Genomic DNA, 355306 nt, shown 5'->3' on the forward strand with positions numbered 1-355306 from the left:
GACACCCAGCTCACCAGCCTCGCCAGGCAGTGCGACAAAACGCGCCTCGCCGGAGAAGATGGATTCTTCGGCACTGACAACGTCTACATGAATGGTGTTGGCCATCTGAATTCCTTTGAAATCTTCGAAAGTGCTTGCGCTGGGTCAGGGTCGTCAACCGGTGGTCAGACGCCCCTTTCACCCCGGAACTTAAGCCACCTTCTTGGCTTTCTCAAAGGCTTCGTCGATGGTGCCGACCATGTAGAACGCCTGCTCTGGCAGATGGTCGCATTCGCCGTTCACGATCATCTTGAAGCCACGGATGGTTTCTGCCAGGGGCACGTACTTGCCCGGCGAACCCGTGAACACTTCGGCCACGTGGAAAGGCTGCGACAGGAAACGCTGGATCTTGCGGGCGCGGGCCACGGCCAGCTTGTCCTCGGGAGCCAGTTCGTCCATACCCAGAATGGCGATGATGTCGCGCAGTTCCTTGTAGCGCTGCAGCGTACCCTGCACAGCGCGTGCCGTGGTGTAGTGGTCTTCACCCACGACGTTGGGGTCAAGCTGGCGGCTGGTGGAGTCCAGCGGGTCCACGGCGGGGTAGATACCCAGCGAGGCGATGTCACGGGACAGCACCACGGTGGAATCCAAGTGAGCGAAGGTCGTGGCAGGGGACGGGTCGGTCAAGTCGTCGGCAGGCACGTACACGGCTTGGATGGAAGTGATCGAGCCAACCTTGGTCGAGGTAATACGCTCTTGCAGACGGCCCATTTCTTCGGCCAGGGTAGGCTGGTAGCCCACGGCGGAAGGCATACGACCCAGCAGAGCGGACACTTCGGTACCGGCCAGCGTGTAGCGGTAGATGTTGTCCACGAAGAACAACACGTCACGGCCTTCGTCGCGGAACGACTCGGCGATGGTCAGACCGGTCAGTGCCACGCGCAGACGGTTGCCCGGGGGCTCGTTCATCTGGCCGTACACCATGGCCACCTTGGACTCGCCCAGATTTTCCAGGTTCACCACACCGGAATCGGCCATTTCGTGATAGAAGTCGTTGCCCTCGCGGGTACGCTCGCCCACACCAGCGAACACCGACAGACCCGAGTGGGCCTTGGCGATGTTGTTGATGAGTTCCATCATGTTCACGGTCTTGCCCACACCGGCACCACCGAACAGGCCCACCTTACCGCCCTTGGCAAACGGACACACCAAGTCGATCACCTTGATGCCGGTTTCCAGCAGCTCTTGCGACGGCGACAGTTCGTCGTACGCAGGTGCCTTGCGGTGGATGGAAGCAGTCAGCTCCTGGCCCACGGGGCCGCGCTCGTCGATGGGGTTACCCAGCACATCCATGATGCGGCCCAGGGTGGCCTTGCCCACGGGCACGGTGATGGGGTGGTCGGTGTTGGTCACGACCAGGCCGCGGCGCAGGCCGTCGGACGAGCCGAGGGCGATGGTACGCACCACGCCATCGCCAAGCTGCTGCTGCACTTCCAGCGTCAGGGCCGAGCCTTCGAGCTTCAGGGCGTCATACACCTTGGGCATCTGGTCGCGCGGGAACTCCACGTCCACCACGGCGCCGATACATTGAACAATTTTTCCTTGAGCTTGAGCCATTTGTTGCTCCAATTGGTTGATTCTTGCGGTGGTGGCGGGCAGCGATCAGCCGCTGATGGCCGCAGCCCCGGACACGATTTCCGACAGTTCCTTGGTGATGGCGGCCTGGCGGGTCTTGTTGTAGACCAGCTTCAATTCGCCAATCACGTTGCCTGCGTTGTCCGTGGCGGCCTTCATCGCCACCATGCGGGCGGAATGCTCGGACGCCATGTTCTCGGCCACGGCCTGGTAGATCAGCGATTCGACGTAGCGCACCAGCAGTTCGTCGATCACGGTCTGCGCGTCGGGCTCGTAGATGTAGTCCCAGCCGTGCTGGCCTTCGTCGGCCTGGAGCGTGTCGGCCTTGAGCGGCAGAAGCTGCTCGATCACCGGCTCCTGCTTCACCGTGTTGATGAACTTGGTGTACGCGAGGTACACCGCGTTGATCTTGCCTTCGGCATACGCATCGAGCAGCACCTTGACCGGCCCGATGAGCTTGTCCAGGTGCGGACGGTCGCCGAGCTGCGTGACCTGCGACACCACCTTGGCGCCGACGCGGTTCAGGAAGCCCAAGCCCTTGTTACCGATGGCCACGGCCTCGGTGGAGACGCCCTGCCCCTGCAGCTCGCGCAGCTTGCCGGTGACGGCCCGCAGCACGTTGGTGTTCAGACCGCCGCACAGCCCCTTGTCGGTCGTCACCACGATGAGGCCCGCGACCTTGGCGTCGTTGGGCTTCATGAACGTGTGGACGTACTCGGGGTTGGCCTTGCCCAGATTGGCGGCAATGTTACGGATCTTGTCGCTGTAGGGACGGGCCGCACGCATGCGGTCCTGGGCCTTGCGCATCTTGGACACGGACACCATTTCCATGGCCTTCGTGATCTTCTTCGTGTTCTCGAAGCTCTTGATCTGGCCGCGTATTTCCTTGCCTGTTGCCATGATGGCTCCTCGTCCGGTTTAAGCGAACGACTTCTTGAACGCGGCGATCGCAGCGGTCAGTTCGGCTTCGGCATCCTTGTCCAGGGCCTTGCTCTTCTCGATCTTGTCGAGCAACGCGGCGTGGCTGGTCTTGAGGAACTGGTGCAGGCCGTGCTCGAAGGGCAGAACCTTCTTCACGTCGATGTCGTCCAGGTAGCCCTTGTTCACCGCGAACAGCGAGGCGCCCATCAGCGAGATGGACAGCGGGCTGTATTGCGGCTGCTTGAGCAGTTCGGTCACGCGCGCGCCGCGGTCCAGTTGCTTCTTGGTGGAAGCATCGAGGTCGGAGGCGAACTGCGCGAACGCGGCCAGTTCACGGTACTGCGCGAGGTCGGTACGGATACCGCCGGACAGGCCCTTGATGACCTTGGTCTGTGCCGACGAACCCACGCGCGACACCGAGATACCGGCGTTGATGGCGGGGCGGATACCGGCGTTGAACAGGTTGGTTTCCAGGAAGATCTGGCCGTCGGTGATCGAGATCACGTTGGTCGGAACGAACGCAGACACGTCGCCGGCTTGCGTCTCGATGATGGGCAGCGCGGTCAGCGAGCCGGTCTGGCCCTTGACTTCGCCCTTGGTGAAGGCTTCGACGTAGTCGGCGTTCACGCGGGCTGCGCGCTCCAGCAGACGGCTGTGCAGGTAGAACACGTCGCCGGGGTAGGCTTCGCGGCCTGGGGGACGGCGCAGCAGCAGCGAGACCTGGCGGTAGGCCACGGCTTGCTTGGACAGGTCGTCATAGACGATCAGCGCGTCCTGACCGCGGTCACGGAAGTATTCACCCATCGTGCAGCCGGAGTAGGCCGACACGTACTGCATGGCGGCAGATTCGGAAGCCGAGGCAGCCACGACAATGGTGTATTCCATCGCGCCGGCTTGCTCCAGTGCGCGCACCACGTTCTTGATCGACGAGGCTTTCTGGCCGATGGCAACGTAGATACACGTCACGCCCTGGCCCTTCTGGGCGATGATGGCGTCGATGGCCACAGCGGTCTTGCCGGTCTGGCGGTCACCAATGATCAGCTCGCGCTGGCCACGGCCCACGGGCACCATGGAGTCGATACACTTCAGGCCCGACTGCAGCGGCTGGTCCACCGATTGGCGTGCGATCACGCCGGGCGCGACCTTTTCGATCACATCGGTCAGCTTGGCGTTGATGGGACCCTTGCCGTCAATCGGCTGGCCCAGGGCATTGACCACACGACCGATGAGTTCGGGACCGACGGGCACTTCCAGAATGCGGCCCGTGCACTTGACGGTGTCGCCTTCGGAAATGTGCTCGTACTCACCCAGAATCACGGCGCCGACGGAATCGCGCTCGAGGTTCAGCGCCAAGCCGTAGGAGGGCGCACCATCCGCCGTGGCCGGGAATTCGAGCATTTCGCCCTGCATCACGTCCGACAGGCCGTGGATGCGCACGATACCGTCGGACACGGAAACCACCGTGCCCTGGTTACGGATATCGCTGCTGGCTGCCAGGCCCTCGATGCGGCTCTTGATCAGTTCAGAAATTTCTGCGGGATTGAGTTGCATGACTCTTTCCTTCTTTCTTTGTTTAGCCGAAACCCCAAGCGTTCTCACGCAATGAGGGCCGCTTTCATTTGTTCCAGACGGGCCTTGACGGAGGTGTCGAGCACCTCATCGCCCACCACTACACGGACGCCCCCGATCAACGACGGATCCAGCTGCACGGACAGGTTGAGCTTGCGGCCAAAACGCTTTTCCAGCGCGGCAGAAAGCTCCGTCAGGGCTGACGGCTCCATGGGAAACGCGCTGTGAACGATGGCGTCCGAGGAGCCATTGCGGCTGTTGACCAAGGCCCTGAACTGCGCAGCCACTTCCGACAAGGCAGCGATGCGGCCGTTGTCGATCACGGTGCGCAGGAAGTTGCGCGCCATGTCGGGCAGCGCCGAGCGCGCCACGCCAACAAACAGGTCGAAAACCTGGTCTGCGGTGACTTTGGGGTTATCGGCCAGTTGGCGCACCTGGGAGTTGTCGGCAATCAATGCCAACTCATCGAGCCAGGACGCAGTAGCGGCCAGATCAGCGCCGGACGAAGCCGCACAGGCCTTGAACAGCGCCTCAGCGTAGGGACGTGCAATGGTGGCGAGTTCTGCCATGTCCGTCCCCTTACAGTTCCGTCTTCAGGCGGTTGAGCAGGTCGGCATGGACACCGGCATTGACTTCCTTGCGGAGAATCTGCTCGGCACCTTTGACGGCCAGCGCGGCCACCTGCTCGCGCAGGGCTTCACGTGCCTGGATGGACTGCTGCTCGGCTTCAGCACGGGCTGCGGCAACAATCTTGTTGCCTTCCTCCGTCGCACGGGCCTTGGCCTCCTCGACGATGGCCTGTGCACGACGCTCGGCATCGGCCAAGCGGCTGGCCGTTTCGTTGCGCGCTTGCGACAATTCCTTCTCGACACGCTGGTTGGCAGCAGTCAGCTCGGACTTGGCGCGATCGGCGGCAGCGAGGCCATCGGCGATTTTCTGGGCTCGCTCATCCAGCGCCTTTGCGATCGGGGGCCACACGAACTTCATCGTGAACCACACCAGGATCAGAAAGACGATGGCCTGAACGAACAGGGTCGCGTTGATACTCACGGCAACACCTTTCTATGGGTTGGTGGGCGAGCGGGATTTACTTCAGGGCGAAGGGGTTGGCAAATGCGAACAGCAGGGCGATGGCCACGCCGATCAGGAAGGCCGCGTCGATCAGACCGGCCAAAATGAACATCTTGGTCTGGAGTTCGTTGATCAGCTCAGGCTGACGGGCAGACGCTTCGAGGAACTTGCCACCCATCAGAGCAATACCGATCGAAGCGCCAATAGCGCCGAGACCCACGATCAGACCACAAGCCAGAGCGACGAGACCGAGAATGTTTTCCATGATGACTCCTGAGTTAAGAAAGAAAGGTTGAGGGAAAAACGAAAGGGAATGGTTTAGTGCGCGTTGTGCGCCTGACCGAGGTAGATCAACGCAAGCATCATGAAAATGAACGCCTGCAACGTGATCACCAGAATGTGGAACAGCGTCCAGATGGTGCCAGCAATGATGTGGCCCACAGGCAGCAGTACCCCAGACAACGACAGCGCAGCAGCCCCGCCCATCAATGCGATCAGCATGAAGACCAGCTCGCCAGCGTACATGTTGCCAAACAACCGCATGCCATGGGACACGGTGTTGGCGACATATTCAATGATTTGCATCAGCACGTTCACCACGCCCAGAATCAGGGCGAAGATCGGGTTCTTGCTGGTGCCGAAGGGTGCGGACACCAATTCGTGCGCCCAACCACCAGCACCTTTGATCTTGACGCTGTACCAGAAGCGAAGCAGCAGCACGGCAAACGCCAAACCCAGCGTGGTGGAAAGATCTGCCGTGGGCACCACACGCAGGTAGGCGTGGTGGGGGTCATGCCCCGCCGCTTCGTAAACCTTGGACCAAATCGTGGGCAACAAGTCCACGGGCAGCATGTCCATGAAGTTCATGAAAAAGATCCAGACAAACACCGTCAGACCCAGGGGCGCAATGAACTTGCGGCTCTCGGCGTTGTGGATGTTGGCCTTGGCCTGGTTGTCCACCATTTCGACAAGGATTTCGACCGCCGCCTGGAAACGCCCCGGCACCCCGGAAGTGGCTTTGCGCGCAGCCAACCACAACACATACACCGCCAGCAGGCCAAGCAGGCCCGCCACCACGATGGAGTCGTAGTTGATGACCGAAAAATCAACGATCTTGGTCTGCTTGACGTTCTGGAGATGCTGCAAGTGGTGAACGATGTATTCACTTGCTGTGGGAGCGTGCGCTTCTGCGGCCATCGGACTACTCTTCTCTCAATCCATCGGTTTTTCGGACACCAGGGCGCACCAGCAGTGCGACCCAGTACGTTTTCATCGTTACCAACATGCCCACCACCAGGGCCAACCAACTCAGTTGCGATACCCACAAGGGCGCCGCAGCCAGCATGGCGATGGTCAGCACGATCTTGACCAATTCCCAACCCATGAACCCAACCATGGCAGCACCAGCAGCACGCCGCTGACGCGCCATGCCCCGGGCAAAAACCGCTGCGGGCAAGACCACCGCCAGAGCACCGTAACCCGCAGACCAGGCCACATGCCGCTCGCCAGACACCCCCCAGGCCACCAGCGCCACAACCACCCCCATAAGGGCCTGCGCCGCCACCAGGCGCCACACCGACGGTGCCGGGTGTCGCCTGCGCCATTCCTGAGCCTCTTGGGCCGTCAGGGGCTTGAAGTCGGATTCTTCAGCCTCAGCTTCCGTCTCGGGAGCGATATTTTTCATCGTTCTTGCCCCGCGTTACAGGCTGAAACTTTCACAAAGCCCTTGATTATAAGTAAAAACCCGAGAGCTTCGGCAATGTTTTGTACCGCCATGGTGCATTGCAATATGCCTTCGTGGGTTGTTTGTGGTGCAGCACCAACGTTGGGCATGCCTGAAACGGCCATTCGCCGCCCTGTCACAATCACGTTTCACGGCGCTACCTGTCGCCCTCCAGTCAACGCTGCGGCCCTCTGCAGGGCGCTCTAAGCCATCACCTCAAGAGTCATCCATGGCAACCTCCGATCTGCCTTCGTCACCCCGCCCCCCGCAAGAAAGCCTCATCGAATACCCATGCCTGTTCCCCATCAAGGTGATGGGCACCCGCGTGGAGGGCTTCACCGCTGCGCTGGTGTCCGTGGCGCGCGACTTTGATCCAGACTTTGACGAGGCACGCCTGGAATTGCGCGAGAGCCGGGGCGGCAACTACCTCAGCGTCACTCTGACGGTGACGGCCACCAGCCGCGAACAACTGGACAACCTGTACCGCGCACTCACCGGCCACCCTCTGGTCAAAGTCGTGCTCTGACCCTGCCTGCGCCATGCTGATCCGCACCCTGGGCACCGTGCCCTACCTGCCGACCTACGCTGACATGCAGGCCTTCACCGCCCAGCGCTCCGAGGACACACCCGACGAGTTGTGGCTGTGCGAACACCCCCCCGTCTTCACGCTCGGCATGGCCGGCGCACAGCACCATGTGGTGGCCGCAGGCAACATCCCTGTGGTCGCCACCAACCGGGGCGGGCAGGTCACTTACCACGGTCCGGGGCAGGTCGTCGCCTACCCGCTCATCGATCTGCAGCGCGCGCGCTACTACGTCAAGGAATACGTGTACCGCCTGGAAGAGGCCGTGATTCGCACGCTGGCGCACTTTGGCGTGACCGGGCACCGTGTGGCCTCGGCCCCCGGCATCTATGTGCGGCTGGACGACCCACAGAGCCATGCCCAACTGCCTCAGCGCCCGCAAAAGGGCGTGGGCGGCACCCGACAGGCACCCGATTTCACCGGCCTGGGAAAAATCGCCGCGCTGGGCATCAAGGTAAGCCGCCACCGCACCTACCACGGCGTGGCGCTCAATGTCGCCATGGACCTGGAACCCTACCAGCGCATCAACCCTTGTGGTTACGCAGGCTTGCAAAGCATCGACCTTTCTACAATCGGGGTTCAAACCACTTGGGAAGAGGTGGCTGGCGTCCTGGGCAAACAGCTCTCGGTGCGGCTGGCCCCCTGAACACAGTCATGAGCACCTCCGATGTCGTGCGCGAAGCGCAATCCACCGCCGAATACAACCCGCTGGCCAAGCAAAAGGCTGCCGCCAAGCTCTCGCGCATTCCGATCAAGGTCGAGCATGGCGAGGTGCTGAAAAAGCCCGAGTGGATCCGCGTGAAGGCGGGCTCGCCCAACACGCGCTACTACGAGATCAAGCAGATCCTGCGCGAGAGCAATCTCAACACCGTGTGCGAGGAAGCCTCGTGCCCCAACATCGGCGAGTGCTTTGGCCATGGCACGGCCACGTTCATGATCATGGGCGACAAGTGCACGCGCCGCTGCCCCTTTTGCGATGTGGGCCATGGCCGCCCCGACGCGCTGGACCAGGATGAACCGCTGAAGCTGGCCCAAACCATCGCCAAGATGCGCCTCAAATACGCCGTGATCACCAGCGTGGACCGCGATGACCTGCGCGACGGCGGTGCAGGCCATTTTGTCGAATGCATCCGGCAGATCCGCGCGCTCTCGCCGCAGACACAGATCGAAATCCTCACACCCGACTTCCGTGGCCGCGACGAGCGTGCCCTGGACATCCTGCAAGCGGCCCCGCCCGATGTGATGAACCACAACCTGGAAACCGCACCACGCCTGTACAAGGAAGCGCGCCCTGGGTCGGACTACCAGTTCTCCCTCAACCTGCTCAAGAAGTTCAAGGCGCGCCACCCCCATGTGCCCACCAAGAGCGGCATCATGGTGGGCCTGGGCGAAACCGACGAAGAAGTGCTGCAGGTGCTGCGCGACATGCGCGCGCACGACATCAACATGCTCACCATCGGCCAGTACCTGGCGCCCAGCACCAGCCACCTGCCGGTGCGGCGCTACGTGCACCCCGACACCTTCAAGATGTACGAACAGGCAGCCTACGACATGGGCTTCACCCACGCCGCCGTGGGCGCGCTCGTGCGCTCGAGCTACCACGCCGACGTTCAGGCCAAGTCGGCCGGCGTCTGACCTCAGCCCCAGGCCCGCAGCGCCATGCAAGCGCCCGTGCTCTCGCTGCGGCACTACGGCGCATCGCCGGGCAGCCACAGCCATGGGTATTTCCAGGTGCTGCTGGGCCTGTCGGGCACACTTGAACTGGAGGTCGATGGCCGGGGCCAGCGCGTGGTCAGCGGCGGGGGCTGCGTGATCGAACCCGGTGCACGCCACGACTTCGCTTCCCCCCAGGGCAGCCAGTGCCTGGTGCTGGACAGCGCCGACCCCGGCTGGGCCCGCTGCATTGCCCTCGCGCCATGGACCAGCCACACCCTGCCCCTGGCACGCTACCTTGCCACGGCCCTGCAGCAAGGCAGCGGCCTGGCACGTGAGCATGGTCCGGCACTGCTGCTGGAGGCATGGCTGGCGGGCACCACTGCGCCCCGCCCATCGCCTGAGCGCGGCAGACCCATCGACTGGAACGCCCTGCGCACCTGGGCGGCTGCGCACTGGCACCGTCCACTGGAAGTGGCCGATCTGGCGGCGCAGGCGCATTTGAGCCCCGCGCAGTTTGCCGACCGCTGCCGCGCCGAGCAAGGGCACCCCCCCATGGTCTGGCTGCGCACCCTGCGCCTGGAACAGGCCCGGTGGATGCGCAGCCAGGGCATGCCTGTGACCGAGGTGGCCCAACGCACCGGCTACCGCTCCCCTTCGGCGCTTACCGCAGCGCTGCGCCGCTCCAAACCCGCATTGCGCGACGATGGCGCCGCACCCCGCGATGGCGTGGGCCCTTAAGCTGCGCGCATGCAAGCCAATCTGTACGCCCTGGGCGCCATCGCGCTGTGGGCCTCACTCGCCTCGCTGGGTGTGTCACTCACCCATGTGCCGCCCTTTCTGCTCACCGGCATTGCGCTGCTGATCGGCAGTGTGCCTGCCTGGCCACTGGTGCTGCGCGATCCGAGCCAATGGCGCATTCCACTGCGCACACTGGCGCTGGGGGTGTATGGGTTGTTTGCCTACCACTTCCTGCTGTTCATCGCCCTGCGCCATGCGCCTGCGGTGGAGGCCAACCTGGTCAACTACCTGTGGCCGTTGTTCATCGTGGTGCTGGCTCCCGTGCTGCTGCCGGGCGTGGCGCTGCGCTGGCCGCATGTGCTGGCGGCTGTGCTGGGATTTGGCGGCGCAGCGATTGCCATCACGGGGGGGCGCTCGCTCAGCGGTGCGCTGGCCTGGGGCTACCTGCCTGCGCTGGCGGCGGCGTTCATCTGGGCCAGCTATTCGCTGCTGACCCGGCGCGTGCCGGCCTTCCCCACCACGGCCATCGGGCTGTTCGGTCTGGTGTCGGGCCTGCTGTCCTTGCTGTGCCATGTGCTGCTGGAGCCTGGGGTCACGCTGCAGGCACGCGATGCCGTGCTGCTGACCGTGCTGGGCCTGGGCCCGCTGGGGGGCGCCTTCTACCTGTGGGACAAGGCCCTCAAGCTGGGCGATGCACGGCACATCGGCATTCTCAGCTACGCCACGCCGCTGGCCTCCACAGCGCTGCTGGTGCTGGTGAGCGGGCAGCGCTTTCACGCCAGCCTGGCGTTGTCCACGGCCATGATCCTGAGCGCTGCCGTGCTGGGGATGCGGGCGAAATAGTGAGTCATTTAGCCACCAGCGCCCGCCAATAAAGCGCCAGAAGCTATTATTTTTATAGCACCCGGGGTGCAGACTGCTCCGATGCTGCCAGTCCGTCTGCCTCGATCAGATCCCGCGCCCACCCGGCCAGCTTGCGCGTGTCGGCACGCAGCACCTCTTGTTTGACCGGCAGGATCTGCGAGGGGTACATCGAAAAGCTGCGCAGGCCCAGACCGAGCAGCAGGCGCGTCATGGTCACATCGCCTGCGGTCTCCCCGCAGACCGACACGCTCTTGCCTTGCTCCCGGCCCGCAGCAATGACGTCGGCCACCAAACGCAGCACCGCGGGGTGCATGGGGTCGTACAGATGGGCCACTGCTTCATCGGTACGGTCGATGGCCAGGGTGTACTGAATCAGGTCGTTGGTGCCGATGGAGAGAAAGTCGAAGTGCCGCAGGAAGTAGCGCACCATGAGCGCCGCTGCAGGCACTTCGATCATCGCGCCCAGACGCACCGGTGCGTGTACCGCGCCGCGTGCGTCCAACTCGGCCTGCGCCAGGCGCACCTGGGCCAGGGTCTGCTCCACCTCGACGGGATGGGCAAGCATGGGAAACAGAATATTGACCTTGCCATGCGCTGCGGCACGCAGCAGCGCCCGCAACTGGGTGCGGAACATGCCTGGATCGGCCAGACTCCAGCGAATGGCGCGCAGGCCCAGCGCTGGGTTGGTCGAGGTGTCCTTGTGTCCCTTGTCCAGGGGCTTGTCTGCGCCAATATCGATGGTGCGGATGGTGATGGGCAGGCCCTGCATGCCTTCGACCGCCTCGCGGTAGGACCGGTACTGCTCTTCCTCGTCCGGCAAATTGCCCACACGGCCCATGAACAAAAATTCGGTGCGGAACAGCCCCACGCCGAGGGCGCCTGCGGCCACGGCGGCAGCGGCGTCCTGCGGCATCTCGATGTTGGCCAGCAGTTCGACGCGCTCGCCATCGATCGTGACCGAAGGCGTATGGCGCAGGCGCGTCAGGCGCTCGCGCTCCACCTCGATCTGGCGCTGACGAAAGCCGTACTCGGCCAGAAGGATGGGCGACGGATCGACGATGACCACCCCGGCGTCGCCATCGATGATGACCCAGTCATCCTGACGCACCAACTGGCTGCCGGTGCGCGCACCCACCACGGCGGGGATGTCCATGCTGCGCGCAACGATGGCGGTGTGCGAGGTCTTGCCACCCACGTCGGTGACGAAACCGGCAAACACGCTTTTCTTGAACTGCAGCAGGTCGGCTGGGGACAGGTCGTGCGCCACCAGCACCAGGGGCACGTCGATGGTGTCGTCCAGCATCAAGTCCTGCTGGGTCTTGCGGCGCGGACTTTGCGGAACCACTGGATGGGCCACGCCCTTCATGTGGCGCAGGATGCGTTCGACCACCTGCTCCAGGTCGGCCTTGCGCTCACGCAGGTACTCGTCCTCCATCTCGTCGAACTGGCGTCCGATGACCTCCAGCTGGGTGGTCAGCGCCCATTCGGCGTTGTACAGACGATCGGTGATCCAGTGCTTGACGCCGCTGGTGAGCATTTCATCCTGCAGCAGCATCAGGTGCACATCCAGCAGCGCGGTCAGCTCCTGGGGGGCATCGGCGGGAATGTCTTCCTGCAAACGCTGAATTTCCTCGACCACCGCATTGCGGCCACAGCGCACGCGGTCGATCTCGCTCTCGATCTGCCCCGGCTCGATGAAATAATGCGCCACCTCCACGCGGCTGGCGCCCACAAGCACCGCGCGGCCAATCGAAATACCACGCGCCACCGCCAACCCAGCAATCGAGAAGGTCATGCTCCGTCTCCTGGTGTGGTGGTGACTGCGGCCATGCTCATTCGCCCTCGCCGAACTTGTCGTTGATCAGCGCGAGCAGTGCGTCCATGGCCTGCTGCTCCTGGGGGCCGTCGGTTTCGATCTCCACCGTGGTACCCATGCCCGCGGCCAGCATCATGACGCCCATGATGCTTTTAGCGTTGATGCGGCGCTCGCCACGGCTCATGAAGACTTCGCAGTCGAAACTGCCGGCCAGTTTGGTCAGTTTGGCCGATGCGCGGGCGTGCAGGCCCAGTTTATTGCTGATGGTCGTGCTGGTCTTGATCATTCGTTCTGCGGTTCTGGTTCTGTGGCGCGGTGACGGCCACCTGCATCACCCCTTGCGTTCCGCCTACCACGGCTCGCTGCACCAATGCGTCGAGTGCCTCGCTGCGGTAACACACACAGCGCAGCAGCATGGGCAGGTTGACGCCGGTGACCAGGCGAGCCTGGCGCCCCTCGACCACGCGCTGCGCGATGTTGCTGGGGGTGGCGCCGAACACGTCGGTGAGCACAAGGAGCGCTCCCTGCTCCTGTCCGCCGAGCAACTGGCGCGCCTGGTCCAAGGAGTCTTCAGGGGTCGCATCGGGCTGCACGTCCAACACCAGCACATGCTGCGCGCAATCTGGGAAGACATGCATTGCACAGTCCCGGAGGGCACTTGCCAGGGGCGTGTGGGCAATGAGAAAAATGCGTGTGCTCATGGTCGGTACTGCAGCAGACATTATGGCTGCTCCGGACCTGGCTGTCGGATCCGGTGCCGTCACGGACGAGGCACGTCCTTGCAGTGCTTGAACTTCCGCTGCTGATGCAGCTCGAAACGCGAAGCTGTCGCACAATCGCGGCGCGGGGCGCAAACCACTGTATGCCCCTTGCTGACACCGGAGCCGTCCCCATGCAGAGCCTTTTCTTTTCTGATCTGTCCTACCGCACGCTCGCTGCACACCGGCGTGGCGCATCCGAAGGGCTGCGCAGATTGGCCCTGGGGCTGGTCTGTGCGGCCGGGCTGGTGTTGGCGGGTTGCAGCCAATCGGCCGCGCCTGCATCCACCTTTGTGCTGCTCGACGGCACGCAACAAACGACGCAGGATTTGCGCGGAAAGGTGGTATTGGTCAACTTCTGGGCTACCAGTTGCGTGACCTGTGTGGCTGAGATGCCGGAGTTGGTCTCAACCTACGAAAAATACCGCAGCCGTGGCTACGAGACGCTGGCGGTGGCCATGAGTTACGACCCGCCCAGTTACGTGGTCAATTTTGCCGAGACCCGCAAGCTCCCCTTCAAGGTGGCCATCGACAACACCGGTGCGGTGGCCAAGGCCTGGGGCGATGTTCGTATCACCCCCACCACCTACCTGGTGAACAAGCGCGGCGAGATCGTGCGGACCTATGTGGGCGCACCCGATTTTGCGCAGTTGCACCAGCTCATCGAGCAGCTCCTGGCCGAGTCCTGAATGGATGGGGGTACACTGCGGCCGTCTTTTTGATCATTGCCTGAAGTGGATACCCCCGACATCCAGCTCCTGACCCCGCAGAACGCCGCGCAGTGGAACGAAGTGCGCGCCCTGTTCACCGAATACGCCGAGGGCTTGGGCATCAGCCTGTGTTTCCAGAACTTCGACGAGGAGCTCACCCAACTGCCCGGCGACTATGCTCCGCCGCGCGGCAGCTTGCTGGTGGCCCTGGTGGAAGGTGCCTACGCTGGTTGCTGTGCCATGCGCCCGCTGGACAACAGCGACTACCCCAACGCCTGCGAAATGAAGCGCCTGTATGTGCGCAAGGCCTTCCGTGGCTTCGGTCTGGGCCGACAACTGGCCGAGACGATCATGGACTGCGCCCGTGTGGCGGGGTATGACTGCATCCTGCTGGACACCCTGGACGACATGGAGTCCGCCCGCGCCCTGTACGCCGAACTGGGATTCGAAGAGATTCCGCCGTACTACCACAACCCCATCGCAGGCGCGCATTACCTCAAGGCCATGCTGTGAGCATGGCCTTGAGATTTCCCCGCTCATTTTAAGCTCCAGCGCCCAGCAACATTGCGCTGGCAGCTACGATTTTAATAGCGTCAGTTCGCTTTCAACTGGCGCAGCAGGGTGTCGGCATCGCTCACCTCGAACTTGCCTGGCGCTTCGACGTTGAGTTGCTCCACCTTACCGTTGCGCACCAACATGGAATAGCGGTTGCTGCGCAGGCCCAGTCCCTTGCCGTTCAGATCCAGCGTCAGGCCCGTGGCCTTGGCAAAGGCGGCATCGCCATCCCCCAGCATGCGGACCACGCCTTCCGTGGCCTGCTCGCGGGCCCAGGCACCCATCACAAAGGCATCGTTCACCGACACACACCAGATTTCATCCACCCCTGCGGCCTTGAGCTGAGCTGCATTGCGCACATAGCCTGGAACATGCTGTGCCGAGCAGGTGGGCGTGAAGGCACCAGGCACCGCGAACAGTGCAATGATCTTTCCGGCGCAGGCCTGCGCCACCTGGACCGGGCGCGGGCCAATGCTGCAGCCTTCGCCTTCGGTCTGCACATATTCCATGAGGGTGGTATCGGGCAAGCTGTCGCCAATCTGGATCATGCGGGTCTCCTGGAGGGGGTTGGTCGAAGAGGCCTGCTGCATTGCGAAGCCCCAAAAAGAAAACGACCCACATTGTGGGTCGTTTCCGTTTTCCTTGCAGCGCGGTGGCTGCAGAGGCTTAGACCAGCGAGGCCTTTTCGACCAGACGGGTCGCAACCCAGTTCTTGGTCTTGGACAGAGGACGGCTTTCGGCGATTTCGATCACGTCACCGAGCTTGTACTCGTTGCTTTCGTCGTGCGCGTGGTACTTGCTCGACTTGACCACGATCTTGCCGTACAGCGCGTGCTTCACACGGCGCTCCACGAGCACGGTCACGGTCTTTGCACGCTTGTCGCTGACGACCTTGCCGACCAGGGTGCGCTTGAGGGATGTTTTGGCTTCCGTCATCTCGGCTCCTTAGTTGGCGGCTTGCTTTTGGGCAAGAATGGTCTTGGCACGGGCGATGGCACGGCGCGTGGCGCGCAACTGGCTGGTGTTACCCAGCTGTTGCGTAGCCTTTTGCATGCGCAGGCCGAAGTGAGCCTTTTGCAGTGCCTTGATTTCTTCCTGGATGCCAGCGGCGTCTTTTTGGCGCAGTTCAGCAGCTTTCATTTCTGTTTCTCCTGAATCACTGGCCTACCAGGCGTGCGACAAACGTCGTGCGCAGCGGAAGCTTGGCAGCCGCGAGGCGGAAAGCCTCACGGGCGAGTTCCTCGGGCACGCCCAGGATCTCGAAGACCACCTTGCCAGGCTGGATTTCAGCGACGTAGTACTCGGGGTTGCCCTTACCGTTACCCATACGCACTTCTGCGGGCTTCTTGGAAATAGGCTTGTCCGGGAACACACGGATCCAGATGCGGCCACCACGCTTGACGTGGCGGGAAATCGCACGGCGTGCGGCTTCGATCTGGCGGGCCGTCAGGCGGCCGCGGTCGGTGCACTTGAGACCGAAATCACCGAAGGCTACCGTGTTGCCACGGGTAGCGATGCCGGTGTTGCGGCCCTTTTGCTCCTTGCGGTATTTGCGGCGAGCAGGTTGCAGCATGTTTATTCTCCTTTACCGTCCGCTGCTGAAGCGGGCGCGTCTTTGCGTACGCGCTTAACGGCGGTTGCATCGGCGCCACCGGCGCCCTGGGGCTTGTCGCTGCCATCGGCAGGGGCGGCATTGCCACCCGTGGGACGGCGGCCACCACGGCCTGCACCAGCGCGGTCGCCACCAGGGCGGCCATCGCGGCGCGGACCACGGGGACGGCGCTCTTCTTCAGGGCGCGGCGTCTCGGCAGCGGGTTGCTCGTTGCGGCCCAGCGTGTCGCCCTTGTAGACCCACACCTTCACGCCGATCACACCGTAGGTGGTCTTGGCTTCGGAGGTGCCGTAGTCGATGTCGGCGCGCAAGGTGTGCAGGGGCACACGGCCTTCACGGTACCACTCGGTACGAGCGATTTCGATGCCGTTCAGACGACCCGAGGACATGATCTTGATGCCCTGGGCGCCCAGACGCATGGCGTTCTGCATGGCGCGCTTCATGGCGCGGCGGAACATGATGCGCTTTTCCAGCTGCTGGGTGATGCTGTCGGCGATCAGCTTGGCATCGATTTCGGGCTTGCGCACTTCTTCGATGTTGACAGCCACAGGCACGCCCAGACGGGTCGCCAGTTCTTTCTTGAGCGTCTCGATGTCCTCGCCCTTCTTGCCGATCACCACGCCCGGACGTGCCGAGTAAATGGTGATGCGGGCGTTCTTGGCGGGGCGCTCGATCAGCACGCGCGAAACGGCAGCGTTCTTCAGCTTGGCCTTGAGGTAGTCACGCACCTTGATGTCTTCGGCCAGCATGCCGGCGAAGTCACGGTTGCTTGCGTACCAACGGCTGGCCCAGTTGCGGCTGACGGCCAGACGGAAGCCGGTTGGATGGATTTTTTGTCCCATAGTCTTCCTCGGCCTTTAGTTGCCCACCGTCACGTACACATGGCACGTGGGCTTGCTGATGCGGTTGCCGCGGCCTTTGGCGCGCGCGGTGAAACGCTTGAGCGTGGCACCTTGCTCAACGTAGATGGTCTTGACCTTCAGTTCGTCGATGTCGGCACCATCGTTGTGTTCTGCGTTGGCGATGGCCGACTCCAGAACCTTCTTGATGATTCCTGCTGCCTTCTTTTGCGTGAAGGTCAGGATGTTCAGCGCCTGGTCCACTTTCTTGCCGCGGATCAGGTCTGCAACCAGACGGCCCTTGTCAACCGACAGACGGACGCCCCGGAGGACTGCACGTGTTTCAGACATGGTCGTTCCTTACTTCTTCGCTTTTTTGTCAGCGGGGTGACCCTTGAAGGTGCGCGTCAGGGCGAATTCGCCCAGCTTGTGGCCCACCATCTGGTCGGTAACGTAGACTGGCACGTGCTGCTTGCCGTTGTGCACGGCAATGGTCAGACCGATGAAATCGGGCAGAACCATGGAGCGACGCGACCAGGTCTTGATCGGCTTCTTGTCCTTGGTGGCAACGGCCTTCTCGACCTTGGCTACCAGGTGATGGTCAACAAACGGACCCTTTTTGAGAGAGCGAGTCATTTGTTACCCCTTACTTCTTGCGGCGCGACACGATCATGGTCTGTGTGCGCTTGTTGTTGCGGGTGCGATAACCCTTGGTCAGATTGCCCCAAGGATCGACAGCATGACGGCCTTCGCCAGTGCGGCCTTCGCCACCACCGTGCGGGTGATCGACCGGGTTCATGGCCACGCCACGCACCGTCGGGCGGATACCCATCCAGCGCTTGACACCGGCCTTGCCGAGCTGACGCAGGCTGTGCTCTTCGTTGGCCACTTCGCCAATCGTTGCACGGCATTCGATGTGGATCTTGCGCACTTCACCCGAGCGCATACGCACCTGGGCGTACATGCTTTCGCGGGCCAGCAGCGTCGCCGAAGCACCTGCCGAGCGAGCGATCTGCGCACCTGCACCGGGCTTGAGCTCGATGCAGTGGATGGTCGAGCCCACGGGAATGTTGCGGATCGGCAGCGTGTTGCCCACGCGGATCGGGGCTTCGGAGCCGCTCACAATAGTGGCGCCCACTTCGAGGTTGCGCGGAGCAATCACGTAGCGACGCTCACCGTCGGCGTAGCACACCAGAGCGATGTGGGCCGTGCGGTTGGGGTCGTACTCGATGCGCTCAACCTTGGCGGGAATACCGTCCTTGTTGCGCTTGAAGTCCACCACGCGGTAGTGGTGCTTGTGACCACCGCCCTTGTGACGGGTGGTGATGTGACCGTTGTTGTTGCGGCCAGCCTTCTGGTGCTGGGGCTCCAACAGCGGGGCGTGACCAGGACCCTTGTACAGGTGATCGCGCGTGACCTTCACCACGGCACGTTGGCCGGGCGAGGTGGGTTTCATTTTGATGACAGCCATGATTACGCAGCCTCCCCGCTCAGGTTCAGCTCTTGACCAGGCTTGAGCATCACGTAGGCCTTGCGCACGTTGTCGCGGCGGCCAATGGTCTTGCCAAAGCGCTTGGTCTTGCCCTTGGTGTTCACCACAGACACGCCTTGCACCTCAACCTTGAACATCAATTCCACAGCGGCCTTGATTTCGGGCTTGGTAGCGTTCTGCAGCACTTTGAACGTCACGGCGTTGGACTTTTCAGCAACCATGGTGGCCTTTTCGGACACGATGGGAGCAACCAGCACCTGCATCAGACGACCTTCGTCAAACTTGAGCGTGCTCATGCGAACATCTCCTTGAGTTGGTCGAGAGCGCCCTTGGTGACGAGCACCTTCTTGAAGTGCACCAGCGACACGGGGTCGGCATAGCGCGGCTCGACGATGAACACGTCCTTGAGGTTGCGCGAAGCCAGGTACAGGTTCTCGTCCACCTGGTCGGCGATCACGAGCACCGACTGCAGGTTCATGGCCTTGAACTTGTCGGCCAGCTGCTTGGTCTTGGGCGAGTCCACAGCGATGGAATCGACCACGGCCAGACGGCCTTCACGCACCAGTTGCGACAGGATGGAAGCCATACCGGCGCGGTACATCTTCTTGTTGATCTTCTGCGTGAAGTTTTCATCGGGCATGTTCGGGAAAATCCGACCACCCCCACGCCACAGCGGAGAAGACGTCATACCAGCACGCGCGCGGCCGGTACCCTTTTGCTTGAAAGGCTTCTTGGTGGAGTGGCGAACCTGCTCGCGGTCCTTCTGGGCACGGGTGCCCTGACGGCCGTTGGCACGGTAAGCGACCACGATCTGGTGCACCAGATCTTCGTTGTATTCACGACCAAACACGGTCTCGGGCGCATCGATCTTGGATGCTGCCTGGCCTTGGTCATTCAGGAGTTCGAGCTGCATTAGTTCGCTCCTTTGGCGGCTTTGGCCTTGATGGCGGGACGCACGGTCACGAAGCCACCCTTGGCTCCGGGAATGGCACCCTTGATCAAGAGCAGTTGACGGGCTTCGTCCACGCGGATGACGTCGAGGTTCTGGGTGGTGACGGTTTCGTCGCCCATGTGACCGGTCATGCGCTTGCCCGGGAACACGCGGCCCGGATCCTGCGCCATACCGATGGAACCCGGCACGTTGTGCGAACGGCTGTTACCGTGCGATGCACGCTGGGAGGCCATGTTGTGGCGCTTGATGGTACCGGCGTAGCCTTTACCAATGCTCGTGCCCTGCACGTCCACTTTCTGGCCCACAGCAAACAGCGAAGCCACGGGCACATTGGCACCAGGCTGGTACTGCGCTGCGGCTTCTGCCGTCACGCGGAATTCACGGATGATTTCACCGGCTTGCACGCCGGCCTTGGCCAGGTGGCCAGCTTGAGGCCTGGTCACGCGAGATGCCTTGCGCGAACCATAGGTGACCTGCAAGGCCACGTAGCCATCGTTCTCTTGGGTTTTTACCTGGGTCACGCGGTTGTCGGACACATCGACCACCGTGACAGGCACTGCGTCCCCGTCATCGGTGAACAGACGCATCATGCCCACCTTGCGGCCCAGCAACCCCAGGGAGGTGCTCAGACTCATTGGTTTTCTCCAAAACTTTCACCGCCGCGACTTCAATTGGCCCCGGCGTTGCGCCTTCTCAAACGCATGAAAGAAGGTTGATAAAACTCCGCCCCGTTGCGCTGCAACGCAAACGCAAAATAGGCGAAGCCGCAAAGTATAACGCGAACTGCTTTTGCAAGCAAGTTCGCGTTTTTTGCGGAGCGTTCCACGGGCCTTGCGGCCCATGGGTTCAAGGCATTACTGCAGCTTGATTTCGACGTCCACACCTGCGGGCAGGTCGAGTTTCATCAGGGCATCCACGGTCTTGTCGGTGGGGTCCACGATGTCCATCAGACGCTGGTGCGTGCGGATTTCGAGCTGGTCACGGCTGGTCTTGTTGACGTGCGGCGAGCGCAGGATGTCGAAACGCTTCATGCGCGTAGGCAGGGGCACGGGGCCCTTGACGATGGCGCCGGTGCGCTTGGCGGTGTCAACGATCTCGGCAGCGGACTGATCGATCAGTTTGTAGTCAAACGCCTTGAGGCGGATGCGGATCTTTTGCTTGGACATGCTGTGTTCCTTGTATCGCGAGGATCCGGATTACTCGATGATCTTGGCCACGACGCCGGCGCCGACGGTACGACCGCCTTCACGGATGGCGAAGCGCAGACCTTCTTCCATGGCGATGGGGTTGATCAGCTTGACGGTGATCGACACGTTGTCGCCAGGCATCACCATTTCCTTGTCCGCGGGCAGCTCGATGGCGCCGGTCACGTCGGTGGTGCGGAAGTAGAACTGGGGACGGTAGTTGTTGAAGAAGGGGGTGTGGCGACCGCCTTCGTCCTTGCTCAGCACATACACCTCAGCCGTGAAGTGGGTGTGGGGCTTGATCGAGCCGGGCTTGCACAGCACTTGGCCGCGCTCGACGTCTTCGCGCTTGGTGCCGCGCAGCAGGATACCGACGTTGTCGCCAGCCTGGCCCTGGTCCAGCAGCTTGCGGAACATTTCCACGCCGGTGCAGGTGGTCTTTTGCGTGTCGCGGATACCGACGATTTCGATTTCTTCGCCGACCTTGACAATGCCGCGCTCGACACGACCGGTCACCACGGTGCCGCGACCGGAGATGGAGAACACGTCTTCCACGGGCATCAGGAAGGCACCGTCCACTGCACGCTCAGGCGTGGGGATGTAGGTGTCCAGGGCTTCTGCCAGGCGCATGATGGCCTGTTCGCCCAGGTCGCCCTTGTCGCCTTCGAGGGCCAGCTTGGCCGAGCCCTTGACGATGGGGGTGTCGTCGCCGGGGAAGTCGTACTTGGAGAGCAGCTCGCGCACTTCCATTTCGACCAGTTCCAGCAGTTCGGCGTCGTCCACCATGTCGCACTTGTTCAGGAAGACGATGATGTAGGGCACGCCGACCTGGCGGGCCAGCAGGATGTGCTCGCGCGTCTGGGGCATCGGGCCGTCAGCGGCGGAGCACACCAGGATGGCGCCGTCCATCTGGGCAGCGCCGGTGATCATGTTCTTGACGTAGTCGGCGTGGCCGGGGCAGTCCACGTGGGCGTAGTGGCGGTTGGCCGTTTCGTACTCGACGTGGGCGGTGTTGATGGTGATGCCGCGTGCCTTCTCTTCAGGCGCTGCGTCGATTTCGTCGTACTTCTTGGCTTCGCCGCCGAACTTGGCCGACAGCACGGTAGCGATGGCCGCCGTCAGCGTCGTCTTGCCGTGGTCCACGTGGCCGATCGTGCCAACGTTGACGTGCGGCTTGGTCCGCTCAAATTTCTCTTTTGCCATGTCAATCTCTCCAAAGAGCAATGCCTGTGTCTTGGTTTTACGTCTGCACTCGGCTGCTGGTTCACCCCGCACAGGGCAACGGGGTGGCGCCGGGTCGCAGACTTTGCGAAATTGCTATCAAAAACATAGCTTCCAGCGCCCTACTATCGGGCGCCAGAAGCCAATTTCTTACTTTGCGCGTGCGGCCACGATGGCTTCGGACACGTTGCGAGGCGCCTCGCTGTAGTGCTTGAATTCCATCGTGTAGGTGGCACGGCCCTGCGACATGGAGCGCAGCGTGGTGGAGTAGCCGAACATTTCGGACAGGGGCACTTCGGCCTTGATGATCTTGCCGCCACCGACCATGTCGTCCATGCCCTGCACCATGCCGCGACGGCTGGACAGGTCACCCATCACGTTGCCGGCGTAGTCTTCGGGGGTTTCCACTTCCACGGCCATCATGGGCTCCAGGATGACGGGATTGGCCTTGCGGGCGGCTTCCTTGAAACCAAAGATGGCAGCCATCTTGAACGCCTGCTCGGACGAGTCCACGTCGTGGTAGGAACCGAAGGTCAGCGCGACCTTCACGTCCACCACCGGGAAGCCGGCCAGCACACCGCTGTTGAGTGCTTCGATCACGCCCTTTTCCACCGCAGGGATGTACTCGCGCGGCACCACACCACCCTTGATTTCGTCCAGGAACTCGAAACCCTTGCCGGCTTCGTTGGGCTCCAGGCGGAACACCACGTGGCCGTACTGGCCCTTGCCGCCCGACTGGCGCACGAACTTGCCGTCCACATCGGCCACCGACTTGCGCACGGTTTCGCGGTAGGCCACCTGGGGCTTGCCCACGTTGGCTTCCACACCGAACTCACGCTTCATGCGGTCCACGATGATTTCCAGGTGCAGCTCGCCCATGCCGGAAATGATGGTCTGGCCGGATTCCTCGTCGGTACGCACGCGGAACGATGGGTCTTCCGAAGCCAGGCGCGACAGGGCGATGCCCATCTTTTCCTGATCGGCCTTGGTCTTGGGCTCCACGGCCTGCGAGATCACGGGCTCGGGGAACACCATGCGCTCAAGCACGATGGGCGAAGCCACGTCGCACAGCGTTTCGCCGGTGGTCACTTCCTTCAGACCCACGCAGGCGGCGATGTCGCCGGCGCGGATTTCGTCCACTTCCACGCGGTCGTTGGCCATCATCTGCACGATACGGCCGATACGCTCCTTCTTGCCCTTGACCGAGTTGTACACGGTGTCGCCTTTGGTCAGCACGCCGGAGTAGACGCGCACGAAGGTCAGTTGGCCGACGAAGGGGTCGGTCATCAGCTTGAACGCCAGAGCCGAGAACTTCTCGTTGTCGTCGGCCTTGCGGCTCACAGGCTGCTCGTCTTCGTCCGTACCCGTCACATCGGGAATATCGGTCGGCGCAGGCAGGTAGTCGATCACGGCGTCCAGCATGCGCTGCACGCCCTTGTTCTTGAACGCGGTACCACACAGCATCGGGTGGATTTCGGTGGCGATGGTGCGCTGACGCAGGCCCGCCTTGATTTCCGCTTCGCTGAGATCACCCTCTTCCAGGTACTTGTTCATCAGCTCTTCGGACGCCTCGGCAGCAGCCTCGACCATTTTTTCACGCCATTCCTTGGCCGACTCCACCAGATCCGCAGGGATGTCCTGGTATTCGAACTTCATGCCTTGCGAAGCCTCGTCCCAGATGATGGCCTTCATCTTCAACAGGTCCACGACGCCCTTGAAGTTTTCCTCGGCGCCGATCGGGATCACCACGGGCACGGGGTTGGCCTTCAGGCGCAACTTCATCTGGTCATAGACCTTGAAGAAGTTGGCGCCGGTGCGGTCCATCTTGTTCACGAAGGCCAGACGGGGCACCTTGTACTTGTTGGCCTGGCGCCAGACGGTTTCCGACTGGGGCTGCACGCCACCCACGGCGCAGTACACCATGCAGGCGCCGTCCAGCACGCGCATGGAACGCTCCACCTCGATGGTGAAGTCCACGTGGCCGGGGGTGTCGATGATGTTGAAGCGGTGCTCGGGGTAGGACATGTCCATGCCCTTCCAGAAGCAGGTCACGGCCGCCGAGGTGATCGTGATGCCGCGCTCTTGCTCTTGTTCCATCCAGTCCGTGGTCGCGGCGCCATCGTGCACCTCGCCCAGCTTGTGGGTCACGCCGGTGTAGAAAAGAATACGCTCGGTCGTGGTGGTCTTGCCGGCGTCAATGTGGGCCGAGATACCGATATTGCGGTAGCGCTCGATGGGGGTCTTGCGAGCCATGGTGGATCCTTGATGGGTCGTGTTATTCGGGGGCGGCCTTGCGTCAGCTTCTGGCTGGCACCCGGCCATTTCGGGACCGCCTCAATCGCGACAAGGCTGCAGGCAAGAGAGCCGGCAGCCTTGCGCAGACAGGAAGAGGCAGGTCAGCCGGTTTAGAAGCGGAAGTGGCTGAATGCCTTGTTGGCTTCGGCCATGCGGTGCACTTCGTCACGCTTCTTCATGGCGCCGCCACGGCCTTCGGTGGCTTCGAGGATTTCGTTGGCCAGGCGCTGGGCCATGGACTTCTCGCTGCGCTTGCGAGCCGCTTCCTTGATCCAGCGCATCGACAGGGCCAGACGACGCACAGGGCGCACTTCCACGGGCACCTGGTAGTTGGCGCCACCCACACGGCGGGACTTGACTTCCACCATGGGCTTGACGTTGTTGATGGCAACGGTGAACGCTTCCAGAGCGTCCTTGTCCGGATGCTTCTTCTGGATCAGTTCCAGAGCGCCGTAAATGATGCGCTCTGCCACTGCCTTTTTGCCGCCTTCCATGATCACGTTCATGAATTTGGACAGCTCTACATTGCCGAACTTGGGATCCGGCAGGATTTCACGTTTGGGGACTTCGCGACGACGTGGCATTTTTTACCTCTATCTTGCTTCAGTTGGCACCGTTTCCGGTACCGCGAGAGCCATTCAGGACTCCCACTTACTCGACCCGCGCAGAACATCTGCGTTTGGGGTCACTACGCTGGACTCCGCGCCACGCGGGGAACAGCACCGAATGATTCAGACGGACAAGTCCAGGGCTTATTTGGCCTTGGGCTTCTTCGCACCGTACTTGGAGCGCGCCTGCTTGCGATCCTTCACGCCCTGCAGGTCCAGAGAACCGCGGACGATGTGGTAACGCACACCGGGCAAGTCCTTGACACGACCGCCGCGGACCAGCACCACGCTGTGTTCCTGCAGGTTGTGGCCTTCGCCGCCGATGTAGGAAATGACTTCGAAGCCGTTGGTCAGGCGCACCTTGGCGACCTTACGCAGAGCGGAGTTAGGCTTCTTGGGCGTCGTGGTGTACACACGGGTGCACACGCCGCGGCGCTGGGGGCAGTTTTGCATCGCCGGGCTCTTGGATTTGGTCTTTTCGACCTCGCGCCCGTGACGCACGAGTTGATTGATGGTTGGCATGAACTGTTCGTCCCTTACGTGAAAAACGAAAACGTGAATCCCTTCGGAATTTCCGAAAAGCCCTCGAATGTAGCAGATTGATGCCGCCGACGCAAGGGAGGCCGCGGCCCAAGCCGGCCGTCGGCTCGGCTTGAAGCAGGCACGTCGGTTATTTGATCCAAAGTCGGATGGCGTCCCAGGTGCGCCCAAAAATCCCCGCCTGCGCCACACCCTCGAGCGCCACCAGGGGGACTTCACGCAGCGTCTGGTCGCCCAGCACCACCTTCAGGCTTCCGATTTCCTGGCCCTGGGCCAGTGGGGCCACCAGGGGGTCGGGGCGCAACACCTGGGTGCTGATCTTGCCACCACTGCCCGCAGGCACGGCGACGACGATGGGCTCGGCCCGGCCGAGCTTGACGCTGGACTCCGCGCCTTTCCAGACATGCGGCGTCTGCACGGCCTGGCCCGCATCGAACAGTTTGACCGCATCAAAGGCGGTGTAACCCCAGTTGAGCAGCTTCTGGCTTTCGTTGGCGCGTGCATTTTCGCTGGCCGCACCCAGCACGATGGACAACAGACGGCGCTGCCCCAGGCCCGGGAATTCACGCTTGGCCGTTGCCACCAGGCAGTAACCCGCCGCCTGCGTATGGCCGGTCTTGAGTCCATCCACCGACGGGTCGCGGTACAGCAGCAGGTTGCGGTTGTTGCTGTTGGAGGCAGGCGTGCCTTCGTAACGGTACTGCTTGGTGGAGTAGTAGTGCATGTAGCCAGGGAACTCCTGCATCAGCCGCGTGGCCAGGATGGACAGGTCGCGCGCCGTGGTGGTGTGGCCGGCTTCGGTCAGGCCCTCGGGATTCTTGAACCCGGTGTGGGTCATGCCCAGCGCACGCGCCTGGTCGTTCATGAGCTTGACGAAGTTCTCGACCGTTCCGCCCACGCCCTCGGCCAGGGCCACGGTGGCGTCGTTGCCCGACTGCACGATCATGCCCTTGAGCAGGTCATCCACCGGCACCTGCATCTTGGGGTCGATGAACATGCGCGAACCGGGCATCTTCCAGGCGCGCGTGCTCACGGGCAGCTTTTGGTCCAACGCGATTTTCTTGGCGCGCAGTGCGTCGAAGACCAGGTAGGCCGTCATCAGCTTGGTGAGCGAGGCAGGCTCTACCGGCGCGTCCATATCGCGCGAGGCCAGCACCTGACCGGCCGTCACGTCCACCAGGAGGTACGCGCGCGCCGCAATTTCAGGCGGCTGAGGCGCCTGCGCCATCGCGCCCCAGGCCAGGGCAGACAGGCCTGCGGCCAGGGCCCAGGATCGGAAGGTGGAAATAAGTCGATTCATGCCAAGGATTCCAGGAAAGGCCCCGCTATAGGGGCCATGCGGTTCAGACCGCCGATTGCAGGTGGCGCACCACCAGGTTCTTGAGAAGGGACAATTGCCCGTGAAAGAAATGCCCGCCTCCAGGGATCACGGTGACCGGCAGGGTCTGAGGCCGAGCCCAGTCCAGCACATCGGCCAGAGGGACGGTGTCGTCCTGCTCGCCGTGCAGTACCAGCGTGCGCAGGTGCGCCTCGGGAGGAACGGGCGCGACCTGGAAGCGGCTGGCCGCCGTTCCCACCAGCACCGCATGGCGCACATCCCGCTGCGACCACAGGGCGGCCAGCGCATGGCTGGTCACGAAGGCGCCAAAGGAAAACCCCGCCAGCGCCAACGGCCCCTGGGGCGCCACCTGGCGCACCACGGCCAGCAGGTCCTCCCGTTCGCCCTGGCCCGCATCGTGCACGCCCGCGCTCGCGCCGACGCCCCGGAAGTTGAAACGCACCGCGCCCCAGCCGCACTGAACAAAGGCACGCGCCAGGGTCTGCACGACCTTGTTGTCCAGGGTGCCGCCAAACAGGGGGTGGGGATGCGCAATCACGGCGATGCCGCACGGCGTGCCCGCGGGCAGGTCGCGCCGCGCCTCGATGGCGCCCGCAGCGCCCTCCAGCAGCAGGGTTTCGGTCTGGGCATTCATATTTGCTATCAATTGTATAGCTGTTGGCGCTTATCCATAAAGCGCCAGCAGCCAAAAATGCTTGAAACCGATGGAGTCGCGTTCAGCGCCCAAGTTCCGGCGGCGTGCGCAGGCGCTCCACTACCTGGCCATTCTTCAGGTGCGATTCGACGATTTCGTCGATGTCGGCCGCATCCACATAGCTGTACCACACGCCCTCCGGGTACACCACGGCCACCGGGCCTGCGGCGCAGCGGTCCAGGCAACCGGCCTTGTTCACGCGCACCTTGCCGGGCCCGGCCAGGCCAGCTGCCTTGACCAGCGCCTTGCAGCGCTCGAAGGCCTCCTGGGCGCCATGCTGGGCGCAGCAGGCCTCGCCATTGGCGCGTTCGTTGAGGCAGAAGAAGATGTGGCGCTCGAAATAGCCGGGCGCGGACGGGGTGTTGTCGCTCATGCCCTCTATTCTAGGAAGCACCGCCGCGCCGCGAGGCGCGCAACAGCACATAGACCAGCGTGGCATAGGGCCAGAGCCAGCCCAGCCACTGGCCCAGACCGTAGAACCGGATGAACCGCCCCTGCTCCCACACCTGCAGGGTCTGCGCGAAATACGCGCTGGCGGGCGCATCGTTGAGCAATGCCAGCTGCACGGGCAAGGCCACGAGCAACAGCATGGCGCAGGCCCGCGGCGGCAGAAACAAAGCGGGCAACGCCAAGCCGGCCCCCAACACCACCCCCACTGCCACGGGGAGACTGAGCCAATCCCACGCATGCGCAGGGCCGAAACTCAAGGCCACCGACAACGCAGAGACGCCCAACCCCACTGGAACAGCGGAAAACGCCAGCACCGCACGCCGCCAGCCCGGTGCCGTGGCACTGCAGGCCAGCAGGCACGGAACCCACAGGCCCAGCGCCACACACCACAGCTCCGCCCAGGGCGACAGGGGCAGCAGCGGTTCCTCACGCAGGGGCAGCCACGCCAGGAAGGGCGTCCCCTCCAGCGCCTGGGCCAGCGCACCCTGCAGGCGCTCGAACACCTGGCCCAGACCGAAGGGCTCGGCCGCCGGAAACAGCAACGCCCAGGGCCACAGGGCCAGCAACACCAGCGCCCCCCGCGCATCGGGCAGGAACCAGCGCGTGCGAAACCGGCTCCAGCGCGCGATGGCGCCCAGGCGCTCCAGCAGCAGCGCCAGCAACGCACCCGCCAGCGTTCCGCCGGTGTTGAGCAACCAGTCGAGGTTGGACGGCACCCGCTGGGGCAGGTAGATCTGCAAGAACTCCAGCACCAGCGACAGCAGTGCGCCCGCCAGCAGCGCCAGAGGCACCGCCCAGCGCCCCCGCCCCGTGCGCAGCAAGGCCAGGGCCAGCAGAAAACCCAGGGGGGCATACCCCACCACGTTGGTGCCGACGTCGAACCCCGTCCAATACGGCGGGGGCAGCGGCGCCAAAAGGAAGACCGCAGGCTCGATCCCTTGTGCGCGCCAGCCGTTGAACGGAAACAGGCTGGCGAAGAAGATCAGCGCCGCATACACCAGCGCCAGGGGCCAGGCCGAGGTCTTGTGCATGGGCACCCGCCGCTCCTAGAACGGCTTGACCACCACCAGCACGACCACGGCCACCAGCATCAGCACCGGCGCCTCGTTGAACCAGCGGTACCAGCGGTGGCTGCGCTGGTTGGCGTCGCGCTCGAACTGGCGCAACAGCACGGCGCAGTAGCCGTGGTAGGCCAGCACCAGCAACACCACCAACAGCTTGGCGTGCATCCAGCCCTGACCCGGCCCCCAGCCGATGCCATAACCCGCCCAGAGCCACAGGCCCAGCCCTACGGCAGGCACCGCCAGCATGTGGGTAAAGCGCAGCAGCTTGCGCGCCATGAGCAGCAGGCGCTCACGCTCGGCCACCGAACCTGGCGTCACCATGGCCAGGTTCACAAAGATGCGTGGAAGATAGAACAGGCCCGCAAACCAACTGGCCACGAACACGATGTGGAAGGATTTGACCCAGAGCATCGCGCGAGTGTAAGCGCGCTGGGCCCACCGAAAAAAAGGCCCGACAGGGTGGCTGCCGGGCCAGTAAAGCCCAGGGCCGAAAAAGCCACCAGGCCCCGCTCAGGGAGGAAAAAGCGGGGGGCAGCAGCGCTGCCCGATGTAAATCTAGCACCACGGACAGCGCGGTTCAACCCATGACGGGGGAATGCAATCCCATGCGGTGTGCAATCAGGCACAATTTTCCCCATGCATCTCTCCAGCCCCACCCCCTTCCCCGCCAGCCGCCCGCGCCGCCTGCGCCGCGACACCTTCACCCGCAACCTCGTGCGCGAGCATGCCGTCACGGTCAACGACCTGATCTACCCGGTGTTCGTACTCGACGGCGCCAACCGCCGCGAGGCCGTGGGCTCCATGCCTGGCGTGGAACGCCTGAGCCTGGACCTGCTGCTGCCCGTGGCCGAAGACTGCGTGAAGCTCGGCATCCCGGTGATGGCGCTGTTCCCGGTGATCGACGCCAGCCTCAAGACGCCCGACGGCAAGGAAGCGCTGAACCCCGACGGCCTGGTGCCGCGCGTGGTGCGCGCCCTGAAGAAGGAGTTCCCTGACCTTGGCGTGATGACCGACGTGGCCCTCGACCCCTTCACCAGCCACGGCCAAGACGGCCTGCTGGACGACACCGGCTACATCCTCAATGACGCCACGGTAGAAGTGCTGGTCGGCCAGGCGCTGACCCAGGCCGACGCCGGCGTGGACATCGTCGCCCCCAGCGACATGATGGACGGCCGCATTGGCGCCATCCGCGATGCGCTGGAGGCCCATGGCCATGTGCACACGCGCATCATGGCCTACAGCGCCAAGTACGCCAGCGCCTTCTACGGCCCGTTCCGCGACGCCGTGGGCTCGGCCGCCAACCTGGGCAAGAGCAACAAGAAGGTCTATCAGATGGACCCCGGCAACAGCGACGAGGCGCTGCGCGAGGTGGCGATGGACATCGCCGAGGGCGCCGACATGGTCATGGTCAAGCCCGGCATGCCCTACCTCGACATCGTGCGCCGCGTGAAGGACGAGTTCCGCGTGCCCACCTTCGCCTACCAGGTGTCGGGCGAATACGCCATGCTCAAGGCCGCAGCGCAGAACGGCTGGCTGGACCACGACGCGGTGATGCTGGAGAGCCTGCTGGCCTTCAAGCGCGCCGGTGCCGACGGCGTGCTCACCTACTTTGCCCGCGACGCAGCCCGCTTGCTACAAAAACAATAGCTGTTAGCGCTTTATTCATGAGCGCCGAGGCCATTTTTAGCCAAATTCCCTGGGCGCCATGACCCACCCCGCAACCGCTCGCCCCTCGCTCGCTGCATTGTCAGCGACCGCACTGCTGTACATGGCGGTGGTGCAGGCGATGGACACACCGCTCCAAGGGCAGAGCGACACCCATTTGCTGCACCCAGGGCCAGGCCTGGCCCTGGCGCTCTGGATCTGGGGCGGAGCCAGACTGGCACCGGGTCTGTGGGCCGGCGCCCTGCTGGGGGCGGCGCTGGCGGGACAGTCGCCCTGGGCGGCGCTGGCCGAAGCCATGGGCAGCCTGGTCGCGGCCGGCGTGGCAAGCCACTACCTGCAACGCCGCAGCAGCTTTGACCGCGACCACCCCAATTTCCACGTGGTGCGCCACGTGCTGCTGGGCGCCTGTGGCCTGGGGGCCGGTGTGGGTGCGCTCGTCGCCAGCGGCATGCTGCTGTTGGTGGGCGAAGTGCCACTGCGGCACGGTTTGCCGCATGCCATGGAGTGGTGGATGGGCGCATCCCTGGGCATGCTGCTGTTCAGCCCCTTGGTACTGGGCTACCGACGTGCCCTGAAGTCACCCCAACCACTGCGGCGAGTCAAGGAAGGCCTTGCCGTCTGGCTGGGTGCAGGAATCGCTGGGGTACTGATCTTCGGCAACCCTCAGAACGAACGCATTGCCGCCATCGCCAACGCCTACTGGATGTTCCTGTTCGTGAGCTGGGCAGGTGCGCGGCTGGGACTGCTACCCACCATGGGGCTGGTGAGCCTGGTCGGATTGCAGGCACTGTGGGGCACCTACCAGGGCACGGGCTTTTTTGCCTCCGATCTGGCCACCACCCATGGCTTTGGCTACTGGTCGTACATGATGATTCTCGGCACGGCAGGCCTGTCACTGAGCGCCTACATGGCCGAGCGCGCATTGCAAACCACGGGCCTGCGCATTGCCGCCACCGCCTTTGAATGCCAGGAGGGCATGCTCATCACCAACCGCGATGGGCTGATCCTGCAAGCCAACCAGGCCCTCTTGCGTCTGACCGGCTACGAGCTGTCTGAGGTGCTGGGCCGCACGCCCCATTTTTTGTGCGCCGCAGGGCATGAAGCCAGGCCCGCCGATCTGGCCGCAGCCTTCACCCCCCGGCGCAATGTGCAACGGCGCACGCGCATTGCGCGCAAGTCCGGCGAGAGCTTTCCGGCCTGGGTCACCGTGACCCCGGTAGCCGACCCGAACGGCCACGTTAGCCACTTTGTCATCAGCATGAGCGACATCACGGACCTGCAAGAGCTGGAACAACGCCGACGGGAACAAGAGCGCGCCAAGCGCGACACCCTGGTGCGCGAAGTGCACCACCGCATCAAGAACAACCTGCAGGGCATCATCGGCATGCTGCGTGCGCTGGACCACCAACACCCGGCACTGCACGGCCCCATCAACCAGATGGTCGATCAAATCCACAGCATTGCCGCCATTCACGGATTGCAGGCAAGCCGCACCTCCGAAGAGGTGCGACTGTGCGAACTCACACGCACTGTGGCCGAAGGCGTTGCGCACAACTGGAACACGCCCATCCACGTGGACATTCCATCGCCCTGGCGACCCTGCCGGTTATCCAACCAGGAGGCCGTTCCCGTGGCCCTGGTGCTCAACGAGCTGATCGTCAACGCCGTCAAACACGGCGGCCAGGCACACCAGGACGTGCGCATCCGCCTGCGCAAAGGGCAAGACGAGGAGCATGTGGAAATCACGCTCTCCAACCCCGGCCGCTGGCCCGCACCACACCCACCGACGCCCGCCACCGGACGCGGGCTGGACTTGGTGCAGGCCTTGCTGCCGCGCTCGGGCGCCAGCATCACCCGCAGCCAGGCCGCTGACCGCGCCGTCGTCCACCTTGTCCTGTCCCCTCCCGTGATCCATGCCGAAAGCACCCACCATGACCTCTGAATCCGCCGCCAACCCCACCCACTTGCTGCTGGTGGACGACGACCGATTGATCCTGGCGACGCTGTCCCGGGGCCTGCAAGACGTCGGCTACCGTGTCAGTTGCGCCGAATCCGCAGAAGAGGCCCAGGAGTTGCTCACCAGCGGGCTGCGCCCCGACCTGGCCCTGCTCGACGTGCGCCTGCCCGGCGCCGACGGCCTGAGCCTGGCGCAGCGGCTGTGCGAACTGGACCACATCCCCTTCGTCATGCTCAGCGCCTACAGCGACGAGGCCACCGTGCAACGCGCAGCCAGCCTGGGGGCGCTGGGCTATCTGGTCAAGCCGCTGGACACCGCCAGCATCCGCCCCACGCTGGAAGCGGCACTGCAGCGCGCACGCGAGCAAACCCAGTTGCGGCACAACCGCGACCAGTTGCAAACCGCACTGCACAACGACCGCGACATCAACGTCGCCATCGGCATCACCATGGTGCAGTACCGCCTGACACGCCAGGCGGCGTTCGACATGCTGCGCGCCGCCGCCCGCTCCCAACGGCGCAAACTGGCGGTGCTGGCCCAAGAGGTCATCCAGACCAGCGAAAGCGTGTTGCACGGCAGCAAAGATGAGGGCGTTTGATCCAGCGCAGTCGTTTGGGCGACACGGGGGCTTGCGCGTTTACACGGATTGCCGGTTAATACGCCCGGTGTAAACATATGTACTCGCGACGCTGCCCTGGCCCTTGCTGCGCCGCCGCCCTGAGGCCCCGAACATGCCTCGCAACCGCTGCCGTGCTCCGCGAACGGCAGCAACCAACCAGGTTGCGCTCGCATGTTCTGTCCCATCCAACGCCACAACTCAGCCCTCCCACGCACATGCACACGCAGCGTTGCCTGTGAATGCGCTGCGGCGTCGCCTCGCATGGAGTGGCCCTGCCGATGCTGACCCAGCGCAGTACCGCAGACGCCCCTGCCCAGGCGGGGGTGGCCTGGCTGGATCGGCTGTGGCACCGCAGCCTGGCACCCCAGATCCACCGCTGGCGCATAGGCACGCGCCTGGCCGCCATGATGGCGCTGGCCGCTGCGGTCGCCGTTGCGCTGACCGCCTGGGGCGTGCGCGGCCTGGGCGAGTCGGCCGAAAGCCTGCACCGCGTGTACCAGGAGCGCATGAAGCCGGTGCGCATGCTGTCGCAGATCGCCCAGCACATGCTGGCCAATCAGCACCAACTGCAGATGGCGCTGGCACGTTTGCCGCTTTCCGGCCACCCGTCCACAGGCCGCAGCGCCGCGCAACTGGATGCCGCCACCGCACACAATGCGGCCAGCGCCATCGAGCGCAATGTGCAAACCATCGACACGCTGTGGCACGCCTATGTGGAACGCATCGCACCGAACAGTGCCGAGCAAGGACTGGCCGAGCGCTTTGCCCGCAAGCGCACCGACTACCTGCAACTCGCCATGGCGCCCGCACTGGCCGCGCTGCGCAACCTGGACGCCGCGCAAACCCTGGAGCGTGCGGCCAGCGCACGCCAGTACTACGAGCGCGCCAACGAAGACATTCAAGCGCTGATCGACCTGCAGTTTGACAGTGCCCTGGCCGCCTACGAAACCGGCATGCTGCGCTACCAGAACACGCGCACCCTGGCCCTGATCGCGCTGCCCACGGCCATGCTCGCACTGGGCTTGCTGGGGCTGTGGCAGATACGCTCCATCACACATCCGCTCAGAGCCGTGATTGCCGTGTTCCACCGCATGGCCCAGGGCAGGCTCGATTCGGCCATTGCCGTTCCCGGACGCGACGAGGTCAGCACGCTGCTGAACGAACTTCAAACGCTTCAGTACCGCCTGGCCGACAACGAACGCGCCATCCACCGACTCGCCTACTACGACGTGCTGACCGACCTGCCCAACCGGCGGCGGCTGCGCGAGCGCATCGAAGACGCACTGCAGACACGCACCGCGCCTTTGGCACACCGGGCCTTGCTGCTGCTGGATCTGGATCACTTCAAGACCATCAACGACACGCTGGGGCACGAGGTGGGCGACGAATTCCTGCGCGAGACCACCCAGCGCCTCCAGGCGGTCGTTCAACCGCCGCATTTCGTCGCGCGCATTGGGGGTGACGAGTTTGTGGTGTTGACCGGTGCGCTGGATACCGACTACAGCCACGCACTGGCCTGTGCCCATGCCCTGGCGCAGCAGCTCCTTGCGGCCCTGGCGGCCCCGTGCCAGATGGCGGGACACACGCTCCACGGCAGTACCAGTATCGGTGTGTGCATGTTCCGCCCGGGCAGCGCGACCATCAAGGAGCTGCTCAAGCGCGCCGATCTGGCCATGTACCAGGCCAAGAGTGCAGGGCGCAACCAAGCGTGCGCCTTTGACCCGGCCATGCAGGCCCGGCTGGAGGAGAGCACCGCGCTGACCGCCGCCCTGCACCAGGGGCTGCAGAACGATGAGTTTTCCCTGCACTTCCAGCCCCAGGTGGATGCCCAAGGTCACCCGCTGGGCGCCGAAGTGCTGCTGCGCTGGAAGCACCCACAGCAAGGGCTGATACCGCCCTCACGCTTTATTCCCCTGGCGGAATCGAGCGGCTTGATCGTCCCCATCGGCCACTGGGTGTTGCGACAGGCCTGCATGCAACTCAAGGTCTGGGAAGCTGAGCGTCACACGGAGCGACTGGAGCTGGCAGTGAACGTGAGTGCGCGCCAATTCCGCCAGCCCGATTTCGCCATGCAGGTAGTGCAGGCCCTCCAGGAGACCGGTGCCAATCCTTCACGCCTGGTACTGGAGCTGACGGAAAGCCTGGCGATGGAAGATCTGGACGACACCACCACCAAGATGGAGCTGCTGCGTTCCCATGGAATCCGCTTTGCACTGGACGACTTCGGCACCGGCTTTTCTTCGCTGTCCGTGCTGCGGCAGTTGCCGCTGCAGGTGCTCAAGATCGACGGCAGCTTTGTGCGCGACATCGCATCGCACGGTGGCAGTGCCCCCATCGTGAGCACCATCATGGGCCTGGCACGCGACCTGGGCCTGCAGGTGGTCGCCGAGGGCGTGGAGACCTTCGCCCAGCACCAGGCGCTTCGCACACAGCAATGCCCCTGCTTTCAGGGCTACCTGTTTTCCCGGCCCCTGCCCCTGGCCGAATTTGACAACTGGCTCCACGCCAGCATTTCCCTTGCCACGAGAGACCAACCATGAGCCGCTTCAAAATCTCCACCCGGGTCGGCGTTCTGGCCCTGTTGCTGTCTGTGCTGACGATTTTTGTCGGCGGTCTGGGGCTGTGGGGCATCGCCCAATCCAACCAGGCGCTGCAAACGCTGCATGCCGAGCGCATGGCCGCCACGGCCGAAATCGGCAAGATACAGGCCCTGCTCATCCAGCAACGTCTTTTGTTGGCGGTCTCTCTGGTCACGCCGGACGAGGCGACCATTCGCACCAATACGGCCATGGTCGAGACAAACATCGCCTCCATCACCTCGATATGGAAGTCCTATGAATCGCGCCCCCACGCCGAAGACGAAGCGCGCCTGGCCAAGGATTTCCTCACCCACCGCACGCGCTTTGTCCAGGAGGGCCTGCTGCCCACGGTGGCGGCACTGCGTGCGGGCGATGTGACCCTGGCACAGTCCCTGGTGGTGCAAAAGGTGCGGCCACTGTATGAGCCCGTAGGGGCAGGCATCGAAGCGCTGGTGCAATGGCAAGCCCAGGCGGGCCAGCAGGCCTATGCGAACGCCGTGGAACGCTACACGCTGGTGCGCAATCTGGCACTGGGCGCCATCGTCGGCGGCTTGCTGTTGGCGGCATGGTTTGCGCTGTCTCTGGTGCGAGGCATTTCGCAGTCCCTGGGGCAAGCCATCAGTGCAGCGCAAACCGTGGCCCAGGGCGATCTCAGCCACCCGGTGGTCGTACAGGGACGCGACGAAACGGCCCAGGTGCTGCATGCCATGACCCAAATGCAGCACCAACTGTCCAATACGGTGCACACCATCCGCCAGGGCTGCGAGAGTGTGGCCAGCGCTTCGGGCCAGATCTCCAGCGGCAGCCACGACCTGGCCAGCCGCACCGAACAGCAGGCCAGTGCCCTGGAGCAGACTGCCGCCGCCATGGAGCAGCTCAACGCCACAGTCCAGCAAAACACCGCCCACGCCCAGGAGGCGCGCAAGCTCGCCCTGGATGCCAGCGGTGTGGCCGAGCGTGGTGGCGAGATGATGGGCCGGGTGGTGGCCACCATGCAGGAAATCCATGCCTCGTCCGGCCGCATCGGCGACATCATTGGCGTCATCAACGGCATTGCTTTTCAGACCAACATCCTGGCGCTGAACGCCGCCGTGGAAGCCGCCCGCGCAGGCGAACAGGGCCGGGGCTTTGCCGTGGTGGCCAGCGAGGTGCGCGCCCTGGCCAAGCGTTCGGCCGACGCCGCGCACGAGATCAAACAACTCATTGGCGCCAGTGTGGAACGCGAGGCCCAGGGCACCGAGCTGGTGAACACCGCTGGCAGCACCATGGAGCAGGCAGTGCAGGCCATTGGGCGGGTGACGGCGCTGGTCAGCGACATCAGCGCGGCGGCCGCCGAACAAAGCACCGGCATGGGCCAGATCGGCGAGGCCGTTCAGCACCTGGACCAGACCACACAGCAAAATGCCGCCTTGGTGGAGGAATTGACTGCCGCCGCGCGCAGCCTGCAAGACCAGACTGCCGCCCAGGTCCAGGCGTTGACCGTCTTCAGGCTGGCCGGGGCCGCGCACACTGAGCCGCAGCGCCTGAGTCCTGAACCTGCTGCGCCGCAGCCCCTGCCCGCGCTGCGCGCCCCCTCGCATCGGCCCGCGCTGGCGGCCTGATCGCTACCCAAGCGGGCCGCACAGGGGCTACGCAGGCAGGCGCTGCAAGGGAACGTGCAGCCCCTGCGCAGGCAGGCGGTTGCCCGCCTGCTGCACTGCCTCTGGGACGGGAGCGCTGTGCTGCTCTTGCCCCAGACGGAATACCTCCACGGACTGCACCAGCTCCAGCGCCCGGCCCTTGAGGCTGGTGGCGGCAGCGGCCATCTCCTCGACCAGCGCCGCATTCTGCTGCGTGACCTGGTCCATTTGCACCACGGCCTCCCCCACCTGGCTGACGCCCTGGCTCTGCTCGGTGCTGGCTGCGCTGATCTCCCCCATGAGGTCGGTCACCCGGCGCACGGCCGCCACCACCTCCTGCATGGTGGCACCGGCCTGGTCCACCAGCGCGGTGCCCGCTTCCACGCGCTCCACGCTGGTGCCAATGAGCTGCTTGATCTCCTTGGCCGCGGTGGCCGAGCGCCCCGCCAGGGCACGCACCTCGCTGGCCACCACGGCAAAGCCCCGGCCCTGTTCGCCTGCGCGGGCGGCCTCCACGGCGGCATTCAGCGCCAGGATGTTGGTCTGGAAGGCAATGCCGTCGATCACCTGGATGATGTCGGCAATGCGCTGCGAGCTTTCGTTGATGCCTTTCATCGTGTGCACCACCTGCCCCACGACAGAGCCCCCGCGCTCGGCCACGGTGGTGGCAGACAGGGCCAACTGGTTGGCCTGGCGCGCGTTGTCCGCGTTCTGACGCACCGTGGAGTTGAGCTGCTCCATGGATGCCGCCGTCTGCTGCAGCGCGCTGGCCTGCTGCTCGGTGCGTGCGCTCAGGTCGTTGTTGGCCTGGGCAATCTGGCTGCTGGCCGAAGCCACGCCCTCCGAGCCCGAGCGCACCTGCGAGACCACCGCACGCAAGCCCTGGAGCATTTGCTGCAAGGCATGCAGCAACTGTGCGGTTTCGTTGCGTCCCTGGGCCTGCATCTGCACCCCCAGATCGCCCGCCGCCACGGCGCGTGCCACGTCCACGGCACGCTGCAAAGGCACGGTGATGGCCCGGATGATCCAGGTCGCCAACACACCGGCCACCACCAGCCCCAGCACGACACTGAGCCATACCGCATTCTGGATGGCGAGCACATCCGCCTGCGCATTCTTGACCGCTTCATCCAACAGGTCCGACTGGAACGCAATGAGGGCGTCCACCGCACCAAAGTAGGTATCCAGCACGGGGCGCACCTCGGTCAACAGATAGGCACGAGCGCCTGCCACGTTGCCTTCGCTCACAAGTGCCATGAAATGGTTCTGCGCTTCGATGTAACGCGCCCGCTGTGCCTCGATGGCGCCGAGCAGCTCCTTGCCGCGCGTGGTGCTGATGTCGGCTTTCAGGCGCGCCAGCAGCTCCCCGATCTTCTGCCGGGCCGTCAGCACGGCGCCCTGCTGGCGCTTTTGTTCCGCAGCGTCGTCCACCAGCGCGATGTTGCGCATGCCGATGGCAATCTGGTTGAGCTGACCCTTGACCTCGTTGAGCATGGCCACGCGCGGAATGCGCTGGTCGGTCACGGTGCGAAAGTCATCCTGGATGGCACCGCTGCGCCACAGTGCCACGGCCCCCAGGGCAATGATCAGGAAACCCATGATGGCAAAACCCAGAATCAGCCTTGCCGAAATCTTCATGTCGCTCAGGTTCACGGAACACCTCCTCGCGGGTACAGGGCGTTGAGTTGCAGGAGGACGTTGTAACGCCGTTTTATTTCAAAGACAAGTTATTTGTGTGAAGCTCCCGCAACGCCTCCCGCAACGCCTCTCGCAACGCCTCTCGCAGGCCACCTACCCGTACCGGTTTGCCGCTAGCATCGAACCCCACGCACCCGAAAGCCCTACCGATGGATCTCAAACCTCTGATCACACTGCTGGCCATCGTCAACCCGCTGGCGATCGTGCCGTTCTTCATCCACTACACGCAGGGGTTCTCACAGGAGCAGCGCCTGCGCACCATCCGCACCGCCTCGTTCAGCGCGTTCTGCGTGATCGCCGCCTGCGCGTTGCTGGGCCTGCAGATCCTGGACTTCTTCAGCATCTCGCTGCAGAGCTTTCAGGTGGGCGGCGGCATGCTGCTGCTCATCAGCGCCATGAACATGCTCAACGCCCAGCCCGCCGAGGCCAAGGCCAACACGCACGACCTGGAGGAAGGCGTCGAGAAGGCCGCCGCGGGCTCCAGCATTGCCGTGGTGCCGCTGACCATCCCGCTGCTCACCGGCCCGGCCACCATGTCCACCGTGGTGATCTACGCCGACCGCGCACAGACCTTCTGGCAGCATGCCGCACTGGTGGGCTACGGCGTGGTGATTGCCGCTGCCACAGCGGTGTGCTTCTCGCTGGCCGAACCGATTGCGCGCGTGCTGGGCAAGACCGGCATCAACGTCATGACACGGCTCATGGGCCTGATCCTCGCAGCCCTGGCCGTGGAAGTGATGGCCGAGGGCCTGGTCAAGCTGTTCCCGGTGTTGAAGTGAAACACCCCCATGAAGTGAAACTCCCCCCTGAGTCGCCTTCGGCGCCTTCCCCCCGCTCTCGCAGCGCTGCGCGCTGCGGGCAGGGGGACGCTCCCGGCGCGGCGGGGCGGCCCTTGCGCGGGAGCCCTGGTCTGGAGCGTGCCGGTTTCATGCGGCGCAGGTGCCGCGTTCGCCCAATGGATCACTGACATGGCACACCGCCTGCTTCTGCTGGAAGACGACCCCGCCATCGCCCGCACCGTGGCCTACTGCCTGGAGCGCGAAGGCCTGCAGGTGTTGCACAGCCTGCTGCTGCAGGACGCGCGGCGCCAACTGCAATTGCAGGCCTTTGACCTGCTGGTGCTCGACGTCGGCCTGCCCGACGGCAGCGGCCTGGACCTGCTGCGCGAACTGCGCCACGCGCCGGCGGGCCTGCGCACGGCCACCGCCACGCCCGTGCTCATGCTCAGCGCCCAGGGCGAGGAAATCGACCGCGTGCTGGGCCTGGAACTGGGCGCCGACGACTACCTGCCCAAACCCTTCAGCCCACGCGAACTGGCCGCCCGCGCCAAGGCCTTGCTGCGCCGCAGTCAGTTGCCACGCACCACCCACAGCGCCCCCACGGGCCAGGGACTGGAGCACGACGAGGCCGGCCAACGCATCCTGCTGCACGGTCAGGCGCTGGTACTGACGCGGCGCGAATACCTGCTGCTGGCCCAGTTGCTGGCGGGCGCCGGACGCATCCACACCCGCGAAGCCCTGCTCGCCGCCGCCTGGGGCGACGACAGCGACAGCCAGGACCGCACCGTGGACACCCACATCAAGACCCTGCGCGCCAAGCTGCGCGAACTCGACCCCACGCGCGACTACATCCGCACGCACCGGGGTATGGGGTACTGCCTGGATGTTTGAAGTCAAATTGGCCTCTAGCGCTTATTTGGCGGGCGCAAGCAGCTATCATTTTTGATATGACCTACCTCCGCCGCACCCTCAAAGTCCTGAGCTGGACGGCCTTGGTCATAGGGGTCTTGGCTGCCATCAGCCTGGCCTTGCTGATCGCCGCCAACTGGCGGGATGACCCCTTGAGCGAAGCCGCACAGCAGGCCCTGCGATACACCCCGCCCACCGAGCAGGCGCTGGAGGACAACGGCTATCTCATCCTGTTGGGGCTGGACGCTCCCCTCCAAGGCGACGCCGTTGCCGATGCAATCGCCCTGGGCCGCCAGCGCCTGGCGCGCGAGATCGAGCGCAGGCGCTGGGTGGAGGCGCACGGCGATGCAGAGGAGGGCATGCCACAGTCCATCCCGGTGGAAAGCAGCGGCGACGGCGTACTTTCGATGCGGCTGCGCTGCCCAGCAACGGAGTCGGATTGCTTCGACTGGTATGGCAAGCACCGGGAAGAGATCAAAGCGCTGGTGCAAGCGAACCAACCACTGATGCAGCGCCTGCAGGCGGCCGCCACTGCTGCACAGTTCAGCAATCCGGCACCTTTCTATCTGCTGGCCGAATTCCCGCCGTATGCGCGCCTGGCACGCGCCCATGAGCTCTGGCTGGCACAGGCATCGTTGGAATGGACACGCGGACAGCCGCAGCGGGCCATGGACATCGCCCGCCAGGCGGTGCAGTTGCGCAGCCGCCTGGCCCACAGCTCCAACAACCTGCTCACTTCCATGGTCGCGCTGGCCATGCAGTACCGTGAACTGCGCTGGCTCAGTGATGCGAGCGCGCACCTGACGCCACAGATGTCGGCGAAAGTATTGAAGCCCCTCGAAGAAATGCTGGACAAACCACCCCCCCCCTGCACTCTGCCTTTGAAGGCGAAAAGCAGTTCGTGGCCAGCATCTCTTTCTCACAACTCGACCCCAAGACCTTTCGCTTTTTCACGTCCCCCTGGATTGAGGAACCGGCTTGGTGGCAACACTTGCTGGACAGAGGGGCCACCTTGGGCTTTCTGCCTCAACATTCACTCAATCTATCCATGGAGAATCTGCAGCGGATGCAAGCCCTCAGCGCCCTGCCCGCTCACCAACTGGAGGCCGCGTTCTCCAACAACCCGCGCAAAATGGCGGAAGACAGCGCCTGTGACAAGCCCTGGAAACACCTGCGCAATGGTGTGGGCCTTTGCATGATGGCCATCATCGTGCCCGACTACCCAAAACACCTCCAGCGCATCGCCGATATAGACGGCTACCGCCGTCTCGTGCTCCTGCAGCACCGCGCCGCCGCACAACGCGTTGCGCCAAAAGACATGCCCACCTGGCTGGCCAAGGCACCTCAGGAATTGCGCAACCCCTACACCCTACAGCCCATGCAATGGGACGTCGCCACCGGCAGCTTGGTCTTTGAAGGACGCGAGCCCCAAAACCAGAATCCCGATCAGTCGCCGGTTTACCGCATCCGCCTGCACCGCTGATTTCAAGATCAAAACAGGCCCTAGCCCCTTATCAATAAGCGCAAGCAGCTATCCTTTTTGAACCATGCGCCTCGGTATCCGCCTGCTGTTCGCGTTCTTTCTCATCAACGGCATTGCGGCCTTTTTTGTGCTGCGGGTGTTCACCGCCGAGATCAAGCCCAGCGTGCGCGAGGTGATGGAGGACATGATGGTGGACACCGCCTACCTGCTGGCCGAACTGGCCAGCGAGGACCTGGCCGCCGGGCACCTGCCGCAGGGGGGCGAACGCAGCGCCTTTGCGCGCCAGGTAGAGCGCTATGCCCAGCGCCCGGTGCAGGCGCCGATCTGGGGCTTCACCAAGCAGTCGCTGGACTACCGCGTCTATGTGACCGACGCCAAGGGCAAGGTGGTGTTCGATTCGCGGCACGAGGCCGAAGGGCAGGACTTTTCGCAGTGGCGTGACGTGGCGCGCACGCTGCGCGGCGAGTACGGCGCCCGCATGACACGCGAGGTGCCGCAGGACGACGGTAGCGGCGTGATGCATGTGGCCGCACCCGTGGTGGCGCAGGGCCGCACCATTGGCGTGCTGACCGTGGCCAAGCCCGTGCGCGCGGTGCAGCGCTTTATCGACCGCGCCGAGCACAAGGTGCTGATGGGCGGCGTGCTGCTGTTGCTGCTGTCGGCCGCCGTCGGCGTGGGCGTGACGCTGTGGATGGTGTGGAACGTGCGCCGCCTGCGCGACTACGCCCTGAGCGTGCAGGGCCCTGCACTGGGCGAAGCGGCCAGCGCCACCCCACAGCCCCTGGCCGTGCCCGCCGTACCGGGCGAGCTGGGCGACCTGGCCCGCGCCATGGACCGCATGCGCGAGCGGCTGGAGGGGCACGACTACGTGCAGGCCTATGTGCGCGCGCTCACGCACGAACTGAAAAGCCCGGTGGCCGCGATCCGCGGCGCGGGCGAGCTTCTGCAGGACGAGCTGCCCGCCGCCGACCGCAGCGTGTTTGCCACGCAGGTGGTGCAGCAGAGCGAACGCCTGCAGCGCCTGATCGACCGGCTGCTGGAGCTGAGCAAGCTCGACCAGCGCCACCACGCCGACAGCCCCGGCCCCATGGCGCTGCGCGACTGTGCCCAGGCCGCCCTGGCGCACTGCCAGGCGCGCGCGGCGCAGCGCGGCATGGCCCTGGTGCTGCAGGGCGAGGGCGACAGTGGCCCCTGGGAGGCCGAGCTGGTGACCCTCGCGCTGACCAACCTGCTGGACAACGCCATGGACTTTGCCCCGCCCGGCAGCACCGTGCGCGTGGAACTGGACGGCGCCCGCGTGGCCGTGCAGGACGCTGGCCCCGGCGTGCCCGACTTTGCGCTGCCCCGGCTGGGCGAGCGCTTCTTCACCACCGCGCGGCCCGGTGGCGAGCGCAGCGGCTCGGGCCTGGGCCTGGCCATTGTGCGCCGCGTGATGGCGCTGCACGGCGGGCGCATGCACGTTGCCAATACCCAGCCCGGACTGCGGGTGACATTGGAGTTCAACCGCTAGCAGGCGGCGGCGCACTTCACACCCACCTCACAAACTTCATGCAGACCACACGGTGCGGCGGGAGACTGCCCTGCACTTTTCACCGTGGAGGACATCTTGAAGAACATCTGGTTTGGCAAACTGGCCGCGCTGGCGGCCATCGTGCTGGTGCTCGTCATCGGCCTGGGCATGATCGAAGCCGTGGTGCGCGACCGGCAGCACTACCGCCACCTGACCGAGCAGAGCGTGGCCGACAGCCTGGCGGGCGCGCAGACGCTGATCGGCCCGGTGATCCACAGCGCCTGCGTGGAGAGCTGGGACGTGGAAACCGGCAAGGGCGACGAGCGGCGCATGGTGGAGCAGCGCCGCGAGTTCCGGCTCACGGCCATGCCCGAGACGCTGCGCCTGAACACCGACGCCGCCATGCAGGAGCGCGCCCGGGGCGTGCACAAGGTCAACGCCTTCAGCCTGCAGACGCGCATCCTGGCACAGTGGGGGCCGCTGACAGCGCTGCAGCCGCAGTCCAGCATCCAGGGCTCGCGCATGCAGTGCGGCGCGCCCATTCTGATGCTGGCCGTGGCCGATGCGCGCGGCATTCGTACCGCGCAGTTGGAGGTCAATGCCCAGGAGTTGGCGCTCAAACCAGGCACCTTCCACCCCACCTATGCACGCGGGCTGCACGCCAGTCTGCCCGAATCGGTACGCGGCGGGGCCGAAGGCCTGCAGGCCACGCTGAACCTGGAACTGGTGGGCACGCAGCAGGTCTCCATCGTGCCGCTGGGCGGGCGCACCGAGGTACAGATGCAAAGCCCCTGGCCACACCCCTCGTTCTCGGGGCGCTTTCTGCCCACCGAGCGCACGGTGCGCGCCGACGGTTTTGAGGCGCAGTGGCGCCTGTCCTCGCTGGCCACCACGGCAGCGCAGGACATTGCCGAGTCCAAGCCCGTGTGTACCAGTACCCCAGGGGAAGACAACCTGGCCTACGCTGGCGCAGCGAACCAGCCACACGGCTGCGTGGACAGCTTCAGCGTCGCCTTCATCGACCCGGTGAACCCGTATTCGCTGTCAGACCGGGCGACCAAGTACGGCGTGCTGTTCATCGCGCTGACCTTTGTGGCCGTGGGCCTGTTCGAACTGATGGGAAATGGCCCCCACGCTCCGCCGCTGCGCGGGTCGCTGCCCCCCGAGGGGGCCGCGTTTTCATCTTGGGGCGGCCCGGCGATGAAAACCCTGCGCGTGCACCCCGTGCAATACCTGCTGGTGGGCAGCGCGCTGTGCAGTTTCTTCCTGCTGCTGGTGAGTCTGTCGGAGCACCTGCCCTTTGGCGCGGCCTATGGCATTGCGGCCATGGCCTGCGTGCTGCTGCTGGGCTACTACGCCACGCACATGCTGGGGAGTGTGCGCCGGGGCCTGCCGTTCGGTGCGGGCATTGGGGTGCTGTACGGCATGCTGTACGTGCTGCTGCAACTGGAGCAAACCGCCCTGGCTGTGGGAGCGGTGGCCTTGTTTGCGGTGCTGGCCACGGTGATGGTGCTGACACGCCGCGTCAACTGGTACGGGCTGACGGCCACTCGCTCCCCCGACCGCCCCACCGCCCGCACGGAGGCCGCATGAACACCCACGCCCCTGCCATGGCGGCAACCGCCTGGGCGCAGCACCTGGCGGCGGCCCCCGCCACGCCCACCCGCCTCAGCCCCCAGGAAGCGCTGCGCGTGCAACGCTACCAGGAACGCATGCTCGCAGCCCTGCAAACGCGCGACCGCTGCGCGCTGCGCGCCACGCAGCAGGAGGTGCTGCGCAGCGCCTATGCAGCCAAGACGCCCCCGGCCTTGCGCCAGGCCTTGCGGCTGCTGGTGTGGCACATGGCGGCCTGCTTGCCGCTGCGCCAAGATTTATATGAAACAGGGCTCTAGCGCCCACCAGGTAAGCGAAAATAGCTATTATTTTGATAGCGTTTGCGCCGTTCCGTGGGCTGCATGGTCGTGACCGCCCTGCCCGGCCAGCGGCGCAATGAGGGCGGCGTCGATGGCGCCAAAGGGCAGCACGCTGCCGCCCCGGCGCTGGGCGAAGGCCTGGGCATCTTCGCGCGTGGCAAAGGCCGGCAGGTTGCCCGCGCGCATGGGGCCTTTGGCCGTGGAGCCGTGCACAAACCAGGCGCTGCCAGCGTCCACCCACTGGCGGCTGGGCACGTCGGTGACGTAGCGCGCAATGATCTGGGCGGCGCTGCGCCCCGGGCTGTAGCGCTCCACGTCCTGCAGGTACATGAAGAGCGAGAGCGGCGAGTCAAAAAACTGTGCGTCGCCGTTGTCGAAGATGACCTGGGCCGCCCAGTCGGGCGCGCGCGCGGGGAACATGCCGCAGACCGGGCAGCGCACATCGGCAGGCACCGGCCGCGCGGCGTGCAGGGGCAGGCCCGAGGCGCGGTCATACGGCGTGGGCGGCGCAACGATGCAGACATCGGGCTCCAGCGCCGCTTCGGGATTGCCACCGCCCAGCCCCTGCCACACGCCCACCTGCCAACCGCCCCAGCCCAGCAGCAGCGCCAGCACAGCGACGCCCGCCACCACCCGGAGCGTGCTGGCAGACAAGGCAGGGCTGGCGATGCGAGCGGGCATGGTGGGAATGGCGGGGAAGTCCTACATCCGGGTGTCGTGCAGCGCGCCGCCGCTCAGGTCCACCATGTCGGCCTTGATGTCGCCAAAGCGCAGCACCTTGCCGCCATGCTCGGCGGCGAACTTGGTGGCGTCGGCCTCTTGCGCAAAGCTGCCGATGGTCGGCCCCATGGAGCCGTGGCGTTTGCTGCCCAGCACGTAGAAGGCGGTCTTGGCGTCGATCCAGTGGCCTTGCGGCTGGTTCCAGTCGGCCTTGCCCATGTCCTGCACGTACACGGCCTGCACGGCACGCACCTGCTCGCCCGCCAGCAGGGTGCTGAACAGCTCCACCGTGTCGCAGAAGAAGCTGGGCTTGTCCTGGCCCGCGAAATGGATCTGCGCCTTGGGGCCGGGGTAGTCGGCCAGCAGCATGCCGTCGAGTTCGCAACTGGTGGAGCGGTCGATTTCGACCGGCGCCAGCGAGCGCTGCTGCGCGGCCTGCTCGCTGCAGCCGGACAACAAGCCCAGCGGGGCGATGGCGGATGCAGCGGAAATGGCCGCCCAGCCCAGCAGGCGGCGGCGGCAGGAACAGTGGTATGTCATGGCTTGAACCTCCAATGCGCCAGAGCCAGTGGCACTGCAATCCAGACCAGCATGGCACCGCCCATCTTCAGGGGGCTGCCCATGGCGGGGGGCACCACGGTGGCCAGTCCGTACAGCGTGCGCACGTCTTCCAGCGAAAACACATTCAGGATGCGGAACACATCCGCCGGGTTGAGCAGCAGCAGCAGCGCAAAGGATTCGCCGCCAAAGCGCCCGCCGCTGCCCACCAGCACGCCCAGCAGCAACAGGTCGAACACCAGCACAAAGAAGAACCAGGTGGCGATGGCCAGGCCCGAGGCACGCGTGCGGTCGCGCGCGAGCACCGACAGCAGCACCGCCAGACTCAGAAAGGCCAGGCCCAGCAGCACCGAGCTGAGCATGAAGCCGAAGTAGTGGTACATCGAGGCCCAGCTCATCTGCCGGGACAGCAGCACCGCCACCATGCCAAAGCCCGCCAGGGTGGACAGCGCCAGCGCCGCCGCCAGGCCCAGGTACTTGCCCAGCAGCAGCTCCAGGCGGGTGATGGGCAGGGACAGCAGCAGGTCGAGCGAACCGCGCTCGCGCTCGCCCACGATGGCGTCAAAGCCCAGCAGCAGCGCGATCAGTGGAATCAGGTAAATGACCAGGCTGACCAGGCTGGCGATGGTGAATTCGATGGAGCGAAAGCCCACGGCGCCCTGCTGCGCGCCGCCGAAATAGGCGATGACGAGAGAGAACACGGTGAACACCAGCGCCACCGCCAGCACCCAGCGGTTGCGCATGCGGTCGCGGAATTCCTTGGCGGCAATGGTGAAGATCTGCGTCAGTTCCATGGGCCGTCTTTCAGTCTGCAAAGCCGAAGAACACGTCTTCGAGCGAGGGTTCGAGCATCTTCAAGTCCTGCACGCGCGCGCCCAATGGCGCCAGGGCCGCCAGCACCGCCATCTTGTGCGTGCGCGGGCAGCGCAGGCGCAGGCCGGTGGGCAGCACTTCGGGCGTGATCCCCGTGGCCTGCGCCAGCAGGCGGCAGGCCTCGGTGGCGTCCTGTGGCGTCAGGTCGATGGTGAAGCACAGCGGCATTTGGGTCTGCTCGCGCAGCGCCTGCACGCTGCCCACGGCCTGAACCTTGCCCGCGGCCATGATGGCCAGGCGGTCCACACGCTCCTGCAGTTCGGCCAGGATGTGTGAGGTGATGATGACCGTCACGCCATCGGCCTGCAGGCCGCGCAGCGTGGCGTAGAAGTCGCGGATGGCCTGGGGATCCAGGCCGTTGGTGGGCTCGTCCAGGAACAACACGCGCGGCTGGCCCAGCAGGGCCTGGGCAAAACCCAGGCGCTGGCGCATGCCCTTGGAGTATTCACGCACGGGCCGCTGCCCTGCATGCTGCAGGCCCACGCGCTCAAGCACGGCCTGGCATTGCGTTTGGGGCGCATGTTTGAGGCGCGCGAAAAAGCGCAGCGTCTCCAGGCCGCTGAGGTTGTCGTACAGCACCACGTTCTCGGGCAGGTAGCCCAGGTGGCGCCGGGCTGCGCGAAAGTCGCGCCCACCCACCTGGGCACCACCCACCACAATGCTGCCCTGCGTGGCGGGGACGAGGCCCAGCATCATCTTGAACAGCGTGCTCTTGCCTGCACCGTTGTGGCCGATGAGGCCAAAAATCTCGCCACGCGGGATGTCGAGGTCCACGCCATCGACGGCGTGCAGTGCGCCGTAATGTTTGCTCACGCCACGCAGTGCAACTGCGACGTCCTGCGCTGCAGTGTCACTGGCTGGGGAAATGCTTGCCACGCCATTCGCTCCATTGTTGGTGGGTTGGTTGCATGCGGGGTTTGGGGTCCACGACCGAGGGCACACGCAGCACGGGAAACTGCTGGCCCACCAGGCGCAGCGCCTGCACCGCTGGGCTGGCCAGCAGCAGCTTCATGCTCGGGTGCTTCCAGGTGAGACGGTCCACCATGTCGTTGGCCTCATAGGGCACATCGCCCCGGCTGTCGCCGTCACGGTCCCAGCCCAGGTAGTTGCTCCAGTGGTTGCCGCCTTTCACGCCCCAGCGCTCGTCCCGCGAGCCCACATAGCGCACCTGCTCGCGGTTACCGATGAAGTCATTACCCTCGACCTCATTGCGCGTGGAACCCGCCGACAGGTGCACGCCCACCACGTTGTCCACCACCAGGTTGCCGTTGAGCTTGATGTACTCCACGTCGTAGATGAAGAAGCCCCGGTTGTTGCCGGCCACGATGTTGTTCTCAATCACCGCATCCTGGAGGGTGCGCAGCATGATGCCGTGGTCGGAGTTGCCCCAAGCGCGGTTGTTGCGCACCACCTGCTCACGCACTTCCATGAGGGCCAGGCCACCGCGGTTGTAGAAAGTATCGTTGTCCTCCCACAGGTTGTAGTAGGAGTTCATGTAGTGCGTGCCATAGCGGCTGCGGTGCAGCTTGTTGCCCTTGAAGACGGCATGGTGCGACACGTCCACATACAAGGCATCGCGCACGAAGCTGATGTTGTTGCGGAAAATGCGCGCACCTTTGGTGTTGTAGAGCTGGATGCCGTTGCCGCGCTGGGACGATGCGTACTCCCGCTTGCCCGTGATGAGGTTCTCTTCGATCAGCACGTCATCGGCCTTTTCGATCCACAGGCCGAACAGGTTGTAGGTCAGATCGCAACGCCGCACCACCGCCCGGTGGGCGCCGGGGTAGAGATAGATGCCCGCATTCTGGTCTTTCAGGCTGTCGCCGGAATCGCGCACGATCAGGCCCTCAATCACCACGTCGGGTGCCGTGACCCGGATGGTGTCGCCCTGGTTGCCCCCGCTGAGGGTGGGCCGGTCAATGCCGCGCAGCGTGAGTGGCTTGTCGATCAGCAGGTTGACGTGGTACATGCCCCGCGCCACCTCGATCACGTCGCCCGGCGCGGCGGCCTTGACGGCAGCCGCCAGATCCTGGCCCGGTTGCACCGATATGGTGGCCGCCCAAGCGATGCCCGCACCCCACCAGCCCAGCAGCACGGCACAGGCCGTGCGCAGTAGGACACCTGTCATAGGATCAGCAGACCCAGCGTCTTGAGCGCCAGGAACAGTGCTGCACCGATCAGCAGATTCTTGAATCCGACGTAGCTCATCATGTCCATCACGCTGGCCGCACGGTAGTTGCCGCGCCACCAGACACCGTCCTTCACATAGCGGCGACCTGACAACCGGATCAGCACTTCATAGACGCTCCAGCCGAACCACCAGCCGATGATGGCGCCCGAGGACAAATGCCCCAGGGCCGCCATGACCCAGGCCACAGTGGCAGCCACCGCCAGCGAGAAGCCCGCCACCTGCAGCGCGCGCTGGCTGTGCCAGCCTTCCGCGCTCCAGGGCCAGAGGTGATCGCGTACCTCCAGCATGATCCACCTGAGGCGGGATTCACCCGCCTTGTGGAAGGGTGCCACAGGTTCGGTAGGCATGCGTGGGTCGGGGCCATTCGCGGCCTTGGCGCTGATCTGCGCCTCAAAGCTGGTGTCCGGATGGATCGGGATGAAATAGCCGTTGGCCCCGATGGGCGTGATCTCCAGACCGTCCTTTTCGCGGCGCTTGCGCTCCTTGGCCAGGGGCGGGCAACCCTTCACATCGGTGTACAGCACCATGCAGTCCAGGCAGTGCAGGCATTCGCGGTGGTCGATACGACCATCGGCATCGATGGCCTGCGCACCGCAGCCCACAGCGCAGGCCTTGCAGCTATTGCAGTCCTGCTTGCGCTTGAGGCCGAACCAGCGGAAGGTGCTGGGCATGGCCAGCGACGCGCCCAGCGGGCAGATGTACTTGCAATACGGCCGCTCGATGAAGATCGACACACCCAGGATGGCGGCCACGAACAGGCCGTAGGGCCATGCGCGGTTCATCACACCGACCAGGAAGGTGGTCTTGAACGGCTCCACCTCGGCCAGCTTCTCGGCCATGCCCATGGAGAACATCGACACCGCGAGCAAGGCAAAGAAGACAGCGTACTTGAGCCACTTGAGACGGTCGTGCCACTTTTGCGGTAGCTTGGTCTGGAAGCGCCCCAGGCCCACCAGACGCGCGATCTTGTAAATGGATTCCTGCAGCGAGCCAAACGGGCACATCCAGCCGCAGAACAGGCCGCGCCCAAACAGGAACACGGTGACGATGATGAAGATCCAGAACAGGAAGATGAACGGATCAGACAGGAAGAGCGACCAGGTCCACTGGAACAGGATCGAATGGAACCAGGTCAGCACCTGCGTGATGGAGGGCTGCGCCATCAGGCCAAAGCCCACCCAGGCCATGCTGATGGCCCAGAAGCTGTACTTGAAGCCGTTGACCGGCCACTTGTTCTTGTGGGTGGACAGTCGCGTGAGCTTCTCGCGGTAGGCATACACCACCGTGACTGCCACAAGGACCAGCGCGAACAGGGCAATCGAGACAGCCTGGGACTTCCACACGCGCACCCAAGGCGCATCCGGCTCGTCCACCTTGGGCCGTCCGCCCTCCAGCATGGCAGCGGGCAACCAGTACTTGGATTCAAAGACGGCAAAGCTGCGATGCCCGGTGGCACGGTCCACGCGGTTGCCCAGGAAGGCCAGCTTCCAGGGGTAGGCCGCCGAGAACGACTGGGAGCGGATCACGAAGATGGCCGACTCGGTGTAGCGCGGCGCACCTGCGGCCTCCAGACCGTAGAGGTTGTAGGAATCCAGATCGCGGAAGGTGAACGAATCCGCGCCCTGCTTGACCTGCACGCGGTCGTAGATACCGCCGCGCACAAAGCCCGAGCCCTTGAAGGACTCGGCCCCTCCCGTGCGGACGATGAAGAACGCGCTTTCCTCCGGCTTGAGGCGCGAGCGCAGGTTGTCGAAGCCGTGGTTGCCCAGCAGGCTGCGACCCACGTCGGGGTGGTTGAGATCACCAAACCACAGTTCGATGAACGGTTCGGGGTTGCGCTCCAGCCCCACCTGTTCGGGCTTGACGAGCAATCGCTGCACCGCGCCCATTTCGACGAGCTGCGCCCAGTCGTAACGCTGGCCATTGGTCGCAAACCGCGCGGGATCACGCACCGTGGGCGCGATGATGCCGGTCTGGCGTGCCACGGCGGAGCCCGAAAGCATCATCACCTGGTTTTGCGCGATCACGGTCACGGTGGCGCCGGAGATGGCGTCCACACCGATCACTTCTTCCTCGGGGCGCGAGGGACCGACCTCCAGCTTGTCGGTGACGGACTTGCCCAGGTACTGGTTGTTGAAATTCACCAGCGCCGACTCCGGGATGCCGAGCAACAAAATGGGCTCGGAATGCTTGAGCACCTTGACGCCCACGAAGCGCCCCTGGGTGTCCATCCCGATCAATGTGACCACCGGCTTGCCCGAGTAGGCGGGCGTGTCGGTGATGTCGGTCGAGAGCATCACATAGCCCAGCAACTTCTTCTGGGCCGAATCATTGTCATAGGCCTCCACATACGGTGGCTGCCCCTTGCGCTGCGAAAAATGCCCTGCGCCCGGAAACACCTCGGCGCAGGGCAGCAATGCACACATATCAGGCGCCGTGTTGGCACCCTCCGGTAGCTCGGCCTCGTAAGCGCCCGCATGGACTTGCGGAGCAAAAAGCGACAGCGCCAGAAAAAAAGCGACCCCGAGGATCGCGAACCGATGACCGAGCAGAAACATCACACTTTCCTATCAAGGAGGCGCCGCACCCCTGTGCGAGCGCCCCCGGTTGGCTGCCTATCAGGCCTCAACGATCATGCGCGTACGCATTTCCAGGTGAAGCGCGTGGCAGAAGTGGGTGCAATAGCACCAGAACACGCCGGGTTGGTCGGCAACAAAGGTCACCGAAGCCGTTTCCTGCGGATTGACGATGAAGTTGACGTTGTAGTTCGGAATGGCGAAACCGTGCGTCAAATCTTCGATCTTGTCCAGGTTGGTCAGGATCAGGGTGACTTCGTCGCCCTTTTTCACCTTGAACTCGCGCATGCTGAAGGCCGGCGCTTGCGAGGTCAGCTTGACCGTCACCTTCTTGCCGCTGCGGAACACGCCAGATTCCTTGGGATCCTTGATGGCCAGCGGGTGGTGATCCAGATCATAGACCTGCTTGGGCTTGACCAGATCGCGCTTGAAGATGATGAAGTCGTGCGGCTCGCCACGCACCGGGTGGTCGGCCAGGAGCACCATCTTCTCGCCAGAAATGTCGATCAGCTGCTCGTTCTCGGCGTGCAGCGGGCCCACGGGCAGGAAGCGGTCCTTGGAGAACTTGCAACCCACCGCCAGGTACTTGCCATCGGCGGCAATCGTTTCGGATTGCGAGGCGTTGATGTGGCCGGGCTGGTAGTGCACGTCCAGACGGTCCACCACATACTTGGCGTTCTTGTCACCCTTGTGGAAGGCAATCGCCTTGTCGATGTTCCACTTGACGACCTGGCTGTCCAGGAACAGCGTGGTGAAAGCATTGCCGCGACCGTCGAAAGCAGTGTGCAGCGGGCCCAGACCCACTTCGACCTCGGCAACGATGGCGTCGTCGAGCTTTTCCGACTTGCCGTCGAACCAGTCAAGCACCTTGGCCAGCTCGATCACGGTGACGGTCGGCGAGAGCTTGCCGGCGCAGATGAAGTACTTCTGGTCGGGGCTGGCGTTCACGCCGTGGGGGTTCTTGGGCACGGACACGTAGGCCGTCAGAGCGGTCTTGGGGTCCTTGTTGGCTTCGTGCGTGCCGTCCACCACGGGCACCTTGGAGCTGCCGATGGTCTTGAACTTGCCAGCCTTGACGGCTTCTTCGATGCGGGCGATGTTGAAGAACAGGCAGGCGTCGCGCTCGGCGGACATCATGTCTTCGTACTTGGCGCCCATTTCGGTGTTGTACTGGTTCGTGGCGGCGAGCTTGCCGTCGAACGAGGTGGCCACCAGATCGCAGTTGCCGTCGATCAGCACCTGCCAGCGCACTTCCATGGTCTCGGCATCCACGCACGAGAACAGCGAGCGGTACTTGCTGGAGTCTTCGATACCGGCGTTGGGCAGGGGAATGGAGAACTCACCGCCGCAGAACACGCGGGTGGTGTAGTTGATGGCCTGATCCACGGGGTCGCGCTTGTCCGGGAAGATGCCGTGGAAGCCCTGCACGTTGGGCAGCTGGGTGATCTTGTCGCAGACAAAATAGTCGAGGCGGATACGGGCGATACGGCTGTTGATCTTGTCGTTGATCCAGGCGTAGCGGCCGTCGTAGTTGCCGTCCTTGTAGGAGGCGTGCGTGTGGTGGGTATCGCCCACGGTGTAACGCAGGTGGCCATCGGGCTTGGTGCCCATGACGGCCTTGGATTCGTTGGTGATGCCCCAGCCGACCAGTGCGTCGGGCACGAAGCAGGGGATGCGCAGAAGTTCGCGACCCGAAGGCAGGCCCAAAACGCGCATGTCACCGGTGTGGCCACCGCTCCAGAGGCCGTAGTAGGTGTCGAGTTCGCCGGGTTTCAGGTGGACATTGGCACCGGCGTGGGCTGTCGGTGCAGGTGCAGGTGCGGGTGCAGGTGCCGCAGGTGCCGCTGCAGGAGCTGCCGCCGGCTTGTCATTGCAGGCTGCAACGCCTACCGTCAAGCCCGCCAGCGCAGCGGTGTTGATGAAACGTCGACGGCCGAGGCCTACGGTTTCATTGGGTGTATCCAGTTTCTTGTCGCTCATGTTGACCTCTCTTGGTTAAGGCGTGTGAAAAACGGAGGGGCTCGCGCTGGTGGCGGAGCCCCCATTGCGGCTGGAATGTGATCAAGGGATTGGGTGGCACGCAACTGGGCCGCCGGCGACAGGGCCGGCAACCGTGCTTGCTGAGGATCTGGAGGCGTGTTGGCCAACAAACACAGGGTGCAGTCCATGCCCATGTCGGACGCATCGACCGCATTGCCTTGTGCTGAATGGATGATGATTTTTGTCAAGCCCGACGCGGAGCACACCAACTCCATCGCCCGGGGCTGAACCAGTGGCGATGCCATCGCCACCCCCATGCTCACAATGAACCATGCTGCGACCAAGCGCCGAAGCCATGGAATGGATCTGAGGGTTTTCATGGACGGCAAGTATAGGGAGCCAAAGTGAACCGAGGTTGATTTCGGTCATGCTCTATCGCTGCACTGACGGCTTGGCAATCCAGCCATGCCGATTACATTATGGGACACGCAGTGTGGGTAAGACAGCATACGCTTGGCCAGGGCGCTATGATTTGTGGTCCGCCCACCCCGACTGCCGCCATGCGAGGAGCAGATCTTCTGTTTCGGGCTGGGGAGCGGCTGCATCCAAGGCGCGTAGCCCCTTGATTCTTTCATTCTCCACTTCCTATCCACGACCATGAAAAAGACCTCTTCCGTCATCGCACTGAGCGCTCTGGCGCTGTTCCTGACCGCCTGCGGTGACAAGAAGCCCGCCGAAGCCCCTGCCGCAGCGCCTGCTCCCGCAGCAGCCCCCGCACCCGCACCGGCCCCTGCAGAACCCGCCCCCGCCGCAGCACCTGCGGCCTCGGAAGCACCTGCCGCGCCCGCAGCCTCCGAAGTCGCCGCCGCCCCGGCCGCTCCTGCAGCACCTGCAGCCAACCCCGAAGCGGGCAAGTCGGCCTACAACAAGACCTGCGCCATGTGCCATGCCGCTGGCGTGGCTGGCGCACCCAAGCCCGGCGACAAGGCCGATTGGGGCCCACGCATCGCCCAGGGCAAGGACACGCTGTACAAGCACGCCATCGAAGGCTTCAACGGCGCCAAGGGCTCGATGCCTGCACGCGGCGGCAATGCCAAGATGTCCGACGAGGACGTGAAGGCCGCTGTCGATTACATGGTCGGCCTCTCGAGCTGATTTATAGGAGAGTTCCATGCACGAGCCACTTGCACCCCAGGGCCTGACCCGGCGCCGCCTGGCCATGGCACTGCCCCTGCTGGGCGCCGCTGCCCTGGCGCCCGCCGCACTGCAGGCGGCAACGCCTGCCGTGGTGGAGCGCAGCCAGCGCACGCTCATGGGCACGCAGGTGGACATGGTGGCCCAGGGTCTTGACGCTGGCGCTCTGCGCAGTGCCATGGACCGTGCATGGAGCGAGATGGAGCGCCTTGCCGCGCTGATGACGCGCTACCACCCGGACAGCACCGTCAGCGCCCTGCACCGCGCAGCGGGCCGGCATCCTGTGCCCGTACCCGCTGAGGTGTTGGCCGTGCTCCAGGCCGCGCAGGCGATTGCAGTGCAAACCCATGGGGCCTTTGATGCCACCGTGGGCGCACTGCCCTGGCAGTTCGGTACCGCCGAGCAGCACCTGCCCAGCGCCCAGGACATCGAAGCCCAGCGCCGCCTGGTGGGCTACCGGGGCTTGGTGATCGACGCCAAGGCCGGCACCGCCTTCCTGCAACAGCGCGGGATGGCACTGGACCTGGGCGGCATCGCCAAGCTCCCCATCCTCGAAGCAGGCATGCGCACGCTGCGCGCCCAAGGCGTGGAACATGCCATGCTCAACGGCGGCGGCGATGTGCTGGTGGCGGGGCGCCTGCAAGGCCGCCCCTGGCGTGTGGGCCTGCGCGACCCGCGTGCGCCCGAGCGCCTGCTGGGCGTGCTCGCGCTGGAAGGCCAGGCCATCGTGGCGTCTTCGGGCGACTACGAGCGCTTCTTCATGGCCCAGGGCGAGCGCCAGCACCACATCCTGAACCCAGCCACCGGGCGTCCCACGCAGGGCCCCCGCGGCGTGAGCCTGCTGGCACGCGATGCGGCCAGCGTGAACGGCCTGGGCACCGCCCTGATGGTGATGGGCAGCGCTGCCGCGCCCGCGCTGCTGCAGCAGCGCCCTGGCGTGCAGGCCTTGGTGGTCGAGCGCGACCACAGCATCTGGCAAACACCTGGCATGGCGGCCGTGCTGCGCACCGCCTGAGCCTCTGCCGTCCTTGGCACCAAGGCCCTGTTTGAGCGACAGGGCCTTTTTTTTACAGGCTCGCAGCGAGCGCCGTGTATTCCTGCACCGGCACTTCCTCGGCGCGGCGCTGCACATCGAAGTTGCCCGCAAAACCACGCGCCTCCAGCCAGCGGCCCAGGGTGTGGCGCAACAGCTTGCGGCGCTGGCTGAAGGCCACCTGCACCAGTTCCTCCAGCAAAGCCACGTCCAGTGCCACAGGCTCCTCGTGCGGCACCATGCGCACCACGGCGCTGTCCACGCGCGGAGGCGGATCAAAGCTCTCGGGCGGCACGAACAGCACGTTCTCCATGGCGTAGCGCCACTGCAGCATGACGGACAGCCGCCCATAGTCGGCCGTGGCGGGCGCTGCCACCATGCGGTCGATCACTTCCTTTTGCAGCATGAAGTGCTGGTCGGCAATCACATCCACATACTTCAACAGATGGAACAGGATGGGCGTGGAGATGTTGTACGGAAGGTTGCCAACCACTCTCAATTTGGTAGCGCCCAGCGCTTGTGCCACCTGCGCAAAATCGACCTTCAGCACATCGGATTCGATGACCTGCAACTGCGCATGCTGGCGCAGGCGCTGCGCCAGGTCGCGGTCCAGCTCGACCACGGTGAGCCGCCCCAGCCGCTCGACCAGCGGCTGCGTCAGCGCCGCCAGCCCCGGCCCGATTTCAACCATGGGCTCGCCCGCCTGCGGCGCAATGGCGCGCACGATCCCATCGATGATGGCCGGATCGGACAGGAAATGCTGGCCGAAGCGCTTTTTTGGAACGTGCTTCATTGGGGAGGGTCGCGGTACTCAACGTAAGCGCGGCCGCGCACTTCCTGCGTCCAGGTGGCGTAGGCGTCTTCGGTCTTCTTCATGCGCACGGCCTGGCGCGCCACCTCACGCTGCTCGCGCGCGGACAGGCGTTGCTCGCGCCGCTCCTGCAACTGGATCAGGTGCACGCCAAAGCGCGAAATCAGCGGCTGGCTCAGGTCGCCGGGCTTGAGGGCGTCCATGACTTCTTCGAACTCGGGCACAAAGGTGCCCGGATTGACCCAGCCCAGGTCACCGCCCTGCTTGGCGCTGGCGTCCTGCGAATGCTCGCGCGCCAGTTGGGCAAAGTCGGCCTGGCCCGCAAGAATGCGGCGGCGATAGTCGGCCAGCCGCTCCACCGCGGCGGTTTCGCTGAGCTGGGCGCTGGTACGCAGCAGGATGTGGCGTGCGCGGCTTTGCACCACGGTGGCGGGCAGGCTGGCGCGGCTTTTCTCGATCAACTTGAGCACATGGAAACCCGCGCCGGAGCGCACCGGTCCGGCCACGCCACCCACCGGCAGACTGGCCACCGCCGAGACAAACAGCTCGGGGTAGCGGTCCGCAGCGCGCAGGCCCATTTGGCCGCCCGAATTGGTGGCGCCGGGCGCGTCGGAAAACTCGCGCGCCAGGGCGGCGAAGTCCCCATTGGCGCGCGCCTTGTCGGCCACGCCCTGCGCACGCGCCTGGGCTGCTGCCACCTGGGCCTCGCTCGCATCCTCGGGCACGGCGATGAGCACCTGGGCGATGTTCAGCTCGGTACGGGCCAGGTCGGCGCCCTGCGGGGACTGTTCGCGCAGAAACTGATCGATCTCGGGTTCGCTCACGCGCACGCGGGCGTCCACCTCGCGCTCGCGCAGGCGCTGCAGCGTGAGCTGGCGGCGCAATTCCAGGCGGAACTGCTCGCGCGAGACGCCCTCCGCCGACAACCGACGCAGCATCTCTTCCATGCTGACCTCGTTGCGCCGCGCGATGGTCTGCGCAGCCTGGTCAATGGCCAGCTCATCCACCGTGATGCCACCCTCCTTGGCCAACTGCATTTGCGCCTTTTCCACGATGAGCTGCTCCATGACCTCCGCCGCCAGCAGGTCCAGGGGCGGCTGCGCGCCACCGGATTGCTGGATCTGGCGCAGCACGCGTGCCATGCGGGCGCGCACCTCGTTGTTGGTCACAGGCTCGGCATTGACGACGGCCACGATGAAGTCGGCCTGGCGCTGGGTGTTGGATGGCGCTGCCACAGGGGCCGACAACTGGGGACGTTGCGCCCCTGGCAGGCGCACGCCCTGCGCTGCGGCGCCCAGCGGCACGAGGGAGGCCAGGCCCATGAGGCCCACAGCAATGGCACGAGGTTTCATGGTGAGCATGCGGTGCGTTAGTCGTAGTTGCTGAAACGGCTGGGGGTGCTGACCTGGTCACGCAGGTAGCGGTAGCCGGGAATGTTCTGCTTGAGGCTGGACAAGGGGTTGGAGCCCAGGCTCAGGCGCGAGAAGCCGACGAACTCGATCTGGAACAACAGGCGCGTGTTGGAAGTGCTGCGGCTGTTCTGCAGGCGCTCCAGCACCACGCGGCCAATCCAGCAGCAGCTGTCGTACTCGAAGCCAACCACCGTATCGACCAGCTTGCGGTCCTGCAGGCTGTAGTTCAGGCGGCCCACGCTGTACCAGCGCGCCTGCTTGGGGCCCGACGTGCCGGAGGCCTTGTCCGCAGCGCCCCACAGGCTGTCGAGCGGCCACTGCCAGCCCACATCCACCTGCTCGCTGGTACCGCGCTGCAGGCGGTAGGCCGCACTCACCACGCGGTAGGCGCCGGGCTGGTAGCGGGCGCTGAGGGTGGAGCGGATCGAGCGCCGGGTCTTGGGGTTGAACTGCACGGTGGAATCCATGCCCCACTGCGTCGTCCAGTTGACAGCCGCACCCAACATCACGTCCGACAGGCGCTCGCTCACCGGCGTTTCACTGGGCAGGGTGACGTTCTGGTCCGAAAAACGCAGCCGCTGGGCAATGCCGAAGCGCGCAGCCTCGGCACCTGTGGTCGGGTTGAGCAGGCGCGTGGTCACACCCAGGGTCAGCAGGTTGTTGTCGGCAATGCGGTCCTGGCCACCGTAGGCGTTCTCGGTGTAGATGGTGGCGAAGTTGAAGTCGTTGGCCGCCGTGTCGTACAGGGGCAGCATGCTCTGGTCGCGGTACGGCGTGTAGGTGTAGAAGGCGCGCGGCTCCAGCGTTTGCACGAAGGCCCGGCCGAAGTACTGCGCATCGCGCTCGAAGAACAGGCCGCTGTCCAGACTGAAGGTGGGCAGGGCGCGGTGGACCGAGCGCACACCGCTGGGCAGCAGGCCGTCGAACTGGTAGTTGCTGGCATGCCACTGCAGGCGTGGCGTGACAAAGCCCGACGGCGCCAGGAACGGGCGGCTGACCTGCGCCAGCAGGTAACTGCGCTGCGCATTGGGCTGCCCGGTGAGCGCCGTGTCGGCCCGAAACCGCGTGGCGTCGAGCTCCACGCTCGCATCCAGGCCGCCCGCCAACTGTTGCGGCGCATAGCGCCACTGCCACTGCGGCAGGCGGTCGTACGGAGGCACGATGGGGGCCGAGGCATCCTGCAACGTCTGCCATTTGAGGGTGCGCAGGCGCATGCTCATGTCGCCCAGGCCCCAGGTGAACAAGGCATCGCCCGGCAGCAGGCGCTGGCGCACCACCTGCGCATCCGATGACACATCGCGCGAGAAATCGCGCCAGAAGTCATCGTCGCTCACGCGGCGCAGATTGACCTGCAGGCCCAGCGCTCCCACCGGCACGCCAATGGCGCTGTTGTGCTCCAGCGCATAGCTCCAGCGCGTGCGCTGACGCAAGCGGTCGTTGGGCATCACATCGGCGCGCACCTGGCCCTGGTAGCTGGGCTCCAGGTAGCGGAACTCGCCACCCAACTGCACGCCGCGCTTGGCCATCAGGGCCGCCTGCATGGTGGCGTCGCGGTTCGGAGCGATGTTCCAGTAATAAGGCTGGGCGTACTCAAAACCATTGGTGCTGTCGAGCCCGAAGGTCGGCGGCAACAGCCCGCTCTTGCGCTTGTCGGACAGCGGAAAGCTGATGGCTGGCACCGGCAGCAGCGGCACGCCCTGGAACTCCAGCACCGCACCGCGTGCGCTGCCCACCTCTTCGGCCTGGTCGATGTCGATGCGGTCGGCGCGCAGCACCCAGTCGGGCTTCCACTGTTCGCTCTCTTCGCGCGTGCAGGTGGTGTAGGTGGCCTGGTGCACCTGGGTCCGGTCGCGGTCGATGAAATCCACGCGCAGGGCATCGCCATGGGCACCGTTGGCCAGCAGCTGGTAGCGCGTGTCGGTAAAGAAACCCTCGAAGGCGTTGACGCGCAACTGCAGCTGCGTTCCCTGGTACACATTGCCTGCGCGGTGAATGCGCACCCGACCGGTGGCCGTGGCCTGGTCGTCAGGCACGGTGTATTCCATGCGGTCGGCGCGGATCACGGTGTCCCCACGGCGCAGCTCGGCATTGCCTTCGATCTCGGCGCGCACATCGGGCTGACCGGTGATGCGATCGCCCTGCACGAACACCGGCAACTGCGAGCGCACCTCTGGTGGAATGGTCTCGGCCAGCAAGGGCGTATTGCGCAGGACGGGGGGTGCGTCCCAAGCGCTGGGCTCCTGCGCCAACGCTGCCAGCGGCGCACCACAGCACAGCGCCGCCACCAGCCGCGCCACGGCACGGGGCACCAGCCCAGGCACAGGCGCTGCCGCACCCAGCACAGGGGCGGGCAACAGGAAGAAGGGCGCTGGACGCAAAGGCACTGGATGCAAAGGCTTCATCGGTGGCAGGCCCGGATGGCGGCGCGCCCATGAGCGCCCCTTGAAACCACCAGAACCCAAAGGCCGGGTTTGTAGAATCCGATTATCCATGAGCCACCCTGCTTCTTCCGCATCCCCCAGCCCGGCGGGCGCCCCGTCCGCCCCCGTGGTCTGGACCGACCCTGCCCGCCACGCCGCCTTTGACGCCTGGCTGGCCCCCTTGGTGGCCGCGAACGGCCTGCTGCCCGCCAGCCTGCGCCCCGCCTCGGCCGACGCCAGCTTCCGGCGCTACCTGCGCATCGACACCACCACGCCGGGCGGCAGCTGCATCGTGATGGACGCGCCGCCCGACAAGGAGAACTGCGCCCCCTTCGTGCAGGTGCAGGCCCTGATGCAGCAGGCCGGCCTGAACGTGCCGCGCATCCTGGCCTTCGACGCCACGCACGGCTTCATGCTGCTGTCCGACCTGGGGCCACACACCCTCATGCAGGCCCTGGACCCCCAGGCGCCGCAGGACGCTTTTCGCTGGTACCAGCAGGCCACCGACCTGCTGATCGACTGGCAGAAGGCCTCGCGCCCCGGCGTGCTGCCGCCCTACGACGAAGCCCTGTTGCGGCGCGAGCTGGCCCTGTTCCCCGACTGGTACCTGGCCCAGCACCGCAAGGTCACGCTGACCGACGCCCAGCAGCAGACGCTGGCGCAGAGCTTCGCGGCCATCGTGGCCAACAACCTGGCGGCCCCGCAGGTCTTCGTGCACCGCGACTTCATGCCGCGCAACCTGATGCAGCCCGTGACGCCGGACGCGCCGCTGGGCGTGCTCGACTTCCAGGACGCGGTGTACGGCCCCATCACCTACGACATCGCCAGCCTGATGCGCGACGCCTTTTTGAGCTGGGACGAGGACTTCGTCATCGACATCACCGTGCGCTACTGGGAAAAGGCGCGCAAGGCCGGTCTGCTGGGCGCCCACAGCGCCAGTGGCTGGGGCGCGGACTTTGGCGACTTCTACCGCTGCGTGGAGTGGATGGGCCTGCAGCGCCACCTGAAGGTGGCCGGCATCTTTGCGCGCCTCACGCTGCGCGACGGCAAACCGCAGTACCTGGCGGACACGCCCCGTTTCATCGCATACATCCGTTCCACGGCCAGCCGCTACCGCGAGCTGGCGCCACTGCTGCGCCTGGTCAACGAGGTGGAACAGGTGCAGGAAATCACAGGTTTCGCCTACGGGCGCGTCTAGCAAAACCTTAAGCAAAATTGGCCTCCAGCGCAATGAATACGGGCGCCAATAGCTATCATTTTCATAGCAAATGCCCCGCTTTCACTGCCCTGTCCCGCTGACCCCCGGCGAAGAAATCGCCCTGCCGCCTGGCGCCGCGCGCCATGTGCAGGTGCTGCGCATGCAACCGGGCGAGGCGATCACGCTGTTCCACGGCAGCATTAACGGCCCCGGCGGCGAGTTCGAGGCCACCGTCACCCGCATGGGCCGCAGCGAGGTGCTGGCGCGCATCGGCACGCACCACGCCGTGGAACGCGAGGCTGCGCGCGCCGTGCACCTGCTGGCAGGCATCACCGCCAACGAGCGCATGGACTGGCTGGTGGAAAAAGCCACCGAGCTGGGCGTGGCCAGCATCACCCCGCTGCTGGCCGAGCGCAGCGTGCTCAAACTCAAGGGCGAGCGTGCCGACAAAAAACTGGCCCACTGGCAGGCCGTGGCCGTGGCCGCGTGCGAGCAGTGCGGCCGCAACCGCGTGCCCACCCTGCACCCCGCCCAAACACTGGCCGACTGGCTGCAGGCCCCGCCGCAGGACGGCCAGCGCCTGCTGCTGTCGCTGCGCCCTGGCACACAGCCACTGCACGCCGCAGCGCCAGGCCACACAGGCCTGGTGTTCCTGTCCGGCCCCGAAGGCGGCCTCAGCAGCACCGAGGAAGACCTGGCCCTGGCCCACGGCTTTGCCCCCGTGACCCTGGGCCCGCGCGTGCTGCGCGCCGAGACCGCGCCGCTGGCAGCGCTGGCGGCGCTGCTGGTCTGAAACGACTCAGTGATCCATTGCGCGAACGCGGCATCCGCGACGCATGCAACCGGCGCACCCCAGGCCAGAGCTCCCGCGCAAGGGCCGCCCCGCCGCGCTGGGAGCGTCCCCCTGCCCGCAGCGCGCAGCGCTGCGAGAGCGGGGGGAAGGCGCGCAGCGCCACAGGGGGGTGTTTCATTTCAGCGCCGGGGCTGATTGAAGGGCTTGACCTGCCCGCAGTCTGCCCCCAGCCAGCGGCCTTTCTGCACCATGTCGATCTGCTCGGGGCGGCCGTTTTCCTGCGTGGTCTTGAAGCGGTGCTTGCCGCTGTAGGCCGTGGGGCTTTCAATGGTGACCGTGCCCTCGCCCGAGGACGGCGGCTGGCCCTTGCCGCCCTTGCACTGGAACGCAACCTTGACAGTGTTGGCGCCCACGCGATCCACCTTTTGCGTGCAGCCTTCCTGGGCGGGGAGCTGGTCCATGTCCACGTCCTGCTGCGTCATGCAGATGCGCACCACATGCCCGCCGCCGGGCGTCATGCCCACGCCCTGCTGGGCCATCATTTGCTCCATCTGCTTGCGCTGCTCGGGCGGCATGCTGGCCAGGGATTTCTGCATCTCGGCCATGGCGGCTTCCATCTGGCCGCTCTGGCTCTTCATGGTGCCGCTGTGCTCCCACAGGCCGGGGCGCAGCTTGGTGGCTTGTGCCGCGGCTGCAGTGGCAAAAACGCTTGCGGCCGCCAGGGCCAGGGTCCAGGGTGCGATGCGCATGGGTGGTTGTCCTTTCGAGGGGTGGCGAAGACGCCATAGGCGCACTGTACCGCGCAAAAAATATTGTGTAGATGGGTAACGTTCTCGATGCGTCCGGGCCGAGTAAAACCTCGCGCCAACAAGAGCTTACGGATGTTTCGGTACGCACCCACCGACACCTCTTGTTGCAAGTCGCGCCGCCGCCCACCACCCGCGCTTCTTAGCATGCCCTCTTTACAAAAGTACATACAAAGTGACAGTTATGCCCGAGATTCCAAGGGAGGGCAGCGCGAGCACGCCTGAAACGCCAACATGCGCACCTGCTGCGCCCAACACACCACCCCCCAACCCCCACCACACCCTGGCAGCCTTGTGCCTGATAGCAAGGTTCCACCAAACGGCAGCCGAGCCGGCCACACTGGCCCACCAGCTTGGCCTGCAGCCCAGCGAGGCAGCGGGCACCACCGACATCCTGCGCGCGGCCCGGCACCTGGGCCTCAAAGCCAAATGCTCGCGCACCACGCCACAGCGGCTGCCCCTGGCGCCCCTGCCTGCCTTGGCAATACTGCGCTCGGACGACGGCACGCCACGCACCGTGGTACTGGCCCAATGCGACGGCCAACGCGTGCTGCTGCAAGACCCCACCGCCCCCGGCGCAGGCGCCCGCCCCGTCATCGAATCGCTGGAGCAATTTGCCCGGCACTGGAGCGGCGAACTCATCCTCATCACCAGCCGCGCCAGCCTGGCGGGCGAGCTGGCCAAGTTCGACTTCTCCTGGTTCATCCCCAGCCTCGTCAAACACCGCAAGCTGCTGGGCGAAGTGCTGATCGTCTCCTTCATGCTGCAGCTCTTCGCGCTGGTCAGCCCGCTGTTCTTCCAGGTCGTGATGGACAAGGTCCTGGTGCACCGTGGCCTGGCCACCCTGGACGTGCTGGTCATCGGCCTGGTGGTGGTTGTGGTGTTCGAGAGCCTGCTCAACGCCCTGCGCAGCTACGTCTTCAGCCACACCACCAGCCGCATTGATGTGGAACTGGGCGCGCGGCTGTTCCGACACCTCGTGCAACTCCCCCTGGCCTACTTCCAGGCGCGGCGCGTGGGCGACTCGGTGGCCCGCGTGCGCGAGCTGGAAAACATCCGCAGCTTCCTCACCGGCAACGCCCTCACCGTGCTGCTGGACGTGGTGTTCTCCATCCTCTTCGTGGCCGTCATGCTGTTCTACAGCGTGCCGCTGACCCTCATCGTGCTGGTCAGCCTGCCCCTGTACTTTGGCCTGAGCCTGGCGGTGGTGCCCATTTTGCGCAAGCGCCTGGATGTCAAGTTCGCCCGGGGCGCGGAGAACCAGGCCATGCTGGTGGAGACCGTCACCGGCATCCAAACCGTCAAGGCCAGCGCGCTCGAACCCAGCTTCGCGCGCCGCTGGGACAACCAGCTCGCTGCCTACGTCAGCGCCAGCTTCAAGACGCAGAACCTGGCCAGTTGGGCGCACGAAGGCGTCAACCTCATTGGCAAGCTCGTCAACGCAGCCACCCTCTGGTACGGCGCCCACCTGGTCATGGGCAATGAACTCAGCGTGGGCCAGTTTGTGGCCTTCAACATGTTCGCCCAGCGTGTGGCACAGCCCATCATGCGCATGGCCCAACTGTGGACCGACTTCCAGCAAACCGGCATTTCCATGGCCCGGCTGGGTGACATCCTGAACACCCGCACCGAAGTGCCGCCCAGCAGCGCCGCCCAACTGCCCCCCATCAAAGGCCGCATCACCCTGGACGGCATCCACTTCCGCTACCGCCCCGAAGCCGCCCCGGTGCTGGGTGGCATCCACCTGGATGTGCGCCCCGGCGAAGTCATCGGCATCGTCGGGCGCTCGGGCTCCGGAAAAAGCACCCTCACCAAACTGGTGCAGCGCCTGTACACCCCCGAACAAGGCCGCATCCTGGTGGACGGCATCGACATCAGCCTCATCGACGCCGCCCAGTTGCGCCGCCAGGTGGGCGTGGTGCTGCAAGAAAACCTGCTCTTCAACCGCAGCGTGCGCGAAAACATCGCCATTGCCGACCCCGCAGCCCCCATCGAAGCCGTGGTGCATGCCGCAAGCCTGGCAGGCGCCCACGACTTCATCAGCGAACTGCCCGAAGGCTACGACACCCTGGTGGGCGAGCAGGGCGGCAGTCTCTCGGGCGGGCAGCGCCAGCGCATCGCCATTGCGCGCGCCCTGTTCACCAACCCGCGCATCCTCATCCTGGACGAAGCCACCAGCGCCCTGGACTACGAATCTGAGGCCATCGTGCAGCGCAACATGGCCCACATCTGCCAGGGCCGCACCGTGCTCATCATCGCCCACCGCCTGTCTGCCGTGCGCCATGCGCACCGCATCATCGTCATGGACAAAGGTCGCATCGTCGAAGCCGGCCCGCACGACGCCCTGATCCAAAAGCAGCAAGGCCTGTACGCCCACCTGTGGCGCATGCAAGCAGGCACCCCCCGCCAGGAGAGCGCCGCATGAACAGCAACACCCCCGCAGCGCACAGCCCACGCCACCCCGCCATCGAACTGCTGCAACGCTACCGCGCCATCTTCCAGGCCGCATGGCAGCACAGGGCAGAACTGGCAGGCCCCACCCGCCTGGCCGACGAACGCGCCTTCCTGCCCGCCGCCCTGGCCCTGCAAGAAACCCCCGTACACCCCGCCCCGCGGCGCGCCGCCTATGCCCTCATGGCCCTGTTCACCATCGCACTGGCCTGGGCCTGCCTGGGCCAGATCGACATCGTGGCCGTGGCACCTGGGCGCCTCATCGTGAGCGAGCGCACCAAGGTCATCCAGCCCCTGGAGCGCAGCGTGGTTCAGCGCATCCTCGTCCAAGACGGCGACCATGTGGAAGCAGGCCAGCCCCTGGTGGAACTCGACCCCACCAGCGCCCAGGCCGACAAAGCCAGCCTCACAGAGACCCGCAAAGCCGCCCAGTCCGAATGGCTGCGCGCCCGCGCCCTGCAGCAAATGCTATCAAAACAAGAGCAATCAGCGCACATCCATCAAGCGCTGGACGCCAAAAAAGCCCTTGAAAATGACATCCCCACCGACTGGACCCCCGCCGACAAGGCCGACACCCAGGCCCAGCTGGCCGCCGAGTGGAGCGACATCACCGCCCGCCTGGCCCGGCTGTCTGCCGAACACCAGCGCCGCCAGGCCGAAATGGCCACCGTGCGCGCCATGATCGCCAAGCTCGAAGCCACGCTGCCCATCGCCCGCCAGCGCGAACAAGACTTCCAGTCGCTCACCACCCAAGGCTTCATGTCCGGCCACGCCAACCAGGACCGCAGGCGCGAACGCATAGAGCTTGAGCGCGACCTGGCCACCCAGCAGGCCCGGTACCAAGAAGCCCAGGCCGCCCTGCGCGAAGCCCAGCACGCCCGCAGCGCCTACCTGGCAGAAACGCGCAGAGCCTTGAGCGACCGCCAGGCCCAGGCCGACCTCAAGCGCCACCAGACCAGGCAGGAACTGGCCAAAGCCACCCAGCGTGAACACCTGGCCACCCTCACCGCCCCGGTATCAGGCACCGTGCAGCAACTGGCCCTGCACACCGAAGGCGGCGTAGTGACCGAAGCCCAGGCTCTGATGGTCATCGTGCCCGATGCGGCCAGCGTGAGCGCCGAGGTGCAACTGGAGAACAAGGACATCGGGTTTGTGGCACCGGGGCAGGACGTGGCCATCAAGCTGGAGACCTTCCCCTTTACCCGCTACGGCACCGTCAAAGCCAGTGTGGACAAGGTCACGCAGGACGCGGTGAATGACGAGAAACGCGGGGCGATCTTCCCGGCCACGCTCAAGCTGCAGCAGACCCACATCGACGTGGACGGCAAACCCATCAAGCTGGCGCCGGGGATGAATGTGACGGCGGAGATCAAAACAGGTAAACGCAGAGTCATTGAATACCTGCTCAGCCCGATCGAGAAGGCGGGGAGGGAGAGTTTGAGGGAGCGGTGAACGCTGCCTTGTATCAGCAACCACATCACATCAGTAAAGGAAAAATCATGGACAACATGCATTGGGACGAAGCCACACAAACCTGGAGTGGCCACGCAGAACCCTGGCTCATGAACCAGGAACCTACCCACTACAACGGCTGGAACAAACCCCTGTTGGTACCCAATGAGTGGCTTACCCCAGTAGCCGCGCAGCCATTGCACAACGTTTGGCTAGAGCTGCAGCGCCAAGCCCTTGGCGTAGGGGGACAAGACCTGGTGATCTACCCCATGAAGGACACGCCCCAGAATCTGCAAGGCGCGCTGCTCCAACTGGTGCAGGCCATGGCTGCCTTTGCACCGCCCGGTGCTATGCAGCAGCAGGAGCCAGGCGGTCAGTCGGTGCAACAACAAATGTTGTTGTGGGTGGCCGATAGCAGCAGGTGGGCGTGAGTGCAGGGTTCTACCAGCCTGAGAGCAGGCATACCTGTGGCGAAGCCCAACAGGCTGGGAGAGCCGATGCCTTTGCCACGGCACAAGGCGTGCACGGCTGCTGTGGAGCACCATGCAGCCAGTGGATTCAAGGTCGTCAGCAATGGCGGCAGGGTGACCGTGGAAGCGATTGGCGACTTCTTTGACCCCAAGATCCTCGATGCGATGGAGTACGGGAAAACCATCCATCGGCGCTGGAGTATGTCCAATCGCCAGGAAATATTGCGACAAACGATTTGCGCTGGCACCTTGCTGCCTGATGGATCGCACAAACCAATTTCACTCGATTATCGTGATTGAATAAACAGGAGAAGAAAATGGCTTTTGTTCTGGAAAAAACCCCGAAACCTGGTGAGCCGGGACGGGATTTCTATGATTTTATTGATAGCAAAGTGACGCAACCTATACGCGGCGATTGGGTTATCGATAAAGAAAGAGGCGTTGTTCTTTTTTACACCGGGAACAACTCTCGATCCCTAGGAGAAGGGGACGCCAAGTTCATGGAGCATTTTTTCACTATGGCGGGTAAAGATCTAGGACTCGGCATTGGTGTTTATGAAGAAATAGTTTCTGAAGAAAAAAAATCCGATGATTGTTTGATGATGAAGATCAATCTTCGGCTTTCAGAATTAACCCCTGAACTGTGGGCGATGGCTAAAGAAGCTCTGGCAGCATACGGCGATTATGGATCGATTTCCGATTATTTGAAATTCGAGCTTGTGGTGCTGAATGATGATGCAATCAAAGGGGTGAAATAATATGTTGACCTATGATCAAGCCATCGGAAAATTGACGGATCTCTTGGTAAAACCAGATTTCACTATCGACGATTTGCGCAGCCTGGCTAAAGAGGTGGATATTGCGCCCAATGCAAGGCACCTATCCTCCTGGGAATCTGCTCAATTTACCTTATTTTATGGGGGTGGAATCCAAGGAAATAGTACCACGGCGATCGTCGATGATCTTATAAAGAAGAATGTTTCTTTTAAGGCAATCGATAAGACGAATGTGGGTGAATTTCTAAAATCTCCTGAATTCGAGAAGGCCATCAAAACCCTAAAATCCCGCCCCGGCGCCGATGCAGCCAAGATCGATGCCATCCTTTATGGCGACCCGAAAAACGGCATCTGGGCTGAAGCCTCACGCCGTTTCGCAGCCAGCACCACAGGGGAAGTGCGTTATCTGGCAGGCGCAACCACGGGTTCGGACCGCATCTTTGCGCAAACGGAACTGCCCGAACTGCTCAAGCGCGGCAACGTGGTCACCCACATCGAAGGCATCCCCATTGCAGACCTCAACAAGCTGGGCGCCGATGCCTTTGACAAGATACGCACGGCTGCTGTGGAGCACCATGCAGCCAGCGGATTCAAGGTCGTCAGCAATGGCGGCAAGGTGGCCGTGGAAGCGGTTGGCGACTTCTTCGACCCCAAGATCCTTGACGCGATGGAGTACGGGAAAACCCATCCATCGGCGTTGGAGAACATCAAGAAATACTGGAGCGGGCTGAGCGATGTGGAGCAAAAGGCCCTGCAGGGTTTTGCCCGCAAGGGCGCCAAGCTGGCAGGGCCTGCGGGAGCGCTGCTGGTATTTGGCATGGCCTCAGCGCAAGCTGCAGAAGCCAAGGAACGCGGGGACACCGAAGGTGCGCGCCGCATCATGGAAGAGTGGGCGGTGGATGCGGCGGGCTCGCAGGCTGGTGCCGCCATTGGCATAGGCATCGTAGGGGTGGCCGCTGCCGTGGCGGCGGCTGCCGGGGCCACCGTGTCTGCACCCCTGGTGGCCGTGGCCGCCATCGGTGCCGCCGTGGTGGGCGGCATCATGGGCTCGGACTACGCCATCGGGCTGTGGAACCAGGTGCGGGGCAATGCCGAAGACGACCAGATGAACCTGCTCGAGCGCCTGGCAACCAAGGTGGCGCTGCACGACTTCCATGTGGTCTTTGGCACACGTGAAAACGACGAACTCACCGGCAGCGCGGACAACGACTATGTGTTTGGCGGTGGGGGCAATGACAGCCTCAATGGTTTGGCAGGTGCCGACGTGTTGCGTGGCGGAGCCGGAGACGACACCCTGGACGGCGGCACCGGCAGCGACACCCTGGTGGGCGGTGCGGGCAGCGACACCTACCGCTTCAGTGGCGACTGGGGCGTGGACTTCATCGAAGACAGCGACGGCCAGGGCCGCATAGAAGTCAACGGCCAGACCCTCACCGGGGGCAAGGCCGTATCGGCCAACACCTGGCAAAGCGAAGACAAGCAATGGCGCTACGCGCTGACCGAACAGGGCGACCTGGTGATCACCCATGTCAGCCAGGCGGGGCGCCTTGTGGTGCGCCGCTGGGGCGCCATGCAAGGCCAGCAGGGCAGCCCGCTGGGGCTGAGCCTGGAGCCCAGCGCGGGAGCGCAGCCCCCCGCGCCCAAGCCCGAACCTGGCCGGTACGCCCTGCAAGGCGGCTACTTCGTGCCTGGGGGCCCCAAGCTGCCAGGGGGCACCTGGCAAATCCTGAGCGACGGCAGCATCCCCGGCATGGTGCCCCTGAACGACTCCAACGACCTGATGGTGGGCGGAGAAAACGAGCCCAACGGGCTGTACCGGCACACCACCGGGATGGAAGCGGACAGCGAAGGCAAGCAGCACTTTACCGATGGCCTGACGAACTCGGTGAGCTTCTGGGGCCTGGGAGGCAACGACTTCATGTCGGGCGAGCAGTACGACGACTACCTGGATGGGGGTGACGACAACGACCTGATCTGGGGAGGGGCGGGCAAGAGCATTCATATGACGACGGCCATGCAACGGCGTGCCTGGCATTCAAAGGCTCGGCGCGCGCGTGCACCCTATGTGCGGCATGCGAGGCAAGCATGGTCGCACTTCGCAGCGAGGGCCATGTGATGCTGCAAATATTCAAGCGCATTCCCCTTACCGTTTTGTTCGTGGCATTACTGCTCACGGGCTGCGGCAAGGTGGACATCTCCTGGACTGAAGACGTTGTTCTTCAGGATGGAACACTGCTAGTGGTAAAGCGTGGTGCCCAGGGCAAAAAGATTGGCGAAATCGGCGGCTCCGGCGGCTGGGAAGCTACCCAGATGACACTGGAAATCGAGTCGCCCAAAGCGGTGACAAACCCACCAATCTGGTCAGAACGCTGGGTGCCCATGCTCTTTGACTACGACGCGCAAACCAAGGAATGGTTTGTGGTGGCGACCTTCTATACCTGCACCGACTGGTACGACCTGGGCCGCCCCCCATTGCCCTATATCGCCTACCGCACCAACGGCGGGCGCTGGGAGCAAGTGCCGCTAAGCCCAGAGCTGTATGGAAGGAAGGCCAATTTACTGACCGGCCCGCGCTCAGGTGGCGAGCCCAAGCGGGTGACGATTGAAGAAAAGACGCTTCGGGGCGAGCATGCAGGCAAGAAGTTCAAACAGGTAGTGAGCTCCTGGCAGACGGCCTGTTAATCCCCCATCATTTGCAAAGAAAGAAGACCATGGCAACTCTGACCGACTACGCACAAATCTCTGGCCGCGTTTATCAGCGGACTGATGAAAACCGCATGCATGTACCCGCTGGTTTCACAGAAATCCAGTGGCTGCGCGATGACCCCATCACCGGTTTCTCCGCAGGGGTATACAAGAAAGGCAATGAAATCGTCATTGGTTTCACGGGTACCAACGAAGGTCTGAGCCTGGACTTCTTACTCGCCAACATTCCTGCTGGAGCGGGCTTGAGTTCGGCCCAGATTACCCAGGCAACAACACTGGTGCTGGACGTGATCGCGGCCAACCCCGGCGCAACGATTTCATTTACCGGCCACTCCCTGGGTGGTGGGCTGGCGTCGGTGATGGCGATATTGTTCAACAAGGACGCGGCCATTTTTGATCCGGCGCCCTTTGAACCGACGGTACGCAATCCGGTAGTGTTGGGTTACCTGCAAGCCTATTTGACTTCAAATGGCTACAGCAACAGCGATTTGAACGACTACATCGGCAGCCTGGGGGCACAGTTCTCGCAAAGAGAAAGCCGGGTTTCAAGCTGGTATGTCGATGGCGAGGCCTTAGTTCCCTTGCGAGCGGTGGCGGGCTCCATCGTTGGTGATGGACAGGAAACAAAACTGGCGGTGGGCACACCAACTGCCAATGGAGTCAATCTGCATTCCATCACGCTGCTGCACGCCTTGCTGCTATCTCCCAGCTTCAAGGATGCCATCAGTGCCAAACCCTATGCCATTGAAGAGTTCTTTGACGGCCAACTTTATGCGAAAGACCCTCAGGTTTCCGATGTGCCGGACTTTCTGACGTATCTGCTGCGCCAGCATGTCGGCAACCCCGATGCAGGTATCCAGCCTAATAACGTGTTGGATCGATTTGCCGAAGACCTCAAGCGAATTGACTCCAGCGGCACTACCGCCAACAACCATTGGCAAAAGGCCCTCACCATAGCGGCAATGGACTACTACTACAACAAGGATGCAACCGATAGCAAACAGTTCTTCAAGCAGGAATCCGGAGCTATCCACTTTGATCTGAAAGACATCAATTCCACCACCCTGAAAAGCCTTCCATTTTTGCGTACCGCAGCCTCCAGCACGGCAACCGGTGGCGACCCTTTTGTGGGCGAATCTGAAATCGCCAACGCTACAGCCTGGCACGTACAAACCGGCGGGGGCGCCATGAACTGGCAGGAAAGTGCAGCAGCCAATGATCTGGCCATAGGCGGCATCGGTGCAGACGTTTTGCGAGGGGGCACGGGCGAAGACATGCTTATTGGTGGCGATGGAGCCGACGCGCTCGAGGGCGGGCAGGGCGGCGATGTATTGCAAGGCGGCGAAGGAGACGACACCCTGGACGGCGGCACCGGCAGCGACACCCTGGTGGGCGGTGCGGGCAGCGACACCTACCGCTTCAGTGGCGACTGGGGCGTGGACTTCATCGAAGACAGCGACGGCCAGGGCCGCATAGAAGTCAACGGCCAGACCCTCACCGGGGGCAAGGCCGTATCGGCCAACACCTGGCAAAGCGAAGACAAGCAATGGCGCTACGCGCTGACCGAACAGGGCGACCTGGTGATCACCCATGTCAGCCAGGCGGGGCGCCTTGTGGTGCGCCGCTGGGGCGCCATGCAAGGCCAGCAGGGCAGCCCGCTGGGGCTGAGCCTGGAGCCCAGCGCGGGAGCGCAGCCCCCCGCGCCCAAGCCCGAACCTGGCCGGTACGCCCTGCAAGGCGGCTACTTCGTGCCTGGGGGCCCCAAGCTGCCAGGGGGCACCTGGCAAATCCTGAGCGACGGCAGCATCCCCGGCATGGTGCCCCTGAACGACTCCAACGACCTGATGGTGGGCGGAGAAAACGAGCCCAACGGGCTGTACCGGCACACCACCGGGATGGAAACGGACAGCGAAGGCAAGCAGCACTTTACCGATGGCCTGACGAACTCGGTGAGCTTCTGGGGCCTGGGGGGCAACGACTTCATGTCGGGCGAGCAGTTCGACGACTACCTGGATGGGGGTGACGGCGACGACCTGATCTGGGGAGGGGCGGGGAGCGACACCATCAAGGGCGGTGCGGGCAACGACATCATCGTGACGAACATGGCGGCCACGTTCGACACGTTCCATGCATCAAAGCCCCCGGAGCCTGGTTACGTGCGAGGGCCGGAGACGGTGCTTACCTACTTTGGCAGCCAGGCGAACTACTCGGGGCGGTGGTGGGTAGACAAGTCCGAGGACGGACTGGATCTGACGATCCAACGCGCCTACGTGAAGAACCCTGAGGGGAGCAACACCTATTGGCCCGAGGGAGAGAACGACAGAGACACCGTAGATGCAGGCGAGGGTGATGACTACGTGTGGGGAGGGCGTGGTGCGGACTACCTGATGGGCGGTGCGGGAGACGACCACCTGGCGGGGCTGGGTGGGGGCGATGTGATCCTGGGCGGGGAAGGCAAGGACCTGATCTGCGGAGACAACTGGGCTGCAATGCAGTTGGGGGCGATGTACTCCGAAGACCAGGACTGGGGGTACGGAAAGAATATGCCTTTCGATGAGGCGCTCAAGAGCCCCACGCTGCATGGCGATGATGTGATCGATGCTGGTGCAGGCGACGACGAAGCATGGGGCGATGGAGGCAACGACGTGGTCTATGGTGGCAGCGGAAACGACCGACTGCTTGGTGACGCACTGATAGCCGCTTTGCCTGGCGAATACCACGGTGAAGACAAGCTCGATGGTGGCGAAGGCAACGACCTGTTGATTGGGTTGGGCAAAGACGACGTTCTGCTGGGCGGTGCGGGCAACGATGAACTGCAGGGCGACTACGACGACCTGCCTGCTGAGCTTCATGGCCGTGACGTGCTGGACGGGGGCGAAGGCGATGACAAGCTCGCGGGTGGCGGCAAGGGCGATGAGTTGACCGGCGGTGCTGGTGATGACGAATTGCAGGGCGATACAGCGAACCTGGCAGGGCAGTTCCACGGCGACGATGCGCTTGACGGCGGCGACGGCAACGACAGGCTTTACGGGCAAGGTGGCTCGGACACCATCCAGGGTGGCGCGGGCAATGACTACATTGAGGCAGACGATGACATAGGCGGTCTGGCGGCAGAATTCCACGGAAACGATGTGGTGGATGGCGGCGATGGCAACGACAACATTGCGGGCGGCGGCGGCAACGACACGCTCTATGGCGGTGCAGGCAATGACTGGATTGCGGGCGAAGACGAAACCGAAGTGACATCGGTAAGCACGCTGCGCGGCGACGACAGCATCTTCGGCGGTGCGGGCGACGACACCCTGGTGGGCGGCAATGGCGACGACAAGCTTGCGGGCGACGAGGGTGACGACTGGCTCTACGGCGGCGCAGGTGACGACCATCTTGACGGTGGCGTGGGGCGCAACATCTACAAAGGCGGCGCAGGCAACGACACCTATGTGGCCACCGCCGACGGTGTGCACATCATCGAAGATGCCGAAGGCAGCAACGTGGTGTACGGCATCGAAGGGCTGGAGCCCAGCGCCACGCAGGATGGCGACCTGGTGTTCAGCGCACCGCAGCGCACGGTGGTGCTCAAGGGGGCGCTGACAGGCAGTTACGCGGGCAGCGTGTGGGCCGATGGCCGGGAGATGGCGCTGGGGGACTATGTCGAACAACATTTCGAGCAGCCGTTGACGCTGACAGGCAGTGGTGTGGACCAGAAGTTCTGGGGTGGCCGGGGTGCAGACGAGTTTTTTGCCCGCGGCAGCAATGCCCAGGTGCGTGGGGGCAAGGGCAACGATCAGATCACCTTCGACAGCACGGGGGGGCGCGTGGTGCTTGGCCGTGGCGATGGCCGCGACAGGGTGCTGCTGGCGGCGCTCCCTTCGCAGGGTGCGCCAGCCACCAACAAGGTGGGCGTGCAACTGGGCGAGGGCATTGCCGCAGGCGATGTGTCGTTTGAATTCGATGCCGCGGGCAATGTGCTGAAGCTGCGCTATTCGCCCGAACCGGACGACGTGCTGGAGGTTGCGTATGGCGGCATGGTGCCGCCTTCGGTGGTGGATACGCCGCCCATTGGCGAGGTGCGGTTGGCCGATGGCACCGTGCTGGACTTCAATTTTGCCGTGCAGGCGGCCGACGAGGATGCTCCGTTTGTCTATCAACTTCCTGCGCAGGTGTTTGCGAACCTGGGGACGGGGGCAGCACTGTCTGCTTCGCTGGCGGGTGGGAAGCCTTTGCCTGGCTGGCTGCATTTCGATGCGGTCACGCGCACCTTCAGCGGTACGCCGGGCAATGATGACGTGGGCAACTTGTCGCTGCAGGTGTCTGCGGTAAAGGATGGCGCCACGGCGGCGTTTTCGGTACCGTTGGTAGTGCGCAATGTGAATGATGCACCGCAGGCTGGCGCAGCACTGCAGACCTATGCGGGGGATGAGGACAAGGGCTGGACGGTGGACCTTCCCGAGGGTGCGTTCACCGATGTGGACCGTGGCGATGTATTGACCTATTCGGCAAAACAGGCGGATGGCAAGCCACTGCCAACATGGCTGCAGATAGATGCCAAGACTGGCCGACTGACCCATGCCATGGGCTATGCACAGGCCACGCGCCTGGATGTGGTGATCTCCGCGACCGATTCAGCGGGTGCCAGCGCGCAGCAGACACTGGCGCTGACGGTGCGCTCCAAGCTCGATGCAGACGCGGTTCTGGGGACTTCCGGCAATGACCAGTTGGCCGGTGGTCCGGATTCCGAGGTGCTGATCGGGGGCGAGGGCGACGATGTGCTGGATGGAGGAGGCGGAAATGATGAACTGATTGGTGGCAACAGCAATGGGTCGCGTCATGTTTCCCAGGGACATGACACGTATCTTTTTGGCCGAGGCGATGGTGAAGACATGATCTTGAGCGGCGGCACAGGCACCCTGAAGTTCAAAGCGGGAATCCGGCCAGAAGATGTCTTGGTCGGTCGTGGCCTTGACACCGTGACGGTGTGGGGTGCTGATGGAAGCCATCGTAGTGTTGCTACAGGCATTGTGTTTACCATCATCGACACGGGCGAGAGGATATTGCTCCCCGATTTCCATGCGGCCAGCGGCTTGGGTGCTGGAAAGCTGGACTCCGTGACGTTTACTGACCATCCCGGGGTGGTGTGGGATGCGCAAACCGTCAGCCGCCTGGCGCTGATCGGCTCCAATGGCAATGAAGCCATCAACGGCTACGCTTCCGACGATGTACTGCGCGGAAATGCCGGCAACGACACCCTGTGGGGCCATTGGGGCAATGACGCCTATCGGTATGGCAAGAACGATGGCAAGGATCTCATCTATGAATTTGCAGATGAGGGGGCCGACAAAGTCGTTCTAGATGCCGATGTGGCGCCGCAGGACGTGGTCTTGTTCCGGGTGTACGACGAGCCTGCCAACTATCCGAACGGAGTGTTGGTGGTGCGTGTCAAGACGGGCGACACCGAGATCCGGATTCCCAACTTTTTTCAGGATGCGTTGGGCGCGGGGGTGGAGTCCATTGAGTTTGCCAATGGCGTTGTGTGGGATCGCAGCTATATCCTGGCCAACGCACAGGGCAGCGCCTCCACGGCGGATGAATTTACCGGCACGGCGCAGGATGACCGGTACGTGGTGGACCATCCGCAAGATCGGATTGTCGAGCAGCCCAATGGGGGCGTGGACTCGGTGGAGTCCAGCATTACCTACACGCTGCCGGCCAACGTCGAGAACCTGACGCTGACGGGGTTTCGCTCCATCAACGGCACAGGCAATGCCGGGGACAATGTACTGATTGGCAATAGTGCGGACAACGTGCTCGATGGCGGCGGTGGTGGCTTGGACACCATGCAGGGCGGGATAGGAAACGACGTTTACGTTGTAAATGCGGCGACACAGGTGTTTTATGGCTTTAGCCCTAGGTATGAAGACAATGAGATCAAAGTGAACATCTCTGAGTCTGCGGATGGCGGCGTGGATGAGTTAAGGATCAATACTTTCTACGCCAGGCTGCCCGATAACGTGGAGAACCTTAAGGTGACGTCGTTCATGGCGACTTCCTTTGATAGCAACTCCGCAACTTCCCCGCTGGCCAAGTATTTTGGCAATGGCTTGGACAATGTGCTTGATCTCGGCGCCATCGACTATGACTACCTGCCGGTCGAGCTTGACGGTGGCGCGGGCAACGATGTGCTGATCGGCGTCCAGAATCGATTTTCTTCACACCCCGGAGATACCAGAGCGAGTTACGGATCAGCCCCAGGCGCCGTGAATGTTTCGCTGGCAGTTACCGGGCCTCAGGATACGGGGTCTGCCGGTGCGGATACGCTGCGGAATATCACCGGCCTGGTCGGCAGTGCGTTCAATGATGTCCTGACCGGGAACGGGGAGAAGAACGTTATTGATGGCGGTGCCGGGGCAGATCGCATGACGGGTGGTGCTGGAAACGACACCTACTACATCGACAACGTGGATGACGTGGTGATCGAGACAGCCAATGGCGGCTACAGGGATGTGGCCTATGTCCAGGGCCTATCAAACTACACGCTTGCCGAACATGTCGAGGATCTGACTGTCAATCTGACAGAAGCCGCCAGCGCTGTGATTTCAGGCAATGACGGCAACAACTCCATTCAGGTTACCAAGAATCATCGGGATGCCCAGCCTACGGTTGTCCGGGGCATGGGCGGAAATGACGGCCTGATTGTTTCTTTCTCGGGTATGGAATTGGATGGTGGTAGCGGTGACGACTACCTGAGAGGTGGCCGTTACACCGGCGGCATTTTTATCGGTGGAACGGGCAACGATACTTACGAGATTCTTGGCGGTGGTAGTGGAGAAATCATCCGGGCGAATGCCGTGGCTGACCCATCAGAGACAAACACCCTGCTGTTGAGGGGTGTTACCAAAGCCAACTTGCGCTTTCAGCGCAGGGGTGATGATCTCGTGATTCCGCACTATGGCGGAGATGCGCTGCGTATCGAGAAATTCTTTGATGCGGCGGGTGCTCCGGGGGAATTGAGCCCGGTTCAGATCATTGTGCTGGACGATGGCAGTTCCCTTGATTTCGCTGCCATTACGGCCTTTGTAAAGGAGAATGCGGCACCGGTAGTCCACCAGCCCATTGCACCTGCAGAGGCCAAGGATGGAGAGCGGTTCACCTGGTTCGTGCCCGATGACGCCTTTACGGATGATGGGGATGTGCTCACCTATTCGGCGACCATGGAGGACGGTTCTGCGCTGCCAAGCTGGGCCACCTTTGATGCGGACAGTGGCAAACTCAGCGGAACCGTCCGGGCCAATGGCAATCAGGATTTGCGCATCAGGATCACGGCAACGGACGAGGAGGGCCTTTCCACCTCTTCCATCTTTGAGTTGGCCGTGCGCGTGGAAAATCTGGTTCTTGATGGGACAACCGGCAACGACACCCTCAGAGGCATGGGTGGCGATGACGTCCTTTCTGGCCTGGGTGGAAAAGACCAACTGCAAGGCGGTGCGGGCAATGACCGGCTGCTTGGCGGCGATGGTGATGACTCGCTGTTTGGCCAGGCCGGCAATGACACCTTGGTGGGTGGATCGGGCAACGACTTCCTTTCTGGCGGTGCGGGCAATGACGTTTTCGAATACACCAAAGGCGATGGCCAGGACACACTGGATGCCACCGATACGAAGACTGCCGTGGATAAGCTGGCGGTTCATGGATGGCTTGCCTCGCAGGTGCAGTTGCTCCGTTCTGGAAATCACCTGTTCATGCGTATGGGGGCCTCAGATCAGATCGCGTTGTACAACTATTTCCAGGCTGACTCGGTGCTGGAAGGAGCGCCCGCAGACAGCAAGGTTGACCAAATCATCTTCGATGACGGTGTGGTTTGGGATCAAGCCAAGATTGCTGCGGTGCTCGCTGCCAGCGGCGGTGGAAGCGGCGGTGGTGGAGGCGGCAGTGGCGGTGGCACAGGGCCGGGTACTGGACCAGGCAATCCTCCGCCATCGACCTACACCTACAACTACGTCTTGGCAGACCAGTACTCGGACTTCACTCTTTCGGGCAATGGATCCTATGTGATGAAAGGCAATAGTCGGGCCAACAAGCTCACGGGCAACGATGGCGCAAACGTGATCAATGGCGCGGCCGGAAACGATACCCTGACCGGCGGAAAAGGTGGGGACACCTATTTCCTGGAGGCAGGGACAGGGCAGGACACGATCGTCGAGAATGACAGCACCGCAAGCGTGGTGGATCTGCTCCAATGGGGCTCTGGCATTCAGCACGACCAGCTCTGGTTGCGCAAGGTGGGCAACAACCTGGAGGTCAGTGTGATCGGTACGGGCGACAAGGCCATTGTGAAGGACTGGTATCTGGGCGACAGCCGCCATGTGGAACAGATCTGGGCAGATGGCAAGGTTCTGACGGACGCCAAGGTGCAAGCACTGGTCGATGCAATGGCGTCCTTCTCGCCCCCGGCAATGGGGCAGACGACTTTGTCGGCCAGCTACCAGTCCGCATTGGCGCCGGTCTTTGCGGCCAACTGGCAATGAACTCCTGGCGCGGACTGCGCCGCGCAGCCGCGCCAGGCTCACAGCCAAGGCGAACCAAGCAACGCACAGCGGCTAACGATATGGCTCGGTTCGCTGTGCATGCCCTCACGTCCGGGGCATGCGACGGTACTGGTGAACGTGTAGCCCCAAGGCACGCTATCTGCGCCCGCCTGCCAGCCCCAGGATCGGCACGCTGAACACCGCCGCCAGCGCCCCCAACCCCAGCGCGATGGCCAGCAGGTTGGCCCAGTCCACCCAGTAGCCCATGTTGGACAGGGACGACTGGGTGAGCGTGGGCACGCTGAAGAACAGCGCCACCGCCACCAGCGCGCCCAGCAGCAGCGCCTGGCGCACCTGGCGTGCCCCCAGGCGGCCGCGCGCGGCCACGAGCAGGGCCACCCACACGGCAAGCAGCAGCGCCAGCAGGGGCCAGATGCCCAGGGCGATTTCATAGACGATGTTCATTGCCAGCCAGATTTCGTACATGGTGTGTCTCCTTTCAATTCATGGAGCGATGCAACGCGCGGTCGCTTGCAAAGCCATTTCCGTTCATTCAGCGTAGTTGCTCAAGCAGCCGAACCTGCCCCCAGGCCTGGGCTCTCGCGCAAGGGCCGCCAGTATTCCCACGTGCGGGCGCTGGGAGCGTCCCCCTGCCCGCATTGCGCTGCAATGCGAGAGCGGGGGGAAGGCCCGCAGGGCCTCAGGGGGGGTGTTTACTCATACCCGGCCTTTGAGCACCGCCATGTAGGCAGGCTTGAGCAAGCGCACCTTCATGAGCCAGGCAAAGTAGCTTTCCTGCAGCGGCTCGATCATGGGCAGCGAGGGGGTGAGCTTGCCGTCGTAGTCGAACTCGATCAGCATGGCCGAGCCTTCGCGCACGATGAGCGGGCAGGAGGTGTAGCCATCGAACTTTTCGCCCGGCACGCGCCCGGCGATCACATCGGCCAGGTGCTGCGCGACGATGGGGGCGCTTTTCTTGACCGTGGCCGCCGTCTTGCCGCGAGGCGTGCCGTTGATGTCGCCCAGGCCGAACACGTTTTTGTAGCGGCGGTGCTGCAGCGTGTCCTTGTCCACCTCCAGCCAGCCGCCTGCGGCCATGGGGCCTTCCTTCCAGGCGAGGTCGGAGTTCTTCACCGCGTCGGGTGCGCGCATGGGTGGCACCACGTGGATGAAGTCGTAGGGCACCTCGGTGGCTGCGCCTTCAGGGTTCACAAAGGTGGCGCGGCGCGCGCCGATGTCGATGGCCTTGAGCTTTTGCGTGTACTGCACCTGCACGCCCAGGGCCTGCCAGCGCTCCAGCACGTTGTCGTTCACGGCCTTGACGCCGAACACGTTGGGCAATGCCGAGTAGAACGTGACCTGTGACTTGCCGAGCGTGCCCGCCTGGGCCAGGCGGTCGCGCACCATGAAGGTCATCTTGAGCGGCGCGCCCGCGCACTTGAGCGGCGTGGACGGCAGCGTCATCACGGCCTGGCCGCCCTTCTGGCGGAAGCGGTCCATGGCAGCCCAGGTGGCCACGGCGGCGTCGGAGCTGGGGTACACGCTGGCCAGGCCGTCCTGGCCGATGGCCTTGGTGTCCATGCCCTCGATCTGCGCCCAGTCCTGGTGCGTGCCCACGGCCACCACCAGGTAGTCGTAGCGGATGCGCTGGCCGCCTGCGGTGACCACGGTGTTGGCGGCCGGGTCGAACTCGGCCACCATCTCGCGCAACCACTGCACGCCCGCCGGTTGCAGGCTGGCGTTGCTGTCGATCACCTTGTCCACCGGCCACACGCCGCTGGCCACCAGGGTGTAGCCGGGCTGGTAGTTGTGCACTTGCTTGGCGTCGATGATCGTGATCTTGGCGCCGTCGAGCAGGCCCTGCAGCCGGTGCGCCACGGCAATGCCCGCCAGGCCACTGCCCGCAATGACGATGTGGGCCTGCGTGGGCTGGCGTGCTGCCTGTGCAGGGGCCGGTTGCAGGCCCAGGCCTGCGGCGGCGCTGGCGCCAGCCGCACCGGCCAGCCAGGCACGGCGTGTGGGCGCCCCTTGGGGTGCGCGGTGGGTGGTGGGTTTGTCTCGCTTCATGCTTGTCTCCTGTGGTTTGTGTAGGGCATGGGCTGGGCCGGGGGAATGGCTGCGGTGCGCGGGCCTGGGGCGCACCACAGGGTGGCGGGGCTAGCGGTACGGGCGCAGGTAATTCCATTCAAAGGCGCGCTTGGCCCAGTGCATGGCGCGCAGGGGCGGCAGCAGGCGTTGGCGCGTGGGGGTGCGCCAGACCAGGGTGCCCTGGTCCAGGCTGTCGATGATGCAGGCCAGCTCCACCTTGAAGCGGGCCGTGGGTTTGCGCCCGGCCAGGGCGGCCAGCAGGTTGGCGGCGGCGGCCCGGGCCTGCAGGTCGGCCATGTGGGCTTGCTTGGGCATCCAGTCGGGGCCGGGGAAGCTGCCCGAGTCACCCACCACCCACACATGCTCGGTACCGGGCACGCGGCAGTGTTCGTCGGCCTGCAGCAGGCCGCCAGGGGAGCGCGGCAGGTCGGTCTGGTCGAACCAGGCGTTACCGGTCATGCCGGGCATGAAGAGGATGAGGTCGGCCGCAAACTCCCCGCCCTCAGTAACCACCTTGCCCGGCTCGAAGCGCTGCATCTTGTGCCCCAGGTGGGTACGGATGCCCCGGCGCGCCATCTCGGCCAGCAGGTGCCGCACGGTGGCCGGGCCCAGCCGGTTGCCGGGCTCGGTGCTGGGGTTGAAGAACACCAGCTCGAAGCGGTCGCGCCGCCCTTCGCGGCGCAACTGGGTGTCGATGCCGAACAAAAATTCGAACATCGGCCCGCCGCGCACGGCCTGGGGCTCCTGCGGGTTGGCCGCAAAGCCCACGGCGATGGTGCCGCCCTGCAGGGCGCGCAGCCGGTCGCGGATCTGCTCGGCAGCGGCGATGCCCTCGCAGGGCGTGATGGCGTGCTCTATGCCCGGCAGCTTCTTGATGAAGCGCCCGCCCGTGGCGACGAGCAGCGCATCGTTGGGCAGCGCACCCGCGCTGGTCAGCACCGTGCGCCCGCCGTCCTGCAGGCCGGTGACCTCGGCCGCCACATGGCGCACACCCATGCGCTGGAAGAATGGCCCCAGCGGCACGATGAGTTGCTCGCGCGTGCGCAGGCCGCTGGGGATCCAGATGATGCCGGGCAGGTAGTGCAGTTCGGCGCGCGGGGACACCAGGGTGATCTCGGCGCGCGGGTCGCGGTGGCGCAGCGCGCGCACCGCGGACAGCGCGCCGAAGCCCGCCCCCAGGATGGTGATGCACGCGGCCACGTCAGGCCTCCTGGCCTGCACTCAGGCGCTGGGCCACGCGCTGCACGGCGGTGCGGGCCTGCTCCAGCGCGTCGCGCACTTCGGCCTGGGTGCTGCCGCTGGCCTGCAGGATCACGCGCGGGTCCTGCAGCACGATGCGCGTGCGCCCCGGTGTGGGCTCGGCAATGCTGCCGCCGCAGGGCAGCAGCGCGGCGATGTCGGGCTCGGCGCTCACCAGGGCGTGGGCAATGCGCGGCGAGCACAGGCCCAGCAGGCGCTGGGGCGGGCTGTCCAGCCCGAGCTTGGCCTTGAGCGTGGCCTGCATGTCCACCTCGCTGACGATGCCCATCTGCTCGGCGGCCAGGGCGGAGCGCAGGGTTTCCAGGGCCTGGGGCAGCGGCTGGGCCAGCTCGGCGGTGAAGGCGTAGGCGGTCATGGGCGGGGTTTCCTTTCAAATAAATTTGGGGTCAATTGGACTGCAGGGCAATACCATCAAGCGCAAGTAGCTACTATTTTGATAGCATTTATTGCACCACTCCTGGGGTTGGCGGCTGCACGCTGCGCAGCGTGGCTTCGTCGAGCTGGCCCGCCAGCGCGGCCAGGCGCAGGCGCTCCAGCACCAGGCTGCTGCGCGCCTGGGCCAGCGACAGGCGGGTGGCGGCGGTGTCGTTTTCGGCGTTCAGCAGGTCGAGCACGGTGCGGTGGCCCACCTCCAGGCCGGTGCGGGTAGCGTCCAGGCGCGCCTCGCTGGCCTGCAATGCCTGGCCCAGGGCCTGCACGCGCTCGGCGCCCACCTGCAGGCCCAGCCAGGCGGCGTGCACATCGCGGTCCACCTGGCTGCGCGTGGCTTCGACCTGGGCGCGGGCCTGGTCCCAGCGGCGCAGGCTTTCGGCCTCCTTGGCGCCGCGCCAGCCGCCGGTGTACAGCGGCACGCTGAGCTGCACGCCCACCATGGCGTTGACGCTGCGGTTGCGCGCACTGCCGTGGTCGCCACTGCCGCGCAGGCGCTCATCGCCCGCTTGCGCCACCAGGTCCACCGTGGGGGCGGCGCTGCGGCGGTGCTTGTCGGCCTCGGCCTGCGCGATGTCGGCGGCCAGTTGCTGCAGGCGGATCTGGGGGTTGCCGTCCTGCGCCTGGGCCTGCCAGTGCGCCAGCGCGGCCTGGGTGCGCGCGGGCTCGGGCACCAGCGCTGCGGGCAGGTGCGCCTGCAAGCCGTCCATGGGCAGGCCAGTGCTGTCGGCCAGCTCGCGGCGGCGCAGGTCCAGCGCCACCTGGGCGGCGAGCACCTGGGCGCGCAGTGCGCCCTGGCGCGCGCGCGCCTCGTGCGTGGCGGTGATGGGGGCGGCGCCCAGCACGAAGCGGTCTTGCGCCTCGGCGGCGGCCTGCTGCACGGCCTCGTACTGGCGCTGCAGCACCTGGAGCGATTCCTGCGCCACGGCCAGCTCGAAGTAGCGCTGCGCGGTGCGCAGCATCAGCGCTTGCTGCGCGGCCTGCCATTGCAGCTCGGTGCTGTCGGCCTGCAGGCCCAGTTGCTGCTGCTGGGCGCGGCGCTCGGCGTTGAGCAAGGGCTGGCGCGCCTGCAGCGCCCAGCGCGTGGCCGTGCCGCCGGTGACCGAGGTGCTGAAGTTCACGCCGTTCGACGTGCCCATGCCGGGGGCCGAGAATTGCGCGCCCCGCATGTCGCTCTCGCCCGTGGCCACGCCTGCGGATGCGGTGAGCGCCACGCCAGGGCGCCACAGGGCGCGCGCCTGGTCGCGCAGGGGTTGCGCCGTGGCCTGGGCCTCGCGGGCCACGGCCAGTTCGCGGTCGTTTTGCTGCGCGGCCTGCCAGGCCTGCAGCAGGTCGGTGGCCCGGGCCGTGGGGGCGGCCAGTGCCAGGGCCAGCAGGGAGGTGCGCCAGAGGGCTTGCATCGGGAGCCTTTCTGTCTTTCTGTCCACGGGCTCAGGCGGTGGCCTGGGCGCTGAGTTGGCTGAATTCGTCGAACGCGGCGCTGGCCTTGGCGGCGTACATGAGCGAGGGGCCGCCGCCCATGTACACGGCCATGCCCAGCGCCTCGGCCACTTGCGCGCGCGAGGCGCCCAGTTCCACCAGCGCCTTGGCGTGGTAGCCCACGCAGGGGTCGCAGCGCGCGGCCACGGACAGCGCCATGGCGATCAGCTCCTTGGTGGTCTTGTCGAGCGCGCCGTCCTTGGTGGCGGCCTGGGCCATGGCGGAGAAGCCGCGCATCGTGTCGGGGATGTCGGCACGCAGGCTGGCAAGCTGGGCCGAGGTGGTGCGGGTGATGTCCTGGTAGCTGGTCATGGTGTTTTTGGCTTCTAGGGCTTATGGGTAGTGCGCAAAATGCTATTGTTTTTATAGCTATTGGGCGATGCTGGCCGGGCGCAGGCGATCCAGCCGGTGGCGGTAGGCCATGTAGTACAGCGTGGGGATGACCACCAGCGTGAGCACGGTGGATACGGCGATGCCGAAGATCAGCGAGATCGCCAGGCCGTTGAAGATGGGGTCGTCCAGGATGAAGAACGCCCCCACCATGGCCGCCAGGCCGGTCAGCACGATGGGCTGGGCGCGCGTGATGGCCGAGTGCACGATGGCGCGCTCGAACGGCACACCCTCACGCACCTGCAGGTTGATGAAGTCCACCAGCAGGATGGAGTTGCGCACGATGATGCCCGCCAGCGCAATCATGCCGATCATGCTGGTGGCCGTGTACTGCGCGCCCAGGATGGCGTGGCCCGGCATCACGCCGATGATGGTCAGCGGGATGGGCGCCATGATGATCAGCGGCGTGAGGTAGCTACCGAACTGCGCCACCACCAGCAGGTAAATCAGGATGAGGCCCACGGCGTAGGCGGCGCCCATGTCGCGGAAGGTCTCGTAGGTGATCTGCCATTCGCCGTCCCACTTGAGGGCGTAGCCGCGCCAGGCGTCGCTGGGCTGGTGGATGAAGAACTCCTCGACCTTGCCGCCGTCGGGCGCGGTGATCTGCGCAATGGCGCTGCGCGCCTGGAACATACCGTACAGCGGGCTGTCCACGCGGCCCGCCATGTCGGCCACGACAAAGTTCACCGGCAGCAAATCCTTGTGATAGACGGGCTGCTCGCGCAGGCTGTCGCTCACGGTCACCAGTTCGCGCAGCGGCACCAGCGCGCCGCTGGCCGTGCGCACACCCAGTTGCAGCAGCGCCTGCAGGTCGCCGTGCAGCGTGGGCGGCAGTTGCAGCGTGGCGGCGGCGGGGTATTTGCTCTGGTCGTGCAGGTAGGCGGCCTGCTCACCGGCCAGGCCTGCGCGCAGCGTGGTCACGATGGCCTGCTGCGGCACGCCCAGCAGCGCGGCCTTGCGCCGGTCCACCAGCAGCAGGGTGCGCGGAGCGTCGGCAATGCTGCTGTCGTCGATGTCCACCAGGCCCTCGGTCTGGGCCAGCGCCTTGCGCACGGCCTGGGCCACCTGGCGGCGGCCTTCGGCGTCGGGCCCATAGACCTCGGCCACGATAGGCGCGAGCACCGGCGGGCCGGGCGGCACCTCCACCACCTTGACGTTGGCGCCAAAGCGCTGGCCAATGGCCTGCAGCGCCGCGCGCTCGCGCATGGCGATGGCGTGGCTTTGCAGCTTGCGCTCGCCCTTGGCCACCAGGTTGACCTGGATGTCGCCCACGTTGCCACCGCTGCGCAGGTAGTACTGGCGCACCAGGCCGTTGAAGTTGATGGGCGCAGCCGTGCCCGCATAGGCCTGGTAGTGCGTGACCTCGGGCACCGTGGCCAGGTGCGCGCCCAGCGCGTGCAGCGTGGCGGCGGTGTGCTCCAGCGGCGTGCCTGCGGGCAGGTCCACCACCACCTGGAATTCGGACTTGTTGTCGAACGGCAGCATCTTGAGCTGCACCCAGCCAATGACGGGCAACGCCACCGACAGCGCGATCAGCGCTGCCACGCCCAGCCCCAGCAGGCGGCGGTTGCGCGCACCCGCCTGGACGTCGAGCAACGGGCGGAAGATGCGCTCGAACACCGGCGCAATGCGCCCGGCCAGGCCCTGCGGCGCTGCGTGGGCTGTGCCCTCGGCGCTGCCGTGGCCGCTGCCGGCGGGCACGGCCTTCATCCACAGGCGCGCGAGCCATGGGGTGACGGCAAAGGCAATGGCCAGCGACAGCAGCATGCCCATGCTGGCGTTGATGGGGATGGGGCTCATGTACGGCCCCATCAGGCCCGACACAAAGGCCATGGGCAGCAGCGCCGCAATGACGGTGAGCGTGGCCAGGATGGTCGGGCCGCCCACCTCGTCCACCGCGCCGGGGATGATCTGCCTCAGCGGCTTGCCGGGGTGCAGGTGCTGGTGCTGGTGGCGGTGGATGTTCTCGACCACCACAATGGCGTCGTCCACCAGGATGCCGATGGAGAAGATCAGCGCAAACAGCGACACCCGGTTGAGCGTGAAGCCCCACACCCAGGACGCAAACAGCGTGGCCGTGAGCGTGAGCACCACGGCCGTGCCCACAATGGCTGCCTCGCGCCGCCCCAGCGCTATGAACACCAGCGCCACCACCGACGCTGTGGCGAACAGCAGCTTGCTGATGAGCTGGCGCGCCTTCTCGTCGGCTGTTGCACCGTAGTTGCGCGTGGTGACCACCTGCACGTCGGTCGGGATCACGGTGCCCTGCAGTTGCGCCACGCGCGATTGCACGGCGTTGGCCACGTCGATGGCGTTTTCGCCCGGCTTCTTGGTCACGGCGATGGTGACGGCCGGATGTTCGGCGGCGTCCTGCCCTGCGGTGCCGTGCCACACGTACTGCGTACTGGGCGGCGCACCGTCGCGCACCTGGGCCACTTCGCGCAGGAACACGGGCTTGCCTGCGCGCACACCCACCACCAGCTCGCCCACCTCTTGCGCATCGCGCAGGAACGGCCCGGCCTCCACCGCCAGCGCCTGGTTGCCGCGCAGCAGCTCGCCCACGGGCAGGCCCTGGTTGGCCGATTGCAGGGCCTGGCGCAGGTCGGCCACGGTCACACCCATGCCCGCCATGCGCGTGGGGTCCATCTCCACCATCACCGCGCGGCCGGGGCCGCCGTGGGTGCGCACTTCGCGCGTGCCGGGTACGCGCTTGAGGTCGGCCTCCACGCTGTGCGCCACGCGCTCCAGGTCGAAGGGGCCGGCATCGGCGCGCGTGCTGTGCAGCGTGAGGCTCAGGATGGGCACGTCGTCAATGCCCTTGGGCTTGATGAGTGGGTCCATCACGCCCAGGTGGCGCGGCAGCCAGTCGGCGTTGGAGTGCACGGTGTCGTACAGGCGCACCAGCGCCTCGGTGCGCGGCACGCCGACCTTGAACTGCACCGTGATGACCGCCATGCCGGGCTGCGAGACCGACATCACATGCTCGGAACCGCTGATCTGCGACAGCACCTGCTCGGCGGGGATGGCGACCATCTGCTCCACGTCGCGCACGCTGGCGCCGGGGAACGGGATCAGCACATTGGCCATGGTGACGTTGATCTGCGGCTCCTCTTCGCGCGGCGTGACCAGCACGGCAAAGACGCCCAGCAGCAGCGCCACCAGCGCCAGCAGCGGCGTGATCTGCGCAGACTGGAAGAAGCTTGCGATGCGGCCCGAGATGCCCAGCGCGGGCGTCTGGTGTTCCTGCGTCATGGCGGCGGTCCTTTCAGCGTGCGCGGGCCGCGGTCTGCGGCTCGGTCAGCACGGCTTCGCCCGCGGCAACGCCGCTGAGCACTTCCACCCGCCCGCCTTCGGCCCGGCCCAGGCGCACCTGGCGCAGCTGGGGCTGGCCGCCCGCGCCCAGCACGTACAGGCCGGTCAGCTCGGCGCGGCGCACCACGGCGCTTTGCGGCACGGTGATGCGCGCACCCTCGCCCGCACCCGGCGCACCGGGCAGCCACAGGCGTGCAAACAGCCCTGGGCGGGCACTGGCCAGGCCTGGGGGCAGGTCGGCACGCACCTGCACCGTGTGCGTGGCGGGGTCCACGGTGGGCAGCACCTGCACGCGCTGCGGCGTGGTCTGCGTGCCCTGGCCCGCCAGCTCCACACGCACGTCCTCCGGCTTGGCGCCTGCGGGCAGGGCCGACTGGGGCACGGCGGCCGTCACGCGCAGTTGCGCCGGGTCGTAGAGCGTGAGCAAGGGGCGTCCGGGCATGGCCATGTCGCCCAGGGCCACGGGCACCTCGGCCACCACGCCGGCATAGGGCGCCCGCACCACGTGCAGGCCGGTTTGCGTGCGCGCGGCGCCCGCCTGGGCGGTTTGCGCGCTGGCCTGGGCGCGGGCGGCACGCACCTCGGCCTCGGCGCGGTCCAGCGCGGCCTGGCTGATGTACTTCTTGGCAAAGAGCTGCTTCTGCCGCTCGTATTCGCGCGTGGCCACGTCGAGCTGCGCACGTGCGGCCTGCACCTGGGCATCGACGGCAGCGGCGCTTTGGTCTGCACTGCGCGCATCGATGCGCAGCAGCAACTGGCCCGCCTGCACCGTGTCGCCCGCCTTGACGGCCAGCTCCACCACGGCGCCGGGCACCTGCGCGGCCACCACGGTCTGGCGCAGTGCCTCGACCACGCCGTCGTAGCTGCTGCGGCCCGCCTGGCTGGCGGCCTGGGCGGGCTCGGTGGCCCACGGTGCAGCCAGTACCGCAACCGGGGCGGTCGCCAGTGCCAGCGCCAGGGCCGCCTGTGAGGAAAGGTTCTTGAACATGGGGTGGTTCCTGCCTGTTCTGCCCTGCTCCGGCGTGCGGACAGGGCTGTTCATGGGATGCGTGTTGCGCTATTATTTGCGTAACTAGTTAAATAGTCAACTAGTTGAAAAGAACGCCATGCAACCGCCTCCCGCCACCCCCTGCCCTCCCGGCGGGCCCACCATTCCGGACGACGTGCTGGAAGCCGTGGCTGCGCACTTCCACGCCCTGGGCGAACCCACGCGCCTGACCCTGCTGCAATGGCTGGCCCAGGGTGAGCACACCGTGGGCGACCTGGCTCGGCGCTGCGGCTGCAGCCCGGCCAATGTCTCGCGCCACCTGGCGCTGCTCATGCGCCACGGCCTGGTGCAGCGCGAACAGCGCGGCCACAGCGCCTGGTACCGCTGCGCCGATGCCTCGGTCGATGCGCTGTGCGACGGCGTGTGCAGCCACCTGGCGCGGCTGGCGCAGCGCCAGCGGGTATTCGGCCCGAACTGACGCACACTACGCGCTTTCACTCCCGTGCCAAGATAGGCGCCCCGCACTTGGCCGCGCCCACTCACCATGATCCTCAACTGTGTTGCCTACGAGAACGGCCGCAAGCTGGCCGATATTGACGTCGAAGCCATCAGCGACTGGCTGCAGCGGCCCGATGCCTTTGTGTGGGTGGCGCTGCGTGACCCCACGCACGAGGAGCTGCGCACCATGCAGGAGGAGTTCGACCTGCACGACCTGGCGGTGGAGGATGCGCTCAAGGGCCTGCAGCGCCCCAAGCTGGAGGAGTACGGCAAGACCTTGTTTGCGGTGATGCGCCTGGTGGAGCCGGACGACGGGGAGCTCAACGTCGGCGATCTGGCGGTGTTTGTGGGGCACAACTTTGTGTTGTCGGTGCGCAGCCGCAGCAAGCAGAACTTTCTGGGCGTGCGCGCCCGTTGCGAGCGCGAGCCGCTGTTGCTGCGCCTGGGCGCGGGCTTTGTGTTCTATGCACTGATGGATGCGGTGGTGGACCGCTACTTCCCGCTGATCGACGATTTCGAGTCGGAGCTGGAGCAAATCGAGCAGGACATTTTCGAGCACGGCACGGCACGCGGCTCGATCGAGCGGCTGTACGCGCTCAAGCGCCGCACCACGGTGCTGCGCCATGCGGTCGCGCCGCTGATGGAGGTGGCGGGCAAGCTGCACGGCGGGCGCGTGCCCGAGGTGTGCACCGGCGCGCAGGAGTATTTCCGCGATGTGCACGACCACCTGGCGCGCATCCAGAACGCGATCGACACCATGCGTGACACCATCGGCACGGCCATCCAGGTGAACCTGTCGATGGTGACCATCGAGGAGTCGGAGACCACCAAGCGCCTGGCGGCCTGGGCCGCGATTTTTGCGGTGTCCACGGCCATGGCAGGCATCTGGGGCATGAACTTTGAGCACATGCCCGAACTGAAGTGGGCCTTTGGCTATCCCATGGCGCTGGGCGCGATCGTCAGCGCCGGTGCCTTGCTGTACTGGCGTTTCCGCAAGGCGGGCTGGCTGTGATTGCAAGCCAAATTGGCTTCTAGCGCCTATCCATCAAGCGCAAACAGCTATTATTCTGATAGCAGATTTGGACTATGTTGGCGGCCCAGGTGCCTGAAGGCCAGCCAGGCCAGCACGGCCCAGACCGTGGTGCGCAGCGCCATGGCGGCCACGGTGCGCATCTCGAAAGCGCCCCCCTGCGCGATGTGCACCCCCAGCACGGCGAAGGTCAGCGCCGTGGCCGCCGCAATCAAGGCGGCCAGGGGGGCCGCCCAGCGCTGGCGCAGGCCCATGCCCAGGCCCGCCACCACGTAGGCAAAGCCTGCGCCAAAGTTGAACCACAGCACAAAGGGCACGTAGGCCCCTGCCGCAGCGCGCGCCGCAGCGCTGCCAAACAGCACGCTGCCGCCCTCCTTCAGCGTGAGCAGACCGAAGGCCACGGCCAGCAGTGCCATGGCGCGCAGGGCCAGGGTTCCTGGGGCACGGGGGGTGGGGTTGCCAGAGGGCATGCGAGATCTCCTGCCGGAAAGAGCCCTGCACGGGCCAGATACTGTTGTGTTTGCACCACCCGGCTTGCCGCAGAGGCTACCCGGTGGCAGCGGCACGGGCCATCATAGGGCCGCCGCTTCGGCCCACGGGCTGGGGCACCCTGGAGCAAAGGAATCATGGACCTGCAAGCGCGCATGCAACGGCTGACGGACTGGCTGCTGGGCACCGAGCCGGCCATGCGCATCCGCATGGGGATGGCCTCGTTTGCGGTGCTGATGATGGCGCTGTGCATCGTGGTGGTGCTGATGCTGGTGCACGCGGGCTTTGGCCACAAGGACTGGGCCTGGTGGTGGGCGCTGTGCACCGCGGGTGGGCTGATTTCCGTGCTGGTGCTGATCCGCAGCGGCTGGTCGCTCCGCCTGCAGGACCCGTCCATGACGCAATGGCAGATCCGCTACGCACTGGCCTGCAACGCCGCCGCCTACGTGCTCCTGGGGCAGGCGCGCGGGGTCACGCCGGTGATCCTGTCGCTGGTGCTGATGTTCGGCATCTTCGGCATGACGGCGCGGCAACTGGCCGCCAACATGGCCTATGCCCTGCTGGTGTTTGGCGCTGCCCTGGCCACGGTGGCCATGCTCGATGAGCCGGGGCGCTCGCCCGCGCTGGAGGCAGCGCATGGCGCCATGATCGTGCTGGTGCTGATGGGCAGCACCTTCATTGCCATCCGGCTGCAGCACATCCGGCGCCGGCTGACGCAGCAGAAGCACCAGCTCTCGCAGGCGCTGGAGCGCATCAGCCACCTGGCCACGCACGATGAGCTCACCGGGTTGGTGAATCGTCGGCACATGACCGAACTCATCGGCGTGGAGCGCCAGCGTTGCGAGCGTGCCGGGCGACCGCTGGTGCTGGCGATTCTGGACCTGGACCATTTCAAGAGCATCAACGACAGCGAGGGCCATGCCGTGGGTGACCAGGTGCTGCAGGCATTTGCCCGGACGGTGCAGGCCACCGTGCGCAACACGGACATGCTCGCGCGCTGGGGCGGCGAGGAGTTCGTGCTCATGCTGTACGACAGCGACGCCGCCAGTGCACTGGGCCTGCTGGAGCGCGTGCGGGCCAAGGTGCAGGCCATGGAGCTGCCGTTCGACGGGCGCAGCGTGCGGGTGACGGTGTCGATGGGCGTGGCGCTGTCTCGGCCGGGCGAGCCGCTGGAGCGACTCCTGGAGCGCGCCGACATCGCGCTCTATGCGGCCAAGTCGCAGGGGCGCAACCGCGTGGTGCTGCAGGACGAGGCCACGCCGGGCGTGTGAAGCCGCCCCAGGGCAAGTCGGTTTAGGGCCTGTTCACACTTTTTTTACCAGATGCGTTGCGATCAAAAAGGGCCAGGCGCAAGACGCCAAACGAAGCTGGGGTGCAGCCCCAGCGAGGCTTGGCAACGCCGCGCATGGCCCTTTTTGGTCACAACCCGAAGGGAACACGGTGAAAGCCGGGCCACTCGTCGTTGCACTCCTAGCCAAGGCCCCGGCCTTGGCGTCGTCCCGCGCCTAGATTGGCGCGGTTTGCACCGTGTTCGCACTGGCAAAAATAGTGTGAACAGGCCCTAGATAAAATATGGCTACAGCGCTCTGTTCATGGGCGCAAGCAGCTATATTTTTAATAGCAAATCAACCCGCCTTGCGCTGGCGTGCTCGCTGCAGGTTGCGCTCTGCGGTGCGCGGGTCCATGCCGTACATGTCGGCAAAGGCTTCCACGGTCTGGCCGCTGGCCTCGAAGGCGTGCAGCAGCGCTTCTTCGCGGGCGTGCTGTGCAGCCAGTTCGGCCAGGGCTTCGTCGAGCAGCGCCTGGGCCTGGGCATCGCGGATGTGCACGCGGGCGCAGTAGTCGTCGCGCGTGAGACCGCTGGCGTCGATGGCGCGGGCCATGCGGGTGCGGATCTTGGCGCGCCATTCGTCACCACCGCGCTCCTGGCGGCGGCGGTACAGCTCCCACAGGGCGTGGTGCACATGCTCGGGGGCCATGGGCTCCACGCTCTGGCCCTGCAGGTCGTGCCGGGGCTGGCCTGCGGCCACGGCCTGCAGGTAGCGGGTGGAGCGGGTGTGCACGCCCAGCGCGAGCTTGAGGGCTTCGCGCTCGAACTGTTCGGGGTGGGCGGCCATCAGGTCGTCGAAGATGCCGCGCTTGAGCGGCAGCGGCGCCTCGCCAAACAGGCGCGGGTACAGCGCCGCCAGCTCCAGCAGCGCAGGCGGCTGGGGGCGGCTGGGCCGGGGCGCGGCGGCAGCGGGGGCGGCATTGCCCCCCGGCGCACGGCGGCCCGGGCGGCCACGGCCCTGGCGGCGCGCGCCATCAGGGCGCTGCGCGGCCTGCGCAGGGGCAGGCGCCGCATCGCCGGGGGCGGCGGGGGCAGGAGAGGAGGCGTCGGTGGCCGGCACGGAATCGGTCATGGGAGGCAGGGTTTGCAGGAAAACAAGCCCGCGATCATCTCAGAAATCGGCTGCGCGGCTCATGCAAGCGCATCGTCCAGCACCTGAATCCAGTGGCGCACGGGCGTATCGGTGCCGCTTTGCAGGTGGGTGATGCAGCCGATGTTGGCCGAGATGATGACCTGCGGCGCGAGCTGGCCCAAGTGGCCGAGCTTGCGCTCGCGCAGTTGCTGCGACAGCGCGGCCTGCAGCACCGAATAGGTGCCCGCCGAGCCGCAACACAGGTGCGACTCCCGGGGCAGGCGCACGTCAAAGCCCAGCGCGCGCAGGTGTTCTTCGACGGTGCCGCGCAGCTGTTGGCCGTGCTGCAGCGTGCAGGGCGGGTGGTAGGCCAGCACGCCGGGCAAGGCGCCCTGCGGCTTGCTGCGCAGGCGCTCTTGCAGCCGCGGGGTGATGTCGGGCAGCAGTTCGGACAGGTCCCGCGTGAGCGCGCTGATGCGGGCGGCCTTGTCGGCGTACTGCGCGTCGTGCTGCAGCAGGTGGCCGTATTCCTTGACGGTGACACCGCAGCCCGAGGCATTCATCACGATGGCCTCGACCTCGCCCTTTTCCACCCAGGGCCACCAGGCGTCGATGTTGGCGCGCATCTGCGCCAGGCCGCCTTCCTGGTCGTTGAGGTGGAACTTGACGGCGCCGCAGCAACCCGCCTCACGCGCCACCACGGTCTGTATGCCTGCGGCGTCGAGAACGCGCGCGGTGGCCGTGTTGATGCCCGGCATCATGGAAGGTTGCACGCAGCCTTCGAGCATGAGCACCTTGCGCGCGTGCTGGCGTGTGGGCAGCGCGCCTGCGTCCTCGCGTGCGGGCACCTTGGCGCGCAGCGCCTGGGGCATGAGGCCGCGCACGGCCTGGCCCATCTTCATGGCCGGGCCGAACAGCGGCGAGGGCAGGCCTTCCTTGAGCGCCCAGCGCACAGCGCGCTCGCCCGCCGGGCGCGGCACCTTGGCATCCACGATCTTGCGGCCAATGTCCACCAGGTGGCCGTACTGCAAGCCGCTGGGGCAGGTGCTTTCGCAGTTGCGGCAGGTCAGGCAGCGGTCCAGGTGCAACTGCGTGCTGCGCGTGGGCTGTGCGCCTTCGAGCACCTGTTTGATGAGGTAGATGCGGCCGCGCGGGCCGTCGAGTTCGTCGCCCAGCAACTGGAAGGTGGGGCAGGTGGCGGTGCAAAAGCCACAGTGCACGCACTTGCGCAGGATGGCTTCGGCCTCGGTGCCTTCGGGGGTGCCTTGGAATTCGGGGGCCAGTTGGGTTTGCATGGCGGCTCTCGGGGGATGGGGTGCGGACAGGGGTTCAGGGGTGGTCGTGCGCATCCGGCGCAGCGGGGGCTTGCGCGCCAGGGGCTGCCGGGGCGTTGCGCCGTGTCCGTGGCCACAAGCGGGCACGGTCGATCCACAGCGGGGGCACGGCCAGGGCGCACAGCACCAGCGCCAGCGGCACCACAAAGACGAAGCCCACGTGCTTGAAGCCCGCCGCCCCGGCAATGCCGCCCACCAGGAACATGGCCGTGAGCCCGGCAAACAGGGCCAGGCGCTGGTGGTTGGCGCGCACGCGCAGCTCGGGCCGCTCGGCGCTGTGGTTCCAGTACAGCAGTTTGCCCAGCTCGATGCCCAGGTCGGTGATGGTGCCGGTCATGTGGGTGGTGCGGATCTGGGCTGCCGACATCTTGGTGACGGTGGCGTTCTGCAGGCCCATGATGAAGGACAGCAGCAAGACCGTGGCGGGCACGGCAAAGGGTGTGCGCCAGTGCAGCGTGGCCGCCCCCAGCAGGCCGAACACCAGCATGAGCATCGCCTCGATCAGCAGCGGCAGCGCGTAGGTGCTGTGCAGTTTGCGCTTCTTGGCCCAGTGGATGAGGATGGTGGTGACCGCAGCCCCGGACACGAACGCCAGCAAAGCCCCCAGCGCGCCGAGTACCAGCACGGTATTGCCCAGCACCAGGTGGTCGGCCAGCATGGACAGGAAGCCCGTCATGTGCGAGGTGTAGAGCTTGACCACCAGAAAGCCGCCCGCATTGATCGCACCGGCATTGAACGCCAGCAGCAGGCCCAGGCGGCGGTTGCTGTCGCTGGTGCGGTGCTGTCCGGTCAGGTGGCGAAAGCGGCGCATGTCAATCCATGCCGACCGATGCGCCGGGGTTGAAGATCCCGGCCGGGTCAAAGCTCTGGCGCACGCGCTCGTGCAGGGCGCGCAGTGCGGAGGGCAGGCCGCCTTCGGGCGCGGCGGCGGCGGCATCGGACGGTCTGAACCGCCGCGCATGGCCACCCACAGCGCGCGCGGCTTCGCGCAGCGCGTTGGCATGGGCTGCGGGGGCCCACACCCAGCGCAACGCGCCATGCCATTCGATGAGCGGCGGCATCAGGTCTGCGGGCAGGTCCAGCGCGGGCGCCGCGGTGGGCACGGACAGGCGCCACAGGTCCAGCCCGGTATCGGGTGCGCCTGCGGCAAACCAGGGCAGGCGCTGGTCACGGCAGGCCTCCCAATCGGCAGCAGCGGCGCTGGCGTCCATGCGCTCGCCTCCAAGGCTGCGGCAGGCGGACTCGACCGCAGCGCTGGCGCCGCGCAGGCGCAGGTACAGGGTGTCGGCCCCGGCATCGTGCACCCAGCAACTGGCGTTGAGCGGCAGCGGCTGGCCGCACCAGGCCTGCAGGCGACCCAGCGCGTCGGACTGGCTGCATTCAAAGCGCAGCGTGGCCTCGGCCGGGGGCACGGGCAGCACTTTGAGGCTGACTTCGGTGAGCACCCCGAGCTGCCCCAAACTGCCCGCCATGAGGCGCGAGACGTCGTACCCGGCCACGTTCTTCATCACCTGGCCGCCAAAGCGCAGGTCCTGGCCCAGGCCGTTGATCATGCGCACGCCCAGCACGTAGTCGCGCACACCGCCCACACTGGCGCGCGCCGGGCCGGCCAGGCCGGCGGCCACCATGCCGCCCACGGTGCCGCCGCTGGCAAAGCGTGGGGGCTCGAAGGGCAGGTACTGGCGCTGCTGCGCAAGCACCTGCTCCAGCTCGGTCAGCGGCGTGCCCGCGCGCACGGTCACCACCAGCTCGGTGGGTTCGTGGTTGACGATGCCGTGGTAGGGGCGCGTGTCCAGCAGCTCGCCCAGCGGCAGGCTGCCCATGCCTTGTTTGGTGCCCCCGCCGCCAATGCGCAGCGGGGCCTGGCGCGCGTGGGCGGCGCGCACCTGGTCGATGAGGGTTTGCAGAGCCTGGTCCATGGCGGGGAATGGTACGCGCCAGGGCCGCGCCGTGCATGGCCTGCGCGCGCGCCGGGGCATGAATTTTCTGCACAGGGGCGATGAGCGATTTCGGCCACAGCGCCTGGCATGATGCCAATGGTCACTCGATTGCTATGCTTTTGATAGCTGCTTGCGATGAAAGTACGGGCGCTGGAGGCCAAAATGACAAAAAGCCCGCCCTTGGAGGGGGCGGGCAAGCTCGGAGGGTCTCGCAGGCCCTGCACCGGCGCCACCAGACACCGGTGCAGAGCGGGGCTGCTTACCGCGAGTAAGCGGTTTCGCCGTGGGAGGTGATGTCCAGGCCTTCGCGTTCGGCCTCTTCGCTCACGCGCAGGCCCACCAGCAGATCGGCGATCTTGTAGGCCACCACAGCCACCACGCCCGACCACACCAGGGTGATGAGCACGCTCTTGATCTGCACCCAGACCTGGTGGCCCATGGCGTAGGTGTCGGGGGTCAGGCCGCCCGTGCCGCCCAGGCTTTGCGCGGCGAACACGCCCGTCAGGATGGCGCCCACAATGCCGCCCACGCCGTGCACACCGAACACGTCGAACGCGTCGTCGGCACCCAGCATGCGCTTGAGCCCGCCCACGCCCCACAGGCAGACGATGCCAGCGATCAGGCCCATGACGATGGAGCCCATGGGGCCGACGAAGCCCGCGGCGGGGGTGACAGCCACCAGACCGGCCACGGCACCCGAGGCGGCGCCCAGCATGGAGGCCTTGCCCTTGTGCAGCGTTTCGCCTGCCAGCCAGGACAGGGTGGCCGCCGCCGTGGCCAGCACGGTGTTGACGAAGGCCAGGCCCGCCACGCCGTTGGCCGCACCGGCCGAACCGGCGTTGAAGCCAAACCAGCCCACCCACAGCAGCGACGCACCCACCATGGTCAGCGTGAGGCTGTGCGGCGTCATGGCCTCGCGGCCGAAGCCGATGCGCTTGCCCACCATGTAGGCACCCACCAGGGCCGCGATACCGGCGTTGATGTGCACCACAGTGCCGCCCGCGAAGTCGAGCGCGCCGTCCTTGGCCAGCAGGCCGCCGCCCCACACCATGTGCGCCATGGGGATGTAGCTGAAGGTGAACCACAGCACGGCGAAGATCAGCACGGCGGAGAAACGGATGCGCTCGGCAAACGCGCCCACGATCAGCGCCACGGTGATGGCGGCAAAGGTGGACTGGAAGGACACGAACACGTACTCGGGAATCGTGGGCAGCAGGCCCGAGAGCGTGTCGGGCGCAATGCCCTTGAGGAAGAGCTTGTCGGTGCCGCCAAAGAACTGCCCTTCCCCCGAGAAGGTCAGGCTGTAGCCGTACAGGGCCCACAGCACGCTGATGAGTGCGAACACCACGAACACCTGCACCAGCACGGACAGCATGTTCTTGGAGCGCGCCAGACCACCGTAGAACAGGGCCAGGCCCGGAATGGTCATCAGAATGACGAGCAGCGTGGAGGTCAGCATCCACGCGGTGTCGCCCGAGTCGAGCTTGGGCGCGGGGGCCGGGGCCTCGGCGGGAGCCGCTTCGGCCACGGCGGGGGCAGCGGGGGCTGCGGCCGCAGGGGCTGGCGCAGCGTCGGCGGGTGCGGTCACGGCCGCGGGCTCGGTGGCCGCAGGCGCCTGGGCCCAGGCCAACGGCCCGGCGGCCCACAGGCCCAGCCCCAGCACCAGGGAGGCAAGCAGTTTTTTCATGGCAGATCCTTGCGTTCGGAATGGGGAGGGTGGGGTCAGATGGCGTCCGGGCCTGTTTCGCCGGTGCGGATGCGGATGACCTGTTCGAGCGGCGCGACAAAGATCTTTCCGTCACCGATCTTGCCGGTGCGGGCGGCGCCTTCGATGGCTTCGATGGTGCGGTCCACCAGGTCGTCGGCCACTGCGGCTTCGATCTTCACCTTGGGCAGAAAGTCCACCACGTACTCGGCGCCGCGGTACAGCTCGGTATGGCCCTTCTGGCGGCCGAAGCCCTTGACCTCGGTCACCGTGATGCCCTGCACCCCGATGTCGGACAGCGCCTCGCGCACTTCGTCGAGCTTGAACGGCTTGATGATGGCAGTCACCATTTTCATTTTCAGGTCCTCCTTACAGGGTTTTGGTCAGGGTGACGATCAGGCGCGACTTGTTCACGTGCCCGAAATACGCCTTCTTGCTGGCCGCGACCACGGCTGCGCCCAGCGAGAGGCCGCCACCAAAGTCGTAGGCACCGCCCAGGCTGTAGTCGGTGTAGTTGGGCACGCCCGTGTCCTTGATGTCGCCCGCAAAACGGGTGAAGCCCAGCGAAGCCTTGAGCGTGGTCTTGAGGAACACCTCCTGCGCAAAGCCCAGCGCCAGGTAGCCGGTGTTGCGGCCCTTGCGGCCCGAACCCGACTTGGCGCCGGCAAAGCCGAAGTAGTCGTCCGACACGGTGTGCGAATACTTGGCCGTGACCGGGCCCCAGGTGGCCGCGGCATACAGCTCGGTGGTGTTGCCCGTGCTGTTGCCGGGGTACACGTAGGTCAGCGCGCCCAGGTCCCAGTCCAGCCCGGCGCCCTTGAATTTGTAGCCGCCGTACAGGTCCATCTCGATGGAGTTGCCACTGAGCCAGTCCACGCTGGAGTTCCAGTTGCCCACGTACCAGCCGGACTCGCCGAACGCGTAGTCGAAGCCGCCCTGCACCGCAGGCTTGACGGCCTTGGACTGGCTCGCGTCCTGGTCCTGGCCACGGAACTTGTAGTTGGTGGTGAGGCTGAGGTTGCCGCTCAGTTGCGCGCTGGCCACCAGGGGCAGGGCCGCCACCAGGGCGACGCCCAGGGCCTTGAGGGATGCGTGGTTCATGGTCACTCCTGTAAAGATTCGTTGCGATAAGCCCTCAAAGCACAGACCATGCCAAGCCCTTGCACCCCTGCGCTGGCGCGCTGCGGCGCCGTTCCCGGCTACAGTGCGGGGGCTTGTGCGCGGGAGCACGCACCGCTGTGGTGCACCAGGCCCCGCCCCTGCCTTGCACTTGATTGGGGAGAACACCGCCGATGAGTCTTGCTTTGGTGCAAAGCCGCGCGCTGCTGGGCCTGGCCGCGGCGCCCGTCACCGTGGAGGTGCACCTGGCCAACGGCCTGCCCAGCTTCACGCTGGTGGGCTTGGCCGAGGTCGAGGTGAAGGAGGCCCGCGAGCGCGTGCGCTCGGCGCTGATGAACGCGGGCCTGGAGTTCCCCAGCAACAAGCGCATCACCGTGAACCTGGCCCCTGCCGACCTGCCCAAGGACTCGGGCCGCTTCGACCTGCCCATTGCCCTGGGCATCCTGGCCGCCAGCGGCCAGATCGACTCGGCACGCCTGGCGGGCTGGGAGTTTGCGGGGGAGCTTTCGCTCTCGGGCGAACTGCGCCCGGTGCGCGGCGCCCTGGCCACCAGCCTGGCGCTGCACGGCATGCAGGCCGGCGTGCGCCTGGTGCTGCCTCCGGGCAGCGCCGAGGAGGCCGCGCTGGTGCCCGGCACCCAGGTCTGGCGTGCGCGTCATCTGCTGGATGTGGTGCAGCCGTTCCTGCCCGACGGCGCTGCCGCCCTGCCCCTGGAAGACGCCGCCACCGATGGCGGCGGTTGGGCGCGCATGCAGCCCCAGCCAGCGCGAGCGGCCACCCCCTACCCTGACCTGGCAGACGTGAAGGGGCAGGCCGCCGCCAAGCGCGCGCTGGAGATTGCCGCCGCAGGCGGGCACAGCCTGCTGATGTCGGGGCCGCCGGGGTCGGGCAAGTCCATGCTGGCACAGCGCTTTGCCGGCCTGCTGCCCGACATGGCCGTGGACGAAGCGCTGGAGAGCGCCGCCGTGGCCAGCCTGGCGGGGAGCTTTGCGCTGGAGCACTGGGCCCGCAGACCCACACGCCAGCCACACCACACGGCCAGCGCCGTGGCGCTGGTGGGCGGGGGCTCGCCACCCAGGCCGGGGGAGATTTCACTGGCGCACCACGGGGTGCTGTTCCTGGACGAGCTGCCGGAGTTCCCGCGCGCCGCGCTCGAAGCGCTGCGCGAACCGCTGGAGACCGGGCGCATCACCATTGCGCGCGCAGCGCAGAGCGCTGAGTTCCCGGCGCGCTTTCAGCTCATTGCCGCCATGAACCCCTGCCCCTGCGGGCACCGGGGGGACGCACGGCGCGCCTGCCGCTGCACCCCCGACCAGGTGGCACGCTACCAGGCCAAGCTCAGCGGCCCGCTGCTGGACCGCATCGACCTGCACGTAGAAGTACCCGCCCTGGCACCACAGGAGCTGCTGCAGACCAGCCCAGGCGAGGCCAGCGCCGTGGTGCGCACGCGCGTGGCCCTGGCCCGGCAACGGGCCCTGCAGCGCCAGGGCGCGCCCAACCAGGCTTTGCACGGGCAGCAGATCGACACCCAGGCACGGCTGGAGCCCGCAGCGGCGCAGTTTCTGCAGACCGCAGCGGCACGGCTGGGCTGGTCGGCCCGTGCCACCCACCGGGCGCTCAAGGTGGCGCGCACCATCGCCGATCTGGCGGGCGCCGAAGGCACGCAAGTGGCCCATGTGGCCGAGGCCATGCAGTACCGGCGCACGCTGCACGACTGAAGCCTGGCCAGGCACGGGTGGTTTGACGGACAATATGCGGGTTTTCCCGCGCCATGGGGGTGGTCGGATGTGTCGTTTGACTTATGCCCCAAAGCAATAACAAATCGAAGAAACTAGCCATATTGGCGCAGTAAGAAGCCCCGCCCTTTTCTCTCTTCTTTTCTCCTGACTGACCACACCATGAGCGCATTTCACGAAGAACGCGTGCTGACCGTGCACCACTGGACGGATCGGCTTTTCAGCTTCACCACCACCCGGGACCCGGCGCTGCGGTTCTCGAACGGGCACTTCACCATGATCGGCCTGAAGGTGAACGACAAGCCGCTGCTGCGCGCCTACAGCATCGTGAGCGCCAACTACGAGGAGACACTGGAGTTCCTCTCCATCAAGGTGCCCGACGGCCCGCTGACCTCGCGCCTGCAGCACATCCAGGTGGGCGACACCATCATCGTGGGCAAGAAGCCCACGGGCACGCTGCTGATCGACTACCTGCTGCCGGGCAAGCGGCTGTACCTGCTGTCCACCGGCACGGGGCTGGCACCGTTCATGAGCGTGATCCGCGACCCCGAAACCTACGAGCGCTTCGAGCATGTGGTGCTGGTGCACGGCGTGCGCCAGGTCAATGAGCTGGCCTACCACGACTACATCACCCAGGATCTGCCCCAGCACGAGTTCCTGGGCGAGCTGGTGAGCAAGCAGCTCAAGTACTACCCTACGGTCACGCGCGAGCCCTTCCGCAACCAGGGCCGCATCACCGATCTCATCAAGACTGGCAAGCTGTTCACCGACCTGGGCCTGCCCGCACTGGACCCGATCAACGACCGCGTGATGCTGTGCGGCAGCCCCGAGATGCTGGCCGACCTGAAGCAGATGCTGGAACATGCCGACTTTGAAGAAGGCAACACCACGCGGCCGGGCGACTTTGTGATCGAGCGCGCCTTCGTCGAAAAATGAACGCCCACACGCCGCCGCAGCCACAGACGCCCGAGCGGGCGTTGCGCTGCGCACTGGTGGGCATGCCGGGCGCAGGCAAATCCACCGTGGGCCGGCAGCTGGCCCAGCGCATGGGGGTGCCCTTTGTCGATCTGGACCACCACCTGGAAAAGCAACTGGGCTGCAGCATCCGCCAGTTCTTTGAAGCCGAGGGCGAGGAGCGTTTCCGGACGCTGGAGTCCGAGGCGTTGGCCGACATCGCCCAGCGCCCCGGCGGCATGGTGCTGTCCACCGGCGGCGGCGCCGTGCTGCGCCCCGAGAACCGCGACTGCCTGCGCCGCTTTGGCGCGGTGATGTACCTGCGCGCATCGCCCGACGACATCTTCCGCCGCATCCGCCACGACAAGACGCGCCCGTTGCTGCAGGTGGCCCAGCCGCTGGAGCGCCTGCGCGAGCTGTACGCCCAGCGCGACCCGCTGTACCGGCAGACGGCGCATTACGTCATCGAAACCGGCCGCCCCTCGGTGGGCACCCTGGTGAACATGATCGTGATGCAGCTGGACCTCGCGGGCCTCACGCCGCAAGCCGCCCCCTGATCACAGCCGCTGGCGCCCCAGCCAGGCCTGCAGGTCCGGCAACGCCATGGGCCGCGCGTACAGGTAGCCCTGGGCCGCATCACACCCTTCCTGGGCCAGAAAGTCCCACTGCGCGGGTTGCTCAACCCCTTCGGCCAGCGTGGACAGCCCCAGGCTGCGCCCCATGGCAATCACGGTGCGGCAAATGGCCGCATCGTTGGGGTCGCTCAGGATGTCGCGCACAAAGGACTTGTCGATCTTGATCTGGTCCAGCGGCAGGCGCTTGACATAGTTGAGCGAGGAGTAGCCCGTGCCAAAGTCGTCCAGCGAGAAGCGCACCCCGAGCGCCTTGAGCGCCTGCATGGTCTCTACGGTCTGCTCGATGTTGTCGAGCAGCATGCTTTCAGTGATCTCGAGCTTGAGCAGCGCAGGGTCGATGCCGTGCGAGCGCAGTTGCACGCGCACGTTGTGCACGAAATCTGGCTGGTGGAGCTGGCGCGCGCTCACATTGACGGCCATGCCCAACCCGGCCAGGCGCGGGTCGGCCTCCCATGCGGCCATGGTGCTGCAGGCTTGGCACAGCACCCATTGCCCGATGGGCAGGATCAGCCCCGTCTCCTCGGCCAGCGGAATGAAGTCCAGCGGCTGCACCTGCCCGCGCTGCGGGTGTTCCCAGCGCACCAGGGCCTCCACACCCAGACAGCGGCCCTGGGTGTCCACCTGGGGCTGGTAGTGCAACACCAGCTCGTTGCGTTGCACGGCCTGGCGCAGGTCCGCCTCCAATGCGGCGCGGGCATTGAGGCGCGCCTGGATCGCCGGATCGAAAAACCGCACCGTGTTGCGCCCGGCAGCCTTGGCCTGGTACATGGCCAGGTCGGCGCGCTTGAGCAGTTCGTCGGTGCCCAGCGCATGGCCCAAAAACATGGACACCCCCACGCTGGCGCTGCCCTGGTACTGCACCGCACCGATGGCACAGGGCTGTGACAACTGCGCCACCACCTTGTCGCCAATCCTGCCCGCCTGGGCCACGGCGGTTTCCAGGTCTTCATCGAGCTGCTGCACCAGCAGCACGAACTCGTCTCCGCCCAGGCGCGCGACCGTGTCGCCCTCGCGCACACAGGTGCGCAGGCGCTGCGCCATCTCGATCAGCAGGCGGTCCCCCATCGCATGGCCGTGGGTGTCGTTGAGGTTCTTGAAATGGTCCAGGTCCAGGTACAGCAAGGCGCGGTACTTGCCGCTGCGCGCACTGGCGGCCATGCTCTGCTGCAGCCGGTCGTGCAGCAGGCGCCGGTTGGGCAGGCCCGTGAGCGGGTCGAAGAAAGCCAGCTGGTAGGCCTCTTCCTCGGCCTGCTTGCGGTCGGTGATGTCACGCCAGACGCAGTACAGCACGGCATGGTCCTGCAGCTCCAGCCGCGCCAGCGTCACCTCGACCGGCAGGCTGCGGCCGTCGGCACGGCAATGCTCCCATTCAAAGCGCGCCAGGCCATCGCGCAGCGCGCGCTGCATCATCTCCTCGGCCTTGTCGAACGAGGAGCGCCCGTCGGGCTGGAACTCGGGCGAGAGCCGCGAGGGGTGCTGCAGGATGTCTTCGCGCCGTGCATAGCCCAGCGCCTGCACCGCCGCCAGGTTGCAGTCGGTGAACGCGCCGTTCTCAATGATCCAACACGGGTCGGGTGAGTTGTTGAACAGGTCGCGAAAGCGCTGCTCGCTGCGCTGCAATTGGTCGGCCAGGGTCTGCAAGCGCTGGGCCTGCGCCAGGCGCTCCAGCACCTGGCAAAACAAGGCCAGCCAGGGCTCGCAGGGCGCAAAAGCTGCCGCGTCGCCCAGCACCAGCGCAATCTCCCTGGGGCCTGCGGCACCGTCCGTCCATGCATAGGCACGTTCGCTGGCGCCTGGCGCCGTGCCGCCAGCGGGCACGACCTCGGCGCGTGCAACGCCCGGCAGGCTACGCAGATAGTCCAGGACGCGGGCCGTCAATCCCGGCTTGTCTGCCCCTGCACACAGCACGGCCAGCGCTTGCAGCGCAGGCGCGGGCATGCCGGGCGGTGGGGTGGGCAGATTCATGGGGCCCAAGTCTGGTACCCCTGGGCGCCTGCGTCAAGAAAGAATGCCCGCCGCCTGGCGCAGGCGGGCGCTTCAGTCAGAGGTTGGGGGCCAACAGGCGGCGCAGTTCGGCCTCGTCCATGCCGCGGCGCTGGGCCATGTCGGCGAGCTGGTCTTCGCCGATCTTGCCCACACTGAAATAGGTGCTTTGTGGGTGCCCCAGGTAAAAGCCGCTCACGCTGGCGGCAGGCGCCATGGCCAGGCCTTCGGTGAGCTGCATGCCGATCTCGCCGCATTGCAGGTGTGCAAACAGGGCGCGCTTGGCGCTGTGGTCCGGGCAAGCCGGGTAGCCGGGCGCGGGACGGATGCCCTGGTACTGCTCGGCGATCAGCGCCTCGTTGTCGAGCTGTTCGCCACGCGCATAGCCCCACAGATCGGTGCGCACGCGCTGGTGCAGATATTCGGCGAAGGCCTCGGCCAGGCGGTCGGCCAGGCTCTTGAACAGGATGGCCGAGTAGTCGTCGTGTTCCGCGAGGAACTCCTGCTCCTTCTTCTCCACGCCCAGGCCCGCCGTGACGGCGAACAGGCCGGCGTAATCGGCGATGCCGCTGCCCTTGGGCGCCACGAAGTCGGCCAGGCAGCGGCTCGGACGCATCTGGCCCTCGACGGCGTGCTTTTCGGTCTGCTGGCGCAGGCCGTACCAGGTCAGGGCGACCTGGCTGCGCGTCTCGTCGGTGTAGAACTCGATGTCGTCGCCCACGCTGTTGGCGGGCAGCAGCGCCAGCACACCGCTGGCCTGCAGCCAGCGGCCCTCGATGATCTTCTTGAGCATGGCCTGGCCGTCGGCAAACACGCGCCGCGCCTGCTCGCCCACCACCTCGTCCTGCAGGATGGCGGGATAGGCGCCCGCCAGGTCCCAGGTCTGGAAGAACGGGCCCCAGTCGAGGTAGGGCACGAGTTCGGCCAGGTCGATGTTGCTGAGCACGCGGCGCCCGATCAGGCGCGGCACCGTGGGCTGGTAGGCAGCCCAGTCGATGGCGGTGCGGTTGGCGCGGGCCTTGTCCAGCGGCCACAGCGGCACCTGCTTCTTGTTGGCGTGCTGGCTGCGCACCTTGTCGTAGTCGGCCTGCACTTCCTGCACAAAGCTGGCGGCGTTGTCGCCCAGCAGGTTCTGCGCCACGCCCACGCTGCGCGAGGCGTCGGGCACATAGACCACGGGGCCTTCGTAGTGCGGCGCGATCTTCACGGCGGTGTGTACGCGGCTGCAGGTGGCGCCGCCAATGAGCAGCGGGATCTTCTTGATGCGGAAATGCTCGTCCTTCTGCATTTCGCCGGCCACGTACTGCATCTCTTCGAGGCTGGGCGTGATCAGGCCCGACAGGCCGATGATGTCGGCCCCTTCCGCCTTGGCGCGGGCCAGGATCTCGTGGCAGGGCACCATCACGCCCATGTTCACCACCTCGAAGTTGTTGCACTGCAGGACCACGGTGACGATGTTCTTGCCGATGTCGTGCACGTCGCCCTTGACGGTGGCGATGACGATCTTGCCCTTGGTGCGCACGTCGCGCCCGGCGGCCTCGTCCTGGCGCTTCTCCTCTTCGATGTAGGGGATGAGGTGCGCCACGGCCAGCTTCATCACGCGCGCGCTCTTGACCACCTGCGGCAGGAACATCTTGCCCTGGCCGAACAGGTCGCCCACGATGTTCATGCCGTCCATCAGCGGGCCTTCGATCACGTGCAGCGGGCGGCCGCCGTCGGCCACGATGGCGCGGTAGGCCTCCTCGGTGTCCTCGGTGATGAACTCGGTGATGCCGTGCACCAGCGCGTGCGACAGGCGCTCGCGCACGGGGGCCTTGCGCCATTCGAGGCGCTTGCTCTCGTCCTTGGCCGCGCCCTTGGCGTTTTCGGCGATCTCGACCAGGCGCTCGCCGGCGTCGGGCCGGCGGTTGAGCACCACGTCTTCGACGCGCTCGCGCAGCACGGGTTCGAGGTCGTCGTACACGCCCACCATGCCGGCGTTGACGATGCCCATGTCCATGCCCGCCTGAATCGCGTGGTACAGGAACACGGTGTGGATGGCCTCGCGCACCGGGTCGTTGCCACGGAAGCTGAAAGAGACGTTGGACACGCCGCCCGACACCTTGGCGCCCGGCAGGTTCTGCTTGATCCAGCGCGTGGCGTTGATGAAGTCCACCGCGTAGTTGTTGTGTTCTTCGATGCCCGTGGCAATGGCGAAGATGTTGGGGTCGAAGATGATGTCTTCGGGCGGGAAGTCCACTTCATCCACGAGGATGCGGTAGGCGCGCTCGCAGATCTCGATCTTGCGCTCGTAGGTGTCGGCCTGGCCCTTCTCGTCAAAGGCCATCACCACGGCCGCCGCGCCGTAGCGTTTGACCAGGTGCGCCTGGCGCTTGAACTCCTCCACCCCCTCCTTCATGGAGATGGAGTTGACGATGCCCTTGCCCTGCAGGCAACGCAATCCAGCCTCGATGACCTCCCACTTGGAGCTGTCCACCATCACAGGCAGGCGCGCGATGTCGGGCTCGGAGGCCATCAGGTTGAGGAAGCGCACCATGGCCGCCTTGCTGTCGAGCATGGCTTCGTCCATGTTGACGTCGATGACCTGCGCGCCGTTCTCCACCTGCTGGCGGGCCACGGCCAGGGCTTCCTCGAACTGGCCGCCCAGGATCATGCGCGCGAACGCCTTGGAGCCGGTGACGTTGGTACGCTCGCCCACGTTGACGAACAGCGAATCCGCGCCGATGGAGACGGGCTCCAGGCCCGACAGCTTCATGGGGGGAAGGGAAATTTCAGACATGCGGCCCACCTGTGCAATACAACCCGGAACAGGTGAGCGTCGTTGCGGGTGACTGGATTCCCCAAGCCTGACAGATCCGGCAGGGGATCTGCTGCAACGCTCCTTGGGGGCAGGGCGGGATTTTACCGGCTACTTTTCCACCGTGCCCAGCGCAGCAGGCCCCAGGGCCGATGCGGGCAAGCCGAACAGCTTGTCGAACACCCAACTGAACACAAAGGTGTAGCACAGGAAAAACACGATCAGGCCCAGGTCCATGAGCAGCGCCTCCCACAGGCTGATGTCGAACCACCAGGCAAACAGCGGCACCAGGGTGAACACCAGCCCGCCCTCGAACCCGATGGCGTGCGCCACCCGCCGGCGCAGGCTGCGGCCGCGCACAGCCTGGCGCGCTTCCCAGCGCTCGAACAAGGTGTTGAAGAGGATGTTCCAGGCCACGGCCACCGCCGAGGAGACCACGGCCATCACGCCCGAGTGGCCCATGTCCTGCCCGGTGTAGCGGGACAGGCCCACCGTGACCACCGCAATGGCAATGAGTTCGTAAATGGAGACATAGACCACACGGCGGCGCACGCCCTGCAGCCCGGCAATCAGGGCAGGAGAAGACATCAGGTGCGCATGGTACCGCGCCACGGCCCACCCACTGGGCCTATTCACCCCGCTCCGCAGTGCGGAAGACACAAATGAAACGGGGCTCCAGCGCAATAAAAACGTGCGCCAACAGCTATAAAAATAATAGCATTCACAAACCTGTCACACCCGGTTAAGCTGTGCGACAAACCTCAGAGCCCAGGCATAGGAGACATGCATGCAAGCCCCTTTTGAAAGCCGCAACAAAGACCTGGCCAAGCGCTGGGGCCGCTGGCAGCCCGATGTGGGCAGCTCTGCGCAGGACCTGCGCAATGACGGCCAGCCCGAGCGGCGCAAGACCGGCAAGCACCGGGGCGAGGTGTCGCTGCAGGACTTCGACCCGGCGGACAAGCCCTTTTCCACCGGCGAAAAGAACCAGGACAAGGCGTTGGTCGAATCGCTCGCGCTGGAACTGGACGAACTGCAGAACCTGTTCTACGCCGACAAGCGCTACAAGCTGCTGGTGATCCTGCAGGGCACGGACACCTCCGGCAAGGACGGCACCATCCGCGGCGTGTTCGGCCGCATGAGCGCGCTGGGCGTGCACACCGTGGGCTGGAAGGCCCCCAACGAGGCCGAGCGCGCGCACGACTACCTCTGGCGCATCCACCAGCAGGTGCCGCAGGCGGGCGACATCACCATCTTCAACCGCAGCCACTACGAGGACGTGCTGGTGCCCGTGGTCAACGGCTGGATCACGCCCGAGCAGCAGCACCAGCGCTATGGCCATATCAATGACTTCGAGCGCATGCTGAGCCAGACCGGCACCATCGTGCTCAAGTTCATGCTGCACATCAGCCACGAGGAACAGCGCCTGCGCCTGCAGGAGCGCCTGGACGACCCCACCAAACACTGGAAGTTCGCGATGAGCGACATCGATGCACGCAAACAGTGGGCCCAGTACCAGCACGCCTACGAGCAGTTGCTGGCAGCCACCCACACGCCCTGGGCGCCCTGGACCATCGTGCCGGCCGACTCCAAGACGCACCGCAACCTCATGATCGCCACCGTGCTGCGCGAGGTGCTGCGCAACCTGGACCTGCGCTACCCGCCGGGCGACCCGGCGCTGGCCCACTTCAAGGTGGAATGAACGCCCACGCGGCGACCCACGCGTGGTTATGCATCAGATGCATAACCACCGAACACACTGGCCTTGGACAAGTCCCCACCCCCACCCCTAAGCTGCGTGCCTTGCCTATCTCCCACAAGGAAACACCGCATGCAGAACCTCTCCGGCTCCGTTCAGACGAACCATCCCCTGCCGTCGTACCTCGACGCCACCCACCTCGGCCCCTGGGGCAACTACCTCCAGCAGGTGGACCGTGTCACCCCCTACCTGGGCAGCCTGGCGCGCTGGGTGGAAACGCTCAAGCGCCCCAAGCGCATCCTGGTCGTGGATGTGCCGATCGAGATGGACAACGGCACCATCGCCCACTTCGAGGGCTACCGCGTGCAGCACAACCTGAGCCGCGGCCCCGGCAAGGGCGGCGTGCGCTTCCACCAGGACGTGACGCTGTCCGAAGTGATGGCCCTGTCGGCCTGGATGTCGATCAAGAACGCCGCCGTCAACGTGCCTTACGGCGGCGCCAAGGGCGGTATCCGCGTCGATCCCAAGAAGCTCTCGATGGGTGAACTGGAGCGCCTGACGCGCCGCTACACCAGCGAGATCGGCCTGCTCATCGGCCCGTCCAAGGACATTCCCGCGCCCGACGTGAACACCAACGGCCAGATCATGGCCTGGATGATGGACACCTACTCCATGAACGTGGGCGCCACCGCCACCGGCGTGGTCACCGGCAAACCGGTGGATCTGGGCGGCTCGCTGGGCCGCGTCGAGGCCACCGGCCGCGGCGTGTTCACCGTGGGCGTGGAGGCCGCCAAGCTGACCGGCCTGCCGATCGAAGGTGCCCGCCTGGCCGTGCAAGGCTTCGGCAACGTGGGCGGCACCGCGGCCAAGCTGTTCGCTGACGCTGGCGCCAAGGTGGTGGCCGTGCAGGACCACACCGGCACCCTCTTCAATAGCAACGGCCTGGACGTGCCCGCCCTGCTGGCCCATGTGAAGGCAACCGGCGGCGTGGGCGGCTTCGCTGGCGCCGACACGATCTCCAACGAGGACTTCTGGGGCGTGGACTGCGAGATCCTGATCCCCGCTGCGCTGGAAGGCCAGATCACCAAGGACAACGCAGGCAAGATCAAGGCCAAGATGGTGATCGAGGGCGCCAATGGCCCTACGACCACCGAGGCCGACGACATCCTGCACGACAAGGGCGTGCTGGTGCTGCCCGACGTGATCGCCAACGCCGGCGGCGTGACGGTGAGCTACTTCGAATGGGTGCAGGACTTCTCCAGCTTCTTCTGGAGCGAGGACGAAATCAACGCCCGTCTGGTGCGCATCATGCAGGAGGCCTTTGCAGGCGTCTGGAAGGTCGCCCAGGAACACAAGGTGAGCCTGCGCACGGCCACCTTCATCGTGGCCTGCCAACGCATCCTCCACGCCCGCGAAATGCGCGGACTGTATCCGTAACACCCCTCTGAGCGCCTTCGGCGCCTTCCCCCCCGCTCTCGCATCGCTTCGCGCTGCAGGCAGGGGGACGCCCCCAGCGCTGCGGGGCGGCCCTTGCGCGGGGGCCGCTGGCCTATGCTGCGCAGCACAGAGCGCGGTCATCGTCACTCTGCGCCCCCTCCCAAGGCACTGCCCTGTGGCCTGCGGGCCACAGGGCAGGCGGCGGCGCTGCCGCTTGTCTGCCGTGCGCTGCCACTGAACCAGCCGGACTACATCTGCTTACCGGCGTTCGCATTTGGTAGCTTTCTTGGCGGCATCCAACGGGAACACTTCCTCCATTCAAGAGGAGATTTCCCGTGGCAGTTCCATCTTTGCGCAGCATGCTGGCCCGCTGGATGTTGCGTCGTCTGCGCACCGCGCGCGACGTGGCCCGCCTGGCCTACCGCCTGCATGGCCGCAAGACGGCCCTCATCGACCGCCGGGGGCGCTTTACCTACGCCTGCCTGCAGGACCGCGTGCTGCGCCTGCATGCCTGGATGCAGGCGCAGGGCGTGCGCAAGGGCGACATCGTCTTCACCTGGCTGCCCGAAACCGGCGAACAGTACGAGACCCGGCTCGCGACCTATGAGAACGGCGCCATCTTTGCGAGCTTCCACAAGCATCTGCCCGCGCTGGCCGTGCTGGACATGCTCGAACGCCTGCGCCCGGCGGTCTTCATCCACGACCCGCAACTGAGCCGCACCATCCTGCCCGTGGTGCGCGAGCGCTGGCCCGCCATGCGGGTGCTGGCGCTGGGCATGGCCTACGAAAGCGCCTTGGCGGCCCACATGCCGCAACGCGGGCGCGAGCCGGTGCACGAGGACGACGTGTTCGCCCTGCACATGACCTCGGGCACCACCGGCCTTCCCAAGAGCATTGGCTACACGCACCGCAAGTACCTCGACAGCGTGCGCCTGATCAGCCAGGCCATCGACTTCAGCCGCCCGAGTGGAACGCAGGATGTGAACATGCTGGGCATGCCACTGACCGGGCCGGGCTCGGGCCTGGTGCTGCCCACGCTGCTGTCGGGCAGTGCCCTGCTGATGCCCGAGAACTTCCATGCCGAAACCCTGGCGCGGCTGATTGCCCGGCACCGCGTGACCCGCGCCTTCCTGTCGCCCTCGGCCATCATCGATCTGCTGGACGACCCCGCGCTGGCGCGGCACGACCTGTCCTCGCTGCGCCATGTGCCCTATGGCTCGGAGATGATGCCTGCCGCCAAGGTGGCCGAAGCCGTGCGCCGCTTCGGCCCGATCTTCCAGCAGGGCTACGGCTGCCTGGAGGCCCTGCCCCCCATCACCTGGCTGCTGCCGCACGAGCATGTGGACGCTGCGGGCGAACCGGTGGCGCTGGACATCCTGGCTTCGGCCGGGCGCGTGGTGGACGGCGTGGAGGTGGTCATCCGCGACGACGACTTCCAGCCCCTGCCTGCCGGGCAGACCGGCCTGATCACCGCCCGCACGCCCGTGGCCTTTGAGGGCTACTGGAAAGACCCCGAACGCACCGCAGAAACCCTGCGCGAAGGCTGGGTGGTGATGGGCGATGTGGGCTACTTCGACCGCCACGGCTACCTGCATGTGCTGGGCCGCACGGCCGACCGGGTGCAGCGCGCGGGCCAGTGGATCAACCCGCGCGAGGTGGAGGAAGTGGCCCACTGCCACCCCGCCGTCAAGGAAGCCTGTCTGGTGCAGCATGGCTTCCAGGCGGTGCTGGTGTTCAGCCCACGCCATGGGCAGCGCGACGCCCTGGCCAGCCCCGAAGCGCGCGTGGCGCTGGAGCGTGCGCTGCTCCAGCACATGGCCGCCGCACTGCCGAAGGCCCAGCAACCAGACCGCGTACACCTGGTGGCCGACATTCCGCGCAGCTTTCTGAACAAGATGCTGCGCCGCGAAGTGCGCGCACTGCTGGACCGCAACGCCGCCCCCACCTGGGCCACCGCGCCCGACAAGGTGGCCGCATGACGGCCACCCCACCCCGCCTGGGCACGGGCACCAAGCTGAGCTACGCCGTCGGCAACGTGGGCCTGCAGATGCTGGTGGCCGCCATGAGCTTTCTGCTCATGATCTTCTACACCGACGTGGCGCTGGTACCCCCGGCCATCGCGGGTGCCGCGCTGCTGGTGGGCAAGTTCTGGGACGCCGTGAACGACCCGCTGTTCGGCTGGATGAGCGACCGCACCCGCTCGCGCCATGGGCGGCATCGGGTGTACCTGCTGTACGGTGCACTGCCACTCGCGCTGGCGGCGGCTGCGGTCTGGATGGTGCCCCCTGGGCTCAGCCCGTTGGCGGCCTTTGTCTGGATCGCGCTGACCTACACGCTGTTCGACACGCTGATGACGCTGGTGCAGCTGCCCTACTCGGCCCTGGCCACCGAACTGACCCTGGACTACGACGAGCGCACCAGCCTGACCGCCTTTGCATCCATGGGGGCGCTGCTGGGCTTTGTAGGCGGCAGCGTGCTCATGCCGCTGCTGGTGCGCGCCTCCCCCGATGCACGCACCGGCTACGCCCTGGCGGGGCTTTGCTTTGGCGTCTTTGCCGGGCTCTGCGTGGCCTGGGTGGCCTGGCGCGTGCACGAACCGGTGCACTGCCTGCGCCCCCCGGCCACGCACCCGCAAATGTCCATGGCTGCGTCGGTACAGCGCACGCTGCAGGTCACACTGCACAACCGTCCCTTTGTCCTGCTGGTGGGCGCCGTGGGCCTGGTGCGCCTGGGCCTGACACTGGTGCAGGGCGCACTGGCCTACTTTGTGGTGTACCGGCTGCAAGGCGACAAAAGCGATCTGCCGCGCTTCATGGGCATCTTGCTGCTGGTGGTGGGGGTGTCACTGTTCGGGTGGAAGCGCGTGGTCGATGGCTGGGAGAAAAGCCGTACCTACGTTCTGGGCCTGCTGCTGTGCGCAGCGGGCCTGGTGGCGCTGTACTTCCTGCAGCCCGGCCAGCAGGTGGCCATGGTGGCGCTGCTGGTGCTTATCGGCCTGGGCATGGGGGCGCACTGGATCGTGCCGTTCTCCATGGTGCCCGACACCATAGACCACGGCCACATGCAGGCGGGTGAGCGCACCACGGGCATGTACCTGGGCTTTTACGGGCTGGTGGACAAGCTGGCGCGCACCCTGGCCACGGTGCTGATCGCGGGCATGCTGGACTGGACTGGCTACGTGCCCAACGTGCCCCAGGGCGATCTGGCGCTGCAGGGCATCGCCCTCATGACCGGGCCGCTGCCCGCGCTGTGCCTGCTGCTGGCCATTCCGCTGCTGCTGGCCTACCCCATCACCCGTGCACAGCACGCCACCATCCGGCAGAGCGTGGACACAGGCATCGCACCGCCAGCGCTTCAGAGCGGCGGCATGGGCTCCACCGGGCCCGAGGGCTGCACCACCCGCAGCGCCACACAGAACGGTTGCGCGCAGGACGCGCGAGCGGCATAGGGGCAGCCCGGCGTCTGGCACAGGCCCGCTTCGCGCTCGCGCGCCGCATCCTCGTCCTTGGGCAACTGTCCGCTGGCCTGCAGCACGGCCATCTGGAGCCAAGGGTCCTGCCGGGCGTGCAGCAACTCGCGGCCATAGACGGGCGGCTGCACCAGCGGCGCAAACTCCAGCGTCAGCAATGCGCTGGTGCGCACCGACGCAGGCTCGGTGGATTGCAGCACCAGCGCCCAGGTACCCGACTGCAAGGCCTGCGGCTTGCCCGCGAACAGCGCGGCCAAAGACGGCATGGCTGGCGTTGGCGCAGGGGCAATGGCGGTCTGTGCCTGAGCCTGCAACCAGGGCACGGGCACGCGCAGGGTGAGCGAGAAAGCGCGCTCGCCTTCCGGCGTCTGCACCACACCCTGGCGCACCAGCCAGTGCTGCAACGGCGGCAGGCCGGGCAAGCCATCCTCGCCCAGCGCAGCACCCTCTACCACCGGCACCAGCACGGCGGGCCAGGGCTGCACGGCAAGCACGCGCTGGGGCTGCTGCGCAGGTGTGGTGACCTGGCGCACCAGCTCGGCCAGCATGCTGCGCAGCGGTGCGCCCACGCCCGTGGCAGGCCAGGGCGGCAGCGGCGTGGCCCCCGCCGTTGCAGGGGTGGGCGGCAAACGCCCCGGCCCAGCGGCCAGCAGGGGCGCGCCGCGCATGGAGGAAGCAGTCGCCAGAACAGCCGCCCCCTGCCCCGGTGCGGAACCGCCCGATGGCGCCGCAGGTGCCTCGGCCAGACGGGCGCGGGCCTGCGGCTACAGTTGGACCTGGTCTGCCCCCACCGGCAAGGGCGGTACGGGTGCTACCGGCGCCTGGGGCGGAATGGGGGGCGCAGGTACACCGGGCGAGCGCGCCGAGGATGCGCTTTCGCGGTCTGTACCCAAGAGCGCGCTCTGGCGCTGCAGGGCGGCCTCGGCCAGCACCTGCGCGACGCCAGGGGGCGCCCCCCGAGGAGGATCGATGTTCACGGTCATACCGGCCTGCCATGGGTGGTGCGCAGGACATCCGCGCACCGCCTGTGCATTCTGCGGCGTTTCGCGCACGATGGCTATCGGGGCTTGGTTGCTATTATTTTGATAGCTGCTTGCGCTTATCCATTGGGCGCCAGAGCCCGATTTTGCCTGATCGGCGTCATACCTCAGATATGGCCATCAGCCTCTGCGCCAATAGCCGCGCTCGGGATTAGCTCCCTCTCCCCTTGCGGGAGAGGGAGTCTGAGATACGCCCCGAATCAGACAATTTCACTCGCAAATCGAGGCACCTGGACGCTCTCAAGCCGCCTCGCGGTAGAACAAGGGGCGCGTCTTGACCGGCCCCACGGCCCGCGCGATGGCGCCGATGTGGTCGGGCGTGGTGCCGCAGCAGCCGCCGACGATGTTCACCAGCCCCTCGGCGGCGAACTCATGCACCAGGCGGCTGGTGACCTCGGGCGTCTCGTCGAAGCCGGTGTCGCTCATGGGGTTGGGCAGGCCGGCGTTGGGGTAGCAGCTGATGAAGGTGTCGGGCGCGGCCTTGGCCAGTTCCTGGATATAGGGGCGCATCAGCGCGGCACCCAGCGCGCAGTTCAGGCCCACGGCCAGCGGGCGGGCGTGGCGCACGCTGTGCCAGAAGGCGGTGACGGTCTGGCCCGAGAGGATGCGGCCCGAGGCGTCGGTGACGGTGCCGCTGATGAGGATGGGCAGGCGCTCGCCGGTCTGGTCGAACGCTTCCTCAACGGCGAACAGCGCGGCCTTGGCGTTGAGCGTGTCGAAGATGGTCTCGACCAGGATCACGTCGGCGCCGCCCTCGATCAGCGCCAGGGTCTGCTCCAGGTAGGCCGCACGCAACTGCTCGAAATCGACATTGCGCGCGCCGGGGTCGTTCACGTCGGGGCTGATGCTGGCCGTCTTGGGCGTGGGGCCGAGCGCGCCGGCCACATAGCGCGGCTTGTCGGGCGTGCTGTACTTGTCGCAGGCGGCGCGGGCGAGCTGCGCCGAGCGCAGGTTCATCTCGCGCGCCAGGTCGGCCATGCCGTAGTCCTCCTGCGCGATCGTGGTCGCGCCGAAGGTGTTGGTCTCGATCAGGTCGGCGCCCGCGGCCAGGTAGCGCTCGTGGATGTCGCGGATCACGTCGGGCCGGGTGAGCGAGAGCAGCTCGTTGTTGCCCTTCACATCGCGCGGAAAGTCCTTGAAGCGGTCGCCCGCGCCATCAGGCCCGGTGTAGCCCTCGCCCCGGTACTGCGCCTCGCCCAGCTTGAAGCGCTGGATCATGGTGCCCATGGCGCCGTCGAGGATGGCGATGCGTTGGGCCAGGAGGACGGGGAGCTGCTGGGCGCGGGTGTAGTGGTGGGATTGCATGGGGGTGATTGTAGGAAAGCCCCGGTGGCACGGTACGGGCAGGGGCTTGCGCGCGGCTATAGTGGATTCGACGCTCGCCTGCTGGGTTTCATGGAACTTTGATGCTTGGGTGTGTAAATCCCAGAAAGTTCTGCGGCACACGTCCTTTCATAGGGCTATCTATGTTCATCGACTTGAATTTCGTCGGCACTATTGCCTCCATCGTCAGTTTGATTCTCGCGGTAGTCTTTTGGTGGCTTGCGGATAAGCAAGCGAGTAGAGCCGACAAAGCGCTGTCTGAAATCAGGGACAAGATGATGTCTTGGCAGAACGACCTCAATCGGGCATCCATCAACTTGATTCAAGCTCGACCTGAGGTGATCGCCCAACAGGTATCGCTTGAAGAAGCAAAAGGTCATGCCGCGTTTCAGGCGAAGATCTCAGAGATTGTCGAATCACTATCGCGCGGCGTCGATGAAGCCACTGCAGGTTATCGGATCGCCATGATGAAGGAACTGCTTGAGCATCATCGTCAATCTATTCTCGGGAGTGAGCAGATCAAGGCCAACGCGATCGTCGGTCAACGACCCTCTGCTGTGCAATCAGGTAATGTGCAGCCCTGATGGTCTTTCGCGTGAGACAACGACGCGGTTCTCAGCTTTGGCCAAGCCTCGCATGCAGATCACGAAACTGTTGAAAATCGTCACCGCAAAGCGCCAAGGACTCCGCTCGTATCTTGTTGTATTCGTTGCGGACACCGGTACGTTCGAGTTGTTTCTGCCGGGTGCAAACTCACTCGATGGGACCGTCAGGTTCTTATCACCATCGCTCCGAAGCCAAGCAACCGGTCAAAGCTGGGTTGTAGGCTGGCCACTGGCTGAACTCCTCGCCGCTCATCTTGAAACCGTGATCGATGCAGCTTACCCGGAGGCCTCCATAACACGCGAGGTCATCGAAGCGCTGACAACAGGGGGAGCAGCAGGGCGTTGAGGTTTATCCAAGAGAACGCTCCGCATGCGCCCTCTACACCCACCGCCCCTGCCGCACCACCGTGCACGCGGGCCGCTGGCCCAGCCAGTAGCTGAGTTCAGCCAGTTCCTCCACCGGCCAGAGCACGAAGTCCGCGCTGCGGCCTGCGGCCAGCAGGCCGTGCGTGTCTTGCAGGCCCAGGGCGCGGGCGGCGTGCTGGGTGATGCCGGCCAGCGCCTCGGGCACCGTCAGGCGGAACAGGGTGCACGCCATGTTGGCCATGAGCAGCAGGCTCAATGCGGGCGAGGTGCCGGGGTTGTGGTCGGTGGACACGGCCATGGGCACGCCCGCGGCGCGCAGCTGCTCGATGGGCGGCAAGTGGGTGTCGCGCAGGGTGTAGTAGGCGCCGGGCAGCAGCACGGCCACGGTGCCGGCCGCCTGCATGGCGGCAATGCCCGCCGGGGAGAGGTGTTCGATGTGGTCGCACGACAGCGCCTGGTAGCGCGCCGCGAGCTGCGCCCCGCCCATGTCGGAGAGCTGCCCGGCGTGCAGCTTGACGGGCAGGCCCAGCCGCTGGGCGGTGGCAAACACCTGCTCGGTTTCGGCGAGTGAGAAGGCGATGCGCTCGCAGAACACGTCCACCGCGTCCACCAGGCCTTCGTCGTGCAGCGCGGGCAGCATCTGCTGGCACAGGTGGTCGATGTAGTCCTGGCTGCGCCCGGTGTATTCCGGCGGCAGGGCGTGGGCGCCCAGAAAGGTGGTGCGCACCGTGATGCCCTGCTCGCGCCCCAGGCGGCGCGCCACGCGCAATTGTTTGCGCTCATGCTCCAGGGCCAGGCCGTAGCCGGACTTGATTTCGATGGCGCACACGCCCTCGGCCATCAGCGCTTGCAGGCGTGGCAGCGCGCTGGCGTACAACGCGTCCTCGCTGGCCGCACGCGTGGCGCGCACGCTGGAGACGATGCCGCCCCCGGCGCGGGCCACTTCCTCGTAGCTGGCGCCCGCCAGGCGCAGGGCAAATTCATGCGCACGCTGGCCACCATAGACCAGGTGGGTGTGGCAATCAATCAGCCCCGGCGTGGCCCAGGCGCCGCACGCATCGTGCTGCGGCAGGGCCGCAAAAGCTGCGGGCAGGGCCTGCTGCGGCCCCAGCCAGCGCAGCACGCCCTGCTGCACCACCATCGCGGCAGGTGCGCCGTCGGCCACGGGCTGCGTGGGTTGCGCCAGGCCGGGGGCCAGGCGCAGGTGGCGCCACACACCGTCGGCGCTGGCTGATGGGGGTTGGGTCATGGGTTGCTCCTATTTTTATAGCTATTTGCGCTCATTAATAGGGCGCCAGAGGCGCTTTTTATTCAAATTTTTCCGCGCGCCAGGCGGGCGGCCAGGCGGGCCACCACCTTGGCGGTCAGGCCGTCGCGGTCGAAGCTGGGGTTGAACTCGGCCAGGTCTGCCGCCACCAGCTTGCCGCTGGAGAGCACCGCATCGACCACGCGCTCCACACCCCACAGCGGCACGCCCAGCGGCGCGGGGGCCGATACGCCGGGAGCCACGGCGCCGGGCAGCACATCGATGTCGATGCTGAGGTACACCGCGTCGCACGCCTGCAGCTCCTGCGCCAGCGCGGCCAAGGCCTGCTGCATGCCCGCTTCGGTCTGCACAACGTCGTCGAGCCAGAAGCGCGCGCCCAGCGCTTCGGCGCGCTCGAACAGGGCCTGGGTGTTGGCATAGCGGCTGATGCCCAGCACGCGGTAGCAGAACGCCCGTCCCTGGGCTGCGCACAGCTCCTGGATCTGACGGAACGGTGTGCCCGAGTTGCCCGCATGCGCCATGCGCAGGTCGAAGTGGGCATCCAGGTTGAGGATGAGGATGCGCTGCGCGGCTGGCAGCGCCTGGGCGATGCCCTGGAAGGTGCCCCAGGCCACCTCGTGCCCGCCGCCCAGCACCAGGGGCAGGCAGCCCTGCGCCCTGGCCTGCGCCACGCGCTGGCCCAGTGCCACCTGGGCCGCTTCCAGCGCGCCCTGCGGGCAGTCGATGTCGCCCATGTCCCACAGCGCGGGCTCGCCCAGCACGGGCAGGTTGGCCAGCGCCTTGCGCGCAACATCGGGGCCATGCGCAGCGCCCACGCGCCCGGCGTTGCGGCGCACGCCTTCGTCCACGGCAAATCCGATCAGGGCCACGCCGCCCTGGCTGGTGGCGGCAAAGGGCTGCACCCATTGGTGCCAGCGCGGGCTGGGGCCGGTTTCCTCGGCATCGATGCGGCCTTGCCAGGCAAAGGGCGTGCTCATGGTGGACTCCTTCAGCGGACCATGGGCAGCTTGAGGCCCTGCTTCTTGGCCGTGGCGATGGCCAGCTCGTAGCCCGCGTCGGCATGGCGCATCACGCCCGAGCCGCAGTCGTTGACCAGCACGCGCGCCAGGCGCTCGGCGGCGGCCTCCGTGCCGTCGGCCACGATCACCATGCCCGAGTGCTGGCTGTAGCCCATGCCCACGCCGCCGCCATGGTGCAGGCTCACCCAGGTGGCGCCGCCGGCGGTGTTGAGCAGGGCGTTGAGCAGCGGCCAGTCGGAGACGGCGTCGGTGCCGTCGCGCATGGCCTCAGTCTCGCGGTTGGGGCTGGCCACGCTTCCGGTGTCGAGGTGGTCGCGGCCGATGACGATGGGGGCCTTGAGCTCGCCGTTTTTCACCATCTCGTTGAAGGCCAGGCCGGCGCGGTGGCGCTCGCCCAGGCCCAGCCAGCAGATGCGCGCGGGCAGGCCCTGGAAGGCAATGCGCTCGCGCGCCATGTCGAGCCAGCGGTGCGTGTGGTGGTTGTCGGGGAACAGTTCCTTGATCTTGGCGTCGGTCTTGTAGATGTCCTCGGGGTCGCCCGAGAGCGCCACCCAGCGGAATGGCCCCTTGCCCTCGCAGAACAGCGGGCGGATGTAGGCGGGCACGAAGCCGGGGAAGTCGAAGGCGTTCTGCACGCCCTCATCAAACGCCACCTGGCGGATGTTGTTGCCGTAGTCCACCGTGGGGATGCCCATGGCCTGGAAGTCGAGCATGGCCCGCACATGGACGGCGCAGCTTGTGGCTGCGGCGGCCTTGAGCGAACCATGCTGCGCGGGGTCTTTCTGGGCGGCCTGCCACTGCGGCACGGTCCAGCCGCTGGGCAGGTAGCCGTGGATGAGGTCGTGGGCGCTGGTCTGGTCGGTCACCAGGTCGGGCTTGATACCCCCGGCCCGGGCGCGGCGCACCAGTTCGGGCAGGATGTCGGCGGCGTTGCCCAAGAGGCCGATGGAAATGGCCTTCTTCTCTTGCGTGTAGCGCTGGATGCGCGCCAGCGCATCGTCCAGGTCGGTGGCCTGCTCGTCCAGGTAGCGCGAGCGCAGGCGGAAGTCGATGCTGCTTTGCTGGCATTCGATGGTGAGCGAGCAGGCGCCGGCCAGCGTGGCGGCCAGGGGCTGGGCGCCGCCCATGCCGCCCAGGCCGGCGGTGAGGATCCACTTGCCCGACAGGTCGTTGTTGTAGTGCTGGCGGCCGGCCTCGACGAAGGTCTCGAAGGTGCCCTGCACGATGCCCTGGCTGCCGATGTAGATCCAGCTGCCGGCCGTCATCTGGCCGTACATGAACAGGCCCTTGCGGTCGAGTTCGTTGAAGTGCTCCCAGTTGGCCCACTTTGGCACGAGGTTGGAGTTGGCCAGCAGCACGCGCGGTGCGTTGGCATGGGTCTTGAACACGCCCACGGGCTTGCCCGATTGCACGAGCAGGGTCTCATCGTCGTTGAGATCCTTGAGCGATGCCAGGATCTGGTCGAAGCACTCCCAGTCGCGCGCCGCGCGGCCGATGCCGCCGTAAACCACGAGGTCCTGCGGGCGCTCGGCCACCTCGGGGTCGAGGTTGTTCTGCACCATGCGGTAGGCCGCTTCGGCCAGCCAGTTCTTGCAGTGCAGTTCGCTACCGCGCGGGGCGCGGATGACGCGCGTGGGGTCGTGGCGCGGGTCGGTGGCGGGGGTGAGGTTGGCGTCGTGGGCGTTCATGGCAAGGGCTCCTTGAAGGGTGCGGTTTATTCGTGGCTGGGCATGCAGGCCAGCAGCGGCGCGGGCCAGCTGCTTTGCTGTGCCCAGGCGCGCATGGCTTCGATGTCGGGCGCGAGGTAGCGGTCCTGTTCCAGGAAGGCCACGCGGCGGCGGATGGCGGCGAACTGTTCCTCGACGAGCGGGGAGGACTTCAGCGAGCGGTCGAACTCCATGCCCTGCGCGGCCGACATGGCCTCAATGCCCACCATCACCGCCGCGTTGCGCACCATGTCGAGCAGGCGGCGCGCGCCGTAGGTGGCCATGGACACATGGTCCTCCTGGTTGGCCGAGGTGGGCAGGCTGGTCACGCTGCTCGGGTTGGCCAGGCACTGGTTCTCGGCGGCCAGCGCGGCGGCTGTGACCTGGGCGATCATGAAGCCCGAGTTCACGCCGCTGTCCCGGATCAGGAAGGCGGGCAGGCCCGAAAGGCCGGGGTCGAGCAGCAGCGACAGGCGGCGCTCGGAGATGGCACCGATCTCGGCCACGGCGAGCGCGATGATGTCGGCCGCGAAGGCCACGGGCTCGGCATGGAAGTTGCCGCCCGAGATCACCTCGCCAGCACCTGCAGTCCCTTCGGTCAACGCGGTGAAGACCAGCGGGTTGTCGGACGCCGCATTGGCTTCGGTGCGCAGCACGCGCGCGGCGTGCTGCAGGTTGTCCAGGCAGGCGCCCATAACCTGGGGAATGCAGCGGATGGAGTACGGGTCCTGCACGCGGCCGCAGTGCGGGTGCGAGGGGTCGATCTGGCTGCCGTCGAGCAGCGCGCGCACGGCGGCCGCCACGGCGATCTGCCCGGCCTGGCCGCGTGCCGCGTGGATGCGCGCATCGAACGGCTTGACCGAGCCCTTGATGGCTTCGAGCGAGAGCGCGCCCGCCACCAGCGCGGCACAGAACACGTCTTCCGCGCCGAACAGGCCGGCCAGCGCCAGGGCGGTGGACACCTGCGTGCCGTTGAGCAGCGCCAGGCCTTCCTTGGGGCCGAGCACAAAGGGCTGCAGGCCCACGGCGGCCATGGCCTCGGCGCCCGACACCACCTTGCCGTCCACCGTGGCCTGGCCTTCGCCAATCAGCACGCAGGCCAGGTGCGCCAGCGGCGCGAGGTCGCCCGAGGCGCCCACCGAGCCCTTGGCGGGGATGACCGGCAGCACGTTGGCGTTGGCCAGCGCCAGCAGCGCGTCCACGATGGCGGGGCGGATACCCGAATGTCCGCGCGCCAGGCTCACGGCCTTGGTGGCCAGCACCAGACGCACCACGCCATCGGGCAGCGCCTCGCCGGTGCCCACGCTGTGCGACAGCACCAGGTTGCGCTGCAGCTCGGCCAGGCGCTCGTGGGCGATCTTCGTGCTGGCCAGCTTGCCGAAGCCGGTGTTGATGCCATAGACCACCTGGTCTTCCTCAACGATGCGCTGCACCGTGGCCAGCGCGGCCTGCATACCGGCCTGCGCCGAGGGGTCGAGCGTGAATTGCACGCCACCGGCGTGGATGCGGCGCAGCTGCGCCAGCGTGACATGGCCGGGGTCGAGGGTGATGGGGGTGGTCATGGTGCCAGTCCTGTCTATACAAGTGAAAATCAAAGTTGCGCGATGGTTGTTCGTGTTGGCTGCAGATGGCCCGAGTTCAGTCCACTAGGCTGTGCGGAGGCATGGCGCAGGCCAGCGGCCAACGCGCAAGGGCCGCCCCGCCGCGCTGGTGGCGTCCCCCTTCCCGCATTGCGCAGCAATGCGAGAGAAGGGGGAAGGCGCGCAGCGCCACAGGGGGTTGTTTCATATTCAACCAGCGACGGGGTGGCCGTCGGTGCGAAAACGGCTGCCGAGCCGGTAGCGCGAGGCCGGGTGCAGGCAGCGCACCACGGTCACGGGCACGCCGCGCGACCAGGTGCGGCGCGTGAGCAGCAGGCAGGGCTCGTGCGCCGGCATCTCCAGCAACGCGGCCTGTTCGGGCGTGGGCAGCACGGCATCGACCACATGCTCGACCTGGTCGAACGGTACGCTGCGCAGCAGGTATTCGGAGGGCGGCACGCTGGTGAAGTCCTGCGCCAGGAAATCGGGCGCCAGGGCCGGGTTCACGTGGCGGTCTTCGAGCTGCACCGGCACGCCGTTCTCGCGGTGCACGCATTGCGTGTGGAACACGGAAGCCCCCGTGCCCAGGTCCAGCGCGGCGGCCACCTCCAGCGTGGCGGCGGCGCGCCGGACGGCGAGCACATCGCAGCGGTAGTCGTGGCCGCGCTGGCGTATCTCGCTGGCCAGGTTGGCGATCTGCAGCAGCGTGGACTGCGGCTTGTCTTCCGCCACGAAACTGCCCACCCCCGCCACGCGCACGATGCGGCCCTGCTCCGTCAGCTCGCGCAGGGCGCGGTTCACGGTCATACGCGAAATGCCGAACTGCGCCACCAGCTCGCTCTCGGACGGCAGCCGGTCGCCCGCGCGCCAACTGCCGTCCTGGATGCGGCGCACGATGAAGTCCTTGACCTGCTCGTACAGCGCCAGGGCGGGCGCGGCCGCCGGGCTGGATGCCGGGCGGCGGGAAGGGCTGGCGGTGCGGGTGGAAGTGGAACGCGACATAGTCAAATAAGCCTGTATAGACAGCTTAACCACAATCGAACAGGTCGTCAAGCAGCCACCCAGGCTGCCGGGCCATCAGTGGTAGTCGTCTTCCCGCTGGTGGCGCACCGCACCGACGATCACCCGGTCGCTTTCGACGATCTCAAACAAGGCCACGTAGCCCGATGCACCAAATGGAATGACCAACTCACGCAGGAACGGGCTGCTGCCCACCTTGCGGCATGAAAAGGGCGTCAGTGCCAGCAAATCCACGCCGCTCTTGATGGCCTGGAGCGCACGCTCTGCCACCTCCAGATCGCCGGTCGGGCTGTTCAGTTCGCGCTCCAGCACATGCTCGAACAGCCGCTGCAAGTCCTCTGCGGCCTCCGGGCTGAACTCGACCCGGTACCTCATCGGGTGCGGGACTGGCGTGCTGCGGCGAGGCGGCGCTCTAACCCTGCCATCACCTGCTCGGCGGGTATGCCCGTGGCCTCCAGGCGGGTCGTTTCGATGGCCTGGATGCCGCGGCGCAAAAATTCGGCCTGGCTCTTGCGCGCCGCAACAGCCGTGCGCACGGCGCTTTCCACCAGCTGCGTGAGCGTCTCACCGGGTTGCAGCACTTCTTCCACTTGCTGCCGGAACGCGGGCTCAATGCGGACGGGAGGGAGGGTGGCGGTTTTCATGCGGTCAGTGTAATGCAAATGCGATGCGCCACCTACCCGCTGAAAGCCGCCTCCACCGGCAGCAGCACCCGCACCTCCAGCCCCGGCTGGGCGTTGCGCAACTCCAGCCGCCCGCCATGCGCCTGCGCCACCAGGCGGCACAGGTACAGGCCCAGGCCCACGCCGCCGGTGGTGCGCTGGCGTGCGCTGTCGGGGCGGTAGAAGGCCTGGGCGAGCTGCGCCAGGTGCTCGGGCGGAACGCCGGGGCCGTGGTCGCGCACCACGATCTCCACCGCTTCGTTCTGCCAGCGCAGGTGCAACTCGGGTGGCGGCACGCCGGGCTCGCTGTGGCGCAGGCTGTTGTCAAGCAGGTTGCGCAGCAGCAGGCGCATGCGTGCGCGGTCCAGCGGCAACGCGGGCAGTGCGGACGGCACCAGCACGCGAATGGCGGCGGCGCCAGGGTGGCGGTCGCCCAGCTCGGCGATCACATCGTGCGCCAGCTCCACCAGGTCCACGGCCTCGCGGTGCAGCGCGGCGTGGGGGGCGGCCAGGCGCTCGCTCTCCAGCAGGTCGGTGATGACGCGCGCCATCTCGCCCAGGTCGCGCAGCAGCGCCTGGCGCGGCGCCTGGGCCTCGGCGGTGTCGGGCAGCAGCTCGGCGTTGAGGCGCGCGCGCGTCAGCGGGCTGCGCAGCTCGTGGCTCATGGCCAGCAGCAGGGCACGCTTGGCCTCCAGCATCTGGTGGATGTCTTCGCCCATGGTGTTGATGGTAGCGGCCAGTTGCCCCAGCTCGTCGGGCCTGTGCGCATGGCGCACGGGGATGGGCTGGTCGAACGCGCCGGCGCCGAAGCGCTGAGCACCGGCGCGGATGTCGTCCAGCGGGCGCAGCAGGCGCCGCACGTAGAGGTAGGCCAGCGCCGTGAGCAGCAGCAGCACGCCCAGCGTGACCCAGGCGATGCGCGGGCGCTGCTCCCAGCCCAGCACGTGCAGTCCGAATTCCAGCCGGTGGCCGTCGGCCGTGGTGCGGCGCAGCAGGTTCTGGTCGTCGCCATTGCGCCAGGGCGGCTCGCGCCCGGTGGTGCCGTTCACCCATGCGGGCCGGGGCAGTTCGGGGTGCGAGGCCCAGTTCACCTGGGGCCCTTCAATGCGGATGGTGATGGGCAGGCGCTGCACCAGGGCCTGGGCACGCACGATGCTCGGCGGGCTGCCGACCTCTTGCGCCAGGCGGTCCACGTAGTCCACCAGCAGCGGGCGCGCGGCGGCGCGCCAGCCCACCGAGAGCGCCTTCTGCACGCCGCCGATGAAGGTGACCGCCAGCGCCAGCGCCAGCACCAGGAACACCAGCACCAGGCGCCAGCGTAGCGAGCGCCGCAGCGCCAGGCGCGCGCGCTGGTGCCAGGGGCAGTGCGGGTCGTCGTCGCACCAGGGTTTCATCCGGCCACCCGGCGCAGCGCCAGCGAGTAGCCCGCGTTGCGCAATGTCTTGATGCAGTCCAGCGGTTCGAGCTTCTTGCGCAAGCGGCTGACCACGATGTCCACGGCGCGCGTGTACAGCTCGGCCTCGTGGCCGCGCAGCTGGTTGAGGATGTCGTCGCGCGAGAGCACGCGGCCGCTCTCGCGCGCCAGCAGGTGCAGCAGGTCGAATTCGGTGCCGGTCAGTTCGACATCGCGGCCCAGGCACTGCACGCTGCGGCGCGCGGCGTCGATGCGCAGGCCCTCGAATTCGAGCAGGCCGGGCGCATCGGCCGGGCTGCTCGCACGGCGGCGGCGCAGCACGGTCTGCAGGCGGGCCACCAGCTCGCGCGGCTCGAAGGGCTTGGGCAGGTAGTCGTCGGCGCCGAGTTCCAGGCCCACCACGCGGTCCATGACTTCGCCGCGCGCGGTGAGCATAACGATGGGCAGGTCGCTGCTGCGCCGGATGGTGCGGCACAGCGCAAAGCCGTCCATCTCGGGCAGCATCACGTCGAGGATGGCGGCGCCAAAACCGCCCTGGGCCAGCAGCTCCAGCCCCGCGCTGGGGCGCAGCGCCTGCACCAGTTCCAGCTCGAAGCGCTGGAAGTAAGCGGCCAGCGGCGGGCCGAGCTGTTCGTCGTCGTCGATGAGCAGGATGCGGGGCATGGAGCGATTACACCGCAGCACAGCGCGCGCGGTGCCGCAGGATCATCTGCCGCAGGCGCCGCTGGGCCGGGGCGTGCAGGGCATCAAAGCGGTCGGCGGCCTGCAGCAACGCGGGCAGAGTCAGCGCAGCGTGCGCAGGCTGGCGTGCCACCAGGCCCAGGGCGTGCTCGCGGTCAAAGCGCGGGCCCCAGACCAGGGCCAGCAGTTCGTCGTGCGGCTGCGGCATGCCCGCCAGCAGCACCGGGCCATGCGCGCGCAGATCGCGCGCCAGACTGTGCAGGGGTTCGTGCGTGGTGGTCATGGCCATCACCTGTTTCATGCGGGTTGGCATTCCATCGGAGAACTAGGCGGGAAGCCGCAGACAGTGCTATCGCACGGCAAGGCGCCCCGACGACGCTATCTGATGGAATGCCAAGCCGCATCAGCCGTGGCGGCCCATCCAGCCCCGGCGGCGCTGCATCAGCTCGCGCACCTTCTGCTGCTGCTCGGGATTGAGGCTGTCGTAGAAGTCGGCCATGGCGGTCAGCACCTCGGGGCTGCCGGTCTGCACGGCGCGCAGCTTCTCATCAATCAGGGCCTGGGCGCGGGCGCGGTCGAACTTCTCGCCCGCCACCAGGGCCTGCACCTCGGCACGCGGGTCACCCGCCTGGCCCACGAGGGCCGCGCGCTGGGCCTGCAGTTTGTCGGCCAGCGTGGCGAGCTTTTGCTTCTGCGCCTCGTTCAGGTCGAGCTTGCTGCCGACGCGCTCCATCACCTTGCCGCGCACCTCGGCCATGCGCTCGGCGTCCATGGGGCCGTGGCGGTGGTAGTGGCCGCCCGAGCAGGCGGTGAGGCCGCCGACGAGGATGGTGGCGCCGAACAGGCCGACGAGGGCTTTCTTGATCCAGGATTTCATGGTGCGGGTCCTTTCGGGACGCTGTGGAACATGGCCTCCATGGTGCGGCGCGGGCGCGCTGGCGTCTTCTCCGCACGGTTTCGGTTTATTTCGGTTTGTTTCAGCGACGCCCCGGCCAGGGGCTGCCGCGCGATTGCCGATAATCATGCAGACCCGGCCCGCACGGCGCCCGGCATTTCATGCAAAACAAGCCTCCAGCGCCCGTCCATCCTGCGCTGGCAGCTATACATTCAAGAGCAAATTTTTGTCCCCCGCGCACTCCATCCTGAAAGACGTCTTCGGCTACGAGCGCTTCCGTGGCCCGCAGGAGGCCATCGTGGCGCATGTGGTGGCGGGCGGCGACGCGCTGGTGCTCATGCCCACGGGCGGCGGCAAAAGCCTGTGCTACCAGGTGCCGGCCATAGCTCGCCAGCGGGCGGGCCAGGGCGTGGCCATCGTGGTGTCGCCACTGATCGCGCTGATGCACGACCAGGTGGGCGCGCTGCACGAGGCGGGGGTGGAGGCGGCTTTCCTCAATTCCACGCTGGACTGGCAGCAGGCACTGGACGTGGAGCGGCGCCTGGCCCGCGGCGAGATCACCCTGCTCTACGCCGCGCCCGAACGGCTGACCACGCCGCGCTTCCTGGAACTGCTGGACGGCCTGTACCAGCGCGGCCAACTGTCGATGTTCGCCATCGACGAGGCGCACTGCGTGAGCCAATGGGGGCACGACTTCCGGCCCGAGTACCGCCAGCTCACCGTGCTGCACGAGCGCTACGCCAGCGTGCCGCGCATCGCCCTCACGGCCACGGCCGATGCGCTCACGCGCGCCGACATCGTCGAGCGCCTGCAGCTGCAGGAGGCGCGGCAGTTCGTCAGCAGCTTCGACCGGCCCAACATCCGCTATCGGCTGGAGGAAAAGAAGGACGCCACCACGCAGCTGCTGCGCTTCATCGAGCGCGAACACCCCGAGGACGCGGGCGTGGTCTATTGCCAGTCGCGCAAGCGCGTGGATGAGCTGGCCGACACGCTGTGCGAGGCCGGCCTCAACGCCCTGCCCTACCACGCCGGCCTGGCGCCAGAAGTGCGCCAGCGCCACCAGGACCGCTTCCTGCGCGAGGAAGGCATCGTGATGGTGGCGACCATCGCCTTCGGCATGGGCATCGACAAGCCCGACGTGCGCTTTGTGGCCCACGTGGACATGCCCAAGAACATCGAGGGCTACTACCAGGAAACCGGCCGCGCGGGCCGCGACGGCCTCCCTGCCGACGCCTGGATGGCCTATGGCCTGCAGGATGTGGTGAACCAGCGCCGCATGATCGACGAGAGCCCCGCCGCCGAGGAATTCAAGGCCGTGATGCGCGGCAAGCTCGACGCCCTGCTGGGCCTGGCCGAGGCCACGGACTGCCGGCGCGTGCGCCTGCTGGCCTACTTCGGCGAAGCCTCGCAACCTTGCGGCAACTGCGACAACTGCCTGAACCCGCCGCCGGTGTGGGATGGCACCGACGCGGCGCGCAAGCTGCTCTCCACCATCTACCGCGTGCACGCGGCCAGCGGGCTGACCTTTGGCACCGGCCACATCATGGACATCGTGCGCGGCAAGGACACCGAGAAGGTGCAGCAGTTCGGGCACGACAAGCTATCCACTTTCGGCCTGGGCAAGGAGTACACCGAGGCGCAGTTGCGCGGCGTGCTGCGCCAACTGCTGGCCACCGGCGCCGTGGGCCTGCACAAGGTGAGCATGGACAACGGCCACAGTTTCGACACGCTGACCCTCACCGACGGCTCGCGCCCCGTGCTGCGCGGCGAACAAAGCGTGCTGCTGCGCGAGGCCACGGCCCACGCCGCGCCCAAGAAGGCGCGCCGCGCGAGCGCGCCGCCTGCAGCCGCCGCCAACCTGGGCCAGGAGGCGCAGGTGCGCTTCATCAACCTCAAGGCCTGGCGCGCCGAGGTGGCGCGCGAGCACAACTTGCCGGCCTACGTGATCTTCCACGATGCCACGCTGGCGGCGATTGCCGAGCGCTGCCCGGCCACGCTGGACGACCTGCAGGGCATCAGCGGCATGGGCGCGAAAAAGCTCGAAGCCTACGGCGAAGACGTGCTGCGCGTGGTGCGCACGGTCTGACACCGCACGGCTGGCCTGCTCAGCCGCCCTCGGAGCGCAAGGCCTGCACGGCGTCCACCACCTTGCGTGCATCCTGCTGGATCAGCTCCATGGACTGCACGGCCTGGTTGGCCAAAACCACCCCTTCCTGCACCGTGGCCAGTCCGGCCTGCATGGTCGCGGTGAGAGCGGCCACTTCGGTCTGGATGGCGGCAATGGTCTGGCTGATGTCGTCCGTGGCCGCCTTGCTGTTGGCCGCCAGTTGGCGCACCTCGCCCGCCACCACGGCAAAGCCGCGCCCAGACTCCCCGGCCCGCGCGGCCTCAACGGCGGCATTGAGCGCCAGCAGGTTGGTCTGATCGGCCACACGCCGGATCGCGCCCACGGTGGCGCCAATGCCCTGGGTCTGTCGGCCCAGCGCCGTCACGCGCTGCACCGCGTCCTCAAAGGCCGCCGCCATGGCCTCAATGCGCTGCACCGCCTGCTGCACCGTGTGCCCGCTCTGCGTGGAGAGGCCCTGTGTCTCGTGCGCGATCTGGTAGGCCGTGTCCACCCCCTGCTGGCGCGCCTGGCCTTGCATCACCTTGTCGGTAATGTCGGTGGCCACCTTCACCACGCCAGAGACGGTGCCCTCCTGGGTGAAGACGGGGTTGTAGCTGGCCTCCAGCCACACGGTGCGGCCCTGGCGGCTCACCCGCTGCACCTGCCCCTGGTGGTAGCGCCCCTGGCGCAAACCGTCCCAGAACGATGCGTAGGCAGGGCTGGCTGCGTAGTCGCGCGTGCAGAACATGCGGTGGTGCTGCCCCAGCACGTCATCGAGCTGGTAACCCATGCACTGCAAAAAATTGCCGTTCGCGTGCTGAATGTGGCCGTCGGGGCTGAAAGCGATCACGGCCATGGACCGGTCGATGGCCTCCAACACGCCGGTGCTGCGCAGGCGGTCTTCCACCTGCGCGGTCACGTCCGAGGCCAGCTTGACGATGCGCGTCACCTTGCCGGCAGCGTTGAACACCGGGTTGTAGGTGGCACGCAGCCAGACCAGGTGCCCATCCTTGTGGCGGCGCTGGAACAAGCCACCAAAGGTCTCGCCAGCACTCAGGCGCCGCCAGAAATCCTGGTACTGCGCGCTGGCGGCATAGTCCGGCACACACAGCATGGCGTGCGGCTGGCCCTCCAGCTCCTGCGGCCGCAAACCAAAAATATCGCCAAACAGCGGGTTGGCCTTGATGACCTTGCCATCCAGGCCCAGGTGCACGATGGCCGTGGAGCGATCGAGCGCCCCCAACACCCAGACCGCAGAACGCCAACGACGCAGCAACTTGAACATGCTCCACCTCTGAGAGAAGACCTACAGACACACACGGCACGCGCCCTGCAAAAGCCCGTGCTTGAACGCTGCAAAACAGCAGACGCAGCGCATTGCCTGCGCCAATTCATCCTAGCACCGACCCAGTGCCGGACGTTGGGCCGGGGTCAAGGCAGCGCGGGGGCCAGTGGGGCCACATGGGCGCGTGCCATCTCCCGGAAGGCTTGCGAGACGCGCGCATCGTCGGCCACACACTGCCAGAACTCCCGCGCCAGCGCGCGCGCCTGCGGCCACACATCGAGCGTGGCCGCCGTGGGCACCATGCGGTCGAGGGCCAGGGTTTGTGGCACCACCTCGCCCGCGATAGGCATGTAGAGCATGGGCAGCATGTCGTAGGTGGGCGAGAGGTGCCAGTCGTCCTCCACCAGCACCAGCGAGATGTTGCCGTAGTGCCGGTCGGTGTTGCCGATGAGTGCGCCGTAGGCGTCCAGCAGGCGCAGCGTGCGGGCGTCTTCGGGGGTGAGCAGGCCGCGCGCCTGCATGCGCTGGGCGGTGGCGGCCCAGTGGTCCATTTCGCCCACGTATTGCGCGTCGTACACCAGCAGCGAGACCATGCCGATGCGCCCCGGCGGCGCACCCGCCGGATCGTCCGGCCAGGGCGCGCAGCGGTCGAAGCGCTCGGACTCCAGAAACACCCGGCCCGCGCGCTCGAACACCTGCGCAGGCGCGGCCGGCAGGCCCGCTTGGGCCAGCACCTGCAGGGCCAGGTGCTCGCAGTGCAGCAGGTCGCGGGTGCGCTGGTCGGCAGGGGTGTCGAGCGCGCCGGAGAACTTCACGATCACGCTGCGCCCCTGCGTCACGCAGCAGAACTTGGGCTGCTCGCCACCGGCCGACGAACCCGGCAACTGCCCCTGCAGCGCGCTGCGGGCCAGCAGCGGGTAGTCGTCGGCCGAGGCGGCGCGCGCCAGGCGCTGGCCCAGGGTGTGAAAGCGCGCGAGCGAGGCATCACCCACGATGAGGTTGCCCGGCAGGTCCTCGCCGCGCAGCGCCAGGGCGCGCAGCATGTCGTCGTCGGACCAGTGGCGCGGGTCCTGGGGCAGTTGCAGCTCGGGGTGCAGTTGCGCAAAGTTGCGCCCCATGAAGCCCTGGGGCCGCATGTCGGACAGGAACCAGGGCAGGCCGTCGTGGCGCTCGCTCACGCCATCCACTTCATCCACCCAGAAGGCGCCGCCCACCAGCGGCACCATGCGGCCAAAGGGTGCGGGCACGCCTGCGGTGTTGACGCGCAGGATGGGGATGTCATCACCCACCCCCGCCACCACGCGCGGCAACAGGTAGCGCTGCGAGCGCGCCGCGCCCACCTTGCGCACCCGGCCCGCGCGCACCAGCGGCGCCAGCGCGCGCGACACCGTGGGCTGGCTCACGCCCAGCGCGTCCACCAGTTGCGCACTGGTGGCCACGCCGCCGTGGCGGCGCAGGGCTTGCAGGATGCCTTCAGTGTGGGGGGTCGGTGCTGCCATGCAGCATTATATGAATAGATATTTCTGCGATGTTTCCATTCTTGTATGCACCGCAAATGAATAGATATTTTTATACAAATATCACACTCAGGCCGCCGCCACCGGGCGCTGGCGCACCGGGCTGTACATGCCCAGAATCAGCCCCAGCACCACCGACCACAGCGCCGCCAGGCCGATGCGCCAGTCCGGCGGCAGCGCGAAGGTGACGGCGTGCGCGGGCACCCAAAACCAGGCCAGGCTCCACAGGCTACGGTCGATGTGCTGCCAGCCGCTGGTGCCGCTGATGCGGTTGTTGAGCCAGCGGTGGCCCAGCACCAAGAGCGGGCCGAACTGCAGGTTGATGGCCACCGAGGTGGCCAGCGCCAGCAGCAGCGGCTCGCCCGCGGGCAGCCAGCCGTGGGCCGCGAGCGCCTGCACGAAGCCCGCATAGCCCACGAAGGCCACCTTGATGGGCACGGCCAGCAGCGCCCACTTGGCCATCTTGCGCCACCACAGGCCGCCGCCCAGCGGCCAGTGCACGCGCCGCGCCGCCAGCCAGGCGCCGAGCAGGTCACCGAGCGTGCCGAGCACGGCGAACTGCAGCATGGCCATGGCCAGGGGCTGGGCGCGCACCAGGGCGAGGTAGCCGTCCATCACACTCAGCCGTTGATGTTCAGCAGTTGCGGCTGGGTGTATTCGAGCAGGCCGTCCAGGCCAAACTCCACGCCCACGCCCGACATCTTGCTGCCGCCGAACGGGCAGTGCGGCAGCACCTCTGCGTGGCCGTTGACCCAGACCGTGCCGCACTCCAGGCGCGGCGCCAGGGCAGTGGCTGCCTGCACCTCGCCCCAGACCGAGCCGCCCAGGCCCATGCTGCTGGCGTTGGCCAGCGCCACGGCTTCATCGACCGTGCGGTAGGCGATGACGGGCAGCACGGGGCCGAACTGTTCCTCGTCCACCAGGCGCGCGCCGTTGGAGAGGCCCGCGACGATGGTGGGCGCGTAGAAGTAGCCGGGCCGGTCCAGCCGCTGGCCGCCGCAGACGATGCGCGCGCCCTGGGCGCGGGCGTCTTCCACCAGCGCCTCGACGCGCGCGAGCTGCGGTGCGTTCTGCACCGGGCCGAAGGTCACACCCGGCTCCAGGCCGCCGCCGAGCACCTGGTGCGCGGCGATGGCGGCGAGCTGCTCGCACACGGCATCGACCTGGCTCTCGTGCACGTACAGGCGCTTGAGCGCGGCGCAGGTCTGGCCCATATTGAGAAAGGCGGTGGCGAACAGGCCCTCGGCGATCGCGGCGGTGTCGGTGCCCGGCAGCACGATGGCCGCGTCGTTGCCCCCCAGTTCCAGCGTCAGGCGCTTGAGGTTGCCCGCCGCGCGCCGCATGATGTCCTGCCCCGTGCGCGTGGAGCCGGTGAACACCAGCTTGGCGATGCGCGGGTGCTCGGCCATGGCCTGGCCCACCTCGGCCTCGCCCACCACGCTGTTGACCAGGCCTGCGGGCAGCACGGTGGCCATGATCTGCACCAGGCGCAGCGTGGACAGCGGCGTGAACGGCGAGGGCTTGATGACCACCGCATTGCCCGCGCGCAGCGCCGGCATGATGTGCCACACGGCGATCATCAGCGGCCAGTTCCACGGTGTGATGGACCCCACCACGCCCAGCGGCTTGCGGTGCAGCTCGATGCGCTTGCCTTCGCGCTGCTCAATCACCTCGACCGGGATCTCCAGCGCGGCGGCGGCGCGCGTCCAGGCCACGGCGCCGCCCACTTCCATCTGCGCCAGCGCCAGGGGCTTGCCCTGCTCGCGCACGACAAGGTCGGCCAGCTCGGCCGCGTGCTGTTCGATGGCCCCGGCCACGCGCTCCAGCGCGGCGCTGCGCTCGGCGTGGCTGCTGTGCTGCCAGGTGGCGAAGGCCTGCGCTGCAGCATCGACCGCCTGGTCGAGCTGGGCCACGGTGGCAGCGGGGCTTTCAGTGAAGGCCTGGCCGGTGGACGGGTCAACGATCGGAATCGGGCGGGCGGCGCCCGCGACGTTCTGGCCGCCAATGGTGAGGGTGAAGTCGGGCATGGTTGTCTCCTGTGGTGGTGGCTGGCAAAGAAACGCGAGGCAAGGCGCGGATGCGCCGCTCCCGGCCCCGTCTGCGCGGGGCTTGCGGAGCATTCCCCGCGCGGGGGAAGCAATCAGGTGGTGGCGGCCGCCGCGGCCCGCGCACGCAGCGCGCGGATGCCTTCGGAGAAGCGGCGCAGCGTGGGCGTGCTGTCGCCCGGCGGCACCATCAGCTCGATGAGCTGGAAGCGCCCGCGCTCGGCGTAGGCGGCGTCCAGCGCGGCCTTGAACTGGGCACGCGTATGCACGCGGTGGCCGCGCCCACCCAGGGCATCGGCGGCGTCGGCCAGGTGCCAGTCGCCCAGCGCGGCGCAGCGCGACTCGGTCTGGAAGGCGCGGATCATTTCCCAGGTCTGGTTGTTGAGCACGATGACGATGGGGTCCAGCCCCAGGCGCGGGCAGTTGCCCAGCTCCCAGCCCGTCATCTGGAAGGCGCCGTCGCCCACCAGAATCAGGCTGCGCTGGCCCGTGGCCACCTGCGCGCCAATGCCGGCGGGCACACCGAAGCCCATGGTGGCGTAGTAGCCCGGCGCCACCAGCGGCGTGGGCATCAGCTCCATGGCGGCGAACAGGCAGTCGCCGATGTCGGAGACGATGTTCATGGGCCCGTGCGCCAGGATGCGGTCGTTGAGCGCGCGGCTCAGGTCGGCCGCGCACACCGGTGCGTCGTCGGCCACCAGGCCCGTGGGGTATTCCAGCTTCGGCGGCTGGGCGTGCGCGGTGCGCTGGCCCGCGGCCGGGGCGCGCTCCAGCAGCGCCTCGACCAGCGCGGCCAGCGGGATGTTCTGGTACAGGTGGTGGCCCACGCGCGCCTCGCGGTGCGCGGCGATGAGCGCGCGGCGGAAGTCCATGCGCTGCGCGCTCACGCCGAAGTTGTTGTCCGACAGGATGGCGCCCAGCATCACGGGCAGGTCGGAATCGTCGAGCAGCGCGCTGGTCTCGGGCGCGCCCGCCACGCCCAGGTAGGTGCCGTGCAACTGCACGCCGGAGTGCACGCCGTCGTCGGCCAGCAGGCCGCGCCCCATGAAGGTGGTGAGCACGGGCAGCTGCAGGCGGCGCGCCAGCTCGGCCACGCGCGCCTCGATGCCGAAGCGCCGCACCTCCACGTCCACCACCAGCACCGGGCGCTTGGCGGCCTGGATGCGCGCCATCCATTCATCCGCGCACTCGGCCACGGCATCCGCACTGAAGGCGCTGGGCGGCAGCACCGGCACCTCGGCCATGGGGTGCAGCGTCATGTCGCGCGGCACCTCGATCAGCACGGGCTGCGACAGCTCCAGGCAGTTGCGCAGCACGCGGGCGATGTCCTGCGGCGCCGTCTCGGGGTTGGACAGGCGCACCTGGTCGCAGGTGATCTCGCTGAAGATGCGCCACTGCGAATCAATGTGGCGCACCTGGTGGTGCAGCACCAGGCCCGAATGCGCCTCGACCTCGCCGGGGCAGCCGGCCAGGATGACCAGCGGCGAGCGCTCGGCGTAGGCGCTGGCCACGGCGTTGACGACGTTGAGCGCGCCCGCGCCGTAGGTGACCGCCACCACGCCCAGGCCGCAGTGCATGCGCGCGGCGGCGTCGGCGGCAAAGCCCAGCGCGGGCTCGTGGCTCAGCGTGACCAGGGGGAGGATGTTGCTTTCCTCGATCTGCTTGAACAGCGGCAGGATGAAGTCGCCGGGAATACCAAAAATTTCCTGCGCGCCGTGGTTCTTGAGGGCGCGCAACAGCGCAAGGCCGAGGGTCATGGGGATGTCTCCGGGGGGTTCTGCAAAGCCCGGATGATCGTGGCGGCTGGGGGGCAAAGGCACTGATCTGGATCAAACGCAGGACGTAAACCAATGGCCGAAATGCACAATTATTTGTGTCTTTAAGGCAAATTGTGTGCAGTTTGTTTGCGTAATTTATTCATAACGCGCGTTAATTGTGTGTTTCGATCCGATGTGCTTCGGGCGTCAAAGGTGGCTGATTCTTCCACTGCGCGCACGGAAAATTCGGAGGCATGTCGTGCCGACGCATTGGTGCTGGTGCCGGGCGTTCGGATGGAAAGAGGCTGCTAGGTGGGGCTGGCCAAAGATCGAAATCGACCTTGAAGTGACGTTCAGGTTGTGCAACAAAATGACGGTTTCGCAGCGATGGCGGTCTGCGGCAGCCACGCGCCAAACTAAAAGACTGGAGCACATTACAGTCATTGAGTCAATGCGCCCTCGGCAGTACCAGGGCGGTCCAATGGCGCATCTCTGATCGATACCCACAACTGGCGAAAGCCCATAAGCATTCTCCCGCAGCGATGGAAAGTTATTCGAATGCATCGGCATGCTCGACATCCCTCTGGGCGATTCTCGCTTGCCCCAAGCCGCAAGATGCCTACGTTTCCATAGAATCGCTACATGGCCCATGCTCACGCTCTGATCAACCCGGCGATGCTTCGCTGGGCGCGTGGTCGTGTCGGACTGGACGCGAACGAGGCGGCTCTTGCTGCCGGTGTGAAGCCCGAACAGTTCCAGCTTTGGGAGAAAGGAGACGCTCAGCCGACCTTCCGGCAGGCGCAGCATGTCGCAAGCGCACTGCATGCACCGTTCGGCTATCTCTTCTTGCCCGAGGCACCTGCCGAGGAGCCCACGCTGCCCGATCTGCGCACCGTGGGTGGAGCCCCTGTCGGCAGGCCTAGCGTCAACCTCATGGAAACGGTTCAGCATGCCATGCAGCGGCAGGCTTGGTTCGCAGAGTACCTCCAAGAGCAGGGCGCCGAGTCCTTGCCATTTGTAGGTCGCTTCAACACGAACTCCAGCGTGGTGCGGATAGCCCAGGACATCCGTGATGTCCTCGACATGGATGTCGAGCAAGGGCAGCGCAACTGGGAAACGTACTATCGTGAGTTGATTGAGGCGTCGGAGCGTGCCGGGGTGCTAGTGATGCGCAGCGGAATTGTCGGCAACAACACGCATCGGAAGCTCGACGTGGGCGAATTTCGAGGTTTTGCCATTAGCCACTCGCTGGCGCCAGTCATCTTCATTAACTCTTCCGATGCACCCTCGGCCCGGCTGTTCACGCTGTTGCATGAGCTAGCCCACATCTGGATCGGCAGCAGCGGGATTTCCAATGTGGTGCCTGGCAGCACCCATCGTGAAGAGGTTGTCTGCAACGGCGTCGCGGGCGAGTTCCTCGCCCCATCGATTGTCTTTGGTGAGTTGTGGGCGACGGCTACGCAAGACTTGGCCGTTCGCATAGCCGAACTTGCGCAGCGATTTCACGTGAGCCGTTTCGTCATCATCCGCCGCGCCTTAGATATGGGCCTCATCGATCACGCAACGTACTCGACTTTTTACCGGGCGGAACTCGATGCCTTCCGCGCCAAAGAGGGCGGCGGGGGCAGCTTTTATCGGAACGCCGGAGCCAAGAACAGCGCCCGTTTCGCCAGAGCAGTCATCGCCGAAGCATTCAGCGGTCGTCTGCTGCTGCGCGATGCCGGCAAACTGCTGGGCGTCCAGCCATCGAAAATCCGTGACTTCGCAGAGCAGCTCGGCGCATGACCTATTTGCTTGACGCCAATACGCTGATCGAAGCGAAGAACCGCTACTACCGCATGACGGTCTGCCCTGCTTACTGGAGCTGGGTGCAGCGCAGCCATGGTGCCGGCGTGGTGTCCAGCATCGAACCCGTCGGTGTTGAACTAAAGCGAGGCAACGACGAACTTGCTGAATGGGCTAAGAACCAAGCCGGGCTGTTCTTGCCCGTCTCTGATGAGGCTACGCAACATGCCTTTGCCCAAGTCGCTACGCATGTGGCCTCCCAGGCCGCAGTGATGAAGGCCGGGGCCCTTGAAGAGTTCTTGGACGGCGCAGATCCCTGGCTTATCGCCAAGGCGATGACCACGCAAGATGCTGTCATCGTGACCCACGAGCAGTTCAACGTGCAGATGCGGCGCAAGTACAGCATCCCGAACGTTTGCCAGCACTTTGGCGTGCCCTGGATCGACACCTTCGAACTGCTAAGCCGAACGGACGCTAGGTTTGTCCTCGCGGATTGAATGGGGCAACAAACCCACGTCAAAGCGACTGCCTCCTTTGCGCACACCTGTCTTCACACATCCATTTGGTTTAAGCGTCTGATTCAGCCTTGAGCAGTCGCTCGCGCTCGCTTGCCCAAGGGGGGTTATCGGTGATCTGCCCCTCACCCCCGCCGCACCACAAACCCCGAAAACCGCGCCCCCAGCCGCTCCACCTGCCCGGCGGTCAGCGCCCACACGGCAGCGCCCGGCGCGCGGCATTCCTGTAGCGCCCAGTGGGCCACGCCTGCATCGGCCAGCGTGTCGGCCAGGGCGAACAGGTCGTCCGCACTGAACAGGCCCGCGTGCCAGGTGGTGCGGCACTCGTAAGCCACGCCGCTGGCGAGCAGGTGGCGCAACGATGCAAAGGCTTTGGCGCCGCTGCCGGGGGTGCGGGTGATGGCGTCGTAGGCGTGCAGCGGGCCTTTGATGTCCAGGCCCACCCAATCGAGCAGGGGCAGCAGGGCTTGCAGGCGTTCAGGATACATGCCGCCGGTGTGCAGTGCGGTTTGAAAGCCCAGGGCGCGCACTTGCGCCAGCGCGGCGGGCAAGGCGGCTTGCAGGGTGGGTTCGCCGCCAGAGAAGACGACGCCGTCGAGCAGGCCCTGGCGGCTTTGCAAGAAGGCCAGCACCTCGGGCCATGGCACGGTGGCGGGGGTGGTGGCGTCGAGCAGTTCGGGGTTGTGGCAGTAGCCGCAGCGCCAGGGGCAGCCCTGACCATAGAGCACGGCGGCCAGGCGGCCGGGGAAGTCGATGGTGGTGAGCGGTGTGATGCCGCCGATGCGCAGGGGGTTGGCAGACAACAGGGTTTCGCTCACGCTATCCATGGTTCAAGACGTGTGCCCAGGCGCGGCCCCGGCCAGCGGGCACCGCGCAAGGGCCGCCTCGCCGCGCTGGTGCCGTCCCCCTTCCTGTAGTGCGAAGCACGAAGAGAGAAGGGGGAAGCAGCGCAGCCGCTCTGGGGGTTGCTCACTTTTCAGCAAAGAACTGGCGCTCGTTGTGTTCGCCTTGTTTTCCGATGTTGAAGCTGGCCACGGGGCGGTGGTAGCCCATCACGCGGGTCCAGACTTCGCAGGGCTGGCGCTCGGCGTCGGTGAGTTGCACGTCGGCGGCGGCCAGGGCGGTGTGTTCAGGGGTGTTGTGGTGCATGCAGATCTCCTTGGGGGTGGTTGAAAATGCTATTGAATTGATAGCTGACAGCGCTTATCCACAAAGCGCCATAGGCTGATTTGACTTTGATTTTTCAGAATGCCTCGCGGCGCCTTGCAGGCCCCTCTCCCCTGGTGGGAGAGGGGTTGGGGAGAGGGGGATGCACAGGCGCTGCGCACGCCGCCCCCTCTCCCCCGCCCTCTCCCGCAGGGGGAGAGGGAGCAAATACCGGGCTCCGCTGCGGGTGCATGGGCGGATGCCCTGTCCGAGGTGGGTTGTCCATCTGCCCTCATGCAGCCAGGCGCTCGCGCTTGGCCTGCAGGCGCTCTTCGTCGCATTTCGGGCAGAACGGGTGTTCGCCTTCCAGGTAGCCGTGCGTGGGGCAGATGGAGAAGGTGGGCGTGATGGTGATGTAGGGCAGGCGAAAGCGCGTGAGTGCGCGGCGCACCAGCTCGCGGCAGGCGGCGCCGCTGGAGACGCGCTCGCCCATGTACAGGTGCAGCACGGTGCCGCCGGTGTATTTGGTTTGCAGTTCTTCCTGGCGCGCCAGGGCTTCGAAGGGGTCATCCGTCCAGCCCACGGGCAGTTGCGAGGAGTTGGTGTAGTACGGCTGGCTGGCGGTGCCTGCCTGGGCGATGGCGGGCCAGCGCTTTTTGTCTTCCTTGGCGAAGCGGTAGGTGGTGCCTTCGGCGGGGGTGGCCTCCAGGTTGTAGAGGTGGCCGGTTTCTTCCTGGATCTGCACGATGCGCGCGCGCACATGGTCCAGCAGGCGCACGGCAAACTGGTGGCCCTGGGGGCTGGTGATGTCGTGCGCGTCGCCCGTAAAGTTGCGCACCATTTCGTTGATGCCGTTGACGCCCAGCGTGCTGAAGTGGTTGCGCAGCGTGCCCAGGTAGCGCTTGGTGTAGGGGAACAGGCCCTGGTCCATGAGCCGCTGGATGAGCTTGCGCTTGACCTCCAGGCTTTGCTTGCCCAGCTCCAGCAGGCGGTCCAGCGCGGCGTACATGCCGGCCTCGTCGCCCGCGTACTGGTAGCCCAGGCGCGCGCAGTTGATGGTGACCACGCCCACGCTGCCCGTTTGCTCGGCGCTGCCAAACAGGCCGTTGCCGCGCTTGAGCAGCTCGCGCAAATCCAGCTGCAGGCGGCAGCACATGGAGCGCACCATGTTCGGCTCCAGCTCGGAGTTCACAAAGTTCTGGAAGTACGGCAGGCCGTACTTGGCCGTCATCTCGAACAGGGCGGCGGCGTTCTCGCTCTCCCAGGGGAAGTCCTTGGTGATGTTGTACGTGGGGATGGGGAAGGTGAACACGCGGCCCTTGGCGTCGCCCGTGGTCATGACGTCGATGTAGGCGCGGTTGATAAGCTGAATCTCGGCCTGCAGCTCGCCGTAGCAAAACGGCATTTCCACGCCACCGATCACGGGCACCTGCTCGCGCAAATCCTCGGGGCAAGTCCAGTCGAAGGTGAGGTTGGTGAACGGCGTCTGCGTGCCCCAGCGTGATGGCACGTTGAGGTTGTAGATCAGCTCCTGGATGCACTGGCGCACGGCGGCGTAGTCCATGCCGTCCTTGCGCACAAAGGGCGCCATGTAGGTGTCGAAGGATGAAAACGCCTGCGCGCCGGCCCACTCGTTCTGCAACGTGCCGAGGAAGTTGACGATCTGCCCCACGGCGGAACTCATGTGCTTGGGCGGGCCTGCCTCGACCTTGCCGGGCACGCCGTTCAGCCCCTCGTGCAGCAGCGTGCGCAGCGACCAGCCCGCGCAGTAGCCGCTGAGCATGTCGAGGTCGTGGATATGCAGGTCGCCATTGCGGTGCGCCTCGCCAATCTCGGGCGCGTACACGTGCGAGAGCCAGTAGTTGGCCGTGACCTTGCCCGCCACGTTGAGGATGAGCCCACCGAGCGAGTAGCCCTGGTTGGCGTTGGCGTTCACGCGCCAGTCGGCCCGCGTGAGGTATTCGTTGATGGAGCTTTCCACGTCCACCAGCGTCTGCTTGTCGGCACGCAGTTGGGCGCGGCGGTCGCGGTAGGCGATGTAGGCGCGGGCGGTGTGCAGGTGGTTGGCGGCAATCAGCGTGTGCTCCACCACGTCCTGGATTTGCTCGATGCTGGGCGCCTGGCCGTGAAAGCGGTGGATCAGCACCTTGCCGACCTGAGCGGCCAGCAACTGCGCCTCGTCCGCCCCGAATTCGCCCGTGGCGGCCCCGGCGCGCTCGATGGCCGAGCGGATCTTGCGCGCGTCGAACGCGGCACGTTCGCCGCTGCGCTTGAGGACCTCGCGGGGCAAGGTGGCGGTGGTGGTGGGAGGAGTCATAGCGGCCCTTTGAACACTACATTTAGCGCACATGATAGCCATCAAACACTATAGGTAGTTTGATCAGGCACAAACCGGGGGGCCGCAGCGTTGCGGGTGGGCGGCGGGGGCATGCGGCGGCAGAGCGCCAGAAAATTGGGGTGTTTTTAGCCTCCAGCGCCCGTAGATAGGGCGCAAGCAGCTATTAAAAACAGAGCAACCTAGGCTGCGCTGTGGCTGGCCTGCTGGGCGGCTTGCCGGGCAAAGGCCTCGAAGGCCTCGGGCTCCAGCGGTCGGCTGTACCAGTAGCCCTGAATTTCGCCGCAGCCCAGGTCCTTCAGCAGGCGGGCCTGCTCGGCCGTTTCCACGCCCTCGGCCAGCGTGGCCATGTGCAGGCTCTGCGCCATGCGGACGATGGCCGTCACGATGGCCTGGTCGCTGGTCTGGTCGGCCAGTTCGCGCACGAACGACTGGTCGATCTTGAGCTTGTCGATGGCGTAGCGCTTGAGGTAGCTCATGGACGAGTAGCCGGTGCCGAAATCGTCCAGCGCCACGCGCAAGCCCGCCTCGTGCAGGCGCCGCAGGGTGGTTTCGGCCTGCTCGGGGTATTTCAGGGCCACGGCCTCGGTCAGCTCCACCTCCAGGCGCTGGGGCGATACATCCAGACGGTGCAGCACCTGCAGCAGCTCGTCCACGAACTGGGGGCGCGCAAACTGCGCGGCCGACACGTTCACGGCCACCACGATGGGCGGCAGGCCCGCCGCATCCCAGGCGCGCACCTGGCGCGCCGCGGCCTCGATCACCCAGAAGTCGATGGCCAGGATGGCACCGCTCTGCTCGGCAATCGGGATGAACTCGGCCGGCGACACCAGCCCCCATTGCGGGTGGTGCCAGCGCAGCAGAGCCTCGGCCCCCACCAGCGCGCCGCTGCCCAGCGCACGCTGCGGCTGGTACACCAGGCGCAGCTCGCCACGGTGCGCCGCTTCCTTGATGCTGGCGGCAATCTCCAGCGAGCGCTGGGTGTGCGCCTGCATCTCGGGCGCAAAGAAGCGCAGGCCGTTGCGCCCGTCCTGCTTGACGCGGTACATGGCCACCTCGGCGGCCGACTCCAGGGCGCTGGTGGTCTTGGCGTCGTCGGGATAGACGGCAATGCCCACCGACGCGCTCATCGACACCGCATGGCCGTGCACCTGCAGCGTGGTCTGCAACTGCGCCAGCGCCTCCTGCGCGATCAGCGCCACGGTGGCCTGGTCGGCGCCCGGCACGATGGCGGCAAAGCTGTCGCCCGAGTAGCGGGCCAGAGCGATGTGCGGCTCCAGGCTGGCACGCAGGCGGCTGGCCAGGGCCACCAGCAGCTCGTCGCCCGCCGCGTGGCCCAGGGACTCGTTGACCAGCTTGAAGTTGTCCAGATCGAACCACAGCAACGACACGCGCCCATGGCTGGCGCCCGCCCTTTCGAGGGCCTGGGTGAGCCGCTCGTCAAACGCCTTCTTGTTGAGCAGGCCGGTCAGCGTGTCGTTGTTGGACAGCGCCTGGATGCGCTCCTGGGCTTCGCGCTGCAGGGTGATGTCTTCCTTGTGCGCGACGTAGTGCGTGGCCTCGCCAAAGGCGTTGCGGATGGGATAGAGCGAGGCGCGCTCGGTGTAGAGCTGCCCGTTCTTGCGGCGGTTGATGAATTCACCCTCCCAGGGCAGGCCGCTGCGCAGCTTGGCCCACATGTCTTCGTAGGTGGAGCGCGGCGTCTGGTCCGACTGCAGGATGCGGGGGTTGCGCCCCAGCACCTCTGCCGCGCTGTAGCCGCTGCTTTCGCTGAAGGCCTGGTTCACGTAGATGATCTGGGCGTGGCTGTCGGTGATGACGACGGCGTGGGGGCTCTGGCCCAGCGCTTCGGACAGGCGGTGGATCACGGCCTCCTGGCGGCGCTGGAGGGTGTGTTTCCAGATGGCTTCGGCCAGGATCTGCAGCGCCTGCACCTCCGGGGTGCCATAGTCGGTCGCCTTGCCCGCCGCACCCAACAGCATACGCACCTTGCCGCCCTCGACCACCGGCAGGCTGATGAGCCGCCGCAGCCCGCCCTGGCCCGGCGCCGTGCCGGTCTGCGGGGCTGGCTCCAGGCTGTTGAGCACCACGGCGCGGCGCTCGTGCAGGGCACGGGCCCACAGGCCCGCCTGTTCGGCGGCAAGCGCGCACCCCGTGGCCTCCCCCGAACAAACCGCCTGGGTGGTGGTGCGCTGGTCGTCCTGCACGAAGTGGATACCTGCCAGGGTGCTGCCCGTCAGGCTGCGGGCATGGTCTGCGCCCCGGCGCAGAAACGTGGCCTCGTCTTCCAGCACATCGTGCTGTTGCAGGTCCAACAGCGCCGCGTTCAGGTGGGCCTCGAAGTGGATGCGCTCTTCCTTTTCGACCGTGGCGGTGATGTCGCGCGCCAGCAGCAGGTAGGTGTCTGCGCGCCCTCCGGGGGCCGACTTGCGGGCCACGGCCAATTCGAAGTGGTACGGCCCATCTGGCCGGTCGAGCGTGATGCGGCTGCCACGGCTGGTGCCCTGGCGCTCGGCCTCTTCCAGCGCTGCCATACATTGGGCGGCCGCCTGCGGGGGCAGCACGGTATCGAGCCGGCGGCCGATGAGGTCGGACGGGGGTGCCACCAGTTGGCTTGCGTCCTGGACATGAACCGCCAGGTACACGCCCTGACGGTCCACTTCGAACAACAGGTCGGGCAGGGTGCTGAGCGTGGCACGCTGGCCCGCTTCGGAGGCCTGCAGATCCTGGTAGGGCCTTTGCACCGTTTCGACAAACAGGCCCCGGTACAGAAAGCCGTAGGCCAACACTTTGTAGAGGTGGCCCGCGATGTTGTACACATCGTTGACGTTGGCGTAGAGCGTAAAGAAGTACTCGCTCATGGCCATGGTGAACGAGGCCAGCGCCAGCCGCTCGACGCCGGATTCGCGGGCGTCGCGCAGGCGCAGCAGGAACCCGGCCCCGGCCAGAACGTAGAGCGCGATCAGCGTGTACTCAAAATTCACCTTGAAGGGCGTCAGCCCCAACCCTGGCAGGAAGGTGCGTGGCACCCACTGCGGCTGCGTCAGCAGCACGTAATGCACGGCCCCCACGAGCAGCAGCACACCCAGCAAGCCCGCATAGCGCGATGGCGGCCCTGCCGCCAGGCTCCAGCGCCGGGGCCAGAAGGCGGCACAGAGCAAAGCCACGGCAGCGAACGAGCGCGCCGCCAGCCAGAAATTGATGGCTTTTTCCGGGCCGCTGGGCGTGACATAGTCCGGCATGCCCGCGTAGGACAGGCTGTGGCTCAGGTCCAGCAGGCCCACACCCAGCAGACCCAGGCCCAGCACCAGGGCGCGGCCGTTGGCGCGGTATTTCTGCGTGACCCAGGAGATGCCGAACACCATGCCCACCATGGCGATGGCCACCACCTCCATGGCCGTGTGCAGTGGCACATAGCCGGCCACACCCCGCGCCGCGTCCGGCGCCGGAAACACCTTCACCAACCCCAGGCTGCCCAGAAGCAGCAGGAACCAAAGCATCGACTGGCGGAACTTGGCGCGGTGGGCGGGGTGGATCATCTCCAGGGGCCTGTGGGTGAGACGTTCCGCCGCGCTGTGGGCACGCGTGGCGAAAAAACGTTGTTACACCCAAGGTCATTATAGGAACGCTTTGGCGGCGGGTGGTGGCGTGCCTGGCACGGTGCGGCGCGCCCCAAAAAAAGGAGCCGGCGCAAGGCCGGCTCAATACCAAGGGAGATCAGAAAATCAGATGAATATTCGGCCTTAGCGCTTATGAATCAAGCGTTAATAGCTATGAATTGGATAGCATTTTTCAGGCCACGGCGGCCAGTTCTTCGGCTTCGATGCGCGGATAGAAGTCGTGGTTTTCGCGCTGCATGCGCTCGTGCACCATGCGCAGCACGCGGTTGGCGTCGTCGCGGAAGCCCTGCTCGTCGCGGCGCACGCTCTCGGGCAGGTTCCAGCGGCGGGCGAAGGCCTCGTAGGCCTGGGCAATCGGGCCCATGTCGCGCTGGTACTGCTGGCCCAGGCGCGCCAGCTCGGGGTTGTGGCCGCGCTGCAGCGCCGGGTACAGCGCCTGGTCTTCCACGGCCAGGTGCAGCTTGATGGTGGAGCTCATGCTGACGATGAGCCTTGCGATCTCGGTGGCGTTGTGCGCCACCCCAGCCTGCGCCAGACGCCGCAGGGCAGCGATGTTGCCCAGGATGTCCACGTGCTGGTGTTTGAACTTGTCGATGTTCATGGAATGCGCCAAGGAAGAAACAGGCCGGGAACCCACGGCTCCCGGCCGGGGGATCAGCGCTGTGCGCCGGCCAGGCTGGCGCCCGTGGGGGCCGCCGGGGCGCGCGTGCCGAACACGCCGCTCACCACCTGCCAGGCCACCGCAAGGGCGCCGACGATGAAGACCACGTCACCAAAGGTGCGCACCCAGCGCAGCGTCTCCAGGAAGGGCTGCTGCAGGAACTCCTCGCTGCGCGCGTACCACAGGCCGTGCGTGACGCTGGCGTGGAACTGGAACAGGCCGATGGGCAGCAGGCTGGTGAACATCATCAGCACCAGGCCCGCGTTGAGCCACCAGAAGCCGGTCTTCATCAGGCGCTCGCTGAACACGAGCTGCGGGCGGATGTAGCGCAGCACCAGCAGCGTGAAGCCCAGGGCCAGGAAGCCATACACCCCGAACAGCGCGGCGTGCGCGTGCACCGGCGTGGTGTTGAGGCCCTGGATGTAGTAGAGCGAGATCGGCGGGTTGATCATGAAGCCGAAGACGCCCGCGCCCAGCATGTTCCAGAAGGCCACGGCGATGAAGCACATCAGCGGCCACTTGAGGTTGTCCATCCAGGGGGCCTTGTTCTTCAGGCGCCAGTGCTCCCAGGCCTCGTGGCCCAGAACGACCAGCGGCACCACTTCGAGCGCGCTGAAGGCAGCGCCCACAGCCATCACCGGCGTGGTGGTGCCGCTGAAGTACAGGTGGTGGAAGGTGCCCGGAATGCCGCCCAGCATGAACAGCGAGGCCGAGGCCAGGCTGGCCGTGGTGGCCATGCGGTAGGACACCAGGCCCAGGGTCGAGAAGATGAAGGCCAGCGCCGTGGTGGCAAAGACTTCGAAGAAGCCCTCCACCCACAGGTGCACCACCCACCAGCGCCAGTACTCCATCACCGACAGGTGCGTGCGCTCGCCATAGAACAGGCCCGAGCCGTAGAACAGGCCGATGGCCACGATGGAGAAGGTCAGCAGCGCCAGCAGGTTCTTGTCCTGGCCGCTGGGCGCGAGCAATGCGGGGAACACGCCGCGCGCCATCAGCACCAGCCAGAAGGCGATGCCGGCGAACTTGCCGATCTGCCACAGGCGGCCCAGGTCCACGTATTCATAGCCCTGGTGGCCGAGCCAGAAGTTCCACTCGGGCGGCATGATCTGCGCAATGGCCAGGTAGTTGCCGATGAACGAGCCCGCCACCACCACGAACAGCGCCCAGAACAACACATCGACGCCGAGCTTCTGGTACTTGGGGTCCTTGCCGCCGTTGATGAGCGGCGCCAGGAACAGGCCCGCGGCGAGGAAGCCGGTGGCGATCCAGAACAGCGCGCTCTGGATGTGCCAGGTGCGCACCAGCGCGTAGGGGAACCACTGCGACACGTCGATGCCGTAGAACTGCTGGCCTTCCACCGTGTAGTGCGCGGTAAAGCCGCCCAGCATGACCTGGAAGATGAACAGCGCCACCACCAGCACCAGGTACTTGCCCAGCGCACGCTGCGAGGGCGTGAGCGGCACGCGCGTGAGCGGGTCCAGCAGCGGGGGCGTGGGATCGGCCTCGTCGTGCTTGCCCAGGAAGGCCCAGGCCCAGACCAGGAAGCCCACACCGGCAATCATCAGCACCACGCTGGCGATGGACCAGATCATGTTCTCCGCCGTGGGCTTGTTGTCGATCAGCGGCTCGTGCGGCCAGTTGTTGGTGTAGGTGGCACCGGTGCCGCCGCCCACATCAGCCGGGCGCTCGGTGGCGGCGGCCCAGGCGGTCCAGAAGAAGAAGCCCGCCATCTGCGCGCGGCGCTCGGCGCTGGGCAGGGTGTTTTCCTTCATGGCGTAGCTCTCGCGCGTCTTCTGGTACTGCGGCGCGTCGCTGAACAGCTGGCTGTAGTACTCCACGTTGCGCGCAATGGCCTGCTCGCGCAGCTTGGACACGGTCATGGTGCCGGTGGCGGCGTCAAAGGTGTTGGTGCGGTATTCCTTTTTCAGGCGCGCACGCAGCACGGCCTGGCCGTCGGCGTCGAGCTGGTCGAAGGGCTTGCCGTACTCCTGCTGCGCGGCCAGTTCCAGCCAGGCCAGCAGCTCACGGTGCAGCCAGTCGGCCGTCCAGTCGGGCGCCTGGTAGGCGCCGTGGCCCCAGATGGAGCCCAGTTGCATACCACCCACGGATTGCCAGGCGGTCTGGCCGTCGAGAATGCCCTCTTGCGTGTAGAGCACGCGCCCGTCCTCGGTTTGCACCTGTTGCGGGATGGGCGGCGCGGTGCGATAGACCTCCACGCCGTAATAGCCCAGCAGGCTGAAGCAGACGATCATCACGCCGATCAGCGTGAACCAGTGTTTGCGGTAGTTACCCATGGGTCACCTCCATCCAGCCCAGGGCGCGTGGGGCGCGGTGTGCCGAGGGTTGCCCGGTGCGCCCCCTCAGGCGCGGGAATGCAAGGGTGTTGTGCATAGATGTGTCGCTTGCAAAAGTGAATGACGAATGAACATTTGCACAGACCGGGCCAGCTTTCCACGCACGCAAAATCAAGGGTTTACACCGATGAAGGGTTAATTTCACCATCACCCAATAGGGTGTTTGCTACCATGACAGGGTAATGAATACCCACGACGACGACCCCTGGCTGGTGGATCTGACCACCGAGCTGCCCTCCAACCTGCGCCTGCAGCGCCTGATCGGTGGCCTGCGCGCGCATTTCTGCTGCGGCGCCGTGGCGCTGCTGCGGCTGGAGGAAGGCCACCTGCGGCCCGTGGTGGTGGACGGGCTGGTGAGCGAATCGCTGGGGCGGCGCTTTGCCGTGCACCAGCACCCCCGGCTGGCGGCCATTCTGGCGCGCGGCGAAGTCACTGTGTTTGACAACGACAGCCAGCTCCCCGACCCCTACGACGGCCTGCTCGACACCCTGGTGGGTGAGCCGCTGCCCGTGCACGATTGCATGGGCGTGGCGCTGCGCGTGGACGGGCGGCCCTGGGGCGTGCTCACGCTGGACGCGCTGCAGACCGGCACCTTCGACGCCGCCGCCCGCGCCACGCTGGCCCGCTGCGCCGTGCATGTGGAGGCGGCCGTGCGCGTCACCCGGCTGGAGCAGCAGGTCCACGCGCTGAGCCGCGCCTCCAGCCAGCACCTGGGCGAACCCGCCGACGAGCAGCACCTGCGCGCCGCGCTGGACGACAGCGAAATCCTGGGCCAGAGCGAAGCCCTGCTGCGCCTGCAGGAGGAGGTCAAGGTGGTGGCCGGCTCCGACCTGCCCGTGCTGCTGCTGGGCGAGACCGGCGTGGGCAAGGAGCTGTTTGCGCGCTTCCTGCACCGCCACTCGCCGCGCCGGGGCAAGCCGCTGGTGCATGTGAACTGCGCGGCCCTGCCCGAATCGCTGGCCGAGAGCGAGCTCTTCGGCCACCGCCGGGGCGCGTTCTCGGGCGCGGTGACCGACCGGCCCGGCCGCTTCGAGGCCGCCGAGGGCGGCACGCTGTTCCTGGACGAAGTGGGCGAGCTGCCCCTGAGCGTGCAGGCCAAGCTGCTGCGCACGCTGCAGAACGGCGAAATCCAGCGCCTGGGCGCCGACGAGCCCCGGCGCGTGAACGTGCGCGTGGTGGCCGCCACCAACCGCAGCCTGCGCGACCATGTGCGCGACGGCAGCTTTCGCGCCGACCTGTACCACCGCCTGTCGGTCTATCCGGTGCCGATTCCGCCGCTGCGCGAGCGCGGCGACGACGTGCTGCTGCTGGCCGGGCGTTTTCTGGAGCTCAACCGCGCCCGCCTGGGCCTGCGCAGCCTGCGCCTGTCGGCCGACGCGCAAAGCGCGCTGCGCCACTACCACTGGCCCGGCAACATCCGCGAGCTGGAGCATGTGGTCAGCCGCGCCGCCCTCAAGGCCCTGAGCCGGGGCGCCAGCCGCAACGACATCGTCACGCTGGAAGCCGCCCTGCTGGACCTGGACGCACTGCAGCCCCCCCCCACCGCACCCCCCCCCACCGCACCCCCCACGGCCGCAGCGCCCGCGCCGACAGCGCCTTTCATGCCCTTCCCACCCACCCGGCCCATGCCCCTGCGCGAAGCGCTGGACACCTGCCAGCGCCAGGCCATCGAAGCCGCCCTGGCGCGCCACCGCGGCCAATGGGCCCGTGCCGCGCGCGAGCTGGAAATCGACCCCAGCAACCTGCACAAGCTGGCCAAGCGGCTGGGGATGAAGGCATGATGCTGCTATTTTGATAGCTATTCGCGCTTATCCAATAAGCGCCAGAGGCCAAAAACACTTAAAAACCACCCCATGATCGACCACCTCCACCTGCGCCACATCAAGGCCTGGCACGACAGCGGGCCGGTGCGGCTGGCGCCCGTCACCATGCTGCTGGGCAGCAACTCGTCGGGCAAGTCCACGCTGCTGCAAAGCCTGCTGCTGCTCAAGCAGACCGTGGCCGCGCCCGACCGCACCGTGCACCTGCACCTGGGCCACAGCGACGCGGGCGACCCGGTGCAGCTCGGCAGCTTTGCCGACCTGCTCTCGCAGGGCGTGGCCGCACCGCGCCACTGCAGCATGGCGCTGGGCTTTGCGCGGCCCGAGGGCGAGCGCGTGCGCCAGGGCTACTTTGCCTGCACCTACGGCCAGACCGCTCAGGGCGCCGTGGCCGTGCAGGCGCTGGAGCTGGCCACCGTGGCGCGGCGCTTTCGGGCGCTGCGGCGCACGCGCGGCGCCTACGCGCTGTATGTGGACGACGAGGCCCGCCCCCGTGGCACCAGCCCGCTGTACGCACCCGAGCGCTCCATCGCCCTGCCCGCCCCCGCGCTGGCGCTGCTGGGGGCCGACGCGCAGCACGCGCAGGACCTGAGCCTGGCACTGCGCCATGCGCTGGAATCCATCGTCCACCTCGGCCCACTGCGCCGCCTGCCCGCGCGCGACCACGCCTGGACTGGCGCCCCACCGGGCGACCTGGGCAGCGACGGCCAGCAGGCCATCAACGCACTGCTGGCCAGCGCCCTGCTGCGCACCGACACCCAGGGCCAGGTGCTGCACATGGTGGCGCACTGGCTGGCGCGCATGGGCATGGCCGAACAGCTCAGCGTGCGCCCCGTGGGCCGCACCGGCCGCTACGAACTGCTGGTGCACCACGACGGCGTGGCCGCCAACCTGCGCGATGTGGGCGTGGGTGTGGCCCAGGTGCTGCCGGTGCTGGCCGTGGCCTACTGCGCCCCGCCGGGCAGCACCATCCTGGTGGAAGAACCCGAAATCCACCTGCACCCCCAGGCCCAGGCCGTGCTGGCCGAGGTGTTTGCCGAGGCCAGCCAGCAGCGCCAGGTGCAGTTTCTCGTCGAGACCCATTCCGAACACCTGTTCCGCCGCATGCAGACCCTGATCGCCCGGCGCCAGACCAGCCCCAGCCACTGCCGCATGCTGTTTGTGCAACGCCAGGGCGCGCAGGCCGTGCTCGTGCCGCTGGAGGTGGACGAGTTTGGCGCCGTGCGCAACTGGCCGCCCCAGTTCTTTGGCGACGCCATGGGCGAAGCCCGCGAACAGGCACGCGCCCGCGCCCAACGGCTACGAGAAGATAAGTGACAACCCCCTGTGGCGCTTCGCGCCTTCCCCCTTCTCTTGCAGCGCTGCGCGCTGCGGAAGGGGGACGCCACCAGCGCCTGAACTTTGAGGTACTGGCGGCCCTTGCGCGGTGGCCGCTGGCCTGGCCGCGCCCATGGCATGCAACACAGACACTCTGCGCGGAAAGGAACCATTGAGATGCAGGCCCGCCTGGTGGACACCAATGTGCTCATCGTGGCCAGCGCGGCCGACGCTGGCTCGCCCTTCCGTGCTGAATCCACCCCCATCGAAGAAGCAGCCCTGCGCCAGCAGGTGCTGGACTGGCTCGAAGCCTTTGAGACCGACGCCACGCGCCATGCCGTGCTCGACGTGGACTGGCATGTCTGCGGCGAATACCGCCACAAGCTCACCGAACAGGACTACGGCTGGCTGGCCATGATGCACAAGATGGACCGTGGCGAGGTCGTCTGGGTCGATGTGCTGCTCGACAAGAACGGCAACGCCGTGCTGCCGCCCGAGCTGGCCGCGGCCGTGACCGACCTGGCCGACCGCAAGATGGTGGCCGCCGCCCTGGCGGCCCTGGACGCAGGCCACGCCACACAAATCACCAACGCCAGCGACACCGACTGGATCGACTGCCAACAGGCCCTGCACGCCGTGGGGCTGGAGGTGGAAAACCTGCTCCCCGACTGGCTGCAAGGCCGCTGGCGCCAGAAACACCCGCCCCAGCGGCGCGCAAAATAGGGCTCTTATGTCTGAAGATTTTTTCCGCTTTCCCCACACCCCGCACATCGCCTGGCTGGCCACGGGCGAGCCGCGCGACGACAAGGTGCTCTCCCGCGCCGAGGCCGAGGAATTGCTCAGCGGCCCCGTGGTGCTGGAAGAAAAGCTCGACGGCGCCAACCTGGGCTTCTCGGTCTCGCCCGACGGCGTGCTGCGCGCCCAGAACCGCGGCCAGTACCTGCCCCAGCCGTTCCACGGCCAGTTCGCCCGCCTGGGCCCCTGGCTGGCCGCGCACGAGGACAAGCTGTTCGACGCGCTGGGCACGCACCTGGTGGCCTTTGGCGAATGGTGCGCCGCGCGCCACTCGCTCGACTACGCCACCCTGCCCGACTGGTGGATGCTGTTCGACGTGTACGACCGGCAGGAGCAGCGTTTCTGGAGCACCACGCGCCGCAACGCCTGGGCCGCCGAAATGGGCTTCAATACCGTGCCGCGCCTGTATGCCGGCGAAGTCACGCTGGACCAACTGCGCGACTGGGTGCACGCCCACGACAGCCAGTTCCGCCAGGGCCACCTCGAAGGCATCGTGGTGCGGCGCGAGAACGCCGACTGGCTGGAGAACCGCGCCAAACTGGTGCGCGCGGATTTCACGCAAACGATCGAAGCGCACTGGAAGAGCCGGGCGCTGGAGTGGAATCGGGTGGTCTGACAACGCACTGCGTGGACAGGTGCTCCCTGCAGCACCGCATCCCACCGGCACCGCGTTCGCCGCTGGATCAGGTGTGGTCGCGCGGGTCAGCCTGTCCCGCCGATACCGGGCGCGAGCCGAATCCGGTTGCGGCCTTCCTCCTTGGCCTGGTACATCGCCGTGTCGGCGCGGTCGATCACGGCGTTCTGGCTCTCGTCGCGCCCGTGGAAGATGGCCACACCGATGCTGGCGGTGCAGTGGTGGCCTATGGCGGGGGCCGAGGGCGCTGTCTTCAGCACATAGAGCTCGGCCAGGCAGAGGCGGATTTTGTCCGCCACGGCGACGGCCTGTTCGGTGGCCTCGCCGGGTTGCGTGCTCAGTTCGGACAGCAGCACGACAAACTCGTCACCGCCAAAGCGCGCCACGGTGTCGGCTTCGCGCACGCAGGCTTTCAGGCGCTCGGCCACTTCGATCAGCAGCAGGTCACCGACGCCATGACCGTGCAGGTCGTTGAGGGGCTTGAAGTTGTCGAGGTCGAGGAACAGCAACGCGCCATGGCGGTGGCTGCGCTTGCTGGCGGACATGGCCTGTTCCAGGTGTTCCAACATCAGGCGGCGGTTGGCGAGGCGGGTCAGAGGATCGTGGAAAGCGAGCTGACGCACCTGTTCTTCCAGGCGCTTGCGCTCGGTGATCTCGCGCGTGATGCCGTGGTAGCCGATGATTTCGCCCTGCGCGTTGCGGTCGGGCTTGGACTGCACCTCGCCCCAGATCAGGCGGCCGTCCTTGCAGCGGTGTTCCACCTGGAAGCGCAGGAACCCCCCGGCACTGCCGGCCGAGTCCTCGATCGCCCGGCGCCGGAGCATGCCCTTGACCAATTCCACGCCTTCTTCGGTGAACATCTCGAAAACGGGGTGCCCCACTACCTCATCGGCCCGAAAGCCCCGCAGGCGTTCGTCGGCCGGGCTGATGTAGGTGACGATGAGTTGGCTGTCCGTGCGCCAGAGCACGTCCTGGGTGTCTTCCGTCAGCAAGCGGTACAGCGCCTGGCTTTCGTCGAGCGCCTGGGTGCGCTCGGCCACCAGGGCCTGCAGGGCGCTGTTTTGCTCCTCTAGGCTTTTGAGGGGATACACCTCGCCGTCCTGCGCACTTTGGTACGGTATGGAATAGCTACAGTGCACGATCATCCACACTTCGCCTTCGCAGCGAAAGATCAGCACCAGCCGCGCCACTTCTCTCGACAGCTGGTGCCCGCCGCTGGGGAGATGGATGTGGAAGAAGGCCGTCGCCACCACCACGTCGGTGCTGAGGTCCTGCAGCGCGAGATCGAGCATTTCCATGCGGATGCGGCCCGGTACCTGGGCAAAGTCCTGGCGGGTGATGCGGATCCACTCGTCACGGTTGTGGATCAGCCGGGTTCCGCTGCCGGGGTAGCCGCTGAAGTTCTGGCTGAAACGCGCGGTGAGGCGGTCATCGCGCGCGGCGTACATCTCGATGTACTCGTCAAACAGTGCGCGGATCTTGCGCTGGCGATCAGGGTGCATGGTGACGAAAATCCTGGTGGTCGGGAACACCCCCGAGCGACGTCCATTGCGCGGCTAGGCAGCACTCCATGATACGTCTCGTTACTCTACACCGCCACCCACCGGAACAGGGGACGCATTGCGCAGCAGCGTACCCCGCAAAAACGCATTCCGCTATGCGGCATTTGTTGCCACAATGCAGGGCATGATCACCCTTCAAGACATCCAGGACGCCGCACTGCGCTTACAAGGCCAGGTGCTGGAGACGCCGTGCGTGGAATCCCGAACGCTCTCGCAGATCGTGGGCGCGCAGGTGTTCCTCAAGTTCGAGAATTTGCAGTTCACCGCCTCCTTCAAGGAGCGCGGGGCCTGCAACAAGCTGGCGCTGCTGACGCCCGAGGAGCGCGCGCACGGCGTGGTGGCCATGAGTGCGGGCAACCATGCGCAGGGCGTGGCCTACCACGCGCAGCGGCTGGGGCTGCGGGCGGTGATCGTGATGCCGCGCTTTACGCCCGGCGTGAAGGTGGAGCGCACGCGCGGCTTTGGCGCCGAGGTGGTGCTGCACGGCGACACGCTGGAGGAGGCGCGCGCGCATGCCTACGCACTGGCCGATGCGCAGGGTCTGACCTTTGTACACCCCTACGACGACGAGGCCGTGGCCGCAGGCCAGGGCACGCTGGCGCTGGAGATGCTGCAAGCCGTGCCCGACCTGGACACGCTGGTGGTGTCGGTGGGCGGTGGCGGGCTGATTGCGGGCGTGGCCACAGCGGCCAAGGCCATCAAGCCGGACATCCGCGTGGTGGGGGTGCAGACGACGCGCTTTCCCGCCATGGTGAATGCCGTGCAGGGCACGCACCACCCACAGGGCGCTTCGACCATTGCCGAGGGCATTGCCGTGGGCACGCCGGGCAAGATCACGCAGGAAGTGGTGGCCCGCCTGGTGGACGACCTGGTGCTGGTGGACGAGGGCGACATCGAACAAGCCGTGCTGATGCTGCTGGAGATCGAGAAAACCCTGGTGGAAGGTGCAGGCGCCGTGGGCTTGGCGGCGCTGCAGCGCTACCCCGAGCGTTTTGCCGGGCACAAGGTGGGACTGGTGCTCAGCGGCGGCAACATCGACCCGCTGCTGCTGTCGGCCATCATCGAGCGCGGCATGGTGCGCTCAGGGCGACTGGCGCGCATCCGCGTGAGTGCGCGCGATGTGCCGGGGGTGCTGGCGCGTATCACGGCGGCGCTGGCCGATGCGGGCGCCAACATCGAAGAGGTGCACCACCAGCGTGCCTTCACCACGCTGACGGCACAGAATGCCGACATCGAACTGGTGCTGCAAACGCGCAGCCACGCGCATGTGGACGAGGTGCTGGAACACCTGCGTTCGGTAGGCATGACGGCTGCGCGCATGTAGGCTGCACAGGCCGCCTGCAAGTTTTTGCCGGCAAGGCTAGAATTTTTCCTAGCCCAGCTACCAACAACATTCGGAGACCTGCCATGTCTGACACCCACGCCCACACCAGCGCCGACCTGCCGACCGACCCCGTGGAGGAGGTGGTGCCCTACATGCCCGTGGTGCTGCCGGTGGTGGGCGGCATCATGATGTTCTTGCTGGCCATGATTGCGGTCACCATGGCCTGAAGCACAATCGACGGCCCCGCTGCACAGCCCCGCTTGCGGGGCTGTGTTGTTTTTGCTTGCCGGAGATTGTCACCATGCGCCAAGGCCACGCCCTCGTTCTGTTTTCTGGTGGTCAGGATTCCACCGTCTGCCTGGCCTGGGCGCTGCAGCGCTTTGCCCGGGTCGAGACCATTGGTTTTGACTACGGCCAGCGCCACCATGTGGAGTTGCAGGCGCGCCAGGAGGTGCTGGCCGCGCTGCGCGCAGGTTTTCCGCACTGGCAGGACCGCCTGGGGGACGACCACATGGTGGATCTGGCGGTGCTGGGCCAGATCAGCGACACGGCGCTGACGCGCGACACCGCCATTGCCATGGACGCGGCCGGGCTCCCCAATACCTTTGTGCCGGGGCGCAACCTGCTGTTCTTCCAGATGGCGGCGGCCGTGGGCTACCGGCGCAGGCTGCACACGCTGGTCGGCGGCATGTGCGAGACGGATTTCTCCGGCTACCCCGACTGCCGTGACGACACGCTCAAGGCGCTGCAGGTGGCTCTGTCGCTGGGCATGGGGCAGCGCTTCATCCTTGAGACGCCGCTGATGTGGCTGGACAAGGCCCAGACCTGGGCCCTGGCACACCAGCTGGGCGGCGACGCGCTGGTGGACCTGAGCGTGCGCCTGACGCACACCTGCTACCTGGGCGAGCGCGGCCAGCTGCATGCCTGGGGCCACGGCTGCGGCGAATGCCCCGCCTGCACGCTGCGCCGCCAGGGGTACGAGCGCTGGATGGGCGGGTCGGAGGCTACTTTGTTAGACGCATAACCCCATGCATCTTTTGCATGATTCTTGCCCCTGTCTGACAGACAAATTTTGCGCAGCTTCATAAAATTGCCATCCCAGCCGACCTGCGGACTCCGCCATGGGGTGGCCGGTGCCACAAACACCGGTTGCCAGCCACTCTTTCCGCCCGCCGCCTGAGCCTTGTGGCCTGTCCTGGCCCTGGGAGAAAAGCCGTTTTTTCAAAGGCAGCGCCGGGCCCCTGTGCCGTGCCGTCTTGCTGAGTTTGCTGTGCCGCCACGCCCGCTTCCTTTGAAAAAACCGTTTTTCAACTTAAGGAAGCTCCCGATGAACGCACCCACCATGCAGGGCCTGAATCTCAACGCCCCTGCCTACGTCAAAAACGCCCGCCTGCTGGCCTGGGTGGCCGATATGGCCGCTCTGTGCAAGCCCGACAGCATCTATTGGTGCGACGGCTCGCAGGAAGAGTACGACCGCCTGTGCCAGCAACTGGTGGATGCAGGCACCTTCAAGAAGCTCAACCCCGCCAAGCGCCCCGGCAGCTTCCTGGCCTGGTCTGACCCGTCGGACGTGGCCCGCGTGGAAGACCGCACCTACATCTGCTCGGCCAAGAAGGAAGACGCCGGCCCCACCAACAACTGGATGGACCCCGCTGAAATGCGCGCCACGTTGCAGCCGCTGTTTGACGGCTGCATGAAGGGCCGCACCATGTACGTGGTGCCCTTCAGCATGGGTCCGCTGGGCAGCCACATCGCGCACATCGGCGTGGAACTGACCGACAGCGCCTACGTGGCTGTGAACCAGCGCCTGATGACGCGCATGGGCAAGGCCGTGTACGACGTGCTGGGCGTAGAGGGCGAATTCGTGCCCTGCATGCACACCGTGGGTGCCCCCCTGGCCGCTGGCGAGAAGGACACCACGAGCTGGCCTTGCAACCCCAAGGTCAAGTACATCGTGCACTACCCCGAGACGCGCGAGATCTGGTCCTACGGCTCGGGCTACGGCGGCAACGCGCTGCTGGGCAAGAAGTGCCTGGCGCTGCGCATCGCCTCGACCATGGGCCGCGACCAGGGCTGGCTGGCCGAGCACATGCTGATCCTGGGCGTGACCAACCCCGAAGGCAAGAAGTACCACGTGGCAGCCGCCTTCCCCAGCGCCTGCGGCAAGACCAATTTCTCGATGCTGGTGCCGCCCGAGGCCGGTTTCGCCGGCTGGAAGGTCACGACCATCGGCGACGACATCGCCTGGATCAAGCCCCATGCCGACGGCAAGATGTACGCCATCAACCCCGAAGCGGGCTACTTTGGCGTGGCCCCCGGCACCAACATGCACACCAACCCCAACTGCATGCGCTCGCTGAACAAGGACGTGATCTTCACCAACGTGGCACTCACCGACGACGGCGATGTGTGGTGGGAAGGCATGGAGAAGGACACGGGCGTGGTGCCGGATCACCTGATTGACTGGCAGGGCAAGGACTGGACACCGGCCATCGCCAAGGAAACCGGCGCCAAGGCCGCGCACCCCAACTCGCGCTTCACCGTGGCTTCCACCAACAACCCCGCGCTGGACGCACAGTGGGACGACGCCAACGGCGTGGCGATCGATGCCTTCATCTTCGGCGGCCGCCGCTCGACCACAGTGCCGCTGGTGACCGAGGCCCGCACCTGGATGGAAGGCGTGTACATGGCCGCCACCATGGGTTCCGAGACCACCGCCGCCGCCTTTGGCGCCCAGGGCGTGGTGCGCCGCGACCCGTTCGCCATGCTGCCCTTCTGCGGCTACAACATGAGCGACTACTTCCAGCACTGGCTCGACATGGAGCACAAGCTCGAAGAATCCGGCCACACCCTGCCCAAGATCTTCTGCGTGAACTGGTTCCGCAAGAGTGAAGACGGCAAGTTCGTCTGGCCCGGCTACGGCGACAACATGCGCGTGCTCAAGTGGATGCTGGATCGCATCGAAGGCAAGGCCCAGGGCCAGGAAACCATGTTCGGCATTGCACCCCAGTACGCTGAAATCACCTGGACGGGTCTGGACTTCACCCCCGCCCAGTTCGCCACGGTCACCAGCATCGACAAGGCCGCCTGGGCGGAGGAGTTCAAGCTGCACGACGCCCACTTCGAGCAACTGGCCTACCACATGCCCAAGGAACTGGTAGAGACCAAGGCGGCGCTGGAACAACGCCTGGCGGCTCTGTAATCGCTCCTGGGGCCCGGTGCACAGTGCCGGGCAACCTGTCTTTCTGCCTGCTCGTTCCGGCCCGGGGCGTGCAGGCAGTTTCATTTCCCCCGGTGCGCCTGCGTGTTTGCTGCCTGGGTCTGGCCGCGTGCAGGTACCATGCCGTTCCTGGCACCTGGCCAGACCGTTCCCACGCCCTTTCCCTCCCATGAAACTCTCTTTCTCAGCTTTGTGCGCCCTGTCGCTGGCGGCGCTGTCTTCGCAGGCGCTGGCCGCCCCTCCCAGTGTTCAGGGGACGGCACGCTTCCTGGTGCTGGATGCGCAGGATGCGCCCCTGATGGGCACGACGGTTTCCGGGGTATGCGAGGCCAACCTGGGTTCCTTCTGGAACCGCGAGACGCTGGTGTCGCGCTGGTCCTGCGCCACCGATGCCGACGGTGTCTGCACGGCGCCTGTCACCACGCTGGCGCAGCCCGACGGCAAGCCCGCGCCCTGCCGAGGCTCCGAACCCAGCACCATCACCGAGAAGGGCGCCAGCCCGGCGCGCAGCAGCTATCACGCGTTCTTTCCCAAGGGCGTGGCCACCAGCTACACCCTGTTGAAGAAGGGCAGTTCCTGGAAGCATGGCGAGTACGAGTTCCGCAGCATTGCCAACGAGGAAGCCTTCCAGTCGCTGGCGCATCGCTTCCGCGTGGGCCTCTATGCCCAGCGCATGCAGTCGGCGCCCACACCTGACGGCAAGGGCACGGTATGGAGCACCGAAGGTGCCCACTACCAGGAGGGCAAGGATTTTCCCAACCTCACCTACCTCACGGCCCAGCGCGAAGTGGCTGGCGGCCCGGTCACCGTGCGGGTGGTGTCGCATTTGAGTTACATCGACTTTACCTACCACCGTTACACCTCGGCCGTTTTCGACAACAAGGCAGGCGCCAGCAGTTCCGTGCGGCTGCAGCCCCTGACGGAGAAAGTGGTGTGCAACATGCGTGACCTGCTGGAGCGCAAGTGCACCCACCATGAGGCGGTGGAGTTTGTGCTCGACCCCGCACTCGCACTGCAGTTGGCGCAGTCTTACCAGGATGGCGCGCGCACGCAATGGTCGCTGCGCCTGACCTCTGCGGCCGGCCACGAGCGGCGCATACCCATCGCCCACGCCGAGTTCGCCGCCTTGTTCGCCGCGGCACAATCCGGCGCGCAACGCTGACGCCTTGCTGGCCGGGGGAGCGGGCGATGCAGATCCAGTTGCTGTCAGACCTGCACCTTGAGTCGAACCCCGATTTTCATGGCAGCCCCGCCGTGAACGCCGATGTGCTGGTGTTGGCCGGCGACGTGGGCTCGTACCAGAGCGGCTCACGCCTGGCGGGGCCTCACTTTGGGCTGGAGCGGTTTTCGCCCCTTCCGCAATGGGCCGGATGGCCGGTGCCCGTGGTGTTTGTGCCCGGCAACCACGAATACGACGGCCTGGATTTTGAAGAAGCCCACACCCGCCTGCGGCGCAGTTGCGACCAGCTCGGCATCCAGTGGCTGGAGCGCGAGACGGCGCTGATCGACGGGGTACGCTTCGTCGGGACCACCCTGTGGTCCGACTTCGATGCACTCGCCGTGCATGCGTCCACTGCATCGACTGCGCAGCAGTTCGAGCTGCGCAGCAAGGCCCAGCGTGCAGCCAACCACTACCTGAGCAAGACCGGCACCACCTGGAACGGTGTGCCCATGCTGGCCGAGCAGGTGCGCGCCCAGGGCCTTTGCTGCGCGGATTGGTTGCGCTCCACCCTGCCAACGGCCCACACGGGACGTACAGTAGTGGTCACTCACTTTGCACCCAGCCTGCGCAGTCGCGACCCACGCTATGGCCTGACCCCCGGCACGGCTGCGTTCTGCAACGCGCTGGACGACCTGCTGGCCCATGCCGATCTGTGGCTGCATGGCCACTTGCACTGCCCCAGCGACTATGTGGCGCAGGCGCTGCGGCCCGATGGTTCGCTGCACCGCTGCCGCGTGGTGGCCAACCCCTTGGGCTATCGGCGCAAGGCCGAGCAGGCATTGTTCCAGGCCCATTGCTGCATCGCCGTATGATGGAGATTGGTCCATCACTCATGTGGAGATATCGATGAATATTTTGCTGGCTGTCGATGGCAGCTCTTTCACCAAAAAAATGCTGGCCTACCTGGCCACCCACGAAGAGCTCCTGGCGCCCACGCACACGTTCACGGCCGTGACGGTGCAGGCCGCATTGCCTCCGCGCGCCCGCGCTGCGTTGGGCAAACCCGCGGTGGACCAGTACTACGCCGATGAGGCCGACAAGGTGCTGAACCCCGTTGGCAAGTTTCTGGAGCGCCACGGGTTTCAGCTCAAGCGCGTAGCCAAGGTCGGGCCTGCCGGCGAGACTATTTCCAAACTGGCGGACGCAGGCCAGTTCGACCTGCTGGTCATGGGCTCGCACGGCCACGGCGCACTGGCCACGCTGGTCATGGGTTCGGTCACCACCCAGGTGCTGGCCCACTGCAAGGTACCCGTGCTGATCGTGCGCTGACCGAATCCTGCGCCGTCGCCCGCGCAGACCTCGATTTGCGACCAATTGGTTTCATAATAACCATGCGGTTACGTATGATACCAATTGGTCGTACAGTGCTCCTGCGCCCGCCTTGGGCGTACCCCAACGAAGGAGCAATCATGAAGAAGACCCTGATCGCATTTGCACTGGTTGCAGGTTCCACGATGTCCGCGTGGGCCAAGGACGTGGTGGACACCGCTGTGGGCGCTGGCAATTTCAAGACCCTGGTCGCCGCCGTACAGGCCGCAGGGCTGGTGGACACCCTCAAAGGCCCCGGGCCGTTCACCATCTTTGCTCCCAGCGACGAAGCCTTTGCCAAGATTCCCAAGGCCCAACTCGATGCGCTGCTGGCCGACAAGGCCGCGCTGACCAAGGTGCTGACCTACCACGTGGTACCCGCCAAGGTCATGGCGGCCGATGTCAAGGAAGGCCAGGTTCCTACCGTGCAAGGACAGGCGCTGACCGTGCGCACCGGCGCTGGCGTGATGGTCAACCAATCCAAGGTGCTGGCCACCGATGTGCAGGCCAGCAACGGCGTGATCCATGTGATCGACACCGTGCTCATGCCCCAGTAATACCTACCCGCACGAAGGAGGGATCACACCATGCAAAAAAACGCCTTTCCACGCCGAACCTTGCTGCTGGGCGCCGCCCTGGGCCTGTCGATGCCACTGCTGCAGGCTTGCGGTGGCGGTGACGACCATGCCGAGATTCCCCACATTGTGGATTTGGCCAAAGGCAACCCGGACCTGAGCATCCTGGTCGAGGCCGTTGTCGCTGCGGGCCTGGCCGACACGCTGTCCACCGACACGGTGACCGTTTTTGCGCCCACCAATGCCGCTTTTGCCGCCCTGCTTGCCGAATTGGGCATCAGCAAGGAGGCCCTGCTGGCCAACAAGGCCCTGCTGACGCAGGTGCTCAGCTACCACGTGCTGGGCACGCGCGTGCTGCGCAACGAGGTTCCGCTGGGCAAAGCCATTGAACCCCTGGACGGCGGTTTCTTCAAGGTGGAAGCAGGGACATCGCTGCGCATCACCGATGGGCGCAACCGCGTGTCCCAGATCACCACCACGGACGTGCTCGCACGCAACGGGGTGGTGCATGTGGTGGATCGCGTGCTGCTGCCGGCGAACCAGGACATCGTGGACACGGTGCAGTCGCTGCCCGAGTTCAGTGTGCTGGTGGAGGCGGTAATCGCTGCCGATCTGGTGTCGGCCCTGCAGAACGCCGCTGCGCTGACCGTGTTTGCGCCCACCAACGCCGCCTTTGCCACACTGCTGGCCGAACTGGGCCTGAGCAAGGAAGCCTTGTTCGCCAACAAGCCCCTGCTGACCCAGGTGCTGACCTACCATGTGCTGGGCGCGCGCGTGCTCAAGGCCGAAGTCCCCGTGGGCACCGCCATTGCCACCTTGCAAGGGCAGACTTTCACGATCGGCGCCGACCTGCAGATCACCGACCGCCGGGGACGCACCAGCCAGATCATCGGCACGGATGTGTTCACCAGCAATGGGGTCATTCATGTGATCGATCGGGTGCTGCTGCCCGCCGCCTGATCGAGAGAGGGTCCAAACCACACGCCGCCGCTCTGCAGGGAGCGCGCGGTTTTTTTCTGTTAGCGGCTGTTCAGCCCGTCAAAGCAGGTTTTGAGCACGAGTTCGACGATGGCGGCATCGTCGAACTGTCCACCTTCCTTGAGGAAGCTCACCACGGGGTCGCAGGCGCGGGCAAACAGCGTGTAGAGCACCACCAGGGGCGGCAGCGAGGGGTCGATGCGCCCCTGGGCCTGGGCCTCGGTGATCCACTGGCCAATGCAGTCGCTCACGCCGATCAGGGTGTCCAGGTAGCGCTTGTCCGCCATGAGCACACCCCGCAGCGCGGTGTTGCGGCTGGGCAGCAGCGGCATCTCGCAGGCAATCAATCGCTCCAGCGACCAGCGCACCAGGGCCCGGAGCTTGTCCTGGGGCGCCAGCTCAACCGGGACCGTATCCAGAAACGCCTGTACCTTGCCCAGAATCTGCACCATCGCGGCACAGCACAGCTCTTCCTTGCTGGCAAAGTGCTTGTAGAGGCTGGCCTTGGCGATGCCCACGGCGTTGGCAACGTCGTCCATGGTCATGGCATCGTAGGCTTTTTCGCCCAACAGGCGGCAGGTGGCCTGGAGGATGGCCTCCTCACGGGCCTGGTGCATTTGCTCCTTGAAGGAGAGTTTCACGGGGGACGGTTGCATCCCCCGATCTTATGCATTCCGGTTGAAAAACAGTTGACTCGGTTGTTTTTCAACCACGGCGTCACCGTCCGGAGTTTCCCTGATCGAGATCGCGCGCCGAGGCCTCGATGAGGGCCTGGGTGAGGGCTTCCAGCACCTCGGACTCCAGGTTCCAGCAGTGCCAGTACAACTGAATGGGCAGCGTATGACCGGGCGAAACGTCCACAATGTCCCCGGCGGCGAGCGCCGGGCGCACCAACAGCTCGGGCAGCACGCCCACCGCCCAGCCCGCCTTGACCGCATGCAACTGGCCCTCGGTGCTGGGCACGAACAAGTGGTTGAGCGCCACGCGCTTGAGGCCGAAGGTGCGCGCCACGAATTCGGCAGCCATATCGTCCTTGCGGTTGAAGGAAAGAAACGGCACTTCGCGGAAGTTGTGCGCCGTCAGGCCGTTGGGCAGGTGCTTTTGTGCAAAGCTGCTGGAGGCCACAGCCACATAGTGCATGGCCCCCAGCGGTACCATGCGACAGCCGCGCATGGCCTGCTTGAGCGTGGTGACGCAGCCCAGCACCTGGCCCGAGCGCAGCCATTCCTGGGTGAAATCCTGGTCGTCGGCAATGATCTCCAGCGGCAGGCGCTGGCGCACCAGGTCGTGCACCGCGTCCAGCGCCCAGGTGGCAATGCTGTCGGCGTTGATGGCGATGGAGATGCGCTCGTCCTCGCGCCCACTGCCCGGCGCGCTGGGCGCCAGCTCCTGCAGGTCACGTTCCAGGTCGGCACGCAGCAGGCGCAGTTGCTTGGTGTGCTTGAGCAGCAATTGCCCCGCGGAGGTGGGCCGCAAGGGGCGGCTGCGCACGATGAGGACCGAGCCCACCTGTGCCTCCAGCGCCCGCAGACGCTGCGACACCGCCGATTGGGTGACATTGAGGCGCTGGGCGGCCCGCTCGAAGCCCCCCTCCTCGACAATAGCGGCCAGGCATTCCAGGGCTGCGGGGTCGTAGGTACTCATGGTGCGGCTGGCAGGGTAGGGACGGTCTTACATTATAAGTGCAACTGATATTTTTGGACTGCGGTTAATAAGACCATGTTTTGAATACCCTGACACACACTGCGCACCTTGGGTAGCCATGCGAGAGCACGGGAAGCGGCACAGGCCGCGCTCAGGGGCCGTCCCTACTTCTTGCGTTGGACGATGAGGTTGCGCTTGGCATCCTCAGGGTAGGCAAAAGTGATGGCCCCGTTGTGCACCTTGCCCATGACCAGCATGTTCTGCGTGATGGCGTCCTTGTCTTCAGGGGTGAAGGGACGCTCATAGGTGGCCACCACGCCGTAGTACACGCGCTTGATGTTCTCCAGCGCGTTCTTGACGGCAGGGCCGTCGAGCTTGCCGTCGCGGATGCCGAACAGCGCGTAGGTGAGCAGATAGGTGGCGTCGTAGCCCTGCGCAGCCGCCATGGGAACGGCCATGCGTTCGCCGTGCTTGCGCTTGAAGTTGGTCAGAAAGGCCGCCCTGCGCTCATTGCTGGGCTCGGCAATGAAGGTCTGTGCCATCAACGCGCCATCGGCAGCGTCCTTGGCGCCATCAATGAAGAAGGGGAAGGACAGCGGCCAGGCGCCGACCTGGGGCACTTTCCAACCGAGGTCCTTGCGCCCGTTGGCGATGACCGCGTTTTCTGGGCCCACGGTGTAGCTGAAGATCACATTGGCCCCGGCCTCACGCGCGGCTTGCAGCTCTTTGCGCAAATCAGTCACGCCCAAGGGGAAGCGCGTGACATGCACGGCCTGCAGCTTGCGTGCGGCCAGCGCATCCTGCACGTCCTTGAGCCCGGCCTCGCCGTAGCCGGTGGTGTCAGCAAAAATCGCCACCTTGGTCCAGCCACGCTTGACCAGGTCCTCCACCACAAAGGGCGCCTGAATGCTGTCACGCGCCGAGTTGCGGAAGATGTAGCTCTGCGCTGGCGGGTACTTGGCCGTCAGCGGCGTGCCGGTGGAGCAGGGAACGATCAGCGGCAATTGCGCGTTCTGGTACACCTCCAGCGACTTGACCGCCACGCCCGTGTTGCAAAAGCCAATGGTGGCCACCACGCCCTGCTTGGCCAGTTCTTGCGAGGCCTTGAGTCCGGTGTCCGGGTCGCCCTTGTCGTCGTGCACCACCAGCTCCAGCGGGCGCCCCAGGTAGCCCCCGGCAGTGTTGATCTCGGCCACGGCCAGCTCAATGCCCTGGCGCAGCGGAATGCCGAAGTCGGACGACGGCCCGGTGAAGGGGCCAATCACCCCCACCTTGACGGTGGCGGCTGGTGCCTGGGCGATGGCGGCCGGTGCGGCCAGCACGACCAGCGTGCCCAGGGTGGCGGCCATCCAGTGGCGAATTGCTTGCATGGGGTTCTCCTCTTGCGTGACGGCGCAGCTTAGGCGCGGATGGAATGGGGCAGCTACCGCATTTTCCCTGCCTGGGCGCTTGCGCGTCAGGCTTTCGTCAGTGCGCTGGCACCGTGCCAGCCACTACGAATGCTATTATTTTCATAGCTACTTGCGCCGTACTTACGGCGCCAGAGGGCGATTTGCCTTGATTTTTGCCGCCTCCACCGGGGACGGGCGGTACAGGCGCGTGTCCATCCAGCGCAGCAGGTCGTTCCACATGGCCTGCATTTCGGACTCGCGCGGCATGTTCAGGGCGTGTTCCAGTTCGATGGTGACGACCGGCATGTTTTGCTGCACGCCACCGTAGTGCCCCAGCGAGCCAGGGAAGATGCCGACGCGGTCCAGGCGCAAGCGGCCCAGGCGCTGCGGCGGCTCGTGGGGGCCGTCGAAGTCGAGCACGCCATAGGGCGCGTGGATGCTCACAACCAGGTGGGGGTTGAACTCCTCCATCTGGGTGTGCAAAAACAGCGATTCAGGCTCGGACAGGGGCTCCGGGCCCGGCCAGCGGCGTGGGTCCTTACGCGTGCGCTCGCGCCAGTAGCGTGGGGCATCGAGCTTCCAGCCGGGGGTGTTGAAGTTGCGGTTCAGGTCCACACCATGCGCATTGGTGCGCGAAGGCTTTTTGGCCAGCAGTCCGTCAGGGTTGAGCACGGGAATAAAGCGCCAATGCACGGGGCGCTGTGTCTGCTCGGCCAGGCCGATCCAGCGCAGGGCCAGCGCGCCCGAGGTCAGCTCGTCGCCATGCATGGCGCCCACCACCAGCACACGCAGCGTATCGATGTCCGGGCGCTGGGGCAGGATGTCCCGCCAGTACAGCGCCGTGCCCAGGCGCGAGCGGGCACCGCTGGGCGTGAGTCGCGCGGCCTCGCACTGTTCGGCACGCACGCCCGGCAAGCGCTGGAGCAGCAGCGCACAGGCCGAGACACTCTCCTTGGGGACGGTCTGCGAAGCCCCTGCGCCCCCCGCCAGCGCCGTCGCCACCAAAGCCGCCGCCCCTGCACGCCACCAGGCAGACAGGCGCGGGCGCACCAAGGCAGCAGCAGAAGAAGGGGCCAGCGTTGTCATCACACACTCACAAAAACAAAGGGCACCCCTGTGGGGCACAGCACAAAAACCTCAGGCCTCGGATAATAGCCCGCCCTTCCCTTCCAGGTTCAGCGTGCATCCCCGCCCCACCCTACTGCCCCCCGATTTCGACTCGCGCCACTTTCGCAGCACGCTGGGCATGTTCGCCACGGGCGTGACCATCGTGACCGCGCGCGCGCCCTCGGGAGGCCTGGTGGGGCTGACGGCCAATTCCTTCAATTCGGTATCGCTGTCCCCGCCGCTGGTGCTCTGGAGCCTGTCGCGCCAGGCAGGCTCGATGGACGTCTTTGCCACCGGTGTGCGCTACGCCATCCATGTGCTGGCCGCAGACCAGCAGGCCCTGGCCGAGCGCTTTGCCACGCGCGGCATCGACCGCTGGGCGGGTGTGGCGCACCACCCCGGTCTGGACGGCACCCCGCTGATCGAGGGCGCCGCCGCCACGTTCGAATGCTTCAGCCGCAGCCAGTACCCCGAAGGCGACCATGTGATCTTCGTGGGCGAGGTCGAGCGCTGCAGCCACCGCGCCGGGGTGCGGCCCTTGCTCTACCACGGCGGACATTTCCATACCCAGCACTCGCTGTGACATGTCTGCGCATGGCCTGACCCTGCTGCATGTGAGCCGTGGCATCTGCCGGCCCCTGCGCGTGGGCGAGCGCAGCGTGCTCTCGGCCATTGCCAAGGCGCCGGTGCCCGGCCAGGTGCCCGTGGGCCGCATGGGCCTGGACGGCGACGAGCAGGCCGACCCCAGCGTGCATGGCGGGCTGGACAAGGCCTTGTACGCCTACCCTGTGGAGCATCTCGCCTTCTGGCAAGCGCAGCGCCAGCAGCATGGCCTGGCGAGCGCAGCGTTGCCGCCTGGCTTCATGGGCGAGAACCTGACCGTGCAGGGGCTGCTGGAACACGAGGTCTATGTCGGCGACCGGCTGCACTTCCCGGAGTGCACCCTGCGCGTGACGGCGCCGCGCGAGCCCTGCTACAAGTTCAACGCCGTGATGGGCTTTGTCCAGGCCGGGCGCGCCATGGCACAGACCGGGCGCTGCGGCTTCTATCTGGCGGTGGAGCGGCCGGGCAGCCTGGAGGCGGGCCAGCACGCCCGGTTGGAACCCGGCCAGCGCGCCCTGAGCATCGCCAAGGCCCTGGCAGGCAAGTGGGCCAAGCACAAGCGATAAACCTAGAAACCGCAGTTGGATGCGCCTGCCAGTGCCGTGATCGGTGCGCCAGGCAAGGCGTGACGACGCGGCGCACTCCTGTGCGCAAGGAGGAGCAACACCGCATGGCGCGCCGAGCGCGGTGCTGGCGGGTGCATAGCACTCTCCCCCTGAAGGTGAGCGCTCCCAAGTGGCGCATAGTCAGATTTCATGCGGTCTTTCCAAAGGTTGCGAGCGGTCAACTGCGGTTTCTAGGATAAAGCCAGCCGCCGCAGCTCACTGCACGGTGAGCGTGCTGCCCAGCGCCAGGCGCCCCTGCACTGGCTGCCACTGCACGCCGGTGACGACGTTGTCCGCATTGGCAAAGCGCAAGGCATAGATCGCATTGCCCGCCAGGGCGGCCGCTGCATCGGGCGCGGCCAGGTGCACCTGGTACGAGCCGCTGGCCAGCGCCGCAGGAAGGGCTACTTCGCCGGACCACTGCTGGGTTTCGCCGGGCGTGGCCTGGCGCAGGTCGGTGCCCGCCAGGGGCAAGGTGATGGCCTGCCCCTGGGCGTTCACCAGCACCAGTGCCAGGCTGCGCGGATTCAAGGGCCGGGCCCAGCCCTGGTTGCTCAGCGCCACCGACCAGGCCAACGTGCCACCGGGCGCGGCGGTGCTGCCGTGTGCCACGGTCTGCAACTCCAGCCGGTAACCCAGGCGCCGCGACACCTCGGCCATGCAGCCACCTGCCTGCCATTGGGCAAAGAAGCCCTCGTAGTAGTCGCGGTTCAGGTAGCTCATGTGGTACTGCGCGCCTTCGCGCAGGATGTCGGCGCAGGTCATGCGGGCCTGGGCGGGCTCCGGCGGTGCGCAGGTCTCGCCCCCGGCACCGGTCACGGCGCTGGCCTGCTGGGCATAGCTGCGCAAGGTCTGCGACTCGGCAGTGGTTTCGGAAAAGTAGGTGCCCACATCGTCGGAACTGGCGAGGAAGCAGTCGTTGTGCAGGCCGATGCGTGCCGCCGGTGGGGGCGTGGCCGACAGTGCCTGCGCCAAGGTGGCCGTGGTGGGATACCACTGGGCCAGGTCCGCCGGGTAGCGCAGGTGCAACAGCCGCTGGCTGGGCAACGCCTGCAGCAATGCGTCGCGCACCGCGGCCTTGCGTGCTGGCGTGGTGAGGTTGTTGGACGAGGTGTGCCATTCACCCCAGGCGCCGATGAAGCCGCCCTGCACCACGGCAATGACATCGGCATTGCGCTGCAGCACCGGCTGCAATTGTTGGATATGGCTTTTGACCCGCGAGAGTGTGGCGTCCTGGGCGTTGAGGTATTCGGATTCTGTTTCCGGGTAGTTGTAGGCAAAGCGCAGCACCGCCTTGAGCCCCTGCTTGCGCAGGTTGGCGAAACCGGTTTCCAGCTTGGTCAGGTAGTTGGCTGGCAGGTTGCGGGTACGGTACGCGCTCAGGTCACCAGGGGTATAGACCAGGCGCTGACCCTCCTGCGCCACATAGAGCAGCGAGGTGGCCGTGATTTTGGAGGGGTCGCTGGCAAAGCGGTAAAAGCCCCGCTCGGGGTTGGGAAAGTCCAGGTCGGTCGGCTGCAGGTGGACCTGCGCCATGGGGACCACGCTGGTCATGCGCAGCGCTGGCGCTGGTACACCCCGCTCCGAACGCTGGATGGCGAGGTCGTCCTCACCGCCCCCACAGGCCGCAAGCCCTGCGACGCACAGCGCCACCACGGCGCTGCATTTCAGAGTCCATGCCCGCATCGCATTCCCCCGTGCGCCTGCGCACGGTCAGGCTTGGGGGCATGCTACGGTGCGGGCCGCTCGCCATCAAACACTCAAGTGCAACCGCTTGTACAAAGCTGTTGCCAATTGCACCCGAGCGTGCTTCAGCGGCTGGCTTCGGGCAGCTCGATCTTTACTTCGAGCACTTCGAGGTTGTCCTGGCGCTCCAGGTGCACCTTGAGGTCGTCAGGGTTGATCTTGACGTACTTGGAGATCACGGCCACCAGTTCGCGCTGCAGCGCGGGCAGGTAGTCGGGTTCGGCCGCGTTGCGACCGCTGCGCTCGTGCGCCAGGATGATCTGCAGACGCTCCTTGGCGACGCTGGCGGTCTTCTTCTTTTCGCCGAGCAGGAAGGAGAGGAAGGATGCCATGGCTTATTTGCTCCCGAACAGGCGTTTGAAGAAGCCTGGCTTTTCCGCCTCGATGAAGCGCAGGGGCTTGTCTTCGCCCAGAAAGCGGTCGATCACGTCCTGGTAGGCCTCGGCCACATCGGTGCCCTTGGCATGGATGGCCGGAATGCCCTGGTTGGACGACTGCAGCACCGTCTCGGACTCGGGAATCACGCCGATGAGCTTGATGCGCAGGATGTCCTGGATGTCCTCCAGGCTCAGCATCTGGCCGTCCTGCACGCGGCTGGGGTTGTAGCGCGTGATGAGCAGGTGCTCCTTGATGGGCTCGCCGCCCTCGATGGCGCGCTTGGTCTTGCTGCCCAGCATGCCCAGGATGCGGTCGGAGTCGCGCACGCTGGACACCTCGGGGTTGGTCACCAACAGCGCCTCGTCGGCAAAGTGCATGGCCATGAGCGCACCGCTTTCGATACCGGCGGGCGAATCGCAGACGATGTACTCAAAGCCCATCTCGGCCAGGTCCTTGAGCACCTTCTCCACGCCTTCGAGGCGCAGCGCATCCTTGTCGCGCGTCTGGCTGGCGGCCAGCACGAACAGGTTGTCGCACTGCTTGTCCTTGATGAGGGCCTGGTTCAGGTTGGCCTCGCCATGGATCACGTTGATGAGGTCGTACACCACGCGGCGCTCGCAGCCCATGATGAGGTCGAGGTTGCGCAGGCCGACGTCAAAGTCGATCACGGCGGTCTTGTGGCCGCGCAGGGCGAGGCCGGAGGCGAAGCTGGCACTGGTGGTGGTCTTGCCCACGCCACCCTTGCCGGAGGTCACGACGACGATTTTGGCCATGTGATGCTGTTTCTCAGTGGGTTGATAGGGAGAGGGTCAGGCGAGGGGCTCGATCAGGAGCTTTTCGCCTTCGAGCCGCACCTGGGCCGGCTTGCCACGCACGCTGTCGGGCAGTTCGGTCTCGGTGGTGCGGTAAATGCCTGCGATGGAGACGAGCTGCGGCTCCATGCAGGTGCAGAAAATACGGGCATCGGTGTTGCCGCGCGCTCCGGCGATGGCGCGGCCGCGCAGCGGCGCATAGACGTGGATGTTGCCGTCGGCGATGACCTCGGCGCCAAAGCTGACCATGGCCATCACGATGAGGTCGGCGCCGCGCGCATAGACCTGCTGGCCGGAGCGCAGCGGTTTGTCCACCACCACGGCGGGCAACGCGGCCACGGGCACTTCGCGCACCACCTCGACCTCGCGGACCACTTCGACCTCACGCACCACCTCGCGCGGTTCGGCATCGGCACGGGTGGGCGCAGCGTCGGGCGCGGCGGCCAACCCAGCCTCGCAAGCGGCCTGCATTTGCGCATCGGAGCCACCGCGCACAGCCACGGGCAGCGTGCGGTGCTGGCGCAGCAGTTGCACCAGGGCGGAAAAGTCGAGGGGTTCCTGCGCATCGCGCACGCCGGCCAGATCGATCAGCACCGGGTCCTGGTCAAAAAAACCCGGCGCATCGGCCAGGCGCTGGGCCAGCTCGGTGGCCAGCACCGCCAAGTCGGTGGTCTTGAGCACCAGCGCCACCACAGGCAGCGAGGCGCTCTTGAAGTCAAAATGGGTGCGGGAAAGGCCCGCCGTCACGGTCATGGATCAGAGTGTGGGTTGGGCGCTTGCGCACAAAATTGCGGCAAGTGTACCGTGGCACTGTCCCCGACCAGCCTCCATGCCCAGCACGCGGGGCGATGCATGGTGCAAACCCTAGGACGCCGCGCGTGTGCATTTCTGTCACCATGCCACAGTGGCCCGGCGCTGCCACCCCCACGGAGGTCTCTTGAGCCCGAACAAGCGTTACATCGGCAAGCTGGCGCCCGAGCAGGCGCTGGAGCTGTTCCACAACATGCTGGAGCACATGCCCGTGGGCGTGGCCCTGTTCGATGGCGAGTTCCGCATGGTGGCCATCAACCAGACGGCGCTGGACATGCTGGATTTCCCTGCGGAACTGTTCTCCCCGCAGATGCCGACGCTGGAAGACCTGTTGTGGTTCAACGCACGGCGCGGGGAGTACGGTCCGGGCGATCCCGAGACCCTTGTCCGGGAACGCCTGGCGCTGGCGGCCAAGCGCGAGGCGCACCGCTTTGTGCGCCACCGGCCCGACGGCAAGACGATGGAAGTGATCGGCGCCCCCTTGCCCGGCGGTGGCTTCGTCAGCATCTATACCGACATCACGGAGCGCGAACGCGCCACGGCGCAAATCAACGAGCAGGCCCTGTACCTGCGCAGCGTGCTGGCGCACCTGCCCCAGGGCATCTCGGTGTTTGACGCGCAGTTGCGTCTCAAGTGCTGGAACGACAAGCTGCTGGATGTGCTGGGCCTTCCCGACGGTGCGGTGTACCCCGATGTTCCATTTGAAGACCTGATCCGCTACCCGGCGCAGCGCGGTGAATACGGCCCCGACGACCCCGAGACCTACGTGCAACAACGCCGCGAGTGGGCGCTGCGCTTTGAACCGCACCGCGTGGAGCGCACCCGCCCCACGGGCCGCACCCACCTGGTGGAGGGACGCCCCATGGTCGCAGGCGAGCGCACCGTGGGCTTTGTCACCAGCTACACCGACATCACCGAGAACAAGGCCCGCGAGGCGGCGCTGGCCGAGAAAAACCTGCTGCTGCAGGCCCTGGCCGACAACCTGCCCTGCGGGGTCAGCGTGTTCGACAAAAACCTGCACCTGGTCCTGATGAACGACCAGGCCATTCGCCTGCTGGGCTTCACACGCGCGCTGGTGGACCAGCAGCCACACTTTTCGGATCTGGCACGCTTCAACGCCGAACGGGGCGAATACGGCCAGGTGGACGTGGAGCGCTTCGTGCAAGGCCTCACCGAGAAGGCGCTGCACCCGGAACCGCACCACGTGGAGCGCGTGCGCCCCAACGGCGTGGTCATCGACCTGGTGGGCGAGCCCCTGCCCGGCGGCGGCTTCATCACCATCTACTCGGACGTGACCGAGCAGCGCCGCGCAGCCCGCGCCATCGAGCACCTGGCGCACCACGACACGCTCACCGGCCTGGCCAACCGCTACGCGCTGGAGGCACGGCTGGACCAGGTGGTGGCTGACGCCCGGCGCCACGACCGGCGGCTGGCCGTGCTGTTCCTGGACATGGACAACTTCAAGGGCATCAACGACAGCCTGGGCCATGGTGTGGGCGACGAGTTTCTGCGCGCCATCGCCCAACGCCTGCGCGCCGCCGTGCGCGACAGCGACATCGTTGCGCGCCTGGGCGGCGACGAGTTCGTCGTCGTGCTGACCGAGCTGCAAGACCCCCAGCACGCGCTGACCGTGGCCGACAAACTCATCACCCGCCTGAACGCCCCGGTGCACCTGGCTGGGCAGGAGCTGCACGCTTCGGCATCCATCGGGATCTGCTTCTACCCGCAGGACGGCAAGGACCGCGGCAGCCTGATGCAGAGCGCCGACATCGCCATGTACCAGGCCAAGCACCTGGGCAAAGGGCACTACCGCTGCTTCGACCCGGCCATGATGGCCATGGCCACGCGGCGCGCGGCCATGGAACGCGCGCTCAAGGAAACCGTCTCGCTCAAGCGCTTTGCCGTGCACTACCAGCCGCTGCTGGACTGCCACACGCGCCAGGTGCTGGGCTTTGAGGCACTGGTGCGCTGGGAGTATCCCGCTGGGCAATGGATTGCACCGCTGGACTTCATTCCCCTGTCCGAAGAACTGGGCCTGATCGACCAGATCGGCGAACTGGTGCTGCACGTGGCCTGCGGCGCCCTGGCGCGCTGGCACCGCGAGGGCCTCACGCACCTGGGCATGTCGGTCAACCTCAGTGCCGTGCAGTTGCGCAACCCGCGCCTGCCCGAACAAATTGCCCAGGTGCTGAAAGACCACCAGCTCCCAGGAGCTGCGCTGACGCTGGAGGTGACCGAATCCGTGGCCATGCAGGACCCCGATGCCTGCGTGCTGCGCCTGGAGGAAATCCGCCGCCTGGGCGTGCGCCTGGCCATCGACGACTTCGGCACCGGCTACTCCTCGCTCGCCTACCTCAAGCGCCTGCCGCTGGACAGCCTCAAGCTCGACCGATCCTTTGTGCAGGACCTGGAAACCAACCCCAACGACGCCGCCATCTGCACCGCCACCATCAGCCTGGCCCACCACCTCGGCCTGGCCGTGGTGGCCGAAGGCGTGGAAACCGAAGGCCAGCACGCCTTTCTGCAAAGCCTGGGCTGCGACATGTGCCAGGGCTACCTCTTCAGCCGTCCCCAGCCACTGGAGGCGCTGCGTCAATGGCTGGGCGAGCAGCCGGGTGGCGGTACTGCCTAACACCGTGCTGCGGCCTGGCTTGCCGGATCCAATTCATCGGACACAGCGACACAAATAGAAACACTGTTTTTTGAACTACAGTGTTCCAATCGCTCGGCGCCGCGCAGCGGCCCCAAGCGGCTCGCGGGCGCATCCCTCATTTTCAAGAAAGATGTTCGAGATGCCCTCCATCCCTGGTTTCAACCCCGCACACTCGCGCACGATGCCCCCCTTGCGCACCACCGTGGCCCTGGGCCTTGCGCTGGCGGTGCTGGCGGGCTGTGGCGGCGGCTACGACGACCCTGCGCCGCCACCGCCATCCAGCCTCGCGGCACCTGCAAACTTCACATATGAAGTGAACCTCCGGTGGACCGCCACGCCCGGTGCCACCCGCTACGAGTTGTATGTGGATCCCGACGGCCCCGGCCCGCTGCCGGAGAGCAAAGAGCCCGATGCCACCGGCGACAACTGGAAAGGCTTTCGCTTCAGCGCCTACCCGAAGGATTCACAGAGGCTCATCGGATCCTTCTACGATGACAACTTCAGTGCCCTGGGCCTGGCCACAACAATCAACGCCACTTACCGCTTGCGTGCGTGCGATGCCCAAGGATGCGGCAGCTTTACCGCACCCATCGTCCAGGAATACAGCTACGAATTGCCTTCCGGAAGGGTCCCGATTTTCCATTCGCAGTCCAAAGACGGGCTCACGCTCGCTATCAGGCAGCACAGTGCCGACACAGACACCGTAGCTGTCTTCACACGCAGCAGCAGCGCCCATCCATGGCAGCAACAAGCCGTGCTGAGCTCCGGCAATGCCTCTTTCGGATTCCACCTAGCGCTGTCTGACGACGGCAACACCCTGGCCATCAATGAACCTGTACCGCCCAAGGGTGACCTCATCCCGTCCGGGATGCGTTCTTACATCTACCAGCGCAGCGGCAGTACCTGGAGCCAGCAAGCCTCACTCGAACCCAGCAACATCCCCGCGGCCTGCCAGCCACCATGCGCGATATATGCCAATCAATTGGCACTGTCCGCCGACGGCAGCTTGCTGACGGAGTCGATTCGTTTTTACTCGCAAACCACACGCGAGTACATGGGCGCCGTCGTGATTTACGCTCGCAACGGAGCAACTTGGTCCCAACAGGCTTTGTTAGAAACAGGCGAAAGATCGGCCGAACTCATGGCTTTGGCACGTGATGGCAAGACCTTGGCAGTGAATGAGGGCGCCTATTACCGTTACGGCGGCACTCCGTCCTTCGTCCGGGTATTCACCCAGCAAAGCAACGGCACCTGGAGCCAGCAAGCAAGCATTCCTGTAGGTATCACCTACGTCGTGGACATTGCAGCAGGTCAGTACAGCGATATAAGGCTGTCCGATGACGGCAACACCCTGGCCGTCTTGGCGCCGAATCAGCCGGAAGACACCTCTGGACGCGCCCTCCTTGCCGCCGATCTCTCGTGCGGCCCGATAGCGAAAGACGGGCACTACATGGCATTGTTTACGCGCAACGGCACGGCATGGCAGCGGCAAGCCGCTATCTCGCGCGGTTACGAAAGCGCTGCCAAGTGGGCGCTGGCCCGCGATGGCAATGCCCTGCTCTACGGCAACCAACTGTTCACGCGCAGCAACGGCGCCTGGGTTTGCCCTTGATTGGCTGATCGGCGCTCAGCCACGGCATTCCGCCTGGGGTGCCGCGGCTTCGGGGGGACGATTTCGCACCCCAAAGACTTTGAAACAAGGATGCTCTTGAAGATGACGACCAAACCCCATGGGATCTCCGCGCAGTTGCGCACCACCGTGGCACTGGGCCTTGCGCTGGCGGCACTGGCAGGCTGCGGCGGTGGCTCCGACAACCCAGCGGAACCACCCGCGCCCAGCCTCGCAGCACCCGCAAACTTCACATATGAACTGAACCTCCGGTGGACCGCCACACCCGGCGCTACCCGCTACGAACTGTATGTGGATCCCGACGGCCCCGGCCCTCTGCCTGAGGTCAAAGGGGCCGACGCCAACAACGACGCCGGAACGGGTTTCAAGTACCAGTCCAAAGGTTCGCAGGGGTTCACCGGAACCTTCAACGACCCCAGCAACGCTACGCTCAACCAGGCTACGCGTATCAACGCCACCTACCGACTGCGTGCGTGCGATGCCAATGGATGCGGCTCCTTTACCGCACCCATCGTCAATGAACCCAGCTACGAATTCCCTTCCGGAAGGGTGCCGATCTTCCATTCGCAGTCCAAAGACGGGCTCACCCTTGCCATCAATCAGAGTGACTACGATAAAAAAATCTACGAGGTCGCTGTTTATACGCGCAGCAACAGCGCTCATCCATGGCAGCAGCAAGTCGTGCTGCGCTCCGGCGATGTCTTTTTCGGAAACCCGCTTGCGCTGTCTGACGACGGCAACACCCTGGCCATCAATGAGCAGGTGCCAGCTGAAAATAACCTGACCCCTTCCAGCGCACGTACTTACATCTACCAGCGCAGCGGCAGCACCTGGAGCCAACAAGCGTCTCTCACACCCAGCAACATCCCATCTGCTTGCCAGCAGCCTTGCTCGACGTATGCGTCCAAATTGGCACTGTCCGCTGACGGCAGCTTACTGGCCGTGCCGATTCAATTGCGCTCGGACACTCCCCAATACAAGACCATGGGTACCGTCGTGATCTACGCTCGCAACGGTGCGAACTGGTCTCAACAGGCTTTGTTAGAGACAGGCGACATCCACGTCGATTTCATGGCTTTGGCACGTGATGGCAAGACCTTGGCTGTGAACCAAGGGGCCATTCGCCGTAGCGAGAGCACTCCATCCTTCGCCTTGGTCTTCACCCAGCAAAGCAACGGCACTTGGAGCCAGCAAGCCCGCATTCCTGTGGGCCTCAAGACCGGCACGGACATTACATCAATGGACTCAAGCGATATGAAGCTGTCCGACGACGGCAGCACCCTGGCTGTCTTGGCGATGAATAGGCCAGACGACCTCTCTGGACGCGCTGTCCATGCCACCGATCTCTCGTGCGGCCCCCTGTCGAAGGATGGCTATTACATGGCTTTTTTTACCCGCAGCGGCACGGCATGGCAGCGGCAAGCCGCGATCTCGCGCGGTTACGAAAGCTCTCCCATGTGGGCGCTGGCCCGCGATGGCAATGCCCTGCTCTACGGCAACGAGATGTTCACACGCAGCAACGGCGCCTGGGCTTGCCCTTGAACGGCTGACCGGCGGTCATCTGGTGGATGGAGGAGCGCGGCAAGGCGCGATGCTATAGCATCGGCGCCATGCCCCCTTCGCGCCTGCACCATCTCGACGCCACGGCCATTGCCATCCTCCTGGCCTGCTGCCTGTTCTGGGGCTTTCAGCAGGTGCTGGTCAAGGCCACGGTGGCCGAGGTGGCGCCGGTGTTCCAGGCCTTTGTGCGCTTTGCCATGGCCACGGTGGCGGTGCTGGCGTGGTGCCTGTGGCGCGGAGTGCGCCTGGGCAGCGCGCACGAGCCACGGGGGGCATTTGGCGCCGGGGTGTTGGCCGGGACGCTGTTTGCGGCGGAGTTTGCCTGCATCTACATCGGGCTGCAGTACACCACGGCCTCGCGCCTGACGGTGTTTTTGTACTGCTCGCCCTTCTGGGTGGCGCTGCTGCTGCCGCGCTTTGTGCCTGGCGAGGGGCTGCGCGGCTGGCAGTGGCTGGGCCTGGCTGGGGCCTTTGCGGGCGTGGGGCTGGCCCTGGGCGAGGGCTTGCTGGGGCCCGCCAAGGCCGCGCTGCCCCAGGCCTGGCTGGGCGACTTGTTGGGCCTGCTGGCCGGGCTGCTGTGGGCACTGACTACGCTGACCATCCGCGCCACCCCGCTGGGCCACGTGGCACCGGCCAAGCAGTTGCTGTTCCAGGTGGGCATCAGCACGGCGGTACTGCCGCTGCTGTCGCTGGCGCTGGGCGAGCGCTGGAGCCTGGATTTCAGCGCCTTTGCTGTGAGCTCGTTGCTGGTGCAGGCGCTGGTGGGCGCGTTTGCCAGCTACCTGGCGTGGATGTGGCTGCTGACGCGCTACCCGGCCACCAAGATTTCGGTGTTCGTGTTCCTCACCCCCGTATTCGCCCTGCTGTTTGGCGCCTGGTGGCTGGGCGAGCCCGTCACGCCCGGCCTGCTGGCCGCGCTGGCGCTGGTGGCAGCAGGCATTGTGCTGGTGAATCGCAAGCCCGCAGCTGCGTGATATTCAAGCCAAATCGACCTCCAGCGCTTACCAGATAAGCGCAAACAGCTATCAAATAAATAGCAAAGCCGCTACCCTGGAACGGGCAGCGGCTTGGTGTGCCAAGGGCGAATCCGCCCCTGTGGTGATGGCGTTACGCCGGTTCGGCCACGCTGGGCAAACCGGAGAGCGCCATGGCCAGTTCCTTCTCGTCGTACGACTCTTCCTTGAGTTCGCCGGCAAAGTACTTCTGGTACGCCGCCATGTCGAAGTGGCCGTGGCCGCACAGGCCGAAGAGGATGGTTTCGCTCTTGCCCTCGCGCTTGCAGCGCAGGGCTTCCTCGATGGCGCCCTTGACGGCGTGGTTGGCTTCCGGCGCCGGCACGATGCCTTCGCTGCGCGCGAACAGCACGCCGGCCTCGAAGCACTGGTTCTGCGTGTAGGCCACGGCTTCCATCAGGCCCAGCTCCTTGGCGTGCGACACCATGGGCGCCATGCCGTGGTAGCGCAGGCCACCGGCGTGGAAGCCCGGCGGCGTGAAGGTGCTGCCCAGGGTGTGCATCTTGGTCAGCGGCGTCATGTGGCCGGTGTCGCCGTAGTCGTAGGCGTACTTGCCGCGCGTGAGCGAGGGGCAGGCCGCAGGCTCCACGGCCACGATGCGCGGCTTGGGGCCGCCGCGCAGGCCGTGGCCGATGAAGGGGAAGGCAATGCCGGCAAAGTTGGAGCCGCCGCCGGTGCAGCCCACCACCACGTCGGGCCAGGCGTCGGCCATCTGCATCTGCTCCATGGCTTCCAGGCCGATCACCGTCTGGTGCAGCAGCACGTGGTTGAGCACCGAGCCCAGCGCGTACTTGGTGTCGTCGCGCTGCACGGCCAGTTCCACGGCTTCGGAGATGGCGATGCCCAGGCTGCCGGGGTGGTCGGGGCGCTGGGCGAGCACGCTGCGGCCGTACTGGGTTTCGGTGGACGGCGAGGGCAGGCAGCGCGCGCCATAGGTTTCCATCACGGCGCGGCGGTAGGGTTTCTGGTCGTACGACACGCGCACCTGGAACACCAGCACCTCCAGATCGAACAGCGAGCCCGCGAACGACAGCGAGGTGCCCCACTGGCCCGCGCCGGTCTCGGTGGTCAGGCGCTTGACGCCGGCCTGCTTGTTGTAGAAAGCCTGCGGGATGGCGGTATTGGGCTTGTGGCTGCCGGCGGGGCTCACGCCCTCGTACTTGTATAAAATTTTGGCGGGCGTGCCCAGTGCTTTTTCGAGCCGGTGCGCGCGGAACAGCGGCGCGGGGCGCCAGAGCTGGTAGATCTCGCGCACGGGTTCGGGGATCTCGATCTCGCGCTCGGTGCTCACTTCCTGCAGGATCAGTTCCATGGGGAACAAGGGTGCCAGGTCGTCCGGGCCCACGGGCTGGTGCGTGCCCGGATGCAACACGGCCGGCAGGGGCTTGGGCAGGTCGGCCTGGAGGTTGTACCAGGCCTTGGGCATCTGGCTCTCTTGCAGCAGGAACTTGGTCTGACCACTCATCGCTTCTCACTCCTCGGGTTGGTTGGGATGGGGGCGCGCGCAGCCCATCGCCCGGTCGGCGCACCACCGGGCCATCGTACCAGCGCGGGCATGGGGGTTTGTCCGGGGAACAGGCTCACGCCGCCTGCGCCCGCCGCGCCGCAAACGCCACGTACCAGTCCAGGCAGCCGGGGTTGGCCATGGCGTCGCGGTTGACCACCTTCTCCAGCGGCTGGCCCAGCAGCAGTTTCTTGATGGGCAGCTCCTGCTTCTTGCCGCTCAGGGTGCGCGGCACCTCGGCCACGGCGAAGATGGCGTCGGGCACGAAGCGCGGGCTGAGCGCGGTGCGGATGGCAGCGTGGATGCGGGCGCGCAGTGCGTCGTCGAGCGTGCAGCCTTCGCGCAGCACCACGAACAGCGGCATGTAGCTCTCGCGCCCGAGGTATTCGAGGTCCACCACCAGGCTGTCGAGCACCTCGGGTAGGGCCTCCACGGCGCTGTAGATCTCGCTCGTGCCCATGCGCAGGCCGTGGCGGTTGATGGTGACGTCCGAACGGCCATAGATGGTGCAGCCGCCGTGCGCACCGATGCGCAGCCAATCGCCGTGGCGCCAGACGGCGCCCATGGCGGGCGGGCCGTCGCCACCACCGGGCTTGCGCCCGTGGCCGGGGGGGTACATGTCGAAGTAGCTGGAGAGGTAGCGGCTGCCGTCCGCATCGCCCCACAGGTACAGGGGCATGGAGGGAATGGGCTGGGTGCACACCAGCTCGCCCACCGCATCCACCACGGGCTGGCCCTGCTCGTCCCAGGCCTGCACGGCGGCACCCAGCATGCGGCACTGCATCTCGCCCGGCACCAGCGGCAGCTCGCGGTGGCCGCCAATGAAGGCGCCGCAGAAATCGGTGCCGCCCGAGATGTTGTTCCACCAGATGTCGGGCTGCGGCTCCCCACCTGTCATGGCACGGATGGCCCGAAACTGCTCCGTGCCCCACTGCTGCACCTCGGGCGCCAGCGGCGAGCCGGTGGTGCCCAGCGCGCGGATGCGGGTCAGGTCGCCGCAGTCGGCCAGCACCAGGCCCGCCTTCATGCAGTTGGCGTAGAAGGCGGCGCCTGCGCCGAAGTAGGTGACCCCGTTCTCGGCGGCAAAGCGCCAGAGCGTGCCCCAGTCGGGCCGCTCCTTGCTGCCGCCGGGGTTTCCGTCGTAAATGGCGCAGGTGGTGCCGCCCAGCAGGCCCGCGGTCTGCGCGTTCCACATGACCCAGCCGGTGGAGCTGTACCAGTGGTAGCGCTCGCCCCAACTGTTGGGGTGGTAGCTGCAGCCCACGTCGTTGTGCAGGCCCTTGAGCTGCAGCGACACCAGGATCATGCCGCCGTGCCCGTGCACGATGGGCTTGGGCAGGCCGGTGGTGCCGCTGGAATAGACGATCCACAGCGGGTGGTCAAAGGGCAGCCACAGGGGTTCGAAGGCCGCAACTTCTGCATCATTTCGGGCCACAACGTCCGTAAAAAGGGCGCTATCAGCTATTGTTTTAGTAGCATCCAGATCATTCACCAGCAGCACATGGCGCACGCTGGGCAGTTGGGCGCGCAGTTCCTGCAGCACGGCGCAGCGGTCCATGTCGCGGCCGCCGTAGGTCACGCCATCCACGCCGATGAGCACGGTGGGTTCGATCTGGCGAAAGCGGTCCAGCACGGCGTGGGTGCCCATGTCGGGGGCGCAAATGCTCCAGACCGCGCCGATGCCCACCGTGGCCAGAAAGGCGACCATGGCCTCGGGAATGTTGGGCAGGTAGGCCGCCACGCGGTCGCCCGGCTGCACGCCCTGGGCGCGCAGGTGCAACGCCAGCGCAGCCACCTGGCGGCGCAGCTCGGGCCAGCCCAGTTCACGCCGCTGGCCGCGCTCGTTGCACGCCACGATGGCGGGCATGCCAGCGGCGTGCGCGGGCTCCACATGGCGCAGAACCTGGCGCAGGTAGTTGACCTGCGCCCCCGGAAACCACTGCGCCCCCGGCATTCGGTTGGTGGCCAGCACCGCGTGGTGGGGTGTGGGCGAAGCGATCTCGAAGTAGTCCCACACGCTTTGCCAGAAGGCGTCCAGGTCGGTCACCGACCAGCGCCAGAGCGCGTCGTAGTCGTCGAACACCAGGCCGCGCTGCGTGCGCAGCCAGTCCTGGTACAGGCGGATTTGCGGAACAAAGGGGGCGGTCATAGCGTTGAGGGTAGCGCCAGCACCGCGGGCGGGCACTGCCCCCAGAGGCGGCACCTGTCACGGCGGGGACATCAGTCCTGCAAACGCGCAGGGTCGATGCGAAACAGCACCGGGAAATGCACCCCCCAGCGCTGCCAGCGCAGCGATCCGGCTTCGGACACCGACCACAGCGCGCCCTGCGCGTCGAACGCCAGCCCTTCCATGCCAATGACCATGGCATGGCGGGCCGTGGGCGCTTGCCCTGGGGGGTCGCTGCGGGCCAGCAGACCATGGCGGCTGTCGCTGGTGCTGAGCCAGAGCGCGCCGGTGCTGTCAAAGGCCGTGCCCTGCACCTTGGTGGGCAGGGCGATGCGGTCGGTGGCGGCAGACTCGTCGATGTCGCTGCCGTTGTGGGTGTCCAGCACTGCCAGGGGCAGCCAGTGCGCCAGTGCCTGTGTGGGCTGGGCGGCATGTGTGGCCAGCAGCAGCCGCTGACCATCGAAGGCGATGCTGGACGCCTTGAGCGCCCCGCGCAGGCCCACGGTGGCGGTGATGGCACGCGCCGCATCGGCCTGGGGGCCAAAGGCGGCGATCAGGTCGATGCGGTACAGGCGCCGCGTGTCGCCCAGCACCAGCGTGCGCTCATCCAGCGCCACCAGGCCGCCCGCGTGGCCACAGCCGGGTGGCATGTCCAGCCACCCCAGGGTGGCTCCGTGGGCCGGGTCGATCTGGAACACGCGGCACGGCCCCTGGCCCACGGCCGGGTCGGTGCTGCGGTAGGCCGAAAGGTACAGTCGGCCACCCGCCCAGGCCACGCCCTGGGGCACGTAGCCGTCGTCGATACCAGGAGCCCAGATGCGTTGGGTGATGGCCTGTGCATTGGGCACCTCGGCCAGGGTGGGGGGTGCATGGCGCGGCGGCGTTCCCAGCACGGGCTGGGCCCATGCCAGCAGGGGCCACAGGCAGGCCAGCAGGGCAGCGTGCCTGGGGGTCACCGAAACAGGGTGCGCCAGACCAGCTCGACCCCGGCGGCGAGCAGGTCGCCGGTCAGCTCGTGCGAGCTGGCGCTCTGGCCCATGCTGCGCAGCCCCTGTTGCTGGCGCTCGCGTTCGGCGCGGTTGCGGTCGCGTTCGATGACGATCAGCGCATCGGCAATGTCCACGGGGCTGCCGGTCTCCCCGGTGGCGCGGGTGCGGGCATAGCCCTCAAGCGCCTTGCTGACGGCTTCGGGGTCCAGCAGCGAGAAGGCGGCGCGGCAGTAGGGGCAGGCGTGGTCCTTGCGGATATCGACCGGGGCGCCGCAACTGGTGCAATAGACCGCGCCCACACGCTGGGCCAGGTCGGTGATCTCGGCCTGGGTCATGTGGCGCACAAAGCCTTTTTCCACCATGAACGAGGCAAAGGTGCTGAAGCGCCCGTGGCGCGAGGCGCAGCGGTAGGTCATGTAGCGCCCGCTGCGCACCACGTCAAAACCCTGCGCCAACGAGCGCGTGCAGCGCGGGCAGGCCATGGCCGACTGCAAGGGCCTGCGCTCGTCGCTGCGGTGCCGGTGCAGCAGGCCAAACAGTTCCACCACGGCCTGGGCCGGGAGTTTGAGATTCTCGTTCTGATCGATCCACAAGCCCTGGCAGGCGTAGCAAATGTCCAGCTCCAGCGGCTGGCCGGTGTGTGCCGTGAAGCGGTGGATCTCCATGGGCTGGCGGCAGGAGGGGCAGGCGGCGGCAGGGCTCATGGGAATGGTGGGGGCGGTCGGGTGAAGATCCGATGGTAGCGCCCGTGCAGCACCGGCGGGTTGCCTGGTAAAGAGACTGGGGCAGTCATGCGCCCAGTCCTTCACCCATGCCGTAGCTTGGCTGAATCCGCTCCGCGCTTGCCAATTTTGCTCACGGAATTGTGTTCAAGGGTAACACACCCTTGGTTCTCATTGATAACAATTCCCATGCGAATCAATAACTTAAACGCCTCGAAAGAAATGTCGACAGATACCCTCAGTTGCAATCGAAATTTCTATCGCACATTTTAAAACCATAGCATGCCCCCTTTACAAAAGTACATACAAAGTGACAGTTATGCCCGAGATTCCAAGGGAGGGCAGCGCGAGCACGCCTGAAACGCCAACATGCGCACCTGCTGCGCCCAACACACCACCCCCCAACCCCCACCACACCCTGGCAGCCTTGTGCCTGATAGCAAGGTTCCACCAAACGGCAGCCGAGCCGGCCACACTGGCCCACCAGCTTGGCCTGCAGCCCAGCGAGGCAGCGGGCACCACCGACATCCTGCGCGCGGCCCGGCACCTGGGCCTCAAAGCCAAATGCTCGCGCACCACGCCACAGCGGCTGCCCCTGGCGCCCCTGCCTGCCTTGGCAATACTGCGCTCGGACGACGGCACGCCACGCACCGTGGTACTGGCCCAATGCGACGGCCAACGCGTGCTGCTGCAAGACCCCACCGCCCCCGGCGCAGGCGCCCGCCCCGTCATCGAATCGCTGGAGCAATTTGCCCGGCACTGGAGCGGCGAACTCATCCTCATCACCAGCCGCGCCAGCCTGGCGGGCGAGCTGGCCAAGTTCGACTTCTCCTGGTTCATCCCCAGCCTCGTCAAACACCGCAAGCTGCTGGGCGAAGTGCTGATCGTCTCCTTCATGCTGCAGCTCTTCGCGCTGGTCAGCCCGCTGTTCTTCCAGGTCGTGATGGACAAGGTCCTGGTGCACCGTGGCCTGGCCACCCTGGACGTGCTGGTCATCGGCCTGGTGGTGGTTGTGGTGTTCGAGAGCCTGCTCAACGCCCTGCGCAGCTACGTCTTCAGCCACACCACCAGCCGCATTGATGTGGAACTGGGCGCGCGGCTGTTCCGACACCTCGTGCAACTCCCCCTGGCCTACTTCCAGGCGCGGCGCGTGGGCGACTCGGTGGCCCGCGTGCGCGAGCTGGAAAACATCCGCAGCTTCCTCACCGGCAACGCCCTCACCGTGCTGCTGGACGTGGTGTTCTCCATCCTCTTCGTGGCCGTCATGCTGTTCTACAGCGTGCCGCTGACCCTCATCGTGCTGGTCAGCCTGCCCCTGTACTTTGGCCTGAGCCTGGCGGTGGTGCCCATTTTGCGCAAGCGCCTGGATGTCAAGTTCGCCCGGGGCGCGGAGAACCAGGCCATGCTGGTGGAGACCGTCACCGGCATCCAAACCGTCAAGGCCAGCGCGCTCGAACCCAGCTTCGCGCGCCGCTGGGACAACCAGCTCGCTGCCTACGTCAGCGCCAGCTTCAAGACGCAGAACCTGGCCAGTTGGGCGCACGAAGGCGTCAACCTCATTGGCAAGCTCGTCAACGCAGCCACCCTCTGGTACGGCGCCCACCTGGTCATGGGCAATGAACTCAGCGTGGGCCAGTTTGTGGCCTTCAACATGTTCGCCCAGCGTGTGGCACAGCCCATCATGCGCATGGCCCAACTGTGGACCGACTTCCAGCAAACCGGCATTTCCATGGCCCGGCTGGGTGACATCCTGAACACCCGCACCGAAGTGCCGCCCAGCAGCGCCGCCCAACTGCCCCCCATCAAAGGCCGCATCACCCTGGACGGCATCCACTTCCGCTACCGCCCCGAAGCCGCCCCGGTGCTGGGTGGCATCCACCTGGATGTGCGCCCCGGCGAAGTCATCGGCATCGTCGGGCGCTCGGGCTCCGGAAAAAGCACCCTCACCAAACTGGTGCAGCGCCTGTACACCCCCGAACAAGGCCGCATCCTGGTGGACGGCATCGACATCAGCCTCATCGACGCCGCCCAGTTGCGCCGCCAGGTGGGCGTGGTGCTGCAAGAAAACCTGCTCTTCAACCGCAGCGTGCGCGAAAACATCGCCATTGCCGACCCCGCAGCCCCCATCGAAGCCGTGGTGCATGCCGCAAGCCTGGCAGGCGCCCACGACTTCATCAGCGAACTGCCCGAAGGCTACGACACCCTGGTGGGCGAGCAGGGCGGCAGTCTCTCGGGCGGGCAGCGCCAGCGCATCGCCATTGCGCGCGCCCTGTTCACCAACCCGCGCATCCTCATCCTGGACGAAGCCACCAGCGCCCTGGACTACGAATCTGAGGCCATCGTGCAGCGCAACATGGCCCACATCTGCCAGGGCCGCACCGTGCTCATCATCGCCCACCGCCTGTCTGCCGTGCGCCATGCGCACCGCATCATCGTCATGGACAAAGGTCGCATCGTCGAAGCCGGCCCGCACGACGCCCTGATCCAAAAGCAGCAAGGCCTGTACGCCCACCTGTGGCGCATGCAAGCAGGCACCCCCCGCCAGGAGAGCGCCGCATGAACAGCAACACCCCCGCAGCGCACAGCCCACGCCACCCCGCCATCGAACTGCTGCAACGCTACCGCGCCATCTTCCAGGCCGCATGGCAGCACAGGGCAGAACTGGCAGGCCCCACCCGCCTGGCCGACGAACGCGCCTTCCTGCCCGCCGCCCTGGCCCTGCAAGAAACCCCCGTACACCCCGCCCCGCGGCGCGCCGCCTATGCCCTCATGGCCCTGTTCACCATCGCACTGGCCTGGGCCTGCCTGGGCCAGATCGACATCGTGGCCGTGGCACCTGGGCGCCTCATCGTGAGCGAGCGCACCAAGGTCATCCAGCCCCTGGAGCGCAGCGTGGTTCAGCGCATCCTCGTCCAAGACGGCGACCATGTGGAAGCAGGCCAGCCCCTGGTGGAACTCGACCCCACCAGCGCCCAGGCCGACAAAGCCAGCCTCACAGAGACCCGCAAAGCCGCCCAGTCCGAATGGCTGCGCGCCCGCGCCCTGCAGCAAATGCTATCAAAACAAGAGCAATCAGCGCACATCCATCAAGCGCTGGACGCCAAAAAAGCCCTTGAAAATGACATCCCCACCGACTGGACCCCCGCCGACAAGGCCGACACCCAGGCCCAGCTGGCCGCCGAGTGGAGCGACATCACCGCCCGCCTGGCCCGGCTGTCTGCCGAACACCAGCGCCGCCAGGCCGAAATGGCCACCGTGCGCGCCATGATCGCCAAGCTCGAAGCCACGCTGCCCATCGCCCGCCAGCGCGAACAAGACTTCCAGTCGCTCACCACCCAAGGCTTCATGTCCGGCCACGCCAACCAGGACCGCAGGCGCGAACGCATAGAGCTTGAGCGCGACCTGGCCACCCAGCAGGCCCGGTACCAAGAAGCCCAGGCCGCCCTGCGCGAAGCCCAGCACGCCCGCAGCGCCTACCTGGCAGAAACGCGCAGAGCCTTGAGCGACCGCCAGGCCCAGGCCGACCTCAAGCGCCACCAGACCAGGCAGGAACTGGCCAAAGCCACCCAGCGTGAACACCTGGCCACCCTCACCGCCCCGGTATCAGGCACCGTGCAGCAACTGGCCCTGCACACCGAAGGCGGCGTAGTGACCGAAGCCCAGGCTCTGATGGTCATCGTGCCCGATGCGGCCAGCGTGAGCGCCGAGGTGCAACTGGAGAACAAGGACATCGGGTTTGTGGCACCGGGGCAGGACGTGGCCATCAAGCTGGAGACCTTCCCCTTTACCCGCTACGGCACCGTCAAAGCCAGTGTGGACAAGGTCACGCAGGACGCGGTGAATGACGAGAAACGCGGGGCGATCTTCCCGGCCACGCTCAAGCTGCAGCAGACCCACATCGACGTGGACGGCAAACCCATCAAGCTGGCGCCGGGGATGAATGTGACGGCGGAGATCAAAACAGGTAAACGCAGAGTCATTGAATACCTGCTCAGCCCGATCGAGAAGGCGGGGAGGGAGAGTTTGAGGGAGCGGTGAATGCTGCATAGCGTGCGACGACACAAGACGAAAGGAATTTTCATGGCGGCTATGAACATGGTTGCAAACCCAAGCCTTGGCATGGCTTGGCGTGCATCAGTCCTAGCCCTGCTGACACTGCTTGCAGGGTGCGACCGCATGCCGTCGCTGCAAGTCTGGGGCCAAGCGGCCGGTGAAGTGGCGCAACTTCTGGCCCGCAAACCCTTGCCCGATCCGGTGCAGAGCAAGGACGGCGTGGCCTACATCCCTATCGACGACACCGCGTTTCTTGTTCCAGAGAAAACCTGGCTCAGGGGCTACGCGCGCAACTCCACCGATGGCTTGGTAGCCAACATCACGCTGCATGCCAGCGTGCCTGATGTGCAGCCCTGGAGCCCAGAGCGCAACAGCGCGATGTATTGGAAGGCCGGGCCTGGCTTGAGTTTGCGGATTGATATTCAGGGTAACCAAGTTGGTGACTATTGGGACAACTTTCATAAGGTGCCGGGAAGCAGGATGTCTTGGGCGGAGTTCATCGAAGAGCCCTCCGACCAGGCCGCACAGGGGCTGCGACGGTTTCGGCGGAGTTGGGGGATTTATCCCGAAAAAGATGCTGAGAAAGACACACGCCAATTTGGTGCGGAATTTGTTGAAAGGATGCGGGGCCACAACGGCAAACCCATGATGGACACCGTCTACTACGAGTACATCCAGAACGACCGCGTCAAGTATTTCATCTACTGCAGTGACGGCGATGGTCTCTTCCACATTTGTCACCTCAGCTTTCCTTGGGCGCGGTCTTTGATGGTGGACGTTTCTTTTGCCCGCAGAGACATCAAGAACATTGTTGCCATGGCCGACAAGGTCAGTGAGCGTCTGCGCGAATTCGAGGCCGCTGGCCTGGCGCATCGGGCTGCGATAGCCGCCCCCACCCCACCTGTTTCCCCTTCCTCAACCCGCTAACCGAAAGGACGACTGTGTCTACATTGAACATCACTGCCGAAGAGCTTGCCAAACTTATTGACATGAAAGACCAAGGCAAGATATCCGAAGCTTGGAACTTCCTCGGCAGCAAAGGCGATGCCTATGCCTACCTGGCCGGTGCCATCGTGGCCGACAACACCGCCAGCATGTCGCCCCTGGCCCGCTTGTTCTACGAAATGGTGCGCAGCCAATGGAACAACACTGGCGCTGGCGGCCCTGACGGTGCCTGGGGCGGCACTGCTTTCAAGGGCGTGGGTAAGCAGCATTGGGGCTGTCTGAATTTCTGTGTTCGAGGCTCCGTGTAGGGTCCATCGATTTAGATGAACCCGCGCCGCATATTACGCGGCAGGTCGTGTGAAGCGTTCGCCGTAGGCAATGGCGAACTGGTTCATGGCCTCCTTCCATTCCTTGGCTGCCCGACCCCAGTCGGCAGTGATGTTGCGCAGCGCCAGCCACAGCAGCTTGGTGGCGGCATCGTCGCTGGGGAAGTGACCACGCGTTTTGATGATCTTGCGCAGCCGGCTGTGCAGGCTCTCGATGGCGTTGGTCGTGTAGATCACGCGGCGCACCGCCGGACTGAAGGCAAAGAACGGAATCACGCGGTCCCAGGCCCGGCGCCAGGTCGCAACGACGGTGGGGAACCTCTTCCCCCAGGGGCCGGCCTCCAGGGCATCGAGCTCGGCCGCTGCCGCCTCCGCACTGGGTGCCGTGTAGATCGGCTTGAAGGCCGCTGCCAGCGCCTTGCGGTCCTTCCAGCTCGCGAAGTCCAGGCTGTTGCGGATCAGATGCACGATGCAGGTCTGCAGCGTGGTGGCCGGGAACACCGCCGCCAGCGCCTCGGGGATGCCCTTGAGGCCGTCGGTGACGGCGATCAGGATGTCGGCCACGCCGCGTGTCTTGAGGTCGTTGAACACCTTCATCCAGAACTTGGCTCCCTCGGTGTTCTCGATCCACAGGCCCAGGATGTCGCGCGTGCCATCGGGCAGCACGCCCAGCGCCAGGTAGATGGCCTTGTTGCGCACCACGCCGTCCTCGCGGATCTTCACGCGCAGCGCGTCGAAGAACACCACCGGGTACATCGGCTCCAGGGGCCGACCCTGCCAGGCGGTGACCTCGGCCATGACGGCGTCGGTGACCGAGCTGATGAACTCGGGGCTGACCTCGGTGCCGTATTGCTCGGCCAGGAAGCCCTGGATCTCGCGCACGGTCATGCCGCGCGCGTACATGGCCACGATCTTGTCGTCAAACCCCGTGAAGCGCCGCTCGTGCTTGGGGATCAGGATGGGCTCGAAGGAGCCTGCCCGGTCGCGTGGCACCTCGATGCGCAGCGGCCCGTCTTCGGTCAGCACCGTCTTGGCGGACGTGCCGTTGCGCAGATTGGCGGCCTCCTCGGGGCGGGCGCTGCCGGGCGGGTAGCCCAGGTGGTGGGACAGCTCCGCGCCCAGCGCCCGCTCGATCAGCGCCTTCTTCAGCGCCATGGTGGTGGCGTTGATCTGGTCGGCCGTCATCGGCGTGGCGCCGCCGGTCAATTGCTCAATGAGTTCCTTGGGGATCGACGGCAACGCCGTCATGCCGGCTGCCGCCGGCTTCTTCTTGCTTGGCATAGATGCTCCTGTTCGTCATGCTATGCCTCAAACACAAAATTTCTGACAGGCTCGCAGCATTTGGAAAACTATCTGACCTTACTGGGAAGTCGCGGTAGCTCGGGAGCTTACGAACTTCCAGACACTATTCAAATCGAAACCAGCTACAAAGATGCCCTGAACAAATACGGCCTCCTCCCCATCACCGCCATCGATTCCTTGTTCAGTGTGGTCGACTTGGCCTTGGGCAATGGCAATCGTCAGCTACCGCAGGACTTCAGCTGGGCGCAGTTCATGGACATCGCCAACAGCATGATGCATGGGCCCCGCTGGCAAGACGACCGAATCAAGTTCAACTCCGAAGTCTTCAAGAACGATGTCACGCCCGTCGATGCCGTAGTGACGTTTGGTCGCACGCTGGTCAACTCACTCGAACGCTTCGGTGCGGGGGCAGTGGCAACAATCTCACCGTTTGCTCCAGCCTACTGGGCTTTCAAAGCCGTGGATGGCGCACTGGACTACACCATGGTTGATTTTGCGCGGCGCAATGCAGCGCATGTGGCATTCCGGAGAATGGATGCGGCGCTCAGCCCAGAAACCATGGATGCTCTGCTTGATGCCGCTGACAATGACGACAGAAGAGGCTTTGGCACCGCCTTGGATTTTTTGGGTAAGACACTTGGCATCCCTTTGGCAGATTCCAATGCTTCCAGGGCGCAGATTTTTGACAATGTCAAAGCGCTGTCGGACTGGCGCGACAAGACCCCCCAAACACTCGGCATCAAACTGATTGAACTTTCGTCTGCAGGCACTCAGGCGCAGAGGGCTGACGCGGACGGGCTTGCCTATCGCTATGCCCTTGCAAACCTCCACCCCTTTGCAGTTGTTGGGGCTGATTACAGTGCACGCAACACAAAAGGGGAGCTTGATCTATACAACCCAGTTGCTGGAACCGGCCAAATCACCGATCAATGGATCGCCGACCGCACCGCCATGCTCGCCAATGTGATGCAAGCGAATGCACAAGACGTCAAAATCCCATCGAGCATCCCCGGCGCTACAGGCATGCACTACGAAGACCTTGCCAGCGGCAAGAAGATCGACATTGGTCTGCCCGACAACGTAGTAGAAAAGCGCAAAACGGTCTTTGGCGATGGCAAGTCCAATGTTCTGACCGGCAAGAAACTGCAAGACCACCTCTACGGCGGCTCCGGCGCCGACACCCTGGAAGGCAAAGACGGCGCAGACTACCTCGAAGGCGGGGCCGATGCCGACACTTACGTGCTGCAAACGGGCCTCACAGGCATAGACACCCTTGTTGACAGCGGCAGCAACACCCTCCAGGTCGACGGCAAGACCGTCTCTGGCGCCTTTGCCCAAGTGGCGGGCATGGGCGGGGACATTTACTACAGCGCAGACAAGAGCTACCAGCTGCGCAAGGCCGAGGGCGGCGTGTGGCGCCTGTCGGCCAAGAACGCAGGCACAGGGCAATACAGCGCCGTGGCCGACCTCAAGAACTGGAAGGACGGTGACTACGGCCTGTCCATCGGCGCGCCCACGCAAGAGCCCGAACGCGTGCCCGCTGTGGTGTACCCCAACAGCGTCGCCTACCTGGCCATGGACGGCGCAGCAGCACCCAAGGGCGTGACCTTTGGCGGGGGCACCAAGAGCGACAGCTTCAACGGCAGCGCCTTTGACGACGTGATCACCACTGGCGGGGGTTTGAGCAACTACGTCATGGCCTTTGCGGGCGACGACATGGTGGTGGGGGGCGATGGCAAAGACTTCATTCGCACTGGCCAGAACGCCAGCGGCCCCACGTTCAAGGACAACGACATCGCCTTTGGCGGGGAACACCGCGACGTGCTCATGGGCGGCGGGGGGGACGATCAGCTCTGGGGTGAATACATCGACAGCGCCAACGAAGCGGCCGGTGCCGACAGCGGCGAGTACGGCGACTGGGTCAGTGGCGAACTGGGCAACGACACCCTCAACGGTTCCAAAAAAGGCGACGTGCTGTTTGGCGGTGCCGGACAAGACATCGCCAAGGGCGGCGCGGGCGACGACCTGATTCTGGGGGACGGACATTACACGCCGTTCTCTAAAAGTATCGCGCTGGACTATGCGGAAAGCATTACCCAGTCCTTCATCTGGGACGATGCCAGGCAAGACATGGTGAAGGTGTCGGCAGGCAACTACGGCTTGCACCCGGTCACGGTGGCCAATGGCCAGGCCTTCAACTGGACCTGGACGCCCACCGCGCAGAACGACTACGAGCTCAAGGCCCCCGTGGGCCTGATCACCGACAAGCGCGTGGCTGCAGACGGTGGCGATGACCGCCTGTTTGGCGGTGACGGCGCTGACTGGATGGCTGGGCAGACTGGGAACGACACCCTGTTTGGCGGCGAGGGTGACGACACCATGTACGGCGATGACCTGGGCATGGCAGAGATTGACTCGGGCCAGGATCTGATGTATGGCGACGCAGGCAACGACAAGATGTATGGCGGCGCCAAGGAAGACGTGCTGGACGGCGGCCAGGGCGATGACAAGCTCTACGGCGAAGCGGGCAACGACTTTTTGCTGGGCGACGCTGGAGACGACGAGCTCTCGGGCAACGCAGGCGCGGACACCCTGGATGGCGGCGCCGGAGCCGACCGCCTGCTGGGCGGCGAGGACGACGACCAGCTGTGGGGCGCCGACGGGGATGACACCCTGGACAGCGGCGCTGGCGCAGACCTGCTGCATGGCGGACGCGGCAAAGACCAGCTGCAAGGCGGCGCAGGCGACGACACCTACCTGTTTGAAGCCGGTGACGACGCAGGCGTAGTGAGCACGGCCACCGACAGCGAGGGCAACAACACCGTGCAGCTCACGGGCGGCGCGCTCAAGGACATGCAACTGACCGGCAGCGACAGCGCCTGGCTGCTGCGCTACACCAAGGACGACAGCGTTCAACTGAACGGCAGCTTCAAGGTGCAGTGGGGCGGGCGCAGCCACACCCTGGCAGAGTTTGCCAAGGCGATTGCCGATGCCAGCAAACCCGACACCCCACCCCCGCCCGCCAACAGCGCGCCCAGCGTGGCCAAACCATTGCCAAGCGCCAGCGCCACGGAGTTGGTGCCCCTGGTGCTGTCCATCCCCGAGGCCACCTTCAGCGATCCCGATGCCAACGACAAGCTGAGCTACAGCGCCAGCCTCGTTTCGGGCGCGGCCTTGCCCTCCTGGCTGGTGTTCGATGCCGCTACGCGCACCCTGCGCGGCACACCCGACGCCAGCGCAGCCGGTACGCTGCAGCTGCGCATCACGGCCACCGATACCGGGGGGCTGAGCGCCAGCAGCGACTTTGAGCTGGCCATTGGCGATGCACCACCACCGAACCCCCACACCATCGTGGGCACCCCGGGCGACGACACCCTCAAAGGCAGCGCCGGGGCCGACACCATGCGGGGCGATGCTGGCAACGACACCCTCAAAGGCCTAGAAGGTGATGACGAACTGCACGGCGAAGACGGGCAGGACACCCTGCGCGCAGGCGACGGTGCCGACAAGCTCTATGGCGGTGCAGACGGAGATGCCCTGTACGGCGATGCGGGCGATGACGTGCTGGACGGCGGCGCGGGCAATGACACGCTGCAAGGCGGTCTGGGCAACGATACCTACCTGTTTGGGCGTGGTGACGGGCAGGACGCCCTCAAGGCCCAGAAAGACGCCACAGCGGGCAAGCTCAACACCCTGCGCTTCAAAGACGGCGTGGCCGCTGCCGACGTGCAGGTCAGCCGTGATGGCACTGCGCTGCTGCTGACCATTGCGGGCACGGGCGATAGCCTGTGGGCAGAAGGCTTCTTCAGCAGCAACAACCCCGCCAACGACAGCAACCCTCTGCAGCAGGTGCAGTTTGCCGACGGCACCGTGTGGGACCTGGCCAGCCTGACGGCCCGCGCCAGCACCGGCACCGATGCCAGCGAGGTGCTCAAGGGCACTGATGGGGCAGACACCATCTACGCGGGGGCCGGCAACGACACCTTGCAGGGCCTGGACGGTGATGACGAACTGCACGGCGAAGACGGGCAGGACACCCTGCGCGCAGGCGACGGTGCCGACAAGCTCTTTGGCGGTGCAGACGGAGATGCCCTGTACGGCGATGCGGGCGATGACGTGCTGGACGGCGGCGCGGGCAATGACACGCTGCAAGGCGGTCTGGGCAACGATACCTACCTGTTTGGGCGTGGTGACGGGCAGGACGCCCTCAAGGCCCAGAAAGACGCCACAGCGGGCAAGCTCAACACCCTGCGCTTCAAAGACGGCGTGGCCGCTGCCGACGTGCAGGTCAGCCGTGATGGCACTGCGCTGCTGCTGACCATTGCGGGCACGGGCGATAGCCTGCGGGCAGAAGGCTTCTTCAGCAGCAACAACCCCGCCAACGACAGCAACCCTCTGCAGCAGGTGCAGTTTGCCGACGGCACCGTGTGGGATCTGGCCAGCCTGACGGCCCGCGCCAGCACCGGCACCGATGCCAGCGAGGTGCTCAAGGGCACTGATGGGGCAGACACCATCTACGCGGGGGTCGGCAACGACACCTTGCAGGGCCTGGACGGTGATGACGAGTTGCATGGCGAAGACGGGCAGGACACCCTGCGCGCAGGCGACGGTGCCGACAAGCTCTATGGCGGTGCAGACGGAGATGCCCTGTACGGCGATGCGGGCGATGACGTGCTGGACGGCGGCGCGGGCAATGACACGCTGCAAGGGGGCCTGGGCAACGACACCTACCTGTTTGGGCGTGGTGACGGGCAGGATCGCATCACCGAAAACGACAACACTGCAGGCAATACCGACATGCTGCAGTTTGCAGCAGGCGTGGCAGCAGACCAGCTGTGGTTCCGGCGCGTGGGCTCCAACCTGGAGGTGAGCATCATCGGCAGCGGCGACAGCTGCACCATCAGCCAGTGGTACAGCGCAGATGCGCACCATGTGGAGCAGTTCAAGACGGCCGATGGCAAGGTGCTGCTGGACAGCCAGGTGAACAACCTGGTGCAGGCCATGGCAGCGTTTGCGCCGCCTCCTGCGGGGCAGAGCACGCTGGCGGCGGACTACCAGACGGCGCTCAATCCGGTGCTGGTTGCGAACTGGCGCTGAGCTTGGGGCACTGAGGGCCGGGCATGCTCTGGTTGGGAGCATGTCCGGCCCTCTGACGCTGGGCCTGTGCAAGCCGTCAGTTTGGCGTAGGATGCGGCCACTTTTCACTTTGATACACAGATGGAGGGACAGCCCATGGGAATGTTCGACTGGCAGGAAAAGAGCGCCGACGTGCTGGCGCAGGGCGGGGTGATCGGGCCGCATGAGCGGCTGCCCTGGCCGCAGACGGCGGTGATGGGTGTGCAGCACGTGATTGCGATGTTCGGCGCCACGGTGCTGGCGCCCATCCTGATGGGCTTTGACCCGAACCTGGCCATTTTGATGAGCGGCATCGGCACGCTGATCTTCTTCCTCATCACCGGCGGCAAGGTGCCCAGTTACCTGGGTTCGAGCTTCGCCTTCATCGGCGTGGTGATCGCTGCCACGGCCTACGCGGGCAAGGGGCCGAATGCCAACATCGGCGTGGCGCTGGGCGGCATCATCGCCTGCGGCCTGGTCTATACCGTGATCGGCGCCATCGTGCAGATGGTGGGCACGGGCTGGATCGAGCGCTTCATGCCACCCGTGGTCACGGGCTCGGTGGTGGCCGTGATCGGCCTGAACCTGGCCGGCATTCCCATCAAGAACATGGCGGCCAGCAACTTCGACAGCTGGATGCAGGCCGTGACCTTTGTCTGCGTCGGCCTGGTGGCCGTGCTCACGCGCGGCATGGTGCAGCGCCTCTTGATTCTGGTGGGCCTGATCGTGGCCAGCCTGATTTACGCCCTGCTCACCAACGGCATGGGCCTGGGCAAGCCCCTGGACCTGACGGCCCTGGCCAACGCACCCTGGTTCGGCATGCCCGGCTTCGCCGCGCCCGTGTTCAGCGGCCCGGCCATGCTCTTGATCGCCCCGGTGGCCATCATTTTGGTGGCTGAGAACCTGGGCCACATCAAGGCCGTGACGGCCATGACCGGCCAGAACCTGGACCAGTACATGGGCCGCGCCTTCATCGGCGACGGCATCGCCACCATGGTCAGCGGCGGCGCAGGCGGCACCGGGGTGACCACCTACGCCGAGAACATCGGCGTGATGGCCGCGACCAAGATCTACTCCACCGCCGTGTTCCTGACGGCAGCGCTGATCGCGGTGCTGCTGGGCTTCTCGCCCAAATTCGGCGCCGTGATCCAGACCATCCCGCTACCGGTGATGGGCGGCGTGTCCATCGTGGTCTTCGGCCTGATTGCCGTGGCCGGCGCCAAGATCTGGGTGGACAACAAGGTGGACTTCTCGCAGAACAAGAACCTCATCGTGGCCGCCATCACGCTCATCCTGGGCACGGGCGACTTCACGCTGAAGTTCGGCGACTTTGCGCTGGGCGGCATCGGCACCGCCACGTTTGGCGCGATCGTGCTGTACGCGCTGTTGAACCGGGACAAGGCCTGAGGCATTGCGAACACCGACCAGCCCGCCCACGGGCAACAAAAAAGCGGCCGTGGCCGCTTTTTTGTTGGTTTGGCTCTGGTGACGCCGTTCAGGCCAGGAACCTGCCCGCCGGCCCCAGAACGCCCAGGTCGATGTAGCGCGAGCCTACGTACGGCGCCTGGCCGCTGTAGTCCACCACAAAGCCGCCCATGTCCCAGTTGCGGATGCCTGCCAGGGCGCTGCGCAACTTGGCGCGCGTGGGGTCGTTGCCAGCACGCTCCAGGCCTTCGGCGAGCACGCGCATGTTGACGTAGCCCTCCAGGCTGCCCAGGTTGAAATCGTTCTGGCCGCGCGCCTTCATGGCCGCCTGGTAGTCGCGCACCACGGCCGTCTTGCCCTTGTTCGGGTCGGGCATGACCATGGTGACGGCCAGGCCGCCACCGGCGTCGCCCAGCTGGCGGAAACCTTCGCTGGTCAGAGTGGCGCTGACGCCCGCCATCAGCACACCGGGCAGGGTCTTTTTCAGGCCGCGCACCAGCGGTACGGTGGCCGAGCCGGCCGTGGCCAGCAGCACAGCGGCCGGGCGGGCGTTGCCCACCTGGCCCAGGACGGCGTCCAGGTTCTTGCCGTCGGTGGACAGCGCGGCCTGCACCGTGGCCTTGCCCCTGGCTGCGGCCAGCGCGCGGTTGGCATCCTCCAGCAGCTCGCGGCCGTAGGGGTTGTCCAGAAAGACCACGCCGATGTCCTTGACGCCCATGCCCACCAGGCGTTGCACCAGGCGCTGCACTTCATCGGTGTAGCTGGCGCGCACGTGGAAGACGTTGCGGGCATTCTTGCGCAGCGAGGAGGCGCCGGTGAGCGGCGCCACATAGGGCATGCCCGCTTCTTCCACCACGGGCAGGATGGCGGTGTTGTTGGGCGTGCCCACGCACGACAGCAGCGCAAAGGCCGAGCCCTGGCCGATCATCTGTTTGACGTTGTCGATGGTGCGCTGGGGCACATAGCCGTCGTCCACCATGTGCAGTTGCAGGGCGCGGCCGTTCACGCCGCCGCGTGCGTTGATCTGGGCGATGGCCGCCTCGGCGCCCTGGCGCAGGTCGGTGCCAAAACCGGCCAGCGGGCCGCTGAGGGCGGCCGAGCAGCCGATGGTGAGCGACTTGCCACTGATGCCGCCCTCCTGGGCAAGGGCATTGCGCACAAAGGCGGGGGCCGCAAGGGCAGTGGCGGCGTAAGAGACAAACTGGCGACGTTGCACGGAATAGGCTCCGGATATAAAGGGGGGTGTGGGGTGGCCCGGGTCGGCACGCCTGCGCTGCGGCCAAGGGCCGGGGCGGCGCCCGACATTCGGGTAAACCCTGGATTCTGATGACATTTGCATGACAGCGGTAGAGGCCGCTCTCCATAACCCATGCCAATCTGGAAAAAACCCATCTCCCTGGAACTGCTCAACCAGACCAATGACCGCACAGCGGCCACCCACCTGGGCATCGAAATCACCGAAGTCGGCGACGACTTCCTGCGCGGGCGTGTGCCCGTGGACGAGCGCACACGCCAGCCGTTCGGCATCCTGCACGGTGGGGTGAGCGTGGTGCTCGCCGAGACGCTGGGCTCGATCGGTGCCTTCTACGCCTGCCCCGAGGGCCACCGCGGCGTGGGGCTGGACATCAACGCCAACCACATCCGCGCTGCCAGCAGCGGCTGGGTAACGGGCACGGCGCGCGCCGTGCACATCGGGCGCACCACGCAGGTGTGGCAGATCGACATGGTCAACGATGCGGGCGAGCTGACCTGTGTCTCGCGCATCACCATGGCGATCCTGGCGCCAAAATAAGAGGCAACCCCCTGTGGCGCTGCGCGCCTTCCCCTTCTCTCGCCCCGCTGCGCGGGTCGGGAAGGGGGGACGCCACCAGCGCGGCGGGGCGGCCCTTGCGCGGTGGTTCTAGTGGGTGGGGGGGAGCATGCCCTGCTTCGGGGATGGCGCGCGGGTTTTGACGGAATTAGGCTCTAGCGCCCGCCCGTCAAGCGCTGATAGCTATTGTTTTTATAGCATTATTCGCTGTCGGTGTCTGCGCTGCGCGCCAGGCGCTCGCTCTTCCAGTACACGTCGTCGCCGCCGTCCATGCGGTTGAGCACGCGCGCGAGCACGAACATCAGGTCCGACAGGCGGTTGAGGTAGTGGCGCGGCGCCTCGCGCACGGCCTCCTGCGCGCCCAGGGCCACCACGGCGCGTTCGGCGCGGCGCGCCACGGTGCGGCAAACATGGGCCTGCGCGGCAGCGCGTGTGCCAGCGGGCAGGATGAACTCCTGCAGGCGCGGCAGCTGGGCGTTGTGTTCCTGCAGGGCTTCGTCCAGCTGCAGCACCGCCGATTCCTGCAGCAGCGCAAACCCCGGAATCGACAGCTCGCCCCCCAGGTTGAACAGCTGGTGCTGCACGTCGATGAGCAGCTCGCGCACGCCGCCGGGCAAGGGTTCGCACAGCAGCAGACCGATGTGTGAGTTGAGCTCGTCCACATCACCCATGGCCGCGATGCGCGGGTGGAATTTGGGCACGCGCGTGTTGTCGCCCAGGCCGGTGCTGCCGTCGTCGCCGGTACGCGTGGCGATCTGTGTGAGTCGTTTGCCCATGGTGTCTGTGGTGTCTGGATTTGCCTGGCCCCGGATTGTGCGCCAGCGGCAATACCCCTGTCTGCGTCGCAGCCCACACGCTTTTTTACGCGGCGCACCCAAATGTTGGTGCAGGCAACAGCAGGCAAAAGTGCTGGATCGCTGCGCCTTGTTGCAGTGCAATGAAGGCCTGTTCCACTTTTGCAAAGGATGACCTCCATGCACTCCATGACCCAACGACGCCCCCATGCCCCCGTGTCGGCACAGCGCACGCTGCACGCCTTTGACCTGCGCAGTGTGATGCTGCTGACCGCCCTGACCCTGGGCGGCTCCCCGGCACTGTACGCACAGACGGCACCTGCCCCCAAGCCCTCCATCACCCTCAACCAAAGCGCGGGCAACGCCCCGAAGCCCGTACCGGGCGCGGGAGCGGAGACTGCGCAATCCTCCGCCGCCAGTGCCGCGTTTGACCGGGCGGACGCCAACGCCGATGGCAAGCTCAGCCCCCAGGAAGCGCAGCAGCTGCCTGCCATCGGCAACCGCTTCGAGCAGCTCGACAGCAACCGCGACGGCTTCCTCTCACGCCCGGAGTTCGAGGCGGGCGCTCGCTCCTGATGCCCCTGGGCACAGCCTGACAAAGGCATGACGGCCGGTGGTCCGGCCAGGGGGGCGGTGGTATTCTGGAACGGCCTTTTTTCGGAGACCCACCCATGCACGCCAGCGCCCCCCCTTTGCAAGCCCACGTCACCGAGCGCCCTGCGCCCCAGGCCTTGCTCGATGCGCTGGCGCAGCGCTTTGGTGCACAGTATTCCTGCGCCCTGGCCGTGCGCGAGCAGCATGGGCGCGACGAGGGCTCCATCCAGGCCCCACCGCCTGCCGCCGTGGTCTTTGCCGAGAGTACGCGGGACGTGCAGGACGCTGTGCGCCTGGCCGCGCAGCACAACGTGCCGGTCATTCCGTACGCCGCCGGCTCCTCGCTCGAAGGCCACCTGCTGGCCGTGCAGGGCGGCATCAGCATCGACGTGAACCGCATGAACCGGGTGCTGAGCGTGAACGCCGAGGACCTGACGGTGACGGTGCAGCCCGGCATCACTCGCAAGCAGCTCAACGACAGCATCAAGGACACCGGCCTGTTCTTTCCCATCGACCCCGGCGCCGACGCCAGCATTGGCGGCATGGCCGCCACACGCGCCAGCGGCACCAACGCCGTGCGCTACGGCACGATGCGCGAGAACGTGCTCGCGCTGGAGGTGGTCACCGCCAGCGGAGACGCCATCCGCACCGGCACGCGCGCCAAGAAGAGCAGCGCGGGCTACGACCTCACGCGCCTGATGGTGGGCAGCGAGGGCACGCTGGGCATCATGACCGAGCTGACCATCCGGCTCTACCCGCTGCCCGAGGCGATCTCGGCAGCCGTGTGCTCCTTCCCCTCGGTGGGCGACGCGGTGCGCTGCACCATCCAGATCATTCAGCTCGGCGTGCCGATCGCGCGCGTGGAGCTGATCGACGCCAACACCGTGCGCGCCGTGAACGCACATTCCAAGCTCAGCCTGCGCGAAGAGCCCATGCTTCTCATGGAGTTCCACGGCTCGCCCGCCAGCGTGAAAGAGCAGGCCGAGACCGTGCAGGACCTCGCGGCCGAGCACGGCGGCAATGCCTTTGAATGGGCCAGCACGCCCGAAGAGCGCACGCGCCTGTGGAGCGCGCGCCACATGGCCTATTTCGCGGGCCTGCAGACACGCCCGGGCTGCACCGCCATCACCACCGACGCCTGCGTACCGATCTCGCAGCTGGCCACCGCCGTGCTCGACAGCGTGCAGGAAGCCGAGGCCAGCGGCATCCCCTACTTCATGGTCGGCCACGTGGGCGACGGCAACTTCCACATGGGCTACCTGATCGACCCGGCCAGTTCGGAGGAACGCGCCCAGGCCGAGCAGCTCAACCACCAGCTCGTCGCACGCGCGCTGCGCCTGGGCGGCACCTGCACCGGTGAGCACGGCGTGGGCATCCACAAGATGGGCTTTTTGCGGGAGGAAGCTGGCGATGGCGCGGTGGACATGATGCGCGCCATCAAGCAGGCGCTGGACCCGAAGAACATCCTCAATCCGGGCAAGATCTTCGTGCTCTGACCTCTGCCCATGCGCTATTTACTTGATAGCATCAGACGCCCGTTGCTATTGAGCTCCAGCCGAATTTTGCAAAAATTCGGCTGGGCGATCCATCAGCTGCCAAACAGCTTGTTCGCCGTCTCCGCCACCAGACGGCCCTGGTAGCGGGCGCCGTCGAGCTCGATGGCGCTGGGCTGTCGCTGGCCCTGTCCGCCGGCGATGGTGGTGGCGCCGTAGGGGCTGCCGCCGACCACTTCGTCGAGCGTCATCTGACCCTGGAAACTGTAGGGCAGGCCCACGATGACCATGCCGAAGTGCATCAGGTTGGTAATGATGGAAAACAGCGTCACTTCCTGGCCGCCGTGCTGCGTGGCCGTGGAGGTGAAGGCCGCGCCCACCTTGCCATTGAGCGCACCGCGCGCCCACAGGCCGCCGGCCTGGTCGAGAAAGCTGGCCATCTGCGAGGGCATGCGGCCAAAGCGGGTGGGGGCGCCGACGATGATGGCGTCGTAGTGCTCCAGCTCGGCCACGGTGGCCACGGGCGCGGCCTGGTCGAGCTTGAAATGGGCATTCTTGGCAATGTCGTGCGGCACCGTCTCAGGCACGCGCTTGACATCCACCGAGGCGCCCGTGGAGCGCGCGCCTTCGGCCACCGCCTGCGCCATGGTCTCCAGATGGCCGTAGGTCGAGTAATACAGAACGAGGACTTTGGACATATGCGAGCCTCCATGAGGTGAACGCCTGCAGAACGGCAGGCACGCTGGCGGGAGGGACGTTCTTCCGGGGCCCGCCGATCTACGGTGCGCAGACCTCGGCCATCGTATTCCGATTGCCGGTTTCGTGCAGGGCTTTCGCGGCCTCGCGCCGGACCATCGCCGAGAGCGCGCGCACATGGTCGTCCTCGATGCCCAGCAGGTCGAGTTGCTCGTCCAGCTGGTCGAGGTAGGCGCGGTTGCTGCCGATGCTGCCGCAGGCGCTGGCAATGATGGCCGCCGTGTCTTCCAGCGAAAGCTCGCCACGGTACTGCGGGTGGGCGGAGTTGGCCGTGAGCACCAGCGCCTCGATGCGGCCCTGCGGCGTGTCCAGCGGCAACAGGGCCGGGCAGTAGCCGCCGCGGATCATCTCGCGCCGCCACAGCAGGCGCGACTCCGCCTCCACCAACGTGTGGTGGATACGGAACGCCAGGCCATGGCATACGCCCGCACAAGGCAGCAGCGTCAGCACCAGGCCGGGGCAATTGGTCGTGCCACGCCCAATCGTGGTGGCCAAGGCAAAGCGGCGCGCAAAGCCGTCGAGACTTGCCCGGCGCACTTCCTGGAAGTGGATGCCGGGGTTCCACATCAGCGAGCCGTAGCCAAAGACCCAGAGGTCTTCGCCGCCGATGTCGGCCAGTACGGCCTGGCGCGAGCGCTCGACGTCTGCATCGGGCAGACGCCAGTCATCGGGCAAGCCCTGCGCACGCGCCTGCGCATCCCAGGCAGCCAGCACCTCATCGGTCAGGCGCAACCCCGAAGCCTCGGGCGGCGTGATGCGCCCCTCCAGCTCTGGCAGGTGCATGAAGGCTTGCGGGGTCATGGGGCTCTATGGCGAATGGCGACGCGGGATGTGCGACTGACGATCAGCTGCGGTCGCCAATGGCGATCTGGCGCAGGCGTGCCGCCTGTACGGCCTGGGCCTGGACGCTGGCGCGCTCCACGATGGACGGTGCCGCGTTCGATTCGACGGCAGCGAAGTTCTTGAACTGCGTGACCGCCTGGGCCGCTTCGGCCTGCACTTCGGCACGGCTGCGGGTGGACTGGACGCGGGCTTCGAAATCAGCGCCATACAGTTCGCTGGCCTGGGCGCCCAGGGCGGTGAAAGCAGCGGCGGCGGCGACGGAGAGGATGCGGACGGTGGAGTTCATGGTGGTTTCCTTGAAGAGTGAGGGGAGTGAAATCAATCAACGGTGGTGGAGGCGGTGGGTTGTGTCGTCTTCACCATGGACTCAACTGTAAATTGCATCCAATGATAGATAAATAGGCTATTGAAGCACTCACTGTTCCAAAAATAATCACAATACAAGAATGCCACGCGTTGCCGTGCCACCTTTCCCAGGCCTGCGGAAGACAAGCTGAAGCCCCGCGCCCTGGCCAGAATTTGCCGTCAGGCAGCCTGCGCCTGGCGCCGCGCCAGCCCGCCCCCCACCAGCGCCGCCGACACCACGCCCAGCGCCAGCGTGAGCGCCGCGCCATGAAAGATGCCACCCGTCAGCCCCCGGTCGAGCATCGCCCCGAACACCGGTGCCGCCAGTGCAAAGCCCAGGTCCAGCCCTGAGTACACCGTGCCATACACCCTGCCCGTGGCGCCGGGTGGTGCGGCGCGCTTGATGAGCATGTCGCGCGACGGACCGGCCAGGCCCGTGCCCAGGCCCGCCAACGACGCCAGGGCCAGGGCAACCATGCTGGGCAAGGCACCGCTGCCCACCAGCACCAGCAGCACCGCCGACGCCATGAGGCAGATACCGATGATCTTCTCCAGCCGCTGCACGCGGCCCACCAGGAAGCCGCCCACCACCATGCCCGCCGCGCCGCACAGCATGTAGCCCGTAACGACCAAGGCCGTGGCGCTGAGCGGCAGGCCGTACATCTGCTGCAGCGCCGGGCTGGCAAAGCTCTGGATGGCACTCAGGGCGCAGGTGCTCCAGAAGAAGAACGAGAAGCACAGCCACACCGAGGGCAGGCGCAGGAAGGCCATGGGGTGCTCGGCCGGGGCGCCAGCGCCGCCCTGGGCCTGGTGCGCCCAGGCGCCCTGGCGGTCGTCGATGGCGTCGCGCTGCCACAGCAGCAGCGCCAGCACGCTGCCCGCGAGCACGGCCGCCGCCAGTGCCGCCGTGCGCCACGACCCGGTGGCCGTGGCAATGCCCGCCAGGAACACCGGCGCCGCCGCCCAGCCCAGGTTGCCGCTGATGCCATGCACCGAGAAGCCATGCCCCAGCCGCTGGGGCGAGACGCGCTTGTTCAGGATGGTGAAGTCCACCGGGTGAAAGGGCGCGTTGCCCAGCCCGGCCAGTGCCGCCGCGAGCATGAGCCCGGTGTAGCCCTGCGCGAACCCGGCCGCCAGCGCCGCCAGCGTGAAGCAGCACAGCGCGAGGAACAGCACCGGGCGCGCACCCACGCGGTCCACCACAAAGCCCGCGAGCGCCTGCCCCACGCCGGAGATGACGAAGAACACCGACACCAGCAGCCCCAACTCGGAATAGCTCAGGTGGAACTCCTGGATCAGCCAGGGGAACAGCGGCGGCAGCAGCATGTGGAAGAAATGCGAGGTGCCGTGCGCCAGGCCGATGAGGCCGATGGTGCGCGCGTCCTTGCGCAGGGGGGTGGGGGCGTTCGTGCCCGCGGTGGTCGTGGTCATGGCAGGCATCTTAGGCAGAAGACATGCGGCGCGTTTACGATAGTCTGCCAATTTCTATCGCCAATATGCCAAACCGTCCCGATGTCCCCACCAGCGACATGCCCCCGCGCCCGGGGCGGGCGCTGTCCTACGTGGGCTCGCTCACGCCCCACCTGTTCGTGCCCAGCCGCGAGCGCCCCGTGCGCGCCAAGGCGCGCCAGCTCGCCGCCGACACGCAGGTGATGCCGCACAGCCACCCCTGGGCGCAGGTGGCCATCTCGACCACGGGCGTGATCCGCCTCACGGTGGACCGCGGCACCTACATCGTGCCGCCCTCGCGCGCGCTGTGGATTCCACCGGGTGTGGAGCACGCGGTGACCATGGTCGAATCAGCCGACCTGCGCACGCTGTATTTCCACCAGCCACGCGGGCGCTGCGGCCCCGGCGCCCTGGGAGGTGGCAGCGCCGACCGCGCCGGGCAGGCCGCCTGGCGCCAGTGCCGGGTGCTGGAGGTGTCCGAGCTGCTGCGCGCCCTGGTGCGCGAGATGCCCACGGCGCCCGACGACAGCCCACCGCTCACGCCCGCCGAGCTGCTGCGCGAGCGCCACCTGAGCGCCCTGATCCGCGACGAGCTGGCCCGCGCCAACGCCGTGAAGCTGGGCGTGGATCTGCCCCACGACAAGCGCCTGCGCCACCTCTGCGAGGCCGTGCTGGCCGACCCCACGCGCCACGAAACCCTGGCCGCCTGGGCCCGGGACACAGGCGCCAGCCCGCGCACCGTGGCGCGCCTGTTCCGCCAGGAGCTGGGCAGCACCTTCACGCAGTGGCGCCAGCAGGTGGTGCTGGCCAAGGCGGTGTCGCTGGCCGCCGGGCGCCGGCCCATGGGACAGATCGCCGCCGAGCTGGGCTACAGCCCCAGCGCCTTCAGCGCCATGGTGCGCCGGGCCCTCGGGCAACCGCCCGGGCGATTTCTGGGTCAGCAGCGCCCGCCGGCCTGACGCGGGGTGCCGCGTTGACTTGTATCAATGCAACCGAGGGCCAGCCGAGCAGAATAACCACAATTATTTTGTGTGTTTATGACCAAGGAGTCCCCATGAAAGCGCTGACGGATCTTTTCTCGACCGACTACGGACTGATGAGCATCATTGGCATCGGCATGATGATCGCGGGTATCCTGAGTTTCGTGGTCGTGGTCCGACGCAAGATGAACGAGGTTCCAGGCCCCGACCAGAAGAAGTGACCCCCGGGGCCCGGCCAGGATGCCGCCCGCCCCCTATCGGCGCGCGGCTCCTGCTGCAGGCATCATCGGCACTGCCGCAGGAGACGGACATGCCCCAAGAGTTTGATTTCCACAGCTACGCCCCGCGCCAGGGACACGGCCTGCCGCACGATCCGTTCAACGCCATCGTGGGCCCGCGCCCCATTGGCTGGATCTCGACCTGCGACGCTGCGGGCCGACTGAATCTGGCGCCCTACAGCTTCTTCAACGCCTTCAACTACGTGCCACCCATCGTCGGCTTTGCCAGCATCGGACGCAAGGACACGCTGCGCAATATCGAAGAAACGGGCGAGTTCGTCTGGAATCTGGCCACCCGGGATCTGGCGGAGGCCATGAACCTGAGCTGCGCCGCCGTCGCGCCCGAGGTCAGCGAATTCGACCTCACGGGCCTCACGCCCCGACCATCCCTCAGCGTGCACCCACCGCGCGTGCAGGAAAGCCCTGTCTGCTTCGAGTGTCGCCGCACACAGATCCTGCAACTCGAAGGCGCGGATGGGCAGACGGTACCCACCTGGCTGGTGCTCGGCGAGGTGGTGCAGGTACACATCGCCCGGCATCTGCTCAAGGACGGCGTGTACGACACCGCCGGTGCGGGCCACATCCTGCGTGCGGGGGGACCGGCGGACTACTTTTCCATCGGGCCGGAGCAGTTGTTCCGCATGGCGCGCCCCGCGTAGGTGCCATGGGCGATCTTCTGCCCTAAGAGCCCGAAGGGTTGCCCCGCAAAAGCAGCGTCTGCGGCGTTGCAAATCCTCGCCGGGCCACCTGCTCTAGCGACCCAACGGTGCGCAAAGGCCTGCAGCGGGCTCCCGGGCCCACTGCTCCAGCCAGGCCCACACCTGCTGGAGACCATCCCGGCCTGGCGCCTGCAGGCCGTGGTCGGCGCCAGGCAGTGCCCGTGCGCAGTAGGGCGCCGCCCTGCCCTGGGCCTGGCGTGCGAAACGCTCGTAGGCCTGTGCAGGTACCAGGGCGTCCTCGGTGCCCCAAATCTGCAGCAGCGGCAAGGGGTTGGCCAGCAGCGGCGCCTGCACAGGCCAGTGCCAGAGGTCGCGCCAGTAGCGCAAGCTGCGGCCCTGGTGCAGGCTGGCATCGGGTGCGTCACTGGCCTGGGCCTGCGCCAGCCCTTCCAAAGCGGCCTGCGCACCCAGACGTTGCGCCTGCAGCGTGAGCGCTTCGCGCGGGTCCAGCCCACTGGCCCCCAGCAATACCAGCCCCGCCAGACGCGGCACCTGCGGGGCCAGGTGGGGAAGCAACTCTGCACCTTCAGACACTCCCACCAGCACGGTAGGCAGCGTATCCTGCACCACGCCAGCGTGCCAGGCCTGCAAGGCGGCCTGTGCGTGGGCACGCCAGGCCGCATGCGCATCCGTCTGCACAAAGGCCGGCGGACATTGGCTGGGGGCGGTACGGTCCATGGGGTGGACACCCGGCTTGTGCAGCACCAGCACCTGGGCGTGCAGCAGCCCGGCAAAGTAGCGGTCGGCAAACGGCCCCAGGCCCGCACAGCCCGAGCCGGGCACCACCACCACGCGGTAGCGCAGCGGCGGTGCCCGCGCGGGGCGCTCCAGCGCCTGCAGGGTGACACCGCCCTGCCCCGGCAAAGGCCGCAGAATGAAAGCGCTGGCAGACGCCTGCGGCGACGGCGCCGACGGATGCTCCGCCTTGCCCAGCGTTGCCGGGCCGCAGGCGCACAACAGGCCCACACCCAGCAAAAAGGCCAGCACACGGCTGGCCTGCAGGGCAATGGGCCAGTGCCGCGAAGGCCCCCGGCGCACCAGTGCCATGGTCAACGCAGGATGATGACCTGCTCTTGCGGCTGCGGCGCCACCGGCTGGGGCTGCGGATAGGGCTGCCCCCCCTGCATGGGCGGCGGCTCGGGGCGCACGCCGCGCGAAAGGTTGGCGTCGGTGTAGCCCAGTTGCTGGGTGAGCTGCTGGTACACGTCCTGTGCCAAGCTCACCGAGGTTTCCTTCATCACCTTGGCGCGGTTGGGCGGGGCGATGTCGCCACGCACCGAGAGGATCTTGGTGTCGTTGCCCGCGCCCTGGGCCGAGAAGGCGGCCTTGATCTCGTAGGTCTTGGTGTTGATGAGCGAGAAGTCGGCCAGCAACTGCAGGCCGTACTGGCGCGTGGCGCTGGTGGTGCCCTGCAGCGGCGAGAGTGCGTCGGTGAAGTCGATGCTGGAGATCACGCCAAAGAGCACATAGTCAGCGCCCTTGAACTCACCCTTCTGGATGCGCGTGATGATGGCCTTCACATCGGGCTGGCGCACAGGTTGGGCCATCTTGCCGCCCTGCACCTGGTTGAGCACCTGCTCGGCCTTGCTGGGCTGGGGCGCACCGCCGTCAAAACCACGCCCCTGCACCAGCTTGAAGTACGTGCCCTGCAGCAGGGCACCCTTGATGTCGTTGGTGTAGCCGTGCAGTTCGCGCTGCTCGATGTAGCTGTAGCGCCCGGCCACGAAGGTGCCGCTGGCCTGCTCGGACGCCTGCATGGACTGCTGGCCCGAGTGCGAGCCCGAGCCACCATAGGGGCCGTGGCTGTAGCCGCCGCTGTGGCTGCCCTGCGCGCTCATCTGGCTGCTGCGTTGGTACTGGCCCGCCATGAAATACTCGGACACGCGTTCCGAATACGCCAGGTCGGTCACGGCAATGCGGGGCGCCGCGCCACCCTGCTGGGCGTGCGCTGGCAGGCCCCAGGTGAAGGCCGTGGCAGCCAGCACGGACAGGGCCGCGGTGAGGGTGGTTCTGCGTTGCATGGTGTGGTCCTTCGGTCAGCGGCTGCTGGTTTTGCGGATTTCTTTTTCGTCCTGCCATTCGATGGTGCCTTCCTGCACGTCGAACAGCTTGAGCGTGAACTTGTAGAACACATCCTTGGTGCTGGCGCTTTGCTTGACGATGCTGGTGAGCTCGCCCTCCAGGCTGTACTTGGCCGCCGTCATCTGGCCCACCTTGGCGGTGGTGTTCTGCTTGTACAGGCCGCTCTGGTTCTGGCGCTGCAACTCATCGACCCCGGCCTGCATCTCGTTGATGGAGCGGGTGAAGCGCACCTTGCCCGACTTGACCAGCGTGGTCTGGATGGAGTTCATCACGTTGGTGGTGTCGATGTACTCGCTGGTCTTGTTCTTGACGGTGGAGATGGTCACCGTGGGGCGGCCCTGGAAAATGCCGGTTTCCAGCAGGCTGCCGGTCATCTTCTCGGCAATCATCTGCAGGTCGGTGGAGCCGAATTCGTTGGTCACCAGCTCCACGCCCTTGGCATCACCGTAGTTGACCTGGCGATCGAAGCGGATCACGGGGGACGAGAGGTTCTGGCAACCAGCCAGGGTGAGCGTGCCAGCGACCAGGGCCAGCAGCAGGGCTTTGCGTTTCAAGTGGGTCATGGTGTGGTTCCTCCAGAGAGGCGGCTCAGCGCCGCTCGACATTCATTTCAATGCGGAAATCCGTGGCAGCACTGTGCGGCGCCACGCTCTTGATGGTCTGCTGGCCCAGGCCCAGCACACCCAGTTGCTTCCAGGACTCGCCATCGCCGACCTGGTTGCCGACCTGGTCCAGCCACTTGAAGCGGTAGAACACGGTGCGGTCGCCGCGCGCCATGTTGGCCAGGTCCGCCTGCACCACGAGCACGTCGTTCTTGCGCACGATGCGGATCTCGCGCACGGCGATGTCATTGGCTTCGCCGCGCAGCGCCACCTTGGAGGCCACGGCGATGGGCGTTGCGGGGTCGTGCTGCTGCGCCTGGGCGCCCCCCGCGAGGGCAAAGGCGGCCATGCAGAGCACGGCCAGGGTTTTGCGATGGGTCATAGGGTGATCCTTCGATATGGGTGAGGGTGTTACTGCACCGCAGGCTTGGGGGCCGCAGCCTTGGGCGCCACCGGCTTGCTGGTGGTGCGCGTGCTGCGGGTGGTGGTCTTGGTGCGGGTTTCGGTGACTGCAGCGGCAGCGGGTTGCGGCTCTGGGGCAGCGGCCACGGCAGGCAATTGGCCCAGGCTGGCCACTTTGCCGGTGATCACGCTGTTGTGATAAATGCGCAGCGGCACCAGGGCGTACTGGCCATCGATGCGGATCGGCTCTTCAAGCATGCGGCCATTGATGCTGATGCGGTGCTCCCCCGGCGGCAGGTAGCCACGGGCCACGTACACACGCCCAGGCAACATGCGCCACATGCGGTCATCGGCCTGCTCGGTGGCCACGGTGGCGGCAGCCGCAATCAGGCCGCCCAACAGTCCACCGCGCTTTTGCATTTCGTTCTGCAGCACACCCTTGGCAACGGCGCGCGTCATGCCGCGCAGCACCATGCCGGGCATCTCGTCCTTGAGGGCGCGGCGGGCCATCACGTTCACATCCACCACCTTCTCCAGCTTTAAGTCATAGCCTGCGGCCGACAGGTTGCTGAGCAGGGGGTCGTTGGAAGGCTCGATGACCGGGTAGGACACGCTCACTGCCACCACGCCGCTGCCCGTGGGCACCGGCAGGGTGAAGGCCTTGGGCTTGCGCGCCGGGGCATCCCCCGCCTCGACGAGGAACAGCACGTCGGTCATGCGCTGGCGGCGCTTCCAGGTAAAGCTGGTGCGGGTATCGAGACCGCGCAGGCCTTCTTCAAGCACGCCGGTGTTGGGCTTGAGCTCGATGGCCTTGCGGTAGCCAGGCGCGGCCAGGCCCGATTCGCCCAGCACCTCGTACAGGAAACCAGCCAGGTAGTGCGACAGCGCGTTGGAGTAGCCGTTCTTCAGCTCCAGCACCTCGGGGTCGTTGAGCGTCTCGACGGGGTAGCCGTTGATCTCCTTGCTGCCCGAGGTGGCGCCCTTGGACTTGGCTTCCTCCTCGGCGGCCACCGTTTCCTTGGCGCGGAACTCGGCAATCACGGCCTCGCGCTCGTGGGTGCGCTTGACGTCCACACGGGCGTTCTCGAAGTCGCCCTGGGCAATGCGGTTGAGTGCCAGGCGCGTGGTGAGCCAGACCTTCTCATAGTCCTGCCCCTCATAGACCTTCAGGCGCTCGCTCACCAGCGCTGCGCCCACGGTGCCCAGCAGCTTTTGCGGGTTGGTCTTGGCGGTTTCTTCCCATTCCTTGACCTTGGTGTCGGCCAGCAGGAAGGCGCTGGTGCTGTCGTCGTAACGGCGGTCCATGCGCAGCAGTTCGCCGCGCTCCATGTTGTAGAGCAGCGCGGCCTTCTCTTCCGGCGTGGTGGCCGAAGCTTCGAGCTTGGCCAGGGCCGCAGGAATGCCCGCGCTCTGCCCGGCGGTCTGCATGTCGGTGGCGAGCTTGTCGTGGCTGGCCATGTTGGCGCAGCCCGTCAGGGCTGCCGTCACCAGCAGGGCGCCCCACAGGCGCGGTGTGGAAGAAAGGGGCCAGAATTTCATGCTTGTCCTTGCTTTGGGTGGTCACTCCCCTCGGGGCTCCTGGCGCGTGCATGCACCAGGCAAGGAACACCTTGGCGCTGCCTGCCCTCCCGCAGGGATACGGCGCCATGTACGGCCATGCTCCTTGGGCTTCCCCTCCATGGGTTTCTTTGTGTGGATAGCCGACAGCAAATGTAGCAAAGGCAAGCCTTTGTTTCTGAGCCTGCCACCGCAGCGCGACATGGTTTGTGTAAGAAGCTGTGCGCACGCATGGTGTCAATCTGCCTTCTCAGGAATGCGGTACATCCACACCACGCGCCCCCCGGGCAGGCGCAACTGGGCCTGGGGCAGCAGGCCGGGCGCGGCGAATTCCAGGCTCACCAACCAGGCGCCCGGTGCCAGTTCGGCCAAGGCCTTGCCTGCGGCACGGGGCATGGTTTCCGGCCGCTGGAACAGGTACACCAGCGCATAGCCCGACCAGTCGCTCTCCCACATGTCAGCGCGACGCACGCGCGCCCAGGGACAGCGCAACCCGCACAGCAGGCGCAGCGGCCAGCTCCACTCCACGCCCTCCAACTGCGCTTGCGGATAGGCACGGCGCAGTGCCATCAGCCCGTCGCCCAGACCGCATCCTGCGTCGAGCACACGCGCACCGGGCGCCAGAGGAATCTGCCCGGCCAGGCCCTGCAGCGCGGCATGCGGCGTGGGGAACACGGGTGCATCGCGCCAGGCATTGAGCGGATAGACGGCCAACAACAGCAACAACGGCACCAGCCAGGCCCACGCGGGGATGCTGGCCCAGCCTGTCAGCGCCAGGGCCAGCGGAAAGCCCGCCGCAATCAGCCCGCGACGCCACCAATTGCTGCCCAGCACGCTGGCCACCGCCGCCAACGCACAGGCCAGCAGCAAGGCCCACACCGGCGCGATGACACGCTGCAGGCTGGCGAACAGCAGCCAGGCGCTCCCCCACGTCAACAAGGCGGGCAGGGGCCAGGGAATACGAGAAGTCCAGTTCATCGCCTTATCGGTCCAGCGCGGATCTGCGCACAGCCCACGGCCCCAGGGTTGGCACGGCCCAGGCCAGCAGCCACCGCGCAAGGGCCGCCCCGCCGCGCTGGTGGCGTCCCCCTTCCCCGCATCGCGCAGCGAGGCGAGAGAGAAGGGGGAAGGCGCGCAGCGCCACAGGGGTTTGCTGCTTCATTCTTCAGCGGCCAAAGACGCCCCGCAGCACATTGATGGGGTTCACAGGGTTGGCAGGTTGCGCTCCCGCGCCACCCTCATCGCGCTCGGCTGGCTCCGCCATGTCGCTGCGATCCACGCCATGCATGGCACCACCGGCCTGCTCCTCACCCAGCATGGCCATGGTGTGCGCCTTGACGCGCACGCGCACGGACCACTCCGGCTCCCAGGGCGCCTTGGGATCGGCCGGGCGTGGCGGGTGCACGATGTGGCTCTCGCCGCCGTAGGCCATCATGCGCAGCATGGGGGTGGATTCGCGGCCGGCGCCAGCGGCGAAGATGCCCTTCGGGATGGCGCACTGCGTGGCATCGGCCGGCAGCAGCACGCGTTCTTTCACCCAACGGTCGATGGTGGCGTTGGGCAGGTAGTCGAACAGGCCCATACCGGTGTCGGGCGTCTCGGCGCTGGACCACATCACCATGTCGTCCCCGTTCTGCGACATCGCATGCAGGTAGTAGGCGCGCGCGTTGCGCACCGGCTGCCAATTCGTGCCCATGCTGTCCTGCGGCTTGCCGCTGGTGCGCAGGGCGATGGCGGGCATGAGGTCCTGCGCGCTGCCCAGCGTGAACTTCATCGAGGCGGGCACGCCCTCGCCCCGGATCTGGTGCTCGCCCACGAGCGAACTCTCGCGCGAGAGCTGCACCTGGTTGCGCTCGTTCGGGTACAGCGCGTGCGAAGGGCCGACGCGCGCCCCCCGGTCGGGCACGGCGCGGCCCGCAAAGGCCACGGCAAAGTCGGTGGGCTTGGCGCGCGCCAGGTCGATCACGCGCGGTTGGCCCGCGCGCACCTCGCTGCCACAGCCCCAATAGATCAGGATGCGGCCCTTGGGCTTGTGCTGTTCGTATTCCTGCGGCACCTCACCGGGTTCCGACGGCGACGTAGGCTGGGCCTTGGGCGGCAGCAGCGGCAGGCTCTCGCCCATGCGCATGCCCGCAGGGATGGCCTGGCTGGCTTCCACGCCCGGGCGCAGGCTGTTGTGCAGGGCGATGTCGATCACGCGCGGCGGCATGATGCCCATGGTGCGCGCCATGCCGTAGTGCGTGTTGCCGCCCGCTCCCGCCGCACGGCCGCCGCCCATCATGCCCATGAGCCCACCGCCCATGGGCATGTCCATCTCGGGCATGCCGGCCATGCTGCCGGTGGACAGGTCGATCCACAACTGCGTCTTGGGGGCCTTGGCGGTCTGGGCCTGGACGGCAAGGCCCAGCAGACACAGGCTGGCGGCCAGCACGGTGGGACGGACGAAAGCGCGGAGGGGGGTCATGGCAGCTCCAGTGCGAGATATCAAAACACCCGCGCGAGACAGCGCCCCATGGAGGCCGCTCAGGCAGGTATGAGCTGCTCAGTGTAGGCCTGCGCCGACATTTTTTCACCCTGGATGCCGCACGCCGCCGCGCCGGGCGTGCGCAATGTCACGCGCGGCGTGGCCGCCGCGCTAGGGACACTCAGTGCCCGCGCAAGCGCTCGATCAGCCCGTTGAGCGCGTCGAGCGAGCCGAACTGGATGGCCAGCTCGCCCACGTCCTCCATGCGGCCGGCGCGCTTGACGCGCTTCTTCACGCGCACTTCCACCTCGGCCATGAGCAGGTCGGACAACTCCTCTTCCACGCGCTTGATGTCGCGCGACTTTTCCTTCTTGGGCTTTTGCGGAACGAGGCTGAACTCGGCGCCGATCTTCTTGACCAGCGCTTCGGCCTCGCGCACCGAGAGCTTCTTGGCCGCGATCTGGTTGCCCGCCGTGATCTGCGCCGCGCGGTCGAGCGCCAGCAGCGCGCGCGCATGGCCCATATCGATGTCGCCCGCCATCAGCATGGTCTGCACCGGCTCGGCCAGGTTCAAGAGGCGCAGCAGGTTGCTGGCCGCACTGCGCGAGCGGCCCACGGCCTGCGCGGCCTGCTCGTGCGTGAGACCGAACTCGCGCACCAGGCGCTGCAGGCCCTGCGCTTCTTCCAGCGGGTTGAGGTCTTCGCGCTGGATGTTCTCGATGAGGGCCATGGCGGCGGCGGCCTCGTTGGGCACCTCGCGCACCAGCACCGGCACCACTTCCAGCCCAGCCAGGCGCGCGGCACGAAAACGGCGCTCACCAGCAATGATTTCGTACTTGCCCGCGTGGGCACCCTCGGCCAGGCGGCGCACCAGGATGGGCTGCATGATGCCCTGGGCCTTGATGCTCTCGGCCAGTTCGTACAGCGCGCCCTCGTCCATGCGCGTGCGCGGTTGGTACATGCCGGGCACCATGTCGTCCAGGCGCAGGCTGCTGGGCAACCCCGCATCGGCGGCCTGCGCCTGCTCTGCCGCTTCGGCCACTTTGGGGCCCAGCAGCGCTTCCAGTCCTCGGCCGAGGCCCTTGGGTTTTTTGGTGACCATGTTGTTGTTCAGTCTTTCAAGAGGGATTGCAGCAGTTCCATGCCTTCGGCCCAGTCGCCCAGGCCAGATTCCGCATTGATGTGCCCACGCTCGCCCGCGTCGATGAAGCGTGCGCCCCAATCGCTGGCCAAGGCCTGGGCGCGCTCGAAGCGGCAGTAGGGGTCGTTGCGGCTGCCCACCAGCACGGCGGGGAACGGCAGGCGCTGGCGCGCGATGGGTGCCCAGCCGGGAATCCAGGCGGCGACGTCGGCCTGCTCCACATCGCCCGGGGCCACCAGCAGCGCGCCGCGCACCTTGGCCGTGTGGCGTGAATGTGCGGCCCACCAGGCGGTGAGGATGCAGCCCAGGCTGTGGGCGGCCAGCACCACGGGTGCGGGGCTGTCGGCCACCACTTCGTCCAGGCGCGCGGACCAGTCGCCGCGCAGCGGACGCATCCAGTCGTGCTGCTCCACGCGCTGGTAGCCGTGCAGGCGCTCCCACTCGGTCTGCCAGTGGCCGGGGCCGGAGTTCTGCCAGCCGGGCAGCAACAATACCTGGGGGGTTTGCATGCTATGAATTCAATAGCTATTGGCGCTTGTCCATCAAGCGCCAGAGGCCGATTTGGCTTGAACCTTGGGCGCCCCCATGCGCTGCACGCGGGCCACCATTTCCTGGGCAAACTCCACGAAGGCCTGGCTGCCCTTGGCCGAGGGGTCGAACACCACACCGGGCAGGCCGTAGCTGGGCGCTTCGGCCAGGCGCACGTTGCGCGGGATCACGGTGTCGAACACCTTGTCGCCGAAGTGGTCCTTGAGCTGCTCGCTCACCTGCTGCTGCAGCGTGATGCGCGGGTCGAACATCACGCGCAGCAAGCCGATGATCTGCAGATCGGCATTGAGGTTGGCATGTACCTGCTTGATGGTGTTGACCAGGTCGGTCAGCCCTTCGAGCGCGAAGTACTCGCACTGCATGGGCACGATGACACCGTGCGCGCTGCACAGGCCGTTGAGCGTGAGCATGCTCAGGGACGGTGGGCAGTCGATGAGCACAAAGTCGAAGTCCGCATCGGCCTGCGCCAGCGCCGCCTTGAGGCGCTTGTCGCGCTGCTCCAGCGCCACGAGTTCCACCTCGGCACCGGCCAGTTCACGGTTGGCGCCCAGCACCCAGTAGCCGCACTTGTCGGACAACACGGCCGCCTCTTTCACCGAGGCGGATTCGAGCAGCACGTCGTACACCGACAGCTCCAGGGCGCGCTTGTCCACGCCCGAGCCCATGGTGGCATTGCCCTGCGGGTCCAGATCCACCATCAGCACGCGCTGGCCGATCTTGGCCAGCCCAGCGGCCAGATTGACCGTGGTGGTGGTCTTGCCGACGCCGCCCTTCTGGTTGGCCACACAAAAGATCTTCGCCATGGGAGAGTTGCCTTATTTGGAAATTGCCAGCTTGACGCCAAAACCGATGAGGAACACACCCGCCAGCTTCTCCAACACGCGGGCAATGGTGGGGTTGGCGCGCATGCGCTCGGCCAGATGGTGCGTGAGCAGCACCACGACCAGGCCGTACAGAAAGGTGAGCAGCGCAATGGTGGCCGCCATCACACCGAAGGTCAGCATCCCCTGGTGACGCGCCGGATCCACAAACAGCGGGAAGAAGGCCATGTAGAAAACGATGGCCTTGGGATTGAGCACAGTGATGAACGCAGCCTGCTTGAAGTAATGACGCGGCTCGATGTGCAGCACGGGCGCAGCACCGGGCTTGGCCGTCAGCATCCTGAAGCCCAGCCAGGCGAGGTAGGCAGCGCCCAGCCACTGCACCGCATGGAATGCCGCCGGGTACGCCACCAGCAGGGCCGCCACACCGGCCACCGCCGCCCACATCAGCACCTGGTCGCCCGCGATCACGCCAAGCGTGGCCGCCAGACCGCCCCGCACCCCGCCCTTGCTGGTGGAGGTAATGAGCGCCAGATTGCCCGGCCCGGGAATGGCCAAAAACAACACGATGGCGGCCACGAAGGCGCCGTAGTCTGCAATGCCGAACATGATTCAGCCTCCTGTCTGTGTGCACTTTTCCCGGAACAATTTCAGCGGAATATCGCCCAATCCACCCACACGGTCACCCCGGAAGGTGGTGGAGTACCGCATGTCGGCAACTGCGCCTTCAAAGAAGACCACCGAACCATCGCCGTGATCAGTACCTTCTCTTGGGTAGTAGCTCGCAGATGCGTACTCGTCACCCACCTGGTACTGGAACCGCACCCCTGGATCACGCTTGAGGATTTCCGCCACAACCGCCTTCATGCGTCCATCGGTAGCCGCCTCGAATCGGGTGACGATGATGACGGACGCGCGTTCAATCTGCTGCTCCAGCGGCAAATCGTACAACGGGGGTTGTTTACCCCCCGCCCCCTGCATTCCTCCGGAAACCTCCTGCACAGGAGAGCCGCCGAAATAAATTGCGCGCCCCTCAGAAGGAACCAACAGCAGGGAAGATGCAAGCCACCCCAGCAGTGCGACTGCCACGAAGAAGCCTGCTCCGAACACCAGCCCACTGAAGAATTTTTGCAGCACGCGCCCTCACCTCTTCCAACGACACCAAGGTGCCGAGTGTAATCGGCCCATTACGAACTCCGCCGCATCCAGACAATACAACGCTCGGCACCCAGCCCCGGCACCTGGAGTTGTTCCACGTGAAACACCTGCACATCGCTGGGCAAGGCCGCCAGTTCGTCCTGGGGGTGCTTGCCCTTCATGGCCAGCCACACCCCATGGGGCGCGAGCGCGTTGCGCGACCAGGCGGTGAAGTCCGCCAACGAAGCAAAGGCGCGGCAGCTCACCACGTCAAACGGCCCCGCCAGGCTCTCGACCCGTGCGTGGATGCCATGTAGGTTGGGCAGGCGCAGTGCGGCAGCGGCCTGCTGGATGAAGGCGGCCTTCTTGGCCACGGTGTCCACGCAGCTCACGTCCACACCGGGGCAGCAGATGGCGAACACCACGCCGGGCAGGCCGCCGCCCGAGCCCACGTCGAGCAGGTGCACGGGCGTCGTGGCCAACCCGGCCTGCGCGATATGGCGACGCAGTGGGGTCACGGCGGCCAGGCTGTCGAGCAGATGGTGCGTGAGCATCTCCTGCGGGTCGCGCACGGCCGTGAGGTTATAGACCTTGTTCCACTTTTGCAGCAGCGCCAAAAACTCCAAGAGCTGTGCGAGCTGCACATCACTGAGCTCCAGCGCCAATGCATGGGCCCCTGCGCGCAAGCGCTCCGTCAGCACATCGCTCATGCGGGCACCTCGCCATCGGCGCGGGCAAAGCCCTGAAAACCGCCCTTCTTCAGGTGCACCATCAACAGCGAAATCGCTGCGGGCGTCACACCCGAAATACGCGATGCTTGGCCCAGGGTTTCGGGCCGGTGCTTTTGCAGCTTCTGCCGTACTTCGATGGACAGGGCCGTGACCTGCAGGTAATCCAGGTCGTCCGGCAGGCGCAGCTTTTCCAGATGTGCGGCGCGCTGCACCTCGTCCTTCTGGCGGTCGATGTAGCCTGCGTACTTGGCAGCGATCTCCACTTGCTCGACCACCGGGCCGCTCAGATCGCCCAGCGTTTCACGTGAAACATCGCCCGAGGCGTACTTGCCGCCATCCAGCGACATGAGCTGTTCGTAGCCGACGCCTGGGCGGCGCAGCAGGTCGAACAGGTGGTACTCGTGCTCGATGGCCTTGCCCAGCACGCGCTCGGCCTCGGCGGCGTCAAGGATGCGCGGGTTCACCCAGGTGGCCTTCAGGCGCTCGGTCTCGCGCGCCACGGCATCGCGCTTGCGGCTGAAGGCATCCCAGCGCGCATCATCCACCAGGCCCATGCGTCGCCCTGTTTCTGTCAGGCGCATGTCGGCGTTGTCCTCGCGCAGTTGCAGGCGGAACTCAGCCCGGCTGGTGAACATGCGGTAGGGCTCGGTCACGCCCTTGGTGATGAGGTCGTCCACCAGCACACCCAGGTAGGCCTCGTCGCGCGCGGGCAGCCAGGCGCCCTCACCCCGGCATTGCAGCGCAGCGTTGATGCCTGCGAACAGGCCTTGCGCTGCGGCCTCCTCATAGCCCGTGGTGCCATTGATCTGCCCGGCGAAGAACAGGCCCTGGATCTGGCGCGTCTCGAAACTGCTCTTGAGCGAGCGCGGGTCGAAGTAGTCGTATTCGATGGCATAGCCTGGGCGCAGGATGTGGGCATTTTCCAAGCCCTTCATGCTGCGTACCAGGGCGTACTGGATGTCGAACGGCAGACTGGTGGAAATGCCGTTGGGGTAGAACTCGTGCGTGGTCAAGCCCTCGGGCTCCAGAAAGATCTGGTGGCTGTCCTTGTCGGCGAAGCGGTTGATCTTGTCTTCCACGCTGGGGCAATAGCGCGGGCCCACGCCCTCGATCTTGCCGGTGAACATGGGGCTGCGGTCAAAGCCACTGCGGATGATCTCGTGCGTGCGTTCGTTGGTGTGCGTGATCCAGCAGGGCATCTGGCGCGGGTGCATGGCCGCACTGCCCATGAAGCTGAACACCGGCAACGCGCCCTCATTCACGCCACCGGGCATGCCGTCGCCGGGCTGCTCCTCGCACTGGCTGAAGTCGATGCTGCGCCCGTCGATGCGCGGCGGGGTACCCGTCTTCAGGCGCCCCTGCGGCAGCTGAAGCTCCTTCAGGCGTGCCGAGAGCGACACGGCGGGCGGGTCCCCGGCCCGGCCAGCGGCATAGTTGTTCAGGCCCACATGGATCTTGCCGTCCAGAAAAGTCCCCGCCGTGAGCACCACCGTGCGCGAACGGAAAGCGATACCCACCTGCGTCACGGCGCCCACCACGCGGTCGCCCTCCACCATCAGGTCATCCACGGCCTGCTGGAACAACCACAGGTTGGGCTGGTTCTCCAGCATGCGGCGGATGGCGGCCTTGTACAGAACGCGGTCGGCCTGCGCGCGCGTGGCACGCACGGCCGGGCCTTTGGAGCTGTTGAGAATGCGGAACTGGATGCCACCCTCGTCCGTGGCCAACGCCATGGCGCCGCCCAGCGCGTCCACCTCCTTCACGAGGTGGCCCTTGCCAATGCCGCCGATACTGGGGTTGCAGCTCATCTGCCCCAGCGTCTCGATGTTGTGCGTGAGCAGCAGCGTTTGGCAGCCCATGCGCGCCGCTGCCAGCGCGGCCTCGGTGCCGGCATGGCCGCCGCCTACGACGATGACATCAAATTCCTGGGGGTACAACATGAAAAACTCCGGGGGCCGCAGAGCCAGCCTGTGGGCTGCAGCAAGGCAAAGGGTGGCCCGGCACGGTGCGCGGGCAAGGGGGTGATTTTCCCACCTTTGCCACCACCCCGCCGCACGCCTGCACACGCCCCTGCCTGTTTCACGTGAAACAACGCTGCCGACGCCAGGGCTTTGGCCCATTTGCAGGAAGCTTGCATGCGGCCTGTGCTCCAATCCGCACATGACTTCCCTTCTCGTCTTCGCGGGCAGCACCCGCCAGCAATCCTTCAACCGCCGCCTGGCCCGCGTGGCCGCCGACCTGGGCCGCGAAGCCGGTGCCCAGGTCACCCTGCTGGAGCTGGGTGACCTGGACATCCCGCTCTACAACGCCGACCTGGAAGCGCGCGGCACCCCGGCCGACGTGCTGCGCCTCAAGGAAGTGCTGCACGCACACCCCGCCTGGATCATCTGCTCCCCCGAGTACAACGGCAGCTATACCGCGCTGCTCAAGAACACCATCGACTGGGCATCCAGCCCCGTCAAGGGCAACCCCCTCTGGCAGGATGGCACGCTGCCCTTTCGCGGCAAGGTGGTGGGCATGCTCAGCGCATCGCCCGGCGCGCTGGGCGGCCTGCGCTCGCAAAGCCACCTCGCGCCTTTGCTCACCAACCTGGAATGCTGGCTCGCGCCCAAGGCCTTTGCGCTGGGCCAGGCAGGCAGCGCCTTTGACGACCAGGGTGCACTGGTGCAGGAAACCCAGCGCGAGCGCGTACGCGCCGTGGTCAATCAGGTGCTGTGGGCAGCACAGCGGCTGCAAGCTTGAGCGTGCGCCCTGCCCTGGACTGCCGCCCCGGCTGTGGCGCATGCTGCACAGCACCGTCCATCAGCTCGCCCATTCCTGGCATGCCCCAGGGCAAACCGGCCGGGGTGCGCTGCGTGCAGCTGGGCGAGGATGAGCGCTGCCGCATCTTCGGCCACCCCGATCGCCCGGCGGTGTGCGCGCAGCTCCAGCCCTCGGCCGAGATGTGCGGCAGCACGCGTGCGCAGGCCCTGCATTTCCTCACCCGGCTGGAGCAGCTGACCCAGCCCGGCACATGAACCCCTGCGCTGGCACAGCCTTGCGGGTCAGTCTAGGATGGCAGGCTGTTCTCTTCACCCACCACAGGACTGCACCATGAAGCTGTACTACTCCCCCGGCGCCTGCTCGCTCTCCCCGCACATCGTGCTGCACGAAAGCGGCCTGCCCTTCACCGGCGTGCTGGCCAGCACCAAGACGAAGAAGCTGCAGGACGGCACGGACTTCCACACCATCAACGAGCTGGGCTACGTGCCCGTGCTGGAGCTGGACAACGGCGAGCGCCTGCGCGAAGGCCCGGCCATCGTGCAGTACCTGGCCGACCAGGTGCCCGGCAAGAACCTGGCCCCCGCCAACGGCACCATGGAGCGCTACCGCCTGCAGGAATGGCTGACCTTCATCGGCACCGAGCTGCACAAGGGCCACAGCCCGCTGTTTGCCCCCGGCACCCCCGAAGACTACAAACCCCTGGTGCGCGAGCGCCTGCAGGCCCGCTTTGCCTGGGTGGACAAGCAACTGGCCGGCAAGGACTACCTGCTGGGCCAGTTCAGCGTGGCCGACGCCTACCTCTACACCGTCTCGCGCTGGGGCCAGTACGTGGGGGTCGATCTGTCGGGCTTTGCGAACATCGTTGCCTTCCAGCAGCGCATGGAACAGCGCCCCGCCGTGCAGGCCGCACTGCGCGCCGAAGGGCTGCTCAAGTAAGGCAACGCCAAACAAGTCCCTTGCGCGTCGCGCATCCCAATCCAATGCCGGGCACGCACCATCACAGGGACTTATTCGGCGTCGCCTATCGGCTTCTGGCGCGCTGCCAGTAGCGCGCCCAGCCAGAGCGCTGCAGCCGAGAACACCAGGCCGCGCGCCAGGCCGCCAGGGCCGTCCGCGATCCAGCCCACCACCGTGGGCCCCACGATCTGCCCGGCCGCAAACACGATGGTGAAGGCGCTGATACCTGCCGCCCACTGCGAGGCGGGCAGGTTGTGCCGCACCAGCGCCGTGGTCGATGCCACCACCGACAGAAACACCCCGCCAAACAGCAGCCCCGAGGCCAGCGCCACCGGCCAGGCCGAGGTCAGCGCGGGCAGCACCGTGGCCAGGCCCAGCAGGGCATTGAGCCGCGCCAGTGCCCCGCCGCCGCGCTGGCGGTCCAGCAGGCCCGCCCAGATGCGCGAGGACAGCACCACCGCCAGGCCCAGCAGCGCATAGAACAACGTCACCGCCCCGCCGCCCACGCCCTGCGCGCGCAACAAGGCCACCACAAAGGTCATGTAGCCGATATAGCCCACGCCAAACATGGCGTAGCCCGCCAGCGCAGGCGCAAAGTCGCGCACCTTGAAAACCCGCGCCGCCACCCCCGCCACCACAGCCGCCGAGGCCGGGGAAGAAGTCGATGGCGCCGCCGCTGCGGCCACGACATCCATGCGCCGCAGCACCCGCACCGGCCACACCAGCAGCGCCGTGGCCGCGCCACAGGCCAGCGCCAGCGCCCACCACGCCCAGGTCCAGGCATGCGGCTGCGGTGCGGCCTGCAACACGGCGGGCACCAGCAGCGCCGACAGGCTGATGCCCCAGCCCGTACCCCCGTAATACAGGCCCAACAACAAACCGCTGCGTGGCGCATCGAGCGCCCCCAGGCGCGCCGCCATCAGGCCGCCCGTGATGAACATGAAGGCGCTGGCCACCCCTGCCAGCAGGCGCTGCAGCAAGAGCGGCGCCGCTTCGAGAAAAAAGCCGCACAGCCCCATGAACAACGTGGCCAGCACCGCACCGACCAGCATTAAGGCGCCCGGCGGCCCGCGCCGCAGCAGCAGTGGCGTGGCCAGCGCACCCAGCAGGTAGCCCAGGGCGTTGACGGTGTTCATGGCCCCGGCCAGGGTGTAAGACCAGCCCAGGTCTGCACGCATGGGCGGCAGCAGCAGCGCATAGGCAAACCGCGTGATGCCCAGCGACACCGCAGCGCCCATGGACAGCGCCAACGCGAGCCACAGCAACTGGGTGCGCGAGACCGAAGGGCTGGGGTGCAAAGCAGCAGGCATGGAGCGTCCATTGTGCCGCAGCACCGGGCGCAAGGTGCCTGCCGGGGAATCACCAGCGCGCACACATTTGCTATCAAATCAATAGCTCCTTGCGCTTATTCCACGGTCAAAAATGCCGATTTTGCTTAGATGCTGAAAACGCGCGGTGTGGTGCACCCGGCCAGGCCGGGTGCATTCACACGGTCTCAGGCCGACAGCAGGCGCTGGTCGCCCTGCACCGGCTGGGTGTACCCCTGCACCCCATCGGCCAGGCGGAACTGCTGCACCACCTGCGACAGGCGCGCAGCCTGTTCGCGCAGCGACTCGGCGGCGGCGGCAGACTGCTCCACCAGCGCGGCGTTCTGCTGCGTCATGCGGTCGATCTCGCCCACCGACTGGTTGACCTGGCCAATGCCGGCGGCCTGCTCGGTCGCGGCCGCCTTGATTTCGCCAATGATGTCGCCGACACGCTGCACGCCATCGACGATCTCCTTGATGGCCGCACCCGCATCCTCCACATGGCGCACGCCCCCATCGACGGCGGCCACGCTGGTGCCGATCAGCCCCTTGATCTCGCTGGCCGCTGCCGCCGAGCGCTGGGCCAGGCTGCGCACCTCGCTGGCCACCACGGCGAAGCCCCGGCCCTGCTCGCCCGCGCGCGCCGCTTCCACAGCGGCGTTCAGCGCCAGGATGTTGGTCTGGAAGGCAATCGAGTCGATCAAGCCGATGATGTCGCCAATCTTGCGGCTGGACGCCGAAATCTCGTGCATGCTGGCCACCGCCTGCTGCACCACCGCACCGCCGCGCGTGGCAACACCCGAGGCCGAGGCCGACAACTGGTTGGCCGTCTGCGAGGACGCCGCCGTCTGCTGCACCGTGGCCGTCAGTTCCGCCAGCGAAGACACGGTGGACTGCACGTTGCCGGCCGTCTGCTCGGTGCGCAAGGACAGGTCCTGGTTGCCGCTGGCGATCTCCTGGCTGGCCGTGGCAATGTTGCCGCTGGCTTCCCGCACCTGGGCCACCAGGGCGCTCAGGCCGCGCTGCATTTCGGCCAGCGCGCGCTGCAGGTCGGCCGTCTCGTCCTTTCCGCTGGTATGGATGCGCTGCGACAGGTCGCCCCCCGCAATGGCCAGCGCCATGCGCTGCGCCTCGGCCAGGGGCTTGCAGATGGCAATCATGTTCAGCCAGGTGAGCGGCCCTACCACCGCCACGGTCACCAGCACCGCCAGCCCGAACAGCCATTTGGTCTGGGTTCCCGCCTGCTCCTGCTCCTTCATCGATGCCCGGACCTCGTCCTGCAGAATGGCCCCCAGCTCCTGCACCAGCTTGTCAGCCGCTTCCACCTCGGCCACTGCCTTGCCACCGTCGCCGCTGGCCATGGAGGCCAAGTCCACCCCCCCGGCCTCCAGTTGGCGGGCCACGCCCGTGAACTGCTCGCGGTAGCTGTCCAGCCGCTGCACCAGGCTGCGGGCCACGGCGTTGTCCTTGTCCTCGGCACCTTGCGTGAACTGGCTGGCCACCTTCTTGGCCGCTTCCAGGCTGGCCAGCCAGCGGGTGTGGGCCTGCTTGACCGCATCGGCGTTCCCCTGCTGGATGATCATGTCCTTTTCATGCAGGCGGATCGCACCCAGGGCACCGCGCAGTTCACCCAGCTCTTTCACTTCGGCGAACTCGTGGGCCACAAAGTCACCACTCATGGACTGAATGCGAAACATGCCAAACATCCCGGCACCGCCCAGCATGCCCAACAGGCCCAACACCACGGCAATGGCACTGAGCATGCGAAAGCGGATGGTGAACAACCGCATGAGCGAAAAAAGCGACATGGTGGTCTTCCTCTCTTGTCTTGATCTGGCGAAAACTTGAGCGCTGCCCCACATGCCCCGGCATGCAGATGCAACCAGACGTTGCAGTGTGCCAGACCCTGGAGCCTCTGAGAGCCTGTTCATGATCATTTCATGGTGCCCGCAAGGCAGCAAACTGCTCACATCCGCCAGCGTTTGAGCAACAACGCGTTGGTCATCACGCTGACCGAGCTCAGCGCCATGGCCGCTCCGGCCACCACCGGGTTCAGGTAACCCAACGCCGCCAACGGAATGCCCGCCACGTTGTAGGCAAAGGCCCAGAACAGGTTCTGCCGAATCTTGGCCACGGTGCGGTGCGATATGTCCAGCGCCGCCGCCACCAGCCGCGGCTCGCCGCGCATCAGCGTGATGCCTGCCGCGTGCATGGCCACGTCGGTGCCGTTGCCCATGGCCATGCCCACATCCGCAGCCGCCAGCGCGGGCGCGTCGTTCACGCCATCGCCCACCATGGCGACCGTTCGGCGCGCGCCGCCTTCGCCCTGCTGCAAGGCCACCACCTGCGCCGCCTTGTCACTGGGCAGCACCTCGGCGCGCACATCGGCCTCGTCCAGGCCCAGGCGGCGCGCCATGGCCAGGGCCGCGCCCCGGTTGTCGCCCGAGATCATCACCGTGCGGATGCCGCGCGCCTTCAGCGCCGCCAGCGCCTCGCGCGCGCCGGGCTTGGGCTCGTCGCCAAAGGCCATCAGCGCCTGCAATTCCAGCCCCTGGCCCGTGCGCCGCACCAGGGCCGACACCGTGGCGCCCTCGTCCTGCAGTGCGCGGGCACGCCCGGCCAGCGGGCCCAGCGCCACGCCCAGCTCCTCCATCCAGCGCAGGCTGCCCAGCAGGTAGCTGCGGCCCTGCACCTCGCCGTCGCTGCCTCGGCCCGGCACGGCGCGCACGGCGTCGGGCGCCGGCACCTCCAGGGCACGGTCGCGCGCGGCCTGCACCACGGCGCGCGCCAGCGGGTGCTCGCTGCCGCTCTGCAGGCTGGCGGCGTCGCGCAGCACGGCTTCCTCGTCCAGCCCCGGCGCCACCACCAGCGCCGCCAGCCGGGGCTGGCCCACGGTCAGCGTGCCGGTCTTGTCGAAGGCCACGGTGTCCACCTGGTGCGCCAGCTCCAGCGCCTGCGCGTCCTTGATGAGGATGCCGTGCTTCGCCGCCACCCCCGTGCCCGCCATGATGGCCGCCGGCGTGGCCAGCCCCAGCGCGCAGGGGCAGGCGATCACCAGCACCGCCACGGCGCGGATCAGCGCCGTCTCGGCGCCCACGCCCGCCCACAGCCAGCCCAGCAGCGTAAGCAAGGCAATCACCAGCACCACGGGCACGAACACGCTGGAGACCTGGTCCACCAGGCGCTGGATCGGCGCCTTGGCGGCCTGCGCGTCCTCCACCAGGCGGATGATGCGCGAGAGCACCGTCTCGGCACCCACGGCGTGCACTTCCAATACGATGCGGCCCTCGCCGTTGATCGAGCCGCCCGTGAGCAGCCCGCCCGGCTCCTTGGCCACCGGCAGCGGCTCGCCGGTGAGCATGGATTCGTCCACCTGCGTCTGGCCCTCGCGCAGTTCGCCATCGACGGGAATGCGTTCGCCCGGGCGCACCACCAGGCGGTCGCCCACCATCACCTCGGCGATGGGCACGTCCACCTCGCCATCCTTGCCCACAAGGTGCGCCACGTCCGGGCGCAGGCCGTGCAGCGCGCGGATGGCCGCCGTGGTCTGGCGCTTGGCGCGGGCCTCGAGCCACTTGCCCAGCAGGACCAGCGTGACCACCACGGCCGAGGCCTCGAAATACAGGTGCGGCGTGTGCCCCGGGTGGGCGGTGAGCCACAGCCACACCGACAGCCCCCAGCCCGCGCTGGTGCCGATGGCCACCAACAAATCCATGTTGCCGCTCAGCGCCTTGGCCGCATGCCAGCCCGCCTTGTAGAAACGCGCGCCCAGGACAAACTGCACCGGCGTCGCCAGCACAAACTGCAGCCAGGCCGGCAGCATCCAGTGCGCGCCGAACAGGTCGCCCAGCATGGGCACCACCAGCGGCGCCGACAGCAGCAAACCGATGGCGACCGGCGTGAAGCCCGCCCAGGGCGACTCGTCCTGCTCGCGCGCCGCGCTGGCGGCGGGCGTGAGCGGCTCGTAGCCCGCATTGCGCACGGCGCGGCGCAAAAGCGCATCCATGGCGGCGTCGCCGCCCTCGGGCGCGGCGAACTGGACGCGCGCCGACTCGGTGGCCAGGTTCACGGTGGCGTCCTGCACGCCGGGCACCTTGCGCAGCGCGCGCTCGACGCGGCCCACGCAACTGGCACAGGTCATGCCGCCGATGGACAGGTTCAGCGCGTGCGGCTCGGAGGGGGTGGGGAGGGAGGTGTTCATGGGCTCTACCGTAATCCTTGACATCATGGCAAGGTCAAGCGCGAATCGGCATCCACCATAACCGCAGCAAGGCCATCGGGCAGCGCGGGGTTGACCTTGCCACGGTGTTAAGGTTCACCATTGCCCCATCAACCACCTCACCCGGAGAACCACATGCAATACCAGTTTGAAGTCCAGGGCATGACCTGCGGCCACTGCGAGCGCGCCGTCACCAGCGCCATCCAGCAGCTCGACCCCCAGGCCCAGGTGCGCATCGACCGCACGCAGAACCGCGTGGACGTGGACAGCAGCCAGCCGCGCGAGGCCCTGGCAGCGGCCATCGCCGAAGAAGGCTACCAGGTCACGCCATGACCACCGGACAGGGCTGGCCGGTTGCCATCGGCGAGGCCGCGCGCCGCGCCGGTGTGTCGGCGCGCATGGTGCGCCACTACGAATCGCTCGGCCTGCTGCCGCAGGTGGGCCGCACCGACAGCGGCTACCGCCAGTACACCGAGGCCGACGTGCACGCGCTGCGTTTTATCGGCCGCGCGCGCAGCCTGGGCTTCTCGATGGAGGAAATCCGCGAGCTGATGGGCCTGTGGCAGGACCAGGCCCGCGCCAGCAGCCAGGTCAAGCGCATCGCCCAGGCCCACATCGACGACCTGGCCGAACGCATCGCCGCCATGCAGGCCATGCAGCGCACGCTGCAATCGCTGGTGCAGTGCTGCCATGGCGACCAGCGGCCGGAGTGCCCGATCCTGGATGACCTGGCAAGCACCCGCCGAGCATCAGCCCCGCAGCGCGTTCAGGAAGATACGCGGTAGCTTGAGCCAACTGGGGCGGTATTGGAACGACACCAGCAAGCGTCCCAGGATGCGCCCACGGCGGTTGGTGATGAACCACGGTGGACGCGGCAGAAGACTGAACGACAGGCTCAGCAAGTTGCGTGGAAAGGGCCTGAACGGCGCCTCCACCACCGAGCGCTCGGGACGATCGAACAGAAAGGTGTTGTGCACCACGCCCACCCCGCTTTTCACATCCTCCAGTGTGTGCCCGGGAAAGGCGCCCCAGGTGGCCTGCGGCGACAGGAATCCAAGACCAGTCCAGGCATTGACGGCGATGGTTCCGTAACGCAATTCAGAGATCACTTCCTCGAAACGCTGGCGCCCCATCCTGGCCAGCGTGGCGGGATGGATAACGATGTTGGCGCCAAGAGTCCCATACAGATCTTCGTTAGCGAAACGGATGGCTTCGATCAAAAACGCCTCGGGGTCGGCTCCTCCGATTTCCACCGTGTTCAGGGCCGGACCGAAGATCTCGGAAGACGTCGCCGGTTCAGCACCATCACGATCGAGCGGCGCAATCAACACCTCGGTACCACCCTTGCGCCGCACTGCCTTGACCTGCCTGTTCTGATCACGAAAGCGGGTCAGGCGCGCTTCGGTTCCAGGGTAGTAACGCGGACGATCCTCAGTCTGGGCAATGACCTTTTCCAGCGCAGAAACGAATCTATCTTTGTGCACCCAGTCACCGGGAAGAATCAACACCTGGCACGCAACGCAGTTGAAGCCAGAGTTATGCAATTTTTGTGTCGCAACCTGTTCGGCCTGGAACCGAATATCTGCCTTCGACCAAGGCCCTGGAACGACGATCGTCGGACACACGGCCCCCAGTTCGGAGGTGATGCGGCGGCTATTCCTGGGCCGACGGGCCTCCCTATTGGCTTGGCCCTCCTCTCCCACGCCCCAAACGATGGCGTCATGGGACGCACCGGCACCCGTGATGTGGATGGACTCCACTAATGGATGGCTGCACAGGTATTCGCCCACATCCGTGCCACCGCGCACAATACGCAGCACCTCCCGGGCAACCAAAGGCCGCAGGGCGGCCATCAGAAACTCGTGCAGGTAGTCATTGACCGGATTGAGCTTGAGCATGACGACCTCGTTCTCCACAAAGAGCTTGTGAAAGACGTCCAGGGGAGCGATCGCATTGATGTTACCGGCCCCGAGCACCAAACCCAAACCACCAGTCTTGTGTAGAGGGCTGGAGGGATCGTAGGTTGCCGCGGTGTACTGCCGGATATTCCCGCGATTCACACCGGGCTGCATCCAGACATCGACCGTAATGCCACTGAGCAGCAGGTGGTCCCAGAGGGAATGGGGCAATACACGTACAGCCACTTGTCCATTGGCAAGCTGACGCACCGGCACATGGTCCAAATGGTGCTTATCCTCGACCTTTCTCAGAGTTTCCATCATGAGATTGCAGTACGCCATGACGGCATAGGGGCCAGACAGCCACTCCTCGCCTTCCAGCGGAGAGCCATCGGCGATGCCCTTCTTATGCGCAGCGGTTTCCGCCCATGCCTGGGCTACAGGCATCAGCGCGTCCTTGATTTCCTCCAGAATCATGATCCGCTCGGCGATGGATGTCTGCACCCATGACATACGCTGGTCGGATAGCCTGTGTAGCTCACGATCCAGATGGGCCTTGGATTCGGCCAGAGAAGGCGGGGAAGGATGGGATATCGGGTTCATATGGACTCCAAACTTTGTCGCCACTCAGCCACGCACACTCTTGCGAACCATATCCACTGCTTTCTCAGCGATCATGATGGTGGGGGCATTGGTGTTGCCACCGATCAGCGTTGGCATGATGGAGGCGTCAACCACACGCAGCCCTTCGATGCCATGCACGCGCAGTTCGGCGTCCACCACCGCGAGGGAATCGGAACCCATCTTGCAGGTACCGACCGGGTGGTACACCGTATCCGTACGCTGACGCAGCACTTGGCGAATCTCGTCATCCGTGCGCACGTTCTCGGTGAAAAGATCCTTCTGGCGCAGGCTCGCCAGCGATGGAGCATCCATGAGTCTGCGAGTCAACTTGAATCCCTTGACCATATCCTCCAGATCGCAGGGATCGGCGAAGAAGGCGGGATCGATCAGTGGTGGCTGTGTTGCATCAGGTCCGGCCAAAGTCACCTGTCCTCGGCTCTTGGGACGCAAGAGGCACACATGGCAAGAGTAGCCATGCGACAGGTGCAATTTGCGCGCATGGTCATCCACCAGACTGATCACGAAGTGCAGCTGCACATCCGGGGCATCCAGCGCGGGGTCCGTCTTCAGAAAGCCCCCGCCCTCGGCAAAGTTCGAAGACAACATGCCTTCGCGCGAACGCATGTACCGGATGATGTCTCCCGTCATGCGCGCCGAACCGCCCAGTGAGATACCCAGGAGATCAAGGCTCTTCGCGGCATAGCCGAAAATGAAGTCCGGATGGTCGATCAGATTCTGTCCTACACCGGGTAGATCATGCTGCACAGCAATGCCATGTTTCTGCAAGTGAGCGCCAGGACCGATTCCAGACAGCATGAGCACCTGTGGCGAAAGCAGCGCGCCTGCGCACAAGATAACCTCCTTGCGCGCACCCAGCGTGCGCCGCACACCATCCTGAAGGTACTCGATACCGACGGCGCGGCGTCCTTCCAGAACGATGCGCGTTATCTGCGCCTCCGTAACCACCTGCAGGTTTTCACGCACACCCATGTGCGGATGCAAATAGCCGCGAGCAGCACTCCAGCGTTCGCCATTTTTCTGGGTTACTTGGTAAATTCCGACGCCTTCCTGTTCCTCTCCGTTGAAATCCTCATTGATCCTGAATCCGGCTTCCCGAGCTGCTTTCAGGTAAATCTCGTGAAATGGGTTGTTCGTTTGAAGGTTGGAAACATGCAAGGGACCTGCGTTGCCGTGGAATGCACCCCTGAATACCGCGTTGTTTTCGCTGCGCCTGAAGTACGGCAGTACATCGTCGTACGACCAGCCTGCGTTACCCAACGCGGCCCAATGGTCGTAGTCTTTGCGGTGTCCCCGGATATAGACCATGGCGTTAATGGCCGAGGAACCGCCGAGACATTTACCGCGCGGCTGGTAACCACGCCGCCCGTTTAAGCCCTTTTGAGGCACGGTTTCAAAGGCATAGTTGTTGAGCCGGGTAGGCATCATCGCCACGGTGGCCGCTGGTGTCTTGACCACCAGGCTATCGCCTTTGCCGCCAGCCTCCAGCAACGCCACCTGTACGCCAGCATCCTCGCTGAGCCTCCCCGCCATCACGCTGCCGGCCGAGCCGCCGCCGATGACGATGTAATCTACCGATGCTTCCATTCCACTGTCTCCTTTTTGTCTGATCCAAAACGGAGCCAGTCTAGGTATGCGGGGATGACGCGACTATCCAAATTTCTGCAGGCGGTAGTCCATTGTGCAAAGGGTTCCCCCCTGCTTCATCAACGCCCTATGGAGCCAGATCTCTTGACTATCCAGAATTCGACAACCCGGGGTTTCCACGGACACACGCAGCCTTCGCGGATTGACAACAAGCAGCCGCATGCCCTCCAATCCATTAGCAGTTTGCAGCGCTCCCCGTGGATTCTCCATGCCCCCACCGCACCCCCAGCCTACGGTCACACACACCCACCTGAGCCTCTTTGATCCCAGAGCGCTGGTTCTGGCCTTGCAAGAAGGCTCACTGGAACATGTGCAACTGCAAAAGGGCCTTTTCATGGGAGAGATAGCGCACAGCCAAAGCAGCCAGTGCCGGACCGACTGGGGACACTACAACCTCGCCTTACTTTGTCAGGGCAACCTTTCACCCGGATGGATCACCATCGGAATCTCCCTGCATGGCGACGGCCCATGGCACGTTCAAGGAGAAAAGCACTGCAACGGCGACATCATTCTCTACACCGCAGGTAGTGAAATGTGCATCAGCCTGCCCCCAAATGCACAATGGTTGTGCATCCAGGTGCCTCGTCAGCGATTAGACATGCTGGGGCTGCGACTCCCACCAAACACCTCCGTCCTGCATCTCCCGGGACGGTTGACTCCTGAAACAGCAATCATGCTGCGTCGCCTCGCTGCGGTACTTGGACCACAGCGCGAGCACTCACCCCATGCCGCTCTGAGCGAGCAAATGCATGAAGATCTGCTCCAAATCATTTGGCCCGAACTGGCACGGCGCTGGCGCCTTCCCACGAGAAGCACGGTGACCCGTCGCCATTCCCGCCAAGTGCTGCTGCAATCCGTACGCCACTGGTGCGAAGAACAGGGCGATTCGCCCCTGCGTATGGATGTCCTGTGCCAAGAGCTGGATCTACCGATCTGGCAATTGGAACGCACATTCCGGCAAAGCTATGGCGTTCCCCCCCAACGTCTGCTAACCCTGCATCGGCTGGCCAAGGCACGCTGCGACCTTTTGAGCACGCACGAGAGGGTGACCCAGATTGCCATGGCCAACGGGTTCTGGCACCTGGGACGCTTTGCACAACTCTATAAAGACTACTTTTGCGAAAGCCCCTCGGAGACTGCGCGCATGCACAGACAGTGATCATCAGACGAAGTTCCATGGCGGGTCCTGAAAGCCAAAGCTTTGACGTAAGGGCCTCACTCAGGCATCACATCACGCTCGCTTCTCGGTAGCGGCAGCGGTGCGCACCACCCGACGTGTCCGAGGAACAGGCGTATCCCCCCGCCGCAACACCCCCTCGCACAGCGTGGCAATGCACTGCTCGGCGATCTGCTCGGGCGTGTACTCGCCGCCGGGCTGGTACCAGCGGCCGATCCAGCTCAAAGCGCCAGCAATCACAAAGGCGGTCATCTTGGGGTCGCAGGGCTGCAGCGATCCCTCCTGCACCCCCTGGGCCACCAGGCGCCTGAAAGCGAGGTCGATCTCAGATTTCATGCGGCGCAGTTCCGAGCGGCTGGGCTCGGGAACCTCCTCATCGCCCACGCGGATCAGGCACATGCCAAAAGGCTGCATGACGATGTTGGCATACGCCTGCATGCAGGCACGCAACTGGTCCACCGCATTGCCGCCCGCCTGGCGCGAGGCCTCGATACCTTCGAGCGTCATCTCCAGCCCCTGGCGCACGCACTGCAGCAGGATCTCGTCCTTGTTCTTTACATAGTAGTACAGCGTGGGCTTGCTCACGTTGAGGCGCGCGGCAATGTCGTCGAGCGAGGTGGCGTGAAAGCCCCTTTCGTTGAACAGCTGCGCGGCGGCCTGCAGCACGGCATGGCGCTTGGCCTCGCGCTGCTGCTGGCGGTCGGGCACGCTGGCCCAGGGTGATGCGGCAGCAGACGGGGCACGGGTCTTTCTGGCGGCGGTGGATTCAGTCATAAGGGGGTATTACACCGGGAAACTACCAATGCAGCGATAGGGAGACACATCCAAAATGCTACTCATAAGTAAACAGTTTACGTACGAGTAGCATTTTTTTGGCCCGCACAAACCCCTAGAGAGCGATGGCGATACAACACCCTGGCGGCACCCCCGCCGCCCCCCTGCTGGAAGTCGATGGCGTCACGCTGGCGTTTGGCGGCGTGAAGGCACTGACTGGCGTCAGCTTTGATGTGCAGCCGGGTTCCATCACCGCCGTGATCGGACCCAACGGCGCGGGCAAGACCTCGCTGTTCAACACCATCTCGGGCTTTTACCGGCCCACGGGCGGCAGCATCCGGTTCAAGGGCGAGGACATCACGCGCATTCCCGCGCCACAGCGCGCCCGCATGGGCCTGGGGCGGAGTTTCCAGAACATCGCGCTGTTCCGCGGCATGACGGTGCTCGACAACATCAAGCTCGGCCGCCATGCACACCTGAAGGCCAACGTGTTCGACGCGCTGTTCTACCTGGGCCGCGCGCGCCGCGAAGAGGCCGAACTGCGCCGCGACATCGAGGAACGCATCATCGACTTCCTCGAAATCGACCACATCCGCCACGCGCCCGTCTCGGCCCTGTCCTACGGCCTGCAAAAGCGCGTGGAAATGGCGCGCGCCCTGGCCATGCAGCCCGAGATCCTGATGCTCGACGAGCCCGTGGCAGGTATGAACCGCGAAGAGACCGAAGACATGGCGCGCTTCATCCTCGACGTGCGCGCCGAATGGGGCGTGACGGTGCTGATGGTCGAGCACGACATGGGCATGGTGATGGACCTGTCCGACCATGTGGTGGTGCTCAACTTCGGCCAGGTCATCGCGCAGGGCACGCCTGCCGTGGTACAGGCCGACCCCGAAGTCAACCGCGCCTACCTCGGCTCGGGCGACGTGGGTGACCTGCGCCGCAAGCTGCAGGCGGGCGCCACCAGCGCACAGGGAGCCGCATGATGCTGAACTTCGACTGGGCCTATCTGTTTGAAATCAGCCTCACCGGCATCGCCAGCGGCGGCCTCTACGCCCTGGCGGCGCTGGCCTTCGTGATGGTCTACAAGGCCACGCGCGTGGTCAACATCGCCATCGGCGAGCTGCTCATGGTCGGCGCCTAGCTGTTCTTCACCTTTGCCTCCATGATGGCGCTGCCGCTGTGGCTGGCCATTCCCGCCGCCGTGCTCGGCACCGGCCTCTTGGGCGCGGTGATCGAGCGCACCATGATTCGGCCACTGCTGGGCGAGCCGCCCATCTCCGTCTTCATGGTCACCGTGGGCCTGGCCTCGGTGCTCGTGGGCCTGGTGGAAATGATCTGGAGCGCCGACCAGCGGCGGCTGCCCGAATTCATGCCCACGCAACCCATCATGGTGGGCGATGCCTTCCTCGCGCCCAAGGTGTTCTGGGGCGCCGTGATCGCGGTGGTGTTCATCGCCGCCGTGCTGCTGGTGTTCCGCTTCTGGCGCGGCGGCGTGGCGCTGCGCGCCACCGCCAGCGACCAGGCCGCCGCCTACTCGGTGGGCATCAACGTGCCACGCGTGTTCTCGCTGGCCTGGGTGGCTTCCGCCATGCTGGCGGCCATCTCGGGAATCATCGTCGGCTCGATCGGCGGCATCTCGTCGAGCATGGGCGTGTTCGGTCTGTCCGTGTTGGTGGTGGTGATCGTCGGCGGCCTGGACAGCGTGCTCGGCGCGCTCATCGGCGGCCTGTGCATCGGCCTGGTCGAGGCCCTGGCCGGCGCCTACCTGGGCGGCGAATACAAACTGCTGGCCACCTTCATCGTGCTGGTCGGCATCCTCATGCTGCGCCCCTACGGCCTGTTCGGCACGCACGAAATCGAAAGACTCTAGAACCATGCACCCCCACGTTCATCACTGCGTGTATTCACTGCCCCCCAAGGGGGCCCAGGCCTGCCTTGGGGCGGCCCGGCGGGAGGCCTGATGCGCATCGGAACCCTCAAGGAAACCTACGTCGCCGACGCGGCGCTGTTCGACTCGCGCACGCAGAAGACGTGGCTGGCCGTGGCCGCCGCGCTGCTGGTGCTGTTCCCCTTTGTCGCCAGCGACTACTGGCTCTACCTGGCCTGCCTGGTCAGCATCAACGTGGCCAGCGCCACGGGGCTCAACATCCTCACCGGCTACACCGGGCTGGTGAGCCTGGGCCAGGCGGCTTTCATGGGCCTGGGCGCCTACACCGTGGCCATCCTGCAGGCCAAGGTGGGCTCGCCCTTCCTGCTCAACATCCTGGCGGGCGGCGTGGTGGCCATGGTCGGCGGCATCATCGTGGGCGTGCCCTCGCTGCGTGTGAAGGGCCTGTACCTGGCCATCGCCACCATCGCGGCCTCGTTCATCGCGCACTTCCTGTTCGCCAACCTGCAGTTCACGGGTGGCACCGGCGGCCTGAGCGTGCCGCCGGCCAGCCTGTTCGGCGTGCTGCTCGACACCTCGTTCCGCCTGTATTGGCTCATCGTGCCGGTCACGGTGCTGATGCTGCTGGGCGCGGCCAACCTGTTCCGCACGCGCATCGGCCGCGCCTTCATCGCCATCCGCGACCGCGACATCTCGGCCGAGGTGCTGGGCATTCCGCTGCTGCGCTACAAGCTGCTGTCGTTCGGCCTGTCCTCGTTCTACGCCGGCGTGGCCGGCGGCCTGTGGGCCTACTTCTTCCGCGTGGTCACGCCCGAGAGCTTTCCGCTGCTCATGTCCATCTTCTTCCTCGCGGCCATCATCGTCGGCGGCATGGGCTCCATCCTCGGCGGCATCCTGGGCGCGGTGTTCATGACCATGGTGCCCGAGCTGCTCAAGCTGGTGTTCGACCTGCTGCCCAACAGCACGCAATACACGGTATTCCTCTCGCCCGTGCGCACCATCATCTTCGGCCTCTTGATCATCGGCTTCCTCGTGTTCGAGCCGCACGGCCTGGCCGAAGTGTGGCGGCGCATCCGCCGCTTCTTCCACCTGTGGCCCTTCCGCAATTGAGCCACGCCATCGTTTTCATGCCACCACACAACCAACCGAAGGAGACACGCATGGACCAGCAACGCATTTCCACCCGGCGCCGCAACCTGATGCTGGGCGCCGCCGCCGCGGGCGCCGCCGCGCTCACGCACCCGCTGTCGGTGCTCGCGCAGGGCGCCGAGGAGATCGTCATCGGCGGCTCCATCCCCATGACGGGCGTCTTCGCCTTCGCGGGCGTGGGCATCAACGCCGGTATCCAGGACTACGTGAAGATCGTCAACGACGCGGGCGGCATCAAGGGCCGCAAGGTCAAGTACGTGCCCGAGGACACGGGCTACAAGGTCGATGTGTCCGTCGCCGCGTTCAAGAAGATCACCAGCCAGAACAAGGTCAACGTCTACTACGGCGACTCCACGGGCTTCGCCAAGACCATCAACCCCGAGCTGGACCGCAACGGCAACATCCTGATGGCGGGCGCCTCGTTCGCCACCGAGCTGAACAACCCGCAGAAATACCCCAACCAGTTCATGGTAGGTCCCGACTACACCGAGATGTTCGGCATCCTGCTCAAGCACATCGCCAAGGAAAAGCCGGGTGCCAAGGTGGCTTTCGTCTATTCCGACTCCGAGTTCGGCCGCGACCCCATCGACGAAAGCGAAACCGAGGCCAAGAAGCTGGGCCTGAACGTGGTCGTGAAGATCATGACGCCCCCGGGCAGCGTGGACGTCTCGGGCGAGGTCATCAAGCTGCGCCGCGCCGCGCCCGACTACACCATCTTCCACGGCTACATCCTCGCGCCCATCCCCGAGTTCATCACCCAGGGCAAGCAGCAGGGCATGCAGTCGAAGTGGATGGGCACCTTCTGGACCATGGACAGCTCCACCGTCATGAAGATGGGCGAGGTCGGCGAAGGCTTCATGGGCGTGATGCCCTACCGCTACTACTACGACACCGAAAAAGCCCCCATGCTAGAGAAGATCCGCGCCATGCGCCCGGAATACCAGAGCACGGCCTACATCCAGGGCTTCCTCGCCGCCATGCTGTTCCTCGAATCGGCCAAACGCACCCTGGACGCGAACAAGCCACTGACGGGCACCAACCTCAAGGCCGCGCTCAACAGCATCAAGGACTACGACACCGGCGGCCTGATCGGCGTGCCGATCACCATCAAGGGCAACTCCATTCCCGTCGGCCGCGTCTACCGTGCCGACATGAAGGCCCAGAAGATGGTCGCCGCCTCCGACTGGATCAAGTTGTGAACAACCCCCTGAGCGGCTGCGCCGCTTCCCCCTTCTCTCACGCTGCGCGTGGGAAGGGGGACGCCGCCCGTGCGGCGGGGCGGCCCTTGCACGGCGGCCCTGGCCTGAACCGCGCCAATTTCACGGCTCGCGCTCCGTACACAGCACCCTGACCACTGACATGACCGAGAAAGCCACGGACCACGTCCTCGAAGTCAACAACATCGAGGTCATCTACAACAAGGTCGTGCAGGCCCTGCGCGGCCTGTCGCTGGCCGTGCCACGCGGCCAGATCGTGGCGCTGCTGGGCAGCAACGGTGCGGGCAAGTCCACCACGCTCAAGGCGGTATCGGGCCTGCTCGCGCTGGAGGACGGTGAACTCGAAAGCGGCAGCATCCTCTTCAACGGCAAGAGCACCGCCGCGCTGGCGCCGCAGCAGCTCGTGCGCAGCGGGCTCTCGCATGTGATGGAGGGGCGCCGGGTGTTCGAAGACCTGACGGTCGAGGAAAACCTGGTCGCCGCCACCTACGCCCTCACGGGCCGCGATGGCGCGGCCAAGCCCGACTTCGACCTCGTCTATACCTACTTCCCGCGCCTGCACGAGCGCCGCAAGGGCCTGGCGGGCTACCTGTCGGGCGGCGAGCAGCAGATGCTCGCCATCGGCCGCGCGCTCATCGCCCAGCCCCAGCTCATCCTGCTCGACGAGCCCTCGCTGGGCCTGTCGCCCAAGCTGGTGGAGGACATCTTCACCATCATCGCGCGCATCAACGCCGAGCGTGGTACCAGCATGCTGCTGGTGGAGCAGAACGCCACCGTGGCCCTGGCCGTGGCGCACACCGGCTACATCATGGAGAACGGCAAGATCGTCATCGACGGCTCGGCCGAGCGCCTGGCCAACGACCCCGACGTGCGCGAGTTCTATCTCGGCATGGGCGGGGCTGGCGAAGCCAAGAGCTTCAAAGACATCAAGCACTACAAACGCCGCAAGCGTTGGCTGTCGTGAGCGTGCACAACCCCCTGTGGCGCTTCGCGCCTTCCCCCTTCTCTCGCTTCGCTGCGCGATGCGGGAAGGGGGACGCCGCCCGTGCGGCGGGGCGGCCCTTGCACGGCGGCCCTGGCTTTTGCCGCGCCAGTTTTGACGGCTATGGGTTCGCGATGCGCAATGGATCACTGATATGTTGAATCTCCCCGAACTCACCCTGCCCCAGATGCTGCGCGAGCGCGCCCGCCAGGATGCCGCGCGCGTCGCCATCCGGCAAAAGGACTTCGGCATCTGGAAGCCCTTCACCTGGGCACAGTACTTCGAGCGTGCCTGCCACTTCGGCCTGGGCCTGCGCGCCCTGGGCCTGGGCGAGGGCGGCCATGTGGGCGTGATCGCCGAGAACCGCATCGAATGGGTGCTCACGCAGATGGGTGCGGGCCTGGTGGGCGCCGTCACCGTGGGCGTGTACCCCACCAGCCCCTCGCCCGAGGTGGCCTACGTGGTGGGCCACGCCGACATCGAGATCATCGTCTGCGAGGACCAGGAGCAGACCGACAAGGTTCTCGAAGCCCTGGACGATCTGCCGCGCCTGAAAAAGATCGTGGTCATGGAGACCAAGGGCCTGCGCAGCTTCGCCCCCGGGGTGCGCGACCTCATCGTCCCCTTCGGCGAGGTGGAACGGCTCGGCGCGCAAAGCGGCCAGCTCGCGACCATCGAGGCCGCGCTGGCGCGCCAGAAGCTCGACGACATCGGGCTCATGATCTACACCTCGGGCTCCACCGGCAAGCCCAAGGGCGCGATGATTTCCTACCGCAACATCCGCGGCGTGGTGCCCGGCATCGTGGACCGGCTCCAGCTCTCGCAAGACACCACCCACCTGTCCTACCTGCCGCTATGCCATGTGGCCGAGCAGATGCTCACCACCTTCGTGCCGGTGTACGTGGGCTCGCAGGTCAACTTCGGTGAATCCATCCGCACCGTGCAGGAAGATCTGCGCGAGGTGGCGCCCACCATGTTCCTGGGCGTGCCGCGCATCTGGGAGAAGATGCACGCGGCCATCAGCATCAAGCTACAAGAAACCGGCGGCCTGCGCCGCGCGCTGTTCCGCAAGGCCTACGCCGCCTGCCAGCCGCTGGCCGAAAAGCCCCGCGCGCGCTGGAGCATTGGCGAGATGTTCACCTACACCGCCTGCTACTGGCTGGTGTTCCGCGCGCTGCAAAACTTCATCGGCCTGCGCGAGGCCAAGGTGGCACTCACCGGCGCCGCGCCGATTCCGCCCGACGTGGTGCGGTTCTTCCGCGTGCTCGGCGTGCCGCTGGTCGAGGTCTACGGCCTGACCGAATCCACCGGCATGGTCACCGGCCACAAGCTCGACGATGTGCAGGTTGGCACCGTGGGCGTGCCCACGAGCGGCGTGGAGTGGCGCATCGCCAAAGGCAGCGACGACGACCTGGGCGGCGAGTTCCAGATCAAGGGCGACATGGTGTTCGCGGGCTACTACAAGAACCCCGAGGCCACGGCGCAAAGCATCGTGGATGGCTGGCTGCACACGGGCGACGTGGTGCGCCTGGTGGACGGCCAGATCAAGATCGTGGACCGCCTCAAGGACATCATGATCACGGCCGGCGGCAAGAACCTCACGCCGTCCGAGATCGAGAACACGATGAAGGCCAGCCCCTACATCAAGGAATGCATCATCGTCGCCGAGGGGCGCAAGTTCGTCGGCGCGCTGGTCATGCTCGACTACGAGACGGTGGGCAAATGGGCCGAGGCCCAGCGCATCCCGTTCACGCACTTCCGCTCGCTCGTCGAAACCCCCGAGGTGCGCCAGCTCATCGACACCGAGATCGCCGCCGGCAATGCCAAGCTGGCGCAGGTGGCCCAGATCCGCAAATTCCACCTGCTCACCAAGGAGCTGGACCACGACGACGGCGAGGTCACCGCCACCATGAAGGTGCGGCGCTCCAGCATCTACAAGACCTACGCGGCCGAGATCGAGGCGCTGTACCGCTGATCTGCGGGAGCCTGGGTCCGCAAGTCTCGTGATAATGCTTGCTGAACCCTGGTCTTCCGCTAGTTTGCCCTCTTTTATCCCTTTTTGGAGCCCCCCCATGACCTCACGTGATGTCTTTGTCGTCAGTACCGCCCGCACCGCCATCGGCACGTTCGGCGGCAGCCTGAAGGACGTGCCCAACACCCAGCTCGCCACCACCGCTGTCAAGGCCGCCATTGCGCGCGCCGGCATCGCGCCCGACGCCGTGGGCCATGTGGTCATGGGCAACGTGATTCCCACCGACACCAAGGACGCGTACCTCAGCCGCGTGGCCGCCATCGACGCAGGCTGCCCCATCGAAACACCCGCCTTCAACGTCAACCGCCTGTGCGGCTCGGGCCTGCAGGCCATCGTGTCGGCAGCGCAGGCCATCCGCCTGGGCGACTGCGACGTGGCCATTGGCGGCGGCTCCGAGACCATGAGCCGCGGCCCCTACTTCGACCAGGCCTCCCGCTGGGGCGCACGCATGGGCGACGCCAAGAGCATCGACTACATGCTGGGCATCCTGCACGACCCCTGGCAGAAGATGCACATGGGCATCACCGCCGAGAACGTGGCCGAGCGCTACAAGATCAGCCGTGAGATGCAGGACCAGCTCGCCCTGCAAAGCCAGCAGCGCGCCGCCGCCGCCATCGCCGCGGGCTACTTCAAGGAGCAGATCGTTCCCGTGGAGATCGCCACGCGCAAGGGCACGGTGCTGTTTGATACCGACGAGCATGTGCGCGCCGAGACCACCTTGCAAGTGCTGGCTGGCATGAAGCCCGCCTTCAAGAAGGAAGGCGGCACAGTGACCGCTGGCAACGCCTCGGGCATCAACGACGGCGCGGCTGCCGTGGTGCTGGCTGCGGGCGACCGCGTGGCGGCCCTGGGCCTCAAGCCCCTGGCGCGCCTCGTCGGCTACGCCCACGCCGGCGTGGACCCGGCCTACATGGGCATTGGCCCGGTGCCCGCCACACAAAAGGTGCTGGCACGCACCGGCCTCAAGGTGCAGGACATGGACGTGATCGAAGCCAATGAGGCCTTCGCCGCCCAGGCCTGCGCCGTGGCCCAGGAGCTGGGCTTCGACCCGGCCAAGGTCAACCCCAACGGCTCGGGCATCTCGCTGGGCCACCCTGTGGGCGCCACGGGCGCCATCATCACCACCAAGGCGATTGCCGAGCTGCACCGCACGGGCGGGCGCTATGCGCTGGTGACCATGTGCATTGGTGGCGGCCAAGGCATTGCGGCCATCTTCGAACGGGTTTGAGTCTTTTTGGCCTCCAGCGCTTATCCATCAAGCGCTGGCAGCTCCTACATTCATAGCAAAAATGCTCCCCAACACCCTCCTCACGGCCGAGCAGAAGGCCGAACTGCAGCTCTTCACCGCATCGCTGGAGCGCTTTTGCGACACCGAGATCGAGCCGCATTACCGCGACTGGGAGAAGGCCGGCCTCGTCAGCCGCGAACTGTTCCGCAAGATGGGCGAGAACGGCTACCTGTGCGCCGACGTGCCCGAGCAGTACGGCGGCCCGGGTGCCAGCGTGCACTTCTCGTTCGCCGTGGTGGAGGTGCTCTCGCGCCGGGGCTACGGCGGCTTCGTCGGCGGGCTGCAGGTGCACAACGACATCATCCCGCCCTACCTGCTGCACTGTGGCACCGAGGCGCAGCGCCAGTACTGGCTGCCGCGCATGGCCAGCGGCGAGGCCGTGGCGGCCATCGGCATGACCGAGCCCGGCGCGGGCAGCGACCTCAAAGCCATCCGCACCACGGCGCGCAAGGACGGCGACCACTACGTCATCAACGGCAGCAAGATCTTCATCAGCAACGGCCAGCACTGCGACCTGCTGGTGCTCGCCGCCAAGACCGACCCGGCGGCGGGCGCCAAGGGCGTGAGCCTGTTCCTGGTCGATACCCAAAACCCCGGCTTCACGCGCGGCCAGAACCTCGAAAAGATCGGCCAGCACGCGGGCGATACGTCAGAGCTGTTCTTCAACGACCTGCGCGTGCCCGCTGACGCCCTGCTGGGCGGCGTGGAAGGCCAGGGCTTCGTGCAGATGATGCGCGAGCTGCCGCGCGAGCGCCTCATCATCGGCGTGCAGGCGGTGTACGGCGCCAAGGGGGCGCTGGATGCCACGGTGAAGTACGTGCAGGAACGCCAGGCTTTTGGCCAGGCCATCGGCCAGTTCCAGAACACGCGCTTCACGCTGGCCCAGTGCGCCAGTGACATCGCCGCCGCCGAGGCGTTTTTGAATGCCAGCGTGGCCGCCTACGAGCGCGGTGAACTCACGCCCGACGCCGTGAGCGCGCTCAAGCTGCACACCACCGAGGTCTTCAGCCGCGTGGCCGACGCCTGCCTGCAGCTCTTTGGCGGCTACGGCTACATGGCCGAGTACCCCATCTCGCGCTTCTGGACCGATGCACGCGTGCTGCGCATCTACGGCGGCACGTCGGAAATCATGAAGGAACTGGTGGCGCGCTCGCTGCTGGGGCGCTGACCAACCCTTTTCCGGGTTTAACTGCAAGCCCTGTGGACAAGCCTGGGCAAAGTCCCCGCACAAGTACGCATTTATCCACAGCCAGAGCGTCCGACCGGGCTTTGTCCCCATTGCCGGTACACCACGCGCGCGGCACAGCCCCCAGGCTTGTGGCGCACGCAACTGTTTGATGGGACAAGGAAAACCGGGCTTGTCCACAGCCCAGGGCGGTGCCTACTATTACTACTATTGAGATATAGAAAGAATCAAGAACAACAAACCACCCCATGCCACGCGCACGCCGGGCATGAAAAAAGCGCCTCATGGGCGCCGGAGTGGTGGGGGGTTGTGAACAGGCCCTAGCGCAGCATGGCGTAGCCCACACCAATGGCGGCCACCAGGCCCACTGCGTCGGCCCACAGGGCGCAGGCCAGGGCATGGCGGGTGTTCCTGACGCCCACGCTGCCAAAGTACACGGCCAGCACGTAGAAGGTGGTTTCGGTCGAGCCCTGAATGATGGCGGCCAGGCGGCCGGCAAAGGAGTCCACGCCGTGCGTCTGCAGCACGTCGATCATCAGGCCGCGTGCGCCTGCGCCCGACAGCACCTTCATCAGCCCCACGGGCAGGGCGGGCAGAAAGGCCGTATCCAGGCCCATCCAGGCCACGGCGGTGCCAATGGCGCCCAGCAGGGCATCCATGCAGCCGGCGGCCCGGAACACGCCCACAGCCACCAAAATGGCGATGAGGTAGGGCACGATCTGAATGGCCACGCCAAAACCTTCCTTGGCGCCATCGACAAAGGCCTCGTACACGTTCACACGGCGCCAGGCCCCGGCCACGATGAACAGCAGCACCACGCCCAGGATGGCCGCGGCGCCTGTGGTGCCTGCAATGTGTGCGGCCTGGTCCGCAGGCAGCCGGGCCAGCAGCGTGACGGCACCGGCCAGCAGCCCACCCACCGCCAGCAAGGGGAACAGCAGCCGGGCGCGCCACAGCGGCAGGCGCTGGGCCACGGCCACGGCGAGCACGCCTGCCAGCAGTGAGACAAAGGTCACCAGCAGCGTGGGCAGAAAGATGTCTGCGGCATTGAAGCCTGCACCCAACCCCTGCTGCAAAGCCACGCTCTGGCGAATGGCGATGACCGAGGTGGGAATCAGGGTCAGCCCGGCCGTGTTCATCACCACGAACATGATCTGCGCATCGCTGGCCGTGCCCTCGGGTTCGCGGTTGAGCGTTTGCAGCTCGCGCATGGCGTTCAGGCCCAGCGGGGTGGCGGCGTTGTCCAGCCCCAGCAGGTTGGCCGAGATGTTCATGGTCATGGCCCCCTGGGCCGGATGGGCCTGCGGCACGCCAGGGAACAGCCTGCGCAGCAGCGGCCCAGCCATCTGCGCCAGCAGGGTCACCATGCCGGCGCGCTCGCCCACGCGCATCAGGCCCAGCCACAGCGCCATGACACCGGCCAGGCCCAGCGAGATTTCAAAGCCCGAGCGGGCGCCGTCGAACAAGGCCTTGAGCAAGGCGGTGAAGATCTCGGCTTCCCCCAACCACCAACGCACCACGGCCGTGGTGCAGGCGGTGACGAAGAACGCGATCCACACCCAGTTCAGCACCATGGCCTGGACAACTCAAAGGGGCTAGAACGGCGCGTTGGCGGGGTCGGTGTCGGTGGGGGCCTGGGCGGGCCCGGTCACCGTGCCGGTGCTGCGCTTTCCGGCAACGGCATTCGCGGCGGCTTCCACCGCGCCTTCGGCCTCACCGTCCAGGGCTTCGATCAGGTCGGGCAGCAGTTTGGACAGTTCGCCCGTGGCGATGGCCACGTCGGTGTCAAAGCCCCCTTCGTCCTGCGCCTGGCCCTCGAACACCGTGTCGAGAAAGGCAATCTTCTTGAGCTGCAGCCCTTCGGTCAGCACAAAGGAGACGCGGTCGTCCCAGGTCAGCGCCAGGCGCGTGGGCAGCTTGCCAGCCTGGATGTGCTGCTGCACTTCCTCGATGTCCAGCGGGTGGCGGGCGTAGCGCACCACGGCCTTGGTTTCGTCGGGGCTCTTGAGTTCGCATTCACGGTCCACCGTGAAGCCTGCGGGTGGGTCCTGCTCCTTGAGCCAATGCGCCATGGCCGTCTGTGGCGAGGTCTGCGTGTGCAGCAGCGCCACCGCAAAGCCTGCGGGCAGCAGTTCCACCAATTGGCTCACCACCTCGTCGGCGCGCGCCTGGCTGCCGGTGTCGAGCACCAGGGTGCGGGCCTGGGGGTCGATCCACACCCACATCGATCCCATTTTGGTAAAGGCCATGGGCAGGAGGTCCAGCTTGGCCTCGTCCTTGAGGTCGCGCTTTTCCTTCTTGCCGGGTTTGCGGCCGGTCTCGCGCTCGATCTGGTCCACCTTGTCCTGCACCTTGCGCGCCAGCACGCTGCCGGGCAGCACCTTGGCCTCCACCATGAAGCGCAGGATCCATTGCCCGCCCACGCTTTCGGCCAGCGGGCCATGGGCCTCACCGCGCGGCGGCACAAAGCCCACGGCGCGCTCCTGCGTGGCACCGCACGCAGCAAATGTCGCCTTCTGCAAGGCGTCTTCCAACGTCTCCAACCCCACCTGCCACTGCGGCGCGATGCGGTACACGATCATGTTCTTGAACACGCAAACCTTTCAATATCCAGCCGTTCGACCAAGAATGCTATGAATTCAATAGCTATTGGCGCTTATCCATTGTGCCTTTTAGCCAATTTTTGCCAAAAATTGAGCATCCACCGGGCACCGAAGAATCGCACAACTTTACACAGCCTCACCAAAACGGCACAGCGGCGATACAGGCGCGGCGCACACTGCCTTTCAAGCAGTGACACATGGATGCCATTGCCCACCACTGAGAAAGGAATCCACCATGTTGCCCAAGCACCGCCGCATCGCCCTTGCAACCGCCCTGGCAGGTCTGCTGACCTTGCCTGCACTGGCCCAGAACGCTCCCATGCCCGCCAGTGGAGAAGCACCCACCCTGTCCGCCCAGCGCCCCGCCGAAGCCGGCCAGCGCAAGCAATGGCGCCAGGAACGCATGCAAAAGCACCATGCCCAGCGCATGGCCGAGTTGAAGGAAAAGCTCCAGATCACCCCCGCGCAGGAAGGCGCCTGGCAGTCCTTCACCCAGTCCATGCAACCGCCCCAGCCCCCCCAGCAGGCGCTGGACCGAGAGGAATGGGCCCGCCTGAAGACGCCTGAGCGCATCGACCGCATGCGCACGCTGCGCAACGAACGCAATGCCCAGGCCGACCGCCGTGCCGAGGCCGTCAAGACCTTCTACGCGGCCCTGAGCCCGGAACAGCAACAGCGCTTTGACGCCGTCAGCCTGCGCATGCACCGCGATGGCAAAGGCGAGCGCCGAGGACGGGAAGGTGGCCACGGCAGACACGGTCACCACGGCGGCGGCATGATGTACTGAGGTACCGGAGTGGGCTGTCGCAGCCAGCCCACAGCCCGCCATGGTGGGTGGTGACGATCGGGCCTTGATCGCGAACCAGGAGTTACACTTTTTGGCTCCGCGTCCGCTCCCGGCGCCAAAAGACACCGCCAGCCATGCCCTTCGTCCCAACCCTGCGCCTTCGGCGCCACCATGTGTTCCCACTCCATTGCACGCTGGCCTGTGGCCTGGTACTGGGTGGGCTGGGGTCTGCCGCCGCGCAGCAGCAAGCCCCTGTGGCAGCCACACCCACGCTGTACGTTCAGGCCGGTATGGCACGGGAAGATGCCCGGGCCTGGATTGTGGGCACCACCCTGCCCTGGAAGCACTGGAGCACGGCCTGGGCAGGCGGCACCGTGCGGGGCCATTGGGACCTGCACCTGGGCCAATGGTCGGCCAAGGGAACGCCTGGCCGTACGCACAGTGCCTTGCTGGGTGCCGGTGCCGCCCTGCAATGGCGGCCTGCACAGGGCCAAAGCCCTTGGTTCGTTGAGGTGGGCACTGGCATGAACTATGCCAAGCCCCGCTTCATCACCGCGACCAAGGAAATGGGCACGCGCCTGAACTTTGCCTCACACCTGGCCGTGGGCTACCTGCATGGTGCGCAGCAGGAGCACGAATGGCAGTTGCGCATCCAGCACAGTTCCAACGCCAGCCTGAAAAAGCCCAATCCGGGCCAGAACTTCCTGCAACTGCGCTACGCCCGACATTTCTGACCGGGCGGTGGCACAAGTCACCGCATCCCCTTTGTGCCAAAGCGCCACGCCCTCCAAAGGCGTGGCGCTTTGCTTTGTGCTTTCTTCGCGCCTGTGGACAAACCTGGTGACGCTTCTGGCACAACAAAGCACTTGTCCACAGAAATACTCACCTGTGTCATGTTGTTCATTCTGGACCACGCCCAAAACTCCGCTGCACCCACAGACTATGGAAGCACCCAACCCTTTGTTTACATTGGAAAAATGCAGGTTATCCACAACAAAGTGGCGGTTCTACTACTACTGCTATTTAGATTCATAGCTTTATAGAACAACTTCAGGAACCCTTTGCGCTGCGCCAAGGTCGCCCACGGCTGCGCCTCCCGCAGCGGCAGGAAACAGGTGTGCTCATGTTTTTTAGGGGATGACGGGTAGTCGCAGCAGGCGTTCCAGCGTGCCAGCTGGAATGGGCTTGCTGAACAGATAGCCCTGGAAGGCCGGGCATCCGGCCTTGACCAGCAACAGGTGCTGCTCGGTGGTTTCCACGCCCTCGGCAATCACCTCCAGCCCCAGGGTCTGGCCCAGGGCGATGATGGTGTTGATGATGGCCTCGTCGTTCGGGTCCGAGAACAGGTCGCGCACAAAGCTCTGGTCGATCTTGATCTGGTCCAGCGGCATGCGCTTGAGATAGCTCAGGCTGGAATAGCCGGTGCCAAAGTCATCCAGCGAAAAACGCACCCCCAACGTGCGCAAGGTGGTCATGGTGGCGATGGTGGTGTCCAGATCATCCACAAGCAGGCTTTCGGTCAGTTCCAGCTTGAGTCGGTCGGCCGGTACTTCATTCACCGCCAGCGCGCGTGCCACGTCGTCCACAAAGTTCTCATGGTGGAACTGCTGTGAACTCACGTTGACCGCCATCGTCAAGTGGCTCAGTTGCGGGTCGTCCTTCCAGCGCGCCAAAAGTTTGCAGGCCGAGTGCAGCACCCAGCGCCCCAGCGCCAGGATGAGTCCGGTTTCCTCGGCCACCGGGATGAACTGGGCGGGCGACACCAGGCCGCGCTCTGGGTGGTGCCAGCGCACCAGTGCCTCTACCCCCACAAAGCGGCCGTTCTGGTCCACCTGGGGCTGGAAATGCAGCAAGAACTGCTCGAACGCCAGCGCATGGCGCAGGTCGTCTTCCAGGGTGGCACGGGCGCTCACCGCCGCCTGCATTTCCGGGTCGAAGAAGCGCAGCGTGTTGCGCCCGGCCGATTTGGCCTGGTACATGGCCAGATCGGCCTGCTTGAGCAGTTCCAGCACGCTGGTCTGCGGCCCCAGGAAGGGCACGATGCCGATGCTGGGCGTGCTGCGGTAGTGGTAGCCTGCCAGGGCGTAGGGCTGGCCGAGCTGGGTCAGGATCTTCTCGCCCACGCCACGGGCCTCCATCACCAGCGCCTGCGCGTCCGCGCTCAGGCCTTCGAGCATGACCACGAACTCGTCGCCGCCCAGGCGCGCCACGGTATCCACGCTGCGCACGCAGGTGTTCAGGCGCTGCGCCACCTGTTGCAGCAGCAGGTCGCCCTTGTCGTGCCCCAGGGTGTCGTTGAGGGTCTTGAAGTTGTCCAGGTCAATGAACAGCAGCGCCCCGCCCTGGTGCTGGCGTATGGCGTTGCCAAGGGCATGCTGCATGCGGTCCAGCAGCAGCATGCGGTTGGGCAGGCCGGTGAGGGTGTCGTAGAACGCCAGGCGCTGGATCTCGCGGTCCTTGGCCTTGCGCTGGCGGATGTCGGTGTTGATCTCCAGGATGGATTCGGGCCGTCCCTTGTCGTCCAGCACCAGGGTCCAGCGCCCCTCGGCCTCGATGGTGTGTCCATCCCGGTGGCGCACGCTGATCTCGCCCGACCATTCGCCACGGGTCAGCACCGTGGTGGTGGCGTGTTCGAAGGCGGCGGTGTCACCGTACATCAGGGCATCGGCCTGGCGTCCCTGGGCCTGTGCGGCACTCCAGCCGTACAGGCGCTCTGCTCCCTGGTTCCAGTAGATGATGCGGTGCTGCAGGTCACGCTCGACGATGGCATCCTGCGCCTTGTCCAGCAGCGAGGCCTGGTGCCGCACCCGCACATCGGTGGCCTGGCGTTCGATTTCGGCGCCTGCGCGGGTGGCAAAAATCTGCAGCGTGGTGGCCACGAAATCGGCGTTGGCCAGCGGCTGGCGAAACAGCACGAAGATCATGCCTGTGGGTTTGCCCGACGCATCCACCAACTGCTGCCCTGCGTAGCCCTGGGCTTGCACTTGTTGCACGATGGGTGCCTGCGGGTAGCGCTGCAACAGACCACTGGGCACCACGTACTGCTTGTGCTGCAATAGTTCCATGCTGGGTGTGCCATCCAGCGAATACTCCACGCTGTCGGACAGCTTTCCATCCACCACCAGCGCCAGGGCCAGCAACCGGGGCGCATCGCCCTTCTGTCGGCCTGAAACCAAGCGGGCCACGCATGCTACCTGGGCCTCCAAGGCTTCGCCCATGTTGCGTGCCAATTGCACAAAGAACTCGGCCCCGGTGGTCGCCGACACCGCGGCGGCCATCTTGAGCACCGAGGCCTGCAACTGCTGCTGTTCCCTGCGCGCGCGCAGGCTCATGATGCCAAAGGCCAGGTCGTCGGCCAGTTGCTGCATCAAGGCCTCTTCTTCGGTGCCGATGAGCAGCACTTCAGGGGCGTACAGGTACAGCAGGCCAAACGTGTGCCCCGCCGCGCGCAGGGGCAGTGCCATCACCCCGTGGAAGCCCTGACCCACCATGCGATCGGCCCAGTCGGCCTGCAGCGTGGTGCTGGCCACGTCGCGTACGATGACGCTGTGGCCGCTGCGCACGGTCAGGCCGGCCGGACCCTGGCCGCGCGGATGGTGCTCCGACCAGGACGGGTCCAGTTGCTCCAGGTAGTCGCTGCCCTCGCCCGCGTGGGCAACGATCTGGATGGAGCGCTGTGCATCATTCTGTGCAAAACCCACCCAACCCAGCCGGTAACCCCCCATCTCCACCACCATGCGGCATACCTCCTGCAGCAATGTGGTTTCGGAGGTGGCACGCACCAGGGCCTCGTTGCAACTGCTGAGCATGCTTTGGGCGCGTGCCAGGCGGCTGAGCTCGCGCTGGGTCTGCTGGCGCTCGGTCACGTCGGTGGCCATGACCTGGCGCGCCGGCTGGCCGTTGAAGACAATACCGCGCGAGGAGATCTCCATCTCGCACACCGAGCCGTCCTTGCGGCGGTGCCGGTGCAGCAGGCCGTTATGCGCTTGGTCGTGGGGGTAGTTTCTCACTTCGGCGCTGCGCTGCGCGCGCTCCTCGGGCAGCCACAGGTCGGCCGTGCCCATGCGCAGCAGTTCCTGCGCGCTGTAACCGTACTGCGCCTGCATGGCCTGATTGACGGCCAGAAAGCGCAGGCTGGGGTCGTCGGCGCGCACCCACATGGGCTGGGGGTGCATGTCGAACAGCAGCTTGTACTGCTGCTCGGATTCGCGCAACTGCGCCGCCACCTGGCGCAGGCGCAACATGGCCCCCAGGCTTTGGGCCAGGATCTGCAAATGCGCCAGGTGCCGGGGGCTGAAGCTGTCTGTGCGGCTGGAGGTGGCCTTGAGCGTGCCCACCACGGTGTCGTCGCACACCAGCGGAGCCGCCAGCACCGACCGCACCTGCTGGCGCAGGGGGTCATCCCCTAGATTCCAGCCCTGGGCGGCTGTGTCGTTGCACAGCACCGGCCTGCCTTGGCTCAGTTCAGGCCACAACAGGCTGCTGTGCAGGGGCAATGCACTGCCGGGTGTGCGCACCAGCTGTCCCACCGCCGCCTGGGCCACCAGTTGGTCGCCTTCGAGCAGCTCCAGCAAGGCCCCTTCGGCCTGGCAGATGTCCAGTGCCGTCTGTGCCACATGCTGCAGCACCTCGGGCAGGCCCAGCTCCAGGGACGAAATGCGCTGCTGCACGCGCACCAGTTCGGCGTGCACCTGGGCTTCCTGGGCTTCTTCCTGGGCCACCAGCTTGCGCTCGCTGATGTCGGCCATGCCGCCGACCATGCGCAGGGCCTGGCCTTGGGCATCGCGGATCACAAAGCCCCGGTCCAGCATCCAGAGGTAGTGGCCGTCTTCATGGCGGATGCGGTATTCGCACTCCCAGGTGTCGGCCCTGCCTTGCACGGTGGCCTGCAGCGAGGACACCACACGCTCGCGGTCCTCGGGGTGCAGGCGTGCAACGAAGGCATCGGCGTGGGGCACCTTGGTGTAGTGCGGCAGACCCAGCACTTCGCGAAAGCGCCCACCCCACCACAGGGCGTTGGTGCGCACATTCCAGTCCCACACCGTGTCGGTGGTGGCGCGTGCCACCAGGGTCAGGCGCTCTTCGGAAATGCGCAAGGCCTCGGCCGGATCCTGTACCTCCGGCGAGGCGGGTGGTGGTGGCTGATCCAGAGCGTCGGTCATGGGTTACTCACGCGCCCATCGGCGCGGTGACACAGACGGGAAGGCCCAGCGTGAAAGGTGGGCTCAGAGGCTTCATCGCAGTTTCACATTCTGTGTTGTCACAAATGCTTACGTCATGCTACCCGTTTCGCTCCGGTTCCGCCATCCGTGGGCCAAAGGCGATCCGCCTCTCAGCGGCCAGCACGGCGCGTGCGCACTGCCTGGGCCAAGGCCTGCAACACGGGCACGGTCTGTTCCATGCTGATGCAGGCGTCGGTCACCGACACGCCCTGGCGCAGCGCCTGGCCGGGCACGATGTCCTGGCGGCCCTCGTTCAGGTGGCTTTCGATCATCACGCCGGTGATGCGTGCATCGCCTGCGGCAATCTGGGCCGCCACATCGTGGGCCACCACGAGCTGGCGCTGGTGCTGCTTGCTGCTGTTGGCGTGCGATACGTCGATCATCACCTGCTCACGCAGGCCTGCCGCCTGCAGCAGTGCGCAGGCGGCATCCACATCGGCCTTTTGATAGTTGGGGTGCTTGCCACCGCGCAGGATGACGTGGCAGTCCTGGTTGCCACGCGTCTCAAAAATGGCGGCCTGGCCCATCTTGGTCATGCCCATGAAGGCGTGGGTGGACTGCGCGGCCTGGATGGCGTCGGTGGCCACCTTCACGCCGCCGTCGGTGCCGTTCTTGAAGCCCACCGGGCAGCTCAGGCCGCTGGCGAGCTGGCGGTGGCTCTGGCTCTCGGTGGTGCGTGCGCCAATGGCGGCCCAGCTCACCAGGTCGCTGATGAACTGTGGCGACAGCAGGTCCAGGAACTCGGTGCCTACCGGCAGGCCCAGCGCCAGAATGTCAAGCAGCAGCGTGCGTGCCATCTCCAGCCCTTCGTTGATGGCAAAGCTGCCGTCCAGGTGCGGGTCGTTGATGTAGCCCTTCCAGCCCACGGTGGTGCGCGGCTTTTCAAAGTACACACGCATCACCACGAGCAGGTCGTCCTGCAGCGCCTCGGCCTGCGCCTTGAGCTGGCGCGCGTAGTCCATGGCCTGGTTGTGGTCGTGGATGGAGCAAGGCCCCACCACCACCACGAGCCGGTCGTCCTGTCCGTGCAGCACGTGCGAAATGGCGGCGCGGCTGCCTTCCACCAGCGCCTGGGCGGCGTCCGGCGTGGGCAACCACTCCTGCAGCAGTGCGGGGGTGATCAAGGGGCGCACGGCCTTGATGCGCGTGTCGTCGATGCGGGTGGTGTCGTGCGTGCTGGGCACGCTGGCGGGGCGGTGGACGTGGTTCATGATCCCCCGATTGTCGCGCGGACGGCTTTCAAGCCGCTGTCGCGTGCGCAGAGCAGGCGCTCAGGGCCTGCGGAAGGCGGGGTTCTGGTTGGACCAGTGGCGCGACTGCAGATGGTCCAGGCGCACCGTGCCGCCGCTGCTGGGCGCATGCACAAACCGCCCCTCCCCCACATAAATGCCGGCGTGCGAGGGACTGCGGCCCCGGCCAAACACCACCAGGTCGCCGGTGCGCAGTTCGTTGGCGTCAATCGGCTGGCCCCACTGGTTCAGCTGGGCCACGGTGCGCGGTGGCGGAGTGCCCACGCGCTGGCGGTACACGTAGCCGATCAGGCCGCTGCAATCAAAACCTGTGTCGGGCGTGTTGCCCCCGTAGCGGTAGGGCGTGCCCACCAGGCCCAGCGCGTGGATGGCGATGTCGTGCGCCTGCTCGTCCGATAGCGAGGGCGTAGCCGGCCAGGCCGACGGCTCCACCCGCGCCGGGGGCGCGCTGCCGCAGGCGCCCAGCAGCAAGGTCGCCGCCAATGCGAGCATGGCGGGCACGCGGGTGACGGTGGAATTTAGGGTGAAAATGGGCATGAAGGCAATGAATATAAGCGCTAGCAGCTATAAATACAATAGCAAACCAGCGCTGGGCCGTCCAGCCTTCATTTCTTCTTGATGCGCTCGGGCGTCACGAACAGGGCGATACCGACGCCAATCAGCACCACCGGCCACCAGGTGTGCAACAGCTCTCGCAAGCTCACGTCGATGATGCCCAGGTTGGTCAGCAGCATGAAGCTGCCCACCACCACCAGAACCACGGCTGCAAAATTGCCTTTCATGGGTACCTCCTTGAGGGGGTCAGCTTAGCGCCCCAGCGGCGAGATGCCAATCAGCAGTGCATGGCCCCAGAAGGCAAACGCCGCCCAGGCCACGCCCCCCAGCACCACGGTGATGCCGGTGCCCGCCAGCGTGCCGCTGGGGTAGCTGGTGCCCTGGGCCCGGTCGCGCTGGCGCGCGGCACGGAAGTCCAGCACCGCCCACAGCAAAAAGCCGCCAAACAGCGCCACATCGGCCAGGTTGCCGTTGGAGATCAGGTGCCCCAGCGCCCAGGTCTTGACCGCCAGCACCATGGGGTGGTGCAGCCGCGCCTTGAACACATTGCGCGGCACATAGGCCGCCAGCAGCAGCACAAACGCCACCAGCGTGAACAGCGATGCCATGTGCCGCATGGCCACGGGCGGGTTCCACAGCACGACCGGCTCCTGCCGTGCCAGCCCATAGCCCCAGACCACCAGCCCCAGGCCCACGATCGACACCACCGAGTACAGCCCCTTCCAGGCACCCTCGCCCAGGCGCCCACGCATCTGCGTGCGCCAGCCATCGGCCACGATGCGCACCGAATGCACCCCCAAAAAGAGCACCAGGCCCAGAACCAGAATCACCATGGAAACCCCTGTTGTTGTGACTGAACAAGGGCTCCACTGTATCGGCAGACCGTGACAGCGTGCAGCCCCGATCGCCTCAACCCGCCATGCCCAGGGTGTTTGACTGCAGAAACCGCGCCAGCCGCGCCTTGGGGCAGGCCTGCAGCGCCAGCAAAAAACCAAAGTCCGGCGCGGCCACGCCCCAGCGCTCGCGCAGGTCTTGCTGCATGCGCAGCAGCAGCGCCGCCGTCACCTGCGCGTCGGCCAGCGCCCGGTGCGCGCGGCCCGCGCTGGGCAACTGGTGAAAGCGCGCCAGCGTGCCGAGCTGGTGGTTGGGCGCCTCGGGATACAGGCGGCGCGCCAGCCGTACCGTGCAGGCGAACGGCTGCGGCGCATCGCAGCCAGCACGCGCCAGCTCGGTGTGCCAGAAGCCCCGGTCGAACGGCGCGTTGTGCGCCACCAGCGGTGTGTCGCCCACAAAACGGCGCGCCTGCGCCATGACCTCGGCCGCGGGCGGTGCATCGGCCACCATGGCGTTGGTGATGCCGGTGAGCTGCGTGATGAACGGCGGAATGCGCACCCCAGCGTTCATCAGGCTCTGGAACTGGTCCACCACCCGGCCGTCCTCCACCAGCACGATAGCCACCTCGGTGGCGCGCGCGCCCTGGGCGGGCGTGCTGCCGGTGGTCTCGAAGTCGATGATGGCGATGGGCGCGGGCATGAATCAAAAACGGCTCAAACGCTTACCTGTTGTGCGCTAAAAGCTATATAAAAAATAGCAACTATTGCTCACCATCGCGCAGTTCGGTGCATTCCAGGGCCTGGGTGATGGCATGTTCCAATGTCGGCAGATCGTCCGTGATGGTTTTGAGCAGAATTTCGTGTGCCACCTGCTCGTAGCCATGGGCCAGGATGTTGCGCAGGCCGATCACGCGCCGCCACGGAATGTCAGGCCATTGGCTGGCGGATTCGCTGTCCACGCGGTAGGCGGCCTCCCCGAGGTTGATGAACAGCTTTTCCACGGCCAGGCAAAGCACCCGGTTGGACGTGAAGGTTTCGAGGGTGTGCCCATTGGCCAGCGAGCGCAGTTCCTGGGTGAACCGCAGCATGTCGGCCAGATGCGCGGGCGTGCGGTCCATGGTCACTGGAACAAGGAGCGCAACTGGGGTTCTATGGCACGGCGGCGGTAGGGGTTGTCCAGTACCGACGGAAACGCCAGGTCGATCTTGCGGCCGTTGAATGCCGCAGAGAGTTCGTCCTGCATGTCCACCAGCGCGAAGCCGCTGGGGGCTTCCCCAGGGATAAACTCCACCAACAGATCCACATCGCTGTCCGGTCGCTCCTGCCCAACAGCCGCAGAGCCAAACAACTGCAGGCGGCGCACATGGTAGCGCTGGCAGATGTCTGCGATGCGAGATTGTTGGGACGGTGCGATGTGCATGGCGCAATGATACGGGCGCCCCATGGCGCTTGGCTATCAGGCCTTCTTGAGGAATTCCGACTTGAGCAACATGCTGCCCAGGTCGGTCTTGCAGTCCACGTTGTGGCCGTCGGCGCCATCGACCAGGCGGATGCCCTTGATCTTGGTGCCCTTCTTCAGCGTGGACGAGGAGCCCTTGACCTTGAGGTCCTTCACCAGGATCACGGCATCGCCGTCTTGCAGCGGGTTGCCGTTGGCGTCGCGCACCACGCCGTCGCCGGTGGCTTCATCCTCCGTGCTGGCGGCGGCCGCCTGCGGCCATTCGTGCGCGCAGTCGGGGCAGATGTAGTTGTCGCCATCGGGGTAGGTGTTTTCCTGGCCGCATTGCGGGCAGGCGGGCACGGTGTGGGGCATGGGGATTTCCTCCGCTGTGTTGTTGTGGTGCAGGGCCGCTATTGTCCGCGCGCGCCGCGCCGCTCCAACGTGAACGGCGGCAGGCCCTTGAGCAGGCGCTGGCCGTAGCTGGTGCGCGTGAGGCGTTTGTCGTAGCAATACACATGCGCCTGGTCTTCCTCGGTGCGGATGGCGCGGCCCGCCCATTGCGCCAGGCGGATGGCGGTGGCCGGCACCACCAGTTCGCTGAACGGATCGCGCCCCACGGCGCGCAGCCATTCGGCGCGCGTCTCGCCTACGGGGTCGTCGGGCGGGGCGAAGGGCAGCTTGGTGATGAACACCGATTCGCACAGCCGCCCGGGCAGATCCAGCCCTTCGCCGAAGGATTGCATGCCGAAGATGATGGAGGGCTCGCCCGCCGCCACGCGCTCGCGGTGGCGCGCCAGCAGCTGCGTGCGCGGCAGCTGGTTCTGCACCAGCACCACGCCGCGCATGGCGGTGGCGAGCGCGTCCACGGCCTGGCGCATCTGCTCGCGCGAGGTGAACAGCACCAGGGCGCCGTATTCCACGCGCGCCAGGTCGGTGAGCAGGGCCTCGACCATCTCGGTGGTGAACTGCGCGGCGTTCTTCGGGTCGGCGTGCGTCTCGGCGGCGATCAGGGTGCCCTGCGCGGCGTAGTTGAACGGGCTGGGCACTTCGAGCGTGGTGGCGGCCTCGTCACCGTGCAGGCCCGATTCGCGCAGGAAGAAGTCGAACTGCCCGCAGCTCGTGAGCGTAGCCGAGGTCAGCACCGCGCCGCGCACGCTGCCCCACAGGTGGCCGCGCAGCGTGCTGCCCGGCAGGATGGGGCTGGCGTGCGCCTTGACCACGATGAAGTCGCCAACCACCTCCAGTGTGAACCACTTGGCGTTGGGTACGAAGGCCTGCGCCTCACCCTCGGGCGGCTCCTGCAGCAGCAGTTGCGCTGTGGCGTGCACCTCTTCGAGCCGGGGCGCGAGCGTGCCGATCTGCGCATAGAGCTGCGACAGGCGCCGCGCCTCGTCGGGCTTGTCGCGCATCTCGGCGCGCAGCGCCTTGGAGATGGCGCGCAGGCAGTCCAGAAAACCCGCCGCATGGTGCGCGAGCTGGCCCAGCGGCTCGTGCAGCGTCCCGGGCAGCACGCCGCGCGGCACGCGCACGCGCGCCGGGCCCCAGGCGCTGTTCTGGGCCTTGAGGGCCTCGCCGTACAGGTCCATCACCAGGCGCGCCAGGTCTTGCAGGTGCTGGCGCAACTGGCTGGCGTGGCGCGGGATGTCGGCCACCTCGGTCACCTCCACCAGCGTGCCGATGCGCAGCGCGCGGCTGGAGAGCCGGTCGATCCAGGTGAGGCGGCTCAGGTCCGCGCTGCAGGCGAACTGGTCGAGCGCGGTGGCGGGCAGGTGGTGCGCCTCGTCGAGCACCAGCAGGCAGTTGTCCAGCTCGGGCAGCACGCGCGCGCCCAGCGAGGACAGCAGCAGATCGTGGTTGGCCACGATCACCTGCGCGCCCACCAGCGCCTTGCGCTGGTCGTAATAGACGCACTGGCTGAAGGCCGGGCAGTGCCGCCCGGTGCACGAGCTGCCCTCGGCCGCCACGGGGCTCCAGGCCTCGGGCTCGGGCGGGGTGTCCAGGCTGTCGCGGTCGCCGTCCCACGCGCCCTGAGCCAGGGCCTGCGCCATGCTGGCGTAGAACTGCATGCGTGCCTCGGTCTCCTGCCGGCTGGGCTTGCCGCGCGCGTGCGCGGCCTCCTCGGGGAACAGGTCGTCATCGTCCTCGCCGTGCGCCTCGCCCGTGCCGGCCAGGCGCTCCAGCTTGAGCTTGCACACATAGCGCCCGCGCCCCTTGGCCAGCGCGAATTTGAAGGGCTGCTCCATCTGCGCAGCGAGCGCGGGCAGGTCCTTGTGCACCAGCTGCTCCTGCAGCGCCACGGTGGCGGTGGAAATCAGCACGCGCGTGCCGCGCGCCAGCGCGATGGCGATGGCCGGCGCGCAGTAGGCCAGCGACTTGCCCACGCCCGTGCCGGCCTGGATCACGGCGATGGCGCGCCGAGGCTCGCCCCCCTCCTCGTCCACCTTGCCCAATTGCGCCTGGCTGAAGGTGCGCGCCACCTGCTCGGCCATGGCGCGCTGGCCCGCGCGGCCGCGAAACCCCTCGGTGCCCTGCACCACCGCATCAAACGCCTGCAGGCCCGCCTGGGCCCATTCTGTGGAAGACATAGGGGTGGGAGTGTGGCACAGCCGGCAATTCGCTCGGTATTGGTAAGAAATATGGCTTCAGCGCTTATGGATATTGCGCCAATAGCTATCAAAATAATAGCGAATGGTGGGGCTCTCAGATCTGGCCTCATGCGGGGCCGGACCGGTCTGCTCCCACCATTGCACAGGGTTTGGGCTTGAGTTGCCCGTCACTGGGCTTGCACGGTACCTCCGTCCTTGGGTGCGGCCAGTGCCTCTTCAGGGGCCCGCGCCACGGCCCCGGCGGCCTGGCCGCGTGTCTTCCACAGCGACACCAGCACCCCTCCTGCAATCAGCCCCACTGTGATGCCCAGGCTTACCAGCGAGGGGATCTTGCCCACGATGTTGACCAGGAAGATCTTGCTGCCGATGAACACCAGCACCAGGGCCAGCGCGTACTTGAGGTAGGCGAAGCGGTGGATCATGGCCGCCAGCGCAAAGTACAGCGCGCGCAGGCCCAGGATGGCGAAGATGTTGCTCGTGTACACGATGAACGGGTCGGTGGTGATGGCGAAGATGGCGGGCACCGAATCCACGGCGAAGATCAGGTCGGCAAACTCCACCATGCACAGTGCCAGGAACAGGGGCGTTACCCAGGTCACGGCCTTTCCGCTGGTAGGGTGTGGTGCGCGCACGAAGAACGCGTTGCCGTGCAATTGCGGCGTCACGCGCAGGTGGGCGCGCAGCCAGCGCAGCAGCGGGTTCTTCTCCAGGTTGGGCTTGTGGTCGGCCATCCACAGCATCTTGATGCCGGTAGCCACCAGGAAGGCGCCAAACAGGTACAGCACCCACGAGAACTGGGTGACCAGTGCGGCGCCCAGGCCGATCATGATCGCGCGCAGCACGATGACGCCCAGAATGCCCCAGAACAGCACGCGGTGCTGGTACTGGCGCGGAATGGCGAAGAACGAGAAGATCATCGCAATCACGAACACGTTGTCCATGGACAGCGATTTTTCGACCACAAAGCCCGTGAAGTAATCGATGCCGCTCTGGCTGCCGAGCTGCCACCACAGCCACGCACCGAAGAGCGTGGCCGCGCCGATGTAGCCGGCCGAGAGCCAGAGGCTTTCGCGGATGCCGATTTCGTGGTCGTCGCGGTGCAAGACGCCCAGGTCGAAGGCGAGCAAGGCCACCACCACCGTCACGAACACCAGCCACAGCCAGACGGCGTGGCCCAGGAAGGCGGTCTGCAGAATTTCAGTCATGGTGCAAGAAGGTTCGGTTGTTCGGGTGGGAGCAGGTCACAGGCTCAGGGCCGATTGGCGCTGCAGCCGGGTGCGCTGACCCAGACCCAGGCCCCACAGGTGGGCCGTTTGCGCCAGCAGGCTTTCTTCCGCTTCGGAGAGGTGGGCATCGGCCTGCGCCACCTCCTGGCACAGCGCCAGGGTGGTGGCACGCAGTTCGGGGTCGTCCACCTCGGACAGCAGCGCGCGCAGCAATTCGTCACCGATCCGGCACGCACTGCCCCAAGGGGCATAGGCCGTGCACATGAGGTCCTCGGAGAGTTCACGCAGCACCCGTGCCATGTCGGCGGGCGCAATGTCCAGCAGGGTGCTGGCATGCAGCCTGTCCAGCGCAGCCGTCTCGCTGCGGCTGACGTGGCCATCGGCCACCATGATGAGCGCCACGATGCGGGCGGCGGCTTCGGGGCTGTTGCGGGGGTAGCTGCGCATGGGGTATCTCCTGGGGTTGGGTGTGGGGGTGCAAGGGGACGGGTCAATCAAACAGTTCGCTCAGCCATGAGGACTTGCGTCGCCGGTGCGGAGCGATGCGCTCGAAGCCCGTGTTGCCCTGGGCGGGCGCGTACTCCAGTTGTGACCGTTCGATCAGCTTGTCCAGCTCGCCCCGGTCCAGCCAGACGCCGCGGCATTGGGGGCAGTAATCAATCTCGATATCGCTGCGTTCGGTGATGACCAGCGAGGATGTCGAGCAGCTGGGACATTTCATGGGAACTCCTTCAGAGCAGTGGATAGGGGTGCACTGTAGGCAGGCATAGATCAGAAAAAAATCAGAAAATGCGCGCAATACTTCGATAAAACCGCACTGTTGACGCCATGAACTACAAGCACCTGCACTACTTCTGGACCGTGCTGCGCGCCGGCGGCATCGTGCGCGCGAGCGAGCAACTGCACCTCACGCCGCAAACCCTCAGCGGCCAGATCAAGCTGCTGGAAGAGCGGGTGGGCCAGCCCCTGTTGCGCAAGGTTGGTCGGGGGGTCGAGCCCACCGATGCAGGGCGGCTGGTGATGCGTTACGCCGATGAGATCTTTGCCCTGGGATCCTCGCTGCAGGAGGCGCTGGCCAGTGGGCGCGACGCGCGGCGCACCACAGTGCTGCGCGTGGGCATTGCCGACTCGGTGCCCAAGGCCGTGGCCTTCCATGTGCTGGAGCCGGCCATGGCGCTGCCCGAGCCGCCCCGCCTGGCCTGCCACGAGGGTGGGCTCACCGGTCTGCTGGCCGAGCTGGCGGTGCACCGGCTGGACCTGATCGTGTCCGATGTGCCTGCGCCCGTCAGCCTCAGCGTGCGCGTGTACACCCACTTGCTGGGGCGTTCCGGCGTAGCGTTCTTTGCCGCGCCCCGGCTGCTCAAGGAGGCGGGGCTGACGGCGCAACGCGCGCGCAAGACTTTTCCTGCCTGCCTGGCCGTCATGCCCATGTTGTTGCCCAGCGCGCCCACCGCGCTGCGGCCCCGCATCGACGCGTGGTTGAGCGAGCACGGGCTGGCGCCGGTGGTGGCTGCGGAGTTCGACGACAGTGCCCTGCTCAAGGCCTTTGGACGCGAGGGCAGGGGCGTGTTCGCCGCGCCCGCCGTGCTGGCGGATGAGATCGCGCAGCAGTACCAGGTGCAGTGGCTGGGAACGCCGGACGACCTGATGGAGGAGTTCTATGCCATCTCGGTCGAGCGCCGCATCACGCACCCAGCCGTGGCGGCCATCACGGCGACTGCGCGCGGCAAGCTGTTTGCCGCGCGCGCGGACTGACCCGGTTTCTCAGCGCTGGGGGGCGCCCGCTTCCACCTGGCCTGGCAGCGAGAGCTGGCCCGAGGCCACCTTGAACACTTCGGCCACGCACAGCAGCGGGCTGTGCACGCTGGCGTTCACGCGCAGCGCGGCGGCCACGCCGTCAAAGCGCGCGGCCTGCACGGGGGCGATGTCGTCGAAGGGCACGCGCACCTCCAGCGTGTCGCCCTTGAGGCGCGGGCTCCAGCCCGGGCTGTCGATGAGTAGCGGCAGCCCCGGCCAGGTCTTGGGCAGGCGCGGCTGCTGTCCCGCGGGAATGTCGGCCACCTTGAGCGCGCCGGGTCCGCAGGCCTCGTCGGGCTGCAGCACTACCCAGTGCGAATGCCAGAGGTTGCCGTCGTTGCCGGGGTTGCCATCGCCGTTCTCGTCGAACAGCGGTGTGTCGTCGAAGTCCGGGTGCGCCGTGACCGCGAAGGCCAGCGTGCCGCTGCCGGGCTCGAAGCCCACCATGGCCGGGTCCAGCGTGGTCGGCCAGACGTAGGAGAACACCCGGCTGCCCGCGAGCTTGCCGGTGCGTGTGGGCTTGAGCGCGCCCGCCTTGCCCGAGACGCCGATGTGGAACACGGCCGTGCGCCCCTCGGTGGTGATGCGCGTGTGCACGATGTCGAACGGCGCCTTCACGGCCTTGCTGGGCGCGCTGGCAATGCCGCCCTCTGCGTGCGGCTTTGGGCCGTGGGCCAGGGCGGGCGCGGCGGCGCCGGCGAGCAGCGCGGCGGCGAGCGCCAGGGTGGAAGGACGGGGGAAGAAAACTGGGGTGGTCATGGCAATGCTCCTGGTGCAGGGGAGAAAGAACACCGCCATGGTGCGACGTGGCGAGGTACCATGGGGTTCTTTCTGTCCAACATTCGTACCCATTCGTCCAGATGCAAACTGACGCCACCTCCGTATCGGCCCCCGAGCACTCGCTGGACCGGCTGTCCGCCCTGCTGGAGCGATTCCGCGTGCGCGCCCATTGGCTGCACGCCGGGCCGCTGTGCGGTGTGACGCATTTCGATGCGGCGCAGGGGCGCGGCTTCGTGCATGTGTTGCGCCGGGGCGCGATGACGTTGGAGCACCCCGCGCGCAGCGGAGCGCCGCGCCGCTTGCAGGTGGACGAACCCACGCTGCTGTTCTACCCGCGCCCGCTGGCGCACACCTTCCACAACCCGCCGGCTGAGGGCTCGGATTTCGTCTGCGCCACGCTGGCCTTCGAGGGGGGCGCCAGCCACCCGCTGGCCCGCGCCCTGCCCCCGCTGGTGGCGCTGCCGCTGCGTGAGGCACCGGGGCTGGAGCACACGCTGGCGCTGCTGTTCGCCGAGACCGAGCAACTGCGCTGCGGCCACCGCCTGTTGGCCGACCGGCTGTTCGAGGTGTTGCTGATCCAGCTGCTGCGCTGGCTGCTGGACCACGCCGCCGCATGCGGTCTGCCACCGGGTCTGATCACCGGGCTGGGCGACCCGCGGCTGGCGCGCGCGCTCGTGGCGCTGCATGAGCAGCCGGGCCAGGACTGGACCCTGGAACGCATGGCGGCACAGGCCGGCATGTCGCGCAGCGCCTTCGCGGCGGCTTTCCGCACGGCGGTGGGCCAGACGCCTGCCGACTACCTGGCCGACTGGCGCCTGGCGCTCGCGCAGGCGGCCCTGCGCGCGGGCCGGCCGGTCAAGCAGCTCGCGCCGGAGCTGGGCTACGCCAACCCGTCGGCGCTCTCGCGCCTGTTCCGCCAGCGCGTGGGCTGCTCGGTGCGCGATTGGCTGGCCAGTGAGGGGCCTGCGCCAGGCTGAACGCCTACCCCGCCAGCAGCTCCACGCGCCACTGCACGCAGGGGCCTGCCACCTCCGGCAGGGCCTGCAGCGCGTGCACGGCCAGGTCCACGGTGCCCTGGGGCGCCTCGTCGGTCAGCACCAGCACCTGGCGGGCGTCCTCGGTGCTGTCAGCCATCCACTCCAGGCGTTCCACCGGCACGCCCTGGCGCGCCAGCAGCGCACCCACGGCCGCGATGCCAGAGGCGCCGTGCACCGGCACGCGCAGGTAGTGCCGCGAGCGCACGGCGGCGCGCGGCAGCACCGGCAGGGCCTGCAGCGCATGGGCGTGGAAACCCAGGTGCGGCACGCGCTGCGCGGCCTGCGTGCCCTCCAGCCGGGCCACGTCCACGAGGTCGGCGATCACGGCCGAGGCCGTTGGCTCCGAGCCCGCGCCCGCGCCGTAGTACAAGGTCACGCCTGCGGCGTCGCCCTTGACCATGATGCCGTTCATGGAACCGTTCACGTGGGCCAGCAGGTGTGTGGCGGGCAGCAGCGCGGGCTGCACGCGCAGCTCCACGCCGTCGTCGCGCCGCCGCGCCACGGCCAGCAGCTTGATGCGGTAGCCCAGCTGCTCGGCGCAGGCCACGTCCAGGCGATGCAGCGCGGTGATGCCCTCAACCTGCACGTCGGCAAAGTCCACGCGCATGCCGAAGGCGCTGGCCGCCAGCAGCGCGAGCTTGTGCGCTGCGTCCCAACCGTCGATGTCGAGCGAAGGGTCGGCCTCCAGGTAGCCCAGCGCGCCGGCCTGCGCCATGGCCTCGGCCAGGCTGATGCCCTCGTCGCGCATCTTGCTCAGGATGAAGTTGGTGGTGCCGTTGACGATACCCGCCACCCACTCGATGCGGTTGGCCGTGAGCCCCTCTCGCAGCGCCTTGATGATGGGGATGCTCACCGCCACCGCGCCCTCGTAGGCCACGGCCACGCCGTGCTGGCGCGCGGCGCCGAAGATCGCCTCGCCGTGCTCGGCCAGCAGCGCCTTGTTGGCCGTGACCACGTGCTTGCCGTGCGCGATGGCGGCCAGCACCCAGTCGCGCGCCGGGCCGGTGCCGCCGGCCACTTCGACCAGCACGTCCACATCGGGCCGCGTGGCGACCTGCAGCGGGTCGTCCGTCAGCGCGACGCCCTCGCCCACGATGGCGGCGGCGCGTGCCAGGTTGCGCGCGGCCACGGCCACCACCTCGATGCCGCGCCCGGCGCGCGCCGCGATTTCGGCCTGGTTGCGCGTCAGCACGCGGAAGGTGCCCGCGCCCACGGTGCCAATGCCGATCATGCCCACGCGCAGCGGGCGCAGGGCCACGGGGTGGCCGCCAAGGGATTCGAAACGGGGATCAGGATCGCGGTACATGGACTTCTCCGAACAAACAAAAGCAAACCCGGCCGCCAGGGCTGGGTTTCGTTCGTTCGGGGAAGAAGAGAGAAGACACCAGGTGGCCGCCGGTACGGCCACCTGCGCGTGCTCAGGTGGCCGCGGTGGTAATGGTGGTAATCATTCGTGCCCCCATCGCCCGCGCGCAGGCGCGCGGCATCATGCCGCCCATGGGGGCAACAGCGGATGCGGTGATGAACGGGAGGTACGGCATGAAGCGGCCAGTGTACATGAGGCGCTGCGCCGCCCTCACAGCGTGTCGTATTTGCGGCTGTGGCCGCGTGACTGCTCTGCGGGGTACTTCTGCGCGTTCAGGGCCATCTTGGCGCGCGCCGCGTCCATCAGGTCGATGTCCAGCACCGTGGAGAGCTGCACCAGGTAGAGCAGCACGTCGGCCATCTCGTGCGCCACGGCCTGCTTCTGGCCGGGCGCGAGCTGGCGGCTCTGGTCCTCGGTGAGCCACTGGAAATGCTCCAGCAGCTCGCCGGCCTCGACGATCAGCGCCGAGGCCAGGTTCTTGGGCGAATGGAAGGGGCCCCAGTCGCGCGCGTCGGCGAACTGCTGCAGTGCGCGGGCCAGGGCCTGCATGCGGTCTTCGGGAGGCGTGGTGTCGATCATGGCGGCGACTGTAGCGGCACTGAGCCTCGCCCGGTCTGGGCGGGTGCCTGGCCTGCGGCGCCCAGCAGGTGGGCGCGAAAGACCTGCGCAATCGGCGAGAGCTGCTTGGCGCGCGGGTGCACCACATGCCATTGCGAGGGAATGGGCATGCCCTGCACCGGCAGCACGCACAGATCGGTTTCCAGCTCGCTGTCGCGCAGGGCATGCCTGGACAGCACGGCCAGCCCGAGGCGGCCCGCCACGGCTTCCTTGATGGCCTCGTTGCTGCCCAGTTCCAGCCGCGTGGGCGCCTCGAAGCCCTGGGCCGCGAAGAAACGGTCCGTGGCCAGCCGGGTACCGGAGCCGCGTTCGCGCAGCACGAAGCGCTCGTCACCCAGGTCCGCCAGGGCGATGCGGCGGCGCTTCGCCAGGCGATGGCCTTGCCAGGCCACGAGCACCAGCGGGTTGGAGAGAAAGACATGGTCTTCCAGGTCCAGATCCGCCGGGGGCATGGACATGACGTAGAGATCGTCCAGGTTCTCGCGCAGGCGCTGCACCACGCCGTCGCGGTTGAGCACCTCCAGCGCGATCTCGATGTCCGGGTACTGCGTGCAAAAGCCGCCCAGCAGGCGCGGTACGAAGTACTTGGCCGTGCTGACCACGGCCACGCGCAGGCGCCCGCGCGTGAGGCCGTGCATGGCGTTGACCCGCTGGCCGAAGTTCTCCCATGCATCGACGATGGCGCGTGCCGTGGCGGCCAGGTCGCGGCCGGCATCGGTGAGGTGCACGCGGCGCCCGATCACCTCGTACAGCGGCAGACCCACGGCTTCGGTCACCTCGCGCAACTGCATGGACGCGGTGGGCTGCGTCACATGCAGGGCCCGCGCCGCGCCGCTGACGCTGCCCGTATCGGCCAGCGCCAGGAACAGGCGCATCTGGCGGAAGGTGATATTCATAGATAAAAATCTATTGTTATCTATTTAAATATCGATTTTACTTTATCCATCGGGGCCCCTACAGTCACGCCGAGCCTGTGAAAGCCCCGCCATGCACACCCTGATCGACCCTGCCATCCTGTTCTTCGTCTTCGGCGTCTTTGCCGGACTCATCAAATCCAACCTCGAAATTCCCGCGCCCATCTCGCGTTTCCTGTCGCTGTACCTGCTGATGGCGCTGGGGCTCAAGGGCGGCTTCGCGCTGGCGCAGTCGGGCCTCACGGCGCAGGTGGCCACGGGCCTGGGGCTGGCAGTGGCGCTGGCCGTGGCGGTGCCGGTGGCCAGCTACCTGCTGCTGAGCCGTTTCATTCCGCGCTTTGATGCCGCGGCCGTGGCCGCCACCTACGGCTCGGTCAGCGCCGTCACCTTCATCACGGCCACGGCCCACCTCGACGCCCAGGGCATCGCCTACGGCGGCCACATGGCTGCCGCCATGGCCCTGATGGAGTCGCCCGCCATCATCCTGGCCGTGCTCATGGCCAATGCCCTGCGCCGCAGCCAGGCCGCCACGCCCGTTGCCGTGCAGGTCGGTGGTGGCGGCACCCTGGCGCTGGGCGGTGGTCAGGGAGGGGCGGGCTTTTCTCTCTCCAAAGTGCTGCACGAATCCTTCACCGACGGCGCCCAGTTGCTGCTGCTCGGCGCCATGGCCGTGGGCCTGCTCACGGGCGAGGCGGGCCAGCAGGCCATGAAGCCGTTTGCCGGCGATCTGTTCAAGGGCATGCTGGCCTTCTTCCTGCTCGACATGGGCCTGAGCGCCGCGCGCAACCTGCCCGGCCTGCGCAGCCAGCCGCCCCTGCTCATCGCCTACGGCCTGCTGGCGCCGCCCGTGCATGCCGGCCTGGCGCTGCTGCTGGCGCAGGCGGCTGGCCTGCCGCTGGGCGACACCGTGCTGCTCATGGTGCTGGCCGCCAGCGCCTCCTACATTGCCGTGCCCGCCGTGGTGCGCTATGCCATCCCAGAGGCCAATCCGTCGCTCTACGTGGGCCTGTCGCTCGGGCTGACGTTTCCGCTCAACATCCTGCTGGGCATCACGTGCTACACCCAGGTGGCTGCTTGGGCCCTGGGGTGAAGTGGCCCGCGGCGCAGCCACGGAAACTGCCGATAAAAAAACCCGCCATGCCTTGTGTGGGCAGGGCGGGTTGGTGCTGCGCTGCCCATGCAGCGGGGTGATCAGGCCAGTTGGGTGCGCATGCGTTCGGCACGGTCTTTGGGCGCCGGGTGGGTGGACAGGAAACTGCTGGAGTTGTCCCCCGACAGAGCCGCGAGCTTCTCCAGCGCGCTCACGCAGGCCTGAGGGCTGTATTTACGGGCCTTCATGAACTGCAGCGCGTAGTCGTCCGCCTCGCGTTCGTTCGACTGCGAGTGCTGGGCGTTCACCACCTTCTCAAACAGGTTGCCCAGCTCGGTACTGGCCAACGCACCTGCACGGGTATTGCTGGATTCCACGCCCTTGCGCAAGGCGCTGGTGCGCAGAGCCGCCTGCATGCGTGATTTGGAGTGGCCGCTTTTGACGTGGCCGATTTCGTGGCCGATCACATAGCGCACTTCGTCGTCGGTAAATTGGTCCATCAGGCCTGAATAGACACGGATGGTGCCGTTGGCCATGGCAAAAGCGTTGATTTGAGGGGTGAGGTACACCTTGAAATTCAACCGCAGGCCGTCGTAATTCTGCAGGCCCGTCACCATTTTGGTCAGGCGTTTGGCATAGGCATTGCTGGCGGGAGCGACAGAGCTTTGACCGTCCATTTGCGTGGACACCTGGTCAAAATACTTTTTCAACTCTTCGTCGGTAATGGATTCTGCCTTGGCCAGATCCTGGCCAGCTTCCAGGGCCTTGCCCAAGTTGAATTGCGCCCATACAGGGGAAACAGAACTGATGCCAGAGGCGAGCGCTGCGAGGGAAATCAGGTCACGACGGTTCATATGATTCAAAGCAGATTGGGTTGAAAGAAATGCAAAGAGCGCGCAATGTACACAATCACACACCAACCATCACGGCCACAGAATGCGCCTTGAGTGCGATGTGTGAACTATGTCATGCATCCTTTCCCTTTGAATGCCATTGAATTGCAGGCTTTTATGAAAACCATAACAATTTCGTCCTGATTCAATTTCACCGAGACATTTACAAATAGACGCATTTAATGTGCCGTCGATGGAGGGATTCATGCTTTTGCGATCACAGCGCAATCAAAACAGAATTAAACGGAACGGCCGGTGCGTCTGCGCATGGGGGGCTGCCTTGGTGCTCTGGCTGGCAGGCATGGGCGCCGCGTACGCACAGGACGCCGTCACGATCAAGCGTCCCACGCAATTGCGGGCAGCCCCTGGCGACAATGCGGCCAGCGTGGCCGAACTGGCCGCCCATGCAACCGTCACGCGTACCGCCCTGCGGCAAGGTGCCTGGGTGCGGGTGCGATCCGACTCCGGGGCCACGGGTTGGGTGCACATGTTCGACATCGGAACCCCGGCCCGTGACAACAACACCGCAGCGCAAGCCTTGCGCGATCTGGGGAGCAAGGCGGGCGGTGGCTCCTCCATCAGCGTGGCCACCGCTACCGTGGGCATCCGTGGCCTGGGCGAAGGCGATGTATCGCGCTCGCCGGTGGGCGGACGCACAGCCTCCGGTGCACAACCCCTCCAACAGCTTGACCGCTGGCGTGCAAGCGCCGACAGCGCGCGTACCTTTGCAAGCACTGCAGGCCTTCAATCTCGTACCGTCGATGCACTTCCGGTCCCCGCGTTGACGCCATCGGCTGCGGCCAGCAGCGCCGAGGCTTCAGCCGCCGAGCCTCCTCAGGCTGGCGCAGGAGGTGACCCTGCGCTGGGGCGCATGTTGCAATCCGTCGAGGGCATGACCGAGGCGCAAGAGGCAGACCTGGGCCGCCAGATGGCTGCACTGCTGCTGCAGGGCAAGCCGCTGGACCCCACGGCGGAGCTGCAACGCTACATCAACCTGCTGGGTCGCTGGATCAGCCTGCAGTCCAGCCGCCCCCATCTGCCTTGGGCCTTTGTGGTGGTGGACGAGTCCGACTTCAACGCCTACAGCGCCCCTGGCGGCCATGTGTTTGTCACCCGGGGCCTGGTGGACCGCTGCACCGACGAGGCCGAACTCGCAGGCATCCTGGCGCACGAAATCGCCCATGTGACCCAAAGGCACCACCTGCACGCCATGCGTACGGCCCTGCGCGTGGGCACGCCCGCAGGCCTACCGGCGCTGGTGCGCCAGGTGCACACCCAGGGGGTCGGCGCCGAGGCCGAGCACGCCGCCGACCGCGAGGCCGTCACCCTGACCGCGCGCGCTGGGCTCGACCCCTACGGCCTGGCCTCTGCGCTGGTGCAGGTCAACGCGCTGGGGGACAGCGACCTGCAGTTTGCCGACGCACACCCCCAAAGCCGCCTGCGGCTGGATCACCTGGAACAGGCCATGGCCCGGCGCTTCGACCCGCTGGTCGGCACCAAGGCGCCAGTCACCGTGGATGCACGGCTGGAAATGGCAGGCATCAAGTGACGGACGCCTCCACTGCCGAGCCCAGCGCGGCACCCACTGTCACCCGCCACCTGCGTATCACCGGCCGCGTGCAAGGCGTGGGCTACCGCTACCACCTGGCCCAGGAGGCCCGACGCCTGTGCGTGGTGGGCTGGGTGCGCAACCGCAGTGATGGCAGTGTCGAAGCGCTGGTGCATGGCCCCCAGGTGGACGTGGAGACGCTGATCACCTGGGCGCACCACGGCCCGCCCTTGGCGCGGGTCGAAGGGGTTGCTGTGACTCACCCGTCAGCAGGCTTGGCCACGGGCACTGAATTTGAGCAATGGGCGACGGTGTAGCGGCCCGCCCGGTGGGGATAATGTCCGCTGGGCACAACCAGCGCACGCGCCGCCGGTAGAGAGCCCCAGCGCCATCAAGGATCGGAATGCACCCCACCCGCCTGAGCGAGACCGACATTTGCGACCAGTGCATCACCCCCGCTCTGCAGCGTGCGGGCTGGAGCGTGCAGCAGCACATCCTGCGCGAATACACCCTGCGCCCTGGTCGCGTAGTGGTGCGCGGCCAGGCATCGCACCGCGACAAGGCCTCCATGCTGCGGGCCGACTACGTGCTGTTCCACAAGCCCAACGTACCGCTGGCCGTGGTCGAGGCCAAAGACGCCAAGCACTCCGTCGGCGCGGGCATGCCCCAGGCCATTCAATACGCCGAGCTGCTGGGCGTACCCTTCAGCTTTGCCAGCAATGGCGATGGCTTTGTGTTCCGCGATGCCACCCTGTCTGATGGCGTGCTGGAGCGCGACCTCACGCTGGACCAATTCCCCACCCCCGCCGAGCTGTGGGCCAAGTACTGCGCGTGGAAGGGCTGGACGCCCGCCGTGGAGCACATTGCCGCCACCGACTACGCCCCCAGCAAAACCCCGCGCTACTACCAGTTGGGGGCCATCAACCGCACGGTAGAGGCCATTGCCGCAGGCCAAAACCGCGTGCTGCTCGTCATGGCCACGGGCACCGGCAAAACCTACACCGCGTTCCAGATCATCTGGCGCCTGTGGAAAAGCGGCGCCAAAAAACGCATCCTGTTTTTGGCCGACCGCAACATCCTCATCGACCAGACGATGGTCAATGACTTCCGCCCCTTCAAGGGCGCGATGGCCAAGCTCAGCCCCCACGCCAAGGGCGTGGAGCGGGTGGACACCCAAGGCCAGGTCACCGTGGAAGACCTCGACCTGGCCGTGAACAAGACCACCAAGGTGGTGGACAAAAGCTACGAAATTTACCTCTCGCTCTACCAGGCCGTCACCGGCACGCAAGAAGAGCGCAACATCTACAAGCAGTTCAGCCCCGACTTCTTCGACCTGATCGTGGTGGACGAATGCCACCGGGGCAGCGCGGCTGAAGACTCCGCCTGGCGCGACATCCTCACCTACTTTGCCAGCGCCACACAGATCGGCCTCACGGCCACACCCAAGGAGACGGAAGACGTCTCCAACATCGACTACTTTGGCGAGCCGCTCTACACCTACAGCTTGAAGCAAGGCATTGAAGACGGCTACCTCGCGCCCTACAAGGTGGTGCGGGTGGACCTGGACAAAGACACCTTCGGCTGGCGCCCCACCGAAGGCCAGCGCGACAAGTTCGGCCACCTCATCGAAGACCGCATCTACACCGGTGCCGACATGAACCGCAAGCTCGTCATGGAGCAGCGCGACGCCGTGGTGGCCGCCAAGGTCACCGAATACCTGCAGGCCGCTGACCGCTACGCCAAGACCATCGTTTTTTGCGAAGACATCGAACACGCCGAGCGTATGCGCAAGGCACTCAGCAACGCCAATGCCGACCTGTGCGCCAAAGAGCCCAAATACGTGGTGCAGATCACCGGCGACAACACCGAAGGCAAGCGCGAGCTGGACAACTTCATCGACCCTGAGAAAACCTACCCGGTGATCGCCGTCACCTCCAAGCTCATGAGCACCGGCGTGGACGCGCAAACCTGCAAGCTCATCGTGCTGGACCAGACCATCAAGTCCATGACGCTGTTCAAGCAGATCATTGGCCGGGGCACCCGCCTGCGCGAAGACCTGGGAAAAAGCTGGTTCACCATCCTCGACTTCAAGCGCGCCACGGAGCTCTTTGCTGACCCCAGCTTTGACGGTGAGCCCGTGCAGGTGTACGCCCCTCAGCCCGGTGAACCCGTGGCCCCGCCGCCGCCCGCAGAGCTGCCCGGCACTACCTCGGTGCCCGATGGATGGCCTACCGAACCTGCGGCCACCGTGGGCCTGATCACCGCCGAGGAAGACGCACCGCGCAAATACATCGTGGACGGCATTCCCGTGGCCGTGGCGCGCGAGCGCGTGCAGTACCTCAACGCCCAAGGCAAGCTCATCACCGAAAGTCTGCGCGACTACACCCGCATCAATCTGCTCAAAAAATACGACTCGCTCGACCAGTTCCTGCAAACCTGGCAGCAGGCCGATCGCAAAGCCGCCCTGCTGGCCGAGCTAGAGGCAGAAGGCGTGCTCATCGATGCCCTGGCCGCTGAGGTGGGCAAAGACCTCGACCCGTTCGACCTGCTGCTGCACGTCGCCTACGACCAGCCCCCGCTCACCCGCCGCGAGCGCGCCCAGCGCGTCAAAAAGCGCAGCGTCTTCACCCAATACGGCCCCGTGGCCCGCAAGGTGCTTGACGCCCTGCTCGACAAATACGCCGACGAAGGCATCGCCACCATCGAGAGCAACGAAGTCTTCAAACTCCAGCCCTTCACCGACCTGGGCAGCCCCGTAGAGCTGGTGCGCAGCTTTGGTGGCCGCCCGCAGTACCTCAGCGCGCTGCAGGCGCTGGAGCAAGCGCTGTACGCTACGCACCCGGCCCACTAACCGTGTGCCGCCGTGTACTGCCAAATACTCCTGTTTTGATAGCTGCTAGCGCTTGTTATATAAGCGCTAGAGGCCGTTTTTGCTTAAAACCCGCGTTCCATGTCCAACCTCACCCCCGTCATCAAATCCATCCAAGACATCATGCGCCAGGACAGCGGCGTCGATGGCGACGCCCAGCGCATCAGCCAGCTCACCTGGCTGCTGTTCCTCAAGGTGTTTGACGCGCTGGAAGAAGAACTCGAACTCACCCGCGACGACTACCAAAGCCCCATGGCCGAGCACCTGCGCTGGCGCCACTGGGCGGCCGATGCCGAGGGCATGACCGGCGACGCCCTGCTCGACTTTGTGGACAAGCAGCTCTTCCCCGCCCTCAAGGGCCTGAGCGCCGACCCCCAGCGCAACCCGCGCGGCTACGTGGTACGCGGCGTGTTTGAAGACGCCTACAACTACATGAAAAGCGGCCACCTGCTGCGCCAGGTGGTCAACAAACTCAACGCCATCGACTTCAACCGCCAGGCCGAGCGCCACCAGTTCAACGACCTGTACGAAAAAATCCTGCGCGACCTGCAAAGCGCAGGCAACGCGGGCGAGTTCTACACCCCCCGCGCCGTCACCCAATTCATGGTGGACATGACCAACCCCCAGTTGGGCGAAAGCGTCATGGACCCGGCCACCGGCACCGGCGGCTTCCTCGTCTGCGCCATCGAGCACCTGCGCAAACAGGTGCACAACGCAGAGCAAGAGGCCGTGCTGCAAAACAGCATCCGCGGCGTGGAGAAAAAGCAGTTGCCGCACATGCTGTGCGTCACCAACCTGCTGCTGCACGGCATTGAAGTGCCCAGCCAGATCGTGCACGACAACACCCTGGCCCGCCCGCTGCGCGACTACACCGCTACAGACCGCGTCAACGTCATCCTCACCAACCCGCCCTTTGGCGGCATTGAAGAGCCGGGCATCGAGGCGGGCTTTCCGGCCGACGTGCGCACCAAGGAAACCGCCGACCTGTTCCTGGTGCTCATCCAGCACCTGCTCAAACCCGGCGGCCGCGCCGCCGTGGTGCTGCCCGACGGCTTTTTGTTTGGCGAAGGCGTCAAGGCCCGCATCAAAGAACAACTGCTGCAGCACTGCAACCTGCACACCATCGTGCGCCTGCCCAATGGCGTGTTCGCGCCCTACACCGGCATCAAAACCAACCTGCTGTTCTTCACCAAAGGCCAGCCCACCCAGCACATCTGGTACTACGAGCACCCTTACCCCCAGGGCGTCAAAACCTACAACAAAACCAAGCCCATCCGCATCGACGAGTTCGATGCTGAAAAAGCCTGGTGGGGCACCGAGCAGGACGGCTTTGCCGCCCGCGTGGAAAACGAACGCGCCTGGAAGGTCGGCATCGACCAGATCAAGGCCGCTGGCTACAACCTGGACCAAAAGAACCCCCACATTGGCGAACAGCAAAGCCACGACCCCGACGAGCTGCTGGCCTACTACGCCCGCCTGCAGGCCGAGGCCCAGGCCCTGCGCGATGAGCTCAAGTGCATCCTCGCCGAGTCATTGGCAAAAACAGCCGCTAGCGCTTGAGGAATAAGCGCATGCTGCTATCAAATATGGAGCTACTCGCCACAGCCCCCGGTGGCGTCGCCAAGTTGCGCGAACTCATCCTCACCCTGGCGGTGCAAGGCAAGCTGGTGCCGCAAGACCCCGCTGACGAACCGGCGGGCGTGCTGCTGCAGAAGATTCGGGCGGAGAAGGATCGGCTGATTGCCGAGGGCAAGATCAAACGGGACAAGCCGCTGGCGGAGATGGGGGAGGAAGAAAAGCCGTTTGGGTTGCCGCAGGGGTGGGAGTGGGTGCGGCTGCCTGAGATTTACTACTCGATATCTCCAAGCAGCAACAAATTGCTATCTTCAGCTGTAGAGATTGAGGGGCGTTTTCCCGTTGTTGACCAGGGGCAGAGGCCGATTGCCGGATATACCAATGATCAGGACCTGTTAATTGAGATTCCTGGACCTGTAATTGTTTTCGGCGATCACACAAAGGCAATCAAGCACATTGACTTTGACTTCGTAGCAGGGGCGGACGGGACCAAGATATTGCGGCCAGTTCTGCAAGACGAAAAGTTCTTTGCTTTCCAGCTCAGAGGTTTCGATTTAGAGGATCGGGGATATGCGCGTCACTTCAAGGTGCTGAACGCGCAGTTGTTTGCGCTCCCACCCCTCGCCGAACAATCCCGCATCGTCACCCGCGTCGAAGCCCTCATGCGCCTGTGCGATGCGCTGGAGGCCAAGGGCCAGCTGGAGGCCGCGCAACACGCCCAACTGGTCAGCACCCTGCTGGGCACGCTCACAGCCAGCACCACGCCCGAAGAACTGGCCGCCAACTGGCAGCGCGTGGCCCAGCACTTCGACCTGCTGCTGGACCGCCCCGAAGCCATCGACGCCCTGGAGCAAACCCTGCTGCAACTGGCCGTGCGCGGCCTGCTCGTGCCCCAAGACCCCACCGACGAACCCGCCAGCGCCCTGCTGCAAAAAATCCGCGCCGAAAAAGACCGACTCATCGCCACCGGCCAGATCAAACAGGGCAAACCCCTGCCGCCCATCACCGACGAGGAAAAGCCGTTTGAGTTGCCGGTGGTGTGGGAGTGGGCCCGTCTAGGTGAAATCGTGCTGATATCCAGTGGCGTGACATTGGGCCGTAAGGCTGCAATACCTACGCCTGTTTCATTGCCATATTTGCGTGTAGCGAACGTGCAGCGCTGGCACCTCAATCTTTCGTCGATGAAAGAGGTGGTCATCGACCAAAGCGAGTTATCTCGATTTCAGCTCCTCAACGGCGATCTGCTGATAACGGAGGGGGGGGACTGGGACAAAGTCGGGCGCACAGCCATCTGGCGTGATGAGCTGCCAACATGCTTGCACCAAAACCATGTGTTCAAGGCGCGAGGAATTTCTACAGCCTGGAATCCAGTGTGGGCTGAGTTGTATTTGAATTCGGCGGTCGCTCGTGCCTACTTCGCGTCATCTGCGAAGCAAACGACAAATCTGGCTTCCATCAATATGACGCAGCTGAAAGATTGCGCGTTTCCCGTGCCTCCATTGGCCGAGCAATCCCGCATCGTCACCCGCATCACCGCCCTGCGCCGCCTGTGCGCCGACCTGCGTCAGCGTGTGGCCGAACGCCAGTCCGTGCAGGCCCGTCTGGCCGAGGCGCTGGTGGATTCCGTAACCGCTTGAGGACACACACGCCATGAATTTGACGCCCGCTGCGGCCATCGATAACGCCGCCCTCGTGCAACAGCTCATCACGATGAGTGAATCACGCCATCTCGAGTTCAAGCGCGTCAGCGGCAAGATGGTGGGCAAGGCGCTGGAAACAGTTTGCGCTTTGGCGAACACTGACGGCGGCACACTGGTGCTGGGCGTGGCGGACCTGAAGGAGTTCAAAGGCGATGCACGGTTGTTTGGTGTGGAAGAAAACCCCGAGGCCGTGGATGAGTTGCGACGCAAGCTGCTGACGGAGTTTTCGCCCGCCATCAGCACGGTGCGTATGGTTGCGGTGTCGTGTCGTCTCCACAATGGCCCGGCAAAAGGGCAGAACGGCCATCTGTTGTTGGTGCATGTGGGTCGCAGCAGCCATGTGCACTCCATCTTGAACGGTGGCACCTTCACGCGCATGGAAGCTGGTAATCGGCCTATGAGTGCGGCGGAAAGCACTGAGCTGTCGTACCGGCGCGGGGCGCGAAGCGCGAGCAGCGAGCCCGTCGCGGTAGCCCTTGACCGGCTGCAAACCACGGCATGGAAGCGTTTTGCCGAGGCGCGCGGCCCGTTATCCGGTAGCTTTGCAGACCAGCTTTTGCGCATTGGTCTTGCTGAAGAGGTGGATGGCGTGGTTCAACCGAGGCGAGCTGCCGTGCTGTTGTTTGCGGACGAGCCAGGTAGTCTGCTGGCGGCTTTTGACAGCCGTGCCGATGTGCGTGTGATGGTGTACGACGGCAAACAGGTTTCGAGCGGAGCTACCCCCAACTTACGCAAGGCGGCCAAGACCATCCGTGGCCCGTTGATTGATCAGATCGATGCAGCGGTCAGGCTGGTGATGGATGAACTTGCGCAAGGGCTAACGCTGAGCAACAGCGGGTTCAAGACGCTTCATGCCTATCCCGAGCGGGCTGTGAAAGAGGCGATCGTGAATGCCGTCATTCACCGTGACTATCGGCTGAACCGCGATATCTTTGTTCGCATCTTTGACGACCGTGTCGAAGTGGAAAGTCCCGGCTTGCTGCCCGGCAACATCACGCCGGCCAATATCGCCCGGTCGGGGTCGAGGGCGCGCAATCCGTTGATAGCCAGCAACTTGCGCGAATTTCCCGTCGCACCGAACATCGATGCGGGGGAAGGCGTCCGGATGATGTTCTCTGAAATGGCATTGGCTGAGTTGTATCCGCCCCAGTACAAGCAGAACACCGAGACAGCCGTGGAGAGTGTGACCGTCACCCTCTTTAACTTAAAGAGGCCCACCGCCTGGGATGAGGTCAGTGACTGGATTGATCGCCACGGATCGATTGCCAACGCCGATGTCGTCCGAATTGCTGGGGTGGACACGCTAAAAGCATCGAAGCTATTGGCAGCCTGGCGTGAGCAAGGGCTTTTGATGCCCGTACCAGGCCGTGCCAAGCGGAACATGGCGTACACCAAGCCGAACGGGGCCGGTGTTGAGTTGTCGTTGTTATCTGTACTCGAAGATAACAACGATGGCGAAGATTAAAAATTCAATAAAAACAACGACTTATCAAAGTCGTTGTTTTCCTATGGGCGAATAAACGCCTCAAACGTCGATGTTCCCGGCACGCAAAGCGTTGGTCTCAATGAAATCCCGGCGCGGCTCCACCTCATCCCCCATCAGCATCGTAAACACGCGATCGGCCTCGATGGCGTCGTCGATCTGCACGCGCAGCAGGCGGCGCACGGCGGGGTCCATGGTGGTTTCCCACAGCTGCTCGGGGTTCATTTCGCCCAGGCCTTTGTAGCGCTGGCGGCTGGTGGTGCGTTCGGCTTCGCTGATGAGCCAGCGCATGGCCTGGCGGAAGTCGCTGACTTTTTCATCCTTGGCCTTTTCGCCTTCGCCACGCATGACCTTGGCGCCCTCGCCCAGCAGGCCGCGGAAGGTGTCGGCAGCTTCCTGCAGGGCGGCGTAGTCGGCGCCGTGCACGAAGTCCTGCGTGAGGATGCTGCTCTTGATGTTGCCGTGGTGGCGGCGGCTGATGCGCAGGATGGGTTTGTCGCTGCGTGCGTCGAATTCGCCGGCCACCTCGGGCGGCACGCCGGTGGTGGAGAGTTCCGCCAGCTTGGCCTGCATGGCCACGGCGCTGGCCTGGGCTTCTTCCTGGGTGTCGAGTTTGACGGCCACGCCGTCGGCAATGGCGCGCAGGGCTTCCTGGTCCATGAAGGCGGACAGGCGTGCAATCACGGCTTCGGCGGTCTGGTGCTTGCGTGCCAGTTCGGCCAGGGTGTCGCCTGCCAGCACCTGGGGGTTGGTGCCGCCGGTGTTCACGCTGGCGTCTTTCAGGGCGATGCGCAGCAGGTACTGGTCCAGGGCTGGGCCGTCTTTCAGGTACAGCTCTTCCTTGCCGCTCTTGACCTTGTACAGCGGCGGCTGGGCGATGTAGATGTGGCCGCGCTCCACCAGGTCGGGCATCTGGCGGTAGAAGAAGGTCAGCAGCAGCGTGCGGATGTGCGCGCCGTCCACGTCGGCGTCGGTCATGATGATGATGCGGTGGTAGCGCAGCTTGGCCACGTCGAAGTCGTCGCTGCCGCTCTTGCCGCTTTCCGCGCTGGCCTTGCCGATGCCGGTGCCCAGCGCGGTGATGAGGGTGACGATTTCGTTGCTGGTGAGCAGCTTTTCGTAGCGCGCCTTTTCCACGTTCAGGATCTTGCCGCGCAGCGGCAGGATGGCCTGGAACTTGCGGTCGCGGCCCTGCTTGGCCGAGCCGCCTGCGGAGTCGCCCTCGACGATGTAGATTTCGCAGAGTTCAGGGTTCTTTTCCTGGCAGTCGGCCAGCTTGCCGGGCAGGCCGAAGCCGTCGAGCACGCCCTTGCGGCGCGTCATTTCGCGGGCCTTTCGCGCCGCCTCGCGGGCGCGGGCGGCGTCAATGATCTTGCCGCACAGAATCTTCGCGTCGTTGGGGCGCTCTTCCAGGTATTCGGCCAGGGACTTGGCCACGATGTCTTCCACCGGCGCGCGCACTTCGCTGGAGACGAGCTTGTCCTTGGTCTGGCTGCTGAACTTGGGCTCGGGCACCTTCACGCTCAGCACGCAGCACAGGCCTTCACGCATGTCGTCGCCGCTGACCTCGACCTTGGCCTTCTTGGCCAGTTCGTTGGTTTCGATGTACTTGCCGATCACGCGCGTCATGGCGGCGCGCAGGCCTGTGAGGTGGGTGCCGCCGTCTCGCTGCGGGATGTTGTTGGTGAAGCACAGCACCTGTTCGCTGTAGCCGTCGTTCCACTGCATGGCCACTTCCACGCCGATTTCGGTGCCGGGAATGCCGCCATAGCTGTCGGCCGGGCGGCTGCCCGTGGCGTGGAAGGCCGTGGGGTGCAGCACCTTCTTGTTGGCGTTGATGAACTGCACAAAGCCCATCACGCCACCGCTGCCGGCAAAGTCGTCTTCGCGGCCGTCGCGTTCGTCCTTGAGGCGGATGCGCACGCCGTTGTTCAGGAAAGAGAGCTCGCGCAGGCGCTTGGCCAGGATCTCGTAGTGGAACTCGTGGTTCTGCTGGAAGATGTCGGTGTCAGGCAGAAAGTGCACCTCGGTGCCGCGCTTTTCGGTGGCGCCGGTCACCCGCATGGGCGAAACCTCGAAGCCGTCCACGGTGTCGAGCACGCGGTTTTGCACAAAGCCGCGCGCAAATTCGATCTGGTGCACCTTGCCGTCGCGGCGCACGATCAGGCGCAGCCATTTGCTCAATGCGTTCACGCAGCTCACGCCCACGCCGTGCAGGCCGCCCGAGACCTTGTAGCTGTTCTGGTTGAACTTGCCGCCGGCGTGCAGTTCGGTCAGGGCGATTTCGGCGGCCGAACGCTTGGGCTCGTGCTTGTCGTCCATCTTCACGCCCGTGGGGATGCCGCGGCCGTTGTCGGTCACGCTGATGGAGTTGTCGGTGTGGATGGTGACGACGATGTCGTCGCAATGGCCGGCCAGCGCTTCGTCGATGGAGTTGTCCACCACTTCAAACACGAGGTGGTGCAGGCCGGTGCCGTCCGACGTGTCGCCGATGTACATGCCGGGGCGCTTGCGCACGGCCTCCAGCCCTTCCAGGATCTGGATCGCGCCTTCGCCATAGCCCTCGCTGCCACCGGCCGCAGGCTGCTCGGCGCGGGGGGCGCCCTGGTCTTCAGGGGTGGGCGGTGTGTTCTCAGCGGTCATGGTCGGCTTGGGTCTGGGCAGGCCACAGGGGCCTGCGGTTTATATGCAAAATATGGTTCTAGCGCACGTCTATAAAGCGCCAGTAGCTATAAAATTAATAGCAATCTACAGTGTATCTGCGCATCAGATGCGCATGGGCATCACCACGTACTTGAAGTTCTGGCTGTCGGGCAGGGTGACGAGGGCCGAGCTGTTGCCGTCGGCCAGCGCGATCTGCACCATGTCCTGCTCCATGCTGGCCAGGGCGTCGATGAGGTAGCTCACGTTGAAGCCGATCTCGATCGCGTCGCCCCCGTAGTCGATGTCCAGTTCGTCCACCGCCTCTTCCTGTTCGGCGTTGCTGCTGGCCACGCGCAGCAGGCCGGGCTCCAGGTTCAGGCGCACGCCCTTGAACTTGTCGGTGGTCATGATGGCGGTGCGCTGCAGGCTGGCCAGCAGCGCGGTGCGGCCCAGGGTCACGCTGTTGTGGTGGTTGCGTGGGATCACGCGGTTGTAGTCAGGGAACTTGCCCTCGACCAGCTTGGTCACGAACTCCAGCGCGCCAAAGCAGAACTTGGCCTGGTTGTTGGCAAAGCGCATTTCCAGTGCACCGTCGGCGTCGCTGAGCAGGCGCTGCAGTTCCAGCACGGTCTTGCGCGGCAGGATGACTTCCTGCTTGGGCACTTCCACGTCCAACTCGGCACTGGCAAAGGCCAGGCGGTGGCCGTCGGTGGCCACGAGCGAGAGCGTCTTGCCCTCGGCCACGAACAGGATGCCGTTGAGGTAGTAGCGGATGTCCTGCACCGCCATGGCAAACGCCACCTGGCCCAGCAGGTGCTTGAGCGTCTTTTGCGGCACGCTGAAGGCAGGGCCGAAGTTGGCGGCCTCCTGCACCAGCGGGAAGTCGGCGGCGGGCAGGGTCTGCAGCGTGAAACGGCTCTTGCCGCCCTTGAGGAGGAGCTTGTCCTGGCTCGATTCCAGGCTCACCGTCTGGTCGCCGGGCATGGTGCGCAGCACTTCGATGACCTTGCGTGCGTTCACCGTGGTGGTGAAGTCGCCCGTGTCGCCGCCCAGCTCGGCGGTGGTGCGGATCTGCACTTCCAGGTCGCTGGTGGTGAACTGCAGCGCATTGCCGGTCTTGCGGATCAGCACGTTGGCCAGGATGGGCAGCGTGTGGCGGCGCTCGACGATGCCAGCAACCGATTGCAGAACCGCGAGAACCTTGTCTTGTGTTGCCTTCAGGACGATCATGTCAACCTCTGGTGGTTAGGGGCTTGGTGTGTGGGCCAGCGGCAGGGTCTTGCCATCCGCCCGAAACACCATCTGCCATTTTGCCCTGTGCCGGGCCGCGTTTGGCTGCTGCGCTGCGCCACATGGCTCAGCCCTTGAGGGTCTGCTCCAGCACGTGCAGCTGCTGGTTCAGTTCGGTGAGTTGCTGGCGCTCGCCCGCAATCTTGCGCACCGCGTGCAGCACGGTGGTGTGGTCGCGCCCGCCGAACAGCTCGCCAATCTCGGGCAGGCTCTTTTGCGTCAGCTCCTTGGCCAGGTACATGGCGATCTGGCGCGGCCGGGCAATGCTGGCCGGGCGCTTCTTGCTGTACATGTCGGCGACCTTGATCTTGTAGTAGTCGGCCACCGTCTTCTGGATGTTTTCCACGCTGATCTGCCGGTTCTGGATGGACAGCAGGTCGCGCAGCGCCTCGCGCGCGAGCTGGATGGAGATGTCCTTCTGGTTGAAGCGGCTGTAGGCCAGGATCTTGCGCAGCGCGCCTTCCAGTTCGCGCACGTTGGAGCGCACGTTCTTGGCCACGAAGAAGGCGACTTCCTCGGGCATTTCGGCGCCTTCCGCGCGTGCCTTGTTGATCAGGATCGCCACGCGCATTTCCAGCTCGGGCGGCTCGATGGCCACGGTCAGGCCCGAATCGAAGCGCGAGACCAGGCGCTCGTGGATGGCCGTCAGTCCCTTGGGGTAGGTGTCCGAGGTCATCACGATGTGGCTCTTCTTGGCCAGCAGCGCTTCGAAGGCGTTGAAGAACTCCTCTTGTGTACGGTCCTTGTTGGCAAAGAACTGCACATCGTCGATCAGCAGCAGATCCAGCGAATGGTAGCGGTGCTTGAATTCGTCAAAAGTCTTGCGCTGGTAGGCCTTAACCACATCCGAAACAAATTGTTCGGCGTGGATGTAGAGAACTTTGGCGTCGGGCCGATCCTGCAGCAGCTTGTTGCCCACGGCGTGCACCAGGTGGGTCTTGCCCAGGCCGACGCCGCCGTAGATGAACAGCGGGTTGTACAAATGCCCCGGCATGCTGGCCACATGCATGGCGGCGGCGCGCGCCATGCGGTTGGCCGTGCCTTCCACCAAGGTGTCGAAGGTGAGCGCGGAATTGAGCCGACTGCGCAGCGGCTCGGCGGCGTTGTCCTCGGCAGGCGGGGCATCGGCCAGGGGGGGTGTGGTGGCAGAGGCTGCTTGCGCAGCCTGCGGCGCATGAGTCCTGGCAATGGTTTGTCGCTGAGCGAGCGCTAACTCCAACGTTACGGGCTGGCCGTAAATGGCTTCCAGCGCCGCAGCGATGCGCCCGGCGTACTGGGCACGAATCCAGTCCAGCGTGAAGCGGTTGGGCACCAGCAGCGTGACGCGCGAGAAGTCCTCGGCCACCTGGGCGGACAGCGGCCGGATCCAGGTATTGAACTGCTGTGTGGGGAGTTCTTGGGAGAGCTGCTCGGTGCAGGCCTGCCACAGCGCCTGCCCGGCTTCGTGTGGTGCGGGCTCGGAAGTCGGACGCGGGGGTTCCTCGGTCATTGCGGGAGTTCTTGTTGTGGATAGGAGGAACGTTGGAAGGCTGCGGATTGTAGCTTGTCAAAAAGTTATCCACAAATCGGTATCGACCCTGTGGCGCCGTTCGGGCACAAGGATTTCCAAGGGTTTTTCGGTGTTGGCCATTGCTTCACGAGCCCAAGCCTGCGATAATCGCGGGTTTTTCCTGAACCCAATTTCAGGCAAAGCACTCCTGCGCGGCAGTCTTGCAGCCCTGGCACCCCAACGGCGCCTACGGATTGCAGAGGCCACATGGCCAGCACGCAGACCCGAACCCCAGAGGAAATCCCATGAAACGCACTTACCAGCCCTCCAAGACGCGCCGCGCCCGCACCCACGGTTTTCTGGTGCGCATGAAGACCCGCGGCGGCCGCGCCGTGATCAACGCTCGCCGCGCCAAGGGCCGCAAGCGCCTGGCCGTCTGAGGCCGGGCCATCCGGGCCTGTCCGCACCCTGGTTTGCATCGGCAACCACCGCAGGGGGCGACTTCCATGCAGCGGCTCAAGACCCGTCCGCAGTTCCAGGCCACGCTGGCTGGCGAGACGGTGGCCCGTACCGCTCACTTTGCGCTGCACCGCTTGGTGCTGCAGGCGCAGGATGTTGCTCGACCTCCTGAGGGCGCATCGCTGCGCCATCCCCGGCCCCTGTTCGGGGTTCAGGACGTGTGGCTCGGCGCCATGGTGCCCAAGCGCTGGGCGCGCCGCGCGGTGACGCGCAATGCCATCAAGCGCCAGATCTTTGCCGTTGCAGCCCTGAATGCCACGCGCCTGCCTCCGGCAGCGCATGTGGTGCGCCTGCGCTCGGCCTTTGATCGCAGGCAGTTCGTCAGCGCCCGTTCCGAGGCGCTGTGCCAGGCGGTGCGTGCCGAGCTGCTGCAGCTCTTTGAGCGCTCCTCCCGCAAGGCGCTGCCTGAGGCGGCCTTGGCAGGATCGGCCGCGCCATGATGCAACGCCTGCTCATCGGCTTGGTCAAGGCCTACCGCCTGCTGTTGAGCCCCTGGCTGGGTTCTGCCTGCCGTTTTGAGCCCACCTGCTCTGTGTATGCGCTGCAAGCGCTGGAGCGGCATGGCGCAGCGCGCGGAGCCTGGCTGACTGTTTGCCGCCTGGGGCGCTGCCATCCCTGGTGTGCGGGTGGGCATGACCCGGTGCCGCAGGAGGCGCCGCGCGCCACGCGACTGTTCTCCCGGCTGATGCCGCCCACAACCACCTCTTCCTCACCAAAGAAGTCTCCATGAACGACATCCGCCGCACCATCCTGTGGGTGATATTCGGTTTTTCCATGGTCCTGCTGTGGGACAAATGGCAATTGCACAACGGCAAAAGCGCGACCTTCTTCCCAGGGCCCGCTCCCGTGACGGCAAAGGCCGATGCCGCTGCACCCGCCAGCACGCCAGCGGCGGATGCCTCGGTTCCTGTCTCCAGTGCCACTGCCCCTGCGGCATCGTCGGCGGTGCCTGCGTCTGGCGCACCGGCTGCACCGGCTGCGCCGCGCGAGCGCTTCGAAGTGGTCACCGATGTGTTGCGCCTGAGCTTCGATTCCGAGGGCGGATCGCTGGTGCGCGCAGAACTGCTGAAGCATGCGGATCTGGTGGACGGCAAACAGAACTTTGTGCTGCTCGACGAAAGCCCGCAGCGCGTGTATGTGGCGCAGACCGGCCTGATCGGCGGTGCTGCCATGCCCAACCACAAGACACTGATGACCGCCCAGCCCGGCCCCCGGGCGCTGGTGGACGGTACGGACGAGCTGAGCGTGCGCTTTGAGTCGCCCGACCTCGGTGGCGTCAAGCTGGTCAAGACCTGGACCGTGCGGCGCGGCGCCTACGACATCGCGGTCAAGCATGAAGTCGTCAACACCGGCGCTGCCGCGGTCGAGCCCAAGCTCTATCTGCAACTGGTGCGCGATGGCAACAAGCCAGCGGGCGAGTCGTCCTTCTATTCCACCTTCACCGGCCCGGCGGTATTCACCCAGGACAAGAAATACCAGAAGGTCGAGTTCAAGGACATCGAGGCCAACAAGGCCGACTTCCAGAAGGACAGCGACAACGGCTACGTGGCCATGGTGCAGCATTACTTTGCCTCGGCCTGGTTGCTGCCCGAGGGCGCCAAGCGCGAAATCTTCATGCGCAAGGTGGACGCCAACCTGTACTCGGTGGGCATGATCACCGCGCTGGACGCCATTGCTCCGGGCGCCAGCAAGACCCTGGATGCGCGCTTGTTCGCCGGTCCGCAGGTTGAAACCATGATGGAAAAGCTGGCTCCGGGCCTGGAGCTGGTCAAGGACTATGGTTGGTTGACCATCCTGTCCAAGCCGCTGTACTGGCTGCTCGACCAGTTGCACAAGCTGCTCGGCAACTGGGGCTGGGCCATCGTGGCCCTGGTGTTGCTGCTCAAGCTCGCGTTTTACTGGCTCAATGCCAAGGCCTACGCCAGCATGGCCAAGATGAAGGCCATCAACCCCAAGATCATGGAGATGCGCGAGCGTCTCAAGGACAAGCCGCAGCAGATGCAGCAGGAGATGATGCGCATCTACCGCGAGGAGAAGGTCAACCCCATGGGGGGGTGTTTCCCCATCATGGTTCAGATTCCGGTGTTCATTGCGCTGTACTGGGTGCTGCTGTCCAGCGTGGAAATGCGCAATGCCCCCTGGATCGGCTGGGTGCATGACCTGTCTGCTCCCGACCCGTTCTTCATTCTCCCTGTGCTGATGACCCTGAGCACGCTGCTGCAGACGGCCCTGAACCCCGCACCGCCGGACCCGATGCAGGCCAAGATGATGTGGATCATGCCGCTGATCTTCAGCGTGATGTTCTTCTTCTTCCCGGCTGGTCTGGTGCTGTACTGGCTGACGAACAACATCCTGTCCATCGTCCAGCAGTGGATCATCAACACCCGCATGGGCGTGCCGCCGCAGTTCAACCTGCCGAAGTTCAAGTAACAACCCCCTGAGCGGCTGCGCCGCTTCCCCCTTCTCTTGGCTTCGCCGGGAAGGGGGGGCGACACCAGCGCACGCAAGTGAAGCGCTGCCTGCGCAGCTTGTGGCGGCCCTTGCGCGGTGTCCCGCGCCTGGGCCGCGCCGGTTTTTGGCATTGCGCCGATCAACCACCCATCTATGCTCGCTCGCCACCAGGACCCTATCGCCGCCATCGCCACCGCCCCTGGACGCGGGGCGGTGGGCATCGTGCGCGTGTCGGGCAAGGGGTTGGCATCGCTGGTCGAGGGGCTGTGCGGTCGTGCGCTGCGCGCGCGCGAGGCCACCTATCTGCCCTTTCGGGATGCGGTCGGCCAGCCCATAGACCAGGGATTGGCCTTGTACTTTCCGGCACCGCACTCCTACACCGGCGAGGATGTGCTGGAACTGCAGGCCCATGGCGGGCCAGTGGTGCTGCAGTTGTTGCTGGCGCGTTGCCTGGAGGCCGCGACCGAAATCGACCCTGCCAGCGGCCAGCCGCGCCTGGCGGGCCTGCGCCTGGCCCGGCCGGGGGAGTTCACCGAGCGCGCCTTCCTCAACGACAAGATCGACCTGGCGCAGGCCGAGGCCATTGCCGACCTCATCGACGCCAGTACTGAGGCTGCGGCACGCAGTGCCAGCCGCTCGCTCAGCGGTGCGTTCTCGCAGGAAATCCATGCCTTGCGCGATGCCCTGATCCACCTGCGCATGCTGGTCGAGGCCACGCTGGATTTTCCTGAAGAGGAAATCGACTTCCTGCGCAAGGCAGATGCGCGTGGACAGCTATCGAATTTGGAGCAAACCATGGCGCAGGTGCTGCAGCGCACCCGCCAGGGGGCCTTGCTGCGCGAGGGTATCAAGGTGGTCATTGCCGGCCAGCCCAATGCGGGCAAGAGCTCGCTGCTCAACGCCCTGGCGGGCGCCGAGCTGGCCATCGTCACCCCCATCGCCGGAACCACGCGTGACAAGGTGCAGCAAACCATACAGATCGAGGGCGTGCCACTGCACGTGATCGACACGGCCGGTCTGCGCGACAGTGCCGACGAGGTGGAGCGCATCGGCATCGCCCGGGCCTGGGATGCCATCGCGCAGGCCGATGCAGTGTTGTTTTTGCACGACCTGGTGCGCTGCGCCGATCCTGGCTACCAAGAGGCAGACGCAGTCATTGCCCAGACCATGGCGCAGCGCCTGCCGCCCTCGGTGCCGGTGGTCGATGTGTGGAACAAAAGCGATTGCGCAGGCGCTGCCAGTGTTCCCCTCAGCCAGGCCGACGTGGGTGTGCGTCTGTCTGCGCGCACAGGCGAGGGGCTGGAGCTTCTGCGCCAGCGCCTGCTGGAAATGGCAGGTTGGCAGGCGGCGCCCGAGGGGGTATGCATTGCCCGCGCTCGTCATGTGCAGGCGCTGCAACTGGCGCAGCATCACCTGGCGGAAGCGGCTGCGCAGCTCGACACCAGCGGGCCTGCGCTGGATCTGCTCGCCGAAGAGCTGCGACTGGCGCAGAACGCAGTGAGCGACATCACGGGCGAATTCAGTTCCGACGATTTGTTGGGCGTCATTTTTTCCAGCTTCTGCATCGGAAAATGACGGCCTGCGAAGTGTAAGCAGGGGTAAACGGTGCTTGTGCGCAAGCGCCAATACGGATAGCTTCGTTGGTCTATGAATGTCGCCACTACCACCCTGACCAAACAGGACGTCCAAGGGCTGATCAACGCCATCGTCCAGGCCACGGCGGAAGACAGCCTGAGCAACCCGCTCAAGCCTGAGCAATGGGAGCTCTTTTCCGCCTACCTCCAGCCCTGCCATCTGGCCCCAGGGCAACTGCTCATCAACCAGGGCGCCAACGACCGCACGCTGTACTTCGTGGAAAGCGGCAACCTCAGCGTTCACTATGAAGACGAGAAAGGCCGCTTGCGCATGGCGATCGTCAACCCCGGCTCCGTGGTCGGGGAAGGCGCCTTTTTCTCGCACCGCCCCCGCGGAGCCACCGTGCAGGCGGCAGCGGCCTGCAAGCTGTGGAACCTCACGCCACTGCGCTTTTCCGAACTGGGCAACCGCCAGCCCGCGATCGCCCTTGCCGTCGTGATGGCCGCAGGGGCTGTGCTGGCCAAGCGCCTGGGTAACCGCAAGCGGCGCGTCGCAACGACCTGACAGGCCTTAGCGCCATGGCGGGCAAGGGAAATCCCGGTTACCCATCACACAAGGACGACTCCGCATGCAGTTACACTCTTTGCGCGTTGCAACAAACGTTCCTGCCAGAAGCCCTTCGAGGAAGCCCGCCATGTCACTGTTCAGCTGGTTTTTGCCCAAAAAGGCGCCGGCCAAAGCCAAGCCGATGGAGCCTACGGGCTTGCTCAACGCCGACGCCACCGTTCCGCTGGTGCCTGGCCGTGACGGCCGGTCCACGCTTGAGGCCCCACCCCCCGACCATGCGGCGAATCGCAAGAACGAACGCATGGAGCGGCGCGAACTGCTCTATTCCGTGGTTCGCGACGCCATGGTGAAGGCGGCCGTGCTTTCGGCCAGCTACAAGTTCAAGGTGCTGTCGCTGGATCAGCGCGGTCGCCAGTTCCTGGTGATGATGGACATAGCCCGGGAATACGGTGGTGACACCACACGCCTGAGCGAGATCGAGGCACTGATTGCACAGACCGCCAAGGCGCGTTACGACATTGCGGTCAATGCAGTGTATTGGCGCCTCAACGACCATGTGGCCGTGGGCATGCCGCAGAAAGCACCGGTACCCCGGCCGCAGGCAGCCCCCGCTGCTGCCGCTGCGTCTGGCACCCCAGCGCCACGTGCAGCCGCCACGCCGCCCCCGCCGCCCCTGCAGCGCCCCGCGGGTCCGCGTTTCGATCCCATCGAAGCCGACGAAGTGGCCGCTTTCAAACAGGCCCTGGCCACGGCAGCGCGCCCTGCGGCGGCGGCCACCGGCGTGCCGGTGCGTTCTGGCCCCAGCCGCCCCGAGCCCCAGCGGCTGGACTTCGAGGACACGGAAATGCCCGATTCCCGTCCGCAAGGCCTCAGCGGAACACAGTACGGCGACTTGTGAGTCGGTGGGATGCCGGGCTCAATGCCCGGCAAAATCCACCAGGGTGAACAGCGCCAGACCGCCCTCGCGCAGGCGGTCTGAACCGCCGAGTTCGGGCAAATCGACGATGGCAGCGCCTTCCATGACCTGCGCGCCCAGCTTTTCCAGCAATTTTTTGCCTGCCATCATCGTGCCACCGGTGGCGATCAGGTCGTCAATCAGCAGCACCTTGTCGCCAGGGCGCACGGCATCGGTGTGCAACTCGACCGTTGCGCTGCCGTACTCCAGCTCGTAGGTTTCCTCCACCGTCGTGAAGGGCAGCTTGCCTTTCTTGCGGATGGGGACAAAGCCCACATTGAGTTCGTAGGCCACCACCGCGCCCAGGATAAAGCCGCGTGCATCCAGGCCAGCCACCACATCGGGGCGCAAGGCGGGGTCCATATAGCGGTGCACAAATGCGTCGATCAGCACTCGGAACACCTTGGGGTTCTGCAGCAGCGGTGTGATGTCCCTGAACTGCACGCCCGGTGCAGGCCAGTCGGGCACCGTGCGAATGTGTTCACGCAGGTAGTCTTGGATGCTGAAAGGGGTGGTCATAGAGCAAATAGCCGGGGCGGAACAGCCCCAATGGTGCAGACGGGCACAGTGTAAACAAATGGATACAGAAACACCGCACAGGAGCACTAGCGCCGCATAATGGTTGCGCATGCACCCCTCGGATCGAGCTGGTGCAGCCCCCCAGGTCTTGACATGCCTCCCACCATTTTGCTGCTCGACGAAGGTGGCGCTCTCCACGGCGCCCTGCGTGCCGCATCTGGCCAGGACGGGCTGCAGGGGAAGTGGTTGGTCGCAGCTTCCGTGGAAATCGCTCAGTCTTTGCTGGAGCAGCATGCGGTCGATGCGGTCGTGCTGCCCTGGGCGCTGCGAAAGACCCTGCCTCAGCCCTTGCCCTCCGGCTGGCAGGGTGTCCCCCTGGTACTGCTGCTACCGCCAGATGGGGAAATCTCCCAGGCTCTGGGTCCGGTGCATGGGGTGCGGGACGGAGATACCGTAGCCCTGCTCCAGTGCCTGCGTGAACTGGGGTTGCTTCAGTCCCAGCATCAGGACGCGCAGATCCCGCACGAGGCACAACAGACCCTGCAACGCGTGGTGGACAGCATTTCGCAGGGGGTGGTGCTGATCGACGCCGAAGGCCGTATCCGGGTGCACAACCATCGCATGCAGGAGTTGCTGGATTTGCCGAGTGCCTTGCTGGAGCATCAGCCCGCCATGGACGAGGTGCTGCAGTTCCAAAAAGACCGCGGCGATTTTGACGCGGCGTACATTGGCTGGGACGCCACATCACGGGAATACCTGGGCTCGTACGTCAGCGGCCAGCCCCACCACACCCAGTCGCCGGAGGTGTACCTGCGGCGTACGGCGCAGGGTCGCTACCTGGAGGCCCGCACCCGCATGCTCCCCGGCGGAGGCTTGGTGCGTACCTACACCGACGTGACCGATTACCTCGCTGCCCAGGAAGCGCTGCGCCAGAGCGAGACGCGCTGGCGCAGTCTCACGCATCTGTCCTCCGACTGGTTTTGGGAGCAGGATGCTGACCTGCGCTTTGTGCGCCTGGAAGGCAGCGCGCGACAGAGTCTCGCGATGTCCTATGAGGACCACTACGGCCTGACACGCTGGGAACTGCCCGATGTCGTGGCGAGCGAAGCGCAGTGGAGCGCGCACCGCGCCCTGCTGTACGCCCGCCAGCCGTTTCACGATTTCGAGGTCCAACGCCAGGCCCCGGACGGCACCACGGTCTGGGTCAGTGTGAGCGGCGAGCCAGTGTTCGATGACGCAGGGCGGTTCACTGGCTACATGGGTGTGGCGCGCAACATCACGCGCCAAAAGCAGGCCGAAGCTGAAATCCAGCGCTTGGCCTTTTATGACGAGCTCACCCACCTGCCCAACCGTCGCCTGCTGATCGAGCGCCTGGAGCAGGCGCTGGCCCAATGCGGGCGCAGCGCCAGCCATGGCGCGCTGCTGTACCTGGACCTGGATCACTTCAAGGACGTGAACGACACCCTGGGCCATGAATGGGGTGACGAGTTGTTGCGCCAAGCCGGTATCCGCCTGTGCCAGTGCGTGCGCACCACCGACACCGTGGCGCGGTTGGGGGGCGACGAGTTTGTCGTGGTGCTGCAAGGCCTGGATGCGCAGGCCGCAGAGGCAGCCATGCAGGCGGAGGCGGTGGCCCAGAAAATCCTGATGCAGCTCAATGTGCCCTACGCGCTCACAGGTGCCGAACTGCACTGCCCGCCCAGCATCGGTATTGCGTTGTTCCAGGACGCCCAGCTGTCGGTGCTGGAATTGCTGCAACGCGCCGACATGGCCATGTACCAGGCCAAGGCCCAGGGCCGCAATGCCATGAGCTTTTTCGACCCGGCGATGCAGGCCCAGGCGTCGGCGCGCGCTGCCCTGGAGGCCGATGTGCGCCAGGGATTGGAGCGCATGGAGTTCTGCCTGCATTACCAGCCCGTGGTCGATGCGGCAGGCCAGGTGCAGGGTGCTGAAGCCTTGGTGCGCTGGATGCATCCGCAGCGGGGCATGGTGCCGCCGGGGGAATTCATCCCCTTGAGCGAACAGACCGGCCTCATCCACAGCCTGGGTCGCCTGGTGTTGCAGGCGGCCTGTGTGCAGCTCATGCGCTGGGCGGCAGATCCGGTGCGCTGCCACTGGACGCTGGCGGTCAACGTCAGTGCGCGTGAATTTCGCCACCCCGATTTCGTGGCGCAGGTGCTCGATATCCTGCAACAGACCGGTGCCGACGCCGGCTTGCTCAAGCTGGAGCTGACCGAGAGCCTGTTGCTGCAGGACGTGGAGGACTCCATCGCCAAGATGCAGGCCCTGCGCAAACAGGGCGTGGGATTCTCCATCGATGACTTTGGCTCGGGCTACTCGTCGCTGAGCTACCTCAAGCGCTTGCCATTGGACCAGCTCAAGATCGACCAGAGCTTTGTGCGCGATGTGTTGACCGATCCGAACGATGCCGCCATCGCCTGCACCGTCATTGCGTTGGGGCGCAGCCTGGGACTGGAGGTGGTGGCCGAGGGCGTCGAGACCCATGCGCAGCGCAAATTCCTGCTGCGCAACGGCTGCCAGCGTTTCCAGGGCTACCTCTTCGGTCGCCCGGGTCCCGCCGACACGCTGTGATCAGCCGCGCAGCAGGCGGTCCTCGGCCAGCGCCAGCGCGGCCGGATGGCCTGACAGAACGAGTGTGTCGCCCACGGCGAGCGCGATCTCGTCCAGCGGAGCGCTCATGCGCCCATTGCTGTGGCGCAGGTTCACCACCTTCGCACCCATGGCATGCAATGCCAGTTGCCCCAGCGCTTGACCCACGGTGGCGGCACCCGGCGGCAGCGTGACCGTGGTCATGCGCTCCTGGTCTATCTCGTTGGCGGTGTCGTCGTCGGCCCCGTGGAAGTAGCCGCGCAGCAGGTTGTAGCGTGCGTCGCGCTGATCCTGCACCAGGCGCAGCACACGGCGCATGGGCACGCCCACCAGGGCCAGGGCATGGCTGGCCAGCATCAATGAGCCTTCGATGGCCTCGGGCACCACCTCGGTCGCGCCGGCATTGCGCAGCTTGTCCAGGTGCAGGTCGTCCTGGGTACGCACCACCACCTGTATTTGCGGTGCATGGGTGCGCGTGTTGGCCAGTACCTTGAGCGAGGATTGGATGTCCAGGTAGGTCACCGCCACGGCGCGCGCGCGCACCAGGCCTGCCGCCATCAGCGCCTGCAGGCGCGAGGCGTCGCCATACACCACCGAATGCCCGGCTGCTGCCGCCTGGCGCACGCGGTCGGGGTCCAGGTCCAGCGCCATGTAGGGGATGCCCTCGTGCTCCAGCATGCGTGCCAGGTTCTGCCCGCATCGGCCAAAGCCGCAGATCACCACATGGCCGCTGGTGCCGATGGATTTGCGTGCAATGGTGGTCATCTGCAGCGATTGCTGCAGCCAGTCGCTGGCCACCAACTTCATCACGATCCAGTTGCTGTACTGGATCAGGAAGGGCGTGGCCAGCATGGACAGCACCATGGCCGCCAGAATGGGGTTCAGCAGCGCCGGACGGATCAAGCCGCTTTGCTGCGTGAGCGACAGCAGCACAAAGCCGAACTCCCCGGCCTGCGCCAGGAAGAGGCCAGTGCGCAGCGCTACCCCGGTGGTGGCCCCCATGCTGCGCGCCAGCAGCAGGATGATGCCCAGCTTGAGCAGCAGCGGCGCCACCAGCAGCAGCAGCACCAGCGCCCATTGCTCTATGAGGATGTGCCAGTCAAGCATCATGCCGATGGTGATGAAGAACAGCCCCAGCAACACGTCATGGAAGGGGCGGATATCCGTGCCCACCTGGTGCCGGTACTCGGTTTCGGACACCAGCACTCCGGCGATGAAGGCGCCCAGCGCCAGGCTCAGCCCGGCCAGCTCGGTCAGCCAGGCCAGGCCCAGGGTGATGAGCAGCAGGTTCAGCATGAACAGCTCTTCGCTCTTGCGCCGCGCCACCTGCGTGAGCCACCAGCGCATGAACTTTTGCCCGCCCGTCAGCAGCAGCCCCACCAGCACCGTGGCCTTGACCAGCGCCAGGCCCAGCGCCAGGAGCAACTCGTCGGGCGAAGAGCCCAGCGCGGGCACCAGCACCAGCAGCGGCACCACCGCCAGATCCTGGAACAGCAGAATGCCCATGATCTGGCGCCCGTGTTCGCTCTCCAGCTCGGCGCGCTCGGCCAGGAGCTTGCCGACGATGGCCGTACTGCTCATGGCCATGGTGCCGGCCAGGGCCACGGCCGTCTGCCAACCCACGTCCCATACGCCGCCCAGCCAGCGTGCCAACACCAGCGTGCCGATCACCGCTGCCAGCATCGTGGCCGCCACCTGCAACAGACCCAGCCCGAACACTTGCTTGCGCATGGCGCGCAACTTGGGCAGGCTGAACTCCAGCCCGATGGCGAACATCAGGAACACCACACCGAACTCGCCTAGATGGCGCACGCTTTCGGAGTTCTGCGCCAACGCCAGGGCGTGCGGGCCAATCAGGATGCCCGCGGCCAGGTAGCCCAGCATGGGGGGCAGCTTGAGGCTGCGGCAGGCCACCACCCCCAGCACGGCAGCCAGCAGGTACAAGAGGGTGAGGGCGAGCGAAGACATCTCCCGATGCTATCCGACGTCGCCCGGTTTGATGAGGCGGCGGTCGATAGAATCCTGTCCATGCAAGCAGCGATCGGCGCGCAGCGCCCCTTCGACCCTGCCCAGGCGCTGCGCCTGGCGAGGGAAACCTTCGACATCGAGGCGGCCGCCCTGCAGGCGCTGGCCGGGCGTCTGGACAATCGCTTTGCCCAGGCGGTGCAATGCATGCTGCAGGTGCCCGGGCGGGTGGTGGTCATGGGCATGGGGAAAAGCGGCCATGTGGGGCGCAAGATTGCTGCCACCCTGGCCTCTACCGGCACGCCGGCATTCTTTGTGCACCCCGCCGAGGCCAGCCACGGTGACCTGGGCATGGTCACCCCTGGTGACGTGGTGCTGGCCTTGTCCAACAGCGGCGAGGTCAGCGAGCTCACGGCCATCCTGCCCGTGATCAAGCGCCTGGGCGTGCCGCTCATCGCCATGACCGGCGGGCTGGACTCCACCCTGGCCCGCCATGCCGATGTGGTGCTCGATTGCGCTGTGGAGCGCGAAGCCTGTCCGCACAACCTGGCGCCCACCACCAGCACCACGGCCCAGATGGCCACGGGTGACGCGCTGGCCGTGGCATTGCTGGATGCCCGCGGGTTCCGCCCCGAGGACTTTGCCCGCTCGCATCCGGGCGGCGCGCTGGGGCGCAAGCTGCTCACCCTGGTGGAAGACGTGATGCGCACCGGAACCCAGGTGCCCCGCGTGGCACCCGATACCGTTTTCAGCGATCTCATGCGCGAAATGAGCGCCAAGGGCCTGGGCGCTGCCGCCGTGGTCGATGGCCAGGAGCGGCCGGTCGGCATCTTCACCGATGGTGATCTGCGCCGCCGCATTGAGGCTGGGGCCGACCTGCGCCAGGCCACGGCCGCCCAGGTCATGCATGCCGGGCCGCGCACCATTGCCGACCAGGCGCTTGCCGTGGACGCAGCCGAAATGATGGAAACGCACGGCATCACCAGCGTGCTGGTGGTCGATGGCGATGGGCGCCTGTCCGGCATCGTGCACATTGGCGACCTGATGCGTGCGAAGGTGATATGAACAACCCCGTTCTTCAGTTCCCACCCGAGTTGTTGCTGGCCGCGCAGGACGTGCGCGTGGCCTTTTTCGATGTCGATGGCGTGCTCACCGATGGCGGACTCTATTTCAGCGAGGCGGGTGAGACGCTCAAGCGCTTTCACACCCTGGACGGCCATGGCATCAAGCTGCTGCAACAGGCGGGCATTGTTCCCGCCGTGGTGACAGGGCGCGACTCTGCCGCATTGCGCCTGCGCCTGCACGCGCTGGGCGTGGAGCATGCTGTGTACGGCACTGAAGACAAGCGCCCGGCGGCCGAGCAGATTCTTGCCACGCTGGGCGTGGGTTGGGCACAGGCCGCCGCCATGGGCGACGATTGGCCAGACCTGCCGATGATGCGGCGCAGCGCCTTCGCCTGTGCGCCGGCCAATGCCCATGTGGAGGTCCGTGCCATGGCCCACCACGTGACCCAGGCACGGGGCGGTGACGGTGCCGTGCGCGAATTCTGCGACCTGCTGTTGGTGGCCAGTGGCCGCTATGCCCGGTTGCTGGGCCATTACACCGCGCCATGACCCGTTTGCGCCAGGCCTGGGACAGGCTCTCGCTCTATTTGCCGGTGGTCCTCATGGGCCTGATGGCGCTGGGCACCTGGTGGCTGGTGCGCAATGCGCCCCAACCCCAGGAACTGAGGCCTGCCGCCGCACCGCGCCATGAGCCTGATTACCACATGAGCGGTCTGTCCGTGCGCAGCTTTGGCCCCGATGGGCGCTTGCAGACCGAGGTGCGGGGTGCGGTGGCGCGCCACTACCCCGATACCGATACGCTCGAAATCGACCAGGTTCGCATCCATTCGCAGGGCAAAGGCGACCGTGTGATCGTCGCCACGGCGGATCGGGCCCTCAGCAACGCCGACGGCACCGAAGTCCAGCTTCTGGGCAACGCTGTGGTGGTGCGCGAAGCTGCCGTGGTCAACGGCAAGGCCCAGCCGCGCCTGGAGTTCCGTGGCGACTTCCTGCACGCCTGGCCACAGGAGGAACGCGTGCGCTCGCACCTTCCCGTCACGCTGCTGCGCGGCAGCAAGGACCGCTTCACCGCAGACAGCCTGGAATACGACCACCTGGAGCAGGTGCTCCAGTTGCGCGGCCGGGTACGGGGTGTGCTGGGGCCCGCACGCTGAATGGACGTTCCGATTTCGAAGGAGGCAAGGGCATGACTGCTCCCCTGGTTTTCATCACCGGCGCCTCCAGCGGCATCGGGCAGGCCCTGGCGGCGCGTTACCTGCGCGCCGGGTGGCGACTGGCCTTGGTCGCTCGCCGCACACATGAGATCAAATCATGGGCTGAGGCAAACGGAATAAGCGCCGGCAGCTATGAAATTTATAGCGCAGATGTGGCGCAGCCAGACAGCATTGCCGCCGCGGGGCAAGACTGCCTGCAGCGCCAGGGCGTGCCCGACGTAGTGATAGCCAACGCGGGCATCAGCGTGGGCGTGGACACCGCGCTGCGCGAAGACATCGCCACCATGGCCCAGGTTCTGGCGACCAACACGGTGGGCACGGCAGCCACCTTTCAGCCTTTCATCACGCCCATGGTGCAGCGGGGCAGTGGGCGCCTGGTGGGCGTTGCCAGCGTGGCTGGCATCCGGGGGCTGCCCGGGCATGGTGCCTACTGTGCAAGCAAGGCAGCCGTCATCAGCTACTGCGAAAGCCTGCGCGGCGAACTGCGCGGCACCGGCGTGGGGGTCAGCACCATCAGCCCTGGCTACATCGACACCCCCTTGACGCGCCAGAACCGCTACGCCATGCCCTTTTTGATGCAGCCTGAGGATTTTGCCGACCGCGCCTTTGCGGCCGAGCGTGCTGGTGTGAGCTACTGTGTCATTCCCTGGCAGATGGGGGTGGTGGCCAAACTGCTGCGCCTGCTGCCCAATGCGGTGTTCGATCGCCTGCTTGCGGGGCGCCCGCGCAAGCACCGGCAAAACCAATGAACGCCCACAAAAAAAGCTCCCGAAGGAGCTTTTTTTTGTGGGGAGGCCTGGGTAGCCAACAGCGATCAGTAACCGCCGCCGTTGCCGTAGCCACCGCCATTGCCGCGACCACCACCACCGCCGCCGCGCGGGCCCGAGCCGTAGGGGCTGCGGAAACCGCCACCGCCGCCTTCGCCACGGCCGCCGCCACCATAGCCGCCTTCACGGCCACCGCCGCCGCCGTAGCCACCTTCGCTGCGACCACCGCCGAAGCCGCCCGAGCGGCCACCGCCGCCAAAGCCGCCGCCGCCAAAGCCACCACCCGAACGGGGGGGGCGCGGCTCCATGGGACGTGCTTCGTTCACCACGATGGCGCGGCCACCGAGCGATTGGCCGTTCATGCCATTGATGGCGGCCTGGGCTTCAGCGTCGCTGCCCATTTCGACAAAGCCGAAGCCTTTGGAGCGGCCTGTGTCGCGCTCCATCATCACCTTGGCACTGCTGACGCTGCCGAAGGCGCCGAAGGCCTGTTCCAGATCGTTGTCACGCACGCTGTAGGGCAGGTTGCCCACGTACAGTTTGTTGCCCATTGAGGGACTCCTGAAAAAACACAAGAAAAAAAGCGATGGAGCCCCGAAAACGCAACCAGCCTATCTCAACGATGCACGCTGCGTGAAACCGACGGATCACCGCAAACCGGAAAGCAGAATTTCCTGCAATCCTATTATGTGCCTGCGTTTGCTCAGCAAAGCAAGGGTTTTTACCCGCTGTGGCGCGTTTGCCGCGCCTGGCGCATAAAAAAGGAGCCTGAAACAGGCTCCTTGTGGGGCTCAGAGCCTGTCAGTGGCTCAGTAGCTGCTGCGGCCGCCGAAGCCGCCGCCGTTGCCGCGGCCACCGCCGCCAAAGCCACCACCGAAACCACCGCTGCGCGGGGTGCGGGGCTCCATGGGGCGGGCGATGTTGACCACCAGGTCACGGCCGCCATGGTTCTGACCGTGCAGGCCTGCGATGGCGGCTTGCGCTTCGGCCGGGCTGCCCATTTCGACAAAACCGAAACCCTTGGAACGGCCGGTGTCGCGCTCCATCATCACCTTGGCGCTGGACACGGCGCCGTACTGGCTGAAGGATTGTTCCAGATCGTTGTCGCGGAACGAGTAGGGCAGGTTGCCCACGTAAAGTTTGTTGCCCATGAGGGACTCCTTAAAATACAAAAACTGCGATGGAGTCCGACGCTATCAACAAACCTGTGACGACTTCAAAGACGCGAAACTGACCATTCACCGCTGACTCTCTGCCTTTCCGCAAAGCGAAAAAGCGGGCCCATTATCAGGCAAATTGGCGTCCAGCCCACTTTTTATTTATTGGGCCTTGGTTTGCCGCAACATTTGGCGGGCATTTCGGCGGGACGCGGGCCGCTACAATGCGCGGGTCTTTGGGGAGTAGCCGGCCCTGGCAGCCAGTGCCAGGGAGCGGATGTCAACACACTTGGTGCCTCACGCACCATGGCATCTGCAGTCCATGGATGGGCGAGACCATTGACCGCACACCGTCCAATGGGCCGGAGCCGGGGTGCGGTCGATGCATTCGCACCACACGTCCGGCCGCCACTGATATCCCCGCCATGGAAGCCTTCCTCGTCTCCACTTCCATCGTCGCCCTCGCCGAAATGGGCGACAAGACCCAGTTGCTTGCGCTCGTGCTGGCGGCGCGCTTCCGCAAGCCCTGGCCCATTGTCTGGGGCATCTTCGTGGCCACCGTGTTCAACCACGCATTGGCCGGCGCCGCCGGGGCCTGGATCACCACGCTGATCGGGCCGCAGGTATTGCGCTGGGTGCTGGGCGTGTCGTTCATCGCCATGGCGGTGTGGATGCTGATCCCCGACAAGCTTGAAGACGGCGACACCGGCGAAGGTCCGCGCTGGGGCGTCTTCGGCACCACGGTCGTGGCCTTCTTCCTGGCCGAGATGGGTGACAAGACGCAGATCGCCACCGTCATGCTGGCCGCCCAGTACAGCGGCTGGCTGTGGGTGGTGGCCGGCACCACGCTGGGCATGATGCTGGCCAACGCGCCCGTGGTGTGGCTGGGCGAGCGCATCACGCGGCGCATTCCGCTGCGCACCGTGCATGTGGTGTCGGCCGGCATCTTCCTGGTGCTGGGCATCCTGGCATTGTGGGTACCCGCCTGAACCTGCGGGTTTTGCTATAGTTGCCGGACGCGCCGATTTGCCACAGCTTGCGGGCGCTTAATAAATTCAGCTAAAGACCGTCCGACAGCCGACCCGGTACCGTTTTTAGCGTTACCGGGTTTTTTTATGTCGTTCATTGCCACGCCCCAGTCGATGCATTTTCCGGATGCGCTGCCGCTGCAGAGCGGCGCCTCCATCCGGGACTACCACCTCGCCTACGAGACCTACGGCCAGCTCAACGCCGACCGCTCCAACGCCGTGCTCGTGTGCCACGCGCTCAACGCCTCGCACCATGTGGCGGGCAGGTACGAGGGCCAGGACAAGAGCGAAGGCTGGTGGGACAACATGATCGGGCCCGGCAAGAGCGTGGACACCAACCGCTTCTTCGTCATTGGCGTGAACAACCTGGGCTCGTGCTTCGGCTCCACCGGCCCCATGCACACGCATCCCGACACCGGCGAGATCTATGGCGCCGACTTCCCCGTGGTCACCGTGGAGGACTGGGTCAACGCCCAGGCCCGCCTGCTCGACCGCCTGGGCATCACGCAACTGGCAGCCGTGCTCGGCGGCAGCCTGGGCGGCATGCAGGCGCTGTCGTGGACCCTGCAGTACCCCGAGCGCATGCGCCATGCCGTGGTGGTGGCCAGTGCGCCCAACCTCACGGCCGAGAACATCGCCTTCAACGAAGTGGCGCGCCGCGCCATCGTCACCGACCCGGACTTCCACGGCGGCCACTTCTACCGCCACGGCGTGATTCCCAAACGCGGCCTGCGCATCGCGCGCATGATCGGCCACATCACGTATTTGAGCGACGACGTGATGAACGAGAAGTTCGGGCGCCAGCTCCGGGTGGGCCTCGACCTCAAATACAGCACCCAGGACGTCGAGTTCCAGATCGAGAGCTACCTGCGCTACCAGGGCGACAAGTTCAGCGACTATTTCGACGCCAACACCTACCTGCTGATCACGCGCGCGCTCGACTACTTCGACCCCGCGCGCGCCTTTGGCGGCAACCTCACCCAGGCCCTGGCGCGCGCCACGGCGAAGTTCCTGCTGGTCAGCTTCACCACCGACTGGCGCTTCTCGCCCAAGCGCTCGCGCGAAATCGTCAAGGCCCTGCTCGACAACCGCCGCGACGTGAGCTACGCCGAGATCGACGCGCCCCACGGGCATGATGCCTTTTTGCTCGATGACGCGCGCTACATGAGCGTCATGAGCTCTTATTTCGATAGCATTGCAAAGGAGCTGGCATGACCGAGAAAGCCACCATGCAAGCCCTGGCGCGCCTCGTGCCCGAAGGCTCGCGCGTGCTCGACCTGGGCTGCGGCGACGGCAGCATGCTCGACTACCTGCAGCGCGAACGCGGCTGCAGCGGCTACGGCATCGAGATCGCCGACGCCAATGTGCTGGCCTGCGTGCGCCGGGGCGTGAACGTCATCCAGCTCAACCTCGACGAAGGCCTGGCCATGTTCGGCGATGCCTCGTTCGACGTGGTGCTGCAGATCGACACCCTGCAGCACCTGCGCAACGCCGAGGTCATGCTGCGCGAGACCGCGCGCGTGGGGCGCACCGGCATCGTCGCCTTCCCCAACTTCGCGCACTGGCCCAACCGCCTCTCCGTGCTGCGCGGGCGCATGCCCGTCACGCGCCGCCTGCCCTACCAGTGGTACGACACGCCCAACATCCGCGTCGGCACCTACAAGGACTTCGAGGCGCTGGCCACCAAGAACCGGCTGCGCATCCTGGATTCCTTCGGCCTGCAGGAGGGCCAGGCCGTGCGCTTCCTGCCCAATGCGCTGGCCGGGACGGCGGTGTTCCATTTCGAGCGCTCTGCATAAAATCGCCCCATGACCTTCCTCGACATGCTGCGCGACGCGGCCACGCAGAACAACTCCATGCTGTGCGTGGGCCTGGACCCCGAACCCACGCGGTTTCCCGCCGGCATGCAGGGCGACCCGCACAAGATCTACGACTTCTGCGCCGCCATCGTGGACGCCACGGCCGATTTGGTGTGTGCCTTCAAGCCGCAGATCGCCTACTTCGCCGCGCATGGCGCCGAGGACCAGCTCGAACGCCTGATGCAGCACATGCGCGCCAACGCGCCGCGCGTGCCCGTGATCCTGGACGCCAAGCGCGGCGACATCGGCTCCACGGCCGAGCAGTACGCGCGCGAGGCCTTCGAGCGCTACGGCGCCGACGCGGTCACGCTCTCGCCCTTCATGGGCTTCGATTCGGTTGAGCCCTACCTGCGCTACCCCGGCAAGGGCGCCTTCCTGCTGTGCCGCACCTCCAACCCCGGCGGCGACGACTTCCAGAACCAGCGCCTGGCCAGCGTCGAGGGCGAGCCCCTGCTGTACGAACACATCGCGCGCCTGGCGCAGGGCCCGTGGAACAAGAACGGTCAGCTCGGCCTGGTGGTGGGCGCCACCTACCCGGCCGAGATCGAGCGCGTGCGCGCCATCGCGCCGCAGGTGCCGCTGCTGATCCCCGGCGTGGGCGCCCAGGGCGGCGACGCCGCCGCCACGGTGCGCGCGGGCTGGCGGCAGGACGGCCCCATCATCGTCAACTCCTCGCGCGCCATCCTCTATGCGAGCAACGGCGCGGACTTCGCCGCCGCCGCGCGCCACGAGGCGCAGCGCACGCGCAACCTGCTGCAGGCGGCGATCCCCTTACCCTGAGATTCATCAAAAGCAGGAGCTGGTGGCGCTTGTCTATACTGATTTTCAACGTGATTTCATGCTGAAAACCAATACCAATCAGCGCAAGCAGCTCCTGATTTGCTAGCGCAAACGCCGGGGCGACAGCCCCTCGGCATCCACGCCTTCGGCCACCAGCGACGCGTCCAGCGGCTCGCCGAGCAGCAGGTTGCGCGCGAGCAGCGCGTAGCCCGGCGCGCTCTGGATGCCGTAGCCGCCCTGCGCGGCCACCCAGAACAGACCTTCGACCTGGCCGTCCCAGCCGATCACCATGTCGCCGTCGCTCACGAAGGAGCGCAGCCCGGCCCAGGTGTGCGAGGGGCGGCGGATCTGGAACGTGGTCATCTGCTCGATGTGCCAGATGCCCGTGGCCACGTCGATCTCCTCGGGCACCACGTCGTGCGGGTACATGGGGTCGGCATTGGCGGGCGAGCCCAGCAGCTGGCGCGCGTCGGGCTTGATATAGAAGCTCTCGTCCACGGCAATGATGGCCGGCAGGCTGGGCAGGTCCAGCCCCTCGGGCGCGGGGAAGGTGAAGGCCGTGCGCCGGCACGGCGTCAGACCGATGGGCGCGGCGCCGGCGAGCTGGCCCACCACGTCGGCCCAGGCGCCGGCGGCGTTCACCACGGTGCGCGCCTGCACGCTGCTCCCGTCCTGCAGCTGCACGGTCCATACGCCATCCGCGCGCGACAGCGCCGTGACCTCGGCGTTCATGCGCACCGTGCCGCCCTGCTTTCGCAGGCCGTGCAGGTAGCCCTGGTGCAGGCCGTTCACGTCGATGTCGGCCGCGCCCGATTCACTCAGCCCGCCGCCCAGCGCCTCCAGGCGCAGGCAGGGTGCGCGTTCGACCAATTCAGCAGGGCTCAGGCGCCGCAGGCTGGGCGAATGCGTGTGCAGCTCCTGCCAGGTGGCCTCCAGCAGGTCCATCTGGTCCGGCCCGGCGATGTAGAGCACGCCGCGCGGCGAGAGGATGGGGCTGTCGGCGAAGCCCGGCGGCGGCTGGTCCAGGAAGGCCCGGCTGGCGCGCGTGAGCGCGCGGATGCGCGGCGTGCCGTAGGTCTCCATGTAGAGCGCGGCCGAGCGCCCGGTGGTGTGGTAGCCGGGCTGCGCCTCGCGCTCCAGCAGCAGCACGCGGCCTTGCTCGGCGAGTTGCCAGGCCACGCTGGCGCCGGCGATGCCCGCGCCGATGACGACGAAATCCAAGGGTTCCATGGTGAGGCTCCAGGTTTCAGGCGCTGGCCGCTTGTGGCTGCGCGCGCCCGCGTTGCAAAAACAGATCGTATTCGCTGTCGGGCACGAACAGCCCGCCGGTGGTCCAGGTCAGGTGCGTGGCGCGCGGCAGGTGCGCCTCCAGGCCCTGCGCGCGCAGCCAGGCGCGGCCCGCCAAGGTGCCGGTGAGCATGGCCGGGCCAGAGAACCCGGCCGCCGCCGAGGGCTCGATGCGCAGCCCCTCGGTGTCGTGCGCCCACGCCAGGTGCTGGAACAGCGTGGCGTCCTGCACGGTGAAGACGCCCGAGAGCAGCGGATGCATCAGGCTGGCGGCCAGCAGCGAGGCGCGCGGCACGGCCAGGCCGTCGGCCTCGGTCTGGTTGGTCAGGCCCCAGTCGTACACGCTGGGGTGGTCGTGCGGCCCGGCCAGCATCTGCGCGAGGAAGCAGGGCGATTGCACCGGCTCGGCGAAGAAGCAGTGCACATGCGGCCCCAGCACCTGGCGCAGGCCGAAGGTGATGCCCGCCGGCGCGCCGCCCACGCCGCAGGGCAGGTAGACGAACAGCGGGTGCGTGGCGTCCGCGGTGATGCCCGCTGCCGCCAGTTGCCGTTGCAGCGCGGGGGCGCTGGCGCTGTAGCCCTGCAGGAGCGAGAGCGAGCGCTCGTCATCAACAAAGTGGCAGAACGGGTCGCTCGCGGCCTGGGCGCGGCCGGCGGCCACGGCCTGCTCGTAGTCGCCCGCGTGTTCCACCACCTCCACGCCGCGCCGGCGCAGGCGCTCCTTCTTCCATGCCTTGGCGTCTGCCGACATGTGCACGGCGGCGCGAAAGCCCAGCGCGGACGCCGCCACGCCGATGGACAGGCCCAGGTTGCCCGTGGAGCCCACGGCCACCTGGTAGCGGCCGAGCAGCGCGCGCGCCTCGGGTTGGGCAAGCGCGCGGTAGTCGCCGCCCGGCGCCACCAGGCCATGCTCCAGCGCCAATGTTTCAGCGAATTCGAGCACCTCGTGGATGCCGCCGCGCGCCTTGATCGAGCCGGCCACGGGCAGGAGGTGGTCGCACTTCACCCACAGGGCGCCTTCGGCGGCGCCCAGCCCCAGGGCCTGGCCCAGTGCGGGCGCGGGCACCAGCGGGGACTCGATCACGCCGCTGCTGGTCTGCAGTTCCTGAGGGAACAGCTCCGCCAGCAGGGGGGCGAAGCGGCCAAAGCGTGCCACGGCCGCCTGCATGTCCTCCACGCCCACCGTGCCCGTGCCCACCGACAGCCGGGACGGCACCTCGGCCTGTCGGCCCGGGTTGGTCCACAGGCAGGGCTGGGCGGCACGCAGGCGGTCTTGGAGCGGGGTGGGGTCGGCGGGTTGCATGCCAGAGGGATGTTGATTGCTATAAAAATAATAGCTACTGGCGCTTATCAAAAGGGCGCCAGGGGCTGTTTTGACCTTGAACTACGCTGCGCGCGCGTTCTGTACGTGGATGCGTACCTGCTCTGCCAGGGCCATGTCGCCCGGGGTCTCGGGGTTCCAGGTGTCCACGTTGCGCGGGCGGTTGGCGTCATCGACCGCCACGTACACACAGGCGCACTGCAGCACCTGTTCCAGCGTGTCGCCGGGCAGGCGGGTGCGGTACACCTCCACGGCGATGCCCATGCTGGTCTTGCCGGTGTAGGCCAGGCGGGCCTGCACTTCGATGAGGTCGCCTGCGAACACCGGGCGTTCAAAGCGTGCCCCGCTGATCAGTGCCGTCACGCAATGCCCCTTGGCCCAGCCGGTGGCGCAGGCCAGGCCCGCTTCGTCCACCCAGTGCAGCACGCTGCCGCCGTTGATGCGTGTGCCCACGTGCAGGCCCGCGCTGTGGGATGCCAGAAAACGCAAGGTCAGTGAATGCATGGTGAAGGGAGGCGCCCTTGGCCCCAGAGTTGCTGCTGCGGATCATTATTCCGCAAGCCTTGCGTACCCCCTGCAAAGATCGTCAACAGGCTCTTAGCGGATGCGTGGTGGTGCCAGAAGTTGCTCCGGGGTGGTGAACCATGCGCTGCTGGCGCCCATGCGGCTGCGGGCCTGGGCCAGCTCGTGGCGCGCCACGCTGCGCAGGTGCACTTCATCGGGGCCGTCCATGAAATGCAGTGCCCGGCCCCAGGTCCAGAACTGGGCCAGCGGGGTGTCGGGCGACAGGCCCATGGCGCCAAACACCTGGATGGCGCGGTCCAGCACGTTGCTTTGGAGCTGCGCAGCCACCACCTTGATGGCCGCCACCTGGGCACGTACCTGCGCCGCAGGCAGGGCATCGCCCTGGTCCAGCATCCAGGCAGTTTGCAGCACCAGCAGGCGGGCCTGGTCGATGGCGATGCGCGCTTGCGCCAGCCAGTCTTGCACGTTGGACTGCTCGCTCAGGTATTTGCCAAAGGTGCGCCGCTCCAAGGTGCGCTCAGCCGCCAGTTGCAGGGCCAGTTCACACTGGCCAATGCTGCGCATGCAGTGGTGCACGCGCCCCGGTCCCAGCCGGGCCTGGGCCATGGCAAAGCCTGCGCCCCAGTCGCCCAGCAGGTGGCTGGCGGGCACACGCACCTGGTGCAGCAGGATCTCGCAGTGCCCTTCGGGCGTGTGCTGGTGCAGTACGCTGATGTTGCGCAGCACCTGCACGCCGGGGGCATCCAGCGGCACCAGAACCATGCTGTGCTGGTGGTGAGAGTCCGGCATGGGCTCGCCGCTGCCCTCGTCATCGGCATTGCGGCACAGCACGATCAGCAGCCGACAATGCGGGTGCGCCGCGCCTGTGATGAACCATTTGCGCCCCTGCACCACCAGCGTGTCGCCCTCGCGCCGCACGGTGGTCTGCAGGTTGGTGGGGTCGGACGAGGCCACGTCGGGCTCTGACATCGCAAAGGCCGAGCGGATGTGGCCCTGCAGCAGCGGCTCCAGCCATTGCTGGCGCTGTGCCGGGCTGGCAAAACGGTGCAGCAGCTCCATGTTGCCGGTGTCGGGCGCGCTGCAGTTGAACACCTCGGCCGCCCAGGGCAGGCGGCCCATGGATTCGGCCAGCGGTGCATATTCCAGGTGCGACAGGCGCGTGCCTGGTTCGTCATCGCGCAGGCCGGGCAGGAACAGGTTCCACAGGCCCTCCTCGCGCGCCAGGGCCTTGAGGTCTTCCATGAAGGGCGGCGGATACGCACCCTCCTGCACCGCGCGGTGCCAGGCCGGGTTGTGGGGCAGCAGGTAGCGCTCGACAAAGGCATCCATGCGCTCGCGCAGCGCCTGGGCCCGGGCAGAAGGGGCAAAGTCCATGGCGCATTCTGAAAGAAGGCGCCCGCACTGTCACAACGCAGGTGACAGGGATCGTCTCCCGGTCACGCCTTGCGTGGCACGGTCAGTCCCCACAGCAGGGCCAGCAGCAGGGCCGAGCCGGTGTTGTGCGTCAGCACCAGGGCCAGCGGCAGCTCCCAGGCGACCAGAGCCAGGCCCAGGAAGCCCAGGGCAGCAGGCATACCGATCAGCCAAGCGGCGGTACCGCGCTGTCCCAGCCGCCAGGCTCGCCAGGCCATCAGCCACAGCACGGCCGTCAGCAGCACGGCGCCAGCGCTGTGCAGCAGGTGCACCCAGGCGCCTTCGGGGCGGGTGGGCAGCGCCATGGCCGGCGGTAGCGCCCAAGGGTTCAGGGCCTCCCAGGAGGCAGCGCTCAGATCGCAACTGCCCCACGCAGGGCAGCTCAAGCCCGCATGGGCGGCACTCGCCTGGCCGCCCAAGGCGACCTGCACCAGCAGCAGCAGCCCCGCCGCCCAGGCCCAGCGCGCCAGTGGCGCACGCTCTCCGCCGTGGGCCATCGGTGCTGCCGCGACGCCCGCGAGGCGCACGCTCAGGGCAAACATGGCAAAGCCGCCCAGCAGGTTGCCCAGCGTCACGGCAGGCAGTTGTGATTGGGCGGTCCAGCGCCCCAGCACGGCCAAAAACAGCGCCAGCGCCAGCAGCCCGAGGGTAAGACGCCCTTCGGGCCACAGGACCGGCCGTGAGGCCAGTGCCGTCATCAGCATCACCAGAACAAGCAGCAGGGCGGCCGATGCAATCACCCGGTGGGCCAGCCGCGCTGCGGCCTCGGCCCCCGATGGCTGATTGACCGCAGGGCCCGCTGCGGAGTCCTGCTGTGCCTGGGCATAGCACTGCGGCCAGGGATCGCAGTCCAGACCGTACTTGCTCAGACGCAAAAAGGCGCTGAGGCTGGTGATGGCCAGCACCATGACCGCGCACACCCAGGCCATGCGCTGCAACAGCAGGCGACGGCGTGCAAGCGGTGGAGGGGGTAGGCTCATATCAATGGTGCTCATAGGGTTACTGGGGATATGTGGTGAAAAAGTCACGCGTGATGCGCTTTACCGATCGAAAACCGTCAGGACACCGAAAGCCAGCGTAAATGTGCATTTCAAGTGTATGAAACACACTTGCAGCCAGATTTTCGTCTTGTTACAGACGCGCCTACGGTTTACCATGCCCCAAGTATTGATTCAGATCATGTTTAGACCGACAGTTAAGGTCAAGAATGTAAGCCGCTGAAAAGCTTACCAAGGAGAAGTGACCATGAACCACCATGACGATGAGAACGAAAAAGTTCCGTTCATGCAACAGTTGCTGGACAACCCATTCCTGCTTCTGTTCCTGGGCGTGATGATTCCAATGATTGTCTACAACCTTTGGGGTGTCATAGACATCCTGACCATCCCAGCCGCTAAGTAAAAGGAACGCAGCCATGAGCGCAATTCTTCCCCCCTCAGAGCGGTTGTGGTGGAAACACCCCCTGGACCGCCTCGAAGCCGTATGGATCGGCATCGCATTCGTCTGGTGCATGGTCATGTTCTTCATGATGGTGTTCTGGCACGTCTACGGTAAGCAGAACCTTTCCACGGAAACCTACAAGACCACGCCCGACAAGTTCTCCGCGGCCGCCCAGGCCATGGTGGACAAGTACACCGTTCGCACGGAAACCGAACAGAACATTCCTGTGGTGGCCCCGCCCGAAGGCACCGACGTGTACATGATCGCGCGCCTGTGGAACTTCTGGCCCATCCTGGAGCTGCAAAAGGGCAAGACCTACAAGCTGCACCTGACCTCCATGGACTACAACCATGGCTTCTCTCTGCAGCCGACCAACATCAACATCCAAGTGGTGCCGGGTTACGAGCACGTGATCAAGGTCACGCCGAACGAGTCGGGCACTTTCTCCATCGTGTGCAACGAGTATTGCGGCATTGGCCACCACGAGATGGTGGGTCGTATGTACGTGAAGTAATGCGAGGACAGCCATGACCGTACAAACCACTTACCGTACCTGCCCGCGCTCGGGCCTGCAATTTGAAAAGCAGGCCGAAGCGCTCATGAAAATCAACGCCGTCACCGCCGTGGTGGCACTGCTCGTCGGGGGCCTGCTGGCCATCGGCGTGGTGCTGACCCGCTGGCCCGCGGTGCACTGGCTGGCAGCCGACACCTTCTACATGGTGCTCACGGCCCACGGCATCGACATGCTGATCTTCTGGATCATCTTCTTCGAAGTCGCTGTTCTGTACTTTGCCTCATCCACCCTTTTGCGATGCCGATTGGCGACACCCAAGATTGCATGGGCCGCCTACGCGCTCATGCTGATCGGTGCCATCGTGAACAACGTGTCGGTGTTCCAGGGCAGTTCCAGCGTGATGATGACCTCCTATGTGCCCATGATGGCGCACTGGTCGTTCTATCTCGGCCTGATCCTGTTCGCCGTGGGTGCGCTGATCGCCTGCTTCGTGTTCTTCGGCACGCTGGTCGTCGCCAAGCGCGAAAAGACCTACCAAGGCTCGGTGCCGCTGGTGACCTTTGGCGCCATCACGGCAGCCATCATCGCCGTGTTCACCATCAGCTCGGGCGCGATCATCCTGATCCCGACCTTCCTGATGTCCATCGGCCTGATCAATGAAGTCGATCCCCTGATCTACCGCACCATCTGGTGGGCCTTCGGTCACTCGTCGCAGCAGATCAACGTGGCCGCCCACATCTCGATCTGGTACGCCGTGGCCGCCATCGCCTTTGGCGCCAAGCCCATGTCCGAGCGCGTCAGCCGTGGCGCCTTCCTGCTGTACATCCTGTTCCTGCAACTCGCCAGTGCCCACCACCTGCTTGCCGACCCCGGCATCAGTACCGAGTGGAAAGTGGTGAACACCAGCTACTTCATGTACTTTGCTGTGCTGGCATCCATGATCCACGCCCTGTCCATCCCTGGCGCCATGGAAGTGGCCCAGCGTGCGCGCGGCTACAACAAGGGTCTGTTTGAGTGGCTGCGCAAGGCGCCCTGGGGCAACCCGACCTTCTCCGGTGTGTTCATTGCGCTGGTGGGCTTCGGATTCCTGGGCGGTATCACCGGCGTGATGATGGGTACCGAGCAGCTCAACCTGCTGATCCACAACACCATCTACGTGCCCGGCCACTTCCACGCCACCGTGGTGATCGGTACCACGCTGACCTTCATGGCATTGACCTACTTCCTGATTCCCGTGCTGTTCCAGCGCGAGATGATTGCCCCTGGTCTGGCCAAGATCCAGCCGTACCTGTTCGGCTTCTCGATGTACTTCTTCTGCCTCGTGATGATGGGCGCTGGTACCCTGGGCGTCTCCCGTCGCCACTGGGACATGGCTTTCAGCGGCCACGCCCTGGCCTATGAATGGCCCGGTGCAGCCTACCTGATGATGGGTCTGGTCGGTATCAGCGGTATCGTTGCCATCGCTGGCGGCGCCATCTTTGTGTACGTGACCGTGATGTCCGTGTTCTTCGGCAAGAAGCTCGACGCCGGTGTGGTGAGCCCCAAGTTCACCCCGCTGATGCCTGCCGCCCCCACCGCCGCTGCCCAGACCTATGGTTCGGCTGGTTTCGTGGCGCCTGGCACCTTCGTGCTGGCCATATTCTTCCTGGTTACCTTCGTGTTGTACTACTTCGTCAACTGGAAGTACCTCGGCCAGTTGTGGGGTCTGAGCTGATCGGAAGCCCTGAGCGATGCACACCACCACGCTCAAGCCCGCCGGGCGCAGCATGGGTCAGATGACGCGCGACGTCGTCTCCCTGTTCAAGCTGCGCATCGGTGTGCTGATCATGATTACCGCGCTTGTGGGCATGGCGGTCGCGCCAGGGCCGGCACCCAGCTTCGTGCAGGTGCTGATTCTGGCCGTCTCCGTGCTCCTGGCGTCGGCAAGCGCGGGGGCGTTCAACCAGTATGTCGAGTACGAGAGCGACCGCCTCATGGCGCGCACCGCCAAGCGTGCCTTTGCCACAGGCGCACTGCCCCACCACCCTGCATGGCTCGTCCTGATGGCCGTGCTGCTGGCAGGGGCCGTGGGCGCGGCCTGGGTCGCACTCAATGGCGTTGCGGCGCTCCACGTGTTTCTCGGCGCCTTCTTCTATGGGGTGGTCTACACCCTGTGGCTGAAGCGGCGCACTTCTCTCAACATCGTCATTGGCGGTCTTGCGGGGAGTTTTGCCGTGCTGGCGGGTGCCGCCGCCGTGGATCCAGCCCTGGGTCCGCTGCCCTGGTTGCTGGCCCTGGTGCTTTTCTTGTGGACACCTCCGCACTTCTGGAGTCTGGCCATCGCCAACCGCGATGACTATGCCCAGGCGGGCGTGCCGATGCTTCCCGTTGTGGTAGGCCCCGAGCGGGCGGCCCGTACCGTGTTTGTCAGTACGGTGGCGCTGTTTGTGGCCTCACTGCTTCCCCTGGCCTACGGTGCCGGCCCGGTGTATGCCGTTGGCGCCCTGGCCGGTGGGCTGCACTTTGTGCACAAATCCTGGTTGCTGGCGCGCAATCCCGTGCGTGCCACGGCCATGGGTTCTTTCTTTGCATCGTTGGTGCAGTTGAGCGTCCTGTTGGTGGCCGCCTGCATTGACGCCATGCTGCGCTGAAGGAGTGGTTGTGGGTCGGTCGTTCCTGTCTTGCTTGCGCCAAGCCGCACTGTGCTGCGGGTTGGGCCTGGCTTTGGTGTTGCCTGCCGCAGCATCGGGCCCGCAGGGCAACACGGCCGATCTGGGCCTGGATCGTGAGCAGGCATTGCGCACGAGCCAGGCTGCCATCGGTCGCACGATCGGCGACCACATTCTTCTCAACCGTGAGGGACGTCCTGTGTCCCTCTCCTCCTTCCGGGGCAAACCCCTGCTGGTGAGCTTTATCTACACCGGCTGTTTCCAGGTGTGCCCCACCACCACCAAATCCCTGCAGGAAACGGTGGACGGACTCCAGAAAAGCCTGGGGCCCAACATGTTCAACGTGGTGAGCATCGGCTTCAATCAGCCCGCCGATTCGCCACAGGCCCTCAAGTCCTTTGCCACCCAGTACGGCATCAACCAGCCCAACTGGGATTTTCTGAGTCCTCCGGCCGCGCTGGTTCCCAAGCTGGCCGAGGACTTTGGTTTTGTGTACGCCGCTTCCCCCGCAGGCTTTGACCATGTCTTGCAGGTGTCCATCGTGGATGCCGAGGGACGCATCGTGCGGCAGGTGTACGGCGAGATCGTCGCTCCCGGCGAGTTGGGCGAACCCCTCAAGATGCTGATCGCGGGCACACCGGTTCAATCGAACGAGTTGCTGGAGACGCTGATGGACCGGGTGCGCGTTGTCTGTACTGTGTACGACCCCAAGACGGGCACCTACCGTGTGGACTACACCTTGCCTATCCAGATCGCCGGTGGGGTGATGTTCTTCGTCCTGATGTTGATGTTCTTCTTCAACGAGTGGCGCTCCAATCGCAAGAGTGCACGCAACAAGGGGGTGCGCAGCGCCTGACGCTCGCCAGTTCCATGTCCTTGCCCGGTTCAGCCTTCTCCCCGGAAGGCGCCAGCACCTCTCTCGCTCTTTCGCCGGTTTCTCGCCTCGCAGCCACCTACCGGGCTTTGGAGCACGCGTTCGACAAGCCGTTCGGCCCGGCGCTCAACCCCCTCAAGCACCTGGGCGCTTTGGGGTTCATGCTGCTGTGGTTGCTCGTGGTCAGTGGCACGGTGCTCTACATCGTGCTCGACACCTCGGCCGCCGGGGCCTACCGGTCCATCGAGGCGCTGACGGAGGTCCCCTGGATGCTGGGCACCGCACTGCGCGGTGTGCACCGCTATGCGGCCGATGCGTTCGTGGTGGTCATGGCCGCACACATCGTGCGCGAATGGGTGCTGGGCCACTACCGGCATTTCCGCAAGGTGCCCTGGATCACCGGTGTGCCCCTGGTGGCATTGGCCTTTGTCTGTGCCGTGGGCGGCTTCTGGCTCAACTGGGATCGCTTGGGACAGTACTCGGTGGTTTCCACGGCAGAGTGGCTCGACGCTTTGCCCTTTTTGGCTTCGCCCCTGGCGCGCAATTTCTTGGGCGGCCTGAGCCTGGGCGACCGCTTGTTCACGCTGTTTGTGTTCATACACATCGGTGTCCCCTTGTTGCTGATCTTCGGCCTGTGGTTCCATATCCAGCGCATCAGCCTGGCCAGGGTGTTCCCGCCGCGTGCATTGGCATGGGGGACTTTTGTCACCTTGATGCTGCTGTCCTTCGTGGCGCCGGTGGTCAGCCAGGGGCCTGCCGATCTGAGCTCCGTGCCTCAGGCGCTGGCGATTGACTGGATTCTTCTTTTCATCCACCCACTGATCGATGCCACCTCACCGCTGGTGGTGTGGGCGCTGCTGGGGCTGGCCTTTGTGCTGCTGTCGGTGCCCCCTTTCCTGCCCGCTCCTGCGCCCGCGCCGGTGGCTGTGGTGTACCCCGACCACTGCAGCGGTTGTGCCCGCTGCTTTGACGATTGCCCCTATTCGGCCATCACCATGGTGCCGCACCCCAATGGCCGCAGAGGCATGCGCCTGGCCGAGGTGAATGCCGATCTGTGCGCTGGGTGCGGCATTTGCGCGGGCGCGTGCCCGTCGTCCACCCCCTTCCGCAGCGCCGAGACGCTGGTCACCGGCATCGACATGCCGCAATGGCCAGTCAATGACCTGCGTGCGCAACTGGTGGAGCGTCTGCGTGCCATGCCAGGCCCCCGTCGCCTGGTGGTCTTTGGATGCGAGCAGGGCACGCGCACCCACCTTGACGCCACCGATGTGCTGCATTTCCCGCTGATCTGTGCTGGCATGTTGCCGCCCTCCTTTGTGGAGTACGCGCTGCGTGCGGGCGCCGACGGTGTGCTGATCAACGGCTGCCGCGAAGGCGGCTGCGAATTCCGCCTGGGCCAGCGCTGGACAGCCCAGCGCCTGAGCGGCGAGCGCGAGCCCCATCTGCGCAGTTCGGTACCTGCCGAACGCTGGCGCACCGCCTGGACCGACCCCGGCGACGAGCAAGCGCTGGCGGCTGCCGTGGACGAATTGCGCAGGCAATGCGATACCTGTGCCCCCCCTGAACTTGAGGAGAAAAACCGATGAACCGCGTACTCAACTGGACCGGCCAGGCCCTGCTGTACGGCAGCTTTGCCGTGGCACTTGGGGTGTTTTCACGCTGGCCTGTGTACCACCCCCTGCCGCCGGACATGGCGCAGATCAAGGTCAGCTTCATCCACCATGGTGTGCGCATTGCCGACTGCCGACCCTTCACCGCGGAAGAGCAGGCCAAGATGGCCAAGAATATGCGCCAGACGCAAAAGTGCGAGCGCGAGCGTTCACCGGTCAGTATCGAGGTGGACATCGACGGCAAGTCGGTGCTGCGCCACACCTCGCCGCCTTCGGGCCTGTCGCGCGACGGTGCTTCCACCGTGTACCAGCGGCTTGATCTGCCAGCTGGCGAGCACCGCATCGCCGTCCGCTTCAAGGACAACAAGGCCGTGGAAGGCTTCACCCACCAGCGTGAGGAGACCGTCATCCTCAAGCCCGCGCAGGTCATGGTGATCGACTTCAACCTCGACAAGGGAGGCATCGTGCTGCTATGAGCGCAGGAACCTCTCCCTTGTCAGGTGGGCGGCGCGCGGCCACAGCGCCCTTGCCCACCGTGCGCGCGGGTGCGGACTACCAGTTGAGCATCCCGCAGGACGCCCGTCTGGCGCTGGCCCGCGGCTGGCTCTGGTTGGGTATGGCCGCGCTGATCGGCTCCGGGCTGTTCTCGGTGCTGTTGGTCGTGTCACGCACGCCTTACGTGAACCAGTGGCTCCCGGCCGCCAATTTCTTCCACATCTCGCTGGTGCTGCACGTGGACCTGTCGGTGCTGGTGTGGTTTGTGGCCATGGGCGGTTTGCTGTGGAGCCTGCATGGCAGCCAGCGTGCCCAGGGGGCGGGCTGGGTGGCGTTGTGGATCACCGCAGCGGGCACCCTGGCCATGGCGCTGGCACCCTTTCTGGCGCCCGGCGAACCCATCATGGCCAACTACATCCCGGTGCTGGAATCTCCGCTGTTCCTTGTCGGCTTGGTCGTGTTTGGCGTAGGCACTGCCGTTCTGGTGCTGCGCAGCCTGTGGGCAGCGCCCCGCTTGGGCCTGCAGTACGACGGGCGCGGCGCGCTGGACTTCGGCCTGAGCTCTGCCGCGGTGGCCACGGCCGTGGCCTTGCTGTGCTTTGCCTGGTCTTGGGCGGTCCTGCCCACCACCTTGCACGGAAAGGCGTATTACGAAATCCTGTTCTGGGGTGGTGGACACGCGCTGCAGTTCACCTGGACCTTGATGATGCTGGTGGCGTGGCTCTGGCTGGCCAGTGCCTGCGGCGCCCATTTGGTGCTGAGCCCGCGCGTCACGGTGCTGATGTTTCTGCTGGCGCTGCTGGGCGTCTTTGTGACGCCCTATGCCTATCTGGCCCACGACGTCGCATCGGTGGAGCACCGCAACCTGCTCACCTGGGCCATGCGCATGGGTGGTGGCCCGGCCATCGTGCCGGTGGGCATGGCCGCCGTGCTGGGGGTGCTGATGCTGCGCAACCTGACGGCCGAAATGCGCCCACTGCGTGCGGCGCTGCTGTCCTCTGTGCTGCTGTTTGGTGCGGGTGGCGTCATTGGCATTTTCATCCAGGGCAGCAACGTGCGCATCCCGGCGCACTACCACGGCTGCATCGTGGGTGTGACGCTGGCGCTCATGGGTGCGGTCTATCGCATCCTGCCGTCCATGGGCTACCAGGCCCCGCAGGGCCGCATGGCCACCTGGCAGCCCTGGATGTACGGCATCGGCCAGCTCATGCACATCATCGGGCTGGTCTGGTCTGGCGGCTACGGCGTGCAACGCAAGGTGGCGGGCAGCGACCAGGTGCTGCGCAGCACCGCCGAAGTGGCGGGCATGGGACTCATGGGCCTGGGTGGGCTCATCGCCATCATCGGCGGGCTGCTGTTTGTGGTGGTGGTGATCCGCGCCATCCGCCAGCCACAACCCAGTGCCGCCCACGGCTGAAGGAACACGAACAATGATCAAACTCTTCCAAAACCTCCTGCAATGGCTTTTTCTCAAAGCCGAGGGCCTGTTCAACGCTGCCTTTGGTGACCGCATCAACCCCTTCTACCATCTGGGGGCCATCACCTTCTTCCTGTTCTGGATCGTGGGCGCCAGCGGGCTGTACCTCTACGTGTTCTTCGAGACCGGGATCGCCGAGGCCTACTCATCCGTGATTGCCCTGACCAACAACCAGTGGTGGGCCGGCGGCATCATGCGCAGCGTGCACCGCTATGCCTCGGATGCCATGGTGCTGACCATGGTGTTGCACATGCTGCGCTACTTCGCCTTCAACCTGTACCACGGCTTCCGCTGGTTCTCGTGGGTCACGGGCGTCATGCTGATCTGGATGGTCTATGCCTCCGGCATCAATGGCTACATGCTGCCCTGGGACCAACTGGCGCAATACGTCACCGTCACCAGCTTTGAATGGCTGGATTGGCTGCCGATCTTCAACGGCACGCTGATGCGCAACTTCCTGTATTCCGACCATGTGGGCGACCGCTTCTTCACGCTGCTGTCCTTCATGCACCTGGGCATTCCGCTGGTCTTGCTGATGATCATGTGGATCCACGTGCAGCGTGTGCCCAAGGCACGCACCACGCCGCCGCGCCCCATCGTCATTGGCATGCTGCTGACCTTTCTGGTGCTCTCGCTGGTGGCCCCGGTGCACAGCCAGGGGGGTGTGAGCAACCTGGCCCAGGCAGTCACCCAGGTGGAGCTGGACTGGTTCTACCTAGCCGTGTTCCCGCTGATCACCGACTGGCCCATGGGCCGCGTGTGGGCGCTGGTGGTGGGTGCTTCGGTGCTGCTGTCCCTGCTGCCCTGGTGGCCGCCGCAGTTCCGCCGCGGCGACAAGCGCACGCACCAGGTGGTGGTGCATGGCACAGACGGTGCGAGCGCCGAATTCAAGGTGCGTGAGGGCGAAACCATTCTGGACGCCGGTCTGCGCCAGGGCCTGGCCCTGCCTTACGAATGCCGCAACGGCGGCTGTGGCCTGTGCATTTGCAGTGTCGAACAAGGCAGCATCGAGCAGCGCCCGTACCAGCGCAGCGCCCTGCCGGACGCCCAAAAGGCCCAGGGCAAGGCACTCATGTGCTGTGCCGTGCCCAAGGGCGACGTGGTCATTGATGTCGAAGGTTTCACGGGTGCCGAGCACCAGGAAGCTGCCGTGCACACCGCCACCGTGGCCCAGATGGAACGGCTGGCCGAGGACGTGATGCGCGTACTGCTGCAACTGCCCGAGGGCAAGACGCTGGATTTCAGCGCAGGCCAGTACATCGACATCCTGCTCGACGACGGCCAACGCCGTGCCTTCTCGTTCGCCAACCGGCCGGGCGAGAGCCGCCAGATCGAGCTGCATGTGCGCCTGGTGCCTGGCGGACGCTTCACCACCCACGTGTTCCAGGGCATGAAGGTGGGCGACACCCTGCGCTTTGAAGGCCCGCGTGGCAGCTTCACGCTGCGCGAAAGCCAGCACCCCATCCTCTTCATCGCCGGGGCCACGGGCTTTGCGCCCATCAAGAGCATTGTCGAAGACGCCTTTGCGCGCGGCGTGCAGCGCCCCATGCGCCTGTACTGGGGCACGCGCAAGCCGCAGGACCTCTACATGCTGGAGCGCTGCGAGCAATGGCAGCGCGAGCATGCCAACTTCACCGTGGTGCCCGTGGTGTCCGACGCCAGCGAGGGCGACGCCTGGACCGGCCGCACCGGCCTGGTGCACGAAGCCATGTTGGCCGACTTTGCCGACCTCAGCGGCCACGAGGTGTACCTGTGCGGCTCCGTCAAGATGGTGGAGACGGCCGTGCCCGCCTTCATCGCGCAGGGGCTGGACGAAAACTCCTGCTTCTCCGACGCCTTCCTGATGGCGGCACCGGCCCAGACCCCGGCGCAGCACTGAGCGCCTCCAAAGCAAAAGCGCCCGGCACCGCGAAGGTGCCGGGCGCTTTTTTTCATTCCTCGTCAAAGGCCGAGAGATTCGTACAGCGCGTCCATGCGCGCCGTCACATCGGCATCCATGGTGATGGTGCGGCCCCACTCGCGCTGGGTCTCACCGGGCCATTTGTTGGTGGCGTCCAGTCCCATCTTGCTGCCCAGGCCGCTCACGGGCGAGGCAAAGTCGAGGTAGTCGATGGGCGTGTGCTCAATGAACATGGTGTCGCGCTGGGGGTCCATGCGGGTCGTCATGGCCCAGATGACTTCCTTCCAGTCGCGCACGTCCACGTCCTCGTCCACCACCACGATGAACTTGGTGTACATGAACTGGCGCAGGTGGCTCCACACGCCCATCATCACGCGGCGCGCGTGGCCGGGGTAGGCCTTCCTGATGCGCACCAGCGCCATGCGGTAACTGCAGCCCTCGGGCGGCAGGTAGAAGTCCACGATTTCCGGAAACTGGCGTTGCAACAACGGAACGAACAGCTCGTTGAGTGCCACACCCAGCACGGCGGGCTCGTCGGGCGGCTTGCCGGTGTAGGTGGAGTGGTAGATGGCGTCCTTGCGCAGCGTGATGCGGTCCACCGTGAACACCGGAAACTCGGCCTGCTCGTTGTAGTAGCCCGTGTGGTCGCCGTACGGCCCTTCGAGGGCATGCTCCCAGCCGCTGGCATGTGTGGCGTCGGGCTGGATATGGCCTTCGAGCACGATCTCGGCGCTGGCCGGCACGCGCAACGGCACGCCCAGCGCGGGCGCTACCTCGGTGCGCGCGCCGCGCAGCAGGCCGGCAAACTGGTATTCGCTCAAAGCGTCGGGCACCGGCGTCACGGCGCCCAGGATGGTCGCCGGGTCGGCCCCCAGCGCCACGGCCACCGGGTAGGGCTTGCCGGGGTTCAGGGTGCAGTGGTCGCGGAAGTCGAGCGCGCCGCCGCGGTGTGCCAGCCAGCGCATGATGAGCTTGTTGCGCCCCAGCACCTGCTGGCGGTAGATGCCCAGGTTCTGCCGCGCCTTGTGCGGCCCCTGCGTGATGACCAGGCCCCAGGTGACCAGTGGCGCTATGTCGCCAGGCCAGCAGTGCTGGATGGGCAGGCGCGCCAGGTCCACGTCCGCGCCTTCCCACACCACCTCCTGGCACGGCGGGCTGCTGCGCTCCTTGGGCGCCATGTTCCACAGCGTCTTGAGCAGGCTGCCCATGCCCACCATTTCCTTGAAGCCCTTGGGCGCCTCGGGCTCCTTGAGCGAGGCCAGCAGCTCGCCAAACGGCCGCAGCCCGGCGATGCTCTCCACCCCCATGGCACGCGCCACGCGCTCGGGCGTGCCGAACAGGTTGCCCAGCACCGGCATGCGGTGGCCCGTGGGGTTCTCGAACAGCATGGCCGGGCCGCCCGCGCGCAGCACGCGGTCGCACAGGGCCGTCATCTCCAGGTGGGGCGACACCGGCTCGCGCACACGGCGCAGCTCGCCGCGCTGTTCAAGCTGCTGGATGAAGTCGCGCAGGTCGTGGTAGTGCATTTGGATAAAAAGTGGCTTTTGCGCTTATGGGTACTGCGCAAGCAGCTATAAAAAATATAGCAAAAAAAGAACCCAGTTCAGCCCGTGTCAGTGGCCAGCGCCCAGCCCCTGCCAGCGCCCGCCCAGCCCATGGGCCAGGCCCAGCAGATCCAGCGTGCGCGCGACGGTGTGGTCCACGATGTCGTCCACGCTGCGCGGGTGCAGGTAGAACGCGGGCACCGGGGGGCAGACGATGGCGCCCATTTCGGTCACGCTGACCATGTTGCGCAGGTGGCCCAGGTGCAGCGGTGCTTCGCGCGCCAGCAGCACCAGGCGGCGGCGCTCCTTGAGCATGACGTCGGCGGCGCGGGTCAGCAGGCTGTCGGCCAGGCCATGCGCCACGGCCGCCAGGGTGCGCATGGAGCAAGGGGCGATGACCATGCCCGCGCACTGGAACGAGCCGCTGGCGATGCTGGCGCCTACGTTGTCGGCGTCGTGCGCCACATGCGCCAGGGTGCGCACGGCGTCGGGCTCCAGGTGCATTTCGTGGCGCAGGGTGCGCCAGCCGGTGTCCGAGACGACGAGGTGCGACTCCACCCCAGGGCAGGTGCGCAGCGCCTGCAGCAGGCGCACACCGTACACCGCACCACTGGCGCCGGAGATGCCCACGACCACGCGTTGCGGCGCCTGCCCTGGTGCGGGGGGCGTGGCCGCAGCGTTCATGCGGCCATCCGGGGGGCGGGTTCGGCGGACGCTGAGTGCGCCGTGAGCGGGTGGGCGGCCAGGTCGGCCTGCACCTGGTCCAGCACGAGCTGGGCCTGCGCGGGGTCGAAGTCTTCGTGGCGGCGTTTTTTCACGCCGTACTGTTGCAATTGGTAGTGGCGCGCAGCTTGAATGCCGTGGCGCGAGAGGCAACCCTGCACGCAGTTGAGTGGGCAGCCGTCCAGCGCGATGATGGGGCGGCCCGAGTGCGCCGTGCGCACCAGGCTGGGCACGTCGCCGCCCACGCCCGCGATGCACGACATCTCGGCCACGCCTGCGCGGTCCAGCCGCAGCGCCACATGGTTGGCCAACTGCGCGGCGCTGGAGCAGCCCGAGCAGGAATAGACCAGGGGCAGTGCAGCGCGCGTGTCTGTCATGGCCGTGCTCCGGGGAAGCCGTGGCCAGCGCCGGGGTTGCTGTTGCTGGGGCGCATGCCAGGGCGCAGGGCGGCCAGGCGCGCGAGCACCTGGCGCGGGCCCCATTGCTGCAGGTCCAGCACGGGCAGTTCCAGCGCGTCCAGCGTGTTCTTGACGACCAGGCCCAGTTCGGTGTCGCCTTCCATGGAGAGGCGGCGGCTGAAGAACAGCGTGTCCGGGTCTTGCTGGCGCTGGGCCAGCAGCAGGAAGTCGTGGGCGCTGGCGCTGATGCACAGGTCGGTCTCGGCGAAGCGCGCACGCGGGGCAAAGGCGCCGCCGGTCCAGGTGTAGTCGAAGGTCACGCCCGCGTCGCGCACATGGATGCGCAGGCGCTTGTTCAGCAGCATCTCGCCCACGTCGCGCGGCAGTTGGCGCGCCAGGCCCACATTGAGTGCGGTGACCAGCAGCACCGAGCCCGGAAACGCAGGCAGGCGCGAGGTGAGGGCCGCCACGGCAGACGGCAGGACAAAGGGGGCGGGGGGCGTGTGCGGGGCGTTCATGGGGGACTCCAGTGCGGGCTTGTCTTGTGCAATGGCGGCGGTGGGCAGCGGTTCAGGCGGGCACCAGGGCCGGGCTGTCCACCAGCTCCAGGCCGGGGCGGCCATGCCAGTAGCCGTTGCAGCTTTGGTCGGGCATGAGTGGCTGGAGCTGGGCGCGGGCCTCGGGGCCGCTGAGCTGGCCCTTGCGCACGGCGTCGAACAGCGCCACCACTTCCGTCATGTGCTGGGACTGGGGGCTGATGCGTGCCACGGCCACGCCCATGCGTTGCATGCGCGGCAGCTCGTCGATGAGGTTGTGCACGCGCGCCGACTGCGTCTGGATGCCGTTGAGCACGAGGAACTCCTCGCTCTCGCGCGTCTTGAGCATCAGGCCGTCGGGGTGGTCCAGGCAGCTGAACTGGCAGTCGTCCTTGGGCAGGTTGCGCTGGCGTGCGGTGAAGCAGCGCGCCGAAAACGCCAGCGGCATGCGCCCGTAGGCAAACACCTCGGTCTGCAGGGCCTGCGGGCCGTTCTGGATCAGGGCGGCCAGGTCTTCGTGCTTCATCTCCAGCGGGGCCACCCAGCGCGTGGCGCCCAGCGAGGCCAGCCACTGCAGCGTGGGCAGGTTGTAGATGTTCAGGTGCATGCCTCCGGTGAAGGGGCGCTTGCCCGCCACACGCTGCACGGCGCCCATGTCGCCCGCTTCCACCGGCCAGTCGGTGTTGGCCGTGACCTTGTGCATGGTGCTCACTTCCACGCCCGATTCGAGCAGCACCTGGGTGGACAGCACGGCTTCCTTGCCCGATGCGCGCATCAGCTCGGCGATGTCGAGCCAGTCCTGCAGGCGCAGCTCCTTGCGGCGCGAGCAGACGGTTTCGCCCAGATAGACGATGTCCACGGCCGTGGCGGCCATGGCCTCGTAGAAGTCGAAGTAGGTCTGGCGCGACCAGTAGTACTGCGGCGCGCCCAGGGACAGTTTCAGGGTGGGGGTGTTCATTATTTCCAGGGGCGGTGGTAGGCGCCCAGGGTGTGCTGCTGGCCTTCGGCCACCTGGTCCAGGCTGGCCATCCAGGCGGTCTTGGGGGCGTAGCGCAGGCGGTCGGCCTGGCAGCTGTCGATGGCTTCGCGCCAGACCTTGGTGACCTGCGCCACATAGGCCGGGCTGCGCTGGCGCCCTTCGATCTTGACGGCGCGTACGCCCATCTTCATGAGCTGGGGCAGCAGCTCCAGCGTGTTCAGGCTGGTGGGCTCTTCGATGGCGTAGTAGTTTTCGTCCTCGCCCACGTCAAAACGGCCCTTGCACAGCGTGGGGTAGCCCGCGTTCTCGCCGGGGCCGTAGCGGTCGATCAGTACGCCGCCCAGGCGTGATTCCAGGCCCTTGGGCGTCTCCTGCCAACGCACCGCCTTGGCGGGCGAGCACACGCCGTGGGTGTTGGGCGATTCGCCCGTCACGTAGGACGAGAGTGCGCAGCGGCCTTCGACCATCACGCACAGGCTGCCGAAACCGAACACCTCGATCTCGACCGGGGTGTTGTCGATCACGCGCTGCACCTGCTCCACGGCCAGCACGCGCGGCAGCACGGCGCGCACGATGCCGAACTGCTCGCGGTAGAAGTTGATGGCATCGGCGCTGGTGGCCGAGCCCTGCACCGACAGGTGCAGGCGCAGCTTGGGGTGGTGCTGCGCGCCGTATTGCATCAGGCCGGGGTCGGCCAGGATCACGGCGTCCATGCCCAGGTCCACCGCCTTGTCCATGGCGGCGCGCCAGGGCTCGGGGTTGGCGGCCTGCGGGTAGGTGTTGAGCGCCATGAACACCTTGCGCCCGCGCTGGTGCGCGTACTGGATGCCGTTGGCGATGGCGGCTTCGTCGAAATTGAGCCCGGCAAAGTTGCGCGCATTGGTGGCGTCGCGCAGGCCCAGGTACACGCAGCTGGCGCCCGCGTCCACGGCGGCCTTGAGCGCGGGCAGGCTGCCTGCGGGGCAGACCAGTTCGAACGGGGGCGCGGCCTCGGGGGCTGCGCCGTCGGTGGAGGAAGTGTGGGTTTGCATGCGATCGAAAAACTCGGACGCGGGCGGCCCGGCAGGCACCTTCGCGCAGGCTGAACCATACGCCCCTTCCATCGATAGGGGCATGATCCAGGTCAAGCAGTGCCGCGCCCTTGCTGGGTCAGTCAGGCGCACAATGGACGATTGCCGCGCGTGCTCTCCTGGCCCCCCATGAACAAGAATCTGTGGCTGCTGGCGCTTTGCCAGGGCCTTTTCCTGACCAACAACGTCGTCTTCATCGCCATCAACGGCCTGGTCGGCCTGCAACTGGCGCCTTATGGCTGGATGGCCACCCTGCCGGTCATGGGCTATGTGGTGGGCGGTGCACTGGCCACCGGGCTGGTGGCGCGCACGCAGCAGCGCTGGGGGCGGCAGGTGTCGTTCCAGATCGGCCTGGCCGTGGCGCTGGCGTCGGCCCTGGCCGGGGCCTGGGCGGTGTACAGCCACAGCTTCTGGCTGCTGTGTGCGGCCACGGTGGTGGCGGGCTACTACAGCGCCAACGGGCAGTTGTACCGCTTTGCCGCTGCCGAGCTGGCGGCGCCCGCCTTCCGCGACAAAGCCATTTCGCTGGTGCTGGCCGGGGGCCTGCTGGGCGCCGTGGCCGGGCCCAACCTGGCCAGCCACACGCGCACGCTGCTGGCCGTGCCTTTTGCCGGGGCTTATGTGGCGCTGGCAGCGGTGGCGCTGCTGTCCATGCTGTGCATGGCAGCCATCCGTTTTGACGCGCCGCCGCCGCGCACCGCCGCCAGCACCCGCGCCGGGCGCAGCGTGGGCCAGTTGCTGCGCGAGCCCGCCTTTCTGGTGGCCACGCTGGGCGCCGCGCTGGGCTATGGGGTGATGAACCTGCTCATGGCCGCCACGCCGCTGGCCATGCAGGTGTGCGGCTACGCGTTCGACGACGCCGCGCTGGTGCTGGAGTGGCATGTGATCGGCATGTTCGCGCCGGGCTTCTTCACCGGCCACCTGATCCAGCGCCTGGGCGTGCTGCCGGTGATGGGGGCGGGGGTGCTGCTCAACCTGGCCTGCGTGGCCGTGGCGCTGATGGGCGTGGACCTGCACCACTTCGGCATTGCGCTGTTCCTGCTGGGCGTGGGCTGGAACTTCCTGTTCACCGGCAGCACCACGCTGTCGCTGCAGGCCTACCGCCCCGAGGAAAAGGACCGTGCGCAGGCCGCCATCAACTTCTTTGTGTTTGCCACCATGGCGCTCACATCCTTTGCCTCGGGCGCGCTGGTGACCACGCAGGGCTGGACGCTGCTGAACTACGGCTCGCTCGCGCCCATCGCCTTGACGGGCATGGCCGTGCTGTGGCTTGCCTTGCGGCGTAAGGCTTAGTTGCTATTATTATGATAGCTGTTGGCGCTTGATGGACGGGCGCCAGAGGCCAAAATGCCTCAAACTTTTGCCGGGCACTGCTGCAGCAGCCACTGGCGCAGCAGCGCAAACACCGGCGCGGCCAGCTCCGGGCTTTCGTTGAACAGCTCGTGGTACAGGCCGTCAAAGCACTGGCTGCGCACGCGCGCGCTGGGCGCAGCGGCGGCAAAGGCGCGGCTGCCTGCGGGTTGCACCAGGCGGTCGGCGCCGGCCCACATCAGCAGCGTGGGCACGCTCCAGTGCGCGGCGCGGGCCAGGGTGGCGGGGCCGCCGTCGGCAATGAACTGCGCCAGGCGTGCGCTGATGCGGTCGTGGCACAACGGGTCGGCCACGTAGGCATCGACCACCGCGCGGTCGTGCGAGATGTAGTCCACCTGCAGCCCGTTGCCGATGCGCAGGTTGGGGGCAATGCGTGGCAGCGTGCTCAGCAGCAGCTTTTGCACGGCATTGAGTCCGGGGTCCAGCGCGGGTGAGGACAGCACCAGCGCATCCACCGGCCGCAGGTGCAGCGACACAAAGCGCGCCGCCACCAGCCCGCCCATGCTGTGGCCCAGCAGCACCAGGGGCAGGCCCTTGGGCGTGTGGGAGCGCGCGGCGTCCACCATGTCGGCCAGATCTTCCAGCAGGCGCATGGAGTGGGTCAGCCCGCCGCGCGGCCCGCCCGACTGGCCGTGGCCGTACTGGTCGAACGCACGCACGGCAAAGCCCCACGCGTTCAGGCGCCGGGCCGTGGCGTCGTAGCGCCCGGCGTGCTCGCCCAGACCATGCACGATGAGCACGGTGCCGCGCTGGGGCTCGTCCTCGGGCAGGGGCCAGTCGTACACGGCGATGTTTTCACCGTCGCTGGCGGTGAAGGCGCTCAGGGTATAGGCGGGGGATGCGGAGTCGGCGTCGGAGGTCTCAACCATGGTGCTGCAGGGGCTGGGCGTTACTGAAGCGCATCATAGAGGAGGCGGCCCCGCCTGTGCGCTGCCCTGGGCCACACGCCGCGTCACGGCAGGTCCCGCCACCAGCACCACCAGAAAGCGCGCCAGCTGCATGGCCATCACAAAGCCCGTGTCCACCGCGCTGGTGGCGGCAATCACCGCCATGGAATCGGCCCCGCCAGGGCAGGTGGCCAGAAAGGCACTCAAGGCGTCCAGCCCCGTGGTCAGCACCAGCGCCGTGCCGGTGGCCAGGCCCACCCCCATCAGCAGGGCGATGGACAGCAGCACCTGCGGCAGCGCACGCAGCGCGTGCAGCGCAATGCCGCGCGTAAAACGCAGGCCCACGCTCCAGCCAATGGCTGCATAGGCCAGCGCCATGAGCGCCGGGGGCAGCGCGGGTGTCCAGTCCCACAGGCCCTGTACCAGCGCGGCGGCCACCAGCGGCAGCACCATGGAGCCGCCCGCCAGGTTCAGGCGCTGTGCCAGCGCATGGCCGCCCAGCACCAGGGCAGCGGTCAGCGCCAGCGCCTGCGGCGCCGTGGGCGGCCACCACGGAATGGCGCTGGCACTGTCGGGCAGCGGGCCCACCACGGCGCGCGTGACCAGCGCCGCCACCAGCGTGACCACCACCACCCGCGTGTACTGCATGAAGGCCACCAGGCGCACATCGGCGCCAAACGATTCCGACATGACCACCATGGCCGTGGCCGCCCCCGGCGCCATACCCCACAGGGCCGTGGTGCCGGGCATGACCTGGCGCCGCGTGAGCCACCAGCCCAGCCCGGTGCTGGCGGCAATCAGCAGCAGCGTTGCGCCCAGAAACACCGGCCAGCTCTGCACCACCGTGCCCAGGTGCTGCGGCTGCAGGCTGTGCGCCATGAGGCAGCCCAGCAGCCCCTGCCCCCAGCCAAACAAGGTGCGCGGCACGGCCAGCGTGGTGCCGCGCACCGCCACGGCAATGGCGCACACCATGCAGCCCAGCAGCACGGCCGCAGGCACATGCAGGGCCAGCAGCGCGGCCGACAGCAGCGCGCTGCCCATGCACAGCGCCAGCCAGTGTCTTGAAGAAGTCATGGCGCGCGCAAACAAGGTGTGGGTGCAGCAATGGGCGGGATCAATGCCCCGTCCTCGGTCTCAAGGCAGGCTGGCAATCACCTGCGCCACGGCGGCGGTGAGCTTCTTGGCGTAAGGCACATGCAGAAACTCGTTGGGCCCGTGGGCGTTGCTCTTGGGGCCGAGCACGCCGCAGACCATCATCTGCGCCTGCGGGAAGCCCTGGCTGAGCATGCCCATCAGCGGAATGGTGCCGCCCTGGCCGATGAAGCCGCAGGGCGCGCCGAAGTGCGCTTGGCTGGCGGCGTCCAGCGCCTGGGCGAACCAGGGCGCGGTCTCGGGCGCGTTCCAGCCGTTGGCGCCGCTGGCGATCTCCCAGGTCACCTTGGCCTGGTAGGGGGCGTTGTCTTCGAGCAGCGCCTTCATCTCCTGCACGCAAGCCGCAGCGTCCACCAGCGGCGGCAGGCGCAGGCTGAGCTTGAAGGCGGTGTAGGGGCGCAGTACGTTGCCCGCGTCCTGCAGGGCCGGAAAACCCTCGGCGCCAGTCACGCTGAGCGTGGGCTCCCAGGTGCGCTTGAGCAGGGCCTGCACCGGGTCCGTGGTGGTGGGCAGGGCGGTGAGGGTGGAGCCGCCGCAGTCGTGGTGCGCCCAGGGGAAGCGCCGGTACACCTCCTCGCCCAGGATGGCCGCCGTGGCGCGCGCCTGTGCCAGGCGCTCGGCGGGCACCTCGCAGTGGAAGCGGGCGGGCAGCAGGCGCCCGGTGGCGCTGTCCTCCAGCCGGTCGAGCACCTGGCGCATGATGCGGAAACTGGACGGTACCAGGCCCGAGGCGTCGCCCGAGTGGATACCCTCGGTGAGGATCTCCACTTTCAGCGTGCCGCTGGCCATGCCGCGCAGGCTGGTGGTGAGCCAGAGCTGGTCGTAGTTGCCCGCGCCCGAATCGAGGCAGACCACGAGCGCCACCTCGCCCAGGCGGCCCTTGAGCGCGTCGATGTAGGGCAGCAGGTCGCGCGAGCCGCTTTCCTCGCTGGTTTCGATCAGGCCCACGATGCGCGGGTGCGGCACGCCCTGGCGCTGCAGCTCCTGCACGGCGGCGATGCTGGCGTACACGGCGTAGCCGTCGTCGGCACCGCCCCGGCCATAGAGCCTGCCGTCCTCCATCTTGGGCGTCCAGGGGCCGAGGTCGGAGCGCCAGCCGGCGAATTCGGGCTGCTTGTCCAGGTGGCCGTACATCAGCACGGTCTGCGGGCTGGCGGGGCGCGTGGCGGCGATCTCGAAGAACAGCACCGGCGTGCGGCCCGGCAGGCGCACCACCTCAGCCGTGAGCCCGGCCACCGGCTGGGCCTGCACCCAGTCGGCGGCGTTGCGCACCACGGTGTCGAGCAGGCCCGCGCCTTCCCAGCCGGGCTCGAACATGGGCGACTTGGCGGGGATGCGGATGTAGTCGGTGAGCTGGGGCACGATGCTGGCGTCCCAGACGCCGCTGATGCGGTCCAGCGCGGCGGCGCTGTCCAGCGCCTGGGGAGGGAGGGGAGCGTTCATGGCGGTGGCTTCACATTGGCGCAAAAGCTGCATTCGACCACAAGCCGCCCAGGCCTGTCACAGTGGTGCAATGAACTAATGCAAGGACGTCGGAAAGGTCGCGTGCGAGGAGGTCATCATCCCCGCATGGGCCATGCGGCCCAGCGTGGCCGTGGTGTGCACGCGGTTGCCGCCGTACTGGCGGGCTTGTTCCAGGGCCTGGTCGGCCGCGTGGATGAGCTGGTCCCAACTGTCGCCCGGCTCCAGCCGCCCGCCGAACACGCCCACGCTCAGCGTCAGCGCGGGGGTGCCGCCAGGCAGTGGGGGCAGGTCGCGCGCGGCGTCGCACAGTTGCTCGGCCAGGCGTGCGGCGCCTTGGGCGCTGGTGTCGGGCAGTACCAGCAGCAGCTCGCAGGCGCCGTAGCGGCCCACGATGTCCTGCGAGCGGATGCGGTTCTGCACCAGCTCCACCATGGAGCACAGCAGGGATTCGCCGTCCTGGCGGGCGCCGCCGGTGTCTTCGCCCAGCAGGTCGGGCTCCAGCATCAGCACCGCCATGGGCAGGCGGGTGCGGATGGCGCGGGCCACGTCGCGGTCCAGCGCGGCAATGATGGAGCGGCGGTTGGCAATGCCCGTGGTTTCATCCAGCGCGGCCAGCACCTGGCTGCGCCTGCGGCCCTGGTGGCTGTGCAGCAGCACAAAGCCCACCGTGGCCACCAGCCAGGAGGCCAGTGCAAACAGCACGCCGGGGATCAGCACCATCGGATCGGTCAGCAGCGACTGCGGGTCGGGCAGCCCCGCCAGCCCGGCCACGGCCAGCGCGGTGTGGGTGGCCATCAGGCCGCCCAGGCCTGTGGCCACCAGCACGGTGCCACGCTCGGGCAGCGCAAAGCGGCGTTCCAGAAGGTTCCACAGCACCCAGGCGCATTGCCCGGCCAGCACGGTACCGGCAAGGGCCGCTGCCAGCCCCAGGTCGGCGTGCCAGGGCAGCAGCACCAGGCCCAGCAGCAGCGGGGGCGGCACCACGGCGCCCCAGGGCATGGGTTGTTCCTGCTGGCGCGCAATGGCCGCCAACACGCAGGCCAGGGCGCCCGAAGCCAGCATGCCGCCGCCCACCGTGACCCACAGCACAGGCCACTGCGCGCGCCAGCCCAGCAGGCCGCAGGCCAGCGCCTGCAAGGCCAGTGCCAGTGCCCAGGTGCGCAGCCCGTCGCGGCGGCCACCCCAGGCGGCCACGGTCAGCCCGGTCGCCAGTGTGAGGGCGACCACGGCCGATGCCAGCATCAGAACAGACCAAACTGTAACCATGACCCCCTGATTGTTTCACCAGTGGGGAATGTGTTGCCAGATGCAAACGAAGAAATAGTTCAGCGCTGAGGAGACAGCCCAATCTGCGTGTGTGGTGTGCTTGCATCATGGCCCAGCTTGAACACCTGCACGGCGGTGGTCAGGCGCTGTGCCTGTTCGCGCAGGCTTTGCGCGGCAGCGGCCGATTGTTCGACCAGGGCGGCGTTCTGCTGGGTCATCTGGTCGAGCTGGTTGACGGCAGTGTTCACCTGGCCGATGCCGTCGGACTGCTCGGCCGCTGCGGCCGAGATTTCGCCCACGATGTCGCCCACGCGGTGCACGGAGGCCACGATCTCGCCCATGGTGGCACCGGCGTTCTGCACCAGTTGGGTGCCGCTGTCCACGCGCTCGACCGAGGCCTGGATGAGCCGCTTGATCTCGCGCGCGGCTTCGGCCGAGCGGCCTGCCAGGCTGCGCACTTCACTGGCCACCACGGCAAAGCCGCGGCCTTGTTCGCCCGCGCGGGCGGCCTCCACCGCCGCGTTGAGCGCCAGGATGTTGGTCTGGAAGGCAATGCCGTCGATCACGCCAATGATGTCGCCGATCTTGCGCGAGCTTTGCTGGATATCGCCCATGGTGGCGACCACCTCGCCTACCACCTGGCCGCCGCGCGTGGCCACTTCGGCGGCGGCGCCCGACATCTGGTGCGCCTGGCGCGCGGCGTCGGCGGACTGTCGCACGGTGGCGGTCAGCTCTTCCATGCTTTGTGCGGTCTCGGCCAGGTTGCTGGCGGCGTGCTCGGTGCGGGTGGAGAGGTCCTGGTTGCCCGCCGCGATTTCTGCGCTGGCGGTGGTGATGCCATCCACCGCCTGGCGCACCTGCAGCAGCATCTGCACGTAGCGCTGGCGCATGGCCTCCACCCCGTGCACCAGGGCGCCGATCTCGTCGTGCTTGGCCGACTGGAAGGACTGCGTCAGGTCGCCCTGGCCCACCAGCGTGATGGCGTGGGTGAGCTGGCGCAGCGGCTCGCTCACCCCGCGCCGCAGCACCACAAACAGGCCCACGCCCAGCAGGCCCAGCGCCAGCGCCATGAGGCCCCACACTGCGTAGCTGACCTGGCGCTGGCTGGCCATGGCCTCGGCATCGGGCACTTCGGCCACCACCCACCAGCCTTCGGCGCGGGTCTTGCGCAGCAGCGCCCAGGGCGCCTGGGCGTTGGGTTGGAGAATGCCTGCGGCATCGCGCACCAGGCCGTCGCTGGCCTGGCCCAGTGCCTCGAAGAACGCGCGGCCTTGTGGGAAGGCCTGCAGCACCTTCTGGCCGCGTGCGCTGGGGTGCACGACGAACACGGCTTCGTCCAGGCTGCCGCGCGGGTCGATCACGTACAGGCCGCCGTTGTCGAAAAAGCGCGTCTGCGCCACCTGCTTTTCCAGCATGCCGTCGAACACGCTGATGTCGTTGCCCACAAAGAGCGCGGCGATGACCTTGCCTGCGGCGTCTTTCACCGGCAGGTAGTAGCCCATGGTGGAGCGCCCCTGGATCGGTGTGCGGCCGGCATAGGGCTCGCCCTTGCTGATGTGTCGGTAGGCGCCGCCCTTGCGGTCCAGCGGCGGGCCGGGCACGCGCACGCCCTGGGCGTCTTTCACGGAGGTGGTGATCTCGACGAAGTCCTCGCCCTTGCGCGCAAAGACAGCGGCCACGCCCCCGGTCTGGGCGGCAAAGGCGTCCACGGCGCTGGTGTCGCCGTTCACGGGCGCGCCGTAGCTCTTGAGTTCGCCCGTGGCTTCATCGAGCTGCATGGCGCTGTCGAACTGGCGCTGGAAGCTCTTGACCGTTTGCTGCACCAGCTCGCGGTTGGTGGCGTCGGCCGCGTCCAGCGACTGGGCCACGCTCTGCACGGTGTCGCCCACGCTGCGCACCACCTGCTCCCGGGTGCTGCGGCTGGTCAGGATGGAAATGGCCAGGCCCACGAGCAGCAGCACCAGCGCCACCAGCACGATGGCGGCCAGCGTGATGCGGCGTGCGACCGAGCGGTTGTCTGCTGAGGGGTTCCGTATGGGTAGCTCCTTGACGTAACAAAATGCAGCGTTAATTGACGTAACGTCAATAATGTACGGGAGCCAGGCGCGCCGGAACAAGCGCATATTCCCGGATACCGCTGCGTCAGTCGCCACCCAATGCGGTAGTTGCCTGCCGTTTACTGCGACGGCGGGGTGCGCCAGCCCAGCCCCGCCGATGTACCCGCGCGCGGGCGGTATTCGCAGCCGATCCAGCCGCCATAGCCCAGGGCATCGATCAGCCCGAACAGGTAGGGGTAGTACACCTCGCCCTGGTCGGGTTCGTGGCGCTCGGGCACGCCGGCGATCTGCACATGGCCCACGCGGCCCGTGGGCAGGTAGCGGCGCAGCTTGGTGGCCAGGTCGCCTTCGACGATCTGGCAGTGGTACAGGTCCATCTGCACCTTGAGGTGGGGCGAGCCCACGGCGTCGAGCACCGCGTGCGCGTCGTCCTGGCGCTGCAGCAGGTAGCCGGGCATGTCGCGCGGGTTGATGGGCTCGATCAGCACCTCGCGCCCGCAGGCACCGGCCTGTGCGGAGGCCCAGCGCAGGTTGTCCACGTAGGTCTGGCGGCAGGCGGCGGGGTCGGCACCTTCGGGCAGGCAGCCCGCCATCAGGTGGATGCGCGGGCAGTCGAGCTGCTCAGCGTAGTGCAGCGCTTCCAGCACCCCGGCGCGAAACTCGGCCTCGCGCCCCGGCAGGGCGGCGGTGCCGCGTGCGCCCTGGTCCCAGGCCTGGGCCATGGCGCCGCGCGCAAGGCCACCGGGCGGCGCATTGAACAGCACCTGGCGCAGCCCGTGTGTGCGCAGTTGCGCTGCCAGCAGCGCGGGTTCGTGGGCGTAGGGGAACAGGTATTCCACACCGGCAAAGCCGTCGCGCGCAGCGGCGCCAAAGCGTTCCAGAAATGGCAGCTCGGTGTACATCAGGCTCAGGTTGGCGGCAAACTGGGGCATGGTGTTTGGACGTCTGGAGAATGGGTTTTTGTGCAAGAAACGGCCTTGGCGCCCGTCTAACAAGCGCTGCAAGCTATCATATTCATAGCAACCATGGCGACTCTTCCATTGTTACGCATCGGTGAACTGGCCCGCCGCACCGGGGCCTCGGCCAAGGCCATACGACTGTACGAGGCGCGCGGCCTGCTGGGTCGGGTGGCCCGCGCAGGCACCTACCGCCAGTATGGCGAAGACGATGTGGCACGCGTGCAGTTGATCCGCCAGGCCTTGGCGTTGGGTTTTCGCCTGGCCGAACTCGACGGCCTGCACGCCCTGCCGTCGCCCCAGGGTTGGCAGCAGGTGGCCGCTCTGGTGGCGGCGCGCCGGGCGGCGGTGGCGTGTGAGCGCGAGCGTCTGCGCCGCCTGGACCGGCAACTGGCGGCGCTGGAGGCGGAGCTGCGCTCCTGCGATGTCGCCAATGCTCCCCGCCTGGTGCTGGATTGCCCCGCCGCAGGGCTGGGCGCAGCCTGAGCACGCTGCGCAGGCAGGCTCAGGCTGCACTGTCCTGGTGGTTTCGCACCAACGCGCAAAAGCCTTCGGCGGGCAGTGCGGGTGACCAGTGGAAGCCCTGGCCGAACTCGCAGCCAAAGCCCTGCAGTCTGTGCAGCGTGGCCGCGTCTTCCACGCCTTCGGCCACCACTTGCAGGCCCAGGCAGTGGGCCATTTCGATGATGGCGCGCACGATGCCTTCGTCGTGCGTGCTGCTGCCCATGCGGCGCACAAAAGACTGGTCGATCTTGAGCCGGTGCACCGCAAAGCGCTGCAGGTAGGCCAGGTTGGAGTAGCCGGTGCCGAAGTCGTCGATGGCTATCTGCACGCCCTGTGCACGCAGGCGCTGCAGCACTTCGCTGAGGTGGTGTGCGTCGGCCACCAGCAGGGATTCGGTCAGCTCCAGCTCCAGTGCGTCAGCGGGCAGCTGGCAGGCGGCAAGCGCGTTGGCCACTTCGCGCTCGATGTTGTCGCGGTGGAACTGCAGGGGCGAGACGTTGACCGCCACCGTCAGCGCCCCCAACCCTTGCTGGCGCCAGGCCTGGGCGTCCAGGCAGGCGCGGTGCAGCACCCAGGTGCCGACCTCGTTGATGAGGCCGGTACGCTCCGCCACCGGGATGAACTTGCCCGGCGGCACGAAGCCCAGCGTGGGGTGTTTCCAGCGCACCAGCGCCTCGGCGCCAATGATGCGGCCGCTGTGCAGGTCGAACTGCGGCTGGTAGTGCACCTGCAACTCGCCGTGGGCCAGTGCCGTGCGCAGGCCCGACGCCATGTGCAGGTGCTCGACCACGTTTTCGTTCATGCTCGCGTCAAAGAAGCGGAACGCGTTGCGCCCCGAATCCTTGGCGCGGTACATGGCCAGGTCGGCGTTCTTGAGCAGTTCGTCCACGTCCGACCCGTCGCGCGGCGCCACAGCAATGCCCAGCGAGGTGGTCACCACCACGTCCAGACCTTGCAGCGGGAACGGCCTGGCCAGCAGTTGCAGCACCTGTCTGGCGCTGGCGGCCACGGCCTCCTCGCTGTGGACGTTGCCCAGCAGGATCAGGAACTCGTCGCCCGAGAGCCGTGCCACGGTGTCGCCGTCGCGCAGGCCCGATCCCAGCCGCTCGGCCACGAGGCACAGCAGCTCGTCGCCCACGGCGTGGCCCAGGGAGTCGTTCACGGTCTTGAAGTTGTCTAGGTCCAGGTACAGCGCGGCCACCATGCGCTGGTCGCGCCGGGCCTGCAGCAGCAACAGTTCCAGGCGGTCCTTGGCCAGCGTGCGGTTGGGGAGCTGGGTCAGCGTGTCGCGGTGCGCCAGCACGTCGATGCGTTGGTGCGATTCGGCCAGCGCTTCCTTCTCTGAAGCGAGCTGCGCCAGGGTACTGTGCAGGTCGCCGGTCAGCAGCCAGACGAAAAAACCGATGGCGGCCAGAATGGCCACCATCATCACCAGGCGCTGCAAGTCCACAGGCGCCGACGCAGCGCGGATCACGCCGGTCTGGTGCAGCACGAACAGCAGCACCAAGGCGCCCTGCAACCAGGCCATCAGTACCCACAGCATGCGCCGGCTGCCAAACATGCCCGCAAAGATCAGGATGGCCGGAAAGGCCAGCGTCCCCTCGTCATACAGCCCCTCGCCCGCTGCCATCAGCCCGAAGATGCCCGCGATCAGCGTAGCCAGCATCCACTGCGATGCCCGCGCCAGTTCGCCGCGCTGGTTCCACCGATAGGCCAGGCCCAGCAGCGCCAGGGCCACCAGTTCCAGGGCCACGCTGGTGTAGCCGCCCTTGGAAAAACTCATCAGCGCCGCGGTACCGAAGGCGGCCATCACGGCCCACAGGATCTGCTGCAGGCGCCGCTGCTGCAGCGTCAGCACCGTGCCTGGGGACGGTGGGGGGGTGGCAGGAAGGGAAGAGGACATGGAAGCGAGGGCTGCCGCCAGGTCGGGCGGCGCGCAGCCACCAGCATGGAGCAGCCATGCACGGGCGTGAATGAGGGTCTGCCCTAGGACCAGCAGTGACATACCCACAATGGGGCATACAGGTTCACAATCGCGCCATGAGCGCTCCGCCACTCGTTCCTGTGGACCCGCTGGATGTTCGGGTGGGGTTGCCAACGCGCGTGGACATCTTCGACGTGCATGGGCAGTTGCTGCTGGCGCGCGGCTCCACGGTGTACCGCGAAGACAGCGCGGAGCGCCTGCAGCAAGCCGGGTTCAAGATAGTGGCGACCACCCAGGGCAAAGGCATGCGCCGCCATGAACCCGTATTCCAGCGCATGGAGGTGCTGGCGGACACCATGACCGACATGGAGCGTGTCCTGCTGCAGGACCAGGGCTTGCCCTCGTTCACCTTCAAGGTCCAGGCACTGGCACAGACGCTCATCGCATGTTGCGACGAGGACCACCACGCCGCGCTCGCGCAGGCCTACCTGGACCAGCACCATCCCTACTCTGTGCTGCACCATGTGCTGGTCGGCGTTGTGGTGGCGGTGCTCGCGCGCAGCGAGGGCTGGAGTGATGCAGACCGCATCTCGCTCGTGGCCGCGGCCTTGTCACACGACCTCGGGGCCCTGGCCTTGCGCCAGGCGCTGGGCCAGGCGGCGTCTCTGGATGAAGAGCAGCGCACGTTGGTGCGCGAGCACCCGGACAGAGGTGTGCAGATGCTGCACGGCTTGGGTGTGCGCGACGCGTTGTGGCTGCGGGCGGTGCAGGATCACCATGAGCGCATGGACGGCAGCGGGTATCCGCAGGGCCTGTGTCTGGACGGCAATGCGGCCGGGGCCTTGATGGCGGTGGCCGATGGGTATGCGGCCATGCTGCGCCCCCGCCCCTACCGGGAGCGCAAGCTGAGCCTGTCCGTTCTTGACGATCTGCGCCAACACGCCGGGACCTGGTACGACACGCGCAAGGTGCAAGCGATTGCCGACTGCTTTGGCAGCTACCACGCGGGCAGCATCGTGCGCCTGGCGAGTGGGCATATGGCGGTGGTCACACGCCACGTGCCAGAGCGGCCCGAGCAGCCCGACATGATGCTGATTGCCGTGGGTGGCGACCATCCGATGGAAAGGCCCAGCCCCATCGATGCCGCCGACCCCGACCACGCCATCGTGGCCGCGCTGCAACCCGAGATCAGCCTGCGATTTCGCAGCATGGTCAACAAGTGCTGGAGCAGCCAAGGCGCTTGACTCTGCCCCGTGGGGCAAGGTGACGATGGCGGACATCGCAACTTCAAGGTATTTACGTGGCGCAACGCATTTTGGTCATCCTGGGCCATCCATCGGCAGACAGCCTCAGCGGGGCCCTGGCGCAGTCGTACAAGGAAGGCGCGCAAGCGGCCGGGGCGCAGGTGCGCCTGCTGGATTTGGGGGCGCTGGCGTTCGATCCGATCCTGCGCGCGGGCTACCGGGGGGAGCAAGCGCTGGAGCCTGACCTGCAGGCCGCGCAGGCCCAGATCACCTGGGCCGAGCACCTGGTCTGGGTCTATCCGACCTGGTGGGGCGCCATGCCGGCGTTGCTCAAGGGATTCATCGACCGCGTGTTCCTGCCCGGCTTTGCTTTCAAGTACCGCCAAGGATCATCGCTGTGGGACCGGCTGTTGGCCGGCCGCTCGGCGCAGTTGCTGGTGACCATGGATTCACCGCCCTGGTACTACCGCTGGGTGCAGCACATGCCGGGCCATCACCAGATGAAAAAGACCATCCTGGAGTTCAGCGGTATCCGGCCCGTGCGTGTGCAGAGTTTTGGGCCGGTGCGCACGGCAGATGCCGCGCGGCGCCAGCGCTGGCTGGAGCGCGCGCGGCGGCTGGGGGAGGAGGCTCAGCGCATCTGAAACAGCTCGCGGTGCAGTCGCTCTGCGGGAAGGCCCAGGGCCTGCAGGCCTTGCTCCAGGGCCTGACCAAACCCGGCGGGACCGCAGAACCAGACATCGGCATCGCGCCATTGCGGTACCGCCTGCGCGATGCGCTGGGCATTCAGCAGGCCGTCGCGCTCATCCCACAGCACATGCAGGCCTACCCCGGCCTCGCGGGCGTCGCGCTCCAAAAGGCCGATGGCGTGCGGGTCGTACACCGCCGTGGTGTGGAACAGGTCGATTTCGCGCCCGTCGGCTTGCTGCGCCAGCGCCTTCATGCGTGCGATGAACGGGGTGATGCCAATGCCCGCGCCCACCCAGATCTGGCGGCGCTGGCGGCCCTCGAAGTTGAAGCGACCGTACGGCCCCTCGATGCGCACCACATCGCCCACCTGCACGCGCTCGGCCAGCGTGGCGGTGTAGTCGCCCAGCGCCTTGATGATGAAGGTGATCTGGCCGTCATCCTGCCAGGCCGAGGTGATGGTGTAGGGGTGCGGCCCCTCGTCCGCGTGCAGCGTCACAAAGGCAAACTGCCCGGCGTCGTGTCCGGCCCAGCGGCCCTTGAGGGCAATCGTCACCTCCACCACCTGCAGGCGGTCATGGCGCACCACGGACTGCACCTCTCCTGCCACCTGGCGCTGTGCGCCCACGCGGCGCAGCAGTACCCACACGGCGGCCACGCTGCCCCCGGCCATCAGGGCGCCCATCAACCAGCCCAGCGGGGTGCCCCAGTAGTCAAAGCGCATCAGCACCACGGCGTGAAACACCAGCACAAGGTAAGCCACGGCGATGAGCCGGTGCGTCTGGAAGAAGCGCTGGTACGGAAAGCGCCGCACCAGCGCCAGCACCATGAGCAGCACGGCGGCATAAAAGGCCCATTCGCCCAGTCCCTCGGCCGGTTTGCGCAGGCCGTGCAGCCAGGCCTCCAATCCGTCCAACTGGGGGCCGGGCCCGCGCTGGGGCCGCTCCAGCAGGCCTGCACGCACCAGCCATTTGGGCGCTTCGGACAGCAGCCAGTGACCCACTGACAGCACCAGCCCGGCAATGCCCAGCCACTTGTGCAGGCGGTACATCTTGTCCAGGCCGCCCAGCCAGGGCTCCAGGCGCACCGGGCGCACGGCCAGCAGCATGGCCAGGCTCATCACGCCCATGCCCAGCACGCCGCTGTACTGGATCAGCAGATTGCGCCAGGGAAAAAAGCCCTGGAGGGTGGACAGGCTGGGGGCATTGATGAGCAGCCAAAGTCCCGAAAGACCGAGCAGGCTGAACCAGTAAAAGCGGTGAATGCGGCGCATGGCAGGGAACAAAGTGGAGTTTTGGCTTCATCTTAGGCGTCTTGCGTCAAGCGCCGGTAAAGCGCGTGTGGCGTGTTGGCAAAGCAGCGCCTGCATCCGGGCTGCCCTGGGGAACAAAGCGCCTGTGGCCGATGCACAATGCTGTTATTCCCTGCGCACTGCGCGAGCCTGCCCACCATGACCGACCCTGCGAACGACTGGATTGCTCCCTTGGGGCAAATGCTCGATGGTTTGGGCATTGCCATGTGCCTGTTCGACGACCAAGACCGTACCCAAGCCTGGAACGAGACCTTCCTGCGTTTTTTTCCGGAACATGCGGGGCATGTCCATGTGGGGGAGCCGTACTGCGACAACCTGCGCCGTTTTTACCTGGGGCGCCTGGGGCCCGACGAGATCGAGCGCATCGACAGCTATATCGATGCTGGTATTGCGCGCCACCGGGGGCAAACCCAGCCCTTTGCCTTTGAGCACCGGGGGCGGCAACTGGTGGTGTCGTCCCTGCGGTTGCAGGGGGTGGGGCGACTGCGCGTGTGGAGCTTGCGGCATGGCGCTGCGCTGGACCTGCTGGGCCAGGGCGCCGGGCTGCCGCAGGATGCCGGGGCGCTGTCCTCGCTGCTGGACCGCGTGCCCGTGGGGCTGATGCAGTGCGACGCTGCCGGGGCCATCACCTGGGTGAATGCCGCGTTTGCGCTGAAGTACGGCCTGCACGATCCACGGGCCGCCCTGGGCCGCACGCTGGAGGAGGTGTTCCGCCAGGCATGGACAGCGGCAGGCACGCCCGATGCACCCGCCTGCGTCCAGGGCCTGCAGACCCTGCGCGAGATGATGCGCTTTACCGGGGCGCCCTTCGAGCTGACCCTGCCTGGACCACGCACCGTGCGCGTGCAGGCCCGCCCCGGGGTGGATTCCGTCCATTTGTATGCCCATATCGACATCACAGAGCTGCGCCTGCAACAGGAGCGCCTGGCCGAAGCCGAGCAGGCGGCCCGCGACAGCGCTACCGCACTGGCACGCGAGTCCGCGCTGCTGCAGGCCACGCTGCAAAACATGGAGCAGGGCGTGGCCATGATCAACCCGCAAGGCCGGATCGAGTTCTACAACCAGCGCATCCTGGAACTGCTCGATCTGCCGCGGGAACTGCTGGACACCCAGCCCCTGCTGGAAGACGTGATTCGCTTCCAGCGCGAGCATGGCGAGTTCGAAGACCAGCCGCCGCAGGCGCTGGCGCACCTGTCACCCCACTCACTCGGCACGGTCCAGCCTCTCGCCGTGCGCCAGCGCCCCAACGGCCGCATGATCGAAGTACGCAGCATTCCGGTGGCGGGTGGCGGCTTGCTGCGCACCTTCACCGATGTGACCGAACGCCACCAGCACCTGCAGCACATCGAGCACCTGGCCAGCCACGACAGCCTGACCGGGCTGTACAACCGCGCCAAGTTCATGGAATGCCTGGTGGCCGAGGTGGCGCTGGCCAGGCGCCAGCAGGGCCGCCTGGCGGTGCTGTACCTGGACCTGGATGGGTTCAAGCCCATCAACGACGCGCATGGCCATGCCGCCGGGGACCAGGTGCTGGTCTGGGTGGGCCAGACCCTGCGCCGGGTCGCGCGCGAATCAGACTTTGTGGCGCGGCTGGGAGGCGATGAGTTTGCCGTGCTGCAGCGCGGCATCGACCACTACGACCAGGCCGTGGCGCTGGCCCAGCGCCTGGCCGACGCTCTGAGCCAGCCCTGGACACTGGGCAAGCTGCGTGTGCAGATCGGTGCGTCCATTGGCATTGCGCTGTACCCCGAGCACGGCAGCGATCCGGAGGCCTTGCTCGCCGCTGCCGACCAGGCCATGTATCTGGTCAAGACGGGCAACCGCAAGGGGGGCTCCCTGGTGGTGCCGCGCCAAACCCGTGGTGGCGGCGCACCGCAGATGTCCTGATCCGGCAGCTCAACGCATCTGGAACAGTTCCTGGTGGAACTGCTCCGCAGGCAGCCCCAGCGCCAGCAGATCCCGCCGCAGCGCCTGGCCAAAAGCCGCCGGGCCGCAGAACCAGACGTCCGCCTCGTGCCACTGCGGCACGGCGGCGGCGATGCGCCGGGCATCGAGCAGGCCGTCGCGCGCATCCCACAGCACATGCAGGCGCACCCCGGCGGCCAGGGCGTCGCGCTCCAGCAGGCCGATGGCATCGGCGTCGTACTCCGCAGTGGCATGGAACAGGTCGATGGTCTTGCCATCGGGCGCCTGCGCCAGCGCCTTCATGCGCGCGACGAATGGCGCAATGCCGATGCCGCCGCCCACCCAGATCTGGCGCGCTCGCGCGCCCTCGAACGTGAACTGCCCATAAGGCCCTTCCACCTGCACCACGCTGCCCACGCGCAGGCGGTGCTCCAGGGTGCGCGTGTAGTCACCCAGGGCCTTGACGAGAAAGCCGATGCGCCCGTCCCCCGTCCATGGCGTCGCGATGGTGAAGGGGTGCGCCCCTTCTTCGGCATGGAAGGTGACAAAGGCGAATTGGCCCGCCTGGTGCCCGGCCCAGCGGCCCTTGATGTCGATCGCCAGCTCCAGCGTGTGCACGGCCTCGTGCCGGGTGATGGCCGACACCTCCCCCACCGCCTTGCGCCCGGCCGCCACGCGGCGCAGCAACACCCGCACCGCCGCGATGCCGCCGGCCAGCACCAGCAGCGCCAGGGGCAGCCCCAGCACACCGGCCCAGTAATCCACGCGCAGCAGCACCAGCGCATGCCAGGCCAAGGCCAGGAAGGCAGCGGCCAGCAGGCGGTGCACCTTGAAGAAATAGCGGTACGGGAAGGTGCGCACCAGCGCCAGCAGCATCATCAGCACGGCCAGGTAGAACGCCCACTCGCCCACCACCACGGCCATGCCGCGCTGGCCGCGCAGTGCCTGCTGCAGCCATTCGAGCGCGGGCAGGTCGGTGCGCAGCAGACTGGTGGAGACCGCCTGGCGCTGGATCCAGCCCAGGCCCACCAAGTACGACGGCACCACGGCCAGCAGCCAGTGCGCGATTGACGCCCCGAGCGCCGTGATGCCCAGCCATTTGTGCAGCCGGTACATCTTGTCGAGACCGCCCAGCCAGGGCTCGAACACCACCGGGCGCACCGCCAGCACCAGGGCCAGCGCCATGACACCGATGGCCAGCACGCCGGTGTACTGCAGCAGCACGGCGCGCCAGGCGAACACATGCGTCAACGACGCGGCATCGGTCGGGTCGCTCAGCCACCAGGCGGTGCTGAGCAGAAGCAGAAAGAAGCCGAAGACCTGGCGGATGGTTTGCATGGCAGTGGATGCAGGGGCCGATGGGGGGATGGTAGCCCCGGGTGGAGGTCGCATGGCACGGTGCCTGGTCGGCAGCAACCGAGTCGCACAGGCGTGCGCTGATTGATCTGCCAAATAACGGCCGATGGCACCGCTTCCTGTCGGCTTCACGCACTTGCGATCGGTTCATGCTGTGCCCAGGGCTTGGTCGAGCAACAAGCCTTGGCGTGCACTTGGCGGCAGAGGTTTCCAGGGGCGCCTGTCTGACATGCATCCACCACCAACTTCAGGGGCCTGTGGCTTCTGTGGGAGAGAGCCATGCGTTACAGCGAATCCGAAGTCAATCATGCCCTGACCCGACTGTTCCGCTGGGGCTATGCAGCCCTTACGCACCGGGAGCGCGCCATCGTGGATGAACTCGCGGTCATCTGCTGATCCGGTTCGCGCCAGCAACACCGCCCTGCAGGCGCGACCGACCACGCCTGCGGAATGGCCGCCACCGCATGCGGCCGTTGCTTCAGCGCAAGAGCCGTATGGCTTCGGGCAGCGAATCTACCTGTGGCAGGAAATGGTCGATGGTGGCGCCCAGGGCCACGGCGCACAGCAGTGCGCCGAGCAGTGGCTTCCAGGTCAGGCGCACGGCGGCGCTGAGCCAGCCCGCACGTTCCACCCCCATGGCCACACGGGCCGTGGTGACCGAAAACGCCAGTTCCACGGCCACGGCCAGCAGCACGTCCCAACCAAAGAACAGCAGCGCCAGCGAGCCCGCGCCCATGACCAGCAGCGCAACGATGGCAAAGATGGCCACCACGGGCACCACCACCACGGCGCCTTCATCGGCGCTGCCCAGGCCTTCGAGCGCTCCCCCGGCCAGGTCGCCCAGGCCCTGGGCGGCGCCGTCCAGCGCGCCCGATGTGTCGCCCCCGTCCGAAGGCATGGAAACATGGGGGCGCACACGGGTGGCGGAGCGGGCCAGGTCCACCACATCCAGTGCCATGTCGCCAGCATCGATGGCGTCGCCCGCATCCCAGCCGCTGTCCTTGGCCTTGCCCTCGGGTTGCACCAGCCAGTTGGCCCACAGGCGCAGCACCAGCAGGTACACCAGGTAGCCCACGGTGAGCGTGACCGCGTAGCGCACCGAGAGCTGGTGCACGCCCAGCGTCTTTTGCATCCATGCGGCCAGCAGCATGCCCAGCAGCGTGAGGCTGCCGATGCACAGCCCATGCCATTGCAGGCTGTGGCGTTGCTGCAGCGTCTGCGCGATCTGCTCGCGCTCGGTCAGGCGCACGCTGCGCCAGTTGCTGCGCCGGGCCTGGCCGGGGCGCTTCATGCGCTGGCGTCCACCACCACCGGCACGCGCTGGGCCACCGCGCACATCAGCTCATAGCCAATGGTGCCTGCGGCCTGCGCCACCTCGTCAATGGGCAGCACGGCGCCCTGGCTGGAGCGACCCCACAGCGTGACTTCGCTGCCCATGCCGACCTCCATGCCCGCGGCGCGCAGGGGCGTGAGGTCCACGGCCAGCATGTCCATGCTCACGCGGCCCACAGTGCGGGTGCGCACGCCGCCCACCAGCACCGGCGTGCCGGTGCCGCAGTGGCGCGGGTAGCCGTCGGCGTAGCCGCAGGCGGCCACGCCCAGGGTCATGGGGGCGTCGGCGGTGAAGGAGGAGCCATAGCCCACGGTGTCGCCCGGCTGCAGTTCCTGCACCGCCAGCAACTTGGTGGACAGGGTCATGCCGGGTTGCAGATCCCAATCCGTGCTGCGGCGCTCGGGGTGGTCGGGCGCGCCGCCGTACAGCATGATGCCTGCGCGCACCCAGTCGGCGCGCACCTGGGCGTCCTGCGCATGGCGCAGCGTGGCGGCGCTGTTGCACAGGCTGCGCTCGCCGGGCAGGTCGCGCGTGGCCAGGGCAAAGGCGGCCATCTGGTGGGCGATGCCGCGCGGCCCGTCGGCGTCGGAGAAATGCGTCATGAGCGAGATTTCCTCCACCTGCGGCAGGGCGTTCAGGCGCGCCCAGGCGGCGCGGTAGCGCTCGGGCGTGAAGCCCAGGCGGTTCATGCCCGAGTTCATCTTGAGGAACACGCGGTGCGGCACCTGTGTCTTGTGGGCAGCCAGCCAGTCGATCTGGGCGTCGCAGTGCACGGCGTGCCACAGGCCCAGGCGCGAGCACAGTTCCAGGTCGCGCGGCTCGAACACGCCTTCAAGCAGCAGGATGGGGCCGCGCCAGCCCAGGTGGCGGATGCGCTCGGCCTCCTGCAGGTCCAGCAGGGCAAAGCCGTCGGCGGCGCGAAAGGCCTCGAACACCCGCTCGATGCCGTGCCCGTAGGCATTGGCCTTGACCACGGCCCAGACGCGTGCGTCGGGAGCGGCCTGCTGCGCGCGCGCCAGGTTGTGTTGCAGTGCAGCGGTGTGGATGGTGGCAAGAATGGGACGGGGCATGGCGGGCAGGTGCGTGCTGGGGTGTGGAAGGGGATTCTGGCACCGGGACGCTGGAATCCGCGTGTTATAACCGCCTGTCACAAATTCAGGCCCCCCGATTTAATCCGCCATCAGTCCCGCTGATGGCCGCCCCCCAGCCTCCCCGATGAAGCGCGGTTTTTACACCATCATGTCGGCGCAGTTTTTCAGCTCGCTCGCCGACAACGCATTGTTTGTGGCGGCCGTGGAGTTGCTGCGCACGGGCGGCGCCCCCGAGTGGCAGCGTGCTGCGCTGGTGCCCATGTTCGCCCTGTTCTACGTGGTGCTGGCGCCCTTTGTCGGTGCGTTTGCCGATGCGCTGCCCAAGGGCAAGGTCATGTTCGTGAGCAATGCCATCAAGGTGGTGGGTTGTCTGTTGATGCTGACCGGCCTGCACCCGTTGCTGGCCTACGCCGTGGTGGGCCTGGGTGCAGCGGCGTATTCGCCGGCCAAGTACGGCATCCTGACCGAGCTGCTGCCGCCTTCCCAACTGGTCAAGGCCAATGGCTGGATCGAGGGGCTGACGATCGCCTCCATCATTCTGGGCGTGTTGCTGGGCGGGCAGTTGGTGGGGGCCACGGTGTCGGCGCACCTGCTGGCGTTCGATCTGCCGGGGGTGGAGTTGGTGGACAACGCTGCCGAGTCCGCCATCCTGTCGCTGGTGCTGGTGTATGCGCTGGCGGCCTGGTTCAACACCCGCATCCCCCATACCGGCGTGGAGATGCGCCCGCTGCGGCACGACCCCGCGCGCAGCGTGCTGGCCAGTGCGCTGGAACTGCTGCCCGACTTTTGGCGCTGCAACCGCCGCCTCTGGAACGACCGACTGGGCCAGATCTCGCTGGCTACCACCACGTTGTTCTGGGGTGTGTCGGGCAACCTGCGCTACATCGTGCTCGCCTGGAGCGCTGCTGCGCTGGGCTACAGCACCACCCAGGCCTCGGCGCTGGTGGGGGTGGTGGCCATTGGCACGGCGGTGGGTGCGGTGGTGGCGTCCATGCACATGCGGCTGGACCTGGCCACACGCGTCATGCCCCTGGGCGTTGCCATGGGGCTGCTGGTCATTCTGATGAACTTCATCGACAACGTCTGGCTGGCCGTGCCTTTTTTGATTGCGCTGGGCGGGCTGGGCGGCTTCCTGGTGGTGCCCATGAACGCGCTGCTGCAGCACCGGGGGCACAACCTCATGGGCGCGGGGCGGTCCATTGCGGTGCAAAACTTCAACGAGCAGGCATGCATCCTGGGGTTGGGGGCGTTCTACAGCCTGTCCACCCTGCTGGGGCTGTCGGCCTTTGGTGCCATCACGGCGTTTGGCGTGGTGGTGGCTGGCGCCATGTGGCTGATCCAGCTCTGGCATGTGCACAACTGCCGCCACCACCGCGAGGAACTGGAGCACCTGCTGCAGATCGCCCGGCAGGATACGCACCACTGATGCTATAAAATTGATAGCTTCTTGCGCCTGATGGATGGGCGCTGGAGGCCAATTTTATGCAAAAAGCGCGATGCAGGCCTCGTCCCACACGTGGCCGTCCTGCGACCAGGGGCCCACGCCCGGCGGCGGGAATCCGCTGCGGCAATAGCCCTGCTGCGCTTCAAAGTCGAACACCGCGTGCGGGTAGTCGTTGATGAGCAGCACCGCCTTGCGGCAGTCGGCTGCCCAGCCGATCTTGACCGTGGAGGGCTGCGCCCGGTCGGTCACGCTCTCCACATCGTAGATGTGCACCGCGTCCTGGATGGGCTGGCTGGCCAGGGCCCGGTCCAGCGCATAGAAGTAACCTGTCTCGCCATCGTCCTCGAACACCGCGCTGAACTGTCCCTGGGGGGCCACCCCTTCGATGGTCACAGGTTGGCCGACAAAGATTTGCCGCTGGGCGGCGACGTGGATGGGCATGGTGCGTGCAGACGGGAAAGGTATGCAAAGGTACCACGCCTGTGGGGTGTATCCAGGCTAGGCGCGCAGGAATCCACAGGCGCTTGAGCGCCTGCAGCGCGGTACGGCTAGCATGCGGGTCTTTCCACTGCACAGGTGCCCACCATGCCCACGGTTTACGACTTCGACGCCCAGACCATCGACGGCCGCACCGTCCCGCTGCGCCAGTACGAAGGCAAGGTGCTGCTCATCGTCAACACCGCCAGTGCCTGCGGTTTCACGCCGCAGTTTGCCGGGCTGGAAGAACTGCACCAGCGCTACGGCGACCAGGGTCTGGTGGTGCTGGGCTTTCCGTGCAACCAGTTTGCTGGCCAGGACCCCGGCAGCAACGACGAGATCGCCAGCTTCTGCCAGCTCAACTACGGCGTGAGCTTTCCGATGATGGCCAAGGTCGATGTCAACGGCGCGCAGGCCAGCCCGCTGTACCGCTGGCTGTGCGCCGAGGCCCCCGGCCTGCTGGGCAGCAAGGCCATCAAGTGGAACTTCACCAAGTTCCTGGTGGGCAAGGACGGCCAGGTCATCCGGCGCTACGCCCCACAAGACACGCCCGCCAAGCTGGCGGACGACGTGGAGGCCGCGCTCCAGGCGTGATGCCTCTCCCCGGGAAAGCCCCGGGGTCCATGGCCTTTCGGTACAAGGCCGCGCACGGTGCGCTTCCTAGACTCGGTTTGCCTTCTTCGTGGTGCCGCCCTTGCCGGGTGGTGCCCACCGTGCAAACCCACCCAGGAGACCGACCGTGCACCCATCCGCCCCCCACACCACCCCACGCCGCGCCCTGTGCCGTCTGGGCAGCTACCTTGTTGCAGGCATGGCCCTGCTGGGGGCGCTGTCGGCGCAGGCGCAAACCACCTTCACCACCACCTACCGCAACGGCAGCACCTACAACATCTACGGCAAGGAGCCCAGCGCCGCAGGCAAGTACCCGGTGTATGTGCACACCGTGGGCACGGGCGAGGCCTACGACAGCGCCTGGGCCAAGGCCGCCATCGACGCCGCTGTGGCGCGCGGCTTTGTGGCAGCCACGGTGCAGTACGCCAACGCCTCGTTCGGCAGCTGCTCCACCATCAGCGGCCGTGCCAAGGGCATCTTCAACGCGGCCAGCACCAGCAGCGCCATTGCCAAGCTGTGCGCACGCGGCAAGGCCGACTGCTCCAAGGGCATCGTCACCGGCGGCCTGAGCCAGGGCTCCATCATCTCGGTGCTGGCCAAGAACTACGACAGCCGGGTGCAGGCCTCCATGGGCCAGGGCACGGGCTCGACCTACACCGTGGCCTACAACCTGGAGTCGTGCATGGCCAACGGCAAGCACGCCCAACCGGGCGAGCGCATCCGCATCATCAACGGCGAGCGCGACATGTTCGTGGGCGGCACCGAGGCCATCGCGCGCTCGCAGGCCGAGCTGGTCACCGGGCTCAAGTGCACCGGGCGGCAATCGTGCTTCCGCAGCAACGGCAGCGGCTGGTACATCGTCAAGGACCTGGAAGTGGCCGACCTCAATGCCGACCACTGCTTCATGGGCAACCTGGGGGTGCCCGGCGTGCAATGCTCGGGCATCCTGGGGGTGGACCCGTACTATGAATATGGCAACAACCAATGGGGCGTGAAGGCCACCATGGACTGGCTCAAGACTTTCGTCAGGCCCTGAGAACGCATGAGCGAACCCTGGCGCTTTCCCTGTAGCGCTGGGGTGCGGACTGCGGTGCAATCACGGGAGCAAGCGCCATGAAGCACTACGAACTATCCAGCCAGCCCCGCACGCCTTCGGTGCCGGCAGCGCGCACGGTCCCGTGGGGTCGGCGCTGGCCGCAGGCCGCTCTGGCGCTGGTGGCCCTGGGGGCGGTGCTGTGGGCGCTGTGGCCCGCGCAGCCACCCGCAGCGCTGCACACCCAGGCCAGCGCCCCGGTGGCCCAGGCGCAGCGCGCAGGCCAGGCCTGGCCGTTTGCGGCGGGCGCCCCCGTGGCTGACGCTGCCGAGCACGCTGCAGCCACCCACTCCCCCTGGGACCGCTTGCAGCCCGTGGCCGACGGGGACGAAACCGCGCAGGGCCCCGACCCGCGCACGCTCAATGCGGGCATTGCGCCCGAGCGCCTGTCGGTGCAACGCCGCCTGGCGGCCCAGGACTTTCTGGACCATGTGGTGCTGCAACCCGAACCCCGGGGCGGTTACATGGTGCAGGCCGTGCTGCCCGGCAGCGTGTACGCGCGCTCGGGCCTGCGGCCGGGCGACACCGTGTACACGCTGGACCTGCCAGACCAGCCGCCGGTGGAGGAAAGCAACATGGTGGCCCTGACGAGCGTGCACGAACTGACGTTCCAGGTGGTGCGCGCCGGGGCGCTGGTGCGTCTGTCGGTGCGCCTGAACGAGGAGACCCCTAGCGATGGCCAGGGCTGAGCCACCCGCCGCACGTTCGGTCTGGACAGCGGCGCCCCCAGGACAGCCCCAGGCGCGCGTGCGCCTGCTCGGCGACGCCATTGTGTTTGCCTGCCCCGGCATGCGCAACACCACCCAGCGCCACGCCGCCACGCTGCTGTGCAGCACCGACGGCCAGGCGCTGCAGGCCCGCTGCCAGGGCCACACGGTGCAAGCCCCGGCGCTGCTCATTGCGCCCATGGCGTGCAAGACCGTGGATGCCCTGGACCGGTCCCTGCTGCTCATCGACCTGGAGCCCGGCCACCCCCACTACCGCCACTTCCAGGCCCTGGCAGCGCCCGGCGTGCAGGCACTGCAGGGTGCGCCATGCGCTGCGCTGCAAGACCTGGGGCGCGCCTTTGCCGCAGGCAGATTGCAGGGCCAGGCCGTGGACGCCCAGGTGCGCGAGGCCGTGGCGGCCACGGCGCGCCAGCTCCCGCAGCCCGCGCCGCTGGATCCGCGCGTGCGCAAGCTCATGTGCCTGCTCGACGAAGACCCCGGCGCCGCGTTGGAGCGCCTGGCGCCGTCACTGGGTCTGTCGGCGCACCACGCCTCGCGCCTGTTCCACCAGGGGCTGGGACTGCCGCTGCGGCGCTATGCGCTGTCGATCAAGATCCGGGCGGCCGCCAGCTTCATGGGCAGCGGCCTGGCCCTCACGCAGATTGCACAGGCGGCGGGCTTTGTCGATTCGGCACACTTTGCCAAGGTCTGGGCGCAGAACTACGGCGCGGCGCCCTCGCGTTTTTTTGACACCGCCAACACACACATCGACCAGACCGACCAGCCCGACTGGCTGCTGTGGTACCTGGCGCAGCGCGACCGGGACCTGCCGCCCCCAGCGCCCGGCGCACAGACACCCTGGGTGCACCGCCGCCGCACGCCGCGCACGCCACGCCTGCGCACGGCGGCACCGTGATGCCGGTCGGCGGTAGGCCGCCTTGGTGAACGCAGGGCCGTTGCCGTACTTTCTGTTACCGCCATCAACGCAGGCTTCATGCCGCGTACATATTCCAGCGCACGGGCCGGTGCACAGTGGCGCCACCGGCCCGCGCGGCCTTCTGTCAGGAGATGTGCCCATGACCTTGCAACGAATGGCCCTGTTCTGTGCCCTGACGGCGGGCCTGGCCCCGCTGGCGCAGGCCCAGCCTTTGTCCCGCAGTGATACCCCCCTGGCCACCGAGCGCCTGCGCACCCGGCTGGCCGAGCGCGTGCAGGAGCGGCGCGCCCCCCTGCCCCCGGACGTGCAGAAAATCGCCGACCTGCCCTACGGCCCCGATGCCCGCCAGCGCATGGACATCTACCGGCCCAGCACCAGCACGCCCGATCCCACCGGTGCACGTGCGCCGGTGGTGTTCATGGTGCATGGCGGCGGCTGGCGCAACGGGGACAAGGCCATGCCCAGCGTGGTGCAGAACAAGGTCGCCCGCTGGGTGCCGCGCGGGGTGATCGTGGTGTCGGTGAACTACCGTCTGCTGCCCGACACCCCTGTGTCCCAGCAGGCGCAGGACGTGGCCCAGGCCTTGGCCACCGCGCAGCAACTGGCAGCGCAGTGGGGCGGTGACGCGGGGCGCTTCATCCTCATGGGCCACTCGGCTGGCGCGCACCTGGTGTCGCTCATCAACGCCCAGCCCATGCTGGCCCAGCGCCTGGGGGCCTGGCCCTGGCTGGGCGCGGTGGCGCTGGACAGCGCCATGCTCAACGTGCCGCAGTTCATGCGCGCGCCGCACCTGCCGCTGTACGACGACGCCTTTGGTACCAACCCGGTCTATTGGCACGCCCTGTCGCCCTTCCACCAGTGGGTGAGCGGTGCGCCGCCCGCCCAGTTCGTCTGCTCCACCGAGCGGCCCGACCAGCCCTGCCTGCAGGCGCAGGCCATGGCCCGGCATGTGCACACCCTGGGCGGCCGCGCCGAGGTGCTGCCCCAGCCCCTGACGCACGGCGAAATCAACGCCGAGCTGGGCTTGGACAGCGACTACACCCGTGCGGTGGAGGGCTTCATGGCCTCGCTGGATGCGGTGGTGGCACAGAAACTGGGGCGTTGATTGCTATAAAAATAATAGCTACTGGCGCTTGTTGAGTAAGCGCTAGAGCCCCATTTGACCTAAACTTTCTGTCCTGCCAGATAGGGCGCCAGATACCGCCCCGTATGGCTGGCCGGATGGGCCGCCACCTCTTCCGGCGTGCCCTGCGCCACCACGGTGCCCCCGCCCGCACCCCCTTCGGGCCCCATGTCGATGAGCCAGTCGGCAGTCTTGATGACGTCCAGGTTGTGCTCGATGACGACGATGGTGTTGCCCGCGTCGCGCAACTGGTGCAGCACCTTGAGCAGCAGGTCGATGTCGGCAAAGTGCAGGCCGGTGGTGGGCTCGTCCAGGATGTAGAGCGTGCGGCCGGTGTCGCGCTTGCTCAACTCCTGCGCCAGCTTCACACGCTGCGCCTCGCCGCCCGAGAGCGTGGTCGCGCTCTGGCCCAGGCGGATGTAGCTCAGGCCCACGTCCAGCAGCGTCTGAAGCTTGCGCGCGATGGTCGGCACGTCCTGGAAGAAGGCTGCGGCGTCTTCCACCGTCAGGTCCAGGATCTGGGCGATGTTCTTGCCCTTCCACTGCACCTCCAGCGTCTCGCGGTTGTAGCGCTGGCCGTGGCACACGTCGCAGGGCACGTACACGTCGGGCAGAAAGTGCATTTCCACCTTCACCATGCCGTCGCCCTGGCAGGCTTCGCAGCGCCCGCCCGCCACGTTGAAGGAAAAGCGCCCCGGGCCGTAGCCGCGCTCGCGGGCGGTGTTCACCTCGGCCATCAGCTCGCGGATCGGCGTGAACAGGCCGGTGTAGGTGGCCGGGTTGCTGCGCGGCGTGCGACCGATGGGCGACTGGTCCACGTTGATGACCTTGTCGAAATATTCGATGCCCTCGATCGCCTCGTGCGGCGCCGGTTCGTCGTGCGCGCGGTAGAGCTGGCGTGCCACGGCCTTGTGCAGCGTGTCGTTCACCAGCGTGCTCTTGCCCGAGCCCGACACGCCCGTCACGCAGGTGAGCAGGCCCACGGGGAAGTCCACGCTCACGTTCTGGAGGTTGTTGCCCGTGGCGCCCAGCACGCGCAGCGCCTGCAGCGGGCCCTGGCGCGCCTCGTGTTCGGCCATGCGCTCGGCGCGCTTGCGGCTGGCCTCGCTGACCGGGAAGCGTGACTTGGGCTTGGCCTCTGGTGCCGGGGCCGCCACCACCGGCAGCCAGGGCGTGCGCCGTGCAGGCACGGCAATGCGCCGGGTGCCCGCAAGGTACTGCCCGGTGAGCGACTGCGGGTGCTGGCGCACGGCATCGAAGCTGCCCTGCGCCACCACGCGCCCGCCGTGCACGCCAGCGCCTGGGCCCATGTCGATGACCTCGTCGGCCGCGCGCATCATGTCCTCGTCGTGCTCCACCACGATCACGCTGTTGCCGATGTCGCGCAGGTGTTTGAGCGTGGCGATGAGGCGGTCGTTGTCGCGCTGGTGCAGGCCGATGCTGGGCTCGTCGAGCACGTACATCACGCCCGTCAGGCCCGAGCCGATCTGGCTCGCCAGGCGGATGCGCTGCGCCTCGCCACCGCTGAGCGTCTCGGCGCTGCGGTCCAGGCTCAGGTAGGTCAGGCCCACGTCGTTGAGAAAGCGCAGCCGCGCGCTGATCTCGCGCACCACCTTGTCGGCGATCTCGGCCTTGGCGCCGCTGAGCTGCAACTGCTCGAACCAGGCCTGCGCGTCCAGCAGCGTGAGGTGGCTTACCTCGTGCAGCGTGCGCCCCTGGGCGCCTTCGCCCACGCGCACATGGCGCGCCTCGCGGCGCAGGCGTGTGCCCTGGCAGTCGGGGCAGGACTGGGTGCTGCGAAAGCGGGCCAGGTCCTCGCGCACCACGGTCGAATCGGTCTCGCGGTAGCGCCGCGCCATGTTGGGCAGGATGCCCTCGAAGGGGTGCTGCTTGACGATGGCCTTGCCCTTCTGGGCGCCGCTGTCCAGGATGTAGCGGAACGCAATGTCTTCGGTACCCGAGCCGTGCAGCACCACGTCCTGCACCCTGGCGGGCAGCGACTCGAACGGCGCCTCCACGTCAAAGCCATAGTGCGCGCCCAGACTCTCCAGCATCGCGAAGTAGTAGCCGTTGCGCCGGTCCCAGCCCTTGATGGCGCCGCTGGCCAGGCTCAGGGACGGGAAGGCCACCACCCGCGCGGGGTCGAACACCTCCTGCTGGCCGATGCCGTCGCAACTGGGGCAGGCGCCCTGGGGCGAGTTGAACGAGAACAGGCGCGGCTCCAGCTCGCCCAGCGCATAGCTGCACACCGGGCAGGCAAAGCGCGAGGAGAACAGGTGCTCCTGGCCCGAATCCATCTCCAGCGCCAGCACGCGGCCGTGGCCCTCGGTGGCGCCCACGCGCAGGGCGGCTTCAAAGCTCTCGGCCAGGCGTTGCTGCAGGTCGGGGCGCACCTTCACGCGGTCGATCACCACGTCGATGTCGTGCTTCTCGGTCTTCTTGAGCGCGGGCAGGTTTTCGTGCTCGTAGGTCTGCCCGTCCACCCGAAAGCGCACATAGCCCAGCGCCTGCATCTGCGCAAACAGGTCGGTGAACTCGCCCTTCTTGCCGCGCGCCACCGGGGCCAGCACCATCAGGCGCGTGCCCTCGGGCAGGGCCAGCACGGCGTCCACCATCTGGCTCACGGTCTGGGCCTGCAGGGGCAGGCCGTGGTCGGG

The 355306-nt window shown here is 66.2% G+C and carries 319 protein-coding genes, 1 pseudogene and 2 riboswitches (1 of these 322 cut by a window edge); of the genes and pseudogenes, 138 read left to right on the plus strand and 182 right to left on the minus strand.

The genetic code is table 11. The features are described from left to right. The 9 genes from GWK50_RS17610 to GWK50_RS17650 all read right to left on the minus strand — a co-directional run. Positions 1 to 105: the 5' portion of a F0F1 ATP synthase subunit epsilon gene (locus GWK50_RS17610; RefSeq protein ID WP_162017637.1), read on the minus strand. 315 nt of this gene lie to the left of the window's left edge; the window shows 105 of its 420 coding nt (coding positions 1-105); it begins with the start codon at positions 103 to 105; its stop codon lies off the left edge, out of view. Between the two features lie 84 nt (positions 106 to 189). After that, on the minus strand, positions 190 to 1596 hold the full coding sequence (gene atpD, locus GWK50_RS17615; RefSeq protein ID WP_162017638.1) for a F0F1 ATP synthase subunit beta: 1407 nt from the start codon (positions 1594 to 1596) through the stop codon (positions 190 to 192). 45 nt (positions 1597 to 1641) lie between these two features. After that, a complete protein-coding gene (atpG, locus tag GWK50_RS17620; RefSeq protein WP_162017639.1) occupies positions 1642 to 2514 on the minus strand; it encodes a F0F1 ATP synthase subunit gamma in 873 nt (290 codons plus the stop codon). Between the two features lie 18 nt (positions 2515 to 2532). Then, the gene (atpA, locus tag GWK50_RS17625; protein WP_162017640.1) at positions 2533 to 4086 is read right to left on the minus strand and encodes a F0F1 ATP synthase subunit alpha; all 1554 of its coding nucleotides are present in this window, start codon (positions 4084 to 4086) and stop codon (positions 2533 to 2535) included. A 44-nt stretch (positions 4087 to 4130) separates the two neighbouring features. After that, entirely contained in the window at positions 4131 to 4673 is a 543-nt protein-coding gene (locus GWK50_RS17630) for a F0F1 ATP synthase subunit delta (protein ID WP_162017641.1), read from the minus strand. Between the two features lie 10 nt (positions 4674 to 4683). Continuing rightward, a complete protein-coding gene (locus tag GWK50_RS17635; RefSeq protein WP_162017642.1) occupies positions 4684 to 5154 on the minus strand; it encodes a F0F1 ATP synthase subunit B in 471 nt (156 codons plus the stop codon). Positions 5155 to 5191: 37 nt separating this feature from the next. Beyond that, positions 5192 to 5440 carry a F0F1 ATP synthase subunit C gene (gene atpE, locus GWK50_RS17640; protein WP_162017643.1) on the minus strand — a complete coding sequence of 83 codons (249 nt, stop codon included), beginning with the start codon at positions 5438 to 5440 and terminating at the stop codon, positions 5192 to 5194. Positions 5441 to 5493: 53 nt separating this feature from the next. Next, positions 5494 to 6372: a F0F1 ATP synthase subunit A gene (gene atpB, locus GWK50_RS17645; protein WP_162017644.1), complete on the minus strand. Its 879-nt coding sequence runs from the start codon at positions 6370 to 6372 to the stop codon at positions 5494 to 5496. 4 nt (positions 6373 to 6376) lie between these two features. Next, positions 6377 to 6859 carry an ATP synthase subunit I gene (locus GWK50_RS17650; protein ID WP_162017645.1) on the minus strand — a complete coding sequence of 161 codons (483 nt, stop codon included), beginning with the start codon at positions 6857 to 6859 and terminating at the stop codon, positions 6377 to 6379. A 268-nt stretch (positions 6860 to 7127) separates the two neighbouring features. Here GWK50_RS17650 and GWK50_RS17655 point away from each other — a divergent pair, with 268 nt between their 5' ends. The 5 genes from GWK50_RS17655 to GWK50_RS17675 are packed head-to-tail and all read left to right on the plus strand — an operon-like array spanning position 7128 to position 10718. Further along, a complete protein-coding gene (locus GWK50_RS17655) occupies positions 7128 to 7424 on the plus strand; it encodes a DUF493 family protein (RefSeq protein ID WP_162017646.1) in 297 nt (98 codons plus the stop codon). 13 nt (positions 7425 to 7437) lie between these two features. After that, the gene (gene lipB, locus GWK50_RS17660) at positions 7438 to 8127 is read left to right on the plus strand and encodes a lipoyl(octanoyl) transferase LipB (RefSeq protein ID WP_162017647.1); all 690 of its coding nucleotides are present in this window, start codon (positions 7438 to 7440) and stop codon (positions 8125 to 8127) included. Between the two features lie 8 nt (positions 8128 to 8135). After that, a complete protein-coding gene (gene lipA, locus GWK50_RS17665; RefSeq protein WP_162017648.1) occupies positions 8136 to 9116 on the plus strand; it encodes a lipoyl synthase in 981 nt (326 codons plus the stop codon). A 24-nt stretch (positions 9117 to 9140) separates the two neighbouring features. Continuing rightward, a complete protein-coding gene (locus GWK50_RS17670) occupies positions 9141 to 9875 on the plus strand; it encodes an AraC family transcriptional regulator (RefSeq protein WP_162017649.1) in 735 nt (244 codons plus the stop codon). A gap of 9 nt (positions 9876 to 9884) precedes the next feature. Next, positions 9885 to 10718, plus strand: coding sequence for a DMT family transporter (locus GWK50_RS17675; protein ID WP_162017650.1), 834 nt, complete (start codon positions 9885 to 9887; stop codon positions 10716 to 10718). Between the two features lie 52 nt (positions 10719 to 10770). Here GWK50_RS17675 and ptsP read toward each other — a convergent pair whose 3' ends face one another. Genes ptsP through GWK50_RS17690 form a run of 3 tightly spaced genes read right to left on the minus strand, consistent with a single transcriptional unit; the run spans position 10771 to position 13256 of the window. Then, the gene (gene ptsP / locus GWK50_RS17680) at positions 10771 to 12534 is read right to left on the minus strand and encodes a phosphoenolpyruvate--protein phosphotransferase (protein WP_162017651.1); all 1764 of its coding nucleotides are present in this window, start codon (positions 12532 to 12534) and stop codon (positions 10771 to 10773) included. A gap of 37 nt (positions 12535 to 12571) precedes the next feature. Further along, positions 12572 to 12841 carry an HPr family phosphocarrier protein gene (locus GWK50_RS17685; protein WP_162017652.1) on the minus strand — a complete coding sequence of 90 codons (270 nt, stop codon included), beginning with the start codon at positions 12839 to 12841 and terminating at the stop codon, positions 12572 to 12574. After that, a complete protein-coding gene (locus GWK50_RS17690) occupies positions 12810 to 13256 on the minus strand; it encodes a PTS fructose transporter subunit IIA (RefSeq protein WP_162017653.1) in 447 nt (148 codons plus the stop codon). The genes GWK50_RS17685 and GWK50_RS17690 overlap by 32 nt, the downstream gene beginning before the upstream one ends. A gap of 191 nt (positions 13257 to 13447) precedes the next feature. Here GWK50_RS17690 and GWK50_RS17695 point away from each other — a divergent pair, with 191 nt between their 5' ends. Next, on the plus strand, positions 13448 to 14002 hold the full coding sequence (locus GWK50_RS17695) for a TlpA disulfide reductase family protein (protein ID WP_162017654.1): 555 nt from the start codon (positions 13448 to 13450) through the stop codon (positions 14000 to 14002). Between the two features lie 45 nt (positions 14003 to 14047). Further along, positions 14048 to 14536: a GNAT family N-acetyltransferase gene (locus GWK50_RS17700; protein ID WP_162017655.1), complete on the plus strand. Its 489-nt coding sequence runs from the start codon at positions 14048 to 14050 to the stop codon at positions 14534 to 14536. 80 nt (positions 14537 to 14616) lie between these two features. On the opposite strand, the gene GWK50_RS17705 is transcribed toward GWK50_RS17700, so the two are convergent. The 21 genes from GWK50_RS17705 to GWK50_RS17805 all read right to left on the minus strand — a co-directional run bounded on the left by GWK50_RS17705 (position 14617) and on the right by GWK50_RS17805 (position 29279). Beyond that, positions 14617 to 15126, minus strand: a complete 510-nt coding sequence (locus GWK50_RS17705; protein WP_162017656.1) for a peroxiredoxin — start codon at positions 15124 to 15126, stop codon at positions 14617 to 14619. Positions 15127 to 15244: 118 nt separating this feature from the next. Beyond that, positions 15245 to 15514 (minus strand): 30S ribosomal protein S17, encoded by a 270-nt coding sequence (gene rpsQ / locus GWK50_RS17710; protein ID WP_162017657.1) that lies wholly within the window; start codon positions 15512 to 15514, stop codon positions 15245 to 15247. Positions 15515 to 15523: 9 nt separating this feature from the next. Continuing rightward, complete coding sequence (gene rpmC, locus GWK50_RS17715; protein ID WP_162017658.1) at positions 15524 to 15718, minus strand: 50S ribosomal protein L29; 195 nt, start codon at positions 15716 to 15718, stop codon at positions 15524 to 15526. 16 nt (positions 15719 to 15734) lie between these two features. Beyond that, positions 15735 to 16151, minus strand: a complete 417-nt coding sequence (gene rplP / locus GWK50_RS17720; RefSeq protein ID WP_162017659.1) for a 50S ribosomal protein L16 — start codon at positions 16149 to 16151, stop codon at positions 15735 to 15737. A 2-nt stretch (positions 16152 to 16153) separates the two neighbouring features. Continuing rightward, positions 16154 to 17032, minus strand: coding sequence for a 30S ribosomal protein S3 (gene rpsC, locus GWK50_RS17725; RefSeq protein ID WP_162017660.1), 879 nt, complete (start codon positions 17030 to 17032; stop codon positions 16154 to 16156). Positions 17033 to 17047: 15 nt separating this feature from the next. After that, complete coding sequence (gene rplV / locus GWK50_RS17730) at positions 17048 to 17380, minus strand: 50S ribosomal protein L22 (protein WP_162017661.1); 333 nt, start codon at positions 17378 to 17380, stop codon at positions 17048 to 17050. Between the two features lie 9 nt (positions 17381 to 17389). Continuing rightward, positions 17390 to 17665, minus strand: a complete 276-nt coding sequence (rpsS, locus tag GWK50_RS17735) for a 30S ribosomal protein S19 (RefSeq protein WP_162017662.1) — start codon at positions 17663 to 17665, stop codon at positions 17390 to 17392. 10 nt (positions 17666 to 17675) lie between these two features. Further along, the gene (gene rplB / locus GWK50_RS17740; RefSeq protein WP_162017663.1) at positions 17676 to 18500 is read right to left on the minus strand and encodes a 50S ribosomal protein L2; all 825 of its coding nucleotides are present in this window, start codon (positions 18498 to 18500) and stop codon (positions 17676 to 17678) included. A 2-nt stretch (positions 18501 to 18502) separates the two neighbouring features. Further along, the gene (gene rplW / locus GWK50_RS17745) at positions 18503 to 18817 is read right to left on the minus strand and encodes a 50S ribosomal protein L23 (RefSeq protein WP_162017664.1); all 315 of its coding nucleotides are present in this window, start codon (positions 18815 to 18817) and stop codon (positions 18503 to 18505) included. Beyond that, positions 18814 to 19434: a 50S ribosomal protein L4 gene (rplD, locus tag GWK50_RS17750; RefSeq protein ID WP_162017665.1), complete on the minus strand. Its 621-nt coding sequence runs from the start codon at positions 19432 to 19434 to the stop codon at positions 18814 to 18816. The genes rplW and rplD overlap by 4 nt, the downstream gene beginning before the upstream one ends. After that, on the minus strand, positions 19434 to 20108 hold the full coding sequence (gene rplC, locus GWK50_RS17755; RefSeq protein WP_162017666.1) for a 50S ribosomal protein L3: 675 nt from the start codon (positions 20106 to 20108) through the stop codon (positions 19434 to 19436). Before rplC ends, rplD begins: the two co-directional genes overlap by 1 nt. Before the next feature lie 219 nt (positions 20109 to 20327). Next, a complete protein-coding gene (rpsJ, locus tag GWK50_RS17760; protein WP_005796953.1) occupies positions 20328 to 20639 on the minus strand; it encodes a 30S ribosomal protein S10 in 312 nt (103 codons plus the stop codon). A 30-nt stretch (positions 20640 to 20669) separates the two neighbouring features. Next, complete coding sequence (gene tuf / locus GWK50_RS17765; RefSeq protein WP_162017634.1) at positions 20670 to 21860, minus strand: elongation factor Tu; 1191 nt, start codon at positions 21858 to 21860, stop codon at positions 20670 to 20672. A 168-nt stretch (positions 21861 to 22028) separates the two neighbouring features. Further along, complete coding sequence (gene fusA / locus GWK50_RS17770; RefSeq protein WP_162017667.1) at positions 22029 to 24131, minus strand: elongation factor G; 2103 nt, start codon at positions 24129 to 24131, stop codon at positions 22029 to 22031. Between the two features lie 152 nt (positions 24132 to 24283). Then, positions 24284 to 24757: a 30S ribosomal protein S7 gene (gene rpsG, locus GWK50_RS17775; protein ID WP_162017668.1), complete on the minus strand. Its 474-nt coding sequence runs from the start codon at positions 24755 to 24757 to the stop codon at positions 24284 to 24286. 168 nt (positions 24758 to 24925) lie between these two features. After that, complete coding sequence (gene rpsL / locus GWK50_RS17780; protein ID WP_162017669.1) at positions 24926 to 25303, minus strand: 30S ribosomal protein S12; 378 nt, start codon at positions 25301 to 25303, stop codon at positions 24926 to 24928. Between the two features lie 148 nt (positions 25304 to 25451). Further along, positions 25452 to 26621 carry a D-alanyl-D-alanine carboxypeptidase family protein gene (locus tag GWK50_RS17785; RefSeq protein WP_162017670.1) on the minus strand — a complete coding sequence of 390 codons (1170 nt, stop codon included), beginning with the start codon at positions 26619 to 26621 and terminating at the stop codon, positions 25452 to 25454. A gap of 43 nt (positions 26622 to 26664) precedes the next feature. After that, a complete protein-coding gene (locus GWK50_RS17790; protein WP_162017671.1) occupies positions 26665 to 27294 on the minus strand; it encodes an alpha/beta hydrolase in 630 nt (209 codons plus the stop codon). Between the two features lie 82 nt (positions 27295 to 27376). Continuing rightward, the gene (locus GWK50_RS17795) at positions 27377 to 27727 is read right to left on the minus strand and encodes a (2Fe-2S) ferredoxin domain-containing protein (protein WP_162017672.1); all 351 of its coding nucleotides are present in this window, start codon (positions 27725 to 27727) and stop codon (positions 27377 to 27379) included. 10 nt (positions 27728 to 27737) lie between these two features. Then, a complete protein-coding gene (locus GWK50_RS17800; protein ID WP_162017673.1) occupies positions 27738 to 28835 on the minus strand; it encodes a VanZ family protein in 1098 nt (365 codons plus the stop codon). A gap of 15 nt (positions 28836 to 28850) precedes the next feature. Then, positions 28851 to 29279 carry a CopD family protein gene (locus tag GWK50_RS17805; RefSeq protein WP_162017674.1) on the minus strand — a complete coding sequence of 143 codons (429 nt, stop codon included), beginning with the start codon at positions 29277 to 29279 and terminating at the stop codon, positions 28851 to 28853. A 225-nt stretch (positions 29280 to 29504) separates the two neighbouring features. Between GWK50_RS17805 and hemB the strand changes: the two genes are divergently transcribed. The 5 genes from hemB to GWK50_RS17830 all read left to right on the plus strand — a co-directional run bounded on the left by hemB (position 29505) and on the right by GWK50_RS17830 (position 37289). Further along, complete coding sequence (hemB, locus tag GWK50_RS17810) at positions 29505 to 30515, plus strand: porphobilinogen synthase (protein ID WP_162017675.1); 1011 nt, start codon at positions 29505 to 29507, stop codon at positions 30513 to 30515. A gap of 58 nt (positions 30516 to 30573) precedes the next feature. Next, positions 30574 to 32475 (plus strand): PAS domain S-box protein, encoded by a 1902-nt coding sequence (locus tag GWK50_RS17815; protein WP_162017676.1) that lies wholly within the window; start codon positions 30574 to 30576, stop codon positions 32473 to 32475. Beyond that, positions 32465 to 33088, plus strand: coding sequence for a response regulator (locus tag GWK50_RS17820; RefSeq protein ID WP_162017677.1), 624 nt, complete (start codon positions 32465 to 32467; stop codon positions 33086 to 33088). The genes GWK50_RS17815 and GWK50_RS17820 overlap by 11 nt, the downstream gene beginning before the upstream one ends. A 299-nt stretch (positions 33089 to 33387) precedes the next feature. Further along, positions 33388 to 35649 carry an EAL domain-containing protein gene (locus tag GWK50_RS17825; RefSeq protein WP_162017678.1) on the plus strand — a complete coding sequence of 754 codons (2262 nt, stop codon included), beginning with the start codon at positions 33388 to 33390 and terminating at the stop codon, positions 35647 to 35649. Beyond that, positions 35646 to 37289 carry a methyl-accepting chemotaxis protein gene (locus GWK50_RS17830; protein WP_162017679.1) on the plus strand — a complete coding sequence of 548 codons (1644 nt, stop codon included), beginning with the start codon at positions 35646 to 35648 and terminating at the stop codon, positions 37287 to 37289. Before GWK50_RS17825 ends, GWK50_RS17830 begins: the two co-directional genes overlap by 4 nt. Positions 37290 to 37316: 27 nt before the next feature. Here the strand turns inward: GWK50_RS17830 and GWK50_RS17835 are convergent, their stop codons facing one another. After that, a complete protein-coding gene (locus GWK50_RS17835; RefSeq protein WP_277950302.1) occupies positions 37317 to 38960 on the minus strand; it encodes a methyl-accepting chemotaxis protein in 1644 nt (547 codons plus the stop codon). Between the two features lie 194 nt (positions 38961 to 39154). Here GWK50_RS17835 and GWK50_RS17840 point away from each other — a divergent pair, with 194 nt between their 5' ends. From GWK50_RS17840 to GWK50_RS17870, 7 genes are all read left to right on the plus strand, one after another. Next, positions 39155 to 39784 (plus strand): MarC family protein, encoded by a 630-nt coding sequence (locus GWK50_RS17840; RefSeq protein ID WP_162017680.1) that lies wholly within the window; start codon positions 39155 to 39157, stop codon positions 39782 to 39784. Between the two features lie 189 nt (positions 39785 to 39973). Continuing rightward, a complete protein-coding gene (locus GWK50_RS17845; RefSeq protein WP_162017681.1) occupies positions 39974 to 40675 on the plus strand; it encodes a winged helix-turn-helix domain-containing protein in 702 nt (233 codons plus the stop codon). A gap of 137 nt (positions 40676 to 40812) precedes the next feature. Next, positions 40813 to 41892 (plus strand): hypothetical protein, encoded by a 1080-nt coding sequence (locus tag GWK50_RS17850; protein ID WP_162017682.1) that lies wholly within the window; start codon positions 40813 to 40815, stop codon positions 41890 to 41892. Then, positions 41889 to 42176 carry a hypothetical protein gene (locus tag GWK50_RS17855; protein WP_162017683.1) on the plus strand — a complete coding sequence of 96 codons (288 nt, stop codon included), beginning with the start codon at positions 41889 to 41891 and terminating at the stop codon, positions 42174 to 42176. The genes GWK50_RS17850 and GWK50_RS17855 overlap by 4 nt, the downstream gene beginning before the upstream one ends. Positions 42177 to 42240: 64 nt before the next feature. Beyond that, positions 42241 to 43686: a two-component system sensor histidine kinase CreC gene (gene creC, locus GWK50_RS17860; protein WP_162017684.1), complete on the plus strand. Its 1446-nt coding sequence runs from the start codon at positions 42241 to 42243 to the stop codon at positions 43684 to 43686. A gap of 93 nt (positions 43687 to 43779) precedes the next feature. Beyond that, positions 43780 to 45279: a cell envelope integrity protein CreD gene (gene creD, locus GWK50_RS17865; RefSeq protein WP_197905076.1), complete on the plus strand. Its 1500-nt coding sequence runs from the start codon at positions 43780 to 43782 to the stop codon at positions 45277 to 45279. Further along, positions 45276 to 45578, plus strand: coding sequence for a hypothetical protein (locus tag GWK50_RS17870; protein ID WP_242455426.1), 303 nt, complete (start codon positions 45276 to 45278; stop codon positions 45576 to 45578). Before creD ends, GWK50_RS17870 begins: the two co-directional genes overlap by 4 nt. Positions 45579 to 45605: 27 nt before the next feature. On the opposite strand, the gene GWK50_RS17875 is transcribed toward GWK50_RS17870, so the two are convergent. Genes GWK50_RS17875 through GWK50_RS20110 form a run of 8 tightly spaced genes read right to left on the minus strand, consistent with a single transcriptional unit; the run spans position 45606 to position 54877 of the window. After that, on the minus strand, positions 45606 to 46280 hold the full coding sequence (locus GWK50_RS17875; protein WP_162017686.1) for a nitrous oxide reductase accessory protein NosL: 675 nt from the start codon (positions 46278 to 46280) through the stop codon (positions 45606 to 45608). 21 nt (positions 46281 to 46301) lie between these two features. Beyond that, on the minus strand, positions 46302 to 46859 hold the full coding sequence (locus tag GWK50_RS17880; protein WP_162017687.1) for a nitrous oxide reductase accessory protein NosL: 558 nt from the start codon (positions 46857 to 46859) through the stop codon (positions 46302 to 46304). After that, positions 46856 to 47671: an ABC transporter permease subunit gene (locus GWK50_RS17885; protein WP_162017688.1), complete on the minus strand. Its 816-nt coding sequence runs from the start codon at positions 47669 to 47671 to the stop codon at positions 46856 to 46858. Before GWK50_RS17885 ends, GWK50_RS17880 begins: the two co-directional genes overlap by 4 nt. A gap of 10 nt (positions 47672 to 47681) precedes the next feature. Next, positions 47682 to 48626: an ABC transporter ATP-binding protein gene (locus GWK50_RS17890; RefSeq protein ID WP_162017689.1), complete on the minus strand. Its 945-nt coding sequence runs from the start codon at positions 48624 to 48626 to the stop codon at positions 47682 to 47684. Then, positions 48601 to 49878, minus strand: coding sequence for a nitrous oxide reductase family maturation protein NosD (locus GWK50_RS17895; protein ID WP_197905034.1), 1278 nt, complete (start codon positions 49876 to 49878; stop codon positions 48601 to 48603). The genes GWK50_RS17890 and GWK50_RS17895 overlap by 26 nt, the downstream gene beginning before the upstream one ends. Continuing rightward, positions 49875 to 52499, minus strand: a complete 2625-nt coding sequence (locus GWK50_RS17900; RefSeq protein WP_162017690.1) for a NosR/NirI family protein — start codon at positions 52497 to 52499, stop codon at positions 49875 to 49877. Before GWK50_RS17900 ends, GWK50_RS17895 begins: the two co-directional genes overlap by 4 nt. 60 nt (positions 52500 to 52559) lie before the next feature. Next, positions 52560 to 54497, minus strand: coding sequence for a TAT-dependent nitrous-oxide reductase (nosZ, locus tag GWK50_RS17905; RefSeq protein ID WP_162017691.1), 1938 nt, complete (start codon positions 54495 to 54497; stop codon positions 52560 to 52562). After that, on the minus strand, positions 54494 to 54877 hold the full coding sequence (locus GWK50_RS20110) for a DUF2946 family protein (protein WP_347339546.1): 384 nt from the start codon (positions 54875 to 54877) through the stop codon (positions 54494 to 54496). Before GWK50_RS20110 ends, nosZ begins: the two co-directional genes overlap by 4 nt. A gap of 277 nt (positions 54878 to 55154) precedes the next feature. On the opposite strand from GWK50_RS20110, the gene GWK50_RS17910 reads away from it, so the two are divergent. Together GWK50_RS17910 and GWK50_RS17915 are read left to right on the plus strand one after the other, a co-directional pair. After that, on the plus strand, positions 55155 to 55652 hold the full coding sequence (locus GWK50_RS17910; RefSeq protein WP_162017692.1) for a c-type cytochrome: 498 nt from the start codon (positions 55155 to 55157) through the stop codon (positions 55650 to 55652). Positions 55653 to 55668: 16 nt separating this feature from the next. Beyond that, entirely contained in the window at positions 55669 to 56706 is a 1038-nt protein-coding gene (locus GWK50_RS17915; RefSeq protein ID WP_162017693.1) for an FAD:protein FMN transferase, read from the plus strand. Between the two features lie 52 nt (positions 56707 to 56758). Here GWK50_RS17915 and rsmA read toward each other — a convergent pair whose 3' ends face one another. The 3 genes from rsmA to GWK50_RS17930 are packed head-to-tail and all read right to left on the minus strand — an operon-like array spanning position 56759 to position 61349. Further along, complete coding sequence (gene rsmA, locus GWK50_RS17920; protein WP_162017694.1) at positions 56759 to 57517, minus strand: 16S rRNA (adenine(1518)-N(6)/adenine(1519)-N(6))-dimethyltransferase RsmA; 759 nt, start codon at positions 57515 to 57517, stop codon at positions 56759 to 56761. Beyond that, positions 57514 to 58887 carry a peptidylprolyl isomerase gene (locus tag GWK50_RS17925; RefSeq protein ID WP_162017696.1) on the minus strand — a complete coding sequence of 458 codons (1374 nt, stop codon included), beginning with the start codon at positions 58885 to 58887 and terminating at the stop codon, positions 57514 to 57516. Before GWK50_RS17925 ends, rsmA begins: the two co-directional genes overlap by 4 nt. A gap of 17 nt (positions 58888 to 58904) precedes the next feature. Beyond that, positions 58905 to 61349, minus strand: a complete 2445-nt coding sequence (locus tag GWK50_RS17930) for an LPS-assembly protein LptD (RefSeq protein ID WP_162017698.1) — start codon at positions 61347 to 61349, stop codon at positions 58905 to 58907. 88 nt (positions 61350 to 61437) lie between these two features. Between GWK50_RS17930 and GWK50_RS17935 the strand changes: the two genes are divergently transcribed. Beyond that, a complete protein-coding gene (locus GWK50_RS17935; protein ID WP_162017700.1) occupies positions 61438 to 62565 on the plus strand; it encodes a phosphotransferase in 1128 nt (375 codons plus the stop codon). 70 nt (positions 62566 to 62635) lie between these two features. Then, positions 62636 to 63358, plus strand: a complete 723-nt coding sequence (locus GWK50_RS17940; protein WP_162017702.1) for a 16S rRNA (uracil(1498)-N(3))-methyltransferase — start codon at positions 62636 to 62638, stop codon at positions 63356 to 63358. Positions 63359 to 63537: 179 nt separating this feature from the next. Here GWK50_RS17940 and GWK50_RS17945 read toward each other — a convergent pair whose 3' ends face one another. Then, positions 63538 to 64107, minus strand: a complete 570-nt coding sequence (locus GWK50_RS17945) for a DUF3617 domain-containing protein (protein WP_162017704.1) — start codon at positions 64105 to 64107, stop codon at positions 63538 to 63540. Positions 64108 to 64447: 340 nt separating this feature from the next. On the opposite strand from GWK50_RS17945, the gene GWK50_RS17950 reads away from it, so the two are divergent. From GWK50_RS17950 to GWK50_RS20065, 8 genes are all read left to right on the plus strand, one after another. Continuing rightward, on the plus strand, positions 64448 to 66589 hold the full coding sequence (locus GWK50_RS17950; RefSeq protein ID WP_242455491.1) for a type I secretion system permease/ATPase: 2142 nt from the start codon (positions 64448 to 64450) through the stop codon (positions 66587 to 66589). Beyond that, positions 66586 to 68067 (plus strand): HlyD family type I secretion periplasmic adaptor subunit, encoded by a 1482-nt coding sequence (locus GWK50_RS17955; RefSeq protein ID WP_162017706.1) that lies wholly within the window; start codon positions 66586 to 66588, stop codon positions 68065 to 68067. The genes GWK50_RS17950 and GWK50_RS17955 overlap by 4 nt, the downstream gene beginning before the upstream one ends. Continuing rightward, positions 68064 to 68498, plus strand: a complete 435-nt coding sequence (locus GWK50_RS17960; RefSeq protein ID WP_162017707.1) for a hypothetical protein — start codon at positions 68064 to 68066, stop codon at positions 68496 to 68498. The genes GWK50_RS17955 and GWK50_RS17960 overlap by 4 nt, the downstream gene beginning before the upstream one ends. Positions 68499 to 68534: 36 nt before the next feature. Continuing rightward, positions 68535 to 68837 carry a hypothetical protein gene (locus GWK50_RS17965; protein WP_162017709.1) on the plus strand — a complete coding sequence of 101 codons (303 nt, stop codon included), beginning with the start codon at positions 68535 to 68537 and terminating at the stop codon, positions 68835 to 68837. A gap of 17 nt (positions 68838 to 68854) precedes the next feature. Beyond that, a complete protein-coding gene (locus tag GWK50_RS17970; RefSeq protein ID WP_162017711.1) occupies positions 68855 to 69295 on the plus strand; it encodes a hypothetical protein in 441 nt (146 codons plus the stop codon). 250 nt (positions 69296 to 69545) lie between these two features. Next, a complete protein-coding gene (locus GWK50_RS17975) occupies positions 69546 to 71429 on the plus strand; it encodes a calcium-binding protein (RefSeq protein WP_162017713.1) in 1884 nt (627 codons plus the stop codon). Beyond that, positions 71399 to 71995 (plus strand): hypothetical protein, encoded by a 597-nt coding sequence (locus tag GWK50_RS17980; RefSeq protein WP_162017715.1) that lies wholly within the window; start codon positions 71399 to 71401, stop codon positions 71993 to 71995. Before GWK50_RS17975 ends, GWK50_RS17980 begins: the two co-directional genes overlap by 31 nt. Before the next feature lie 29 nt (positions 71996 to 72024). Further along, positions 72025 to 80541: a putative Ig domain-containing protein gene (locus tag GWK50_RS20065; RefSeq protein WP_162017716.1), complete on the plus strand. Its 8517-nt coding sequence runs from the start codon at positions 72025 to 72027 to the stop codon at positions 80539 to 80541. Between the two features lie 156 nt (positions 80542 to 80697). Here the strand turns inward: GWK50_RS20065 and GWK50_RS17990 are convergent, their stop codons facing one another. The 8 genes from GWK50_RS17990 to GWK50_RS18025 form a co-directional block, all read right to left on the minus strand. Next, positions 80698 to 81027 (minus strand): hypothetical protein, encoded by a 330-nt coding sequence (locus tag GWK50_RS17990; RefSeq protein ID WP_162017718.1) that lies wholly within the window; start codon positions 81025 to 81027, stop codon positions 80698 to 80700. A 231-nt stretch (positions 81028 to 81258) separates the two neighbouring features. Next, a complete protein-coding gene (locus GWK50_RS17995; RefSeq protein WP_162017720.1) occupies positions 81259 to 82608 on the minus strand; it encodes an FAD/NAD(P)-binding oxidoreductase in 1350 nt (449 codons plus the stop codon). 90 nt (positions 82609 to 82698) lie between these two features. Then, positions 82699 to 83829: an FAD/NAD(P)-binding oxidoreductase gene (locus GWK50_RS18000; RefSeq protein WP_162017721.1), complete on the minus strand. Its 1131-nt coding sequence runs from the start codon at positions 83827 to 83829 to the stop codon at positions 82699 to 82701. Position 83830: 1 nt separating this feature from the next. Continuing rightward, on the minus strand, positions 83831 to 84244 hold the full coding sequence (locus GWK50_RS18005) for a DUF302 domain-containing protein (RefSeq protein ID WP_162017722.1): 414 nt from the start codon (positions 84242 to 84244) through the stop codon (positions 83831 to 83833). A gap of 88 nt (positions 84245 to 84332) precedes the next feature. Further along, positions 84333 to 85718, minus strand: coding sequence for a TolC family protein (locus tag GWK50_RS18010; RefSeq protein WP_162017723.1), 1386 nt, complete (start codon positions 85716 to 85718; stop codon positions 84333 to 84335). Between the two features lie 31 nt (positions 85719 to 85749). Next, the gene (locus tag GWK50_RS18015) at positions 85750 to 86109 is read right to left on the minus strand and encodes a carboxymuconolactone decarboxylase family protein (RefSeq protein WP_162017724.1); all 360 of its coding nucleotides are present in this window, start codon (positions 86107 to 86109) and stop codon (positions 85750 to 85752) included. 57 nt (positions 86110 to 86166) lie between these two features. Next, positions 86167 to 89439, minus strand: coding sequence for an efflux RND transporter permease subunit (locus GWK50_RS18020; protein ID WP_162017725.1), 3273 nt, complete (start codon positions 89437 to 89439; stop codon positions 86167 to 86169). A gap of 13 nt (positions 89440 to 89452) precedes the next feature. Then, positions 89453 to 90487: an efflux RND transporter periplasmic adaptor subunit gene (locus GWK50_RS18025; RefSeq protein WP_162017726.1), complete on the minus strand. Its 1035-nt coding sequence runs from the start codon at positions 90485 to 90487 to the stop codon at positions 89453 to 89455. A gap of 118 nt (positions 90488 to 90605) precedes the next feature. Here GWK50_RS18025 and GWK50_RS18030 point away from each other — a divergent pair, with 118 nt between their 5' ends. Beyond that, positions 90606 to 90965, plus strand: coding sequence for a metalloregulator ArsR/SmtB family transcription factor (locus GWK50_RS18030; RefSeq protein WP_162017727.1), 360 nt, complete (start codon positions 90606 to 90608; stop codon positions 90963 to 90965). Between the two features lie 66 nt (positions 90966 to 91031). Continuing rightward, positions 91032 to 91997, plus strand: coding sequence for a magnesium and cobalt transport protein CorA (locus GWK50_RS18035; RefSeq protein WP_162017728.1), 966 nt, complete (start codon positions 91032 to 91034; stop codon positions 91995 to 91997). A 50-nt stretch (positions 91998 to 92047) separates the two neighbouring features. Here the strand turns inward: GWK50_RS18035 and GWK50_RS18040 are convergent, their stop codons facing one another. Next, on the minus strand, positions 92048 to 92485 hold the full coding sequence (locus GWK50_RS18040; RefSeq protein WP_162017729.1) for a hypothetical protein: 438 nt from the start codon (positions 92483 to 92485) through the stop codon (positions 92048 to 92050). 156 nt (positions 92486 to 92641) lie between these two features. On the opposite strand from GWK50_RS18040, the gene GWK50_RS18045 reads away from it, so the two are divergent. Beyond that, a complete protein-coding gene (locus GWK50_RS18045; RefSeq protein ID WP_162017731.1) occupies positions 92642 to 93775 on the plus strand; it encodes a GGDEF domain-containing protein in 1134 nt (377 codons plus the stop codon). Positions 93776 to 94129: 354 nt separating this feature from the next. On the opposite strand, the gene GWK50_RS18050 is transcribed toward GWK50_RS18045, so the two are convergent. The 7 genes from GWK50_RS18050 to GWK50_RS18080 all read right to left on the minus strand — a co-directional run bounded on the left by GWK50_RS18050 (position 94130) and on the right by GWK50_RS18080 (position 100986). Continuing rightward, positions 94130 to 94906, minus strand: coding sequence for a ProQ/FINO family protein (locus GWK50_RS18050; RefSeq protein ID WP_162017733.1), 777 nt, complete (start codon positions 94904 to 94906; stop codon positions 94130 to 94132). A gap of 59 nt (positions 94907 to 94965) precedes the next feature. Continuing rightward, the gene (gene glcF, locus GWK50_RS18055; protein ID WP_162017734.1) at positions 94966 to 96201 is read right to left on the minus strand and encodes a glycolate oxidase subunit GlcF; all 1236 of its coding nucleotides are present in this window, start codon (positions 96199 to 96201) and stop codon (positions 94966 to 94968) included. Between the two features lie 34 nt (positions 96202 to 96235). Then, complete coding sequence (locus tag GWK50_RS18060; RefSeq protein WP_162017735.1) at positions 96236 to 97051, minus strand: YoaK family protein; 816 nt, start codon at positions 97049 to 97051, stop codon at positions 96236 to 96238. Position 97052: 1 nt separating this feature from the next. After that, complete coding sequence (gene glcE, locus GWK50_RS18065) at positions 97053 to 98159, minus strand: glycolate oxidase subunit GlcE (protein ID WP_162017737.1); 1107 nt, start codon at positions 98157 to 98159, stop codon at positions 97053 to 97055. A 280-nt stretch (positions 98160 to 98439) separates the two neighbouring features. After that, complete coding sequence (amt, locus tag GWK50_RS18070) at positions 98440 to 99867, minus strand: ammonium transporter (protein ID WP_162017738.1); 1428 nt, start codon at positions 99865 to 99867, stop codon at positions 98440 to 98442. A 35-nt stretch (positions 99868 to 99902) separates the two neighbouring features. Beyond that, positions 99903 to 100241 (minus strand): P-II family nitrogen regulator, encoded by a 339-nt coding sequence (gene glnK / locus GWK50_RS18075; protein ID WP_162017739.1) that lies wholly within the window; start codon positions 100239 to 100241, stop codon positions 99903 to 99905. Positions 100242 to 100254: 13 nt separating this feature from the next. After that, positions 100255 to 100986 carry a TorF family putative porin gene (locus GWK50_RS18080; RefSeq protein WP_162017740.1) on the minus strand — a complete coding sequence of 244 codons (732 nt, stop codon included), beginning with the start codon at positions 100984 to 100986 and terminating at the stop codon, positions 100255 to 100257. A gap of 191 nt (positions 100987 to 101177) precedes the next feature. Here GWK50_RS18080 and GWK50_RS18085 point away from each other — a divergent pair, with 191 nt between their 5' ends. From GWK50_RS18085 to GWK50_RS18095, 3 genes are all read left to right on the plus strand, one after another. After that, on the plus strand, positions 101178 to 102722 hold the full coding sequence (locus GWK50_RS18085) for a YifB family Mg chelatase-like AAA ATPase (protein WP_162017741.1): 1545 nt from the start codon (positions 101178 to 101180) through the stop codon (positions 102720 to 102722). 180 nt (positions 102723 to 102902) lie between these two features. Further along, positions 102903 to 103676, plus strand: coding sequence for a ferredoxin--NADP reductase (locus GWK50_RS18090; RefSeq protein ID WP_162017742.1), 774 nt, complete (start codon positions 102903 to 102905; stop codon positions 103674 to 103676). Then, positions 103673 to 104251: a shikimate kinase gene (locus GWK50_RS18095; RefSeq protein ID WP_162017743.1), complete on the plus strand. Its 579-nt coding sequence runs from the start codon at positions 103673 to 103675 to the stop codon at positions 104249 to 104251. The genes GWK50_RS18090 and GWK50_RS18095 overlap by 4 nt, the downstream gene beginning before the upstream one ends. Here GWK50_RS18095 and GWK50_RS18100 read toward each other — a convergent pair whose 3' ends face one another. The 3 genes from GWK50_RS18100 to GWK50_RS18110 all read right to left on the minus strand — a co-directional run bounded on the left by GWK50_RS18100 (position 104252) and on the right by GWK50_RS18110 (position 109697). Then, complete coding sequence (locus tag GWK50_RS18100; RefSeq protein WP_162017744.1) at positions 104252 to 106294, minus strand: EAL domain-containing protein; 2043 nt, start codon at positions 106292 to 106294, stop codon at positions 104252 to 104254. A 76-nt stretch (positions 106295 to 106370) separates the two neighbouring features. Further along, positions 106371 to 109091, minus strand: a complete 2721-nt coding sequence (gene metH, locus GWK50_RS18105) for a methionine synthase (protein ID WP_162017745.1) — start codon at positions 109089 to 109091, stop codon at positions 106371 to 106373. A gap of 27 nt (positions 109092 to 109118) precedes the next feature. Then, positions 109119 to 109202: riboswitch (S-adenosyl-L-homocysteine riboswitch) on the minus strand. 18 nt (positions 109203 to 109220) lie between these two features. Next, entirely contained in the window at positions 109221 to 109697 is a 477-nt protein-coding gene (locus GWK50_RS18110) for a PACE efflux transporter (RefSeq protein WP_242455427.1), read from the minus strand. 199 nt (positions 109698 to 109896) lie between these two features. On the opposite strand from GWK50_RS18110, the gene GWK50_RS18115 reads away from it, so the two are divergent. The 4 genes from GWK50_RS18115 (at position 109897) to GWK50_RS18130 (ending at position 115690) form a co-directional block, all read left to right on the plus strand. Next, the gene (locus GWK50_RS18115) at positions 109897 to 110808 is read left to right on the plus strand and encodes a PPK2 family polyphosphate kinase (RefSeq protein ID WP_162017746.1); all 912 of its coding nucleotides are present in this window, start codon (positions 109897 to 109899) and stop codon (positions 110806 to 110808) included. 129 nt (positions 110809 to 110937) lie between these two features. Continuing rightward, a complete protein-coding gene (locus GWK50_RS18120) occupies positions 110938 to 112242 on the plus strand; it encodes a Glu/Leu/Phe/Val dehydrogenase (RefSeq protein ID WP_162017747.1) in 1305 nt (434 codons plus the stop codon). Between the two features lie 335 nt (positions 112243 to 112577). After that, positions 112578 to 114221, plus strand: coding sequence for an AMP-binding protein (locus GWK50_RS18125; RefSeq protein WP_162017748.1), 1644 nt, complete (start codon positions 112578 to 112580; stop codon positions 114219 to 114221). Further along, positions 114218 to 115690, plus strand: coding sequence for an MFS transporter (locus GWK50_RS18130; RefSeq protein WP_162017749.1), 1473 nt, complete (start codon positions 114218 to 114220; stop codon positions 115688 to 115690). The genes GWK50_RS18125 and GWK50_RS18130 overlap by 4 nt, the downstream gene beginning before the upstream one ends. Here the strand turns inward: GWK50_RS18130 and GWK50_RS18135 are convergent. The 3 genes from GWK50_RS18135 to GWK50_RS18140 all read right to left on the minus strand — a co-directional run bounded on the left by GWK50_RS18135 (position 115597) and on the right by GWK50_RS18140 (position 118056). Then, the gene (locus GWK50_RS18135; RefSeq protein ID WP_242455428.1) at positions 115597 to 116379 is read right to left on the minus strand and encodes a hypothetical protein; all 783 of its coding nucleotides are present in this window, start codon (positions 116377 to 116379) and stop codon (positions 115597 to 115599) included. The genes GWK50_RS18130 and GWK50_RS18135 overlap by 94 nt on opposite strands. A gap of 96 nt (positions 116380 to 116475) precedes the next feature. Then, positions 116476 to 116694 (minus strand): hypothetical protein, encoded by a 219-nt coding sequence (locus GWK50_RS19975; protein ID WP_242455429.1) that lies wholly within the window; start codon positions 116692 to 116694, stop codon positions 116476 to 116478. 297 nt (positions 116695 to 116991) lie between these two features. Further along, positions 116992 to 118056: a homocysteine S-methyltransferase family protein gene (locus GWK50_RS18140; protein ID WP_162017750.1), complete on the minus strand. Its 1065-nt coding sequence runs from the start codon at positions 118054 to 118056 to the stop codon at positions 116992 to 116994. Positions 118057 to 118217: 161 nt separating this feature from the next. On the opposite strand from GWK50_RS18140, the gene GWK50_RS18145 reads away from it, so the two are divergent. Then, on the plus strand, positions 118218 to 118658 hold the full coding sequence (locus GWK50_RS18145; RefSeq protein WP_162017751.1) for a hypothetical protein: 441 nt from the start codon (positions 118218 to 118220) through the stop codon (positions 118656 to 118658). Positions 118659 to 118710: 52 nt separating this feature from the next. Beyond that, positions 118711 to 119025, plus strand: a complete 315-nt coding sequence (locus GWK50_RS18150; RefSeq protein ID WP_162017752.1) for a hypothetical protein — start codon at positions 118711 to 118713, stop codon at positions 119023 to 119025. A 33-nt stretch (positions 119026 to 119058) separates the two neighbouring features. Here the strand turns inward: GWK50_RS18150 and hutI are convergent, their stop codons facing one another. The 11 genes from hutI to GWK50_RS18205 all read right to left on the minus strand — a co-directional run bounded on the left by hutI (position 119059) and on the right by GWK50_RS18205 (position 129271). Then, positions 119059 to 120294 (minus strand): imidazolonepropionase, encoded by a 1236-nt coding sequence (gene hutI, locus GWK50_RS18155; RefSeq protein ID WP_162017753.1) that lies wholly within the window; start codon positions 120292 to 120294, stop codon positions 119059 to 119061. A 62-nt stretch (positions 120295 to 120356) separates the two neighbouring features. Then, complete coding sequence (hutG, locus tag GWK50_RS18160) at positions 120357 to 121289, minus strand: formimidoylglutamase (protein ID WP_162017754.1); 933 nt, start codon at positions 121287 to 121289, stop codon at positions 120357 to 120359. A gap of 11 nt (positions 121290 to 121300) precedes the next feature. Continuing rightward, a complete protein-coding gene (hutU, locus tag GWK50_RS18165; protein ID WP_162017755.1) occupies positions 121301 to 123019 on the minus strand; it encodes a urocanate hydratase in 1719 nt (572 codons plus the stop codon). A gap of 26 nt (positions 123020 to 123045) precedes the next feature. Further along, on the minus strand, positions 123046 to 124599 hold the full coding sequence (gene hutH / locus GWK50_RS18170; RefSeq protein ID WP_162017756.1) for a histidine ammonia-lyase: 1554 nt from the start codon (positions 124597 to 124599) through the stop codon (positions 123046 to 123048). A 228-nt stretch (positions 124600 to 124827) separates the two neighbouring features. After that, positions 124828 to 125619, minus strand: a complete 792-nt coding sequence (hutC, locus tag GWK50_RS18175) for a histidine utilization repressor (RefSeq protein ID WP_162017757.1) — start codon at positions 125617 to 125619, stop codon at positions 124828 to 124830. A gap of 75 nt (positions 125620 to 125694) precedes the next feature. Further along, on the minus strand, positions 125695 to 126012 hold the full coding sequence (locus GWK50_RS18180) for a type II toxin-antitoxin system RelE/ParE family toxin (protein ID WP_162017758.1): 318 nt from the start codon (positions 126010 to 126012) through the stop codon (positions 125695 to 125697). Then, on the minus strand, positions 126009 to 126281 hold the full coding sequence (locus tag GWK50_RS18185) for a YlcI/YnfO family protein (protein WP_162017759.1): 273 nt from the start codon (positions 126279 to 126281) through the stop codon (positions 126009 to 126011). The genes GWK50_RS18180 and GWK50_RS18185 overlap by 4 nt, the downstream gene beginning before the upstream one ends. Positions 126282 to 126313: 32 nt before the next feature. Then, positions 126314 to 127693, minus strand: coding sequence for a HAMP domain-containing sensor histidine kinase (locus GWK50_RS18190; protein WP_162017760.1), 1380 nt, complete (start codon positions 127691 to 127693; stop codon positions 126314 to 126316). Continuing rightward, a complete protein-coding gene (locus tag GWK50_RS18195; RefSeq protein ID WP_162017761.1) occupies positions 127690 to 128376 on the minus strand; it encodes a response regulator transcription factor in 687 nt (228 codons plus the stop codon). The genes GWK50_RS18190 and GWK50_RS18195 overlap by 4 nt, the downstream gene beginning before the upstream one ends. Before the next feature lie 7 nt (positions 128377 to 128383). Next, positions 128384 to 128677 (minus strand): hypothetical protein, encoded by a 294-nt coding sequence (locus GWK50_RS18200; RefSeq protein ID WP_162017762.1) that lies wholly within the window; start codon positions 128675 to 128677, stop codon positions 128384 to 128386. Between the two features lie 120 nt (positions 128678 to 128797). Continuing rightward, positions 128798 to 129271, minus strand: coding sequence for a Spy/CpxP family protein refolding chaperone (locus GWK50_RS18205; protein ID WP_162017763.1), 474 nt, complete (start codon positions 129269 to 129271; stop codon positions 128798 to 128800). 244 nt (positions 129272 to 129515) lie between these two features. Here GWK50_RS18205 and recQ point away from each other — a divergent pair, with 244 nt between their 5' ends. Continuing rightward, complete coding sequence (recQ, locus tag GWK50_RS18210) at positions 129516 to 131375, plus strand: DNA helicase RecQ (protein ID WP_162017764.1); 1860 nt, start codon at positions 129516 to 129518, stop codon at positions 131373 to 131375. Between the two features lie 19 nt (positions 131376 to 131394). Here recQ and GWK50_RS20070 read toward each other — a convergent pair whose 3' ends face one another. The 5 genes from GWK50_RS20070 to ipdC form a co-directional block, all read right to left on the minus strand. Continuing rightward, positions 131395 to 132681 (minus strand): PAS domain-containing methyl-accepting chemotaxis protein, encoded by a 1287-nt coding sequence (locus tag GWK50_RS20070; RefSeq protein ID WP_162017765.1) that lies wholly within the window; start codon positions 132679 to 132681, stop codon positions 131395 to 131397. A 146-nt stretch (positions 132682 to 132827) separates the two neighbouring features. Next, positions 132828 to 134180 carry a type II toxin-antitoxin system HipA family toxin YjjJ gene (yjjJ, locus tag GWK50_RS18220; RefSeq protein WP_162017766.1) on the minus strand — a complete coding sequence of 451 codons (1353 nt, stop codon included), beginning with the start codon at positions 134178 to 134180 and terminating at the stop codon, positions 132828 to 132830. 87 nt (positions 134181 to 134267) lie between these two features. Continuing rightward, on the minus strand, positions 134268 to 134813 hold the full coding sequence (locus tag GWK50_RS18225) for a hypothetical protein (protein ID WP_162017767.1): 546 nt from the start codon (positions 134811 to 134813) through the stop codon (positions 134268 to 134270). Positions 134814 to 134818: 5 nt separating this feature from the next. Beyond that, positions 134819 to 136225 carry an aldehyde dehydrogenase family protein gene (locus tag GWK50_RS18230; RefSeq protein ID WP_162017768.1) on the minus strand — a complete coding sequence of 469 codons (1407 nt, stop codon included), beginning with the start codon at positions 136223 to 136225 and terminating at the stop codon, positions 134819 to 134821. Between the two features lie 113 nt (positions 136226 to 136338). Next, on the minus strand, positions 136339 to 138000 hold the full coding sequence (gene ipdC / locus GWK50_RS18235; RefSeq protein WP_162017769.1) for an indolepyruvate/phenylpyruvate decarboxylase: 1662 nt from the start codon (positions 137998 to 138000) through the stop codon (positions 136339 to 136341). Positions 138001 to 138642: 642 nt separating this feature from the next. On the opposite strand from ipdC, the gene GWK50_RS18240 reads away from it, so the two are divergent. Then, complete coding sequence (locus GWK50_RS18240; protein ID WP_162017770.1) at positions 138643 to 139785, plus strand: XRE family transcriptional regulator; 1143 nt, start codon at positions 138643 to 138645, stop codon at positions 139783 to 139785. After that, positions 139782 to 140282, plus strand: a complete 501-nt coding sequence (locus GWK50_RS18245) for a DUF4411 family protein (protein WP_162017771.1) — start codon at positions 139782 to 139784, stop codon at positions 140280 to 140282. Before GWK50_RS18240 ends, GWK50_RS18245 begins: the two co-directional genes overlap by 4 nt. A 143-nt stretch (positions 140283 to 140425) precedes the next feature. On the opposite strand, the gene GWK50_RS18250 is transcribed toward GWK50_RS18245, so the two are convergent. The 6 genes from GWK50_RS18250 to GWK50_RS18275 all read right to left on the minus strand — a co-directional run bounded on the left by GWK50_RS18250 (position 140426) and on the right by GWK50_RS18275 (position 150359). After that, a complete protein-coding gene (locus GWK50_RS18250; protein WP_162017772.1) occupies positions 140426 to 141127 on the minus strand; it encodes an anaerobic ribonucleoside-triphosphate reductase activating protein in 702 nt (233 codons plus the stop codon). A 142-nt stretch (positions 141128 to 141269) separates the two neighbouring features. After that, a complete protein-coding gene (gene nrdD, locus GWK50_RS18255) occupies positions 141270 to 141482 on the minus strand; it encodes an anaerobic ribonucleoside-triphosphate reductase (RefSeq protein ID WP_277950307.1) in 213 nt (70 codons plus the stop codon). Positions 141483 to 141738: 256 nt separating this feature from the next. Then, positions 141739 to 143763, minus strand: coding sequence for a ribonucleoside triphosphate reductase (locus tag GWK50_RS18260; RefSeq protein ID WP_162017774.1), 2025 nt, complete (start codon positions 143761 to 143763; stop codon positions 141739 to 141741). A gap of 200 nt (positions 143764 to 143963) precedes the next feature. Further along, the gene (locus tag GWK50_RS18265) at positions 143964 to 147320 is read right to left on the minus strand and encodes an EAL domain-containing protein (protein ID WP_162017775.1); all 3357 of its coding nucleotides are present in this window, start codon (positions 147318 to 147320) and stop codon (positions 143964 to 143966) included. Positions 147321 to 147573: 253 nt separating this feature from the next. Continuing rightward, positions 147574 to 148002, minus strand: a complete 429-nt coding sequence (locus GWK50_RS18270) for a hemerythrin domain-containing protein (protein ID WP_162017776.1) — start codon at positions 148000 to 148002, stop codon at positions 147574 to 147576. 53 nt (positions 148003 to 148055) lie between these two features. Continuing rightward, positions 148056 to 150359, minus strand: coding sequence for a nitric-oxide reductase large subunit (locus GWK50_RS18275; protein ID WP_162017777.1), 2304 nt, complete (start codon positions 150357 to 150359; stop codon positions 148056 to 148058). Between the two features lie 242 nt (positions 150360 to 150601). Between GWK50_RS18275 and norR the strand changes: the two genes are divergently transcribed. From norR to GWK50_RS18295, 4 genes are all read left to right on the plus strand, one after another. After that, positions 150602 to 152200, plus strand: coding sequence for a nitric oxide reductase transcriptional regulator NorR (gene norR, locus GWK50_RS18280; RefSeq protein ID WP_162017778.1), 1599 nt, complete (start codon positions 150602 to 150604; stop codon positions 152198 to 152200). 72 nt (positions 152201 to 152272) lie between these two features. Next, positions 152273 to 153556, plus strand: coding sequence for a DUF3696 domain-containing protein (locus GWK50_RS18285; RefSeq protein ID WP_162017779.1), 1284 nt, complete (start codon positions 152273 to 152275; stop codon positions 153554 to 153556). Between the two features lie 177 nt (positions 153557 to 153733). Beyond that, a complete protein-coding gene (locus GWK50_RS18290; protein WP_162017780.1) occupies positions 153734 to 154279 on the plus strand; it encodes a hypothetical protein in 546 nt (181 codons plus the stop codon). 7 nt (positions 154280 to 154286) lie between these two features. Beyond that, complete coding sequence (locus tag GWK50_RS18295; RefSeq protein WP_162017781.1) at positions 154287 to 154967, plus strand: RNA ligase family protein; 681 nt, start codon at positions 154287 to 154289, stop codon at positions 154965 to 154967. A gap of 86 nt (positions 154968 to 155053) precedes the next feature. Here the strand turns inward: GWK50_RS18295 and GWK50_RS18300 are convergent, their stop codons facing one another. Continuing rightward, complete coding sequence (locus GWK50_RS18300) at positions 155054 to 156487, minus strand: diguanylate cyclase (RefSeq protein ID WP_162017782.1); 1434 nt, start codon at positions 156485 to 156487, stop codon at positions 155054 to 155056. A gap of 184 nt (positions 156488 to 156671) precedes the next feature. Here GWK50_RS18300 and GWK50_RS18305 point away from each other — a divergent pair, with 184 nt between their 5' ends. From GWK50_RS18305 to GWK50_RS18345, 9 genes are all read left to right on the plus strand, one after another. After that, the gene (locus tag GWK50_RS18305; protein ID WP_162017783.1) at positions 156672 to 157871 is read left to right on the plus strand and encodes a threonine ammonia-lyase; all 1200 of its coding nucleotides are present in this window, start codon (positions 156672 to 156674) and stop codon (positions 157869 to 157871) included. An 83-nt stretch (positions 157872 to 157954) separates the two neighbouring features. Next, positions 157955 to 158098 (plus strand): hypothetical protein, encoded by a 144-nt coding sequence (locus tag GWK50_RS18310; RefSeq protein ID WP_162017784.1) that lies wholly within the window; start codon positions 157955 to 157957, stop codon positions 158096 to 158098. A gap of 74 nt (positions 158099 to 158172) precedes the next feature. After that, positions 158173 to 158895, plus strand: a complete 723-nt coding sequence (gene queC / locus GWK50_RS18315; protein ID WP_162017785.1) for a 7-cyano-7-deazaguanine synthase QueC — start codon at positions 158173 to 158175, stop codon at positions 158893 to 158895. A gap of 303 nt (positions 158896 to 159198) precedes the next feature. Next, the gene (locus GWK50_RS18320) at positions 159199 to 161073 is read left to right on the plus strand and encodes a phosphoenolpyruvate carboxykinase (GTP) (protein WP_162017786.1); all 1875 of its coding nucleotides are present in this window, start codon (positions 159199 to 159201) and stop codon (positions 161071 to 161073) included. Between the two features lie 187 nt (positions 161074 to 161260). Then, positions 161261 to 162253, plus strand: coding sequence for a hypothetical protein (locus GWK50_RS18325; protein WP_162017787.1), 993 nt, complete (start codon positions 161261 to 161263; stop codon positions 162251 to 162253). Positions 162254 to 162279: 26 nt separating this feature from the next. Beyond that, the gene (locus GWK50_RS18330; RefSeq protein ID WP_162017788.1) at positions 162280 to 163125 is read left to right on the plus strand and encodes a metallophosphoesterase; all 846 of its coding nucleotides are present in this window, start codon (positions 162280 to 162282) and stop codon (positions 163123 to 163125) included. Positions 163126 to 163159: 34 nt separating this feature from the next. Beyond that, a complete protein-coding gene (locus GWK50_RS18335) occupies positions 163160 to 163582 on the plus strand; it encodes a universal stress protein (RefSeq protein WP_162017789.1) in 423 nt (140 codons plus the stop codon). A gap of 140 nt (positions 163583 to 163722) precedes the next feature. Beyond that, a complete protein-coding gene (locus GWK50_RS18340; RefSeq protein ID WP_162017790.1) occupies positions 163723 to 164178 on the plus strand; it encodes a fasciclin domain-containing protein in 456 nt (151 codons plus the stop codon). Positions 164179 to 164208: 30 nt separating this feature from the next. Next, complete coding sequence (locus GWK50_RS18345; RefSeq protein ID WP_162017791.1) at positions 164209 to 165156, plus strand: fasciclin domain-containing protein; 948 nt, start codon at positions 164209 to 164211, stop codon at positions 165154 to 165156. Between the two features lie 59 nt (positions 165157 to 165215). Here GWK50_RS18345 and GWK50_RS18350 read toward each other — a convergent pair whose 3' ends face one another. From GWK50_RS18350 to GWK50_RS18365, 4 genes are all read right to left on the minus strand, one after another. Next, on the minus strand, positions 165216 to 165830 hold the full coding sequence (locus GWK50_RS18350; RefSeq protein WP_162017792.1) for a TetR/AcrR family transcriptional regulator: 615 nt from the start codon (positions 165828 to 165830) through the stop codon (positions 165216 to 165218). 61 nt (positions 165831 to 165891) lie between these two features. Continuing rightward, on the minus strand, positions 165892 to 166818 hold the full coding sequence (locus tag GWK50_RS18355) for a LysR family transcriptional regulator ArgP (protein ID WP_162017793.1): 927 nt from the start codon (positions 166816 to 166818) through the stop codon (positions 165892 to 165894). 164 nt (positions 166819 to 166982) lie between these two features. Beyond that, on the minus strand, positions 166983 to 168188 hold the full coding sequence (locus GWK50_RS18360; RefSeq protein ID WP_242455431.1) for an ABC transporter substrate-binding protein: 1206 nt from the start codon (positions 168186 to 168188) through the stop codon (positions 166983 to 166985). A gap of 162 nt (positions 168189 to 168350) precedes the next feature. Further along, positions 168351 to 169295 (minus strand): M14 family zinc carboxypeptidase, encoded by a 945-nt coding sequence (locus GWK50_RS18365; RefSeq protein WP_162017794.1) that lies wholly within the window; start codon positions 169293 to 169295, stop codon positions 168351 to 168353. Positions 169296 to 169455: 160 nt separating this feature from the next. On the opposite strand from GWK50_RS18365, the gene GWK50_RS18370 reads away from it, so the two are divergent. Both GWK50_RS18370 and GWK50_RS18375 read left to right on the plus strand, forming a co-directional pair. Beyond that, positions 169456 to 169899: a flavin reductase family protein gene (locus GWK50_RS18370; RefSeq protein WP_162018176.1), complete on the plus strand. Its 444-nt coding sequence runs from the start codon at positions 169456 to 169458 to the stop codon at positions 169897 to 169899. A 1-nt stretch (position 169900) separates the two neighbouring features. Continuing rightward, positions 169901 to 170485 carry an MOSC domain-containing protein gene (locus GWK50_RS18375; RefSeq protein ID WP_162017795.1) on the plus strand — a complete coding sequence of 195 codons (585 nt, stop codon included), beginning with the start codon at positions 169901 to 169903 and terminating at the stop codon, positions 170483 to 170485. A gap of 255 nt (positions 170486 to 170740) precedes the next feature. Here GWK50_RS18375 and GWK50_RS18380 read toward each other — a convergent pair whose 3' ends face one another. The 4 genes from GWK50_RS18380 to minC all read right to left on the minus strand — a co-directional run bounded on the left by GWK50_RS18380 (position 170741) and on the right by minC (position 174213). Next, entirely contained in the window at positions 170741 to 172210 is a 1470-nt protein-coding gene (locus tag GWK50_RS18380) for a DUF4832 domain-containing protein (RefSeq protein ID WP_162017796.1), read from the minus strand. A gap of 125 nt (positions 172211 to 172335) precedes the next feature. Continuing rightward, positions 172336 to 172602: a cell division topological specificity factor MinE gene (gene minE, locus GWK50_RS18385; protein ID WP_162017797.1), complete on the minus strand. Its 267-nt coding sequence runs from the start codon at positions 172600 to 172602 to the stop codon at positions 172336 to 172338. Between the two features lie 3 nt (positions 172603 to 172605). Then, entirely contained in the window at positions 172606 to 173421 is an 816-nt protein-coding gene (gene minD, locus GWK50_RS18390) for a septum site-determining protein MinD (RefSeq protein ID WP_162017798.1), read from the minus strand. A 36-nt stretch (positions 173422 to 173457) separates the two neighbouring features. Next, positions 173458 to 174213: a septum site-determining protein MinC gene (gene minC / locus GWK50_RS18395; RefSeq protein ID WP_162017799.1), complete on the minus strand. Its 756-nt coding sequence runs from the start codon at positions 174211 to 174213 to the stop codon at positions 173458 to 173460. A 184-nt stretch (positions 174214 to 174397) separates the two neighbouring features. Here minC and GWK50_RS18400 point away from each other — a divergent pair, with 184 nt between their 5' ends. From GWK50_RS18400 to GWK50_RS18415, 4 genes are all read left to right on the plus strand, one after another. Continuing rightward, on the plus strand, positions 174398 to 176902 hold the full coding sequence (locus GWK50_RS18400; RefSeq protein WP_162017800.1) for a PAS-domain containing protein: 2505 nt from the start codon (positions 174398 to 174400) through the stop codon (positions 176900 to 176902). A 211-nt stretch (positions 176903 to 177113) separates the two neighbouring features. After that, positions 177114 to 178535 carry a hypothetical protein gene (locus GWK50_RS18405; RefSeq protein WP_162017801.1) on the plus strand — a complete coding sequence of 474 codons (1422 nt, stop codon included), beginning with the start codon at positions 177114 to 177116 and terminating at the stop codon, positions 178533 to 178535. 102 nt (positions 178536 to 178637) lie between these two features. Next, complete coding sequence (locus GWK50_RS18410) at positions 178638 to 180095, plus strand: hypothetical protein (RefSeq protein WP_162017802.1); 1458 nt, start codon at positions 178638 to 178640, stop codon at positions 180093 to 180095. Between the two features lie 68 nt (positions 180096 to 180163). Then, a complete protein-coding gene (locus GWK50_RS18415) occupies positions 180164 to 181087 on the plus strand; it encodes a DMT family transporter (protein WP_162017803.1) in 924 nt (307 codons plus the stop codon). Between the two features lie 133 nt (positions 181088 to 181220). Here the strand turns inward: GWK50_RS18415 and GWK50_RS18420 are convergent, their stop codons facing one another. The 4 genes from GWK50_RS18420 to GWK50_RS18435 all read right to left on the minus strand — a co-directional run bounded on the left by GWK50_RS18420 (position 181221) and on the right by GWK50_RS18435 (position 186490). Then, positions 181221 to 182591: a TrpB-like pyridoxal phosphate-dependent enzyme gene (locus GWK50_RS18420; protein WP_162017804.1), complete on the minus strand. Its 1371-nt coding sequence runs from the start codon at positions 182589 to 182591 to the stop codon at positions 181221 to 181223. A 115-nt stretch (positions 182592 to 182706) separates the two neighbouring features. Then, positions 182707 to 184779: an acetoacetate--CoA ligase gene (locus tag GWK50_RS18425; protein WP_162017805.1), complete on the minus strand. Its 2073-nt coding sequence runs from the start codon at positions 184777 to 184779 to the stop codon at positions 182707 to 182709. 71 nt (positions 184780 to 184850) lie between these two features. Beyond that, complete coding sequence (locus GWK50_RS18430; protein WP_162017806.1) at positions 184851 to 185753, minus strand: hypothetical protein; 903 nt, start codon at positions 185751 to 185753, stop codon at positions 184851 to 184853. Continuing rightward, positions 185750 to 186490 carry a zf-TFIIB domain-containing protein gene (locus GWK50_RS18435; protein WP_162017807.1) on the minus strand — a complete coding sequence of 247 codons (741 nt, stop codon included), beginning with the start codon at positions 186488 to 186490 and terminating at the stop codon, positions 185750 to 185752. Before GWK50_RS18435 ends, GWK50_RS18430 begins: the two co-directional genes overlap by 4 nt. A 436-nt stretch (positions 186491 to 186926) precedes the next feature. On the opposite strand from GWK50_RS18435, the gene GWK50_RS18440 reads away from it, so the two are divergent. The 4 genes from GWK50_RS18440 to GWK50_RS18455 all read left to right on the plus strand — a co-directional run bounded on the left by GWK50_RS18440 (position 186927) and on the right by GWK50_RS18455 (position 191814). Continuing rightward, positions 186927 to 189068: a type I secretion system permease/ATPase gene (locus GWK50_RS18440; protein ID WP_242455491.1), complete on the plus strand. Its 2142-nt coding sequence runs from the start codon at positions 186927 to 186929 to the stop codon at positions 189066 to 189068. Then, on the plus strand, positions 189065 to 190546 hold the full coding sequence (locus GWK50_RS18445) for an HlyD family type I secretion periplasmic adaptor subunit (protein WP_162017706.1): 1482 nt from the start codon (positions 189065 to 189067) through the stop codon (positions 190544 to 190546). The genes GWK50_RS18440 and GWK50_RS18445 overlap by 4 nt, the downstream gene beginning before the upstream one ends. Positions 190547 to 190588: 42 nt before the next feature. Beyond that, on the plus strand, positions 190589 to 191488 hold the full coding sequence (locus GWK50_RS18450; protein ID WP_162017808.1) for a hypothetical protein: 900 nt from the start codon (positions 190589 to 190591) through the stop codon (positions 191486 to 191488). Between the two features lie 62 nt (positions 191489 to 191550). Next, positions 191551 to 191814 carry a hypothetical protein gene (locus GWK50_RS18455; RefSeq protein ID WP_162017809.1) on the plus strand — a complete coding sequence of 88 codons (264 nt, stop codon included), beginning with the start codon at positions 191551 to 191553 and terminating at the stop codon, positions 191812 to 191814. 33 nt (positions 191815 to 191847) lie between these two features. On the opposite strand, the gene GWK50_RS18460 is transcribed toward GWK50_RS18455, so the two are convergent. Continuing rightward, positions 191848 to 193113 (minus strand): IS256 family transposase, encoded by a 1266-nt coding sequence (locus GWK50_RS18460; RefSeq protein ID WP_162017810.1) that lies wholly within the window; start codon positions 193111 to 193113, stop codon positions 191848 to 191850. A gap of 972 nt (positions 193114 to 194085) precedes the next feature. Here GWK50_RS18460 and GWK50_RS18465 point away from each other — a divergent pair. Beyond that, the gene (locus GWK50_RS18465) at positions 194086 to 198231 is read left to right on the plus strand and encodes a calcium-binding protein (RefSeq protein ID WP_162017811.1); all 4146 of its coding nucleotides are present in this window, start codon (positions 194086 to 194088) and stop codon (positions 198229 to 198231) included. Positions 198232 to 198366: 135 nt separating this feature from the next. Then, on the plus strand, positions 198367 to 199656 hold the full coding sequence (locus GWK50_RS18470) for a solute carrier family 23 protein (RefSeq protein WP_162017812.1): 1290 nt from the start codon (positions 198367 to 198369) through the stop codon (positions 199654 to 199656). Between the two features lie 88 nt (positions 199657 to 199744). Here GWK50_RS18470 and GWK50_RS18475 read toward each other — a convergent pair whose 3' ends face one another. Continuing rightward, on the minus strand, positions 199745 to 200890 hold the full coding sequence (locus tag GWK50_RS18475; protein WP_197905036.1) for an ABC transporter substrate-binding protein: 1146 nt from the start codon (positions 200888 to 200890) through the stop codon (positions 199745 to 199747). Between the two features lie 153 nt (positions 200891 to 201043). Here GWK50_RS18475 and GWK50_RS18480 point away from each other — a divergent pair, with 153 nt between their 5' ends. Further along, positions 201044 to 201466: a hotdog fold thioesterase gene (locus tag GWK50_RS18480; RefSeq protein WP_162017814.1), complete on the plus strand. Its 423-nt coding sequence runs from the start codon at positions 201044 to 201046 to the stop codon at positions 201464 to 201466. A 218-nt stretch (positions 201467 to 201684) separates the two neighbouring features. Here GWK50_RS18480 and GWK50_RS18485 read toward each other — a convergent pair whose 3' ends face one another. Next, positions 201685 to 202260 (minus strand): cob(I)yrinic acid a,c-diamide adenosyltransferase, encoded by a 576-nt coding sequence (locus GWK50_RS18485; RefSeq protein WP_162017815.1) that lies wholly within the window; start codon positions 202258 to 202260, stop codon positions 201685 to 201687. Between the two features lie 207 nt (positions 202261 to 202467). On the opposite strand from GWK50_RS18485, the gene GWK50_RS18490 reads away from it, so the two are divergent. Both GWK50_RS18490 and GWK50_RS18495 read left to right on the plus strand, forming a co-directional pair. Beyond that, positions 202468 to 202854, plus strand: coding sequence for an EF-hand domain-containing protein (locus tag GWK50_RS18490; RefSeq protein ID WP_162017816.1), 387 nt, complete (start codon positions 202468 to 202470; stop codon positions 202852 to 202854). A gap of 95 nt (positions 202855 to 202949) precedes the next feature. Beyond that, positions 202950 to 204368 (plus strand): FAD-linked oxidase C-terminal domain-containing protein, encoded by a 1419-nt coding sequence (locus GWK50_RS18495; protein ID WP_162017817.1) that lies wholly within the window; start codon positions 202950 to 202952, stop codon positions 204366 to 204368. 92 nt (positions 204369 to 204460) lie between these two features. Here the strand turns inward: GWK50_RS18495 and wrbA are convergent, their stop codons facing one another. From wrbA to GWK50_RS18515, 4 genes are all read right to left on the minus strand, one after another. Continuing rightward, a complete protein-coding gene (gene wrbA / locus GWK50_RS18500; protein WP_162017818.1) occupies positions 204461 to 205063 on the minus strand; it encodes an NAD(P)H:quinone oxidoreductase in 603 nt (200 codons plus the stop codon). Positions 205064 to 205142: 79 nt separating this feature from the next. Next, on the minus strand, positions 205143 to 205922 hold the full coding sequence (locus tag GWK50_RS18505) for a gamma-glutamylcyclotransferase (protein WP_162017819.1): 780 nt from the start codon (positions 205920 to 205922) through the stop codon (positions 205143 to 205145). 43 nt (positions 205923 to 205965) lie between these two features. After that, positions 205966 to 206250, minus strand: a complete 285-nt coding sequence (locus GWK50_RS18510; protein ID WP_162017820.1) for a DUF4148 domain-containing protein — start codon at positions 206248 to 206250, stop codon at positions 205966 to 205968. Between the two features lie 239 nt (positions 206251 to 206489). Next, positions 206490 to 207740, minus strand: coding sequence for an MFS transporter (locus GWK50_RS18515; protein WP_162017821.1), 1251 nt, complete (start codon positions 207738 to 207740; stop codon positions 206490 to 206492). Positions 207741 to 207805: 65 nt separating this feature from the next. Here GWK50_RS18515 and GWK50_RS18520 point away from each other — a divergent pair, with 65 nt between their 5' ends. The 3 genes from GWK50_RS18520 (at position 207806) to GWK50_RS18530 (ending at position 209675) form a co-directional block, all read left to right on the plus strand. After that, positions 207806 to 208717: a helix-turn-helix transcriptional regulator gene (locus GWK50_RS18520; RefSeq protein WP_162017822.1), complete on the plus strand. Its 912-nt coding sequence runs from the start codon at positions 207806 to 207808 to the stop codon at positions 208715 to 208717. 95 nt (positions 208718 to 208812) lie between these two features. Next, a complete protein-coding gene (locus GWK50_RS18525) occupies positions 208813 to 208959 on the plus strand; it encodes a DUF3149 domain-containing protein (RefSeq protein ID WP_162017823.1) in 147 nt (48 codons plus the stop codon). Between the two features lie 89 nt (positions 208960 to 209048). Next, positions 209049 to 209675 (plus strand): flavin reductase family protein, encoded by a 627-nt coding sequence (locus tag GWK50_RS18530; protein WP_162017824.1) that lies wholly within the window; start codon positions 209049 to 209051, stop codon positions 209673 to 209675. A gap of 93 nt (positions 209676 to 209768) precedes the next feature. On the opposite strand, the gene GWK50_RS18535 is transcribed toward GWK50_RS18530, so the two are convergent. The 14 genes from GWK50_RS18535 to mnmG all read right to left on the minus strand — a co-directional run bounded on the left by GWK50_RS18535 (position 209769) and on the right by mnmG (position 223161). Further along, the gene (locus GWK50_RS18535) at positions 209769 to 210782 is read right to left on the minus strand and encodes an alpha/beta hydrolase (protein ID WP_162017825.1); all 1014 of its coding nucleotides are present in this window, start codon (positions 210780 to 210782) and stop codon (positions 209769 to 209771) included. A 2-nt stretch (positions 210783 to 210784) separates the two neighbouring features. Next, the gene (locus GWK50_RS18540) at positions 210785 to 211756 is read right to left on the minus strand and encodes a hypothetical protein (protein WP_162017826.1); all 972 of its coding nucleotides are present in this window, start codon (positions 211754 to 211756) and stop codon (positions 210785 to 210787) included. 15 nt (positions 211757 to 211771) lie between these two features. After that, entirely contained in the window at positions 211772 to 212380 is a 609-nt protein-coding gene (gene lpoB / locus GWK50_RS18545) for a penicillin-binding protein activator LpoB (RefSeq protein WP_162017827.1), read from the minus strand. A 25-nt stretch (positions 212381 to 212405) separates the two neighbouring features. Further along, on the minus strand, positions 212406 to 212801 hold the full coding sequence (locus GWK50_RS18550; RefSeq protein ID WP_162017828.1) for a YcfL family protein: 396 nt from the start codon (positions 212799 to 212801) through the stop codon (positions 212406 to 212408). Between the two features lie 29 nt (positions 212802 to 212830). After that, positions 212831 to 214360, minus strand: a complete 1530-nt coding sequence (locus GWK50_RS18555) for a hypothetical protein (protein ID WP_162017829.1) — start codon at positions 214358 to 214360, stop codon at positions 212831 to 212833. 255 nt (positions 214361 to 214615) lie between these two features. Next, a complete protein-coding gene (locus GWK50_RS18560; protein WP_162017830.1) occupies positions 214616 to 215356 on the minus strand; it encodes a class I SAM-dependent methyltransferase in 741 nt (246 codons plus the stop codon). A 187-nt stretch (positions 215357 to 215543) separates the two neighbouring features. Further along, positions 215544 to 216842, minus strand: a complete 1299-nt coding sequence (locus tag GWK50_RS18565; RefSeq protein WP_162017831.1) for a hypothetical protein — start codon at positions 216840 to 216842, stop codon at positions 215544 to 215546. Positions 216843 to 217023: 181 nt separating this feature from the next. Beyond that, positions 217024 to 217944, minus strand: a complete 921-nt coding sequence (locus GWK50_RS18570) for a ParB/RepB/Spo0J family partition protein (protein ID WP_162017832.1) — start codon at positions 217942 to 217944, stop codon at positions 217024 to 217026. Positions 217945 to 217952: 8 nt separating this feature from the next. After that, positions 217953 to 218492 (minus strand): alpha/beta hydrolase, encoded by a 540-nt coding sequence (locus GWK50_RS18575; RefSeq protein WP_162017833.1) that lies wholly within the window; start codon positions 218490 to 218492, stop codon positions 217953 to 217955. Positions 218493 to 218525: 33 nt separating this feature from the next. Next, positions 218526 to 219335, minus strand: coding sequence for a ParA family protein (locus tag GWK50_RS18580; protein ID WP_162017834.1), 810 nt, complete (start codon positions 219333 to 219335; stop codon positions 218526 to 218528). A 12-nt stretch (positions 219336 to 219347) separates the two neighbouring features. Beyond that, the gene (locus GWK50_RS18585) at positions 219348 to 219962 is read right to left on the minus strand and encodes a LysE family transporter (protein ID WP_162017835.1); all 615 of its coding nucleotides are present in this window, start codon (positions 219960 to 219962) and stop codon (positions 219348 to 219350) included. Between the two features lie 3 nt (positions 219963 to 219965). Continuing rightward, a complete protein-coding gene (locus tag GWK50_RS18590) occupies positions 219966 to 220490 on the minus strand; it encodes a hypothetical protein (protein WP_162017836.1) in 525 nt (174 codons plus the stop codon). Between the two features lie 50 nt (positions 220491 to 220540). Further along, positions 220541 to 221200 carry a 16S rRNA (guanine(527)-N(7))-methyltransferase RsmG gene (gene rsmG / locus GWK50_RS18595; RefSeq protein ID WP_162017837.1) on the minus strand — a complete coding sequence of 220 codons (660 nt, stop codon included), beginning with the start codon at positions 221198 to 221200 and terminating at the stop codon, positions 220541 to 220543. Continuing rightward, entirely contained in the window at positions 221197 to 223161 is a 1965-nt protein-coding gene (gene mnmG / locus GWK50_RS18600) for a tRNA uridine-5-carboxymethylaminomethyl(34) synthesis enzyme MnmG (RefSeq protein ID WP_162017838.1), read from the minus strand. Before mnmG ends, rsmG begins: the two co-directional genes overlap by 4 nt. Before the next feature lie 220 nt (positions 223162 to 223381). On the opposite strand from mnmG, the gene GWK50_RS18605 reads away from it, so the two are divergent. The 3 genes from GWK50_RS18605 (at position 223382) to gstA (ending at position 224920) form a co-directional block, all read left to right on the plus strand. Further along, positions 223382 to 223963: an NAD(P)H-dependent oxidoreductase gene (locus tag GWK50_RS18605; RefSeq protein ID WP_162017839.1), complete on the plus strand. Its 582-nt coding sequence runs from the start codon at positions 223382 to 223384 to the stop codon at positions 223961 to 223963. 14 nt (positions 223964 to 223977) lie between these two features. After that, complete coding sequence (locus tag GWK50_RS18610) at positions 223978 to 224238, plus strand: YkgJ family cysteine cluster protein (RefSeq protein ID WP_162018177.1); 261 nt, start codon at positions 223978 to 223980, stop codon at positions 224236 to 224238. A 76-nt stretch (positions 224239 to 224314) separates the two neighbouring features. Then, positions 224315 to 224920 (plus strand): glutathione transferase GstA, encoded by a 606-nt coding sequence (gstA, locus tag GWK50_RS18615; RefSeq protein WP_162017840.1) that lies wholly within the window; start codon positions 224315 to 224317, stop codon positions 224918 to 224920. 71 nt (positions 224921 to 224991) lie between these two features. On the opposite strand, the gene GWK50_RS18620 is transcribed toward gstA, so the two are convergent. The 3 genes from GWK50_RS18620 to GWK50_RS18630 form a co-directional block, all read right to left on the minus strand. Continuing rightward, positions 224992 to 226251, minus strand: coding sequence for a YbfB/YjiJ family MFS transporter (locus GWK50_RS18620; RefSeq protein WP_162017841.1), 1260 nt, complete (start codon positions 226249 to 226251; stop codon positions 224992 to 224994). A 185-nt stretch (positions 226252 to 226436) separates the two neighbouring features. Then, the gene (locus GWK50_RS18625) at positions 226437 to 228056 is read right to left on the minus strand and encodes a methyl-accepting chemotaxis protein (RefSeq protein WP_162017842.1); all 1620 of its coding nucleotides are present in this window, start codon (positions 228054 to 228056) and stop codon (positions 226437 to 226439) included. A 158-nt stretch (positions 228057 to 228214) separates the two neighbouring features. Beyond that, positions 228215 to 230449, minus strand: a complete 2235-nt coding sequence (locus GWK50_RS18630) for a heavy metal translocating P-type ATPase (protein ID WP_162017843.1) — start codon at positions 230447 to 230449, stop codon at positions 228215 to 228217. A gap of 153 nt (positions 230450 to 230602) precedes the next feature. Between GWK50_RS18630 and GWK50_RS18635 the strand changes: the two genes are divergently transcribed. After that, positions 230603 to 230800, plus strand: a complete 198-nt coding sequence (locus GWK50_RS18635) for a heavy-metal-associated domain-containing protein (protein WP_162017844.1) — start codon at positions 230603 to 230605, stop codon at positions 230798 to 230800. Continuing rightward, entirely contained in the window at positions 230797 to 231252 is a 456-nt protein-coding gene (cueR, locus tag GWK50_RS18640; protein WP_162017845.1) for a Cu(I)-responsive transcriptional regulator, read from the plus strand. Before GWK50_RS18635 ends, cueR begins: the two co-directional genes overlap by 4 nt. On the opposite strand, the gene GWK50_RS18645 is transcribed toward cueR, so the two are convergent. Then, a complete protein-coding gene (locus GWK50_RS18645) occupies positions 231217 to 232968 on the minus strand; it encodes an aldehyde dehydrogenase family protein (protein ID WP_162017846.1) in 1752 nt (583 codons plus the stop codon). The genes cueR and GWK50_RS18645 overlap by 36 nt on opposite strands. 24 nt (positions 232969 to 232992) lie before the next feature. Beyond that, positions 232993 to 234594: a choline dehydrogenase gene (locus GWK50_RS18650; RefSeq protein ID WP_162017847.1), complete on the minus strand. Its 1602-nt coding sequence runs from the start codon at positions 234592 to 234594 to the stop codon at positions 232993 to 232995. A gap of 268 nt (positions 234595 to 234862) precedes the next feature. On the opposite strand from GWK50_RS18650, the gene GWK50_RS18655 reads away from it, so the two are divergent. Next, on the plus strand, positions 234863 to 235813 hold the full coding sequence (locus GWK50_RS18655) for an AraC family transcriptional regulator (RefSeq protein WP_162017848.1): 951 nt from the start codon (positions 234863 to 234865) through the stop codon (positions 235811 to 235813). A 72-nt stretch (positions 235814 to 235885) separates the two neighbouring features. On the opposite strand, the gene GWK50_RS18660 is transcribed toward GWK50_RS18655, so the two are convergent. Next, positions 235886 to 236605, minus strand: a complete 720-nt coding sequence (locus GWK50_RS18660; protein ID WP_162017849.1) for a TetR/AcrR family transcriptional regulator — start codon at positions 236603 to 236605, stop codon at positions 235886 to 235888. A gap of 125 nt (positions 236606 to 236730) precedes the next feature. Here GWK50_RS18660 and GWK50_RS18665 point away from each other — a divergent pair, with 125 nt between their 5' ends. The 8 genes and pseudogenes from GWK50_RS18665 to GWK50_RS18700 all read left to right on the plus strand — a co-directional run bounded on the left by GWK50_RS18665 (position 236731) and on the right by GWK50_RS18700 (position 246329). Beyond that, a complete protein-coding gene (locus GWK50_RS18665; RefSeq protein WP_162017850.1) occupies positions 236731 to 237588 on the plus strand; it encodes an ABC transporter ATP-binding protein in 858 nt (285 codons plus the stop codon). After that, positions 237588 to 238475: pseudogene (locus tag GWK50_RS18670) on the plus strand (branched-chain amino acid ABC transporter permease). Before GWK50_RS18665 ends, GWK50_RS18670 begins: the two are co-directional and overlap by 1 nt. A gap of 90 nt (positions 238476 to 238565) precedes the next feature. Then, positions 238566 to 239603, plus strand: a complete 1038-nt coding sequence (locus GWK50_RS18675; protein WP_162017851.1) for a branched-chain amino acid ABC transporter permease — start codon at positions 238566 to 238568, stop codon at positions 239601 to 239603. A 50-nt stretch (positions 239604 to 239653) separates the two neighbouring features. Continuing rightward, on the plus strand, positions 239654 to 240841 hold the full coding sequence (locus GWK50_RS18680) for an ABC transporter substrate-binding protein (RefSeq protein WP_162017852.1): 1188 nt from the start codon (positions 239654 to 239656) through the stop codon (positions 240839 to 240841). 160 nt (positions 240842 to 241001) lie between these two features. After that, positions 241002 to 241823 carry an ABC transporter ATP-binding protein gene (locus tag GWK50_RS18685; protein WP_162017853.1) on the plus strand — a complete coding sequence of 274 codons (822 nt, stop codon included), beginning with the start codon at positions 241002 to 241004 and terminating at the stop codon, positions 241821 to 241823. Positions 241824 to 241995: 172 nt separating this feature from the next. Next, positions 241996 to 243816: a long-chain fatty acid--CoA ligase gene (locus GWK50_RS18690; RefSeq protein ID WP_162017854.1), complete on the plus strand. Its 1821-nt coding sequence runs from the start codon at positions 241996 to 241998 to the stop codon at positions 243814 to 243816. A gap of 97 nt (positions 243817 to 243913) precedes the next feature. Then, the gene (locus GWK50_RS18695; RefSeq protein ID WP_162017855.1) at positions 243914 to 245101 is read left to right on the plus strand and encodes an acetyl-CoA C-acyltransferase family protein; all 1188 of its coding nucleotides are present in this window, start codon (positions 243914 to 243916) and stop codon (positions 245099 to 245101) included. A 61-nt stretch (positions 245102 to 245162) separates the two neighbouring features. Beyond that, the gene (locus tag GWK50_RS18700) at positions 245163 to 246329 is read left to right on the plus strand and encodes an acyl-CoA dehydrogenase family protein (protein ID WP_162017856.1); all 1167 of its coding nucleotides are present in this window, start codon (positions 245163 to 245165) and stop codon (positions 246327 to 246329) included. 338 nt (positions 246330 to 246667) lie between these two features. On the opposite strand, the gene GWK50_RS18705 is transcribed toward GWK50_RS18700, so the two are convergent. Continuing rightward, positions 246668 to 247921, minus strand: a complete 1254-nt coding sequence (locus GWK50_RS18705; protein WP_162017857.1) for a spore maturation protein — start codon at positions 247919 to 247921, stop codon at positions 246668 to 246670. Between the two features lie 21 nt (positions 247922 to 247942). Then, complete coding sequence (locus GWK50_RS18710; RefSeq protein WP_162017858.1) at positions 247943 to 248941, minus strand: recombination-associated protein RdgC; 999 nt, start codon at positions 248939 to 248941, stop codon at positions 247943 to 247945. Positions 248942 to 249185: 244 nt separating this feature from the next. On the opposite strand from GWK50_RS18710, the gene GWK50_RS18715 reads away from it, so the two are divergent. Both GWK50_RS18715 and GWK50_RS18720 read left to right on the plus strand, forming a co-directional pair. Next, entirely contained in the window at positions 249186 to 249737 is a 552-nt protein-coding gene (locus GWK50_RS18715) for a Spy/CpxP family protein refolding chaperone (protein ID WP_162017859.1), read from the plus strand. 134 nt (positions 249738 to 249871) lie between these two features. Beyond that, positions 249872 to 250471: an acyloxyacyl hydrolase gene (locus GWK50_RS18720; protein WP_162017860.1), complete on the plus strand. Its 600-nt coding sequence runs from the start codon at positions 249872 to 249874 to the stop codon at positions 250469 to 250471. A 396-nt stretch (positions 250472 to 250867) separates the two neighbouring features. On the opposite strand, the gene GWK50_RS18725 is transcribed toward GWK50_RS18720, so the two are convergent. The 13 genes from GWK50_RS18725 to GWK50_RS18780 form a co-directional block, all read right to left on the minus strand. Then, positions 250868 to 254899: an EAL domain-containing protein gene (locus GWK50_RS18725; protein WP_162017861.1), complete on the minus strand. Its 4032-nt coding sequence runs from the start codon at positions 254897 to 254899 to the stop codon at positions 250868 to 250870. Positions 254900 to 255069: 170 nt separating this feature from the next. Then, positions 255070 to 256170, minus strand: a complete 1101-nt coding sequence (locus tag GWK50_RS18730; RefSeq protein WP_162017862.1) for a 3-deoxy-7-phosphoheptulonate synthase — start codon at positions 256168 to 256170, stop codon at positions 255070 to 255072. Positions 256171 to 256230: 60 nt separating this feature from the next. Further along, positions 256231 to 256746, minus strand: coding sequence for a C40 family peptidase (locus GWK50_RS18735; protein WP_162017863.1), 516 nt, complete (start codon positions 256744 to 256746; stop codon positions 256231 to 256233). 68 nt (positions 256747 to 256814) lie between these two features. After that, the gene (locus GWK50_RS19745; RefSeq protein ID WP_197905037.1) at positions 256815 to 256991 is read right to left on the minus strand and encodes a DUF5668 domain-containing protein; all 177 of its coding nucleotides are present in this window, start codon (positions 256989 to 256991) and stop codon (positions 256815 to 256817) included. Positions 256992 to 257015: 24 nt separating this feature from the next. Beyond that, positions 257016 to 257597, minus strand: coding sequence for an NnrU family protein (locus GWK50_RS18740; RefSeq protein ID WP_162017864.1), 582 nt, complete (start codon positions 257595 to 257597; stop codon positions 257016 to 257018). Between the two features lie 76 nt (positions 257598 to 257673). Further along, positions 257674 to 258297, minus strand: coding sequence for a 3'-5' exonuclease (locus GWK50_RS18745; RefSeq protein WP_162017865.1), 624 nt, complete (start codon positions 258295 to 258297; stop codon positions 257674 to 257676). A gap of 61 nt (positions 258298 to 258358) precedes the next feature. Then, a complete protein-coding gene (locus tag GWK50_RS18750; protein ID WP_162017866.1) occupies positions 258359 to 258715 on the minus strand; it encodes a DUF86 domain-containing protein in 357 nt (118 codons plus the stop codon). Positions 258716 to 258717: 2 nt separating this feature from the next. Then, entirely contained in the window at positions 258718 to 259017 is a 300-nt protein-coding gene (locus GWK50_RS18755; protein WP_162017867.1) for a nucleotidyltransferase domain-containing protein, read from the minus strand. A 36-nt stretch (positions 259018 to 259053) separates the two neighbouring features. Continuing rightward, a complete protein-coding gene (locus GWK50_RS18760) occupies positions 259054 to 259410 on the minus strand; it encodes a zinc ribbon domain-containing protein YjdM (RefSeq protein ID WP_162017868.1) in 357 nt (118 codons plus the stop codon). Between the two features lie 38 nt (positions 259411 to 259448). Then, positions 259449 to 261623, minus strand: coding sequence for an ATP-dependent DNA helicase DinG (gene dinG / locus GWK50_RS18765; RefSeq protein WP_162017869.1), 2175 nt, complete (start codon positions 261621 to 261623; stop codon positions 259449 to 259451). A gap of 188 nt (positions 261624 to 261811) precedes the next feature. Beyond that, positions 261812 to 262849 (minus strand): TerC family protein, encoded by a 1038-nt coding sequence (locus GWK50_RS18770; RefSeq protein WP_162017870.1) that lies wholly within the window; start codon positions 262847 to 262849, stop codon positions 261812 to 261814. 36 nt (positions 262850 to 262885) lie between these two features. Beyond that, positions 262886 to 263317, minus strand: a complete 432-nt coding sequence (locus GWK50_RS18775; RefSeq protein WP_162017871.1) for a tellurite resistance TerB family protein — start codon at positions 263315 to 263317, stop codon at positions 262886 to 262888. 43 nt (positions 263318 to 263360) lie between these two features. Then, positions 263361 to 263591, minus strand: coding sequence for a zf-TFIIB domain-containing protein (locus GWK50_RS18780; RefSeq protein ID WP_162017872.1), 231 nt, complete (start codon positions 263589 to 263591; stop codon positions 263361 to 263363). Positions 263592 to 263698: 107 nt separating this feature from the next. Here GWK50_RS18780 and nhaR point away from each other — a divergent pair, with 107 nt between their 5' ends. Continuing rightward, positions 263699 to 264625 carry a transcriptional activator NhaR gene (nhaR, locus tag GWK50_RS18785; RefSeq protein WP_162017873.1) on the plus strand — a complete coding sequence of 309 codons (927 nt, stop codon included), beginning with the start codon at positions 263699 to 263701 and terminating at the stop codon, positions 264623 to 264625. A 9-nt stretch (positions 264626 to 264634) separates the two neighbouring features. On the opposite strand, the gene GWK50_RS18790 is transcribed toward nhaR, so the two are convergent. Further along, positions 264635 to 265426, minus strand: a complete 792-nt coding sequence (locus tag GWK50_RS18790) for a hypothetical protein (RefSeq protein ID WP_162017874.1) — start codon at positions 265424 to 265426, stop codon at positions 264635 to 264637. A gap of 101 nt (positions 265427 to 265527) precedes the next feature. On the opposite strand from GWK50_RS18790, the gene GWK50_RS18795 reads away from it, so the two are divergent. Beyond that, a complete protein-coding gene (locus GWK50_RS18795; protein ID WP_162017875.1) occupies positions 265528 to 266424 on the plus strand; it encodes an AraC family transcriptional regulator in 897 nt (298 codons plus the stop codon). A 4-nt stretch (positions 266425 to 266428) separates the two neighbouring features. Here the strand turns inward: GWK50_RS18795 and GWK50_RS18800 are convergent, their stop codons facing one another. From GWK50_RS18800 to GWK50_RS18815, 4 genes are all read right to left on the minus strand, one after another. Next, a complete protein-coding gene (locus GWK50_RS18800) occupies positions 266429 to 267790 on the minus strand; it encodes a homoserine dehydrogenase (RefSeq protein ID WP_162017876.1) in 1362 nt (453 codons plus the stop codon). A gap of 112 nt (positions 267791 to 267902) precedes the next feature. Then, positions 267903 to 268043 (minus strand): hypothetical protein, encoded by a 141-nt coding sequence (locus GWK50_RS18805; protein ID WP_162017877.1) that lies wholly within the window; start codon positions 268041 to 268043, stop codon positions 267903 to 267905. Between the two features lie 17 nt (positions 268044 to 268060). Then, positions 268061 to 268429, minus strand: a complete 369-nt coding sequence (locus GWK50_RS18810) for a nucleotide pyrophosphohydrolase (RefSeq protein ID WP_162017878.1) — start codon at positions 268427 to 268429, stop codon at positions 268061 to 268063. After that, positions 268426 to 269364 carry a LysR family transcriptional regulator gene (locus GWK50_RS18815; protein WP_162017879.1) on the minus strand — a complete coding sequence of 313 codons (939 nt, stop codon included), beginning with the start codon at positions 269362 to 269364 and terminating at the stop codon, positions 268426 to 268428. The genes GWK50_RS18810 and GWK50_RS18815 overlap by 4 nt, the downstream gene beginning before the upstream one ends. A 91-nt stretch (positions 269365 to 269455) precedes the next feature. On the opposite strand from GWK50_RS18815, the gene GWK50_RS18820 reads away from it, so the two are divergent. After that, positions 269456 to 270472 carry a sodium-dependent bicarbonate transport family permease gene (locus tag GWK50_RS18820; RefSeq protein ID WP_162017880.1) on the plus strand — a complete coding sequence of 339 codons (1017 nt, stop codon included), beginning with the start codon at positions 269456 to 269458 and terminating at the stop codon, positions 270470 to 270472. Positions 270473 to 270573: 101 nt separating this feature from the next. Here GWK50_RS18820 and GWK50_RS18825 read toward each other — a convergent pair whose 3' ends face one another. Continuing rightward, positions 270574 to 271326, minus strand: a complete 753-nt coding sequence (locus GWK50_RS18825) for a M48 family metallopeptidase (RefSeq protein ID WP_162017881.1) — start codon at positions 271324 to 271326, stop codon at positions 270574 to 270576. 322 nt (positions 271327 to 271648) lie between these two features. On the opposite strand from GWK50_RS18825, the gene GWK50_RS18830 reads away from it, so the two are divergent. From GWK50_RS18830 to GWK50_RS18855, 6 genes are all read left to right on the plus strand, one after another. Further along, entirely contained in the window at positions 271649 to 272914 is a 1266-nt protein-coding gene (locus tag GWK50_RS18830) for a M48 family metalloprotease (RefSeq protein WP_242455495.1), read from the plus strand. After that, complete coding sequence (locus GWK50_RS18835) at positions 272911 to 273231, plus strand: acylphosphatase (RefSeq protein WP_162017883.1); 321 nt, start codon at positions 272911 to 272913, stop codon at positions 273229 to 273231. Before GWK50_RS18830 ends, GWK50_RS18835 begins: the two co-directional genes overlap by 4 nt. A gap of 86 nt (positions 273232 to 273317) precedes the next feature. Then, entirely contained in the window at positions 273318 to 275765 is a 2448-nt protein-coding gene (locus GWK50_RS18840) for a DEAD/DEAH box helicase family protein (RefSeq protein WP_162017884.1), read from the plus strand. A 99-nt stretch (positions 275766 to 275864) separates the two neighbouring features. Continuing rightward, positions 275865 to 277343, plus strand: a complete 1479-nt coding sequence (locus GWK50_RS18845; RefSeq protein WP_162017885.1) for a class I SAM-dependent DNA methyltransferase — start codon at positions 275865 to 275867, stop codon at positions 277341 to 277343. 11 nt (positions 277344 to 277354) lie between these two features. Further along, a complete protein-coding gene (locus tag GWK50_RS18850) occupies positions 277355 to 278995 on the plus strand; it encodes a restriction endonuclease subunit S (protein ID WP_162017886.1) in 1641 nt (546 codons plus the stop codon). 13 nt (positions 278996 to 279008) lie between these two features. Continuing rightward, complete coding sequence (locus tag GWK50_RS18855; RefSeq protein ID WP_197905038.1) at positions 279009 to 280523, plus strand: ATP-binding protein; 1515 nt, start codon at positions 279009 to 279011, stop codon at positions 280521 to 280523. Between the two features lie 60 nt (positions 280524 to 280583). Here the strand turns inward: GWK50_RS18855 and gyrB are convergent, their stop codons facing one another. From gyrB to dnaA, 3 genes are all read right to left on the minus strand, one after another. Beyond that, positions 280584 to 283184, minus strand: coding sequence for a DNA topoisomerase (ATP-hydrolyzing) subunit B (gyrB, locus tag GWK50_RS18860; protein ID WP_162017887.1), 2601 nt, complete (start codon positions 283182 to 283184; stop codon positions 280584 to 280586). A 123-nt stretch (positions 283185 to 283307) separates the two neighbouring features. Further along, entirely contained in the window at positions 283308 to 284414 is a 1107-nt protein-coding gene (gene dnaN / locus GWK50_RS18865; protein WP_162017888.1) for a DNA polymerase III subunit beta, read from the minus strand. A 127-nt stretch (positions 284415 to 284541) separates the two neighbouring features. Continuing rightward, positions 284542 to 285963, minus strand: coding sequence for a chromosomal replication initiator protein DnaA (gene dnaA / locus GWK50_RS18870; RefSeq protein ID WP_162017889.1), 1422 nt, complete (start codon positions 285961 to 285963; stop codon positions 284542 to 284544). A 305-nt stretch (positions 285964 to 286268) separates the two neighbouring features. Between dnaA and rpmH the strand changes: the two genes are divergently transcribed. The 7 genes from rpmH to GWK50_RS18905 all read left to right on the plus strand — a co-directional run bounded on the left by rpmH (position 286269) and on the right by GWK50_RS18905 (position 291973). Next, positions 286269 to 286403 carry a 50S ribosomal protein L34 gene (gene rpmH, locus GWK50_RS18875; protein WP_005798102.1) on the plus strand — a complete coding sequence of 45 codons (135 nt, stop codon included), beginning with the start codon at positions 286269 to 286271 and terminating at the stop codon, positions 286401 to 286403. Positions 286404 to 286469: 66 nt separating this feature from the next. Further along, a complete protein-coding gene (locus GWK50_RS18880; RefSeq protein ID WP_162017890.1) occupies positions 286470 to 286922 on the plus strand; it encodes a ribonuclease P protein component in 453 nt (150 codons plus the stop codon). Next, complete coding sequence (gene yidD / locus GWK50_RS18885) at positions 286919 to 287212, plus strand: membrane protein insertion efficiency factor YidD (protein WP_162017891.1); 294 nt, start codon at positions 286919 to 286921, stop codon at positions 287210 to 287212. The genes GWK50_RS18880 and yidD overlap by 4 nt, the downstream gene beginning before the upstream one ends. Next, positions 287209 to 288912 carry a membrane protein insertase YidC gene (yidC, locus tag GWK50_RS18890; RefSeq protein ID WP_162017892.1) on the plus strand — a complete coding sequence of 568 codons (1704 nt, stop codon included), beginning with the start codon at positions 287209 to 287211 and terminating at the stop codon, positions 288910 to 288912. Before yidD ends, yidC begins: the two co-directional genes overlap by 4 nt. A 174-nt stretch (positions 288913 to 289086) precedes the next feature. Beyond that, positions 289087 to 290508 carry a tRNA uridine-5-carboxymethylaminomethyl(34) synthesis GTPase MnmE gene (gene mnmE / locus GWK50_RS18895; protein ID WP_162017893.1) on the plus strand — a complete coding sequence of 474 codons (1422 nt, stop codon included), beginning with the start codon at positions 289087 to 289089 and terminating at the stop codon, positions 290506 to 290508. Between the two features lie 72 nt (positions 290509 to 290580). Continuing rightward, positions 290581 to 291072: a cyclic nucleotide-binding domain-containing protein gene (locus GWK50_RS18900; protein ID WP_162017894.1), complete on the plus strand. Its 492-nt coding sequence runs from the start codon at positions 290581 to 290583 to the stop codon at positions 291070 to 291072. 130 nt (positions 291073 to 291202) lie between these two features. Next, positions 291203 to 291973: a hypothetical protein gene (locus tag GWK50_RS18905; RefSeq protein WP_162017895.1), complete on the plus strand. Its 771-nt coding sequence runs from the start codon at positions 291203 to 291205 to the stop codon at positions 291971 to 291973. Between the two features lie 18 nt (positions 291974 to 291991). On the opposite strand, the gene GWK50_RS18910 is transcribed toward GWK50_RS18905, so the two are convergent. After that, a complete protein-coding gene (locus tag GWK50_RS18910; RefSeq protein WP_162017896.1) occupies positions 291992 to 292549 on the minus strand; it encodes an adenine phosphoribosyltransferase in 558 nt (185 codons plus the stop codon). Between the two features lie 153 nt (positions 292550 to 292702). Here GWK50_RS18910 and GWK50_RS18915 point away from each other — a divergent pair, with 153 nt between their 5' ends. Further along, positions 292703 to 295141 (plus strand): EAL domain-containing protein, encoded by a 2439-nt coding sequence (locus tag GWK50_RS18915; protein WP_242455432.1) that lies wholly within the window; start codon positions 292703 to 292705, stop codon positions 295139 to 295141. Here the strand turns inward: GWK50_RS18915 and GWK50_RS18920 are convergent, their stop codons facing one another. Continuing rightward, positions 295142 to 297127 carry a cation:proton antiporter gene (locus GWK50_RS18920; RefSeq protein WP_162017898.1) on the minus strand — a complete coding sequence of 662 codons (1986 nt, stop codon included), beginning with the start codon at positions 297125 to 297127 and terminating at the stop codon, positions 295142 to 295144. It abuts the gene before it with no gap. 60 nt (positions 297128 to 297187) lie between these two features. Between GWK50_RS18920 and GWK50_RS18925 the strand changes: the two genes are divergently transcribed. Genes GWK50_RS18925 through GWK50_RS18940 form a run of 4 tightly spaced genes read left to right on the plus strand, consistent with a single transcriptional unit; the run spans position 297188 to position 300151 of the window. Further along, a complete protein-coding gene (locus GWK50_RS18925) occupies positions 297188 to 298189 on the plus strand; it encodes a KpsF/GutQ family sugar-phosphate isomerase (protein ID WP_162017899.1) in 1002 nt (333 codons plus the stop codon). Next, on the plus strand, positions 298186 to 298737 hold the full coding sequence (locus GWK50_RS18930) for an HAD hydrolase family protein (protein ID WP_162017900.1): 552 nt from the start codon (positions 298186 to 298188) through the stop codon (positions 298735 to 298737). Before GWK50_RS18925 ends, GWK50_RS18930 begins: the two co-directional genes overlap by 4 nt. Next, complete coding sequence (gene lptC / locus GWK50_RS18935; protein ID WP_162017901.1) at positions 298734 to 299342, plus strand: LPS export ABC transporter periplasmic protein LptC; 609 nt, start codon at positions 298734 to 298736, stop codon at positions 299340 to 299342. Before GWK50_RS18930 ends, lptC begins: the two co-directional genes overlap by 4 nt. 32 nt (positions 299343 to 299374) lie before the next feature. After that, positions 299375 to 300151 (plus strand): SDR family oxidoreductase, encoded by a 777-nt coding sequence (locus tag GWK50_RS18940; RefSeq protein WP_162017902.1) that lies wholly within the window; start codon positions 299375 to 299377, stop codon positions 300149 to 300151. 65 nt (positions 300152 to 300216) lie between these two features. Here GWK50_RS18940 and GWK50_RS18945 read toward each other — a convergent pair whose 3' ends face one another. Further along, the gene (locus GWK50_RS18945; protein ID WP_162017903.1) at positions 300217 to 300720 is read right to left on the minus strand and encodes an RNA-binding protein; all 504 of its coding nucleotides are present in this window, start codon (positions 300718 to 300720) and stop codon (positions 300217 to 300219) included. 258 nt (positions 300721 to 300978) lie between these two features. Beyond that, positions 300979 to 301320 carry an RNA-binding protein gene (locus GWK50_RS18950; RefSeq protein ID WP_162017904.1) on the minus strand — a complete coding sequence of 114 codons (342 nt, stop codon included), beginning with the start codon at positions 301318 to 301320 and terminating at the stop codon, positions 300979 to 300981. Between the two features lie 227 nt (positions 301321 to 301547). Then, positions 301548 to 301726: riboswitch (yybP-ykoY riboswitch) on the plus strand. Positions 301727 to 301751: 25 nt separating this feature from the next. On the opposite strand from GWK50_RS18950, the gene GWK50_RS18955 reads away from it, so the two are divergent. From GWK50_RS18955 to pyrF, 4 genes are all read left to right on the plus strand, one after another. Continuing rightward, a complete protein-coding gene (locus tag GWK50_RS18955) occupies positions 301752 to 302315 on the plus strand; it encodes a TMEM165/GDT1 family protein (RefSeq protein ID WP_162017905.1) in 564 nt (187 codons plus the stop codon). Positions 302316 to 302441: 126 nt separating this feature from the next. Then, on the plus strand, positions 302442 to 303569 hold the full coding sequence (locus GWK50_RS18960) for a homoserine O-acetyltransferase (protein ID WP_162017906.1): 1128 nt from the start codon (positions 302442 to 302444) through the stop codon (positions 303567 to 303569). Then, a complete protein-coding gene (gene metW / locus GWK50_RS18965) occupies positions 303566 to 304153 on the plus strand; it encodes a methionine biosynthesis protein MetW (RefSeq protein WP_162017907.1) in 588 nt (195 codons plus the stop codon). The genes GWK50_RS18960 and metW overlap by 4 nt, the downstream gene beginning before the upstream one ends. A gap of 9 nt (positions 304154 to 304162) precedes the next feature. Beyond that, complete coding sequence (pyrF, locus tag GWK50_RS18970) at positions 304163 to 304993, plus strand: orotidine-5'-phosphate decarboxylase (RefSeq protein ID WP_162017908.1); 831 nt, start codon at positions 304163 to 304165, stop codon at positions 304991 to 304993. A 102-nt stretch (positions 304994 to 305095) separates the two neighbouring features. Here the strand turns inward: pyrF and GWK50_RS18975 are convergent, their stop codons facing one another. The 5 genes from GWK50_RS18975 to GWK50_RS18995 all read right to left on the minus strand — a co-directional run bounded on the left by GWK50_RS18975 (position 305096) and on the right by GWK50_RS18995 (position 310534). Further along, positions 305096 to 306223 (minus strand): FAD-dependent oxidoreductase, encoded by a 1128-nt coding sequence (locus GWK50_RS18975; RefSeq protein ID WP_162017909.1) that lies wholly within the window; start codon positions 306221 to 306223, stop codon positions 305096 to 305098. A 16-nt stretch (positions 306224 to 306239) separates the two neighbouring features. After that, positions 306240 to 307583, minus strand: a complete 1344-nt coding sequence (locus GWK50_RS18980; protein ID WP_162017910.1) for a D-serine ammonia-lyase — start codon at positions 307581 to 307583, stop codon at positions 306240 to 306242. 81 nt (positions 307584 to 307664) lie between these two features. Next, positions 307665 to 308105 carry a hotdog domain-containing protein gene (locus GWK50_RS18985; RefSeq protein ID WP_162017911.1) on the minus strand — a complete coding sequence of 147 codons (441 nt, stop codon included), beginning with the start codon at positions 308103 to 308105 and terminating at the stop codon, positions 307665 to 307667. Between the two features lie 93 nt (positions 308106 to 308198). After that, entirely contained in the window at positions 308199 to 309500 is a 1302-nt protein-coding gene (locus tag GWK50_RS18990) for an acyl-CoA dehydrogenase family protein (RefSeq protein WP_162017912.1), read from the minus strand. Positions 309501 to 309562: 62 nt separating this feature from the next. Then, positions 309563 to 310534, minus strand: coding sequence for a COX15/CtaA family protein (locus GWK50_RS18995; RefSeq protein WP_242455433.1), 972 nt, complete (start codon positions 310532 to 310534; stop codon positions 309563 to 309565). 250 nt (positions 310535 to 310784) lie between these two features. Here GWK50_RS18995 and GWK50_RS19750 point away from each other — a divergent pair, with 250 nt between their 5' ends. From GWK50_RS19750 to GWK50_RS19035, 9 genes are all read left to right on the plus strand, one after another. Then, complete coding sequence (locus GWK50_RS19750; protein ID WP_197905039.1) at positions 310785 to 310940, plus strand: hypothetical protein; 156 nt, start codon at positions 310785 to 310787, stop codon at positions 310938 to 310940. A gap of 13 nt (positions 310941 to 310953) precedes the next feature. Continuing rightward, complete coding sequence (locus GWK50_RS19000; RefSeq protein WP_162017913.1) at positions 310954 to 311493, plus strand: cytochrome C oxidase subunit II; 540 nt, start codon at positions 310954 to 310956, stop codon at positions 311491 to 311493. Positions 311494 to 311506: 13 nt separating this feature from the next. Further along, positions 311507 to 313207, plus strand: a complete 1701-nt coding sequence (locus tag GWK50_RS19005) for a cbb3-type cytochrome c oxidase subunit I (RefSeq protein ID WP_162017914.1) — start codon at positions 311507 to 311509, stop codon at positions 313205 to 313207. Between the two features lie 16 nt (positions 313208 to 313223). Beyond that, positions 313224 to 314123, plus strand: a complete 900-nt coding sequence (gene cyoE, locus GWK50_RS19010; RefSeq protein WP_162017915.1) for a heme o synthase — start codon at positions 313224 to 313226, stop codon at positions 314121 to 314123. A 76-nt stretch (positions 314124 to 314199) separates the two neighbouring features. Then, entirely contained in the window at positions 314200 to 314997 is a 798-nt protein-coding gene (locus tag GWK50_RS19015) for an SCO family protein (protein WP_242455496.1), read from the plus strand. A 14-nt stretch (positions 314998 to 315011) separates the two neighbouring features. Further along, the gene (locus GWK50_RS19020; protein WP_162017917.1) at positions 315012 to 316601 is read left to right on the plus strand and encodes a hydrogenase iron-sulfur subunit; all 1590 of its coding nucleotides are present in this window, start codon (positions 315012 to 315014) and stop codon (positions 316599 to 316601) included. Continuing rightward, positions 316598 to 317101: a hypothetical protein gene (locus GWK50_RS19025; RefSeq protein ID WP_162017918.1), complete on the plus strand. Its 504-nt coding sequence runs from the start codon at positions 316598 to 316600 to the stop codon at positions 317099 to 317101. The genes GWK50_RS19020 and GWK50_RS19025 overlap by 4 nt, the downstream gene beginning before the upstream one ends. Beyond that, entirely contained in the window at positions 317098 to 318537 is a 1440-nt protein-coding gene (locus GWK50_RS19030) for a cbb3-type cytochrome c oxidase subunit I (RefSeq protein ID WP_162017919.1), read from the plus strand. Before GWK50_RS19025 ends, GWK50_RS19030 begins: the two co-directional genes overlap by 4 nt. A 13-nt stretch (positions 318538 to 318550) precedes the next feature. Next, positions 318551 to 320476, plus strand: a complete 1926-nt coding sequence (locus tag GWK50_RS19035; RefSeq protein ID WP_162017920.1) for an FAD-binding oxidoreductase — start codon at positions 318551 to 318553, stop codon at positions 320474 to 320476. A gap of 62 nt (positions 320477 to 320538) precedes the next feature. On the opposite strand, the gene ubiD is transcribed toward GWK50_RS19035, so the two are convergent. The 6 genes from ubiD to GWK50_RS19065 form a co-directional block, all read right to left on the minus strand. After that, on the minus strand, positions 320539 to 322023 hold the full coding sequence (gene ubiD / locus GWK50_RS19040) for a 4-hydroxy-3-polyprenylbenzoate decarboxylase (RefSeq protein WP_162017921.1): 1485 nt from the start codon (positions 322021 to 322023) through the stop codon (positions 320539 to 320541). An 87-nt stretch (positions 322024 to 322110) separates the two neighbouring features. Continuing rightward, a complete protein-coding gene (locus GWK50_RS19045; RefSeq protein WP_162017922.1) occupies positions 322111 to 322725 on the minus strand; it encodes a UbiX family flavin prenyltransferase in 615 nt (204 codons plus the stop codon). Continuing rightward, positions 322722 to 323141, minus strand: coding sequence for a putative zinc-binding protein (locus GWK50_RS19050; protein ID WP_162017923.1), 420 nt, complete (start codon positions 323139 to 323141; stop codon positions 322722 to 322724). Before GWK50_RS19050 ends, GWK50_RS19045 begins: the two co-directional genes overlap by 4 nt. Then, complete coding sequence (locus GWK50_RS19055; protein ID WP_162017924.1) at positions 323138 to 323680, minus strand: SCP2 sterol-binding domain-containing protein; 543 nt, start codon at positions 323678 to 323680, stop codon at positions 323138 to 323140. Before GWK50_RS19055 ends, GWK50_RS19050 begins: the two co-directional genes overlap by 4 nt. Before the next feature lie 52 nt (positions 323681 to 323732). After that, complete coding sequence (locus tag GWK50_RS19060) at positions 323733 to 324641, minus strand: U32 family peptidase (protein WP_162018180.1); 909 nt, start codon at positions 324639 to 324641, stop codon at positions 323733 to 323735. 14 nt (positions 324642 to 324655) lie between these two features. Next, entirely contained in the window at positions 324656 to 325708 is a 1053-nt protein-coding gene (locus GWK50_RS19065) for a peptidase U32 family protein (RefSeq protein WP_162017925.1), read from the minus strand. Between the two features lie 168 nt (positions 325709 to 325876). On the opposite strand from GWK50_RS19065, the gene GWK50_RS19070 reads away from it, so the two are divergent. Continuing rightward, complete coding sequence (locus GWK50_RS19070) at positions 325877 to 327040, plus strand: MFS transporter (RefSeq protein ID WP_162017926.1); 1164 nt, start codon at positions 325877 to 325879, stop codon at positions 327038 to 327040. Positions 327041 to 327099: 59 nt separating this feature from the next. Here GWK50_RS19070 and GWK50_RS19075 read toward each other — a convergent pair whose 3' ends face one another. The 6 genes from GWK50_RS19075 to otnI all read right to left on the minus strand — a co-directional run bounded on the left by GWK50_RS19075 (position 327100) and on the right by otnI (position 334876). Further along, positions 327100 to 327987 (minus strand): alpha/beta hydrolase, encoded by an 888-nt coding sequence (locus tag GWK50_RS19075; RefSeq protein WP_162017927.1) that lies wholly within the window; start codon positions 327985 to 327987, stop codon positions 327100 to 327102. A gap of 33 nt (positions 327988 to 328020) precedes the next feature. Then, a complete protein-coding gene (locus GWK50_RS19080; RefSeq protein ID WP_242455434.1) occupies positions 328021 to 329079 on the minus strand; it encodes an AbrB family transcriptional regulator in 1059 nt (352 codons plus the stop codon). Positions 329080 to 329139: 60 nt separating this feature from the next. After that, positions 329140 to 330600 (minus strand): M20 family metallopeptidase, encoded by a 1461-nt coding sequence (locus GWK50_RS19085; protein ID WP_162017929.1) that lies wholly within the window; start codon positions 330598 to 330600, stop codon positions 329140 to 329142. A 75-nt stretch (positions 330601 to 330675) separates the two neighbouring features. Then, positions 330676 to 331887, minus strand: coding sequence for a GGDEF domain-containing protein (locus tag GWK50_RS19090; RefSeq protein ID WP_162017930.1), 1212 nt, complete (start codon positions 331885 to 331887; stop codon positions 330676 to 330678). A 59-nt stretch (positions 331888 to 331946) separates the two neighbouring features. Then, complete coding sequence (locus GWK50_RS19095) at positions 331947 to 334010, minus strand: methyl-accepting chemotaxis protein (protein ID WP_162017931.1); 2064 nt, start codon at positions 334008 to 334010, stop codon at positions 331947 to 331949. 53 nt (positions 334011 to 334063) lie between these two features. Continuing rightward, a complete protein-coding gene (gene otnI, locus GWK50_RS19100) occupies positions 334064 to 334876 on the minus strand; it encodes a 2-oxo-tetronate isomerase (RefSeq protein ID WP_162017932.1) in 813 nt (270 codons plus the stop codon). A 93-nt stretch (positions 334877 to 334969) separates the two neighbouring features. Between otnI and GWK50_RS19105 the strand changes: the two genes are divergently transcribed. Then, positions 334970 to 335386, plus strand: a complete 417-nt coding sequence (locus GWK50_RS19105) for a MerR family transcriptional regulator (RefSeq protein ID WP_162017933.1) — start codon at positions 334970 to 334972, stop codon at positions 335384 to 335386. Between the two features lie 19 nt (positions 335387 to 335405). On the opposite strand, the gene GWK50_RS19110 is transcribed toward GWK50_RS19105, so the two are convergent. Beyond that, complete coding sequence (locus tag GWK50_RS19110; protein ID WP_162017934.1) at positions 335406 to 337307, minus strand: EAL domain-containing protein; 1902 nt, start codon at positions 337305 to 337307, stop codon at positions 335406 to 335408. Between the two features lie 137 nt (positions 337308 to 337444). Between GWK50_RS19110 and GWK50_RS19115 the strand changes: the two genes are divergently transcribed. Together GWK50_RS19115 and GWK50_RS19120 are read left to right on the plus strand one after the other, a co-directional pair. Continuing rightward, positions 337445 to 338572 carry an HD domain-containing phosphohydrolase gene (locus GWK50_RS19115; RefSeq protein WP_162017935.1) on the plus strand — a complete coding sequence of 376 codons (1128 nt, stop codon included), beginning with the start codon at positions 337445 to 337447 and terminating at the stop codon, positions 338570 to 338572. Between the two features lie 56 nt (positions 338573 to 338628). Next, positions 338629 to 339216 carry an NAD(P)H-dependent oxidoreductase gene (locus tag GWK50_RS19120; protein WP_162017936.1) on the plus strand — a complete coding sequence of 196 codons (588 nt, stop codon included), beginning with the start codon at positions 338629 to 338631 and terminating at the stop codon, positions 339214 to 339216. On the opposite strand, the gene GWK50_RS19125 is transcribed toward GWK50_RS19120, so the two are convergent. Then, positions 339204 to 340532, minus strand: a complete 1329-nt coding sequence (locus tag GWK50_RS19125; protein WP_162017937.1) for a ferric reductase-like transmembrane domain-containing protein — start codon at positions 340530 to 340532, stop codon at positions 339204 to 339206. The two genes, GWK50_RS19120 and GWK50_RS19125, sit on opposite strands and share 13 nt — an antisense overlap. Positions 340533 to 340709: 177 nt before the next feature. Here GWK50_RS19125 and GWK50_RS19130 point away from each other — a divergent pair, with 177 nt between their 5' ends. Continuing rightward, positions 340710 to 342458 (plus strand): diguanylate cyclase, encoded by a 1749-nt coding sequence (locus GWK50_RS19130; RefSeq protein WP_162017938.1) that lies wholly within the window; start codon positions 340710 to 340712, stop codon positions 342456 to 342458. A 9-nt stretch (positions 342459 to 342467) separates the two neighbouring features. On the opposite strand, the gene GWK50_RS19135 is transcribed toward GWK50_RS19130, so the two are convergent. From GWK50_RS19135 to alr, 3 genes are all read right to left on the minus strand, one after another. Further along, positions 342468 to 343814 carry a ferric reductase-like transmembrane domain-containing protein gene (locus GWK50_RS19135; protein ID WP_162017939.1) on the minus strand — a complete coding sequence of 449 codons (1347 nt, stop codon included), beginning with the start codon at positions 343812 to 343814 and terminating at the stop codon, positions 342468 to 342470. 496 nt (positions 343815 to 344310) lie between these two features. Next, the gene (locus tag GWK50_RS19140) at positions 344311 to 345123 is read right to left on the minus strand and encodes a hypothetical protein (protein WP_162017940.1); all 813 of its coding nucleotides are present in this window, start codon (positions 345121 to 345123) and stop codon (positions 344311 to 344313) included. Next, positions 345120 to 346235: an alanine racemase gene (gene alr / locus GWK50_RS19145; RefSeq protein ID WP_162017941.1), complete on the minus strand. Its 1116-nt coding sequence runs from the start codon at positions 346233 to 346235 to the stop codon at positions 345120 to 345122. The genes GWK50_RS19140 and alr overlap by 4 nt, the downstream gene beginning before the upstream one ends. 145 nt (positions 346236 to 346380) lie before the next feature. On the opposite strand from alr, the gene lplT reads away from it, so the two are divergent. Beyond that, complete coding sequence (lplT, locus tag GWK50_RS19150; RefSeq protein WP_162017942.1) at positions 346381 to 347682, plus strand: lysophospholipid transporter LplT; 1302 nt, start codon at positions 346381 to 346383, stop codon at positions 347680 to 347682. A 54-nt stretch (positions 347683 to 347736) separates the two neighbouring features. Here the strand turns inward: lplT and GWK50_RS19155 are convergent, their stop codons facing one another. Continuing rightward, positions 347737 to 348141: a DUF2251 domain-containing protein gene (locus tag GWK50_RS19155; RefSeq protein ID WP_162017943.1), complete on the minus strand. Its 405-nt coding sequence runs from the start codon at positions 348139 to 348141 to the stop codon at positions 347737 to 347739. Between the two features lie 144 nt (positions 348142 to 348285). Here GWK50_RS19155 and GWK50_RS19160 point away from each other — a divergent pair, with 144 nt between their 5' ends. The 5 genes from GWK50_RS19160 to GWK50_RS19180 all read left to right on the plus strand — a co-directional run bounded on the left by GWK50_RS19160 (position 348286) and on the right by GWK50_RS19180 (position 352631). Continuing rightward, positions 348286 to 348771, plus strand: coding sequence for a glutathione peroxidase (locus GWK50_RS19160; RefSeq protein WP_162017944.1), 486 nt, complete (start codon positions 348286 to 348288; stop codon positions 348769 to 348771). Positions 348772 to 348916: 145 nt separating this feature from the next. Continuing rightward, the gene (locus GWK50_RS19165) at positions 348917 to 349825 is read left to right on the plus strand and encodes a hypothetical protein (protein WP_162017945.1); all 909 of its coding nucleotides are present in this window, start codon (positions 348917 to 348919) and stop codon (positions 349823 to 349825) included. Between the two features lie 77 nt (positions 349826 to 349902). Next, positions 349903 to 350571 (plus strand): hypothetical protein, encoded by a 669-nt coding sequence (locus GWK50_RS19170; RefSeq protein WP_162017946.1) that lies wholly within the window; start codon positions 349903 to 349905, stop codon positions 350569 to 350571. Next, on the plus strand, positions 350558 to 351505 hold the full coding sequence (locus tag GWK50_RS19175; RefSeq protein WP_162017947.1) for a helix-turn-helix domain-containing protein: 948 nt from the start codon (positions 350558 to 350560) through the stop codon (positions 351503 to 351505). The genes GWK50_RS19170 and GWK50_RS19175 overlap by 14 nt, the downstream gene beginning before the upstream one ends. Positions 351506 to 351665: 160 nt before the next feature. Then, positions 351666 to 352631, plus strand: a complete 966-nt coding sequence (locus GWK50_RS19180; RefSeq protein WP_242455435.1) for an alpha/beta hydrolase — start codon at positions 351666 to 351668, stop codon at positions 352629 to 352631. 59 nt (positions 352632 to 352690) lie between these two features. Here the strand turns inward: GWK50_RS19180 and GWK50_RS19185 are convergent. After that, positions 352691 to 355306: excinuclease ABC subunit UvrA (locus tag GWK50_RS19185; protein ID WP_162017948.1), on the minus strand; the 2616-nt coding region annotated here is incomplete at its 5' end.

Source organism: Acidovorax sp. 210-6, assembly GCF_010020825.1.
Classification (GTDB): Bacteria; Pseudomonadota; Gammaproteobacteria; order Burkholderiales; family Burkholderiaceae_C; genus Simplicispira; species Simplicispira sedimenti.

Excerpts from the sequence above, each read along its gene's own strand:
- GWK50_RS18800 (WP_162017876.1), bottom strand. The coding sequence starts at position 267,790 with ATGTACCGCGATCCTGATCCCCGTTTCGAATCCCTTGGCGGCCACCCC.
- lplT (WP_162017942.1), top strand. The coding sequence starts at position 346,381 with ATGAAGCGCGGTTTTTACACCATCATGTCGGCGCAGTTTTTCAGCTCG.
- GWK50_RS18110 (WP_242455427.1), bottom strand. The coding sequence starts at position 109,697 with ATGTCTTCTCCTGCCCTGATTGCCGGGCTGCAGGGCGTGCGCCGCCGT.
- GWK50_RS18985 (WP_162017911.1), bottom strand. The coding sequence starts at position 308,105 with ATGCATTCACTGACCTTGCGTTTTCTGGCATCCCACAGCGCGGGCCTG.
- GWK50_RS18445 (WP_162017706.1), top strand. The coding sequence starts at position 189,065 with ATGAACAGCAACACCCCCGCAGCGCACAGCCCACGCCACCCCGCCATC.
- GWK50_RS18480 (WP_162017814.1), top strand. The coding sequence starts at position 201,044 with ATGCCAATCTGGAAAAAACCCATCTCCCTGGAACTGCTCAACCAGACC.
- GWK50_RS17995 (WP_162017720.1), bottom strand. The coding sequence starts at position 82,608 with ATGAAGCGAGACAAACCCACCACCCACCGCGCACCCCAAGGGGCGCCC.
- GWK50_RS18715 (WP_162017859.1), top strand. The coding sequence starts at position 249,186 with ATGTTGCCCAAGCACCGCCGCATCGCCCTTGCAACCGCCCTGGCAGGT.
- yjjJ (WP_162017766.1), bottom strand. The coding sequence starts at position 134,180 with ATGGCAGCACCGACCCCCCACACTGAAGGCATCCTGCAAGCCCTGCGC.
- GWK50_RS18980 (WP_162017910.1), bottom strand. The coding sequence starts at position 307,583 with ATGCAACCCGCCGACCCCACCCCGCTCCAAGACCGCCTGCGTGCCGCC.
- rpsG (WP_162017668.1), bottom strand. The coding sequence starts at position 24,757 with ATGCCACGTCGTCGCGAAGTCCCCAAACGTGAAATCCTGCCGGATCCC.
- GWK50_RS18035 (WP_162017728.1), top strand. The coding sequence starts at position 91,032 with ATGATCCTCAACTGTGTTGCCTACGAGAACGGCCGCAAGCTGGCCGAT.
- GWK50_RS18250 (WP_162017772.1), bottom strand. The coding sequence starts at position 141,127 with ATGGATAGCGTGAGCGAAACCCTGTTGTCTGCCAACCCCCTGCGCATC.
- GWK50_RS19005 (WP_162017914.1), top strand. The coding sequence starts at position 311,507 with ATGACCGTACAAACCACTTACCGTACCTGCCCGCGCTCGGGCCTGCAA.
- GWK50_RS18455 (WP_162017809.1), top strand. The coding sequence starts at position 191,551 with ATGAAAGACCAAGGCAAGATATCCGAAGCTTGGAACTTCCTCGGCAGC.
- GWK50_RS18285 (WP_162017779.1), top strand. The coding sequence starts at position 152,273 with ATGATCGACCACCTCCACCTGCGCCACATCAAGGCCTGGCACGACAGC.
- GWK50_RS18295 (WP_162017781.1), top strand. The coding sequence starts at position 154,287 with ATGTCTGAAGATTTTTTCCGCTTTCCCCACACCCCGCACATCGCCTGG.
- dnaA (WP_162017889.1), bottom strand. The coding sequence starts at position 285,963 with ATGACCGAGGAACCCCCGCGTCCGACTTCCGAGCCCGCACCACACGAA.
- GWK50_RS18290 (WP_162017780.1), top strand. The coding sequence starts at position 153,734 with ATGCAGGCCCGCCTGGTGGACACCAATGTGCTCATCGTGGCCAGCGCG.
- GWK50_RS18005 (WP_162017722.1), bottom strand. The coding sequence starts at position 84,244 with ATGACCGCCTACGCCTTCACCGCCGAGCTGGCCCAGCCGCTGCCCCAG.
- GWK50_RS19080 (WP_242455434.1), bottom strand. The coding sequence starts at position 329,079 with ATGACTTCTTCAAGACACTGGCTGGCGCTGTGCATGGGCAGCGCGCTG.
- cyoE (WP_162017915.1), top strand. The coding sequence starts at position 313,224 with ATGCACACCACCACGCTCAAGCCCGCCGGGCGCAGCATGGGTCAGATG.
- GWK50_RS17805 (WP_162017674.1), bottom strand. The coding sequence starts at position 29,279 with ATGCTCTGGGTCAAATCCTTCCACATCGTGTTCGTGGCCAGTTGGTTT.
- GWK50_RS18990 (WP_162017912.1), bottom strand. The coding sequence starts at position 309,500 with ATGGACTTTGCCCCTTCTGCCCGGGCCCAGGCGCTGCGCGAGCGCATG.
- GWK50_RS18095 (WP_162017743.1), top strand. The coding sequence starts at position 103,673 with ATGAACGCCCACACGCCGCCGCAGCCACAGACGCCCGAGCGGGCGTTG.
- GWK50_RS18245 (WP_162017771.1), top strand. The coding sequence starts at position 139,782 with ATGACCTATTTGCTTGACGCCAATACGCTGATCGAAGCGAAGAACCGC.
- GWK50_RS18700 (WP_162017856.1), top strand. The coding sequence starts at position 245,163 with ATGCTCCCCAACACCCTCCTCACGGCCGAGCAGAAGGCCGAACTGCAG.
- GWK50_RS18940 (WP_162017902.1), top strand. The coding sequence starts at position 299,375 with ATGACTGCTCCCCTGGTTTTCATCACCGGCGCCTCCAGCGGCATCGGG.
- GWK50_RS18265 (WP_162017775.1), bottom strand. The coding sequence starts at position 147,320 with ATGATCCACCCCGCCCACCGCGCCAAGTTCCGCCAGTCGATGCTTTGG.
- rpsL (WP_162017669.1), bottom strand. The coding sequence starts at position 25,303 with ATGCCAACCATCAATCAACTCGTGCGTCACGGGCGCGAGGTCGAAAAG.
- GWK50_RS17915 (WP_162017693.1), top strand. The coding sequence starts at position 55,669 with ATGCACGAGCCACTTGCACCCCAGGGCCTGACCCGGCGCCGCCTGGCC.
- GWK50_RS18650 (WP_162017847.1), bottom strand. The coding sequence starts at position 234,594 with ATGGAAGCATCGGTAGATTACATCGTCATCGGCGGCGGCTCGGCCGGC.
- lipB (WP_162017647.1), top strand. The coding sequence starts at position 7,438 with ATGCTGATCCGCACCCTGGGCACCGTGCCCTACCTGCCGACCTACGCT.
- GWK50_RS18960 (WP_162017906.1), top strand. The coding sequence starts at position 302,442 with ATGTCGTTCATTGCCACGCCCCAGTCGATGCATTTTCCGGATGCGCTG.
- GWK50_RS18490 (WP_162017816.1), top strand. The coding sequence starts at position 202,468 with ATGACCCAACGACGCCCCCATGCCCCCGTGTCGGCACAGCGCACGCTG.
- GWK50_RS18520 (WP_162017822.1), top strand. The coding sequence starts at position 207,806 with ATGCCAAACCGTCCCGATGTCCCCACCAGCGACATGCCCCCGCGCCCG.
- GWK50_RS18780 (WP_162017872.1), bottom strand. The coding sequence starts at position 263,591 with ATGAAATGTCCCAGCTGCTCGACATCCTCGCTGGTCATCACCGAACGC.
- GWK50_RS18810 (WP_162017878.1), bottom strand. The coding sequence starts at position 268,429 with ATGATCGACACCACGCCTCCCGAAGACCGCATGCAGGCCCTGGCCCGC.
- GWK50_RS18955 (WP_162017905.1), top strand. The coding sequence starts at position 301,752 with ATGGAAGCCTTCCTCGTCTCCACTTCCATCGTCGCCCTCGCCGAAATG.
- GWK50_RS18905 (WP_162017895.1), top strand. The coding sequence starts at position 291,203 with ATGTCACTGTTCAGCTGGTTTTTGCCCAAAAAGGCGCCGGCCAAAGCC.
- GWK50_RS17925 (WP_162017696.1), bottom strand. The coding sequence starts at position 58,887 with ATGAAACCTCGTGCCATTGCTGTGGGCCTCATGGGCCTGGCCTCCCTC.
- GWK50_RS19110 (WP_162017934.1), bottom strand. The coding sequence starts at position 337,307 with ATGTCCTCTTCCCTTCCTGCCACCCCCCCACCGTCCCCAGGCACGGTG.
- rpsS (WP_162017662.1), bottom strand. The coding sequence starts at position 17,665 with ATGACTCGCTCTCTCAAAAAGGGTCCGTTTGTTGACCATCACCTGGTA.
- GWK50_RS17690 (WP_162017653.1), bottom strand. The coding sequence starts at position 13,256 with ATGAGCACACGCATTTTTCTCATTGCCCACACGCCCCTGGCAAGTGCC.
- creC (WP_162017684.1), top strand. The coding sequence starts at position 42,241 with ATGCGCCTCGGTATCCGCCTGCTGTTCGCGTTCTTTCTCATCAACGGC.
- dnaN (WP_162017888.1), bottom strand. The coding sequence starts at position 284,414 with ATGATCGTCCTGAAGGCAACACAAGACAAGGTTCTCGCGGTTCTGCAA.
- GWK50_RS18030 (WP_162017727.1), top strand. The coding sequence starts at position 90,606 with ATGCAACCGCCTCCCGCCACCCCCTGCCCTCCCGGCGGGCCCACCATT.
- GWK50_RS18320 (WP_162017786.1), top strand. The coding sequence starts at position 159,199 with ATGAACGCACCCACCATGCAGGGCCTGAATCTCAACGCCCCTGCCTAC.
- GWK50_RS19050 (WP_162017923.1), bottom strand. The coding sequence starts at position 323,141 with ATGACAGACACGCGCGCTGCACTGCCCCTGGTCTATTCCTGCTCGGGC.
- GWK50_RS18655 (WP_162017848.1), top strand. The coding sequence starts at position 234,863 with ATGCCCCCACCGCACCCCCAGCCTACGGTCACACACACCCACCTGAGC.
- GWK50_RS18530 (WP_162017824.1), top strand. The coding sequence starts at position 209,049 with ATGCCCCAAGAGTTTGATTTCCACAGCTACGCCCCGCGCCAGGGACAC.
- GWK50_RS19035 (WP_162017920.1), top strand. The coding sequence starts at position 318,551 with ATGATCAAACTCTTCCAAAACCTCCTGCAATGGCTTTTTCTCAAAGCC.
- GWK50_RS17825 (WP_162017678.1), top strand. The coding sequence starts at position 33,388 with ATGCTGACCCAGCGCAGTACCGCAGACGCCCCTGCCCAGGCGGGGGTG.
- GWK50_RS19745 (WP_197905037.1), bottom strand. The coding sequence starts at position 256,991 with ATGAAAGGCAATTTTGCAGCCGTGGTTCTGGTGGTGGTGGGCAGCTTC.
- GWK50_RS18200 (WP_162017762.1), bottom strand. The coding sequence starts at position 128,677 with ATGACCACCACGCACGAACCCCTGCACAGTCTGGCGCGCGATCTGCGC.
- hemB (WP_162017675.1), top strand. The coding sequence starts at position 29,505 with ATGCATCTCTCCAGCCCCACCCCCTTCCCCGCCAGCCGCCCGCGCCGC.
- GWK50_RS19030 (WP_162017919.1), top strand. The coding sequence starts at position 317,098 with ATGAGCGCAGGAACCTCTCCCTTGTCAGGTGGGCGGCGCGCGGCCACA.
- GWK50_RS18605 (WP_162017839.1), top strand. The coding sequence starts at position 223,382 with ATGACTTCCCTTCTCGTCTTCGCGGGCAGCACCCGCCAGCAATCCTTC.
- GWK50_RS17875 (WP_162017686.1), bottom strand. The coding sequence starts at position 46,280 with ATGCCCGCTCGCATCGCCAGCCCTGCCTTGTCTGCCAGCACGCTCCGG.
- GWK50_RS18560 (WP_162017830.1), bottom strand. The coding sequence starts at position 215,356 with ATGAACTGGACTTCTCGTATTCCCTGGCCCCTGCCCGCCTTGTTGACG.
- nhaR (WP_162017873.1), top strand. The coding sequence starts at position 263,699 with ATGAACTACAAGCACCTGCACTACTTCTGGACCGTGCTGCGCGCCGGC.
- GWK50_RS19090 (WP_162017930.1), bottom strand. The coding sequence starts at position 331,887 with ATGGTTACAGTTTGGTCTGTTCTGATGCTGGCATCGGCCGTGGTCGCC.
- GWK50_RS18330 (WP_162017788.1), top strand. The coding sequence starts at position 162,280 with ATGCAGATCCAGTTGCTGTCAGACCTGCACCTTGAGTCGAACCCCGAT.
- GWK50_RS18100 (WP_162017744.1), bottom strand. The coding sequence starts at position 106,294 with ATGAATCTGCCCACCCCACCGCCCGGCATGCCCGCGCCTGCGCTGCAA.
- GWK50_RS18675 (WP_162017851.1), top strand. The coding sequence starts at position 238,566 with ATGCGCATCGGAACCCTCAAGGAAACCTACGTCGCCGACGCGGCGCTG.
- GWK50_RS18725 (WP_162017861.1), bottom strand. The coding sequence starts at position 254,899 with ATGACCGACGCTCTGGATCAGCCACCACCACCCGCCTCGCCGGAGGTA.
- rpmC (WP_162017658.1), bottom strand. The coding sequence starts at position 15,718 with ATGAAAGCTGCTGAACTGCGCCAAAAAGACGCCGCTGGCATCCAGGAA.
- GWK50_RS18845 (WP_162017885.1), top strand. The coding sequence starts at position 275,865 with ATGTCCAACCTCACCCCCGTCATCAAATCCATCCAAGACATCATGCGC.
- GWK50_RS18470 (WP_162017812.1), top strand. The coding sequence starts at position 198,367 with ATGGGAATGTTCGACTGGCAGGAAAAGAGCGCCGACGTGCTGGCGCAG.
- GWK50_RS18425 (WP_162017805.1), bottom strand. The coding sequence starts at position 184,779 with ATGACCGCCCCCTTTGTTCCGCAAATCCGCCTGTACCAGGACTGGCTG.
- GWK50_RS18740 (WP_162017864.1), bottom strand. The coding sequence starts at position 257,597 with ATGGTGATTCTGGTTCTGGGCCTGGTGCTCTTTTTGGGGGTGCATTCG.
- GWK50_RS17800 (WP_162017673.1), bottom strand. The coding sequence starts at position 28,835 with ATGCACAAGACCTCGGCCTGGCCCCTGGCGCTGGTGTATGCGGCGCTG.
- pyrF (WP_162017908.1), top strand. The coding sequence starts at position 304,163 with ATGACCTTCCTCGACATGCTGCGCGACGCGGCCACGCAGAACAACTCC.
- GWK50_RS18880 (WP_162017890.1), top strand. The coding sequence starts at position 286,470 with ATGCAGCGGCTCAAGACCCGTCCGCAGTTCCAGGCCACGCTGGCTGGC.
- GWK50_RS18760 (WP_162017868.1), bottom strand. The coding sequence starts at position 259,410 with ATGCCCCACACCGTGCCCGCCTGCCCGCAATGCGGCCAGGAAAACACC.
- GWK50_RS17880 (WP_162017687.1), bottom strand. The coding sequence starts at position 46,859 with ATGACATACCACTGTTCCTGCCGCCGCCGCCTGCTGGGCTGGGCGGCC.
- GWK50_RS17980 (WP_162017715.1), top strand. The coding sequence starts at position 71,399 with ATGGTCGCACTTCGCAGCGAGGGCCATGTGATGCTGCAAATATTCAAG.
- GWK50_RS18945 (WP_162017903.1), bottom strand. The coding sequence starts at position 300,720 with ATGGGCAACAAACTGTACGTGGGCAACCTGCCCTACAGCGTGCGTGAC.
- GWK50_RS17970 (WP_162017711.1), top strand. The coding sequence starts at position 68,855 with ATGGCTTTTGTTCTGGAAAAAACCCCGAAACCTGGTGAGCCGGGACGG.
- GWK50_RS18495 (WP_162017817.1), top strand. The coding sequence starts at position 202,950 with ATGCACGCCAGCGCCCCCCCTTTGCAAGCCCACGTCACCGAGCGCCCT.
- GWK50_RS19180 (WP_242455435.1), top strand. The coding sequence starts at position 351,666 with ATGACCTTGCAACGAATGGCCCTGTTCTGTGCCCTGACGGCGGGCCTG.
- mnmE (WP_162017893.1), top strand. The coding sequence starts at position 289,087 with ATGCTCGCTCGCCACCAGGACCCTATCGCCGCCATCGCCACCGCCCCT.
- wrbA (WP_162017818.1), bottom strand. The coding sequence starts at position 205,063 with ATGTCCAAAGTCCTCGTTCTGTATTACTCGACCTACGGCCATCTGGAG.
- GWK50_RS18510 (WP_162017820.1), bottom strand. The coding sequence starts at position 206,250 with ATGAACTCCACCGTCCGCATCCTCTCCGTCGCCGCCGCCGCTGCTTTC.
- GWK50_RS17945 (WP_162017704.1), bottom strand. The coding sequence starts at position 64,107 with ATGCGCATCGCACCCTGGACCCTGGCCCTGGCGGCCGCAAGCGTTTTT.
- GWK50_RS18420 (WP_162017804.1), bottom strand. The coding sequence starts at position 182,591 with ATGAGTGGTCAGACCAAGTTCCTGCTGCAAGAGAGCCAGATGCCCAAG.
- amt (WP_162017738.1), bottom strand. The coding sequence starts at position 99,867 with ATGAAAAAACTGCTTGCCTCCCTGGTGCTGGGGCTGGGCCTGTGGGCC.
- GWK50_RS18750 (WP_162017866.1), bottom strand. The coding sequence starts at position 258,715 with ATGGACCGCACGCCCGCGCATCTGGCCGACATGCTGCGGTTCACCCAG.
- GWK50_RS17705 (WP_162017656.1), bottom strand. The coding sequence starts at position 15,126 with ATGATCCAGATTGGCGACAGCTTGCCCGATACCACCCTCATGGAATAT.
- GWK50_RS19020 (WP_162017917.1), top strand. The coding sequence starts at position 315,012 with ATGTCCTTGCCCGGTTCAGCCTTCTCCCCGGAAGGCGCCAGCACCTCT.
- GWK50_RS19070 (WP_162017926.1), top strand. The coding sequence starts at position 325,877 with ATGAACAAGAATCTGTGGCTGCTGGCGCTTTGCCAGGGCCTTTTCCTG.
- GWK50_RS18535 (WP_162017825.1), bottom strand. The coding sequence starts at position 210,782 with ATGGCACTGGTGCGCCGGGGGCCTTCGCGGCACTGGCCCATTGCCCTG.
- GWK50_RS18575 (WP_162017833.1), bottom strand. The coding sequence starts at position 218,492 with ATGCAAACCCCCCAGGTATTGTTGCTGCCCGGCTGGCAGAACTCCGGC.
- GWK50_RS18690 (WP_162017854.1), top strand. The coding sequence starts at position 241,996 with ATGTTGAATCTCCCCGAACTCACCCTGCCCCAGATGCTGCGCGAGCGC.
- GWK50_RS18705 (WP_162017857.1), bottom strand. The coding sequence starts at position 247,921 with ATGGTGCTGAACTGGGTGTGGATCGCGTTCTTCGTCACCGCCTGCACC.
- GWK50_RS18435 (WP_162017807.1), bottom strand. The coding sequence starts at position 186,490 with ATGAGCCCTGCCGCCGCCTGCCCCTCCTGCCGCCAGCCCATGGAGATC.
- GWK50_RS18045 (WP_162017731.1), top strand. The coding sequence starts at position 92,642 with ATGGACCTGCAAGCGCGCATGCAACGGCTGACGGACTGGCTGCTGGGC.
- GWK50_RS18020 (WP_162017725.1), bottom strand. The coding sequence starts at position 89,439 with ATGACGCAGGAACACCAGACGCCCGCGCTGGGCATCTCGGGCCGCATC.
- rplV (WP_162017661.1), bottom strand. The coding sequence starts at position 17,380 with ATGTCTGAAACACGTGCAGTCCTCCGGGGCGTCCGTCTGTCGGTTGAC.
- GWK50_RS20065 (WP_162017716.1), top strand. The coding sequence starts at position 72,025 with ATGGCAACTCTGACCGACTACGCACAAATCTCTGGCCGCGTTTATCAG.
- GWK50_RS18090 (WP_162017742.1), top strand. The coding sequence starts at position 102,903 with ATGAGCGCATTTCACGAAGAACGCGTGCTGACCGTGCACCACTGGACG.
- GWK50_RS18195 (WP_162017761.1), bottom strand. The coding sequence starts at position 128,376 with ATGCCCCGCATCCTGCTCATCGACGACGACGAACAGCTCGGCCCGCCG.
- dinG (WP_162017869.1), bottom strand. The coding sequence starts at position 261,623 with ATGTCTTCCACAGAATGGGCCCAGGCGGGCCTGCAGGCGTTTGATGCG.
- GWK50_RS19095 (WP_162017931.1), bottom strand. The coding sequence starts at position 334,010 with ATGCGCTTGTTCCGGCGCGCCTGGCTCCCGTACATTATTGACGTTACG.
- GWK50_RS19170 (WP_162017946.1), top strand. The coding sequence starts at position 349,903 with ATGAAGCACTACGAACTATCCAGCCAGCCCCGCACGCCTTCGGTGCCG.
- rpsQ (WP_162017657.1), bottom strand. The coding sequence starts at position 15,514 with ATGACGGAAGCCAAAACATCCCTCAAGCGCACCCTGGTCGGCAAGGTC.
- GWK50_RS18795 (WP_162017875.1), top strand. The coding sequence starts at position 265,528 with ATGCAAACTGACGCCACCTCCGTATCGGCCCCCGAGCACTCGCTGGAC.
- cueR (WP_162017845.1), top strand. The coding sequence starts at position 230,797 with ATGACCACCGGACAGGGCTGGCCGGTTGCCATCGGCGAGGCCGCGCGC.
- metH (WP_162017745.1), bottom strand. The coding sequence starts at position 109,091 with ATGTCTGAAATTTCCCTTCCCCCCATGAAGCTGTCGGGCCTGGAGCCC.
- GWK50_RS18205 (WP_162017763.1), bottom strand. The coding sequence starts at position 129,271 with ATGAAATCCTGGATCAAGAAAGCCCTCGTCGGCCTGTTCGGCGCCACC.
- GWK50_RS18345 (WP_162017791.1), top strand. The coding sequence starts at position 164,209 with ATGCAAAAAAACGCCTTTCCACGCCGAACCTTGCTGCTGGGCGCCGCC.
- GWK50_RS18790 (WP_162017874.1), bottom strand. The coding sequence starts at position 265,426 with ATGACCACCCCAGTTTTCTTCCCCCGTCCTTCCACCCTGGCGCTCGCC.
- GWK50_RS18225 (WP_162017767.1), bottom strand. The coding sequence starts at position 134,813 with ATGGACGGCTACCTCGCCCTGGTGCGCGCCCAGCCCCTGGCCATGGCC.
- GWK50_RS19975 (WP_242455429.1), bottom strand. The coding sequence starts at position 116,694 with ATGACCGTGAACATCGATCCTCCTCGGGGGGCGCCCCCTGGCGTCGCG.
- GWK50_RS19160 (WP_162017944.1), top strand. The coding sequence starts at position 348,286 with ATGCCCACGGTTTACGACTTCGACGCCCAGACCATCGACGGCCGCACC.
- GWK50_RS18015 (WP_162017724.1), bottom strand. The coding sequence starts at position 86,109 with ATGACCAGCTACCAGGACATCACCCGCACCACCTCGGCCCAGCTTGCC.
- hutU (WP_162017755.1), bottom strand. The coding sequence starts at position 123,019 with ATGAACGCCCACGACGCCAACCTCACCCCCGCCACCGACCCGCGCCAC.
- yidD (WP_162017891.1), top strand. The coding sequence starts at position 286,919 with ATGATGCAACGCCTGCTCATCGGCTTGGTCAAGGCCTACCGCCTGCTG.
- minC (WP_162017799.1), bottom strand. The coding sequence starts at position 174,213 with ATGACCGTGACGGCGGGCCTTTCCCGCACCCATTTTGACTTCAAGAGC.
- fusA (WP_162017667.1), bottom strand. The coding sequence starts at position 24,131 with ATGGCTCGCAAGACCCCCATCGAGCGCTACCGCAATATCGGTATCTCG.
- GWK50_RS18230 (WP_162017768.1), bottom strand. The coding sequence starts at position 136,225 with ATGCCCGACTTCACCCTCACCATTGGCGGCCAGAACGTCGCGGGCGCC.
- GWK50_RS19130 (WP_162017938.1), top strand. The coding sequence starts at position 340,710 with ATGACCGACCCTGCGAACGACTGGATTGCTCCCTTGGGGCAAATGCTC.
- ipdC (WP_162017769.1), bottom strand. The coding sequence starts at position 138,000 with ATGACCCTCGGCCTTGCGCTGTTGCGCGCCCTCAAGAACCACGGCGCG.
- GWK50_RS19105 (WP_162017933.1), top strand. The coding sequence starts at position 334,970 with ATGGCGACTCTTCCATTGTTACGCATCGGTGAACTGGCCCGCCGCACC.
- GWK50_RS18185 (WP_162017759.1), bottom strand. The coding sequence starts at position 126,281 with ATGAAAACCGCCACCCTCCCTCCCGTCCGCATTGAGCCCGCGTTCCGG.
- GWK50_RS18365 (WP_162017794.1), bottom strand. The coding sequence starts at position 169,295 with ATGACAACGCTGGCCCCTTCTTCTGCTGCTGCCTTGGTGCGCCCGCGC.
- GWK50_RS19125 (WP_162017937.1), bottom strand. The coding sequence starts at position 340,532 with ATGCGCCGCATTCACCGCTTTTACTGGTTCAGCCTGCTCGGTCTTTCG.
- GWK50_RS17815 (WP_162017676.1), top strand. The coding sequence starts at position 30,574 with ATGACCCACCCCGCAACCGCTCGCCCCTCGCTCGCTGCATTGTCAGCG.
- glcE (WP_162017737.1), bottom strand. The coding sequence starts at position 98,159 with ATGGACCAGGCTCTGCAAACCCTCATCGACCAGGTGCGCGCCGCCCAC.
- GWK50_RS19075 (WP_162017927.1), bottom strand. The coding sequence starts at position 327,987 with ATGGTTGAGACCTCCGACGCCGACTCCGCATCCCCCGCCTATACCCTG.
- GWK50_RS18410 (WP_162017802.1), top strand. The coding sequence starts at position 178,638 with ATGACGACCAAACCCCATGGGATCTCCGCGCAGTTGCGCACCACCGTG.
- GWK50_RS18950 (WP_162017904.1), bottom strand. The coding sequence starts at position 301,320 with ATGGGCAACAAACTTTACGTGGGCAACCTGCCCTACTCGTTCCGCGAC.
- GWK50_RS17630 (WP_162017641.1), bottom strand. The coding sequence starts at position 4,673 with ATGGCAGAACTCGCCACCATTGCACGTCCCTACGCTGAGGCGCTGTTC.
- GWK50_RS18375 (WP_162017795.1), top strand. The coding sequence starts at position 169,901 with ATGTCTGCGCATGGCCTGACCCTGCTGCATGTGAGCCGTGGCATCTGC.
- GWK50_RS18505 (WP_162017819.1), bottom strand. The coding sequence starts at position 205,922 with ATGACCCCGCAAGCCTTCATGCACCTGCCAGAGCTGGAGGGGCGCATC.
- GWK50_RS17885 (WP_162017688.1), bottom strand. The coding sequence starts at position 47,671 with ATGGAACTGACGCAGATCTTCACCATTGCCGCCAAGGAATTCCGCGAC.
- GWK50_RS18825 (WP_162017881.1), bottom strand. The coding sequence starts at position 271,326 with ATGAACCGTCGTGACCTGATTTCCCTCGCAGCGCTCGCCTCTGGCATC.
- GWK50_RS18585 (WP_162017835.1), bottom strand. The coding sequence starts at position 219,962 with ATGTTCGGCATTGCAGACTACGGCGCCTTCGTGGCCGCCATCGTGTTG.
- GWK50_RS18025 (WP_162017726.1), bottom strand. The coding sequence starts at position 90,487 with ATGTTCAAGAACCTTTCCTCACAGGCGGCCCTGGCGCTGGCACTGGCG.
- GWK50_RS17675 (WP_162017650.1), top strand. The coding sequence starts at position 9,885 with ATGCAAGCCAATCTGTACGCCCTGGGCGCCATCGCGCTGTGGGCCTCA.
- GWK50_RS18815 (WP_162017879.1), bottom strand. The coding sequence starts at position 269,364 with ATGAATATCACCTTCCGCCAGATGCGCCTGTTCCTGGCGCTGGCCGAT.
- GWK50_RS18805 (WP_162017877.1), bottom strand. The coding sequence starts at position 268,043 with ATGTACACTGGCCGCTTCATGCCGTACCTCCCGTTCATCACCGCATCC.
- GWK50_RS18080 (WP_162017740.1), bottom strand. The coding sequence starts at position 100,986 with ATGAACCACGCATCCCTCAAGGCCCTGGGCGTCGCCCTGGTGGCGGCC.
- ubiD (WP_162017921.1), bottom strand. The coding sequence starts at position 322,023 with ATGCACTACCACGACCTGCGCGACTTCATCCAGCAGCTTGAACAGCGC.
- GWK50_RS17650 (WP_162017645.1), bottom strand. The coding sequence starts at position 6,859 with ATGAAAAATATCGCTCCCGAGACGGAAGCTGAGGCTGAAGAATCCGAC.
- GWK50_RS18975 (WP_162017909.1), bottom strand. The coding sequence starts at position 306,223 with ATGGAACCCTTGGATTTCGTCGTCATCGGCGCGGGCATCGCCGGCGCC.
- GWK50_RS18720 (WP_162017860.1), top strand. The coding sequence starts at position 249,872 with ATGCCCTTCGTCCCAACCCTGCGCCTTCGGCGCCACCATGTGTTCCCA.
- GWK50_RS18010 (WP_162017723.1), bottom strand. The coding sequence starts at position 85,718 with ATGCAAGCCCTCTGGCGCACCTCCCTGCTGGCCCTGGCACTGGCCGCC.
- rplC (WP_162017666.1), bottom strand. The coding sequence starts at position 20,108 with ATGAGTCTGAGCACCTCCCTGGGGTTGCTGGGCCGCAAGGTGGGCATG.
- GWK50_RS18350 (WP_162017792.1), bottom strand. The coding sequence starts at position 165,830 with ATGCAACCGTCCCCCGTGAAACTCTCCTTCAAGGAGCAAATGCACCAG.
- GWK50_RS18900 (WP_162017894.1), top strand. The coding sequence starts at position 290,581 with ATGAATGTCGCCACTACCACCCTGACCAAACAGGACGTCCAAGGGCTG.
- GWK50_RS17670 (WP_162017649.1), top strand. The coding sequence starts at position 9,141 with ATGCAAGCGCCCGTGCTCTCGCTGCGGCACTACGGCGCATCGCCGGGC.
- GWK50_RS19155 (WP_162017943.1), bottom strand. The coding sequence starts at position 348,141 with ATGCCCATCCACGTCGCCGCCCAGCGGCAAATCTTTGTCGGCCAACCT.
- hutI (WP_162017753.1), bottom strand. The coding sequence starts at position 120,294 with ATGACCCAACCCCCATCAGCCAGCGCCGACGGTGTGTGGCGCCACCTG.
- GWK50_RS18085 (WP_162017741.1), top strand. The coding sequence starts at position 101,178 with ATGAGTCTTGCTTTGGTGCAAAGCCGCGCGCTGCTGGGCCTGGCCGCG.
- GWK50_RS17910 (WP_162017692.1), top strand. The coding sequence starts at position 55,155 with ATGAAAAAGACCTCTTCCGTCATCGCACTGAGCGCTCTGGCGCTGTTC.
- hutC (WP_162017757.1), bottom strand. The coding sequence starts at position 125,619 with ATGTCGCGTTCCACTTCCACCCGCACCGCCAGCCCTTCCCGCCGCCCG.
- GWK50_RS18680 (WP_162017852.1), top strand. The coding sequence starts at position 239,654 with ATGGACCAGCAACGCATTTCCACCCGGCGCCGCAACCTGATGCTGGGC.
- glcF (WP_162017734.1), bottom strand. The coding sequence starts at position 96,201 with ATGCAAACCCAACTGGCCCCCGAATTCCAAGGCACCCCCGAAGGCACC.
- GWK50_RS19055 (WP_162017924.1), bottom strand. The coding sequence starts at position 323,680 with ATGAACGCCCCGCACACGCCCCCCGCCCCCTTTGTCCTGCCGTCTGCC.
- GWK50_RS19025 (WP_162017918.1), top strand. The coding sequence starts at position 316,598 with ATGAACCGCGTACTCAACTGGACCGGCCAGGCCCTGCTGTACGGCAGC.
- GWK50_RS19065 (WP_162017925.1), bottom strand. The coding sequence starts at position 325,708 with ATGCAAACCCACACTTCCTCCACCGACGGCGCAGCCCCCGAGGCCGCG.
- tuf (WP_162017634.1), bottom strand. The coding sequence starts at position 21,860 with ATGGCAAAAGAGAAATTTGAGCGGACCAAGCCGCACGTCAACGTTGGC.
- lipA (WP_162017648.1), top strand. The coding sequence starts at position 8,136 with ATGAGCACCTCCGATGTCGTGCGCGAAGCGCAATCCACCGCCGAATAC.
- GWK50_RS18450 (WP_162017808.1), top strand. The coding sequence starts at position 190,589 with ATGGCGGCTATGAACATGGTTGCAAACCCAAGCCTTGGCATGGCTTGG.
- GWK50_RS18820 (WP_162017880.1), top strand. The coding sequence starts at position 269,456 with ATGCACACCCTGATCGACCCTGCCATCCTGTTCTTCGTCTTCGGCGTC.
- GWK50_RS18645 (WP_162017846.1), bottom strand. The coding sequence starts at position 232,968 with ATGAACCCGATATCCCATCCTTCCCCGCCTTCTCTGGCCGAATCCAAG.
- GWK50_RS18190 (WP_162017760.1), bottom strand. The coding sequence starts at position 127,693 with ATGAAACCCTGGTGCGACGACGACCCGCACTGCCCCTGGCACCAGCGC.
- GWK50_RS17655 (WP_162017646.1), top strand. The coding sequence starts at position 7,128 with ATGGCAACCTCCGATCTGCCTTCGTCACCCCGCCCCCCGCAAGAAAGC.
- GWK50_RS18130 (WP_162017749.1), top strand. The coding sequence starts at position 114,218 with ATGACGGCCACCCCACCCCGCCTGGGCACGGGCACCAAGCTGAGCTAC.
- rpsJ (WP_005796953.1), bottom strand. The coding sequence starts at position 20,639 with ATGTCCAAGCAAAAGATCCGCATCCGCCTCAAGGCGTTTGACTACAAA.
- GWK50_RS17870 (WP_242455426.1), top strand. The coding sequence starts at position 45,276 with ATGAACACCCACGCCCCTGCCATGGCGGCAACCGCCTGGGCGCAGCAC.
- GWK50_RS18460 (WP_162017810.1), bottom strand. The coding sequence starts at position 193,113 with ATGCCAAGCAAGAAGAAGCCGGCGGCAGCCGGCATGACGGCGTTGCCG.
- GWK50_RS18380 (WP_162017796.1), bottom strand. The coding sequence starts at position 172,210 with ATGCGGGCATGGACTCTGAAATGCAGCGCCGTGGTGGCGCTGTGCGTC.
- norR (WP_162017778.1), top strand. The coding sequence starts at position 150,602 with ATGAATACCCACGACGACGACCCCTGGCTGGTGGATCTGACCACCGAG.
- queC (WP_162017785.1), top strand. The coding sequence starts at position 158,173 with ATGCGCCAAGGCCACGCCCTCGTTCTGTTTTCTGGTGGTCAGGATTCC.
- GWK50_RS17685 (WP_162017652.1), bottom strand. The coding sequence starts at position 12,841 with ATGATCAAGACCAGCACGACCATCAGCAATAAACTGGGCCTGCACGCC.
- GWK50_RS18770 (WP_162017870.1), bottom strand. The coding sequence starts at position 262,849 with ATGACTGAAATTCTGCAGACCGCCTTCCTGGGCCACGCCGTCTGGCTG.
- GWK50_RS18850 (WP_162017886.1), top strand. The coding sequence starts at position 277,355 with ATGCTGCTATCAAATATGGAGCTACTCGCCACAGCCCCCGGTGGCGTC.
- GWK50_RS18910 (WP_162017896.1), bottom strand. The coding sequence starts at position 292,549 with ATGACCACCCCTTTCAGCATCCAAGACTACCTGCGTGAACACATTCGC.
- GWK50_RS17935 (WP_162017700.1), top strand. The coding sequence starts at position 61,438 with ATGAGCCACCCTGCTTCTTCCGCATCCCCCAGCCCGGCGGGCGCCCCG.
- rplP (WP_162017659.1), bottom strand. The coding sequence starts at position 16,151 with ATGCTGCAACCTGCTCGCCGCAAATACCGCAAGGAGCAAAAGGGCCGC.
- GWK50_RS19045 (WP_162017922.1), bottom strand. The coding sequence starts at position 322,725 with ATGAACGCTGCGGCCACGCCCCCCGCACCAGGGCAGGCGCCGCAACGC.
- GWK50_RS18305 (WP_162017783.1), top strand. The coding sequence starts at position 156,672 with ATGATCACCCTTCAAGACATCCAGGACGCCGCACTGCGCTTACAAGGC.
- GWK50_RS18920 (WP_162017898.1), bottom strand. The coding sequence starts at position 297,127 with ATGTCTTCGCTCGCCCTCACCCTCTTGTACCTGCTGGCTGCCGTGCTG.
- GWK50_RS18370 (WP_162018176.1), top strand. The coding sequence starts at position 169,456 with ATGTTCGCCACGGGCGTGACCATCGTGACCGCGCGCGCGCCCTCGGGA.
- GWK50_RS17695 (WP_162017654.1), top strand. The coding sequence starts at position 13,448 with ATGCAGAGCCTTTTCTTTTCTGATCTGTCCTACCGCACGCTCGCTGCA.
- GWK50_RS18485 (WP_162017815.1), bottom strand. The coding sequence starts at position 202,260 with ATGGGCAAACGACTCACACAGATCGCCACGCGTACCGGCGACGACGGC.
- GWK50_RS17895 (WP_197905034.1), bottom strand. The coding sequence starts at position 49,878 with ATGACAGGTGTCCTACTGCGCACGGCCTGTGCCGTGCTGCTGGGCTGG.
- GWK50_RS17830 (WP_162017679.1), top strand. The coding sequence starts at position 35,646 with ATGAGCCGCTTCAAAATCTCCACCCGGGTCGGCGTTCTGGCCCTGTTG.
- GWK50_RS19175 (WP_162017947.1), top strand. The coding sequence starts at position 350,558 with ATGGCCAGGGCTGAGCCACCCGCCGCACGTTCGGTCTGGACAGCGGCG.
- GWK50_RS18660 (WP_162017849.1), bottom strand. The coding sequence starts at position 236,605 with ATGACTGAATCCACCGCCGCCAGAAAGACCCGTGCCCCGTCTGCTGCC.
- GWK50_RS17930 (WP_162017698.1), bottom strand. The coding sequence starts at position 61,349 with ATGAAGCCTTTGCATCCAGTGCCTTTGCGTCCAGCGCCCTTCTTCCTG.
- GWK50_RS18620 (WP_162017841.1), bottom strand. The coding sequence starts at position 226,251 with ATGCCTGCTGCTTTGCACCCCAGCCCTTCGGTCTCGCGCACCCAGTTG.
- GWK50_RS18685 (WP_162017853.1), top strand. The coding sequence starts at position 241,002 with ATGACCGAGAAAGCCACGGACCACGTCCTCGAAGTCAACAACATCGAG.
- yidC (WP_162017892.1), top strand. The coding sequence starts at position 287,209 with ATGAACGACATCCGCCGCACCATCCTGTGGGTGATATTCGGTTTTTCC.
- metW (WP_162017907.1), top strand. The coding sequence starts at position 303,566 with ATGACCGAGAAAGCCACCATGCAAGCCCTGGCGCGCCTCGTGCCCGAA.
- atpG (WP_162017639.1), bottom strand. The coding sequence starts at position 2,514 with ATGGCAACAGGCAAGGAAATACGCGGCCAGATCAAGAGCTTCGAGAAC.
- lpoB (WP_162017827.1), bottom strand. The coding sequence starts at position 212,380 with ATGACCCACTTGAAACGCAAAGCCCTGCTGCTGGCCCTGGTCGCTGGC.
- hutG (WP_162017754.1), bottom strand. The coding sequence starts at position 121,289 with ATGAGCACGCCCTTTGCCTGGCAAGGCCGCATCGATGCCGAGGAAACC.
- GWK50_RS18515 (WP_162017821.1), bottom strand. The coding sequence starts at position 207,740 with ATGACCACGACCACCGCGGGCACGAACGCCCCCACCCCCCTGCGCAAG.
- GWK50_RS18415 (WP_162017803.1), top strand. The coding sequence starts at position 180,164 with ATGCCCCCTTCGCGCCTGCACCATCTCGACGCCACGGCCATTGCCATC.
- GWK50_RS18630 (WP_162017843.1), bottom strand. The coding sequence starts at position 230,449 with ATGAACACCTCCCTCCCCACCCCCTCCGAGCCGCACGCGCTGAACCTG.
- GWK50_RS19750 (WP_197905039.1), top strand. The coding sequence starts at position 310,785 with ATGAACCACCATGACGATGAGAACGAAAAAGTTCCGTTCATGCAACAG.
- rplB (WP_162017663.1), bottom strand. The coding sequence starts at position 18,500 with ATGGCTGTCATCAAAATGAAACCCACCTCGCCCGGCCAACGTGCCGTG.
- GWK50_RS18730 (WP_162017862.1), bottom strand. The coding sequence starts at position 256,170 with ATGAACCACGTCCACCGCCCCGCCAGCGTGCCCAGCACGCACGACACC.
- GWK50_RS18270 (WP_162017776.1), bottom strand. The coding sequence starts at position 148,002 with ATGAACATCGACAAGTTCAAACACCAGCACGTGGACATCCTGGGCAAC.
- GWK50_RS18240 (WP_162017770.1), top strand. The coding sequence starts at position 138,643 with ATGGCCCATGCTCACGCTCTGATCAACCCGGCGATGCTTCGCTGGGCG.
- rsmG (WP_162017837.1), bottom strand. The coding sequence starts at position 221,200 with ATGAGCGATGTGCTGACGGAGCGCTTGCGCGCAGGGGCCCATGCATTG.
- GWK50_RS18135 (WP_242455428.1), bottom strand. The coding sequence starts at position 116,379 with ATGCGCGGCGCGCCCCTGCTGGCCGCTGGGCCGGGGCGTTTGCCGCCC.
- GWK50_RS18555 (WP_162017829.1), bottom strand. The coding sequence starts at position 214,360 with ATGAAATTCTGGCCCCTTTCTTCCACACCGCGCCTGTGGGGCGCCCTG.
- GWK50_RS17990 (WP_162017718.1), bottom strand. The coding sequence starts at position 81,027 with ATGTACGAAATCTGGCTGGCAATGAACATCGTCTATGAAATCGCCCTG.
- GWK50_RS19085 (WP_162017929.1), bottom strand. The coding sequence starts at position 330,600 with ATGAACGCTCCCCTCCCTCCCCAGGCGCTGGACAGCGCCGCCGCGCTG.
- nosZ (WP_162017691.1), bottom strand. The coding sequence starts at position 54,497 with ATGAGCGACAAGAAACTGGATACACCCAATGAAACCGTAGGCCTCGGC.
- rplW (WP_162017664.1), bottom strand. The coding sequence starts at position 18,817 with ATGAGCACGCTCAAGTTTGACGAAGGTCGTCTGATGCAGGTGCTGGTT.
- GWK50_RS18335 (WP_162017789.1), top strand. The coding sequence starts at position 163,160 with ATGAATATTTTGCTGGCTGTCGATGGCAGCTCTTTCACCAAAAAAATG.
- GWK50_RS18695 (WP_162017855.1), top strand. The coding sequence starts at position 243,914 with ATGACCTCACGTGATGTCTTTGTCGTCAGTACCGCCCGCACCGCCATC.
- GWK50_RS18180 (WP_162017758.1), bottom strand. The coding sequence starts at position 126,012 with ATGAGGTACCGGGTCGAGTTCAGCCCGGAGGCCGCAGAGGACTTGCAG.
- GWK50_RS18735 (WP_162017863.1), bottom strand. The coding sequence starts at position 256,746 with ATGCCCATTTTCACCCTAAATTCCACCGTCACCCGCGTGCCCGCCATG.
- GWK50_RS17940 (WP_162017702.1), top strand. The coding sequence starts at position 62,636 with ATGCCCCGCTTTCACTGCCCTGTCCCGCTGACCCCCGGCGAAGAAATC.
- rpsC (WP_162017660.1), bottom strand. The coding sequence starts at position 17,032 with ATGGGACAAAAAATCCATCCAACCGGCTTCCGTCTGGCCGTCAGCCGC.
- GWK50_RS18140 (WP_162017750.1), bottom strand. The coding sequence starts at position 118,056 with ATGCAATCCCACCACTACACCCGCGCCCAGCAGCTCCCCGTCCTCCTG.
- minE (WP_162017797.1), bottom strand. The coding sequence starts at position 172,602 with ATGGCATCCTTCCTCTCCTTCCTGCTCGGCGAAAAGAAGAAGACCGCC.
- GWK50_RS18550 (WP_162017828.1), bottom strand. The coding sequence starts at position 212,801 with ATGACCCATCGCAAAACCCTGGCCGTGCTCTGCATGGCCGCCTTTGCC.
- GWK50_RS18300 (WP_162017782.1), bottom strand. The coding sequence starts at position 156,487 with ATGCACCCTGATCGCCAGCGCAAGATCCGCGCACTGTTTGACGAGTAC.
- GWK50_RS18855 (WP_197905038.1), top strand. The coding sequence starts at position 279,009 with ATGAATTTGACGCCCGCTGCGGCCATCGATAACGCCGCCCTCGTGCAA.
- GWK50_RS18275 (WP_162017777.1), bottom strand. The coding sequence starts at position 150,359 with ATGGGTAACTACCGCAAACACTGGTTCACGCTGATCGGCGTGATGATC.
- GWK50_RS18635 (WP_162017844.1), top strand. The coding sequence starts at position 230,603 with ATGCAATACCAGTTTGAAGTCCAGGGCATGACCTGCGGCCACTGCGAG.
- ptsP (WP_162017651.1), bottom strand. The coding sequence starts at position 12,534 with ATGACCTTCTCGATTGCTGGGTTGGCGGTGGCGCGTGGTATTTCGATT.
- otnI (WP_162017932.1), bottom strand. The coding sequence starts at position 334,876 with ATGCCCCAGTTTGCCGCCAACCTGAGCCTGATGTACACCGAGCTGCCA.
- GWK50_RS18840 (WP_162017884.1), top strand. The coding sequence starts at position 273,318 with ATGCACCCCACCCGCCTGAGCGAGACCGACATTTGCGACCAGTGCATC.
- GWK50_RS18925 (WP_162017899.1), top strand. The coding sequence starts at position 297,188 with ATGCAAGCAGCGATCGGCGCGCAGCGCCCCTTCGACCCTGCCCAGGCG.
- GWK50_RS18360 (WP_242455431.1), bottom strand. The coding sequence starts at position 168,188 with ATGCAAGCAATTCGCCACTGGATGGCCGCCACCCTGGGCACGCTGGTC.
- GWK50_RS17900 (WP_162017690.1), bottom strand. The coding sequence starts at position 52,499 with ATGTTTCTGCTCGGTCATCGGTTCGCGATCCTCGGGGTCGCTTTTTTT.
- glnK (WP_162017739.1), bottom strand. The coding sequence starts at position 100,241 with ATGAAAATGGTGACTGCCATCATCAAGCCGTTCAAGCTCGACGAAGTG.
- GWK50_RS18570 (WP_162017832.1), bottom strand. The coding sequence starts at position 217,944 with ATGGTCACCAAAAAACCCAAGGGCCTCGGCCGAGGACTGGAAGCGCTG.
- GWK50_RS18050 (WP_162017733.1), bottom strand. The coding sequence starts at position 94,906 with ATGACCGATTCCGTGCCGGCCACCGACGCCTCCTCTCCTGCCCCCGCC.
- hutH (WP_162017756.1), bottom strand. The coding sequence starts at position 124,599 with ATGACCACCCCCATCACCCTCGACCCCGGCCATGTCACGCTGGCGCAG.
- GWK50_RS18930 (WP_162017900.1), top strand. The coding sequence starts at position 298,186 with ATGAACAACCCCGTTCTTCAGTTCCCACCCGAGTTGTTGCTGGCCGCG.
- GWK50_RS18040 (WP_162017729.1), bottom strand. The coding sequence starts at position 92,485 with ATGCCCTCTGGCAACCCCACCCCCCGTGCCCCAGGAACCCTGGCCCTG.
- lptC (WP_162017901.1), top strand. The coding sequence starts at position 298,734 with ATGACCCGTTTGCGCCAGGCCTGGGACAGGCTCTCGCTCTATTTGCCG.
- minD (WP_162017798.1), bottom strand. The coding sequence starts at position 173,421 with ATGGCCAAAATCGTCGTCGTGACCTCCGGCAAGGGTGGCGTGGGCAAG.
- GWK50_RS18145 (WP_162017751.1), top strand. The coding sequence starts at position 118,218 with ATGTTCATCGACTTGAATTTCGTCGGCACTATTGCCTCCATCGTCAGT.
- GWK50_RS18775 (WP_162017871.1), bottom strand. The coding sequence starts at position 263,317 with ATGCGCAGCTACCCCCGCAACAGCCCCGAAGCCGCCGCCCGCATCGTG.
- GWK50_RS18580 (WP_162017834.1), bottom strand. The coding sequence starts at position 219,335 with ATGGCGAAGATCTTTTGTGTGGCCAACCAGAAGGGCGGCGTCGGCAAG.
- GWK50_RS19140 (WP_162017940.1), bottom strand. The coding sequence starts at position 345,123 with ATGAAGCGCCCCGGCCAGGCCCGGCGCAGCAACTGGCGCAGCGTGCGC.
- GWK50_RS20070 (WP_162017765.1), bottom strand. The coding sequence starts at position 132,681 with ATGTTCAAGTTGCTGCGTCGTTGGCGTTCTGCGGTCTGGGTGTTGGGG.
- GWK50_RS19135 (WP_162017939.1), bottom strand. The coding sequence starts at position 343,814 with ATGCAAACCATCCGCCAGGTCTTCGGCTTCTTTCTGCTTCTGCTCAGC.
- GWK50_RS17820 (WP_162017677.1), top strand. The coding sequence starts at position 32,465 with ATGACCTCTGAATCCGCCGCCAACCCCACCCACTTGCTGCTGGTGGAC.
- GWK50_RS18745 (WP_162017865.1), bottom strand. The coding sequence starts at position 258,297 with ATGCCCGCGCCCATCGCCATCATCGACTTCGAGACCACCGGCAGCACG.
- rplD (WP_162017665.1), bottom strand. The coding sequence starts at position 19,434 with ATGCAGCTCGAACTCCTGAATGACCAAGGCCAGGCAGCATCCAAGATC.
- GWK50_RS18755 (WP_162017867.1), bottom strand. The coding sequence starts at position 259,017 with ATGCACATCGCACCGTCCCAACAATCTCGCATCGCAGACATCTGCCAG.
- GWK50_RS17795 (WP_162017672.1), bottom strand. The coding sequence starts at position 27,727 with ATGAGCGACAACACCCCGTCCGCGCCCGGCTATTTCGAGCGCCACATC.
- rsmA (WP_162017694.1), bottom strand. The coding sequence starts at position 57,517 with ATGAAGCACGTTCCAAAAAAGCGCTTCGGCCAGCATTTCCTGTCCGAT.
- atpB (WP_162017644.1), bottom strand. The coding sequence starts at position 6,372 with ATGGCCGCAGAAGCGCACGCTCCCACAGCAAGTGAATACATCGTTCAC.
- GWK50_RS18355 (WP_162017793.1), bottom strand. The coding sequence starts at position 166,818 with ATGAGTACCTACGACCCCGCAGCCCTGGAATGCCTGGCCGCTATTGTC.
- GWK50_RS18115 (WP_162017746.1), top strand. The coding sequence starts at position 109,897 with ATGCAAGCCCCTTTTGAAAGCCGCAACAAAGACCTGGCCAAGCGCTGG.
- GWK50_RS17855 (WP_162017683.1), top strand. The coding sequence starts at position 41,889 with ATGATGGCCATCATCGTGCCCGACTACCCAAAACACCTCCAGCGCATC.
- GWK50_RS20110 (WP_347339546.1), bottom strand. The coding sequence starts at position 54,877 with ATGAAAACCCTCAGATCCATTCCATGGCTTCGGCGCTTGGTCGCAGCA.
- GWK50_RS18060 (WP_162017735.1), bottom strand. The coding sequence starts at position 97,051 with ATGCGCCGCTTTCGCCACCTGACCGGACAGCACCGCACCAGCGACAGC.
- gyrB (WP_162017887.1), bottom strand. The coding sequence starts at position 283,184 with ATGACCGCTGAGAACACACCGCCCACCCCTGAAGACCAGGGCGCCCCC.
- GWK50_RS18465 (WP_162017811.1), top strand. The coding sequence starts at position 194,086 with ATGCTCGCCAATGTGATGCAAGCGAATGCACAAGACGTCAAAATCCCA.
- GWK50_RS19000 (WP_162017913.1), top strand. The coding sequence starts at position 310,954 with ATGAGCGCAATTCTTCCCCCCTCAGAGCGGTTGTGGTGGAAACACCCC.
- GWK50_RS18995 (WP_242455433.1), bottom strand. The coding sequence starts at position 310,534 with ATGAGCACCATTGATATGAGCCTACCCCCTCCACCGCTTGCACGCCGT.
- GWK50_RS18625 (WP_162017842.1), bottom strand. The coding sequence starts at position 228,056 with ATGTCGCTTTTTTCGCTCATGCGGTTGTTCACCATCCGCTTTCGCATG.
- GWK50_RS18340 (WP_162017790.1), top strand. The coding sequence starts at position 163,723 with ATGAAGAAGACCCTGATCGCATTTGCACTGGTTGCAGGTTCCACGATG.
- GWK50_RS19115 (WP_162017935.1), top strand. The coding sequence starts at position 337,445 with ATGAGCGCTCCGCCACTCGTTCCTGTGGACCCGCTGGATGTTCGGGTG.
- mnmG (WP_162017838.1), bottom strand. The coding sequence starts at position 223,161 with ATGTTGTACCCCCAGGAATTTGATGTCATCGTCGTAGGCGGCGGCCAT.
- GWK50_RS18325 (WP_162017787.1), top strand. The coding sequence starts at position 161,261 with ATGAAACTCTCTTTCTCAGCTTTGTGCGCCCTGTCGCTGGCGGCGCTG.
- GWK50_RS18120 (WP_162017747.1), top strand. The coding sequence starts at position 110,938 with ATGCAGAACCTCTCCGGCTCCGTTCAGACGAACCATCCCCTGCCGTCG.
- GWK50_RS18565 (WP_162017831.1), bottom strand. The coding sequence starts at position 216,842 with ATGACCCCCCTCCGCGCTTTCGTCCGTCCCACCGTGCTGGCCGCCAGC.
- GWK50_RS18665 (WP_162017850.1), top strand. The coding sequence starts at position 236,731 with ATGGCGATACAACACCCTGGCGGCACCCCCGCCGCCCCCCTGCTGGAA.
- GWK50_RS17790 (WP_162017671.1), bottom strand. The coding sequence starts at position 27,294 with ATGAATGCCCAGACCGAAACCCTGCTGCTGGAGGGCGCTGCGGGCGCC.
- alr (WP_162017941.1), bottom strand. The coding sequence starts at position 346,235 with ATGCCCCGTCCCATTCTTGCCACCATCCACACCGCTGCACTGCAACAC.
- GWK50_RS18540 (WP_162017826.1), bottom strand. The coding sequence starts at position 211,756 with ATGCAACGCAGAACCACCCTCACCGCGGCCCTGTCCGTGCTGGCTGCC.
- GWK50_RS17955 (WP_162017706.1), top strand. The coding sequence starts at position 66,586 with ATGAACAGCAACACCCCCGCAGCGCACAGCCCACGCCACCCCGCCATC.
- GWK50_RS18525 (WP_162017823.1), top strand. The coding sequence starts at position 208,813 with ATGAAAGCGCTGACGGATCTTTTCTCGACCGACTACGGACTGATGAGC.
- atpD (WP_162017638.1), bottom strand. The coding sequence starts at position 1,596 with ATGGCTCAAGCTCAAGGAAAAATTGTTCAATGTATCGGCGCCGTGGTG.
- GWK50_RS17785 (WP_162017670.1), bottom strand. The coding sequence starts at position 26,621 with ATGAATCGACTTATTTCCACCTTCCGATCCTGGGCCCTGGCCGCAGGC.
- GWK50_RS18150 (WP_162017752.1), top strand. The coding sequence starts at position 118,711 with ATGCAGATCACGAAACTGTTGAAAATCGTCACCGCAAAGCGCCAAGGA.
- GWK50_RS18915 (WP_242455432.1), top strand. The coding sequence starts at position 292,703 with ATGCCTCCCACCATTTTGCTGCTCGACGAAGGTGGCGCTCTCCACGGC.
- GWK50_RS18260 (WP_162017774.1), bottom strand. The coding sequence starts at position 143,763 with ATGACTCCTCCCACCACCACCGCCACCTTGCCCCGCGAGGTCCTCAAG.
- gstA (WP_162017840.1), top strand. The coding sequence starts at position 224,315 with ATGAAGCTGTACTACTCCCCCGGCGCCTGCTCGCTCTCCCCGCACATC.
- rpmH (WP_005798102.1), top strand. The coding sequence starts at position 286,269 with ATGAAACGCACTTACCAGCCCTCCAAGACGCGCCGCGCCCGCACCCAC.
- atpE (WP_162017643.1), bottom strand. The coding sequence starts at position 5,440 with ATGGAAAACATTCTCGGTCTCGTCGCTCTGGCTTGTGGTCTGATCGTG.
- atpA (WP_162017640.1), bottom strand. The coding sequence starts at position 4,086 with ATGCAACTCAATCCCGCAGAAATTTCTGAACTGATCAAGAGCCGCATC.
- GWK50_RS17840 (WP_162017680.1), top strand. The coding sequence starts at position 39,155 with ATGGATCTCAAACCTCTGATCACACTGCTGGCCATCGTCAACCCGCTG.
- GWK50_RS18310 (WP_162017784.1), top strand. The coding sequence starts at position 157,955 with ATGTCTGACACCCACGCCCACACCAGCGCCGACCTGCCGACCGACCCC.
- GWK50_RS17845 (WP_162017681.1), top strand. The coding sequence starts at position 39,974 with ATGGCACACCGCCTGCTTCTGCTGGAAGACGACCCCGCCATCGCCCGC.